The 460348-nt window shown below is 64.2% G+C and carries 406 protein-coding genes, 2 tRNA genes, 2 other RNA genes, 6 pseudogenes and 1 riboswitch (2 of these 417 cut by a window edge); of the genes and pseudogenes, 242 read left to right on the top strand and 174 right to left on the bottom strand.

From position 1 onward, the window contains the following. The 4 genes in view from QXZ85_RS05960 to QXZ85_RS05945 are tightly spaced (at most 32 nt apart) and all read left to right on the top strand, a layout consistent with a single transcriptional unit that may run on beyond the window. Positions 1-617: the 3' portion of an ABC transporter permease gene (locus QXZ85_RS05960; RefSeq protein ID WP_409997824.1), read on the top strand. The gene continues 277 nt to the left of window position 1, outside the view; 617 of the gene's 894 nt are visible here — the last part of the coding sequence; its start codon lies beyond the left edge, outside the window; its stop codon occupies positions 615-617. A 3-nt stretch (positions 618-620) separates the two neighbouring features. Beyond that, entirely contained in the window at positions 621-1622 is a 1002-nt protein-coding gene (locus tag QXZ85_RS05955) for an ABC transporter ATP-binding protein (protein WP_316173259.1), read from the top strand. Between the two features lie 2 nt (positions 1623-1624). After that, entirely contained in the window at positions 1625-2671 is a 1047-nt protein-coding gene (locus QXZ85_RS05950; protein WP_409997787.1) for an ABC transporter ATP-binding protein, read from the top strand. Positions 2672-2703: 32 nt separating this feature from the next. Then, positions 2704-4194 (top strand): ABC transporter substrate-binding protein, encoded by a 1491-nt coding sequence (locus QXZ85_RS05945; protein WP_316173261.1) that lies wholly within the window; start codon positions 2704-2706, stop codon positions 4192-4194. A gap of 75 nt (positions 4195-4269) precedes the next feature. Here the strand turns inward: QXZ85_RS05945 and QXZ85_RS05940 are convergent, their stop codons facing one another. Next, positions 4270-4464, bottom strand: coding sequence for a hypothetical protein (locus tag QXZ85_RS05940; protein ID WP_315701172.1), 195 nt, complete (start codon positions 4462-4464; stop codon positions 4270-4272). Between the two features lie 312 nt (positions 4465-4776). Between QXZ85_RS05940 and QXZ85_RS33725 the strand changes: the two genes are divergently transcribed. The 3 genes from QXZ85_RS33725 to QXZ85_RS05930 all read left to right on the top strand — a co-directional run bounded on the left by QXZ85_RS33725 (position 4777) and on the right by QXZ85_RS05930 (position 6043). Then, entirely contained in the window at positions 4777-5181 is a 405-nt protein-coding gene (locus tag QXZ85_RS33725; protein ID WP_410052539.1) for an FAD-binding protein, read from the top strand. Further along, positions 5105-5665 (top strand): FAD-dependent oxidoreductase, encoded by a 561-nt coding sequence (locus QXZ85_RS33720; protein ID WP_410052834.1) that lies wholly within the window; start codon positions 5105-5107, stop codon positions 5663-5665. Before QXZ85_RS33725 ends, QXZ85_RS33720 begins: the two co-directional genes overlap by 77 nt. Before the next feature lie 204 nt (positions 5666-5869). Beyond that, complete coding sequence (locus tag QXZ85_RS05930; RefSeq protein WP_315701171.1) at positions 5870-6043, top strand: hypothetical protein; 174 nt, start codon at positions 5870-5872, stop codon at positions 6041-6043. Between the two features lie 27 nt (positions 6044-6070). Here QXZ85_RS05930 and QXZ85_RS05925 read toward each other — a convergent pair whose 3' ends face one another. After that, complete coding sequence (locus tag QXZ85_RS05925) at positions 6071-6892, bottom strand: sugar phosphate isomerase/epimerase family protein (protein ID WP_315701170.1); 822 nt, start codon at positions 6890-6892, stop codon at positions 6071-6073. A 225-nt stretch (positions 6893-7117) separates the two neighbouring features. On the opposite strand from QXZ85_RS05925, the gene QXZ85_RS05920 reads away from it, so the two are divergent. Continuing rightward, a complete protein-coding gene (locus QXZ85_RS05920) occupies positions 7118-8218 on the top strand; it encodes a hypothetical protein (protein ID WP_315701169.1) in 1101 nt (366 codons plus the stop codon). Between the two features lie 144 nt (positions 8219-8362). Here QXZ85_RS05920 and QXZ85_RS05915 read toward each other — a convergent pair whose 3' ends face one another. Together QXZ85_RS05915 and QXZ85_RS05910 are read right to left on the bottom strand one after the other, a co-directional pair. Then, entirely contained in the window at positions 8363-8998 is a 636-nt protein-coding gene (locus tag QXZ85_RS05915) for a PQQ-binding-like beta-propeller repeat protein (RefSeq protein ID WP_315701168.1), read from the bottom strand. 32 nt (positions 8999-9030) lie between these two features. After that, on the bottom strand, positions 9031-10251 hold the full coding sequence (locus QXZ85_RS05910; RefSeq protein ID WP_315807006.1) for a helix-turn-helix domain-containing protein: 1221 nt from the start codon (positions 10249-10251) through the stop codon (positions 9031-9033). A gap of 84 nt (positions 10252-10335) precedes the next feature. Between QXZ85_RS05910 and QXZ85_RS05905 the strand changes: the two genes are divergently transcribed. The 5 genes from QXZ85_RS05905 (at position 10336) to QXZ85_RS05885 (ending at position 16959) form a co-directional block, all read left to right on the top strand. After that, a complete protein-coding gene (locus QXZ85_RS05905; RefSeq protein ID WP_315701166.1) occupies positions 10336-11100 on the top strand; it encodes a DUF899 domain-containing protein in 765 nt (254 codons plus the stop codon). Positions 11101-11161: 61 nt separating this feature from the next. Beyond that, complete coding sequence (locus QXZ85_RS05900) at positions 11162-11407, top strand: hypothetical protein (RefSeq protein ID WP_315701165.1); 246 nt, start codon at positions 11162-11164, stop codon at positions 11405-11407. Between the two features lie 250 nt (positions 11408-11657). Continuing rightward, on the top strand, positions 11658-12854 hold the full coding sequence (locus tag QXZ85_RS05895; RefSeq protein ID WP_316173263.1) for an efflux RND transporter periplasmic adaptor subunit: 1197 nt from the start codon (positions 11658-11660) through the stop codon (positions 12852-12854). A 25-nt stretch (positions 12855-12879) separates the two neighbouring features. Then, positions 12880-16035, top strand: coding sequence for a multidrug efflux RND transporter permease subunit (locus QXZ85_RS05890; protein WP_315767217.1), 3156 nt, complete (start codon positions 12880-12882; stop codon positions 16033-16035). Positions 16036-16137: 102 nt separating this feature from the next. Continuing rightward, positions 16138-16959, top strand: coding sequence for a lytic murein transglycosylase (locus tag QXZ85_RS05885; RefSeq protein WP_315767218.1), 822 nt, complete (start codon positions 16138-16140; stop codon positions 16957-16959). 316 nt (positions 16960-17275) lie between these two features. Here the strand turns inward: QXZ85_RS05885 and katG are convergent, their stop codons facing one another. Further along, the gene (gene katG, locus QXZ85_RS05880; RefSeq protein WP_315767219.1) at positions 17276-19456 is read right to left on the bottom strand and encodes a catalase/peroxidase HPI; all 2181 of its coding nucleotides are present in this window, start codon (positions 19454-19456) and stop codon (positions 17276-17278) included. A 259-nt stretch (positions 19457-19715) separates the two neighbouring features. After that, positions 19716-20612 (bottom strand): LysR family transcriptional regulator, encoded by an 897-nt coding sequence (locus QXZ85_RS05875; protein WP_315701160.1) that lies wholly within the window; start codon positions 20610-20612, stop codon positions 19716-19718. Positions 20613-20766: 154 nt separating this feature from the next. Between QXZ85_RS05875 and QXZ85_RS05870 the strand changes: the two genes are divergently transcribed. The 5 genes from QXZ85_RS05870 to QXZ85_RS05850 all read left to right on the top strand — a co-directional run bounded on the left by QXZ85_RS05870 (position 20767) and on the right by QXZ85_RS05850 (position 27199). Further along, a complete protein-coding gene (locus tag QXZ85_RS05870) occupies positions 20767-22140 on the top strand; it encodes an MFS transporter (protein WP_315742943.1) in 1374 nt (457 codons plus the stop codon). A 21-nt stretch (positions 22141-22161) separates the two neighbouring features. Beyond that, a complete protein-coding gene (locus QXZ85_RS05865; protein ID WP_315701158.1) occupies positions 22162-23847 on the top strand; it encodes an FAD-dependent oxidoreductase in 1686 nt (561 codons plus the stop codon). A 20-nt stretch (positions 23848-23867) separates the two neighbouring features. Further along, positions 23868-25601 carry a thiamine pyrophosphate-requiring protein gene (locus tag QXZ85_RS05860; RefSeq protein ID WP_315742941.1) on the top strand — a complete coding sequence of 578 codons (1734 nt, stop codon included), beginning with the start codon at positions 23868-23870 and terminating at the stop codon, positions 25599-25601. 423 nt (positions 25602-26024) lie between these two features. Further along, the gene (locus QXZ85_RS05855; protein WP_315701156.1) at positions 26025-26228 is read left to right on the top strand and encodes a hypothetical protein; all 204 of its coding nucleotides are present in this window, start codon (positions 26025-26027) and stop codon (positions 26226-26228) included. A 32-nt stretch (positions 26229-26260) separates the two neighbouring features. Beyond that, positions 26261-27199 carry a TauD/TfdA family dioxygenase gene (locus tag QXZ85_RS05850; protein WP_316173265.1) on the top strand — a complete coding sequence of 313 codons (939 nt, stop codon included), beginning with the start codon at positions 26261-26263 and terminating at the stop codon, positions 27197-27199. Positions 27200-27269: 70 nt separating this feature from the next. On the opposite strand, the gene QXZ85_RS05845 is transcribed toward QXZ85_RS05850, so the two are convergent. Next, positions 27270-27548 (bottom strand): hypothetical protein, encoded by a 279-nt coding sequence (locus QXZ85_RS05845; RefSeq protein WP_316173267.1) that lies wholly within the window; start codon positions 27546-27548, stop codon positions 27270-27272. A 374-nt stretch (positions 27549-27922) separates the two neighbouring features. On the opposite strand from QXZ85_RS05845, the gene QXZ85_RS05840 reads away from it, so the two are divergent. The 3 genes from QXZ85_RS05840 to QXZ85_RS05830 all read left to right on the top strand — a co-directional run bounded on the left by QXZ85_RS05840 (position 27923) and on the right by QXZ85_RS05830 (position 30791). Further along, complete coding sequence (locus tag QXZ85_RS05840; RefSeq protein WP_316173269.1) at positions 27923-28768, top strand: CmcJ/NvfI family oxidoreductase; 846 nt, start codon at positions 27923-27925, stop codon at positions 28766-28768. Positions 28769-29011: 243 nt separating this feature from the next. After that, the gene (locus QXZ85_RS05835) at positions 29012-30136 is read left to right on the top strand and encodes a methionine ABC transporter ATP-binding protein (RefSeq protein WP_315701152.1); all 1125 of its coding nucleotides are present in this window, start codon (positions 29012-29014) and stop codon (positions 30134-30136) included. After that, positions 30126-30791, top strand: coding sequence for a methionine ABC transporter permease (locus QXZ85_RS05830; RefSeq protein ID WP_316173271.1), 666 nt, complete (start codon positions 30126-30128; stop codon positions 30789-30791). The genes QXZ85_RS05835 and QXZ85_RS05830 overlap by 11 nt, the downstream gene beginning before the upstream one ends. Positions 30792-30942: 151 nt before the next feature. Here QXZ85_RS05830 and QXZ85_RS05825 read toward each other — a convergent pair whose 3' ends face one another. Next, positions 30943-31737: a GntR family transcriptional regulator gene (locus tag QXZ85_RS05825; RefSeq protein WP_410052833.1), complete on the bottom strand. Its 795-nt coding sequence runs from the start codon at positions 31735-31737 to the stop codon at positions 30943-30945. Positions 31738-31784: 47 nt separating this feature from the next. Between QXZ85_RS05825 and QXZ85_RS05820 the strand changes: the two genes are divergently transcribed. The 7 genes from QXZ85_RS05820 to QXZ85_RS05790 all read left to right on the top strand — a co-directional run bounded on the left by QXZ85_RS05820 (position 31785) and on the right by QXZ85_RS05790 (position 40258). Then, the gene (locus QXZ85_RS05820; protein WP_316173728.1) at positions 31785-33095 is read left to right on the top strand and encodes a M20 family metallopeptidase; all 1311 of its coding nucleotides are present in this window, start codon (positions 31785-31787) and stop codon (positions 33093-33095) included. 11 nt (positions 33096-33106) lie between these two features. Next, positions 33107-34657: an ABC transporter substrate-binding protein gene (locus QXZ85_RS05815; protein ID WP_315701149.1), complete on the top strand. Its 1551-nt coding sequence runs from the start codon at positions 33107-33109 to the stop codon at positions 34655-34657. Between the two features lie 14 nt (positions 34658-34671). Further along, the gene (locus tag QXZ85_RS05810; protein WP_315742931.1) at positions 34672-35619 is read left to right on the top strand and encodes an ABC transporter permease; all 948 of its coding nucleotides are present in this window, start codon (positions 34672-34674) and stop codon (positions 35617-35619) included. Further along, on the top strand, positions 35612-36442 hold the full coding sequence (locus QXZ85_RS05805; RefSeq protein ID WP_315763692.1) for an ABC transporter permease: 831 nt from the start codon (positions 35612-35614) through the stop codon (positions 36440-36442). The genes QXZ85_RS05810 and QXZ85_RS05805 overlap by 8 nt, the downstream gene beginning before the upstream one ends. After that, positions 36439-38019, top strand: a complete 1581-nt coding sequence (nikE, locus tag QXZ85_RS05800; protein WP_315742927.1) for an ABC transporter ATP-binding protein — start codon at positions 36439-36441, stop codon at positions 38017-38019. The genes QXZ85_RS05805 and nikE overlap by 4 nt, the downstream gene beginning before the upstream one ends. Before the next feature lie 19 nt (positions 38020-38038). After that, positions 38039-39253, top strand: coding sequence for a M20 family metallopeptidase (locus tag QXZ85_RS05795; protein WP_315763689.1), 1215 nt, complete (start codon positions 38039-38041; stop codon positions 39251-39253). Between the two features lie 87 nt (positions 39254-39340). Beyond that, the gene (locus QXZ85_RS05790) at positions 39341-40258 is read left to right on the top strand and encodes a hypothetical protein (protein ID WP_315701144.1); all 918 of its coding nucleotides are present in this window, start codon (positions 39341-39343) and stop codon (positions 40256-40258) included. A gap of 27 nt (positions 40259-40285) precedes the next feature. Here the strand turns inward: QXZ85_RS05790 and QXZ85_RS05785 are convergent, their stop codons facing one another. The 3 genes from QXZ85_RS05785 to QXZ85_RS33715 form a co-directional block, all read right to left on the bottom strand. Beyond that, positions 40286-42391, bottom strand: a complete 2106-nt coding sequence (locus QXZ85_RS05785; protein WP_316173730.1) for a cytochrome c3 family protein — start codon at positions 42389-42391, stop codon at positions 40286-40288. Positions 42392-42840: 449 nt separating this feature from the next. Beyond that, positions 42841-43086: a hypothetical protein gene (locus QXZ85_RS05780; RefSeq protein WP_315701143.1), complete on the bottom strand. Its 246-nt coding sequence runs from the start codon at positions 43084-43086 to the stop codon at positions 42841-42843. Positions 43087-43218: 132 nt separating this feature from the next. Beyond that, on the bottom strand, positions 43219-44010 hold the full coding sequence (locus QXZ85_RS33715) for a sulfatase-like hydrolase/transferase (protein WP_410051185.1): 792 nt from the start codon (positions 44008-44010) through the stop codon (positions 43219-43221). A 482-nt stretch (positions 44011-44492) separates the two neighbouring features. Here QXZ85_RS33715 and QXZ85_RS05770 point away from each other — a divergent pair, with 482 nt between their 5' ends. Together QXZ85_RS05770 and QXZ85_RS05765 are read left to right on the top strand one after the other, a co-directional pair. After that, positions 44493-44864, top strand: a complete 372-nt coding sequence (locus QXZ85_RS05770; protein ID WP_315701142.1) for a hypothetical protein — start codon at positions 44493-44495, stop codon at positions 44862-44864. A gap of 28 nt (positions 44865-44892) precedes the next feature. Then, entirely contained in the window at positions 44893-45252 is a 360-nt protein-coding gene (locus tag QXZ85_RS05765) for a hypothetical protein (RefSeq protein WP_315742924.1), read from the top strand. Between the two features lie 234 nt (positions 45253-45486). Here QXZ85_RS05765 and QXZ85_RS05760 read toward each other — a convergent pair whose 3' ends face one another. Further along, positions 45487-46344 carry an oxidoreductase gene (locus QXZ85_RS05760; protein WP_315742922.1) on the bottom strand — a complete coding sequence of 286 codons (858 nt, stop codon included), beginning with the start codon at positions 46342-46344 and terminating at the stop codon, positions 45487-45489. Positions 46345-46461: 117 nt separating this feature from the next. Here QXZ85_RS05760 and QXZ85_RS05755 point away from each other — a divergent pair, with 117 nt between their 5' ends. Further along, positions 46462-47013 carry a TetR/AcrR family transcriptional regulator gene (locus tag QXZ85_RS05755; RefSeq protein WP_315742920.1) on the top strand — a complete coding sequence of 184 codons (552 nt, stop codon included), beginning with the start codon at positions 46462-46464 and terminating at the stop codon, positions 47011-47013. A gap of 120 nt (positions 47014-47133) precedes the next feature. Here QXZ85_RS05755 and QXZ85_RS05750 read toward each other — a convergent pair. The 3 genes from QXZ85_RS05750 to QXZ85_RS05740 all read right to left on the bottom strand — a co-directional run bounded on the left by QXZ85_RS05750 (position 47134) and on the right by QXZ85_RS05740 (position 49632). Then, positions 47134-47209: transfer RNA gene (locus tag QXZ85_RS05750), tRNA-Ile, on the bottom strand. Between the two features lie 235 nt (positions 47210-47444). Continuing rightward, positions 47445-48632: an ABC transporter substrate-binding protein gene (locus QXZ85_RS05745; protein WP_315703087.1), complete on the bottom strand. Its 1188-nt coding sequence runs from the start codon at positions 48630-48632 to the stop codon at positions 47445-47447. A gap of 115 nt (positions 48633-48747) precedes the next feature. Further along, positions 48748-49632, bottom strand: coding sequence for a helix-turn-helix transcriptional regulator (locus tag QXZ85_RS05740; RefSeq protein WP_315701138.1), 885 nt, complete (start codon positions 49630-49632; stop codon positions 48748-48750). A gap of 86 nt (positions 49633-49718) precedes the next feature. Between QXZ85_RS05740 and QXZ85_RS05735 the strand changes: the two genes are divergently transcribed. From QXZ85_RS05735 to QXZ85_RS05725, 3 genes are read left to right on the top strand one after another with little or no spacing between them, the layout of a single operon-like run. Beyond that, a complete protein-coding gene (locus QXZ85_RS05735) occupies positions 49719-50411 on the top strand; it encodes an ABC transporter permease (RefSeq protein ID WP_315762889.1) in 693 nt (230 codons plus the stop codon). A gap of 2 nt (positions 50412-50413) precedes the next feature. Beyond that, on the top strand, positions 50414-51136 hold the full coding sequence (locus QXZ85_RS05730; protein WP_316173275.1) for an ABC transporter ATP-binding protein: 723 nt from the start codon (positions 50414-50416) through the stop codon (positions 51134-51136). Positions 51137-51179: 43 nt separating this feature from the next. Next, positions 51180-52004 (top strand): substrate-binding domain-containing protein, encoded by an 825-nt coding sequence (locus QXZ85_RS05725; protein ID WP_316173276.1) that lies wholly within the window; start codon positions 51180-51182, stop codon positions 52002-52004. 197 nt (positions 52005-52201) lie between these two features. On the opposite strand, the gene QXZ85_RS05720 is transcribed toward QXZ85_RS05725, so the two are convergent. The 3 genes from QXZ85_RS05720 to QXZ85_RS05710 are packed head-to-tail and all read right to left on the bottom strand — an operon-like array spanning position 52202 to position 54324. Beyond that, a complete protein-coding gene (locus QXZ85_RS05720; RefSeq protein ID WP_315767224.1) occupies positions 52202-52816 on the bottom strand; it encodes a cation transporter in 615 nt (204 codons plus the stop codon). Next, positions 52806-53441 carry a molybdenum cofactor guanylyltransferase MobA gene (gene mobA, locus QXZ85_RS05715; protein ID WP_315765618.1) on the bottom strand — a complete coding sequence of 212 codons (636 nt, stop codon included), beginning with the start codon at positions 53439-53441 and terminating at the stop codon, positions 52806-52808. The genes QXZ85_RS05720 and mobA overlap by 11 nt, the downstream gene beginning before the upstream one ends. Further along, positions 53434-54324 (bottom strand): formate dehydrogenase accessory sulfurtransferase FdhD, encoded by an 891-nt coding sequence (locus QXZ85_RS05710; protein WP_316173279.1) that lies wholly within the window; start codon positions 54322-54324, stop codon positions 53434-53436. The genes mobA and QXZ85_RS05710 overlap by 8 nt, the downstream gene beginning before the upstream one ends. 206 nt (positions 54325-54530) lie before the next feature. Here QXZ85_RS05710 and mobB point away from each other — a divergent pair, with 206 nt between their 5' ends. The 8 genes from mobB (at position 54531) to QXZ85_RS05670 (ending at position 64305) form a co-directional block, all read left to right on the top strand. Then, positions 54531-55052, top strand: a complete 522-nt coding sequence (gene mobB / locus QXZ85_RS05705) for a molybdopterin-guanine dinucleotide biosynthesis protein B (RefSeq protein ID WP_315701130.1) — start codon at positions 54531-54533, stop codon at positions 55050-55052. A gap of 14 nt (positions 55053-55066) precedes the next feature. Beyond that, on the top strand, positions 55067-56323 hold the full coding sequence (gene glp, locus QXZ85_RS05700; protein WP_315701129.1) for a gephyrin-like molybdotransferase Glp: 1257 nt from the start codon (positions 55067-55069) through the stop codon (positions 56321-56323). Between the two features lie 87 nt (positions 56324-56410). Continuing rightward, complete coding sequence (locus QXZ85_RS05695; protein WP_315701128.1) at positions 56411-56653, top strand: sulfurtransferase TusA family protein; 243 nt, start codon at positions 56411-56413, stop codon at positions 56651-56653. 625 nt (positions 56654-57278) lie between these two features. Next, a complete protein-coding gene (locus QXZ85_RS05690) occupies positions 57279-58934 on the top strand; it encodes an OFA family MFS transporter (RefSeq protein WP_315701127.1) in 1656 nt (551 codons plus the stop codon). 69 nt (positions 58935-59003) lie between these two features. Then, positions 59004-59300, top strand: coding sequence for a hypothetical protein (locus QXZ85_RS05685; protein ID WP_409977734.1), 297 nt, complete (start codon positions 59004-59006; stop codon positions 59298-59300). A 143-nt stretch (positions 59301-59443) separates the two neighbouring features. Beyond that, complete coding sequence (locus tag QXZ85_RS05680) at positions 59444-61147, top strand: NADH-ubiquinone oxidoreductase-F iron-sulfur binding region domain-containing protein (protein ID WP_315701125.1); 1704 nt, start codon at positions 59444-59446, stop codon at positions 61145-61147. Further along, entirely contained in the window at positions 61144-63912 is a 2769-nt protein-coding gene (fdhF, locus tag QXZ85_RS05675; RefSeq protein ID WP_315701124.1) for a formate dehydrogenase subunit alpha, read from the top strand. Before QXZ85_RS05680 ends, fdhF begins: the two co-directional genes overlap by 4 nt. A 138-nt stretch (positions 63913-64050) precedes the next feature. Then, positions 64051-64305, top strand: a complete 255-nt coding sequence (locus QXZ85_RS05670; RefSeq protein WP_315767226.1) for a hypothetical protein — start codon at positions 64051-64053, stop codon at positions 64303-64305. 45 nt (positions 64306-64350) lie between these two features. Here QXZ85_RS05670 and dapA read toward each other — a convergent pair whose 3' ends face one another. The 4 genes from dapA to QXZ85_RS05650 all read right to left on the bottom strand — a co-directional run bounded on the left by dapA (position 64351) and on the right by QXZ85_RS05650 (position 66406). After that, the gene (dapA, locus tag QXZ85_RS05665; protein WP_315701122.1) at positions 64351-65313 is read right to left on the bottom strand and encodes a 4-hydroxy-tetrahydrodipicolinate synthase; all 963 of its coding nucleotides are present in this window, start codon (positions 65311-65313) and stop codon (positions 64351-64353) included. Next, positions 65310-65585, bottom strand: coding sequence for a hypothetical protein (locus QXZ85_RS05660; protein ID WP_315701121.1), 276 nt, complete (start codon positions 65583-65585; stop codon positions 65310-65312). The genes dapA and QXZ85_RS05660 overlap by 4 nt, the downstream gene beginning before the upstream one ends. Before the next feature lie 138 nt (positions 65586-65723). After that, on the bottom strand, positions 65724-66008 hold the full coding sequence (locus QXZ85_RS05655) for a hypothetical protein (protein WP_315701120.1): 285 nt from the start codon (positions 66006-66008) through the stop codon (positions 65724-65726). A 17-nt stretch (positions 66009-66025) separates the two neighbouring features. Then, positions 66026-66406 (bottom strand): hypothetical protein, encoded by a 381-nt coding sequence (locus QXZ85_RS05650; RefSeq protein ID WP_315701119.1) that lies wholly within the window; start codon positions 66404-66406, stop codon positions 66026-66028. Between the two features lie 989 nt (positions 66407-67395). Here QXZ85_RS05650 and QXZ85_RS05645 point away from each other — a divergent pair. The 8 genes from QXZ85_RS05645 to QXZ85_RS05610 all read left to right on the top strand — a co-directional run bounded on the left by QXZ85_RS05645 (position 67396) and on the right by QXZ85_RS05610 (position 76066). After that, complete coding sequence (locus tag QXZ85_RS05645) at positions 67396-67518, top strand: hypothetical protein (protein WP_315701118.1); 123 nt, start codon at positions 67396-67398, stop codon at positions 67516-67518. Between the two features lie 12 nt (positions 67519-67530). Next, entirely contained in the window at positions 67531-67620 is a 90-nt protein-coding gene (locus QXZ85_RS05640; RefSeq protein ID WP_315701117.1) for a K(+)-transporting ATPase subunit F, read from the top strand. Between the two features lie 36 nt (positions 67621-67656). Next, positions 67657-69360 carry a potassium-transporting ATPase subunit KdpA gene (gene kdpA, locus QXZ85_RS05635; protein WP_315701116.1) on the top strand — a complete coding sequence of 568 codons (1704 nt, stop codon included), beginning with the start codon at positions 67657-67659 and terminating at the stop codon, positions 69358-69360. A 25-nt stretch (positions 69361-69385) separates the two neighbouring features. After that, positions 69386-71500: a potassium-transporting ATPase subunit KdpB gene (gene kdpB, locus QXZ85_RS05630; protein ID WP_315730070.1), complete on the top strand. Its 2115-nt coding sequence runs from the start codon at positions 69386-69388 to the stop codon at positions 71498-71500. A gap of 152 nt (positions 71501-71652) precedes the next feature. Next, on the top strand, positions 71653-72258 hold the full coding sequence (locus tag QXZ85_RS05625; RefSeq protein ID WP_315701113.1) for a K(+)-transporting ATPase subunit C: 606 nt from the start codon (positions 71653-71655) through the stop codon (positions 72256-72258). A 68-nt stretch (positions 72259-72326) separates the two neighbouring features. Further along, entirely contained in the window at positions 72327-75044 is a 2718-nt protein-coding gene (locus tag QXZ85_RS05620; RefSeq protein ID WP_316173283.1) for a sensor histidine kinase KdpD, read from the top strand. Further along, a complete protein-coding gene (locus tag QXZ85_RS05615) occupies positions 75041-75742 on the top strand; it encodes a response regulator transcription factor (protein WP_315701111.1) in 702 nt (233 codons plus the stop codon). The genes QXZ85_RS05620 and QXZ85_RS05615 overlap by 4 nt, the downstream gene beginning before the upstream one ends. 72 nt (positions 75743-75814) lie before the next feature. After that, entirely contained in the window at positions 75815-76066 is a 252-nt protein-coding gene (locus QXZ85_RS05610) for a DUF6496 domain-containing protein (protein ID WP_315701110.1), read from the top strand. A 127-nt stretch (positions 76067-76193) separates the two neighbouring features. Here QXZ85_RS05610 and QXZ85_RS05605 read toward each other — a convergent pair whose 3' ends face one another. After that, on the bottom strand, positions 76194-77075 hold the full coding sequence (locus tag QXZ85_RS05605; protein WP_315701109.1) for a Ku protein: 882 nt from the start codon (positions 77073-77075) through the stop codon (positions 76194-76196). 124 nt (positions 77076-77199) lie between these two features. Between QXZ85_RS05605 and ligD the strand changes: the two genes are divergently transcribed. After that, complete coding sequence (gene ligD, locus QXZ85_RS05600) at positions 77200-79863, top strand: DNA ligase D (RefSeq protein ID WP_316173284.1); 2664 nt, start codon at positions 77200-77202, stop codon at positions 79861-79863. 114 nt (positions 79864-79977) lie between these two features. On the opposite strand, the gene QXZ85_RS05595 is transcribed toward ligD, so the two are convergent. Further along, positions 79978-80142 carry a DUF3309 family protein gene (locus QXZ85_RS05595; protein ID WP_315701107.1) on the bottom strand — a complete coding sequence of 55 codons (165 nt, stop codon included), beginning with the start codon at positions 80140-80142 and terminating at the stop codon, positions 79978-79980. Positions 80143-80313: 171 nt separating this feature from the next. On the opposite strand from QXZ85_RS05595, the gene QXZ85_RS05590 reads away from it, so the two are divergent. Continuing rightward, entirely contained in the window at positions 80314-80625 is a 312-nt protein-coding gene (locus tag QXZ85_RS05590) for a polyhydroxyalkanoic acid system family protein (RefSeq protein ID WP_315701106.1), read from the top strand. On the opposite strand, the gene treY is transcribed toward QXZ85_RS05590, so the two are convergent. The 5 genes from treY to treS are packed head-to-tail and all read right to left on the bottom strand — an operon-like array spanning position 80622 to position 92720. After that, entirely contained in the window at positions 80622-83435 is a 2814-nt protein-coding gene (gene treY, locus QXZ85_RS05585; RefSeq protein WP_316173286.1) for a malto-oligosyltrehalose synthase, read from the bottom strand. The genes QXZ85_RS05590 and treY overlap by 4 nt on opposite strands. Position 83436: 1 nt before the next feature. Further along, positions 83437-85203, bottom strand: a complete 1767-nt coding sequence (treZ, locus tag QXZ85_RS05580; RefSeq protein ID WP_315701104.1) for a malto-oligosyltrehalose trehalohydrolase — start codon at positions 85201-85203, stop codon at positions 83437-83439. Further along, positions 85200-87275, bottom strand: a complete 2076-nt coding sequence (gene glgX, locus QXZ85_RS05575; RefSeq protein WP_315701103.1) for a glycogen debranching protein GlgX — start codon at positions 87273-87275, stop codon at positions 85200-85202. The genes treZ and glgX overlap by 4 nt, the downstream gene beginning before the upstream one ends. Positions 87276-87279: 4 nt before the next feature. Then, complete coding sequence (glgB, locus tag QXZ85_RS05570) at positions 87280-89424, bottom strand: 1,4-alpha-glucan branching protein GlgB (protein WP_315701102.1); 2145 nt, start codon at positions 89422-89424, stop codon at positions 87280-87282. Beyond that, complete coding sequence (gene treS / locus QXZ85_RS05565; protein ID WP_315701101.1) at positions 89421-92720, bottom strand: maltose alpha-D-glucosyltransferase; 3300 nt, start codon at positions 92718-92720, stop codon at positions 89421-89423. The genes glgB and treS overlap by 4 nt, the downstream gene beginning before the upstream one ends. A 349-nt stretch (positions 92721-93069) precedes the next feature. Between treS and malQ the strand changes: the two genes are divergently transcribed. Together malQ and QXZ85_RS05555 are read left to right on the top strand one after the other, a co-directional pair. Continuing rightward, positions 93070-95025, top strand: a complete 1956-nt coding sequence (malQ, locus tag QXZ85_RS05560) for a 4-alpha-glucanotransferase (protein WP_315767232.1) — start codon at positions 93070-93072, stop codon at positions 95023-95025. Positions 95026-95077: 52 nt separating this feature from the next. After that, positions 95078-96889 carry a glycoside hydrolase family 15 protein gene (locus tag QXZ85_RS05555; protein WP_315742898.1) on the top strand — a complete coding sequence of 604 codons (1812 nt, stop codon included), beginning with the start codon at positions 95078-95080 and terminating at the stop codon, positions 96887-96889. A gap of 26 nt (positions 96890-96915) precedes the next feature. Here the strand turns inward: QXZ85_RS05555 and QXZ85_RS05550 are convergent, their stop codons facing one another. From QXZ85_RS05550 to QXZ85_RS05525, 6 genes are all read right to left on the bottom strand, one after another. Continuing rightward, positions 96916-97728 (bottom strand): HAD family hydrolase, encoded by an 813-nt coding sequence (locus QXZ85_RS05550; RefSeq protein ID WP_315742897.1) that lies wholly within the window; start codon positions 97726-97728, stop codon positions 96916-96918. Further along, positions 97728-98279, bottom strand: a complete 552-nt coding sequence (locus tag QXZ85_RS05545; protein WP_315701097.1) for a gluconokinase — start codon at positions 98277-98279, stop codon at positions 97728-97730. Before QXZ85_RS05545 ends, QXZ85_RS05550 begins: the two co-directional genes overlap by 1 nt. Continuing rightward, entirely contained in the window at positions 98260-98937 is a 678-nt protein-coding gene (gene pgl / locus QXZ85_RS05540; protein WP_315701096.1) for a 6-phosphogluconolactonase, read from the bottom strand. The genes QXZ85_RS05545 and pgl overlap by 20 nt, the downstream gene beginning before the upstream one ends. 77 nt (positions 98938-99014) lie before the next feature. Further along, complete coding sequence (gene zwf / locus QXZ85_RS05535; protein ID WP_315701095.1) at positions 99015-100529, bottom strand: glucose-6-phosphate dehydrogenase; 1515 nt, start codon at positions 100527-100529, stop codon at positions 99015-99017. A 3-nt stretch (positions 100530-100532) separates the two neighbouring features. Further along, positions 100533-101561: a phosphogluconate dehydrogenase (NAD(+)-dependent, decarboxylating) gene (gene gnd, locus QXZ85_RS05530; RefSeq protein WP_315767233.1), complete on the bottom strand. Its 1029-nt coding sequence runs from the start codon at positions 101559-101561 to the stop codon at positions 100533-100535. Between the two features lie 17 nt (positions 101562-101578). Beyond that, the gene (locus QXZ85_RS05525; protein WP_315767234.1) at positions 101579-104425 is read right to left on the bottom strand and encodes a bifunctional transaldolase/phosoglucose isomerase; all 2847 of its coding nucleotides are present in this window, start codon (positions 104423-104425) and stop codon (positions 101579-101581) included. 559 nt (positions 104426-104984) lie between these two features. Between QXZ85_RS05525 and QXZ85_RS05520 the strand changes: the two genes are divergently transcribed. From QXZ85_RS05520 to QXZ85_RS05495, 6 genes are all read left to right on the top strand, one after another. Continuing rightward, on the top strand, positions 104985-105635 hold the full coding sequence (locus QXZ85_RS05520; RefSeq protein WP_315767235.1) for a hypothetical protein: 651 nt from the start codon (positions 104985-104987) through the stop codon (positions 105633-105635). Positions 105636-105796: 161 nt separating this feature from the next. Then, positions 105797-107740: a PrkA family serine protein kinase gene (locus QXZ85_RS05515; protein ID WP_315701091.1), complete on the top strand. Its 1944-nt coding sequence runs from the start codon at positions 105797-105799 to the stop codon at positions 107738-107740. Positions 107741-107764: 24 nt separating this feature from the next. After that, on the top strand, positions 107765-109039 hold the full coding sequence (locus tag QXZ85_RS05510; RefSeq protein WP_315701090.1) for a YeaH/YhbH family protein: 1275 nt from the start codon (positions 107765-107767) through the stop codon (positions 109037-109039). Then, on the top strand, positions 109036-110574 hold the full coding sequence (locus QXZ85_RS05505; RefSeq protein WP_315701089.1) for a SpoVR family protein: 1539 nt from the start codon (positions 109036-109038) through the stop codon (positions 110572-110574). The genes QXZ85_RS05510 and QXZ85_RS05505 overlap by 4 nt, the downstream gene beginning before the upstream one ends. A gap of 280 nt (positions 110575-110854) precedes the next feature. Next, entirely contained in the window at positions 110855-111991 is a 1137-nt protein-coding gene (locus tag QXZ85_RS05500; RefSeq protein WP_315701088.1) for a TMEM143 family protein, read from the top strand. A 244-nt stretch (positions 111992-112235) separates the two neighbouring features. Beyond that, entirely contained in the window at positions 112236-113561 is a 1326-nt protein-coding gene (locus QXZ85_RS05495) for a glycosyltransferase (RefSeq protein ID WP_315701087.1), read from the top strand. 17 nt (positions 113562-113578) lie between these two features. Here QXZ85_RS05495 and QXZ85_RS05490 read toward each other — a convergent pair whose 3' ends face one another. The 10 genes from QXZ85_RS05490 to pqqA all read right to left on the bottom strand — a co-directional run bounded on the left by QXZ85_RS05490 (position 113579) and on the right by pqqA (position 124029). Then, on the bottom strand, positions 113579-114634 hold the full coding sequence (locus tag QXZ85_RS05490; protein WP_315701086.1) for a 2-oxoacid:ferredoxin oxidoreductase subunit beta: 1056 nt from the start codon (positions 114632-114634) through the stop codon (positions 113579-113581). Between the two features lie 130 nt (positions 114635-114764). Beyond that, complete coding sequence (locus QXZ85_RS05485; RefSeq protein ID WP_315742890.1) at positions 114765-116615, bottom strand: 2-oxoacid:acceptor oxidoreductase subunit alpha; 1851 nt, start codon at positions 116613-116615, stop codon at positions 114765-114767. Continuing rightward, a complete protein-coding gene (locus QXZ85_RS05480) occupies positions 116585-118384 on the bottom strand; it encodes an FAD-dependent oxidoreductase (protein WP_315750970.1) in 1800 nt (599 codons plus the stop codon). The genes QXZ85_RS05485 and QXZ85_RS05480 overlap by 31 nt, the downstream gene beginning before the upstream one ends. 327 nt (positions 118385-118711) lie before the next feature. Next, positions 118712-119380 carry a DUF4286 family protein gene (locus QXZ85_RS05475; protein WP_315701083.1) on the bottom strand — a complete coding sequence of 223 codons (669 nt, stop codon included), beginning with the start codon at positions 119378-119380 and terminating at the stop codon, positions 118712-118714. Positions 119381-119532: 152 nt separating this feature from the next. Beyond that, on the bottom strand, positions 119533-120522 hold the full coding sequence (gene pip, locus QXZ85_RS05470; RefSeq protein WP_316173289.1) for a prolyl aminopeptidase: 990 nt from the start codon (positions 120520-120522) through the stop codon (positions 119533-119535). Then, entirely contained in the window at positions 120515-121726 is a 1212-nt protein-coding gene (pqqE, locus tag QXZ85_RS05465; RefSeq protein ID WP_315701081.1) for a pyrroloquinoline quinone biosynthesis protein PqqE, read from the bottom strand. Before pqqE ends, pip begins: the two co-directional genes overlap by 8 nt. After that, positions 121723-122034, bottom strand: coding sequence for a pyrroloquinoline quinone biosynthesis peptide chaperone PqqD (gene pqqD, locus QXZ85_RS05460; RefSeq protein WP_315701080.1), 312 nt, complete (start codon positions 122032-122034; stop codon positions 121723-121725). Before pqqD ends, pqqE begins: the two co-directional genes overlap by 4 nt. Before the next feature lie 6 nt (positions 122035-122040). Beyond that, entirely contained in the window at positions 122041-122796 is a 756-nt protein-coding gene (pqqC, locus tag QXZ85_RS05455; RefSeq protein WP_409997789.1) for a pyrroloquinoline-quinone synthase PqqC, read from the bottom strand. Between the two features lie 20 nt (positions 122797-122816). Further along, a complete protein-coding gene (pqqB, locus tag QXZ85_RS05450; RefSeq protein ID WP_315701078.1) occupies positions 122817-123746 on the bottom strand; it encodes a pyrroloquinoline quinone biosynthesis protein PqqB in 930 nt (309 codons plus the stop codon). A gap of 202 nt (positions 123747-123948) precedes the next feature. Next, positions 123949-124029 carry a pyrroloquinoline quinone precursor peptide PqqA gene (gene pqqA, locus QXZ85_RS05445; protein WP_012029362.1) on the bottom strand — a complete coding sequence of 27 codons (81 nt, stop codon included), beginning with the start codon at positions 124027-124029 and terminating at the stop codon, positions 123949-123951. Between the two features lie 302 nt (positions 124030-124331). Here pqqA and QXZ85_RS05440 point away from each other — a divergent pair, with 302 nt between their 5' ends. After that, entirely contained in the window at positions 124332-124589 is a 258-nt protein-coding gene (locus QXZ85_RS05440; protein WP_315701077.1) for a DUF6894 family protein, read from the top strand. A 27-nt stretch (positions 124590-124616) separates the two neighbouring features. Here QXZ85_RS05440 and QXZ85_RS05435 read toward each other — a convergent pair whose 3' ends face one another. Together QXZ85_RS05435 and QXZ85_RS05430 are read right to left on the bottom strand one after the other, a co-directional pair. Further along, positions 124617-125054, bottom strand: coding sequence for a group III truncated hemoglobin (locus QXZ85_RS05435; protein WP_315701076.1), 438 nt, complete (start codon positions 125052-125054; stop codon positions 124617-124619). An 86-nt stretch (positions 125055-125140) separates the two neighbouring features. After that, complete coding sequence (locus QXZ85_RS05430; RefSeq protein ID WP_316173291.1) at positions 125141-126247, bottom strand: lactonase family protein; 1107 nt, start codon at positions 126245-126247, stop codon at positions 125141-125143. A gap of 226 nt (positions 126248-126473) precedes the next feature. On the opposite strand from QXZ85_RS05430, the gene QXZ85_RS05425 reads away from it, so the two are divergent. The 3 genes from QXZ85_RS05425 to QXZ85_RS05415 are packed head-to-tail and all read left to right on the top strand — an operon-like array spanning position 126474 to position 128617. Next, positions 126474-127874 carry an amidase family protein gene (locus QXZ85_RS05425; RefSeq protein WP_315742886.1) on the top strand — a complete coding sequence of 467 codons (1401 nt, stop codon included), beginning with the start codon at positions 126474-126476 and terminating at the stop codon, positions 127872-127874. A 3-nt stretch (positions 127875-127877) separates the two neighbouring features. Further along, complete coding sequence (locus QXZ85_RS05420; RefSeq protein ID WP_315701073.1) at positions 127878-128354, top strand: glutathione peroxidase; 477 nt, start codon at positions 127878-127880, stop codon at positions 128352-128354. Next, complete coding sequence (locus QXZ85_RS05415) at positions 128351-128617, top strand: DUF3297 family protein (RefSeq protein ID WP_315701072.1); 267 nt, start codon at positions 128351-128353, stop codon at positions 128615-128617. The genes QXZ85_RS05420 and QXZ85_RS05415 overlap by 4 nt, the downstream gene beginning before the upstream one ends. Before the next feature lie 210 nt (positions 128618-128827). Here QXZ85_RS05415 and QXZ85_RS05410 read toward each other — a convergent pair whose 3' ends face one another. Continuing rightward, positions 128828-130174: a malonyl-CoA decarboxylase gene (locus QXZ85_RS05410; protein ID WP_315701071.1), complete on the bottom strand. Its 1347-nt coding sequence runs from the start codon at positions 130172-130174 to the stop codon at positions 128828-128830. Positions 130175-130258: 84 nt separating this feature from the next. Next, a complete protein-coding gene (locus tag QXZ85_RS05405; protein ID WP_315767240.1) occupies positions 130259-131059 on the bottom strand; it encodes a helix-turn-helix transcriptional regulator in 801 nt (266 codons plus the stop codon). A gap of 63 nt (positions 131060-131122) precedes the next feature. Between QXZ85_RS05405 and QXZ85_RS05400 the strand changes: the two genes are divergently transcribed. Next, on the top strand, positions 131123-132298 hold the full coding sequence (locus tag QXZ85_RS05400) for an MFS transporter (RefSeq protein WP_315767241.1): 1176 nt from the start codon (positions 131123-131125) through the stop codon (positions 132296-132298). Between the two features lie 35 nt (positions 132299-132333). Here QXZ85_RS05400 and QXZ85_RS05395 read toward each other — a convergent pair whose 3' ends face one another. Continuing rightward, positions 132334-135489 carry a multidrug efflux RND transporter permease subunit gene (locus QXZ85_RS05395; protein ID WP_315767242.1) on the bottom strand — a complete coding sequence of 1052 codons (3156 nt, stop codon included), beginning with the start codon at positions 135487-135489 and terminating at the stop codon, positions 132334-132336. Positions 135490-135497: 8 nt separating this feature from the next. Then, positions 135498-136622 (bottom strand): efflux RND transporter periplasmic adaptor subunit, encoded by a 1125-nt coding sequence (locus QXZ85_RS05390; RefSeq protein ID WP_315762839.1) that lies wholly within the window; start codon positions 136620-136622, stop codon positions 135498-135500. 1005 nt (positions 136623-137627) lie between these two features. Here QXZ85_RS05390 and QXZ85_RS05385 point away from each other — a divergent pair. Continuing rightward, on the top strand, positions 137628-138428 hold the full coding sequence (locus QXZ85_RS05385) for a transporter substrate-binding domain-containing protein (RefSeq protein ID WP_315701066.1): 801 nt from the start codon (positions 137628-137630) through the stop codon (positions 138426-138428). Here QXZ85_RS05385 and QXZ85_RS05380 read toward each other — a convergent pair whose 3' ends face one another. From QXZ85_RS05380 to QXZ85_RS05370, 3 genes and pseudogenes are all read right to left on the bottom strand, one after another. Next, entirely contained in the window at positions 138429-139220 is a 792-nt protein-coding gene (locus tag QXZ85_RS05380; protein ID WP_315701065.1) for a substrate-binding domain-containing protein, read from the bottom strand. It abuts the gene before it with no gap. A 181-nt stretch (positions 139221-139401) separates the two neighbouring features. Beyond that, positions 139402-140895: pseudogene (locus QXZ85_RS05375) on the bottom strand (flavin-containing monooxygenase). 186 nt (positions 140896-141081) lie between these two features. Continuing rightward, positions 141082-141531, bottom strand: a complete 450-nt coding sequence (locus QXZ85_RS05370) for a cupin domain-containing protein (RefSeq protein ID WP_315767245.1) — start codon at positions 141529-141531, stop codon at positions 141082-141084. 184 nt (positions 141532-141715) lie between these two features. Here QXZ85_RS05370 and QXZ85_RS05365 point away from each other — a divergent pair, with 184 nt between their 5' ends. Continuing rightward, a complete protein-coding gene (locus tag QXZ85_RS05365; protein ID WP_315767246.1) occupies positions 141716-142726 on the top strand; it encodes an AraC family transcriptional regulator in 1011 nt (336 codons plus the stop codon). On the opposite strand, the gene QXZ85_RS05360 is transcribed toward QXZ85_RS05365, so the two are convergent. Then, on the bottom strand, positions 142716-143936 hold the full coding sequence (locus QXZ85_RS05360; RefSeq protein WP_315762832.1) for a polyhydroxyalkanoate depolymerase: 1221 nt from the start codon (positions 143934-143936) through the stop codon (positions 142716-142718). The genes QXZ85_RS05365 and QXZ85_RS05360 overlap by 11 nt on opposite strands. A gap of 185 nt (positions 143937-144121) precedes the next feature. Here QXZ85_RS05360 and QXZ85_RS05355 point away from each other — a divergent pair, with 185 nt between their 5' ends. After that, entirely contained in the window at positions 144122-144775 is a 654-nt protein-coding gene (locus tag QXZ85_RS05355) for a glutathione S-transferase family protein (protein WP_315742877.1), read from the top strand. Between the two features lie 392 nt (positions 144776-145167). Then, entirely contained in the window at positions 145168-145644 is a 477-nt protein-coding gene (locus QXZ85_RS05350; protein WP_316173296.1) for an HXXEE domain-containing protein, read from the top strand. Between the two features lie 25 nt (positions 145645-145669). On the opposite strand, the gene QXZ85_RS05345 is transcribed toward QXZ85_RS05350, so the two are convergent. Continuing rightward, positions 145670-145948, bottom strand: coding sequence for a hypothetical protein (locus QXZ85_RS05345; protein ID WP_315701059.1), 279 nt, complete (start codon positions 145946-145948; stop codon positions 145670-145672). A 136-nt stretch (positions 145949-146084) separates the two neighbouring features. On the opposite strand from QXZ85_RS05345, the gene QXZ85_RS05340 reads away from it, so the two are divergent. The 4 genes from QXZ85_RS05340 (at position 146085) to QXZ85_RS05325 (ending at position 149974) form a co-directional block, all read left to right on the top strand. Further along, entirely contained in the window at positions 146085-146450 is a 366-nt protein-coding gene (locus QXZ85_RS05340) for a hypothetical protein (protein ID WP_316173732.1), read from the top strand. 184 nt (positions 146451-146634) lie between these two features. After that, positions 146635-147561, top strand: coding sequence for an SMP-30/gluconolactonase/LRE family protein (locus tag QXZ85_RS05335; RefSeq protein WP_315742876.1), 927 nt, complete (start codon positions 146635-146637; stop codon positions 147559-147561). 115 nt (positions 147562-147676) lie between these two features. Then, positions 147677-148270: a GNAT family protein gene (locus tag QXZ85_RS05330; protein ID WP_315701057.1), complete on the top strand. Its 594-nt coding sequence runs from the start codon at positions 147677-147679 to the stop codon at positions 148268-148270. A 69-nt stretch (positions 148271-148339) separates the two neighbouring features. After that, positions 148340-149974: a GMC family oxidoreductase gene (locus QXZ85_RS05325; RefSeq protein ID WP_315762828.1), complete on the top strand. Its 1635-nt coding sequence runs from the start codon at positions 148340-148342 to the stop codon at positions 149972-149974. A 25-nt stretch (positions 149975-149999) separates the two neighbouring features. Here QXZ85_RS05325 and QXZ85_RS05320 read toward each other — a convergent pair whose 3' ends face one another. Then, positions 150000-151682, bottom strand: a complete 1683-nt coding sequence (locus QXZ85_RS05320; RefSeq protein WP_315765646.1) for a PAS domain-containing methyl-accepting chemotaxis protein — start codon at positions 151680-151682, stop codon at positions 150000-150002. Positions 151683-151894: 212 nt separating this feature from the next. On the opposite strand from QXZ85_RS05320, the gene QXZ85_RS05315 reads away from it, so the two are divergent. The 8 genes from QXZ85_RS05315 to argC all read left to right on the top strand — a co-directional run bounded on the left by QXZ85_RS05315 (position 151895) and on the right by argC (position 162155). Beyond that, positions 151895-153100: a PAS domain S-box protein gene (locus tag QXZ85_RS05315; RefSeq protein WP_315701054.1), complete on the top strand. Its 1206-nt coding sequence runs from the start codon at positions 151895-151897 to the stop codon at positions 153098-153100. A 223-nt stretch (positions 153101-153323) separates the two neighbouring features. Beyond that, positions 153324-155450, top strand: coding sequence for a phosphocholine-specific phospholipase C (locus QXZ85_RS05310; protein ID WP_315765648.1), 2127 nt, complete (start codon positions 153324-153326; stop codon positions 155448-155450). 397 nt (positions 155451-155847) lie between these two features. Next, positions 155848-157080 carry a branched-chain amino acid ABC transporter substrate-binding protein gene (locus QXZ85_RS05305; protein ID WP_315701051.1) on the top strand — a complete coding sequence of 411 codons (1233 nt, stop codon included), beginning with the start codon at positions 155848-155850 and terminating at the stop codon, positions 157078-157080. Positions 157081-157216: 136 nt separating this feature from the next. Continuing rightward, a complete protein-coding gene (locus QXZ85_RS05300) occupies positions 157217-158164 on the top strand; it encodes a branched-chain amino acid ABC transporter permease (RefSeq protein ID WP_315701050.1) in 948 nt (315 codons plus the stop codon). Further along, positions 158161-159465: a branched-chain amino acid ABC transporter permease gene (locus tag QXZ85_RS05295; RefSeq protein WP_315701049.1), complete on the top strand. Its 1305-nt coding sequence runs from the start codon at positions 158161-158163 to the stop codon at positions 159463-159465. The genes QXZ85_RS05300 and QXZ85_RS05295 overlap by 4 nt, the downstream gene beginning before the upstream one ends. Continuing rightward, positions 159462-160211 carry an ABC transporter ATP-binding protein gene (locus QXZ85_RS05290; RefSeq protein WP_315701048.1) on the top strand — a complete coding sequence of 250 codons (750 nt, stop codon included), beginning with the start codon at positions 159462-159464 and terminating at the stop codon, positions 160209-160211. Before QXZ85_RS05295 ends, QXZ85_RS05290 begins: the two co-directional genes overlap by 4 nt. Next, complete coding sequence (locus tag QXZ85_RS05285; RefSeq protein WP_315730076.1) at positions 160211-160906, top strand: ABC transporter ATP-binding protein; 696 nt, start codon at positions 160211-160213, stop codon at positions 160904-160906. The genes QXZ85_RS05290 and QXZ85_RS05285 overlap by 1 nt, the downstream gene beginning before the upstream one ends. A 271-nt stretch (positions 160907-161177) precedes the next feature. Beyond that, a complete protein-coding gene (argC, locus tag QXZ85_RS05280) occupies positions 161178-162155 on the top strand; it encodes an N-acetyl-gamma-glutamyl-phosphate reductase (RefSeq protein ID WP_316173301.1) in 978 nt (325 codons plus the stop codon). Between the two features lie 165 nt (positions 162156-162320). Here argC and QXZ85_RS05275 read toward each other — a convergent pair whose 3' ends face one another. Together QXZ85_RS05275 and QXZ85_RS05270 are read right to left on the bottom strand one after the other, a co-directional pair. Beyond that, positions 162321-163826: an ATP-binding protein gene (locus tag QXZ85_RS05275; RefSeq protein ID WP_316165849.1), complete on the bottom strand. Its 1506-nt coding sequence runs from the start codon at positions 163824-163826 to the stop codon at positions 162321-162323. Between the two features lie 137 nt (positions 163827-163963). Further along, a pseudogene (locus tag QXZ85_RS05270) lies at positions 163964-165433 on the bottom strand (chloride channel protein); the annotation flags it as partial. A gap of 250 nt (positions 165434-165683) precedes the next feature. Here QXZ85_RS05270 and QXZ85_RS05265 point away from each other — a divergent pair. From QXZ85_RS05265 to QXZ85_RS05255, 3 genes and pseudogenes are all read left to right on the top strand, one after another. Then, positions 165684-165878, top strand: a pseudogene (locus QXZ85_RS05265) (ATP-dependent Clp protease adaptor ClpS); the annotation flags it as partial. Positions 165879-166196: 318 nt separating this feature from the next. Continuing rightward, positions 166197-167447, top strand: a complete 1251-nt coding sequence (locus QXZ85_RS05260) for an ATP-binding protein (RefSeq protein WP_316173734.1) — start codon at positions 166197-166199, stop codon at positions 167445-167447. A 12-nt stretch (positions 167448-167459) separates the two neighbouring features. Beyond that, positions 167460-168608 carry an AAA family ATPase gene (locus tag QXZ85_RS05255; protein ID WP_315701043.1) on the top strand — a complete coding sequence of 383 codons (1149 nt, stop codon included), beginning with the start codon at positions 167460-167462 and terminating at the stop codon, positions 168606-168608. Positions 168609-169366: 758 nt separating this feature from the next. Here the strand turns inward: QXZ85_RS05255 and QXZ85_RS05250 are convergent. Beyond that, positions 169367-169945, bottom strand: a complete 579-nt coding sequence (locus QXZ85_RS05250) for a TetR/AcrR family transcriptional regulator (RefSeq protein WP_316173736.1) — start codon at positions 169943-169945, stop codon at positions 169367-169369. A gap of 118 nt (positions 169946-170063) precedes the next feature. On the opposite strand from QXZ85_RS05250, the gene QXZ85_RS05245 reads away from it, so the two are divergent. Then, positions 170064-171293 (top strand): MFS transporter, encoded by a 1230-nt coding sequence (locus tag QXZ85_RS05245; protein ID WP_316173303.1) that lies wholly within the window; start codon positions 170064-170066, stop codon positions 171291-171293. A 242-nt stretch (positions 171294-171535) separates the two neighbouring features. On the opposite strand, the gene QXZ85_RS05240 is transcribed toward QXZ85_RS05245, so the two are convergent. Together QXZ85_RS05240 and QXZ85_RS05235 are read right to left on the bottom strand one after the other, a co-directional pair. After that, on the bottom strand, positions 171536-172378 hold the full coding sequence (locus QXZ85_RS05240; RefSeq protein WP_315701040.1) for a MoxR family ATPase: 843 nt from the start codon (positions 172376-172378) through the stop codon (positions 171536-171538). 97 nt (positions 172379-172475) lie between these two features. Beyond that, the gene (locus tag QXZ85_RS05235) at positions 172476-172721 is read right to left on the bottom strand and encodes a GlsB/YeaQ/YmgE family stress response membrane protein (protein ID WP_315701039.1); all 246 of its coding nucleotides are present in this window, start codon (positions 172719-172721) and stop codon (positions 172476-172478) included. Between the two features lie 117 nt (positions 172722-172838). Between QXZ85_RS05235 and QXZ85_RS05230 the strand changes: the two genes are divergently transcribed. The 3 genes from QXZ85_RS05230 to sseA all read left to right on the top strand — a co-directional run bounded on the left by QXZ85_RS05230 (position 172839) and on the right by sseA (position 175522). Further along, complete coding sequence (locus QXZ85_RS05230; RefSeq protein WP_316173738.1) at positions 172839-174014, top strand: VWA domain-containing protein; 1176 nt, start codon at positions 172839-172841, stop codon at positions 174012-174014. Positions 174015-174142: 128 nt separating this feature from the next. Next, entirely contained in the window at positions 174143-174556 is a 414-nt protein-coding gene (locus tag QXZ85_RS05225) for a rhodanese-like domain-containing protein (RefSeq protein ID WP_315762816.1), read from the top strand. Between the two features lie 108 nt (positions 174557-174664). Further along, positions 174665-175522: a 3-mercaptopyruvate sulfurtransferase gene (gene sseA / locus QXZ85_RS05220; RefSeq protein WP_315701037.1), complete on the top strand. Its 858-nt coding sequence runs from the start codon at positions 174665-174667 to the stop codon at positions 175520-175522. Between the two features lie 12 nt (positions 175523-175534). On the opposite strand, the gene QXZ85_RS05215 is transcribed toward sseA, so the two are convergent. Next, the gene (locus tag QXZ85_RS05215) at positions 175535-176719 is read right to left on the bottom strand and encodes a hypothetical protein (RefSeq protein WP_315742765.1); all 1185 of its coding nucleotides are present in this window, start codon (positions 176717-176719) and stop codon (positions 175535-175537) included. A gap of 228 nt (positions 176720-176947) precedes the next feature. Between QXZ85_RS05215 and QXZ85_RS05210 the strand changes: the two genes are divergently transcribed. Then, the gene (locus QXZ85_RS05210; protein ID WP_315742763.1) at positions 176948-178189 is read left to right on the top strand and encodes a L,D-transpeptidase; all 1242 of its coding nucleotides are present in this window, start codon (positions 176948-176950) and stop codon (positions 178187-178189) included. A 65-nt stretch (positions 178190-178254) separates the two neighbouring features. On the opposite strand, the gene QXZ85_RS05205 is transcribed toward QXZ85_RS05210, so the two are convergent. Together QXZ85_RS05205 and QXZ85_RS05200 are read right to left on the bottom strand one after the other, a co-directional pair. Continuing rightward, on the bottom strand, positions 178255-179217 hold the full coding sequence (locus QXZ85_RS05205) for a D-2-hydroxyacid dehydrogenase family protein (RefSeq protein WP_315701034.1): 963 nt from the start codon (positions 179215-179217) through the stop codon (positions 178255-178257). A 126-nt stretch (positions 179218-179343) separates the two neighbouring features. Then, positions 179344-179562 (bottom strand): hypothetical protein, encoded by a 219-nt coding sequence (locus QXZ85_RS05200; RefSeq protein ID WP_315701033.1) that lies wholly within the window; start codon positions 179560-179562, stop codon positions 179344-179346. Between the two features lie 288 nt (positions 179563-179850). Here QXZ85_RS05200 and ettA point away from each other — a divergent pair, with 288 nt between their 5' ends. Both ettA and QXZ85_RS05190 read left to right on the top strand, forming a co-directional pair. After that, complete coding sequence (gene ettA / locus QXZ85_RS05195; RefSeq protein ID WP_315701032.1) at positions 179851-181503, top strand: energy-dependent translational throttle protein EttA; 1653 nt, start codon at positions 179851-179853, stop codon at positions 181501-181503. Positions 181504-181511: 8 nt separating this feature from the next. After that, positions 181512-182738: a lytic murein transglycosylase gene (locus QXZ85_RS05190; protein ID WP_315743034.1), complete on the top strand. Its 1227-nt coding sequence runs from the start codon at positions 181512-181514 to the stop codon at positions 182736-182738. A 73-nt stretch (positions 182739-182811) separates the two neighbouring features. Here the strand turns inward: QXZ85_RS05190 and QXZ85_RS05185 are convergent, their stop codons facing one another. Together QXZ85_RS05185 and QXZ85_RS05180 are read right to left on the bottom strand one after the other, a co-directional pair. Then, positions 182812-183096 (bottom strand): hypothetical protein, encoded by a 285-nt coding sequence (locus tag QXZ85_RS05185; RefSeq protein WP_315701031.1) that lies wholly within the window; start codon positions 183094-183096, stop codon positions 182812-182814. A 219-nt stretch (positions 183097-183315) separates the two neighbouring features. Then, positions 183316-183642: a hypothetical protein gene (locus tag QXZ85_RS05180; protein ID WP_315701030.1), complete on the bottom strand. Its 327-nt coding sequence runs from the start codon at positions 183640-183642 to the stop codon at positions 183316-183318. 632 nt (positions 183643-184274) lie between these two features. On the opposite strand from QXZ85_RS05180, the gene QXZ85_RS05175 reads away from it, so the two are divergent. Continuing rightward, a complete protein-coding gene (locus tag QXZ85_RS05175) occupies positions 184275-184553 on the top strand; it encodes a bacterioferritin-associated ferredoxin (protein ID WP_315742759.1) in 279 nt (92 codons plus the stop codon). Between the two features lie 122 nt (positions 184554-184675). After that, positions 184676-185158, top strand: coding sequence for a bacterioferritin (bfr, locus tag QXZ85_RS05170; RefSeq protein ID WP_315767256.1), 483 nt, complete (start codon positions 184676-184678; stop codon positions 185156-185158). 153 nt (positions 185159-185311) lie between these two features. On the opposite strand, the gene QXZ85_RS05165 is transcribed toward bfr, so the two are convergent. The 3 genes from QXZ85_RS05165 to QXZ85_RS05155 all read right to left on the bottom strand — a co-directional run bounded on the left by QXZ85_RS05165 (position 185312) and on the right by QXZ85_RS05155 (position 187078). Beyond that, a complete protein-coding gene (locus tag QXZ85_RS05165) occupies positions 185312-185665 on the bottom strand; it encodes a hypothetical protein (protein WP_409977735.1) in 354 nt (117 codons plus the stop codon). A 20-nt stretch (positions 185666-185685) separates the two neighbouring features. After that, positions 185686-186747, bottom strand: coding sequence for an alpha/beta fold hydrolase (locus tag QXZ85_RS05160; RefSeq protein WP_315765672.1), 1062 nt, complete (start codon positions 186745-186747; stop codon positions 185686-185688). Positions 186748-186832: 85 nt separating this feature from the next. After that, positions 186833-187078: a DUF2188 domain-containing protein gene (locus tag QXZ85_RS05155; protein WP_315762808.1), complete on the bottom strand. Its 246-nt coding sequence runs from the start codon at positions 187076-187078 to the stop codon at positions 186833-186835. A 119-nt stretch (positions 187079-187197) separates the two neighbouring features. Between QXZ85_RS05155 and QXZ85_RS05150 the strand changes: the two genes are divergently transcribed. Continuing rightward, complete coding sequence (locus tag QXZ85_RS05150) at positions 187198-187470, top strand: DUF2277 domain-containing protein (RefSeq protein WP_315762806.1); 273 nt, start codon at positions 187198-187200, stop codon at positions 187468-187470. Between the two features lie 33 nt (positions 187471-187503). On the opposite strand, the gene QXZ85_RS05145 is transcribed toward QXZ85_RS05150, so the two are convergent. Together QXZ85_RS05145 and QXZ85_RS05140 are read right to left on the bottom strand one after the other, a co-directional pair. Further along, positions 187504-188028, bottom strand: a complete 525-nt coding sequence (locus tag QXZ85_RS05145) for a collagen-like protein (protein ID WP_315701025.1) — start codon at positions 188026-188028, stop codon at positions 187504-187506. Between the two features lie 125 nt (positions 188029-188153). Further along, on the bottom strand, positions 188154-188429 hold the full coding sequence (locus tag QXZ85_RS05140; protein WP_315701024.1) for a helix-turn-helix domain-containing protein: 276 nt from the start codon (positions 188427-188429) through the stop codon (positions 188154-188156). A 265-nt stretch (positions 188430-188694) separates the two neighbouring features. Here QXZ85_RS05140 and QXZ85_RS05135 point away from each other — a divergent pair, with 265 nt between their 5' ends. Together QXZ85_RS05135 and QXZ85_RS05130 are read left to right on the top strand one after the other, a co-directional pair. After that, entirely contained in the window at positions 188695-189180 is a 486-nt protein-coding gene (locus tag QXZ85_RS05135; RefSeq protein WP_315701023.1) for a J domain-containing protein, read from the top strand. 148 nt (positions 189181-189328) lie between these two features. Then, entirely contained in the window at positions 189329-189769 is a 441-nt protein-coding gene (locus QXZ85_RS05130; protein WP_315701022.1) for a hypothetical protein, read from the top strand. Positions 189770-190696: 927 nt separating this feature from the next. On the opposite strand, the gene QXZ85_RS05125 is transcribed toward QXZ85_RS05130, so the two are convergent. The 6 genes from QXZ85_RS05125 to QXZ85_RS05100 form a co-directional block, all read right to left on the bottom strand. Beyond that, positions 190697-191233 (bottom strand): mismatch-specific DNA-glycosylase, encoded by a 537-nt coding sequence (locus tag QXZ85_RS05125; protein ID WP_315742754.1) that lies wholly within the window; start codon positions 191231-191233, stop codon positions 190697-190699. Then, complete coding sequence (locus tag QXZ85_RS05120; protein ID WP_315701019.1) at positions 191230-191748, bottom strand: IS1096 element passenger TnpR family protein; 519 nt, start codon at positions 191746-191748, stop codon at positions 191230-191232. Before QXZ85_RS05120 ends, QXZ85_RS05125 begins: the two co-directional genes overlap by 4 nt. Before the next feature lie 203 nt (positions 191749-191951). Beyond that, on the bottom strand, positions 191952-192227 hold the full coding sequence (locus QXZ85_RS05115; RefSeq protein WP_315701018.1) for a hypothetical protein: 276 nt from the start codon (positions 192225-192227) through the stop codon (positions 191952-191954). 261 nt (positions 192228-192488) lie between these two features. Then, positions 192489-192788, bottom strand: a complete 300-nt coding sequence (locus tag QXZ85_RS05110) for a hypothetical protein (RefSeq protein ID WP_315701017.1) — start codon at positions 192786-192788, stop codon at positions 192489-192491. Between the two features lie 131 nt (positions 192789-192919). Further along, positions 192920-193144, bottom strand: coding sequence for a hypothetical protein (locus QXZ85_RS05105; protein ID WP_315742753.1), 225 nt, complete (start codon positions 193142-193144; stop codon positions 192920-192922). 138 nt (positions 193145-193282) lie between these two features. Further along, a complete protein-coding gene (locus tag QXZ85_RS05100) occupies positions 193283-193666 on the bottom strand; it encodes a RidA family protein (protein ID WP_315743032.1) in 384 nt (127 codons plus the stop codon). Positions 193667-193827: 161 nt separating this feature from the next. On the opposite strand from QXZ85_RS05100, the gene QXZ85_RS05095 reads away from it, so the two are divergent. After that, on the top strand, positions 193828-194628 hold the full coding sequence (locus QXZ85_RS05095; RefSeq protein WP_315742751.1) for a GNAT family N-acetyltransferase: 801 nt from the start codon (positions 193828-193830) through the stop codon (positions 194626-194628). Here the strand turns inward: QXZ85_RS05095 and QXZ85_RS05090 are convergent. From QXZ85_RS05090 to QXZ85_RS05060, 7 genes are all read right to left on the bottom strand, one after another. Beyond that, complete coding sequence (locus QXZ85_RS05090; protein ID WP_409977736.1) at positions 194615-194929, bottom strand: REP-associated tyrosine transposase; 315 nt, start codon at positions 194927-194929, stop codon at positions 194615-194617. The two genes, QXZ85_RS05095 and QXZ85_RS05090, sit on opposite strands and share 14 nt — an antisense overlap. A 263-nt stretch (positions 194930-195192) precedes the next feature. Beyond that, complete coding sequence (gene thiC / locus QXZ85_RS05085; protein ID WP_315742749.1) at positions 195193-197091, bottom strand: phosphomethylpyrimidine synthase ThiC; 1899 nt, start codon at positions 197089-197091, stop codon at positions 195193-195195. Between the two features lie 341 nt (positions 197092-197432). Continuing rightward, positions 197433-198041, bottom strand: a complete 609-nt coding sequence (locus tag QXZ85_RS05080) for a thiamine phosphate synthase (protein ID WP_315742747.1) — start codon at positions 198039-198041, stop codon at positions 197433-197435. After that, complete coding sequence (locus QXZ85_RS05075) at positions 198028-198810, bottom strand: thiazole synthase (protein WP_315742745.1); 783 nt, start codon at positions 198808-198810, stop codon at positions 198028-198030. The genes QXZ85_RS05080 and QXZ85_RS05075 overlap by 14 nt, the downstream gene beginning before the upstream one ends. A 328-nt stretch (positions 198811-199138) precedes the next feature. Next, positions 199139-199336, bottom strand: coding sequence for a sulfur carrier protein ThiS (gene thiS / locus QXZ85_RS05070; RefSeq protein WP_315701008.1), 198 nt, complete (start codon positions 199334-199336; stop codon positions 199139-199141). Further along, positions 199327-200343, bottom strand: a complete 1017-nt coding sequence (locus QXZ85_RS05065) for an FAD-dependent oxidoreductase (protein ID WP_315742744.1) — start codon at positions 200341-200343, stop codon at positions 199327-199329. The genes thiS and QXZ85_RS05065 overlap by 10 nt, the downstream gene beginning before the upstream one ends. Next, positions 200331-200442: riboswitch (TPP riboswitch) on the bottom strand. Its footprint overlaps the gene before it by 13 nt. Before the next feature lie 71 nt (positions 200443-200513). Further along, positions 200514-201446 carry a lytic transglycosylase domain-containing protein gene (locus QXZ85_RS05060; protein WP_315765698.1) on the bottom strand — a complete coding sequence of 311 codons (933 nt, stop codon included), beginning with the start codon at positions 201444-201446 and terminating at the stop codon, positions 200514-200516. A 643-nt stretch (positions 201447-202089) separates the two neighbouring features. Between QXZ85_RS05060 and QXZ85_RS05055 the strand changes: the two genes are divergently transcribed. Beyond that, a complete protein-coding gene (locus QXZ85_RS05055; RefSeq protein ID WP_315701005.1) occupies positions 202090-202338 on the top strand; it encodes a hypothetical protein in 249 nt (82 codons plus the stop codon). A gap of 157 nt (positions 202339-202495) precedes the next feature. Beyond that, complete coding sequence (locus tag QXZ85_RS05050) at positions 202496-203029, top strand: PRC-barrel domain-containing protein (protein ID WP_315765702.1); 534 nt, start codon at positions 202496-202498, stop codon at positions 203027-203029. Positions 203030-203094: 65 nt separating this feature from the next. Here the strand turns inward: QXZ85_RS05050 and QXZ85_RS05045 are convergent, their stop codons facing one another. Further along, the gene (locus QXZ85_RS05045; protein ID WP_316173308.1) at positions 203095-204423 is read right to left on the bottom strand and encodes an ATP-binding protein; all 1329 of its coding nucleotides are present in this window, start codon (positions 204421-204423) and stop codon (positions 203095-203097) included. Positions 204424-204466: 43 nt separating this feature from the next. Continuing rightward, positions 204467-205210 carry a response regulator gene (locus QXZ85_RS05040; RefSeq protein ID WP_315701002.1) on the bottom strand — a complete coding sequence of 248 codons (744 nt, stop codon included), beginning with the start codon at positions 205208-205210 and terminating at the stop codon, positions 204467-204469. Positions 205211-205494: 284 nt separating this feature from the next. Between QXZ85_RS05040 and QXZ85_RS05035 the strand changes: the two genes are divergently transcribed. Then, on the top strand, positions 205495-205896 hold the full coding sequence (locus QXZ85_RS05035) for a hypothetical protein (protein WP_315728499.1): 402 nt from the start codon (positions 205495-205497) through the stop codon (positions 205894-205896). Then, positions 205887-206105 carry a GNAT family N-acetyltransferase gene (locus QXZ85_RS05030; protein ID WP_315728535.1) on the top strand — a complete coding sequence of 73 codons (219 nt, stop codon included), beginning with the start codon at positions 205887-205889 and terminating at the stop codon, positions 206103-206105. Before QXZ85_RS05035 ends, QXZ85_RS05030 begins: the two co-directional genes overlap by 10 nt. A gap of 193 nt (positions 206106-206298) precedes the next feature. Here QXZ85_RS05030 and QXZ85_RS05025 read toward each other — a convergent pair whose 3' ends face one another. Beyond that, complete coding sequence (locus QXZ85_RS05025; RefSeq protein ID WP_315701000.1) at positions 206299-207516, bottom strand: ABC transporter substrate-binding protein; 1218 nt, start codon at positions 207514-207516, stop codon at positions 206299-206301. Positions 207517-208231: 715 nt separating this feature from the next. Here QXZ85_RS05025 and QXZ85_RS05020 point away from each other — a divergent pair. After that, entirely contained in the window at positions 208232-209728 is a 1497-nt protein-coding gene (locus QXZ85_RS05020) for a porin (protein WP_316173310.1), read from the top strand. A 177-nt stretch (positions 209729-209905) separates the two neighbouring features. On the opposite strand, the gene QXZ85_RS05015 is transcribed toward QXZ85_RS05020, so the two are convergent. Next, the gene (locus QXZ85_RS05015) at positions 209906-211540 is read right to left on the bottom strand and encodes a DUF4403 family protein (RefSeq protein ID WP_315728497.1); all 1635 of its coding nucleotides are present in this window, start codon (positions 211538-211540) and stop codon (positions 209906-209908) included. A gap of 617 nt (positions 211541-212157) precedes the next feature. Between QXZ85_RS05015 and QXZ85_RS05010 the strand changes: the two genes are divergently transcribed. The 3 genes from QXZ85_RS05010 (at position 212158) to QXZ85_RS05000 (ending at position 214733) form a co-directional block, all read left to right on the top strand. Continuing rightward, entirely contained in the window at positions 212158-213213 is a 1056-nt protein-coding gene (locus QXZ85_RS05010; protein WP_315700997.1) for a glycosyltransferase family 1 protein, read from the top strand. Positions 213214-213261: 48 nt separating this feature from the next. After that, entirely contained in the window at positions 213262-213951 is a 690-nt protein-coding gene (locus tag QXZ85_RS05005; protein ID WP_315700996.1) for a class I SAM-dependent methyltransferase, read from the top strand. 146 nt (positions 213952-214097) lie between these two features. After that, positions 214098-214733, top strand: a complete 636-nt coding sequence (locus QXZ85_RS05000) for a hypothetical protein (RefSeq protein ID WP_315700994.1) — start codon at positions 214098-214100, stop codon at positions 214731-214733. Positions 214734-215053: 320 nt separating this feature from the next. Here QXZ85_RS05000 and QXZ85_RS04995 read toward each other — a convergent pair whose 3' ends face one another. Further along, on the bottom strand, positions 215054-216718 hold the full coding sequence (locus QXZ85_RS04995) for an aminotransferase class III-fold pyridoxal phosphate-dependent enzyme (RefSeq protein WP_315700993.1): 1665 nt from the start codon (positions 216716-216718) through the stop codon (positions 215054-215056). A 35-nt stretch (positions 216719-216753) separates the two neighbouring features. On the opposite strand from QXZ85_RS04995, the gene asd reads away from it, so the two are divergent. From asd to QXZ85_RS04980, 3 genes and pseudogenes are all read left to right on the top strand, one after another. After that, the gene (gene asd, locus QXZ85_RS04990) at positions 216754-217620 is read left to right on the top strand and encodes an archaetidylserine decarboxylase (protein ID WP_315742736.1); all 867 of its coding nucleotides are present in this window, start codon (positions 216754-216756) and stop codon (positions 217618-217620) included. Between the two features lie 136 nt (positions 217621-217756). Beyond that, a complete protein-coding gene (locus QXZ85_RS04985) occupies positions 217757-218755 on the top strand; it encodes an NUDIX hydrolase (protein WP_315700991.1) in 999 nt (332 codons plus the stop codon). Between the two features lie 210 nt (positions 218756-218965). Beyond that, positions 218966-219483 (top strand): annotated as a pseudogene (locus QXZ85_RS04980) (molybdopterin cofactor-binding domain-containing protein); the annotation flags it as partial. 25 nt (positions 219484-219508) lie between these two features. Here QXZ85_RS04980 and QXZ85_RS04975 read toward each other — a convergent pair. Then, the gene (locus tag QXZ85_RS04975; RefSeq protein WP_409977796.1) at positions 219509-220918 is read right to left on the bottom strand and encodes a type II and III secretion system protein family protein; all 1410 of its coding nucleotides are present in this window, start codon (positions 220916-220918) and stop codon (positions 219509-219511) included. 449 nt (positions 220919-221367) lie between these two features. Here QXZ85_RS04975 and QXZ85_RS04970 point away from each other — a divergent pair, with 449 nt between their 5' ends. The 4 genes and pseudogenes from QXZ85_RS04970 (at position 221368) to QXZ85_RS04955 (ending at position 224329) form a co-directional block, all read left to right on the top strand. Beyond that, the gene (locus QXZ85_RS04970; protein ID WP_315767268.1) at positions 221368-222294 is read left to right on the top strand and encodes a DUF3313 domain-containing protein; all 927 of its coding nucleotides are present in this window, start codon (positions 221368-221370) and stop codon (positions 222292-222294) included. A 68-nt stretch (positions 222295-222362) separates the two neighbouring features. Beyond that, positions 222363-222923: a DMT family transporter gene (locus QXZ85_RS04965; RefSeq protein WP_315742733.1), complete on the top strand. Its 561-nt coding sequence runs from the start codon at positions 222363-222365 to the stop codon at positions 222921-222923. Continuing rightward, positions 222916-223200, top strand: a pseudogene (locus tag QXZ85_RS04960) (ester cyclase); the annotation flags it as partial. The gene QXZ85_RS04965 and the pseudogene QXZ85_RS04960, both read left to right, overlap by 8 nt. 208 nt (positions 223201-223408) lie before the next feature. Then, entirely contained in the window at positions 223409-224329 is a 921-nt protein-coding gene (locus tag QXZ85_RS04955) for a DUF3313 domain-containing protein (protein WP_315767269.1), read from the top strand. A 19-nt stretch (positions 224330-224348) separates the two neighbouring features. Here QXZ85_RS04955 and QXZ85_RS04950 read toward each other — a convergent pair whose 3' ends face one another. The 3 genes from QXZ85_RS04950 to QXZ85_RS04940 are packed head-to-tail and all read right to left on the bottom strand — an operon-like array spanning position 224349 to position 229139. Then, positions 224349-226331, bottom strand: a complete 1983-nt coding sequence (locus QXZ85_RS04950) for a MacB family efflux pump subunit (protein ID WP_315742730.1) — start codon at positions 226329-226331, stop codon at positions 224349-224351. Positions 226332-226333: 2 nt separating this feature from the next. Continuing rightward, a complete protein-coding gene (locus tag QXZ85_RS04945) occupies positions 226334-227647 on the bottom strand; it encodes an efflux RND transporter periplasmic adaptor subunit (RefSeq protein WP_315742728.1) in 1314 nt (437 codons plus the stop codon). A gap of 25 nt (positions 227648-227672) precedes the next feature. Then, positions 227673-229139: an efflux transporter outer membrane subunit gene (locus QXZ85_RS04940; protein WP_315700983.1), complete on the bottom strand. Its 1467-nt coding sequence runs from the start codon at positions 229137-229139 to the stop codon at positions 227673-227675. 230 nt (positions 229140-229369) lie between these two features. On the opposite strand from QXZ85_RS04940, the gene QXZ85_RS04935 reads away from it, so the two are divergent. Together QXZ85_RS04935 and QXZ85_RS04930 are read left to right on the top strand one after the other, a co-directional pair. Then, positions 229370-230146, top strand: a complete 777-nt coding sequence (locus QXZ85_RS04935) for a response regulator transcription factor (protein ID WP_315700982.1) — start codon at positions 229370-229372, stop codon at positions 230144-230146. Continuing rightward, entirely contained in the window at positions 230133-231515 is a 1383-nt protein-coding gene (locus QXZ85_RS04930; RefSeq protein ID WP_315767270.1) for an ATP-binding protein, read from the top strand. Before QXZ85_RS04935 ends, QXZ85_RS04930 begins: the two co-directional genes overlap by 14 nt. 51 nt (positions 231516-231566) lie before the next feature. On the opposite strand, the gene QXZ85_RS04925 is transcribed toward QXZ85_RS04930, so the two are convergent. After that, positions 231567-232898: a FecR domain-containing protein gene (locus QXZ85_RS04925; RefSeq protein WP_409998174.1), complete on the bottom strand. Its 1332-nt coding sequence runs from the start codon at positions 232896-232898 to the stop codon at positions 231567-231569. A gap of 121 nt (positions 232899-233019) precedes the next feature. Next, positions 233020-233757, bottom strand: coding sequence for a DUF2147 domain-containing protein (locus QXZ85_RS04920; RefSeq protein WP_315700980.1), 738 nt, complete (start codon positions 233755-233757; stop codon positions 233020-233022). A gap of 360 nt (positions 233758-234117) precedes the next feature. Between QXZ85_RS04920 and QXZ85_RS04915 the strand changes: the two genes are divergently transcribed. After that, complete coding sequence (locus QXZ85_RS04915) at positions 234118-235371, top strand: extensin family protein (RefSeq protein ID WP_315700979.1); 1254 nt, start codon at positions 234118-234120, stop codon at positions 235369-235371. Positions 235372-235571: 200 nt separating this feature from the next. Then, positions 235572-235814 (top strand): hypothetical protein, encoded by a 243-nt coding sequence (locus QXZ85_RS04910; protein WP_315700978.1) that lies wholly within the window; start codon positions 235572-235574, stop codon positions 235812-235814. Between the two features lie 24 nt (positions 235815-235838). Here QXZ85_RS04910 and QXZ85_RS04905 read toward each other — a convergent pair whose 3' ends face one another. Both QXZ85_RS04905 and QXZ85_RS04900 read right to left on the bottom strand, forming a co-directional pair. Next, positions 235839-236453, bottom strand: coding sequence for a class I SAM-dependent methyltransferase (locus tag QXZ85_RS04905; protein WP_315700977.1), 615 nt, complete (start codon positions 236451-236453; stop codon positions 235839-235841). 42 nt (positions 236454-236495) lie between these two features. Further along, on the bottom strand, positions 236496-238841 hold the full coding sequence (locus tag QXZ85_RS04900) for a TonB-dependent receptor (protein WP_315762769.1): 2346 nt from the start codon (positions 238839-238841) through the stop codon (positions 236496-236498). 201 nt (positions 238842-239042) lie between these two features. Between QXZ85_RS04900 and nikR the strand changes: the two genes are divergently transcribed. The 8 genes from nikR (at position 239043) to QXZ85_RS04860 (ending at position 248452) form a co-directional block, all read left to right on the top strand. Continuing rightward, positions 239043-239528, top strand: coding sequence for a nickel-responsive transcriptional regulator NikR (gene nikR, locus QXZ85_RS04895; RefSeq protein WP_315700975.1), 486 nt, complete (start codon positions 239043-239045; stop codon positions 239526-239528). Positions 239529-239908: 380 nt separating this feature from the next. Further along, the gene (locus QXZ85_RS04890) at positions 239909-240826 is read left to right on the top strand and encodes an HlyD family secretion protein (protein ID WP_315700974.1); all 918 of its coding nucleotides are present in this window, start codon (positions 239909-239911) and stop codon (positions 240824-240826) included. Then, positions 240823-243558, top strand: coding sequence for a ribosome-associated ATPase/putative transporter RbbA (gene rbbA, locus QXZ85_RS04885; RefSeq protein ID WP_315767271.1), 2736 nt, complete (start codon positions 240823-240825; stop codon positions 243556-243558). Before QXZ85_RS04890 ends, rbbA begins: the two co-directional genes overlap by 4 nt. Position 243559: 1 nt before the next feature. Further along, the gene (locus QXZ85_RS04880) at positions 243560-244744 is read left to right on the top strand and encodes an ABC transporter permease (protein WP_315700972.1); all 1185 of its coding nucleotides are present in this window, start codon (positions 243560-243562) and stop codon (positions 244742-244744) included. 62 nt (positions 244745-244806) lie between these two features. Continuing rightward, positions 244807-245619, top strand: coding sequence for a polyphosphate kinase 2 (ppk2, locus tag QXZ85_RS04875; RefSeq protein ID WP_315700971.1), 813 nt, complete (start codon positions 244807-244809; stop codon positions 245617-245619). A 391-nt stretch (positions 245620-246010) separates the two neighbouring features. Further along, complete coding sequence (locus QXZ85_RS04870) at positions 246011-246949, top strand: hypothetical protein (RefSeq protein WP_315767272.1); 939 nt, start codon at positions 246011-246013, stop codon at positions 246947-246949. A 63-nt stretch (positions 246950-247012) separates the two neighbouring features. After that, complete coding sequence (locus QXZ85_RS04865) at positions 247013-247594, top strand: bleomycin resistance protein (RefSeq protein ID WP_409977740.1); 582 nt, start codon at positions 247013-247015, stop codon at positions 247592-247594. A 180-nt stretch (positions 247595-247774) separates the two neighbouring features. Then, complete coding sequence (locus QXZ85_RS04860; RefSeq protein ID WP_315767273.1) at positions 247775-248452, top strand: HAD hydrolase-like protein; 678 nt, start codon at positions 247775-247777, stop codon at positions 248450-248452. Positions 248453-250196: 1744 nt separating this feature from the next. On the opposite strand, the gene QXZ85_RS04855 is transcribed toward QXZ85_RS04860, so the two are convergent. Next, on the bottom strand, positions 250197-250829 hold the full coding sequence (locus tag QXZ85_RS04855; RefSeq protein ID WP_315700968.1) for a TetR/AcrR family transcriptional regulator: 633 nt from the start codon (positions 250827-250829) through the stop codon (positions 250197-250199). Between the two features lie 186 nt (positions 250830-251015). Here QXZ85_RS04855 and QXZ85_RS04850 point away from each other — a divergent pair, with 186 nt between their 5' ends. The 3 genes from QXZ85_RS04850 to QXZ85_RS04840 all read left to right on the top strand — a co-directional run bounded on the left by QXZ85_RS04850 (position 251016) and on the right by QXZ85_RS04840 (position 256333). After that, positions 251016-252347: an HlyD family secretion protein gene (locus tag QXZ85_RS04850; protein ID WP_315700967.1), complete on the top strand. Its 1332-nt coding sequence runs from the start codon at positions 251016-251018 to the stop codon at positions 252345-252347. 265 nt (positions 252348-252612) lie between these two features. Then, positions 252613-254205, top strand: a complete 1593-nt coding sequence (locus QXZ85_RS04845) for a DHA2 family efflux MFS transporter permease subunit (RefSeq protein ID WP_315743787.1) — start codon at positions 252613-252615, stop codon at positions 254203-254205. A gap of 310 nt (positions 254206-254515) precedes the next feature. Next, positions 254516-256333 (top strand): ABC transporter ATP-binding protein, encoded by a 1818-nt coding sequence (locus QXZ85_RS04840; RefSeq protein ID WP_315767274.1) that lies wholly within the window; start codon positions 254516-254518, stop codon positions 256331-256333. Between the two features lie 70 nt (positions 256334-256403). Here the strand turns inward: QXZ85_RS04840 and rnpB are convergent. Continuing rightward, an RNA gene (rnpB, locus tag QXZ85_RS04835) (RNase P RNA component class A) lies at positions 256404-256838 on the bottom strand. Between the two features lie 137 nt (positions 256839-256975). Between rnpB and QXZ85_RS04830 the strand changes: the two genes are divergently transcribed. Together QXZ85_RS04830 and QXZ85_RS04825 are read left to right on the top strand one after the other, a co-directional pair. Continuing rightward, positions 256976-257326, top strand: coding sequence for a YciI family protein (locus tag QXZ85_RS04830; protein ID WP_315700964.1), 351 nt, complete (start codon positions 256976-256978; stop codon positions 257324-257326). A gap of 130 nt (positions 257327-257456) precedes the next feature. After that, positions 257457-258704, top strand: a complete 1248-nt coding sequence (locus QXZ85_RS04825; RefSeq protein WP_315767046.1) for an RNA polymerase sigma factor — start codon at positions 257457-257459, stop codon at positions 258702-258704. A 4-nt stretch (positions 258705-258708) separates the two neighbouring features. Here the strand turns inward: QXZ85_RS04825 and QXZ85_RS04820 are convergent, their stop codons facing one another. Next, positions 258709-259551, bottom strand: a complete 843-nt coding sequence (locus QXZ85_RS04820) for an N-acetylmuramoyl-L-alanine amidase (RefSeq protein WP_315700963.1) — start codon at positions 259549-259551, stop codon at positions 258709-258711. A 522-nt stretch (positions 259552-260073) separates the two neighbouring features. Here QXZ85_RS04820 and rsmH point away from each other — a divergent pair. The 7 genes from rsmH (at position 260074) to murD (ending at position 268859) form a co-directional block, all read left to right on the top strand. Next, positions 260074-261069 (top strand): 16S rRNA (cytosine(1402)-N(4))-methyltransferase RsmH, encoded by a 996-nt coding sequence (gene rsmH, locus QXZ85_RS04815; protein WP_316173314.1) that lies wholly within the window; start codon positions 260074-260076, stop codon positions 261067-261069. Positions 261070-261072: 3 nt separating this feature from the next. Next, positions 261073-261468: a hypothetical protein gene (locus tag QXZ85_RS04810; protein ID WP_315807097.1), complete on the top strand. Its 396-nt coding sequence runs from the start codon at positions 261073-261075 to the stop codon at positions 261466-261468. Then, a complete protein-coding gene (locus tag QXZ85_RS04805) occupies positions 261465-263240 on the top strand; it encodes a penicillin-binding protein 2 (RefSeq protein ID WP_315700960.1) in 1776 nt (591 codons plus the stop codon). The genes QXZ85_RS04810 and QXZ85_RS04805 overlap by 4 nt, the downstream gene beginning before the upstream one ends. A gap of 48 nt (positions 263241-263288) precedes the next feature. Beyond that, a complete protein-coding gene (locus QXZ85_RS04800; protein ID WP_316173743.1) occupies positions 263289-264767 on the top strand; it encodes a UDP-N-acetylmuramoyl-L-alanyl-D-glutamate--2,6-diaminopimelate ligase in 1479 nt (492 codons plus the stop codon). Further along, positions 264764-266143, top strand: a complete 1380-nt coding sequence (murF, locus tag QXZ85_RS04795) for a UDP-N-acetylmuramoyl-tripeptide--D-alanyl-D-alanine ligase (RefSeq protein WP_316173316.1) — start codon at positions 264764-264766, stop codon at positions 266141-266143. The genes QXZ85_RS04800 and murF overlap by 4 nt, the downstream gene beginning before the upstream one ends. Positions 266144-266350: 207 nt before the next feature. Beyond that, on the top strand, positions 266351-267457 hold the full coding sequence (gene mraY, locus QXZ85_RS04790) for a phospho-N-acetylmuramoyl-pentapeptide-transferase (RefSeq protein ID WP_315700958.1): 1107 nt from the start codon (positions 266351-266353) through the stop codon (positions 267455-267457). Between the two features lies 1 nt (position 267458). Next, the gene (gene murD, locus QXZ85_RS04785) at positions 267459-268859 is read left to right on the top strand and encodes a UDP-N-acetylmuramoyl-L-alanine--D-glutamate ligase (RefSeq protein WP_316173319.1); all 1401 of its coding nucleotides are present in this window, start codon (positions 267459-267461) and stop codon (positions 268857-268859) included. Between the two features lie 253 nt (positions 268860-269112). Here murD and QXZ85_RS04780 read toward each other — a convergent pair whose 3' ends face one another. The 4 genes from QXZ85_RS04780 to QXZ85_RS04765 form a co-directional block, all read right to left on the bottom strand. Next, positions 269113-269646 (bottom strand): DedA family protein, encoded by a 534-nt coding sequence (locus QXZ85_RS04780; RefSeq protein WP_315700956.1) that lies wholly within the window; start codon positions 269644-269646, stop codon positions 269113-269115. A 71-nt stretch (positions 269647-269717) separates the two neighbouring features. Next, complete coding sequence (locus QXZ85_RS04775) at positions 269718-270299, bottom strand: SAM-dependent methyltransferase (protein ID WP_315703078.1); 582 nt, start codon at positions 270297-270299, stop codon at positions 269718-269720. A 526-nt stretch (positions 270300-270825) separates the two neighbouring features. Beyond that, positions 270826-271854 carry a glycosyltransferase family 1 protein gene (locus QXZ85_RS04770; protein ID WP_315700955.1) on the bottom strand — a complete coding sequence of 343 codons (1029 nt, stop codon included), beginning with the start codon at positions 271852-271854 and terminating at the stop codon, positions 270826-270828. 85 nt (positions 271855-271939) lie between these two features. Beyond that, entirely contained in the window at positions 271940-272665 is a 726-nt protein-coding gene (locus QXZ85_RS04765; RefSeq protein WP_315700954.1) for a phosphatase PAP2 family protein, read from the bottom strand. Between the two features lie 257 nt (positions 272666-272922). Between QXZ85_RS04765 and QXZ85_RS04760 the strand changes: the two genes are divergently transcribed. The 13 genes from QXZ85_RS04760 to recN all read left to right on the top strand — a co-directional run bounded on the left by QXZ85_RS04760 (position 272923) and on the right by recN (position 290154). Continuing rightward, entirely contained in the window at positions 272923-273597 is a 675-nt protein-coding gene (locus tag QXZ85_RS04760; RefSeq protein WP_315700953.1) for a response regulator transcription factor, read from the top strand. Beyond that, positions 273594-274982 (top strand): HAMP domain-containing sensor histidine kinase, encoded by a 1389-nt coding sequence (locus QXZ85_RS04755; protein WP_316165783.1) that lies wholly within the window; start codon positions 273594-273596, stop codon positions 274980-274982. Before QXZ85_RS04760 ends, QXZ85_RS04755 begins: the two co-directional genes overlap by 4 nt. 108 nt (positions 274983-275090) lie before the next feature. Then, positions 275091-276242 carry a putative lipid II flippase FtsW gene (gene ftsW / locus QXZ85_RS04750; RefSeq protein WP_315700951.1) on the top strand — a complete coding sequence of 384 codons (1152 nt, stop codon included), beginning with the start codon at positions 275091-275093 and terminating at the stop codon, positions 276240-276242. Positions 276243-276347: 105 nt separating this feature from the next. After that, positions 276348-277451 carry an undecaprenyldiphospho-muramoylpentapeptide beta-N-acetylglucosaminyltransferase gene (gene murG, locus QXZ85_RS04745; protein WP_315703077.1) on the top strand — a complete coding sequence of 368 codons (1104 nt, stop codon included), beginning with the start codon at positions 276348-276350 and terminating at the stop codon, positions 277449-277451. Positions 277452-277610: 159 nt separating this feature from the next. Then, positions 277611-279014: a UDP-N-acetylmuramate--L-alanine ligase gene (gene murC / locus QXZ85_RS04740; protein ID WP_315700950.1), complete on the top strand. Its 1404-nt coding sequence runs from the start codon at positions 277611-277613 to the stop codon at positions 279012-279014. A gap of 209 nt (positions 279015-279223) precedes the next feature. Next, entirely contained in the window at positions 279224-280147 is a 924-nt protein-coding gene (gene murB, locus QXZ85_RS04735; RefSeq protein ID WP_316173321.1) for a UDP-N-acetylmuramate dehydrogenase, read from the top strand. Between the two features lie 67 nt (positions 280148-280214). Then, entirely contained in the window at positions 280215-281204 is a 990-nt protein-coding gene (locus QXZ85_RS04730; protein WP_315767275.1) for a D-alanine--D-alanine ligase, read from the top strand. 310 nt (positions 281205-281514) lie between these two features. Continuing rightward, a complete protein-coding gene (locus QXZ85_RS04725; protein ID WP_315700947.1) occupies positions 281515-282546 on the top strand; it encodes a cell division protein FtsQ/DivIB in 1032 nt (343 codons plus the stop codon). Then, positions 282543-283862: a cell division protein FtsA gene (ftsA, locus tag QXZ85_RS04720; RefSeq protein ID WP_315743773.1), complete on the top strand. Its 1320-nt coding sequence runs from the start codon at positions 282543-282545 to the stop codon at positions 283860-283862. The genes QXZ85_RS04725 and ftsA overlap by 4 nt, the downstream gene beginning before the upstream one ends. 87 nt (positions 283863-283949) lie before the next feature. Further along, positions 283950-285773, top strand: a complete 1824-nt coding sequence (ftsZ, locus tag QXZ85_RS04715) for a cell division protein FtsZ (protein ID WP_315700945.1) — start codon at positions 283950-283952, stop codon at positions 285771-285773. Positions 285774-286118: 345 nt separating this feature from the next. Next, positions 286119-287084, top strand: coding sequence for a UDP-3-O-acyl-N-acetylglucosamine deacetylase (gene lpxC, locus QXZ85_RS04710; protein ID WP_315767277.1), 966 nt, complete (start codon positions 286119-286121; stop codon positions 287082-287084). Between the two features lie 374 nt (positions 287085-287458). Then, the gene (locus tag QXZ85_RS04705; protein WP_315700943.1) at positions 287459-288343 is read left to right on the top strand and encodes an outer membrane protein assembly factor BamD; all 885 of its coding nucleotides are present in this window, start codon (positions 287459-287461) and stop codon (positions 288341-288343) included. Between the two features lie 140 nt (positions 288344-288483). After that, positions 288484-290154 (top strand): DNA repair protein RecN, encoded by a 1671-nt coding sequence (recN, locus tag QXZ85_RS04700; RefSeq protein WP_315700942.1) that lies wholly within the window; start codon positions 288484-288486, stop codon positions 290152-290154. Between the two features lie 117 nt (positions 290155-290271). Here the strand turns inward: recN and QXZ85_RS04695 are convergent, their stop codons facing one another. Further along, entirely contained in the window at positions 290272-290559 is a 288-nt protein-coding gene (locus tag QXZ85_RS04695; RefSeq protein ID WP_315762754.1) for a GIY-YIG nuclease family protein, read from the bottom strand. Between the two features lie 75 nt (positions 290560-290634). Between QXZ85_RS04695 and ligA the strand changes: the two genes are divergently transcribed. Then, positions 290635-292788, top strand: coding sequence for an NAD-dependent DNA ligase LigA (gene ligA, locus QXZ85_RS04690; RefSeq protein WP_315700940.1), 2154 nt, complete (start codon positions 290635-290637; stop codon positions 292786-292788). A gap of 195 nt (positions 292789-292983) precedes the next feature. Here ligA and QXZ85_RS04685 read toward each other — a convergent pair whose 3' ends face one another. The 3 genes from QXZ85_RS04685 to QXZ85_RS04675 form a co-directional block, all read right to left on the bottom strand. Continuing rightward, a complete protein-coding gene (locus tag QXZ85_RS04685; RefSeq protein WP_315700939.1) occupies positions 292984-294264 on the bottom strand; it encodes a multidrug effflux MFS transporter in 1281 nt (426 codons plus the stop codon). A 243-nt stretch (positions 294265-294507) separates the two neighbouring features. Continuing rightward, positions 294508-296331, bottom strand: a complete 1824-nt coding sequence (locus QXZ85_RS04680) for an aminopeptidase P family protein (protein WP_316173325.1) — start codon at positions 296329-296331, stop codon at positions 294508-294510. 432 nt (positions 296332-296763) lie between these two features. Beyond that, positions 296764-297678, bottom strand: a complete 915-nt coding sequence (locus tag QXZ85_RS04675; RefSeq protein ID WP_315700937.1) for a 50S ribosomal protein L11 methyltransferase — start codon at positions 297676-297678, stop codon at positions 296764-296766. Between the two features lie 308 nt (positions 297679-297986). Between QXZ85_RS04675 and QXZ85_RS04670 the strand changes: the two genes are divergently transcribed. Further along, positions 297987-298151: a Flp family type IVb pilin gene (locus QXZ85_RS04670; RefSeq protein WP_315700936.1), complete on the top strand. Its 165-nt coding sequence runs from the start codon at positions 297987-297989 to the stop codon at positions 298149-298151. A gap of 176 nt (positions 298152-298327) precedes the next feature. Here the strand turns inward: QXZ85_RS04670 and QXZ85_RS04665 are convergent, their stop codons facing one another. After that, positions 298328-299935, bottom strand: coding sequence for an NAD(P)/FAD-dependent oxidoreductase (locus QXZ85_RS04665; protein WP_315700935.1), 1608 nt, complete (start codon positions 299933-299935; stop codon positions 298328-298330). A gap of 213 nt (positions 299936-300148) precedes the next feature. Between QXZ85_RS04665 and QXZ85_RS04660 the strand changes: the two genes are divergently transcribed. Next, entirely contained in the window at positions 300149-302428 is a 2280-nt protein-coding gene (locus QXZ85_RS04660) for a fused MFS/spermidine synthase (protein WP_316173327.1), read from the top strand. A 123-nt stretch (positions 302429-302551) separates the two neighbouring features. On the opposite strand, the gene QXZ85_RS04655 is transcribed toward QXZ85_RS04660, so the two are convergent. After that, positions 302552-303331 (bottom strand): L,D-transpeptidase, encoded by a 780-nt coding sequence (locus tag QXZ85_RS04655; protein WP_315700933.1) that lies wholly within the window; start codon positions 303329-303331, stop codon positions 302552-302554. Between the two features lie 276 nt (positions 303332-303607). Here QXZ85_RS04655 and QXZ85_RS04650 point away from each other — a divergent pair, with 276 nt between their 5' ends. Then, on the top strand, positions 303608-303958 hold the full coding sequence (locus tag QXZ85_RS04650; RefSeq protein ID WP_315700932.1) for a hypothetical protein: 351 nt from the start codon (positions 303608-303610) through the stop codon (positions 303956-303958). A 17-nt stretch (positions 303959-303975) separates the two neighbouring features. On the opposite strand, the gene QXZ85_RS04645 is transcribed toward QXZ85_RS04650, so the two are convergent. Next, a complete protein-coding gene (locus QXZ85_RS04645) occupies positions 303976-304737 on the bottom strand; it encodes an ABC transporter permease (RefSeq protein ID WP_315700931.1) in 762 nt (253 codons plus the stop codon). Continuing rightward, a complete protein-coding gene (locus QXZ85_RS04640) occupies positions 304734-305654 on the bottom strand; it encodes an ABC transporter ATP-binding protein (RefSeq protein WP_315767281.1) in 921 nt (306 codons plus the stop codon). The genes QXZ85_RS04645 and QXZ85_RS04640 overlap by 4 nt, the downstream gene beginning before the upstream one ends. Positions 305655-305947: 293 nt before the next feature. Between QXZ85_RS04640 and QXZ85_RS04635 the strand changes: the two genes are divergently transcribed. Together QXZ85_RS04635 and QXZ85_RS04630 are read left to right on the top strand one after the other, a co-directional pair. Further along, positions 305948-306676, top strand: a complete 729-nt coding sequence (locus tag QXZ85_RS04635) for a hypothetical protein (protein ID WP_315700929.1) — start codon at positions 305948-305950, stop codon at positions 306674-306676. 126 nt (positions 306677-306802) lie between these two features. Next, positions 306803-307885 (top strand): LysM peptidoglycan-binding domain-containing protein, encoded by a 1083-nt coding sequence (locus QXZ85_RS04630; protein WP_316173329.1) that lies wholly within the window; start codon positions 306803-306805, stop codon positions 307883-307885. On the opposite strand, the gene QXZ85_RS04625 is transcribed toward QXZ85_RS04630, so the two are convergent. From QXZ85_RS04625 to QXZ85_RS04600, 6 genes are all read right to left on the bottom strand, one after another. Next, positions 307837-308460: an isoprenylcysteine carboxylmethyltransferase family protein gene (locus QXZ85_RS04625; RefSeq protein WP_315700927.1), complete on the bottom strand. Its 624-nt coding sequence runs from the start codon at positions 308458-308460 to the stop codon at positions 307837-307839. The genes QXZ85_RS04630 and QXZ85_RS04625 overlap by 49 nt on opposite strands. Positions 308461-308502: 42 nt before the next feature. Beyond that, the gene (locus tag QXZ85_RS04620) at positions 308503-309528 is read right to left on the bottom strand and encodes an NAD-dependent epimerase/dehydratase family protein (protein ID WP_315700926.1); all 1026 of its coding nucleotides are present in this window, start codon (positions 309526-309528) and stop codon (positions 308503-308505) included. After that, positions 309529-310080: a DUF962 domain-containing protein gene (locus QXZ85_RS04615; protein ID WP_315700925.1), complete on the bottom strand. Its 552-nt coding sequence runs from the start codon at positions 310078-310080 to the stop codon at positions 309529-309531. It abuts the gene before it with no gap. Between the two features lie 441 nt (positions 310081-310521). After that, entirely contained in the window at positions 310522-311229 is a 708-nt protein-coding gene (locus tag QXZ85_RS04610) for an OmpA family protein (protein WP_315762738.1), read from the bottom strand. After that, on the bottom strand, positions 311229-311642 hold the full coding sequence (locus tag QXZ85_RS04605) for a hypothetical protein (RefSeq protein WP_315700923.1): 414 nt from the start codon (positions 311640-311642) through the stop codon (positions 311229-311231). The genes QXZ85_RS04610 and QXZ85_RS04605 overlap by 1 nt, the downstream gene beginning before the upstream one ends. Before the next feature lie 94 nt (positions 311643-311736). Then, positions 311737-314343, bottom strand: a complete 2607-nt coding sequence (locus tag QXZ85_RS04600) for an ATP-dependent helicase (RefSeq protein WP_315762736.1) — start codon at positions 314341-314343, stop codon at positions 311737-311739. Positions 314344-314634: 291 nt separating this feature from the next. On the opposite strand from QXZ85_RS04600, the gene QXZ85_RS04595 reads away from it, so the two are divergent. Further along, the gene (locus tag QXZ85_RS04595; protein ID WP_315700921.1) at positions 314635-314808 is read left to right on the top strand and encodes a DUF1328 domain-containing protein; all 174 of its coding nucleotides are present in this window, start codon (positions 314635-314637) and stop codon (positions 314806-314808) included. Between the two features lie 125 nt (positions 314809-314933). Here the strand turns inward: QXZ85_RS04595 and QXZ85_RS04590 are convergent, their stop codons facing one another. The 4 genes from QXZ85_RS04590 to QXZ85_RS04575 all read right to left on the bottom strand — a co-directional run bounded on the left by QXZ85_RS04590 (position 314934) and on the right by QXZ85_RS04575 (position 318049). Further along, positions 314934-315575, bottom strand: coding sequence for a hypothetical protein (locus QXZ85_RS04590; protein ID WP_315700920.1), 642 nt, complete (start codon positions 315573-315575; stop codon positions 314934-314936). Further along, on the bottom strand, positions 315572-316423 hold the full coding sequence (locus tag QXZ85_RS04585) for an OmpA family protein (protein ID WP_315700919.1): 852 nt from the start codon (positions 316421-316423) through the stop codon (positions 315572-315574). Before QXZ85_RS04585 ends, QXZ85_RS04590 begins: the two co-directional genes overlap by 4 nt. Positions 316424-316425: 2 nt before the next feature. Then, entirely contained in the window at positions 316426-317187 is a 762-nt protein-coding gene (locus tag QXZ85_RS04580) for an MBL fold metallo-hydrolase (RefSeq protein ID WP_315700918.1), read from the bottom strand. A gap of 64 nt (positions 317188-317251) precedes the next feature. After that, positions 317252-318049: a roadblock/LC7 domain-containing protein gene (locus QXZ85_RS04575; RefSeq protein WP_315767284.1), complete on the bottom strand. Its 798-nt coding sequence runs from the start codon at positions 318047-318049 to the stop codon at positions 317252-317254. Between the two features lie 342 nt (positions 318050-318391). Here QXZ85_RS04575 and QXZ85_RS04570 point away from each other — a divergent pair, with 342 nt between their 5' ends. After that, positions 318392-319891, top strand: coding sequence for an amidase (locus tag QXZ85_RS04570; protein ID WP_315762734.1), 1500 nt, complete (start codon positions 318392-318394; stop codon positions 319889-319891). Positions 319892-319893: 2 nt separating this feature from the next. On the opposite strand, the gene QXZ85_RS04565 is transcribed toward QXZ85_RS04570, so the two are convergent. Further along, positions 319894-320403 carry a thioesterase family protein gene (locus QXZ85_RS04565; protein WP_315700915.1) on the bottom strand — a complete coding sequence of 170 codons (510 nt, stop codon included), beginning with the start codon at positions 320401-320403 and terminating at the stop codon, positions 319894-319896. 73 nt (positions 320404-320476) lie between these two features. Here QXZ85_RS04565 and QXZ85_RS04560 point away from each other — a divergent pair, with 73 nt between their 5' ends. Further along, positions 320477-321898 carry an FAD-binding oxidoreductase gene (locus tag QXZ85_RS04560; protein ID WP_315700914.1) on the top strand — a complete coding sequence of 474 codons (1422 nt, stop codon included), beginning with the start codon at positions 320477-320479 and terminating at the stop codon, positions 321896-321898. A 1-nt stretch (position 321899) separates the two neighbouring features. Here QXZ85_RS04560 and QXZ85_RS04555 read toward each other — a convergent pair whose 3' ends face one another. Together QXZ85_RS04555 and QXZ85_RS04550 are read right to left on the bottom strand one after the other, a co-directional pair. Further along, complete coding sequence (locus tag QXZ85_RS04555) at positions 321900-323591, bottom strand: SulP family inorganic anion transporter (protein ID WP_315743759.1); 1692 nt, start codon at positions 323589-323591, stop codon at positions 321900-321902. A gap of 40 nt (positions 323592-323631) precedes the next feature. Next, on the bottom strand, positions 323632-324549 hold the full coding sequence (locus tag QXZ85_RS04550) for a LysR family transcriptional regulator (protein ID WP_315743757.1): 918 nt from the start codon (positions 324547-324549) through the stop codon (positions 323632-323634). A 102-nt stretch (positions 324550-324651) separates the two neighbouring features. Here QXZ85_RS04550 and QXZ85_RS04545 point away from each other — a divergent pair, with 102 nt between their 5' ends. Both QXZ85_RS04545 and QXZ85_RS04540 read left to right on the top strand, forming a co-directional pair. Then, positions 324652-325086, top strand: a complete 435-nt coding sequence (locus tag QXZ85_RS04545) for a DoxX family protein (protein WP_315700911.1) — start codon at positions 324652-324654, stop codon at positions 325084-325086. Between the two features lie 37 nt (positions 325087-325123). Continuing rightward, complete coding sequence (locus tag QXZ85_RS04540) at positions 325124-325936, top strand: class III extradiol ring-cleavage dioxygenase (RefSeq protein WP_315700910.1); 813 nt, start codon at positions 325124-325126, stop codon at positions 325934-325936. 90 nt (positions 325937-326026) lie between these two features. Here the strand turns inward: QXZ85_RS04540 and QXZ85_RS04535 are convergent, their stop codons facing one another. Continuing rightward, a complete protein-coding gene (locus QXZ85_RS04535) occupies positions 326027-326521 on the bottom strand; it encodes a cytochrome family protein (protein ID WP_315700909.1) in 495 nt (164 codons plus the stop codon). Between the two features lie 107 nt (positions 326522-326628). Between QXZ85_RS04535 and QXZ85_RS04530 the strand changes: the two genes are divergently transcribed. The 12 genes from QXZ85_RS04530 (at position 326629) to QXZ85_RS04475 (ending at position 343358) form a co-directional block, all read left to right on the top strand. After that, positions 326629-327549 (top strand): LysR substrate-binding domain-containing protein, encoded by a 921-nt coding sequence (locus QXZ85_RS04530; RefSeq protein WP_315700908.1) that lies wholly within the window; start codon positions 326629-326631, stop codon positions 327547-327549. Between the two features lie 769 nt (positions 327550-328318). Further along, positions 328319-329620, top strand: a complete 1302-nt coding sequence (locus tag QXZ85_RS04525) for an MFS transporter (RefSeq protein WP_315700907.1) — start codon at positions 328319-328321, stop codon at positions 329618-329620. 87 nt (positions 329621-329707) lie between these two features. Continuing rightward, a complete protein-coding gene (locus QXZ85_RS04520; protein ID WP_315743755.1) occupies positions 329708-330955 on the top strand; it encodes a cytochrome P450 in 1248 nt (415 codons plus the stop codon). 172 nt (positions 330956-331127) lie between these two features. Further along, positions 331128-334874 carry an AsmA family protein gene (locus QXZ85_RS04515; protein WP_316173333.1) on the top strand — a complete coding sequence of 1249 codons (3747 nt, stop codon included), beginning with the start codon at positions 331128-331130 and terminating at the stop codon, positions 334872-334874. A 31-nt stretch (positions 334875-334905) separates the two neighbouring features. Beyond that, positions 334906-335844, top strand: coding sequence for a LysR family transcriptional regulator (locus QXZ85_RS04510; RefSeq protein ID WP_315700904.1), 939 nt, complete (start codon positions 334906-334908; stop codon positions 335842-335844). A gap of 122 nt (positions 335845-335966) precedes the next feature. After that, positions 335967-336848, top strand: coding sequence for a shikimate dehydrogenase (locus QXZ85_RS04505; protein ID WP_315743751.1), 882 nt, complete (start codon positions 335967-335969; stop codon positions 336846-336848). A gap of 72 nt (positions 336849-336920) precedes the next feature. Then, positions 336921-338060: an ABC transporter substrate-binding protein gene (locus QXZ85_RS04500; protein WP_316173335.1), complete on the top strand. Its 1140-nt coding sequence runs from the start codon at positions 336921-336923 to the stop codon at positions 338058-338060. A 70-nt stretch (positions 338061-338130) separates the two neighbouring features. Next, positions 338131-339006 (top strand): branched-chain amino acid ABC transporter permease, encoded by an 876-nt coding sequence (locus QXZ85_RS04495; protein WP_315700901.1) that lies wholly within the window; start codon positions 338131-338133, stop codon positions 339004-339006. Beyond that, on the top strand, positions 339003-340001 hold the full coding sequence (locus tag QXZ85_RS04490) for a branched-chain amino acid ABC transporter permease (protein WP_315700900.1): 999 nt from the start codon (positions 339003-339005) through the stop codon (positions 339999-340001). The genes QXZ85_RS04495 and QXZ85_RS04490 overlap by 4 nt, the downstream gene beginning before the upstream one ends. Continuing rightward, on the top strand, positions 339998-340741 hold the full coding sequence (locus QXZ85_RS04485) for an ABC transporter ATP-binding protein (RefSeq protein WP_315766621.1): 744 nt from the start codon (positions 339998-340000) through the stop codon (positions 340739-340741). The genes QXZ85_RS04490 and QXZ85_RS04485 overlap by 4 nt, the downstream gene beginning before the upstream one ends. Before the next feature lie 11 nt (positions 340742-340752). Beyond that, positions 340753-341490: an ABC transporter ATP-binding protein gene (locus tag QXZ85_RS04480; RefSeq protein ID WP_316173337.1), complete on the top strand. Its 738-nt coding sequence runs from the start codon at positions 340753-340755 to the stop codon at positions 341488-341490. Further along, positions 341487-343358, top strand: coding sequence for a bifunctional sugar phosphate isomerase/epimerase/4-hydroxyphenylpyruvate dioxygenase family protein (locus tag QXZ85_RS04475; protein ID WP_316173339.1), 1872 nt, complete (start codon positions 341487-341489; stop codon positions 343356-343358). Before QXZ85_RS04480 ends, QXZ85_RS04475 begins: the two co-directional genes overlap by 4 nt. Before the next feature lie 2 nt (positions 343359-343360). On the opposite strand, the gene QXZ85_RS04470 is transcribed toward QXZ85_RS04475, so the two are convergent. Beyond that, on the bottom strand, positions 343361-344284 hold the full coding sequence (locus QXZ85_RS04470; RefSeq protein ID WP_315767291.1) for a LysR family transcriptional regulator: 924 nt from the start codon (positions 344282-344284) through the stop codon (positions 343361-343363). Between the two features lie 91 nt (positions 344285-344375). Here QXZ85_RS04470 and QXZ85_RS04465 point away from each other — a divergent pair, with 91 nt between their 5' ends. After that, a complete protein-coding gene (locus tag QXZ85_RS04465; RefSeq protein WP_316173342.1) occupies positions 344376-345167 on the top strand; it encodes an NAD(P)H-dependent oxidoreductase in 792 nt (263 codons plus the stop codon). 20 nt (positions 345168-345187) lie between these two features. Here the strand turns inward: QXZ85_RS04465 and feoB are convergent, their stop codons facing one another. From feoB to ssrA, 7 genes are all read right to left on the bottom strand, one after another. Further along, entirely contained in the window at positions 345188-347059 is a 1872-nt protein-coding gene (gene feoB, locus QXZ85_RS04460) for a ferrous iron transport protein B (RefSeq protein ID WP_316173344.1), read from the bottom strand. Between the two features lie 18 nt (positions 347060-347077). Next, a complete protein-coding gene (locus tag QXZ85_RS04455) occupies positions 347078-347353 on the bottom strand; it encodes a ferrous iron transport protein A (protein WP_315700893.1) in 276 nt (91 codons plus the stop codon). 107 nt (positions 347354-347460) lie between these two features. Further along, a complete protein-coding gene (locus tag QXZ85_RS04450) occupies positions 347461-347748 on the bottom strand; it encodes a ribbon-helix-helix domain-containing protein (protein ID WP_315700892.1) in 288 nt (95 codons plus the stop codon). After that, positions 347748-347933 carry a DUF4169 family protein gene (locus tag QXZ85_RS04445; protein WP_316173745.1) on the bottom strand — a complete coding sequence of 62 codons (186 nt, stop codon included), beginning with the start codon at positions 347931-347933 and terminating at the stop codon, positions 347748-347750. Before QXZ85_RS04445 ends, QXZ85_RS04450 begins: the two co-directional genes overlap by 1 nt. Before the next feature lie 257 nt (positions 347934-348190). Further along, positions 348191-349615, bottom strand: coding sequence for a class II fumarate hydratase (gene fumC, locus QXZ85_RS04440; protein WP_315700890.1), 1425 nt, complete (start codon positions 349613-349615; stop codon positions 348191-348193). 101 nt (positions 349616-349716) lie between these two features. Continuing rightward, positions 349717-350232, bottom strand: a complete 516-nt coding sequence (locus QXZ85_RS04435; protein WP_315743738.1) for an SspB family protein — start codon at positions 350230-350232, stop codon at positions 349717-349719. 186 nt (positions 350233-350418) lie between these two features. Further along, positions 350419-350775, bottom strand: a transfer-messenger RNA (tmRNA) gene (gene ssrA / locus QXZ85_RS04430). Positions 350776-350870: 95 nt separating this feature from the next. On the opposite strand from ssrA, the gene QXZ85_RS04425 reads away from it, so the two are divergent. The 12 genes from QXZ85_RS04425 (at position 350871) to QXZ85_RS04370 (ending at position 361393) form a co-directional block, all read left to right on the top strand. Further along, entirely contained in the window at positions 350871-351467 is a 597-nt protein-coding gene (locus tag QXZ85_RS04425) for a chromate transporter (protein WP_315743736.1), read from the top strand. Further along, on the top strand, positions 351464-351997 hold the full coding sequence (locus QXZ85_RS04420) for a chromate transporter (protein WP_315700887.1): 534 nt from the start codon (positions 351464-351466) through the stop codon (positions 351995-351997). Before QXZ85_RS04425 ends, QXZ85_RS04420 begins: the two co-directional genes overlap by 4 nt. 99 nt (positions 351998-352096) lie before the next feature. After that, positions 352097-352876: a tripartite tricarboxylate transporter TctB family protein gene (locus QXZ85_RS04415; RefSeq protein ID WP_315700886.1), complete on the top strand. Its 780-nt coding sequence runs from the start codon at positions 352097-352099 to the stop codon at positions 352874-352876. An 8-nt stretch (positions 352877-352884) separates the two neighbouring features. Further along, a complete protein-coding gene (locus QXZ85_RS04410; protein ID WP_315700885.1) occupies positions 352885-354396 on the top strand; it encodes a tripartite tricarboxylate transporter permease in 1512 nt (503 codons plus the stop codon). 150 nt (positions 354397-354546) lie between these two features. Then, positions 354547-355341 (top strand): thymidylate synthase, encoded by a 795-nt coding sequence (locus tag QXZ85_RS04405; protein WP_315700884.1) that lies wholly within the window; start codon positions 354547-354549, stop codon positions 355339-355341. 4 nt (positions 355342-355345) lie between these two features. Then, positions 355346-355831 (top strand): GNAT family N-acetyltransferase, encoded by a 486-nt coding sequence (locus tag QXZ85_RS04400; RefSeq protein WP_315743730.1) that lies wholly within the window; start codon positions 355346-355348, stop codon positions 355829-355831. Next, positions 355828-356340 carry a dihydrofolate reductase gene (locus QXZ85_RS04395; protein WP_315700882.1) on the top strand — a complete coding sequence of 171 codons (513 nt, stop codon included), beginning with the start codon at positions 355828-355830 and terminating at the stop codon, positions 356338-356340. The genes QXZ85_RS04400 and QXZ85_RS04395 overlap by 4 nt, the downstream gene beginning before the upstream one ends. Positions 356341-356596: 256 nt before the next feature. Then, on the top strand, positions 356597-357751 hold the full coding sequence (gene hflK, locus QXZ85_RS04390; RefSeq protein WP_315700881.1) for an FtsH protease activity modulator HflK: 1155 nt from the start codon (positions 356597-356599) through the stop codon (positions 357749-357751). Beyond that, positions 357748-358674 (top strand): protease modulator HflC, encoded by a 927-nt coding sequence (hflC, locus tag QXZ85_RS04385; RefSeq protein WP_315700880.1) that lies wholly within the window; start codon positions 357748-357750, stop codon positions 358672-358674. The genes hflK and hflC overlap by 4 nt, the downstream gene beginning before the upstream one ends. A 122-nt stretch (positions 358675-358796) precedes the next feature. Then, entirely contained in the window at positions 358797-359003 is a 207-nt protein-coding gene (locus tag QXZ85_RS04380) for a DUF2065 domain-containing protein (RefSeq protein ID WP_315700879.1), read from the top strand. Between the two features lie 193 nt (positions 359004-359196). Then, complete coding sequence (locus QXZ85_RS04375; protein WP_315700878.1) at positions 359197-360693, top strand: Do family serine endopeptidase; 1497 nt, start codon at positions 359197-359199, stop codon at positions 360691-360693. Between the two features lie 490 nt (positions 360694-361183). Then, positions 361184-361393: a hypothetical protein gene (locus QXZ85_RS04370; protein WP_315743728.1), complete on the top strand. Its 210-nt coding sequence runs from the start codon at positions 361184-361186 to the stop codon at positions 361391-361393. Between the two features lie 139 nt (positions 361394-361532). Here the strand turns inward: QXZ85_RS04370 and arsH are convergent, their stop codons facing one another. The 4 genes from arsH to QXZ85_RS04350 all read right to left on the bottom strand — a co-directional run bounded on the left by arsH (position 361533) and on the right by QXZ85_RS04350 (position 364020). After that, entirely contained in the window at positions 361533-362246 is a 714-nt protein-coding gene (arsH, locus tag QXZ85_RS04365; RefSeq protein WP_409977616.1) for an arsenical resistance protein ArsH, read from the bottom strand. Positions 362247-362422: 176 nt separating this feature from the next. Beyond that, positions 362423-362659 carry a thioredoxin family protein gene (locus QXZ85_RS04360; RefSeq protein ID WP_315767298.1) on the bottom strand — a complete coding sequence of 79 codons (237 nt, stop codon included), beginning with the start codon at positions 362657-362659 and terminating at the stop codon, positions 362423-362425. A gap of 12 nt (positions 362660-362671) precedes the next feature. Next, positions 362672-363727 (bottom strand): permease, encoded by a 1056-nt coding sequence (locus QXZ85_RS04355; RefSeq protein WP_315743727.1) that lies wholly within the window; start codon positions 363725-363727, stop codon positions 362672-362674. After that, entirely contained in the window at positions 363724-364020 is a 297-nt protein-coding gene (locus QXZ85_RS04350; protein ID WP_315700875.1) for a metalloregulator ArsR/SmtB family transcription factor, read from the bottom strand. Before QXZ85_RS04350 ends, QXZ85_RS04355 begins: the two co-directional genes overlap by 4 nt. 107 nt (positions 364021-364127) lie before the next feature. Between QXZ85_RS04350 and QXZ85_RS04345 the strand changes: the two genes are divergently transcribed. Together QXZ85_RS04345 and fabF are read left to right on the top strand one after the other, a co-directional pair. Beyond that, positions 364128-364661 (top strand): helix-turn-helix domain-containing protein, encoded by a 534-nt coding sequence (locus QXZ85_RS04345; protein ID WP_316173347.1) that lies wholly within the window; start codon positions 364128-364130, stop codon positions 364659-364661. A 9-nt stretch (positions 364662-364670) separates the two neighbouring features. After that, the gene (fabF, locus tag QXZ85_RS04340) at positions 364671-365933 is read left to right on the top strand and encodes a beta-ketoacyl-ACP synthase II (RefSeq protein WP_315743723.1); all 1263 of its coding nucleotides are present in this window, start codon (positions 364671-364673) and stop codon (positions 365931-365933) included. Between the two features lie 89 nt (positions 365934-366022). Here fabF and QXZ85_RS04335 read toward each other — a convergent pair whose 3' ends face one another. The 3 genes from QXZ85_RS04335 to serB all read right to left on the bottom strand — a co-directional run bounded on the left by QXZ85_RS04335 (position 366023) and on the right by serB (position 367970). Next, positions 366023-366310, bottom strand: coding sequence for a hypothetical protein (locus QXZ85_RS04335; RefSeq protein ID WP_315700872.1), 288 nt, complete (start codon positions 366308-366310; stop codon positions 366023-366025). A 264-nt stretch (positions 366311-366574) separates the two neighbouring features. Next, positions 366575-367009 carry a GNAT family N-acetyltransferase gene (locus QXZ85_RS04330; RefSeq protein WP_315700871.1) on the bottom strand — a complete coding sequence of 145 codons (435 nt, stop codon included), beginning with the start codon at positions 367007-367009 and terminating at the stop codon, positions 366575-366577. Between the two features lie 70 nt (positions 367010-367079). After that, positions 367080-367970 carry a phosphoserine phosphatase SerB gene (gene serB, locus QXZ85_RS04325; RefSeq protein ID WP_315700870.1) on the bottom strand — a complete coding sequence of 297 codons (891 nt, stop codon included), beginning with the start codon at positions 367968-367970 and terminating at the stop codon, positions 367080-367082. Positions 367971-367986: 16 nt separating this feature from the next. Here serB and miaA point away from each other — a divergent pair, with 16 nt between their 5' ends. From miaA to QXZ85_RS04280, 9 genes are all read left to right on the top strand, one after another. Continuing rightward, positions 367987-368901 carry a tRNA (adenosine(37)-N6)-dimethylallyltransferase MiaA gene (gene miaA / locus QXZ85_RS04320; protein ID WP_315766623.1) on the top strand — a complete coding sequence of 305 codons (915 nt, stop codon included), beginning with the start codon at positions 367987-367989 and terminating at the stop codon, positions 368899-368901. Between the two features lie 42 nt (positions 368902-368943). Next, positions 368944-369201, top strand: coding sequence for a FitA-like ribbon-helix-helix domain-containing protein (locus tag QXZ85_RS04315; protein WP_315700868.1), 258 nt, complete (start codon positions 368944-368946; stop codon positions 369199-369201). Then, entirely contained in the window at positions 369198-369623 is a 426-nt protein-coding gene (locus QXZ85_RS04310; RefSeq protein WP_315700867.1) for a PIN domain-containing protein, read from the top strand. Before QXZ85_RS04315 ends, QXZ85_RS04310 begins: the two co-directional genes overlap by 4 nt. Before the next feature lie 496 nt (positions 369624-370119). Beyond that, the gene (locus tag QXZ85_RS04305; RefSeq protein ID WP_315700866.1) at positions 370120-371889 is read left to right on the top strand and encodes an acetolactate synthase 3 large subunit; all 1770 of its coding nucleotides are present in this window, start codon (positions 370120-370122) and stop codon (positions 371887-371889) included. Between the two features lie 151 nt (positions 371890-372040). Then, positions 372041-372583 (top strand): acetolactate synthase small subunit, encoded by a 543-nt coding sequence (gene ilvN / locus QXZ85_RS04300; RefSeq protein ID WP_315700865.1) that lies wholly within the window; start codon positions 372041-372043, stop codon positions 372581-372583. Positions 372584-372586: 3 nt separating this feature from the next. After that, on the top strand, positions 372587-373276 hold the full coding sequence (locus QXZ85_RS04295; protein WP_315700864.1) for a class I SAM-dependent methyltransferase: 690 nt from the start codon (positions 372587-372589) through the stop codon (positions 373274-373276). A 5-nt stretch (positions 373277-373281) separates the two neighbouring features. Further along, a complete protein-coding gene (locus tag QXZ85_RS04290) occupies positions 373282-373884 on the top strand; it encodes a LysE family translocator (protein WP_315700863.1) in 603 nt (200 codons plus the stop codon). A gap of 150 nt (positions 373885-374034) precedes the next feature. Further along, positions 374035-375054 (top strand): ketol-acid reductoisomerase, encoded by a 1020-nt coding sequence (ilvC, locus tag QXZ85_RS04285; RefSeq protein WP_315700862.1) that lies wholly within the window; start codon positions 374035-374037, stop codon positions 375052-375054. A 603-nt stretch (positions 375055-375657) separates the two neighbouring features. Further along, complete coding sequence (locus tag QXZ85_RS04280; protein ID WP_315700861.1) at positions 375658-375927, top strand: hypothetical protein; 270 nt, start codon at positions 375658-375660, stop codon at positions 375925-375927. 23 nt (positions 375928-375950) lie between these two features. On the opposite strand, the gene QXZ85_RS04275 is transcribed toward QXZ85_RS04280, so the two are convergent. The 7 genes from QXZ85_RS04275 to QXZ85_RS04245 form a co-directional block, all read right to left on the bottom strand. Beyond that, positions 375951-377219 (bottom strand): MFS transporter, encoded by a 1269-nt coding sequence (locus tag QXZ85_RS04275; protein WP_315700860.1) that lies wholly within the window; start codon positions 377217-377219, stop codon positions 375951-375953. Continuing rightward, positions 377216-377545 carry a hypothetical protein gene (locus QXZ85_RS04270; protein WP_315700859.1) on the bottom strand — a complete coding sequence of 110 codons (330 nt, stop codon included), beginning with the start codon at positions 377543-377545 and terminating at the stop codon, positions 377216-377218. The genes QXZ85_RS04275 and QXZ85_RS04270 overlap by 4 nt, the downstream gene beginning before the upstream one ends. A 1-nt stretch (position 377546) precedes the next feature. Next, entirely contained in the window at positions 377547-378110 is a 564-nt protein-coding gene (locus tag QXZ85_RS04265) for an isochorismatase family protein (RefSeq protein WP_316173747.1), read from the bottom strand. A gap of 44 nt (positions 378111-378154) precedes the next feature. Beyond that, positions 378155-378610, bottom strand: a complete 456-nt coding sequence (locus QXZ85_RS04260; RefSeq protein ID WP_315743716.1) for a MarR family winged helix-turn-helix transcriptional regulator — start codon at positions 378608-378610, stop codon at positions 378155-378157. 406 nt (positions 378611-379016) lie between these two features. Further along, complete coding sequence (locus QXZ85_RS04255; protein WP_316173349.1) at positions 379017-380252, bottom strand: ABC transporter substrate-binding protein; 1236 nt, start codon at positions 380250-380252, stop codon at positions 379017-379019. A gap of 68 nt (positions 380253-380320) precedes the next feature. Then, complete coding sequence (locus QXZ85_RS04250) at positions 380321-380857, bottom strand: MFS transporter (RefSeq protein ID WP_315700855.1); 537 nt, start codon at positions 380855-380857, stop codon at positions 380321-380323. A 31-nt stretch (positions 380858-380888) separates the two neighbouring features. Then, entirely contained in the window at positions 380889-381767 is an 879-nt protein-coding gene (locus QXZ85_RS04245) for an IclR family transcriptional regulator (protein ID WP_315700854.1), read from the bottom strand. Positions 381768-381914: 147 nt separating this feature from the next. On the opposite strand from QXZ85_RS04245, the gene QXZ85_RS04240 reads away from it, so the two are divergent. Next, positions 381915-382310 (top strand): rhodanese-like domain-containing protein, encoded by a 396-nt coding sequence (locus QXZ85_RS04240; protein ID WP_315700853.1) that lies wholly within the window; start codon positions 381915-381917, stop codon positions 382308-382310. Between the two features lie 17 nt (positions 382311-382327). On the opposite strand, the gene QXZ85_RS04235 is transcribed toward QXZ85_RS04240, so the two are convergent. Together QXZ85_RS04235 and QXZ85_RS04230 are read right to left on the bottom strand one after the other, a co-directional pair. Further along, positions 382328-382987 carry a response regulator transcription factor gene (locus QXZ85_RS04235; protein ID WP_315700852.1) on the bottom strand — a complete coding sequence of 220 codons (660 nt, stop codon included), beginning with the start codon at positions 382985-382987 and terminating at the stop codon, positions 382328-382330. Next, positions 382984-384399, bottom strand: coding sequence for a HAMP domain-containing sensor histidine kinase (locus QXZ85_RS04230; RefSeq protein WP_316173352.1), 1416 nt, complete (start codon positions 384397-384399; stop codon positions 382984-382986). The genes QXZ85_RS04235 and QXZ85_RS04230 overlap by 4 nt, the downstream gene beginning before the upstream one ends. Before the next feature lie 224 nt (positions 384400-384623). Here QXZ85_RS04230 and QXZ85_RS04225 point away from each other — a divergent pair, with 224 nt between their 5' ends. Then, the gene (locus QXZ85_RS04225; protein ID WP_316173354.1) at positions 384624-385571 is read left to right on the top strand and encodes a DUF2380 domain-containing protein; all 948 of its coding nucleotides are present in this window, start codon (positions 384624-384626) and stop codon (positions 385569-385571) included. A 23-nt stretch (positions 385572-385594) separates the two neighbouring features. Here the strand turns inward: QXZ85_RS04225 and QXZ85_RS04220 are convergent, their stop codons facing one another. Together QXZ85_RS04220 and QXZ85_RS04215 are read right to left on the bottom strand one after the other, a co-directional pair. Beyond that, positions 385595-387157 (bottom strand): ABC transporter permease/substrate-binding protein, encoded by a 1563-nt coding sequence (locus QXZ85_RS04220; RefSeq protein ID WP_315766629.1) that lies wholly within the window; start codon positions 387155-387157, stop codon positions 385595-385597. Further along, the gene (locus QXZ85_RS04215) at positions 387154-387948 is read right to left on the bottom strand and encodes an ATP-binding cassette domain-containing protein (protein WP_315703075.1); all 795 of its coding nucleotides are present in this window, start codon (positions 387946-387948) and stop codon (positions 387154-387156) included. The genes QXZ85_RS04220 and QXZ85_RS04215 overlap by 4 nt, the downstream gene beginning before the upstream one ends. Before the next feature lie 167 nt (positions 387949-388115). On the opposite strand from QXZ85_RS04215, the gene QXZ85_RS04210 reads away from it, so the two are divergent. The 5 genes from QXZ85_RS04210 to QXZ85_RS04190 all read left to right on the top strand — a co-directional run bounded on the left by QXZ85_RS04210 (position 388116) and on the right by QXZ85_RS04190 (position 392777). Beyond that, positions 388116-388928, top strand: coding sequence for an ABC transporter ATP-binding protein (locus QXZ85_RS04210; protein WP_315700848.1), 813 nt, complete (start codon positions 388116-388118; stop codon positions 388926-388928). 172 nt (positions 388929-389100) lie between these two features. After that, the gene (locus QXZ85_RS04205) at positions 389101-389886 is read left to right on the top strand and encodes an ABC transporter permease (RefSeq protein ID WP_315767307.1); all 786 of its coding nucleotides are present in this window, start codon (positions 389101-389103) and stop codon (positions 389884-389886) included. Positions 389887-390108: 222 nt separating this feature from the next. Next, the gene (locus QXZ85_RS04200; protein WP_315700846.1) at positions 390109-391137 is read left to right on the top strand and encodes an ABC transporter substrate-binding protein; all 1029 of its coding nucleotides are present in this window, start codon (positions 390109-390111) and stop codon (positions 391135-391137) included. A gap of 15 nt (positions 391138-391152) precedes the next feature. After that, entirely contained in the window at positions 391153-391869 is a 717-nt protein-coding gene (locus QXZ85_RS04195) for an NUDIX hydrolase (protein ID WP_315766630.1), read from the top strand. Further along, positions 391866-392777: a polyphosphate kinase 2 family protein gene (locus QXZ85_RS04190; RefSeq protein WP_315766631.1), complete on the top strand. Its 912-nt coding sequence runs from the start codon at positions 391866-391868 to the stop codon at positions 392775-392777. Before QXZ85_RS04195 ends, QXZ85_RS04190 begins: the two co-directional genes overlap by 4 nt. Positions 392778-392899: 122 nt before the next feature. On the opposite strand, the gene QXZ85_RS04185 is transcribed toward QXZ85_RS04190, so the two are convergent. Together QXZ85_RS04185 and QXZ85_RS04180 are read right to left on the bottom strand one after the other, a co-directional pair. After that, on the bottom strand, positions 392900-395662 hold the full coding sequence (locus QXZ85_RS04185; RefSeq protein WP_315766632.1) for an EAL domain-containing protein: 2763 nt from the start codon (positions 395660-395662) through the stop codon (positions 392900-392902). A gap of 38 nt (positions 395663-395700) precedes the next feature. Continuing rightward, complete coding sequence (locus QXZ85_RS04180; protein ID WP_316165717.1) at positions 395701-397035, bottom strand: FecR family protein; 1335 nt, start codon at positions 397033-397035, stop codon at positions 395701-395703. Between the two features lie 128 nt (positions 397036-397163). Here QXZ85_RS04180 and QXZ85_RS04175 point away from each other — a divergent pair, with 128 nt between their 5' ends. Beyond that, positions 397164-398966, top strand: coding sequence for a ShlB/FhaC/HecB family hemolysin secretion/activation protein (locus QXZ85_RS04175; RefSeq protein ID WP_410052428.1), 1803 nt, complete (start codon positions 397164-397166; stop codon positions 398964-398966). A gap of 7 nt (positions 398967-398973) precedes the next feature. On the opposite strand, the gene QXZ85_RS04170 is transcribed toward QXZ85_RS04175, so the two are convergent. Beyond that, positions 398974-400224, bottom strand: coding sequence for a multidrug effflux MFS transporter (locus QXZ85_RS04170; protein ID WP_315703074.1), 1251 nt, complete (start codon positions 400222-400224; stop codon positions 398974-398976). 210 nt (positions 400225-400434) lie between these two features. Here QXZ85_RS04170 and QXZ85_RS04165 point away from each other — a divergent pair, with 210 nt between their 5' ends. The 4 genes and pseudogenes from QXZ85_RS04165 to QXZ85_RS04150 all read left to right on the top strand — a co-directional run bounded on the left by QXZ85_RS04165 (position 400435) and on the right by QXZ85_RS04150 (position 405506). After that, positions 400435-400755 (top strand): YqfO family protein, encoded by a 321-nt coding sequence (locus QXZ85_RS04165; RefSeq protein WP_315762671.1) that lies wholly within the window; start codon positions 400435-400437, stop codon positions 400753-400755. 604 nt (positions 400756-401359) lie between these two features. After that, positions 401360-403348, top strand: coding sequence for a TonB-dependent siderophore receptor (locus tag QXZ85_RS04160; RefSeq protein ID WP_316173749.1), 1989 nt, complete (start codon positions 401360-401362; stop codon positions 403346-403348). Positions 403349-403365: 17 nt separating this feature from the next. Then, positions 403366-404490: pseudogene (locus QXZ85_RS04155) on the top strand (PepSY-associated TM helix domain-containing protein); the annotation flags it as partial. Between the two features lie 371 nt (positions 404491-404861). Then, positions 404862-405506, top strand: coding sequence for a CAP domain-containing protein (locus tag QXZ85_RS04150; RefSeq protein ID WP_410051352.1), 645 nt, complete (start codon positions 404862-404864; stop codon positions 405504-405506). A 45-nt stretch (positions 405507-405551) separates the two neighbouring features. On the opposite strand, the gene QXZ85_RS04145 is transcribed toward QXZ85_RS04150, so the two are convergent. The 5 genes from QXZ85_RS04145 to QXZ85_RS04125 all read right to left on the bottom strand — a co-directional run bounded on the left by QXZ85_RS04145 (position 405552) and on the right by QXZ85_RS04125 (position 409762). After that, on the bottom strand, positions 405552-405695 hold the full coding sequence (locus QXZ85_RS04145; RefSeq protein ID WP_409977614.1) for a hypothetical protein: 144 nt from the start codon (positions 405693-405695) through the stop codon (positions 405552-405554). Positions 405696-405792: 97 nt separating this feature from the next. Further along, positions 405793-406869, bottom strand: coding sequence for a HAMP domain-containing sensor histidine kinase (locus QXZ85_RS04140; protein ID WP_316173362.1), 1077 nt, complete (start codon positions 406867-406869; stop codon positions 405793-405795). Next, complete coding sequence (locus QXZ85_RS04135) at positions 406856-407548, bottom strand: response regulator transcription factor (RefSeq protein ID WP_315700837.1); 693 nt, start codon at positions 407546-407548, stop codon at positions 406856-406858. Before QXZ85_RS04135 ends, QXZ85_RS04140 begins: the two co-directional genes overlap by 14 nt. Before the next feature lie 114 nt (positions 407549-407662). Next, positions 407663-408136, bottom strand: a complete 474-nt coding sequence (locus QXZ85_RS04130) for a hypothetical protein (RefSeq protein WP_315700836.1) — start codon at positions 408134-408136, stop codon at positions 407663-407665. Positions 408137-408304: 168 nt separating this feature from the next. Next, positions 408305-409762: a hypothetical protein gene (locus tag QXZ85_RS04125; RefSeq protein ID WP_315700835.1), complete on the bottom strand. Its 1458-nt coding sequence runs from the start codon at positions 409760-409762 to the stop codon at positions 408305-408307. Between the two features lie 207 nt (positions 409763-409969). On the opposite strand from QXZ85_RS04125, the gene QXZ85_RS04120 reads away from it, so the two are divergent. The 7 genes from QXZ85_RS04120 (at position 409970) to QXZ85_RS04090 (ending at position 417318) form a co-directional block, all read left to right on the top strand. After that, entirely contained in the window at positions 409970-410170 is a 201-nt protein-coding gene (locus QXZ85_RS04120; RefSeq protein WP_315700834.1) for a DUF2905 domain-containing protein, read from the top strand. A 1230-nt stretch (positions 410171-411400) separates the two neighbouring features. Further along, positions 411401-412972 (top strand): 2-isopropylmalate synthase, encoded by a 1572-nt coding sequence (locus QXZ85_RS04115; protein ID WP_315700833.1) that lies wholly within the window; start codon positions 411401-411403, stop codon positions 412970-412972. Between the two features lie 393 nt (positions 412973-413365). Next, positions 413366-414328 (top strand): TRAP transporter substrate-binding protein, encoded by a 963-nt coding sequence (locus QXZ85_RS04110; protein ID WP_315703072.1) that lies wholly within the window; start codon positions 413366-413368, stop codon positions 414326-414328. Between the two features lie 92 nt (positions 414329-414420). Next, positions 414421-414993 carry a TRAP transporter small permease gene (locus QXZ85_RS04105; RefSeq protein WP_315762667.1) on the top strand — a complete coding sequence of 191 codons (573 nt, stop codon included), beginning with the start codon at positions 414421-414423 and terminating at the stop codon, positions 414991-414993. Continuing rightward, positions 414993-416276 carry a TRAP transporter large permease subunit gene (locus QXZ85_RS04100; protein WP_315700831.1) on the top strand — a complete coding sequence of 428 codons (1284 nt, stop codon included), beginning with the start codon at positions 414993-414995 and terminating at the stop codon, positions 416274-416276. The genes QXZ85_RS04105 and QXZ85_RS04100 overlap by 1 nt, the downstream gene beginning before the upstream one ends. 153 nt (positions 416277-416429) lie before the next feature. After that, the gene (locus QXZ85_RS04095) at positions 416430-417065 is read left to right on the top strand and encodes a Spy/CpxP family protein refolding chaperone (RefSeq protein WP_316173364.1); all 636 of its coding nucleotides are present in this window, start codon (positions 416430-416432) and stop codon (positions 417063-417065) included. Between the two features lie 177 nt (positions 417066-417242). After that, positions 417243-417318, top strand: a tRNA-Lys gene (locus tag QXZ85_RS04090). Positions 417319-417773: 455 nt separating this feature from the next. Here QXZ85_RS04090 and QXZ85_RS04085 read toward each other — a convergent pair. Then, positions 417774-418145, bottom strand: coding sequence for a c-type cytochrome (locus QXZ85_RS04085; RefSeq protein WP_315767316.1), 372 nt, complete (start codon positions 418143-418145; stop codon positions 417774-417776). Positions 418146-418332: 187 nt separating this feature from the next. On the opposite strand from QXZ85_RS04085, the gene QXZ85_RS04080 reads away from it, so the two are divergent. Together QXZ85_RS04080 and QXZ85_RS04075 are read left to right on the top strand one after the other, a co-directional pair. Next, positions 418333-419505 carry an FIST N-terminal domain-containing protein gene (locus QXZ85_RS04080; protein WP_315700828.1) on the top strand — a complete coding sequence of 391 codons (1173 nt, stop codon included), beginning with the start codon at positions 418333-418335 and terminating at the stop codon, positions 419503-419505. After that, positions 419502-420845: a hybrid sensor histidine kinase/response regulator gene (locus QXZ85_RS04075; RefSeq protein WP_315700827.1), complete on the top strand. Its 1344-nt coding sequence runs from the start codon at positions 419502-419504 to the stop codon at positions 420843-420845. The genes QXZ85_RS04080 and QXZ85_RS04075 overlap by 4 nt, the downstream gene beginning before the upstream one ends. Here the strand turns inward: QXZ85_RS04075 and QXZ85_RS04070 are convergent. The 4 genes from QXZ85_RS04070 to QXZ85_RS04055 all read right to left on the bottom strand — a co-directional run bounded on the left by QXZ85_RS04070 (position 420799) and on the right by QXZ85_RS04055 (position 425539). Next, a complete protein-coding gene (locus QXZ85_RS04070) occupies positions 420799-421548 on the bottom strand; it encodes a response regulator transcription factor (protein ID WP_315762661.1) in 750 nt (249 codons plus the stop codon). The two genes, QXZ85_RS04075 and QXZ85_RS04070, sit on opposite strands and share 47 nt — an antisense overlap. Positions 421549-421735: 187 nt before the next feature. Continuing rightward, positions 421736-422425, bottom strand: coding sequence for a response regulator transcription factor (locus QXZ85_RS04065; protein ID WP_315700825.1), 690 nt, complete (start codon positions 422423-422425; stop codon positions 421736-421738). A 57-nt stretch (positions 422426-422482) separates the two neighbouring features. Beyond that, the gene (locus QXZ85_RS04060) at positions 422483-423694 is read right to left on the bottom strand and encodes a c-type cytochrome (RefSeq protein WP_315767318.1); all 1212 of its coding nucleotides are present in this window, start codon (positions 423692-423694) and stop codon (positions 422483-422485) included. Positions 423695-423847: 153 nt separating this feature from the next. Further along, positions 423848-425539 (bottom strand): PQQ-dependent methanol/ethanol family dehydrogenase, encoded by a 1692-nt coding sequence (locus tag QXZ85_RS04055; protein ID WP_315762657.1) that lies wholly within the window; start codon positions 425537-425539, stop codon positions 423848-423850. A 1174-nt stretch (positions 425540-426713) separates the two neighbouring features. Here QXZ85_RS04055 and QXZ85_RS04050 point away from each other — a divergent pair. Beyond that, the gene (locus QXZ85_RS04050) at positions 426714-427304 is read left to right on the top strand and encodes an AraC family transcriptional regulator (protein WP_315700822.1); all 591 of its coding nucleotides are present in this window, start codon (positions 426714-426716) and stop codon (positions 427302-427304) included. 66 nt (positions 427305-427370) lie between these two features. Here QXZ85_RS04050 and nadC read toward each other — a convergent pair whose 3' ends face one another. The 5 genes from nadC to QXZ85_RS04025 all read right to left on the bottom strand — a co-directional run bounded on the left by nadC (position 427371) and on the right by QXZ85_RS04025 (position 432491). Next, positions 427371-428219: a carboxylating nicotinate-nucleotide diphosphorylase gene (gene nadC / locus QXZ85_RS04045; RefSeq protein ID WP_315700821.1), complete on the bottom strand. Its 849-nt coding sequence runs from the start codon at positions 428217-428219 to the stop codon at positions 427371-427373. Then, positions 428216-429757 carry an L-aspartate oxidase gene (locus QXZ85_RS04040; RefSeq protein ID WP_315700820.1) on the bottom strand — a complete coding sequence of 514 codons (1542 nt, stop codon included), beginning with the start codon at positions 429755-429757 and terminating at the stop codon, positions 428216-428218. Before QXZ85_RS04040 ends, nadC begins: the two co-directional genes overlap by 4 nt. Continuing rightward, entirely contained in the window at positions 429754-430740 is a 987-nt protein-coding gene (gene nadA / locus QXZ85_RS04035; protein ID WP_315728468.1) for a quinolinate synthase NadA, read from the bottom strand. Before nadA ends, QXZ85_RS04040 begins: the two co-directional genes overlap by 4 nt. Positions 430741-430794: 54 nt before the next feature. Further along, positions 430795-431745, bottom strand: a complete 951-nt coding sequence (locus QXZ85_RS04030; RefSeq protein ID WP_315728466.1) for an NrtR DNA-binding winged helix domain-containing protein — start codon at positions 431743-431745, stop codon at positions 430795-430797. 326 nt (positions 431746-432071) lie between these two features. Further along, positions 432072-432491, bottom strand: coding sequence for an NUDIX hydrolase (locus QXZ85_RS04025; RefSeq protein WP_315700817.1), 420 nt, complete (start codon positions 432489-432491; stop codon positions 432072-432074). Positions 432492-433004: 513 nt separating this feature from the next. Here QXZ85_RS04025 and QXZ85_RS04020 point away from each other — a divergent pair. Beyond that, a complete protein-coding gene (locus QXZ85_RS04020) occupies positions 433005-433283 on the top strand; it encodes a hypothetical protein (RefSeq protein ID WP_315700816.1) in 279 nt (92 codons plus the stop codon). Between the two features lie 557 nt (positions 433284-433840). On the opposite strand, the gene QXZ85_RS04015 is transcribed toward QXZ85_RS04020, so the two are convergent. Together QXZ85_RS04015 and QXZ85_RS04010 are read right to left on the bottom strand one after the other, a co-directional pair. Further along, entirely contained in the window at positions 433841-434395 is a 555-nt protein-coding gene (locus tag QXZ85_RS04015; protein ID WP_315728463.1) for a DUF4142 domain-containing protein, read from the bottom strand. Positions 434396-435243: 848 nt separating this feature from the next. Next, complete coding sequence (locus QXZ85_RS04010; protein WP_315700814.1) at positions 435244-435930, bottom strand: Crp/Fnr family transcriptional regulator; 687 nt, start codon at positions 435928-435930, stop codon at positions 435244-435246. Between the two features lie 272 nt (positions 435931-436202). On the opposite strand from QXZ85_RS04010, the gene QXZ85_RS04005 reads away from it, so the two are divergent. The 23 genes from QXZ85_RS04005 to QXZ85_RS03895 all read left to right on the top strand — a co-directional run bounded on the left by QXZ85_RS04005 (position 436203) and on the right by QXZ85_RS03895 (position 459929). Beyond that, positions 436203-436406, top strand: coding sequence for a hypothetical protein (locus tag QXZ85_RS04005; protein ID WP_315700813.1), 204 nt, complete (start codon positions 436203-436205; stop codon positions 436404-436406). A 453-nt stretch (positions 436407-436859) separates the two neighbouring features. Next, positions 436860-437894: a HoxN/HupN/NixA family nickel/cobalt transporter gene (locus QXZ85_RS04000; RefSeq protein ID WP_410052713.1), complete on the top strand. Its 1035-nt coding sequence runs from the start codon at positions 436860-436862 to the stop codon at positions 437892-437894. Positions 437895-438002: 108 nt separating this feature from the next. Next, positions 438003-440339, top strand: a complete 2337-nt coding sequence (locus QXZ85_RS03995; protein ID WP_316173371.1) for a DUF1565 domain-containing protein — start codon at positions 438003-438005, stop codon at positions 440337-440339. A 185-nt stretch (positions 440340-440524) separates the two neighbouring features. Continuing rightward, positions 440525-441538, top strand: coding sequence for a HupU protein (locus tag QXZ85_RS03990; RefSeq protein WP_315700810.1), 1014 nt, complete (start codon positions 440525-440527; stop codon positions 441536-441538). Beyond that, a complete protein-coding gene (locus tag QXZ85_RS03985; RefSeq protein WP_316173373.1) occupies positions 441535-442971 on the top strand; it encodes a nickel-dependent hydrogenase large subunit in 1437 nt (478 codons plus the stop codon). The genes QXZ85_RS03990 and QXZ85_RS03985 overlap by 4 nt, the downstream gene beginning before the upstream one ends. 245 nt (positions 442972-443216) lie before the next feature. Continuing rightward, a complete protein-coding gene (locus QXZ85_RS03980) occupies positions 443217-444320 on the top strand; it encodes a hydrogenase small subunit (protein ID WP_316173375.1) in 1104 nt (367 codons plus the stop codon). A 21-nt stretch (positions 444321-444341) separates the two neighbouring features. Then, a complete protein-coding gene (locus QXZ85_RS03975) occupies positions 444342-446132 on the top strand; it encodes a nickel-dependent hydrogenase large subunit (RefSeq protein ID WP_315744706.1) in 1791 nt (596 codons plus the stop codon). 15 nt (positions 446133-446147) lie between these two features. After that, entirely contained in the window at positions 446148-446891 is a 744-nt protein-coding gene (cybH, locus tag QXZ85_RS03970) for a Ni/Fe-hydrogenase, b-type cytochrome subunit (RefSeq protein ID WP_316173376.1), read from the top strand. A 10-nt stretch (positions 446892-446901) separates the two neighbouring features. Next, a complete protein-coding gene (locus tag QXZ85_RS03965; protein ID WP_315744709.1) occupies positions 446902-447483 on the top strand; it encodes a HyaD/HybD family hydrogenase maturation endopeptidase in 582 nt (193 codons plus the stop codon). Between the two features lie 26 nt (positions 447484-447509). Further along, the gene (locus QXZ85_RS03960) at positions 447510-447800 is read left to right on the top strand and encodes a HypC/HybG/HupF family hydrogenase formation chaperone (RefSeq protein WP_315700804.1); all 291 of its coding nucleotides are present in this window, start codon (positions 447510-447512) and stop codon (positions 447798-447800) included. 216 nt (positions 447801-448016) lie between these two features. Then, positions 448017-448478: a hydrogenase accessory protein gene (locus tag QXZ85_RS03955; RefSeq protein ID WP_315700803.1), complete on the top strand. Its 462-nt coding sequence runs from the start codon at positions 448017-448019 to the stop codon at positions 448476-448478. Beyond that, positions 448475-449338: a hydrogenase expression/formation protein gene (locus QXZ85_RS03950; protein ID WP_315700802.1), complete on the top strand. Its 864-nt coding sequence runs from the start codon at positions 448475-448477 to the stop codon at positions 449336-449338. The genes QXZ85_RS03955 and QXZ85_RS03950 overlap by 4 nt, the downstream gene beginning before the upstream one ends. Then, positions 449335-449544, top strand: a complete 210-nt coding sequence (locus QXZ85_RS03945; RefSeq protein WP_315700801.1) for a rubredoxin — start codon at positions 449335-449337, stop codon at positions 449542-449544. Before QXZ85_RS03950 ends, QXZ85_RS03945 begins: the two co-directional genes overlap by 4 nt. Next, the gene (gene hybE / locus QXZ85_RS03940; protein ID WP_315700800.1) at positions 449541-450059 is read left to right on the top strand and encodes a [NiFe]-hydrogenase assembly chaperone HybE; all 519 of its coding nucleotides are present in this window, start codon (positions 449541-449543) and stop codon (positions 450057-450059) included. The genes QXZ85_RS03945 and hybE overlap by 4 nt, the downstream gene beginning before the upstream one ends. A 131-nt stretch (positions 450060-450190) precedes the next feature. Next, positions 450191-451141 (top strand): hydrogenase assembly protein HupF, encoded by a 951-nt coding sequence (locus QXZ85_RS03935; RefSeq protein ID WP_315762637.1) that lies wholly within the window; start codon positions 450191-450193, stop codon positions 451139-451141. Then, positions 451134-451475, top strand: coding sequence for a hydrogenase maturation nickel metallochaperone HypA (gene hypA / locus QXZ85_RS03930; RefSeq protein WP_315700798.1), 342 nt, complete (start codon positions 451134-451136; stop codon positions 451473-451475). The genes QXZ85_RS03935 and hypA overlap by 8 nt, the downstream gene beginning before the upstream one ends. Beyond that, positions 451475-452461, top strand: a complete 987-nt coding sequence (gene hypB, locus QXZ85_RS03925) for a hydrogenase nickel incorporation protein HypB (RefSeq protein ID WP_315700797.1) — start codon at positions 451475-451477, stop codon at positions 452459-452461. The genes hypA and hypB overlap by 1 nt, the downstream gene beginning before the upstream one ends. A gap of 2 nt (positions 452462-452463) precedes the next feature. Continuing rightward, a complete protein-coding gene (hypF, locus tag QXZ85_RS03920) occupies positions 452464-454719 on the top strand; it encodes a carbamoyltransferase HypF (RefSeq protein WP_316173380.1) in 2256 nt (751 codons plus the stop codon). After that, positions 454719-454952 carry a HypC/HybG/HupF family hydrogenase formation chaperone gene (locus tag QXZ85_RS03915; RefSeq protein WP_315700795.1) on the top strand — a complete coding sequence of 78 codons (234 nt, stop codon included), beginning with the start codon at positions 454719-454721 and terminating at the stop codon, positions 454950-454952. The genes hypF and QXZ85_RS03915 overlap by 1 nt, the downstream gene beginning before the upstream one ends. Next, entirely contained in the window at positions 454949-456076 is a 1128-nt protein-coding gene (gene hypD / locus QXZ85_RS03910; protein WP_316173382.1) for a hydrogenase formation protein HypD, read from the top strand. The genes QXZ85_RS03915 and hypD overlap by 4 nt, the downstream gene beginning before the upstream one ends. Next, a complete protein-coding gene (gene hypE, locus QXZ85_RS03905) occupies positions 456073-457113 on the top strand; it encodes a hydrogenase expression/formation protein HypE (RefSeq protein WP_315744715.1) in 1041 nt (346 codons plus the stop codon). The genes hypD and hypE overlap by 4 nt, the downstream gene beginning before the upstream one ends. 19 nt (positions 457114-457132) lie before the next feature. Further along, entirely contained in the window at positions 457133-458587 is a 1455-nt protein-coding gene (locus tag QXZ85_RS03900) for a sigma-54 dependent transcriptional regulator (protein ID WP_315700792.1), read from the top strand. Then, positions 458562-459929 carry an ATP-binding protein gene (locus tag QXZ85_RS03895; RefSeq protein ID WP_315700791.1) on the top strand — a complete coding sequence of 456 codons (1368 nt, stop codon included), beginning with the start codon at positions 458562-458564 and terminating at the stop codon, positions 459927-459929. Before QXZ85_RS03900 ends, QXZ85_RS03895 begins: the two co-directional genes overlap by 26 nt. Positions 459930-459944: 15 nt before the next feature. Here QXZ85_RS03895 and QXZ85_RS03890 read toward each other — a convergent pair whose 3' ends face one another. Then, positions 459945-460348, bottom strand: partial view of an MFS transporter gene (locus QXZ85_RS03890; protein ID WP_315700790.1) — the 3' portion only. The gene runs 904 nt beyond the window's last position; the window shows 404 of its 1308 coding nt (coding positions 905-1308); its start codon lies beyond the right edge, outside the window; its stop codon occupies positions 459945-459947.

Genomic DNA, 460348 nt, shown 5'->3' with positions numbered 1-460348 from the left:
CGCGCGCGACCATCCTGGTCGGCATCATCGCCGTCGGCATCGGGCTCAGCTTCGGCGTCTGTCTCGGCTTGACGGCCGCGGCACAGAGGGGCTGGACCGACGAACTCGTCATGCGCCTCTCCGATTTCACCTTCGCCTTTCCCGCCGTGCTCTCGGCGATCATGCTGGCGGCGGTGGTCGGTCCCGGCATGGTGACGTCGATCATCGCGATCGGGATCTTCCAGATCCCGGTATTCGTCCGTGTCACCCGCGGGTCGGCCGGCGCAATCTGGGTGCGCGAATTCGTGCTCGCGGCCCGCACCTCCGGCAAGGGACGCTTTCGTATCACGATCGAGCACGTGCTGCCGAACATCATGTCGGTGTTGATCGTGCAGGCCACGATCCAGTTCGCGCTCGCCATCCTGGCGGAAGCCGCGCTGTCCTATCTCGGCCTCGGCACCCAGCCGCCGCAACCGTCCTGGGGCCGCATGCTCAACGACGCGCAGAGTCTGCTGTTCCAATCGCCGATGCTCGCGGTCTATCCCGGCATGGCGATCGCAGTCGCGGTGCTCGGTCTCAATCTGCTCGGCGACGGGCTGCGCGATCTGCTCGATCCCAGACTGGCGCGGGAGCGTTGAACCGTGAGCGCAGCAAGCAAGGCACCTCTGCTCGAGGTCGACAATCTCGGCATCAGGCTCAGCACCGCCCGCGGGCCGGCGCAGGCGGTACGCGAGGTCTCATTTGAATTGAAGCGCGGCGAGACTTTGGGACTGGTCGGCGAATCCGGGTCCGGTAAATCGATCACCGCGCTCGCGCTGATGGGCCTGTTGCCGGAGCGCGCTGTTGTCAGCGGCAGCCTTCGGCTCGAGGGCCGCGAGCTGCTCGGCTTGCCGGATCGCGATTACTGTGCGCTCCGCGGTAATCGCATCAGTATGATCTTCCAGGAGCCGATGACGGCGCTCAATCCGATGCACACGATCGGGCGCCAGGTGTTCGAGCCGCTGCGCAAGCACACCAGCTGTACCGCTGCGGAGGCGCGCGACCGTGCGATCGCACTGCTCGATCGCGTCGGCCTGCCCGATGCGGCCAAGCGCGTCGACGCCTATCCGCACCAGTTCTCCGGCGGCCAGCGCCAGCGCATCACCATCGCGATGGCGCTCGCCTGCGAACCGGATTTGCTGATCGCGGACGAGCCGACCACGGCCCTCGATGTCACGATCCAGCGCCAGATCCTCGATCTGATTGCGGGCCTCGTCGAGGAACGCGGCATGGCGCTGATCCTGATCAGCCACGATCTCGGCGTCATCGCCGAGAACGTCCGGCGCATGATGGTGATGTATGGCGGCACGGTGGTGGAGAGCGGAGCAACAGATGCGATCTTTACGCGCATGGCGCATCCTTATACGCAAGGGCTGTTTCGCGCGCGGCCTCGGCTTGGCGCCAGAAAGGGCGAGCGGCTGAGCACGATCCCCGGCACCGTGCCGGAGCTGGTCGACCTGCCGCCCGGCTGTCCGTTTGCGGATCGCTGCGCGCTCGCCGTCGATGCGTGTCGCGCGGCCTTGCCGCCGTCTGTCGATCTCGGCGCGGGTCACGGGGCGCGATGCATCAGGACCGATGCGGCGATGGCAGGAGCGGGGGCGTGAGCATCACGGAGCAGTCACCACCTTCCGAGCCGCCGCTGCTGGAGGTCAACGACCTTGGGCAACGCTACAAGCTGCCGCGCGAAAATCTGTTCCGCCCGCCGGGCCAGGTGAATGCGCTGAACGGGGTCTCGCTCAGCTTGAACGCCGGCAAGAGCCTGGGCATCGTCGGCGAATCCGGCTCCGGCAAGTCGACTTTCGCGCGGCTGGTGATGGCGCTGGAGCGGCCGTCATCGGGCTCGGTCCGGCTGCTGGGACGCGACCTCAACCGCCTTTCGGCCGAGGAATTGCGCCGGGCGCGGCGCGACGTCCAGATGGTATTTCAGGATCCGTACGGCTCGCTCGATCCGCGGCAGACGGTCTGGCGCATCGTCGCAGAACCGCTGAGCGCGCTTGGCCGGCTGGATCGTGCCGAGACGCGCGAGCGCGTGGCCGCCGTGCTGCGCGAGGTCGGCCTGCGCGAGCCCGACATGGACAAGTACCCGCATGAATTCTCCGGCGGGCAGCGGCAGCGCATCGCGATCGCGCGTGCATTGATCACCCGGCCGAAGCTGATCGTCGCCGACGAGCCGGTCAGCGCGCTCGACGTGTCCGTCCAGGCGCAGGTGCTGAACCTGATGCAGGACCTGCAGGAGCATTTCGGCTTGAGCTTCATCCTGATCAGCCACGATCTTGCAGTGGTCGACTATCTCTGTGATGAGGTCGCGGTGATGTATCTCGGGCAGATCGTCGAGCAGGGATGCCCTGAGGATCTGTTCGCGCGCGCCGCGCATCCCTACACGCGGGCGCTGCTGGATGCCGTGCCGCGCGCGCGGGCCGGAGCCATCAGACCGCGCCGCGAAGCGCCGGTCGTTGGATCGCAGGCGCTCGGCAGGGCCGGTTGTCCCTATGCCCCGCGCTGTGTGCTTGCGGACGGGCATTGCCGCGAACACGCGCCGACGCTGCGCGAAATCGGCGCTCGACATCTTGCGGCATGTCACAAAGCCGAGGCGGTGCTGGCGCAGCCGGCGCCGGTCGAGGCGGGCGAAGCCCTTGTCTCGCATCGGCATTGATGGGTAGTTTTGATCCTCTGGGGAGAGAACCGATGTTGAAGAAACTATCGACCGCCATCATCGCCGCCGCGTTGGCGGCTGCGTCGCTGCCCGCGTTGGCGCAAAGTAAGAAAGACAGTGTCATCATGGGCATGACGCTGGAGCCGACCGGGCTCGATCCGACCAGTGCGGCGGCCGCGGCGATCGCGGAAGTCACACTTTATAACATCTATGAGACGCTGACCAAGATCAGCGAGGACTCGTCGGTCTCGCCGCTGCTGGCCGAGAGCTGGAAGGCCTCGCCCGACCTGAAGAGCTATACGTTCAAGCTGCGCAAGGGCGTCAAATTCCAGAACGGCGAGCCGTTCGATTCCGCTGCGGTGAAGTTCTCCTTCGACCGCGCGGCAGCGCCTGCCAGCACCAACAAGGACAAGGCGCTGTTCCAGGGCTTTGAGTCCGTCACCGCAGCCGATGCGGACACCGTGGTGATCGCGCTGAAGAATGCCGAGCCGAATTTGCCGTTCCTGCTCGGGCAGGCGACGGCCGCGATCGTCGAGCCGAAGAGCGTCGCCACCGACGCGACGCAGCCGGTCGGTACGGGCCCTTACACGCTGGGCACCTGGGCCAAGGGCTCTTCAATCACCTTGAATAAATGGCCGGACTATCGCAATGCGCGCGCAATCAAGCTTTCCAAGGTGACAATCCGCTTCATCAGCGATCCCGCGGCGCAGGTCGCGAGCCTGCTGTCGGGCGATGTCGATGCGTTTCCGCGCGTGTCCGCGGGCCGCAGCCTGGCGCAGTTCAAGGCCGATCCGCGCTTCTCGGTGCTGATCGGTGGCTCCAAGGCGAAAACCATTGTCACCATCAACAACAAGAAGAAGCCGCTCGACGATGTCCGCGTCCGCCGCGCCATTCTTGCCGCGATCGATCGCAAGGCCATGATCGAGGGCGCCGCCGACGGTCTCGGGACGCCGATCGGCAGCTTCTACGTTCCGGGCTCACTGGGTTATGTCGACACCACCGGCATCAATCCCTACGATCCCGAGAAGGCCAAGAAGCTGCTGGCGGAGGCCGGCATCAAGACCCCGCTTGAGCTCAGCCTCAGGCTGCCGCCGCCGCCTTATGCGCGGCAAGGCGGCGAGGTGCTCGCAGCAGAACTCGCCAAGGTCGGCATCGTCGCCAAGATCGAGAACCTGGAATGGGCGGCTTGGCTGGCGCAGGTCTTCAACGGCCCGCACGATTTCGACCTTACCATCGTCTCCCATGTCGAGCCGTTCGATTTGGTGAAGTTCACCGAGAGCAACTACTATTTCGGCTATCACTCCGACGCTTTCGACAAGCTTTATCAGTCGATCGTCGCCACGGCCGACGAGGCCGAGCGCGCCACGCTGCTGGGCGATGCGCAGCGGATGCTGGCCACCGATGCCGCCGCTGGTTTCCTGTACCAGCCGCAATTCATCACGATCGCCAACAAGAAGCTGAAAGGCCTGTGGAAGGACGTTCCGCAGTTCGAGAACGATTTTTCCAGCTGGGCCTGGGAATAACGTTAGGAGGCGAGGGGCGGATGCGGCAGGAGTGCCCGCCGCGCCCGCCTCAGCTTCGAGACGAAGGGGCGGGGATCAGTGCGGCCACTCGATCGGCGTGAACCGCATCTGCCGCCGTCGCATCTCGGCCTGCAGTTCGGTCGCATATTGCTTGGCGCGCTCTCCGATCAAGCGGTAGGGCCCGCCGATCCGGCTATCAGCAGCGACCTGTTTGCGGACACTTTCGTAGTATGCCAACAAACTCTCGTCGGTCGAATTCACAAACCTCATCGACGCCCCTCATCACTTCACAACGTTCATAACATCACACGGACGCGCCCCCCGGGCAGCGTCATAAGTTAAAGTTCCCAACCCCGTAAAAAGTTCCGCACCGGGTGCGAGTTCCCTGTGGATTCCGCCCGTGAAGCGGTTCCGGTCCGAGTGGCAGCGGCTTCCGTCCGGTGCCGTGATCAACACGGCGGCAAGCTGCAAATTCCATTGTCGGCAAGAACTTTTCCCTCTCGAATCTCTTGGGTTTCAGAGACTTTACCGGGGGCGACGTCGAGCGCATCCGGCGTCCTGTGAACCCCATGCGAAGGTCATATGCATACTGAGGTGCTGATCATCGGCGGCGGGCCGGCCGGTCTGATGGCTGCGATCTATCTGGCGCGTTTCCGTCGCAACGTCGCGGTGGTCGACAGCGGTGCCTCGCGCGCCGCCCTGATTCCTCGCAGCCATAATCTGCCCGGATTTCCCGACGGCATTCCCGGGCCGCGAACTGCTCGCACGGATGGAACAGCAGGTGATCGGGCTCGGGGTTCCCATCATTCGCGGCTTCGTCAGTTCGCTGGAACGGCATGGCAGGCCATTGCTGGCCTCTTACGCGAGCGGCGTGATCGAGACGCAGCGGGTCGTCTTGGCGACGGGGATCATGGACAAGCAGACGCGGCTGGCGGAATGGGTGGACGCCGTCAGGCGCGGCGAGTTGCGCTATTGTTCGATTTGTGACGCGTTCGAGGAGATCGGGCGCGAGATCGCGGTGGTCGGGCCGTTCGGCCACGCGATCGGCAAGGCGTTGTTCATGCGGGTGTATAGCGCCGAAGTCATCCTGGTCCCCACCGACGACGTCCGCGACGAAGCCGGGGTCCAGCAGCTTGCCGATGCCGCTGTGCAGGTTGCCCCCTGCCTCGTTGCCCTCCAAAGAAAAGAGGGGGGGCATCGAGGCGGTGTTGGCCGACGGCACCCGCGAGCGTTTCGACATCGTCTATCCCGCGATGGGGCCGATGTCCGCTCCGAGCTCGCGGTTCAACTCGGGGTGAGCCATACGTCGGACGGGTTCCTGAAGGTTGACGATAAGCAACGCAGCAATGTCGATCACCTCTACGGCATCGGCGACGTCGTGACCGATCTGCACCAGATCTCGGTCGCCTTCGGGCATGCTGCGGTCGCCGCTTGTCACGCCCACCACTCGCTGCCGATGAGATATGCCTGAGAGCGGGCAGAGGAGCTCGAACGGATCGGCCTCGATCAAATCACGCGCGAGGGCAGCTTAGGTTAATGCCGCGGACAAGGACCGGCCACAGCATGGATGATGGACAGAAGATCGGCATGTTGGGTGGCGGCCACGAGCTGCCGTGAGGAAGCCGAATGCGATCCGTCGCGCCGCGATCTTTGGCTGCAGGCGGCGGAGCGATGGATGTCGCTGGCCGGCGAGACCGTCGTGGCTGCCATCAGCCTTGAAAGGACCGAGGGGGACATGATCGATACAGTCTCGGTGGTCCCAGCAAACAGCACTCTCCTGAGCGGCATGAGCTCCGACGGCCCGGTGCAATTGCACGCAAACGAAGGGCTGATCGTGGCCCGATGTTGAGCGGGGGAAGGGCGGCGACTTGCGGCCTTATTCGGCGAGGCCGAGTGCCGTCAGATGGGCCGCGCCCGCGCGCACATGGTCGTGGTTGCGAAGCTCGAGGATCAAGCGCGGGTTGGAGGTCAGCCGGCCAAGCGCTCGGAAAACCGCAGTCCAAGCGATATTGCCTTCACCCGGCGCCCAATGCCGGTCGGCATAGCCGTCGCTGTCGTGCAGATGCACATGGCTCAGCATGTCGGAGGCCGCCTCGACATAATAATCCACCGGCGGCGCCCCGGTGGAATGATGCGCGTAGTTGGCGTGACCGGTATCGAGCGAGACGCGCACCTTGGCGCTGCCGAGCGCTTTGGCCAGATTGACGCGGTCCCTCGGATCCTTGTCCTCGATGTTTTCAATCACGATCTCGCAGTTCGACTGCTCGGCGCGCGCGACGACGTCGGCGAGCGTGATGCGAACGCGCTCGGCGAGGTCCTGACGGCTCTCGGGCGTCATGTCGAAATTGTTGTGGTCCCAGGTCGTGAACGGCGAGTGGATCACCATCTGGGTCGCACCGAGGAATTCGGCGACTTCGAGCCCTTGCAGCAGGCGCTTGGTCACGGCGCGGCGGATCAGGGGATCGTGGCTGTCGATCTTGAAACCCCAGAACGGGCCATGGATGCCGCGCCGGCCGGTATGGCCATCGAGCATCCGTTTGATCTCGCTGGCGACGGCGCGCCAATCGCCATCGAGCACCTCGGCGCGGGAAAAATCCTGAATCTCGAGATCGCGTTGGCGCTCGAGCAGCCAGTCGCGGTGCGCCGGAATGGATTTGACGGAGAGCGCGGCGCCCAGCAATGGCAGCGGTGCGGACATGTCATTGATCCCTTGACGATCGTCTGAGCGAAGCGCGACCGCTAGCTCGGTTCGATGACGGTCTGGTGAAACGGATGGAGTGGATATCGGGGCGCTTCCTTGCCCGGGTCCGCGCGCATTTGCAACCGAATCGCTCGAGTAGTCAGATCGTCGGCCGCGCTACTTGACGTAGGCGTCAGTTTAGCAACAATGCGGTAATATCGTGTCGAAAAGGGGAGGGCAGCTGTGGGCGCTCGACTTGCGACGTTGCTGTTCGTGATGCTGGCCCTGGTGTATCCCGCCCATGCGCGAGGTCCTTACGGCTCGATTTCGACGGCAGGGTGGTCGGGCGGAGCCTACACCGACGACAAGACCGGTGAATTCACCAGCTGCATCGCGGGGGCGAGTTATGCGAGCGGCATCACCTTCAGCGTCGTGGTGTCGAAGACCTATGAATGGGCGCTTGCCTTCATCCATCCGAGCTGGACGCTTACGCCTGGTCAGAAATTCCCGATCGTGCTGAGCTTCGATGGTCGTAACAGCTTCAACGTCGCTGGCACCGTTCTGTCGACCAACATGGTCGCGGTGCCGATGCCGATCAATTCCGCGCTGGTTAAAAGTTTCCGCGCGGCACGAACCATGTCCGCTTTCGCGCAAGGCAATCTGTTTCAGTTCAGCCTCGACGGCACCGCGGTGTTGCTCCCCTCGCTCGTCAAATGCGCAAAGACGGTCAATGAAGGTGGGCTGGCTGCAGCGACCAACTTCACCGTGAACCTAGGGCAGGCGAATGCAGCGCCACGGCCGGCAGCGCCGCCGACCTCGGCATCGAGCCTGCAGCCGTCCCGACCGCAGGAGGGGTCGGCCGAGTTGCAGTTGGAGGCGATGCAGATCGCCTCCAACTTCATCCTCAAGGCCGCGCTGTCGCACCCTTCGATCCTGAGCCGCGGCGAGGCGCCGGTGTGGCTGACGTCGAGCGGCGTAGCCTGGAAGGCCGACAACGCGACCGGCTTCGTCCGGATCGTGCCGCCGGAGCGCAACGTCGACGGGCTTGAGGTCGCCGCTACGATCGTCGGTAATGACGCCAGGGACTGCAAAGGCAAGTTCATCTCGGCGCGCAACAGCGAGCTGGTCGACAGCCAGGTCGTGTTCCGTGGCATGTCCTCATGCGAGGACAGCGCGAAGTCCGATATCGCCGAATATTTCATCTTCCCGCGCAAGGCCGGCGGCTTCATCCTCTTCTCGGTCGTGACGCCGACCAAGGCGCTCGGCCAGCAGCCGCAAGGGGCGCAGCGCGAGGAGGCCAATGCCGGCTTCCGCAAGGCCGCGTATAGCTCGATCGGTCAGTGAGATTGCGGCGCTTGCCTCCGAACAGGAGACGGTTTGGTTTGCCGCACGCTCTGCCATTCGCGCAAACGTTTCCGAGACGGCAGGCACAGGCGAAATACCGAGTCTGTGCATGGCTAGCCGTTCAATGATCACGTCGCCGCGCGGCTACCGCCTTGGCCGCCGCACCGCGCGCACTTTGCCGCTGCTGCCGCCGCCGCAGTAGAACTGATCCTTTCCATCGGACTCCAGCCCGGAGACAGTGATGCCCTCCGGCATGTCGAGCTGATCGAGAACCTCGCCGCTCTGCGGGTCGATGCGGCGCAACGCGCCGGCTTCGTCTTCCCAGCTGCCGTGCCAGAGTTCGCCATCGACCCAGGTCACGCCGGTGACAAAGCGCGTGCAGGGGATGGTGCGCAAGATCTTGCCCGTGTCCGGATCGATCTGATGGATCTTGCGCTCGCGGTACACGCCGACCCAGAGTGTCCCCTCGGCCCAGGCCATGCCCGAATCGCCGCCGCCACCCGGTGCTGGGATCGTCGCCACGACCTCGCCGCTCGCGGGATCGATCTTCTGGATGCGGCTTTCGGCGATCTGAAACAGATGCCGGCCGTCGAACGCGGTCCCGGCATGCGCGGGCACGTCCAGCGAACGCTGCACCGAACCATCGGCCGGGTCGAATGCCTTCAATGCATCTCCTGCTGCGAACCAGACGTTCCGGCCATCATAGGTGACGCCGCCGACCCGTGCGGCCTCCCCAAACGGGCCGTATTCCCTGACGATCTCCGCCGCTCGTGGCTTCATCTGTCCGCTCCTGTGATCTCAATGCAAGGATGCTATTCCGCCGGCAGCGCGGCGGGGAGTAACAAGGTCGTCGCGAATCCCGGCAGCAGCGGGCTGGTCCAGCGCCGCGCCCGTCCGTGCCCGAAGGCCTGCACTTTGCCGGCGAGCAGCAGTTCGTCCAGCGCGCGCTGCACGGTGCGCTGGCTGGAGCCGAGCGCAAGCGCCAGGCCGGAGCTCGACCAGGCCTCGCCATCGGCGAGACAGGCCAGCACGGCCGCATGCTCGTCTTCGATCGGCTGCGTCAATACGACCACATCCTGCACACGGATCGGTAACAGCGCAAAGCCCACTTTGGTCGCTGCGACCTCGGCCAGAGGCTGCAAGGCCTGCCGCAGCCGTCCGATCTCGACACGCAGCCGCGCGCGATGCGACTCGTCTGCCTCCTTGCCGCGGAACGCCTGTGCAATCAGCGCGGCTCGCGGCGCGTCGTTGGGCCATGCCTCGGCCAGCGCCCGCGCGAGCGCGAACAGAACGGGCCGCCGTGCAAGACTAATAACAACACGGCCGTAACGCACGGCAAGCCGGCAGGCGTCGACGACGAGCGCATCGGAGCGAAGCAGGGCTTCGACTTCGGCCAGCTGCAAGAGCTGGTCCTCGCCGCGCGAGATCAATCGCGCCGCGGGCGCAGCCAAAGCATGTGAGGCCTGCTCGATCTCCGCGATCAGTTCATGGATGCTGGAGCGTCGTGCGGCATGGTCGGCGCGTTCAAGGGCGGCGCGCGCGGCCTTGGTCTGCAGCCGTCGCATCGCAAGTCCCGCCACGATCAACTCGTAGATCGCGCGCGAGGCCGGCGGCAATGGCGCCGGGTCAAGTTGGGCGAGGCGCTGCTCGGCCTCGTCGAGCTGGCCGATCAGAAGCAGGCGGCGGATTTCCAGGCTGCGCGCATGCGCGGCATTGAGCCGGTCGCCATGCTTGTCGAGCATCACCCGCGCGGCTTCCAGTGCCTTGGTCGGCCAGCGCAGATCGCGCGAGGCGAGCGCAATCTCGGCTTCGGCGACCACACAGCGCGCGCGCGCCACCGCTTCGCTGGGGCCGAACGCGCCGGCCGCGCGTCGCAGCAGCGCCTTCGCTCGCACGAAATCCCCGAGCCGCGCCATGGCGATGCCACGCAACGCCAGCGCCGGCGCATCCTCGCGCAGTGCCACCCGGTTCAGCGCCCCGAGCGCATCCCCCGAGGCCAGCGCCAGCGCCGCGGCCGTGATCAGCGAGTCCATGCAAATCCCGTCACACTTGTAACTCCCACCTGTGCCGGGGCCGATCCTAACGTAACTCGCGATCAACATTCAAAGGATCACGCCATGGCCACACACCTTACGGGAACACGCGAAGACTGGCTGGCAGCACGGCTCGAACTGCTGCAGGCCGAGAAGGAGCTGACAAGGCAGAGCGATGCGCTGGCGCGGCGGCGCCAGGCGCTGCCCTGGGTTCGGGTCGACAAGGATTACCATTTCGACACCGATGATGGCCCGGCCTCGCTGCCCGATCTGTTCCAGGGACGTTCGCAGCTCCTGGTCTATCACTTCATGTTCGGGCCGGATTTTGCGGCCGGCTGTCCATCCTGTTCGATGATCGCCGACGGCTTCAACGGCTTCGCAGTCCACCTCGCGCAGCACGACGTGATGTTGTGGGCGGTCTCGCGTGCACCACTCGCCAAGCTCAAGGCCTACAAGAAGCGGATGGGTTGGTCTTTCCCGTGGGCCTCCTCGGCGAGCAGCGATTTCAATTTCGACTTCAACGTCTCGACCACCGAGGAGCAGCAGCTCAAGGGCGGTACCGAGTACAATTACCAGCCGACTCCGGCCCGCACAGCAGCGGATGTGCCGCCGATGGTCGCGCGGGTGGCGTCCGCCTGCGGAACCGATGGCGCCACCTTCATGCGCGATCGCCCCGGCATGAGCGCGTTCGTTAGCGAAGACGGCGCGGTCTACCACACCTATTCGGCCTACGCGCGCGGTCTCGACGGACTATGGGGCAGCTATCAATGGCTCGATCGCGCGCCGAAGGGACGCAACGAGCAGGGCATGTGGTGGCGCCGCCGTGACGAATACGGCGTGCAATCGTAATACGGGCAGAGGCGGCAGATCGATGGAACAATCGTCAACTGCAACCAGAGCAAAGCCCGGCATGGCCGATTGGCTCAGCCTCGCCGCCGCGCCCACCTTCGCGATCATGGCGCTCGCGACCTGCGTGCCCGGCGCGAGCGCGCCGGACCCGATGTGCCTAGCGTCCCGAGAAGGAGCTATCATGAATCCGATGCTGCTGATGTACGTGCTGATGAGCGTCTTTCACTTGGCGCCGTGGTTCAGGCTTGCTGCTTGGTGGCGTACCGGCCGCCGCTCGATCGCGGCCGCAGCGCAGTATCTGCCATGAAGGGCCGCCGGCCGTGCCTTTCGATTTTGGATAGCGGGCCTGCGTCGCAACCTTCGACGCCTCAATCGGATATCTTCCGCCAGTGTTCATCGAGGACGACGAATTCAGCGGAGGTGCGGACCATGGAACCCGCCTTTGAGAGATGATGGGCGTCCTTCAACTTGGGCAGCGAATTAGATGCGGTCGATTTTGAAGGCCGATGACGTGATTGCGTGTTATGCTCCGCACGTCTCCCGGGGAATACGCGTCGATGTGCACCAGTCGCTTGTCGTCCGCCACGCCGCAGCGAACCGACAATTTCGTTGGTTTTAGGAGGACGCTCAACATCTTAACGCTCTGCCTCGCGGCCGCTTTCACCGGCTGTGGCGAGCAGCAGCCGCCGCCTCAGGCGGCCGCTGCTCCACCTGTCACCGTGGCTCAGCCGGTCAAGCGTACGGTCACCGACTGGGACGAGTTCACCGGCCGCTTCGAAGCGGTGGAAGAGGTGCAGGTGCGCGCCAGGGTCGGTGGCTATATCACCTCGGTCGAGTTCCAGGACGGCGCGATCGTCCATGCCGGCGATCTGCTCTATGTGATCGATGCACGGCCGTTCGAGGCGGTGGCCGAGCAGGCCGAGGGCCAACTCGCGGACGCCAAGGCCAAGACCGAGCTGGCGCGGCGCGAATTTGACCGCGCCGAGACGCTCAACAAGACCCAGGCGGTGTCCGATTCCGTGGTCGACCAGCGCCGTCAGGCGTTGCAATCGGCGCAGGCGGCGGAGACCCAGGTCGAGGGCGTGATGAAGGCAGCCAAGCTGAACGTCGAATTCACCCATGTGCTGGCGCCCATCACGGGCCGGGTCAGCCGGCATCTGGTCAGCGCCGGCAATCTCATCCAGGGTAGCGACACCGGCACCTCGACGCTGCTGACCTCGATCGTCACGCTCGATCCCATCTACATCTATTTCGACATGGACGAGGCGACCTATCAGAAGAACTCCAGGCTCTGGTTCGAGGGCAAGCGTCCGAGCTCACGCGACACGCCGAATCCGGTGCAGGTCACCTTGACGGGCGAGACCAAGCCCTCGCATGACGGTACGGTCAATTTCCTCGACAACCGGCTCGACGTCTCGACCGGCACGCTGCGCAGCCGCGCCGTGATCCAGAACAAGGATCTTTCGATCCTGCCCGGGCAGTTCGGCCGCGTCCGCCTGATCGGCTCCTTGCCTTATGAGGCGCTGTTGATTCCGGACACTGCTGTTGCCACCGACCAGTCGCGCAAGATCGTCTTTGTGGTCAAGGACGACGACACGGTCGAGGCGCGGCCAGTCACGCTCGGTCCGCTCGATGAGGGTCGACGCGTGATCCGCGAAGGCCTGAAGGCGGAGGATCGCGTCATCATCGACGGTATCCAGCGTGCGCGCGTGGGTGCCAAGGTGGCGCCACATCCGGCGTCGAGCGGGACCTGACGGCGACAATCAATAGGCGCAGATCATGAATCTCGGGCGGCTCTCCATCAACCAGCCCATCCTGGCGATGGTGCTGTCGATCGTGCTGCTGATCGTCGGCGCGATCGCCTATCCGACCTTGCCGGTCTCGGAATATCCGCAAGTGGTGCCGCCGACCGTCGTAGTCACCACGCAATATCCCGGCGCTTCCGCGCAGACCGTCTCCGACACGGTAGCCGCGCCGATCGAGCAGGAGATCAACGGCGTCGACGACATGTTGTATCTCTACAGCCAGGCGACCTCGAACGGCCAGTTGAACATCACCGTCACCTTCAAGCTCGGCACCGATCTCGACAAGGCCCAGGTGCTGGTGCAGAACCGCGTCGCCATCGCGCAGCCGCGGCTGCCGGAGGAGGTGCAGCGCAACGGCGTCGTCACGCGCAAGAACAGTCCCGACCTGATGATGGTCGTGTTCATGCTGTCGCCGGACGACACTTTCGACCAGACCTACATTTCGAACTACGCGCTGCTGCAGGTCCGCGACCAGTTGCTTCGGCTCGATGGCGTCGGCGACATCACGATCTTCGGGGCGCGGGACTATTCGATGCGGCTATGGCTCGATCCGGACAAGATTGCCAATCTCGGCATGACGGCTGGCGACGTGGTGGCGGCGGTCCGCGCCCAGAACCTGCAGATCACGGGTGGGCAGATCGCCTCGCCGCCGATCGCCGACCGAGCCTTTCAGCCCAACCTGACATTCACTGGCCGGCTGAAGGAGCCCCAGCAGTTCGAGGACATCGTCGTGAAGGCCGGCGCCGACGGCCGTACCGTGCGGCTGCGCGACGTGGCCAGGATCGAGCTCGGGGCGCTGGACTTCTCCACCAACGGCTTTCTGCTCAGGAAGTCCGCGGTGGCGCTTCTGGTGTTTCAGCGTCCGGGCTCGAATGCCCTCGCCACCGCCAAGCGGATCTCCGATACGATGGTGGGCTTGAAGGCCAATTTCCCCAGGGGCCTCGACTACAATATCGGCTATAATCCGACCGAGTTCATCGCCCAGTCCGTCAGCGAACTGGTGAAGACGATCTATGAGGCGATGGCGCTGGTCGTCATCGTGGTGCTGGTATTCCTGCAGGGCTGGCGGCCTGCGATCATTCCAATCGTCGCCATCCCGGTATCGCTGGTCGGCACTTTTGCGGTGATGGCGGCCCTCGGCTTCTCGATCAACAATCTCACTTTGTTTGGTCTGGTCCTCGCGGTCGGCATCGTCGTGGACGATGCGATCGTGGTGGTCGAAAATGTCGAACGCCATCTCGAGCATGGCCTGAGCAGGCGGGATGCGGCGCTCAAGACGATGGAGGAGGTCGGCGGCGCGCTGGTCTCGATCGCGCTGGTGCTCTGCGCCGTGTTCGTGCCGACCGCGTTCCTCGGCGGCATTTCGGGTCAGTTCTTCCAGCAATTCGCCGTCACCATCGCGGTCGCGACCGCGATCTCCTGCTTCTGCTCGCTGACGCTGTCGCCGGCGCTGGCGTCGCAGATCCTGCAGCCGCATGGCGAGCGACGCCCGCCGGCGCGCTGGAATCTGATCGCGGGGGGCTGGGACGCCTTTACCAGCCTGTTCAACCGGATCTTCGATCGTCTATCGCACGGCTATGCGCGCGTCGCGGGCTTTGTGATCCGGCATTCGGTCGTGATGCTGCTGGTCTATGCACTGCTGATCGGCAGCGCCGGATGGCTGCTTGCGACGACACCGCAAGGCTTCATCCCGGCGCAGGATCGCGGCTACGTCATCGTGTCCGTGCAATTGCCCGGCGCCGCCTCGCTGGCGCGTACCACCGAAATCGTGCGCAAGATTGAGAACATCGCGTTGGCCACGCCGGGCGTCGTGCGGGTTCCGGCGTTGGCGGGTCTGTCGGGGGCCACACGCACGCAGGCGAGCAATTCCGCTGCGCTGTTTCCCGTGTTCGACGAGCCCGAGGTCCGCGCCAAGAAGGGGCTGACCGCCAATGCGATCACGGCCGAGTTGCGCAAGCGCCTTGCGGGGATCGAGGGTGCGTTCATCATCGTGATTCCGCCGCCCGCCGTGCCGGGCATCGGCACCGGCGGCGGCTTCACGATGCGCATCCAGGACCGGCAGGGACGGGGCAGCGAGCTGCTCGCCGCCGCGACGGACGAGTTGGTGGGGGCGGCGCGCAAGGCGCCGGGATTGACCGCCGTGTTCTCGCCCTACAGCGCCAACACCCCGCAGGTGTTCGTCGATATCGATCGGGTCAAGGCCGAGAAGCTCGGCGTGCCGATCGCGAACATCACCGATACGATCGAGACCTATTTCGGCTCGACCTACGTCAACGACTTCAACCTGTTCGGCCGGACCTATCACGTCACGGCGCAAGCCGATTTGCCGTTCCGCAAGGAGACCGCTGATCTGGCGCGGCTGCGCACGCGCAATGCGGCGGGTGACATGGTCATGCTCGGCAGCGTGGTCGATTTCAAGGACGTCGCAGGGCCGGACCGCGTTGCGCGCTACAATCTCTATCCGTCGTCGGAGGTGCAGGGCGATACCTTGCCGGGCGTGAGTTCGGCGACCGCGATCGACATCATGAAGCGGCTGGCCGATGAGACGCTGCCGAGCGGCTTTGCCTATGAGTGGACGGACCTGTCCTTTCAGCAGGTGAACGGTGCCAGCGCCGGTCTTTATGTGTTCCCGATCTGCGTGCTGTTCGTCTATCTGGTGCTGGCGGCACAGTATGGCAGCTGGACCCTGCCGTTTGCCGTGATCCTGATCGTGCCGATGTGCCTGTTGGCCGCGACGATCGGCGTTCGCATCATGGGCCAGGATGTCAACATCCTGACCCAGATCGGATTCGTGGTGCTGGTCGGTCTGGCCGCCAAGAACGCGATCCTGATCGTCGAGTTCGCCCGCGACATCGAGAATGAGGGCCGAGAACGGCTCGATGCCGTGATCGAGGCTTGCCGGCTGCGACTGCGGCCGATTCTCATGACATCGTTCGCGTTCATCCTCGGCGTACTGCCATTGGTGATCTCGACCGGTTCCGGCTCGGAGATGCGCCAGGCCGTCGGCGTCGCCGTGTTCTTCGGCATGCTTGGCGTCACGCTGTTCGGCCTCATGTTCACGCCGATCTTCTACGTGGTCGTGCGCAATCTCGCCGAGGGACGAGGACGCAAGAAGCCGGCACTGGGATGAGATCAGCAGTTCCTGACCCTTGAGGGTAGGATCGCGCGCCATTGGATGCTATGAGCTTCCCTCCGCGGGACGACCGCAGATTCAGCCGAGGGAGTAGTCGGGATGACCAAGGGCGGAAACATGCTGAAGACGATAGGAGCAGCGCTGGCCCTGGTGATGCTGACAAGCGTCGGCGAGAAAGCCATTGCTGCGCAGTGCGGCAACGGGCCGGGCGGCTTCGAAGCCTGGAAGCAGCAGTTCAGTGAGGAGGCGCGCGCCAAGGGCGTCGGACAGACCGCCGTCGGCGCGCTGATGCAGACCAACTACGCCAGCGCCACCATTGCCGCCGATCGCGGCCAGCGCAGCTTCGGCCTCTCGCTCGATCAGTTCCTGGCCAAGCGCGGTGCGGCCGCTATCGTGGCGCGCGGCCGGTCCATGAAGCAGTCGCATGCGGCGCTGTTCGTCTCGATCGAGCAGCGCTATGGCGTGCCGCCCGGACCCTTGATCGCGATCTGGGGCATGGAGACCGGGTTCGGCAGCCAGCGCGGCAATCAGCACATGCTGTCGTCGATCGCGACGCTCGCCTATGACTGCCGTCGCTCGGAATTCTTCACCGACCAGCTCTATGCGGCGCTCAAGCTCATCGACCATGGTCAGCTGTCGCCGTCGCAGCGCGGGTCGATGCATGGCGAGGTCGGGCAGACCCAGTTCATGCCGAAGACCATCCTGAACTATGGCATCGGCAATCTCGACAATGCCGCCAACGCGCTGACCTCGACCGCGAACTTCCTGCACGCCAATGGCTGGCGGGCCGGCGCCGGCTATCAGCCGGGCGAACCGAATTTTGCGGCAATCGAAGCCTGGAACGCGGCGGGCGTCTACCAGAAAGCGATCGCGCTGATGGGCCGCCAGATCGACGGCGGCGGTTCCGCCGCGGCGCGGTGAAGGTTGGATGGGCGTTGTAGTAGGTCGCGCGGAGTACGAGATACAAAGTCGGGTGGGCAAAGGCGCAGAGCGCTGTGCCAGAAAGTGGACACGCGTCCACGTTCACCTGCCCGTCGGCCTTCGGCGGACAGGTCGATTTGCCTACCAGTGCTCGATAGTATCGTCATTGCGAGGCGCGAAGCGACGAGGCAATCCAGGCCTTCGTGGCTCTTGATTGCTTCGCTTCGCTCGCAATGACGACCGAGAAAAAGAGCGGCGCTTCGTTTCCGAAGCGCCGCTCTCGTTATTGCAGTCGATCAGCTTCTGATCGCAGGGCTCATGCCTGCAGCTCGAAGCGGTCGAGGTTCATCACCTTGGTCCAGGCCGCGACGAAGTCCTTCACGAACTTCTCTTTGACATCCGAGCTCGCATAGACCTCGGCGAGCGCACGCAGCTGCGAGTGCGAGCCGAAGATCAGGTCGGCACGAGTCGCGGTCCACTTGACCTCGCCGGTCTTGCGGTCACGGCCTTCGAAGGCATGCTCGCCCTTGTCCAGAGGCCGCCAGGCCGTGCCCATGTCGAGCAGGTTGACGAAGAAGTCGTTGGAGAGCGTCTCCGTCTGCTTGGTGAACACGCCGTGCTTGGAACCGTCGGCGTTGGTGCCGAGCACACGCATGCCGCCGACCAGGGCCGTCATCTCCGGCGCGGTCAGGGTCAGGAGCTGCGCCTTGTCGACCAGCAACTCCTCGCCTGACAGCCACTGCTTGCCGCTGAGATAGTTGCGGAAGCCGTCCGCCTTCGGCTCGAGCACCTCGAAGGACTCGACGTCGGTCTGCTCTTGCGAGGCATCGGCGCGACCGGGCGCAAACGGCACCTTGATCTCGACGCCTGCCTTTTTCGCCGCCGCTTCCACCGCAGCGTCGCCGCCGAGCACGATCAGGTCCGCGATCGAGACCTTCTTGCCGCCGGCTGCCGTTGCGTTGAAGTCCTTTTGGATGCCTTCGAGAGTCTGCAGCACCTTCGCGAGTTGGGCCGGCTGGTTGACCTCCCAGTCCTTCTGCGGAGCGAGGCGAACGCGCGCGCCATTGGCGCCGCCCCGCTTGTCGGAGCCGCGGAAGGTCGATGCCGACGCCCAGGCGGCCGAGACCAGTTGCGAAATCGAAAGCCCGGATGCGAGGATCTTGGCCTTGAGCGCCGCGACGTCGGTCTCGTCGATCAGCGGGTGATCGATCGGCGGCAGCGGGTCCTGCCAGACCAGGTTTTCCTTCGGCACCAGCGGGCCGAGGTAACGCGCCTTCGGGCCCATGTCGCGATGGGTCAGCTTGAACCAGGCGCGGGCGAAAGCGTCGGCGAACTGATCCGGATTCTCGTAGAAGCGACGCGAGATCTTCTCATAGGCCGGGTCGAACCGCAGCGCGAGGTCGGTGGTGAGCATCGACGGCGCGTGGCGCTTCGACGGATCGTGTGCGTCCGGCACCGAGTTGGCACCCGCGCCGTGCTTGGGCTTCCACTGGTGCGCGCCGGCCGGGCTCTTGGTCAGCTCCCATTCATAGCCGAACAGGTTCCAGAAGAAGTTGTTGCTCCATTTGGTGGGCGTAGAGGTCCAGATGACTTCAAGCCCTGACGTGATGGCGTCGCCGGCCTTGCCCGAACCATATTTGCTGGCCCAACCGAGACCCTGCTCGGCCATATCAGCACCTTCCGGCTCCGCACCGACCAACGAGGCATCGCCCGCGCCATGGGTCTTGCCGAAAGTGTGACCGCCCGCGATCAGCGCCACTGTCTCCTCGTCGTTCATCGCCATGCGGGCGAAGGTCTCGCGGATGTCGCGCGCCGCGGCCAGCGGATCGGGATTGCCGTTCGGTCCCTCCGGGTTGACGTAGATCAGGCCCATCTGCACGGCGCCGAGATTGCCGGCGAGTTCACGGTCGCCGCTATAGCGTTCGTCGGCGAGCCACTTGCCTTCCGGCCCCCAGAAGATGTCCTCATCTGGTTCCCAGGTATCCGGGCGACCACCGCCAAAGCCGAAGGTCTTGAAGCCCATCGACTCCAGCGCGACGTTGCCGGTGAGGATGAAGAGATCGGCCCACGAAATCTTCTGGCCGTATTTCTGCTTGATCGGCCAGAGCAGCCGGCGCGCCTTGTCGAGGTTGGCGTTGTCAGGCCAGCTGTTGAGGGGGGCAAAGCGCTGCTGCCCGCGGCCGCCACCGCCGCGGCCATCGCCGATCCGGTAGGTGCCGGCGCTGTGCCAGGCCATGCGGATGAACAGCGGTCCGTAGTGGCCGAAATCGGCCGGCCACCACTCCTGCGAATCCGTCATCAAAGCCTTCAGATCCTTGATCACGGCATCGAGGTCGAGGCTCTTGAACGCCTTGGCATAATCGAATGTCTCGCCCAGCGGGTTGGAGAGGCTCGAATGCTGGTGGAGCACCGACAGGTTCAGCTGGTTCGGCCACCACTCCTTGTTCGTGAATCCCTTCAAGCCGCCCGAAAACGGGCACTTGCTGACGTCGTCCATCGTTGCCTCCTGCCGTGCTGTGGATGGTTTCCCCTAGCTTGGGTCGCAACACTCTATGAAACGCCAACCATCAGGGGAAATCGATATTGATGATCAGAAGGGTAAGAAAATCTGATCATAATCGTGTGACGGTTCGTGCAGCTTCAGCGCGCGATTGTATCGCACCACAGCTTCACCGGAAAGGTTCTGGCGGACCTGCTGGGATGCTCGGTTGCCGCGCTGCGGGATGACCGATGCGAACAAACTCCCGCCTTGCCCGCTACTTGGCCGACATGACACGCTTGGCAATCGCCACGAAGCGTTCGGCGGCCGGCGACAGCCCGAAATCGGCGCGGCTCAATAGCGACACGTGCCGATGAATCGTCGGTTGAGACAATGGAATGGCTGCCAGGGTCGGAAATTGCGCCCTGGGCAGCATGTGCGCGGGCAGGATGCTGATGCCGGCACCTTCCGCGGTCAGCGCCAGCGCCGTCGTGATCAGCGACACTTCCAAAGCCGGTTTCAGCTCGCGTCCGGTTCGTGCCAGCGCCTCGTCGATCTGGCGGCGAATCCGGGTTCCGCGGCGCATCGTGATGAGGTCGGACTTGGCGATGTCGTCCCAGGTCAGCCGCCGGTGCTTCTCGAACCGGCCATCCTTGAGTCCGATCGCCGAGAGCGAGCTTTGCATCAGCGTCTCGATCCTCGCCTCCGATGTGCCATCGTTCTCGAAACTGCCGATGCCGAATTCGGCGCGTCCCGCCATCACGAATGCCAAGAGCTCGTCGGGCGCGACGTCGTGGAGGTCGATCCTCACGTCGGGATGACGGGATCGGTAGGTCGCGAGCACCCGGGGAAGCAGGGCGGAGGCCACGCCGGCCGAGACCGCGACCGCGACCCGGCCGGACTTGATCTCGGCAAGGTCGCGCATCCGCCGCGACAATCCCTGCGCGCCGGCGAGGATGCGTTCCGCGACCGGGATGGCCTCTCTGCAGGCGGCCGTCGGGTGCAATGCGCGCGTCGTCCGGTCGAACAATTTGAGCTGAAAATTCTCCTCGACTTGCCGGATCAGCAGGCTGATCGCCGATTGCGTCACGCGCAGTTCGGCCGCCGCCTTGGTGATGCTGCCGAGCCGATAGACGAGGACCAGTGCCTCGAGTTGCCGCAAGCTCGGACTCATAAGGTAACCTCATGAATTGATCAGAATTTTGTGGCTAATCGAAAGAGTCCAAACGTGCAACATATTTGCGACTCGATGTCATCGCCCCAGGGGTCATCGCCCAACGGCGCGCGCATCGGTCCAGAAACGACAAAAAACAAACGGGGAGGGAGATTTGGCGCAGGGGATCAATATCGGTCGCTATGTCGACGACCGTCCGCTTTCGGCATTCCAGGTCCGTGTCATCTGCTTGTGCGCGTTGGTGGTCGGGCTGGACGGCTTCGACGCCCAGGCGCTCGGCTTCGTCGCGCCGGCGCTCGGCAAGGACCTGCATCTGGCGCCCGGGGCCTTGGGGCCTGTGTTCGGTGCATCCCTGTTCGGTGTCATGGTCGGCTCGCTGCTGTTGGGCGCCTTGGCCGACTATTTCGGTCGCAAGTGGCTGGTCGTTGCCGGCGTCGTCGTCTTTGCGCTGGGGTCGCTGGCCACGAGCCAGGCCGGCAGCGTGTCCGATCTTGTGATCCTTCGATTTGTAACGGGCCTCGGTCTCGGCGGCGTCCTGCCCAACACCATCGCGCTGACCGGCGAATATGCACCGCAGCGCCGCCGGACCCTGCTGATCATGCTGATGTTCATGACGGTGTCGCTGGGGTCGGCGATTGGCGGATCGGTCGCGGCAAAGCTGATCACCGCCTACGGATGGCGGATCATCTTCGTGATCGGCGGTGTCCTTCCGCTCATTCTCTGTCCGGTCCTGATCGCATGGCTGCCGGAATCGTTGTCACTGCTCGCTCTCGACGGCAGAAAAAATGATCGGGTGCGCGCGCTGCTGATGCGCATCGATCCGTCGGCGAGCTTCCCCGCCGATGCGCGCTTCACGATCGTCGAGGAGAGCGGCAAGGGCTTTCTGCTGCCGCAGCTCTTCACCAAGCGTCGGCTCGTCCCGACGTTGCTGCTGTGGGTCATGTTCTTCATGAACATGCTCGACATCTACTTCCTTAACAGCTGGCTGCCGACCCTAGCGCATGGCGTGGGTCTTGACGTCCAGGCGGCGATCGCCGTCGGCGTGGCGTTCCAGCTCGGTGGAATGCTCGGCACGGTCGGGCTCGGGTTGCTGATCGAACGGCTCGGCTTCGACCGCGTCCTGTTCCTGACCTATATTGCCGGCTTTGTCTCGATCGTCACGATCGGCTTTGCCGGAGCCTCATTGCCGATCCTCGTGCCGGCGGTCTTCGTCGCCGGGGTTGCGGTGATCGGTGGCCAGATCGGTTGCAATGCCTATGCAGCACGCGTCTACCCGACCTACATCCGGGCCACTGGACTCGGCTGGGCGCTCGGCATCGGCCGCTTCGGCTCCATCCTCGGCGTCACCATCGGCGGACTGATGCTGGCCGCGCAATGGAGCATCCCATCGCTGTTCCAGGCGAGCGCCGTGCCGCAGCTCTGCTCGGCCCTGGTCATGGTTGGCCTCGCACTTCTTGGCATGCGCCGGGGGGCGACAGTTTCCGAAGAGACACAACGTGGTGCGCTTTCGGTGCCCGAGCGGGCCTGAGGGCAAGCGAGAGAAGATGACATGACGAAAATTCAAACCCAGGTTCTCATCGTCGGCGCCGGTCCGGTCGGATTGACCGCGGCGATGGACCTCGCTTCGCGCGGCATCGACGTCGTTGTGGCCGAGATTCGCCGTGCTGGGGAGCCGCCCAACGTGAAGTGCAATCACGTCTCTGCGCGCTCGATGGAAGTGTTCCGCCGGCTCGGCATCGTGCGTGAGGTGCGGGAAGGCGGACTGCCGGCCGATTTCCCCAACGACTGCGCCTATCGCACCGCCGTCGTCGGGCGTGAGCTCACGCGTATCCCGATTCCATGCCGCGCGGACCGCTACACGGCGAGCGGTGGGCCGGACACGGATTGGCCGACGCCCGAGCCGCCGCATCGCATCAACCAGATCTATCTCGAGCCGATCCTGTTCGCCTGTGCCGAGGCGAGACCTGGGATCAGGATCCTCAATCGTGTGCAGATCGAGCACTTCGACCAGGGCGCAGACGGCGTGGTCGCGCGGGCGCGCGATCTCGAGGCGAACCGGGACATCACCATCGCCGCCGACTATCTGATCGGCTGCGACGGCGGCCGCTCCACGGTGCGCAGGTTGATCGGATCGCGCCTCACGGGCACCGATGTCGTGCAGCGCGTGCAGTCCACCTATATCCACGCGCCGGCCCTGAAGGACCTGATCACCCAAAAGCCGGCCTGGATGACCATGTCGCTCAATCCGCGCCGCTGCGGCACCACCGTCTCGATCGACGGCCGCGACAACTGGCTGATCCACAACCACCTCGCGGCGGAAGAGCTCGAATTCGACAGCGTCGATCGCGATTGGGCGCTCCGCACCATCCTCGGCGTCGACGATCGTTTCCAGTACGAGATCATCAGCAAGGAGGATTGGATCGGCCGCCGCCTGGTGGCCGATCGTTTCCGCGAAGGTCGCGCCTTCATTTGCGGCGATGCCGCGCATCTGTGGATTCCCTATGCCGGCTACGGCATGAATGCCGGCATTGCCGATGCCGTTGATCTCTGCTGGATCCTCGCCGGCGTGCTGCAGGGATGGGCGAGCCCCGCGTTGCTCGATGCCTATGAGGCCGAGCGCCAGCCGATCACTGAGCAGGTATCGCATTTCGCGATGAACCACGCCCTTGCCGTGATGAGTCAGAGAAAGGCGGTCCCTGCCGAGGTCGAACTCGACGGTCCGGTCGGTGACGCCGTGCGCAGCAAGGTCGGTCAGGCTGCCTACGATCTCAACGTCCAGCAATATTGCTGCGCCGGCTTGAACTTCGGCTACTACTACGACCGCTCGCCGATCATTGCCTATGATGGTGAGACGCCGCCATCCTACAGCATGGGTTATTTCACGGCCTCGACCGTGCCCGGCGCCCGCGCGCCGCATGTCTGGTTGTCCAGCGGCCGCTCGCTGCTGGATGCGCTTGGCCCCGCCTATACGCTGGTCCGCTTCGATCGTGCGGTCGATGCGTCGCCGCTGGTGGGAGCGGCCGCCCGGTCGGGCGTTCCCCTGACGCTCCTCGATGTCGATCGCGCCGGTGCCGGCTTCGGCTTCCCCGAGAACCTGCTGATCGTCCGCCCGGATTCGCACATCGCCTGGCGCGGCCAGCTCGCACCCGGTGAGCCCGATCGGTTGTTCGAGCGGCTGCGCGGTCTTGCGGCTCAGTCCGGCGCGGCGCGCCGCGACGAAGCCGTCCTGGCCTAGTTCCGACCATCGCAGCCGCCATGGCAAGCTACAGCACTGCGCACTACTTCCTCGAAGCCCTGGTCGATCTTGGCGTCGATTACATCTTTGCCAATCTCGGTACCGACCATGTCTCGCTGATCGAGGAGATCGCGCGCTGGGACAGCGAAGGGCGCCGGCATCCCGAGGTCGTCCTGTGTCCGCACGAGGTGGTCGCAGTCCACATGGCGGCCGGCTATGCGATGGCAACCGGACGCGGTCAGGCCGTGTTCGTCCATGTCGATGCCGGTACGGCCAATGCATGCATGGCGATCCAGAACCTCTTTCGCTATCGGCTGCCGGTCATGCTGTTTGCGGGCCGCGCTCCGTTCACGCTGCATGGTGAGCTGGCGGGTTCGCGCGACACCTATGTTCATTTCATACAGGATAGTTTCGATCCGGCCAGCATCGTACGCCCCTATGTGAAATGGGAATACACGCTGCCGTCCGGCGTGGTGGTGAAGGAGGCGTTGGCGCGCGCTGCGGCCTTCATGCACAGCGATCCGCCGGGACCGGTCTACATGATGCTGCCGCGTGAGACGCTCGCTGAGACCTGGGACGAGCAGGCAATGCCCGCTTATCCGCCGGCGCGCTATGGTAGCGTGAAGTCGGGAGGCATCGAGCCGGCACGTGCAGAGGCGGTGGCGGATGCGCTGATGGCTGCGGACGATCCGATCGCGCTGACGGCTTACCTCGGTCGCAACGCCGAAGCGGTCGCGGTGTTCGAACGGCTGGCGCTCGTCTGTGGGATCCGGGTTGTCGAGTTCAATCCGGTGACGATGAACATCTGTCATGACTCGCCGTGCTTCGCCGGCTCCGATCCGGCTGCGCTCGTGACCAATGCCGACCTCGGCCTCCTCGTCGACACTGACGTGCCCTTCGTTCCGCAGGCGCTGAAAGCGGCGGAGGCACTGCGCTGGATCCAGATCGACATCGATCCGCTGAAGGCCGACATTCCGATGTGGGGATTTGCGACCGACCTGCGCATCCAGGGCGATTCGGCGGTGATCCTTCGGCAGGTGCTGGAGATCGTCCTGGCGCGGGCCGATGAATCCCACTGGACGAAAGTGCGAGACCGGGTCGCGAGTTGGCAGCCCGCGCGCGCGGCCGCGCAGGCGAGGCGGACATCCGCGGCAGCCCGCAAGGGCGAGCCGGGTGCGATCAATCCCGCCTTTCTCTTCGCGCGCCTTCAGGCGCTGTTGTCGGAGGACGACATCGTTCTCAATGAGGCGGTCCGTAATGCGCCGGTGCTTCAGCAGCAGCTGCGCCGAACCAAGCCGCTGACTTATGTCGGTCTTGCCGGTGGCGGCCTTGGCTTCAGCGGCGGCATGGCGCTCGGGCTCCGCCTGGCAAATCCTTCGCGGCGGGTGGTGCAGATCGTGGGCGACGGCGCCTTCCATTTCGCCGCGCCGGATTCCGTCTACGCCGTGTCTCAGCAATACCAGCTGCCGATCTTCACCATTGTCCTCGACAATGGTGGGTGGCAGGCCGTGAAGGCGTCGGTTCAGCGCGTCTATCCGGACGGAACCGCGCAGCGAACTGACTCATTCCTGTCAAGGCTTCGCACCGGGCGTGAGGGGGAGCAGCGGCGCTTCGCTGACGTCGCGCGCGCGTTTGGGGCTCATGGCGAGCGGGTCTCCGATCCGGACGAACTTGACGCGGCGATAGCTCGCTGCCTGGTCGCACTGGACGACGGCCGCGCCGCGGTCCTGCATGTCGATATCACCCCGCTCTGAAGCGGGGCGATCCATTTTACCGGTAAGGCGGAACTTGCTCCGCTCGACTGTTTGTCGACGACGGCTTGCTTTCCGCGAATGCTCGGCTGCGAATTAGTAGCATTCCGAGCTGTGAGGCGATGAACCATTTCGTTGTTTCGTAACTGCGCGTGGTGGCAAAAACCGCATGCGGCGCGTCGATCTTTGAACGGCCATTTCATTGACCGGCGTGTAGTTCGCGCCGATATTCAGCCTGCATCGCCGACCAGAGGTCATCGCATGACAGACAGCAGAACAGTGTATCGACATGCGCGCACGCGCAATGCCGGGCGCTGCTTCTCTGCGGCGACCGGTGCCTGTCGCTGATCAATACGATCAGCAAGCTCGATCCCAACACCACAGATCAGACAGGAGCGCCGTGCGGAAGCCGGCGAATGAGCCGCCATGTCCAGCGCCTACATCATCGAAGTCTACAATCGCACTGCCGGTATCGTCACACGGGACGAAGGTGGCTTCAGCTTCTTCTCCTCGGAACGCGCCTTCGACAGTCTCGAAGGCCGGCGCTTTCCCTCGGCACGCGATGCGGAAATCGCGGCCCGTGCATTGGCCAACTCCGGACGCGGACCCGCGCGCCGGCAACCGCTCTGAAATCCCTTCACTTCAACAAGGAACCAAAGGTCATGAGTTTTTACCGAGACTTCAACGACAAGCTGGCAATCGAGGCCTGGACGACAGCGCGGCGTGCACCTTACGAGACGATCCAGGTGCGGCAGCTCAGCCCGACGGTCGGCGCTGAGATCGGCGGTGTCGATCTCTCCAAGGACCTGTCCGACGCGCAATTTGCGGAGATTCGGCGGGCACTCGACGAAAACCTCGCGATCGTCTTCCGCGACCAGGAGATCTCCAAGGAAGACCATAAGCGGTTCGCGCGGCGCTTCGGCAAGGGACTGCATCGGCACGAACTCGCGGCCACGCGCTTCCGCCACGACGGCCCGTTCGATCCAGAATTCCTGTCCTGGAAGACCGACAGAAATTCGCGCTTTACCGCCGGCGACGGCTGGCATCCGGACGTGTCCTGCGATCCAAGCCCGATTGCGGTCTCGCTGCTCCGCGTGACCAGGACGCCGCCGCTCGGCGGCGACACGGCCTTTGCCAACATGTATCTCGCCTATGAATTCCTGTCGGATCCGATCAAGCAGTTGCTCGATGGCCTGACCGCGATCCACGACGGCTCGCTCGCCTGGACGGCGGGCTATGGCGCCAAGCCGGATCCCGGCAAGACCTATCCGCAATCCGAGCATCCGGTGGTGGTGACGCATCCGCGCACGGGGCGGAAATTCCTGTACGTCAACGCATCCTTCACGTCGCATATCGTGCAACTGACCCGCAAGGAAAGCGACGCGCTGTTGCAGTTCCTGTTCCGCCATGTTGAAGGCCAGCTAGCGCTGCAGGCCCGCGTGCACTGGCAACCGAATTCGTTGCTGGTCTGGGACAATTGGGCAAGCCAGCATCATGCAGTGTGGGACTATTACCCGGAGGAACGCTGGGGCGAACGCGTCTCGGTCGTCACCGGCGAGATACCTCAGGCGCGACTTGGACTCAGCGAGGCTGCGGAGTAGGCGGCGATTGAGAGGCGCGGAACCGGATCTGCGCCTCTCGATGCCGCTTGAATCGAGGCATGTCGATGCCTCAAGCCCCGATGATGCGGGCAACCAGGAGGCGTGGAGCCGTCTCCGCAAATTCGTCGGCCATGTCGTAATAGCTGGCAGCCTCCGCCATCGTTGCGGCACGGATCTGCAATTGGCCGCCCGCGCCTAGACGCTTCGCTCGGCAATAATCGTCCAACGCTTGCAGCAGCCGTTCCGAACGCGCGAGCCGGCGCGCTCCGTCGTGGTCCGCGGCCTCGAAGGCAAATGCCGGCCGTCCGGCGATGTCGAGCACGAAGACCTGTGTGCGATGTAGGCACATGCGACCGCGACGTGGAATGTCAAAGCCGCCACACTAGGGATGTTGCCGCGGGCGTCAATGAAATGATCGCAACGAACTGAGCGAGGCCGCGCAACGATTATGCTGTCGATGCCTCCAGGCGTGGAAGCGATCCGTTCGGCAATTTCGCCAGAGATCGAAGAGACGGAGCAAAGGTCCGGCGCATGATTGACGCACCGTGCGCGGCGTCGTCGTCGGAGCAGAACGACTCTGTGTGACAACAGGACCTTGGCGCAAGGATTTGCTCCGTCCACCGCATCCGAGAGCAAAGCCATTGCTATTTTGAACGTCCACTTGTCGCCGCGCGCTTTGCGGACCAACATTCATGCAAGTGCTTGAAAGTGACGGAGATGACCATGACCGTGCTGGAAAGAAGGATCGAATCGCTACCGTTCGTAACGGCTGAGCTGAACTACCTTGCGCCCGTCGCCGGCAAGCCGCGGACCTATGCCTTCGATCCGCCGCCGGGTGAACCGAAGTCGACGGCGCTGGCTGAGCCGCATCAGCTGCCCGTATTCGACGCGCGCTCGGTCGCGCAAGGCTTCTCGCTCGATCGCGAAGGATTTGCGCTTGTACGGCATCCGACGGTGGTGCGGGATTTCTACAACGACAAGGAGGTGCGCAGCGTCTATTATCCGGCGGCCGAGGCGTTCCTCCGCGCGACGCTACGGGCGGATCGCGTCGTCATCTTCGACCACACCGTGCGTAAGCGGGTTGAAGGCGCTCCGGACGTTCGCGATGGCGGGCCGCGTCAGCCGTCGACGCGGGTCCACGTCGACCAGACCGAACATTCCGGCGTCAATCGGGTCCGCGAGCATCTCGGTAACGAGGCGGAGGAACTGCTGAAGGGGCGGGTGCAGGTGATCAATCTGTGGCGTCCGATTCATGGGCCGCTGCGCGACATGCCGCTTGCGATGTGTGATGCGACTACGGTCGCGCCGGATGATCTCGTCGCTTCCGACCTGATCTATCCGAACCGGAATGGCGAGACCTACGCGGTCAAATACAACCCTGCGCATCGTTGGTTCTATTTCCCGGAGATGACCACGGACGAAGTGCTGCTGCTGAAGTGCTATGATTCGGCGACCGATGGCCGCACGCGGTTCGGTCCGCACACCGCCTTCGTCGATCCGGCCACGCCGGCCGATGCGGCGCCGCGCGAGAGCATCGAACTGCGAACCTTGGTCTTCCATCGGCAATAGTCGTTCGCATCGGAGGCGACTGGCAGGCGATTTTTCCTCCGATGGCGCTCTGCATTCGACTCGAAACCGCATCGGGCCGTGTGCGAGGAGAAAGAATTTTCTCTGCCGCGGCAGGGGCGAGGAAGCTTCGCCCACCGCGTAGCCAATATCTGAAATTGCCACCAGGACACGGCCGGGCCATGTTCGGCCCGTCTGGTTGCGCTGCAGCACATCGAACTGCGGCCTATCGAAAAGGGTCCTCCGATGAATGCCCATCCATCTCTGGCGGTCGCAGAGCCGATCCAGGCCTCCGAGCCGATCGTGCCTGCTATGGCCGTGGCAGAGCCGATGGTCCGGTTCGAGCGTCTGTCGAAAGCCTATCCTGCCTATCGCGATAAGCCGAGCGTCCAGGCTCTGCAGGACATCGATTTCGCCATTGCGCGCGGCTCGATCACGGGCGTGATCGGCCGCTCGGGTGCCGGCAAGTCGAGTCTGGTGCGGCTGATCAATGGCCTTGAGAAGCCGACTGCGGGTCGCGTGATCGTCGACGGTCGCGACATCTCATCCTTGAGTGGCAGGCCGCTGCGGCTTGCACAGCGCTCGATCGGCATGATCTTCCAGCACTTCAATCTGCTGTCGTCTCGCACCGCCGCCGACAACATCGCGCTGCCGCTCGAGATCGCCGGCTGGTCGAAGGCCGACATCAAGGCCAGGGTGGCGGAGCTTCTTCAACTGGTCGACATCGCCGACAAGCATGACCGCTATCCGTCGGAGCTGTCGGGGGGGCAGAAGCAACGTATCGGCATCGCTCGGGCGCTGGCAACGCGGCCCAACGTATTGCTGTCGGACGAGGCGACCTCGGCGCTGGATCCGCAGACGACCCGCGCGATCCTCGATTTGCTGGCCAACATCAACCGCGAACTCGGCGTCACGATCATCCTGATCACGCACGAGATGTCGGTGGTAAGGCAGCTCGCCAAGGAGGTCGTGGTGATCGACGGCGGCCGGATCGTCGAGCGTGGCCACGTCGCCGACATCTTCACGCATCCCAGACATCCGACCACGCAGACCTTCCTGTCCGAAGTGCTCGGCGATTCCGTGCCGGTGTCGCTGGCAAGCCGGCTCGAGCCGCAGCCCGTTCCGGCGGGCAAGGCCGTCATTCGCGTGCAGGTGCGCGGCAGCGACGCTGGCGACACGGTCGTGGCGCGGCTCGCGCGGGAGCTGTCGGTGGACATCGCGCTGCTGTCGGCACGCATCGATGAGATCGGCGGCCAGCATGTCGGCTCACTGATCCTCGGCGTCCCCGGCGGCGAGGCGGCGTCGCGGCGGGCGCTGTCCTATCTGGCTCAACACGATTTCGCAGCGGAGCGTCTCGGCTATGTCGCCTGAACTCATCAACCTGATCATCCAGGCGACCGGCGAGAGTCTGTTCATGGTCGCCACGGCCGCGCTGGTCGCAACCACGCTGGGGCTGTCGCTCGGCATCTTTCTCGCCACCAGCCGCAAGGGCGAGTTGTTTGCCGCTCCCTCGGCCAACGCGATCCTCGGCGTGATCGTCAATGCGGCGCGCTCGACGCCATTCATCATCCTGGTCGTCGCCATCATCCCGTTCACGAGGCTGATCGCCGGCACTTCGATCGGATCGGCGGCAGCGATCGTTCCATTGACGGTCGCGGCAACGCCCTTCATTGCGCGACTGGTGGAGGCTGCGATCCGCGAAGTGGACGGCGGCCTGATCGAGACCGCGTCGTCGTTCGGCGCGAGCCCCTTGCAGATCGTCTTCAAGGTGCTGATTCCCGAGGCGCTGCCCGGGCTCGTGATGGCGCTGACGCTCGCGGTGGTCAGCCTCTTGGGCTACTCCGCGATGGTCGGCGCGGTGGGCGGCGGCGGGCTGGGTGATCTCGGCATCCGCTACGGCTATCAGCGCTTCATGCCCGACATGATGCTGGCGGTGGTCGTGGTGCTGATCGCGCTGGTGCAGACGGTGCAGACGGTTGGCGACCATCTGGCGCGCCGCCTCAACCGCCGGCTGCGGCATCGCTGATCGCAGGAGGCAAAGGAGTTCGTCCTGAGCATGTCCAGGGACGTCATGCTCCGATGCCGAGATCGGGCGCCTGCTGCCGGGGCGAAGCCATTCCGGCAGTCTCAGCAGATCAAGGGGGCGAGCGGCGAGCCATGTGTCGCATCGAAAGAGGTCAGCGGATCTCGTTCGAATAATGATGGTGTGCGGTCGTCGCGCGATGCCGGCTGCGGATCGCCAATGCGCCGGTCTGGTCGTAGGCCTCCTCATCGATGACCAGCACGGCGCTCGGCGAGGTGAGATGGAGCAGGCGGCAGTCCTCCTCGGTGGCGAGTTCAGCGGTGACCTTCTCGCGCACGGCGGCGATGCGCATGCCGTAGGCTTCGAGCAGATGCCGATAGATCAAAGCGGGCACCTTGGCGGGCTCGTGCGGAAAGCCCGGAATGCGCTCGGCGACGAGCGAAATGCGCGAGTGCAGGATCGGTGCGCCCGTGACGCGACGGACCCGGTGCAGGCGTAGCAATGGCGCGCGTGCGGGCAGGGCGAACAGCGCGACCTCGGCGTCAGTGGCATCCTCAGTCGTGACCGACAGCACTTCGGCGTCGGACTGCAGCAGGCTGCCGTCCTCGCCCTGCAGGCGGAAATATTGGAAGAAGAAGCGCAAGCCGTGCCGTGACGCGCGCCCGGTGACCACCGTTCCTGTCTTGCGCCGGCGCATCAGCATGCCCCCGGATGTCAGGTCGGCCAGCGCGCGGCGGATGGTGCCGACGGCGACGCCATACTGCGCAGCGAGCGCGACCTCGCCGGGAAGCACGGTGCCCGGCGGCAGCTCGCCGATCAGGATCGCCTCGGCAATCTGCCGTTTGACGTGCTCGTAGAGCGGGACCGGCAGCCCTCTCGGACTGACCTCCGGCATCTCTGCCGCTTTGCTGACCACCGCCTGCCTCATTCCTGCAATTGACAATGCCATCGGCCGAACTCTATTTCTATATAGAATATAGTTTTGAGCGCATCCAGATGGTCTGTGCCGTAACATCCGATGGCCGAGCTTCGCCAACTCTGGCCGATGCTTTTGCCGTCATTGAAGAATCTGCTTCGGCGGCGGTCGATGATCTGGCCCGGATGGTCGCCGTCGATACGTCGTTTCCACCCGGCAGCGGCTATGACGCCTTTGCTGAGCTGATGCAGTCGCTGGTCGCGCCGCTCGGTCTGGATTGTGAGCGGGTGGTCGTGCCCGAGCAGCTCTGGCGCGCGCCGGGAGCGCCCGTGCATGGCACGCGAACCAATCTGATCGCGCGTCGCCGCTCCGGCAAACCGGTACTGGGGCTCTATTTCCATGTCGACACCGTGCCGGCCGCGCCGGGCTGGGGCAGCGACCCGTTTTGCCTGACCCGCGATGGCGATCGGCTGATCGGCCTTGGCGCAGCCGACATGAAAGGCACGATCGCGGCAGTGTTGTTGGCGTTGCGGGCGGCAGCCGCGACGAAGCTGCCGCTGGCCTACGATCCGATGCTGCTGTTGTGTACCGACGAGGAGGCCGGGCTTTATCCTGGGGTGCGCTATCTGGCCGAGCAGGGCCTGCTCGAAGGCCACATCCTCAATTTCAACGGCAGTGCCGCGCCGCGCATCTGGGCCGGCTGCTTTGGCCTGTTCACGCTTTTGGTACGCATTCACGGCAAGGCGGCGCATGCCGGCGAGCAGCGCAGCGATGGCGCCAATGCGATCGAGGCGGCGCTGCCGCTGCTCAATACGCTCAGCGCGCTGAAGCCGGCGATCGCGCGGCGTGTGTCGAGCCTGCCGCCGCCACCGCAGGCGAGCGGGCCGCTGACGGCGCAGCTCGATATTGTCGCGGCCCATGGCGGTCAGTGCGGCGGGCAGATTCCGTCGCTGTTCGAGATCCTGCTGTGCCGACGCTATGCGCCCGAGGAGGATTTCGTCGCCGCGCGTGCCGAGATCGAGACCGCGATCGCGCAGGCCACCGAAGGCCTCGACGTCGAAATTGTTCTGACCGGCCATCTGATGCCGACGTCCGATCCGACCGGGCCGCACTGGCCGCGCTGGCAGAGCGCGCTCTCGGCCGGCTTTGGCTATGCGGCAGAGGATTTCGCCACATGGGGCGCGTCGGGCTGCTCGGATTTCGGCTGGGTCCAGCGGACCGGCATGCAGGAGGTGCTGCTGACCGGTCTCGGCCGACCGACCAGCCGCATTCACGCGCCTGGGGAATCCACCACCGTGTCCGACATCGTGGCGCTGGCCAAATCGGTGCTGGCCTATCTCTGCGCTGAATTCCGTCCCGATCTTTCTCCCGAAGCCGTGAATCATCCTTGAGGACACGCAACATGCCGTCCCTGTCCCGTCGTCATTTTCTCGCAGGAACCGCGCTCACATTCGCCGCCTTGCCGCATGTCGCGGGCGCCGCCGAGGCGCCGGCGCGCGGCGGCGTCCTGCGCATCTCCGTCGATCAGGGCGTGGCCGTGATCCATCCGCTGCTGACGCGGGTGAATCCGGAATATCTCGTCACCGAGTTGCTGTACTCGAACCTCACCCGGCTGAAGCCCGACATGACGGTGGAGCCGGATCTTGCGTTGTCCTGGCACGCCGATGCCGGTCTGTTCGAATGGACCTTCAAACTGCGGCCCAACGTCACCTTCCACGACGGCACTGCGCTGACGGCCGACGATGTCGTCGCCACCTTCAAGGCGATTCTCGATCCCAAGACGGCCTCGCCGGGGCGCACCAATGTCGGCCCGATCAAGGAGATCGCAGCCCTCGATCCGCTCACGGTCAAGTTCACGCTTTCGAGCGCCTTTGCCGACCTGCCGGTTGCGCTCGCCTACACTAACGCGCGCATCGTGCCAGCGAAGGCCATCGCCGGCGACCTCGGCAGCCTTGCCACCAAGCCGAACGGCACCGGCCCGTTCAAGCTCGTCTCATACGAGCCAGACCGCAAGATCGTCGTCGAACGCAATGCCAGCTACTACGATCCCGCGCGGCCTTATCTCGACCGGGTCGAGATCCTGGTTTACCCGGATCGCACGGCGGAAGCATCGGCGCTGATCTCGGGCGACACCGATCTGATGCTGTCGACGACGCCCGGCGAATATGAGCGCCTTGCCAAAGCGGCGGGCGTCAAGGCGCTGCGCACGCCGTCCGGCCAGTTTCTCAACGTCAACATGGGCTGCGACCAGAAGCCGTTCAACGACGTCCGCGTACGCCAGGCGCTGGCGCTGACCGTCGATCGCGAGGCGATGGCGGGTTTCGTCGCAGGCGGCTACGGCACAGCGGGCAACGACACGCCGTTGAGCCCGGCCTATCGCTTCTACAAGGACATTCCGCTGAAGAAGCCGGACATCGCCAAGGCCAAGAAGCTTTTGGCCGACGCCGGCTATCCCGGTGGCCTCGACCTGACGCTGGTGGCCTCCGACAAACCGGAGACGCGAACGCAGCTCGGTGTCGCGATCCGCGAGATGGCCGCGCCTGCGGGATTCCGTATCAACGTCCAGACCATGCCGCATGCCACCTATCTCGACCAGGTCTGGAAGAAGGGCAACTTCTATGTCGGCTTCTACAACATGCAGCCGACGGCAGATGCGATCTTCAAGCTGCTCTACACCTCGGACGCGGCCTGGAACGAGACGCGCTGGAACAACCCCCGCTTCGACGAGGTCGTCAACGCGGCGCGCGCCGAAACCGCCGAAGCCAATCGCAGAGCGCTTTATGATCGGGCCCAGGCGATGATGAACGACGAGGTCCCGTCGGTGATCCCGGTGTTCTTCGACATCCTCGCAGCGCAGCGGTCCTATGTTTCCGGCTATGTGCTGCATCCGCGCGGCTCCGTGTTCCTGCTGGACAAGGTCTCGCTCGGGGCCGGTGCGCCGAAGCGCGCCTGACATCGGGACGTCCAATGTCGTTTGCCTGGCTGCTGCGGCGGCTGCTCCTGATGGCCTACACGGTCGTCATCGTCTGCGTGCTGGTGTTTGCCATCACCCAGGCGCTGCCGGCCGATGCGGCTCAGACCCTGCTCGGCGAGAACGCCTCACCGGAGGCTCTCGCCGCGGTTCGTGCCAGGCTCGGTCTCAATGACCCCGTCTGGCTGCAATTCGTTCATTGGGCGGCGCACGCTGCTCTGGGCGATTTCGGCGTCTCAATGCGCACCGGTTTGCCGGTCGCGCCGGAGATGCTGACCGCGCTGTTGCGCTCGCTGCTGCTTGCGCTCTGCGCGATCGTGGTCACCCTCGTTATTGCGGTGCCGCTCGGCATTTTCGCCGCTATCAGACAGGGCCGGCTGGCCGATACGATCACCAGCCTTGTTGCTTATGTCGGCGTCTCGCTGCCGGAGTTCGTCACGGCCACGATCCTCACGCTGGTGTTCACGGACAAGCTGCCCTGGCTGCCAGCCACCGGCTACGTGTCGCCGTTGGAGGACACGGCTGCGGCGATCGCTCATCTGGCGCTGCCCGTGCTCACCGTCTCGGTCATCCTGGTCGCTCACGTCATGCGGATGATGCGGTCCGAGACGCTCGACGTGCTGCAGTCCGACTACATCCGCGCCGCGCGGCTCAAGGGATTGCCGGAGCGGACCGTGCTGACGCGGCATGCGCTGCGCAACGCGCTGTTGCCGGTCATCACCATCATCGCGCTGGATGTCGGCTATCTCTTGGGCGGCATCATCGTCATCGAGGAAATCTTCGCCATGCCCGGCATCGGGCGCGCGCTGATGATCGCGATCACGACGCGCGACCTGCCGTCGATCCAGGCCGGCGCCATGATCATGGCCGTGACCTACGCGATCACCAACACGGCCGCCGACGTCGTCTATGCTCTGATCGACAGGCGCATCCGCTATGACTGAGTTGCTGCGCCGCCTGTTGCACAAGCCGCAAGGCGCGACCGGTGTCGCGCTGTTGGTGATGCTGACCTTGGCCTGCCTTTTCGGCCCGTGGATCGCGCCTTACGCGCCGGAGAAGATGGATTTCCTCGGCCGCTTCCGCGCGCCGGGCTGGCAGAACTGGCTCGGCGCCGACCAGTTCGGCCGCGACGTGCTGAGCCGCCTGCTGTTCGGCGCCCGCTCGACGCTTCCGATGGCGCTCGCGGCCACCCTGATCGGCAGTGCCGCCGGCGCGGTGATCGGCACGGCATCGGCCTATCTCGGCGGCAAGGCGGACGAGATCATCATGCGGACCAATGACGCGATCATGGCGATTCCCGGCCTTCTAATGGCGCTGCTGCTGGTCAGCACGCTCGGCAATGGTGCCGGCAACGCGGTGATCGCCATCGCGGCGGCGTTCGCGCCGGGCATGGCGCGGGTGACGCGCGCGGTCGCGCTGGCCGTGCGCAATCAGGACTATGTCAAGGCGGCCAGCGCCCGGGGCGAGGGCGCGAGCTGGATCGTCTTCCGCGAGATGCTGCCCAACGTCATGGCGCCGATCGTGATCGAGTCCACCATCCGGGTCTCGTTCGCCGTGATGCTGTTCGCGACCTTGAGCTTCCTCGGTCTCGGCGCCCAGCCGCCCGCTTCCGAATGGGGACTGATGGTGGCGGATGCGCGTCAATACATGCATCAGGCGCCCTGGGTGCTGATCGCGCCCTCGGCTGCGATCGCACTCGCGGCGATCGCCTTCAATCTGGTCGGCGACGGGCTGCGCGATGCGCTCAATCCGAGGGCCGAGCGATGACGGCACGCCCTGCACTTGCGGTCGCGAACTACGCGCTGGACTATATCACCGCCGCTGGCCCCGTGCAGGTGCTCAGCGATGTCTCGCTCGAGATCGCGCCGGGTGAAGTGCTCGGCCTTGTCGGCGAATCCGGCTCGGGCAAGAGTTCGCTCGCCTGGGCCTTGATGCGTCATCTGCCGGCCAACGCCCGTGAGGTGGCGGGCTCGCTGACGCTCGGTGACATCGATCTGCAGCGCTTGACGGCCAAGCAGTTGACGCATGTTCGCGGCCGCAGGCTCGGCATGGTGTTCCAGGATCCCTCCACCGCGCTGAACCCAACGTTGACGGTCGGGCGCCAGGTCACGGAAGCGCTGATCCGGCATCGCGGCTTGCGGGCGCGCGAGGCCGACGCGCTCGCCATTGAGCTGCTCGGCCATGTCGAACTGCGCAATCCCGCGGCGATCATGCAGCGCTACCCGCACGAGATCTCGGGTGGCGAGAAACAGCGCATCATCATCGCCACGGCTTTCGGCTGCAGGCCGGACGTCATCCTGTTCGACGAGCCGACCACTGCGCTCGACGTCATCACCGGCGCCCGCATCCTCGATCTGTTTGCGCGGCTGCGCGCCGAGACAAAAGTCGCCGCGCTCTATATCTCGCATGATCTCGCGATGATGACGCGCGTCGCCGACCGCGTCGCGGTGATCAAACACGGTCGCGTGGTCGAGCAGGGGCGAGCGTCCGAGATTTTCCGCTTCCCCCGGCAGGCCGATACGCGTGTCTTGGTCGCGGCGGTGCCGCGACCCGAACGCCGTCTGGTGCACGACAGTCCGGAGCGACAAGTTCTTCTCGCCGCAAACCGCATCGGCGTGCACTATGGCCGCGGTGGACTGTTTCGGGACGCGCCGCCGCCGGCGACGCATGCGGTCGACCTTTCGATCCGGGCTGGCGAAATCCTCGGCCTGGTCGGCGAGTCCGGTTCGGGCAAGTCGTCCATTGCGCGCGCTCTCACCGGCCTGGCGCGCTTTTCCGGTGAGATCGCATTCGCCAACCGCACGCTGCATGGCGGCCGCGACATGAACGCGGCGTATCGGCGTGACGTTCAGATCATATTCCAGCATCCGGATTCCTCGCTCAATCCGCGTCACCGGATCGGCGAGATCCTGTCGCGCCCGCTGAAGCTGCATGGCGGCGATGCGGCGGAGGTTCCCCGGCTGCTCGAGCAGGTCAAGCTGCCCCGGTCCTATGCCTCGCGCTGGCCGCATCAGCTCTCCGGCGGCGAGAAGCAGCGGGTGGCGATCGCGCGCGCCTTTGCAGCGCGTCCAAAGCTCGTGATCTGCGACGAGATCACCGCGCCCCTCGATGTTTCGGTGCAGGCCCAGATCATCGAGCTGCTGCTCACGCTACGCGCCGAGACCGGCGCGGCCTATCTCTTCATCACCCACGACCTCAACCTGATCAGGCAGATCGCGCACCGGATTGCCGTGATGCGGCACGGCCAGCTGGTCGATTGCCTGCCTGTCGAGGACTTCGATGCGGATCACGTGCATCCCTATACCCGCGAGCTGATGGCTGCCTCGCCGGCGCCGGTCGGCTGATTTGCAAGGATTTGACTTCATGGACCACAATACCCTTCTCGCTCGGATCGATGTCGCGGGATCCCTGGACCTGCTGTCGCGCATGGTCCAGCACAAGAGCTACTCCAAGACCGAAGGCGAGAAGCAGCTCGCGGCCTTCATGTCGGAGCGCATGTGCGAGATCGGTCTGGATTCCGAGCTCGCGCCGTTCGGCAACGAGGGCCGGGTCAACGCGGTCGGTCGCTGGAAGGGCACGGGTCGCGGCAAGAGCTTGCTGTTCAACGGCCATGTCGACACCAACCCGGTGACGGAAGGGTGGACCGTCGATCCGTGGGCGGGCAAGGTCGACGACAACTTCATCTACGGCATCGGCGTTTCCAACATGAAGGCTGGCGATGCCGCCTATTTCTGCGCGGTCAAGACGCTGATCGATGCCGGCGTGAAGCTGAAGGGAGACGTCATCCTCACCTATGTGGTCGGCGAGCTGCAGGGCGGCGTCGGGACCTATTCGCTGCTCGAGCAGGGGCTGCGCGCCGACTACTTCGTCAATTCCGAGCCGACCGACCTGAAGGCGATGACCATGCACGCGGCCGCGTTCATGTTCATCATCGAGCTCACGGGCAATACCCGCCATCTCTCCAAGCGCGAAGAGGCCGTCGATGCGATCGCGGCGGCTTGCGATCTCATTCCGCGTCTCAACGCGATGAAATTTTCCGGTGCGCGCTCGCCTGCGCACGAAGGGATCAATCGCGTTCATGTCGGTGTCGTCCACGGCGCCCTCGGCCGCGAGCTGCACGAATGGCGCACGCCGCAGGTCGCCGATTTTGTCCGCATCAAGGGCTCGGGACGCTATGCGCCGGGCCAGACCGAAGCCGGCGCCATCGCCGACATGCGCCGGGAACTCGATGCGCTGCAGGCGCGCTTTCCCGGCCTGAAGGCCGAGATCATGTCGGAGGACCGCGCCGGCGTACCGACCATGCCGCCTTTCGAGGTGGCTCCTGAAAGTCCGATCGTCCTCGCGATCAACCAGGCTTACCGCGCAGTGCGTGGCGAGCAGCAACCGACCGGACCGGTCGCACCGAGCTGCTTCTACGGGACGGATGCCGGCCATCTCTATACCTACGGCGGCATGGAGGGTATCGTGTGCGGACCGGGCGGCCGCTACAACACCATGCCGGACGAGCGGGTCGATATCGCAGATTTCCTGGATATGATCCGAATCTATATGCTGACGATCCTCGAAATCTGCAGCTGACGAAATTTGTCACCGGGACCGGGCGGACAAAGCGCGCGATTCGTGACAAGATGGCTTCATTGTTTCGAACCGAATTGCTGGAACGCCATGGTCGTGTTCAATTCGAGCCGCATATCGAATGGGGTTCGGGCCGCTATGATGGCGGCGCTCGGCCTCGTCCTGATCTGCCCGGCAGCGAACGCTTGGGCCGCGGATAACGACGACGGCAGCGATACAAAGCCAGCTGCGCCGACGATGTATCTGGACCTCAGGACCTATTATTCGCAGCTGCCTGCTGGGACTCTGGCGTTCGGCTTCGGTCATCCCTCCTTGTTCAGCGCAGTGCAGACGCTTGGCGGGCCCAACGGCGCGGCATTGTCGGCCGGATTGCCGGCGGCGAAGTCCCTGAACGTCGATGTTCCATTTACGGTCGACGTCACCGACCACATCTCGCTCTACGCCGGTGTGTCCGGCAGCTCCACGCAATTCGCGGGAAGCGGCTGGTCCTCATTTGACATCACGAGCTGGAATGTCGGGTTTCAGGCCGACGTCTACGAGCAGAATGGTGGGACGTTTCCGACCGTAACCCTGCAATCGACAATCACCCAATCGATACCGAACGGCCCCCTGGCCGCAACGTCCTTCAACAATATTGTCGAGTTCGACTATGCCCTGGACAAGGACGAGACACGCGGTCTGCTCGCAGGCGTCCAGTACACGCGCGTCGAAATGGCCACCGCAGCGGTAAGGATCAACCCAAATACGATCGGCTATGTCGGCGGCTATTATCAATGGCCCAACAACTGGAAGTTCACGGGCCGCGTGGGCGTGCAGTCGTTCGACGGCGCCCAGCTTCTGAGCCTCACGCCGGTCCGGCCATTCACGCAGCCCATCGTGCGGCTCGATCTGGACCGTATGGATGACAACGACAACCGGCTGTTTGGCGTGACCGCCGAGATCATGTGGGTACCGAAACCGGCATTCCAGCTCACGCTCAGAACGCCGCTCTACGCGGTGCGGAACTAGCTCGGTCGCAGCCTCTTTCGTCGCACGCTATCGCTTCAGCTGCTTGATCAGGGCTTCAAGTTCGCTGTTGCCGGGCATCAAACGCGAGAGCTGGGCTGCATAGTCCAGGGCAGATGCCGTATCGCCGCTTTCGCGGCTCAGTGCGAGCGCCGCAGCAAGGATGTCGCGATCATTGGGATGGCTTTGCAAGCCCTTCCTCAAGACGGCAAGAGCCTCGTCGCGGCGGCCGGAGGAATTTAGCCCCACGGCATAGACATAGGCGTAGCGTGCCTGGCCGGGGTCGAGCGAGGCTGCTTGACGCAGCTCGTCGAGCGCCGCCTCGTTGCGCTTCAGGCGGACGAGCGTCAAGCCGAGCGCGTGGTGAAGCGAGGCGTCTTGCGCCGATGTGGAGAGAGCCTCGCGCAGGACCCGCTCGCCGTCACCGTCACGTCCGAGCTGCCGATACAGGTCGGACAGATTGATGGCGGCGGCTGCAAACGAGGGATCGAGCTTCAGCGCAGCCTGGTACTCGGCTTCGGCGTCAGCGGCTCTCGCTTGGCGGACGAAGAAGTTGCCGAGTGCCGTTCGGGCGTCCGGACGGTCGGCGTTGAGATTCTGCGCCGCAACGAATTCGGCTGCGGCTTGTGCAAACTTGTCGCGCTCGGCGACAGGCTGACGTGCGGCGGGAACGGATGCGAGAAGCTCGGCGGCACGGATGCGCACGCCACGGATCGGGTCGGTCAATTGCGCGGAGGCGAGCGCCCAGAGCCGATCGGCCGGCACTCCTTCCAGCCCGTCGAGCGCCCCCAGCCTGACCAGTGGATCCGGGTCTGAGAGGCCGCGGCGGATCAGGTCGAGGTCCGGCGTGGGAAGCTCGGCCAGAGCGCTGGCGCGGACGATGCCAGGCAGTTCGCCTGCGCCAGCAACAGTCGCAAGCAGGGCTTGCGCATCAGCGGCTTCGGTCCAGGCGGCATGAAATGCCGATGCATAGCTCTGATAGCCGTGTCGCTCCGGCCCGAACCAGCTCTCGATCTGTTGTGCTGCCCAGGCCGCCGACTTGTCGCGGTGGCAGTCGTTGCAGGCATTGGGTGCGCCTGTCTGCATGGAGAGATCGGGGCGGGGAATCCGGAAGCCATGGTCATGGCGTCGGTCGACGACCATGTAGCGGCGTTCCGGCATGTGGCAGGAGGGGCAGCCCGGCGCCGGCGAGACATCGGCATGGTGCCGGTGCGCGGCCGTTTCATATGTCGCGGCAGCATGACACTGCGCACAGATGCCATCGCCGGGTGCCTTCAGGGCCGCACTGTGCGGGTCGTGGCAGTCGCTGCAGGTCACGCCCTTGGCGAACATCCTGCTCTGCTTGAACGGGGCGTAATTGTAGGTCTCCTCGTCGTCGCGCATCTGGCCGTCGGGATGGAAGCGCTGCTGATCGAGGAGCGAGACTCGATGGGTCTCCGAGAGTGGGCGTCCCGGAATCCAGTCTTCCGAAAGCTGGCCGCGGCGCGCGTGGCAGCGCCCGCAGGTTTCGACCTCCTTGCGCAAGGCCGGCGCCGGCGCGCTGCGGATCGGCCTCAACGTTCCGGCCTCGGTCGACCAGGTGATGCCCGTCCGTTCGTCGAATTTCACGAGCAAGCCGGGGTCGAAGCCGCGCGACGCCAGCTTCTGGTGAGCCCATTCGACGTGGCGTGACCCCGCGCCGTGACAGGCTTCGCAGCCTACACTGATCTCGGCGAAGGTCGTTGCGAACCGGCCCTTGGCCGCGTCATAGTTCTTGTGAACGTCGGTCGAGTGGCACTCGGCGCACATGAAGTTCCAGTTCTGGTTCAGTTTGGTCCAGTGCAGGGGATCTTTGTTGGTGACCGCTGCATCCGGATACAGGTGAAACCAGCGCTGTCCGCCTTGATCCTTCGGCCGTGTATCCCAAGCAATGGACAGGGCCTGAATACGGCCATCGGCGAATTCGATCAGGTATTGTTGCAATGGCTCCACGCCGAACGCGTATTTGATTTCGAACGTCCCGAGTTTGCCGTCCGGGCCGTCGGTCTCGACAATGAATTTTTCTCCCTCGCGGAAGAAGCGGGAGCGCGTGCCGGCATATTCGAACGTTGCGTCATTGAAATCGCCGCGCACCGACCGTCCGGTCGCGTGATCCATCGCGTGCCGGTGTTGCGAGGTCTGCCAGAGCTTCGTCTCGGCTTGATGGCACCCAGCGCAGGCCTGGCTGCCGACAAAGCTCGACTCCGCGGTTTGATGCGGCGCAGGCGGGAGGTCGGACTTCGTGAGCCAGTAGAGTGCGCCGCCTATGACCAGGGCGAGAATAAGCAGGCTCGGGCCAATCCCCAGCCAGAGAATGCGTTTGCTGGCGACCGCTTCGGGCTGTTGCGACGCGCCAGACAGCACCTGCGGTCGCGTATCGGCGTCGGTCCTTTTTCGTTTACGGTTCCTTCGAGAGCCCTTGGCCACGTCTCTTTACCGATCCGTGCGTCGTCTATCCGTTTGGATTACACGCCAAGATCGTCTGCGTGAAGCACGAGTCTCGCTTCCGTCGCGAAGGTTTTTCCGAGCAGAAGGGCTGGACCCGAGCCGGAACATCGGCAACGCACCTATTGAAGCTGCTGAACCTTCGCAGCCATGTCGGGGGCACGGCTCACCTGATAACTCGCATTGCTGCATTTGAGCACCCAAACCGCATGATCGGGTTTGGAGAGATTCGTATCTTGTGTGGCGCTCAGCGGCTTCTCGCAGACAAAGCCCTGCGCTCGGATTTGTGCGGCGAGCATGTTTTGCACGGTCTCGTCGGCGGTTTGCGCGGAAGCGCCGCCGGGAGCCAGCAGGTCGGCCAGCATCATGGTTGAGATGCACATTGCGTGACGACTTATCATGAAGCCCTCCAATTGCGGAATCGAGAGGATGTGTTGGTCCGATTCCGAAGTCGCGCCAGAGGGTGCCCTTCGTGGAAGGCACCCTCCATCCGTCGGGATCTATTTCGTCGGGGCTGCCGGATGGGACGGCGGCGACACGCCGGGAGCCGCCCGTTCCACATCGCGAGTCGAGATCGCCTTCATCCAGGCCGTCATCGACTCTTCCGACACTGGCCCCTCGCCGAGATCCACCGTGATCTTCTCAAGCTTGCCCGAGAAGACGAACGGGGTCTGATAGTCCTTGTCGTCGACGGCGGTGCCGGTATCCATTCCGACGTCGAAGGTCTCGTCCCAGGCGAAGGTGAAGGGCGTCGTGTGGGGAAGCGTGATGCGCGCGGCTTCCTGACCGTCCACGGACATCACGCCCGTGCCGCCATGTCCGAACGGGACTTCCCCCTTCTGCTCCAGTGCAAAGTCGAAAACGATCGTATGTCGGCCCGGCTTCAACGCCTCTCGTGCTTGCCACTTGGGCCGTTCGACGTTCAGGAGGTTCATGGTGAAGGTCGGCCTGCCGTCCTTCAGGTAGAATCCCCATCCGCCGAACCGGCCGCCCTGCAGGAGCGCCGAGCGGGTTGGCGAGCACAATGCGGTGGTGTGGAATCTGGTGTGGAAGCTGGTGTAACGCAGGCCGTCCGCTGCGCCCCGGTCAAGCGTCGGAGTTGGGATCACGCCGACAAACGTCGAAGGCGCTCCGAAGCCGACGTCGTCGGTCAGAATGAGGAGGACGTTCGGCGCATTGGCTGGAGGCATGATCTGCGGCGGCCAAGCGGGTGTACTATCAACCGCATTAGGCTGGATCGCTCCCGAAAACTGCGGCGTGGGTGCCGGCAATTGCAGGCCCGGCAATGTCATCACGGTGCTTGGCGCTCCCGGAGTGCCACGTATCTGCTGCGCCTCACTCGATGCGGACATCGATAGCGCGCCAACAAACAATGCGCATGCGGCAACTAAATGTCGACGACAATGCACTGCAATGCCTCCTCGAAAACGGCCAATCCTCACTTTGTTTCCGCTCTCTGAACTTGACGCAGATCAACCGATCTTAGGCGCGTCCTGCTGCCGGACCGGCCGCTTTAAGTCAGGATCACTGTGCCAGCGCCTATGCAGACGTCGAAATCTAATCAGGAGAAACGCGCGAGAGCCAGGTGCAAGGCATTGCCTTTCGGTCTCTCAATTCATTGAATCTACTATAGATTGTAAGATTGGGTCGACGTGTTGCCGTCATCGGCGGAGCTGATCAGCAAGATAGATCGCTCTAACAGTTTTGATCTGCATCAACGCTTGGCATCCGCTCGCGTGGCTCGTTTCGTACATTTTAGCGAACGGAGAGATGCATGAAGATTGTTCTGATTTCAGCTGCCATGCTTGCAGGCCAATCGTTGATAGCGGTGTCCGATCGCGTTCCCGAACTGAAAGTCGAAGCGCTTTGCCAGGCGACCTCCGACACGGACAAGGCGATGGGATTGGCGTTGGCGCAGAGTGTCTCCGATTGCATGCGCGATGAGACAGCGGCGCGGCAGCAGCTCGAGGTTGCATGGTCGGCGACCAAACCGGCCGTCCGCAATGAATGCGAAAGTGAGGCCATGTCGGACGGGACTCAAAGCTATGTCGATCTGCTCACCTGCATTCAGATGACGGACACGGCAAGCGCGATGACGTCGGCGGCGCCACTCAGGGGCGCCAGCAAGAATCGAAACAAGCGATAGTGAATCAAATTATCGATGGAGCAAATCTATGAGCATCAAGCGTTTCCCGCTCGTCGCCGGCATCATTGCCGCGACCGTGATTCCGGCTTCTGGCGTGTCGGCCCAGTCGATCAATCTCACCGGCATCTTCAGGTGCATTCAGATGTGCCGCGGCGGCTTGCCGGCCTACGTCACCCAGAATGGCCCCGAGCTCAACATTCTGACCGAGGCGGGGGTGCCTTCGCGCGCCTGGCCGGACTGGTATTCGCCGGCCAACCGGATCTGGATCGATGCCTTCAACGAGAGCGCGGTCTACTCGCCGGATGGCATGCTGATTCAGTTCGATAACGGGACCATCTGGCAACGGGAGCTTCCGCCGGTCGTGCCGCCCGTCCGTCGGCGACGGTAGGGCTGCACTCGTTGGAAAGACCTGCCGCGTAGCGCGGGGACGAAGATCGCGGGCCAGGCGGCGTTCGGCTAGTCGCGCGATCACCCGTGATTCAGTGGTGGGCCCGGCAGGACTCGAACCTGCAACCAGACCGTTATGAGCGGGAGGACAACGGTCGGCGTGGTTGAATTTGCTGAGCCTTCGATTGAGATCGACTGCGTTTGGGGGCGCGGCGCTTGGATCCGCCGCACGCAGTTAGAAAGCTCGGGCAGTGCGGGCCGGCTGCGCCGCCGGTAGCGCGTCAAGCCGCAGGTCCTTTCGAATCCCGGTGTCCACCAGGGCGGCGGGAGCAAATCGGTGGAGCAACCGCAGGCGGTTTGCGAGTTTGCCGGCCGCGTATCGGATTTTTGGGTGCGCCGCGCTGGCCGCCTTCAGGACGGTGTCGGCAACGACGCCGGGCTGTTCGGCGGTTGCCATCACCTCGTGCATTCTCTTGGTTACGCCCTCGCGTGCCTCGCGATACGCATCGAGCTTGGCATCCGGCTCCATGAAGTTCGCGTCAAACGGCGTCTTCGTGTACGCGGGTTCGATGACCGAGACCCGGATGCCTTTCGTGCGCAGCTCATGGTCGAGCGATTCCGAATAGCCTTCCACGGCGTGCTTGGTTGCGGCATAGAGCGCGCCATAAGGCATCGGCAGAAAGCCGAGCACGGAGCCGATATTGATGATGCGGCCCTTCCCCTGGCGTCGCATGTGAGGCACGACGGCGCGCGTCATCCGGACCAGTCCGAAAAAGTTCGTCTCGAAAATCGATCGGGCCTGACTGATCGAGCTCTCCTCCGCCCCAGCAGGGGCAACACCGAATCCGGCGTTGTTCACGAGCAGATCGATGCGGCCATCGCGCCGTATCACTTCGGCAACTGCGGCTTCGACGGACTCATCGCTGGTTACATCAAGCGACAGCATCTCGAACGATTGCTTGTTTGCCCGGGCTGCCCGTCTGCTCGTGCCGTAGACCTTGTAGCCGCCTTTCGCGAGCCGCTCCGCCGTGGCTTGGCCGATGCCTGACGAAGCGCCGGTAACGAGCGCTATCTTTGTTTGGGTGCTGTTCATAAGAGTCTCCTGACGGCAGGGGCCGATTCTGAACCGGTTTGATTGCGATCGTAATTATTGATATAGATGACGGTCGCCACTATATTTGTCAAGTCCCGAGACTGAGGACCAGCGAACATGCGCGTTTCAAAAGAACAGGCAGCCAAGAACCGCGAGCGCATTCTCAATGCCGCCTCCCGCCTCATGCGAGAGCGCGGCATCTCCGGCGTCGGTGTCGACGCGCTGGCGGAGGCGGCCGGGATGACCCATGGCAGCCTGTACAGTCAGTTCGGTTCCAAGGAACGGCTCGTCGAAGAAGCGGTGGCCCACGCAATCGCCACCAACGGGCAGGAAGTGCCCAAGGTCTTTGCGCTCGGCGACTACGTTTCAGAATATCTCTCGGCGGCGCATCGCGACGAGCCGGGAAGCGGCTGCCCATTAGCAGCGCTGTGTTGTGAAATGCCGCGTCAAAGTGGTGGCGTGAGAGAGCGCTTCACGGCCGGAGTGCGGGGCGTGGTCGCGCTCCTGAGCGGCCGAATGGAGTCCCAGCTGAAGCCACGGCAGCGCGAGGAAAAAGCGCTGGCGACTCTGGCCTCGCTGGTCGGAGCGCTCGTGCTCGCCCGGGCCGTGAACGATCCCAAGCTATCGGACGACATTCTTCGCGCAACCAGGAGCCGCTTGAGCGACTGACTGTCATCGTGGCGCGACAATTTGGTGGGCGTTGAAGTAGAGCAATGAACGACAAAACCAGGTGTTTCTGGTGCGGTATTCAACTGCGAGAAGACGAGACCCGATAAGCTCTTGGTTCATTGGTGGGCCCGGCAGGACTCGAACCTGCAACCAGACCGTTATGAGCGGCCGGCTCTAACCATTGAGCTACAGGCCCCGCGGCGCTGGCGCTACCCACAACGACATCTGTGGTATCGAACCGGCACGGCTGGTTCGACCAATGCCGGTGGGAGGCCGGGCGACGGTGCGGGCCCCGTTTACCGCGTGGCGTCCGATCCGGCAATGCCGCCTGCCGGATCTCTCGCCGAATCCTGATGATGCCGGCGAAGCTCGCGGAATGGCGGGTAGGGGGTAACGAACAGGAAAAATTCCCATTCGCTACTCGCCAATCGCTATTCGCGCCGCTTCACCAGCGGACAGGCCGGATCGGGCGGGCCGAAGGCGTCCTCGCCGGAAATCGTCGCCAGGATCTTGTAATAGTCCCACGGATATTTGCTTTCCTCCGGCGACTTGACCTGCGCCAGCACGAGATCGTGCACCATCAGATTGTCGGCGCGCAGCTTGCCGTGGCGGGCGAAGAAATCCTCCACAGGCGTCTCGCGCATCTTCGCCGCGACGACAAGCGGATCGTCGCTGCCTGCGGCCTTGATGGCGTTCAGGTAATGCGTCACGGCGGAATAGACGCCGGCCTGCCACATCGTCGGCATCCGGTTCATCTTGGCGAAATAGCGCTTCGACCATTCGCGGGTCTTGTCGTCCATGTCCCAGTAGAACGAGGTGGTCAGGAGCAGGCCCTGTGCCGCCTGCAGGCCGAGCGAGTGGATGTCGGTGATCAGCGCCAGCAAGGCCGCCATCTGCTGGCCGCCCTTGAGCACGCCGAATTCGGCCGCCGTCTTGATCTCGTTGATGTTGTTCGGCGGCCCGGCGGCGATGCCGATGATCTTCGCCTTGGAGGCCTGGGCCTGCAGGACGAAGGAGGAGAGATCAGGCGTCGCGAAGGGGGGGCGTACCGCGCCGACCACCTTGCCGCCATTGGCGGTCACGACGCTGGAGGCATCTCGCTCCAGCGAATGGCCGAAGGCATAATCGTCGGTGATGAAGAACCAGCTGTCGCCGCCGCGCTTCACCACCTCTTTCGCCGTCCCGGTCGCGAGCGCGCGGGTGTCGAACACCCATTGCATGGCGTAAGGCGAGCAGAACTTGCCATGGAAATCGGCCGCGCCGGTCGAATGCGTGATGAACAGCCGGTGCTTCTCGTTGGCGATGGTCTGCACCGCGAGGCCGACCGCCGAGACCGGCACGTCGACGATCAGGTCGACCTGTTCGGTGTCATACCAGCGCCGCGCGATCGCAGCGCCGATATCCGGCTTGTCCTGATGGTCGCCGACGATGACGCTGATCGGCTTGTCCAGCACTTTGCCGCCGAAATCGTCGACCGCCATCTGCGCGGCCGTCACCGAGCCCTGGCCGGTCGGCGTCGATGCCGGGCCGTTCATGTCCGAGAGCACGCCGATCTTGACGACGCCGTCTGAAATCTCGGCGCGGGCTGTGGGCGCAACGCAAAGCAGGGCCGCGCCCATGATCGCGGCCTTGGTCGCGCGTTTGGCGTCGATAAAAGGCAATCCGTCCTCCCCCGATATCTCCGGCTCTCTCGGCCGGTCGCCCTTTGTGCAATCAACCGGCGGTTCCAGTCAATCAGGCGGCAAAACGGATCTGCCCGGCGGGAGAGGTATCATAGCCGGTCAGTTCGGCGGCGCGCTGCTGCGTGCGCTTGTCGGCGAGGAAGCGGATCAGGGCCTGCATCGCGGGGCGGAAATAGCTGCGCTGCCGCGTCAGGAGGTCGAAATTTTCCCAGGTGAGCGGCACGAAATCGAGCCCGGCCGCCTTGGCCGCCGCGCGCGTGGCGATGCCGCAATCGGCACTGCCGTTGCGGATTGCGGCAGCCAGATCTGGTCCGGTCAAGCAGGCGGGCTCGCGGCGCTTCAAATCTCTCAATCTGGCGCCGGTGCGTGCGAGCAGGCTTTCCAGCAGAAGCTGCGCACCCGCGCCGGGCTGCCGCACGGCAACCAGCGCGCCAGAGGCCAGCACGTCGGCCAGGCTCAAGAGATGCCGCGGATTGCCGAGCGGCACCAACAGTCCCTGTTCCCGCCTGACAACCCCGACCAGCACGGCGTCGTAAAGGCCCGGCATCGCCTGCACCGCCGCGACGTTGGCGTCGCTCTGCTCAGGTCCGCTGCCGTGAAAGTGAAGCGCGGTGGCGATCACCTCGCCGCGCTGCAACCGCTCGACGCCGCGCAGCGTGCCTTCTGTCAGCGAGGCCAGAGCCGAGCCGGATTCGCGCAGGCACCATTCGAGCAGATCGTCCTGACTGCCGCCGACGATCGGCGGCGGGTCGGCTGCCGGCATGCCGGGCGGCCGTGCCATGCCTGCCAGCACCCACAGATCTAGCTCATGCCGCGGGAATAGCCACTTACCGGTGACCTTGCTGCAGGGAATCGCTCCCGAGGTCACGAGCTCATAGAGCTTGCGCTCGCCCAACCGAAGGTAGTCGGCCGCTTCGCTGGTAGTGAGGAATTCCATCCTGCATCTATATGCATATTTTGGGTCCTGCTCAATTGTTTGACAGCACCGGGAAATTATGCCGAACAGGGCAGGCGGAGCGGCAGATGGTAGATCACGGCAGCGCTTGGGAGTTGATCGCGAGCGGCGATGCGACCTTGTTCGCAATCGTCCGCTTGTCGCTGATCGTCAGCCTCGCCGCAGTTGCGCTCTCGACCCTGATCGGGTTGCCGCTCGGCGCCTGGCTGGCGCTGGCCCGTTTTCCGGGCCGCGAAGCGATCGTGGTCGGACTGAATGCGATGATGGGGCTGCCGCCGGTCGTGGTCGGGCTTGCGATCTATTTGTTGCTGTCGCGCTCGGGCCCGCTTGGCGAACTTGGCATCCTGTTTACGCCGAGCGCGATGGTGATTGCGCAGACCGTGCTGATCGTGCCGATCCTTGCGGCATTGACGCGTCAGACCATCGCCGATCTTTGGGTCGAATATCGTGATGAGCTCGCGGCGATGGCGGTCGGCCCGGTCGGGCGGCTGACGACCGTCTTATGGGATGCGCGCTTCAGTCTGCTCACGGCGCTGCTGGCGGGCTTCGGCCGCGCGGCGGCCGAGGTCGGCGCTGTGATGATCGTCGGCGGCAATATCGATGGCTTCACCCGCACCATGACGACGGCGGTGGCCTTGGAGACCTCCAAGGGCGATCTGCCGCTCGCGATGGGGCTCGGGCTCATTCTTCTCGCCATCGTGGTGGCGATCAACGCCGCTGCCTGGGCCATGCGCGCCTGGTCGGAACGGCAGGCAGGTTAGAGATGCGCGCGCCCCTTAGCGACCTGCCGCTGCTGCTTGAGGATGTCTCGCTGCGCGCCGGGCGCACGCCTCTCCTCGAGGGTGTGAGCCTCAGGATCACGCAAGGACCGCCGACCATGATCGTCGGCCCCAATGGCTCGGGCAAGACCAGCCTGTTGCGGCTGTGCATGGGCCTGGTGCGCGCGAGCGAAGGCCGTATGACCTGGGGCGGCCGGGAGGAGAGTGCGCCGGCGCGGCGCGCCTTCGTGTTCCAGCGTCCGGTGATGCTGCGGCGAAGTGCTGCGGCCAATGTGGATTACGCGCTGGCGCATGCGGGTGTGGCGCGTGCCGAGCGCCCCGCGCGCATTGCGGAACTGCTCGATCGCGTCGGCCTGTCCGAGCTTTCGGAGCGTCCGGCGCGAAGATTGTCCGGCGGTGAGCAGCAGCGCCTGGCGCTGGCGCGTGCGCTGGCGCGCGAGCCTGAGATCCTGTTCTTGGACGAGCCGACCGCGAGCCTCGACCCTGCCGCGACCCGCGCGGTGGAAGACATCGTACTGAGGGCGGCGCAATCGGGCATCAAGGTCGTGATGAGTACGCACGATCTCGGCCAGGTGCGCAGGCTTGCCGGCGACGTGATCTTCCTGGTGCGCGGCGCGCTGCGCGAACGCAGCCTCGTGATCGATTTCCTCGACAATCCGGCAACGCCGGACGCTGCGGCGTTCATCCGCGGCGATCTCGTGCTCTGAACGCTCACAACGACAAGCTCACAATAACAAGAAGGACATCGTGATGCGCGCTCGCTTCGCTTTTCTTCTCGTCATCAGCTTCGTCGCGGCTTGGGCTGCGTTTGCGCCCGCCCGTGCGGAGGACCACTCGATCGTAGTCGCCTCCACGACATCGACGCAGGATTCCGGCCTGTTCGGCTATCTGCTGCCGCTGTTCAAGGCCAAGACCGGCATCGACGTGAAGGTGGTCGCGCAAGGCACTGGCCAGGCACTGGACACCGCGCGGCGCGGCGATGCCGACGTCGTGTTCGTCCACGCCAAGGCGCAGGAGGAGAAATTCCTGGCCGAAGGCTACGGCGTGAAGCGTTATGACGTCATGTACAATGATTTCGTGCTGATCGGTCCGAGCAGCGACCCGGCGCATGTCAAGGGCAACGACATCCTCGCCGCGTTCAAGGCGATCGCCGCCAAGGCTGCGCCCTTCGTCTCGCGCGGCGACCGCTCCGGTACCCACCAGGCCGAGCTTGCGCTGTGGAAGGACGCCGGCATCGACATAACAGCGCAAAAAGGGCCGTGGTATCGCGAGATCGGGCAGGGCATGGGAGCGGCGCTGAACACCGCAAGTGCGATGAACGCCTATGTGCTCTCGGACCGCGGCACCTGGATCTCATTCAAGAACCGCGGCGATCTTGCCATCCTGGTCCAAGGCGACACGCACCTGTTCAACCAGTACGGCGTGATGCTGGTGAGCCCGGAGAAATTTCCCCATGTGAAGAAGGCGGACGGCCAGGCTTTCGTCGACTGGTTGATCTCCCCGGAAGGTCAGGCCGCGATCGCCAACTACAAGATCGACGGCCAGCAGCTGTTCTTCCCCAACACGAAATCCTGAACTTGTTGCTGTATGAGCTGTTGCCGCGCGCTCGTGACACCTCTCCCCGGTGGGGAGAGGTCGATCGCGAAGCGATCGGGTGAGGGGGCACAGCTCTATCGATAGACCGTAGCCCCTCACCCCAGCCCTCTCCCGAAGGGAGAGGGAGCAGACCGCCATTGCAATTGCCGCTTGAGGCTCTCTCCGTCGAGTTCTGGCTACGCCTTCGCCGCCTTGCGTTCGGCATGCGCGGCTTCCCACACCTCGTGCGCGGCGTCCGCATTGAGGCAGGCGATGCCGACGCCGACGATCAGGTCGGGCCAGATCGAGTGCCACAGAACGGCGCTGATCAGCCCTGCGGCGATGATCGCGAGGTTGGCAAACGCGTCGTTGCGCGCCGACAGGAACGCCGCTCTCGTCAGGCTGCCATGGTGATGCCGGACCCGCGCGAGCATGATCGCGCAGGAGAGATTCACGATGAGCGCACCTAAGCCGGTGATGGTCAGTGGCAGCGGCTCGGGGACGGCGGGCGTGAAGAACTTCTGGCCCGCGGTCCACAGCCCGGCGAGTGCCGGCACCAGCAGGACGACCGCGAGCACCATGCCGAGCCACGCGCGGGCCGGCGCGCTCCAGCGCAGCGCAAACAGGATGAGGAGATTGACCGAAGCATCTTCGAGGAAGTCGACGCTGTCGGCGAACAGCGACACCGATCCGATCGCGAGCGCCACCGCGAATTCGATGCCGAAATAGCCGAGATTGAGCAGCGCAACGGCGATCACCGCGCGCCGCACCGCGGTCGTTCGCGGATCGTCAGTGATGTCGTCAACCGCCACTGGATGCCGCCAGTCGCTCAGCTTCCGCCAGATCCTCGGCGGTGTTCGCATTGAAGAAGGGATCGAGCGGTGTCGTCGGCCAGGTCACGGTCGCGAGCCTATAGCGCGCGGTGAAGCGGTCGATCTTCCTGATGTCCTCGACCACCAGCGCGTGACGCAGCTGATCGCGCAAGGATACTTTCCACAGCCCGATCACCGGATGCGACTGGCCGTCCGATGCCGCCACGGCGAGCTCGGCGCCGTCGGCGCATACCGCGGCGTGCAGCCGCGTCACCAGATCCCGCGGCAGGAATGGGCAGTCGCCGGCTGCGCTCAGCATCCATGGTGCGGACGGCAGGTTGGCTGCGACCCAGTCCAGCCCGGCGAGGATTCCTGCCAACGGTCCGGGAAAGTCGGTGACGCTGTCCGCCACGACCGGCAGGCCGAACGCTGCAAAGCGGGCGGGATCGCCATTGGCATTGAGGATCAGGCGGCTGCATTGCGGCGCAAGCCGCGCGATCACGCGCTCCAGGATGGTGCGGCCGGCGATGACGCGCATCGGCTTGTCGCCGCCGCCCATCCGCCGCGCCAGCCCGCCGGCCAGCACCACGCCCGGAATGTCCATCGCGGTCATGGATTCAGTCATCGCCGCCTTCGCCCTTGCGCCGGTGTTTGGCCGATTCTTCTTCGACATAGGCCAGATCCTGGTCGTAGACGATCCGCTCCGCGCCCGAAAGCGCGATGAAGCGTTTGCCCCTGGTACGACCGACCAGGGTCAGCCCGACCTGGCGCGCGAGGTCGACGCCCCACGCCGTGAATCCGGAGCGCGACACCAGGATTGGAATGCCCATCCGCACCGTCTTGATCACCATCTCGGAGGTCAGCCGGCCCGTGGTGTAGAGGATCTTGTCGGCGGGATCGACGCCGTGGCGGAAGAGCCAGCCCGCGATCTTGTCCACGGCGTTGTGACGTCCGACATCCTCGGTGTAGCAGATCGGCGTGCCTTGCTCGCACAGCACGCAGCCATGGATCGCGCCGGCCTCGAGATAGAGCGAAGGCATCGTGTTGATGGTCTGCGTCATCTGATAGAGCCACGAGGTACGCAGCTCGGCCTTGGGCAGCACGATGCTCTCGATCGCCTCCATCAGGTCGCCGAAGGCGGTGCCTTGCGCGCAGCCGGACGTCTGCGTGCGCTTCTTCAGCTTCGCTTCGAAATTGGTGTGATGTTCGGTGCGCACGACCACGACCTGCAGATCGTCGTCATACTCGACCTCGGTGACGACGTCGTCGTATTTCAGCATGTTCTGATTGAGCAGATAGCCGAGCGCCAGATAGTCCGGATAATCGCCGATCGTCATCATCGTGACGATCTCCTGGGCGTTCAGGTACAGAGTCAGCGGCCGCTCCACCGGCACCTTGATCTCGACCTCAGCGCCGGTCTGGTCGATGCCGCTGACCCGCTCGGTCAGCCGCGGATCGCTTGGGTCAGGCAGGATGCGCGGGGCGGGGGATCTTTCGAGTTTCACCATGGTCTCAGCTTAGCATGACAAGGCGATCCCGCCGATATAATGATGGCTCCGGGCGCGCAAAGCAGCGCTTGCTCGTCATTGCGCGGAGCGCCAGCTCCGAAGCAATCCAGATCTTCTCCGCGGAACCATTCTGGATTGCTTCGGCCCTGATGCGCCTCGCAATGACGGGAAGCTTCGGAGCGAACCGGTTGCGGAGTAGACAAGACATGAACGTGATTGGCCTCGCCGGCTGGAGTGGTGCCGGCAAGACCACCCTGCTGACCCGCGCGATTCCGTATCTGAAAGCGCAAGGCCTGCGCGTATCCGTGATCAAGCATGCCCACCACAGATTCGATGTCGATGTGCCCGGCAAGGATTCCTGGCGGCATCGGGAGGCGGGGGCGGAGGAGGTCCTGGTGTCTTCAGCGGCGCGCTGGGCCTTGATGCATGAGTTGCGCGGTGACGCGGAGCCCGCGCTCGCCGACCTGCTGGCCAAATTGTCTCCGGTCGATCTCGTGGTGGTCGAGGGCTACAAGGCCGATCCGCATCGCAAGATCGAGGTGCATCGCGCAGCCAACGACAAACCGCTGCTGTTCCCGAACGACCCCGCCATCATCGGGATCGCCAGCGATGCCGCGATCAAAACGTCGCTGCCGACCGTCCATCTCGACGACATCCCGGCGATTGCAGCATTGATGTTGCAGGCGGCAATGCCGGTCGCCGACATCATTGCGATGGCCCGACATTAAGAGGCAGAGACATCATGGCGCAGCTCTCCGACGATTGTTTTGCCTTCGGCGGCCCCTTGATGTCGATCGACGATGCCGTCGGCATCATCACAGCGAGAGTGAGCGCGGTCTCGGAAACCGAGACTGTGCCGCTGATCGCGGCCGATGGGCGCATCCTTGCCGGCGATGTGGCGGCGCCATTGCCGCTGCCGCCATTCACGAATTCGGCCGTTGACGGTTACGCGGTGCGCGCGGCCGATCTGCCGGTCGGACGTGAGGCGACATTCGCAGTCGCGGGGCGCGTCGCCGCCGGCAGCGCGGCAGCAGCTCCTATTGTGGGCGCGCACGCCGTGCGCATTTTCACCGGTGCGCCCATGCCTGACGGCGCGGACACCGTGTTCATGCAGGAGGATGTGGGCCTCGCCGACGACGGCCGCGTCAGGCTGCCTGCCGGGTTGAAGCCGGGCGCCAATGTGCGTCCCGCAGGCGAGGACATCGCGGCCGGCGCCGTCGCACTCAAAGCAGGCCTGCGCCTGAACCCGCAACATCTGGCGGTGGCCGCCGCCTTTGGCCTGCCGGCGCTGACCGTGCGGCGCCGCATCCGGGTGGCGGTGTTTTCCACCGGCGATGAACTGGCCTCACCCGGCGCTTCGCGCGGGCCGGCGCAGCTCTACGATTCCAACCGCTTCATGCTGATGGCGATGTTGAAACGCCTCGGCTGCGAGGTGTCCGACCTCGGCATCTTCAGCGATGAGCGGGCGCCGCTCGCAACGTCCCTGCGCGACGTCGCTGCCCGGCACGATCTGCTTCTGACCACCGGCGGCGTCTCGACCGGCGAGGAGGATCACGTCAAAGCTGCGGTCGAGAGTGTCGGCTCGCTGGTGCTGTGGCGGATGGCGATCAAGCCGGGACGTCCGGTCGCGATGGGCATCATCTCGGGTACCCCGTTCATCGGCCTGCCCGGCAATCCGGTGGCGAGTTTTGTCACCTTCGTCCACGTGGTCCGGCCGACCGTGCTGGCCCTTGCCGGCGGCCTGCCGGAGGTGCTCATGCCGATGCCGGTGCGCGCCGCCTTCAGCTACAAGAAGAAGGCCGGCCGCCGCGAATATGTTCGCGTGACCTTGCGCAAGGCGGCGGATGGCTCGTTCGAGGCGACCAAGTTCCCACGCGAGGGCGCTGGCCTCCTCTCGTCCCTGATCGAGACTGACGGGCTGGCAGAACTCGGCGAGGAGATCATCAAGGTCGAGCCCGGCCAGAGCGTCGGCTTCCTCTCTTATGCCGAACTGATTTGAAGGCGCGTGCTCAGCCATGCGCAATTTGGGCCACGGCCTTTTCGGCCGTCGGTTGACGCTGCGGTCTTGCTTCGCCATGGTCCGCCGATGACAACGACGATGCTCGATCTCAAGGGCTTGAAGTGCCCGCTGCCGGCGCTGAAGACCCGCAAGGCGCTGAAGCCCCTCAAGCCTGGTGACCGCCTCGAAGTGCATTGCACCGATCCCTTGTCGGTGATCGATATCCCGAATCTGATTCGTGAGACCGGCGACAAGGTCGAAATCGCCGAGCGCAGCGAGCGGCAGATCGTGTTCCTGATCGAGAAATGCGATCGTGCGCAGGTTGGCTGATCGCATCTTTGTTACCCGGGCGGGCTGGGTTTCGCCCTGCTCCTGACATCCTGGCGGCGTCAAACTCGCACTGTGCCAGCGTGGTAGAGCCGCTCGAGATTGGGATAGCGCGACACGTAGAATCAAACTACCAACGTCTGGCCCGCGGTTCCATTTGAGATTCGGATGATTTGATCGAGAACTCGAATGACTCGCGTCATTCGGTCGCACCTTTGCCTGCAGCTGTTAGTGGCGAACTAATGATTTGCACGCGCTGCAACGTAACAATGAGCAATGTTTGTTGCTGCGCCGCGACGAATCTACGTTGTTTGTTTCGATATCAGCTTTTGCGACTCGACATCTTCCGCGGCTTCTGCACCAATCACGGTTTCTCCGCAGAGGTTGCGGAGGATCAGTCATGCCCGTTGTGAATCGAGGCGGAAGCAAACCCCGACACAATGATGGCAGGCGGCATAAGAGGTCGGCAGGGGTGTTATGCGTGTCGAAGCCGACCTTGGGGCCTTGTGCATCGCGACATGTCGTGGTGCATCCATTACGGACGGCCGCGACTGACCGCGTTGATTCAAATCAAGGGGACTGAAGATGGGACTTAGCCTTGGGACGGGCGCAAGTAGGGGAGGTTTGAATGGCTAGCGTTGAGAGTGCTGGAACCATGGTCGAGGAAAGCCCGGGAATTTTTGACCGCGAGCATACCGTCGCCAAGGCCGGCTTTAATCGGTGGCTGGTGCCGCCTGCGGCGCTATGCATCCATTTGTGCATAGGCATGGCCTACGGTTTTTCCGTGTTCTGGCTACCGCTGTCGCGGTCGATCGGCATCACCCAGACCAAAGCCTGCCCGGACATGTCGCTGGTCGAGGAGCTGTTCACCACGACCTGCGACTGGAAGGTCGCGAGCCTGGGGTGGATGTTCACGCTGTTCTTCGTGCTGCTCGGCGTCTCCGCTGCGATCTGGGGCGGCTGGCTCGAGCGCGCGGGTCCGCGAAAAGCGGGTGCGGTTGCAGCATGCTGCTGGGGTGGTGGCCTGCTGATCGCTGCGTTCGGGATCTATATTCACCAGCTCTGGATCATGTGGCTCGGCGCCGGCGTGATCGGCGGCGTCGGGCTTGGCCTCGGCTACATCTCGCCGGTTTCGACGCTGGTGAAGTGGTTCCCGGACCGGCGCGGCATGGCGACCGGCATGGCCATCATGGGTTTCGGCGGTGGCGCCATGATCGGTGCGCCGTTGGCGAACCTGCTGATGAACTACTTCAAGACTCCGACCTCGGTCGGCGTCTGGGAGACCTTCGTCGCGATGGGCGTGATCTACTTCATCTTCATGATGATCGGCGCCTTCGCCTATCGCGTGGCTCCGGCCGGTTGGCAGCCTGATGGCTGGACACCGCCGACGACCAAGAAGGCGATGATCTCCGAGCACCATGTCCATCTGCGGGATGCTCACAAGACGCCGCAGTTCTGGCTGGTCTGGTGGGTGCTGTGTCTCAACGTGTCCGCCGGCATCGGCGTGATCGGCATGGCCTCGCCGATGCTGCAGGAGATCTTCGCCGGCAAGCTGATCGGCCTGCCCGACGTCAGCTTCAACCAGCTCGACGCTGCGCAGAAGGCAACGATCGCGGGGATCGCGGCCGGCTTTGCCGGTCTGCTGTCACTGTTCAACATCGGCGGCCGTTTCTTCTGGGCGTCGCTGTCCGATCACATCGGCCGCAAGAACACCTACTATTGCTTCTTCCTGATCGGCATCGTGCTCTACGCGCTGGCGCCGACCTTTGCGGCAATGGGCTCTAAACTGCTGTTCGTGGGAGCGTTCGCCGTCATCCTGTCGATGTATGGCGGTGGTTTCTCGACGGTGCCGGCCTATCTCGCCGACCTGTTCGGAACCCAATTCGTGGGTGCCATTCACGGCCGGCTGCTGACGGCGTGGGCGACGGCCGGCATCATCGGCCCTGTCGTGGTGAACTACATCCGCGAGTTCCAGCTGGCTGCCGGCGTGCCGCGCGACCAGCTCTATAACTCGACGATGTACATTCTCTGCGCCATGCTGCTCGCCGGCCTGATCTGCAATTTCCTGATCAAGCCGGTCGATCACAAGTGGAACATGAGCCCGGAGGAAGTCGCCCGGTATCAGGCCGAGACCGCCAAGACCGAAGCTGGAATCCAGCACGGCTCGTTCGGCATCGGCAAGGGCGGCCTCGACGCCAAGGCCGGCCTGTTCTGGCTCTTCGTCGGTATCCCGTTGTTGTGGGGTGTCTGGAAGACCTTGGAAAGCGCGGTCAAGATTTTCTGATCGCCTTGCGTTATTGATTGCGGGACGCGCCAGCCCGGCGCGTCCCGCATTTTTTTTGCGCCATTGTTGATGAATGATTTTAGGGGATCGAAATGTCTCGGCTTTGGATTTGTTGTCTTGCCAGCGGTGCTGGTCGCCAATCCGCTTTCGACCGGCTTTGCCCAGACGGCGCCGGCTGCTGCGGCCGCCTCCGATGGCGCGAAGCCGTCGCGCGTGAAGCTGTCGATGCAGAGGCTGAAGGAGATGAAGGCCAAGTGGAGCGCGAACAGGCCGAAGCTGAAGGCCTGCCGGAAGCAGGTCAAGGCAAAGGGTCTCCTGGGCGACGAACGCTGGTTCTATATCGAGGATTGCACGAGCAAGGGCTGAGGCTCGGCCCGCATCAGCCGCGGGCGGAAATGGGTTCCCTCGTTTCCGCTCATGGAGCGATGACCTCGTAAATTGCGAGTTGCACTTGCCTCTGGCATGCCAGGGATTAGAGTGGCCTAAAGATTTCAGGGAATGAAGCGCTAATGGCTCACGATGTGCATCAAGTTCGTGCCTTCGACCATCCAGGAGAGGGCCGCCGGCGAGCCAAGGCCACGCCGAAAGGCCGGCAGGTCGATCCCACCGCCGCGCATGAGATCGTGGAGTTGCTCTGCGAACGCCCGCGCCGGCGCGATCTTCTGATCGAGCACCTGCACCTGATCCAGGACACGTATCGTCAGATTTCGGCGGCGCATCTGGCCGCCCTCGCCGACGAGATGAAGCTGTCCTTTGCCGAAGTGTTCGAGACCGCGACCTTCTATGCGCATTTCGACGTGGTGAAGGAAGGCGAGCCGAACCTGCCGCCGCTCACGGTCCGAGTTTGCGATTCCTTGAGCTGCGCCATGATGGGCGGCGAGCAGCTGCTGGCCGATCTCCAGGCCCAGGCCGGTCCCGGTATCCGCGTCGTGCGCGCACCCTGCGTTGGCCTGTGCGACTGCGCGCCGGTGGCCGAGGTCGGGCATCATTTCGTGCACCAGGCCACGCCGGCCGAGGTGCTGGCGACCGCCGCCCGCGACGATAGTCACCCGCATATCCCCGACTATATCGACTACGGAGCCTATGTCGCTGGCGGCGGCTACAAGTTGCTGAACGACCTGCGCGCCGGCCGCGTCAGCCGCGATGACATCCTGAAGGTGCTGGATGATGCCAGCCTGCGTGGGCTCGGCGGTGCTGGCTTCCCGACGGGGCGCAAATGGCGCGCGGTGCTCGGCGAGCCTGGACCGCGGCTGATGGCGGTCAATGGCGACGAGGGCGAGCCGGGCACCTTCAAGGACCGGCACTATCTCAACAGCGATCCGCACCGCTTCCTCGAAGGCACCCTGATCGGCGCCCATATCGTCGAGGCGGGCGAGGTCTACATCTACATCCGCGACGAGTATCCGGCGGCACGCGAGATCCTCGCGCGGGAGATTGCCAAGCTGCCGCCGGGCGGCCCGGTGCTGCATCTGCGCCGCGGCGCCGGCGCCTATATCTGCGGCGAGGAATCCTCGCTGCTGGAGAGCATCGAGGGCAAGCGCGGCCTGCCGCGGCACAAGCCGCCTTACCCGTTCCAGGTCGGCCTGTTCGGCCTGCCGACCCTGATCAACAATATCGAGACCTTGTGGTGGGTGCGCGACCTCGTCGAGAAGGGCGCGGGCTGGTGGACCAGCCATGGCCGCAACGGCCGCAAGGGACTGCGCAGCTATTCGGTCTCGGGGCGCGTCAAGAATCCCGGCGTCAAGCTGGCGCCGGCCGGCATCACCGTGCGCGAGCTGATCGATGAGTTCTGCGGCGGCATGGCCGACGGCCACAGCTTCTACGCCTATCTGCCGGGCGGCGCCTCCGGCGGCATCCTCCCCGCATCGATGGACGACATCCCGCTCGATTTCGGCACGCTGGAGAAATATGGCTGCTTCATCGGTTCGGCCGCGGTGATCATCCTGTCGCAGCACGACAGCGTGCGGGCAGCCGCGCTGAACCTGATGAAGTTCTTCGAGGATGAGAGCTGCGGCCAGTGCACGCCGTGCCGGGTCGGCACCCAGAAGGCGGCGCTATTGATGCAACAGCCGGTCTGGAACCGGGCTCTGCTCGACGAATTGAGCCAGGCGATGCGCGATGCTTCGATTTGCGGGCTCGGCCAGGCCGCCTCGAACCCGCTGACCTCGGTGATCAAATACTTCCCCGACGAATTCAAGGACGCAGCCGAATGACCGCGATTCTGTTCGAGCTCGATGGCGTCAACGTCGAAGCCAAACCTGGCGAGACGATCTGGCAGGTCGCGCAGCGTCAGGGCAAGGAGATCCCGCATCTCTGCTACTCGCCGGCGCCGGATTATCGCCCGGACGGCAATTGCCGCGCCTGCATGGTGGAGATCGAAGGCGAGCGCGTGCTCGCCGCCTCCTGCAAGCGCACGCCGACCGTCGGCATGAAGGTGAAGACGGCAAGCAGCCGTGCCGTTGCCGCGCAGAAGATGGTGATGGAGCTCTTGGTCGCCGACCAGCCGGCGCGCGAGACCTCGCACGATCCGGATTCCAAGTTCTGGCATTGGGCGGAAAAGACCGGCGTCACCGAGAGCCGCTTCCCCTCCGTGGAGCGGTGGCAGGCCGACCCGAGCCATCCGGCGATGCGCGTCAATCTCGATGCCTGCATCCAGTGCGGCTTGTGCGTGCGCGCCTGCCGCGAAGTGCAGGTCAACGACGTCATCGGCATGGCCTATCGCAATGCCGACGCCAAGATCGTGTTCGATTTCGACGATCCGATGGGCGAATCCACCTGCGTCGCCTGCGGCGAATGCGTGCAGGCCTGCCCGACCGGCGCGCTGATGCCGGCCGTGATGCTGGACGACAAGCAGACCCGCGTCACCTATGCCGATCGCAAGGTCGATTCGCTGTGCCCGTTCTGCGGTGTCGGCTGCCAGGTCACCTATCAGGTCAAGGACGAGAAGGTGATCTATGCGGAAGGGCGCGACGGTCCGGCCAATCACAACCGGCTCTGCGTCAAGGGCCGCTTCGGTTTCGACTACATCCACCATCCGCACCGGCTGACCAAGCCCTTGGTGCGGCTGCCGAACGCCAAGAAGGACGCCAACGACCAGGTCGATCCGGCCAATCCGTTCACGCATTTCCGCGAGGCGAGCTGGGACGAAGCGCTCGATATCGCCGCCAAGGGTCTCGTCAAGATCCGCGACGAGAGGGGAGCAAAGGCGCTGGCCGGCTTCGGCTCGGCCAAGGGCTCCAATGAGGAAGCCTATCTGTTCCAGAAGCTCGTGCGCACGGGTTTCGGCTCCAACAATGTCGACCACTGCACGCGGCTCTGCCATGCCTCCTCGGTCGCCGCGCTGTTCGAAGGTCTGAGCTCCGGCGCAGTGTCGGCGCCGTTTGCGGCCGCCGCCGATGCCGAGGTGATCTGGGTGATCGGCGCGAACCCGACCGTGAACCATCCGGTCGCCGCGACCTATATCAAGAACGCGGCCAAGCGCGGCGCCAAGCTCTACGTCATGGATCCGCGGCGGCAGGTGCTGTCGCGCCATGCCACCAAGCATCTCGCCTTCAAGCCGGGCAGCGACGTCGCGATGCTGAACGCGATGATCAACACCATCATCACGGAGGGCCTGACCGACGAGCAGTACATCGCGGGCTACACCGAAGGCTATGACGAGCTGAAGGCGAAAATCCAGGAGTTCACCCCCGAGCGCATGGCTCCGGTCTGCGGCATTCCCGCGGAAACGCTGCGCGAGGTCGCACGGGCCTACGCCACTGCCAAATCCTCGATCATCTTCTGGGGCATGGGCATCAGCCAGCATGTCCACGGCACCGACAATGCGCGCTGCTTGATCGCGCTGGCGCTGATCACCGGCCAGGTCGGCCGTCCCGGTACCGGTCTGCATCCGCTGCGCGGGCAGAACAACGTGCAGGGCGCATCGGACGCTGGCCTGATCCCGATGTTCTTTCCGGACTATCAGCCAGTCGGCCGCGCCGACCTGCGCGGCGCCTTCGAAAAGCTATGGGGACAGGAGCTCGACCCCGTGCGCGGGCTCACCGTGGTCGAGATCATGAACGCGATCCACGCCGGCGAAATCCATGGCATGTATATCGAGGGCGAAAATCCGGCGATGTCGGATCCCGACCTGCAGCACGCCCGCGAGGCGCTGGCGAAGCTCGACCATCTCGTGGTGCAGGACCTGTTCGTCACTGAGACTGCTTTCCATGCCGATGTGATCCTGCCGGCATCTGCCTTCGCGGAGAAATCCGGCTCCTTCACCAACACTGATCGCCGCGTGCAGCTGGCGCGCGAGGTGATCAAGCCGCCGGGTGATGCCCGTCAGGATCTCTGGATCATCCAGGAGATCGGCAAGCGGATGGGTCTGCCGTGGAACTATTCCGGACCCGGTGAGGTGTTCGCCGAGATGGCCGAGCTGATGCCGTCGTTGAAGAACATCACCTGGGAGCGGCTGGTGCGCGAGGGCGCGGTGACCTATCCGGCCGACGATCCGAACAAGCCCGGCAACGAGATCATCTTCACCACCGGCTTCCCGACCGAAAGCGGCCGCGGCAAGATCGTGCCGGCGCACATCATCCCGCCGGACGAGGTGCCCGACGACGAGTACCCGATGGTGCTGTCGACCGGGCGCGTGCTCGAGCATTGGCACACCGGATCGATGACGCGCCGCTCCAACGTGCTCGACCAGATCGAGCCGGAGGCGGTCGCCTTCATGTCGCCGAAGGACATGCGGCGCCTGCAGGTGGTGCCGGGCGATTTCATCCGGCTGGAGACCCGCCGCGGCGCGGTCGAGGTCAAGGTGCGCTCCGACCGCGACGTGCCCGAGAACATGGTGTTCATGCCGTTCTGCTATGCGGAAGCCGCCGCCAATCTCCTCACCAATCCCGCGCTCGATCCGTTCGGCAAGATCCCGGAGTTCAAGTTCTGCGCGGTCCGCGTCGCGCGCGCCGAGCTGCGCAACGCGGCCGCGGAGTAGCCCGCCGGGCGCGCGCAGGCAGCGCTTATGAGTTTCCTATGAGGGACGGCCGGACGCCGTCTCGCATTCCTACGCCGATCATGTCCATCGTTCCTCTCTGCTGGCACGTCGTTATGCGCCGGCGTCAGGAGACTGGCCATGACTTCGATCGATCTGCACGTCGGTACCGCGCGCGGCTTCGGCAAGGGCAGTGCGGCGCCGCTCGCTCGTACCATCAGCCGGATTCGCGCCGCCTTCAGAACGATCCATGCGGCGATTGCCGCGGCGAAGATCCGGCGGCTGCGCAACGAGCTGATGTTGCGCGGCAGCCCTGCCGGCGCGCCCTCGATTGTCCCTGATCCGATCCGGCAGCCTCAGGTGCCGCTGATCCTCTCTGACAAATGGGATTTCTGAAGTGATCGATGCGCCCGGGATATCCGGGCGCATCGCAATTCTGGTTTAAGCCTGCGCGCGGATATTGCAGGCAGGCGCGTCGGCGATCTCCTGAGAGAGAAGCAAGGCGTTCGCCTTGGCCACGGTGGTCTTGGCCTCCTCATCCAACGCGACCAGCGGCAGCCGCACATCCGGGCGCATCAGGTCTTGCAGGCTCAAAGCATATTTGAGCGCCGCGGGCGTATCGCTTGCAAGAGCTTCGACCATCGGCAGCATCTGCCGATACAGCCGTCGTGCCGCGCGCCAGCGCGCCCGCTGACCATACGCAAGCATCGCGGCGCATTGATGTGGCGCAATGTTCATGACCTGGGAGATGCAGCCGTCGCCGCCTGCGGCGATGAACGGCAGGGCCGTTGCATCATCGCCGGATAGGAGCCGGAAGCCGGCCGGGAGCAGCGAACGCAGCCGCGCCGTACGCATGATATCCCCGGTGCCGTCTCGCAGGCCGACGAACTGGCTGGACTGCGCGAGCCGGGCCAGCGTGTCGTCGGACAGCCCGCGCGCGGTTCGCGCGGGACAGTCGTGCAGGATGATCGGCAGTGCTGTGGCTGCGGCCACGGCGCGGAAATGCGCGTCAAGTCCTTCCTGCATGGGCCTGTTGTAGTAAGGCACCACCGAGAGGATTGCGTCCGCGCCTGCGGCGGCGGCCTGCTTTGTGTTTTCCACCGCAAGGCCGGTGGAGTTCGAGCCGGCGCCGGCGATGACATGGACGCGCTTGCGCGAGGCCTCGACGGCCGTGCGGATGATCGCGTCGCGTTCGGCGGGAGTGAGTGTCGCGGCTTCGCCGACGATATCGCACACCACGATCGCGAGGGCGCCGGCCTCGATCTGCCGCTCGCAAAGCCTGCCGAGAGCCGCGAGGTCGACCGTACCCTCGGCATCGAACGGCGTCGGGATGTCTGGAATATAGCCTGCCAGCCATCTGGCCGGATGGCCGCCCCAACGATAGCTGGTGACTTGCGACGTCATGCGACGGGCCGTTTGCCGGCGCCGAACAGCATTCCGATCGGCGCGAGCCGGCCTTGCGTGTCGAGTTCGATCGTGCGGTGCAATTCGACGATGGTCTCGGGATGATGGCCGTTCTCGAACAGCGCATATTTCATGGCCTCGGCGCGGCTGACGAACAGGCCGCCATAGAGGCCGTTCTGCTCCTGGGCGACCCATTGGCCGCTCCTGTTCCTGCCAATGAAGACGAGGGCGGCAGCGGATTGATTGTGCGAGGGAGGTTCGACGAATTTCACGGAAATGGTCCTTTCAGCTGCGGCGCGCGAATCCCTTGCGAGATCCGTGGCTGTGGTCGTTCAAATATCGAAGGGGGTGGATAGGAATTCGAGACGGCGCGACGGTCGACGTCATAAGCGTCGCGTATAGGGCGCGCCTCAGGAGGCCGTCAGCTGGTTCAATTCCATGACGCCGCAATAGAGTGCGGTATAGGCAACCATCTCATCCCAATGGTTCAGCCCGGCGGTGAAGACGCGCTCGCGCCGCATCGTGCCAAGCACGGCGCAGAGGATGATCGTCATCCACAGCAGCGCAGCGAGGCTGCGGCCGAAGCTGATCGTGCCGAACGCGGCGAAGACCAGCAGGATGGAGGTTCGTACGACGAAGCGAAGCACGACCCGTAGCGGCGAAAGCTCGGTCGATGTGTCTGCAGTTGGCACCACTGCTTTCCCCGGGGTCGCTAAGCGAAGTTGTCACAGCAGAAGGGCATCGTCGCAGCGCCTGCGTCGGCAGGTGGCACATGCGGGGCGCTCCTCGGCTCGCTGGATCCGCGGGCCTCCAAACAGGCCTCGAGAACCGCCAGCGCGAGGTCGGCATGCCGGCCCTCGACCGAACGGTCGAGCCAGTCGGGCAGCTCGCGCATGCGCGACAATGCGCAATGCCACTCGCCGGCGTCGTAGGCGATCCGGCGCAGCTGCCATTGCGGCAATTCCAGCGCGATCAGCTCGAGGGCGGCGTCGATCCGGGCGCCCGACCTCATCAGGTCTTCGATCCGCGCTCTGCGATGGTCACGCTCCAGGGCAGGCGACTCGCGCCTCGAGCTGCCGAGGATGTCGTCCATCAGGGCCGATGTCGTCGCGGCGACATCATGTCCGGCAAGTTCCTGATATCTGCTCGCAAGCGACATGACGTCGTCCCGAAGGTCATATTGCTGCAGCCCGCTTCGGACTGCGCCCGGCAGCATGGCAAGATCGCCGTAGGAAAACGAGATGATCGCCGGGCGCCGGATATAAATGCCGCATAGGCAGAGGAGGGCAGAGGTGATCCGTTCCCACGCGTTGTTCGCAGCGAAGGCGAGAGGTCTGCGGCGGTCGGCCCTTATGGTTTCGTGTGACTTGCAGCGCTTGTGCTTTAGGTCCCACACGCGCCAAAAAGCCGGTTTCTGCGGTGTTTCCAAGCCGATCTTCCGGTTCAGCTCTCCCAGTATAAATCTTGTTTCGTTTTTTCGGAAATGTGCTATGCTTGTTTCGTCCTGTTTCGTCGGAGGGGCGTACGCGTCGTCACGAACGTGAGGCGGGATGCGGTGGACGTGGTTGCTTGCGATGAGACGAGCGCAAGGATCGCGGACGTGAAGTCGTGTCGTCCTGGCGCCCCGGTGCTGGCGCCAAGTTGGCGGCGATGCTCAGTGCATCGTGCCGATGACGGGGGCAAGAAAGCCGGTCCCCGGGGAGAACTCGTATAAGCGTTAAAACCATCGCGCAGGGAATGCCGGTTGATCGGCGGAACCTGTGGTGACTGCCGCCTGCTATTTTCTTTGCAGGCGGGCCATGGGTGAGGCCTTCACCCGGCATTCCCTGCTCCCTCTGAATCAAGGGGGGATCATCTCAAAACCTCGGACGCCTGGCGCCGCGAGAAGGTGAGCGTGTGGCTGCACGCGGTACCGAGGTCAGCCAAGCGCCGACCGTCTTTATGAGATTCCTATAAGTTTGCCGCGGGCACCGTCTCGAAAACCTATGTCTCCAATGGCACTTCCGGGCGACGGATCCGGGCGTAGCAGAAGCGACCTGCGATTGATCCATCGCAACGCTGCTCGTCCGGATCAGGGCAGCTTTGTGCGCTGCCTATTCCGCGCACGACCTGGAGCAAACCATGCTTGACATTCTGATGCTGGCGCTTGCCGCCGGCCTGTTCGCACTGGCGATCGGCTACACCTACGCCTGCGAGCGGCTTTAGAGGAGGCGAGCCATGATGTTCGACTATTCGCTTGCGGCCGCCGTCTCGCTCGGCCTTCTCGTTTACCTCACTTACGCGCTGCTGCGGCCCGAGCGGTTCTGACCGCCCGCCACCCGCGTAATCTCAAGGGCACCTCCCATGACCGCTATCGGCTGGATTCAGATCCTCCTTTACTGCGCGATCGTCATCGCGCTCACAAAACCGCTCGGCTGGTACATGACCCGCGTGTTCTCGGGCGAGCGCACCTTTCTCTCGCCGGTGCTGCGCCCGGTGGAGTCCGCGATCTACTGGATCAGCGGCGTCGATGAGCGGCGCGAGCAGCACTGGCTGACCTACACAGTCGCAATGCTGCTGTTCCACGTCGGCGGCTTCCTGATCATCTACGGCGTGATGCGGCTGCAGGCCGTCCTGCCGTTCAATCCCGCGGGGCAGTCGGCGGTCGCCGAGGATCTGTCGTTCAACACCGCAATCAGCTTCCTCACCAACACCAACTGGCAGAACTACGGCGGCGAGAGCACGGTTTCCTATCTCGTGCAGATGCTGGGCCTGACCCATCAGAACTTTTTGTCGGCGGCGACGGGTATCGTCTTGGCGATTGCGCTGATCCGCGGCTTTTCGCGGGCCTCCGCCCGCACGGTCGGCAATTTCTGGGTCGACGTGACGCGCTGCACTCTCTACGTGCTGCTGCCGATCTGTGTCGTCTACACACTGTTCCTGGTCTGGCAGGGCATGCCGCAGACACTCGGCGACTATGTCGAGGCGACCACCCTCGAGGGCACCAAGCAGACCATCGCGGTCGGCCCGGTCGCCTCCCAGGTCGCGATCAAGATGCTCGGCACCAATGGCGGCGGTTTCTTCAATGCCAATGCGGCGCATCCGTTCGAAAACCCGACTGCACTATCGAACTTCGTGCAGATGATCTCGATCTTCGTGCTCGGTGCGGCGCTGACCAACGTGTTCGGCCGCATGGTCGGCAACCAGCGCCAGGGCTGGGCCATCCTCGCCGTCATGGGCGTGCTGTTCGTCGCCGGCGTGTTCGTGACCTATTGGGCCGAGGCCAACGGCACCACCACGCTCGATGCGCTGGGACTGACCGGCGGCAACATGGAAGGCAAGGAAGTCCGCTTCGGCATCGTTGCGTCCTCGCTGTTCGCCGTCATCACCACGGCGGCATCCTGCGGTGCAGTCAATGCGATGCATGACAGCTTCACCGCGCTCGGCGGCATGATCCCGCTGATCAACATGCAGCTCGGCGAGATCATCGTCGGCGGCGTCGGCGCTGGGCTCTACGGCATGCTGCTGTTCGTGGTGCTCGCGATCTTCGTGGCGGGCCTGATGGTCGGTCGCACGCCGGAATATGTCGGCAAGAAGATCGAGGCGCGCGAAGTGAAGATGGCGATGCTGGCGATCCTGGTTCTGCCCTTGATGTATCTCGGCTGGTCCGCGGTCGCCGTGGTGCTGCCGTCAGCCGTCGCATCGATGGCCAATGCCGGCCCGCACGGCTTTACTGAAGTGCTCTATGCCTACACGTCGGCGACCGCCAACAACGGTTCCGCTTTCGCCGGTCTGACAGGCAACACCTTCTTCTACAACCTGACGCTTGCCAGTGCGATGTTCGTCGGCCGCTTCTTCATGATCATCCCGGCAATGGCGATTGCCGGCTCGCTGGCGGGCAAGAAGTCGATCCCGCCCTCGGCAGGGACGTTCCCGACCACCGGCGGCCTGTTCGTCGGCCTCGTCGTCGGCGTCATTCTGATCATCGGCGGCCTGACCTTCTTCCCGGCGCTGGCGCTCGGGCCGATCGTCGAGCATCTCGCGATGAACGCCGGCACCTTATTCTGATCGGGCTCTTTTCGGAGTGACTTCCATGGAAGCTGTTCACAAGACCAACAAGCGGATGCCGGTCGCCACGATGCTGGATCCGAAAATCGTGACGCCGGCGTTCGCTGCAGCGTTCGCCAAGCTCGATCCCCGGCTCATGATCAAGAACCCCGTGATGTTCGTGGTCGAGGTCGTGGCTGCGCTGACCACCGTGATCTTCCTGCGCGATCTCGTCACCGGAGGAGCCAATCTCGGCTTCACCTTCCAGATCATCCTCTGGCTCTGGTTCACGGTGCTGTTCGCCAATTTTGCGGAAGCCGTGGCCGAGGGCCGCGGCAAGGCGCAGGCGGACTCGCTGCGCAAGACGCGCTCCGAGAGCCAGGCCAAGCTCTTGACCGGCATCGACCGTACCTATCGGCTGGTACCGGGCACCAGCCTCAAGGTCGGCGACATCGTGCTGGTCGAAGCCGGCGATACCATTCCGTCGGACGGCGAGGTGATCGAAGGCGTTGCCTCCGTGAACGAGGCCGCCATCACCGGCGAGTCGGCTCCCGTGATCCGCGAATCCGGCGGCGATCGCTCGGCCGTGACCGGCGGCACGCAGGTGCTGTCCGACTGGATCCGGGTCAAGATCACGGCGGCGCAAGGTTCGACCTTCATCGACCGCATGATCCGGCTGGTCGAGGGCGCAGAGCGGCAGAAGACGCCGAACGAGATCGCGCTGAACATCCTGCTGGCAGGGCTGACCATCATCTTCGTGTTCGCCACCGTGACGATCCCGAGCTACGCCGCCTATGCGGGCGGCTCGATCTCGGTGGTGGTGCTGGTCGCGTTGTTCGTCACCCTGATCCCCACCACCATCGGTGCGCTGTTGTCGGCGATCGGCATCGCCGGCATGGATCGCCTGGTCCGCTTCAACGTGCTGGCCATGTCGGGCCGCGCGGTGGAAGCCGCCGGTGACGTCGATACGCTCCTGCTTGACAAGACCGGAACGATCACGCTCGGCAACCGCCAGGCGACCGCCTTCCGTCCGGTGCGCGGGGTCGGCGAGCAGGAACTGGCGGACGCCGCTCAGCTCGCCTCGCTGGCCGATGAGACGCCGGAGGGCCGCTCCATCGTGGTATTGGCCAAGGAGAAATATGGCTTCCGTGGCCGCGACATGGCCGAGCTCGGCGCCACCTTCGTGCCGTTCACGGCGCAGACCCGCATGAGCGGCGTCGATGCCGGCGGCTCCTCGGTCCGCAAGGGCGCGGTCGATGCGATCCTGAACTATATCGGCGGCGGAGCGACCCAGCTCGCCTCCGGCAATACGGTCCGGGCGATTCAGCCGACGCCCAATTCGGACGTGGCGCGCGAGGTGCAGGCGATCGCCGACGAGATCGCCAAGACCGGCGGTACGCCGCTGGCGGTCGCCAGGGATGGCCGGCTGCTCGGGGTCGTGCAGCTCAAGGACATCGTCAAGGGCGGCATCCGCGAGCGTTTCGCCGAACTGCGCCGGATGGGCATCCGCACAATCATGATCACCGGCGATAACCCGATGACCGCAGCGGCCATCGCGGCCGAAGCCGGAGTGGACGACTTCCTGGCGCAGGCAACGCCTGAAGACAAGCTGAGGCTGATCCGTGACGAGCAGGCCAAGGGCAAGCTGGTGGCGATGTGCGGCGACGGCACCAACGACGCACCCGCACTGGCGCAGGCCGATGTCGGCGTTGCCATGAACACCGGCACGCAGGCCGCGCGCGAGGCCGGCAACATGGTCGACCTCGATTCCAATCCGACCAAGCTGATCGAGGTGGTCGAGATCGGCAAGCAGCTTCTGATGACGCGCGGCGCACTGACGACGTTTTCGATCGCCAACGACGTCGCCAAGTATTTCGCGATCATCCCGGCGATGTTCCTGGCGTTCTACCCGCAGCTCGACGTGCTCAATGTCATGCATCTGGCGAGCCCGCAGAGTGCGATCCTGTCAGCGATCATCTTCAACGCGCTGATCATCATCGCGCTGATCCCGCTGGCCCTGAAGGGCGTCGCCTACCGCGCCATCGGCGCCGGCGCGCTGCTCGGCCGCAACCTGATGATCTACGGGTTAGGCGGCATCATCATTCCCTTCATCGGCATCAAGGCGATCGACCTGATCGTGACCGCCTTGCACTTAGCCTAAGCGACAACCGTCATGGCGAGCGAAGCTATCAATACGTCCACCGTCATTCCGGGTTCGATGCTGCGCATCGCCCCGGAATGACGAAGCAGGTGGTCTGGATTGCTTCGTCGCTTCGCGCCTCGCAATGACGGAAACAAATAGGAGACACGACAATGCTCAGAGAAATCCGTCCCGCCATTTTCGTTCTGCTGGCGCTGACCTTGATCACCGGGCTGATCTATCCGCTCGCCATGACCGGCATCGCCGGCGCGGTCTTCCCGGCCCAGGCGGGCGGCAGCCTGATGATGCGCAACGGTCAGGTGGTCGGCTCAGCCCTGATCGGGCAGGAGTTCAAGGACGACAAATATTTCCACGGCCGTCCGTCGGCGACGACGGCGCCCGACCCGAACGACTCGACCAAGACAGTGCCGGCGCCCTACAACGCGGCCAATTCGGGCGGCTCCAATCTCGGGCCGACCAGCAAGGCGCTGGCCGATCGCATCAAGGACGATGTCGAGAAGCTGAAGGCGGAGAACCCGTCGCAAGCCGTGCCCGTCGATCTCGTCACGACCTCGGCGAGCGGGTTGGACCCGGACGTCTCGCCGGGCGCCGCGCTCTTCCAGGTGCCGCGGGTGGCGAAGGCGCGCAACCTGCCCGAGGACAAGGTCCGCGCATTGGTTGTCCTGAACACGCAGGGCCGCTTCCTCGGCCTGCTCGGCGAGCCCCGTGTCAACGTGCTGGCGCTCAACCTGGCTCTCGATACCGCAGCGGCCAAATGACTGGGCTGAACCGTAGGAGCCGCAAGGCGTCGGGCTTGGCGTGACGGGGCGCTCATCTATAATGCGTCATGGCCAGTCAACGCCGCGATCCTGATCAACGTCCCTCGCCGGACGCGCTGCTTGAAGCCGCCCGGCGGGAGGACAGTCCTGCCGGGCGCCTCAAGATTTTTGTCGGCGCGGCGCCCGGCGTCGGCAAGACCTACGAGATGCTCTCCAGCGCGCAGGCCAAGCTGAGGGCCGGCGTCGATGTGGTCATCGGTTTCGTCGAGACTCACGGCCGCGCCGAGACCGAGGCCCTGGTCCAAGGGCTGGAGGTGATCCCGCGTAAGCGTATCGCCTACAAGGATCAGGTCCTGGAGGAGATGGACCTCGATGCGGTGATCGCACGGCGCCCGCAGCTCGCGCTGGTCGACGAACTCGCCCACACCAACGTGCCCGGCAGCCGGCATCCCAAGCGCTACCTCGATGTCGAGGAGCTGCTGTCGCATGGCATCGACGTCTATACCGCGGTCAATATCCAGCATATCGAAAGCCTCAACGACGTCGTCGCACAAATCACGCATGTGCGGGTACGAGAGACCGTTCCTGATTCCGTCTTGGACCGCGCCGATGCGATCGAGCTGATCGATCTCACGCCCGATGACCTGATCCAGCGGCTGAAGGAGGGTAAGGTTTATGTCCCCAGGCAGGCCGAGCGCGCGCTGGAGCATTATTTCTCGCCGGGTAATCTCACGGCGCTGCGCGAACTCGCGCTGCGCCGGACCGCCGAGCGGGTCGACGAGCAGCTGCTCACCCATATGCAGGCAAACGCGATCGCCGGCCCGTGGGCCGCTGGCGAGCGCATTCTGGTCTGCGTCAGCGAGGATCCCCGTGCGGCCGGGCTGGTCCGCTATACCAAGCGTCTCGCCGACCGCGTGCATGCGCCGTGGACCGCGATCACGATCGAAACCCGGCGCAGCCTGCAGCTCTCCGATGCAGAGCGCGACCGGCTGGCCGATACGCTCCGCCTTGCTGAATCGCTCGGAGCGGAGGCGCTGGCCATTCCTGCCGGCGGGCGCCATATCGCTGACGATCTCGTCAGCTTCGCCCAAGCCAACAATGTCACCCAGATCGTCATCGGCAAGTCCAGTCGCTCGCGCCTGTTCGAGATCATAAGAGGCTCGGTGGTGCACGATCTGGTTCGGCAGGCTGGCAACATCAGCGTTCATGTGATCGCGGGCGACGCGCTGCCGAGCAATGCGAGCACATCGGTGCAGACGCGCGCTCGCAGCGAGCCGTTTCAGCCGCGGCCCTATCTGATGGCGGCGCTGATCACGGCGATCGGTCTTGGCGTCGCGGAGCTGATCCAGCCCGGCTTCGGCGTCGAGAATGTCGATCTGGTGTTCCTGACCGCGGTGGTCGGCGTCGCGGCGCGCTACGGCCGATGGCCGTCGCTGCTGGCGAGCGTGCTCGCCTCGCTCTGCTACAATTTCTTCTTCCTGCCGCCGATCTACACCTTCACGATCACCGACCCGACCAATATCGCGGCGTTCTTCTTCTTCATGCTGATCGCCATCCTGGTGTCCAATCTGGCCTCGCGGGTGCGCGTGCAGGCGGATTCCGCGATCGGCCGCATCCGCACCACCGAGCAGCTCTATGCCTTCAGCCGCAAGCTCGCGGGCACCGCGACGCTCGACGACGTGCTGTGGGCGACCGCCTACCAGGCAGCGCTGATGTTGAAGGTGCGCGTGGTGCTGCTGTTGCCGCAGGACGGCAAGCTGACGGTGATGGCGGGCTACCCGCCGGAGGACCAGCTCGACGACGCCGACCTTGCGGCGGCGAGCTGGGCCTGGAGCAACGATCGCGCGGCAGGCCGTGGCTCGGACACGTTGCCCGGCGCCAAGCGGTTGTTTCTGCCGATGCGCACCGGCCGCGGATCGATCGGTGTCATCGGTATCGATGACGACCGGACCGGGCCATTGTTGACGCCGGATCAGCGGCGCCTGCTCAATGCGCTGGTGGACCAGGGGGCGCTCGCGATCGAGCGGGTGCTCCTGGTCGAGGACATGGACAAGGTCAAGCGCACGATGGAACAGGACCGGCTGCGCTCGGCGCTGCTGACCTCGATCTCGCACGATCTGAAGACGCCGCTGGCCTCGGTGCTCGGCGCCGCCTCGACCATGCGCGACCTTGCGGCGCGGTTGACCGACAAGGAGAAACTGGACCTGCTCGCGACTGTGATCGATGAGTCCGAGCGTCTCAACCGCTTCATCGCCAATCTGCTCGACATGACCAAGCTGGAATCCGGCGCGATCATACCCAATACCGCGCCGCATGATCTCGGCGAGATCGTCGGCAGCGCGCTCCGCCGCGCCAGCAAGATCCTGGCCCACCACAAGGTCTCGTTGGAGCTTGCCGCCGATCTGCCGATGCTCGAGCTGGATGCCGTGCTGTTCGAACAGGTCTTGTTCAATCTGTTGGATAACGCCGCCAAATATTCCCCGTCGGACACGCTGATTGCCATTCGCTCGCGCCGGGACGAGCAATGGGTGGTGCTCGACATCTGCGACGAAGGCGAGGGGATTCCGCCGGGCGAGGTCGAGCATGTCTTCGACAAATTCTATCGTGTGCAGAAGGGCGATCAGGTCCGCCCAGGCACGGGGCTCGGGCTCGCCATTTCGCGGGGGTTCATCGAGGCCATGCATGGCCGGATCTCGGCCGGCAATCGCCCAGATCGCAGCGGCGCGATGCTGACGATCCGATTACCCATCCCGGCGCTGCTCAAATCGTTGGATACCGCGGCATGACGGGTGCGCCGACCAAAGTCCTCGTGATCGACGACGAGCCGCCGATCCGCAAGCTGCTCCGGATGGGGCTGAGCACCCAGGGGTATGAGATCCTGGAGGCGCCGAACGGCAGAAGCGCATTGGAGCTGCTCGCGCAGCATCCCGCGCTGATCATCCTCGATCTCGGCCTGCCCGATATCGACGGCCACGAGCTGCTGCGAACGATCCGGAGCCGCAACGACAGCGTGCCGATCGTGGTGCTGTCGAGCCGCGGCGACGAGGCGGGCAAGGTGCAGGCGCTCGACCTCGGCGCTGATGATTATGTGACAAAGCCGTTCGGCATGGATGAGCTGCTCGCCCGTCTGCGCGCCGCGCTGAGGCATCAGCTGCAGGTCAAGGGCGAGCGTCCGGTGTTTCGCACCGGCGATCTCTCGGTCGACCTGGTGCGCCGCATCGTCAAGGTCGGTGAGCGCGAGATCAAACTGTCGCCAAAGGAGTACGACCTGCTGCGTGTTCTGGTCCAGCACGCCGGCAAGGTGCTCACCCATCGTTTCCTCTTGAAGGAGCTGTGGGACGAGCTGACCGATGCGCAATACTTGCGCGTCTATGTGCGGCAGCTGCGGCAGAAGATCGAGGCCGACCCGGAGCGCCCTCATTATGTGCTCACCGAAACCGGAATCGGCTATCGGCTGCGCGCGCCGGATCAGGACCACGTATGACAGCTCGACAGAGCTTATCGGGAACCTTCTGCAGGCATCGTGATTGCTTTGGTGCCACAGGAGATTATTTTCATGGCACGCACAGCACGAAAATATTCCAAGGGAGCATCCGCCAAAGTCGGGCGCGCGATGAAGAAGCGCAAGGCCGGCACGTTGAGAAGCGGCCGTTCGGGACGCAAGGTGAAGAGCCGCAAGCAGGCGATCGCCATCGGTTTGTCCGAAGCGCGGCGCGAAGGCAAGAAGGTACCGAAGAAGAAGACCGCCAGAGCGTCATCAAAGAAGTCCAGCAAGAAGACTACCAAGAAGCGAGGCTCGAAGCGCTGAGAGCGAAATCCTCTCGGCCGTCATTGGGCGGACCGATAGCTGCGAAGCAATCCAGTTGCTATCGCGACCCAACTGGATTGCTTCGCTTCGGGGAATAGCGACTTCGGGAGAGCGATCCACAGGCGTCTTACCCCGCCCGCCGCTGCCGCGCGGTCGAACGATGCGATTTCTTCGCGGAGCGACGCTGCGTGCGCGGTCGTCGGGCCGGCGCGCGCGAAGGCTTGGCTGCGTGCTTGCCTTTCAGGCTTCGTTTCAACGCATCCATCAGGTTGATCACGTTGCTCGGCCGCTCCTCGGGCGCGGGCAGCTTGATCGGCTTGCCGGCGGCCTTGCGCTTCACCAGGGCCTTCAGCGCGGTCTCGTAGTCGTCCTTGAATGTCGACGGATCGAAATGCGCGGCCTTGGTCTGGAGGATATGGCCGGCGAGCTCGACCATATCCTTGCTGATCCTCGGGCTTTTGATGTCATCGAAAAACTCACCCTCGTCGCGCAGCTCGTAAGGAAAGCGCAAAGTGGTACCGAGCATGCCTTTGCCGAGCGGCTCGATCGCGATGACGTGCTCGCGGTTGGTCAGGACGATCCGCGCCAGCGCCACGCGATCCTGGTCCTTCATGGCGTCGCGGATTACCGCGAAGGCGTCGAGCGCGGCCTTGCCGTCGGGTGCGATATAATAGGGGTGGTTGAGGTACCGCTGGTCGATCTCGCGCCTGGGCACGAAGCTGTCGATGTCGATGGTGTGGTTGCTCTCGATCTGGACGGCCTCGAGCTCCTCCGGCTCGACCTCGACATACCGTCCTTTCGAGAGCTCATATCCGCGGCCCTTCTGCTCACCCTCGACGATGTCGCCGGTCTCGGCATCGATCATCTGCTGCTTGAGGCGGTTGCCAGTCTCGCGGTTGATCAGGTGAAAGCGGGTCTTCTCGGTCGATGTCGCGGCGGGATAGAGGACAATCGGGCAGCTCACCAGCGACAGCTTGAGTGTCCCTTTCCAATAGGCGCGAGGGGCCATGATGTCTCTCCCGGGAAGGCTCGGCGCGGATCGGGAACCCCAACTGATCTCAGGGGTTTTGGTTCCGGGCGGCGGCCGCGACGTGTTAGGCTCGCGCGCCTCTCGTCGAGTAGGATCAAAAGCCGTGGCGCTGAGAAAGCTATCTGCCTATCGTAAGAAGCGGGATTTCGACAAGACCGCCGAGCCTTCGGGCGACGTCAAAGTCACGCCTGCCGGACGGTTGCGCTTCGTGATCCAGAAGCACGATGCGACGCGCCTGCATTACGATCTGCGTCTGGAATATGGTGGCGTGTTCAAATCCTGGGCGGTCACCAAGGGTCCGTCGCTCGACCCGCACGACAAGCGGCTGGCGGTGGAGGTCGAGGATCATCCGCTCGATTACGGCGACTTCGAAGGCATGATTCCGGAAGGTGAATATGGCGGTGGCACCGTGATGTTATGGGATCGTGGCTATTGGGAAAGCGACGATCCCGAGCGTGGCTTCAAGAACGGCGATTTGAAGTTCACGTTGAGCGGCAAGAAGCTGCACGGCAGCTGGGTGCTGGTGCGCATGCGCCACGATCGTACCGGTAGCAAGCGGACCAATTGGCTTCTGATCAAGCATCGCGACGAATTCGCGCGCGAAGGCGAGGCCAACGACATCCTGGCACAGGACAGATCGGTCGCCTCGGGTCGCACGATGGCGCAGATTGCGGCCGGCAAGGGCAGGGCGCCGAAGCCGTTCATGCTGGCGAAGGCGAAGTCGGCGAGCGCAGACGCGGTCTGGCACTCCAATTACGAGGAGATGCAGGAGCGCCCGCGGAAGGCGACTGCGAACAAGCCTGCCGCGAAGAGCGTCGAGCCTAAGAAGGTCGCGGTGATGCCGGACTTCGTTGCGCCGGAGCTTTGCACCTCGGTGGAGCAGCCGCCGGCAGGAGCGGATTGGGGGCATGAAATCAAGTTTGACGGCTATCGGGTCCAGATCAGGGTTGAAAGCGGCGAGGTGACGCTGAAGACTCGCAAGGGCTTGGACTGGACCCCGAAGTTCGGTGCGATTGCGGATCAGGCAACGAAACTTCCGGACGTGCTCATCGATGGCGAGGTCGTGGCCCTGGATGCGGAAGGGAATCCGAATTTCTCTGCCTTGCAGGCCGCCCTCTCGGAAGGGAGGACCGACCAGCTGATCTATTTTGCGTTCGACCTGCTATTTGCTGAGGGGCTGGATCTCCGCCGACTGCCGCTGCGCGAACGTAAGGCGCGTCTGCAGAAGCTGCTGAAGGCAAATATCAAGGGCAAGAACCCGCCCATCCGTTATGTCGAGCATTTCGAGAGCGACGGTGAGACGGTGCTGGAGTCCGCGCGCAAGCTGAAGCTGGAGGGTATCGTTTCGAAGCGGCTTGATGCGCCCTATCATTCCGGTCGCAGCGAGAGCTGGACCAAGGCGAAGACGCGGCCGGGCCATGAGGTCGTGATCGGCGGTTGGAAGACGACGAACGGCAAATTCCGCTCGCTGATGGTCGGCGTCAACAAGGATGATCATCTCGCTTACGTCGGCGTCGTGGGGACCGGCTTCGGCCAGGACAAGGTCAAGCAGATCATGCCGGCGTTGAAAGCGGCGGCGTCCGACAAGAACCCGTTCAGCGGCGAGAATGCCCCGCGCAAGTCGCGCGATATGCATTGGCTGAAGCCGGAGCTGGTCGCTGAGATCGAGTTCGCCGGATGGACCGATGGTGGCAACGTGCGGCAGGCGTCGTTCAAAGGGCTGCGTCAGGACAAGCCCGCGAAGGAGGTCGTAGCCGAAGAGCCGGTCATGACAAAGGTCTGGAAGCCGGTCGCGCGCGCGGCGGCGACCGTCGCCAGCGCCGGCAGCGCCGTGTTCGAGACGCCATCTCGGTCGAAGCGCGGCGCCGAAGTGATGGGCGTGGTGATTTCGAACCCCGACAAGGCGCTGTGGCCGGACGACGGCGATGGCGAGCCGGTCAGCAAGCTCGACCTCGCGCGCTATTTCGAGAGCGTCGGCGAGTGGATGATTGGCCACCTCAAAGGCCGGCCATGCTCCATCGTGCGTGCTCCCGACGGCATCCACGGCGAGATATTCTTCCAGCGTCATGGCATGCAGGGCACATCGGAGCTGCTTGAGCTTGCGAAGGTCTCTGGTGACCGCAAGCCGTACCTCGAGATCGATCGCATCGAGGGATTGGCTGCGGTGGCGCAGGTTGCCGCGGTCGAACTGCATCCCTGGAATTGCGCGCCTTACGCCTATGACGTACCAGGTCGGCTCGTATTCGATCTCGATCCCGCGCCGAATGTCCCGTTCGATGAAGTGATCGCGGCGGCAAAGGAGATGCGGCAGCGGCTCAAGAGCTTGGGGCTTGAAAGCTTCTGCAAGACGACCGGCGGCAAGGGCCTGCACGTGGTGACGCCCTTGCAATACGGCGCGCGTGACAAGGTGACGTGGCCGGAAGCGAAGAAGTTCGCACAAGGCGTTTGCCAGTGGATGGCGAATGACAACCCGGAGCAGTTTCTGCTCAACATGTCCAAGCGTCTACGCAAGGGTAAGATCTTCCTTGACTACCTGCGCAATGACCGGATGTCGACGGCGGTAGCCGTCCTGTCGCCGCGCGCGCGTGAGGGCGCCACTGTCTCGATGCCGCTGACCTGGACTCAGGTGAAGGACGGGCTTGATCCCAAGCGTTACACCATCCGCACGGTGCCAGCGCTGCTTGCCAAGACGACGGCCTGGGCGGGCTATGACGAGGCTGCAGGCGCCATCAAGGCGGCAATCAAGCAGCTCGCGAAGAAGCTATGAGTTGGCGAAGGCACTGCCTCGAATACGGCTCTTGCTATCATTGAGGGGGGCTGAAAGGAGGGGGGCATGGTGTCACCACGCCCGCCTCGCTCGATCATCGAAAATGCTGTCGGCTCAGATGCGTCCGAGCAGGACCAGGATCAGCACGATGATGACGATCAGGCCCAAGCCGCCGCCGCCATAATAGCCGGTGCCATAGAACGGTCCGCCGCCAATGCCCGAGAAGCCGCCGAGCAACGCAATCACGAGAATGATCAGGATGATGGTTCCGATTGTCATGACGTATCCCTCCTCCGCCCGGCAGCGGGGCGGCCATTTGCTCTGCCTTCGCCGAGGAAACTGGTCGGAACTTCGAAAGTTCCGGAACCGGAGCCAGGAAAATCACTCTGTGTCTTTGCGGTCGCGCCCGGCGTAACTACATCTGATCGATTGGGCAGGAAGGAGATTTCGATGTCAGCGCCGCTTGTCATCTCAATTCCGCACCGTCTCGGCAAAGATGAGGCAGTACGTCGCCTGCAGAATGGACTGACGCGCGCTGCGGCAAGTGTGCCTGTCCTGAAGGTCGATGAGGAACGCTGGGAGGGCGACCAGATGTTCTTTCGTGTCCGTGCGCTTGGGCAGGCTGCGTCAGGCCGCATCGACGTGGCGGACGAATACGTCCGTGTGGAGCTCGTCCTACCCTGGCTATTGCAGCGCTTTGCTGAAGCGGCGCAAGCCGCCATTCGCAACCGCGGGCAGTTGCTCCTCTCGAAGAAGAGCTAGCCAGATGAGGCGTCGGCTCGCGCGGGCATTTGTTTCTGCGCTGGGTGCGCTGCACCCTCGACGCGCGCGTTCACGACGGCGATCGGCAAATGGTTGAACAGCGATGAGACCGGAAGCTCGCTCGTACGCTCTCGGCCTGCAATCCTATAGCCCTCGATGCGCACCGTCGCATCGAATGCCTCCGCACGGGGCCAGACGCGGCCGCCGTCGGTCAGCGGTGCAAAGGTACGGGGAACGACCGTGATGGCGGCATCGCGGCCGCGGCGACGTGCGAATGCGATGATGTGGTCGCGATGCGGCCCGCTGACCGCAAGCGGTTCGTAGTTGCCCTCCGTGAACACGGCTGCAAATTCAGTTCGCAGCTTGAGCAACTGTCTTGTCCAGGCCAATTTGATCCGGCCATCCGGCCAGTTTTGCACCAAGTCCACCCAATCCGGGTTCTCGACGTCGCGCAATGCGGCCGCGCGCGCCGCAAAATCGACCGGCCGCCGGTTGTCGGGGTCGACCATCGACAGATCCCAGAACTCGGTGCCTTGGTAGAAGTCGGGGACGCCCGGCATGGTCACCTTCAGCGTAACCTGGCTCAACGAGTTGAGCGCCCCCAGCAGCGCAAGACGTTTGGCCAGAGTATGCAGCGATTGCAGGAATTCCGGCGATCGCCCGCGGTCTAGCATGCGTTCGATGAAGAGGTGCAAGCCCTTCTCGTAAGCCTCGTTGGGATTGAGCCAGGACGTCTCCTGCTTACCCTCGCGCGCAGCCTTCAGTGCATAGGCCTGGAGCCGCTCCGGCAATGCATCGTCATGCCCGTGGGCAGGCCATATGGCGACCAAGGTCTGGTACAGCATATATTCGAAGGTGGCCGAGGGCGCGCGGATATCGCCTTCCGTCACGACATTCGGCGCATTCAATAGCTTCCAGCGCGCAACCGCGGAGGTCCACTCGTTGGGAAGTTCGGTCAGCGCCATCAGCCGCGCGCGGGCGTCTTCGCCGCGCTTGGTATCGTGCGTTGCCGTTGCTGTCATGCCATGCGGCCAACCGTTAGCGCGCTGGCGCATGAGCTCGTGAAAATCCGCAATCGACAGACCTGTCGCCGCCGCATCGCCGCCGACTTCATTCAATGCCAGGAGACGATGGAAGCGGTAGAAGCTGGTGTCTTCCAGCGACTTCGCCATCATCGGACCCGTGAACTGCTGCACCTTCAGGGCAAAGCGCCGCACGCGTGGAACGCTATGTGAGGTGCGACGGTCGCGCTTGATGAGGTCCATGGTGAGCGCGTCACGCAGGAAGTCGAAGATGGAGCCATCTGATGCAAACCACTCGGCCCGCGCGCGCTCGATCGTGCGATCGATCATGGCCCGATCGGCCGCCGTCGGGCTCGCGGCGGTCAAATAAGTGCGGTAGACGGGAAAGTGCAGTACATAGAGCTCGAGCGCCTGACGCAGACTGTCTTCCGAATAGTCCCGGGTCGAGTAGTGACCGTTGGCGATGCGCGCGAGCAGCCGTGTCAGCACGATGAACTCGCTCGTCAGCAGCGTTTCGAGCACGCGCCGCTTGGCTTCCTTCAACACCGGCTCGAGCCGAGGCGAAGTGCTGCTGATCTGGCGCCAGATCTCGTCGAGCGGCTCCAGGCCCTTGCGATCGATCAGCACCTGGGTGATCACATTCATCCACTCGTAGCCGGTAGTGCCGTGCACGCCGACGAAGCGCGGCAGCTTCTCTTGCTCGCAGACGATCTTCTCGACGACGATGTAGAGTGGCTGCACGGCCGGGCTGCGCGCGTCGCGGATGAGCCGGCGCAGGCGCTGAAAATATTGTGCGGGGTCGCACAGGCCGTCGATATGATCGAGACGAAGGCCATGCAACTGACCTTCGGCCATCAGCTTCTTCACCAGACGGTGGATCGCTTCGAAAGTGCGGGCGTCCTCCACCCGCAGGCCGGCCAACGTGTTGACGTCGAAGAAGCGCCGATAATTGATGTCGCTGGATGCGAGCCGCCAATGGCCGAGCTTGTAATGCTGCCGCTCCAGGAGGTGGTGCAGAGCGAGCGTCTGCGCCGGACGATCGGGGCCGGCGCGATAGGCCTCAAGCCCTTTCACGATGATCTCGGCCCCGCCGGATATATCCTTCAGGGCCGCCTTGAAGGTCGGTGCTTCCTTTCGGTTCGGATGGCGGAGGCCGTGATAGCGCGAGGCGAGCTCCAGGATTCGCTGGCCGGCGTCGCTCTGTTCGGCACCAGCCTCCTTGACGATCACCCGCAGGATCTCGGCGTAGCGCTCCGGTGCGATCGGCAGGCGATGCTCGAAATACCAGCAGGAGAAGCTGCCTTCCTCGGGATCGTAGTGCAGCTCGATCTCGCCACGTTCGAGCGCCTCGCCGTAGAACGAGCCGATGATCGGCAGCAGCACGCCGCCGCGGGCACGATAAGGCAACTGATCCCAATCGATATCGAAAGAGACGGCATGCGGCGATGCCTGGCCCCATTCGAGCACGTCGAGCCACCAGGGATTGTCGTCATAATGCACGCCGACATGGTTCGGCACGAAGTCGAGGATGAGCCCGAGATCGTTCTGCTTCAGCGCGGCGCCCAGCCGCGCAAAGCCTTCTTCGCCACCCAGCTCCGGATTGAGTTTGGTGTGATCGGTGATGTCGTAGCCATGCGTCGAGCCTTTGCGCGCCTTCATGAAGGGCGAGGCATAGAGATGGCTGATGCCAAGCGCCTTCAGATAGGGGACGACGCGCGCAGCCGCATCGAAGTTGAAATCCGCGGTGAGCTGCAGGCGATAGGTGGCAAGGGGAATGGCCGGAGGCATGCTATCCTCCGATGCTCCAGTACACCGACCAGGGTGGCAGGCGATCCGCGGGTGGTCCGCCCCAGATCAGCGTGCCCGGTAAAGGCGATGAAGGGCCAGCGATCTCCTTGTCTGAAACATTGGCGAGCAGGCGCAATTTGGTACCGTCGCCCATGACCCAGTAAGCAGTCAGGAGTCCTTCGTCGCTGACATGGGCCTCGCCGAAATGCGCGCCGGGAAGCCTTGGCGCGATCTCCTTGTGGCGCAGCGTCAGCAGCCCGCGGACCAGCGCCAGGCGTTCCTTGCCCGGGCTTGCATTGCAGGCGTCCCAATCGATGACGGCTGATTTGAACGTTTCGATATCGAGCGGGTCCGGCACCTCGTCGCCATATTTGGCGTAGGCCCACTCGTACTCGGTGCGGCGTCCCTTGCGCACGGCGTGCGCGAGGTCGCCCTTGAAGTCGCAGAAGAACGGGAAGGTTCGCGTCGACCCCCATTCCTCGCCCATGAACAGCATCGGCACTGTCGGCGCCAGCAGCGTCACTGCGAGCGCGGCGGCAATGCCCTCCGGCTTTGCCAAGGCTTCGAGCCGGTCGCCGAATACGCGGTTGCCGATTTGGTCGTGGTTTTGCAGAAAGTTGACGAAGGCGCCGGGTGCGAGGTGACCGCTCGGCTCGCCGCGGGGCTCACCACCCCAGAACGCGGCGCGCTCGCCCTGGTAGACGAAGCCGGAGCCGAGGGCGCGCGCGAGACCGTCGCGCGGAGAGTCCTGATAGTCGCCATAATAGCCGGCGCTTTCGCCGGTCAGCATCACATGCCAGACGTGGTGATAGTCGTCGTTCCATTGCGCCCGAAACTTGCCGCGCGGCGGCTCCTCGTTCGAATCCAGCATGCTGGCGCGATTGTCGCCATTTTCCAGCACCAAATGGATGTGCCGTCCGCTCTGCTCGGCGAATTCGCCGACCGCCGCGCTGAGTTCGTGCAGCATCGGCACCTCGCCTGGCGGCGTCAGGATATGGTTGATGGCATCGAACCTGAGCCCATCGAAGCGGTAGTCGGACAGCCAGTGCAGCGCGTTCTCGATCGCATAGGCGCGCACCTCGGGCCGGCCATAATCGATCGCCGCACCCCAGGGGGTATGCGCATCGGTGAAGAAGGTCGGCGCGTAGCGGCCGAGATAATTCCCTTCCGGGCCGAAATGGTTGTAGACGACGTCCACGAACACCATCAGCCCGCGCAGATGCGCTTCGTCAATCAGGGTGCGCAGATCGTCGGGACGGCCATAGCTGCTGTCGGGCGCATAAAGCAGCACGCCGTCATAGCCCCAGTTGCGGCAGCCTGCGAAGTCCGCCAGCGGCATCAGCTCGAGCGCCGTGATGCCGGTCTCGACCAGGTGGTCGAGCTTGTCGATCATGGCGCGGTAGGTGCCGTCAGGTGTGAAAGCGCCGACATGGCTTTCCAGAAACACCGCGTCCTGCCACGGGCGGCCGCGCCAGTCCTTGGCGCGCCAAGGAAAGCTGGCGTGATCGATCACCTCGCTCGGGCCGGAAACGTCCTCTGGCTGGAAGTCCGAGCCGGGGTCCGGCACATCGAGATCGTCATCGATCCGGAACTTGTAGCGCGCGCCGGCGCCGAGGCCCGTCACGTGGAGGACATACCACCCGTCTTCAGTGCGCTGCATCGGCCGCAGCGTGTCGAGCACAAGATCCACGCGCTTGGCGCCAGGAGCCCAGAGGCGGAATGAGACGCCGTCCTTGGTCAGGTGAGGACCAAACTGACGGGGCCTCATGACAGGCCCGCAAAAGCCAGAACCGAGCGGGGTGGTGCCTCGAGCTCGGTGCCGGAAGCGAAGTCAACCGGCATCTGCTTGACTTCCGCGGTATTGAGCACCTGTTGCCACGTCTTGTATTCGGCGAGCTTAGGCAATTTGAATCCGATCTGTTCGGGGGCAGCGTTCAGAACGATAAAGATCGGAGCTTGCTCCGGTTCCACCGGACCGAGCACATAGGCGAGAAATCGACCGTCAGGAAATGTCCAGTCCGCCTGCGTCATTTCCTCCGCGGAGGGAGTGAGCCACAGCACGCCGAAGCTGTCATCCGGGCGCCGGCCATCGAGCCATCGGCGTGCGCGGATCTGGCCGAATCGACGCCGCAGCTCGGTCAGATGGCCGATGAAGTCGATGAGATCGTCGCCCTCGCCGCCCATCCCGCTCCAATCGACCCAGCCGACCTCGTTGTCCTGACAGTAGGCGTTGTTATTGCCATTCTGCGAATTGCCGACCTCATCGCCTGCGAGCAGAAGCGGCAGGCCTTGCGCGAGGAACAGACAGGCGAGCTGGTTCTTGCGCAACTGCCGGCGCAATGCGTTGATCGCGGGATCGTCAGTCGGGCCCTCGACACCGCAATTGTTGCTATGGTTGTCGTTGGAGCCGTCGCGATTGTCTTCGCCGTTGGCTTCGTTGTGTTTGGAATTGTAGCTGAAGAGGTCGGCCAGGGTGAAGCCGTCATGGACGGTGACGTGATTGACGCTGGCGCGCTGGGTGCGACCGTCGTGATTGAAGAGGTCGGAGGAGCCGGTCATCCGGCTCGACACCTCTCCGATCAGGCTGCCTTGGCCGCTCCAGTAGCGGCGCATCGCGCTACGATAACGATCGTTCCATTCCGACCATTGCGAGGGAAACGCGCCGACCTGATAGCCGCCGAGACCGACGTCCCAGGGTTCGGCGACGAGCTTCACGCCGGACAGGACGGGGTCCTGACGGACCGCAGTGAGGAAGCCGCTGGAGCGGTCGTAGCCGCGTGACCCGCGTGCCAGCGTGGTTGCAAGATCGAAGCGGAAACCGTCGACGTGGCAGACTTCGACCCAATAGCGCAGCGAGTCCATCACCATCTGCAGTACGCGCGGATGGGTCAGGTTGACCGATGAGCCGCAGCCGGTGAAGTCGTCATAGTAGCGCGGATTGTCCGGCTTCAGCCAATAATAGGAGGCGTTGTCGATCCCGCGATAGCAAAGTGTCGGGCCGAGGTGATTGCCCTCGGCCGTATGATTGTAGACGACGTCCAGCATCACTTCGATGCCGGCATCGTGGAGCCTCGCCACCATCGTTCTGAACGAATCGAGCGGATTGTCCTGCGCATAGCGCGGCTCAGGGGCGAAATAGGAGATCGTGTTGTAGCCCCAATAGTTCACGAGCTTCTTCTCGACCAGCATGCGGTCGTCGATGAAGGCGTGAGCCGGCAACAGCTCGATGGTCGTGACGCCGAGCCGTTTGAGGTGTTTGACCATGGCCGGCGACGACAACCCGCCATAGGTGCCGCGCAGGTTCGGCGGCACATCCTCGCGCTTGATGGTCAGCCCTTTGACATGGGCCTCGTAGATGATCGTGTCTTCCCATGGAATCGAGGGGCGCATCTCGCGCCGCCCCCAATTGAAGGTCTCGTCGACGACGACGGCCTTCGGCATGCCGCGTGCATTGTCGCGCCGGTCGAAGGAGAGATCCTCCCGCGGGCTGCCGGCGCGATAGGCGAAATGGGCATCGCTCCAGACCAGGCGGCCGGCGAGCCGCTTGGCATAGGGATCGAGCAGCAGCTTGTGCGGATTGAACCGGTGGCCGCGCTCGGGCTCATAAGGGCCATAGACCCGATAGCCGTAGAGCTGTCCCGGCGACACGTCGTTGAGATAGCCGTGCCAGACATCCTCGGTCCGTTCCGGCAGCTCGATGCGCTCGATTTCGCGCCGGCCCTGGCTGTCGAACAGGCAGAGTTCGACCTTTTCTGCGTTGGCTGAAAACAATGCAAAATTGGTCCCTCGCCCGTCCCAGCTTGCACCGAGACGGGTGGGAGTTCCGGCCAACAGCCGCATCGAGTCAGCCTTCCGGGACGAGAAATACCGCTGCCAGGGGAGGGAGGATGAGGTTGAGCTCGTTTTGACCTTCAGAGGCATGGACCTCGCCGACATTCCCGACATTGCTGCCGCCGTAATGAACGGAATCCGAATTGAAAACTTCCCGCCATATGCCACCGAAGGGCACGCGGACTTTGTAGTTATAATACACGTTCGGCGAGAAATTCACGACGACGACGCAGCGCGCGCGCGGGTCGCGCCCCTTGCGCAGCCAGGCGAACACGTTGCGGTCGGCATCGTCGGTGATGAGCCATTCGAAACCGTCCGGCTCGCAATCGCGCTCGTACAGCGCAGGCTGATTGCGGTAGAGCCGGTTGAGGTCTCGGATCAGCGCTTGGATGCCGGCATATTTCGGTTGGCTGAGGAGATGCCAGTCGAGCGACTGATCGTGGTTCCATTCGCGCTCCTGGGCGAGCTCGCATCCCATGAACAGGAGCTTTTTGCCGGGATGGCCGAACATGAAGCTGTAATAGGTGCGCAGGTTGGCAAAGCGCTGCCAGTCGTCGCCCGGCATCCGGCCCAGGATCGAGCGCTTGCCGTGCACGACCTCGTCGTGCGAGAGCGGCAGGATGAAATTCTCGGAAAATGCGTAATGCAGGCCGAACAGGATTTCGCCGTGGTGATATTTGCGGTGGATCGGATCCTTGCTGATGTAGCGCAAGGTGTCGTGCATCCAGCCCATGTTCCACTTGTAGCCGAAGCCGAGGCCGCCGAGCTCGACCGGGCGTGACACTTGCGGCCAGGCCGTGGATTCCTCCGCCGCGGTGGTGGCTTGGGGGAAATGATGAAACACTTCGGTGTTCACGCGACGAAGAAACTCGATGGCCTCGAGATTTTCCCGTCCGCCATATTTGTTCGGGATCCAGCCGCCCGAGGGACGGCTATAGTCGAGATAGAGCATCGATGCGACGGCATCGACGCGCAGCCCGTCGATCGCATAGCGCTCAAGCCAGAACAGCGCGTTCGAGCGCAGGAAGTTCGCAACTTCGGTGCGGCCATAATTGTAGATCAGGGTGCCCCAATCGAGATGGCGGCCCTGCATCGGGTTGGCGTGCTCATAAAGCGCGGTGCCGTCGAAATGGCCGAGCCCATGTGGATCGTCGGGGAAATGGCCGGGGACCCAGTCGAGCCAGACGCCGAGCCCCTCACGATGACAGGCATCGACGAGAGCGCAGAAGTCCTCCGGGCTGCCGAACCGGCTGGTCGGCGCGAACAGGCCTGTCGGCTGGTAGCCCCAGGAGCCGTCGAACGGGTGCTCGCTGACTGGCAAGAACTCGATATGGGTGAAGCCCATGTCGCGGGCATAGCTCGGCAATTGCTCGGCGAGCTCGCGATAGCTCAGCCACTGATCCCCCGCCTTGCGTCGCCAGGAGCCGAGATGCACTTCGTAGATCGAGATCGGCCTGTCCAGCGCGTTGATGCCGGATGGCGCCGGTTGCGGGTGCGGCAGCCTGGTCTCGTCGATCACGATCGAAGCCGTCTTCGGGCGCAGTTCGGCCGCGAAAGCCATCGGGTCCGACTTGAGCGGCAGGTGCTCGCCATGCGGGCCGATGATGTCGAATTTGTATTTGTCGCCGGTCTTGGCGTGCGGAATAAACAGCTCCCAGTAGCCATTGCCCCGCACCCGCATCGGATGCCGCCGCGCATTCCAGAAGTTGAAATCTCCGACCACGCTGACCCGCCGTGCGTTCGGCGCGAGCACGACGAAACCGACGCCGTCGACGCCCTCCAGCACCATCGGATGTGCGCCGAGCTTGTCGTAGAACCGCTGGTGCGTGCCCTCGCCGAGCAGATGCAGGTCGAAATCGCTCAAGATCGGCGGGAAGCGATAGGGATCATCGAGGTCGACCACGTGCTCGCCGAAATGCGCCCGCAGGCGGTAGCGTTGCGGGCCGCCTGCGATCGCCCCGGCGAACAGGCCGGATTCGTGGATACGCGCCAGCGGCGCGACCTCACCGTGTTCGCCGACCACGTCAACGCGCGACGCTTCGGGCAGCAGCGCGCGGACGACCGTCTTATCCTCAACCAGGTGTTGGCCGAGATAGCGAAACGGGTCGGCATGCCGACCCTCAATGATCGCAAACGCCTCGGGGGAAAGATGGGTCATGAGGACTCGCTGGCTGACAGAGACATAACGCGAAGCAGGTTACTGAAAGCAATACGCAGCCGATCTGGCCGGTGAGCCAGATCATAATCGAGTTCTGCGACAGCCCTTTCCAGCATGAAAAAGCGCAACATTGCCTCGGCCGCGTGTGGATCGGCCGGCCAGAGGCGTTGATTCGCCTTGATCTCGCGGTATCCGGCCAGAAAGGCGGCGACAGCGTGATCACGCCAAGCCATCAGCGCTGTACCGAGCCGGCCATGATCGTCGGAAGCGGTGGCCAGGGCGCGCTCGAGCGCTGCCCGCGCCGAGCAATCGATCGACCGGACGAAGCCGGCAACGTCGCGCGCCGGCGGCGTCTTGCGACGGCGCTCGGCGAGCGGCAGCTCTTCGTCGCCGTCGAAGTCGACAATGAAGATGTCGTCCTTCACGATCAGGACCTGTCTCAGATCGAAGTCGCCATGACCGCGAATCTTGAGACCATCAATGTCCTGGGGCCGCAGCGCACCGAGCTGCTCGGAGAGATCCGACTGTCTTGCGAGCACCTGATCGACCAGGGCGCGGTCGGCGTCCTTGAAGCGGTCACGGCGCTCACTCAAGGTCGCGAACACCCGGTCGGCTTGGGCGCGGATGCCGTCGACCCAATGCTCGATATCATCGGGGCGGATCGATTCGGGCGCGAAATCAGGGAGGTCTGCGCGCGATGCGAGCACGGCGTGCAGTTCGCCGACGCGACGGCCGGCCTGCATCATATAGCGCAGGTAAGGCGGCTGTTCCTGGCTCGAGCGCGGGTCGTCGTTCGTCGCCCGGATGCGCTGTTCGTCGATGAAACGATCGAGGTAAGCCGCGCTCACGGTCCAGCCGTCGCCCTGATTCTCGATAAAGCCGTGTACGATCCCGACCGCCTGATGTTCGTCCTCGTGGATCAGCTCGACGCTGCCGAGCAGCGGCGGGACATTGGGGAAGGGGGCGATCTCGGTGAGGAAGCGGCCGATCTCGATCTCGGGATGTGGGCCGGCCTCGAGCTGGCGGTAGATCTTGATGAAGAACGCGCTGTCGACCACGGCCTTGCTGCTGCAGCGATCGGTCTCGATGACTTTGATCTGGTCCGTTTCGCGGATCGGCTTGTGGGGAAATCTGCTGGTCGGGCGGAATTCCAGCCGCAGACCGTTCTCTTCCACCGTCAGCGACTGCCGCAGATTGCGCAGCAGCAGCGCCAGGAAGATTGGGCTGGTCGGGACATCAAGCAAGGTGCCTTCGCGCGCGCCCTGGCGGACGGCGGCAAAGGCTTGCGGATTGTAACGCTCCCGGTCGAAGCGCACCCATTCGATCTGCATCGGCAGCAGATAGCGAAGCGACTGCGGCCGTTCCGCGGCTTTGAAAAAGATCAGCCAGGGCCGATTGTCGCCGATATCGCAGAATGGAATCGCGGCGGTGAGCGTCGGATGAATCTCCTCTGCCTGGTGGACGGGGTACCAGCGGGTCCGTGCCAGGAAGCCCGGTAGAACGTCGCGCTCGAAGACGCTGCGGGTGCGCGCGAGCGACACCCAGGTGGAGCCGAGCGGCACCACCAGCGTTTCGAATTCCGGCACCACGCGCTGGACGACCGGCTCGGACTTGTCGCGCTCCTTCAGTTGGAACCAGTAGAAGCCGTAAGGCCCCAGCGTGATCATATAGGGCAGCTCGCCGATCGCGGGAAAGCGCGAGCGGCCCAGCATCTCGATCGGGATGCGGTCCTTGAATGCGGAGAGATCGAGCTCGGTCGCCTGCGCCGAGCGTGAGAGGTTGGCGACGCAAAGGATCACCTCATCCTTATATTGCCGGACATAGGCGAGCACCGCCCGGTTGGCCGGCCGGATGAAGCTCATGGCGCCGCGGCCAAAGGCGAGCGTGCTCTTGCGCACCGAGATCAGCTTCTTGGTGGCATTCAACAGCGAGGACAGGCTACGCGACTGCGCCTCGACATTGACCGCCTCATAGCCATAGACCGGGTCCATGATCATCGGCGCGTAGAGCCGGGCAGGGTCGGCGCGCGAGAAGCCACCATTGCGGTCCGGCGTCCACTGCATCGGCGTGCGTACACCGTTGCGGTCGCCGAGATAGATGTTGTCGCCCATGCCGATCTCGTCGCCGTAATAGATGATCGGCGTGCCCGGGAACGACAGCAGGAGCGAGTTCATCAGCTCGATCTTGCGCCGATCATTATCCATCAAGGGGGCGAGCCGGCGGCGGATGCCGACATTGATCCGCGCCCGCGGATCGTTGGCATAGGTCGACCACAGATAGTCGCGCTCGACATCGGTGACCATCTCCAGCGTCAGCTCGTCATGGTTGCGCAGGAACAGCGCCCATTGGCAGTTCGTTGGAATGTCGGGGGTCTGGCGCAGGATGTCGGTGATCGGAAAACGGTCTTCCTGGGCGATCGCCATATAGATGCGCGGCATAAGCGGGAAATGATAGGCCATGTGGCATTCGTCGCCCTGGCCGAAATATTCCTGCACATCCTCCGGCCACTGATTGGCTTCGGCGAGCAAGAGCTTGCCTTGCGCGTAATTGTCGAGCTCGGTCCGGAGCCGCTTGATGACGGCATGCGTCTCGGGAAGGTTCTCGTTGTTGGTGCCATCACGCTCGCAGAGATAGGGAATGGCGTCCAGCCGGAAGCCGTCGACGCCGGCGTCCAGCCATCGCTTCATCACCTGGATGATGGCGTTGACCACGCGCGGATTGTCGAAATTGAGATCCGGCTGGTGCGAGAAGAAACGATGCCAGTAGAACTGGCCGGCTTCATGGTCCCAGGTCCAGTTCGACTTCTCGGTGTCCGTAAAAATAATCCGCGTGCCCAGATATTTCTGGTCGGTATCGCTCCAGACATACCAGTTGCGGGCACTCGAGCCCGGCGCGCTTCGGCGGGCGCGCTTGAACCAGTGGTGCTGGTCCGAGGTGTGGTTGACGACGAGCTCGGTGATCACCCGCAAGCCCCGGCGCTTCGCCTCCTGGATGAAGCGCTTGAAATCCTTCATCGTCCCGAAATCGGGATTGACGCTGCCGTAATCGGAGATGTCGTAGCCGTCATCGCGGCCGGGGGAGGGATAGAACGGCAGCAGCCAGAGTGCCGTCACGCCGAGGTCCTGCAGATAATCGAGCTTCTCGGTCAGCCCGACGAAGTCGCCGATGCCGTCATTGTTGCTGTCGGCGAAGGCCTTCACGTGCAGTTGGTAGATGATGGCATCCTTGTACCAGAGGCCGTCGCCTTCCAGGTCGGGGGCGAGATCGGTCGCATCCAGGGACGACAAAAGGTTCATGAGACCCTCACGCTTCTCAGCTGCGGACGAAGTGGCGGACAGAGAGAAAGGTGGGTTCGATCCGCCGGATGCGGCTCTCCCGACAAGAGGGCAAAATAGGGGAAAATCGGTCGGGAATGGAGCCGCTCCCGACGGTTTGAGAGAATTTGTTCACGGTGATGCCATTGACAAGAAACTGACGTCCCGTTTCGTTGCCGAAACGAGACGCCGACCCTATACAAAGCCGCTCGTCCGGCCTTGGTTCCCTGCGGAACCCAAGGCCGGGCGGTGCGTTAGGCGAGACTATCCTCTTGTGGTCCCACAACAATTCCGTGACGTCTGACCCCGTTGCGGGGAAACTGCGTGCCGAATGGATCTCTTCAGCCAAGCCCAAAGCCTCGGAATCCTGACCGAATTTTTCGATGGTCAGGGGCGCCGCCATGTCACCGATGAAGCAGCGCTGAAGATCATCATCGAAGCCTTTCCCCAACCGACGCCGCGCCGGCTGCTCGACGGCACCGTGGTGATTCGTACCGGTCAGCCGGCGCGCAGTCGGCTCGGCGAGGCCGCCAAGCTGCCGGTCAGCTGGACCATCAGAAGCGGAGACGAGCCGATTGCGGTCGGCAAGGCCGACGAGCCGATGATCGAGTGGCCGGACGATCTTCCTGTCGGCTCCTATCGGCTGCAACTCATCGATGCGTCATTGTGCCGTGAGGAGCTACCGCTGATCGTGGCACCGCAGAAGGCATTCGGTGGCGACTTCGACCGCGGCTGGCTGCTTGCCGTGCAGCTTTACAGCATTCGCTCCGGCCGCAATTGGGGCATGGGCGATTTCACCGATCTTGCCGGCCTGGTCGAGCTTGGCGCGCAGCTCGGGGCCGATGGGGTCGGGCTCAATCCGCTGCATGCGCTGTTCGACGACCGGCCCGGGGACTTCAGTCCTTATGCGCCGAACAGTCGGCTGTTTCTCAATGCACTTTACATCGATGTCGAGAAGGCGCCGGGTTTCCAGGGCGGGATCGATCGTGCCGGGCTGAAGGCCGTCAGGCAGACCGAGCATGTGGATTATAAGAACGTTGCGGCCTTGAAGTGGCCGGCCTTGCGCGCAGCTTTCGCCGCCTTTCGTCGTGGCGGTGCGGCCGCGGATGCGGCTGAGTTCGCAGCCTATCGCGCTGAACGCGGCGAGCTCCTCGAACGGTTCTGCTGCTTCGAGGTGCTGCGTCACCGGTTCAATCAGCCCTGGTGGGAGTGGCCGCAGGAATGGCGGCAGCCAGATGCGGCCCGATGCCGTAAGCTGCTGCAAGGCTCTGAGCGCGACGAAGCCGACTTCGTGGCCTATGTGCAATGGCTTGCTGAGCGCCAATTGCGCGCCTGTAAGGAGCTCGCCGGCCGGCTCGGCATGAAGGTCGGGCTCTATCTCGACGTGGCCGTGGGCGTGCAGGCCGACGGTTTCGATGCCTGGAACGAGCAGGAGGCGATCTCGCGAACCTTATCGGTCGGCGCGCCGCCCGACCCGTTGAACACGCTCGGACAGAACTGGGGCCTTGCCGGTTTCAATGCGCCGGGTCTCGAGCTCAGGTCGTTCGAGCCGTTCAGGGAGATGATCCGCGCCTCGATGCGCCACGCCGGCGCGATCCGGCTCGATCACGTCCTCGGATTGAAGCGGCTCTATCTCGTGCCGCATGGCTTTCCGGCGCGGCAAGGCGCCTATGTGCAGATGCCGTTCGATGCGCTGCTTGCGGCCACTGCACTGGAAAGCGACGCCAACGCATGCGTGGTCATCGGGGAAGACCTCGGCACGGTGCCGCAAGGTTTTCGCGAGCAGATGGTCGACTGGGGCGTTTGGTCCTATAAGGTCCTGATCTTCGAGCGCGAAGACAACGGCCATTTCCGTGACGTCGATTATTACCCGCCGAATGCACTGGTGACGCTGAACACACACGATCTCTCGACCTACGCCGGCTGGCGCTCGTTCGGCGACCTCAAGACCAAGCGGTCGCTGGGAATCGATCCCGGCGAGACCGACGAGCAACGCTGGCGTGCGCTCGGCATGCTGGACGAGGTGCTGGGGCACAACGCGATCCACAAGAACGATGTCTATTCGGCCATCGGCTTCCTGTCCCGTACGCGCTCCCGCCTGCTGGCCATCTCGCTGGAGGATCTGCTCGGCGTGGTCGATCAGCCCAATATTCCCGGCACCATCGATGAGCATCCGAACTGGCGCCAGAAAATTCCAGTTGCATTGGAAGACATCACCAACGCTGTGGACTGCACCGCGTTGACGACGGCAACCGCCGAGCGGATCAGTGCGGCGGCGATGAAGTAACCGAACAGAGCGGGGCACTCTGACATGGTGGGCGTTTGCATCAGAGGGTGGAATGTCCTGCAGAATCGAAGACTATGCCCTGATTGGCGATTGTGAGACCGCTGCCCTCGTCAGCCGCAATGGATCGATCGACTGGCTGTGCTGGCCCGCTTTCGATTCGGATGCCTGCTTCGCGGCCCTGCTGGGCGATCACAATAACGGTCGCTGGCTGATCGCGCCCAAGGGTGAGGTCAAGAGCTGCTCCCGGCGCTATCGCGGCGATACCCTCATTCTGGAAACGCGCTTCGAGACCGATGAAGGCGTGGTCGAACTGATCGACTTCATGCCTCCGCGCGGCCACGCCTCGGACATCGTCCGGATGGTTCGCGGCGTCAGCGGCACCGTGACGATGCGAATGGACATGATCATCCGCTTCGGCTTCGGCGTGGATATTCCCTGGGTCAGGCGCTCGGAGGACCGTACCGCGCTGCTCGCGATCTGCGGGCAGGACATGGCGGTGTTGCGCACCCCGGTCGAAACCCGCGGTGAAAACATGACAACGGTCGCCGACTTCACGGTCAAGACGGGCGAGACCGTGCCCTTCGTGCTGACCTATACGCCATCGCACCTGCCGCCGGCGCGCCCGATCGATCCTGATTGCGCCCTCGCCGACACCGAAAAGTTCTGGCACAGCTGGTCCAGCCACTGCAGCTATCGGGGCCACTGCCGCGAGCTCGTGCTGCGCTCGCTCATCACGCTCAAGGCGCTGACCTATGCGCCGACCGGCGGCATCGTGGCGGCGCCGACCACGTCGCTGCCGGAGAAGCTCGGCGGCAAGAGGAACTGGGACTACCGGTTCTGCTGGCTGCGCGATGCGACTTTCACCCTGCTGGCGCTGATGAACTCCGGCTATACCGAAGAGGCGGTGGCGTGGCACAATTGGCTGTTGCGCGCCGCAGCCGGAGCTCCGGCTCATATGCAGATCATGTACGGCATCATGGGACAACGGCGGCTGACCGAATGGATTGCGGAGTGGCTCTCGGGCTATGAAGGGTCGCAGCCGGTGCGGATCGGCAATGCCGCGCATGCGCAGCTGCAGATCGATGTCTTCGGAGAACTGATCGACGCCTTCCATCAGGCGCGCATGGCCAAGCTCAAGCTCTATGATGGCACCTGGGCGCTGGAATGCGCCGTGCTGGATCATCTCACGGATGTGTGGGACGAGCCCGATCACGGCATCTGGGAAATCCGCGGGGATGGCCGCCACTACGTTTTCTCCAAGGTGATGGCCTGGGTGGCGTTCGATCGCGCGATCAAGAGCGCGGAGAAGTTCGATCTCGACGCGCCGCTCGATCGCTGGTGCCGCCTGCGCGAGACGATCCACGAGGATGTGTGCGCGAAAGGCTTCGATTCCGCGCTGAACACCTTTGTCGAGTCCTACGGTTCGAAACTGCTCGACGCGAGCCTGTTGTTGCTGCCGGCGGTTGGCTTCCTGCCGTGTTCGGACGCGCGCATTCGCGGCACCGTCGAAGCGGTCGAGCGTCATCTGATGCGAGACGGTTTCGTGCTGCGCCACGACCCCCGCGAGCTGCGGGCCGATGAGCAGGAGCCGATCGAAGGCGCGTTTCTGGCCTGCACGCTGTGGCTCGCCGACGCACATGTTCTTGCGGGCAACGCCGCGAAGGCCGAAGCCCTGTTCACGCGTGTGGTCGAGATCGCCAACGATGTCGGGCTGCTCGCCGAGGAGTACGACACCCGCGCGCGGCGTCAGACCGGGAACTTCCCGCAGGCCTTGACGCACATCGCGCTTATCAATACTGCGCACAATCTGAGCGCTGCGAAAGCCATGAGCAAGAAGCCGGCCATACAGCGGTCGGAGTCCTGATAGTTAAAACACAGCGGCCCCGCGTCTTAACGCTTGGCGTTCTCGCCCAAGATCATCTCGATCGCGTTGGCAAAGCCCTCATCCTCGTTCGAGGTGGTGATACGGCTGGCATAGCCCTTCACGTCGTCGCTGGCATTGCCCATCGCAATCGATAACCCGCTCACCTTGAACATCGCGACGTCGTTGTGCATGTCGCCGATGGTCGCGACGGATTCCAGCGGAATCCCGAGCCGCTCGGCGGTCGCGGTGACGAAGGTGCCTTTGTCGCGGCCGGGCGGGGTGATGTCGAGATAATAGCTTTGCGAGCGCACGGCGAGCGCCTCGGCGCCGAGGGCCTCGCGCATCGCCCCCTCGCAGCGGACCAGGAGTTCGAAATCTCGGCTCGAGCCCACGATCTTGCAGGCGTCGGAGATGTAAGGCGAGAAGTCGTCGATGACGGTCGGATCGGCCCGGATCGCGCGCTTCTCGTTCGGCACGTAGTCGCCATCCGGCTTGCGCGTCAGCCAGGCATCGTTGGTGAACAGCCAGGTATCGACGCCGAACTGATGGAACAGATCGAGACTGCGCTCCGCGGCCGATCGCGGGATCAGGCTCTGCTCGATCGGATCCATGTTGGGGCTGACGATCGAACTGCCGTTGAAAGGACCGACCGGAAGGCTGATCTGCAGCGGCTCGACCAGGAAGCGCATGCCGATCGCGGGCCGGCTTGAGGTGATGGTGAAGGCGACGCCTGCCTCGTGCAGGCGCTGCGCAGCCCGGCGCGCGCGATCGGTCAGGACCTTGTCTTTGGTCAGCAGGGTGCCGTCGACGTCCGAGACGACGAGCGCAATACGGGACATCAGGAACTCCTGTTTGGCTGATAGCCTGGATCGATGTCGAGCTGCTGCAAGATGCGATCCACGATCACCTCGACCGGTGCGTCGACGGAGACCGTGACGGGATGCTCTTGATCGGCAGGTGGTTCCAAGGTCGCGAATTGGCTGGCAAGCAGACCAGGTGGCATGAAATGCCCCTTGCGATGACCGATCCGGTCCGCGATGAGCGCCTCGCTGCCCTTGAGGTAGACCATGCGGATGTCGTCGCGGCCATGCACGAGGATGTCGCGATAGGCCTTCTTGAGCGCCGAGCAGGCAATGATGACGTGCTCGCCGGCGGCGCGGCAGCGCTCGATTTCGGCCGCGATCGCCTGCAGCCAAGGCCACCGATCCGCGTCGGTCAGGGGATGGCCAGCGCTCATCTTGGCGACGTTGGCGGCGGGGTGAAAACGATCGCCGTCTTCGTAGCGCCAGCCGAGCCGGGCACTCAGTGCTTCGCCGATCGTGCTTTTTCCTGAGCCCGACACGCCCATGATCACCAGTGCGGAAGGCAGGTCAGACGTCAGGTTGTTCACTCAAGTTCTCCGGCCAGGCCGCCGCATCGATCAGGAAGATGGTCTCCTGATCCGAACGGGCGTGATTGGCCGGCAGATTCTCGCCCGAAAGCACGCGCGTCAAGATCGAACGCTTGTCCGCGCCCGCCACCTCGAACAGCATTTTGCGGCAGGCGTTCAGGGCGGGGAAGGTCAGGGTCACCCGAGGTACCAACGGTGCGACGTTGGCCTTTCCGACGCCAACGACCCAGCGATCGCGCACCTCGGTGGCCGGAAAGCCGGGGAAGAGTGAGGCGACATGCCCATCCGGCCCGATGCCGAGCAGCACCAGGTCGAACAGTGGTCGCGCCGGATCGAGGGCATCTGCACCGTAAAATTCCTGCAGCGTGCGCTGATAGGCGCGGGCGCTCTCATGCACATCCCCTGCTCCCGTCGGAATAGGGTGGATATTCGCAGCCGGTGCGCAGGCGTCCAGGAACGCCTGCCGCGCCATTGTCATGTTGTGGAGTGCATCGCCGGGCGCGACGAAGCGCTCGTCCCCTATGAACCAGTGGACGCGATCCCATGGCAGGCGGCGACGGAAGGGCTCGGCCCCCAGCAACTGATACAACTGTTTCGGGCTGGAGCCGCCGGTGAGGCAGATTGCGACACGGCCTGGATTGGCATCGATCTGCGCCAACAAGTGCTCGGCGGCCGCCCTCGCCATCGCTTCCTTGTCGGCGAGACGAACCAGCTGGCGTCCTGAACCCGACATCGTCAATCGAGCTTTCGCCAGCTGCGGCCGTCGCGCGTCAGCAGCTCGGCGGCGGTGGCCGGGCCGTCGCTGCCGGCTGCATAGGTCTGCAGGCCGTGATGGCCGGCCTTCTTCCACGCCTCGATGAATGGCTGCACAGCCCTCCAGCCAGCTTCCACACTGTCGGCGCGCTGGAACAGGATATTGTCACCAATCATGCAGTCATAGATCAGCGTTTCGTAACCGGTTGCGGGCTCGGCCTGGAAATAGTCCTTGTAGTTGAACTTCATCTGCACGCCGTCGGTGCGGACCGACGGCCCCGGCACTTTGGTGTTGAACTGCAGGGTGATACCCTGGGCAGGCTCGATGCCGATGACGAGATAGTTCTCGGCAAGCGTCTCGACCGGCGTGCAGCTGAACATCGCGAACGGCGCCTGGCGGAACTTGATCGCAACTTCCGTGCGCTTCAGGCCGAGCGCTTTGCCCGTCCGCAAGTAGAACGGCACGCCGGCCCAGCGCCAATTGTCGATCGTGAGCTTCAGCGCGGCATAGGTCTCGGTCGTGCTTTCCGGATCGACCTCCCGGGTGCTGCGATAGTCGGGAAGCCTGGTGTCGCCGATGTGACCGCTGGTATATTGGCCTCGGACCGAGTTTTGCAGCGCCTCGGCTTCGGTCTGGATCTGGATCGCGGACAGCACCTCCGCCTTCTCCGAGCGCACGGTATGCGCATCGAACCGCGCCGGAGGCTCCATGGCGACCAGCGACAACAGTTGGAAAAGATGGTTCGGGACCATGTCGCGCAGCGCGCCGGTCGCATCATAGAAGCTGCCGCGGGTGCCGACGCCAAGCTTCTCTTCGACCGTGATCTGGATGTGGTCGATGTGGTGGCGGTTCCAGATCGGCTCGAACATGCCATTGGCAAAGCGCAGCACCAGGATGTTCTGCACCGTCTCCTTGCCGAGGTAGTGATCGATCCGGTAGATCTGGTGCTCGGTCACGAGCTTCAGGAGCTCGTCGTTGAGTGCTTTGGCGGAGGCGAGATCGGTGCCGAAAGGTTTCTCCACCACGAGCCGCCGCCACGCGCCGCCTTCCTCGCGCAGCAGGCCGACGCGGCCGAGCTGGCGGGCAATCGGCGCAAACGCGCTCGGTGGTGTCGCCAGATAAAACAGACGGTTGCCGCCGGTCTCGCGATTGGCTTCCAGCTTCTCCAGCCGTGACTTCAACGCATCGAAACTGTCGGGCTCCGATGGATCGGCCTCGATCGCGGTGACGCATTGGAGCAGCCGCTTCGCGATCTCGTCCTCGATCGGCCGGGTCGCGAATTTGCGCAAACCCTCCATCAGGTCGTCGCGCAGCTTCTCGCTCGGCATACCTTTGCGGGTGATGCCGACGATGCAGAAGCGATCCGGCAGCAGATTGGCGGCGGCGAGATTATAGAGCGAAGGGATCACGAGGCGATGGGTGAGATCCCCGGTCACGCCGAAGATCACGAAGGCGCAGGAGTCCGGCTTCTGATACTCATATGATCCGTTCGCCATCGCTCATGCCTTTGGCTTGACCATCTCGGGGGCCGCTTGGCGCGCCGGATCAGCATGCTGCTCGGGCTCCTTGTGGCCACCGAACCCTTCCCGCATTGCGGATAGAATTTTTTCTGCGAATGTGTGTTCCTGTCGGGAGCGGAAGCGGGCGAACAGCGCTGCGGTCAACACTTCGGCCGGCACGGCCTCGTCGATCGCGGCGTTCACTGTCCAGCGGCCTTCGCCGGAATCTTCCACAAAGCCCGAATATGTCTCGAGGCTGGGCTGCCTTGCGAGCGCGATCGCGGTGAGATCGAGCAGCCAGGATGGGATGACGCTGCCCCTGCGCCAGACCTCCGCGATATCGGCAAGATCGAAATCGAAGCGGTGATCGGCCGGCAGCACCTCGCTGCTGGCATTCTTGAGGATGTCGAACCCCTCGGCATAGGCCTGCATCAGGCCATATTCGATGCCGTTATGGATCATCTTGACGAAGTGGCCAGCACCGATCGGACCGGCATGGAGATATCCCTGCTCGACGCGTCGGTCACGCTTGTCACGGCCGGGCGTACGCGAGATCTCGCCGACGCCCGGAGCAAGCGCGGCGAAAATCGGATCGAGCCGGTCCACCACGGCCTTCTCGCCGCCGATCATCATGCAATAACCGCGCTCCAGGCCCCAGACGCCGCCGGACGTGCCGACGTCGACATAATGCAGGCCGCGCTCCTTCAGAGCCTTGCCGCGGCGAACGTCATCCTGCCAGAAGCTGTTGCCGCCGTCGATGATGACGTCGTCGGGCTCCATCAGCTTGGTGAGTTGCTCGATGGTCGCCTCAGTGATCTTGCCCGCCGGCAGCATGACCCAAACGGTACGAGGCTTGTCGAGCTTGGCAACGAACTCGTCCAAACCACCAGTACCGATCGATCCGTCCGCGGCGAGCGCCGCGACCGCTTTCGGGTCGCGGTCATAAACGACGGTAGAGTGTCCTGCGCGCATCAGGCGGCGGACGATGTTGCCGCCCATCCGCCCAAGGCCAATCATGCCGAGCTGCATCACTTGCTTCCTTGTACTTAACTCAGCGCGTCCGTGATCGCGGCATCCAGCATCTTCAGGCCGGACTTCAAATCGCCTTTCAGATGTACGCGGAGCGCACGGCGGCCGCGCTCGGTCAGCACGTCGAAATCGCCACGCGCCTGCGCCGCCTTGACCACGCCGAAGCTCGCCTTCCAGCCGGGGATCGGCAAGTCCTTGGCGTCGTCAGCGGTGATCTGCAGGAACACACCGCTGTCGGGGCCGCCCTTGTAGGCTTGGCCGGTCGAATGCAGGAAGCGCGGGCCGAACTCGGCGCAGGTGGCGACATGTTTGGCATCGCGCAACTTGAGTCGCATGGCCTGCAGCGCGTCGATGTTGCCTTCGTTGCGCTGGATATAACCGAGCAGGGCGACATAGTCCCGTTCGCCGGCGCGCGCGAGATGTGCCTTGAGCCAGGAGGCCAGGCTGCCGTCGGCGCCATGCCCGCGCAGCGCCTCCGCATTGTGCGCGTCGGTGTAGAGCTCGCAGCCCTTGGCCGACATCACAGGCTCTTCCTCCGGCAGCGCACCGGTCTTCTCGAACGCGGCAGTGAGCTCCCGCGTCTTGATCTTTGCGGATTCGACGTCCGGCTGATCGAACGGGTTGATCCCCAGCACGGCGCCGGTGACCGCGGTCGCCATCTCGAAGCGGAAGAACTCCTGGCCGATGTGGTCGATCGATTTCACCACGATCCGCGCCAGCGGATGGCCGGCTTGTTCCAGCGCGGCCAACTTCTCCTCATGGGCGGCGTCCTGTTCGCCCTCGGTGCGGATGTCGATGAAGAAGCGGTCGTCGCCGTAAAGCGCGGGCTCCCCGGGCGGCTCCCCGTCGATCGGAATCAGGCCCTTGCCCTCCTTGCCCGTCGATTCCGCAATCAGCTGCTCCGCCCAGGCGCCGAAATCGGCAAGCTTCGGCGATGCGAAGATCGTCACCTTGTCGCGGCCCTCGAGACCCGCGAGGCCCATGGCGAGCCCAAGCTGCACGCCCGGATTCTCGTGCGGTGGCACATCGGCCCCGCAGGAGCGCACCATCGACAGCGCGTGCGTGATCAGCTTCTTGACGTCGATTCCGGCTGTCGCCGCCGGCACCAGACCGAAGGGGGAAAGCACGGAGTAGCGGCCCCCGATGCTCGGTTCGCCATAGAAGATGCGCGCGAAGCCTTGGTGCTTGGCCGCCTTTTCCAACGACGAGCCGGGGTCGGTGACCGCGATGAAGCGGTGGCCGGCCTTGGCCGCGCCGATCGCCTCGGACACCCGCGCAAAGAAGTAATCCTTCATTGCATTCGGCTCGGTGGTGCCGCCCGATTTCGAGGAGACGATGAACAGGGTTTTCGAAATATCGATCGCCTTCTCCATCGCGCGTACCTGCGCCGGATCGGTCGAATCGAGCACATGCAGCTTGGGGAAGCCGGCCTTGCGCGGGAAAGTCTCGGCGAACACCTCGGGCCCCAGGCTCGAGCCGCCCATGCCGAGCACCACGGCGTCGGAGAATTTCTGTCCTTTCACGCGCCGCGAATAATCCTCGTAATCGGCGAGATCGGCTTTTGCCGGGCTGGTCAGCCAGCCCAGCCATTTATGCTCGTCGTGGCCGGTCCAGATCGCGGAGTCCCTCGACCAGAGGCGGCGGATCTTGGCGTCCGCCCGCCACTCCTCGGTGGTTTTCTCGATCTTCTTGCCGAGGTCGGCCGCCGTTGCGACCGTCTGTTCGCCAAGCTCAACGCCGAGGACTTTGGCCCGCTTGTGCGCGACCGCGCCATAGAGCTTGTCGGCGGCATCGGCGAACTGCTTGACCCCATCGATGACCAGATCGGCCGTGATCTGGTCGAGCGAGATACCGGACCGCTCCAGCTCCTCGAGCGCGGCCTGCGCGTCTTCGACATTCTCCTCGAGGCTGTCGCGTACTTTGCCGTGATCACGGAAGGCGTCGAGGGTCGCCGGCGGGACCGTGTTCACGGTGTTCGGCCCGATCAGCTCCTCGACGTAAAGGACGTCGCTGTAATCCTTGTTCTTGGTGCCGGTGGAGGCCCAGAGCAACCGCTGCGGTTTGGCGCCCTTGGCGGCAAGTCGCTCCCAGCGCTCCCCGGCAAATAGCTGCTTGTAGTCCTGATAGGCCATCTTGGCGTTGGCGATGGCGATACGCCCCTTCAGGTCGGCCAGCCGCTCTTTCTCGGTCGGATCGTTGGCCTGAGCGATCTTCTGGTCCAGCTGCTTGTCAACCATGGTGTCGATGCGGCTGACGAAGAACGACGCCACGCTGGCGACGTGGGACGGATCGCCGCCGTCGGCAACGTAGGCCTCGAGGCCCGCCAGATAGGCTTCGGCGACCTGGCGATACACCGCCTGCGAGAACAGGAGCGTGATGTTGACGCTGATGCCCTTCGAGATCAGGTGCTGGATCGCCGGCAGGCCGGCATCGGTGGCCGGCACCTTGATCATCAGATTCCTGCGATCGACCGCTTTCCAGAGGTGTTTCGCCTCGGCGATCGTGCCCTTCGTGTCCATCGCCAGATAGGGCGAGACCTCGAGACTGACGAAGCCGTCGTTGCCGTCGAAGCGATCGTAGACCGGGTCCAGCACGTCGGCGGCATGCCGGATATCTTCGATGGCCAGCGCCTCGAACAGGTCTGCGACCGAGCGGTCGCCGCTCTTCAGCGCCTTGCCGATCGGCGCGTCATATTCGTCCGAGCTGCCGATCGCTTTTTCGAAGATCGACGGGTTGGACGTCACCCCTTTGACGCCGTCCTGGTCGATCAGCCGCTTCAGGTCGCCTTTCGCAATGAAGCCGCGGGCGAGGAAATCGAGCCAGACTGCCTGGCCGTGCTGTTCGAGTGTTTTGACGGGATTCATGGTGCCTATCTATGTGCGCTGGCTTGCTTTTTTGGGTTCCGGGGCGGGCAGGATACCGGCCCGGGCGGGCCCCTGACGACTATGCGCTACCACCCCGGATAACGCCATTCATATCGGATTGATCCCTGTGAAAACCCGGCGGATGCGAGCCGCCCGCCCCCGCGGCTCGGCGCGTCGGGGCCTGCAGATAGCCTTTCGCCGCAGTTCGGCGATTCGGAGCTCGCTGCCTTTCTCCGCTTTCCATGAATCCGGATCGCGGATCTGCCAAGGTGATGTTCTGCGCTTTCATCGTATTGCCACATGCCGCGCGTTCGAGGCCGCCGCTTGAGATCTGGCCAATGCGGCGGTTGACGTTGTGGCCCCCCGTCGGATGCGGCGATGGCGAGCAACGCAGAGCCGTGCACCACCAGTACAATGGTCGGTCGCTGCTGGCGTCCGAGGCCACGAAAATGCCGCCAATGGCGGACAGCACGCTGAGCAAAACAACAAATTAAATTGCTTCGAAGCATTCTTGCTCTCCTTGCAAAGCCAACAACATCATCACATGTTTTGATTCGAGATGGTGTTGTTTGTGTCTGAGAGTCGCAAGCTCCTTACGACCAGTGAGGACGTCTGTGCGATCACTGATATCGGTGCTGACGAGAGGAAGGATCTTGTCGTCGTTGCCGCAGCCATCCCTACCGACGGGATGGGCGTAGCTGATTGCGCCCTGCGCATCTTCGGCCAACATGTGATCGCACGAGCGGCTCGAACTAAACTCGGCGGGATAGCCGCAGCAACGCCACGAACATTCACGACGGCGCCGGCTCTCGGCTTGCTGATCATCGTGTTCGCGCGAACGCAGCCTGGAGAGCAGATCCGGCTCCCGGCCACGAGCTTGGTGCAGGCAAGCGCGATCTCCAGCTTCGATCTGATCTTCCTCAATACGACTCCTCGATGTCTCGGCATCATGGGCTGCAGGGACCGCGCGAGATTCGTTCCAAATATTCGTCGCTTCAGGGAAGATCTGCGTTCAGCCGCGGTTCACGTGCGACGGGAGACTGATGCCGTCGCGCAAGGGCGGCGAGGTTTGCCCGGCTTCACAATGTCTTGTGCGGCGCAAGGCGACGAGCGTGCCGGGGTTTTGCGGATGTTGCGAAGCAGAGACAATGGGTTACAAATGACCGCTACGGCTCGATTTTGCCGAACTATTGAGCGAACTGCTTGTTGATAGGGCAGTTGCTGCTTGCGCTTTGCGTTGCGGAAGAGGGTCAAGAGGGTGCCCAATAGGGGCTGGCGCGCTTCACTCTGAGTCGGTGTCGAGATCAGGAGGAACGTAGTCTGATCTCGCCTCGTTGCAGCAGTGCAGCGGAACCTACGTGGAGAGGGATCATGTACAACGATTCGTTGTTCAACGCGTTCGCGAGGTCGTTCGAGGCGAGAAGCCAGACCGACATGTCGATGGCGGAATATCTTGAATCGTGTCGAACCGACCCGATGCGATATGCGAATGCCGCTGAACGACTACTAGCTGCGATCGGTGAGCCTCAGATGATCGACACGGCCAAGGACCCACGCCTTGGCCGTATCTTTTTGAACCGGACTATACGGATGTATCCGGCGTTTTCCGGCTTCTACGGGATGGAAGATACGATCGAGCGTATCGTTGGATTCTTCCGCCACGCCGCGCAGGGCTTGGAAGAGCGCAAGCAGATCCTCTATCTGCTCGGACCGGTCGGCGGCGGCAAATCGTCGCTCGCCGAGCGCCTGAAGCAGTTGATGGAGGTGCATCCGATCTACGTGCTCAAGGCCGGCGATGAGTTGAGTCCGGTGTTCGAGTCGCCGCTCGGGCTGTTCGACCCCGATGCCCTCGGGCCGATGCTGGAAGAGAAGTACGGCATTCCGCGCCGCCGGCTCACCGGCTTGATGAGCCCGTGGTGCTACAAGCGGCTCGAAGCGTTCGGCGGCGACATCTCGCAATTCCGCGTGGCCAAGTTGCAGCCGTCGCGGTTGCGCCAGATTGGCATTGCCAAGACCGAGCCGGGCGACGAGAACAACCAGGACATCTCCTCGCTGGTCGGCAAGGTCGATATCCGCAAGCTCGAGACTTACGCGCAGAACGATCCCGACGCCTACAGCTATTCCGGCGGGCTTAACCGCGCCAACCAGGGCGTGCTTGAATTCGTCGAGATGTTCAAGGCGCCGATCAAGATGTTGCATCCGCTGCTGACCGCGACGCAGGAAGGCAATTACATCGGGACCGAGAATATCGGTGCGATCCCGTTCAACGGCATCATTCTCGCCCATTCCAATGAGGCGGAGTGGCAGAGCTTCAAGACCAACAAGAACAACGAAGCCTTCATCGACCGCATCTGCGTGATCAAGGTGCCGTACTGCCTGCGTGTCACCGAGGAGCGCAAGATCTACGAAAAGCTGATCCAGAGCTCCGAACTCGCCACCGCGCCTTGCGCGCCGGCGACGCTGGATACGCTGGCCCGCTTCTCGGTGATGTCACGCCTGCGCAAGCACGAGAACTCGACGCTCTACGCCAAGATGCGGGTCTATGACGGCGAAAGCCTGAAGGAGTCGGATCCCAAGGCGCGCAGCGTCCAGGAATATCGCGATGCCGCCGGCGTCGACGAGGGCATGGACGGCGTCTCCACCCGCTTTGCCTTCAAGGTTCTGGCTGCGACCTACAATCACGACACCGCGGAAATCTCGGCGGATGCCGTGCACCTGATGTATGTGCTGGAGCAGTCGATCCGCCGCGAGCAACTGCCGGAAGAAGTCGAGAAGCGCTACCTCGAATTCATCAAGGCCGACCTCGTCCCGCGTTACGCCGAGTTCATCGGTCACGAGATCCAGAAGGCCTATCTGGAATCCTACTCCGATTACGGCCAGAACCTGTTCGACCGCTATGTCGATTACGCGGACGCGTGGATCGAGGATCAGGATTTCAAGGATCCCGATACGGGCCAGCTGCTCAATCGCGAGCTGTTGAACCAGGAGCTGACCAAGATCGAGAAGCCGGCTGGGATTGCGAATCCGAAAGACTTCCGCAACGAGGTTGTCAAGTTCTCTTTGCGCTCGCGGGCCCAGAACGGCGGCAAAAATCCCGGCTGGACCTCCTACGAAAAGATCCGCGAAGTCATCGAAAAGCGGATATTCTCGCAAGTCGAGGATCTTCTCCCGGTCATCTCGTTCGGGACCAAGAAGGACGGCGAGACCGAGAAGAAGCACGCCGACTTCGTCGCGCGCATGGTCGAGCGCGGCTACACCGAGCGGCAGGTGCGCCGCCTGGTCGAGTGGTACATGCGCGTGAAGCAGGCCGGCTGAGACGGAGGCGTATGAAACGTGGTCATGCACATCATTGATCGGCGCCTGAATCCCGGCGGCAAGAGTCTGGAGAACCGTCAGCGATTTTTGCGCAGGGCCAAGGCGCTGGTCCAGGGCGCGGTCAAGAAGACGTCGCAGGACCGCGACATCAAAGACGTGTTGGAGGGCGGGGAGGTGAGCATCCCGCTCGACGGCATGGACGAGCCGCGCTTTCGCCGCGAAGGCGGCACCCGTGACATGGTGCTGCCGGGCAACAAGAAGTTCGTCGAAGGCGACATCCTGCCGCGGTCCGGCGAGGGCAGCGGTCGGAAATCGGCGCCGGGACAGGGCGACAGCGAGGACGCGTTCCGCTTCGTGCTCACCAAGGAAGAGTTCGTCAATCTCTTCCTCGACGATCTCGAACTTCCCGATCTCGCCAAGCGCAAATTCGCCGAGGCCGAGAGCGAGGGCCTGCAGCGCGCCGGCTATGCGACCTCCGGCTCGCCCGCCAACATCTCGATCAGCCGTACCGTCACCCGCGCGCTCGCGCGCCGCGTCGCGCTCAGGCGGCCGCGGCCGGAGGAGATTGCAGAGCTGGAGGCCGAACTGGCGGAGGAGACGGATGAAGAGCGCCGCGTAGCGCTGGCGGCCAAGATCGAGGCCTTGAAGGCCAAGGCCAAGCGCATCCCATTCATCGATCCGATCGATATCCGCTACCGCAGATTCGAGACGGTGCCGAAGCCGATTGCGCAGGCCGTCATGTTCTGTCTGATGGACGTCTCGGGCTCGATGTCCGAGCACATGAAGGACCTCGCCAAGCGGTTCTACATGCTGCTCTACGTGTTTCTGACGCGGCGCTATCGCCACGTCGAGATCGTCTTCATCCGCCACACCGATCGTGCCGAGGAGGTTGACGAGCAGACCTTTTTCTATGGTCCGGCCTCGGGCGGCACGCTGGTGTCGAGCGCGCTGCAATGTATGCACGAGATCGTCCGGTCGCGCTTCAGCCCGTCAGACTGGAACATCTACGCGGCGCAGGCCTCCGACGGCGACAATGCGACCTCGGATTCCGAGAACGTCGCGCGCATCCTGACCAGCAACATCCTGCCGGTGTCGCAATTCTTTGCCTATCTGGAGGTCGGCGAGTCCGGCACCTATTCGTTCGAAATGCCGGACTCGGCATTGTGGTCGCTCTATGAGCGGCTGCGCGCGGGGGGCGAGCCGCTGTCGATGCGCAAGGTGCGCGACCGCAGCGAGATCTTTCCGGTCTTCCACGACCTGTTTCAGCGCCGCAAGACCCAGGAAAGGGCCGCCTCATGAGCGAGCTTCTGTTCGAAGGCGCGGACTGGAATTTTGCGACCTTGCAGCGCATCCACGATGTCTGCGAGGGCATCGCACGTGGCGAGCTCGGGCTGGACACCTATCCCAACCAGATCGAGGTGATCACCGCCGAGCAGATGCTCGACGCCTATTCCTCGGTCGGCATGCCGCTGTTCTACAAGCACTGGTCGTTCGGCAAGCACTTCGCGTTCCACGAAGCCTCTTACCGCAAGGGGCTGATGGGGCTCGCTTATGAGATCGTGATCAACTCCTCGCCCTGTATCTCCTACCTGATGGAGGAGAACACGGCGACGATGCAGACGCTGGTCATCGCGCATGCGGCCTTCGGTCACAACCACTTCTTCAAGAACAATTATCTGTTCAAGCAGTGGACCGACGCCGACGGCATCCTCGACTATCTCGAATTCGCCCGCGGCTATGTCGCGCAATGCGAGGAGCGGCATGGCCGGCTCGCGGTGGAACACACGCTGGATGCCGCGCATGCGCTGATGTCGCATGGCGTCGATCGCTATCCCGGCAAGAAGAAGCTCGATCTGCGGGACGAGGAGAAGCGGGCCGGCAAGCGCAGGCTTTATGAAGAGGCTGCCTTCAACGATCTGTGGCGCACCGTGCCGAGCGGACCGGCCAAGACCAAGGCCGTCCTCAATGTCGAGCGACGCCGCGCGCTGCTCGGCTTGCCGCAGGAGAACCTGCTCTACTTCCTGGAAAAGACCGCGCCGCGCCTCGCCCCGTGGCAGCGTGAGCTCCTGCGGATCGTGCGCCATATCGCGCAGTACTTCTATCCGCAGGGCCAGACCAAGGTCATGAACGAGGGTACAGCGACCTACGTGCATTATCGGATCATGAGCCGGCTGCACCAGGACGGGCGCCTGACCGACGGCAACTTCCTGGAGTTCCTGCAGTCGCACACCAATGTGGTGTTTCAGCCGGAGTTTGACGATCCGCGCTTCTCCGGCTTCAATCCTTACGCGCTCGGCTTTGCGATGATGCAGGATATCGCGCGCATCGTGACCCAGCCGACCGACGAGGATCGCGAATGGTTCCCGGAGATCGCCGGCACTGGGGACGCGATGGCCGTGCTGCGCGATGTCTGGGCCAACTATCGCGACGAGAGCTTCGTCAGCCAGTTCATGAGCCCGCATCTGATGCGGCAGTTGCGCCTCTTCCACCTGCACGACGATCCGGCCGAGCGCGCCGGCATCCGGGTCGATGCCATTCACGACGAGCGCGGCTATCGCCGCATCCGCCGCGAATTATCCAAGCAGTATGACGTCGGATATATCGATCCCAATATCGAGGTGATCGATGTCGACCTCGCCGGCGACCGCCGGCTGATGCTGCGTCACACCGTCGTCAAGGGCGCGCAGCTTAACGAGACGGATACCAAGCGCGTCCTGCAGCATCTCGCCGACCTCTGGACTTACGACGTCTCGCTCACGGAAGTCGATGCAGCGACCGACAAGGTGCTGAAGGAGTATGTGCTCAATCCGCGGATACAACCGGCGGCCGCCTGACGCGGCCGCCGCTCCGTGATGCCTGCTAGATTCTCTCGTCGCAACCTCGCTATTTTTCGGGTTATGATGCGACGAGAAGGGCCGGGAAGCTTCTCGCCGGCCTCGGGGCCATATCCGAACCTTTGGCAGGGACTGTGTGAGTGAGCCGGATGATGGTGCGGCCTTGTCTGGGCCGCGGGATCGTTTCATTCCCTTGCGGAAGTCGGACATTCTGGACGGGGTCATCGCCCATTTTGGCTTGAATGACGATCGGGCGAGGCAGCTCCGGCAGTTCGCTCAGATGCTCGGTGCCATCCTCCACCACCAATATTTCACCGAGCTCGACCGGCTGCGACAGACCTATTTCTATTTCGATCCGGAGTTGAGGCCACCCGGGCATCTCTCTGCCGAGTCGCTCGAATCCGCCTATCGCGATCTGCGCGAGGAATTTGTCCGCGTTCTCACCGAGGCCAACTTCGTCGAGATCGGTCACGAGGAGATCCTGCGCGCGTTCGCCGAGCACGCGCTGGTGCGGGTCAAGGTCAAGGTGCCGCTCGGGGATTATCGGGATGTCCGAATGTTCCGCCGCGGGTACCACCGGGAAACGGTATCCATCCCGTCCCTGTTCGGCTTGCGCCGCCGCTCGGTCGAGGTCGAAGTCTATGACGACGTGGTGCTGATGGTCGCGACCAGGCCGGACATCGCAGGCGCGGAGCCGCGTCTATCGCTGCTGAGCGCCCGCCGTAGCACGACGAAGGCTCGCGGTGGCGCCGTGCTGTTCAAATATTTCCGCCACATCCCGCGCTGGGACCTGGAGGCGCTGTTTCCGAACGTGCGCGTCGTGATGGGGATCCGCGACCAGCTGACCCTCGGCGTGCCGGCGCTGGTCGGCGGCGTGCCGATCCTGCTCAAGCTCGCCTCGACCCTGACCGTTTTATTCGTTGTCGCCGGCTTCTATCTCGGCCTCAGCGGCAAGCTGCACGACAATGACGCCGAGCAGGCGCTGGCCGCGATCAGTGGTCTGTTCGCGCTGGGCGCATTCGTTCTGCGGCAATGGAGCAATTTCCATCGCCAGTCGCTGATCCATCAGAAGCAGCTTACCGACAACATCTATTACCGCAACGTCAACAACAATTCCGGGATTTTCAACTATCTGATCGGCGAGGCTGAGGAGCAGGACTGGAAAGAAGCACTGCTCGCTTATTGCAGCTTGCTCGCGCCGCCCGCATCGCTGAGCCGCGACGAAGTGAAGTTGCGCGCCGAGGATTTTGTGATGCAGCGGTTCGGCCTGCAGATCACATTTGGTGTTGACGACGCGTTGGCTCGGCTAACGAGCCTTGGCCTGCTCCGCAAGGACGGCAACCATCTCGCCGTGCTGCCGCTGGCGGATGCGCTCACAGGGCTCGAGCGCAACTGGGTCGCCCTTCTACGCACCTGATCCCAACTCCGGTTGGGGACGGATTTGATTGTCCTCTGGCCGCATGGACCTGCCGACCGACGAGGCGGGTGCGGGCCGGGCGATTGTGTCCGCTGGTCGCAATTGGATTTCGTGCGTAACCGTTTTCCTGGCGTCGGCAGCTCAATTGTAGCGCTGCGGCGACAATGTCCTTCACCGGATCGACACGGGAAAATGGGCGCGAGCCGCTCTTCCGTGCCGATATTCACGGCAGGAGGAGACCCCCATGAAAGTTCTGATCGCTTCGACGCCCGCGACCGGTCATCTCAATCCTTTGCTTTCGATCACCCACGACCTCCTCGAGGACGGGCATGAGGTGACGATTCTGACAGGAAGCAGGCTGCGTCAGCGGGTCGAGGCGAGTGGAGCGAGGTTCAGGGCGCTTCCGGACGGTGCCGATATCGATCCGAGCGATGTTCATGCGATTGCGCCCGAGCTGAAGACCATGGAGCCTGGTCCGGAATGGCTGCGGCTGTGTCTACAACGGGTCTTCGTGGAAACTATTCCGGCGCAATACGAGGGCTTGCAGCAGGCGTTGCGCGACGGCCAACCCGACGTCATCGTCGGTGACGACATGGTCTTCGGCGTGCTGCCGATGCTGCTCGGCCCGCGTGCGAACCGGCCTCCTGTCGTGCTCTGTGGAACGTCGATCCTGCATTCGACGCGAGATGACGGCGCGCCGCATTTTCTCGGGCTGCCACATGCCACCACGCAGGCCGAGCGCAAACGCTATGCTGAGATCGCCAGGGATTACGATCGTGCCGTCAACGAGCCAGTCGGCCGTCGGTTGAACGAGATTCTGGCGGAGCTCGGCGGCCGTCCGCTGGACATGGTGATGTTCGATTCCGTTTCCGTACTTGCCGATGCCTATCTCCAGCTGACGGTACCGGGCTTCGAATTCCCCCGCAAACTGCCTCCGACGGTCCATTTCGTGGGCCGGCCGCCGATCGTCCCAAATCAGGCGCCGCTGCCGCCGTGGGCGGATGATCTCGGCGGTTCGCGCAAGGTCGTCCTGGTCACGCAGGGAACAGTCGCCAATCACGATTTCGGGCTTCTGGTAGCACCGACGCTCGCGGCGCTTGCCGACGAAAAGGATCTGCTGGTCATGGTGACCACCGGCGGCCGTCCGACGGACACCATTCCAGGAGCGATTCCCGCCAACGCTCGCGTATCCCGCTTTCTGCCGTTCGAATGGGCGCTGGCGAAGGCGGACGTGTTCGTCACCAACGGCGGCTATGGCAGCGTCAACCAGGCTTTGAGCTACGGGCTGCCGATCGTCAGCGCGGGTCTGACCGAAGACAAGGCGGACGTGAACATGCGTGTCGCCTGGTCCGGCGTCGGCATCGATCTCGCCACCAATCAGCCCACCCCGCAAGCGGTACGCGAGGCGGTCAGGGCGGTGCTCGATCGGCCGAACTATCGCGCCCGGGCCAGGAGGATGGCGCGTGAATTCGCCAAGCTCGACACGCGCTCAGAGGTGCTTCGTATCATCAATCAGGTCGTCAATGCGCAGAGGACGCCCGATGTCGGGGCAAGGCTGTCGGCCGGATAGCCGGCAGCTACGGTCGATCAGCGCAGGCTGGCGTTGATCTTGTCCAGGACCGCCGAGCCCGGACAGAGATCCGCAGCTTCCATCCGGTTCAGCGGCCGCTCAACCGTATTGAGATGGCTGTGCAGATCCTCTGCGTCCGGATCGACATAGAGCAGGCCGGTAACGATCTGGCCTTGGGCGGCGTGCTTCTGCAGGAAAGTCATGGCCCCAAGCCGGTCATGCGGATCGTAGTCCGCGTCGATCTTGCGTAGCGCCAGCCTGCTGCCGTCATGCTGCTCGACGATCTGCACCGTGCCGGGCGCGTAGTCGACCGTGATCGGATCTCGCCCGGTGAACACGTCGAGCCGGTTTACGGCGTCGTTGTGCTCGCGCACGTAGTCGTAGCTCTTGGTCGAGCCCGCGTGATTGTTGAAGGCGATACAGGGGCTGACGACGTCGATGAAGGCCGCGCCTTTGTGCTGGATCGCGCCGGCAATGATCGGCACCAGCTGCTTCTTGTCGCCGGAGAAGGAACGGGCGACATAGGTCGCGCCCAGCTGCAGCGCGATCCCGACCAGGTCGATGGCATTGTCGGTGTTGGTCACGCCCTTCTTCGATTTCGAACCGCGGTCAGCGGTTGCCGAGAACTGGCCCTTGGTGAGGCCGTAGACGCCGTTGTTCTCGACGATATAGGTCATGTTGACGCCACGCCGGATCGCGTGCGCGAACTGGCCGAAGCCGATCGAGGCGGAATCGCCGTCGCCGGAGACGCCAAGATAGATCAGCTCGCGATTGGCGAGATTGGCGCCGGTCAGCACCGACGGCATGCGGCCATGGACCGAATTGAATCCGTGCGAATTGCCGAGGAAATAGTCCGGCGTTTTCGACGAACAGCCGATGCCGGAGATCTTCGCGACCCGGTGCGGTTCGATCGACAGCTCGAAACAGGCTTCGATGATCGAGGCAGTGATCGAATCATGACCGCAGCCGGCGCACAGCGTCGAGATCTTGCCCTCGTAGTCGCGGTGGGTGAAGCCGAGCGCGTTGGTCTTGATGCCGGGATGATGGAATTTCGGCTTGGCAATGTAGGTCATGAGAGCACCTCGCATCCCAGGCTCGTCATGGCCGGGCTTGTCCCGGCCATCCGTGTCTGGGCCAGGAAAAAGAAAGACGTGGATGCCCGGCACAAGGCCGGGCATGACGGCGGAGAGCTCTTGGCCAAAGTCATGACACGGCCTTGCGCAGCGGTGTGACTTTGAGGTGATCCTGGTGATCGCCGATGCTATCTGCAATGAAGCGCGCCGTGATCGGGGTGCCATCATAGTGCAGGATCGGGATCAGCCGGACCGGATCGATGCCGTTCTCGTTGACGATCAACTGGCGTAGTTGGGCGTCACGGTTCTGCTCGACCACATAGACGAAGTCGTGTTCGGCGAGGAAGCTCGCTACGCTCGAATGGAACGGGAAGGCGCGGATGCGCAGGCGATCAAGCAGATGGCCGCGCGCTTCCAGGATCTCGATCGCCTCGTCCATCGCCGGCGCCGTCGAGCCGAAATAGATGACGCCGTATTTGGTGGGCTTCGCCGCATTGGCCTGCAGCGGCCGCGGCACGAGGTCCCGCGCGGTCTCGAACTTGCGCAGCAGCCGCTGCACATTGTCGGCGTAGACGGCGCCTTCCTCCGAATAGCGTGCGTAAGGATCGCGCGAGGTGCCGCGGGTGAAGTAGGAGCCCTTGGTCGGGTGGGTGCCGGGATAGGTGCGATAAGGGATGCCGTCGCCGTCGACATCGAGATAGCGGCCGAAGTCGCGGCCTTCCTCGAGCATCTCCGCGGTCATGATCTTGCCGCGGTCATACTGCCGCGCATCGTCCCATTTCAGCGGCCGGCACAGCCGCTGATTCATGCCGATGTCGAGGTCGAGCATCAGGAAGATCACGGTCTGCATCCGCTCGGCGAGATCGAAGGCTGTCGCCGCGAATTCGAACGCTTCGGCGGGATCCTCGGGGAAGAGCAGCACATGCTTGGTGTCGCCATGCGACGCATAGGCGCAGGCGATGATGTCGCATTGCTGGGTGCGGGTCGGCATCCCCGTTGATGGCCCGGCGCGCTGCACGTTCATGATGACGGCTGGAATCTCGGCGAAGTAGGACAGGCCGATGAATTCCGTCATCAGCGAGATGCCGGGACCGGAGGTCGTGGTGAAGGCTCGCGCGCCGTTCCAGGACGCGCCGATCACCATGCCGATCGAAGCCAGCTCGTCCTCTGCTTGCACGATCGCATATTTGGCCTGTCCGGTCTCCGGATCGTGCCGCAGCTTCTTGCAATGGTTGGTGAAGGCTTCCGCCAGCGACGAGGACGGCGTGATCGGATACCAGGCGCAGACGGTGGCGCCGCCATAGACCGCGCCGAGCGCAGCGGCATTGTTGCCCTCGATGAAGATGCGGTCGCCGACCTTGTCGGCCTTCCTGATCTTCAGTCCGATCGGACATTTCAGGTTCTGCAGCGCCCAGTCGCGCCCGAGATGCAGCGCATGCACGTTCGAGGAGAGCAGCTTCTCCTTGCCCTTGTATTGCTCGCCGATCAGCTGCTCGACGAGCTTCGGGTCCATGTCGAGCAGCGCGCAGAGCGCGCCGAGATAGATGATGTTCTTGAACAGCTGGCGTTGTCGCGGGTCGCTATAGGTCGAATTGGTGATTGCCGTCAGCGGCACGCCGATCACCGTAATGTCGTCGCGGAATTTGCTCGACGGCATCGGCTTGGTCGAGTCGTAGAACAGATAGCCGCCGGGCACGATGCCGGCGACATCCTTGTCCCAGGTCTGCGGGTTCATCGCGACCATCAGGTCGGTGCCGCCCCCGCGGGCGCCGAGATGGCCGGCCTCCGTGACGCGCACCTCGTACCAGGTCGGCAGGCCCTGGATGTTGGAGGGGAAGATGTTGCGCGGGCTGACCGGCACGCCATGGCGCAGCACGGCACGCGCGAACAGCTCGTTGGCGCTCGCCGAGCCCGAGCCGTTGATGTTGGCGAAGCGGACGACGAAGTCGTTTACGCGGCTGAGCGGCGCTTGCTGGGGCATGCGTGACCTGCGTGAGTCATCTCGAGGAAATATTTCTGCATGTCCCACGCACCGGTGGGGCAGCGCTCGGCGCACAGGCCGCAATGGAGGCAGACGTCCTCGTCCTTCACCATCACGCGGCCGGTCTTCAGATCATCCGACACATAGAGGCTCTGGTCCGGATGCAGCGACGGTGCCTTCAGCCGCTGCCGCAGATCGGCCTCGTCGCCATTCTGGGTGAAGGTGATGCAATCCATCGGACAGATGTCGACGCAGGCGTCGCATTCGATGCAGAGCGTGTTCGAGAACACCGTCTGCACGTCGCAATTCAGGCAACGGTGCGCCTCGCCGAGCGCCAGCTTGACGTCATAGCCGAGTTCGACCTCGGCGCGGATGTCCTTCAGCGCCACCACTTTGTCGCGATGCGGCACCTGGTAGCGCTTCTCGGGCGAGACGTCGTTGTCGTAGCTCCAATCGTGAATGCCCATCTTCTGCGAGGTGACGTGCACCTCGGGCAGCGGCCGCTCGCTGATATCCTCGCCGGACAGCAGGCGATGGATCGACAGCGCCGCCTCATGGCCGTGCGCCACCGCCCAGATGATGTTCTTCGGACCGAATGCGGCGTCGCCGCCGAAGAACACTTTCGGATTGGTCGAGACGAACGTATTGGGATCGACCACCGGCATGTGCCATTTGTCGAAGGCGACGCCGCAGTCCGGCTCGATCCAGGGGAACGCATTCTCCTGACCGACCGCGACCAGCACGTCGTCGCATTCGAAGGTCTGGTCCGGCTCGCCTGACGGCACCAGGTTGCGGCGGCCCTTGGCATCATATTCGGCGCGGACCTTCTGGAAGGTCACCCCGGTGAGCCTGCCGTTGTCGTGGTTGAACGCGACCGGCACCAGATAGTTGAGGATCGGGATGTCCTCGTGCATCGCGTCTTCCTTCTCCCAGGGAGACGCCTTCATCTCCTCGAAGGCGGAGCGCACGATCACCTTGACGTCTTCGCCGCCGAGCCGACGCGCGGTGCGGCAGCAATCCATCGCGGTGTTGCCGCCGCCGAGCACGATCACCCGGCGGCCGATCTTGTCGGTGTGGCCGAATGAGACGTTGGCGAGCCACTCGATACCGATGTGGATATTGGCCGCAGCTTCCTTCCGGCCAGGAATGTTGAGCTCGCGACCGCGCGGCGCGCCGGAGCCGATGAAAACAGCGTCATATTTGTCCGCGAGCAGCTGCTTCAGGCTGTCGATGCGGTGGCCGCCCTTGAACTCGACGCCGAGGTTCAGGACGTAGTCCGTCTCTTCGTCGACCACGCTGTCGGGCAGACGGAACTTCGGAATCTGGGAGCGCATCATGCCGCCGGGCTTCGGGTCGGCATCGAATACGGTGCAGTGATAGCCGAGCGGGGCGAGATCGCGCGCCACGGTGAGTGAGGCCGGGCCGCCGCCGACCAGCGCGATCCGCTTGCCGTTCTTTGCGACCGGCCGCGGCATCCGCTGCGTCACATCGTCTTTGAAGTCGGCCGCGACGCGTTTCAAGCGGCAGATCGCCACCGGGCTCTCTTCGACGCGGCCGCGCCGACAGGCCGGCTCGCACGGACGATCGCAGGTGCGGCCGAGAATGCCCGGGAACACGTTCGATTTCCAGTTGATCATGTAGGCGTCGCTATAGCGACCCTCGGCGATCAGGCGGATATATTCCGGGACGGGAGTATGAGCGGGGCAAGCCCATTGGCAGTCGACTACTTTATGAAAGTAGTCGGGAGCCGAAATATCAGTCGGTTTCATTCCCACCTCGCCCGCGCGCATAAACGGACGCGCGGCCTTCCTGACGTGAGGATGACTAGCCATTCGGCATCATCGGATCGGAGGCGGTTACCTGCTCTTCCGGATCACACCCTGGCTGCCGTCCTTCTGTTTTTGAAATGGTTCAATATCGTTGTCCTATTAGACTAGAGCCATTCCAAGGCGGGCACAAAGGCAAATTTGTGTAACCGATGCGCTGCAGCGCGCGTGCTGCACTGCGGCGTATCTATGCTGTTGAATGCCATCACCCCGCCGAAGCCAAGCATGCGCCGCGGCGAGGGGACGTCATTGATCCATCACAAGGCGCCATCAGCTCTGCGTGATGTCGGTCCGGCTTAGATCCCACATCAGACGGTAGATGCCGACCGACATCTGGGTTGCCAGTGGTCCGTCGATCGCAGCAAAGCGCGTCGTCATCAGCGTGGCGATGGCGTGGCTTTCGGTGCCGTCGATCAGGACAAACCAATCCGCGCCGCGATCGGTTGCGGGCAGCTCGGCGCTCGGTCCGGACAGGGCTGCGTCGCCTTCGAGCAGATGCATCGAGATGATGCTGTCGAGATCGTCAGGATCGAGCTCGACCTGCAACGCAGCACGCAGTGCCGCGTCTTGTCCCGGTTTCGGACGCAGGCGGATGATGCCGAGGATGGCGCCGCGGCCGGTGCCCTTCGAGATCGTGATGCGGGCGACTGACCGGATCATGTTCTTGAACCGCGCCATCGTCGTCTTCGACCAGTCGGTCGGTGCATTGAGCCGAGCGCGATAGGCTTCGCTGCTCAGCACGTCGATGGTTTCGGTGGAGTAGAGGCAGAGATATTTCGGGCTCGCCTGCTCGGCGACATAGCGCCTGGCCTCGATGAAGCCCGGGATCGCCACGCGCTCCTCCAGATGCTCGCGGTCGTACCAGCGGTTGAAATCGGCTTCGTCAGCCGCATCGATGTTCATCGATGTCAGCAGCATGCCTTTTCCGGCGATGGGCATTGGGAGGTGTCCTTACTGCAGTTCGTTCCTCGTCGTGAGGAGCGCCTTCGCAGACGCGTCTCAACCATCGGGGCCGGATGCATTTGGAGGGCCTCATCCTGCGAGACGCCATGCTCCGCATCGCTCCTCAGGACGAGGTGATGGCGACGTGTTTAAGGCGCAGCCGTGCGAGACGCCATATCGGCGATCGATTTCATGACCGCATCGCGGATGCCGGGATCATAAAGATTGTGACCTGCGGCTTCGATGACACGGATTTCGGCCTCATGCCACAGGTCGGCGAGCGCCGCGGAGGTCGCGGGCGGGCAGAGCAGGTCGTAGCGGCCCTGCACGACGATGCCGGGGATGCCGGTGAGCCTGCCGGCTTCGCGCAGCAATTGGTCCGGCGCCATGAAACAGTCGTTCTGGAAGTAATGCGCCTCCATGAAGGCTGTCGCCGGCAGCGGACCGGTCGCGCGCAGCGTCGCTTGATCGAGCCTGAAGCGGGCGGGTCTCACTTCCGAAAGCGCACGCTCGGTGTCATGCCAGGCGCGTGCTGCGGGCGCATGGACGGCCGGATCTGGATCAAGGATACGCCGCCAATAGGCCGCGCAGGGCTCACCGCGTTCGGCTTCGGGAAGCACTTCGAGGAAGTCGCGATGCAGCGCCGGGTAGAACCGGGCCAGTGTCTCGCCGAACGCGGTTTCCACCTCGGCCCTTGTGCCCAGAAACGTCGCCCGCAGCACCAGTCCCGCGACGCGGCTCGGATGCGCCTGCGCGTAGGCCAGCGCCAAGGTTGCGCCCCAGGACCCGCCGGCCACGATCCACCGCGAGAAACCGAACTTCTCGCGGATCAACTCCGTGTCTGCGATCAGATCGGGCAGGGTGTTGTTGTCGCGGCTGCGGGCCGGCCGGCTGCGCCCGGCGCCGCGCTGATCGAACAGCACGGCATGGAAACGCTCGGGATCGAACAGGCGGCGGTGATCGGGCTGGCAGCCGGAACCGGGGCCGCCATGCAGATACACCGCCGGAATGCCGCCGACGCGGCCGACGCTTTCGACATAGATCTCGTGGCCGCCGGAGACCTGCAGCCATTCCGAAGTCAGCGGTGCGAAGGGATCAGCGCGGCGCGCCGAAGCTTTGCCGGCCTCGGCGTCAGGCATTGTCGTTGTGCTCGGCCGGATCGCCTTCCCAGCTGCCGCCGGCAAAATTGCGGTAGAGGAAGCGGTCCTGGCCGGAAGCCGCGTCGCGCTCGGCCTGCTTGAAAATGCTCTCGTGCAGCGGCGACAAGGTGCAGGCCGGGTCGGTGTTGCCGGCGTCCCCGGTGAGCGCAAAGGCCTGGCAGCGGCAGCCCCCGAAATCGATCTCGCGGAATTCGCAACTCTTGCACGGCTCCTTCATCCAGCCGGTGCCGCGATAGCGATTGAAGGCCTCCGAATTCTGCCAGATCCAGGCGATCGAATGGTTCGAGCGCACGGATTCGAACTCGAGTCCGGTAATGCTCTCGGCGGCGTGGCAGGGCAGGATCTTGCCGGAAGGCGAGATGTTGAAGAACTGGCGGCCCCACCCGCCCATGCATTTCTTCGGCCGCAGCGCGTAGTAGTCCGGCACCACGTAGTCGATCGTGAGGACGCCCTTCAGCCGTTCGCGCGCTTCGGCAACCAGGCGATCGGTTTCTTCGAGCTGCGCGTAGGTCGGCATCAGGCTGGCGCGGTTCTTCAAGGCCCAGCCGTAATACTGCACATTGGCGACTTCCAGCCGGTCGGCATCGAGATTGATCGCCATCTGGATCATGTCGGGCAGCTGGTGCAGGTTCTGCCGGTGCATCACCGCGTTGACGGTGAGCGGGAGGTCGAGCTCGCGCGTCCAGCGCGCGACTTCGAGCTTCTTGGCGTGGCCGCCCTTGTAGCCACCAACGCGATCGGCAAGAGGAGCCTCCGAGGCCTGGAAGCTGATCTGAACGTGGCAGAGCCCGGCGTCGGCCAGCGCCTGCAGCCGCTCGCGCGTCAGCAGCACCGCAGAGGTGATCAGATTGGTGTAGAGCCCGACATCGTTGGCATGCTGCACCAGTTCGACCAGGTCCTTGCGCGCGGTCGGCTCGCCGCCGGAGAAATGTATCTGCAGCACGCCGATCTCGGCGAGCTCGGACAGCACCTTCTTCCATTCAGCCGTGGTGAGCTCGCTTGCGCCGCGGTCGAGCTCCAGCGGGTTGGAGCAATAGGGGCATTGCAGCGGGCAACGGTGAGTCAGTTCGGCCAGCACCGCAAGCGGAATGCCATAGGTCTCCGCGACCGAGCGGCGCTGTTCCAGCACGGTCAACCCGTCATTGCTGTCGGTCCGCGGATGCACGTCTGTCAGTTCGGTCATAGCGTCTTCTCCCGAACCTCGGTCAAAAATCCCTTGTCAGCCAAATCCTGCAGCATGGCGACCACATCGGTGGCGATCATGTCGCGCGGTGCGGCGTATTTTTCCGCAAGCTCGTTCACGATCGCTGCGACGTCGCGTGCGCCGTCGCAGAGCTTGAGCACCTCGACCGCGATCTCGTCCGGCGCCAGCACCCGTTCCGGCGCCAGGATCACCCACACCTGCCGCGTCTCGTCGTATCTCAGCTTGGTGTGACGCGGCAGCACCACGCGGCTTACTTCGGTGACTTGGATGTTGCGTGGTGCTGCCATGGCGTCTCAGCCCTCTTTCGGCACGAAGGCGCCGGGCGGAATATGGCCGTCGACATAGGCGTGATAGAGCGCGTCGAGCTGCACCCAGAGCACGTTGGTCTTGAAGATCAGCGCGTTGCAGACGGCGGCGCGCTGCTCGGGCGTGGTCGCGTGCTCCTTCACGTAATGCAGCGCAAAGTTGGCGTCGCGTGGCGCCTGCGTCAGCCGGCGCTTGAAGTAGCTCATGGTGTCGTGGTTGACGAAATTGTAGTGCTCGAGCATGCCGGCGATGCGCTCCTCGTGGATGCTGGGCGCGAACAGTTCGGTGAGCGAGGAGGCGATCGCTTCGAGCGGCGACCGGTCGCGACAGAAATGTACATAGGCCTCGACCGCAAAACGCGTCGCGGGCAGGATGCCTTCGGTCGACTCGACGTAAGCGGTGTCGAGCCCGAGGCCTTCCGTCAGCTTGATCCAGCGTTCGATCCCGCCCTCGCTGCCGACGTCGCCGTCATGATCCTCGATCCGGTGCCGCCATTCCAGCCGGGTAGCGCGATCGCGGAAGCGCGAGATCACCACTGCATCCTTGATCGGGATCGTGCTCTGATAGTAGTAGCGGTTCAGCGCCCAGGCCTGCACCTGGCCCTTGTTGAGCTTGCCGCCATGCAAGAGCTTATGGAACGGATGCAGGTTGTGATAGCGGGTCGCGCCGATATGGCGGAGCGCGGCCTCCAATTCGCCGGCGCTGTTCAGCCTCACATTGTTGCCGATCGACAGCGCGGTCATTTCACTCAAATTCACATCACTCACAGCAAGATCTCCATCCCTTGAGCGGGGATTTCCCATCCCTCGCGTTCCAATGTCTGCCGCTCGAGTGAGGCGTGGAGCCACGCCGGATTTGAGTTGTTGATGTGCAGGAAAAGCTTCCTGCCGATCCCGATGTCCGCCAGCGACTTGATTGCGCCGCTTTCTCCGGACATCGCGATATGCCCCATGCTCTGCCCGGTCTTGTTGCCAAGACCGGCTTGGATCATTTCGTCGTCCCGCCATACCGTGCCGTCGAAGAACACCAGCGGCGCGCCCTTCAGCCGCTGCCTCAGGGCATCGTCCACGTCGGCGCAGGCGGCGATGACATAGAAATATTGGCCGCTGGCCTTGTCCGCAATCTTCAGGCCCAGCGTGTCGCCGGTCGATGCGCTGCCCCCCGGATGCTCCTTCCCGCGCAGATACCAGGCGCTGGTACCCGATACCGCAAAGGGCAGGATTTCGAGCCCGGATGGGGTGCCGTCCGGCAATTGCGGGGCGAAGGCGGCATCAACCTCGATCGGTACCCGCCGGACGTTCTCTTCCTTCAACACATCGAAGATGCTGTTCGATTTCAGGATCGCAAGCACCTTGGGATGCCCATAGATCGTGAAGGGCGAACTCTCGCGCATCGACAGCAGGCCGGTGACCGCATCGATCTCGCCATTGGTCAGGATCACGCCCGCGATCGGGCTGTGGCGGAGCGCGCCCGGCTTGGGATGAAGCTGCGGTGTATCGGTAACCTGTTGGCGCAGGTCTGGTGACGCATTGACCAGGAACCAATGCTCGCCGTCGGCGCTCACCGCGATCGAGGCCTGGCTATTCCGGATCTCAGGATGATCAGTCCTGGCGGCCTGGCATACCGCACAGCCGCAATTCCATTGCGGCACTCCGCCGCCGGCAGCGGCGCCCAGGACGACGACGCGCAGCATAATCCGTCTCCTGGAAGTCAAACGAGGGACTTCAATGCGGGGCTTCGGATAATGGCTTCAGGCGCATCCGCAAGCCGTAACCGGCGGGACGGGGCGAAGCGGCGAAGAAGCCGAGGGTGAACGCCCGATCCCGTGCCTTGGGTTTCGCCAATGCGCTGACCTTCGGCGTCCACCCTCACGGTGTTGACGTCACACTCGCAAATTATTTGCGAGCGGCGCAGGCATACATGTTGATTTCCATGCCGACCGGCACTTCAACGATCTTGGGGGCTTTCCAGGCCATTGTCCTCTCCTTTTCGATCGGGACGATTTTCGTCCTCAACGATAAACTACCGCGCCATGAAAAGTTCGCCAGTGGAATCTTTTTCGTTTGAACCGGTCGGCCTATTTATTGCAGTGCGACGTCGCAGAGGAGAACGAGTGGCAATGTCGGGAAAGCAGGGCTGTCAATACAACGAATTCGTGATCGATCGCTTCGCAACCGCGTCCGGTTCTCCTCCTAGGCTGCGGGGAACCGCCCGGATAAGGCAGTTGTGAGTTCTTGGAGCTTTCTATCTCAACGCGCGACCCGATTGGAATCTGTCCATGCCCCGATATTTCTTCAACACCCGGATTGGTGACGAGCTGGTCTCCGATACCGATGGTGAGCTGCTGCGCAATCCCGACCGCGCCTGGGAAGTCGCGCGCGACATGATCCGGGAGCTGCTGCGCACGGAAGGCGCCAACGCGGCGCTCCTCTCGGCCGTCATCGAGGTGACGGACGAGGAAGGCGACATCGTCCTGGAATTTCCGTTCTCGGAGGCGATCTTCGACGTGCCCGCCCGATCGATGACGCGGCACTGAGGCTGTGGCCCCTTGCCGACCCGTCGCTCAGACCGAATGCCGCGGCTGGATGATCTCTCCGCGCGTGGTTGCGATCCCCATCTCGAAGCTGTCGGCGATGCGTCGGGCGCGCAGAATGAAGATCTCGGCGATCTCGGGCGAGAACAGCTCGCGCGCCGTGGCTTCGAACAGTTTGAGCCAGCGGTCGAAATGCGCGCCCTGCAGGGACAGCAGCAGGTGCGGACGCATGGGGGCGCCGCTGTAGCGGCCGGTCTTCAAGAGCATCGATGACCAGAAATCGGCGATCTTGCCGATATGCTCGTCCCAGTCCTGTACCGTCGTATTGAAGATCGGGCCGATCAGTTCATCCTGGCGGGCGCGACCATAGAAGGTCTCGACCAGGAGCCGGATGGATCCCTCATCAAGTTCCGGATGTTGAACGGCGAGCGGGTGGCGGGAGGGGGTGGTCGTGGGCTTGGCGGTCATGGCGCTGTATATAAGCAGCCACAACGTGCATTGAAATGGCCAATCGGTGCCTCAGTCGGCCGTTGGTTCCCTGATTCCGCCGCCGTTTACGGCAGGCTGACGAACTCCACCCAGTTCGGCTTCTTGCCTACGGAATAGGACTTCAACCTGCGCAAGGCTCCGCTGGTCTGATCGATACCGTAGACAGTCATGCCGTTGGAGACCTCGCCGACGGCTGCAAGATAACGGCCGCTCGGATCGATGTTGAAGCCACGCGGCTGGGTCTCGGTCGGAACGCTGCCGATCGTGGTGAGATGGCCGGTCGAGGCGTCGATCTTGAAGGCCGCCAACGTGTTCGAGGTCCGCTCCGAGGCATAGAGAAAGCGGCCGTCCGCGGTCACATGCAGATCCGCCGCCCAAGGTTTTCCTGAGAAACCCGGCGACAGCACGGAGGGGCGCTGCTCCTCGCGCCAGGTGCCTTTGTCGGCATCGTAGGCATAGACCGCGAGATCGGCGTTCAGCTCGTGCAAGAGATAGATGAACTTGCCGTTCGGGTGAAAGATGAAGTGGCGTGGCCCTGATTTTTCCGGTGTTTTGATCGTCCCCGCCGCGTTGGGCGTCAGCGCCCCGGAGCTCGCGTCGAAGGTGAAGCTGAGCACCTGGTCGGAGCCGAGATTGGTCACGAACACGAAGCGGTTGTCGGGCGCAGGCAGGAATGCGTGCGCGTTCAGCCCGGTCGGAATCACCTGTGCAGGCGCGGCAACGACGCTGTTCGCCTGCACCGGGTTGACCGCGACTTTGTTGCCGCCATAAGAGGCGCTGAACAGGAACCTGCCGGACCGGTCGAAGGCGATATTGGCCATGCTGTCGGCCAGCGGGCCGTTACCCAGATGGCTCAGGTGCCCGCTTATGGGATCGATCGCGAAGCTCACGGCCAGGAAGGGCTTGGAGCGGATGCCTGCGATCAGCGTGCGACGATCGGGGCTGATCGCCAGCGGCGTCGATGAGCCGGGCGTTTCGATAGCAGGGAAGGCCGCGGTTTGGACCGGCGTCATCTCTCCCGTACCGGAATCGAGCCGGAATACGCTGATATCGTTGCTGTCGGCATTGCCGATATAGGCGAATGTTTCGGCGCTGGACATACGCGGCGCCAGTGCGGTCGCGAGCGCGGCGATCATCAACGTCGTTGCTACGACGGTGCCCGATCCGAGCATGTTGTTCCCCCCCGTAATTTAGTTGCGGATTCTTAGTCTCGATTGTCGGTGCTGGCCAAGATCGATGTCGTATGAATCAATTCAGAATTAGCATTGGTCGGGAGGGAGGCCGGACGGGCGGGCGCCCATCTCTTCCACGCATGGCCGTGTGCCGGGACGGGCAGGGCACGGCGCTGGTTCCTCCGCCGCTCCGGCGCTAAAAGCGGACCACATCACGGAGTTGCCCATGACCGACCTCTGGCGCCTTTCGGCCGCTGACCTCGCCGCCCTCATCAAGTCCAAGCAGGTTTCCGCCAAGGAAGCGGCCACGTCGGCGCTGGCGCGTCTCGGCGCGGTCAATCCGAAGATCAACGCGGTGATCGACCATCGTCCCGAGCAGGTGCTGCGACAGGCCGAGAGCATCGACGCGGCGCTTTCGCGCGGCGAAGATCCGGGCCCCTTGGCCGGCGTGCCGGTCACGATCAAGGTCAATGTCGATCAGGCCGGCTTCGCCACCACCAATGGGTTGAAGCTGCAGAAGGACGCGATCGCCAAGAGCAACAATCCGGTGGTGGAGAACCTGGTCAAGGCGGGGGTCGTGCTGCTCGGCCGGACCAATACGCCGGCGGTGTCCTACCGCTGGTTCACAAGCAACCTCGTCCACGGCGACACCAAGAATCCGCGTGATCCGGCGATCACGCCGGGCGGCTCCTCGGGCGGTGCGGGATCGGCGACAGCCGCGGGCATCGGCCATATCGGCCACGGCACCGACATTGCCGGCTCCGTCCGTTACCCGGCCTATGCCTGCGGCATTCATGGCCTGCGTCCGACCGTCGGGCGCATTCCCGCGTTCAACGCCTCCCTTCCGGAACGCCCGATCGGACCGCAGATCAGTGCCGTCTCCGGCCCCCTGGCGCGTACCATCAAGGACGTCCGGCTTGCCTTGGCAGCCATGTCCGCGCGCGATGTGCGCGATCCCTGGTGGATGCCGGTGCCGCTGGAAGGTCCGCCGATGCCGAAGCGCGTGGCGCTCTGCGTCAATCCGGATGGGCTCAATCCGGTGCCGGAGGTGCAGGCCGCGGTGCGCGATGCGGGCCAGCGGCTGGAGCGGGCGGGTTGGACGGTGGAGGAGATCAAGGACACCCCGCCGATGCAGGAGGCCGCGATTCTGCAGACAAAGCTCTGGCTCGGTGACGGCTATGAGGCGCAACTCGCTCTCGCCGAGAAGGAAGGCGATCCCGGCGCGCTGGCCTGCCTGCGCGGCAACCGTGCAAAGGTGTTTCCGTTCGACTCCACCGAGCTTTCCAGGGCGCTGACCCGCCGGGCGACGCTGACCCGCGAGTGGCTGCTGTTCCTCGAACAACATCCGGTGCTGTTGATGCCGGTCTCGGGTGAACTGCCGTTCGCAGATCAGCTCGATCGCAAGGACGAAGAATCGTTCCAGCGAGTCTGGCACGCACAGCTGACCCAGATCGCGATCCCGTTTTTCGGCGTTCCGGCCCTGACGGTCTCGACCGGCCTGGTCGGGCGCCTCCCGGTCGGCGTGCAGCTCGTGTCGCAGCGCTTCCGGGAGGATTTGTGCCTTGCCGCCGGCGAGGCGATCGAGGCTGGCGGAACCCCACCCATGCCGATCGATCCCGTGGGCTAGCTGATGCCGAGCATCTACGATTTCACCGCGGCGTCGCTCAGTGGTGAAGAGGTGCCGCTGAAGCGCTTCGAGGGGCAGGTGTTGCTGGTCGTGAACACCGCGAGCGCCTGCGGCTTCACGCCGCAATATCGCGGCCTCGAAGCACTTTACCGGGAGTATGCGAGCCGGGGCTTTGCCGTGCTGGGATTTCCCTGTAACCAGTTCGGCGCCCAGGAGCCGGGCACCGCAGAGGAGATTGGCGCGTTTTGCGCGGGCAAGTACGACGTGACGTTTCCGCTGTTTGCGAAGGTCGCCGTCAACGGCGCGGCCGCGCATCCGCTGTTCAAGTTCCTGAAACGTGAGAAGAGCGGGCTATTGGGTTCGGCGATCAAATGGAATTTCACCAAATTCCTGGTCGACCGGTCGGGGCAGGTGGTGGGTCGCTATGCGCCGACCACCAAGCCTGAGGCATTGAAGAAAGAGATCGAGGCGCTGTTGTGAGCGAAACGAAGACCACTGCGAACGAACTGCCGGACCGTTTGTCGGTCGATCCGAAGAGCCCGTACTACAATGCGGAGGTTCTGGCCCGCGACGTCGGCATCCGCTTCAAGGGCGTCGAGAAGACCAATGTCGAGGAATATTGCGTGAGCGAGGGCTGGGTCCGCGTGACCGCGGGCAATGCCAAGGATCGTCACGGCAATCCGCTCACCATCAAGGTCCACGGGCCGGTCGAGCCGTATTTCAGGGATCTGAGCTCGTCCTGACGCGCTCAGGCGGCATTGCGAGCGACGCGGTCCGCGCAGCGCGGCCCGATGACAAGCTCGGCGGCGCAATCCAGGAACCACACGAGACATCTGGATTGCTTCGTCGCCGACGCTCCCTGCAACGGCGTCATCGCATGGAGCCCTTCGGAAGACCTGCCTCTTCCCGTCCATCGGCTAGGCGGGCCACTGCCGCGCCGATGCTGCGACCGCTTACGACAGCCGCATGTCCAGAAGCCTGCGACCTTCCGTCTTGATCAGCTTCTTCACCGCGCTGGAGGCGACCACCTCGCCCTCATTGGCGTAGGCCTCGTGGTTCTTCTCGATATCGTCGAGGCGGTAGAGATAGTTGACCATGATGCCGGCGGATTCGCGCAACCCCTTGGCCGAGAGATCGCCGAGCCAGTTGATGCGCTCCAACCGCGCGCCGTTGCCGAGATGGAAGCGCGCGACGGAGTCGATCAGCTTGCCCTTGGGCGTGCGCGCCTTCAGGAAATAATAGGCGGCAATCGGCTCCAGCACCGTGCGCAATTGCGCAGCGATCTCGGGATCCTCGAACCATTTGGGCTCGTCCAGCAGCTTGAGCACCGCACGGTCTTCATCGCTGACCTCGGTGGTCTGCTTCAGCCAGCCCATGAAGCCCGGCACCGGCGACAGCGTCACGAACGTGTCGAGCTTCGGCAGCTCGCGCCGGAGCTCTTCGACCACCTGCTTGATCAGGAAGTTGCCGAAGGAAATGCCGCCGAGCCCGCGCTGGGTATTGGAAATCGAGTAGAACACTGCGGTGCGCGCGCGATCGATCGGGACCGGCTGACGATCGACCGCGAGCAGCGGCGAGATTGCGCCGGGTATCGTTTCGGTCAGCGCCACCTCGACGAAAATCAAGGGCGCATCCGGCAGTGCCGGATGGAAAAAGGCGTAGCAACGGCGATCGGCCGGGTCGATGCGGCGGCGCAGATCGTCCCAGTCATGAATTTCGTGCACGGCCTCGTAGCGGATGATCTGTTCCAGGATGTTGGCAGGTGTCGACCAATCGATCCGGCGTAACACGAGAAACCCCCTGTTAAACCAAGAGCTCAAGAGATGGACGATATCCCGATCGAGCGCCACGAGCTCGGGGGTGGCCTTCGTCAAGCCGAGCAGATCGGTCCGCATCGCGACCAGTTCGCCGGTCCCGCCCGGCGCACGGTTGAGCCGGCGGATCAATTCCTGCCGCCGCGGCTCGGAGGCGAAATGCAACTCGCTGGCGTCCTCGTCGGTCGGATGCGCGCGCCAGTTCTCGATGGCCTTGGTGAGCTTGGCCTTGTCAGGTCCGAATTCATGCACCAGCGCCGTGAAGAACGCCTTGCGTCCATCGGCATCGAGATCATGGTAGCCGTCGAGCACGTCGCGGGCCATCGCGGTGCCGGATGCTTCGCCGGCCCCCGATAGCAGGGCCTGGCAGAGCTCGGCCAGGCTCTCTGCATCGTGTTTTTCGGCTGGCGATCCGCCGCGGCGAAGAAACGTGCGGCCACGCTCGGAGATTGTGGTGAGCAGGTCGGTGAAAAAAGCGTTGGCCATCTGATCTCGTCGAATCCCCCACGGAGAAGGTCGATCTTACATGGATTTATGGCAAAGCTTGTCACAATCAAGTATAAGAATTGGTCAAAGTCGTCGGACGAAATCTGTCGGCGACTTGCCGGTCACTTGCCGGAAGGCGTGTGAAAAGGCCGGCATGCTGGCATAGCCGAGATCGGACGCCAGCGCCTTGACCGAGAGATGACGCTCGGTCGACAGCCGTTCGATGGCGGTGGCGATCCGCGCCCGTCGGCACCAGGCTTTGAAGCTCAGCTTGGTCTCTGCGGCAAACAGCCGCGACAGCGTGCGTGCGGATGTGCCGACCTTGCGTGCAAGCGTCTCGATTTCATGCGTCATCGCCGGCGTGGCCAGCACGATGTCGGCGGCGCGCCGGCTGCGCGGCTCCTGCGGAAGCGGAATGAAGGTCGCGGAATCCTCGGTGCGGCGCAATTCCAGCATCGCCAGCCGGACCAGCAGGTCGGCGCGTTCGCGGTCTTTCCGGTCTTCGAACAGCGCCAGGATCGCATGATGCAACAGCGGCGACACCAGCACCACGAATTCCTTGCTGAGCCGCGGCTTGCGCATATGGCCCTGCAGCAAATCGCCGTCGAAGAAGATCGTCCGCATTTCGCTATCGGACAACATGTCGATCGCATGTGCGTGGTGCGCGGGCACCCAGACCGCGCGGTCGGGGGGCACCAGCCAGCGGCCTTTCGGTGTCGTGACCTGCATCGTGCCGCTCGCGGCATAGACCAGCTGTGCCTCGCGGTGCATATGCGGCGCGAGCCGCATGCCTTTCTTGTAGCTGCGGGCGACCAGGTGAACCCCGGCCTGCACGGCGCGGCGGTCGGCGACAAGAGGGCGGATTGGCGTTTCGACGATGGTCATTGGCGGCATCCCGTCAGGGCAAGCGACTATAATCGATTTCAAGACAACATGAGCGCCAGCCCCATGAACCATCCGAGCCGGGTGATCGGCTTTGTCAATGCCGGTCACTTCATCGATCACTATGCGATGCTGATTTTTGCCGCCGCGGTCGTCATCATGGGCCCGGCCCTCGACATGAGCTATGCGGAACTGTTGCCTTACGCCACGCCTGGCTTCATCGCCTTCGGCGCCGGATCGCTGCTGACGGGCTGGCTCGGCGACCGCTGGAGCCGCCGTCATATGATGCTCATCTTCTATCTCGGCATCGGCGCGTCCATGGTCGCGGTCGGGCTGGTCCGGACGCCGGTGCAGCTCGGCACAGCCTTGTTCGCCATCGGCCTGTTCGCCTCGATCTACCATCCGGTCGGCACCGCGATGATCGTCTCCTATGCGGAGAGACTGGGGCGCGAGATGGGGATCAACGGCGTGTGGGGCAATCTCGGCGTGGCCTCGTCGGCGCTGGTGACGGGCGTGATCGGCGAATATCTCGGCTGGCGCTTTGCGTTCATCGTTCCGGGCGTTCTCACGATGCTGATCGGCGTCGCCTTCGCATGCACCGTGACGCATGAGGACCGTCGCGGCGCGCGGCAGGCGGAGGCGCAGGCGCGGGTCGCGCGCGAGCACATGTGGCGGGTCGTCGTCGCGCTGCTGATGGTCGTCATCGCGATCTCGACCACCTTCAATGCGGTCACGGTGGCGCTGCCGAAGCTGTTCGCCGAGCGGCTCGCCGGCCTGACGCAGAGCCCGGCGCTGCTGGGCCTGATCGCGGCCGGGGTCTATGTGTGCGGCGCGATGACCCAATACACGATCGGGCGGCTGCTGGACCGGCATGCGCTGAAGGCGGTGGCGCTGCCGCTGTCGGTCGTGCTGGCGCCGCTGCTTTATCTCGCCGCCGATTTCACCGATCTGGCCTTGATCCTGGTCTCGGTCGGCATCGTGATGGGCGCGTTCGGCCAGGTTACGGTCAATGACGCCATGGTCGGCAAGTACACATCGGAAGAATGGCGCTCGCGCGCTTATGCGGTGCGCTATTTCGTCGGCTTCACCGCCGCGGGCGCCTCGGTCGGTCTGGTCGCCTGGCTCCATGAGCATGGCGGCTTTTCGACCATGCTGCACGCCTTCGCCGGCCTCTGCCTGTTCGCGGTCGCAGCGGCGCTGATCCTGCCGCCTGAGATCAGGGTGCCCGCGCCCACGAATTGAGAACGTCGCCTTCGGCTCCTCGCAATGACGGAGAATTACGGCAGTGTCTGCGCGCTTGCGACATCCACCGGCGCCTTGCGCTCTGCCAGCCAGTTCTCGAACCGTTGCACCACGACGAAGAACGCCGGCACGAACAGCACGGCGAGGCAGGTCGAGGCCAGCATGCCGGAGAACACAGTGATGCCGATCGACTTGCGGGCGCTCGCGCCGGCGCCGGTTGCGAACACCAGCGGCGCCACGCCGAGGATGAATGCGAACGACGTCATCAGGATCGGGCGGAAACGGGCGCGGGCCGCCTCGATCGCCGATTCCAGCAGCGGCTTGCCGTCGCGGCCATGTAGTTCGAGGCCGACCTCGACGATCAGGATCGCGTTCTTGGCCGACAGCGCGATGAGCAGGATCAGCCCGATCTGGACATAGAGATTGTTGTCGATCTTGAGCGCCGAGAGCACCGCCATCGGGCCGAGCAGCGACAGCGGTACGGCCAATATCACCGAGATCGGCGCGTACCAGCTTTCATATTGGCCGGCGAGCACGAGATAGACGAGCAGCAGCGCAAGACCGAAGGTCAGGTAGATCTGGTTCGAGACCGCCTTCTCCTGATAGGACATCGCGGTCCACTCGTAACCGGCGCCCGGCGGCAAGGTCCGGTCCGCGACCTGCTCCATCAGTGTCAGCGATTGTCCGGAGCTGTAGCCCTGCGCCGGCAGGCCGACGATGGTGGCGGAGGGATAGAGATTGTACAGGCTGATCAGCGAGGGGCCGACGCTCGGACGGATCGTGGCAACGGTGCCGAGCGGGATCATGTCGCCGGCCTGGTTGCGCACCATCAGGTTCTCGATCTCGCGCGTGGTCAGCCGGGCGCTGGCGTCGGCCTGCACATAGACCTGGAACACGCGGCCGAATTTGTTGAACTGATTGACGAAAGAGGAGCCGAGATAGGACGAGAGCGCCGAGAACACGGCATCGGTGGTGACGTGCAAGGTCTGCGTCTTGATGCGGTCGATCTCGATATCGAATTGCGGCACCATGGCGCGGAACGGCGATTGCACGTGCTGCAGCGCGCTTTGGCTCTCGGCGTTGGTGACCATGGCGGAGGTCAAGGCTTGCAGCTTGGCATAATCGTTGTTGCCGTCGCGCAGCTCGACCTGCATGGAAAAGCCCGCGGCATTGCCGATGCCTTGAATCGGTGGCGGCGGCAGCACCGAGACTTGCGCCTCCATCACCGCCGCCATCTTGTCGTTCAGCCCATAGACCAGTGAACGCAGGTCTTCGCCCTTGCCGCGGGCGTCCCAATCCTTCAAGACGATATAGGCGACGCCGGCATTGGCCAGGCTTGCGCTATTGTCCAACGCGGATATGCCGGCGATGGTGGTGACCTGGGCGACGCCGGGCGTCTGGCCCGCGATCTCGCTCACCTTCTCCAGCGCCTTCTGTGTCCGGTCCAGCGCGGCGCCGTCGGGCAATTGGACGGCGGCGATCAGGTAGCCCTGGTCCTCGATCGGGAGAAAGCCGGTCGGGACGCGCGACAGGCCATAACCGCCGATCGCGATCAGGAGCAGCGCTGCGATCACCGACATGTTGCTGTGTGCGACCAGCCAGCCGATCAGCGATTCATAGCGCCGCTCCAGCCGCGCGTAGACGTTGTTGAAGGCGCGGTAGAAGACATTGCGCTGCTCCGGCGGCACCGGCGGGCGCAGCCAAAGCGCGCATTGCGTCGGCTTCAAGGTCGCAGCATTGATGGCGGAGAGCAGCGCGGTCGCGGCGATCACCAGGGCAAACTGCGCGTAGATCCGTCCCGTCAGTCCCGGCAGGAATGCGGCCGGCAGGAACACCGAGATCAGCACCAGGGTGATGCCGACGATCGGGGCGAACAGCTGGTCCATGGCGCGGATCGCCGCGTCATGGCCGTTCATGCCGCGCTCGATGTTGTGGGCGGCGCCTTCGACCACCACGATGGCGTCGTCGACCACGATGCCGATCGCGAGCACGATCGCAAACAGGGTCGACATGTTGATGGTGAAGCCGAGCGCCGCCATCGCGGCGAACGCGCCGATGATGGTGACCGGAACCGTCGTGGTCGGCACCAGCATCGCGCGCCAGTCCTGCAGGAACACCAGGATGACGATCAGCACCAGCACGCCGGCCTCGATCAAGGTCTTGTAGACCTCGTGGACGGAGGCGCTGACGAATTTCGTCGTGTCGAACGGCGTCTCGTATTTGACCCCCGGCGGGAAGGCTCTTGCGAGTTCCGCCATCTTCTTCTCGACGATCTGCTCGACCTCGAGCGCATTGGCCCCGGGAGATTGGAAGATGCCGATGCCGGCGGCCGGTTGCCGGTTGAGCGAAAAGATCTGGCTGTAAGTCTGTGCGCCGAGCTCGACCGAGCCGACGTCGCGCACGCGCGTCACGTCGCCATTGTCGCCGGTCTTGACGATGATGTCTTCGAATTGCCTGACATCGTCGAGTCGGCCGGCGACGTTGAGGGTGTACTGAAAGGCCTGGCCCGGCGGAGTCGGCGGTGCGCCGATCTGGCCGGCCGCGACCTGCTGGCTTTGCTGCTGAATGGCCTGGATCACGTCCTGCGGCACCAGCCCGCGCACCTGCAGTTTGCTCGGATCGAGCCAGATGCGCATCGAATACTGGCCGGACCCGAACACCGTGACGTTGCCGACGCCGGGCAGCCGCGCCAGTTCGTCCTTCAGATTGATGGCGGCATAGTTGCTCAGGTACAGGCTGTCATATTTGGCGTCCGGCGAAGTCAAGGTGACGAACAACAGAATCGAGGTCGACCGCTTCTGCACGGTGACGCCCTGGTTCTGCACCGCCGGCGGCAATTGCGACAGCGCGCTGGAGACGCGGTTCTGCACCAGCACTTGCGCGAAGTTGAGATCGGTGCCGATCTTGAAGGTCACTGTCAGCGTGTAGGTGCCGTCGGCGGCGCTGTAGGACTGCATATAGAGCATGTCCTCGACGCCGTTGACCTGCTGCTCGATCGGCAACGCGACCGTGTCGATCACGGTCTTGGCGCTGGCGCCGGGATAGCGCGTTGTGACCTGCACGGTCGGCGGCACCACATCGGGGTATTGCGCGACCGCGAGGTTGAACAGCGCGACCGCGCCGATCAGCATCATCAGGATCGCGATGACGTTGGAGAGGACCGGGCGTTCGATGAAGAATTTGGAGATCATCGCCGCTCCTATTTGCCGGCGGAGGCCTGCTGTTCGATCGTTTTGACTTGTGGGTCGACTTTCTGGCCCGGGATTGCCCGCAGCAGCCCGGCGATGACCACGCGATCGTCGGGCTTCAGTCCGCTTTCGATCACGCGCAACTCCCCTTCGCGCGCTCCGACCGTCACAGTGCGCTGCTCGACCGTATTGTCGCCGTTGATGATGAGAACATAGCGGCCGCTTTGGTCGCTGCCGAGCGCGGTGTCCGGAACGAGAAGCGCATTCGGCACGCGCTCCAGCGGAACGCGGATGCGGACGAAATAGCCGGGCAGCAGCACGCGGTTCGGGTTCGGGACGATGCCGCGGACGGCGAGCGTACCGGTGGCCTGATTGATCGTCGGCGCAGCGTAGTCGAGCTTGCCTTGATGCGGATAGCCGTCTTCCGTCTGCAGCCCGATCTCGATCGGAATTTGTTTGAAGTCGGACTCCGTCAACCCGCGCTGCCGCGCGTCAGCCCGGATCCGCAACACGTCCTGCTCGTTGACATTGAAGTTCACGTAAATCGGGTCGAGCGCGACGATGGTCGCAAGCTGTGTCGGCGAGGCAACGCCGACAAGTTCGCCCACCGAGACCAGATGCGCGCTGACCACGCCGTCGAACGGCGCGGTCACCTTGGTATAGTCGTAGTTGACTTGGGCGATTCGTGTGTTGGCCTGGGCTTGTGCCAGATTGGCCTTGGCGTTGTCGCGCGCCGCGGTGGAGCTATCGAGCGTCGCCTGTGACACGGCCTGCCGGGCGACGAGCTCGGACTGGCGTCTGTAGTCCGCTTCGGCCTGCTTCAGCGAGGCCTGCGCGCCGGCCTCGGCGGCTTGGGCCTGGTCGAGCTTGAACTTGTAGGTCTCGGGCTCGATGGTGAACAGCGTCGTGCCTTCCTTCACCGCGTCGCCGTCCTTGTAGTCGATCGACTGCAGGAAGCCTTGGACCCGCGCCACCAGATCGACGCTCTTCACGGGCGCGGTATTGCCGGTCGCGTCGAGGTAGCGCGTGACCGCGCGTTGCACCGGCTGTGCGACGTCCACCTTGGGCGGAGGCGGTGGCTGGAACGAATTCTGTTCGCACCCGGCCAGCAGCGTTGCTGTGAGCGCAATCGACATGATGCTCGGCAGATGTTGCCGAGCAGACCTTGGCTGGGAATGCGATGACAAGTGCGTCGACATCATCTCCGGAAAACCATTTGAACAGGCTTTGAGACCACGCGCACCAAAAAAAGGCATCGGATAGAGTCTATCCGTTGTGTTTCCTACCAACAATCCACCTGGAGCGAAACACGAAAGCCGATATGTCACCGGAAAGTTGCATGACCGCGCGGATATGTCGCCGGATCGTCAACTGATTGGGAGGCCGGCCGATGGTCGATCCAGCGCTTGAACGCTGCCCGCCGCTCTCGACCGTCGTCGTGATTGCGCTCGCCGCACCGGTCCTTTTCCGCATAGGCGCGCACGCGATGTCGTGTCGCGCCACCGGCCGAGCCGGAGGCGAAGCCGGTGCCTGGCTCGGTCGCTGAAAGCAAGCCAGCCGCGGGCAGGGGGCGGGCGGTGCTGCGGCACCTGCATCTCCATCTGCAGCCCATCGGCGGTACCAGTTGTTCCTGCCGCGGGGGCATCGGACCGGTGGCTATTCCGGCAACGCCGAGGTTCCTGCTGCGGCTGGGTCCGCTCGATGAGCGAGTGATTATCAATGCTGCATGTGCCGGCCGAAGCTCTCTCTCGGCCGTCCTTCCCGACGTTCGCCTCCGGCGAGTGCCTCGGGACGAGGGCTTGCTTTGCGGCAAAAGGACAGACCCTCATGGTGAGGGGCGCCGCCTGCGGCGCGCCGCGAACCATGAGGCCGGTCCGGTTTGGGCCATATGCGATAGCCCTGCCTCGGGCGGCGGCACCGTCGCAGCACCTACAAAACGGCGAAATCTGCCTCGCGTGTCGCAGTCGTCTGCGTCGCCGCATTTGATCAAAATTCTGCATCGATTGATTTGATTTCGCGATGACAACGATGCAGATTTTACGCGTTGCCTTTGCCTTTACGTTGCCGAAGTAATTTGTATTTAACGAGCCCCTCGCCATGGTGGACGCTGTTTCCACCCGTGCAAATTGATGGGAGAGGCCATGTTGTTGAAGTGGCGCGGCCTATGCGCTGCAGTTTTTGCGTTTACCGCCGCGGCGGCGGTAACGAACAGCGCACATGCTGCGAACTTGAAGGACGAGATCGCCCCGGGCGGCAAGCTGCGCGTCGCGATCGCGATCAGTCCGGCCGGAGGCGCCTTCTGGTGCACGAAGGCGGAGAATGGTTACGCGGGCGTTCCGGTCGATCTCGGCAAGGCCATGGCTGCACAGCTTGGCGTGCCGGTCGAATATGTCGAATACCACAATTCCGGCGAGATCGCCGATGCGGCCTCCAAGGGCGGCTGGAGTGTCGCCTTCCTGCCCAAGGATCCGGAGCGCGAGGGCAAGTTGTCGTTTGGCCCGATCTATGAGGTCGGCGATGCGACCTACATCGTCCGGGCGGGCTCGACTGCGACGAATTTTGCAACGCTCGACCAGGGCGGCACCGAGGTTGCGGCGATCGAGGACACGACCACGCTGCGCGGCGCGAAGGCGCATCTGAAGAAGGCGACGGTAACGCCCTTCAAGACCTATGACGAGGTCTACAGCCTGCTCGCCGCCGGCGAGATCGACGCCTTCGCATTGTCGCGCGATCAGCTCAACGAAATGGCGAAGAAGCTGCCGGGCACGAAAGTGCTCGATGAGACCTTCAAGAAGACGTTCACCGCGGTCGCGGTGCCGCCCAGCCATCCGCAGGCGCTTGCCTTCGTCACCAAGTTCATGACCGACGCCAAGTCGAACGGCGTGCTGCGCAAGGCCTATGATGACAACGGCCTCAAGGACACGCCGCTACGCACGCAGTGATCAGTTCGCGGCGGGCGCGATGGGATCGAGCCCGCTGTCGACGATCGTCGTGCGGGCGGCCGGGGAGGCCAGAAACCTGATCAGCGCCTTTCCGGCCTCGGGCTCCTTCGACGATGTGGCGATGCCGGCCGAGAAGATCGTGATCTTCTGCAACTCGTCCGGCAACGGTCCGACGATATCGATGCCGGCGACCGGCTTCAATTCGCTGATCTGCTGAAAGCCGAGTTCGGCCTCGCCATGGGCGACGATCTCGCCGACCGGGGTCGCCGGGATCATTCGCGCTTTGTCTTTCATCTGGTCCTTGATGCCGAGCTTGTCGAACATCTCGGTCGAGACGTAAACGCCGCTGGCGCTGTCGGAGTAGGCGACCGATTTCGTCGCCAGCAAGGCGCGCTTCACCGCGTCAGCGGTTGAAATGTCAGGGTGCGGCGTACCGGATTTCACCGCGATGCCGATCGGAGATTTCACTAGATCGACGCGGCTGTCGGCCGCGACCTTGCCCTTTGTGATGAGGTCGCCCAGCGCATAGCCGACCATGATGAGGACGTCGGCCGGCTCGCCGCGCTCGAGTCGCATCGGGATCGCATTCACGGTCGTGCCCATCGAGGGCCCGTAGGCGACCACGACCTTGTTGCCGGTGGTCCGCTCGAACTCCGGCGCCAGCTTCTTGAACGCCGCGGTCAGCCCGCCGGAGATCATCACGTGAACATCGGCGGCGCTCGCGCCGGTGCTGACCGCAAGGGCGGTGGCGACACCGAGCGCAAGAATGCGGACGCGTGCGGAAATTGTCATATGGAATCCTCCCCAGACGAGCGTTGCGCGCAGTTCGTTGGCTGCGCCGCGCAGCTTGCTTATCCCGCTTCTCAGACGAGGACCAGAGGGGGAGTTGAACGACAGATTTTGCGGTGCGTCCCAGGGGCGCGCGCCGTTGGGTGGCATCCACCGCTGTCGGATCGCGGCACGCAGGCTGGCGTCAGGTGCCGACCTGGTAGTCAGGGGCGGAGGCCAGGAAGCCGGCATAGGCGGCGGCATCCGGCGGGGCGAACTTCTCGGCCAGCGGATTGCGGCGTCGTTTCGCGGCACCGATGTCGGCCAGCAGCTCGTCGAAATGTTTGAAGTGATAGGGGGCAACGCAGAGCCCGCCATAGACGCCCGCCGCCGGCCGCTCGACCCGCTTAAAGTGCAGCATCATCTCGATGTTGTCGCGCATCTGCCGGTCGGTGGGCTGGTGCGCGAGCTGTCCGTCGGCGTAACGCACCAGCCAGTTGGCCGCCATGTCGGCACATAGCACGGTGCAGAAGCTCGAGTTGAAGCCGACGAAGCCGAGCTCGGGCAGGTCCGGATTGGCGATCAACCGATACAGCCGATATTGCCCGTCCGCGTCGACCAGCCTGGCGCGATCGGCCTCGGAGAGGAACGGTACGCCCAGTCTGTAGCCGATCGCGAGCACGGCAATGTCAGCCTTGACCCGCTCGCCGCCGCTGGTCACGATCGTGTTCGGCTCGTAGTGATCGAAGGTGCCGCGGATGGCCTTGATCCGGCCGTCGGCCACCATCGGGAAGAAGTCCGGAGTTGCGATCGGGACTGAGCAGTTGACCCCGACCTCGATCGGCTCTTTGGGGACCATCTTGCATTTCTCAAGCTGTAGCTGCGCCTTGAGCAGCGCCTCCAAGCCGCGCCAATTGGCCCAGACGAAAGGCTTGGCGATGGCGTGGGCGAGGCGGGCGAGCGGACCGATGTTCCAACTCGCGAACATCTGCTCCTGCGCGCGAATGTAGAGGATCCGCTTGAAGTTGATCAGGCCGCCGATGAAATACGGAATGCGCCAGACCGGCTCACGATAGACCAGCGTCACCTCGCGCGCGCCGGACTTCACGGCGTTCACCGCGATGTCGGTTGCCGACTTGGAGCCGCCGAGCACCACGACGCTTCTGCCCTTGGCCAGGGCTGCATCGTTTTATTTCGACGAGTGGATGATCTCGCCGCCGGCCGCCGTGAAGCTGTCCTCGCCCGGCAGGTTCAAGCTTTGCGGCTCGTTGAACTGGCCGATGCAGATCGCGACGAAGTCGAAATCTTCGCGGCTGGTCCCGCCATCCTTTGCTGCGAGATCGAGCGTCCAGCCCGGCTTGCCGTCGGCGCGGCGGTTCATCGCCACCACCGCCGTGTTCAGGCGCAGCATGCGGTCGAGGCCGTGGTCTCGCGCATAGCCGGTGAGGTAGGCGTGGACCTGCGGACCCTTTGGCCATTCCGGGTACGACTCCGGCATCGGCTTGTCGGTGTAGCGATAGAGCTCTTTCGGGCTCTGGGTCTGAACGTCGGGATAGGATCGGGCCGGCTCCCAGACGCCGCCGAGATCGCCGCTCTTCTCGATGATCGTGACCTTGTGACCTCGTTTCGAAAACGCCTTCGCAGCCGCGAGGCCCGAGACGCCGGCACCGATTACGCACACGTTCTTCCGAATGATCATGGCAGGTTACCTCATCGAATGATTGGCGGGGCGTGCGGGCGAGCCGCATCGAATGCAGGTGGCACGAAGCTCGCCGCTTGCCTCCTCCGCGTCGAGAGCAGTTTGGTTACGCCTGCAATCGGCCGCATGCGCGATCGACGCGCCGCGTCATAGGCCAGACGCCAAGATCGCAGCGCGTCGTTAGACCTAATCGTTGGCCTCGGGCGGCAGGAAGTCGACCTCATGCTCGGCCGAGATCCTGACGACCTCGGCCGGATCGGTGAGGTCATGCAGTTTATTGAACAGCGCTTCGAGCTTCTGCATCGGCGACACCCAGAACAGCGCCCGCGCCGGCTTGTCGGACTTGTTGAAATAGCCGTGTGGAATGCCGCGCGGCATCCGGACCAGATCGCCGGCGTGAGCCTTGACCCAGACACCGTCGAGCTTGAGGTCGAGGACGCCTTCCTGAACCAGGATGAACTCGTCCTGAGTGGGGTGGATGTGGACGGGTACGAACTGGCCGGGCTCGCTGTTGGTCTCGAACGCAAAGGTGGAGTCGGTGATGGCCTTCGGAAAATAGAGCTGGCCGAGGATGTTCCAACTCTTGCCGCCATAGCCGGTGCCGGCCGCGGTGATGCCTTTCTCGAGTGGTGTCATGGCTCGTCTCCCTCATGGACCTTGCGAAAGGATCGGGCGGCCGGCACGCACTGTCTATCCGGAAAACGAATCCCTCGACCGGATCAGCTAATTATTATAGGCTTAAAATGATCTCGTGATGGCGATGACGGCAATGTTGTCTGTAGCAGCGGGCATTGATTGCACTCCTGGTGGCTCCGCAACGATGCGGCTTGCCGAGTTTCGCCGCGTTGCAACAACCTCTGTCGACGAGGCGGCCGAACAAATAGGTCGCATCTTCTGTCCACATCGGCTGCAACCGGCCGTCCGGACCGCCCAGCATTTCTGCGCTGTGCACAATTGCGCGCCATTTGACGGCTTCTCGATCAACTACGTGGCCTATGGCAGCGTGGTGACCATCGATCCCGGCTACCTCGAGCGCTTCTTCCTGATCCAGCTTCCCCTGTCCGGAACGGCGCGCATCCACGCAGGGTCGCGCGAGGTGGCGAGCTGTCCCGGTCTTGCCGCCTCGCTGCTGTCGCCGACGGTGCCGACGCGGATGCTCTGGGAGGATTGCGAGCAATTGATCCTGCTCGTGGATCGTCGCGTTCTCGAGCAGCGTGCCGCAGCGTTGTCTGGCAGGGCGGTGCAGCCGGTCGTGTTCGACCCGTCTATCGATGTGTCGAAGGGCGCCGGATCGATGCTGGCGGCGCGGATGCATGAGCTCGCCGGGCTGGCCGAGCGGATCGGCCCCGATCGCGAGCTGTCCGCCGTGGCGGCCGCGGATCGGCGGGAGGCGCTGCTCGAACTCCTGCTCATTCACCGCAGTCACGATCTGTCGGATGCCATCCGCAGGTTTTCCGGCCGATCGGAGGCGCTGCCCCGCGGCTTGCAAAGGGCGCGGGACTTTCTGCACGCGCATGCCGCGGAACCGTTGGATCTTGTGCGACTGGCGGAGATAGCTGGTATCGGCATCCGCGCGCTGCAATGCGGCTTCCGCCGCCATTTCGGCAGTTCGATCTCGGAGATGCTGCAGGATCTCAGGCTGGCGCAGCTGAATGCGCGATTGATGAATGCGCCCCCGGAGGCACATATCATCGATATCGCCTTCGATCTCGGCTTCAGCCATCTCGGGCGGATGGCCGGTGCTTACAAGGCGAAGTTCGGCGAGACGCCATCGGCGACGCGGCGGCGTGCCTGTGGTCCTGCGATGCCGAGCCGCGCCTTCACGAATTGACGTGAACGAAATCGCGCAGCAGCGGATAGATCTCGTTGTTCCACTTCCTGCCGCTGAAGACGCCGTAATGGCCGACGCCGGCCTGCATGTGATGCACGCGGCGATAGTTGCGCACGTCGGTGCAGAGCTCCTGCGCGGCCAGGGTCTGACCGATCGAGCAGATGTCGTCGCGCTCGCCTTCCACCGTCATCAGGCCCATCCGGCGCACGGCGGCCGGATTCACCGGGCGGCCGCGATAGGTCAGCTTGCCCTGCGGCAACAGATGCTCCTGGAAGACGTCGCGCACGGTCTCGATGTAGAACTCCGCGGGCAGGTCCATCACGGCGAAATATTCGTCATAGAAAGTCTTGATCACCTCCGCCTTCTCGATCTCGCCTTTGGCAAGATGGTTGGCGAGATCGATGTGCTGCTTGAGGTGCCGCTCGAGGTTCATCGACACGAAGGCGGTGAGCTGCACGAAGCCGGGATAGACCTTGCGGAAGGCGCCCTTGCACTGCAGCGGCACGTAATGGATCAGATTGTCCTCGAACCATTTGATCGGCTTGCTCTTGGCGAACTCGTTGACCTTGGTCGGCTGGATGCGGGTGTCGATCGGGCCGGCCATCAAAGTGAGCGTTGCCGGGCGCGAGGGATGGTCGTCCTCGCACATGATCGCGGTGGCGGCGAGCGCGGGCACTGAGGGCTGACAGATCGCGACCATATGCGGCCGCGGCCCGAGCTGGCCCAGGAAGGTGATCAGGTGCTCGGTGTAGTCGTCCAGGCCGAAGCGGCCATGCGCCTGCGGAATGTTCCGTGGATTGTGCCAGTCGGTGATGTAGACGTCGTGGTCCTGCAGCAGCGTCTTGACCGTGCCGCGGAGCAGCGTGGCGAAATGGCCGGACATCGGCGCCACCAGCAAGATGCGGGGCTGTTCAGGCGCGCCCTCCTTCTTGAAACGCAGCAGCGAGCCGAACGGCGTCCTGAACGTCACCTCTTCACTGACCGGCCATTCGCGGTTGCCCACCATGACACTGTCGATCCCGTAGGCCGGCCGCGAATAGGTCAGGGCGGAGCGCGAAATCAGCTCCAGCGCCGCAGCAAGGCGCCGCCAGGCGCGATGCGAAAGCCCGGGTGGGATCAGGTTGAGCGCGCGCAGCGCCGCCGTCGCTCCCTGGCGCCAGGGCTCGGTCAGGTCCATGTGGTTCTGAAAAGCTTGGTACAGCAGCGCCATGCTCGGGTCCGTCACTCCAATTGCTCGCATGCAATATCGGAGCCAAGGCTGACGCGTGCCGCCTCGAGAACTGGCATGTCGCTTGCTGCGTGAACGTCGGCGCATCAGGCCATGTCCGGCGCTCATCGCCGCCCCGTCGCGATGGGCGATCGGCCTGAGCCGGAGACGAGAGGGAGGTAAACGGCATGGCCAAGGCGACGTTGACGATCAGCAGCAAGAATTATTCGTCGTGGTCGCTGCGCGGCTGGCTGCTTGCCAGGTTTGCGGGGCTGGAGTTCGAGGAAATCATCGTGGCACCCGACGACCCGGCGGCGCGCGCGGAGATCCTGCTGCTCTCGTCCTCGATCCTGGTGCCGTGCCTGCGCCACGAGGGCGCGACCGTCTGGGATACGCTGGCGATTGCCGAATACCTCAACGAGACTTTCCCGCAGGCCGGCCTGCTGCCGGCGGATCGCATCCAGCGCGCGCATTGCCGCTCGATATCGGGCGAGATCCATTCCGGCTTCACCACCTTGCGCGCCTCGCTCCCGGTCAATCTGAAAGCGCATCTCCCGGGCTTCAAGATCTGGAGCCGGGCCCAGGCCGATATCGACCGCGTCTGCACGATCTGGCGTGAATGCCTGGAGGCTTCGGGCGGGCCGTTCCTGTTCGGCGAGCGCTGCATGGCGGACGCGATGTACGCCCCGGTCGTGACCCGCTTCATGACCTACGATGTCAAGCTGGAGCCGCGGCTTCGGGCCTATGCCGACGTCGTCATGGCAATGCCGGAGATGCGGGAATGGGTCGAGGCGGCCAAGGCCGAGCCCGCAGAGATAGAGGAGCTCGAGGTGGAATACTGACGCGACCTGCGCTCATCTTGCTGCCGGCACGGTCGCTTCGAAATATTCCCTGACACGAAATCCTGTCGCGATGCCGCGCCCTCAGTCGAGCGCAGGAATTAACGACTGCGGGCCGCCGCAAGCCATTCCCGGAACTGTCATGCGCTGCATGTTGTAAGTCTTTCCAGGCTCAGCACCAGAGCTGGCCGTGAACAGATCTTGTACCGTGCCTCGCGGCTGATTCGGGCGCGATTCGTTCCAGTCGCGTTCCGGAGGTTAACAGCCCGCATCCGAGCGTTACGTTTCGAGACAGGCTGCGCATTCTAATCTGTCGCTTTTGCTGCGATCGGCAGGCTTGGCTCTTTGCGGATCGATTGCGTGCCGCTACACCGGCGGCCGGGGGAGGAGCCATCATGGATCTGACGACATGGGCCTGGCTCGCGCTGGCCGCCTACGGCATGCACATTCTCGAAGAATACACCTTCGATTGGCGCAATTGGGCGCGCGCCGTCATGAAGCTTCCGGTGGAGTGGAGCGATTTCTACGTCACCAATGCGCTGGTGATCGTGCTCGGCGCGGTGCAGGCCATCGTGGCCCACGCGATGCCGCTGGCGCCGCTCGCTTATGCCGCGCTGATGATCATCAACGCCATCTTCTTTCATATTCTGCCGTTCGTGCGGAGCGGCGGGCGCTTCTCGCCGGGACTTGCGACGGCTGTCGTGCTGTTCCTGCCCACGGCTCTTGCGGTCTGGCGTCGGGCGGCGATCGACGGAGTGCTTGACGGCGGGACGGCCGTGTCAGCAATTGCGATTGGCGCGCTGCTGATGGCCTATCCCGTCGTGATGCTCAATTTGCGTTCAAAACCATATTTCCGGCAAGACCATTCCTAAGCAGCGCTCAGGTGGCGCGGTACGATCAATAGGATGTTGCGCGAGCTGCCGCGAAAGCAGCGCCGCCGCGCTCGGAGCGCCCGTTGCGCGATTGAAAGCCCACGCGCGGAAAGCGCCAGGCGACGACGGTCGCTTCCAGCATGCCGCCGGATTCCTGATTGTGCCACTTGCCATCGACATAGAGACATGGAAACGGCAGTTGGTAGGTGCCGCTGTGATCTTCGCAGAGCACCTCGACCGCTTGTCCCGGCGGCGGTTCGCCGCTGCCATCGAACTGCGCCAGCCGTTTTTCGCGCGTAGCCATTCTGTGCATCTCCCTCGAAACGGGTCCCAGCGCTTGCAACCTCAATGCGGGATTGAGGTCGCAGTATGGTATCATCAGGACAAGCGGTCTGTTCCATGCAAATTCATGTGTTTGGCGACGTGATGAGGAAATTGTGATGTGGTTGATTCGCGGCTTGTCTCCGCTTTGTTTCTGCGTTGCTCTTGCTGGTCAGACGGCACATGCGCAGGACGTTCCGGGAATCGAGATCTGCACGGTCGAGAAGACGATGGAACGTCGCACCTCGTGCCTGCAGAGCAATGTGGATTTCCTGCAGAAGACGATCACCAAGCTCTCACTCGACCATCAGCAGAAGATCGATGCCGCAAGCCGTCAGATCCAGGCGCTGAAGGCTGCGTTGATCAGCCAGCAAGGGACGATCGACGAGCTCAAATCGGCGCAGGCAAAGCTGCTCGATGAGCTGAAGAAAAAAGCAGATGCTCCGGTTGCGAAGGATGCCGCGCCGGCAGCAGCCGGTAAGTAGCTATAGAACCCGGCGCAGAAGGCCGCGGCGTAGCTTGCAACGCAGCCTTGCAACTCAGCCCTGCAGCGCATGGCAAGCCGGCTTGCTTGGCAAGCTCGTGCGCCTTTGCCATAAGAGCCCGCATAAGAACGTGCGGCGGGCGATCGAACATCCGCTTGCAGTCATAGAAGCGGGAGGTTGTCCGATGTCCAATCTGCGGGTGCTTGCTACCGATCTGGAATTTCCGGAAGGTCCGGTCGCGATGCCGGACGGCTCGGTCGTGCTGGTGGAGATCCGCGGCCGGCGCCTGACCCGCGTTTGGCCCGACGGCCGCAAGGAGGTGGTGGCGCAGATTCCCGGCGGTCCGAACGGCGCTGCGCTCGGTCCCGATGGCAAGATCTACATCTGCAACAATGGCGGCTTCTCCTGGATTCCGACGCGCAATACCGTCATGCCCGGGCCACAGCCGGAGGATTATCTCGGCGGCTCGATCCAGCGCGTCGACCTGCAGAGCGGCACGATCGAGACCGTCGTCACCAGATGCGGCGAGCATGCGTTGCGCGGGCCGAACGACCTGGTGTTCGACCGGCATGGCGGCTTGTGGTTCTCCGATCTCGGCAAGCGTCGCGCGCGCGACATGGATCTCGGCGCCGTCTACTATCTCAAGCCGGGGATGACCGAGATCGTCGAGGTGGTGCACGGCATGCTGCCGGCCAACGGCATCGGCCTGTCCCCGGACGAAAACACGGTCTATGTCGCGGAGACGCCGACCGCGCGGCTCTGGGCGTATGAGCTCTCCGAGCCGGGCACGCTGAAGCCGCGCGACGTGATCTACCGCGGCGAACGCGGCAAGCCGATCGCGGGACTGGGCGGCTATCAGATGTTCGATTCGCTCGCGGTGGAGGCGTGCGGCAATGTCTGCGTCGCGACTCTGGTGAGCGGCTGCATCAGCGTGATCGCGCCGGATGGCGCCATCGTCGAGCAGGTGCCGACCGGCGATCGCGTCACGACCAACATCGCCTTTGGCGGGCCGGAACTGAAGACGGCCTATATCACGCTGTCCGGCAAGGGCGAGCTCGTCGCCATGGATTGGCCGCGGTCCGGATTGCCGCTGAATTTTTTGAACAAGTGACGAGGGCGTGGTAGTCCCGCCGTCATTGCGAGCGAAGCGAAGCAATCCAGCGCCCGAGCAGGATGGCACTGGATTGCTTCGTCGCTTGCGCTCCTCGCAATGACGGAAGTCAGCAATGCCGTTCCTCAATCCCATCACCCTCCGCGGCCAACACGCCAGCCTCCAACCGCTCTCGCCCGCGCATCACGACGCGCTCGTCGAGGCGGTGAAGGACGGCGAGCTGTGGAAGCTTTGGTACACGTCGGTGCCATCGCCCGAGACCATGGCCAAGGAGATCGAGCGCCGGCTGGGCCTGCAGGCGGCAGGCACCATGCTGCCCTTCACCGTATTCGACGCCGAGGGCCGCATCTCGGGTATGACCACCTACATGAATGTCGATGCGACCAATCGCCGGGTCGAGATCGGCTCGACCTGGTATGCGAAGCGTGTGCAGCGCAGCGCGCTGAATACGCAATGCAAACGCCTGCTTCTCGCACATGCATTCGAGGCGCTCGATTGCATCGCGGTGGAGTTCCGCACCCATTTCTTCAACCACCAGAGCCGGCGCGCGATCGAGCGGCTCGGCGCCAAGCAGGACGGCGTCCTGCGCAGCCATCAGGTTGCGCCGAACGGCACGTTGCGCGATACCGTGGTCTTCAGCATCATCGCCTCCGAATGGCCGACCGTGAAAGCCCATCTCGACCATCAGCTGCATGACAAGCTGCGCTGATCGCGCTAAGGCGCGAGGTGCGCGCATGATGTGTTCGTGCGGCAGATGATGAGTGAACAGAAGATCAAGATGGATACATTCGACTATGTGATCGTGGGCGCCGGATCGGCCGGCTGCGTGCTCGCCAATCGTCTGAGCGAGGATCCGTCGGTAACGGTGTGTGTGCTGGAGGCGGGGCCACGCGACTGGCACCCTTACATTCATGTGCCGGCCGGCTTCATCAAGACCTTCTACATGAAGAGCATCAATTGGGGCTATCAGCAGGAGCCCGGGCCCTATACCGCCGGTCGCAGCATCTACGCTCCGCGCGGCAAGACGCTGGGCGGCTCCTCCTCGATCAACGGCCATATCTATAATCGCGGCCAGCACCAGGACTTCGACACCTGGGCGCAGATGGGCAATCGCGGCTGGAGCTATGCCGACGTGCTGCCTTACTTCAAACGCATGGAGCGGCGGATCGGGGTCGGCGAAGCCGAATATCGCGGCCGTGACGGCAACCTGACGGTCACCACCATGGAGTGGAAAGACCGATTGTGCGAGGCCTTCATGGATGGCGCGGTCTCGCTCGGCATTCCGCGCAACCCCGATTACAACGGCGCCATCCAGGAGGGCGTCTCCTACGTCCAGCGCACGATCCAGAACGGCCGCCGCGTGTCGTCGGCGACCGCGTTCCTGCGTCCGGCCAGCCGCCGGCCGAATGTCGAGATCCGCACGCATGCGCATGCGACCGGCGTCATCCTCGAAGGTAAGCGCGCCGCCGGCGTGCGTTACAGTCGCGGTGGTCGCGGCGGCGTGCCGATGGAGGTGCGCGCGCGCAAGGAGGTGATCCTCTCCGGCGGCGCCTACAACTCGCCGCAACTGCTGCAGCTGTCCGGCATCGGCGCACCGGATTTGTTGCGTGAGCGCGGCATCGAAGTCCGCCACGCGCTTTCAAGCGTCGGCGAAGGCCTGCAGGACCATTACGCGCCGCGCACGGTGGCGCGGGTCAAGAACATCAAGACCATCAACGAACTGGCGCGCGGTCTCAACCTCTGGGGCGAGGCGCTGAAATGGGCGGTGACACGGCGCGGCATCCTGTCGCTGTCTCCGACCATGGTCTACTGCTTCTGGCACTCAGGCGAGACCGCCGAGAGCTCCGACCTGCAACTGACCTTCACGCCCGCAAGCTACAAGGAGGGCGTGCAGGGTCAGCTGGAGGACGAGCCGGGCATGACGGTTGCCTCCTGGCAGCAGCGCCCCGAGAGCCGGGGCTATGTGCGGTTGCGCTCGGCCGATCCGTTCGATCCGCCGGTCATTCAGACCAATTATCTCGCGGCCGAGCTCGATCGCCGCGTCGTCGTCGCGGGCATGAAGCTCGCGCGACGGCTGCTGGCGTCGGCGCCGCTTGCGCCGTATTTTGCTTATGAGGATTTCCCCGGCCCCAAGGTGCAGAGCGACGACGAGTTTCTCGCCGCCGCCACGCAGCGCGCCACCACGACGTTCCATCCTGGCTGCAGCTGCCGGATGGGACCGGCCGACTCGACCTGGGCCGTGGTCGACGATCGCCTGCGCGTGCACGGGCTCGATGGTCTGCGCGTGGTCGATGCCTCGGTGATGCCGCGCATGATCTCGGCCAACCTCAATGCCTCGACCATGATGATCGCCGACAAAGCCGGCGATCTGATCCTGGGCAAGGGCGCTGTCGCCGCGGAGCTTGGCGCTTAACGACGCCGGCAGGCAGGCTTGGTCCTTACGCGTTGGCGCGTGCGGCGATTGCCTGGGCTTCCGCAGCGGCTCTTTGCATGCTGGACGACATCTCGCCGGTGACGGTGCTCTGCTCTTCGATCGCGGCCGCCGTCGAGGTGACGTATTCGCTGACGTTCTGGATTTCCGTCTTGATCGCGTTCAAGGCGCTCACGACCTCGCTCGAGATCCCGGTCAGGCCGCCGATCTCCGCACCGATCTTGTCGGTGGCCGCCTTGGCCTGATTGGCCAGGTTCTTGACCTCCGAGGCCACCACGGCAAAGCCGCGTCCGGCATCGCCGGCGCGCGCCGATTCGATCGTGGCGTTGAGCGCCAGCAGGTTGATCTGCCCGGTGATGTCGCTGATGATCTCGACGATCCCGCTCATCGCCTGTGCAGCGTCGCTCAGGCGCTTGGCCTGCGAGTCGGCCGATGCAACGCGCTCCACCGCACCCATCGCGGTCTCGCGAGACTTCGTCATGGCTTCGGAGATCTCGCGGACGGAGGCGTTCAGCTCCTCGGCGCCTGCTGCGACCGATTCCATCATGCCGCGGACGCGCTCGTTGCCCATCCGCACCAGCACTTGCTTGGTGACGTCGCTCGCGTATTTCACCACCTTGAACGGCTTGCCGTTGAGATCGAGGATCGGGTTGTAGGACGCCTGAATCCAGACCTCGCGCCCGCCCTTGCCGATGCGCTTGTACTCGTTGGCCTGATATTCGCCGCGGTTCAGCGAGGCCCAGAACTCGCGATAGGCGGCGCTGTCGCGCTCGTCCGGATCGACGAACATCGAGTGGTGGCGGCCCTTGATCTCCCCGAGTGTGTAGCCGAGTGCGTGAAGGAAATTGTCATTCGCCGTGATGATGGTGCCGTCGAGATCGAACTCGATCACCGCCTGCGACTTGCTGATCGCCGCGATCTGACCGGCGAGATCGGCATTGCGGAGCTTCTGCTCGGTCACTTCGGTCGCGAACTTGACTACCTTGAAGGGCTGGTTCTGCTCGTTGAAGATCGGATTGTAGGAGGCCTGGATCCATACTTCTTTACCGCCTTTGCCGATGCGCTTGTATTCGGCCGCCTGGTATTCGCCGCGGTTCAGCGCCGCCCAGAACTCGCGATAGGCGGCGCTGTCGCGCTCGCGCGGATCGACGAACATGCTGTGATGCTTGCCCTGGATCTCGGGCAGGGTGTAGCCGAGCGCTTTCAGGAAGTTGTCGTTGGCGGTCACGACGGTGCCGTCGAGATTGAACTCGATCACGGCCTGCGACCGGCCGATCGCCGCCACCTGCGCCGCATAATCGAGGTTCTGCAGGCGAACGCTGGCATCGGACCACTCGACCACCGTCCCGGCGCGGGTTCCGTCCGGATGCTTCAGCGGCGTCGCGACGAGGTCGAAGATCCGGTTGCCGATCTTGATCGTTGCGCGGTGCTCGGAATTGAGTGCCTGGAGCATGCGCCTTTGGCGCGCCGGCTCCTTGTGGAAACCGTCGATGTTGGTTCCGATCAGTCTGTCGACGCTGAAATTTGGCAACTGCTTCTGCAGATCAGCTTCGGCTTCGCGCAACAGCGTCTTCACCGCCTCGTTCATGTAGACGATGTTGAGCTTGTCGTCTGCGACCATGACCTTGGCGCTGATCGCGCTCGCGGCCAGGGAGGCCAGCACCTCGCTTTGGTTCTTGCGGCCAAACATGAATATCTCCAATCGACCGAGTTCGAAAATACCGGCGGTCTGAGTCGTCCACATCTCCGCGAGATCGCATTGCTGGCGGTCCGGAGATGCAGGGAACGCTTCGTCGCGCGCGTTCGAACTTTCAAAATATCCGGGAAATTCCGGGGTTATCTCAATCTATCAGCTCGGCAGTAAGATTTGGTTAGGCAGTTTTCTGCAGCTCGGTTGGAATTGTGCACGGATGCCCGGCGTCGGAGATCCGACAATCACTCGGAATCGTACTAGCTTGTGTTGAATCAAATTTTCAGCGATTGCGCGCGTTAAATTGCGCGGCCAATCCAGGAGCGCCTCCGTCTCACTCCATGCCAGAGAAAGATCTTGCCGAAATCATCCAGATGCCGAGGGTGTTTCTCGACAGCCTAGGCATCGGCATTTCCGTGACGGATGTCGAGGAAGGCCGTATTCGCTTCGCCAACGCGGAGTATTGTCGCATCGTCGGCTATACGTTCGATCAGTTGAGGACGGACCGGATCTGCTTTCTCGAACTGACCCATCCCGATGATCGGGAGCGGAACCGCCTCCAGCATGCCCGCCTTCTCGCCGGCGAGATCGATCTGTACCAGATCGACGAGCGCTACCTTCGCAAGGATGGAAGCCTGGTATGGGCCCGCGTGACCGCCAGTCCGATACGCGACGTCGACGGCAGCATCCGATGGTATTGCGCTGTCGTCGAAGACATCACGGAAAAGAAGATCCTGGAAGGCCAGCTTGCGGCGGCCGAAAAACTGGCCGGCCTCGAGACGTTCAACCTCGTCGTCGAGGCCGAAGGGCGATCGCCCGGGGCTTCGATGTCGTCGTCTCCAAGTCTGGCGGATATGATGCGACACGTTCACCCGGACGACAGGGACGCGCTGGAGAAGGTGCTTCGCCGGGCGATCGTGAAGCGGACCGGCTACACGCAGGAATACCGGATTGTCGCCGATAGCGGTGCCATCCGCTGGGTTCGCGCCATCGGGACGTGCGTCTACAGCCCGTCGGAAGCATGCACGCACCTCGTCGGCTCGACGATCGACATCACCGAAACCAGGGCAGGCGGCGAAGCGAACACGCCGGAGCCGATCCGCAAGATCCTGGATCACATCGAGAAGCACTGGAACCAGAAGATTTCGATCGAGCAGCTCGCAGCTCAGTACGGGATCAGCCCGCGCGCGGTTTATCAATATTTTTCCGCGCACGGCGCCTCCCTGGGAGAGAAGATCAAGCAGAACCGGATGCAGCATGCGCGCCGCATGCTCTGCAATCCCGATCCGGGCGAAACGGTGACATCGATCGCGCTGAAGTGCGGGTTCAACAATCCCGGTCATTTCGCCAAGGAGTACCGGAAGATGTTTGGCGAGACACCGTCGGAAACGCTGCGACCATTGCCGCCGCTCCAATAGCGACCGCGAACATCATCCCAGGGCGGCCTCTCGTGACGCAAGCGGCCAATTGTCCGCAGCCTCGTTCAGGGCGCGGGGCTCACGTGCTGTTGCGCGTGCGGTCAATCGACGCGCCTCTGCTCGACCAGTTCGCGCTCCCGCCACACATCTTTAATCGTTCGGTCACGCAGCTGTTACCGGGCGCCCCTAATCGACCCGACGCATCACTTTGGGGAGTGAATAGATGTCGAATGACAAGCGTCATGATCGTCGTGAATTCTTGCGCCTGCTGGGCGCGTCGGCCGCTACGGCCGCGCTGACTCAGAGCATCGAGCGGGCGCATGCGATTCCGGCCTTCAACCGTCAAGGCACCATCGAGGACGTCAAGCACATCGTGGTTCTCATGCAGGAGAACCGGGCGTTCGATCATTATTTCGGCAGCATGCGCGGCGTCCGCGGCTTCAACGATCCGCGTGCGGTGAAGCTGCCGAACGGCAATCCGGTCTGGCAGCAGCCGAACGGCAACACCAGCGTGATGCCGTTCCGCGTCGACAATGCGGCCAACACTTACGTCGAAGACGTGGCCCACGGCTGGAACGACGGCCAGAGGGCCTGGAATCACGGCAACTATGACCAGTGGCTCCCGAACAAGGGGACCACGACCATGACCTATATGAACCGTCAGGATCTGCCCTGGCACTACGCGCTGGCTGATGCCTTCACCGTCTGCGATTCGTATTTCTGCTCGGTGATGGGGCCGACCGATCCGAACCGCTATTACATGTGGACCGGCTGGGACGGCAATGACGGCAAGAACGGCGGCCCGGTCATCACCAACGCGGAAGCCGGCTACGATTGGTCGACCTTCCCTGAACTGTTGGAAAAGGCTGGGATCTCCTGGAAGATCTATCAGGATATCGGCGTCGGCCTGACCGCTTCCGGCTATTGGGGCTGGACCGAAAATCCCTGGATCGGCAATTACGGCGACAACTCGCTGCTCTATTTCCACCAGTACCAGAACTCGCAGCCCGGCAGCCCGCTCTATGAGAAGGCGCTGCGCGGCACCAACATCGCCAATGGCGGCAACTTCGAGAACCTGTTCGACATTCTGCGCAACGATGTCAGGAACGGCACGCTGCCGCAGGTGTCGTGGATCGCGGCGCCGGAAGCCTTCAGCGAGCACCCGAACTGGCTGCCCGGCCCCGGAGCCTGGTACGTGTCGAAGGTGCTGGACATCCTGACCTCCAATCCGGAGCTCTGGAGCAAGACCGTTCTGCTGATCAATTATGACGAGGGCGGCGGCTTCTTCGACCACGTGGTCGGGCCTTATCCGGCGCCGTCCAAGGCGTATGGCCAGTCGACGGTGGACACCAGCACCGATCTGTTCGCCGGCGACGGCAGTCATGTCCCGGGTCCGTACGGGCTTGGCGTCCGCGTGCCGATGCTGGCCGTCTCGCCTTGGTCGCGCGGCGGCTTCGTCTGCTCGCAAGTGTTCGACCACACTTCGGTGATCCAGTTCATCGAGAAACGCTTCCATCGCACGGCGCCCGGCCTGTTCGAGAAGAACGTCCCGGCATGGCGTCGCGCGGTCTGCGGCGACCTCACCTCGGCCTTCAACTTCCGTTCGCCGAACGAAGGTTTGCCGCCGCTGCCGCCGACGGTTGCGCCGCCCGCCAGCGACGTCACCACCGGCACCCGCTATGATAACTATCATCCGGTCCCGCCGGCCAAGCAGGTGATGCCGGTGCAGGAGCAGGGCGTCCGTCCCGCCCGGCCGCTGCCCTATAATCTTCAGGTCGACGGCTCTGCCAATCTCGCGCAGAAGAGGTTCGCGATCCGCTTCGCCAATCCGGGCGATGCCGGCGTCTGCTTCCACGTGCGTTCGGGTAACAGCAATCTGGGTCCGTGGAGCTACACGGTCGAGCAGGACAAGTCGCTGAACGATGTCTGGGATCTTGCCGGCACTGCCGGTCAGTATGATCTCTCGGTCTATGGGCCGAACGGCTTCTTCCGCAGCTTCAAGGGCGGCGGCTTGGGGGCCAATGTCGCCAACGTCGACATCGATTCGTTGGATTTCTCCAATGAGGACGCCGACAATGACGTGTACGGTCTCGGCCTGATCCTGACCAACAAGGGCGCGATCTGCACCGTGACGCTCGTCGACAACTACACCGGCAGGAGCCGGACGCGCCGGCTCCGCCATGGCGAGAAGTTCGAGACCATGGTCCATGTGCACAACAACAACGGCTGGTACGACCTGACGGTGACAACCGATACCGATGCCGGCTTCAGGTGGCAGCTCGCCGGTCACGTCGAGAACGGCCGGAGCACGACCAGCGATCCCGCGATGGGCAAGATCGCGGCGACCTGACATTTGGTTCGGCAGCCATCGAGGAACGCCCGGGCGGAAGTCCGGGCGTTCCGCTTTTTGAAACTGACGCTGCCGATCCTACCCGGCAATCGTCCGCGTCCAGCATGCGGACGCGTTCGGTTGGCGCGGCAGGTGCCGGATCGCAGTTGCCTGTCGTGTGCGGCTCACGGAATTTCCAGCACGCGAGATAACGGCGCCATCGGCCGAGGCGACAGTGGCCGAGAGGCAGCGGCTCTTGCGCTTCGCCGTTAAATATCGCGAGACATTCTGAAGCAGGCGCACAGCTTGCGTCGCAGCAGGACTTGTCAACGCGGTTTCGTTCCCGCAGTATGACCGCAATTGTGCCGTGCGAGAGGCACCAATGCCAAGCGATCATGTCAGTGAGGAAACGAAGAAGATGCTGAAGATGACGAGGGTCATCGCCTTGACCCTGCCGATGCTGTGTGGAACCGCCTACGCGGAGGATACGGTCAAGATCGGCTATATCGATCCGCTCTCCGGTGGCGGTGCCAGCGTTGGCGAAGGCGGACTGAAGACGTTCCAGTTTCTCGCCGACGAGATCAACGCCAAGGGCGGCATCCTCGGCCGCAAGGTCGAGATCCTGCCGCTCGACAACAAGACCAACCCACAGGAAAGCCTGGTCCAGGCGCAGAAGGCGATCGACGCCGGTGCCCACTACATCACCCAGGGCAACGGCTCCTCGGTCGGCGCGGCGCTGGAGGATTTCGTCGCCAAGAACAACACGCGAAATCCCGGCAAGGAAGTGCTCTACTTCAACTATGCCGCGGTCGATCCGAGCATGACCAACGAGAAGTGCAGCTTCTGGCATTTCCGTTGGGATGCGAACTCCGACATCAAGATGGAAGCGCTCACCAACTACATGAAGGGCATTCCGTCCATCAAGAAGGTCTATTTGATCAACCAGGACTATTCGTTCGGTCAGTCGGTCCGCACCGAGGCGCGCAAGATGTTGGCCGCCAAGCGCCCCGACGTCCAGATCGTCGGCGACGAGCTGCATCCGCTGCTCAAGATCACCGACTTTTCGCCCTACATCGCCAAGATCAAGGCGTCCGGCGCCGACAGCGTCGTGTCCGGCAATTGGGGCCAGGACATCGCGCTGCTGCTCAAGGCCGCGGCCGATGCGGGCCTCAAGGTCAACTGGTACACCTACTATGCCGGCGGCGCCGGCGGCCCGACCGCGATCAAGCAGACGGGGCTCGACCATCAGGTGTTCCAAATCACCGAAGGCTTTGCGAACTCGGGCGATCAGGCCGCGATGGATTTCGAAAAGGCATTCCGCGCCAAGACCGGCCTGTCGCTGTGGTATCCGCGCGCAGTCAACGAGATGCGCATGTTCAAGGCTGCGGCCGAAAAGGCCAATTCGCTCGACCCGGTGAAGGTCGCGGCCGCGCTCGAGGACATGAAGTTCGACGTTCTCGATGGCGGCAGCGGCGTGATGCGCAAGGACGACCATCAGTTCTTCCAGCCGATCTACATCTCCTCCTTCGGCAGCCGCAGCGAGAAGGAGCCGTTCGACGAGGAGAATACCGGCTGGGGCTGGCGCCTAGTGGCGAAGGTCGACACGCCGCAGACGATGTTGCCCACCACCTGCAAGATGGCGCGGCCCTGATGCGTGCCCGGCGCCTGTTCCGGATGGCCGGAGCAGGCGCCGAGATTTGCGCCGCCGTCCTGCCCGCGGGGCCGGGCGGGGCCGCTTTCAATTCTGCTGCTCCGCGCTTAGCGGAGCGAATGCTTATGGATGAATCGTGCTCGAGCTGATCGTGATTTCGACGCTCAACGGCGTCCTGTTTGGGATGCTGTTGTTCCTGTTGTCCAGCGGGCTGACTGTGATCTTCAGCATGATGGGCGTCTTGAACTTCGCCCATGCCAGCTTCTACATGCTGGGCGCATTCTTCGGTTATCAGCTCACGGTCTGGATCGGCTTCTGGCCGGCCCTGGTGCTCGCGCCTTTGCTGGTGGGCGCGGTCGGCATGGCGGTCGAGCGCTACGGCCTGCGCAACGCCCATAAGCATGGCCACGTCGCGGAATTGCTGCTGACCTTCGGTCTTGCCTTCGCCATCGAGGAAATCGTCTCGATGATCTGGGGCAAGAGTCCGGTGGATTATCGCGTGCCGGCGGCACTAGATTTCCCGGCGTTTACGATCTTCTCCACCAACTATCCCGCCTACAAGCTCTTCATGCTCGCGGTCTCGATCGCGATCTTCGTCGCACTCCTGGTCGTGCTCAAGCGCACCCGGGTCGGGCTGATCGTGCAGGCGGCGTTGACGCATCCCCACATGGTCGGGCATCTCGGCCACAATGTCGGGCGTGTCTTCATGCTGGTGTTCGGGGTCGGCAGCGCATTGGCCGGGCTGGCCGGCGTCATTGCCGGGCCGGCGCTGGTGACGCAATCGGACATGGCGGCCTTGCTGGGGCCGATCCTGTTCGTCGTCATCGTGTTCGGCGGCCTCGGCTCGCTGCCCGGCGCCTTCATCGCCTCGCTCTTCATCGGGCTGGTGCAGACCTTTGCGGTCGCGCTCAACGGCTCGCTCTCGAGCGCGTTCGGGCCGCTCGATCCGGGCGTCGGCCCCTCGGTCCTCACCGACATCTGGAATGTCACGATCGCTCAGATCGCCCCGGTCCTGCCCTATGTGCTGTTGGTGGTGATCCTGATCGTGCGTCCCATGGGCCTGCTCGGAACCCGCGAAACATGACCTCGACCGTGACCTCAGCTCCGCCCATCGCCGCAACCCCATCCACCCAGAGCCTGCGCTTCTATGGCATCTGGGTGATCGGCGGCCTCGCGCTCGTCGTGCTGCCGCTGATCTTCTCCTCGGGCGGCTCGCTCACCTCCTTCAGCCTGATCGGCATCGCGATCATCTTCGCGCTGTCCTACAACATCCTGCTCGGCGAGACCGGGCTGTTGTCGTTCGGCCATGCCGTGCATTACGGGCTCGGCGCCTTCGCTGCCGTCCACGTCATGAATGCGGTCACCAGCTATGGCTGGCCGATCCCGCTGCCGCTGATTCCGCTGGCCGGCGGGCTTGGCGGGCTCTGCTTTGCGCTTCTGATCGGCTGGGTGATGACGCGGCGCGCCGGCACCGTGTTTGCGATGATCTCGCTCGGCATCGGCGAATTGGTCGCATCGTCCTCGCTGATTCTGCGCAGCGTGTTCGGGGGCGAATCCGGCATCACCACCGATCGCACGGCGCTGCCGCATGTGTTCGGCTGGAGTTTCGGGCCGCAGATCCAGGTCTACTATCTCATCGCCGCCTGGCTGTTGATCTCGGCGATCGCGATGTATGCGCTGACGCGCACGCCGCTCGGCCGCATCTGCAATGCGGTGCGCGACAATCCCGGCCGCGTCGAGTTCATCGGCTACGATCCGCACGTCGTGCGCTATCTCGCCTTCGGCTTTGCCGGGTTCTTCGCCGGCATTGCCGGTAGCCTTGCCGCCATCAATTTCGAGATCGCGAACTCCGCCTATCTCGGCGCGGTGCAGTCGGGCCTGGTGCTGTTTGCGACCTTCATCGGCGGCACCTCCTATTTCTTCGGTCCGATCGTCGGCGCCATTCTCGTGACCTACCTGCAGCTTGGGCTGACCAACCTCACCAGCGTGTGGCAGCTCTATTTCGGCATCATCTTCATCGGCATCGTGATGTTCGCGCCGAACGGCATCGCCGGCCTCCTGATGATGCACCGGCCGCTGATCCGGGCGCGGTCGCTTGGGCTGGTGATCCCGTCCTACCTGGTCGCGGCGCTGCCGACCCTGGCGCTCGCCTGCGGCGTCATCCTCTCGATCGAGACGGTGGCCCGCTATAGTGCGACCGCAAGCGAGGGCAGCATCATCAACCTGTTCGGCATCGCTTTCGATGCGACCAAGCCCGCGACCTGGGCGGTGGCTGCCGTCCTGGTCGTCGGCGGCGGCATTGCGGCGCGCATCACCTGGCGGCGGATTGCGGAAGCCTGGGACCGTGCCACCACTGTTGCCCGTGACCGGGGGGTTCTCGCGTGACCGCAGCCATCGAAGTCCGTGCCGTCGAAAAGCGCTTCGGCAATGTCAGCATCATCCACGACCTCAATCTGAGCGTCGCGCAAGGCGAGCGGCACGCCATCATCGGCCCCAACGGCGCCGGCAAGTCCACGACGTTCAACCTGATCAGCGGCTACATCAAGCCGACCTCGGGCGAGATCCGGCTGAACGGCGACCTCATCTCCGGCCTGCGGCCGTTCGAGATCAACCGGCGCGGCCTGTCGCGTTCGTTCCAGGTCACCAACGTCTTCGCGCGCATGACCGTGTGGGAGAACGTCCGCTGCGCCGTGCTGTGGGCCACCGGCCATCGCTACGCGTTCTGGAAGAATGTCGACGATCTGCCGGAGGTGCGCCAGCGAACCGCCGAGATCCTGGAGGACATTCATCTGAGCCATCGCCGCGACGTGCCGGCGGGCCTTTTGACCTATGCCGAGCAGCGCGAACTGGAGATCGGCATCACCATCGCCGGCGGCGCCAATGTCATCATCCTGGACGAGCCGACCGCGGGCATGAGCCATGCCGAGACCGAGCGCGCGGTGGCGCTGATCCGCCGGCTCACGGAAGGGCGCACGCTCGTCATCGTCGAGCACGACATGAGCGTGGTGTTCGGCCTGGCCGACCGCATCTCGGTCCTGGTCTATGGCCGCATCATCGCCTCCGGCACGCCGGAGGAGATCCGCGGCAATCCCAAGGTCAAGGAAGCCTATCTCGGGCAGGAGGCGAACTGATGCTCGAGGTCAGGGACCTGCACGCCTATTACGGCAAGAGCCACATCCTGCAGGGCGTCGACATGTCGATTGCGGCCGGCGAGGTCGTGAGCCTGCTCGGCCGCAACGGCGTCGGCCGCTCCACCACGGTGAAGGCGATCATGGGCGAGGTGCCGCCGCAGGGCACCATCCGCTTCAAGGGCAAGGATATCGCGGGCCTGCCGAGCTACAAGATCGCGCGGCTCGGGCTCGGCTACGTGCCGGAGCATCGCGACATCTTCCCCGGGCTCACGGTGCGGCAGAATCTCCTGCTCGGCATCAAGGACACCCGCCGTCCCGGCAAGTGGCGGTTGGAGCAGATGCTGGAGATGTTTCCCAATCTCGCGGCGCGCGCCGACACCGCGGCCGGCGTGTTGTCCGGCGGCGAAAAGCAGATGCTGACGACCTGCCGGACGCTGATGGGCGACCCCGACCTGATCATGATCGACGAGCCGACCGAAGGCTTGGCGCCGCTGATCGTGCAGCAGGTCGGCGATCTGATCGCGCATATCGCCAAGGCGGGCGTGGCGATCCTCCTGGTCGAGCAGAAGCTGTCGATCGCGCTGCGGATCTCGCACCGGGTCTACATCATGGGCCACGGCCGCATCGTGTTCGAAGGCACGCCCGAGGCGCTCCGCGCCAACGATGCCGTCCGCAAGGAGTGGCTGGAGGTCTAGCAGGCTGCTGAGAAACTCTCGCTGCTGCGCGGGCTGCCGCTGCAATCACCTCCACCCGATCCGCTCGGACCGGCAACCGATGGAGCAATCCGCTGGTTTGTCGGCCTGGCGATGGAAGTGCCGGTCAGCAAGAATCGCGACCGGTTCGCTTGACATGCCCGGCGACCCGCGCAACTGGCTGGTGTTCGTGGAACGCCAGCCTGGCCTGAGCCACCCTGCCGGCTGCGCGAGTTCGCTAAACTTGTCGCTCACTCAGCAGTAGGACACCACCATGAGCATTCGCGTCGGCATTGTCGGGATCAGCGGTTTTGGCGGCGGCGAGGCGATGCGCTTGGTCGCGAGCCATCCGTCTTTCGAGCTAGTCTACGCCGCGGGCGAGGGCAGCGCCGGCAGCCGGTTGGTGGACCGCTTCCCCGGTGTGCCGGCCAAGCTGGCCGAGCTGGTGATCGAGAAGTGGGACCCTGCGAGCCTGCCGAAGCTCGACGTGCTGTTCGCGTCGCTGCCCACGGGCGCCTCGGCCGAGGCGCTGGCGCGCGTCCCCAAGGACGTGAAGATCGTCGACATTGGCGGCGACCACCGCTACGTCGAGGGTTGGGCGTATGGCCTGGCCGACGTCTGGCCAGCCCAGATCGAGGGCCAGATCCGCGTTGCCAACCCCGGCTGCTTCCCCGCGGCGACGCTGAACGCGCTGGCGCCGCTGCTGGTCAACAAGTTGATCGAGCCTGGCAACATCGTGATCGACGTCAAGACCGGCATCTCCGGTGCCGGCCGGGGCGGCGGCGACAGCAGGTTCGGCTACGCCGAGAGCAACGAGAACTTGCAGCCCTACGGTTTGCTCAAGCACGTCCACATGCCCGAGATCGCCAAGACGATCGAGCGGCTGAGCGGCGGCAGCGCGGCCGGGCTGGTGTTCACGCCACATTTGGTGCCGATGACCCGCGGCGTCCTCGCCACCATTTACTGCCGCGGCAGCGCCACCACGGGCCAGTGCCTGGACGCGGCCCGGCGCTTCTACGCCGGGCGGGCGTTCGTCCGCGTGACCGACAAGCCGCCGCAGACCAAATGGGCCACCGGCTCGAACCTCGCCTTCGTCAGCTATGCGGCGGATCCAGAGCGCAACTTGGTGATCGCGATGGGCGTGGTCGACAATCTCGGCAAGGGAGCGGCCGGTCAGGCGGTGCAGAATGCGAACCTGATCTGCGGCCTGCCAGAAACCGCGGGACTGGACGGTGCCCCTGTCTGGCCATGAAATTTTGCGGTCATGAAGCGCCTCGCTTCACCCACGCCTGTAGCGCCTGGCGGCGCATGTGAAAGCATGGTCCGCCGCAAATTTGCGGCGGCTGTCTTGTGGCCGCTTATTGCGCCTCTGAAAGAGATGAGATCATGATGCGATTTCTTGTCCTCGCATCATGATCTAAGAGCCGCAGCCTTGTTCGGCCGGCATCTCCTCGGCGTTGGGATCGGCCGGCGCGGTGGCCCAGGCGAGCTCGACCAGCGTCACGGTGCGCCGTCCGGCGCCGTCGAGCTGGCAGACGATGAGGCCCTGGTCCTCCATGTAGGTCAGCAGGCGCTGGGCGCGGCGCAGCGAATGCGAGCCATAGGCCCGTGCGATCGCGGCATCGCTCGGGCACGGCCGGCCTTCTTTCGCCGCACGCGCGATCATCATGAACACGCCCTGCATGTCCTCCGGCAGCAGCGAGGCGCGCAGCGAGACGTCCTGCCAGGCCTCGTCCTCCGCCACGTCGGCGCCGAGGCCGGCGCGGGCGCGCGCCAGCATGCGGCGGAAGTCGCTCAAGTCGGGCACGTCGGTGCCGAGACCCTCGATGCGGCAGCGGACCACGAACTCCTGATACAGCACGCCGACGGCGCGAAAGCCCGCCTCGGGCTCCGCGAGCAGCGCGACCAGGACGCGGTCGACGCGCGCGCGCCGCTCGGCGATCTCCTCGGCGCTGAGCGGCTGAATGGCCGGCTCAGGCGCCGCCTCCAGCGCGGCTGATTTCGCCGCCATCAGCTGCTCCAGCAGGTCGGGCGCCGGCGTGCGGCGCTGCGGCCGGGTGGTGTCCGGCGGCGGCGCGGCCAGGATGATGGCGCGTGCGTCTTCGAGGCTCGCTTCCGGCAGCGGCAACAGCCGCGGCGTCGCATTGCGCGGCTTGGTCTCGGTCGCACCGATGCGCAGGGCCAGCGGCCGGCGCGAGAGGGCAGGGCCGAGCGCCATGAAGTGCCCGCGCTCGAGGTCGCGAAAGGCCTCCGCCTGCCGCCGCTCCATGCCGAGCAGATCGGCCGCGCGCGCCATGTCGATGTCGAGGAAGGTGCGCCCCATCAGGAAGTTCGAGGCTTCCGCAGCGACGTTCTTGGCGAGCTTCGCCAGCCGCTGCGTGGCGATCACGCCGGCGAGCCCGCGCTTGCGGCCGCGGCACATCAGGTTGGTCATCGCCGACAGCGACTGTTTGCGCGCTTCGTCCGAGACTTCGCCGGCCACCGCCGGGGCGAACAGCTGCGCCTCGTCCACCACCACCAGCATCGGATACCAATGGTCGCGCCCGACATCGAACAGCCCGTTCAGGAACGCAGCCGCGCGCCGCATCTGGTTCTCGGCGTCCAGCCCTTCGAGATTGAGCACGGTGGAGACGCGATGGATGCGCGCGCGTTCGCCCGCGACTTCCAGGCCGCGCTCGGTCTGCTCCTCGCCATCGATGACGAGATGGCCGAACCGTTCCGCCAGCGTGACGAAATCGCCCTCGGGATCGATGATCGTCTGCTGCACCCAGGGTGCGCTCTGCTCCAACAGGCGCCGCAGCAGATGCGACTTGCCGGAGCCCGAATTGCCTTGCACCAGCAGGCGCGTCGCCAGCAGTTCCTCGAGGTCGACAGACGCAGGGCCCCCTGCCATCGTCTGCCCCATCTCGATCGCTACCGTCATGTGCCCCGACTCAAGACCAGCCTCGAAGAGAGAGGCGGTTAGCAAGCCGCAGCCGCCGCGTCGAGCGGCGAGGGCGGGTTGTCCCGCGTTCCACATGCGGGTGTGGATTCTTTGATCGATCGGGACGGCGCGCCCGATCACTCCACCGCGGCCGGGCGGGCGAACGAGGTGAAATAGGCCACCCTTGTCTCCTCCGCGGCCCGCCAGATGCGGCGGATGTGCAGCAGGTCCTTGCGCGCAACCAGCCCGACGAGCTGCATCGTGGCGGGATCGACGATCGGCACCCGGCCGACGCCCTCGGCCGCCATGCGATCGGCGAGCTGGGACACGGTCTCGTCTGCATATCCCAAGATCATGGCATCGCCCGACAAGCGATCGGCGAGGGTGACCTCGCCGGCGGGCGCTTCCGTGCGCCAGCGCAGGATGTCGGCCCGGCTCACCATGCCGACGATGCGGCCGTCCTCGGTCCGGATCGGATAGGATTTGTGGCGCGGCTCCTCGGTCGAGAAGAAATCGATCGCCTCTTCCAGGCGCATCTCGGCCGGAAGCGTGTCGACATCGCGCACCATGACGTCGCCGGCGCGCAGCAGCTCGAACGGATCGATGGCGTATTCACGCACGATGTGCTGGCCGCGCCGCGCGATCTTCTCGGTCAGGATCGATCGCTTGAGCATCAGGACGGTGATGGCGTAGCTCGTGCCGGTCGCGATCAGCAACGGCATGAGCAAAGAGAGATTGCCGGTCAGCTCGACCGCGAACAGCACGCCGGTCAAGGGCGAGCGCATGGTGCCGCCCATCATGGCGGCCATGCCGACCAGCGCCCAGGCGCTGGCATCGCCGGGCAGGTATTGCCCTTCGAGCCAGCCCAGGCATCCGCCGAAGATGAGCAGGGGCGCCAATACGCCACCGGAGGTGCCGGAGGCCAGCGCGACGATCCAGATCGTCGATTTGACGATGAGGATGAGCGCGACCTCCTTGGCCGTCACATGGTTTGCGAGCAGGTCGCCGATCACGTCATAGCCGACCGCCAGCGCCCTCGGCTCGATCAGACCGCCGAGCCCGACGGCAAGCCCGCCGAGCGCCGGCCACCACATCCAGTGGATCGGCAGCGCGCCGAACAGATCCTCGGCCTTGTAGAGCAGCCCGGTCAGCAGGCCCGATTGCAGGCCGGCGACGAGACCCACGCCGACGCAGATCAGCGGGACCCAGCCTGAGAGGTTCAGACTCCCGGAAAATGCGAACAACGGCCCGGAGCCGAGCACGTAAGGACGCAACACGGCCGAGAGTGCGCATGCCGTGAGCACCGGAATCAGGCTGCGCGGCTTCCATTCGAACAGCAGCAGCTCGACCGCCAGCAGCACGGCGGCGATGGGCGTGCCGAAAATCGCGGTCATGCCGGCGGTCGCGCCGGCCACCAGCAAGGTCTTGCGTTCGTTGGCGCTGAGGCTGAAGCACTGTGCAAACAGCGAGCCGATGGCGCCGCCCGTCATGATGATCGGCCCCTCGGCGCCGAACGGCCCGCCCGAGCCGATCGAGATGGCGGAGGAGAGCGGCTTCAGGACGGCCACCTTCGGCGACATGCGGCTCTCGCCGATCAGGATCGCTTCGCCCCGTCATGGTGCTGTGAGTTCGCGAACGGGTGTGTCTGCTGTTCGGAGCATCGTTCACGGCTAGCCGAAGTAACGCCGATGCAGGTGCGACAAAGCAACGCAAGCTGCAGTGTGACGCGGAGGGGACTAACCCGCGCGTTGATCGCTGCAATCCCTGAGCTCCCTGCGCGGGCTCTCTTGCAGTCGTGCGCGAGGGCGCGTAATCAGAACATTTGAGGTTGCAATTTCAATCACGGATTTTTTTTTGATGCGTGATAGTCCGGTCGGGATCAGCGATCTGCAGATCATTTTCCACGATGACGACGAGACTCCGTTCGAGTTCGTCGTCGATCTCCTTCGTTCCGTCTTTGGGCGCTCGGAGATCGAGGCTGCTGCTTTTGCAGCGAGCGTCGGTCAGTTCGGCAGAGCGGTGTGCGGCACCTATCCCGCGGCTGTCGCCGAAGCGATGCTGCAGGCGGCCCGGCAGCGAATTGAGGCGGCACGCCATCCGTTGCTGGTGACCACGATGGCTTTCGGCGCAACGGCTGAAGATGACGAGCCTCGCTGCGCGCTGTGTGGCGGCAGCGGTGAGGCGCAGCAGGATTCCTTCAAGGGAGAGCGTGGTTTCATTTGTGCGCCGTGCGCTCTGGCTGCCAGCACGCATCTGTCCCATGCCTTGCCAAGCGGGAAGTTCAAATATGCTCACGAAGCGATCGCCTGGCATTTTGCCGGACGGCAGCAGGATGAGATCGTCACGACATCGCGACAGTTTCCAGGGCATATGCGCGCCGACGTCCAGATCGCGTTCGACAAACTGTTTTCGGCGTCGCGGCTGCGCTTCTTCGGGCTCTATGACCAGTATCGCTATGAGACGCTCGGCTACGCGACCTTGATGAAGGAGAACCAGTATCCGGTCGCGATCGCGGCGGCGCAATTTCAGGAGGTCGATGTCGGCGAGGATGCGCCGATCAGGTGCCTCAACAATGGCTTGTGGTTGGGCCGCGAGGACGATTGCCCCTACGCGGTCGTGCTGTCGTTCCACCGCGAATACAGCCGGGAGCTCGGCATCTGCGTCGAAATCGCCGTTCCGGTCGGAGAGGACGGCCTCGATCTGGTGCAACGTTGTTTCGCAGAGCTGGAGGCGGCGATTGCGGCGGCGCGATCGTATCGCGGCAAGGTGCTGTCGCTCGAAGGCGAGACCAATTACCGCGGCCGTGCCAAGGGCATCCTGGTTCACCGGCTGCCGCAGGTCCGGCGCGAAGAGGTGGTTCTGCCCACGCAGACATTAAATCTGCTCGATCGCAACGTAATCAGCTTCGTCGAGAGCCGGGACGCATTGCGAAAGCTCGGGCAGTCGACGCGCAAGGGCATTCTGCTGTATGGACCGCCGGGCACCGGCAAGACGCATACGATCCGCTACCTTGCGGCTAACCTTCCCGGTCACACGACGCTGATCATCACGGCCGATCAGATGGGGCTTCTGTCGCATTACATGGCGCTGGCGCGTCTGTTGCAGCCGGCCATGGTGGTGATCGAGGACGTGGATCTGATTGCCCGGAATCGCGAGTCCATGAACGGCGGATGCGAGGAAACCTTGCTCAATGCACTGCTCAACGAAATGGATGGGCTCAAGGACAACGCCGATATCCTGTTCGTGCTGACGACCAATCGGCCGGAGCAACTCGAGGCCGCGCTTGCCGGACGACCCGGTCGGATCGACCAGGCCATAGAAGTGCCGCTACCTGACGAGATCGGTCGCGAGAGGCTGGTGCGCCTCTATGGCGGTGGACTGACGCTGGCGAATGCCGTTGTGGCGGAGGCCGTCGTCCGCACGGCGGGCACCAGCGCCGCCTTCATCAAGGAGCTGATGCGGAGGACCGCGCAATCGAACATCATGCGCGGCGACGGCGGACTCGTAACCTCGGAGGACCTTTCGGAGGCACTGGACGATATGCTGTTCATGGGTGGCCGGCTGAATGCGACGCTGCTCGGGGGAGCGGACGGCAGGCCGCGAGCCTCGCGCGAGGCTTAGGACGAACCCGTCATGCCGCTCTCAGCCGTCCATATCGAGAACTACCGCTCGGTGCGTCATCTCTGGCTGCCCGTCGAGCAGCTGACCATCTTCGTCGGCGCCAACGGCGTCGGTAAGACCAACCTGTACAAAGCGCTGGCGCTGCTGCGCGCCGCCGCCGAGGGCAACATCACGCGTGCCATTGCAGAGGAGGGGGGCCTCGAATCCGTGCTCTGGGCCGGCCGGCGCAGGCATGGCAAGCCGATGCGGCTGGTGCTCAAGGCGCAGTTCGACGAACTCGAATATGGCCTCGAGATCGGGCTGCCGCATTCCTATGAGATCGAACTCGGCCTGTCGCAGCCCACCGAGGCAGCGTTCGGGCTGGAGCCACTGGTCAAGACCGAGCGCGTCGTCGTTCGCCATGGCCGCCGCGACGCCGTGATGATGGAGCGCAAGGGGCCGATGGTCATGCTGCGCAACGACAACGGCGAACGGGAAACTCACAAATCCGCGGTGCTGGCGTCGGAAACCGCGCTCGCCTCCTTCCGCGACGCGGCCCGCTATCCGGAACTCGAAGCGATCAGGCGCGAGATGCTGGAATGGCGACTCTATCACGATTTCCGCACCGACGCCGCCTCGCTGATCCGCCAGCCGTGCCATGCCATCACCACGCCGACGCTTTCAGCCGATGGACGTGATCTCGCGGCGGTGCTGGCGACCTTGTCGGTCATTCGCCAGGACACGACCGACCTCGATGCCGCGATCGATGATGCCTTCCCTAGGGCGAGGCTTCGTGCATGGGCCAAAGGCAGCTGGTGCCGGTTCAGCCTGACCTTCCCGGACATGCCGCGGCCGTTCCAGGCTCATGAATTGTCGGACGGGACACTCAAATATCTCTGCCTGCTCGGTGCGCTGATGGGTTATCGGCTGCCGCCGCTGATCGCGCTGAACGAGCCGGAGGCGAGCCTGCACCCCTCGCTGCTCGCGCCGCTCGCCCGCCTGATCGCGCGCGCTGCAGGCCGCGCACGCATCTGGATCGTCACGCATTCCGAAGATCTCGCGCGTCATCTGCAGGAGGAGACCGGCAAGCAGGCTCGCCGCGTCATCAAGTCCACGGGCGCTACGGGGATCGAGGGGCTGAAGCTCTCGGGCGAATATACCGAAGAGGAAGAGGAGGAATGATTGCCGGCTTCAGCTCGGTTGCTGCCGCCAGCCCATTCGCGACGGCTGACGAAATGCACTATTCGCATAACAGGGCTGGTATATGCGAACGCAATGTCAGGACATCGAAGCTGCGCAAGCCGTGCGCCAAAACGCGAAGTTCGCCAGCGATTTCAACCTGACTCGGCCTGTCCAGTCCTTCTGCGAAAAATTTTTCTGTTTCGTTTTTTCAGAAATTGTGGTTCTCTATGTGCATCCCGCCTCGAGCAAGGGGCGCTTCGCGATCGTCACGAACGTTGGGTGCGGGATGCGGTGGGCGTGTCGGGCTGCAGCGTGTTCATTCACGCCGACGAACAGCGCGACGCGCACGGTCAAGCCGCGTGGTCCTGGCGCCCCGGTGCTGGCGCTAAGTTCGCGATGATGCGTTTGGCGCGTCACGGACGACAGGGGCAAGAAAGCCGGTCCCTGGGGAGAGCGCGGAGTAAGCCGTAAAGCCATCGCGCAGGGAAGGCCGGGATGTTTCGGCCAAACCTGTGGTGACTGCCGCCTGCTTTTCTTTCTGCAGGCGGGCCATGGGGGCGGCGAGCTCCCGGCCTTCCCTGCTCCCTCTCGATTTCGAGAGGAGGCAAACCGGCAGCATCACTCGGGCACACCGTGCCGCGAGAATGAAATGGCATGTTTGGAACGGTCGTCCAACAAGCTCACCGTCATTCGGGGGACGCGTTCGGTGCGACGCGATGACAACGGAGAGAGCCTCTCGACGTCGGCGCAGGCCCAGGTCAGTCAGCGGGCTTGGCTGCCGCGGGCAGCGACCGCAGCCGCGCCAGCAGTTGACGGCAATAGGCCGGCGTCAGCGCGCAGTCGTCAAACAGGATGTGATAGACGATCGGGGCCACCACGTGGTCGATCACCTCTTCGATGTCGAACGGCGGTTCGCCGCGCGCCTTCGCCCGTGCCACGATGGTTGCGAGATGCGCGCGCGTGAAGCTGCAGCATTGCGCGGGGAAGCTTTCGCCCGAGGCCGACAGCACGTCGCGCAACAGGGATTGTCCGACCGGCGAGGACATTTCCTCCGCATATTGCTCGATGAAGGCGCGCAGGTCGGTCGCGACCGCGCCGGTGTCCTCGGGATCGCAGGCCGGACGCAGCCGTTCGACCGCGACGTCCGCCAGCAAGGCGGGCAGGTCGCCCCAGCGCCGGTAGATGGTCGATGGGGTCACGCCGGCCTCGGTGGCGATCTGCGGCACCGTCAGCGCCTCGCGGTCGGTCGTCGCGCTCAGGCGCTTCACCGCCTCGTGCACGGCCGCTTGGATGCGCGCGCTGCGGCCGCCAACCCGGACACGTTCTTTGACCGCCACCATCCTGCTCCGTGCAGCCTTGCCATGCGAAAAGCGAAGCCGATCTTAAAGCAAATAATTTGCGTTAGCGTACGGGTTCACCTATCCTTAAAGCAATATATTGGCTTTAGGAGGTCCCATGCAAGGTGGTCCGGCCCCAGCGGTGACTCCAGCAGTGGAGGTATCCGCGACGCTCAAACCCGCGGCCCGGCTGTTTTCGCTGGCCGCGATGACCCCATACAGCTTTGCCGGCGCGATGCTGATCGGGGCCTGCAGCAGCGCGGTGACGCCGCTGTACCGGCTCTATCAGCAATCGATGCAGCTGACGCCGTTCTGGATCACGGTCGTCTTCGCAAGCTATGTCGTGAGTCTGCTCGCCGCGCTGCTGACCGTCGGCGGGCTGTCCGACTATGTCGGGCGACGGCCGGTCATTTTCGTGGCGCTGCTCCTGAACGCCGCGGCGATGCTGATCTTCGCCGAGGCCGGCGGTCTGTGGCAGCTTATTGCGGCGCGCATGGTCCAGGGGCTGTCGGTCGGCATCGGCACCACGGCGTTTGGCGCGGCCATCCTCGATACCAGCCGGATGCGCGGTCCGTTGCTGAACAGCGTCACCGCCTTTCTGGGTCTGACGGCCGGAGCACTCGGGACGGTGGCACTGATGATGTTCGTTCCCGATCCGCTGCATGCCGTCTATTACGTGCTGCTGGGCCTTACGCTGCTCCTGCTCCTGCTGCTCCGGTTCATGCCGGAGAGTTGCTCGCCCAAGGACGGCGCGCTGGCCTCGCTGCGTCCGCATGTGGCCGTCCCCCCGCAGTCGAAGCCGGTTCTTGCGCGGTTGACGCCGGCCAATGTGGCGGCTTGGTCGCTCGGCGGGTTCTATCTGTCGCTGATGCCGACCGTGGTCGCGACGGCGATGCACGTCAACGCGCCCTGGGTCGGCGGCCTCGTGGTCTCAGCATTGATGCTGACGGCAGCCGTTGCGGTCGCGGCGTTCCGGAACTGGCCGGCGCGCCGGCTGATCCTGAGCGGCACCAGCATGGTCCCCGTCGGAGTCGCGGTCTCGATGCTTGGGATTGGGCAGCAGCAGGTGGCGGCGCTGTTCGCCGGCACCATGATCGCGGGTGTAGGCTTCGGTGCGACGTTCTCTGGGACGCTCCGCACATTGCTGCCGACGGCTCACGCCCACGAGCGCGCCGGGCTGCTCTCGGCGTTCTACCTGCAGTCCTATCTGGCGTTTGCCATCCCCGCTGTTGCCGCCGGGCTCGCGGTGCCGTGGATCGGGCTGTCGATGGTGGCCTATGTCTATGGTGCCGTCATCATCGTGCTGACGGTGATCTCGTGGGTAGCGTCACTGCTTGTGGAGCGCTGAAGATTGGCGATGGTGGTGTAGGATGGGTTGAGCGAAGCGATACCCACCTCCATCGTGCAGATCTATCGGTGGGTTTCGCTACGCTCAACCCACCCTGCGGACCTACGATCTACGGACCTGCGATCCCTGCGTTCGTTATTGCGAGCAAAGCGAAGCAATCCAGAGTCGCAAGGAAAGTCTGGATTGCTTCGTCGCCTTCGGCGACTCGCGATGACGGCCGTAGTTGTCGCCCCGTCGAGGTCTCACACTTCTCGCCGGCTGAGGAACGCCAGCCGCTCGAACAGATGCACGTCCTGCTCGTTCTTGAGCAGTGCACCGTGCAGTGGCGGGATCAGCTTGCGTGGGTCGCGCTCGCGCAGCTGCTCCGGGCCGATGTCCTCGTTGAGAAGCAGCTTCAACCAGTCCAGCAGCTCGGAGGTCGAAGGCTTCTTCTTCAGGCCGGGAACGTCACGCACCTCGAAGAAGATGCGCAGGGCTTCCTCGACCAGGCGCTTCTTGATGTTGGGGAAGTGCACGTCGACGATGCGCTCCATCGTGGGCGCATCGGGGAACTTGATGTAGTGGAAGAAGCAGCGGCGCAGGAAGGCGTCGGGCAGCTCCTTCTCGTTGTTCGAGGTGATGATGACGATCGGGCGCAGCTTCGCCTTGATCGTCTCGCCGGTCTCGTAGACGAAGAACTCCATCCGGTCGAGCTCGAGCAGCAGGTCGTTGGGGAATTCGATGTCGGCCTTGTCGACCTCGTCGATCAGGAGGACAGGGCGTTTCTCCGCGGTGAAGGCTTCCCACAGCTTGCCGCGCTTGATGTAGTTCTTGATGTCGGAGACGCGGCTGTCGCCGAGCTGGCTGTCGCGCAGCCGCGACACCGCGTCATATTCGTAAAGGCCCTGCTGCGCCTTGGTGGTCGACTTGATATGCCAGGTGAGCAGCGGCGCACCGATCGCTTTCGCCACTTCCTCGGCCAGCACGGTCTTTCCGGTGCCCGGCTCGCCCTTCACCAGCAGCGGCCGTTCAAGCACGATCGCCGCGTTGACGGCCACTTTCAGGTCATCGGTGGCGACGTAATCCTGGGTACCGGTAAATTTCATCGAGCGTTGCCTGTCTTGTTACTTGCGTTGAGTGGCTACGCGACCGTTCCGCCGCGCGCTGTGCTGGCGGTATCGCTGCCATTGCTGACCGATTTAATCAAGCGCGCCGGATCAGCGAGAGGATCACGAGCACGATCACGGCGCCGATCGTGGCGTCGAGGATGGCCCCGAGCGTGCCGCTGGCGAGCGCAATATGCAGCGCCGGCAGCAGGTAGCTTGCGACCAGGGCGCCGATGATGCCGATCACGATATTGCCGATCAGCCCGAAGCCGGCGCCGCGCACGATCAGGCCGGCCAGCCAGCCGGCGATGGCGCCGATGATGATTGCCGCGATAAGACTCATAGGAAGCCCCCATTCAGAACTCTGTTCCGGCGATTGTAGAGCAAAAAGGCGACCGGTCCAGTGCTGCAGGTTTCCGCAGCCCTTGACGTGTCAGCGGAGGCGGGCAATCTAAGAGCCATGTTCCTGCAATTCTTCACAGCACTGCGCGAGGCGCAGGTCCCGGTCTCCTTGCGTGAATATCTCACGCTGATGGAGGCGATCGACGCCGATCTGGCCGAGCAGTCGGTCGAGAATTTTTATTACTTGTCGCGCGCCGCGCTGGTGAAGGACGAGCGCAATCTCGACAAGTTCGACCGCGTGTTCGGCACCGTGTTCAAAGGTTTGGAGAGCCTTCTGGATGCGATGGAGAAGGCCGAAATCCCCGAGGAATGGCTGAAGAAGCTCGCCGAGAAATACCTCACCGAAGAGGAGAAACAGCAGATCGAGGCCATGGGCTGGGACAAGCTCATGGAAACCTTGCGCAAGCGTCTCGATGAGCAGAAGGAGCGGCATCAGGGCGGCAGCAAGTGGATCGGCACCGCCGGGACCTCGCCGTTCGGTGCGTATGGCTATAACCCCGAAGGGGTCCGGATCGGCCAGGAGAAGAACCGCAACAATCGCGCCGTGAAGGTGTGGGATCGCCGCGAGTTCAAGGATCTCGACGGCAATGTCGAGCTCGGCATCCGCAACATCAAGGTGGCGCTGCGCCGCTTGCGCAAATTCGCCCGCACCGGTGCGCCGGACGAGCTCGATCTCGACACCACCATTCGCGAGACCGCGAACCACGGCTATCTCGACGTGCACATGCGGCCCGAGCGGCGCAACGCCGTGAAGGTCCTGGTGTTCTTCGATATCGGCGGTTCGATGGATTCTCATGTCGAGCAGGTCGAGGAGCTGTTCTCCGCGGCGAAGAGCGAATTCAAGCACATGGAATATTTCTACTTCCACAACTGCCTTTACGAGGGCGTGTGGAAGCAGAACAAGCGGCGCTTCACCGACCGCACGCCGACCTGGGACGTGCTGCACAAATATCCGCACGACTACAAGGTCGTGTTCGTCGGCGACGCCTCGATGTCGCCATATGAGATCATGGTGCCCGGCGGCTCGGTCGAGCATGTCAACGAGGAGCCGGGCTCGGTGTGGCTCGATCGCATCGTCCGCACCTATCCGCATGCGGTCTGGCTCAATCCGGTGGCGCAGAAGCATTGGGACTATTCGGAATCCACCACGCTCATCCGCCGCATCTTCTCCGACCGGATGTATCCGATCACGATCGAGGGACTGGAGAGCGCGATGAGGGAATTGGTGCGCTAATTCAATCCGGTCATTCCGGGGCGCGGCGAAGCCGCGAACCCGGAATCTCGAGATTGTTTCATTAGCTCCAGATTCCGGGTTCGGTCCTGGCGGACCGCCCCGGAACGACGGAGCAGGGAGGTCCAAGAATGCCCCAGAGCATCACCCGCGGCATCAAGGCGCTACTCGATGAGGCCAATGCCGAGATCAAGACGCTGTCGGCTGCGGAGGCGATCGAGGCCGCCACGCGCGACGACGTCGTGATCGTCGACATCAGGGATCCGCGCGAGATCGAGCGCGAGGGGCGCATCCCCGGCGCCTTCTCCTGCACGCGCGGCATGCTGGAATTCTGGATCGATCCGCAGAGCCCTTACGCCAAGCCGATCTTTCAGCAGGACAAGACCTTCATCTTCCACTGCGCCGGTGGCTTACGTTCCGCGCTGGCGGCCAAGACCGCGCAGGATATGGGGCTGAAGCCGGTCGCCCATATCGGCGGCGGCTTCGCCGCATGGCGCGAGGCGGGCGGGCCGGTGGAGAGATGGGAGCCGAAGAAGAAGGATTGATGACATCTGTCACACGCGGGCTTGACCCGCGTGTCCATCATTTTCACAGGATGGACGGCCGGATCGGATCCGGTCATGACGATCGAAAGCGATGCTGGAGTCTCGCAAATGACCACCCCCGATCATCCTCTCGTCTCAACGGAATGGCTTGCCGCGCATCTCGGCGATCCCAAGGTGAAAGTCCTCGACGCCACCTTCAAGATGCCGGGCGTGCTGCCGCTGCCGAAGGACGATTACCTGAAGGCGCATATCCCAGGCGCGGTGTTCTTCGATGTCGACGAGGTCGCCGATCATTCGAGCTCGCTGCCGCATATGTTTCCGAGTGCCGAGCAGTTCGGCCGCGACGTCGGTCGTCTTGGAATCAGCAATGACGACACGGTCGTGATCTATGATGCCGGTGGTTGGGTTGCGGGCCCGCGCGCCTGGTGGATGTTCCTGTCGTTCGGCCACCGCGATGTGCGCGTGCTCGACGGCGGCCTGAAGAAGTGGCTGGCGGAGGGCCGTCCGGTCGAGAGCGGTGCGGTCACGCCGAAGCCTGAGAGCTTCACCGCGACGTTCGATCAGGCTCGCGTGCGCAAGATCGAGCAGATGGTGGCAAACCTCGCAAGCCAGGCCGAGCAAGTGATCGACGCCCGGCAGGCGCCGCGTTTTGCAGGAGCAGTGCCTGAGCCGCGGCCGGGCCTGCGTTCGGGTCACATCCCCGGCAGCCGCAATCTGCCCTATGCCGAATTGTTCGATGCCGCGACCGGCATGATGAAGCCGCTCGATCAGCTGCGCCAGGCATTCGCCACGGCCGGTGTCGATCTGGCGAAGCCGATCGTCACCTCCTGCGGCTCGGGCGTGTCGGCGGCGGTGCTGACGCTCGCGCTGTACCGGCTCGGTCTCCGCGACACCGCGCTCTATGACGGCTCATGGTCGGAATGGGGGCTCGACGCCGGCCCGCCGGTCGCGACCGGACCGGCCTGATGCAAGCGCCTGCTATCGCCTTCGTGGCATGGCGGGCTGTTGCCCAAACCCAGGCTGTTGCCCAAAGGCGGCTTGCTGACCAAAGGCGGCTTGTTGACCAAAGGTCGCCTGCGGGCCGAACGGATTGGCAGCTTGCTGCTGCTGGGCAATCGCGGCCTCCTGCGCCGCGCGCGCCCGCTGCGCGAGGCGGCGCTGCTGTTGGACGCGCCGTGCCGCCAGCCGCTCCCGTTCCTTGGCGATCCGTCTCTTCGCGACGCTGCGGCGCAACTGCACGCTCGCGACCTTCACCGATGCCTTCTTCTCGCTATCCGCCGCGTGCCTGTCGCTGGGTGTGGACTGCTCCGCGAGTGCCGCGAGCTTCAGTGCGATCGGATCCGACGTCTTCCTCTCGGGCTCTGCCGCGGCAGATACAGGTGATGTCGCCGTCGCGCTGCTTGCCGGCTCGGCGCTCGCAGCCGGTTGGGCGGCGGGTGACGTTGCGTCGGGCTGAGAGCGGACGGCCTCGGTTACGATTGGTGTTGCGTCGGCGCTCTGCGCGGCCGGTACAACGGCGGATTTGGCAGTTTCCGGCGGGGCCGGATCGGGAACCGTCGGGACGCTGCGGGTGGCCTCGGAAGCACTGGTTTCGACGCTCGCGATGTCGGCCCGAGCCTCAGCTGGCGGAGATGCCGGCTGGTCGGCGGTCGCCGCTACCGTCTCCGGAGGTGTTGTGACCGGAGCGGCGTCGGTGGCCTGCTTGGGCGAGTTGCTGGGATCGGCAGCAGCGGGGCGGTTGGCGGGTGCCACAACGCCGACGGTATCTTCTGCCGACTTGGGTGCCAGTTCGGTCACCGTCGTCGGGGTAGCCATCGGATCGGCCGGTTTCGGCTCGACCTGCAACATGGCCAGAACCGGCGGATCTGGCTGCGGCAGCAAGGTGCCGAAGCCTGTCGCAGGTGCCGCCCGCCATGTCGCATTGCTGGCGAATTGCTCGTGGGCCGCCCGCAGCAGCGCGGCGGCGCCGAGGCCGAAGACGAGAAGCGACAGCGAGCAGATGATCGCGGCGAGCAGAAAACGAAAGCCGGGAAGCATGGATGACGAACTCTCGCCTCGGCAATCGGGCCGATGCCATCGAGTCAGCGGGAACGCGGTGATCACAGGGATGGCCGCGTTCGCGATCGGGCAGCCATTGCTGCCGGGTCGCGAATCAGGCTGCAATCAGATTACCGCAGGCGACTTGTTTGGCTTGTTAATTCGAAGGCCCAGAATGCCATCGTAGGCGCTGGAAGCGATTTTTTGGCGGCGTGAGACTTCCGTGCAACGACGGAAACCGATCACAAATTGCCGAAATGGGGCGGGGTTGGTCGAAATTGTCTTGAATGCGCCGCTATCTTCGGCCATTTGGCGGATAACAATCCCGGTCGGCTTGGGGATTTTGCAAGGGCAATGATGATCAGACAGATCCTGACGATTTGCGCTGTCGCGGCGGCGGGCGCGACGGCGGTTTCGCATGCCGAGGCACAGCAGGTCTATCAGACTGCACCTGGCGCCTACTCTCCGGCCCCAACTCCCTATCCGGTGGACGCCCGCGGCGCGGGGCCTGATTTCGATGCGACCGACGACGAAGCCAATGCGAACGGAGCTGCATTGCCGCCGCCTGGACCGGTGCTGTCGCCGGACGATCCGCGATATGGCCGACCGGCGAATGCGCCCGCCTATAGCAACGTCCCGACCGGACCGATTCTTTCCCCCGATGATCCGCGCTACGGCCGCCCTGCCAACGCGCCGGTCTATGGCGCTGCGCCCACCGGCCCGGTGATGTCGCCTGACGATCCGCGCTATGGCCGGCCGGCCGGACCTCCGCCCGTGATCTATGCCGACCGTCCGGCGTCTCCGCAGCCCTATGGTGGCGTGTATGGCAACAGTGCGCCCAATGGCGACGGCTCTGCACCGCGGCCGCCCGAGGGTGTCGGTGCCGCCGTCACTGGTGCTACGCAGCCGCCCGCCGGCGCAACGCCAGACAATCGCCCGATGACTGTCGCGGCCCTGCCGCCTGAGGAGCAGCCGGACGCGGCTCCCGCCGAGCTGCCGCCGAACCTGCGTCGGCAGGAGGTCGATTTCGTCACCAAGGAGCCGCCGGGCACCATCGTCGTCGATACGCCGCACACTTACCTCTACCTGGTCCTCGGCAATGGGCGGGCGATGCGCTACGGCGTCCGCGTCGGTCGTGACGGTTTCACCTGGACCGGCGTGCAAAAGATCTCGCGCAAGAAGGAATGGCCGGATTGGTATCCGCCGAGCGAGATGATCGAACGCCAGCCTTATCTTCCGCGCTTCATGGCTGGCGGTCCGGGTAATCCGCTTGGCGCACGTGCGATGTATCTCGGCTCGACCGTTTATCGCATCCACGGCACCAACCAGCCGTCGACCATCGGTAAGTTCGTTTCCTCCGGCTGCATCGGCATGCTGAACGACGACGTTTCCGACCTGTTCGACCGCGTCAAGGTCGGCACCCGCGTGGTCGTGCTGCCGGGCGGTCCGCCGCCGGGCGGAGCCAACACGGCGACCGCCTCGGCCGCGCCGGTGCCGGGCTCTACGGCCGCCACTCCTGTGCAGGCCCAGGCGGCTGTTCCCGGCACGCAGCCAGCCACGATGCAGCCGCTGCCCCCGGCAGTGACGATTCGCTGAGCCAAACTCTCCTGAAATAAAAACAGCCTCCCGGTCGGGAGGCTGTTTTTATTTGCGGGAGCGGTTCACGCCAGCCGGCGCGGCGGCTCGCCGCCCTTGAGCCAGGTATCGATGCAGTCGACCATCTGGCCATAATGAGCCCGGAAGCTTTCCTCGGTCACGTAGCCGAGATGCGGTGTCAGCACCACGTTGTCGAGCTTGCGGAGCGGGTGCTCGACCGGCAGCGGCTCGACAGAGAAGGTGTCGAGCGCGGCTCCCGCGATCCTCTTTTGCTGCAAGGCCTGGAGCAACGCGGTTTCATCCACGATCGGCCCGCGCGCACTGTTGACGAGATAGGCGGTCGGTTTCATCCGCGCGATATCGGCAGCGCTCAACAGCCCGCGCGAGCGCTCGCTCAGGACCACATGGATGGTAATGATGTCGGCCGTGGCAAAGAGCTCGTCCTTGCTCGCGTAGCCGACCCCGGCTTCGGCGCAGCGCTCGGGCGTCAGGTTCGGACTCCAGGCGATCACCTTCATCCCGAATGCCTTGGCGAGGCTTGCCACCTTGGTGCCGAGCTTGCCGAGCCCGATCACGCCCAGCGTCTTACCTTCGATCTCGGTGCCGCCGAGCTTCTGCCAGGGCTCCCCGGCATGCATGCGCGCATTCTCCTGCCCGATCTTGCGCGTCAGCTCCAGGATCAGACCCATGGTCAATGGCGCGGTCGGATCGCGGCCATATTGGGTACCGCAGACGATCACGCCGCGCGCTTTCGCGGCGTCCATGTTGATGGCTGCATTGCGCATCCCTGAGGTAATCAGGAGTTTCAGTTTCGGCAGAGCCTCGATCAGCGGACGGGGAAAGGGCGTCCGCTCCCGCATCGCGCAGACGACGTCGACGTCCGCGAGCGCACTGGCCGCCGCCTGTTCGGAGGCGAAAGGATGTACGAAAGTGGTTACGTCGAGGCGGTCGCCGAGTTTTGGCCAGTCAGCCAGGGACAGGGCTGTATCGTAATAGTCATCAAGGATCGCACAGCGCAGCCGCGTCATCGGCAAAGGTCCATTCATGGCGTGGAACAGCGACAGGAAACGTCGCGGGATGGACGCGATGGTCGCGCGCGGAGGAACGCTGCGCAAGGACCCCAGCTTCAAAAGCCGGTGCGGGACGACGGGAAATCAGTCCAGATCGGCCTTCAGGCGGAAGGCTGCGGTGTTGCCGTATTTCGCGTGCCACGCTGGCCCCGGCCCGCGCATATAGTGCAGTTCCGGCCGATAGGGGCTGAAAGCCTGGGCGAAAAAGGCGCGCCAGAAGCTCTTGATCTCGGCGACTATGCCGGATGGTTCAACGGGTTTGACCCGCCCAGAGGGCAGGGAGGTTGACGTAAGGGTCGCCATGACGGGCTCTCGCTGTTGTCACTCTCGGCTTTTCGCCGTTGGACGCGCATTAGCGCGCCGGAAGCGAGTTTCCCGCCCAGTTGATTAAAAGATGGTTTCAATTGTCGTGATCGACCGCACACATGGTTATGATCCCGTAGTCATCCGTGGTGCGCGGAGGCTTGGCGCTGGCATTCTCCGATCTTTGCCCGGTCCGAACACCGGCTCGCCGGGTTGCCCTTTGGGTGCGGCGCAGTTACATCAGCGGCAACAATTTTCCGTAAATCCGGTGGTTTCCAAGGACACGCGATGGCGCGCCAATTCGTCTATTTCATGCAGGGTCTGTCCAAGACCTATCCGGGCAACCGCAAGGTGCTCGATAACATCCACCTGTCATTCTACCCGGATGCCAAGATTGGCGTGCTCGGCGTCAACGGCGCCGGCAAGTCGACCCTGCTGCGGATCATGGCCGGCATCGACAAGGATTATACGGGTGAAGCCTGGGTCGCCGAAGGTGCGCGCGTCGGCTATCTCGAGCAGGAGCCGCAGCTCGATCCGAAGTTGAGCGTCCGCGAGAATGTGATGCGGGGCGTCGCCAAGCAGAAAGCGATCCTCGACCGTTACAACGAACTCGCGGTCAATTATTCGGACGAGACCGCCGACGAGATGACCAAGCTTCAGGACGAGATCGAGGCCCATGGCCTGTGGGATCTCGACAGCAAGGTCGACCAGGCCATGGACGCGTTGCGTTGTCCGCCGGACGATGCCGACGTCACAAAGCTCTCCGGCGGCGAGCGCCGTCGCGTCGCGCTCTGCCGACTGCTGCTCGATCAGCCTGAACTGCTGCTGCTGGACGAGCCGACCAACCATCTCGATGCGGAGTCCGTGTCCTGGCTCGAAGGGCATCTGCGCAACTACCCGGGTGCGATCCTGATCGTCACCCACGATCGCTACTTCCTCGACAACGTCACCAGCTGGATCCTGGAGCTCGACCGCGGCAAGGGCATCCCCTACGAGGGAAATTATTCGTCCTGGCTGGTGCAGAAGCAGAAGCGGCTGGAGCAGGAGGGCCGCGAGGAAGCGGCGCATCAGCGCACGCTGGCGCGCGAGCAGGAGTGGATCGCGGCTTCGCCGAAGGCTCGTCAGGCCAAATCCAAGGCCCGCTATCAGCGCTACGAGGACCTGCTGAAGAAGGCGAGCGAGAAACAAAGCCAGACTGCGCAGATCATCATTCCCGTCGCGGAGCGACTGGGCAACAACGTCATCGATTTTGAAGGCTTGACCAAGAGTTTCGGCGATCGGCTCCTGATCGACAATCTCACCTTCAAGCTGCCGCCCGGCGGTATCGTTGGTGTGATCGGCCCTAACGGTGCCGGCAAGACCACGCTGTTCCGGATGATTACCGGACAGGAGAAGCCCGATGCGGGCACGATCACGATCGGCGAATCCGTGCATCTCGGCTATGTCGACCAGTCGCGCGATGCGCTCGACGGCAGCAAGACCGTCTGGGAAGAGATCTCCGGCGGCAATGAGCTGATCCTGCTCGGCAAGCGCGAAGTCAATTCGCGCGGCTATTGTTCGGCGTTCAACTTCAAAGGGGCGGACCAGCAGAAGAAGGTCGGCTCGCTATCGGGAGGTGAGCGCAACCGCGTGCACCTCGCCAAGATGCTGAAGTCAGGCGCCAATGTGCTGCTGCTCGACGAGCCCACGAACGATCTCGATGTCGACACGCTGCGAGCGCTCGAAGAAGCGCTGGAGGATTTTGCCGGCTGCGCCGTGATCATCAGCCACGATCGCTGGTTCCTCGACCGTATCGCCACGCACATGCTGGCGTTCGAAGGCGACAGTCACGTCGAATGGTTCGAAGGCAACTTCCAGGACTATGAGAAGGACAAGATGCGCCGGCTGGGCCAGGACAGCGTCATCCCGCATCGGCTGAAGTACAAGAAGCTGACGCGGTGACGGTTCTCATGAGGGGCGTGGCGCTCGTTGCGATAGCCATCGCCGCCTTATGTTGTGCGCCACCATCACGCGCCGCCGATGCGGCCTTCACACAATTCGTTGCCTTGCTGTGGCCGGAAGCCAAAGAGCAGGGCGTCTCCCGCGCGACCTTCGAGGCCGAGACGCGCGGGCTTGAGCCCGACTACAAGCTGCCGGATCTGCTGCTGCCTGGTCGTCCGGCGACGGGCGCTCCAGCCCAGGCCGAGTTCGTGCAGGTCCCGGCCGACTATATCAAGGAAGCTGCGATCGCACGGCTTGCGGCGTATGGCCAAAAGCTGATGCAACAATATCGTCCGGCGCTGTCCGAAATCGAACGGCGCTTCGGCGTGCCGGCGCCGTTCGTTCTGGCGATCTGGGGCCGGGAGACCGATTTCGGCCGGTACAAGTTGCCCTATGACGCGCTGCGCGTGCTGGCGACGCAGGCCTATGTCGGTCGCCGCAAGGACCAGTATCGCACCGAATTCATCCTGGCGCTGAAGATGCTCAGCGATCATGTCGTGACGCGCCAGGATTTGCGGGCATCCTGGGGCGGTGCCGTCGGCCTCACGCAGTTCCTGCCATCGGAATATTTCAAGCATGGCGTCGATCTCGACGGTGACGGCAAGGTCGATCTCTGGCACTCGGTACCCGACGCGCTTGCGTCGGCAGCGCAGCAGCTTGTCAATAAGGGCTGGCAGAGCGGGGTGCGCTGGGCCTATGAGGTGAAAGCGCCGGCCAATGTCGACTGTACGATGGGCGTGCCTGAGGTGAAGAAGCCAATCGGCGAGTGGCTGCGCGCCGGCTTCGTCCCCGTGCGCGGGCAGAGGCTCAGCACGGCTGAGAAGGCGCAGCCAGCCTCATTGTTGCAGCCTGAAGGCATCTATGGCCCGGCCTTCCTGACCACGGCGAACTACTTCGTGACCAAGGAGTATAACTTCTCCGATCTGTACGTGCTGTTCGTCGGCCATCTCGCCGACCGCATGACGAGCCCGCTGCCATTTGCGACGCCTTGGGCGGCCTCCGAACAATTGCGCACGAAGGATGTCGAGGCCATGCAGAAGGGCCTGACTCGGGTGGGTCTCTACAAAGACAAGCTCGACGGTAAGGCGGGCATGCAGACCCGCGCCGCGCTCGGCGCGTTTCAGAAATCTGCAGGTCTGAAAGTGGACTGCTGGCCGAGTGAAGCAGTGCTGCAGGCGATCGATGCGGCTCGCTGAGCGCAGATAGCAGCAGATAGCAAAAGCCCGGCCGTCGAGGCCGGGCTTTGCGTGTTATCGAACAGAATAGCGATCAGTAGCAGACGCGAACCGGGCGGACCACCCAGCCGTAACCGTCCCAATAGCGCTCACGGCGCCAATAGCACGGCGGGGGAGCCGGGGGCGGGGCTTCTTCGACGTAGACCGGGCCGCCATAGGCCGGGCGGCTTGAGGCGATCGCACCGCCGAGCAGCGCACCGCCGATCAGGCCGGCCGCAACGCCCGCACCGACGTCGCCAGCCTTGGCGGCGGGTGCAGACACGGCCATCGAGCCTGCGATTGTGGCAACCGCCACCAGGGCGGTCAGGATCTTCTTCATCTTCCGCGATCTCCTCGAGGAGGCGCCCGATCCGGACGCCGGGTTAGGGTGACAGACACACGATCAGGGGCGGCAGCTCGCAAGGAAACACGCGAATCTGTCAACCCTCCGTAAACTTTGTCCGTTCAGGTGCGCTGGAAAAGCGGTTTTTTCTGGTCATCCCGCGCGCCGAAGGCCGAAGTTCCAGTGGACCTTCAGCGATTTAATGAAGGTGAACCGCTATTCGCACACCCTGACGCGACGGACCCGCCAGCCATAGCCGTCCCAGAACCGCTGCCGCTGCCAGTAGCAGGCATAGCCGGGATCCGCGACATAGGCCGGGCCGCCGTAATAATAGGGGCCTGGCGCGTAATAATAGCCGGGGCCGTAGCCGTACCCATAGTAGGGACCGCCGCCAGCAATGGCGCCGCCGATCAGGGCACCACCAATAAGGCCGGCGGCGACGCCTGCAGCAACCCGACCGCCCCCCGCTTCGGCTGGGGCAGGTGCCATGGCCGATGCGGCCAGCGCGGCGGTGGCGACGAGGGCCGTGAGTGTCTTCTTCATGACCGTACCTTTCTCACAGGGTCTTCGCGGCGAAAAGACCTTTCGGCGCGAAAAATTTCACACTCCGCTTGAATATTCAATGAACGGGCAGCCTCCATAGGACGACTCGACAGGAGAAATGGTTCGATTTTCGTATCGCAAATGACCCGGAATGAAGCATGACCAGCGCCATAGGCCTGATTGTCGCAGTCGGAATGACCTCGGTGTTCTTCTACCTGCTCCTGACGACCCCGGCGGATCGGCAAGGATTCCGAGGACGATCGAGAGGCGATACTTCCGGCCCAGACGGAGGCAGTTCCTCCGATCATCACGACAGCTTCAACTCGGCAGGTTGGTCGGGTCATTCCGCGACCGACAGCATGGGTAATCCGCTCGATAGCGGGGGCTCGGATGGCGGTAGCGATGGCGGCGGGGGAGATGGCGGCGGTGGCGGTGATTGAAGGCCTGCCCTTCCGAGGGCTACCGGGCCATGTCTTCACTGACCGGGTTTGATCTGCAGCAACAGGCCTCACTTGGATTCGTTCTAGGTTGAACAGGAAGTTTGGAATCGCTTCAAAAGACCTGTTTTGCCTTTGCGCCGCCCGGCGCGGATCACTATCGATGATGGAGCATCTCGGAAGGCTAGACGGTTCATGATTGTCTGCTCCTGCAACGTCCTCAGCGACCACGACATCCGCCAGGCGGTGGAAACGGCGGAGGAACTGCCACGCAACCCCAAGCAGCTCTACGGCTGTCTCGGGTGCAGCGCGGAGTGCGGCCGGTGTGCCCGTACGATCAAGACCATCATCGACGACGCGTTGGGCCCCTGCGCACGTGCCTGCCAGGCAGGCTGCCAGCACCGCCAGGATCATGCCCACGCCGAGACTCCCGCCGAAGACGTCCAGAGCCGGTTTGCGTTGGCTGCCTGCTAACCCCCCTCGATTCACCCAAGCATCCGTCGTGGTTGTCCCTGGCGGAGGCATGATCGGAGTCGTCTCGGCTCGGCGAACCTGTTATTGACCGAGCCGCGGTGTCTAACTTTCGGAGCACATCAATGCAGGGCGACCCCAAGGTCATCGAATATCTCAACAAGGGACTGCGGAGCGAGCTGACGGCCATCAATCAATATTGGCTGCATTACCGTTTGTTGCAGAACTGGGGTCTGCTCGAGATGGCCAAGGTGTGGCGCAAGGAATCGATCGAGGAGATGAACCACGCGGACCGCTTCACCGACCGCATCATCTTTCTGGATGGCTTTCCGAACATGCAGGTGCTGGACCCGTTGCGGATCGGCCAGAACGTCAAAGAGATCATCGAGTGCGATCTCGCTGCCGAAGTTTCGGCGCGCTTGCTTTATCAGGAAGCCGCAACGTATTGCCACGGCGTCAAGGACTACGTCACGCGCGACCTGTTCGAAGACCTGATGAAGGACGAAGAACACCACATCGACTTCCTCGAGACGCAGCTCGACCTGATCAATCGGATCGGCCTCGATCTTTACACGCAGAAACACGTCGGCGGTCTCGAATCTTCGTAGTCCTGCTCGTGCTCCGCGTCCGAAGTTCGCATTTAAGTCGAGGCACTCTCGCTGGCGAGCTTCGGATCGTGGAGCACCAGCAAGTGATTGAAAGCCGGCTCCGGACAGATCGCCGTGCCGGCTCGTTACGTGATGGTGCTGCGCTCGGCCCTCTTACACGGCGTCGGCCGGAACGAAGCAGCTGATGACGATGCTGCCGCGGTGGTGGACGTACCACACCACGGCCTCACCGACGGGATTGCCGCGGTCGCGGATGACGGCATGCGCGGGAACCTGCATCCATTGCCCCTCGATCGGAACCCAATAGCTGCCGTCGCGCACTTGGTAGTCCGTCCGATGGCCATCGGAGATGTCGCAGCAGGGGACACCATTCGGCGCGATCACGCTCTTGAACCATGCGCGGATATCCGGCGGCACGTTCTCGAACTGGCCGTTGTCAAAAGCGAAGGCTGCCGTTGCGAAGGCCGCCAGACATGTCAGCATCGCGACCTGCGGGAGTCTTGGCATGGCAGCCTCCGTGGAACACGTCACTCCGCCCGCCGCGGCGCCGTCGCGAGCAGCTCGCGCAGCGGCTCGAGATAGAATTTCGCCGAGCCCGTCGTCAGATGGCCTCGCGTCTCCGTGGAAGCCGGGATCAGGTAGACCCTGCCGTTCTTGACCCGCTTCATGGCCTCAGCGGTGACGCCGGTCTCCGGCGGATTGCGCTCGTCATCGGCTGAGTTGATCAGGAGCACGCGTGCCTCGATCTTCTCGATGTCCGCCGACGGATTGTAGTCGTGCGAGGACTCCCACTGGTAGATGAAGTCGTTGGCATCGGCCGGCATCGGCGCGGCAAGGCGCTCATCGACCATCTTGTCGGCCTTGGCGGCGGTCGGAGCCTGCGCCTGATAGGCCAGCGTGCCGCCGGCCGACGCGATGCCGTAGGCCACGACGGCGTATTTCATCATGCGCGGCTGGCTCGTGTAGTTGCCGCCATTGTAGTCCGGATCGTTACGGATCGTGTCCAGCATGATCCGGCGCAGCATCCAGTTGCGCGCCGCCATCTCGGTCGGCTGTGAAGCCATCGGCGCCAGCGCATCCATGAAATCAGGGTAGCGCGTGCCCCAGATCCAGCTGTGCATGCCGCCCATCGAATTGCCGATGACCAACCTGAGATGCTTGATGCCAAGTCCTTCGGTGAGCAGCCGATATTGCGCGTCGACCATGTCGTTATAGTCGTAAGCCGGGAATTTCGCTTTCAAGCCGTCGGATGGCTTGGACGATTTGCCGTGGCCGATGCTGTCGGGAAGAATGATGTAGTATTTTGTGGCGTCGAGCGGCTGGTCCTTGCCGAACAGCTCGCCGGCAAAGGCAGGTGACAGCATGCTTGCCGCCGAGCCGCCGGTGCCATGCAACACCAGCACCGGCTGGCCGCTGGGCTCGCCGACGGTCACATAATGCAGCCGCAGCTCCGGCAGGCGCTCGCCGGTGTGGAACTTGAAATCCTTGACGACGAAGTCGCCTTGCTTGGGTGCCGGATAGTCGCTCGCCAGTGCCGCTATCGAACTCAGCAGCAGCGCCGCAATAGCGGCGATGACTGATCGTGTCATGTTCGTCTCCCCCGGATGGGCGCGCTCTGATGGCGGGCCTTGGTCGCAGATTAGCACGGAACCATCCGGCAGCCGAAAGGGCGATTCACGGCTTGTCCTCGATCTCGGTCTCGGGGCGATCGCCGCCGAAGGCCGTCTCGGTGTGCCATTTTCCATCGGCCGTCTCGTATTCGATCGCCTCGGTGCGGCCCGGCGTGCGCTGTTCCTCGGCCGCGCGCTTGGCGGCGGCGAGCGCTTCGGCATGGGACGGAAAACTCTCCGAAAAAGCGCCGTCCACCGTGTAGGCCCAACCGCCATCATGCTGAACGATCCGATAGGTCACGTGTGTCATTCATGCCTCGCTTTGTCGACGTCGATTGCCGCAGGTGAAACGGCCGTCATTCTAGGCCAAGATAAGCGCGAGGCGATGTCTTTCGAGACCGGGAACCCCTATCCGAGCGGAGAAACGGGATGTGCCGCAACATCAAGACGCTGTTCAATTTCGAGCCGCCGGCGACGGAGGATGAGATCCACGCCTCCGCGCTGCAATTCGTGCGTAAGCTGTCCGGCTTCAACAAGCCGTCGCAGGCCAACGAAGCGGCGTTCGAACGGGCGGTGCAGGAGGTCTCCGAGGCGGCGCGGCGGCTGCTTACCTCGCTGCACACCCAGGCGCCGACGCGCGATCGCACGATCGAAGCGGCCAAGGCCAAGGAGCGCTCGCGGGCGAGATTTGCCGGCCGCTGAAACAGCACGATCGGCGCGCGGCGTGCGACAGCGTCAGAACGCCTCGTCGGGCTTATGCTTCTTGTGCTTCTTCTTTTTCTTGTCTTTTTTCTTCTTGTGATGGTGCGCGTCGTCGAGATGCGGATCGTCGTCCTCGAAGGCGTCGTCCAGCGCATCGTCGTGTTCGACGGCGGCAAAGATGTCGCGCACCGCAAGCTGGGTGGCGTCGCGCTCATGCGCCTCGCGCTCGCGCGTCCGCTTGTACTCTTCATACGCCTCGAAGAGCTGATGCAGCCAGGGCATGATCTGATCGATCGTCGGCAGGGTGCCGGGCGGACCCTGCTCGCCGCGGGGCCCTTGCGGACCCGGGGCGCCGGCCGGACCCTGCGGACCGATCGGGCCCGGTTTGCCGGCTTCTCCCCGCGGTCCTTGCGGCCCCGGCTTGCCCTGTGGACCGGGCTTGCCGTCCGGCCCCGGCTTGCCGCGCTGGCCGTCCGCTCCGCGTCGTCCCGGCTGCCCCTGTGGTCCTCGCGGACCCGCAGGTCCCTGATGCCCTCGACTCGCCGGATTTCGCGCCACGCGTACAACTCCTGATTCGCACGCGAATCTAGCAGACGCGCGACGAGACCAGCAATTATACGCGCCGGCCTTGCCCGATCGATCAACATCAAACGGTGGCCGGCGCCGCGCTGCAAGGCCTGTGCTTACGTCCCATAGGCCGGCACGTCGACGCCATCAGCCGCATAGATCCTGATCTTGTTGCGCAAGGTGCGGACCGGCATCCCGAGCAGCCTGGCAGCATGGGTCCGGTTGCCGTGGCAGCGCGCGAGCGTCTGCACGATCAGTTCGCGCTCGACCTCCGAGAGCGGCATTCCGATCAGGAGCGGAACGACCTCGTTGGCGGGGCGCGCCGCCGCCGCGATCGAGCCAGGCTCGATGATGAATGGGCTTGCGGCATAGGGTGTGAACTCGCGTGACATGTAAACCTCCGGATTGAAGTCCCGCCTAAGTTGTATATGGAGTCGAGACTCAACTAGCACCTGCCCGTAAACAAACTGGTCCGACAAAGTTAACGAGACCTTAACGAGGACTACCATTGCGGGTATTGGCGTGGGAAATCGCCAAAATGCCATTCTTTCGCGAGATCTCCGACCCATTTCGGCGCGGAATGTGGCGAAATGCAAAATTAACGGCCGCGCCAGCCGATGCTTGGCAGCCCGGCAACCGCGCGCCAGTGTGGCCGCCATGGCCGCGACCACCACGATATCCGCCGCATCGCTCAGAGCCGGGCTCGAACGGCTGCTGCAGGCGCCCGAGATCGATTGGCAAGAGGCGGCCGAGCTCGTCTCCGAGATTGCCCGGGACAGCTCCGAGCTGGCCTTGCGCCAGGCGGCAAGCCAGGCGCTGTCGATCGTGCGCGCGGCGGCGATGTCCCTCGCTGACCATGCCACGCACGAGGCGGCGCGCCGGCGCCTGCTCGTCGTGCTCGACGTGCTGGTCGAATTGACCACGCCGCGGTTCGGCCGGCGCGGCACCCAGCCGAAGCCGCTCAGCCCCGACCAGCGCGCCCGCAAGCTGTTGGGCCTGCCGATCGACGGCCCGCTGTCCAGCGCCGAGATCCGCGGCGCCTTTCGCCGTGCCGCCAAGCTGATGCATCCGGATACAGGCGGCAGCGCGGAGGCGTTTCGCGAGCTCGCGGCCGCGCAGGATGCGCTGATGAAAGCTCGCTGAGGTTGTATTTTGCCTCGCGGTCTCCGTCATGGGCGTCTACGCCAGGCGCCACATGTACTTCGCCGTGCCAGGAGCTAAATTCGGCCCTACCGATTCGATTGGTCTCACCGCGGCATCTCCCGTTCGACACCCACTGGAGCGTTTTTCAATGACCATTGCGTCCTTCCTTCGCACTGCGCTGGTGGCACTCACGACTGCCGCCGCCGCCGTGCTGCCCACCACGGCGCATGCGGATGGCGGCTTCATCACGCTGACCATCTACAAGGCCGGATGGATCATCGGCGGCTCCGGCGGCAGCGGCGTTCTGAACTTCCACGGCCGCGCCTATCCGCTTTCGACCGGCGGCCTCGACTACGGCCTGGTGTTCGGCGGCTCGCGCACCGTGCTGCGTGGTCGCGTCAGCAACATCTACCGTCCGTCGGACGTCGAGGGTGTCTATGGCGCGGCCGGCGCCGGCCTTGCGGTCGGCCGCGGCGTGCGCGGCATCGTGCTCACCAACCAGAAGGGCGCGGTGCTGGAGCTCTCCGGCGAGCAGGTCGGCCTGCTGGCCAATGTCGATCTGTCGGGGCTTGCGATTACACTGCGGTAGACGGCGGGTCTTTCGACCGAACAAGCTGTCGTCACCCGCGAAAGCGGGTGATCCAGCATTCCAGAGACGCTTGTCGTCATCCAAGTCGTCTCGGCGTACGGGATCGGCGGGCAAGGTGGGCGCTGACAGCTGAGGGGCCGGCTTGCGGCCTGCCACGTGCTCCGTCGTGTCGAGCGAAGCGACATCGCTCACGCCGGTACATGACAGGTCTGGCGACATCCCGAACTCCCCCTCCAAACAGCCTGGCGCGGCTTCGCACTCTCGCGGCGCATGACGCCCGAGTGATGCGGCAGTCAGTCCCTCCTGAAAATCGAGAGGGCGCAGGGAAGGCCGGATGCTTGGCCAGCACCCATGGCCCGCCTGCGAAAAAAATGCAGGCGGCAGGTACCACAGGTACGGCCGAACAACCGGCCTTCCCTGCGCGAAGGCTTTACGGCTTATACGTGATCTCCTCGGGGACCGGCTTTCTTGCCCCCGTTGCGACAATGCGCGGAGCGCATCGCGTGCGACAACGCTGACGCGTTGCGCAGGCATCAGCACCGGGATGCCAGGACCACACGACTTCACCGTCCGCGAAACGCCGGCGTTCGTCCAACGCGGCGCTCACGGCCATCGCAGCCCGCCTCCGCGTATCGTGACGACGCGTACGCCCTCTGCATGGAGGCGGGTCGGGCGTAGGAAAGCACAATTTCTGAAAAACGGAAGTGGAATATTTTTTGCCCGGCGGCTTTACATCGCGCGACGCGTTGAAGGTGCGGATGAAATTCGTCTGTCGGCGCGAGGATTTTCGGTGCGATTTTCCGGCTTTTCGCGAGGCCGTCGTGAGGCCATCGCGCATCGATTTGCCCGGCGGGCACAGAACCTGCCCAATCCATCGCCGTCATTGCGCGCGCGCTCGCTGTGCGTCCCGGAACGAGAGGAGAGCAGCTAAGCGCTCGCCACATGCGCCGCCAGTTCCAGCCACGGCTGAAGTGTCCAGGCGCCCGACGCGGCGCCGGAGGGGGAAGCAAGCACGAAGATGTCGGGGAAGTCAGCCGCCGGCGGCTGCCGGCCGAGTGCGATCCGGGTCGTCGGCCGGCCATAGAACAGGCTTGCGGCCTTCTTGCTGGTGAAAGCGACCGTGCGCGGCCGATGGCGCCGCATCTTCTCGACCAAGCCGGCGACATCGACGCCGGCCTGCAGCGCGACATGGTCCATGCCGGCGCCGTGCTTGCAGAGATCGGTGAAGCCGATGCCGAGCTTCAGCAGCTCGGGAAACTCACGCGGCTGATACAGCCGCGGCGTCAGCCCTGTCGCGTGCAGGGTGCGCCAAAAGCGGTTGCCGGGATGCGCGTAATAATGGCCAGTCGCGGCCGACCGCTCGCTCGCCGCCGTGCCGACGAAGACGAGGCGCAGGTTCGGTGCGAGCTGGTCGGGCAGGCGGTGCCGCCTGTCCGCGCCGGCATGCCCAGGCGCTTCTTTCAAGATTTTCCGATCTTGATGATTTCGCCGGTGCGCGGATTGATCGCACGGGGCGGCCCATCCTCGTCGTCATCATCCTCGTCCGGCCCGGGATATTGCTCGGGCGCCTTGCCCTTGGCCGCAACCACGCGCGGATAGCGCAGCTTCGGCTGCTTCGTCCCGGTGGCCTTCAGCGTGATCCGGAACAGCCAGTCGTCGCCATAATCGAACAGGAACAGCAGCGTATGGCCGACCTCCGGGAAAGCCTGCGCAATCCGCGTCTTCTCGACGCCGAGCACTCCGGCGGCGGCCTCGCCGATATCGGCAAACAGCTCATATTGCGGATGGACGACCTTGATCTTCGACAGCGTCAATCCGGTGTAGAATCCGAAGGCGTGGTCGAAGTCGAAACCGAACGCCTGCACGATCGCTTCGGCCAGCCTGTACAGCGACTTGGTCGGATCGATTTCGATGTCCCGATAGACCGAGCGCCCGCCGTCGAGCGCGGCGCGGAGGATGAACGTCTCGGTCTGAGCCATGCCGGTCTCCCCGGGCGAGCGGCAGCAGCACGCCCGCGACCAGCATATACGGCCGCGACCGTCCAAGCGAGGCCGGGAGCCGGCGTCGAACGCGATTGTCCCCCGTCACATGGCCCGCGGCAGAACTGTCAGCGCTCCGCCCATGGATCGGCGACCGCCATGTGGCGGCCGCCGTGGCACGGAGGCATACGCCGGGCCGGACCTTACAGGGTGCAGCGGCGCTCGTCGCGCAGCTTGAGCTGGATGGCGTTGGCTTCGCCGAAGGTCGCAACCGGCTGGCTCACGACCTTGTAGGTCGACGGCCATTCGACCGGCTTGGACTGCAAGTTGGTATTCCAGATCTGGCAGATGCCGGTGTTATCCCAGCGGATCACGTAATAGCCGGCCACGGGCGCAGCATGCCGAGGCGCGGCGAGTGCGGGCACGACGGAAGCGGCAGCAATACCGGTGGCGGCAACGAGAGCGGTCAAGCGACGCATCGGAAATCTCCCCTAACGAACAGAACCCCAGCCGCCACGGCCGACAACGCGCGCGACGACGCCGATCCGCGCCTGCGGATGGGCGATGGACTCCTGCGACAAAAGCGCGCTGCTGGCAAGGTGGCAGCGTGACCGCTCACAGCGATGTCAGGGGAGGGGCAGTGCGGCGACGCCGCAATGTGGGGCAAGATCAGAGGCGCGCTTCTCGGCCGTGCCAAATGCGCGTGATCAGGATGTCCTGCATTGAACCGATCCTTAGGCTCACTCGGGGTCGTCGTAGCAGATGTCGTGGGTCGTGATCCACTGCGTGCAGTTGCCGTTCGCGTCCCAGCCAATGCATTCCTTTCGGAAGTTGCACGGATGGATGTTGAAGCCCTGGCCGAACTGGCCCTTCTCCAGCACGGCAACTGGATCGATCTCGACCCCTCCGCCGATCGTCGCGGTCATCGGGCCGAAGGATCGGACCCGTTCAACGAATTGTCGCACGGGTTTGCCGGTGGCATCGAGCAGGAACCGTCCGTCGGGTGAGATGGTCAGGGTTTCGCGCTTTTGATTCGACATCCGTTAGTCTCCGGCTGGGAGGAACTGTCTGGCACCAGGACTGTCGTGCGTCGGGCCTATGGAGTGCTGACTGGTCCGGTTCGCAGGCGGGCCATACGAGCACGTCTCGTGACGTTCAGACGATGAAGGCCTCAACACGTTATCGACGGCGAAGACCCCGTGCAGTCGCAGGTCGGTGACGGCGGCTCGCCGTCGGGGTATGTGCAGGTCTTGCTGACGCAGCCCATGCCCTCACAGCAGCAGGTGACCGTGTAGCTGCCCTTGCCGCGCAAGCGGTGGATCAGCATGTAGCCGTGAGATGTCGGGCGGACGTCGATCTCGACTTCGATCCCCTGGCCCAGCGAGCGAACCTCCATCCCATCCTCCCACGGTTTGTCAGATTGGGAAAAAGGCTACTACAACCTGTGGATGTCGTTGCGTTGACATGTATCAAATCTAAGGGAGTGTCGGCGCCCTCAGCCGCTGCCGGGTCGTTCGCCGTGACACCGGAGCTATCATTTCCGAAGCGCGGCGATGCCCTCGATCTCGATCAGCATCTTCGGATCGGGCAGCGCGGCGACGACGCAGGTGGTGCGTGCCGGATAGGGCGCCGGGCCGAACGCCTCGGCATAGAGCCTGTTCATGGTCGCGACGTCGGCGGCGCGGGTCAGCAGCACGTTGACCTTGACCAGATCGCGCATCGTGGCGCCGCCTTCAGTGAGCACGCGGGTGAAGTTGGTCACGACATTGGCGAACTGCACCTCGAAGCCGTCGGGCAGCGCGCTATCAGCGTCGAAGCCGGGAATGCCGGAGATGAAGAGGAGATCGCCGACGCGGGTGCCGAACGACAGCGGCGGCGCCTTGACGTTCGATGGAGCGGGGATGTGGTGGATGTGCATGCGCAAGCTAGAGTGTGTACTCATAATTGCGACCATGTCCGCTTCGCTCCGATAGTGACCATCGATGTGCAGCCATAGCAACTGACGCGATGCGCCAATTGCTGACTTTCGAGGCCGAATGCCTTAGACAGAGCATTCATCTGATCTTAGGACCACAAATTATGACCGCTGATCTGGCTCAGGAGATCGCCGAAGCTTACCGGTGGCAGCGCCGGCTCGGTAACACGAAGATCATGGGACCGGGTTGCCAGCTCGTGGTCGATCCGGCACACCCGGATGTGTGGGACTCTAATCATGCCGACGAGGTCACTGCTCGGACCGACGCCGAGATTGACGCCGTTTTTGCAGCTATGGATCGACATCTCGATCACACGCCCTGGCGCGTGATCCATACCGATTGCTTCACACCAGATCCGTTTCTCGCCCGCCTCGCCTTCGATGATTTCGAAGAACGTCCCGTCACCATCCAGATGGCCTTACAAGGCGACCTCGCCAATCAGGCTACAGAAGTCGAGCTGCGCCCCGTTATTAGCGATGCTGATTGGCAGATATTGCTACAACTCGTTCTCGCCGATCATGCCGAGGGCCGGCGCACTAGCAACACTCACGTGCCGCCGGACGTTAGTGCTGGCATGGTGGCCGGCTATCGCGCCAAGAGCAGCACGTATCATTTTCATCTTGGGGCACACAACGGTGTTCCGGTCGCGTACGGTGCCTACGCTGCTGCGCCCAATGGCGTAGGCATGATTGAGGATCTGTTCACACTACAATCTGTCCGGCGTCGTGGCATCGCGAGCGCCATTATAGCCGCATTCACCGAGCGCCTGCGCGCCGCTGGCTGCCACACCATTTTTCTTGGAGCGCTCGCCACCGAACAACCCAAGCGCCTTTACGCTCGTTTGGGCTTCAAGCCAGTGATGCTTGCCCGCACCTGGGTTCGGAGATTGTCTAAGACCGGTTGAGCAAGCGTAGGGTGGGCAAAGGCGCGTTTGCGCCGGGAACACCGCGGGAAAATCCGGATTTGATCAGCATCCATCGTGTTGAGAAGTCATGATCATTTTCCGGCAAAGACCATATTGCGTGCAGATGGTCCGGCAGAATGCAGATCGCGAGGGTCTCGAACGGATAGCGGGTCTTGATGGTGCGGTAGATCGAGCGGAAGCGATCGATTTCGCGCGCCAACAGGTCGCTGGGGCGGTCGGCCAGCGTCACGGTGAAGAAGAACATTCCGCCGTCGATTTCGGCTCGGCGATATCGTGACATGATCTCGAAATCCCCCGCAGATCGGGCGAGGTGGGCACGGCACGTCCGCGCGAAGCGCGAACGCGCCTTTGCCCACCCTACGAACGACGCTTTGCCGACCCTGCGGCGCCTAGATGTCGTCCCGGCGAACGCCGGGACCCATACGCCGCGGTGGCAGTTATTCGAGGACTATTCGTTGTCTTTCCTTGCTTGCCAACGAGAGCGGTGGCTATGGGTCCCGGCGTTCGCCGGGACGACAGCGGTTAATGACGCGACAGCAGGGCTCACAACGCCTTGTTGCTCTCCTTCACCTTGTCCGCATCGAGATAGACGCTCGAGCCCATCTCCTTGAACTTGGCGCTCATCTGCGCCATGCCGTCCTCGATCGTGCCGGAGATGCTCAGCCCCACGCTCGCCGGATCGTTCAAGGTCGCCGCGTAGTCGCGCACGTCCTGGGTGATCTTCATCGAGCAGAATTTCGGTCCGCACATCGAGCAGAAATGCGCGACCTTGTGCGCTTCCTTCGGAAGCGTCTCGTCGTGGAAGCTCTTGGCGGTGTCCGGGTCGAGGCCGAGGTTGAACTGGTCGGTCCAGCGGAATTCGAACCGCGCGCGGGACAGCGCGTCGTCGCGGAGCTGCGCTGCCGGATGGCCCTTGGCGAGATCGGCGGCGTGCGCGGCGATCTTGTAGGTGATGACACCGGTCTTGACGTCGTTGCGATCCGGCAGGCCGAGATGCTCCTTCGGCGTCACGTAGCAGAGCATGGCGCAGCCGAACCAGCCGATCATGGCGGCGCCGATGCCGGAGGTGATGTGGTCGTAGCCCGGCGCGATGTCGGTGGTCAGCGGCCCGAGCGTGTAGAACGGCGCCTCGCCGCATTCCTTGAGCTGCTTGTCCATGTTGATCTTGATCTTGTGCATCGGCACGTGGCCGGGGCCCTCGATCATGACCTGGCAGCCCTTGTCCCAGGCGATCTTGGTGAGCTCGCCCAGCGTCTCCAGCTCCGCGAACTGCGCGCGGTCGTTGGCGTCCGCGATCGAGCCCGGACGCAGGCCGTCGCCGAGCGAGAACGACACGTCATACTTGCGCATGAGGTCGCAGATCTCGTCGAAATGGGTGTAGAGGAAGCTCTCCTTGTGATGCGCCAGGCACCACTTCGCCATGATCGAGCCGCCGCGGCTGACGATGCCGGTGACGCGGCTGGCGGTGAGGTGGATGTATTGCAGGCGCACGCCGGCATGGATGGTGAAGTAGTCCACGCCCTGCTCGCACTGCTCGATCAGGGTGTCCTTGTAGAGCTCCCAGGTCAGCTTCACCGGATCGCCTTCGCACTTCTCCAGCGCCTGGTAGATCGGCACGGTGCCGATCGGCACCGGCGCGTTGCGCAGGATCCATTCGCGGGTGGTGTGGATGTTGCGGCCCGTGGAGAGGTCCATCACAGTGTCGGCGCCCCAACGGATCGCCCACACCATCTTGTCGACTTCCTCTTCCACCGATGAGGTCACCGCCGAGTTGCCGATATTGGCGTTGATCTTGGTGAGGAAGTTGCGGCCGATGATCATCGGCTCCAGTTCGGCGTGGTTGATGTTGCTGGGGATGATGGCGCGGCCGCGCGCGATCTCGTCGCGGACGAATTCCGGGGTGACGAAGGCGGGCACGGAGGCGCCGAAGCTCTCGCCGTCGGCGAACGCGGCTTGCGCGCGCGCGAGCTGCTGCTTGCGGCCGAGATTCTCGCGCTCGGCGACGTAGATCATCTCCTTGGTGATGATGCCGGCGCGGGCGAATTCGAGCTGCGTCACCTTGTGGCCGGGAAGGCCACGCAGCGGCTTGTGATAGGCGGAGAAGGCTTTCGCTGCATGCGTGGCGCCGACATTGCCGTTGTCCTCCGGCTTGATGACGCGGCCCTCATATTCCTCGACGCCGCCGCGCTCGAGCACCCAGGCCTGGCGGTTGCGCGGCAGGCCGGCGTTGACGTCGATGGTGACGTTGGGATCGGTGTAGGGACCGGAGGTGTCGTAGACCGGCAGGTTCGGCTCGGCGGCGGCATCGGAGAGGATGATCTCGCGCAGCGGCACCCGCAGATCGGGCGCCGTATCAGGCGTCGCATAGATCTTGCGCGAGGAGGGCAGGGGACCGGTGGTGACGGCGGGCACGGTGGTATCGGGGTTGGAGCGGACGTTCATGGAGTCCTCCTTCTCTCAATTGTTGTTGTTCCGGGGCGCGAAGACGCGAGTCCGGAATCCAGAGGTGTTGATGGATTGAAGCGAGATGTCAGCGCGAAATGCGGTGCGCCCCCCTCCCCCTTGCGGGGAGGGGTTGGGGGTGGGGGTATCAGGAAGGCGGTGCCTACGATTGAGCGCTCTTCTGGAATGCAAAGTGCCGAGGGGTTTGGTCGCAACACCGACAGTTTTTGCGTGGACCCCCACCCCCGCCCCCTCCCCGCAAGGGGGAGGGGAGGACACCGTGTTCGCGGCTGGCTGCCGCCAGCACTCACTCTCAGACGCATTCGCAATATCAGCGCGCATCATGCCAGCTCCGCGGTGGCTTCGAGCCAGGCGCGCACGCGCGCATCTGGATCGGCGTTCTGCGTGACGTCACTGACGACGGCGATGGAATCGGCACCGGCGGCGAAGATATCTGCGGCCTGCTCCAGCTTGATGCCGCCGATCGCGACCAGCGGAATGCTGCCGGCGCGCTGTTTCCATTCGGTGATCTTCGGGATGCCCTGCGGCGCGAAGCGCATCGCCTTCAAGGTGGTCGGGAAGATCGGGCCGAGCGCGATGTAGTCCGGCTTGGCGGCGAGCGCGGTCGCAAGCTCCGCATCGTCATGGGTGGAGAGGCCGAGCGTCAGCCCGGCCTCCTTGATCGCCGCGACATCGGCATCGACCAGATCCTCCTGGCCGAGATGGACATGCGCAGCGCCGGCGACGATCGCGGCGCGCCAGTAGTCGTTAACCACGAGCTTGGTGTTGCTGCCCTTGGTGATGGCGAGCGCGTCGGTGACGATCTGCAGCGCCTCGCCGTCGTTGAGGTCCTTGGCGCGCAGCTGCACCGTGCCGACGCCCAATTGGGTCAGGCGCTCGACCCAGGCGAGCGAGTCGACGACCGGATAGAATTTATCAGGATACGGCATGCCAGAACGGGGTCCCAACGACAGGGGTGGAGGGCGAGGCGAAATCGCGGGCGTCCATCAGCCCGGCCTCGTAGGCGGTGCGGCCGGCCTCGCAGCCGAGCCTGAAGGCGCGCGCCATCGCGATCGGATCGGCGGCCTTGGCGACCGCGGTGTTGAGCAGCACGGCGTCATAGCCGAGCTCGAGCGCGTGCGCCGCGTGGCTCGGTGCGCCCAGCCCGGCATCGACCACCAGCGTGATGTCGGGCAGGCGGTCGCGCATGAGTTTCAGGGCGTCGCGGTTGATGATGCCTTTCGCGCTGCCGATCGGCGCCGCCCACGGCATCACCACCTTGCAGCCGGCATCGACCAGCCGCATCGCGACGGAGAGGTCCTCGGTGCAATAGGGGAAGACCTCGAAGCCCTCCTTGACCAGGATGTTCGCCGCTTCGACCAGGCCGACCACGTCGGGCTGCAAGGTGTCGTTATCGGCGATCACCTCGAGCTTGATCCAGGAGGTGCCGAACAATTCGCGCGCCAGCTTGGCCGTGGTCACCGCCTCGCGCACGCTGCGGCAGCCGGCGGTGTTCGGCAGCACCGTCACATTCAACTCGCGGATCAGCTTCCAGAACGCATCGCCCGACTTGCCGCCGGCGGATTCACGCCGCAGCGACACCGTGACGATCTCGGCGCCGGAGGCGCGGATCGCCTCCTGCATGATCGCCGGCGAGGGATACAGCGCGGTGCCGATCAGGAGGCGCGAGGCGAAGGTCTTGTCGTAGAAACTGGGCATCAGCGGTCTCTGTCATTCCAGACTGTGTTCGCAACGGAAGCCGTCATCCCTGCGAAGGCGGGGATCCAGTATTCCAGAGACGGTTCGGTCAAATCGATCGGCCGCGGCGTACTGGATCGCCTGGTCAAGCCGAGCGACGACGATAGAGCGGGTGGCGCGTTCTTTCTCTCCATGTCGTCCCGGCGCAGGCCGGGACCCATACCGCGTGATTTCGCGATCGGGCAGAGTGGCAGATATCGAGCGCTCCTACGACGGCCGGTGGCTATGGGTCCCCGCTTTCGCGGGGACGACAGTGAAGTATGTGGCGTGAGCGAGCGACACATGATGATCACCCTCCCTGCCGCGGCGTGATGATCTCGATCTCGTCGCCGGCCTTCACAGGCGTCTCCGCCCAGCGGCTCTTCGGCACGACGTCGTAGTTCAGCGCGATCGCGAAATGCGTGCCTTCGTAGTCGAGCTCGGAGAGCAGCGCGGCGACCGAGGTCGAGGAGATGTCGCGCGCCTCGCCGTTGACGGTCACGCGCATCGCATCACCTCATTGTCGATCTGGCCGCGCGCGACATAATTGAGCGTGAGTTCGGCCAGCGCCGGCGCGATCAGGAAGCCGTGGCGATAGAGCCCGTTGACGCGGATCTCGTGCTCGCCCTTCACCGTGATGCGCGGCAGATTGTCCGGATAGGCGGGACGCAGGCCCGAGCCGAATTCCAGGATGCGCGCTTCGCCGAAAGCGGGGTGCACCGAATAGGCCGCGCCGAGCAGCTCCAGCGCCGAGCGTAAGCTGACGCCGGTGTCCTCGGCTTCCAGCGAGGTCGCGCCCAGCATGAACAGATTGTCGGCGCGCGGGATCAGGTACAGCGGCCAGCGCGGATGCATCAGCCTGATCGGGCGGGCGAGTTGCACCTCCGAGGTCTCGATCAGGATCATCTCGCCCTTGACGCCGCGCAGCTCCGGCTCGGTGTCGCGGGCTTCGAGGCCGCGGCAGTCGATCACCAAGCCATCGAGGTCGTCGGCGGTGACGTCGCTGTTGAACAGAATCGTGCCGCCGGCCGCGATGATGCGCTCGTGCAGCTTCGGCAATACGCGGCGCGGCTCGACATGGCCTTCGGTGGGATAGAACAGGCCCTCGCGGAAGCGGCCTTCCAGCGACGGTTCGAGTTCGGCGAGCTGCGCGGCATCGAGCCGCCGATAGCCGGAAGTGCGGCGGGCGAAGCGCTCATAGTCGGAGCGGTCGCGCGGATGGGCGATCACCAGCGAGCCGTTGAACGGGGTATCCGGCAGTTCGCGCCGCCACAGCTCCAGCGAGGCGAGCCCGAGCCGGCTGATCACCGGCTCTGAAATCTCGCTCTCGCAATAGGGCGCCAGCATGCCGCCGGCCCAATGGCTGGTGGAGAGCATCAGATCGGCGTCGCTGCGCTCATGCAGGGTGACGGCATGGCCGGCCTTGGCAAAGAGCAAAGCCTGCCAGGCACCGGCAATGCCCGCGCCGATGATGGATACGGGGGACTCCCCGCGTGGAGATTTGGTCTGCTGCATCCCTGTCCCTTCGCCGGCATGACCCGGATCAGGTTCAAAGGGTCACCGCATCTCGCTGCGGTATCTCAGCTCCCCCTCGGAGCTCCCCTCGGAACGGCGCTAATGTAGACCGATCGCCGCGTCTGTCAACGGACTGTCATGCTCGCGGGAACCGGCTATGCCCGGCGAGGCTATCTCGCCGCGGTCCCGGCGTGCTTGGCCAGTTTGGCCGGCATGGCCTGGGCGACATGCTTCAGGCCCGCGAGCTTCGGGGTGATATCGAGCGGCGCGTGGACGCGCTCGGGCCTGCCGATGGCGGACGCCTCGGCGAAGCGTTGGCGCTTGGCCACCTCGTAGTAGCCCTTGGCGAAATAATGCACGGCGCGGTCGTGATCGCCATTGGCGGCGCGATAGGCGCCGGCCAGGTATTTCACGCCATAGGTCAGGTTGGTGTTGGGATCGTGCAGGCCCTGCGCATCGCCGGCGTAGCCGAGCCCGCGCGCGGTGCCGAGCTTGATCTGCATCAGCCCGATGCAGCCGCAGCTGCCAACCAGATCCTTCCGGTATTTGCTCTCGCGCACGATCACCCGATGCACCAGCGCCTCCGGCACGTTGTTGGCCTTGGCGTGGATGGCGACCAGCGCGTCGATCTGCGGATGGCCGGTGTTCATGTGCTTCGGCTCTGCCTCGGCCGCCTTCTTGTCGGCATCCGGGCTCGCGGTGGCATCGTCAGGTCGTTCGGTGGCGCTGGCGTCCGCCGTTTGCGGCTGGCTGCTCGCCTCGGAGGCTGGCGCCTCGGCCGTCTCGGTTGCGCTTGCCAGCGGCACGGATGAAGGGTCGGTGGTGCTGACGGCCTCGATGGCTTCCGCCTCCCGCGCCGTCTTCGTCACCGCGGTCGGCATCTTGCGCAGCGCGGCGACGGACGTCTTGCTCTGAGCCTTGCCGGTCTTGGTCTGGGTTTTGGCACCGGCCAGCTTCGCCGCGGCCGAGCTGCCGGTCTTTCCCGCGTCACTGTTGCCCGGCTTGGCGGCGGCTTCGGTGGAGGCATCTTCAGCCGCGGTGACCGGCGCAGCGCCCGCGAGCACAAGGCCTGCGAGCCAGGCCGACAGCACGAGACGTTTCATCGTTTCAGGATCCCCCGGGAACCAGGCGCGCGAAGCAACCCCCGCCCGCGCGCATACATGATTTACGCACCGTAAATGGCGCGTTCGCCGGGCAAGAATATGGCGAAAATCGGACTTACATTGCCGTGGCAGGCATGCATGGGTGGCCATTTACCCGAATTCTCGCCGGCGATGGGTTGGTGGACGCCGTCCAGGGACCTGCACGCGATGACGCCGTTCGTCGCCTACGCTGAGACTGCCGCTCACCCCGCACGCGGCCTATTGCCGCTCTGGGTCGGGGCGGGGCCTCTACGCGCTGCTCCGGTCTTGCCGCATCTGCTCGCGCAGCCACCTGTGTTGGGCCGTTCCCGCTGCTGGTGGCGCTGTGGGCCGATCTGCACGGCGGCTTCGTCTTCGGCCTGCTCGTCGCCGATTTCGGCGCGAAACCATTCCAAACTGTTAGTTGAGGAAATTAGTTCCGCTACAGATCAGTTCCATCAAATAAAGTCGATCAGGCGAGGCGAGGTGTCGCACGCGTGCCGAAACGTCGTGAAAAAGCCGCGGTCCGGCCGTATGCTTCATGACAAGCAGATGAGTTGGACAGCCAAGCTTACTCACTCGAGCTTACTCATCAAAAAATCTTGAAACCGAGAGGGAGCGCGCCATGGCCCGCATGTCATCCGCCGATCTGTCGAATGGCTTTCTCCGCTCAACTCTTGCCGCGTTTGTCGCGGAGCTGCCGCATAACAACCCCTGCGCCCAATGTGGCAAGCCGATCGCTCTGCCCGAATGGGTGGAGAGCAGGGAGAACGGTACGGCCTATCTTTGGTACTGCAGCGCATGTGATTACCACTTCGAGGCGTTCGCATTTTCTCCCGATGCTGATTACGGCCACGGCGCGCTTGCGGCCTGATACGACCGGCGTGCGGTGCTCATTTCCGATTGCGGCGTTCGCGCCATATCGCGGCGCACGATGGACGGCGCCGCCAATTGCGAAATCGTGGTTCCCGCGGAACGCTGACAGGCTCTTGCAGTTCTCTCGTCACCATTCACCGAGAGGGAGACATCCGATGGTGACGAAGACTGTTTTGGCCGGCCTTGCCGGCTCACTGCTGCTTGCAAGCGCAGCATTCGCTGCAGAGACCTCAACCACCAGCACGACAACGACGGTTCGCGGCGATACCACCGCAGCGTCCTACAAGGGCGACTGGCGCGCCTCGAAGCTTTCTGGCGTCAAGGTCTACAACAACAACAACGAGAATATCGGTTCGATCGATGATCTGCTGACCGACAAGAACGGGCAGATCAAGGCGGTCGTCATCGGCGTCGGCGGCTTCCTCGGCATGGGCGAGCACCTCGTTGCGATCCCGTTCGACCAGGTGAAGTTCTCCGAGCAGCCGGTCGCCGCGAATACGGCCTCCAATGCACCGGCTTCGGGCTCCAACTCGGCAGCCCCGCCGGCTTCGACCACCACGACGGGCGCCGCCACGGGCTCTTCGTCTTCGAGCACCTCGCGCGCGAGCCGCTGGTATCCGGACCACGCGATGGTCAACGCGACCAAGGATCAGCTCAAGCAGATGCCCCAGTTCAAGTACTCGGAGTAAGCGGGTCCGGGTGATCTCGGCTGTGTCATGACAAGAGCGCGCTCGGCCTGTCCGGGCGCGCTTTACTATGCCGCGGGACGCAGCCGCGGCGCCTGGCGGAGGGGGAGGCGAATGCGGGCGATCAGCCCGTGCGGCTCGCGATCGTGCAATGATAGGTCCCCGCCATGCGCCGCAACGATCGATTTTGCGATCGACAGCCCCAATCCGAAGCCGGTGGCCTCATCCATGTTGCGGGCCTGGTCGCCGCGCACGAACGGCTCCAGCATCTGCGGCTTATGCGCATCCGAAATGCCGGGGCCGTCGTCCTCGACATCGATGGTCAAGACATCCGGCGCGACCGTGAGGCGGATGACGGTCTCGGTTCCGAACTTGACCGCATTGTCGACCAGGTTGGTGACGGTGCGCAGCAAATCGTCGGGCCGTACGGTTGCCATCGCATGCGCGGGACCGACATAGCAGACCTTGTGTCCCATGTCGGTGAATTGATCGGCCACGAGCTGCAGGATGCTGGCGACCTCGACCAGGGTCATCGGTTCGAGCTTGCGGCCGTGACGCAGGAACGACAGCACCGAACCGAGCATCGCATGCATCTGGTTGAGATCGGCGAGCATGCGGCCGCGCTGGATCTCGTCCTCGACGAATTCGCAGCGCAGCCGCATGCGCGTCAGCGGCGTGCGCAGATCGTGACTGATGGCGGCCAGCATCTTGGTGCGATCGTCGATCAGGGTGGTGATGCGCTCGCGCATGCGATTGAGGGCGCGCGCCAGGGAGCGGATCTCCTCCGGCCCGCGCTCGGGCAACAGCGGCGCGTCGCCGTCGAGGCTGAAGCTTTCGGCCGCCCTCGCAAACGAGGTCAGAGGGGCGGTCAACGCACGCGCCGCCCACAGGCCGAGCATGGTGATGCTGATCAGCGCGAACATCACCGTGGTGAACCACGGACCGCCCCAGAACGGTGGGCGGTGCGAACGGTTGCCGAATCTTGCGGAGATCATGCTGCCGTCGGGAAAGACGACGATCTCGCCCGGCCTCTCGCCCTCTGGCGGCAATGGGAAAAACTGGTAGCTCGGCCCGAGCGCCCGAAACCCGTGGTACACTGGCCGCGGCGCTTCGCCGCTCGGCAGCGGCCCTGAATAGCTCTTGATGTCGAAGTCCGGAAAGGCCCGGGTGATGTCGGCCATGACCCTCGGCCGGTCGGATGCGGGCGCGTGAGCGAGAATCCGAACCACGGTGGTGAGCTGCGACGGTCCGAATTCGCTGTCCGGCTCACGCTGCTCCGCGCGGTGGAACACGAAGACGGCGGTGATGATGACGTGCAGCGCGATGATCGAGGCCGCCACCAGTGCCGTGATTTGGCTGCGGATTCCTACGAGCCTGAGAGAGCGAAACAACCTCATCGCGCGCGTTTGCCGGTTGCCGTCATCCGCACTCCTGCGAAGGTCAGTGGCTCTGTGTGGTCGTTGTCAGCACCTCGACCACGGGAGTGAACATGTAGCCGCCGGAGCGCACGGTCTTGATCATGGTCGCTTCCTGCGGGTCCGGCTCGATCTTGCGGCGGATGCGGCTGACCAGCACGTCGATCGACCGCTCGAACGAACCTGCGCTGCGGCCTTGCGTCAGGTCGAGGAGGCTGTCGCGCGACAGCACCCGGCCGGGCCGCTCGCAGAAGGTGCGCAACAGGTCGAACTCGGCGCTGGTCATCGCGACGCGGGCGCCCTCCGGGTTGCGCAATTCGCGCAGGCGGAAGTCGATCTTCCAGCCGAGGAAGGTCAGCGCGCTTGCGCCTTCGGTCGTGCTCGCGGTCATGGCCGCGGCCTGACGGCGCAGCACCGCATTGATGCGGGCGAGCAGTTCGCGCGGATTGAAGGGTTTCGGCAGGTAGTCGTCGGCGCCCATCTCGAGCCCGAGAATGCGGTCGACGTCCTCGCCGCGCGCGGTCAGCATGATGATCGGCACCTGCGATTCCGCACGCAGCTTGCGGCACAGCGTCAAACCGTCTTCGCCCGGCAGCATCACGTCGAGGATCAGCAGATCGACGCGGTGGTCGCCCATGATCTTCGTCATCTCGCGGCCGTCGGTCGCGGTGGTCACGTTGCAGGAATTGTTGCGCAGATATTTCGCGATCAGCGTCCGCGTCTCGCGGTCGTCCTCGACGACGAGGATATGGGGTGGTGTCTGGGCCATGAGCTCAGCATTGACCTAAGATTGGGACGGTTTGCGAAGAATTTTGTTTCGGAATATTTCCATCCAGTGCACTGAAACAGCAGGACAATCCCTGCACATCAGCTGGCAGATGAGGCGGCGCGCGTCAATCCGACCGTGGTGGAGATCCGGAAAGCACGTTCACACTCAGACATGATGGTTAGCGGCCATCCTGGGCGAGCGCAGCCCCTCCACCTGCATGATGCTACCGACGGCACGTCGAAACGCCGATTATAGAGGCTCGCTGCAGGCAATCGGACCTCGTCATGCCGACAATCCGGCCGCTTCACGCCGATGATCTCGATGCGCTGTACCGCATCTCGCTTGCGACCGGCTTGGCAGGCCAGGATGCCTCGCAGCTCTATGCCGATCCGAGGCTGATGGGTCACATCTATTCCGCTCCCTATGCGGTGCTTGAGCCGCGGCTTGCCCTGGTCGTTGAAGATCCGGACGGCGTCGCCGGTTTCGCAGTCGGCACGGCCGATACGATCGAGTGGGAAGACAGGCTCGAAACGCTCTGGTGGCCCGCGCTCCGCAAGCAATACGCATTCCCCGTTAAAGAGGATCCGGCGCGCTGGAGCCATGATCAGCAACGGATCGTCATGATTCACCACCTACACCTGCGCTCGCCTCGGTCGCCGCCAATTTCCCCGCGCATCTGCATCTGAACCTGCTGCCGCGGCTGCGGGGACGCGGTCTCGGCAAGAAGCTCTTTGATCAATGGCTGACTACCCTCGATGGCCAGCGAGCGGCGGCAACGCATGTCGCGGTGAATGGCGCCAACTCCGGCGCACTGCGCTTCTGGGAGAAAATGGGTTTTCGCGGCCTACCACTCGGCGAGCCGGCGGGGCGCACCATCTGGATGGGGCGGTCGTAGTTCGGAGGGAGTCCGCCGATGCGCTGGTCCCGCTCATCGAACAGTTCTGCTGTTCGCTGAGCGGCATGACGCGGGACGATTGAAGCCGGATCGCCGGCCGCCCGCCGGAGGCGGGCGTCCAAAGCTCACCGAGACGAGGCTGCCAGATGTTGGGATCTGGCAGCTCAAGGTTAGGCTGGCGGAGCCGACCCCGTCAGTTCGTCTTCACCAGCGGACAGCCGCCCTTGTCGAGCGGGCGGAAGGCCTCGTCGCCGGGCACGGTCGCGATCAGCTTGTAGAGATCCCACTCGCTCTTGGACTCCGAGGGCTTCTTGACCTCGAACAGATACATGTCGTGCACCATGCGGCCGTCGATGCGGATCTTGCCGTTCTTGGCGAAGAAGTCGTTGACCGGGGTCGCCCGCATCTGCGCCATCACCTTGGGCGCCTCGTCGGTGCCGATCGCCTCGATCGCCTTGAGATAATGCATCGTCGCCGAATACAGCCCGGCCTGGATCATGGTCGGCATATGCCCGACGCGTTCGTTGAAGCGCTTGGAGAAGGCTCGGGTCTCGTCGTTCATGTCCCAATAGAAGCCGTCGGTGACGATGAGCCCCTGGGTGGCATTGATGCCGAGCGAATGGGTGTCGGTGATCTCCTGCAGCAGCGCGATCATCTTCTGGCCGCCTTGCGTGAGCCCGAACTCGGAAGCCTGTTTCAGCGCATTGGTGGTATCGCCGCCGGCATTGGCGAGCGCGACCACCTTGGCTTTCGACGCTTGCGCCTGCAGCAGGAAGGAGGAGAAATCGGAATTGTTGAGGGGATGGCGGACATCGCCGAGCACCGTGCCGCCGTTCTCCTTGACGACGTTGGCCGCGTCCCGCTGCAGCGCCTGGCCGAAGGCGTAGTCCGCGGTGATGAAGAACCAGGTGTCCTCGCCACGCTTGACCATCGCCTTGCCGGCGACGTTCGAGAGCGCATAAGTGTCGTAGGTCCAATGCACCGTGTTGGGCGAGCACTGCTTGCCGGTGATGTCGGAGGAGCCGCCGCCGGAATTGATGTTGATCTTGTTCTTCTCACGCGTGAGCGCGGAGATCGGCAGCGCGACCGAGGAGGTCGGCACATCGAAGATGGCGTCCACTTTTTCGTTGTCATACCAGTTGCGGGCGATGTTGACGCCGACGTCCGGCTTGTTCTGGTGGTCGGCGGCGACCACGACGATCGGCTTGCCTCTGACCTTGGCGCCGTAATCCTCCACCGCCATCTGCACCGCCGCGAGCGAGCCCTTGCCGGTGGCATCGGCATAAAGGCTCGACATGTCCGTGAGCACGCCGATCTTGACGACATCGTCGGAAATGGTCTGCGCCGTGGCAGGCGCGCACAAGGCTGCAAGCGCAAGAATAGCGATGACGGCTTGGGCCGCGGATTTCATGCTTCTCTCCCTGATGTGCTCTTCTTGAACGTTTTGGCGAGCGCATGGAGTTTTACCCGGCCTTCAGGCTCTGTGCAAAGCCAAATGGCCCGCGACACGCTGGCTATCCGCCTGAAAACGGCGATGGCATTGGCCGGACTACCCTGTCCTTCCCGCCAGAGGAGAGCAGCCGAGAGTCCCGCCGCGTACGGGGGGGCGTTCGCGATGCGTACACGCCCGAGCGCTTCTCGGGGGCGTGCGCCGGCTGAGCGTTCGTTGTGTGACGGCGTGTTCGCGAATGCCTCGGGTGCCCCGATCGCACGCACTCGTCCGCGAATCGGACACGGTCCGGTTGCGGACGATATCGTTTGTCTACAAATGAATTGTCATCTTTTTTAGTTCTGTGATTTTATAAGTGTTATTAGTTGACGAATTGCTCGCGTGATTTGCGAGTTCATGTGCCGACCTTCCATCAGCGGTAGTGAAGCATGCGCGTTCGCATGTCCTTCTTGCGTGGAGTGCGTGCATGTTTCCGTTTTCGCGATTTGTTGATCGCCATATTTCAGACGTAACCGGTTCGTCATTTTATATGATGACCGTCATCAGATATTACGGCGACATTTCGCGCGGGTGTCATCCGAAACCAAACGGAGGGCAGGCGCGAAAATTTCGCTGAGCAAGAGGCGGCCGCGCGGGGGTTCGCGCGCGCCGCCGGTCAAGTTGGAGATTTTCTCAAATGAAAACGATTCGGGGCCTGCTTCTCGGTTCGGGAGCAGTGATGATGGCGTCCGTGGGGGCTCATGCCGCCGATCTTCCGTTGAAGGCCAAGGCGGTCGAATATGTGAAGGTTTGTTCGCTTTACGGTGCCGGCTTCTATTACATTCCCGGCACCGACACCTGCATCAAGCTGGGCGGTTACCTGCGCGCCGAAACCGCGCTTTGGACCAACAGCAATTATGGCGGCGCCTATAATGGCGTGGCCGGCGCCGACAACCGTCTGAGCAATCGTTACCAGGCTCGTTCGCGTGAAGACTTCAACATCGACACCCGGACCGCGACGGAATACGGCGTCGTTCGGACGTATTTCGATGCCGTGCTCACCTGGACTTCAGGCACCACCGGCGGTGCGGGCGGCGGTGCGACCTCCTACAGCGGCGACGGCATCTCCGGCGGCACGCTCGGCGTCTACTACGCCTTCATCCAGTTCGCGGGATTCACGATGGGTAAGGCGGTGTCGCAGTTCGACGCGCCCTGGACCAACTATCCCGGCAACAATTTCGACGGGCTCGTCGGCGGCGGCGGCACCGTCAACGGCGTCAACCAGTTCACCTATACGGCCGATTTCGGCCAGGGCATCACGGCTGCGATCTCGCTGGAGGACCAGGCTCAGTTCTTCACCAGCAACCTCTGGAACACTGCCGGCATCACTGCCGCCGGCGTCCTGAGCGGAACGTACGGGACGAGCAGCTTCGGCGGCAATGTGGCGCCGGACATCATCGGCATGGTGCGGGTCGACCAGGCCTGGGGCCTGTTCCAGGCCTCGTTCGCGGCGCATGACAACCACGCCGCTTACAATGGTGCGACCGAGGTCACGGGGCACCCCGAGGACAAATGGGGGTGGGCCGCACAGCTGGCGCTGTCGATCAAGAACATCCCGACCGGTCCTGGCGACACTGTGAACATCCAGGGCGTCTATACCGATGGCGCAAGCCGTTACAACTTCCAGAGCCTCGCCGCGACCTCCTATGCGATGTATGGCGGCACCGGCATGGCCAATGCCTATCAGAGCATCGGCTTCGCCGGCGTTGCGGATGCGGTGTTCGCGCCTGGACGCGGTCTCTCCACGGTGCAGACCTGGGGCATGCGCGGCGCCTATAGCCACAATTGGGATCCGCACTGGAATACGGCGCTTTACGGCGCTTATGCCCAGGTGCGTTATGGCAGCACCGGCTCTGCTCTGATCTGCGCCGGCATTGCCGCGAGCGGCGTGTTGTCCGCCGGTTCGACCTGCAATCCGGACTTCAACCTGGGTCAGATCGGCCTGATCACGCGCTGGACTCCGGTCAGGAACCTGACCTTCTCGGCGGACGTGACCTACAGCCATCTGGACCAGAAGTTCTCCGGCACGGCGATCGCACCGACATTGGCGAGCGTTGCCAAGCCGGCCGCCGTTTATGAGCTCAAGGACCAGAACACCGTGAGCTTGCTGCTCCGCGCTCAGCGGAATTGGTGAAGTTGATCTGTTAAACCTCCAACAGCACCACGGACCTCCGGCGATGCCCCGCCGGAGGTTTGTGGTTTTGGCGCCTTTGCGTTGCGCGCCGATCGCCACTTTTCGCTGCTGATCGAATTCCCGCATGATCCAACGCGGTCGCGGCTCGCGCGTGATGAGAGGCGATGCTCGCGGGGCCTATAGGGCCGGCAGCGCGTTGACGCGAACGGTCATCGTACCCTCCGCCGAGGCGATGACGCGAAGCACGGTCGCGTCGAAGGCAATGTCGGTCAAAGCAAGATTGTTGATGTCGGTATCGATCCGGATACCGTTATCGTTCTTCTGGAACTCGGCGATCGATGCGCCGATCCGCTCGCGCAGATTGTCCGCGAAGGGCTTCAAGTCGATCACGGATTTCTGCAGCAGCGCGTCCTGGAGATATGGCACCGCGGCGCGGGCGGCCGCGCCCAGCAGCCCGAATGCGGCATCCGATTCGACGGCGAGCTGCAGGTCGGCCAACTGCAAGGTCTGCCGCGCCTGGTTGACGAGCGGGCGGCCCCAGATATGCAGGGTGGCGTCGGCACCGAGGCCGAAGAAGCTCGTCTTCTCCTTGGCCCGGACCTGCAGCGAGATCAGCAGCCGATTGCCGGACGGGATCACGCTCGCATGCTTGACCGTGACGGCGACCTGACCCGAGCCGTCCTCGGGAAAGGTGCGGCCCGACAGCTGGCTGTCGACCAGCTTGGTCAGTTCGGTGAAGGGTACGTCGATCGGCACCGCGACGTTGACGCCGCCCGATGTCGGCGGGATCACGCTGAGCTTGTCCGGGAAGGGGCAGTCGGGCCTGGTCTCGGTCGGCGTCACGCGCGTTTCAGCCTCGATGCCGATCACGGTGGTCACCGTATTGGCGTCGATCGCAGGCTGCGCCGCCAGCGCCCGCGTCGGCTTGATCTCCAGCCAGACCGTGGGGAGCCCGACGGCAGAGCCCTGCAGCGGCACCGAGCGGCAGGCCCTGGTCCATTGCGCCTGTGCGCTGCGCATCAGGGTCTGATCCTTGCGGATGCGCTCGCCGAGCTGGTTGAGCTGCTCACCAACGGTCTTGTCGATCACCGGCTTGACCTGGGCCGGAACGTTGACGCGGGCGCCGGCGACCGACAGCGTGGTGTCGCCGAGGTTGACCTGGGCGCCGAAATTCGGCTCCAGGAACCACGCCGCCGCGAGCCGCGGCCGCATCGTGATGATGACATTGCCCTTGATCTCGGCCGTCGCGTTGAGATTCTTGATGTTGATGGCGCCGACCTTGCTGGCGGCGTCGGCGCCGAGCAGGCTGCCGATGGCGTCGGTGACCGCGCCGGTCGCTTTCCCCGACAGCGTTCCCGTCACATTGAGTTTGCCGGTCAAAGGCGTCGCCAGCGACAGCGTGTCCTGCGCGCCGGCTACGGCGATCGCCCCGCGTGATGCGGTCCAACCGATGTCGGCATTCTGCAGCAGTTGAGACGCCGGATTGTCGGCTTTGCCGGCGAAGCTGCGCGGGGTGGCCTTTTCCGCGACGTCGCGGATCGCGCTCAAGGAGATCGACACCGGCGCCATGATGATCGAACTCTTCGTCATCGGCGGCAGCGGCGGCAGCGCGACGATCGGTGGCGTCGGCGTCGTGCCGCCCCCCGAAATCAGCTCGATGGCGATGACGCCGAGCAGAACCAGCGCAGTGGCCGCCGCCGTGCCGATCAGGATGAGGTTCAGCCGGCCTGGGCCGCGCGGCGGCCGCGGCGATTTCGGCGCGAGCGGATGCGGCTTGGCCTGCCAATCGGGGCGCGACGTCGGAAGCTTCATGTCGGTCTCAACACTTAACGAGAAATCATGATCGGCCCCGATCGGGCTGCCGGCGCCGCATCGTGCGGAACCGGCGGCGAGGTCATCGGCCGAACCAGCAAGTCTATAGGGGAGGGGACCGCGGCGCCAGATCGGCCAAAAATGCCGTGGGGCGGTCGGCCATGAAGGGCAGGCCTTCCGAACATGTCGACACATATGGCAACAGATGACGAGAGCGCCGGATCGAGGCGTGCGTTACGACCGCCATTGCGCTGGTATCACTCTTCGGGTCGGCGGGGGGCTACGCGGGGATCGCTCGAGCTAACAACTAACAGGAAGATACGAGCATCGGGGCCATGAATGAATTGGTCATAGGAGGCCGTCGAAGTTCATCGCCCACGCGTCGTGCGGATTGCCGGGACTCTGGCCATTTTAGCGCGGCAGAGAGGATTGGAGCGGGATCGTCGCCGGTCGCGCGCTCCAGTCCAGCCATTTGGTCTTTATGACGGTTTCGCGACGCGTCGCGTCGCGTTGGACCGCAAAAAGAATCTTCAACAGTTCGATGACGTCACACGTTTGAAATATCAATGTCGGATTTTGCAGCCGTTAAGAATCGATGCAGCTTATTCGGATCGCTCATGCGGATTTTAATCGCGACCGATGCCTGGCACCCGCAGGTGAACGGTGTCGTACGGACCTTGACGTCGCTGGCCCGCGCGGCAAGCGGGCTTGGTGCCGAGATCACGTTCCTGACACCGGAGGGGTTCCCGTCGTTCCAGGTGCCGACCTATCCGGGCTTGCGGCTCGCCATCACCAACCGCCGCGAGATCGCCAGGCGGATCGAACAGGCCGCGCCCGAGGCGATCCACATCGCCACCGAAGGCACGATCGGCTGGGCCGTGCGCAGCTACTGCCTGCGCAACAAGCTCGCCTTCACCACCTCCTACACGACGCGCTTTCCCGAATATGTCTCGGTGCGCACCGGCATTCCCGATGCAGTCGGCTATTGGGTGATGCGCCGCTTCCACGATGCGGCGGCGATGACCATGGTCGCGACTAACTCGCTGAAGCAGGATCTGGCCGCGCGCGGCTTCAAGCGGCTCGGCTTCTGGACCCGCGGCGTCGACACCAACCTGTTCAATCCGGATGAGCCGGCCAAGCTCGATCTGCCGCGCCCGGTGTTCATGACCGTCGGACGCGTCGCGGTCGAAAAGAACCTCGAGGCGTTCCTGTCGCTCGATCTGCCGGGCTCGAAGGTCGTGATCGGCAACGGCCCGCAGAAGGACGAGCTGGCACGCCGTTTCCCGGCGGCACATTTCCTCGGCGAGAAGAGCGGCAAGGATCTCACCTCGCATATGGCGGCCGCCGACGTCTTCGTGTTCCCGAGCCTCACCGATACCTTCGGCGTGGTGCAATTGGAGTCGCTCGCCTGCGGCACGCCGGTGGCGGCCTTTCCGGTGACCGGTCCGCTGGACGTGATCGCGGACAACCCGATCGGCGCCATCGACAACGATCTGCACGCCGCGTGCATGCGTGCGCTGACCATGTCGCGGCAGACCTGCCGGGCGTTCGCGCTCGAACGCTCCTGGGAAAACAGCGCGCGCCAATTCATCGGCAATCTGGCCGTGCTGCAGCCGAACCGGGCGCCGCGGCCGGCGCCCGTCGTCGCGGCACAGAGCGCGGTGCGCGGCTGACAGAACTTCGCGTCCACAAACCACGTCTAAAGTAAGCGAGATCTAACGATGGCAGAAACCATGAAGCTTGACGGTGCACGGGAGCTGGACTTCGACCGCCAGTCGGTCGAACAGGCCTATGACCGCTGGGCTCCGATCTACGACCTCGTGTTCGGGGGGGTGTTCGAGAAGGGCCGCAAAGCCGCGATATCAGCCACCAACAAGATGGGCGGCCGCGTGCTGGAAGTCGGTGTCGGCACCGGCATCTCGCTGCCGCTCTACGCGCCCAATGTCCGCGTCTTCGGTACCGATATCTCGGAAGCCATGCTGGCCAAGGCCAAGCGCCGCGTCGCCGAGCAGCGGCTGAAGACCGTCGAGGGGCTGGCGGTGATGGATGCCGAGCATCTCGAATTCCCCGACAACTCCTTCGACGTTGTGATGGCGCAATATGTCGTCACCGCCGTGCCGAACCCGGAAGCCGCACTGGACGAGTTCGCCCGCGTGCTCCGCCCCGGCGGCGAGCTGGTCATCCTGACCCGCGTCAGCGCCGACGACGGCCTGCGCCGCGTCATCGAGCAGGCGCTGCAGCCGGTGGTGCGCCGGCTCGGCTTCCGCACCGCCGAGTTCGCCTGGTCGCGCTATACCAAGTGGCTGTCGGGCGCGAAGGACATGGAGCTCGTCGAGCGTCGCCTGATCCCGCCGCTCGGGCACTTCTCGCTGGTGCGCTTCCGCAAGGTCGAGCTCGCTGCCGCCGCGTAACCGCGCGGCAGCTCCCCCCTCAGGGCGCTTTTGCCTCCCTTTTCCCTCGCGTGTTGTTGCGTCTGGCTATGTGACATTATGATGATGTCACATGATTTACACCGAATCTCTGTATTGGACGTGCAACTCACTCTTAGGAGCCACCGATGATCAAGAATTTCCTGGAGCAGCTGCGGATCCAGCGCTGGGATGACCACCGCTACTATCATCACAGCCGCATCAACCAGAGTCTGCACTTCGTCAGCGCCATCAGCTTCATGGTTGCTTACGTCATGATGTGGTTCGATCCGCTGGTGTCGGCCCTGATCGGCTGGCTCGTCTCCATGACCTCGCGCCAGGCCGGGCATTTCTTCTTCGAGCCGAAGGGCTATGACCACGTCAACCAGGCGACCCACGAGCACAAGGAAGAGATCAAGGTCGGCTACAACCTGCAGCGCAAGGTGGTGCTGATGTCGATCTGGGCCGCGGCGCCGGTCGTGCTCTACCTGCAGCCGAGCTTTTTCGGCCTGCTCTCGCCCTGGACCTCGGCGATCGACTTCGCCCGCGAGACCGGCAAGCTGTGGCTTGTGATCGGCATCGGCGGCCTGCTGTTCCGCACCGTGCATCTGTTCTTCATCCGCGATGTCGAGACCGGCCTCGTCTGGATGACCAAGATCATCACCGATCCCTTCAACGACTTCATGCTCTATCACAAGGCGCCGCTGGCGCTGCTCCGCGGCGAGCTGATCGATCCCGGCGTGCACCTGATGGAAGAGCATGGCCTCGAGGAACAGCACGCCTGAGCGGCTTCCGGTTCTGGATTAAGATGATGCCCGGGCTGGTCCCGGGCATTGTCGCTTTTGGTACTCGCCTTGATCCGGTGTCGTTGCCCCAGCGCAAGTGCGCTCCCTCCTCCCTTGCGGGGAGGGTTGGGGTGGGTGTCCTCAACGGCAGTCCTTGGGGGCTCCTCCCACCCCGAGCCCTCAGAGCGAGCTTCGCTCGTCTCGACCCCGCAAAGGGGGAGGGGAGCAGAGCGCAGGGCGCCGAAGCGACGAACTTCTTAAACGCAGACGGCCGGGACGAGACCCGGCCGCAAGACGACGATGACGTGAGAGGAGCGCCCTTACCGCCCGAAGGCGTGGCCGAGCATCTCTCTCAGGATCTTGCGCTTGATCGCTTTGTTGGTCAGCGAGCCGTCGTTCCACCACCATTGGTCCTGCTTCATCTTCTCCGCCGCGGCGACGAAACGTTTGGAAACTTCGGCAAAGTCGGCGTCGGTGTAGTTGAGGCTGAAGATGAAGCGGCCGGTGCCGACCCAGCTCAGGGCCAGGCCCTCGGCGCGGAGGTAATATTGCAGCATCCAGTTGTAACGCGAGGGGGTCGTGTACTCCACCATCCAGATCGACTGCAAATTGGAGACGTGGACCGGCAGGTCGCGCGCCTTCAGCATGTCGTTGAGCTGTTTGGCGCGACCGTTCCAGGTCTCGTCGAGGCCGTTGTAGATCGCCGAGAAGTTCGGGCTTTTCAGCCGGCTCAGGAACTCGTCCATCGCCGTCATGACGTAAGGATGCGAGTTGAAGGTGCCGCGGGCAAAGCAGATGTCGGCCGGTGCGTCGTCGCGGAAGCGCCGCATGAACCTGGACTTGCCGCAGACGACACCGATCGGCAGGCCGCCGCCGAGGCTCTTGCCGTAGGTGACCATGTCGGCGGGGACGCCGAAATATTCCTGGCAGCCGCCCGGCGCGAGCCGGAAGCCCAGAAACACCTCGTCGAAGATCAAGATGATACCGCGCTCGGTGCAGACCTCGCGCAGCTTCTTCAGCCATTCGGTGTAGGCCTCGCGGTCGAAGCCGCCCTTGCGCGAGGAATCGACCAGCGCGGAATCGCCGGGCGCGTTGCCGTTCGGATGCAGCCCCTGCAGCGGATTGACCAGCACGCAGGCGATGTCGCGCCGCGTCCGCAGCACATGCAGCGTCCGCTCCGACATCTCCGCCAGCGTATAGGTCTCATGCGGCGCGATCGGATTGCCGACGCCGGGCTGCACATCGCCCCACCAGCCGTGATAGGCACCGGCGAAGCGCACCAGATGCGTCCGGCCGGTGTGATAGCGGGCGAGCCGCACCGCCTGCATCACGGCTTCGGTCCCGGACATGTGGAACGAGACCTCGTCCATGCCGGACAGTTCGAGCAGCCGCTTCACATTCTCGGCCACGACCGGGTGATAGAAGCCGAGCACCGGACCCAAGGTCTGCGCGCGCTTGTCGGCGTTGGCGATGCATTCCTTGTAGAAATCATAGCCGAAGATGTTGACGCCGTAGGACCCGGCCAGATCGTAGAAGACATTGCCATCGAGGTCGGTCAAAGTGACGCCCGACGAAGCCTGCATGAAGGAGCCGGCGCCGAGATGTTCCTTGACCAGCCGGCTGTATTGGAACGGCACCCGGTAGACTTGCGTGAACTGCAGGTCGGAGATGCCGGCGGCCGCCTCGGACGTCAGGGCCCGGCTCTTGGCGAATTTTTCCTGGAACTGGGCGCCGAGCCGGAAGAATCCGTCCTGCCGCCTGGTCGCGACATCGCCCGGCGCGCCGTCCGAACGGAAGAAATCGTCGATCTCGAATTCGTAGCGCGGGATCAGTTTCGAGATCCGGCGCGACATCTTGGAATGCCCGGCGAGCGAGCGGTGCTTGGCCCGTGATAATTCGATGCGGGCCTTGACCTTCGGGGCGACAGCGGCTGTGACAGCAACCGCGCCGGCCGCGAGCGACAACAGAGGAATCGAGTTTTCCATGTCCACAAGCGCTACCCAGTCCTGCTGACAGATTCATGACAGTCAAGAGCCTGATCTCCACCTTCACCCAGCAGGAAGACCTCAACTTCCTGCTGACCAATCGCGTCCCGCGGGCGGCGCTGACCCGCTTCATGGGCTGGTTCAGCAAGATCGAGAACCCGCTGGTTGCGGATGCCTCGATCGCCCTGTGGAAGCTGTTCTCCGATCTCGACCTCTCGGAGGCCAGGCAGACGCAGTTCAAGAGCCTGCACGACTGTTTCACCCGGGAGTTGAAGCCTGGTCTGCGGCCGTTCGATCCGGATCCCGCCATCGTGACGAGCCCTTCCGACGGCATCATCGGCGCCCATGGCACGATCGAGGACGGGCAACTGTATCAGATCAAGGGCGCGCCGTATTCGCTGGCCGAGCTTGTCGCCGATCCCGCGGTGGTTGAAACCCACCGCAACGGCCGCTTCGTGACCCTGCGGCTGACCTCGAGCATGTATCACCGCTTTCATGCGCCCTACGACATGACGCTCGAGCACGTCAGCCTGATCCACGGCGACACCTGGAATGTCAATCCGATCGCCTTGAAGCGGGTCGAGCGGCTGTTCTGCAAGAACGAGCGCGCCGTCATCCGCACCCATCTCGCCACCGGCGAGCCGTTCACCATCGTGCCCGTCGCGGCGATCCTGGTCGCGAGCATCCGCCTGCATGCGCTGGGACGCGTCCTGAATGCGCAGACCGAACGTCCGCTGACATATTCCTGCGCCACGTCCGTGCGTAAAGGCGACGAACTCGGCTGGTTCGAGCACGGCTCGACCATCATCCTGCTCGCGCCGCAGGATTTCGAATTCTGCGGCGAGGTGCAGGAAGGGGCGCGGATCAAGGCCGGCGAGAAGCTGTGGCGCCGGCGCGCCTGAGAGCGGCGAATGCAAACGGTGCGGCGGCAAAACCTCGATTTCGCCGTTCACCGTCGCTATATCGTTTGCCTTAATCGACGAATCGCAGCGGGCGTTCCAAACCTGCGGATGCGAAACTGAAGATCTGGGAGACGCGATGGCGAGAGCGCCGGTCATGGCGGCGGGCGGCATTGTGCTGCGGCGGGAGCAACCGCCGCGGATCGCGGTCGTACGCCTGCGCAAGCGCGACGAATGGGTTTTGCCGAAGGGCAAGCTCGATGAGGGCGAGACTCCGCGCGAGGCTGCCAAGCGCGAGGTGCTGGAAGAAACCGGCCACAATGTCACGGTGCACGAGTTCCTCGGCACCTTGGTTTACGACACCGGCGCGCGCGCCAAGATCGTGCATTACTGGCGCATGGAAGCGAGCGGCGCACCGGCCCGCGCGTTGATGGACGATGTCCGCGCGGTCGATTGGCTGCCGCTCGACGCCGCGGTGGAGCGGCTGTCGCGTGACCATGAGAAGACGTTTCTGGAGAATGTCGGTCCGTATGCGCTGGCAGGGCTGATCCGCAAGACCAAGGACAAGGTCGCCGCCACGAGCAAGCCTGCGGCGGCCGTGGCCAAGCCGGCCGCGAAGGCTGCGCCGGCGAGCAAGCCCGTTGCAACACGCAAGCGCCGCGGCCGGGTCGCTGAGGAGCCGGCACAGCCGCTGCCGGAAGTTGCGGCTGCCCCTGCGGAGCCACCGAGTTTGCTGGCCGCTGATGCGGCCTTCGCGCAGATCGCCGCTGACATCATCGAAGCCGGGCGCTCGGCGGTCGCGGAGGAGGCTCCGATGGCGAGCGCCGAAGCAACACCGGCTGCGACGGCAGATGCAGGAGCCGAGCCGCCAGAAACCGCGACGTCCATGCTGGACGATGTCGATCGGGTCGAGGCCGTGGCTGCCGAGATCAAGTCGATGATCCCCGACGTAAGGCCGTCATCAAGGCCGTCGAACGATGCCATCGATCCAGGATTCCCGGAGCAGGATAGGGGGTCTGCCGGCGGCCAATCCGATGATGGTGCGGGTGATGACTCCGACGATCCGCGCGATCCCGACGATCCGCCACGCCCGACCTTGGCGCAGAAGATGCGTGCCTGGCTCGGACGCGCGGCCTGAGACGAGGCCGCTCGTTTTTTCCAAAGTGCGCTGCATTCTTCCAAATGGCACGCCTGCGCCAGGCTGTTGCCAGTTGGCGAAGAACTTCCTCTCTCTCATCCCGGGTTAAGGTGAGCTGTTTTGCGGCGGTCGAGACATGCCCGGAGAGGCACCGGTCTGCCGCCGCCACTCCGGAGAGATGTGGATGAGCTCGCCTCCGCCGCCCCATGCGGCGCCATCGTTGCGATCGCGGATCGCAACCGCAGCTTGGCCATGGCGGACGTGATGCGGCACGGCGGGCTGGAGCGCATCGAGAAGGAGCGCGGCTCGGATTTCGAACGGGTCCATAAGCACGCCCACAACGCCCACTCGGCGGTATTCGCGGAAGTGAAGGTCGCCGAGGAGCTCGGCGTCATCAGGGTGACGCGGGTGGTGAGCGCGGTCGCGGCCGGATGCATCATCAACACCAAGAGCGCGGCGAGCCAGATCAGGGGCGGCGTAGTTTGGGGCATCGGCATGGCCCTGCACGAAGAGGCGTCGATCGACCACCGCTTCGGCCGCGTCATGAATGCCACATCAAGGTGATCTTCGTCGACGAGCCCGATAGCGCCATCAACCGGATGGGCATCAAGGGCGTCGGCGAGATCGGCATCGTCGGCGTGGCAGCGGCGATCGCGAACGCGGTCTACCACGCGACGGGAAAGCGCGTGCGCGACCTGCCGATCACGCTGGATAAGCTCGCGGGCTGATCGTGCGCGGATTCCGGCACGCGGATCAGTCGATGATGAAACCGATGGCGCTGCCGCGGGATTCGCTTGGAGGCGGGCTGCCCTTGGTGCCGTAAATGCGGTTAATGGCGCCAATGAGATTGGCGTTTGAATCGCGTTCCGTAACGAAGCCGTCGTCGGGCCGCGAGAGGTCTCGCGGGGCCACCGCGCGGACGATATAGGGGGTCACAAGAACCATCAGCTCGGTTTCGTTGTTGACGAAGTCTTGGCTTCGAAACAGCGCGCCGAGAACTGGCACCTGCGCCAGTCCAGGCAGGCCGTTGACGGCTCGCTTGGTCTGATTTTGTATCAGTCCGGCGATGGCCATCGCGCCGCCGGAAGGAATCTCGAGTGTGCTTTCGGCCCGGCGCGTCTTGATGGACGGGACAGTCAGCGAGTTGGTCGTCGTCGAGCTTACCGCTTGGGAGAGCGTTATCGCGTTGTCATTCGAGGTCTCTGAGACCTCGGTCATGAGATGCATGCTGATGCGTCCTCCTGACAGGACCACCGGCGTGAAATTCAGCGAGATCCCAAACTTCTTGTAGCTGATCTGGGTCGTGCAGACATGCGTGGTCGGGTCGCATGAATAGCCGGCCGGAACCGGGAACTCGCCGCCGGAAGTGAAGGTCGCCGACTCTCCCGATATCGCCGTGAGCGTCGGCTCTGCCAGGGTGCGCACGACTCCGGTGCTTTCCATCGCCCTCAAGGTCGCGGTCGTTCCTCCCGCGGAAAGCGTCACGTTGTTGCCCGACACCAGGTTTTGTCCGTATGCGGTGAACGGATTCGAGTTGGTGAGGCTCACGGCGGTCGTGCCTGAACTCAGGCTCGAGCTGAGATCGATTCCAAGCTGTTTGACGATCGACCGCGAGACCTCCGCGACCGTGACCTTCAAGGTGACCTGGTCACGGCCTTGGACGGCGATGGAATTCATGACTTTGTCCGACGAGCCCACCAGGCGAGCGGCAATGTCGTTTGCTTGTTGCGCTTCGATCGGGCTCGCAACCACGCCGGTCAGGACGACGCCGTCGCCGAGACCGTCGATTTGGATATTGGAATGGGGCAAGAGCTGTCTCAGGGCCGCACGAGCACCGTTCAGGTCACGCTTCACGGCGATGTCGTAGGCGACCATCTGGTCGCCGCTCGCGTCGAAAAACACCACGCTGGTTTGGCCGATCGTCGCGCCGATGATGTAGGCGCGCCTTGCCGAGCGCACCACCGCATTCGCGATCTTGGGATCGGCGACCAGGACATCCTTGGCGTCGCGCGGCAGATCCACCACGATCGATTGACCGACGCCGAGTGATAGGAAACGCGGGTTGGATTGATGCGCCGCCGGCCCAGCCTGCGCGGGGGGCGAATGATCGGCTCCTGCCATGGCCTCTCCAAGGCGCGAGAGGACGACCGAGACAAGGAGGATTGAGAGCCATCGACGCAATGGTCGTGGCGAGAACCGTCCGACGCTGTTCACCGGGTATCCTTTCGACGCCATTCCGAAAACTCAACGGATCAACGCAGGCATTGCGCGACGCGTGCTTGAACGGGAGAGCGCATCGGGTCTGGCGCGGGAAAAAGGAAACGAAACAAATCTGGCACTCACGGGAGGGTCCGGAAACGGAAATCCGCCTCCCGTTACTTGCCGATGCTCCAACGAACTAAGTGAAAAGAATGGGAATAATAGGCGCCTGTCGTTATGGCTGCGCCTGCAAGCTGCGATGGCGCCGCATCGGTGGCGGCGAGCTGGCTGCAATAATTCATTACGCTTCGTAATATTTCTTAATCTCGTCGCTCCCATGTATTCACTATTGCTCACATAGATGTCGTGCGTCCGCGTGTCACGCGCGCAACGATGAGAGTGGGGGTAGCCGGATGCGTGGGGAAGACGTCGTGTCGCAGCCGGCGGCCGCGGTCGGCATTTGCGTGGCTGCCCGTCTGGCGCGCATTGCGACGCATGGCGCGGGCTTCATCGGTCTCGGCCTTGCGATCATGTTGTGCGGCTGCGCAACAGCGCCGATCACCCAGAGCGGCGCGCTTGCCTCCTATCAGGATCTCGCGCCGTCAAACGGCGTGCTGGCGAAGTCGTTGCTCCGCATTGACAAGGACGCCGTGCTGGCCGCGAAGACGGTCCGCATCTCGCCTGCCGCATTCTCGCCGACCGCCGCACCTGCGTTGTCGGACGAGCAGCGCAAGCTGGTCGCCAACGCGGTGAACCGGGCGCTTTGCATGGACTTGAGCGAACGTTTCAAGATCGTGGGGCCGGGTGAGCCGGCCGATCTGACGACGCGTGCCGTTGTCACGCAGGCATCGCCGACCGACAAGGTGGCTGCCGGCGCCTCGAAGGTGGTTTCGGTGGTCCCGAGTGTGCTCGGTGTGCCGGCGCCGGTGCCGAGGCTGCCGATCGGGCTCGGCAGCCTCACGATCGAGGCCGAGGCGCTGGACCAGACCGGCCGGCAGCAGGCTGCGATGGTCTGGGCGCGCGGCGCCGATTCCTTCACCAACTCGCCGACCGTATCGAGTGCCGGCGACGCTTACGAGCTCGCGGTCGCGTTCGGCGGCGACTTCGGTCAGCTGCTGGTGACGGGCGAGACGCCGTTCGGCAAGCCGCCGAAATTGCCGTCATTCGATAAGATGGGCTCCTCGCTCGGCGGCAAGCCGAAATATGCCGCCTGCGAGATGTTCGGTCGTGATCCCGGCCTCGTCGGCCTGGTGGCCAACCGGCTTGGCGCGCCGCCGGAATGGTCCGACAAGGGCGCGCCTCCCGAGCAGCAAGCAACCGAGACCGCATCACGACAATAAAGCAGTTTAATCGTAAGCTCGGCTCATTGGACGCGTAACATCGTCCGGTCGGGAATGGGCTTTCATTCGTGCTGTACGATCTGGCGGCGTTCGCCGCTGCGTTCAGTATTGCGCTGAGCAATTTGATTGCTCCCAGCGCCGTACGTCATCTCGGTCCCGTCGTCTTCAACGGCTGTCGGCTTGCGGCGGCGTTGGCCGTCGTACTTGGCCTCGTTGCGATCCGTGGCCGCTGGGTCTGGCCGCCGGCGGACCAGATCGTGCTGCTCGCTGCCTCCGGCACGCTCGGCATCGTGATCGCGGATTCCTGCTTTTATGCCGCGCTGGCGCGGCTGGGCCCGCGGCGGAGCGCGGTGGTCTACACCAGCTGGGCGGCCTTCGCGACGATTCTGGGTTACCTCGTGCTCGGCGAGAGAGTGTCGCTCATCAAGGCTGGCGGCATGGGCCTTGTCGTGGGCGGGATCGTGCTGGCCGTCATGTATCGACAGTCTGCCGCAGCGGATGCGGCTGACGGCAGCAAGGGAATCTCAATCTCAGGCGTGTTGTTCGGGCTGGCCGCAGCGCTGTGCGCGGCCGGCGCCGTCCTGATCGCGCGACCGGTCATGGCCGCCAGCGTCGATCCGCCACAATGACCGGCTGATCGGGCTGTCAGGCTATCGCGAAATGCTGGAGCAGGATTTTCGCGAGATACCCGACCTTCATTTCAATATCGATCTGTTGATCTCGGATCGGCCTCATATCGCGAGCCGGCTGCGGTTCGAATGCGCGCCGAAAGGAGAATTCTTAGGCCTTCCGGTCGACGGAAAGAAAGTCTCGTTCGCCGAAAATGTATTCTATCTGTTTCGTGAGGCCAGGATCTGGCGGGTCTGGTCGGTCGTCGACAAAGCAGCAATCGAGGCTCAGTTGTAGCAAAAGCGTGTTCAAAGCGGAAAAAGCGCGCAACGCGCCGGCAGAGTGACGGCGACGGCGCGGCAGGAGGAGAAGCGAACTAAGCGCCTCAACACTTCGTTACGCCGCGCAATATTCTTAATCACGCCGCTCCCATGTACTCACTATTTTTCACACAGAGATCGCGCGCTTGCGTGTAAGACGCGCAATGTGATGTTGGGGCAGCCGGATGCGTGATGAAGACGTCGAGCGGCAGTCTGCCACCGCAGTCGGTATTGGCAAGGCCTCCGCTTCGGTACGCAACAGGGCGTGTCTCGTCAGTTTCGCTCTCGCCCTCATATTATGCGGCTGCGCAACTGCTCCGATGACGCAGAGCGGCACGCTCGCCTCCTATCAGGAGCTGGCGCCGTCGAACGGCGTGCTCGCGAAGTCGCTGCTCCATGTCAACAAGGATAGCGTGCTCGCCGCGAAAACCATCCGCGTGTCGCGGGCGATCTTTCCGCAAAACGCAGCGCCCGCATTGTCGGACGAGCAGCGCAGGCTCGTTGCCAATGCCGTCGACCGCGCGCTGTGCGTTGATTTGAGCGAACGTTTCGTCGTGGTGGCGCACGGCGAGCCGGCCGATCTGACCACCCACGCCGTGATCACGCAGGCGACCCCGACGGACAGGATAGCGGCGGGAGCATCGAAAGTGGTTTCGGTGGTGCCCGCGGCGCTCGGTGTCGCGGCGCCCGTCCCGGTGCCGCGGTTGCCGATCGGACTCGGTAGCCTGACCATCGAGGCCGAAGCGCTCGATCACGCCGGCAAGCAGCAGGCCGCGATGGTCTGGGCGCGCGGCGCCAACTCCTTCACCAACTCCCCGACGCTGTCGACCGCCGGCGATGCCTACGAACTCGCCGTCGCCTTTGGCGACGATTTCGGCCAGATGCTGGTCACGGGCACGACGCCGTTCGGCAAGCTGCCGCAGCTGCCGTCGCTGGACAAGATCGGATCGTCGCTCGGCGGCAAGCCGAAATACGCAGCCTGCGACGCATTCGGTCGCGATCCCGGCGTCATCGGACTGGTGGCCAACCGGCTGGGCGCACCGCCGGAATGGGCCGACAAGGGCGCGCCGGCTGACCAACAGGTGACCGAGACGGCGTCGCGATAATAGTGCCGCCAGCCAGCATCTACTCTCTTGCCAATGCGGTCGCCGGATCGAGCTGCGAGGCGCTGCGGGCCGGCATGTAGCCGAAGCCGATCCCGATCGCCATCGAGCTCGCGGCTGCGCCGACCATGGCGAGTGGCGAATAGATCAGGCGGAAGCCGACATCGAAGGCGTTGAAGACCGTGCCGAAGAGCAGCGCGGCGGCGATGCCGAGCGAGCCGCCGAGCAGGCAGATCAACACCGCCTCGATCAGGAACTGCATCAGGATGTCGCTGCGGCGGGCGCCGACCGCCATGCGCACGCCGATCTCGCCGACGCGCTCGGAGACCGAAACCAGCATGATGTTCATCACGCCGATGCCGCCGACCAGAAGCGAGATCACGGCGATGGCGGCGACCAGGAGCGTCAGCACCTGCGCGGTGCTCTGAATGGTCTGGCGGATGTCGTCGGTGTTGAGGATGAAGAAGTCCTTGGTGTTGTGGCGCGCCGTCAGCAGCGAGGTGACGGCGCGCTCGGCAGCGTCCATCGGCGTGGTTTCGGCGACGCGAATGCTGATCGAGCGCAAGATCTGATTGCCGAGGAAGCGCGCCTCCACCGTGGTATAGGGCAGGTAGACGGTCGGGTTGGCGCTGGAGCCGAAGCCACCCTGCTGCTGCTTGGTGACGCCGACCACCCGGCAGGGCACCTTGCCGATCAGGATCACGCTGCCGAGCGGACTGACGTCGGGATCAGGAAACAGCGCCTTGCGTGCATTGTCGTCGATGACGGCATCCTGGGCGTAGGAGCGCACGGTATCATGATCGAAGAAGCTGCCGTCAGCGAGCTTGGTGCCCTTGACTTGAAAATAATCTTCGCTGACGCCGCTGACCTGCGCGCTGACCTCAATCGCGCCGAAGCGCAGCGTGCTGGTGGTCGAGACCGTCGGCGAGATCGCGTCGACATAGGTCTCTTGCGCGAGCACACGCGCATCCGCCAGCACCAAGGTCCTGATCTTGCCGGAGCGGGTGTCGCCGAAATCCTTGCCCGGAAACACCTCGAGCGTGTTGGTGCCGAGGCTGTTGATGTTTTCCAGCACGCGTTCCTGCGAGCCGAGCCCGAGCGCCAGCACGCAGACCACCGAGGCGACACCGATGATGATGCCGAGCATGGTCAGGAAGGCGCGCAGCCGGTGCGCGTTCATCGCCAGCAGCGCCATTCGCGCGGCTTCGCGGAAGCGGTCGAGCCGGGCGTGCCAGGAACCTGACGTCGCATCGCCTGATGCGGCGGTCTCCTGCGCGGCTATGTCGGACGCGCGCGAGACAGCCATCCCTGTGCGTTCCGTATTGGCGCGATCGGACAGGATGCGGCCGTCCTGAAGCTCGATGATGCGGCGGGCGCGACGGGCGACGCCCGGATCATGCGTCACGATGATCACGGTGCGGCCGGTGGCGCTGATCTCGTCGAGGATCCGCAGGACCTCCTCGCCGCTGCTGCTGTCGAGCGCGCCGGTCGGCTCATCCGCCAGGATGACGTCGGGGTCGTTGACCAGCGCGCGCGCGATCGAGACGCGCTGCTGCTGGCCGCCGGAGAGCTGGCCCGGCCGGTGTTCGACCCGGCCGCCCATGCCGAGCCGCTCGAGCAGCCCCACCGCCTTGCGGCGACGGGCGCTCGGCGACAGTCCGGCATAGACCGCAGGCACCTCGGCGTTGTCGGCGGCCGTGAGCTCGCCGAGCAGATGGTAGCGCTGGAAAATGAAGCCGAAATGCTCGCGGCGCAGCTCCGCCAGTTCGTCCGGATCGAGCGAGTTCATCTCGCGTCCTGCGATCCGGTAGCTGCCCGTGCTCGGCCGGTCGAGACAGCCGAGGATGTTCATCAAGGTCGATTTGCCGGAGCCGGAAGCGCCGATGATCGCCACCATCTCGCCGCGCGAGATGGTGATGTCGAGCTCGCGCAGGGCATAGACCATGTTCTCGCCGGAGGCATAGACACGGCTGACCTTCTCGATCGCGATGAGAGGCTCGGCCATGCCTATGGCCCTCCCGGCGGGGGCATGGTCGTCTTCTTCGGCGTCGTGTCCTCGACCGCGCCGGTCACGACGCGCTCGCCCTCACGCAGGCCCGACTGCACCTCGGCCGTGATCTTGTTGTTGAGGCCGATTCTGACCGCGCGCTTCTCGACATTGCCGTTGTTGCCGACGACGCGGACGGAATAGCTGCCGTCCGGACCGGCACGGCCGAGCGCGGATGCGGGCATAGTCAGTACGCGATGCGCTTCGCCGAGCAGGATGTGCACCTCGGCCGTCATGTAGGTCATCAGCTTGCCGTCGGTATTTCCGATGTCGAAGACGCCGATGTAGTAGATCGCCGACGAGCTGGTTGACGATGAGGAGGAGGACGAGGAGCTGCTGCTCGAGGATGTCGTGGTGCTCGACGACGAGAAGCTCGAGTCGCTCTTGATCGATTCCGGGGCCGGCTCGATATGGTGGAGTGTTGCCTCGAAGCGGTGATCGGGATCGCCGAGGATGGTGAAGTAGACCTTCTGTCCCGGCTTCACCTTGACGACGTCGGCTTCGGAAATCTCGGTCCGTACGGTCATGGTGTCGACCTGGCCGAGGACCACGATGGTCGGCGCCGACTGCACCGCGTTGACGGTCTGTCCCTCCTGGGTCACGATCGCCAGCACGGTGCCGTCGATCGGCGCGGTGATGCGGGTGTAGCCGAGATTGACCTTCGCCGTCTCGATCGCGACCTCGGCCTCGACGATCTGCGCATCGAGCTGCGCGATCTGGGCTTCGGTCTGCTTCTTGGTCGCCTCGGCGGAATCATAATCGGCGCGGGACGAAGCCTTCTGCGCCAGCGTGGTCTGCTGTCGCACCAGGTTGGCTTCGGCGAGCGCCAATGTCGCCACCTTCTCATCGCGCTGGGCGCGGACGTTGCGCAGGGCGGCCTCATTGGTGCGCAGCGTATATTGCTGGGTCAGCGAGTCGATTTCGCCGATCAGGTCGCCGGCCCTGACGCTCTGGCCGAGCTGGACGTTCAGTTTCACCAGCCGTCCCGAGGCCTGGGCGCCGACGGCGACCAGCTTCACCGGCTTCAACGTGCCGGTCGCAAGCACCGTCTGCTCGACATTCCCGATCGTGACCGACGCGGTGGTAAGCTTGGAGGCGGTGTTGTCCGGCCATCTGGCGCGGGCAAACAGGCCGGCAGAGGCGACCGCGCCGGCAACGAGGACCCATAACAGCCAGCGGCGCGGCTGACGCGGCTTTGGCTGCGACGGCTTGCCGGGATCTTGCGGCTGCGCCGCCTCGATCGGACGCGGCGGATTGGCAAAGGGAGCGTTCATGCGGTCAGCCTCTCACAGCGGCTCATCAGCGGCTCTGACTCAGATGCGGGCCGGTGCCGACATCGACGACCTCCGGCTTGCGGACGTCGATCTCACCGTCCCAGCCGCCGCCAAGCGCCTTGGCGAGCGCGACATAATACTTCGCGACGTTGGCGCGGCTGGCGAGCAGGCTGTCTTCGGCGGAGAATTGCGAGCGCTCGGCATCGAGCACGTCGAGAAAGGTGTTCGATCCGGTCTCGTAGAGCGCGCGGGACAATCGCGCCGCCTCGCCATAGCGCTTGGCCGAATCGGCGAGGCTTACAATGCGCCGCCGTTCCTGGCTCAGATTCACGATCGCGTTCTCGACGTCTTCGAGGGCGCTCAACACCGCGCTGCGCCAGGCGACGTGATACTCATCGCGCTGGGCTTGCGCGATCTCGACCGCGGCCTGCAGCTTGCCGCCGTTGAAAATAGGAACGCTCACGCTCGGCCCGATCGACCAGCCGATGGTCGACGTCTTGCCGAGGTCGCCGAGCTTCAGCGCCGTGGTGGAGACCGAGCCGCTCAGGCTGACATCGGGATAGAGCGCGGCCTCGGCCTGGCCGATCTTGGCGGTGTATTGCGCGAGCTGGCGCTCGGCCTTGCGCACGTCGGGGCGCAGCGTCAGCACGTCGGCGGGGATGCCCTTCGGCAGCGGCAGGGTTGGCGCGGGGATCGGCGCGGTTTTGGCGAGCGACGCCGCGAGCGCGGTCGGGTCGCGCCCGAGCAGTACGCCGAGCCGATGCACCTGCTGCTGATAGGAGGCCTCATAGGTCGGGATCGTAGCTTCGGTGCTGGCGGCGAGCGCGTTGGCCTTCTCGCTGTCGACCGCGGAGGCCGAGCCGGCGGCGAGCTTGCGCTCGGTCAGCGCCGCGGTTTGCCGCTGCGAGGCGGCGGTCCGGCGCGCAAGCGCCGCGCGGGCCTGATAGCCGCGCGCGTCGATGTAATAGGACGCGACGTCGCCGACCAAGGTGAGCAGCGTCGCGCGCAGATCGTCGTCGGCGGCATCGACGCCGTACGTTGCCGCTTCGACGGCGCGACGGTTGGCGCCGAACAGATCGAGCTCCCAGCTCGCATCGAAGCCGGCCTGGTATTGGCCATAAGTCGCCGGACTGACGTCGAAGCCGCCGGTCGAACTCGCTGCCGTGCGGTTCTCGGTCGCAGAGCCGGAGCCCGTGATGGTCGGAAACAGCGCGCCCACGGCTTGCTGCCGCGTCGCGCGCGCCTCGCGGATGCGGGCCTTCGCCGCAGCGACATCGAGATTGCCGTTGACGGCTTCCGCGATCAGGTCGTCCAGCAACGGGTCCTTCAGATTGCGCCACCAACGCGCCAGCGCCGCCGGTTTCGGCCGCGTGTGGCGATCGCCGCTCCAGGCGGTCGGCAGCGTGAGCGCAGGCGTTACATAATCGGGACCAACGGCGCAGCCGGCGAGCGGCAGGGTGGCGAAACACAACAGGAGGAGAGGAGCCTTCACGTTCGACAATTTTGCTGCGCTTTTCGAAGATGGCCGCGCCGGCCAATCAGCCTTGCTGCGAAGACATCCCTGTGATCGGTTCGATGAGGCCGCACGATAGGCGCAGTGCCGATTGCGCTGGATTAAGAGGTGTCAAGAAATGTTTCCGCGTTAACAATTCAACTTGTTTTCGCCATGTTTGGCTGGGCTTCGCACTATTCTTTGCGACGGAAATCGACCATGTTACGCCCATGATGTCGTCACATAACGCGACCGCGGCTGCTGCGGATGTGGCCCTGCCGGGCAGTGCGCGCATCCTCTGCGTGGAGGACGATCGGGAGATCGCCAGCCTTCTGACCGAGGTGCTGCAGGATCACGGTTTCTCGCCACGCTTCGTCACTTCCGCCGCTGCGATGAGCGACGTCCTGCAGCGGGAGCCGGTCGATCTCATCATGCTCGACCTGATGCTGCCCGACGAGGACGGCATGAGCATTTGTCGGCGATTGCGCCAGACCTCGCGCGTTCCGATCATCATGGTCACCGCCAAGGGCGAGGACATCGACCGCATCCTCGGGCTCGAGCTCGGTGCCGACGACTATGTCGTCAAGCCATTCAATCCGCGTGAGCTGGTGGCGCGCATTCGCGCGCTGCTGCGCCGCGCCCAGGGCTATCCCGGCGCGGCAGGCGCACGCCGCTTGCCGCCGATGTCGTTCGACGGCTGGCGCATCGAGCCGGTGGCGCGCTCGCTGGTGGACCCCGACGGCGTCAAGATCACGCTGACCAGCGCGGAGTTCGACATCCTGCTCGCGTTTTGTCGCAATGCCGGGCGGGTGATGTCGCGCGAGCAGCTGATCGAGCTGGCGCATGGCGGCCAGGCCGGGCCGGTCGAGCGCAGCATCGACGTGCATATCAGCCGCATCCGGCAGAAGATGGAGCCGGGCGCGAAGAGCTGGACCATGATCAAGACCGTCCGACTGGGCGGTTATGTCTTCACGCCACGAGTCGAGACGATCGATGATGGAATTTAAACGGTTGCGATTGCCGTTCGGCATCACCACCCAGATCGTCGCGCTCGCCTCGCTGTCGGTGCTGCTCGGCGTGGCGCTGGTGATCGCGGCGGTGATGCTGATCTTCGATCCGCCGGACGAGCAGGAATCGCCGGCCTATGGCATCGTCCGCGTCGCCGACATTACCCATTTCATTCGGGCGGCGAAGGATGCGGGTGCCGTCGAGAGCGTGCTCTCGGGGGCGCGCGCCTCCGGGATCAACGTCTCGCTCGCGCCGTTGGCCGCGCTCACGCCGGTCGGGCGCGGCGATAAGCAAGGACCCTGGACCTCGCAGCTGGCGCGGCGCCAGCTTGCCGCGCAGCGTGACATCGGCGTCCTCAGCGGCGTGCGCTATGCCGACGGACCGCCGACGCAGGTCGTCGTCCAGGTCGACGCGGAGCGGGCGCTGGTGTTCGAGGACATTCCCCGCCCGCGCATCTGGCCGCTGCTCCTGAAGCCCACGGTGGGGGCTCTGATCATCACCGTGTTGATGGCGCTGTTGCTCTCGATCTATGTGGCGCGGGCGATCATCCAGCCGTTGTCGGCGGTGGCCGGCGCGGCCGCAGCCTTCGGCCGTTCGCCGGATGCGCATGTGCGCCTCACCGACCGCGGGCCGCGCGAAATCGTGCAGGTCAGCGAGGCGCTGAACGAGATGCGGGCGCGCATCCGTACGCTGCTCGACGATCGGACGCGGATGCTGGCTGCGATCAGCCACGACCTGCGCACGCCGCTGACCCGGCTCCGATTGCGCTCCGAACGCATCGCCCAGCTCGAGCTGCGCAACGCGATGTTGCGCGACATCGATCAGGTCAGCCGCATGCTGGACGAGACGCTCGATTACCTGCGCGACGATTCCAAGGCCGAGCAGCTCTCGCGCATCGAACTGTCGAGCCTGCTCGAGACCATCTGCTGCGACTTCTCCGACGTCGGTCATGCCGTATCCTATGCAGGACCCGAACGGCTCGTCTGCGAATGCCGGCCGCGGGCGCTGGCGCGCGCAGTGACTAATGTGGTCGAGAACGCCGTGAAGCACGGGACGGATGTCGTCGTCAGTCTTGCGCTGTCCGCCGATGGCGCGATTGCGATCGAGGTCGCCGACGACGGCCCGGGCATTCCGTCGGCGTTGCAGGCGCGGGCGCTGGAGCCGTTCGTCAAGCTCGATCAGGCGCGCTCCGCCACCGGTTCCGGCTTCGGCCTGGGGCTCTCGATCGCGCACGAGATCCTGAAGAAGCACGACGGCAGCATCGCACTGATGCCGAACGAGCCGAGGGGATTGCGGGTGCGATTGTCCTTGCCGCTGCGCGCGGCTGCACCCGTTGCGGCAGCCGACCGACCGGCAAAGGTCGCTTGATCCGAACTTCGAGCCGGCGCGTCCGAGACGGGATGCTCCGGCTCTGCGATCTCATCGCGGCTCCAGCTGACGGCCGTCCTTCGGCGCCGGACGCCGGCGCTGTTGTGCCGGCCGCGGTGGCAAAGCCGGCCGCTGCAGCCGCGGTGCGAGCCGTTGCGCGGCCCCGGGCCGCACTTGCGCAGGAGGCGGAGGCAAGGTGGTCGCGGCCGGGCGTGCCACATCATTTGGATTTGGCTGCTGCGGCTGACGCTGGCCCTGCCGGCCCGGCAGCGCCGGCGGTTGCGGTTGAGCCGGCTGCTGATGCTGCCCGCCTTGTGGATGATCCAGCCGGCCGCCGCGGCGATCGGGCGAGCGGCCCGGCTGCGGCAGCTGCTTCTGCTGCGGCTGGCCCTGTCGGCTGTTCGGCGCGACGGGCGGCTGTCCACCCGGACGGTTGTTGTTCTGGCCGGGCGTTGGAGTCTGCCGCTGCGGTGCTTGCGGTGCTTGCGGCGCGTTGCGGTTCGGCGCGATGCCTGGATTGGCTCTGCGGAAGGCGCGCTGTTCGGTCACGATCTGGCGGCCGACGCTTTGCGTCGTATGCACCTGCCGTACGATGCCTTGGTCGCGCTGGATCTCGCGCGCGGCGATCACCATCGGCACAGCGGCAAAGCGCGCGCCGGCCGCGCCAGGCCGGATCGAGAAGCCGCTCGCCGCCGTCGTCAGCGCGCCCAGCCGTGCGCCGTTACGGTCGTTCACCTCGATGTGCCCGACGCGTCCATCCGCGTCCGGATAGAGCTTGATCGCGACGTTGTTAGCGGCCCCGCTTGCGGCCGAGATGGTTTTGGGCACGTCGACCACGCCGGTGGTGCCGCGAATGCCGAGCGTTGCGGTCGGTGTGTCGATCTTCATGTCGCCGGTCCTCGCCACCGCGGCGGCGACGAAGGCGACCGTGCCGCGGCCGATATTGAATACGGCGCTATTCTGCTTGCCGCCGTCCTTATAGACGTAGTTGTCGATCGCGATCTTGGCATTGGCCGACAGGTGAAACGTGGTGCCATCGTCGAAGGTGATGCCGAGCGAGGAGGAGGCCGAGGTCTGCACGACGTCGTTGAGGAAGATGTCGTCGCGCAGCTTGAGTGGCCGCGAATCCTTGTTGCGGATCACCGTGACGGTGCCGGTGAGCGCGGCGACATTGCCGATCGGCTCGGAGATGGCGGGCGCTGCCGCGCTATCAGCGGATGGCGGCGTCACCGGCTGTTGTGCCGGCTGCGCCTGTGCGATCTGCGTGCTGCCCGGTGCTGTCGCGCTTGCCGCCGGTGGCAGCGACGGGGCCGCACCAGCGGGGGCGCCGATCAGCACGGCGGCGACCAGCCAGGTTGCGAAGGCAAGCCGAAAAACGATCACGATCAAGTCCGCGGGAGGAGGTGAAGGGAGACTCGCGCGGATTTCAGCGGCACATGGCTGAATGCGTGATGAATGCGAAAGGCCCGGCAGTCCGGCGCCTTCTCCTAATGGCGAAGATCGCTTAGCTGATGCGCTTCCAGGTCTGGCCGCCGCAGAACAGGCCGCCGAACGCGCAGCCCTGGACCCTCAGCGTATTCGGCCCCTTCAGCGCGATGGTCGAGTCGTAATTGCCGCCGCCGTCGGGATCATGGATGCGGCCGACCCATTTGTTCTCCTTTGGCTTCATGTTGATGAGAACCTTCTCGCCGCTCTTCTCGGCGAAGCCGCAGAGATTGGCGCCGCAGGGCTCGATCCGCACATTGCCTTTGTTGTCCTCGGTCGCCCATAGGCCGGTCGGAGAGTTCTGCCCAGGCGAAAGCGCGGCGGCTGAAGCAGCCGGCGCGGTGACAGCGGGCGCGACAGGTGCCGCGGTGCTGGTTGCGACCGGGGCCGATGTCGAGGCGGCCGTCGCGGGCGTAACGGCCGGAGGGACCGCAGTCGCTGCGACCGGCGCGGGCGTCGCCGGAGCAGGGGCGGTGGCCGGTGGATTCATCGGAGCGGCCGGAGCGGTAAGCGTGGCCGCTGCGCTCGGTGCAGAGGCAGGAGTCGTGCGCGGCGCATCGTCGTCATCGGCGCTCCTGCCGCCGGATGTCAGGCCCTGCAGATCGATTCCGGAAATCTGCAGGCAGGACAGTGACTGACAGTTGCGCGGCGCGGTGACGCGGATCGTGTGGCCGTCAACATCGAAGGCGATCGAACTGCCGGCATGAGCGGCCTGGCTGGCCAGCACGAGCACAGCGGCAATACAGACGGATTTCATGGAGGGCTCCTCGGCGGCATCGACAAGCCGACCCTAGGCGCCCGCAGGAGCATGCTCTGTGACGGGCGTCACAGCAGCTCTGCGAAGCTGAAACAGATCAAGTTTTCTTGTTCAGAGCAGGCCGAGCACGATGGCGGCGACGAATGCAAACGCGAGATAGGCGGCGACCATGCTCAGCCGACCGGCTACGGTCATCGGAATGGCTCCGTTTTCGCGATCAACTCTGCGAGCACCGGATCATAGCGGATCAGAGGCGGCAAAAAGGACAGCCGCATTGCCACTTCCGTCGCTGTGCGGGGCACGCGGTATCAATGCACGGCATTGACAAGTCCTTAAGCAAATTGCCGCAAATCTCTGCGTATGACGCGCGGAGTTCGTTTGTATCTCGTCGGCTCCATCGTCCTTGTCACGCTTGCGGGTTGCGGCCGTGGATTTTTCCAGGAGCGCGAACCGTGGCGTGCCGAGGCCGAGATCGCCTGCCTGAAATCCGGTGCGGTGAAGGAAAGCGCCGAGATCGTGCGCATCGAGCCGATCTCCGGGCCCGGGATTTGTGGCGCGGACTATCCGCTGAAGGTGGCCGCGCTCGGCGACAGCGCGAGCTCATACGGCTTTGCCGACGAGGATTTGCGTCCGCCGGCTCCGATCGGCAACCAGCCGCGCTGGCCGATCAATCAGCAACAGAGCTCGCCGCCGCCGACCTATTCGCCGTCGTCCTATCCGGCGCCGCAGCCCTATCCCGCGCGGCCGCCTTATCCGCAGCAGTCGTCATATCCGCAGTCGTCCTATCAACCGCCGGCCGCCTATCCAGCCGACACAGTGCGGCAACCCTCTTACGCGGCGCCGAGCGGCCCGCTGTCGCTCAACCCGCCCGGCACGGCGCCCGGTGAGGACGACATCAATTTGCCGCCGGAAGGCACGCCGGGCGGATCCTATCCGCCGTCTGCGGCCGCGCCGCTGCGGCCCTATGGCCAGCAGTCCGATGCGCCGCCCCGGCTCGGGCCATCGCGCGGCGATCCTGTCGCGGCGGTCGGACCCGTCGCGGTGAAGCCGACCGCGACCTTGGCGTGCCCGATCGTCTCGGTGCTCGACCGCTGGATTGCCGAGACGGTGCAGCCGGCGGCGATGCGCTGGTTCGGCAATCGCGTCGTCGAGATCAAGCAGATCTCTGCCTATTCCTGCCGTGGCATGAACGGCAATTCGCACGCCCATATCTCCGAGCATGCCTTCGGCAATGCGCTCGACATCGCCGCGTTCACGCTCGCCGACGGCCGGCGGATCACGGTGAAGGACGGCTGGCATGGCTTGCCGGAGGAGCAGGGCTTTCTGCGCGATGTGCAGGGCGGCGCCTGCCGGGAATTCACCACCGTGCTCGCGCCGGGATCGAACGTCTATCATTACGATCACATCCATGTCGATCTGATGCGCCGTGCCAGCCGCCGTCTGATCTGCGAGCCTGCAGCGATCTCGGGCGAAGTGGTCGCCGCGCGCGCCCAGCAGCGCCGCTTTGGCTATGGGGTGCGCGATCCCGATCTCACGAGCTCCATCTCGAGCCGCAAGGAGGCGCGCTCGAAGCGGGAGAGGATCAACGAGGAAGACGAATTCCGGGACGAATGAGCCGCGAGGATTGAGCCGCTGTCGCACAGGCGCGATCCCACCCGCACGACGTCCTGGTTTGAGGCAGAGCGCTGCGGTTCGGCGAGCCTGCTAACCACTCGTTTACCAGATCAGAGGTCCGCCTTTGGCCGACACTAGACCTGCCACAGTCGCCAGGAACAAGGCGCGCGGGATCGTGTTGCCGGGGGTTGGAGGCGCATATGGCAGTGTATCGCATCGAGGCGCTGGGCTCGGGCTTCGCGGTCGGCAGCGAGGAGGGCGCCGTCTTGCTGTGCAGGACCATGAGGGCCGCGCGTCGGATCGTGGCCGACGCCGTGCGCCTGGAGCGAACACCGCGGCGTCCGATTCCTTCGCGCGCATCGCCCGCCTGCGACGAGGCTGGCGCCGAATTCGTCGACGTTGCCGAGCTGGATGATGCGGACCTGATGTGGCGTACCGCGTGAGGAACGGCGTCTTTTGCTGCGAGCTTACTTCAGCCGAAAGCGGCTGAACTGGAACTGCTGGACCGCGCCCCATGGCGTGTGATGTGCCTCGCTGCAGCTGTCGAGCAGCTCGAAAGCCGGCCCGAGCGTGCCGGCGAGACTGGCAGCGTCATAGCGCTGCACCGGAAGCCCGCTGCATTTCTCCGGACCATCAAGTGCAAAGGTGCCGATGACGATCTGTCCGCCAGGCATCACCGCTCGGCGCAGGTTCTCGATATAGGCGCGGCGATCGCGCTCCTCGGTGAGAAAATGAAACGCCGCGCGGTCGTGCCAGATGTCGTACTGCCGCTGCGGCGTCCATGTGGTGACGTCGGCCGCGATCCAGTCCACCTCCGCGGCGCGCTCGCCGATCCGCGCCCGCGCCACCTCGAGCGCCGCGGCGGAAATGTCGAGCACTGTCACTGCGCGGAACCCGGCGGCGAGCAGCGCGTCGACCAGCCGCGAAGCGCCACCCCCGATATCGATGATACGCGAAGCCGGCGTCGCGTTCGCATCGTGGATCAGGCGCAGCGATGTCGCAGGGTCATCCTGATACCAGCTGACGTCGGTCTCGGCCTTTGTGGTGTAGACGTTCTGCCAATGTGATGTGCGGTCGGACATGGGCTGCGTCAGGTTGAGGGGCGAGGTGCAGAGTAGCACGCTTCAAAACGTCCCCGCCACGGTCACCCGAAACGCCAGCGGCTCGACCGGATGCAGCACCCGGTCCATGACCCCGTTCTGGCACACCGCTGTGGGCACAGTGCTCGTCGGCGCCCCGTAGCAGGCCTTGTAGAGCTGGTCGGTCGGGAGCAGCGAGCCGTAACCGTAGGAGATCTGGTTGGCCTTGCTGTTCAACAGATTCAGCACGTCGAGCTGGATGCGCCAGCCATTGGCGTCGCGAAAGCCGATGCGGCCGTTGAAGATGCTGGTCGCGGTCGAGCGGAAGTAATTGTCCTCGGTCAGCGGCGTGGAGCCGAGATAGCGCCAGCGCAAGGTGCCGAACCAGCCGGTCTTCTCGCCGAGCGTGATGCCGGCGGAAGCCACCATCGCCGGCGCGTTCGGGATGTAGTTGCCGGGCGCGTTGCCGAGCTGGGCTTCCGGGTAACCGGCGAGCGAAGCATAGGTCGCAGCCTGCGCGCTGTCATAACCGACGAACCGGGCATGGGTCATGGCGAGATCGGCGTCGACATCGATCCAGGAGGCCGGGCGGTAATGGTTGGTGAGCTCGAAGCCATAGCGCCGGCTCGGCCGGCTGGCCTCGGTATCTCCGGCATCGCCCGAGAACAGGATCTCGGAATCCTGGTCGAGCATGAACAGGCTCAGCGACGAATCGAGCCCCGGGATGACCCGTGTGCGGACGCCGACCTCCGCGCCCTTGGTGCGGACCAGCAGCGGCGAGGAGGCGAGCTTGTTGGTCGGATCGGCCGGATCCTCGGTCGTGGTGGCGCCGCGCGCGTCGTTGCTATGCATGCCATAGCCTGCACCGACGAAGAACTCGGTCTTGTTGAAGGGTCCGATGGTCATGCGGAATTTCGGGCTGCCGATCCCGGCGCCGGCATTCCCGGTGTTGTTGCCGTTGAACAGCGAATAGACGTGTGCCTGGTAGGCGTCGCCGCGATAACCGACAGTGGTGCGCAGCCAATCGGTCCATTTGACCGTGTTCTCGACATAGATCCCGATCGAGCCTTCGCCGACCTTGTCGCTGCGGACGTTCGAGAGGAACGCGCGCTGGGCCGTGTAGCTGAGGGCGAGCGCGATATCGTCGTAACGCGTCTGTACGCCGAATGTGGTCTGCATCGGCAATCCATTGAGGCTGCCGTCGAGCGTGCGCGAGGCGTTGGCGCCGAGCATGAGCCGGTCGTCGTGCTGGTGGAACTGGTCGCCGGCCTGCTGATCGCGAAGATAGTAGGTGAAGTTGTTGTAGAGATCGAGCTGGCTCTTCACGGCGTAGGCGTTCGCCTTCCACGAGCCAGCATCGTCGGTCCCTGCCATGCGGGTCGACAGCGCGAAGCGGTTGGTCTTGCCGCCGTCGGTCGGGTCTCCCGAATCGTAGCGGCCGAGCAGGCCAGAGGTGATCGCACGTTCCGGCACCTGGTCGGTCGAGGTCCAGCGGTTGGCATAGGCCATGCCGGTGATCGAGAGGCCATCGGTCGCCGTGCCCTGGGTGTAGCGCACCAGGCTGTTGAGCTTCTGCATGTCGTCGGGCGTCGTCCACGGCCCGTCGTAATGCGCCGCTTCGCCCGCGATCAGAAGATTGCCGTTGCCGACCTTGGTCGAATCCATGCCGAAGAAGCGGCGATAGTCGAAGCTGCCGGCCGTGACCTGCGCGATCGCCTTCGGCACGCTGTCGATCAGGCCGATATGCACGCTGCCGGCGGACGCGAAATCGCCCTCGTCGGCGTAATAGGGGCCCTTGCGCACGTCGATCCGGCCGATCGTCTCCGGCATCAGCCAATTGAGGTCGGCATAGCCCTGGCCGTGCGCGTGGGTGCGCATGTTGACCGGCACGTCGTCGACATAGAGGGCGAGGTCGGTGCCATGGTCCAGATTATAGCCGCGCAAAAAATACTGATTGGCTTTGCCTTCGCCGGAATGCTGGGTCACGATCAGTCCGGGCACGGCTTCCAGCACTTCGCCCGGCCGCGACACAGGGCGCGCATTGATCTCCTCGCCTGAGATCACCACCTCGCTCGCCATGCTCTGCACAGGGGTAGGGCCTGAAGCGACGTTGGGCGCACCGGAGGGACCGCCGGCCGTCGGCTGCGGCGTGGGTGCCGTCGCCGCGGTGCTGCGGGTGCCGCTGGATTGCAGTCGCCGCGCCTCGCGCTTGATCTGGGGTTTCGGCCTGGCACTGTGCGCAGGCGCCTCGACATTCACCGCCGGCAGCGTGGCTGCAGCGGCTGACGGCTTGTCGGCCGTTGGCTCCGTCGCCGTTTGTGCACATGCCACTCCGACCTGCTGGGCGATTGACAATGCCAGCAGACCGGCCCCCATCCCACGCAAACGCATTCCGTAACCGGGCCCCACCGTCCGATGCGGGCATGCATCGTCATTCGCCGCAGACGTTTGACTGGCCTGCGGCGAGGTCGCTTGGATCGCCCGCTTGTCGAATGTTAAACAACGCTAAGGTGACGCTGGTATGATGTCAACGTGGAAAGATCATACTCAGGCGGGTGGAAAACGCGCTTCAGTGCGCCCGGGAGACGATGCATGCAACGCCTGACGATCACGATCGACCACGACCTCTTGGCCGAAGTCGACGACTTCATGGCGCAGCGTGGCTATGCCAACCGGTCGGAAGCGTTCCGCGACCTGTTGCGCGGTGGGCTGGAGCGCGCCAACACCGAGAGCAGCGACAGCCGCAACTGCATCGCCACCTTGAGCTATGTCTATGATCACGCGGCGCGCGAACTGCCGAAGCGGCTGACGCAGGAGGCGCACGATCACTCCGGCCTCGCCCAGGCGACCTTGCACGTGCATATCGATCACGAGAGCTGCCTCGAAGTGACGGTGCTGAAAGGCAAGAGCACCGAAGTGAAGGCCTTCGCCGATCACGTCATCGCCGAGCGCGGCGTGCGCCACGGCCATGTCGCGATGATGCCGATCGAGGCTTCGCATTCTCATCCTCACGGGCACGGCCACGCGCATGAGCATGGCCACAGCCACGCCCATGGCGGGAAGGGCGGCAGGAAGTAGCACGCCTCAGCTCAGTCTCTATCGCAATGAGGAACTTGGACGCCGGCTGATCCGGCGCCAACATCTGCGCGTGCGTCGGCCGGAGCGACTGCCAAACCGGTCCGGTTTTGATCCAGCGCAACAACGCCGGGATCAATAGCTTCCATAGTTTCAACAATTGGATTTTCGGCCGGATCGTATCGGCCAGCGATATTCGACCTCGTTTCGTGAGAAGGTTTTCGCATTCGGAGAAGAGGCTCATAATGCGTTCTCGTCTATGCGGCACGCTGTTGGCGGCTTTCGTGAGCGCCGCGGTCCTATCGCTTGCACCATCTACGACCTGCTGTTCGGGAGTTGACTGGTTCGCCTCTGCCGCAGCGCGCCCCCAGCCGGTACGCAACATGATCGCACGGCTCCGCGGCAAGAAGATGCCGGCCGGCATCGTGCAGACCAACGGACGCATCGAGGCGACCCAGGTCGATGTCTCTGCCAAATACGCGGGGCGGCTGGCCGATGTCACCGTCGAGGAAGGCTCCAGCGTCAAGGCGGGGCAGGTCGTCGGGCGTGTTTCGTCTCCGGAAGTCGAGGCCCAGCTGAAGGCGGCGCTATCCGACGTTGACCGGGCCAAGCAGACCTTGACCCAGGCCGAGGCGGAGATCGCTTCGCGCCAGAGTTCGCTGGACTATGCCAAGACCGAGTTCGACCGCGGCGGCGAATTGATCAAGACCGGCGCCATCACCCAGAAGGACCTGGATCAGCGCCGTCGCAACTATGAATCGGCGGACGCATCGCTCAAGGCGATGCTCGCGCAACGGGACCAGGCGCTGTCTGCCATCCGCAAGGCGCAAGCCGAGGTCGAACGTATCCAGTCGATACTGCAGGACCTTGTGCTCGTCTCTCCGCGGATCGGACGGGTGCAGTATCTGCTCTTGCGCAGCGGTGAAATGGTCGCCGCCGGCGCCCCGGTCCTCACCGTCCTCGATTTGACCGACGTCTATATGACGATCTTCCTGCCGGCCGACGCGGCCGCCAAACTCGAGCTGGGAGGCGAAGCCCGCATCATCCTGGACGCCGCTCCACAGTTCGTGATTCCCGCGACGGTGAGCTTCGTTGCCGCCGACGCGCAGTTCACGCCGAAAACCGTCGAGACCAAGGACGAGCGCGAAAAGCTGATGTTCCGCGTCAAGCTGAAGATCGATCCGAAGATGCTGCTGGAGCATATCAGCAAGGTGAAGACCGGTGTGCGCGGCATGGGCATCGTGCGCACGGATAGCGAGACGCCCTGGCCGGCAGATCTTCAGGTCTCGCGGCCCAAATGACCGAGGCCGTCGCCAGACTCGTGAACGTATCGCACCGATACGGCGCCACGATCGCGGTGAACGACATCACCGTCGCGATCCCCCAGCGCGCGATGGTCGGACTCATCGGCCCTGACGGCGTCGGCAAATCGACCCTGCTGGCCCTCATTTCCGGCGTGCGCAGGATCCAGTCCGGCGCAGTCTCGGTGTTCGGCGGCGACATGGCCGACCAGCGGCATCTCACCAGCATACGGCAACGCATCGCCTATATGCCGCAGGGGCTCGGTCGCAATCTCTACCCCACCCTCAGCGTCTTCGAGAACATCGATTTCTTCGGACGCCTGTTCGGACAAAGCGAGCCTGAGCGGCGGGCGCGCATCACCGAACTGCTCGGCGCCACGGGCATGAGCCCCTTCGAGGCGCGTCCTGCCGGCAAGCTGTCAGGGGGCATGAAGCAGAAGCTCAGCCTCTGCTGCGCGCTGGTCAACGATCCCGATCTGCTCATTCTCGATGAGCCGACCACCGGCGTCGATCCGCTGTCCCGCGGCCAGTTCTGGGATCTCATCAACACCATCCGCGGCCGGCGACCGCAGATGAGCGTCGTCGTGGCGACCGCGTATATGGACGAGGCGCAGGGCTTCGATTGGCTGGTGGCGATGGACGACGGCAGGATCATCGCCGAAGACACTCCGCAGCAGCTGCTCGCCAGGGCCGGCGAGAGCAGCCTCGACGACGCCTTCATCCGCCTGCTGCCGGAAGCCAAGCGCGTCGGATACGAGAAGGTCGTGGTGCGTCCGCGCGTCGCGCCGCTGGACGAGACCCCGGCGATCGAGGCCGAAGGACTGACGCGGCGGTTCGGCGACTTCGTCGCGGTCGATCATGTCGACTTCCGCATCGGCCGCGGCGAGATCTTCGGCTTCCTCGGCTCGAACGGGTGCGGCAAGTCGACGACGATGAAGATGCTGACCGGCCTGTTGCCGGCATCGGAAGGCCGCGCGACGCTGTTCGGCAGCCCGATGGGCGCCAACGACATGGAGATGCGGCGTAATGTCGGCTACATGTCGCAGGCGTTCTCGCTCTACGGTGAGCTCACCGTCCGGCAGAATCTCGAACTGCACGCGCAACTCTACCGTCTGCCGGCTGACAAGGCCGCGGCTCGGATCGCGCTGCTGCTGGAGCGCTATGATCTTCGCGGCGTCGCCGACAGCAGGCCCGAGAGCCTGCCGCTCGGCCTGAAGCAGCGGTTGCAGCTCGCCGTCGCCGTGCTGCACGAGCCGCCGCTGCTCATTCTGGACGAGCCGACCTCGGGCGTCGATCCGATCGCGCGCGACGCCTTCTGGCGGACGCTGATCGATCTCTCGCGCGATGACGGCGTGACGATCTTCCTGTCGACGCATTTCTCGAACGAGGCCGAGCGCTGCGACCGCATCTCGCTGATGCATGCAGGCAAGGTGTTGGCGGTCGGCACACCGAAGGAACTGGTTGCCGCGCGCGGCAGCAGCTCGATCGAGGACGCCTTCATCGGCTACCTCGCCGATGCCGCTGGTATCGACCGTTCCAAGAAGGTCGAGCCTCCGCAGCAGAGCGCGACGGCGGCTGCGGCCGGCCCGCCGACGCCGATGCACGCCTTCAATCCCGGCCGGCTCTGGGCCTATGCGCGGCGTGAGACGCTGGAATTGCTCCGCGATCCGATCCGCCTTGCGTTCGCGGTGCTGGGTCCGGTCCTGCTCATGCTGGCGTTCGGCTACGGCATTTCCTTCGACATCGAAAACCTGCAGATGGCGGCGTTCGACCAGGACGACACGCCGCAGAGCCGGCAGTTGCTCGACGGCTTCAACGGCTCTCGCTATTTCTCGGTTCAGCCGCCGATCCGATCTGCCGAGGAGGCCGACCAGCGCCTGCGCAGCGGCAACACGCAAATCGTGGTCGAAGTGCCCGCGGGGTTCGGGCGCGACCTCTTGAACAAGCGGCAACCCGAAGTCGACGCCCGCATCGACGGCGCCATGACGTTCCGCGGCCAGACCGCGGTGAACTACGTCAACGGCGTCATCCGCAAGGAAGGGGATGAGCTGACCTCCAGACGCGCGGCCAAGACCACGGCCTGGAGCGATGACAACATCGAATTGCGCTTCCGCTACAATCAGGCGTTCCTCAGCGTCAACGCCATGGTGCCGGGCGTCCTGATGCTGCTGCTGTGCCTGATCCCGGCGATCATGTCGGCGATCGCCGTGGTGCGCGAGAAGGAGACCGGTTCGATCGCCAATTTCCGCTCGACGCCCATCACGCGGCTCGAATTCCTGCTCGGCAAGCAGCTTCCCTACGTGGCGATCTCGCTCGTGAGCTTCGTCGCGCTGATGTTGCTGGCGGTGTTCGTCTTCGACGTGCCGCCGAAGGGGCCGCTCCTCGTCCTGCTGCTCAGCACGGTCATCTATGTGATCGCGACCACCGGATTTGGGCAGCTGGTGTCGTCATTCACGCAGACGCAGGTCGCGGCGGTGTTCGCCACCGCGATCCTGTCGATGGTGCCGGCCGTCAACCTGTCCGGCCTGCTCGCCCCGGTGTCGTCGTTGTCGGGAACGGCCAAGCTGATGGGCCTTACCTTTCCTTCCGCATGGTACCAGCCGATCGCGGTCGGCGTGTTCGCGAAAGATCTCGGCATGGCGGATCTGTGGCCCGATATCGTCGCCATCACCGTCATCGCGGTCGCGTTCCTGCTGCTGTCGCTGCTGTTCCTTCGCAAGCAGGAGGCGTGATATGGCCGCATCCTCCGACACGCCAGCCTCGCCCCTCGTCAAAGCCAAGCCGCTAACGCTCGTCGATCATGTCGTCAACACCCTCAGGCTGGTGGTGAAGGAGCTTCGCAGCATCCGCGCCGACCCGACTATGCTGGTGCTCGTGGTCTACGCCTTCAGCATCTCGGTGAACACGGTCGCGACCGGTGCCGTGACCGATGCCACTCACATGTCGGTCGGCATCGTCGACGAGGACGGCTCCTCGCTTTCGCGCCAGATCGCCGAGGCGTTGCTGCCGCCGACCTTCCAGCCCGCGGTCCAGATCCGCGCCACCGAGATCGACGCCAAGATGAATCATGGTGACCTCCTCTTCGTGGTCGAGATCCCCCCGAACTTCGAGGCGGATCTTCGGGCGCAGCACAAGACGTCGCTGCAGATCAACATCGACGCCACGGTGGTGGCGCAGGCCGGCAACGGCGCCAACTACCTCAAGACCGCGATCAGCAACGAGATCCGGAGCTTTCTCTCAGGGCGTCCGGGCGCGAAGTCGGCGCCGATCAATCTCGTCGTACGGACCGATTTCAACCCCAATCTCATCACCTCGTGGTTCTCGGCCATGACCCAGGTGATCAATCAGATCACGCTGCTTACGGTCATTCTCACCGGCGCCGCACTCATTCGCGAACGCGAGCAGGGCACGGTGGAGCATCTTCTCGTGATGCCGGTGGTGCCGGCCGAGATCATGCTCGCCAAGATGCTCGCCAACGGTCTCGTCATCCTGGTCGCCGCGATGCTGTCGCTGCAGTTCGTGGTCCATTGGTGGATCGGCTCGCCGATCGCGGGGTCGCGGCTGCTGTTTCTGCTCGGCGCGGCGGAATACGCGCTGGTGGTTGCGGCGCTGGGCATCCTGCTCGGCACGCTCGCGACCACGATGGGACAGTTCGGTCTGCTCGCGATGCCGGTCCTGATGGTCACGCAGCTGTTGTCCGGCAGCAGCACGCCCATGGAGAGCATGCCGGTCTGGCTGCAATACCTGGTGCAGACGGTCAGCCCGACGCCTCATTTCGTCGCTTTCGGGCAGGCGGTTCTGTTTCGGGGCGCCGATCTTTCCCTGGTGTGGCAGCCGCTGGTGGCGATGCTCCTGATCGGCAGCGTCTATTTCGTATTCGCTCTCAGTCGTTTCCGCCGCGTCATTTTCGGAAGCTGAAAGGCCCGACGCGTCGCGACGAAAGGAAGACAGGTCCGGCGACAATTTTCGGAGAGATGGCGATGGCAAGACGGCAGACGGACATCCAGGCGCCGACGAAGATGAAGCGGAAGGCCTATGAAACGGCGCTGCGCAAGCTTCAGATCGAGCTGTGCTATCTGCAGGATTGGATCAAGCTCAAGGGGCTGCGCGTCATCATCGTGTTCGAGGGCCGCGACGCCGCCGGCAAGGGCGGTGCCATCAAGGCGATCACGGAGCGTGTCAGTCCGCGGGTGTTTCGGGTCGTCGCGCTTCCGGCCCCATCGGACCGGGAGAAGACGCAGCTGTTCATGCAACGTTACATCGAGCACTTTCCCGCCGCCGGCGAGATCGTGATCTTCGACCGCAGCTGGTATAACCGCGCCGGCGTGGAGTACGTCATGGGCTTCTGCACGTCCACGGAGCACGACCGGTTTCTCGCGCTCTGCCCCGCAGTGGAGAAGTACATCACCGACGGCGGCATCATTCTCATCAAGCTGTGGCTCGAGGTTGGCATGAGGGAGCAGGAGCGCCGCTTCATGGCCCGGATCGACGATCCGTTGCGGCAGTGGAAGCTGAGCCCGATGGACCTCGAATCGTACCGGCGATGGTATGACTATTCGCGGGCGCGCGACCAGATGCTCAAGGCCACGCATTCGATGCATGCGCCGTGGCACGTCGTCCACTCCGACGACAAGAAGAGCGCACGCCTCAATTGCATTTCACATATCCTGAATTCGATTCCGTTCAGTCGCGTGAAGCACGACAAGGTCAAGCTGCCGAAGCGCACGACCAAGGGCCGGTACGACGATCAGGCGTCCCTGCGCGATCTGGGGTTCGGTGCCGAGCCCGGCTGAAAGCCGGACACCGTCACGCGCAGAGACGCCAACGTTGTGCGCATCATGATGCGGATGAGCGCGCCGATTCCAGGGCATCGACCTTTCATCCGGCGCAGGATGAGAGCCCAACCGGAGCCCGAGCCGTCACGAGCCAGATCGCTGCATTCGGCTTCACTCCATCAGCTCTCCATCGTACGCCACCCAGACGCGTGATTTGCATATCTCACGATGGAAGGATCTATTAACTACGTCTTGCGGTATCATGATAGAACACACGTAAAGATTGCTTTTCTCCTCCATTTTTGAGTATCACCGTACCGGTTAGAAAGAGCGAGATTGCGCGCGCTCTCCGGAGCGTGATTGCGCAGAATATCAATTTTAACGTGTTTAGTTAAATAGAAGCAACCAGATGAATGTGCCTGCCCTCGTGATTGCAGCAGGCGTCGGCGCAGCGTTCTTCGCTGCGGGCTGCAGGTGGTACTACCAGCCCGACGTGATCAACCCGGCTGTTCTGAAGAGCACCTTCTCGACAGAACACATGAGAGCTCGCGCGGCGGTTCGACGGGTGCTGATCGATCCGGATTCTGCGCAATTCAACGGATTGCGTTCGGTCGAGGCGGATGCTGCGAAATACGTTTGTGGTGCGGTCAAAGCACGCGACAAAGACGGAAGCTTCGCCGATGTCGCCTTTGCCTATGCCGTGTCGCTCGACTTTGCCTACATCGACGATGACGGACGGCTGACGCACCAGCGCTCTTCGTTCAGACCCTGCCCGGCGACCGCGGAGGAAAAGGCAGGCAAGCCGGATGTGGCGATATCACCCGGAGCGATGTCGATGGTGAAGGCCGTCCAGAAGATCACTCCTCCCAAGGCTGATCCTTCGACGCTATCGACCCTGGCAACGCTGGCCCCCTCAGCCGGCGGCACGTCGAGTGGCGATACCATGGAGCAGCAGATCGGCCAGCTGGCTGGACGGACGGCAATGGCCGCGGACCAGGTGACTGGGCAGCAGCCGCATTCGACCGAGCAGGCCGGCGGCGGCAACGCCGTTGACTGGCGAGTCGATCAGCCTCCGCTCGCTTGGCCCACTTTCCCGTCGGCCCATCCTTTGGCCAAGCCGACCCGGAAGCGGACCACGTCCGAGGCACTGGCTTTGGCGGAAGATGTCGAGGATCGCTGGCACCGATCGGAGGCCGCCAGAGATACGACGAAGCGGCCTTCAGCGGAAGAAATCCATGAAGCCTGCAGAGCCTTGCTTACGATCGATACCTTGGACACGGAATATCGAAAGGCATGGGCGTCCTTTGTGCGACTCCAAGGAATGCATCGACAAATGGCCGCGAATTGAATGAGCACTCCCGATAGCCAGTAGCTCGCATGAGCGCAGCGACATGCGGGCGCAGAGCCCCGGATGTCGCTTCGCTCATCCGGGCTGCGCGACTTCGCTACACTATCGCGGCGAGCTCTCATCGCGCGTATCATCCAAAGCTCCACCGGAGCGATGCAGAAGATGTCCCAACCGTCACTTTCAGACCCTGCCTCTCGCGCGACTGCCGACAGCACAGGGAGCGCGCCGCACGGCGGCTGGGCCGATCTCGTCCCCGAACTCAGTGTCTCGAATATTCAAGACGCCTTATCGTTCTGGCGGGATCTGCTTGGTTTCGAAGTCGCCTATGATCGCCCGGATGCTCGATTTGCCTATCTCGCGAGGGGACGTCTGCAAGTCATGCTCTGCGAACTGAACGGGCGTTGGGAGACGGCGGAGATGGCGCGCCCGTTCGGACGAGGCATCAATTTTCAGGTGCTCGTCGATAGCATCGCGCCGATCCTGAAAGCTCTGGACGGTGCTCAATGGGCACTCTACGAGCAACCGAGCGAAACTTGGTATCGGGTCGGAGACGAGGAATACGGCCAGCGCGAGTTTCTCGTTCAAGACCCGGACGGTTACCTGATCCGCTTCGCCGAACGCCTGGGGATACGTGCACCTTCGTGAAGCGCGTAGCTTGCATGAGCGCAGCGATATGCGGGGTCAGAGCCCCCGGATGTCGCTTCGCTCATCCACACTCTACCGTTACGCCGCTCGAAGGTCCTGCTCCGGAATGGGCGGTTTGCCCCGAAGCCGGTCCGACCAAATAGCCATTTACCGGCCTTTGGCCGATCGCTATCCTCGATTATGTCCGCGACCCACGCCGTTCTTCTAGACCTCGACGGTACTCTGATCGATTCGCAGCCCGGCATTGTCGCAAGCTGCCTGGCTGCGCTGCGCGCGCTCGGCCACGAGCCGGACGAAGCGCTCGATGTGAAGCGCTTCATTGGACCGCCGCTTCAGGACGTCATGCAGGTCTTGCTGCAGTCCTATGGAGATGATCGGGTTGACGAGGCGGTGCTCGCCTTTCGTCAGCACTACGGCGAAAGCGGTCTGCTCGGCAGCGAGTCGTATCCGGGAATTGGCCGGGCCCTTCAGCAACTGCGAGAAGCCGGATTGCGTCTCCTTCTGGCGACGTCAAAGCGCGAAGCGTTCGCGTGTCGCATCCTGCAGCACCTGGAATTGGCTGCATGCTTCGACGGCATCTACGGCTCGGTGCCGAGCGGAGAGCTGGATCATAAGCCGGAGCTGCTCACGCACATCCTATCCGAACAGAGGATTCCGGCCTCGCGCTGCCTGATGATCGGAGACCGCCGCTACGACATCGCCGGCGCTCATGCAGTCGGGATGCGCAGCCTCGGTGTGCTTTGGGGGTATGGCAGCCGCGACGAGCTTGAAACCGCCGGAGCGGACCGGCTGGTGGAGCAGACTTCTGATCTCCCTTCCGCGGTCCTGTCAATGCTGACTAAGCATAGCTCTGGCTAAGGCCGGTGCTGACCTGCTGAATGACGACGAGCATCGATGCTCAGCGGCGTGACTATGGAATTTGGCGGCTGGCTTCCACGTCTCCCCCTGGAAAGCCGAAGGTGTTTGACGAGGTCTCACTGTTCACAGGCCGCCCTGATCGACGTGAACAGCGAGTAGCCCGCATGAGCGCAGCGACATGCGAGGTCAAAGTCCCGGATATCGCTTCGCTCATCCAGGCTACACGGCTGAGCAAGCCTCATGACCGATAGCCGGGGCATGTCGAAGCGGTTTTGCTGCGCGAGGTGCTTGGCGCCTAACCTAAGCTGATACGATTTTTGAGGTCCGGCTTCCGGACGAGAAGGGGTATCAGCCACGATACACATCGCTGCGCGGCGTCTAGTGCGTCAATTGATGAAGCGTAGGTCGCATCGGAATAGAACTGAACGGGCGTCCATCGGCCGCCATCTTCAACGTCCCGTCTGAATTCCTCAAATCCGTAGCTGCGGTCTGCCCTGCAGAAGAAATCCACGCACCTGTCGTGCTCCGAATTCTCGACGCTGACGAAGACCGTCCACGAGCTATCGATACGTCTCGACATCGGCTTCTCTCGTCTTTTTCCAAACCCGCCGCTGCGCGCCTCATAGGCCGCCCAACAGGTGAGATCAACCGCCGCCTTTGCGGTCTTTCATCTGTAGACGGACGAGAACCATGTGAAGTGACCGCAAATGTCTCCCTGCCGAAGACGCCCGCGACGTGAGAGCGATAGGTCCGCAATCACCGATGGTGGGTCGGATGGCCCTCGACAGCGGATAGCCCCGCGGCCCCCGGTGCGCACCTTCGAGGAGATGGCGGTCGAGCAGAGCGTCGATCCCGCGAGCCGAAATCGCGCGAAGGCCGCAGAGTCGCGTCCCAAAACGCGTGCGCCGAAACGCGAAGTTCGCCAGCAGTTTCAACGCGACTCCGCCTGTCCAGTCCTTCCGCTAAAAATATTCATATTTCTCTTTTTCAGAAATTGTGCTTGTCTATGGCCATCCCGCCTCATGCAAGGGGCGTACGCGCGGTCGTCACGATACGTGGAGTGCGGGAATGCGGTGGATGTCTCGAGCTGCAGCGTGATCTTTCACGCCGACGAACGGCCCGATGCGTACGGTCAAGTCGTGTGGTCCTGGCATCCCGGTGCTGATGCCTGCGCAATGCGCTTCGCGCATTGTCGCGACGCGATGATGCTTCGCATCACGCGGACAGGGGCAAGAAAGCCGGTCCCTGAGGAGAGCACGAAGCAGCCGTTAAGACCATCGCGCGGGGAAGGCCGGGATGTCTCGGCCGATCCTGTGGTGACTGCCGCCTGCTTTTCTTTCTGCAGGCGGGCCATGGGGGCGGCGAGCTCCCGGCCTTCCCTGCACCCTCTGCCTTTTCGAGGGTGATCGATCTGCAAGGCTCGGGCGCATGAGCGTCGCGAGAAGGAGAGCGCGTGTCTGTTGACGTCCACGATGCCCGTGGCGCAATCCCCGGCGTCATTGTCCGCCGCAGGGTCTCGCCTTCGGCTTACCCGAGGGCAGGCTCCAGCGGACGGTCTCGTACTCCGCGCTCCGCCGGCTCAATCACTGCGGTCCCTAGAGTACGTCGTCGTCCGGTCACGTCTTCGCCAAGGCCTCGACGAGGCTACAGGTTCATGGCACGCCGAAGCGTCAGCGAAGGCGGCAAGCCGAACGACGACAGCGAGGTAACCGAGCGGCAGCGCCCACGCCGCTCTGTCCGGCCGCTACCCTTTCACTCCATACGCCGCCAGGAACATCCTGACGGCGCTGGCGACCACTTCGCGGATGCGTTCGGAGGAGGGCGCCGGCGCGGCCTGGAAGATGAAGGGCAGGAACAGGGTGGCCTGGCACATCAGCTGGAATTGCGAGGCGGCAAGCTGGCAGTCGTCAATGGCGAGCTCGCCGGCTTTCACACGGCCGTCGAGATAGGCGGCGAGGCGGTTGATGGTGCCCTCCAGCACGCGGTCGTAATAGCGCCGGCCGACATCCGGCATCCGCTCGGCGATCGCCATCACCGTGCGGATGGCCGAGCCGCCGCCGGGGCGGCAGATCAGCGCGAGGTACGCCTCGCCGAAGCCGGCGAGATTGGCGGAAACGTCGCGCGAAAGGTCGAACCTGAACAAAAGAGAGGTGCGCGTCTCCTCCTCGACGATGGCCTGGAACAGCGCGTATTTGTCGGTGAAATAGACATAGAGCGTGCCCTTGGACACGCCGGCGGAACGCGCGATCTCCCCCATGCTGGCGCCGTCGAACCCGAGATCCATGAACACCTTGCGGGCGCCTTCGAGGATCTGGCGCCGCTTCGAGGTCTCTTCCTCGCCATGGGCCTGGACGGTGTCTGGGTGGGCTTCAATCATTGGTTCAGCGTCTTGGCAAAGATTCTGTCGGACGAAAAGGTCAGGGAAGGATGTGACCGCCTAGTTTGCACTGCGAATGGATATATTGACCGAACCGTTCGGTCAATGCTATTGATTGGCAACGGGCCGGATGCCGGCCCAGGTGATGGTTTCGTGATCGCTCATGCGATCGTTCAGGGGTGTCTTATGGCCGTAGCGAGAGATCAGGCCGCACGAGTGCGCCGTCCGGAGCCGGAGGAGGCGACGGGCTCGGCCGCGCGCGAGAGCGCCGGGCTGGGTGAACAGCTGCGCGGCCATGTCGGTGACGAGGCCAAGCGCCGCGGACTGGAGACCTCGAACGAGGCGCCCGCCGGCACGCCGCCGGCAGCCACTCCGCCCGCCGACGAGCCGCCCGCAGCCACGGAAGCCGCCGCATCGGCGCCGCCGAAATCCGGCAAGCGCAAGCGGGTGATGATGGGCGTCGGCCTTCTGCTCGCGCTCGCAGCCGCAGGCTACGGCGTGCATTATTATCTGGTCGGCCGCTTCTTTGTTTCGACCGACGACGCCTATGTCCGCGCCAACAACACCATGCTGGGAGCGCGCGTGTCCGGCCACATCGTCGAGATCCTGCCGCGCGACAACGCGGTGGTGAGGAAGGGCGACGTGATCTTCCGGATCGATGACGGCGATTACCGGATTGCCGTCGATGCCGCCCGTACCAAGATCGGAACGCAGGAGGCGACGATCGCCCGCATCGGCCGCCAGGTCGCGGCCCAGCAGAGCGCGGTCGAGCAGGCGCAGGCCAATCTTGCCTCGGCGGAAGCCGGGCAGAAGCGGGCCGATCTCGACTATGATCGCCAGCAGGCGCTGAGCACCAAGGGTTTCGCCTCGCACGCGGTCTTCGAACAGTCCGAGGCCGCCCGCGCCCAGGGTGTGGCGGCAGTGAAGGCGGCAGTGGCCGCCTACGATGCCGCGCGCGACAATGTCGAGGTGACCAAGGCACAGCAGGTCGAGGCGCAGGCGCAGCTTGCGGAATTGAAGACGTCGCTGGCGAAAGCCGAGCGCGATCTGGATTTCGCGACCGTGCGCGCGCCGGTCGACGGCACCTTCTCCAACCGTCTGGTCAACACCGGCGATTTCGTCGCGGTCGGCCAGCGGCTCGGCAATGTCGTGCCGCTCGAGGACGTCTATATCGACGCCAATTTCAAGGAGACGCAGCTGAGGCGCATCCGTCCCGGCCAGCCGGTGACGATCAAGGTCGATGCCTACGGCTCGCGCAAGTTCAAGGGCACGGTCGACAGCATCTCGCCGGCCGCCGGCTCGGTGTTCACGCTGCTGCCGCCGGACAATGCGACCGGCAATTTCACCAAGATCGTGCAGCGGCTGCCGGTGCGCATCCGCGTGCCGAAGGCGGTGGCGCGGCAGAATCTCCTGCGCGCGGGCATGTCTGTCTACGTCACCGTCGACAGCACGGATGGAGCCAAGGATGCCGACAGCGAGGAGGACCTGGACTCGCCGATGATGATCCATCCGCAGTGACGCGGCCGCTTTCGACTCATGGTCACGACGCGTTCGAACGCGCATGACTGATTTCTTGTGAGATGCTGCAGCATCGGAAGTGAGCTCCCTCCCCCCTTTGCGGGGGAGGGTTGGGAAGGGGGGTACTCCAAGCGAGACTGCAGTTGTGGACCCCCACCCCCGACCCCTCAGAGCGAGCTTTGCTCGTCTTGGCCTCGCAAGGGGGAGGGGAGCAGAGCGGAAGATGCGGCGGCGTTGAGGTTCCTCTCGACAACCGAACACACCCATGGCCAACGCGACGACAGCCAACCCAACCATGATCGAAGCGCCGGGCGCCGCGTCCGACTACGTGGCGCCGCGACGGTTGTTCGCGTTCCTGATCATGGTGTTCGGGATGTTCATGTCGATCCTGGACATCCAGATCGTCTCGGCTTCGCTGACGGAGATCCAGGCCGGGCTGTCTGCGAGCTCGAGCGAAGTCTCCTGGGTGCAGACCGCCTATCTGATCGCGGAAGTGATCGCGATTCCGCTGTCCGGCTTCTTGTCGCGCGCATTGGGCACGCGGCTGTTGTTTGCGATTTCGGCGGCCGGCTTCACACTGTCGAGCTTTTTGTGCGGTTTCGCCTCGAGCATCGAGGAGATGATCCTGTGGCGCGCGCTGCAGGGCTTCCTCGGCGCCGGCATGATCCCGACCGTGTTCGCCTCGGCCTACACGGTGTTTCCGCGTTCGAAATTCTACATCGTCGGTCCCATCATCGGCCTGGTCGCGACCTTGGCGCCGACCATAGGTCCAACCATCGGCGGTTACATCACCGATGCGATGTCCTGGCATTGGCTGTTCTTCATCAACATCCCGCCGGGCATCCTCATCACAATCGGCGTCCTGGCGCTGGTCGATTTCGACGAGCCGCATTTCGAGTTGCTCGACCATTTCGACTGGTGGGGCCTCTTGTTCATGGGCGGCTTCCTCGGCTCGCTCGAATATGTGCTGGAGGAGGGGCCGCAATATGAATGGATCCAGGACACCAGTGTCGCCGTCTGCGCCGCGATCTGTATCGTCTCGGCAGTGGCGTTTTTCTGGCGCGTGCTGACGGCGCGGGTGCCGATCGTCGACCTCTACGCGTTCGGCAATCGCAATTTCGCGGTCGGCTGCCTGCTGCAGTTCTGCATCGGCATCGGGCTCTATGGGCTCACCTACATCTATCCGCGCTATCTCGCGGAAGTGCGCGGCTACAGCGCGATGATGATCGGCGAGACGATGTTCGTCTCCGGCGTCACCATGTTCCTGATGGCGCCGATCGTGGGGCGGCTGATGCAGCGCTTCGACATGCGCTACATCATCGCCTTCGGCCTCGTCGTGTTCGCGATGGGCTCCTATCAGATGACCGGCATCACCCGCGACTACGATTTCTGGGAGCTGTTCCTGCCGCAGGTCTTGCGCGGCATCGGCATGATGTGCGCGATGGTGCCGACCAACAATATTGCGCTCGGCACGCTGCCGCCGGAGCGCGTCAAGAACGCCTCCGGCCTGTTCAACCTGATGCGCAATCTCGGCGGCGCGGTCGGGCTCGCCGTCATCAACGAGGTGCTGAACGACCGCACCGACCTGCACATCAGCCGGCTGCATGACCGCGTCACCTGGGGCAATGCCGCCGCGGTCGAGACCTTGAACATGCTGCAGCAGCGGCTGCAGGGCATGGGCGATTCCACCGTGATGGCGATGAAGCAGCTGTCGCAGATCGTGCATCGCCAGGCCGTGGTGATGGGCTATGGCGATGCGTTTTTCATGCTGACCCTGTTCTATATCGGCCTCAGCCTGACCGTGATGCTGTTGAACAAGCCGAGCTCGCCGATGGCCGCTGTGGGCGGGGATCACTGACTGCGCACGCGCATGTGATGCATGCGTGTTGCCAAATCATACCGCCGCGTATATAGAACGATCATTGTCGCTCGAACCGGGGAGATTTGCATGGATATGTCGCATCTGCAGATCACATGCCCGCGTCCGAAGCTTGCGCCGGGGTCCCGCTCTTTTCGTTGAGCGCTGCCGACACCCGCTACGACTGCTAGCGCGGTCGCCGCACTTCCCACTAAGTCACTGATATTACGCCTGACGCTTGCGCGGCCTGCCGCGCGCGCTGGCATTGAACTGGAGCCGATCCGCGCGACACGCGTGGCCGGATGATGCCATGACCATTGAAGTCACTAAGTCGAAAGCCAAGGAGCGACCCGCCGCCATCCGCGTCGTGATGCCGTTCGTATTCCGGCACTGGCTGAAGCAGCCAGGCATGACGCTCGGCATCGGCGCGGCTTTGCTCGCCGCCACCGTCGCCGACCTGTTCATGCCGGTGTTCTCCGGCAAGCTGGTCGACGCACTGACGCTCGGCCCGGCCGATGCGGCCGCGCGCGATGCCGCGCTGACGGCGTTCGGCGCGATCGTCGCACTCGGCTTCGTGTCGATCGTGCTGCGGCTTGCCGGGCTGCAGCTGATCGTGCCCTTCACCTTGCGCCTCATGTCGGATGTGGCGCGCGACGCCTTCGTGCGCGTGCAGCGCTTCTCGACCGATTGGCACGCCAACAGCTTCGCCGGCTCGACCGTGCGCAAGATCACCCGCGGCATGTGGGCGCTCGATCTCTACAACGACACCATCCTGCTGGCGCTGTTGCCGTCGCTCGCGGTGCTGCTGGGTTCGATGGTGCTGCTCGGCCTGCATTGGACGTCGCTGGGGGCGGTGATCGCGCTTGGCGCCGTGCTGTATGTCACGATGACGGTCGTGTTCTCGACCCGCTACATCGCGCCGGCTGCGCGCGTCTCCAACGCCTGGGACACCAAGGTCGGGGGGACGCTGGCCGATGCGGTCAGCTGCAATGCCGTGGTGAAGTCGTTCGGCGCCGAGGCGCGCGAGGACATGCGACTGGCCCGTGTGATCAGCCGCTGGCGTAAGCGCGTCAATCGCACCTGGCTGCGCTACAACACCACGGCTGCCGTGCAGCTGTTCGTGCTGCTGTGCTTGCGCGCCTCGGTGATCGGCGGCTCGGTGCTGTTGTGGATCGCGGGCCGCGCCTCGCCGGGCGACGTCACCTACGTGCTCACCAGCTACTACGTCATCCATGCTTACTTGCGCGATGTCGGGATGCATATCAACAACCTGCAGCGCGCGGTCAACGACATGGATGAGCTGGTGGCGATTCATGACGAGCCGATCGGCATCGTCGATGCCGCGGCTGCCAGGCCGATCCGGGTCACGGGCGGGCATATCGTGTTCGACGAGGTCACGTTCCACTATGGCGGCCATCGTGCGCCGCTGTATGAGCGGCTGTCGGTCGACATTCGTCCCGGCGAGCGTGTCGGGCTGGTCGGCCGGTCTGGCTCCGGCAAGACCACTTTCGTCAAGCTGCTGCAGCGACTGTACGACGTCAGCGGCGGGCGGATCCTGATCGATGGTCAGGATATCGCACTCGCGACGCAGGAGTCGCTGCGCAGCCAGATCGCGATCGTGCAGCAGGAGCCGATCCTGTTTCACCGCTCGCTGGCGGAGAACATCGCCTATGCCCGTCCCGGGGCGAGCCAAGCGGCGATCGAGCAGGCGGCGAAGCTCGCCAACGCGCATGACTTTATCATGCGGCTGCCCAAGGATTACGGCACCCTGGTCGGCGAGCGCGGCGTGAAACTGTCCGGCGGCGAGCGGCAGCGCGTGGCGCTGGCGCGCGCCTTCCTGGCGGACGCGCCGGTCTTGATCCTGGACGAGGCGACCTCGAGCCTGGATTCGGAATCGGAGGCGCTGATCCAGGAAGCGATGGAACGGCTGATGAAGGGACGAACCGCGATCGTGATCGCGCACCGGCTTGCCACCGTGCGCAGCCTTGATCGGATCCTGGTGTTCGACCGCGGCAGGATCGTCGAGCAGGGCAATCATGCTGCGCTGGTCGGACGGCCGGACGGGCTCTATCGCGGACTGTTCGAGCGGCAGGCCATCGAGATCGGCAAGCTCGAAGCGGCTGTATGAGAGGCGGCTATATGAACAGATTGGAAATGGCGAGGGGTCCGGCGCTTATCGCGCCGAACCCCTCATTGAACATATCAGCCGGCCTGTAAGCCGGGTTTTGTAGGGCACCGTCGCATTTGCATGCGGCGATACGTGACGGCCATTCCTCTGGGATCGCGCTTGCGCGCGACCTCGGGCAACCTACCCGGACGGCGAGCCTGACATCGCTCCCACGGGCGTTATCGCTTGCGCGAAGGGCCCGCGTTGCCGTCCCTATTCGGTCTTGCTCCCGGTGGGGTTTACCATGCCGGTTCCGTTACCGGACCCGCGGTGCGCTCTTACCGCACCTTTTCACCCTTACCGCGCCGAAGCCCGGATGGGCGAAGGCGAGGCGGTTCGTTCTCTGTGGCACTGTCCCTGGGGTCGCCCCCGCCGGACGTTATCCGGCACCGCATGTCGATGGAGCCCGGACTTTCCTCCCCGGCGGCCTTTCGGCACCTGCCGGAGCGGCCGTCCGGCCGACTGACCCGCTCTGCATGGGGGTTTGCGCGCCGCCCGTCAAGTCGCCAGCTTTCGTCCAGAATATTTTATCCTGCGTTGTCGTTTCCAGCGTTGGCCGTTCGACAGGATGTCGGCAATCCAGCCGATCACAAGGAGCAAGCCATGCAGTATCTGCTGATGATCTATCAGAACGAGGTCGAATATGCGAAGCGGGACCCGGCCGAAGCCGAGAAGACGCTCGCCGAATATCAGGCCTTCACCCAGTCCATCATCCAGAACGGCAACTTCAAGGCCGGTGACCGGCTGCGGCCGACGACGACCGCGACCACCGTGCGCGTTCGCGATGGCAAGATCCTGACCACCGACGGTCCGTTTGCCGAGACCCGCGAGCAACTCGGCGGCTACTACCTGATCGAGGCCAAGGATCTCGATGAGGCGATCGGCATCGCCGCACGGATCCCCAGTGCGCGCTTCGGTTCGATCGAGGTGCGGCCGATCTGGGTGTATAATTAGCCAGCTCTCTCCGTCGTCATTCCGGCTGCGCCGTTAGCTGCAGACCCGGAATCCATGCTCCCGATCGTGGTTATGGGTTCCAGGCTCGTCCTTTGGACGCCGGAATGACGAATGCTGAAGGCGTACGCGTATGACTCCAGCAGCTTTTGAAAAGATATTCCGCGACGAGTCCGGCCGTGCGCTCGCGACGCTGATCCGGCTGGTCGGCGATTTCGATCTCGCCGAGGACGCCTTGCAGGATGCATTCGCCGCGGCGATCGAGAATTGGCGCGGCGGCGAACTGCCAGCCAATCCGCGGGCATGGCTGGTCAATGTCGGCCGCAACAAGGCGATCGATCGCATCCGTCGCAGAAACGTCTTCCGCGACAAGCAGCAGCAATTGGTGCTCGCGATTGAGCTCGATGCGGCAGCAGTCGAGGAGCTGGCCGATCCGCAGCAGATCGACGACGACATGCTGCGACTGATCTTCACCTGCTGCCACCCGTCTTTCGCGCCCGAAGTCCAGATCGCGCTCACCCTACGCACGGTCTGTGGGCTGACGACCGGCGAGGTCGCGCGGGCGTTCCTGGTCGGCGAGGAGGCGATGGCGCAGCGGCTGGTCCGTGCCAAGCAGAAGATCCGGCTGGCCGGCATTCCCTATGAGGTGCCTGGGCGCGAGGCGCTGGAGGAGCGCCTCAACGGCGTGCTCGCCGTCATCTATCTCGTGTTCACCGAAGGATATGTTGCGACCTCGGGTGACGATTTGATGCGGCCCAGTCTCGCGCGCGAGGCGATCCGGCTCGCAGGTCTGCTCGATTGTCTGTTGCCGGCGAGGGGCGAGATCAAGGGGCTGTTGGCCTTGATGCTGTTGCATGATGCGCGCCGGGCGGGGCGTGCGACCTCGTCGGGCGATATCGTGTTGCTGGAGGAACAAGATCGGAGCCTTTGGGATCGCGGGCAGATCGAGGAGGGCTTGCAGTTGGTCGATGAGGCTCTCAATATCAAGGGCCGGCCACATGCCTATCTCGTACAGGCTGCGATTGCCGCTCTTCACGCCCGCGCGCCCAGTTACGACGCGACGGATTGGCCGCAGATCGCAGGCCTCTACGAGGTGTTGCTGCGCATCGCGCCGTCGCCGGTCGTCGAGCTCAACCATGCGGCGGCGGTTTCGATGGTCGACGGACCGGCGCGAGCGCTGGCGCTGGTCGACGCTCTCGCCGCGCGCGGTGGATTGAAGGATTACGACCTTGTGCCCGCCGTTCGCGCCGACTTGTTGCGTCGCCTGAACCGGCGGGACGAGGCGCGCGGCGCTTATCTCGCCGCGTCCGCCGCCACGCAACTTGCGCCGCTCAAGCGGCTTTATGCGCGCCGGCTCGCCGAGCTGAGTGCAGAGGATTGATTCGTCACCGCGCCACGACCTCGGTCGGCAGGCTCGTCAGCAGGGCGCCCAGGGTCAGCAATGTCGAATGGTCGGCGATGCCATCGACACGTTCGGGACGGAAATGGCGTTGGAACGCCGTCACCACTTCCAGGGTCGGGCCGTCGAACTTGCCGCTGATCGGCACGCCGTAGCCATATTTGGCGAGGGCCTTCTGCAGGTCGCGCACGTCGTCGCCGATGCTCCCGAGCTTGAGCGATGCGCCGCGCGTGATCGGTGCCGGCTGCACCCAGTGCCCGACGCCGGAATTGGCCAGCGAATGCCATGGGAATTTCTCGCCGGGGTCCTTCTTCCGCGCAGGCGCGACGTCGGAATGGCCAAGCACGCGATGCGGCGGAATGTTCCGGCGCAGCATGATGCCGCGGCAAAGCGCGATCACGGCCGCGATCTGCCGTGACGGAAAATCCGGGTAGCCCCATTCATGGCCGCGGTTGGCGATCTCGATGCCGATCGAGCAGGAATTGATATCCTCCTCGCCGGCCCAGGACGCGACGCCAGCGTGCCAGGCACGCTTGGCTTCCGGCACGGACTGGATGATCCGGCCGTCTTCCAGCACGATGTAATGTGCGGAAACGTCGGTGCCGGCCGTGCACAGTTTGGTGATCGCAGCCTCCACATCGGGCATCCCGGTGTAGTGCAACAGGATCATATCGGGTTGGCGGATGTCGTTGCGCTCGCCAAAATTAGGCGAGGGGACGACATCGGAGGCAATCGACGAATCCGGCGTGAACGGTTCCACACCTTCGCTGCCCTTTGGAATCGGCAGTGCCGGCTTTGAATCGGACTTGTCGGGTGGGGCAGGCGGCATGGAGCGACTCAAAGCAAGATTTCGGCGGACGGCCATAGCTCAAATCCGATGGAGCCTGCCACTATTCCTTTGCATGCACCACTCGCGATCGAACTTGCATGCATGGCCTGCGCCAAGCCGGCAATGCCGTCCGCGCATTGACAATCGGCATTGACAATCCCGTGGCTCGATGCAGTCCGCCTCAAATCCGCCCGAGATCGTCAACGGTTTCTTAACGCTAACGGTCGTTACTCAGGGGTGATGGGCCGATCAGGTCGAAAGGTCGGCAAGTGGCAATGATTGACGTTCCTGCACGCGAAGGAAGGATAGTTCGAGGTGTGGGGAACACCGGATTCCGGGCGATTGGACCTCATTCGCGCGTGCGTGGCCTTTCGAAGGTCGCAGGCGTGGCGGGGATGCCGCTCGGTGCACGGCGCTGCCTGGCAGCTTGACGCGTGGACTTGGCGCGAGGATCGAGGGCGCGATGAACTCGCTGCCGACCAATGGCTGTATGTCTCGCCGCTTCCTGACCGGAGCCGGCCGATGAGCGCGGCTGGCCAGCGCCATATCTCCGTGCTCGGGCCCGAGGCGGTCGAGATGCTGTCGCCGCGCGAGGGGGGCATTTATGTCGACGCCACCTTCGGGGCCGGCGGCTACAGCCGGCTGCTTTTGTCGGTGGCGGGAACCGAAGTGATCGGCATCGATCGCGACCGTACCGCGATTGCCGGTGGTGCTGCGCTGGTCGGAGAAGCCGCGGGGCGGCTGACGCTGGTCGAAGGCCGCTTTTCGCAGCTCGCCGAGATCTGTGCGGCGCAAGGGCGCGATGCCGTTGACGGCATCGTCATGGATGTCGGCGTCTCCTCGATGCAGCTCGATGAGGCGGGGCGCGGCTTCTCGTTCCGGTCCGATGGCCCACTCGACATGCGCATGGGCAGTGACGGGCCGACTGCGGCGGATGTCGTCGCGCGCGGCTCGGAGCGCGACCTCGCAGACGTCATCTACATCTTCGGCGAGGAGCGGCATTCGCGCGCCGTGGCCCGTGCCATCGTGGCCGCGCGCAAGGACCAGCCGATCACGACGACCCGGCAGCTCGCCGACATTGTCGCGCGCGTGGTGCGCAGCAAGCCCGGCGAGATTCATCCGGCGACGCGAACCTTTCAGGCGCTTCGTATCTTGGTCAATGAGGAGCTCGACGAACTGCAGCTCGCGCTGTCGGCTGCCGAGCGCGTGCTGAAGCCTGGCGGCCGGCTTGCCGTGGTCTCGTTCCATTCGCTGGAAGACCGGATCGTCAAGACTTTCCTGGCCGAGCGCAGCAAGACCGGCGGCGGCTCGCGGCATCTGCCGGAAGTCGCGCAGATCGCGCCGAGCTTTCACCTGCTCACGCGCCGCCCCATGACGCCGGGGGACGCCGAGATCTCCGCCAATCCGCGGGCGCGCTCGGCGAAGCTGCGCGCCGCCGAGCGCACCGCTGCGCCCGCCCATCGCGCGGCGGATCTGCCGTCTTGGCCGCGGCTCGCCGACGTGATGAGGGGAGGCTGAGCCATGCGTCTCATCCACCTGCTCGTGATCGGCGCGCTGATCTTCGCTGCGGCCTATGTCTACCGGATCAAGATGGATTCGACGGCGCGGGTCGAACGCGTGCTGCAGCTGCGCGCCGAGATCCGCGAGCAGCGCGAGGCCATCGCGGTGCTGCGTGCCGAATGGGCCAAGCTCGATGCGCCGCTTCGGCTGCAAGGGCTGGTCGAGCGGCATCTGCCGCTCAAGCCGCTCAACGCGAACCAATATGATAACCTGAAAAACCTTCCCGAGCGGCCGCCGAGGTTCGCCCGGCCGGACAATCCGGACCCGATCGGCTCCATGATCGATGCGATCGACTCCGCCAATCAGGACGACCCCGCCGTGACGAGTTCGGTGCCTCATCCGGAGGACCAGCAATGACCAATCCAGCAAACCGTGCTCTGGTGCCGCAGGGGCGGGTCAACAAGGAGCGGACGAAGGAGCCCTGGCATCAGCGGCTGGTGCGCACGCTGCTTTACGGACGCAATGTCGATCGCGCGGCGAAGGCCCGCGCACGCGTTGGTCTTGCCATGATCGCCTTCGCCGCGGTCTATGCCATCATCGGCGGACGACTCGTGATGTTTGCGCTCGGTGCCGATGGTCCGAATTCGCGCCGCGCCGCGCAGCAGGACGCAGTCGCCACCGCGAGGCCCGACATTGTCGACCGCAACGGCGAGGTGCTGGCGACCGACGTCAAGACGCCGAGCCTGTTCGGCGAGCCGCGTCGGCTGATCGACAAGGACGAGGCGATCGAGCTTCTGACCGCGACCTTGCCCGATCTCGACACCGCCGAGGTGCGCGACCGGCTGTCGTCCAAGAAGGGGTTTGTCTGGCTCAAGCGCGAGATCACGCCCCAGCAGCAATTCGAGATTCACAAGCTGGGCATTCCCGGCATCGGCTTCCTGCGCGAGAACAAGCGCGTCTATCCGACCGGCAACGAGGTCGCCCATGTGATCGGCCTCGTCAACATCGACAATCAGGGCATCGCCGGAATGGAGAAATGGCTGGACAATCAGGGCCTGGCCGACCTTCATCGCGCGGGCTTCGCGACCGACCGGCTGCAGCGTCCGATCGAATTGTCCGTCGATCTGCGCGTCGAGCACGCGTTGCGCGATGAGTTGCTCAAGGCGAAGGACAAGTTCCATGCCAAGGCAGCCTCCGGCATTGTCGCCAACGTGAACACCGGCGAGATCGTCGCGATGGTGTCGCTGCCGGATTTCGATCCGAATAGTCCGAAGGAGGCGCACGACCCAGACCGCATCAACCGCCTGACCACCGGCGTCTATGAAATGGGCTCGACTTTCAAGGCCTTTACGCTGGCGATGGCGCTCGATACCGGAAAATACGGCCTGGATTCGATGTGGGATGCGCGCGGGCCGCTGCATTACGGCAAGTTCACGATCCATGACGACGAGCCGAAGGGTCGCTTCCTCAGCATGAAGGAGGTGTTCTATTTCTCCTCCAACGTCGGTGCGGCGCGCATCGCGCTGTCGCAAGGCGTGGACGCGCATAAGGCGTTCCTGCGCAAGATGGGACAGCTCGACCGCCTGCGCACCGAGCTGCCCGAGAGCGCGTCGCCGCTCGTTCCAAAGCGCTGGGGCGACTTGAACACGATCACAATCGCCTTCGGTCACGGTATGGCGGTGGCGCCGTTGCAGGCCGTGATGGGCGTGAGTGCGCTCGCCAATGGCGGGCTGCTGATTCCGCCGACCTTCCTGAAGCGCAGCGAGGAAGAGGCGCGCGCGATCGCCAAGCGCGTGATCAAGCCGGAGACCTCGGAGAAGATGCGCTACCTGATGCGCCTGAACGCCGAGGTGGGCACCGCGCGCAAGGCCGACGTCAAGGGCTATTATATCGGCGGCAAGACCGGCACCGCGGAGAAGGTCATCAACGGCCGCTATGCCAAGAAAAAGGTGCTGACCGCCTTCACCGCCATCATCCCGGCCGACAAGCCGCGCTATCAGCTTTTGATCATGCTCGACGAGCCGCAGCCGCTGAAGGAGACTTACGGCTTCATCACCTCCGGCTGGAACGCGGTGCCGACGGCCGGCAACGTGATTTCCCGGATCGGGCCGCTGCTCGGCATCGAGCCGCGGTTCGATCTGCCGCCGTCCGACCGTCAAATTCTTGCGGCATCGCGGCTGACGCAGTAAGCCTGACTTGAAGGCGCCGCAGGTTCCGCGGCGCTGCATGGGATGACGATGAAACTTGGCGACCTCCTGGGTGACGAGACGCGGCTCGATCCGCGCGTCGCTGCGACCGATGTCACCGGGCTTGCCGTCGACAGCCGCGTGGTCAAGCCGGGAAATCTGTTTTTCGCGCTGGCCGGCGCCAAGACGGATGGTGCGCGCTTCGTCGACGCGGCCGTCGCTGCCGGCGCCGTCGCTGTCGCGGGCGAGCATGCGCCCTCCGGCGAGCTTGCCGTTCCGTTTGTCGTGCTGCCGAATGCGCGGCGTGCGCTGGCGCTGGCCGCCGCGCGCTTCTTTCCCGCGCAACCGTCCACGATCGCAGCTGTCACCGGCACCAGCGGCAAGACCTCGGTTGCCGCCTTCACGCGGCAGATCTGGCAGCGGCTCGGCCATTCCTCAGCGAGTATCGGCACCATCGGCCTCGTCTCGGACAAACGTACGGTCTATGGCTCGTTGACGACGCCCGATCCGATCGCACTGCATCGTCAGCTCGATGAGATCGCGCACGGTGGTGTCACCCATCTCGCTTTCGAGGCGTCGTCGCACGGGCTCGATCAATATCGGCTCGACGGCGTGCGCATCGCGGCCGGCGGCTTCACCAACCTGTCCCGCGATCATATGGACTACCATCCTGACGTCGCGCATTACCTCAATGCCAAGCTCCGCCTGTTCCGGGATCTGATTCCGACCGGCGGCGCCGCGGTGATCTCGGCCGACCACGACTGCTCGCAACAGGTGATCGACGCGGCGAAAGCCCGTGGTCTGCGCGTGATGACGGTGGGCGCCAAGGGCGACGGGGCGGGCGAGGGCATCCGGCTGGTGAGTGCTGCGATCGAAGGTTTCGCGCAAGCACTTGCGATCGAGCATCGCGGCCGCATTCATAACATCCGCCTTCCGCTGGTCGGCGCTTTCCAGATCGAGAATGCGCTGGTTGCCGCCGGGCTTGCGATCGGCACTGGCAGTGATGCTGATGCCGTGTTCGACGCGCTCACCACTCTTGAAGGCGCCAAAGGCCGGCTCGAACTGGTCGGCGAACGTAACGGCGCGCCGATTTTCATCGACTATGCGCACAAGCCCGACGCGCTGGCGAAGGCGCTGCAGGCGCTGCGGCCCTACGCGAAGCGCAGGCTGGTCGTCGTATTCGGCGCCGGCGGCGACCGCGATACTGGCAAGCGGCCATTGATGGGCGTGATCGCGACCGAGAATGCTGACAGCATCATCGTCACCGACGACAATCCGCGCAGCGAAGATCCCGCGGCAATCCGCGCGGCGATCCTGGCGAAAGCTACGGAAGCGCGCGAGATCGGCGATCGTGCCGAGGCAATCCGCGTGGCGGTCGACGGACTTGAACAGGGTGATGCGCTCGTCGTCGCCGGCAAGGGCCACGAGACCGGCCAGATCATCGGCGACAAGGTTCTGCACTTCAGCGATCACGAAGCGGTCGCCGAAGCGTTGGCAAGCCTCGGAACCCAAGCATCGAGGACGATATGACGAAGGCGCCGTTGTGGACCGTGGCCGAAGTGGCGCGCGCGCTGAATCTGGCCGGCGATTTCCCGGATACGCCGATCGATTTCGTCACCCAGGACAGCCGCGCCGTGAAGCCCGGCAGCCTGTTCGTGGCCTTGAGCGGCACGCCGAGCGGCGGCTTCATCTCGAGCTTTGCCTCGAGCCGCGACGGCTGGGAGTTTGCGGCGAATGCGCAACAGGCCGGTGCCGTCGCGATGATCGTGCCGCACGCCATCGACGGCATCAGCGTGCCGCAGCTGATCGTATCAGACACATTGATCGATGGATTGTGGCGGCTCGCACGCGCTGCGCGTGCCCGCTTTTCTGGACCGGTGATCGGGCTGACCGGCAGCGCCGGCAAGACCTCGACCAAGGAATTCATCGCCGCCTATCCGAACGCGTCCGCAAGTCCGTCCAGCTTCAATAATTTCTGGGGCGTGCCGCTGACGCTTTGCAACGCCGATCCGAGTGCGTCGGTGTGGGTGGTCGAGATGGGCATGAACCAGCGGGACGAGATCGCGCGGCTGACCGAGCTGACCCGGCCGACCGTCGCGCTCGTCGTCAATGTCCAGCCGGTGCATCTGGAGAAACTCGGCAGCCTGGAGGCGATCCGCAAGGAGAAGGTCTCGATCGCGCGCGGCCTTTCTGACGACGGGATTTTGGTGCTGCCCGCGCAGCTGTCCGCGCCGGAATGGAGCGGCAAGATGGTCCGCTTCGGCAAGGGCGGCGAGGTGCGTGAACTCTCGCATGCCCCGCGGGGTGACAGTTGGGACGTCAGCGCAGAGGTGTGCGGCCGCAATGTTCAATTCACGCTCACCCCAGGTGCGCCGCATCGGGTGCAGAATGCGCTGGCCGCGCTTGCGTCAGTTGCGGCCGCCGGCCTCGACCCGGCGCGGCTTGCCGAAGAGCTCGGTGATGTCGGCATCATGACCGGGCGCGGCGTCGAGCAGACTGCCGGCGGCGTGGTGCTGATCGACGACAGTTTCAACGGCAATCCGGCGAGCATGGCCGCGGCATTGGACAGCCTGCAGGCGCGTCCCGTCGGTGGACGGCGGATCGCGGTCATCGGCGACATGCTGGAACTTGGCGCGGAAGCCCGGGCCTATCACGAAGGGCTGCTCCGCCATCTCACCGGCATCGACGGAGTCTACTGTGTGGGCCCTCTCATGCGCCACCTGTTCGAGATCCTGCCGGAGGGCAAGCGGTTCGGCTGCCATGATGACCCGGTGACGCTCGATCCTGCGTCGGTTGCGGCGCTTCTGAAGCGCGGCGACGTCGTTGTCATCAAGGGCAGCAAGAAGATATTCTGGGTGAACAAGTTCGTCCCACGGCTTGCCGCGGCATTGCAAGCATCAGTCTGAGATCGGGAGCTCGAAATAGGGCGAGATCGCGGCGCGTGTGCGTTGCTCTTCCCTTGCGTGAGCGGGGCAGGTATGCCCGCACAGGCACGAGCTGATTGCGACGATTCGCACGGAGGCCTCGTTCGTGGTTAAAGATTCCCCCAAACGTGGATTCGCGATAAGCGCCGCGGACCGGGCGGCCTCGGCGGGACGGCACAGGCGGACTGTATGTTTTACTGGTTGATCGACCTCACCAACACTTTCCCGAGCCTCGGGATGTTCCGCACCGCCCTGAACGTCTTCCGGTACATCACTTTCCGGACCGGCGGCGCGGTTGTGACCGGTGCACTGTTCGTGTTCCTGTTCGGCCCCTGGATCATCGACCATCTCAGGCTGCGACAGGGCAAGGGCCAGCCGATCCGCACCGACGGTCCGCAGTCGCACATCATTTCCAAGAAGGGCACGCCCACCATGGGCGGGCTGATGATCCTGTCGGGCCTCGTGGTCTCGACGGTATTATGGGCCAACCCGCTCAACCCCTATGTCTGGATCGTGCTGGCGGTCACGCTCGGTTTCGGCTTCGTCGGTTTCTATGACGATTATCTGAAGGTGACCAAGCAGTCGCATTCGGGCTTCGCCGGCCGTTTCCGATTGTTGATCGAGGGGGCGATCGCGCTGGTGGCCTGCTATGCGCTGGTCCGGCTCGGTCGCGATCCGTCCTCGACCGGGCTCGCCATTCCCTTCTTCAAGGATCTAGTCATCAAGTTCGGCTGGTTCTACGTGCTCTTCGGCGCCTTCGTCATCGTGGGCGCAGGCAACTCGGTGAATCTCACCGACGGGCTCGATGGTCTTGCCATCGTGCCGGTGATGATCGCATCCGCCAGCTTCGGCCTGATCGCCTATCTCGCCGGCAATGCCGTGTTTTCCGAATATCTGCAGATCCATTATGTCGCCGGCACCGGCGAGCTCGCGGTGCTCTGCGGTGCGGTGCTCGGCGCGGGCCTGGGATTTCTCTGGTTCAACGCGCCGCCGGCCTCGATCTTCATGGGCGATACCGGCTCGCTTGCGCTGGGCGGGATGCTCGGGGCGGTCGCGGTCGCGGTGAAGCACGAGATCGTGCTGGCGGTGATCGGTGGGCTTTTCGTCCTGGAGGCGGTGTCGGTGATCGTGCAGGTGGTCTCGTTCAAGCTGACCGGCAAGCGCGTGTTCAAGATGGCGCCCATCCATCATCATTTCGAGCAGCTTGGCTGGACCGAGCCGCAGGTCGTGATCCGCTTCTGGATCATCTCGGTAATGCTGGCGCTCGTCGGCCTGTCCACGCTGAAGCTGCGCTAACATGATCCCCGTCACTTCCTTCGCCGGAAAAACGGTCGCCGTGTTCGGTCTCGGCGGCTCCGGGCTTGCGTCCTGTCACGCGCTGCGCGCCGGCGGCGCCGAAGTGATCGCTGGCGATGACGGCGCGGACCGGCTCGCAGAGGCCGCCAAAGCGGGCTTCGCCACCGCCGATTTGCGCAGCGTCTCCTGGGCGAATTTCGCCGCGCTGGTGCTCGCACCCGGTATCCCGCTCACCCATCCGGCGCCGCATTGGAGCGTGCTGAAAGCGCGTGAAGCCGGCATCGAGGTGATCGGCGATATCGAGCTGTTCTGCCGCGAGCGCAAGCGCCATGCGCCGGATGCGCCGTTCGTCGCCATCACCGGTACCAACGGCAAATCGACCACGACGGCGCTGATCGCGCATCTGATGCGGGTTGCCGGCTACGACACGCAGATGGGCGGCAATATCGGCACTGCCATCCTGTCGCTGGAGCCGCCCCGGATGGGCCGCGTGCATGTCATCGAGATGTCGTCCTATCAGATCGACCTGACGCCCTCGCTAGACCCGACCGTCGGTATTCTCATCAATGTCAGTGAGGATCACATCGACCGTCACGGCACGATCGAGAACTACGCCGCGGTGAAGGAGCGCCTGGTTGCGGGAGTGACATCGCAGGGCACAGCGATCGTCGGCGTGGATGACGGTTTCTCGCGCGCTGTCGCGGACCGGCTCGATCAGGCCGGCAAGCGCGTCGTGCGTGTCTCCGTGAAGAACCCGCTGCCTGACGGCATCTATGTCGAACGCGAGACGATCCTGCGCGCCGCGGGCGGTGCCCGCAACGAGGTCGCGCGGATCGGCGGCATCGGCTCGCTGCGGGGCCTGCACAACGCGCAGAATGCCGCTTGCGCAGCGGCCTGCGCGCTCGCGCTCGGCGTGCGCGAGGATGTGTTGCAACAGGGGCTGCGCAGCTTCCCGGGCCTTGCGCATCGCATGGAGCAGGTCGGGCGTCGCGGTAACGTGCTGTTCGTCAACGACTCCAAGGGCACCAATGCCGATGCGGCCGCGCATGCGCTGTCGTCCTTCGCCGACATCTTCTGGATCGCCGGCGGCAAGCCCAAGGCTGGCGGCATCACCAGCCTCACCGGTTTGTTCCCGCGCATCCGAAAAGCCTATCTGATCGGGGAGGCCGCCGAGGAGTTCGCGAAGACACTTGGCCACCAGGTGCCGCATGCGATGTCCGGCACACTCGATGTTGCGGTGGCGCAGGCCGCCGCCGATGCCGAAGCCTCCGGGCTCAGGGATGCCGTGGTATTGCTGTCGCCGGCCTGCGCCTCGTTCGATCAGTTCCGCAATTTCGAGATCCGCGGGGCCAAGTTCCGCGAGCTGGTCCAGGCGCTGCCGGGCGTCACACCGGTGGTGTGAGGCCGCGGATACACTTTTCCACTGCATTTGCCCGTAACGACGGTCCATTGAGCAATTGGACTGCGATTCGACGGGGGCGCTCTTCGGTCTATGGGAGGCCAGCCGACTTCGGTGGCGGACCAGCCTTTGCGAGGAGCCGTGAATGACTGAACAGGGATCGTTGCTTGCGTATGCCCCTGAATCTCAGGGGGCAGGCCGGTCCTGCCACACTGCTCATGACGAATAGAGGTCAATGTCGTTGAGGCACTGCATTTCACTTGGTCATACTTCTGTGGAGCCGCAATCCCAAGAGGATCGTCATCTCAAGTCCGATGAGGGCGATCGAAGCCCAAAAGCCGACATTGACCGGATCATGATTGCTGCCGCGCAGGGCGTATCCGAGCGTCAGGAATGGCGTATTCCACAACAGGATGCCGAGGGCGGTCGCTGCGGTGAAGGAAGCAGGCCGGAGCTTCAGCACGCCGGCCGGCAACGCGAGATAGACACGTGCCACGGGTACGGTCTGCCCCATCAGAGTGACCCAGAACCGGTTTCGGCGATAAGCGCAGGCGAGGCGTCCATAGGCGCGCGAGCTGAGAAAGGCATACTTTCCAAATCGCGCGACAGCCGCCTCGACGCGTTCCTCTCCCAGGACGCGGCCAATCCCGTACCAGCCGATGGAGCTGACAAGAGAGCCGGTCGCCGTGGCCAGGATTGTCATGACGAGGCAGGCTCCGTCGGACGCCGTCATGCCAAGCAGCATTAGCGTGACATAGGATGGGATCATCGGCGCGAATTTTTCTGCCATGGCGATGCAGAACGCCCCCAGGAGCCCGGAGTTTAGGAAGAGCGCGACGGCGTATGAGTCTTGCATCCATATCAACCCGTCGTGACCTGGCGACGCACGATCCGATAAACGGATGCCGGAGGAAAGTTTCGGAATGTCGTGCCGATACAGGTCGCATGAAGGCCCAGCTCGTCGAGGGTAGCGTCTGATACCGAGCAGCGCGGACCGTAAGTGAAGAGAAAGAACGCTCCCTCCGGCCGTAGATAGCCGAACGCTCCCTTGAGGATTGCCGCGATCTTTTGCTGCGGCATGTTCAGGAATCCCAGTCCGCTCACGATCGCGCCGACTGGCGCCCCCTCATATAGCGGCTGCTTGTCCAGCCATGCGGCATCCATCCACAGGACACGTGCGTGGGGAAACCGCATCTGGAGCATACGTGCGAAATCAGAGCCGTATTCGACCAGCGTCAGGTCCCCTTGCCGGACGCCGCGCTCCAGCAGCACATAAGTGAAGGCCCCGGTTCCTGGACCAAGCTCGAGAACGGGACCGGTCTTTGCCGAGATTTCCCTTGTGATCAGCAATGCGAGGGCGCGACCTGAGGGAGCGACGGCCGCGACGCTCCGCGGATTGCGAAGCCACTCTCGAAAGAACGGAAACACGTCAGCGATCGACATGCGCAATCCCCATGGCCATGACGTGTGATACGGCGTGAGTGCCGCACATTATTTTTGAGAGCATTGCGAAAACCCGAGTTGTGGTGAAAATCAAAGTACGGCGCCCGGTCCATGCTTGTGGGGGTGCCGTTTGAGCAATGTCTCATGCGTGCATGTCGGCGGTCTGTCGTGCGCCGATCTTCAAGCGTTTTTTCCCATTCGTAGAATTCTCTGCATGGCTGTTGCCGTGAAGAAATCTTCGTAGGGATTCCCGGATGCCGCGCGAAGTCCGGTGGAGCACGAAGTTCGCCGATGCATATGACGGATAGGAAGACATGGCCGAGACGGTGCCGCACGAACGCACACGTCCTGATAAGGCCGCGCAACAGGCCGCGGTCCTGGCTCGTCGGATTTAAGAGCGGTAATTGAATCGCGGGTTTGTTGGTACTCGTAGGTTTCCTTAGCTTGTGAAAGCTGCTTGCTGAGATGGTGCTCGGACTTCGGATTGCCGGGACTATCGGCGCTATACAGTTCGCGACAGCGGCAGTTAGTCTGTGATGCTACGGAATTCTTCTTTCTGCGATGCGGCCAGGTTGTCGAGGAACTGGCGGGCGCTCTCGCGCCAACTGAAAGTTTCTGCATGCGCCCGCGCTTTCCATCGGGGAATCTCCAAGGCCGATAGACAAGCGCGCCTGAGATCCTGATCGAGCACGCCGGCGCCGGATGTGCCGACGACATCGTGCGGGCCGGCCACCGGAAAGGCCGCCACTGGGAGTCCGCTGGACATTGCTTCGAGCAGCACGAGGCCGAAGGTGTCGGTGAGGCTCGGGAAAACGAAGACGTCGGCGCCTGCATAGACACGTGCCAGGTCGTTGCCGGACCGGCGACCTAGGAAGATCGCGTGGGGATAGGCGACCTCGAGCGCGCGCCGGGCCGGCCCGTCGCCGACCACCACTTTCGTTCCCGGAAGGTCGAGGCCCAGGAAGGCGGGCAGGTTCTTTTCGATCGCGAGCCGGCCTACGTAAAGGAAAACGGGGCCAGGCAACCCGAGACACGCACCCGGTCGTTGACGAAACTGATCGTGGTCGACCCCGCGCGACCATAGCATTAGCCGTTCAAATCCGCGGCACCTCAGATCGTTTTCGATGGATCTCGTTGCCACGAACGTGGCGGCGCCCGCATTGTGAAAGCGCCGTAGCAGAGCGTACGTCCAGCGGGGTGGGATGCGAGTCCGTTTGGCCACGTAGGCCGGGAAGTTGGTATGATAGCTTGTCGTGAAGGGGATGCCCCCCCGAAGACAATGAAGACGCACCGCGAGGCCAAGGGGGCCTTCGGTCGCCAGATGTACAAAGTCGAATGGCTCTGCCTCGACCAGCCGACCTGCCGTCGAGGCTCCGACCAGGGAAAGTCGGATCTCGGGATAAATAGGAAGGCCGATTGTTCTGAAGTTCTGCGGCGTCAAGAAGCGGAACGATGCACCGAACGCTGACGCCGCCGATGCCAGATTTTCCAACGTGCGGACTACGCCGTTGATTTGCGGGTGCCAAGCATCCGTCGCCACCACGACCTTGGTCATGACGCTCTCCGCTCCGCCCCTGCTGTCACATCCGGAGAATCTCGGCCGGTTGGACGATGTCCGAAGCATCGGTCAACGCGAGTCATCATTGCCCGAACCAAATGACGGTCAGCGGATAGCCGGTTACAAAAGCAAAGAACGCGCCGGCAATGACGTCGGTTGGATAGTGGTGGCCCGAGGCGACCCGAGCCCAGGCCATGGCCACCAGCACTCCCGCGCCATAGGCGGCCGAGCCTGGATCGACGTAGAAGGTCGGTACGAGAGTCGCCGTAAGTGTCATGATGTGGCCACTCGGGAAGGAGTGCTCGTCGAGCACGTCCAGTAGAGACGGCACATTGCGGTCGATCTTATAGGGGCGCTGACGGCCGACCCGTCGCTTGAAAGACGGATAGAACGCATGCAGCGTGGCAACGGTGCAGATCGCGATGGCGATAACGTGGAGCGCGCCTTTCCCGAGCCGCGCGAAGACAAAGATCAGAACGATGACATAGATACCGCCGTTCCCCAAGCGACTGAAAGTGATCGCTGAGAATCGAATCGGGCTCGGTCGGGCGCAGATGGAGACCAGCCGAACGAGCGCGAGGTCGATCTGAGCCAATCGGGCAAGGCCCGCCTCGGCGATGTGATGGACGGTCTCATTAGGTCTGGATGTCCATCTTTTTGGGCTCGTTGCTGTCGTTGTCAGGACGGCTTGGCCCCGCGGTTGCGGCTCGTCGACCGGCAGATCAAGGCCGCCAACCGCCCCCGTCTGCCGAATATCCACGGTTGTCGTGTGCTCGACGTTGGGACTGCACGTTTCTTTGGAGAACATTGTGAAAGCCCAATTCTCGGAAAACCCACTACTCGGGAAAGACCCATCGCGCGCGGCGCCTGATTGATTGGCTGTTTGCAACCGCTGTATTGAGCCGTGTATCGTGCGTGCATGTCGGCAGTCTGTCGTGTGTCCATCCACCGGGTATTTCTGGAGAAATCGCGTTTGCGGAGGTTCTTGCAAGGTTGACGCCATGAAGGTGCTCTAGAAAGGCTCCGCGTGAGGCGACCGGGCTTTGAGGTTTAGGAAATTCCCTGATGCGGGTGCTGTTGGTCGAGGATGAGCCCGAGATGGTGTCGGCGCTACGCGCCGCTCTCATGCGCCATGACATGATCGTGGATCACGCCCCCAGCCTCTTTGAGGCCGAGGAGATCGCCGCAGCGTGCAGTTATGACGTCTTGGTTCTGGACCGTCAGTTGCCGGATGGAGATGGCCTGACGTTGATCCCGAAGTTGCGCGCCCAGGGTAACGTTGTGCCAGTGCTTGTCCTCACGGTTCGAGGTGATCTTGCTGACCGTGTCGCAGGGCTCGACCGGGGGGCGGACGATTATCTGGCCAAGCCGTTCGCCTTCGAGGAGTTCCTGGCCCGACTTCGTGCGCTCCTGCGTCGGCCTGCGAACGTGCAATCCGATGTCTTTCGGGTCGGACGCCTGTCGTTTGATTTCATGAACCGTGAGGCCAGCATCGAGGGCCGCGTCATCGACCTGACGCGGCGCGAAATCCTGGTTCTGGAAGCGCTGCTCCGCCGCATGGGACGCATGGTGCCGCGATCATCGTTGATGGACGCTGTGTTCGCGCTGGACGACGAGGTTCAACCCAATGCGCTCGATACCCAGGTGTCGCGACTACGCCGCAAGCTTGCGGATGCTGACAGTGGCGTGATCATCAACGGAGTGCGCGGCGTCGGCTATCTCTTGCGGGAGATGTCATGAACTGGTGGCATCCCCGTTCGCTGAAATGGCAGCTTGTCGTGCGCCTTGCCGTGATGCAGGCGGCGATGCTGGGACTACTTGGCGTGCTCGTTCTCGTCGTCCTCGGCGCGATGTGGCGAAGCGGGGTCCTGGGGGACGACTATGAAGGTACCGCGATCGACGTCCTCACCGAGGCCGTGGGACGCAACGCCGATGGTGAATTGGTCCTGCGCCCGACGTCCGATCTCGCCCGTCTACGGTCGGAGAATGCCGATCTCTGGTTTATCGTGCGCGACGGTCAGGGGCATCGGCTGTCGGAAGGAATCGTGCCGGCAGACTTGGCCCAGATCGCCAATGCACTCGATCAGATCGGTGAAGCTCGCCTGGGGCAGGGGCGCGGAGAGGCCGTTCCGCCGGCGGCTATCGTGAGATGGGTTGATACGGCCGCAGGCAAGGTCCAGATGCTGACGGCGGCGAAGGGCCGCGTTTCGGTGCGCAAGGTCATCGCCACCGCGCAGCCCTTGTTTCTCAACGTCGTCTTGCCGATCATCGGGCTTATGACGCTTGCGACTCTCCTCGTAACCCCGTTCGTGGTCCGACGCGCCATGGCTGGATTGGGGCGAGCGGCCGACGAGGCGAAACGAATCGATATCGATCGCAGCGGCGTGCGATTAACCATGGATGACGTCCCGATCGAGGTCGTCTCCCTCGTGAGAGCTGTCAATGATGCCCTCGGTCGTCTCGACAAGGGATATGAGGGGCATAAGCGCTTCCTTGCTGACGCTGCCCATGAGCTTCGAACCCCGATTGCGATCCTGACGGCGCGCGTATCCTCGCTTCCGCCCGGCCCCGAGAAGATACGACTGCTTGAAGACACTACCCGGCTCACCGTCTTGACCGGGCAACTCCTCGACCTTCAGCGCCTCGATCAACAAGGCCTGCAGTCTGCCCCGGTGGATCTCGTCGGTGTCGCTGAGCGTGTCGTCCTCGACTTGGCGCCGCTCGCCTTCGCGGCCGGCTATGAGATGACCTTTGAAGCGGAGATCGAGCATGTCATGGTCGAGGGAGACCAGACCGCGCTGGACCGGGCCCTGACCAACCTCGTGCAGAACGCCATCGACCACGGGGGCCGGGGTGGCACGATCACGGTCCGTGTGGCTCGTGCTGGATGGATCGAGGTTTGCGACGAAGGAAATGGCATTCCTTCTACCGATCACCATCAGGTCTTCGAGCCGTTTTACCGCCTCAGACAAGGTGGCCGCGGTGCAGGCCTCGGTCTCGATCTCGTCCAAAAGATCATGCGCCTCCATGGCGGTCATGCCGAAATTGTCGTCGGGCCGTCCAAGGGTGCTTGTCTGAGAATGGTGTTTCCGTGGGCCGATGCCGCACTCAACGCTGGGACATAGAGGGAGGGCGACGCGCCTGCTTGCCACCCGACGTAAGGAATTTCCTTAACCTTTCGGAAACCATCATGGGCGACCAATGAGGGCCGCCTTTGGCCGAAGGGACCACCCATGCTCTCCCGTGAAGAACGCAATCCGCTGTCGGACTGGTGGTGGACGGTGGATCGACCGCTGCTCGGTGCGATCATCGGGCTGATGCTGTGCGGGGTCATCCTGTCGCTGGCCGCAAGTCCTCCGGTCGCGACCCGCATCGGGCTCGATCCGTTCCATTTCTTCAATCGGCACGTGCTGTTCCTGCTGCCGTCCTTCGTCGTGCTGATCGGCGTCTCCTTCCTGTCGCCGCGGCAGATCCGGCGCAGCGCGCTGGTCATCCTGCTGATCAGCCTTGCGCTGATCGTGGTGACGCTGGCGATCGGACCCGAAGTGAAGGGATCGCGCCGATGGATCACGCTGCTCGGCGTCAACATCCAGGCCTCCGAAGCGGCCAAGCCGGCCTTCGTCGTGGTCGCGGCCTGGCTGTTCTCGGAATCGGCGCGGCGGCCGGATATGCCGGCCACCTCGATCGCGCTGGTGCTGCTGCTGACGCTGGTTTCACTTTTGGTCATGGAGCCGGACTTCGGCCAGACCATGCTGGTCCTGATGGTGTGGGGCGCACTGTTCTTCATCGCGGGCATGCGGATGATCTGGGTCGCCGGCCTTGCCGGCGCCGCCGCCGCCGGGCTGTTCGGCGCTTATCTGTTCGTCCCGCATGTCGCCGGCCGCATCAAGCGCTTCATGAACCCGGCTTCCGGCGACACCTTCCAGGTCGACACCGCAATGGAAGCATTTTCGAACGGCGGCTGGTTCGGGCTTGGGCCGGGTGAAGGCATAGCCAAGCGCAGCCTGCCCGACAGTCATACCGACTTCGTGTTCGCGGTGGCGGCCGAGGAGTTCGGCATCGTGCTGTGCCTCGCCCTGGTCGCATTGTTCGCATTCATTGTCATTCGCACGCTGTCGCGCGCCTATGCGACCGAGGATGGCTTTGCGCGCTTTGGCGCCTCGGGGCTTGCGATCCTGATGGGCGTGCAGGCGGCGATCAACATCTCGGTCAATCTGCAACTGATTCCGGCCAAGGGCATGACCCTGCCGTTCATTTCTTATGGCGGCTCGTCGATGGTCTCGCTGGCCTATGGGGTCGGCATGATGCTGGCGCTGACGCGACAGCGGCCGCGCATGGAGATCGAGGCCACCGACGCCGCCGGGGCTGCGCGCAGCTACGCCTAGCCGGCGCCCTGCGAGCGAAGCCATGCAGTGCAAGCCCTGAGCTCCCGGATTTGCTTCGTCGCTCCGCGCCTCGCAATGGCGACTCTTTGTGTGTAAAGAGGGGCCATCATGACCACTGCGCCTCTCATCCTGCTGGCCGCCGGCGGCACCGGCGGCCATCTGTTTCCCGCCGAAGCGCTCGGCGTCGAATTGATCAAGCGCGGCCTTCGCGTCCGCCTCGTCACCGACATGCGCGCGCAGCGCTATAGCGGCCTGTTCACCAAGGACATGATCGACGTGGTGCCGAGCGAGACGGTGCGCGGCCGCTCGCCGCTGGCGTTGGCGCGCACCGCGTTGATGCTGGGGACCGGAACGCTCGCGGCGTTCAGGCTGATGCGCCGCCTGAAGCCAGTGGCCGTGGTGGGCTTCGGCGGTTATCCGACGGTGCCGCCGCTCGTCGCGGCACGGCTCGCCGGGGTGCCCGGCATCATCCACGACGCCAATGCGGTGCTCGGCCGCGCCAACCGCCTGCTGTCCTCTTACGTCAAAGCGATCGCAACCTCGCTGCCCGGCGTGCTCGATCGCGATCCGGCACTTGCGCCCAAGACCACCACCGTCGGCACGCCGATGCGGCCGGCGATCCTGGAAGCGGCGGCAGTCGGCTACACCGCGCCGGCGGCATCCGGACCGTTTCGGCTGCTCGTCGTCGGCGGCAGCCAGGGCGCGCGGGTGATGAGCGACATCGTCCCCGGCGCGATCGAGCGGCTGGAGCCGGCGCTCTGGGGACGGCTGGTGCTGACCCAGCAGGTCCGGCCGGAGGACATGGCGCGGGTGCGGGCGGTCTATGACAGGCTCAAGATCCAAGCCGAACTCGCGCCGTTCTTCACCGATCTGCCGGCGCGGCTCGCTGCCAATCACCTGGTGATCTCGCGCTCGGGCGCCGGCACCGTGGCCGAGCTCGCCGCCATCGGCCGGCCTGCGATCCTGGTGCCGTTGCCCGGCGCGATCGATCAGGACCAGTTCGCCAATGCCGGGGTGTTGTCGCAGGCGGGGGGCGCGATGCGTATCGTGCAGACCGAGTTCACGCCGGACCGCCTGGCCTCGGAAATCTCGGCGCTCGCAGCCGAGCCGGCGCGCTTGGCTGCCATGGCGCAGGCGGCGCGCGGGGCCGGACGGCTCGATGCGGCGGAACGGCTGGCCGATCTGGTGGTCAAAATCGCCGGAATTTAGGCCCGCGGCACTGAAATATTCCCTTGTCACGCCCCGCGAAGGCGGGGCATCCAGTGTTTCGACGTGGCTGATTTGGTCTGCTTGGCAGACCGCCGCCCGGACATTCGATCGTCCGCCGGTGCGGCGATGACGCAAGGACGATGACGCAAGGACTTGGCCATGAGACTGCCGCGCGAGATCGGACCCATTCACTTCGTCGGGATCGGCGGCATCGGCATGAGCGGCATCGCCGAGGTGCTCTGCAATCTCGGCTATACGGTGCAGGGCTCGGATGCGGCCGACAACGCCAATGTCGCGCGGCTGCGGGAGAAGGGCATCACCGTCAACGTCGGCCACAAGGCGGAGAACATCGCCGGCGCTGACGTGGTCGTGGTTTCGACCGCGATCAAGCGCGACAATCCGGAATTGATGGCGGCGCGCGCACAGCGCATCCCGGTGGTACGGCGCGCGGAAATGCTGGCGGAACTGATGCGGCTGAAGAGCTGCGTCGCGATCGCCGGCACCCACGGCAAGACCACAACCACCTCGATGGTCGCGGCGCTGCTCGATGCCGGCGGCCTCGATCCGACCGTGATCAATGGCGGCATCATCAACGCCTACGGCACCAATGCGCGACTTGGCGCGGGCGACTGGATGGTGGTCGAGGCCGACGAAAGCGACGGCACCTTCCTGAAGCTGCCCGCCGATGTCGCGATCGTCACCAATGTCGATCCTGAGCATCTCGATCACTTCAAGACCTTCGACGCGGTGCAGGACGCGTTCCGCGCCTTCGTCGAGAACGTGCCGTTCTATGGCTTTGCGGTGATGTGCATCGATCATCCGGTGGTGCAGGCTCTCGTCGGCAAGATCGAGGACCGCCGCATCATCACCTACGGCCAGAACCCGCAGGCCGATGCGCGGCTGGTCGATCTGACGCCGGCAAGCGGCGGCTCGCGATTCACGGTCGTCTTCCGCGATCGCAAGACCGGGGCGACCCACGAAATCTCCGACATCGAGCTGCCGATGCCGGGCCGTCACAACGCCTCGAACGCGACCGCCGCGATCGCAGTCGCCCATCAGCTCGGCATCTCCGATGAAGCCATCCGCAAGGCGATCGCCGGCTTCGGCGGCGTCAAGCGCCGTTTTACCCGGACCGGCGAGTGGAACGGTGTCACCGTCATTGACGATTACGGCCATCATCCGGTGGAGATCGCCGCGGTACTCAAGGCGGCGCGCGAATCCACCAGCGGCCGGATCATCGCGGTGGTGCAGCCGCACCGCTACACCCGCCTGCAATCGCTGTTCGAGGAGTTCTGCACCTGCTTCAACGACGCCGATGCCGTCGTGGTCGCCGAGGTCTATCCGGCCGGCGAGGCGCCGATCGAGGGCATCGACCGCGATCACTTCGTGCTCGGCCTGCGCGCACATGGCCATCGCGATGTGGTGCCGCTGCCGAAGCCCGCCGATCTCGCCGGCATCGTCAAGAGCTTGGCGAAGACAGGCGATCTCGTCGTCTGCTTGGGAGCCGGCAACATCACGCAGTGGGCCTACGCGCTGCCCGGCGAATTGAAGGCTCTGGGGTAAATAAATATGAGCGTGGTGAGCTCCGAACTCACGGCAAGGCAAACTACTCTGTTCTCTCCCTCCTTGTGGGGGAGAGCTAGAGAGGGGGGTGTCACAAACGCAGGTGCTTGTGGCTTACCCCCCTCCCTGACCCTCCCCCACAAGGGGGGAGGGAACGGAGAGAGCGTGCCGGGCCTGACCCGATCGGGTTGCGTACTAAGAGGCGGGCATTGACCCTTCCCGACATCACGCCCGAGCTGAAAGCCGCCATGCCGCAGCTCCGCGGCCGGCTGCTCGCCAACGAGCCGCTGGCGCCGCTCACCTGGTTTCGTGTCGGCGGACCGGCGCAGGTGCTGTTCACGCCGGCCGACGCCGGCGACCTCGCCTACTTTCTGAAACACCTGCCGGCCGAGCTGCCTGTCTATGTGATCGGCGTCGGCTCCAACCTGATCGTACGCGACGGCGGCGTCCCCGGGGTGGTGATCCGGCTCGCAGCCCGCGCGTTCGGAGATGTCAAAACCGAGGGCGACATCGTCACCGCGGGCACGGCAGCGCTGGACAAGCGTGTTGCCGAGGCGGCGGCCGCCGCCAATCTGTCCGGGCTCGAGTTCCTGTTCGGCATTCCCGGCACGATCGGCGGCGCGCTACGCATGAATGCCGGCGCCAATGGCGGCGAGACCAAGGACGTTTTGGTCGAGGCGACGGCGCTGGACCGCCAGGGCAACACCCATCGCTTCAGCAATGCCGACATGAAGTTCAGCTATCGGTCGAGCGGCACGGATCCGGCGCTGATCTTCACGTCGGCGCGCTTCCGCGGCATGCCTGCCGCGCCCGAGGCGATCCGCGCCCGGATGGCGGAGGTGCAGGCCCATCGCGAGACCGCGCAGCCGATCCGCGAGAAGACCGGCGGCTCGACCTTCAAGAATCCACCCGGCCACAGCGCCTGGAAGCTGATCGATGCGGCCGGCTGCCGAGGCCTCAAGGTCGGCGGCGCGCAGGTCTCCGAAATGCACTGCAACTTCCTGATCAATACCGGCACCGCAACCGGCCACGATATCGAGGCGCTCGGCGAGACCGTGCGTGAGCGGGTGAAGGCGAGTTCGGGAATTGAATTGCAGTGGGAGATCAAGCGCATTGGAATCAACGCGAGCTAATTCGCCTGCTTGAAGAATTGTCATGGCGTCTGAGAGCCCAGCCTGAGATCAACCCGGGAACGTATTGATGCGCATCACGATTCTGTTCGGCGGCTCCAACAAGGAGCGGCTCGTCTCGGTGGCGAGCGCGCAGGCGCTGCACGTAGCGCTCCCCGAGGCTGATCTCTGGTTCTGGGACGCCGACGATACGGTGCATGAGGCCAGTAGCAAGGCGCTGACCTTCCACACCAAGCCGTTCGAAGAGCCGTTCAAGGCCGATGGCGGGAAACTCGGCGGCCTCGCCGAGGCGCTCGACCGCGCCAAGGCCGAAGATCGCGTGCTGGTGCTCGGTCTACATGGCGGTCGCGCCGAGAACGGCGAGCTTCAAGTCATGTGCGAGATGCGGGGTATCCCGTTTACGGGCTCGGGCTCGGCGTCATCGCATCTCGCCTTCGACAAGATCGCGGCCAAACGCTTCGCCGTGCTCGGCGGCGTCCGCGCCGCGGAAGGCGTGGTGCTCGACGATGCGGAAGCTGCGCTGGCGAGGTATGGCAGGCTGATCGCCAAACCGGTGAAGGACGGCTCGAGCTATGGGTTGATCTTCGTCAACGCGAAGCAGGATCTCGTCGCGGTCCGCACCGCGGCCGAAGCCGAGGATTATCTGATCGAGCCATTCGTCTCCGGTGCCGAATCAACCTGCGCCGTGCTCGAGCAGCTCGACGGCTCGCTGATCGCGCTGCCGCCGATCGAGATCGTGCCGGCGGAAGGTGCCTTCAATTATTTTGCGAAATACCTCGCCAAGACCACGCAGGAGATCTGTCCAGGCCGTTTCAGTCCCGATGTCACGGCGGCGATCCAGGCCGAGGCGATCAAGGCGCACCGCGCATTGTCCTGCGGGGGATATTCGCGGACCGACTTCATCGTCTCGGCCGATGGCCCGGTCTATCTCGAGACCAATACCTTGCCGGGGCTCACCGCCGCCTCGCTCTATCCGAAAGCGCTGAACGCGCAGGGGATTGCCTTCGTGGAATTCCTGCATCAGCAGATTGCGCTCGCCGAGCGTCGCGTCCGCAAGTAGCGGCGGTCGTTTGACCGGGGGAACCCGCCCGGGTTCCGGCCCGCGAGTTCCAACGGTCCGTAAAATACTTAAGAATCCGGCTCAAGGTGCTCATAAATCGGAGAAAAAATACGTCTCCCCGGATCGGCTTTACCTTTTGTTTACCAGGACGTCCGAAGGTTAACGCTGGCGATCCAGCGGTGCTCGGCCGCCGGTCCGCGCTGTCGTGACGATCTGCATGGCGATCGAGATCAGCGCTCCGGCCGGTTCGAGCCGCGAGGGTCGGGGCCCGCAACGTATCTGTGGGCATAACAGTTGATGAGCTCGTGCAATGGATGGTGCAGGACGCCTCGCTCGATCGCAGAGGCCTCAAGCTGACCTGAAGGCCGCTGCCCTTGGCGCGGCGATCTTGCTGCGCGAGTATCTGTCCGCCCAGTTCATCCGCCTCAAATCTGCGCGCCGGTCCGCGCACATTGCTGCCAACTCAGCGAGGCCCGTTCCGCTCGCGCCGCTGGTCGAGCGCGAGGCGCCGCCGCGCATCGTGGAGCTGGTCGAACGCTATCTGCCCCGCCGTGTCGGTTCCACCATGACGGTGGCGTTGCTGTTCGGCAGCGTCTGGCTCGGCATCGTCAAGGGCGGACACGCCGAGGAGTTCAGCACCGCCTTCAGCGATGCGCGCAACGCGCTCGCCAATTCGGTCGGCTTCCGCATCACCGCGGTCGCGATCAACGGCCGCAAGCAATTGACCCAGGACGAGGTGCTCGCGGTGGGCGGCGTGACCGGCCGTTCCTCGCTGTTGTTCCTGGATGCCGCCGCCGTGCGTGACCGGCTCAAGTCCAATCCCTGGATCGCCGATGCGACCGTGCAGAAATTCTTTCCGAACCAGCTGCGGATCGACATCGTCGAGCGCAAGGCGTTCGCCTTGTGGCAGGAGAACGGGCGGCTGTCCGTCATCGCCGATGACGGCGCCGTGCTCGAACCCTATGTGTCGCGCCCGTTCCTGACCCTGCCGCTCGTGGTCGGCAAGGGCGCCGAGAGTCATGCCCGCGATTTCCTGGCGCTGCTTGCGCGCTACCCGCAGGTGCGCGCGGTGACCAAGGCGGCCGTCTTCGTCGGCGAGCGCCGCTGGAACCTGCGCACCAAGGACGGGCTCGACATCCGCCTGCCGGAGTACGACGTCGGCAATGCGCTGGCCGCGCTCTCCCAGCTGGATCAGGAGGATCATCTGTTCTCGCGCGATATCGTCGCGATCGACATGCGCCTGCCGGACCGGCTCATGGTGCAATTGTCCGATGATGCGGCGAAGGCGCGCGAAGAGCTGTTCAAGGACAAGAAGTCCAAGAAGAAAGCCGGTGACGCATGACCGGCTTCGATCGCCAGACCCCGAAGACCCGTCCGATGTCGCAGAAGCGGACTGCGCTGGTGGCCTCGCTCGACGTCGGCACCAGCAAGATCGCCTGCATGATCGCACGGCTCAGGCCGGCGCCGCCGAGCGACGCGCTGCGGGGCCGCAGTCATGCGGTGGAACTGATCGGCTACAGCCAGATCCAGTCCCGCGGCGTCAAGGCGGGCGCCGTCGTCGATCCGGTCGCGTGCGAGCAGGCGGTGCGTCAGGCGGTGGCGCTTGCCGAACGCATGGCGAAGGTGAGAGTCGAATCCGTGTTGTTGCCGGTGGCGGGTGGCCGGCTCATGGGGCACCTGATCGAAGCGACGTCCGACATTCGCGGCGGCGCCGTGACCCAGGCCGATGTCAGCCGGGTGACCTCGACCGGCATGCATCATGCGACGGGCGAGGGCCGTGCAGTGCTGCACGCGCTGCCCGTCGGCTACACGCTGGATGGCGTGAAGGGCATCCGTGATCCCAGGGGCATGCTGGCGCGCCAGTTCGGCGTCGACATGAATGTCGTGACCAGCGATGCCACGGTCGCCAAGAACCTGATGCTGGTTGTCGAGCGCTGCCATCTCAATGTCGAGGCCATGGCTGCGAGCCCGTATGTTGCCGGATTGTCGGTCTTGACCGATGACGAGGCCGATCTCGGCGCGGCCGTGGTCGAAATGGGCGCGGGCACCACGACGATCGCGATCTTTTCCGGCGGTCGATTCATCCACGCCTCCGGATTTGCGCTCGGCGGGTACCACGTGACCATGGATCTTGCGCGCGGACTATCAGCGTGCATTGCGGATGCCGAGCGAATCAAGACGTTATATGGCACGGTGCTGACCGGCGGGTCTGACGCGCGTGAGTTGATGTCTGTTCCGACGGCCGGGGACAATGAGCGGGATCTCCCGCAGATCGTGTCCCGCGCCACCATCGCGAATATTGTCAGGCACCGCGCCGAGGAGATTTTTGAAATGGTCCGGGACCGGCTGAAGGATTCTCCCTTTGCGGCAGAGCCCAAGGCCCGTGTCGTTCTGAGCGGCGGGGCTTCGCAACTGACCGGCCTTGTCGAACTCGGCAGTCGGATTCTCGGCCGCCCCGTGCGGGTCGGCCGTCCGCTCGGCTTTGGCCGCCTGCCGAACGAAGCCAAGAACGCCGCCTTTGCTGTGCCCAGCGGGCTCCTGGTCTATCCGCAATACGCGCACCTCGAACATGTCGAACCGCGGCATACGCGGCAGCTTGGAACAGGGACCGACGGCTATTTCGGAAAGGTCGGACGATGGCTACGCGAGGGCTTCTGATGAATTTTTTCCGCCCCATGCGATTTTCACCAACACCCGCGGCCGGCGGCCGTGGCGAACCCACGCGCGCGTGATCGAGAGGCAACCATGGCACTCACTATTACACCTCCTGATATCCATGAGCTGAAGCCGCGGATTACTGTGTTCGGCGTCGGTGGCGCGGGCGGCAACGCCGTCAACAACATGATCACCGCAGGCCTGCAGGGTGTCGACTTCGTCGTCGCCAACACCGATGCCCAGGCACTGACGATGTCGAAGGCGCAGCGCATCATCCAGATGGGCACGCAGGTGACGCAAGGGTTGGGCGCCGGTTCGCAGCCCGATGTCGGCGCGGCTGCCGCACAAGAGGTGATCGACGAGATCCGCGACCACCTTTCTGGCGCCAACATGGTGTTCGTCACCGCCGGCATGGGGGGCGGAACGGGCACTGGCGCAGCACCGGTGATCGCCAAGACCGCGCGCGAAATGGGCATCCTCACCGTGGGCGTCGTCACCAAGCCGTTCCACTTCGAAGGCCAGCGCCGCATGCGCACGGCGGAATCGGGCATCGGGGAACTGCACAAGGTCGTCGATACGCTGCTGATCATCCCGAACCAGAACCTGTTCCGGGTGGCCAACGAGAAGACCACCTTCGCCGACGCCTTCGCGATGGCCGACCAGGTGCTCTATTCGGGCGTGGCCTGCATCACCGACCTGATGGTCAAGGAAGGCCTGATCAACCTCGACTTCGCCGACGTCAGAGCGGTGATGAGGGAAATGGGCAAGGCGATGATGGGCACCGGCGAAGCCTCCGGCGAGAAGCGCGCGCTGACCGCCGCCGAAGCTGCGATCGCCAACCCATTGATCGACGATTCCTCGATGAAGGGCGCCAGGGGCCTCTTGATCTCGATCACCGGCGGCAAGGACCTCACCTTGTTCGAGGTGGACGAGGCTGCGACCCGCATCCGCGAGGAGGTCGACCAGGACGCCAACATCATCGTCGGCGCCACCTTCGACGAATCGCTCGACGGGCTGATCCGGGTCTCCGTGGTCGCGACCGGCATCGAGCAGGCGCAGTTCAACCGCGGCGTGGCGCCGCCTTCTGCGCCGGTGCAGCCAGCCGTCGCGCCGGCTCCGTCGGTTGCGATGGGCGCCCCGGAGAGCCGGCTCGCCGATCTCACGGCGCGGCTGCGCGCCGACAATCAGCGCCTCGCCGATCGCGCGGCCAAGCTCGAAGCCCAGGCGGCGCAGATGGCGCCCGCAGCCCCGGCACCGGTCGCGCCAGCGCCTCGCCCGGCACCGAATCTCGAACGCGATACGCTGGCGGCCGTTGCCGCGGCGATGGCGAGCGAGCCCGCCGCCGCGGCTCCCGTACACCCGGCGTCCTACGGTGACGTGACCGTGCGTCCGATCGCTCAGAAGCCGTCGCTATTCCCGGAGCCCGAGACCATGCGCGCCGCACCGGTGGAGCCGGCGGCGCCTCCGGAGACCTTCATCCCGCAGGCCGCCGAACGGTTGCCGGTCCGGGCCCCGCGGATGCCGAAATTCGAGGACCTGCCGATGCCGGCCCAGGCCGAGATTCGCCAGGCGCGGGGTGACGAAGCCGACGAGCATCCGCAGAAGTCCCGGATGTCGCTGTTGCAGCGGCTGGCCAATGTCGGTCTCGGCCGTCGCGATGAGGAGAGCGAGGCTCCGGTCGCTGGCCGTGGGGCAGGACCGGCCATGCCGGTGATGCCGCCGCTGCCCGAGCGCAAGCCGCAGCAGCGCACGGTGGCCCAGCAGGTCGCGGCCCACGAGCCGGTCTCGGAATATGCCCGTCGTCCGGCGCCGCAAGGTCTGGACATCCACGGCCGGCCCGCACCTGTGTCGCCGGCGCCACAGGGCGACGATCATTTGGATATCCCGGCCTTCCTGCGTCGGCAGGCAACCTGAGAATTGTTACAGCCCTGGCTGTGGAAAAGAGGCCCGGCTCGCAAGAGCCGGGCCTCTTCGCTTGGAGGGACCGAACACTCGGTGTCGTTCAAATGACTGATTTTAAATGATTAATTATTCTTTCGGTGCTGTGATAGGGGCCGTGGAGGGTAAAGGGCGCGTTCCAATTTGGTTAAGCCTTGGCGCGAATACGGCGGAGATAGGGTAACAATCCGTAAAGAAGCGTGAGTTGGCGCTCTTCGGAGCCCGTGATTAAGGTTTGACGTGACTTGGGGATACCTAACATTGAGTCGGCGCGAAGTAGCCGCCAGCCCGGTGTTCAGGTGGGGTCTTGGGCGATAGTCGATGAAATTCAGCCGGCAAACCACGCTTCGTTCGCAGGCCACCGTAACCGGTGTTGGTGTTCATTCCGGGACGCCCGTGAGCTTGACCGTTGGGCCTGCGCCGATCGATGCAGGCCTCGTTTTTGTCCGCACCGGCCTCGAGGGCGCCGATCGCGAGGTGAGGGCGACCGCCGGCTCCGTGATCGCCACCGAATTTGCAACAGTGCTCGGCGACAGCGAAGGTCCGCTGGTTTCCACCGCCGAACATGTGCTGGCCGCGCTGCGCGGTATGGGCGTCGACAACGCCACCATCGAGATCGACGGCCCCGAAGTTCCGATCATGGACGGCTCGGCAGCGCCCTTCGTTGCGGCGATCGAGCAGGCGGGCATCGTCTCGCAATCGGCGGCCCGCCGCTTCATCCAGGTCCTCAAGCCGGTGCAGGTCGCGATCGGCGCTTGTTCCGGCGAGCTCCGTCCGAATGCGACCGGGTTCCGGATCGAGGTTGAGATCGACTTCACCAATCCGGTGATCGGCCGTCAGTCCTACCATTTCGATCTCAATCCGGAGCGTTTCCGCCGCGAGATCGCCCGCGCCCGCACTTTCGGCTGCATGAGCGACGTGGCGAAGCTCTGGAGCGCCGGTTTCGCGCTGGGATCGTCCTTCGAGAACACCGTCGTGTTCGATGAGGAGCGGCTCCTGAACCCGGAAGGGCTGCGCTACGCCGATGAATGCGCCCGTCACAAGGTGCTGGATGCCCTCGGCGACCTCGCACTCGCTGGCCTGCCGCTGCTTGGCACTTACCGTTCGGTGCGCGGGGGCCATAAGCTCAATCACGCGGTGCTGACCGCGCTGCTTGCCGACCGCACGGCCTGGCGGGTGGTCGAAGGCGAGCCGGCGGTGCGGCGTCCGCGCGTTGCGACCGAGGTCGCGGTGGGTGGAATGGTCGGCGGCATGATCGCTCCGGCTTACGGCCCGGACGTGTCCTGACGGGACGCCTCGATTCGCGGCTTGGCAGAGCCGGCTCACCCGAGTGAGTCTCTGATGGCTGCTCGTTTCGCCCGGCGAGTCCTCCACGGGATTTTCGTTGCCGATGATTGCCGGGCGCGAGCGGGCTGCCGGGAGCGCTAAACTTCATAGGCTTTCCAGGGCTTTGCCAGGTAACCATGTGGACGGGTGCGTCCCGATGCCGCCTTAATCCGGGCGAAATGCCTGCCTATGCGGTTGGTTAACAAGGGCGTTTCGGCTAAAGAGGCGATGGCTGCACGGCAGGCGCCTGGACAAGCCCTGACCGGCGTTCATGATCGTAAAGTTCATGACGCGCGGCACACACCGGATCACAGGCGTCAGGTTCTGAGAAGCTCATGTCGACACAGCGTCTTCCGCACGAACTCTGCACCCCATTAGCCGGCCGCATCAGGCTGGCTGCATCGCTGATTGTGCTCGCACTGCCCTTGAGCGGATGCGGCACCGGCGGACTGTGGGACAAGTTCCTGGCCAAGGACGACACCTTCGTCGATGAGCCGGCGGACAAGCTCTATAATCAGGGCTTGTACATGATGAACGAGAAGAAGGATCCCAAGGGCGCGGTCAAGAAGTTCGAGGAAGTCGACCGTGAGCATCCTTATTCCGACTGGGCCCGCAAATCGCTTTTGATGTCCGCCTATGCCTCGTATCAGGCCGGCGATTATGATGGCTGCATCGGTTCGGCGACGCGCTACGTAACGCTGCATCCGGGCAGCCCGGACGCGGCCTATGCGCAATATCTGATCGCGGCCTCGCATTACGACCAGATCCCGGACATCAGCCGAGATCAGGGGCGCACCGAAAAGGCGATCGCAGCGCTCGACGAGGTGGTTCGCAAATATCCGACCTCCGAATATGCCGTCAGCGCCAAGGCCAAGCTGGAGGGCGCGCGTGACCAGCTCGCCGGCAAGGAAATGGATATCGGCCGCTACTATATGCAGAAGCGCGACTACACGGCGGCCATCAACCGGTTCAAGACCGTGGTCACGCAATATCAGACCACCCGCCACGTCGAGGAAGCGCTGTTTCGGCTGACCGAGGCCTACATGGCGATCGGCATCGTCGGCGAGGCGCAGACCGCGGCTGCCGTGCTCGGGCACAATTTTCCGGACAGCAAATGGTACAAAGACGCCTATGATCTCGTGAAGAACGGCGGTGTGGAGCCGGAAGAGAACAAAGGCTCCTACATCTCCAAGGCCTTCAAGAAGCTGGGCCTCGGCTGAACCCCGGCGCGTCTCTCAGGAGGCTGAGCGGGGGATCACCGTACGCTCGAAAATTCGTGTTCTTGTTATGTTCTCAAAATCCTGCTAGCATTTGAGTCGATCGCTTCAGGGCTCTCGCCCTCAACGAGGACTCAACTGCCATGCTGGCGCGTTTGTCGATCCGTGACATTGTTCTGATCGAGCGGCTTGATATCGAGTTTTCGCAAGGGCTTGCGGTGCTGACCGGAGAGACCGGCGCCGGCAAGTCGATCCTGCTCGACGCCTTTGCGCTGGCGCTGGGTGGTCGAGGCGATGCGAGCCTCGTCCGCCAGGGCGCCGAACAGGGCCAGGTGACGGCCGTGTTCGAGGTGGCCAAGAACCATCCTGCAGCGAAGATATTGGCGGATAACGGCCTTGAGGACGACGGCGAGATGATCCTGCGCCGCGTCCAGTTCGGTGACGGCCGGACCCGGGCCTTCATCAACGACCAGTCCGTCAGCGTGCAGACCCTGAAGGCGGTCGGCGCGGCGCTGGTCGAGATCCATGGCCAGCACGACGAGCGGGCGCTGGTCGATGCCGCCACCCACCGCCGCCTGCTCGACGCCTTTGCAGGGCTGGAGAAAGACGTCGCGGCGGTCGAACTGCTTTGGGCGGCCCGACGCAGCGCGGGCGCGGCGCTGGAGGCACATCGCGCCGGCATGGAGCGTGCCGCCCGCGAGGCCGATTATCTGCGCCATGCCTCGGACGAACTGAGGGCGTTGGCGCCAAAAGACGGCGAGGAGACCCAGCTTGCCGCGCGCCGCACCGCGATGATGCAGGGCGAGAAGATCGCTTCCGATCTGCGCGACGCCCAGGAAGCTGTCGGTGGCAACCAGTCGCCGATCGCCAGTCTTTCGGCTGCCGTGCGGCGCTTGGAGCGGCGGGCCGGCAGCTCGCCGGCCCTGATCGAGCCGGCCGTGAAGGCCATCGATGCCGCAATCAACGCGCTGGAGGAGGCTGACCAGCATCTGACGGCTGCGCTTGCCGCGACGGACTTCGATCCGCTGGAGCTGGAGCGCATCGAAGAGCGGCTGTTCGCGCTGCGTGCGGCTTCGCGCAAATACTCCACGCCGGTCGATGGTCTTGCGGCGCTCGCGGCGAAATATGCCGCCGACGTCGTGCTGATCGATGCCGGCGCCGAGCAGCTGAAGAAGCTGGAAGCCGCAGCCGCCGATGCCGGTTCGCGCTACGCCGCAGCGGCTGCAAAACTCTCGGCGGCGCGCAGCAAGGTTGCCGAGAAGCTCAATAGGGCCGTCAACGCCGAGCTCGCGCCGCTCAAGCTCGAACGCGCCAAGTTCATGACCCAGGTCGAGGCCGATGCCGAGATGCCGGGACCGCAGGGGATCGATCGCGTCGAGTTCTGGGTGCAAACCAATCCGGGCACCAGGCCAGGGCCGATGATGAAAGTGGCATCGGGCGGCGAGCTGTCGCGGTTCCTGCTGGCGTTGAAGGTGGTGCTGTCCGATCGCGGCTCGGCGCCGACCCTGGTGTTCGACGAGATCGATACCGGAGTGGGCGGCGCGGTGGCCGATGCGATCGGCGCCCGCCTGGCGCGGCTGGCCGGCCAAGTCCAGGTGATGGCGGTGACCCACGCGCCGCAGGTCGCAGCCCGTGCCGACCAGCATCTGTTGATCTCCAAAGCTGCGCTCGACAAGGGCAAGCGCGTTGCCACGCGCGTCAATGCCCTGCCGGCCGAGCACCGCCGCGAGGAGATCGCGCGCATGCTCGCCGGCGCCGAGATTACCGCCGAGGCCCGCGCCGCGGCGGCACGGTTGCTCGAGATGGCGGCTTAATTGCTGCTCAGTCGATGGTGCGACTTGCTACGTCATTCCGGGGCGATGCGAAGCATCGAACCCGGAATCTCGAGATTCCGGATTCGGTCCTGCGAACCGCTCCGGAATGACGGTTCTTTAACGGCAGATCGTCTCGTATAGGTCTTTCCACTCCGGATTGCCGGCCTCGATCAACTTCACCTTCCAGTCCCGCTTCCACTTCTTCAGCTCTTTCTCCCTGGCAATCGCGGAGATCGGATCCTCGTAGATCTCGAACCAAACGAGCCGTGTGATATTGTACCTAGACGTAAATCCCGGTACGGCCTTCTGCTGGTGTTCATAAACTCTGCGCACAAGGTCGTTGGTGACGCCGACATAGATTGCCCCATCCTTTCGGCTCGCGAGAATGTACACAGAGTAGGCCATAGGATCATGCCCATCATCTCTAGATTCCGGGTTCGATGCTTCGCATCGCCCCGGAATGACGGACTGTAGTAAGCAATGGCCAGAGCAGCAAAAGCAAGGAAGCCCGTCGACGTCGCCGATCTCACCAAGGCGCAGGCCAAGGTGGAATGGAAGCGGCTCGCGCTGGAGCTCGCGACCCACGACCGGCTCTACTATCAGGAAGACGCGCCGAAGATCTCGGATGCCGAGTATGACGCGCTGCGTCAGCGCTTCAACGCCATCGAAAAGCGTTTCCCGGAATTCGTTACGCCCGAATCGCCGTCGCAGAAGGTTGGCGCCGCGCCGTCCGGCCGCTTCAAGAAGGTGCGTCATGCGGTGCCGATGCTGTCGCTCGACAACGCCTTTGCCGAGGAGGACGTGCGCGACTTCGTCGGCCGCATCGTTCGCTTTCTGAAGCTCGCGGACGACAAGATCGACTTCTCCGCCGAGCCGAAGATCGATGGCCTCTCGATGTCCCTGCGCTATGAGGGCGGCGAACTCGTCACTGCGGCGACACGCGGCGACGGTGCGGAAGGCGAGGATGTCACCGCCAACATCCGCACACTCAAGGATGTGCCGCACAAGCTGCATGGCCGAAAGATCCCCGAGATCTGCGAGGTGCGCGGCGAGGTCTACATGACCAAGCAGGCGTTCCTGGCGCTGAACGAGCGGCAGAAGGCGGCAGGCGACACGGTGTTCGCCAATCCGCGCAATTCGGCCGCTGGGTCATTGCGGCAGAAAGACCCTGCCATCACGGCGTCGCGCCCCTTGGGGTTCTTCGCCTATGCCTGGGGCGAGATGAGCGCGGGCGCAATGCCTGCGGACACGCAGAGCGGCATGATCAAATGGTTCGAGCATTGCGGCTTTACGACCAATCCGCTGACACGGCTGTGTCATTCGGTCGAGGAACTGCTCGCGTTCCATCGTTCGATCGAGGAGCAGCGCGCTGAGCTCGACTACGACATCGACGGCGTGGTCTACAAGGTTGACCGCATCGATTGGCAGGAGCGGCTCGGCTTCGTGTCGCGCACGCCGCGCTGGGGCATCGCGCACAAGTTTCCGGCCGAACGCGCCATGACGGTGCTGAAGGACATCGAGATCCAGGTCGGCCGCACCGGCTCGTTCACGCCGGTCGGCAAGCTGGAGCCGGTCGGGGTCGGTGGCGTCATCGTGCAGAACGTCACCCTGCACAATGAGGACTACATCAAGGGCATCGGCAACAAGGGCGAGGTGTTGCGCGAGGGGCGCGATATCAGGATCGGCGACACGGTCGTGATCCAGCGCGCCGGCGACGTCATCCCGCAGGTGGTGGACGTCATCATCGACAAACGCCCGAAGGACGCCAAGGAATTCCATTTCCCGAAGAAGTGCCCGTGTCCCTTGCATACCGATGTGGTGCGCGAGGAGACTGCGACTGGTGAAGAAGGTTCGCGCGCGCGCTGCACCGGCGAGTTCGCCTGTCCGTTCCAGAAGATCCAGCATCTGCTGCTGTTCGTCTCGCGGCGCGCCTTCGACATCGACGGCCTCGGCGAGAAGCAGATCGAGTATTTCTTCGCGCAAGGCTGGGTGAAGGAGCCGGCCGAGATTTTCACCCTTGCCGCCCGCAACGCGAAACTGAAGCTGGAAGAGATCGAGGGGTACGGCGAGACCTCGGTGCGCAATCTGTTCAACGCGATCGAGGCGCGCCGCAACATCCCGCTCGAGCGCTTCATCTACGCGCTCGGCATGCGCCATGTCGGCGAGACCACGGCTTTGGCGCTGGCCCGCGGCTATGGCTCGTGGGAGGCCTTCCACGAAGCCTGCCTGAAGGTCGCTCACGGCGACGAGGAGGCGATCGCCGAGATGGATGCGCTGGACCAGATCGGCGATACCGTGATCAAGAGCATCGCCGCCTATTTCGGCGAGAGTCACAACCGCGGCATCGTCGAGCGCCTGACCGGGCAGGTCACGATCCAGGATGCGGAGAAGCCGAAGCGCAATTCGGCGATCGCCGGCAAGACCGTGGTGTTCACCGGCTCGCTGGAGAAGATGACGCGCGACGAGGCCAAAGCCACAGCCGAGCGACTTGGTGCGAAGGCGGCAAGCTCGGTGTCGAAGAAGACCGACTATGTGGTGGCGGGGCCCGGCGCCGGCTCGAAGCTCGCGGAAGCCGAGAAGCACGGCGTGCGGGTCTTGACCGAGGACGAGTGGCTGAAGCTGATCGGGGAGTAGCGTTTGTTGCTTTCGCCATCGTGGCCGACCCACGTTCCACGCTCCGCTGTCGTTACCCGCGAAGGCGGGTGACCCAGTATCCCAGAGCCAGTGATTGTTCAACTGATAGACCGCGGCGTACTGGATGCCCCGCCTGCGCGGGGCATGACGACCTTGTGCTCGGGCGTGCAGCTTCGCTCGGATGACGAAGCGCCCTCACATCACGCCGGCCTCATCCTCTTCTGCTTCCTTGATCATCTCCTCGCTCACGGTCGCGTTGCCGCGCGGCACCAGGAAGATCATGCTGCCGGCGCAGGCGAACGACATCGCAAGGATGGCGGATGTCAGCGGTCGGGTCGTGGTGAAATGTCCGCCGAGATAGGCGCCAAACTGCGACACCAAGGCGCCGATTCCCATCTGCAGAAACCCCATGGCGCCCGATGCGGTGCCGGCCGCGCTCGGGCGCACGCTGATCGCGCCCGCCGCCGAGTTGGCCATGACCATCGCATTCGCAAACATCACCAGCATCTGGGTGCCGAACAGCATGACGGGGACCTGATTGAGGCCGAGCAGGCTCCAGCACACATTCAAGGAGCTGCCCGCAAGCTGTAGCGCTAGTCCGAACCAGATCAGCCTGTCGAGCGAATGTCGCGGCGAGAAGCGGACGCAGAACAGGTTGCCGACGAAATACGCAAAGCCGGTGGTCGCAAACCAGGCGCCATATTCGGCGCTCGAGCGTCCCATCTGGATCTCGACGATGTAGGGGCCGCCGCCGGCGAAGGTGAAGATGATCTGCGATGCCAGCACTTGGCACAGCATATAGCCGACGAAAGCGCGGCTCTTGAGCAGCACGACAACGTCGCCGCGGAAGCTGGCTCCTTCGGTGCGGGTCCGCCGGGTTTCCGGCAGCGCCAGCGTCACCGCGACCGCGATCGCGACCGACAGCGCCGCCACGACGTAGAAGATGGCGTGCCAGCCTAGCGCCGTCTCGATCAGGCCGCCGGTCAGCGGCGAGAGCATCTGCGCGATCATCATGACCGCGACGACCAGGCTGATCATGGCGCCGATGCGCTCGCGCGGATAGAGGTCGCGGATGATGGCGCGGCTGATCACCATGCCGCTCGCTCCGCCCAGGGCCTGCAGGAAGCGGGCGACGATCAGTTGCGGCAGGGTTTGCGCGAGGATGCAGCCGAGGCTTGCGACGATCGACAGCGCAAGGCCGGCCAACATCACCGGGCGGCGGCCGTAGCGGTCCGACAGCGGTCCTAACAGCAGCTGTGATAGCGCGATACCGACCATGTAGCAGGATACGGTCATCTGCACCACGGAGGCGTCGCGGCCGAAGGTGGTGGCCAGCATTGGCAGCGCCGGAACCAGCAGATAAAGCGAGATCGGCGCGAGCCCGGTCATCACGACCAACAGGACCAGCAGCAGGCGCGAATTCGCCACGCCGGCTTGCGCCGCAGCCTCGGCCGGCTTGCTGATCATTCCGTGCATTGCGGTGGCGCTCAGGTCGTTGCGAACGCGGCCGACTGTAGCGAGCTGCCACTTCGCCGAAATGGCTGTTTCGGCATACGCCTATGCCGCCAGCGGGACTGTTATCATCGCACGCGCAAGGATGTTGCAGGCGGTGATGCAAAACACGGCAGCTACAACCTCATCATTCCGGGTTCGAGACCTTTGGCCTCGTCCCGGAATGAGGGCGTGCTGATGCGCGTCCCGAAAGGACATCCCTTGCGGCTACAGCGCCGCGGTGACCGCATCGATCCAGCGCTGATCGGCCTCGTCCAACGCGTCGCGGACGGCGTTTCTGACCCGCGCATGATACGCATCGAGCCAGGCGCGCTCGTCCTCGCTCAACATCGCGGTGTCGATCAGGCGCCGATCGATCGGCGCGAGCGTCAGCGCCTCGAAGCCGTTCATCGGCTTCTCGGCTCCGGCAATGTCCTTTGCGACGACCAGCTCCAGATTCTCGATCCGGATGCCGAAGCCGTCGGTCTTGTAGTATCCGGGCTCGTTGGAGAGGATCATGCTGCGCTTCAGCGCGGTCGTGCCGAGCTTGGAGATCCGCGCCGGCCCCTCATGCACCGAGAGATAGCTGCCGACCCCATGGCCGGTGCCGTGCTCGAAATCGAGCCCGGCCTGCCAGAGGAACTGCCGCGCCAGACTGTCGAGCTGCGCGCCGGTGGCGCCATCGGGAAAGATCGCGCGGGCGATCGCGAGATGCCCGCGCAGCACGCGGGTGAAGCGGTCGCGCATTTCGTCGGTCGGGATGCCGATCGCGATGGTGCGGGTGACGTCGGTGGTGCCGTCCTGATATTGCGCGCCGGAATCGATCAGCAGCAGATCGCCGGGCATGATGCGCCGGTTGGTCTTGCGGGTGACGCGGTAATGCACGATCGCGCCGTTCGGACCGGTGCCGGCGATGGTCGGAAACGAGACGTCCTTGAGCGCACCGGTGTCGCGGCGAAACGTCTCCAGCGCTTCCACTGCGTCGATCTCGGTCAGGCTGCCCTTGGGGGCCTCGCGGTCGATCCAGGCCAGGAAGCGGGCCAGCGCGATCGCATCGCGACGGTGAGCGCGCCTTGTTCCCTCGATCTCGGTCGCGTTCTTGGCGGCCTTGAGCAGGCTGACGGGATCGGGACCTCGCACCGGCTTGCCGCCGGCGGTCTGGATCAGCCGGGTGAGCGCGTCGGCCGCGGTCGCGCTGTCCAGCGCAATCGTGGCACCGGATTGGGCGAGCTTGGTCAGGCTCGGCCCCAGGGCATCGGGCTCGACGACATCGGCGGACTGTTCGAGATGGTCGCGGGTGAGGTTGGAGAGTTTGCGGTGGTCGATGAAGATCGTCGGCCGGCCGGTCTTCGGCACCAGCGCATAGGACAACGGCAGCGGCGTATGCGCTACGTCGGCGCCACGGATGTTGAGGGCCCAGGCGACGTTGTGCGCGTCCGAGAGCACCAGCGCCTCGACGCCGAGCTTGTCGATCTCCTGGCGGATCCGCGCGAGCTTGCCGGCCTCGCTCTCGCCGGAAAATTCCGCTGCATGGATCGCGACCGGCGCCAACGGCGGCTGCGGCCGCTCGGTCCAGATCGTATCGACCGGATTGCTGTCGACCGCGACCAGTTCGGCTCCGGCCTTGGCGCAGGCCGCCGCCAGCCGTTCTGCCGCAGCGCTTGTGTGCAGCCAGGGGTCGAAGCCGAACCGGTCGCCCGGCTGCAAATGGGCGGAAAGCCAGGTCTCCAGCGGTGGCTCGATCAGCGGTTCGACGGTCCACGCCTTGCCGTCGACCTGCTTGGCGGCCTGCAAGGTGTAGCGGCCGTCGACGAAAACCGCCGCCTTATGTGGCAGCACGACTGCCGCACCTGCCGATCCGGTGAAGCCGGTTAGCCAAGCCAGCCGCTCCTCGGAGCCCGGAACATATTCGTTCTGCTGCTGGTCGGCGCGCGGAACGATGAAGCCCGTCAGCTTGCGCTTGGCGAGTTCCTCGCGCAGCGCGGACAGGCGTGCGGTGAGAGCGACCCCGGCTTCGGGGTCCTCGAATGTCTGGAAGTGAGCTTCGAACATCGTCCGTCAGTCTACGGTCGCGCACGCGCATCCGCAATCAACCTTCCCCACCCGTCGTGTGCAGCGCATGAAGAATCTCCTTGCATTCGCCTGTGCAAAACGATTTGCTGTCTTACGCTAGTCATCCGAAAGAGATGCTGCGGGGAAACATAAAGACGTTGCGACGAAGGTCGAATGACCACGCTGTAGCGCCTTCAAGGAGTGCCTCAACTCAGCGGCGAGGGGACGCACGATGCCTGCCTTTACCTTCGAGAAGTTATCGACTCCCGCACCGGGAGGACCGGTAGAAGCGCCCGCCGAGAAGCAACGCAGCACGCTGGTTCAGCTGGTCAATCGTTTGGTGGCGCCACGCGTCAGACGCGATCAGCCAGCAAGAGATGAATCTTCCACTCGTCCGATCTCGAAGTAGTCGCCGCGCCGGCCGGCTCCGGCTCATCCCCGATCAGGCGTTTCCCCGACATATCGCAGCAGCAAGCTGCTCCAGCCTTCGATACGCCATTCGCGCACCGGCACCAGTCCGCGTGCGCGATAGGCTGCGACCACCCCGCGCGCCTGCGGGGTCAACAGGCCGGATAGGATGACGTGGGCGGAGGGCGCCAGGTGGCGCCGCATCGGACCTGCCAGCTGCCGCAGCGGGTTGGCGAGGATGTTCGCCATCACCAGGTCGAAAGGGCCCCGGCGGCCGAAGTCGGGTGCGGAGAAGCCCGTGGCGCCGATGACCTGCACCAGCGGTGCCACACCGTTGATCCGGGCATTGTCACGGGCGACCGCAACCGAGGCCGGGTCGATATCGCTGGCCAGGATGGCTTGGCGGCGCGCCTTGGCCGCGGCGATCGCGAGCACGCCAGTCCCGGTGCCAAGGTCGAGCACACGGCGGGGCTGATACGACTTCAACAGATGATCGAGCAGCAGCAGGCAACCGCGGGTCGTGCCGTGATGGCCGGTACCGAAGGCGAGCGCCGCCTCGATCTCGATCCCGAGCTTGTTCGGCGGTACCCGGGCGCGGTCATGGCTGCCATGGACGATGAAGCGGCCAGCAGGCACCGGCACCAGATCGTCGAGGCTGGCCTTGACCCAATCCTTGGCCTCCACCACGTCGAAAGCGACGGTTTGGGCAATGTGCTGGCCAGCCGCTGCCGCGATGAGCTCGCGAACCAGCTCGCGATCCGGCTCTTCGGCGAAATGCACCGCGACATCCCAGTGTCCGTCCGGCCGCTCGAAAGAGGCCACGGCGGCATCGCTTTCGAAGAATATCTCGGTCAGGACGTCGACGGCACGACGGCCCGCACTCTCGTCGGGCAAGGTGAAGCTGGCGCGATAAGTGGCTGGGGTGGGAGATAGGGGCATCACGGGATCCGCAGGCAATTGGCCGCCGTGGTGAAGCGTTTTGGGCACCAAAGCAAGCGGGATCGGAAGCCGCATACGGAGTGGCTTCGGTTGCGAACTTCGGAATCCTGGAGCACCCGCCAATTTCCCGCACGGCTCACGACGGCGGAGCGCGGGCCGCTCGGCATGGTCGGAAATCACCGGGAAATTGCGTGGAATGTTCGGGAAAGTTGGATGATCCCCGTTTAAGCGATTTTAGCTTCCTGCGGGTATTGTTCCATCACGATCCCGACCAGCTCTGATCCAACGACAGGGGGAGTAAGGTGAGCATGAAATCAATGATTTTTAAGTTTTTGCGCAACGAATCCGGTGCCACTGCTATCGAATATGGCCTGATCGCGGCTGGCATCTCGCTCGCGATCATCGCGGCCGTCAATGGGCTCGGCACGTCGCTGGGCAGCAAGTTCGACTCGATCAACACGTCGCTGAAATAATCTTTTCGGCGCGGAATGCTTGGGCCGGGCGCTTGCGCTCGGCCTTTTTGTTTGTCACCGCGCGCAAGCGGGATCGCGGGGCGAACCTGTCCACCGCAGAAGCAGGCCTTTTCCACGACCTATCCCCAGACTTGTCCAACGCTCATCCACAGCCTCGTTCACGAGCTATTAGCCACTTACCCCCAGGCGAACAGCGCCCGATGGTCGGCCAGGATGGCCTGCGCGGCGTTGTGGCCGGGCGCACCGGTTACGCCGCCGCCAGGGTGGCTGCCGGAGCCGCAGTGATAGAGCCCCTTGAGCGGAGAGCGGTAATCGGCATGGCCAAGCATGGGCCGGGCCGAGAACAGCTGGTTGAGGCTGAGCGCGCCGTGGAAGATGTCGCCGCCGAGCAGCCCGAACTGCCGTTCCAGATCGAGCGGCGAGAGAATCTGGCGCCCGAGCACGGTCGAGGCGAAGCCGGGCGCGTAGCGGTCGACGGTCGCGATCATGAGATCGGCAACCTCGTCGCGATGATCATCCCAGGAACGGCCCTCCGGCAGCTCCGGGGCGACATGCTGGCAGAACAGGCTCGCCACGTGCTGGCCGGTCGGCGCCAGGCTGTCGTCGAGCGTGGAGGGGATCAGCATCTCGACCACCGGCTCGCGGCTCCAGCCATGCTCGCGCGCATCGCGATAGGCCCGGTCCATATAGGCGAGGCTCGGAGCGAGGATGATGCCGGCCGAAAGGTGGTCGCCATCGCCGGGGAGCACTGTGAAAGAGGGCAGGCGGCTCAGCGCCAGATTCATGCGGAAGGTGCCGGATCCGTTGCGCCAGTGCTTGATGCGCGCAAGGAAGTCGTCGGGCAGCGCATCGGCGGGGACCAGCTGCGTGTAGAGCAGCTTGGGGTTCACATTCGCGACGACATATTTGGCGCGGATGGTCCTGCCATCCTCCAGCACCACGCCCACGGCACGGTCGCGCTCGACGATGACTTCGCGCACGCCGGTATCGAGTTCGATCAGCGCGCCAAGGTCGCGCAACGCACGCGCCATGGCTTGCGTGATCGCGCCCATGCCGCCGATCGCGTGGCCCCATGCGCCCTTCTTGCCGTTCACTTCGCCAAAGGCATGATGCAGCATGACATAGGCCGAGCCTGCCGCGTACGGGCTTGCGTAATTGCCGACGATGGCGTCGAAGCCGAACAGCGCCTTTACCAGGTCATTCTCGAAGACCTCGTCGAGCATCTCGCCCGCCGAGCGGGTGAAGAGATCGAGCAGGTCGCGCTGCTGCTCCAGCGTCAGCGCGCGCAGCGCGTTGGCCGTAGTCAGCGCATTGACGGTCTCGCGCATGGCGGCGAGGCCAAGGCCTTCCACCAGGTTCGGCGGAGCGCGCAGCACGAAGGCGCGCAGGACGTCCGCGATCGCCTCGAGCCTGTACGAAAACGAGCCGATCGCCTCAGCATCATGCGCGCTCAACTTGGCAACCGAGGCGAGCGTGCGGCCCTCTCCCGTCAACAGATAGCGGCCATCGGGGGCGGGGAGGAAATTCTGCGCCCGCCGCTCGACGATCTTGAGCCCCCGCTCGTGCAGCTTGAGATCGGCGATGACGCGCGGATTGAGCAGGCTTACCGTGTAGGCGGCGACCGAATTGCGAAAGCCCGGGTGAAATTCCTCGGTCACGGCGGCCCCGCCGACAACCTTGCGCCGCTCCACGACATGCACCCGCAAGCCCGCCATCGCGAGATAGGCGGCGCAGGTCAGGCCGTTATGGCCGGCCCCGATGACGACGACGTCGGTTTCGTTCATGTCCGCTTCAAAAAGCCCTGATTAAAGAAGCACGGTTACGGCGACCGGAACCGGTTGTCCGGGACCGTGCTCTCGCGCCGCTGCGGCATGCCGTCAAGCGAAAGTGTGCTGCCGGCGCTGTCGCCTTACTGGCCTTCCATCCGCTATGTGTTGCCGGGACGTTGCGGACGGGCCATCCGCACCGACCTTGGCCGGATCACCGCCGGAGTTTCCATGACCTCAGTCGCGTCGTCCGTCGCCCATCAGCCCTCTGCCGCGCGGAATAGCCTGATCCTGGTGGTCTATACCGCCGCGATCTTCGTCAGCGCGCTGCTGTTATTCTCGGTGCAGCCGCTGTTCACCAAGATGGTGTTGCCGCGGCTCGGCGGCTCGCCTGCGGTGTGGTCGGTCGCCCTGGTGTTCTTCCAGGCGCTGCTGCTCGCCGGCTATGCCTATGCGCATTTCCTGATGCAGCTTCGCAGCCGGGTGGTGCCGGTGGTCGTGCATCTCGTGCTGCTCATGGTGGCGATCCTGACCCTGCCGCTGTCGATCGCAAGCAGCTGGGGCGATCCGCCGACCTCGGGCTACGCGCTGTGGCTGCTCGGGCTGTTCGTGGTCTCGATCGGATTGCCGTTCTTCGCGCTGGCGGCCAACAACCCGCTGTTGCAAGCCTGGTTCGTGCGAACAGGCCATCCGGCCGCGCCCGACCCCTATTTTCTCTACGCGTCGTCTAACATCGGCAGCTTCCTGGCGCTGTTGTCCTATCCGTTCGTGATCGAGCCGATCTTCACCTTGCGCACGCAGAACCTGATCTGGACGGCCGGCTATGGCGTGCTGATCGTGCTGATTGCCGCGTGCGGGGCCTTGCTGTTGCGCGCGCCGGTGCAGACCGCCGTCCAGCTGGAGGCGGAGGGGAGCGATCTGCCGCCGCCGAGCTGGCTGTTGCGCGGGCGCTGGATCTTCCTGGCCGCGGTACCCTCAGGCCTTCTGATTGCGGTCACCGCGCATATCTCGACCGACGTCGCGGCGGCGCCGCTGCTCTGGGTGCTGCCGCTGTCGCTCTATCTGCTGACCTGGGTGCTGGTGTTCCAGTCGCGCCCGCTGCTGCCGCACAAATGGATGCTGGCGCTGCAGCCGCTGGCGATCGCCGGCGTCGTCGTGCTGCTGGCGGTCGGCGGCGAGCAGAACCTGTTGCTGACGCTCGGCGGTCATCAGCTCTGCTTCTTCCTGATCGCGATGGCCTGTCATGGCGAGCTGGCACGCACGCGCCCCGCGGCGAAATATCTGACCGGCTTCTATGTGGCGCTGTCGTTCGGCGGCATGGTCGGCGGTCTGTTCGCCGGGCTCATCGCGCCGTTCACATTCTCCTGGGTCGCCGAATACCCGATCCTGCTCGCGCTCGCGGCGCTATGCCGGCCGGCGGAGAAGGGCGAGCGACTCCCGCTCGTGACCCGCTGGTACTGGCTGGTGTTGGCGGTGCTTGCACTGGCGCTGATGGTGCCGGCGGAGATGACGAGCAAGGTCACGGGCTATCTGGAGGAGCATCGCGTTTGGGTGGTGGGATCGGTCGGGGTGCTGGCGGCGCTGCTCGCGATTTTGCTCAATGCCGACCGCTGGAAGATCTTTGCGACCGTGGTCGCTGCGCTGGTGCTGATCCGGCTTTATCCGGCGGATGACGGGCGGATCGAGACTGTCCGCAGCTTCTTCGGTGTGCACAAGATCGTGGTCACGGCGAACGGCCAATATCACGTGCTGATGCACGGCACGACCATTCACGGCGCGCAGAAATATCAGAACGACGACGGCTCGCCGGTCGCCGGACGCCCCGAGCCGATCACCTACTATCACAAGGACGGTGGCATCGGCCGCGCCATCACCGCCATTCGTGAACGCAAGGGTGCGCCGCTCAGGGTTGCCGTCATTGGGGTTGGCGCCGGCACGCTGACTTGCGCGGCCGAGCCCGGCGAGAGCTGGAAATTCTTCGAGATCGACCAGACCATGGTGGATACGGCGAGCGACCCGAAATATTTCAGCTATGTCAGGAATTGCGCGCCCGACTTCAAGCCGGTGATCGGCGATGCCAGGCTGACCTTCGCCAAGGAACCGGACGGCATCTATGACCTCATCATCGTGGACGCCTATTCATCGGATGCGATCCCGATTCACCTTGCGACCGAAGAGGCAATGGCGATCTACAAGGCGAAGCTCGCGCCGCAGGGCGCTGTCGTCATGCACGTGTCGAACCGCCACCTCGAACTCGAAAGCGTCGTCGTCGGCATTGCCGATGCCAACGATCTGAAGAGCTGGGTCTATGACGAGGATTCCGGCCGCGACGACGAATACATCTTCCCCACCGATGTCGTGGTGTCGGCGCGGGAGGAGGCCGATGTGGGCAAGCTCGCCTCGTCGGACAAGTGGACCGAGACCGAGCCGACCGAGGGCGAGCGGGTGTGGACTGACGACTATTCGAACATTCTCGGCGCGGTCTACCGCCGGCTCAGGGATGGCGACTAGCCGCGGAGCGTCGGCGTCGTCGCGTTTCCGCTCCTTCGCCGATCGAACCTTCTTTTTAGTGGGCTAAAAAACATGAACGGCGGGCTCTAGGGCCGCCTTTCATGTGTCGATGTCAGGACCAGCTCAGTCCCGATATGTGCCGCCGTAGTAGTAGTCCCGCGGCTGATAATAACGCTGGGGCTGCTGATAAGCCGGAGCGTTGTTGCCGTAATACTGGGGCTGCGGCTGCGGATAAGCCTGCGCATCGTAGACCCGACGGGTTACCCCACGCGGCGCGGGATAGCGCGCACCGTGGTCGCTGCCGTCGGCCGGGTAGATGTAGCCGTCGTCGGGCCGCTGCTGCGGCACGATCTGGCGACCTGGAAGCAATTGCGGCTGCGGCGTCAGCACCACCGGCTGGCCGGCGTCCTCATATTGTTGCGTGTCGCGGCGCGCCAGCGCAGTGCCTCGGTGCGGATTGCGCGCCAGCGCCACCGCAGCGGAGCCGGTCAAGGTCACGGTGGTGTTGAGGACGCCGTCCCTTTGGACGAGATCGTAGAGCGTGGTGGCATTGGCCTTCGACAGTCGCACGCAGCCATGCGAAGCAGGCGTGCCGAGGCGGCCTTCCGAATCCGTGCCATGGATCGCGTGCCCGATCTTGGTGAAGAAGATCGAGTGCGGCATCGGCGCGTCGTCGAATTCCTTGGAGTAGTGGTCCTCTTCCATGCGGAAGGCGCGGAAGGTGCCGCTCGGCGTTTCGCGCGAGGGAATGCCGGTCGAGACCGGCCAGTGATAGCGCTCCACGCCGTCGACCGCGACCGTCATCATCTGGTTGTTCTTATCGACGGTGATGTCGACCTTTGCCAACGCAGGCGTGCCGGTCAGCAGAATCAATCCGGCAAGCGCAAAAAGGGTGGTACGCATGTGACCTCTGGCCTCCGGGCCTTTGCAGTTCTAGTCCCCACCGAGCTCGTGTCCCTCGGCCTGCAATATGTCGGAAATTGCATATTTGTTCCAGCCTGAGGACCCTCTCATCCTTAATGGCCCGCCCGGCGCAAGCAAGTCGTGGGCGCGGCGGCGCGAGTGACATTTTCGCGAGTCGGCGTTCAGCAGCACTGCGGCCGTCATATGCCTGCAACCATTTGGCCGGATCTGCGTTATATTGATCCTTCCCCGTCCACCTTCCGAAGCAGGATGACAATGCAAAAAGACAGAGCCAGGACGGCGACGGTCCGCGACCGCTCGCCGCAACGTCTGACGGGTGCCCTCGCGGCGCTCGCTCTTGCCGCCCTTGCAGCTGCGTGGCTGTCGTTGCCACCCCTCGCCCATGCCCAGGGCATCGTGGGCGGTGCGCGGGAGGGCTCCTATGAAGGCAATCGGATCGGCGGCCCGGTGGGCGGCGTCGTCGGCGGCGCGGTCGGCGCCGGTGTAGGCGGGGCGGTTGGTGCGGTCGAGGGCGTGTTCGGCGTCCCACACCGCTCCTATTACCACCGGCACTACCGCTGCCGCGGTTATCGCGACCGTTATGGCCGCTTCCACTGCTATCGCTGAGATCGGGCTGTCGCGGCTCAGCGCTTGAGCCGGTAACCGGTCTTGAAGATCCACCACACCAGCGCCATGCAGATGGCGAGGAAGGTCAGCGTCATGACGATGCTGACGACGACGTTGACGTCGGCGATCTCGTAGAAGCTCCAGCGGAAGCCGGAGATCAGATAGACCACCGGATTGAGCAGGGCGATCGAGCGCCAGGTCGGCGGCAGCATGTTGACGGAGTAGAAGCTGCCGCCGAGGAAGGTCAGCGGCGTCACCACCAGCATCGGGATCATCTGCAGCTTCTCGAAGCCATCCGCCCAGATGCCGATAATGAAGCCGAACAGGCTGAAGGTGACGGCGGTCAGCACCAGGAAGATCAGCATCCACACCGGATGATGAATCTGCAGCGGTACGAACAGGGCGGCGGTCGCCAGGATGATCAGGCCGAGAATGATCGATTTGGTGGCGGCCGCGCCGACATAGCCGAGCACGATCTCGAAATGGGAGATCGGCGCGGAGAGGATCTCATAGATCGTGCCGATGAATTTCGGGAAGTAGATCCCGAACGAGGCATTGGCGATGCTCTGCGTCAGCACCGACAGCATCACCAGCCCTGGCACGATGAAGGTGCCATAGCTCACGCCTTCGACATGGCTGATGCGCGAGCCGATCGCAGCCCCGAACACCACGAAATAGAGCGAGGTGGATACCACCGGCGAGACGATGCTCTGCAGGAGCGTGCGCCAGGTGCGCGCCATCTCGAACTTGTAGATCGCGCCGATTGCCCGGAAATTCATTGCCGCACCAAACTGACGAAAATGTCCTCGAGCGACGATTGCTCGGTCTCGAGATCGACGAAACGGATGCCGGCGGTCCTGAGATCGCCGAGCAGGCTGGTGATGCCGGTGCGCTCGCCCTTGGCATCGTAGTCATAGCTCAGGCGCCAGCCGTCGTCGGACAGCGCGAGCTGGTAGGCGGTCAAAGCGTCCGGCACGGCATCGATCTTGTGCTGCAGATACAGCGTCAGGCGCTTCTGGCCGAGCTTCTGCATCAGATCGGCCTTGTCCTCGACCAAGATGATCTCGCCTTTGTTGATGACGCCGACGCGGTCCGCCATCTCCTCGGCTTCCTCGATGTAATGCGTGGTCAGGATGATGGTGACGCCGTTGGCGCGGAGTTCGCGCACCACGTCCCACATGCCCTTGCGCAGCTCGACGTCGACGCCTGCGGTCGGTTCGTCCAGGAACAGCACCTGCGGCTCGTGCGCGAGCGCCTTGGCGATCATCACGCGCCGCTTCATCCCGCCCGACAGCGTGATGATCTTGGAGTCCTTCTTGTCCCACAGCGAGAGGTCCTTCAGGATCTTCTCGATCAGTGCCGGATCCTTTGGCTTGCCGAACAGGCCGCGGCTGAAGCTGACGGTTCCCCACACGCTCTCGAACGAATCGGTGTGCAACTCCTGCGGCACCAGCCCGATCTGCGAACGGGCGGCCCGATAATCGCTGATGATATCGTGGCCGCCGACCGTGACCTTGCCGGCGCTCGGATTGGCGATGCCGCAGATGATGCTGATCAGCGTGGTCTTGCCCGCCCCGTTGGGGCCGAGCAGCGCAAAGATTTCGCCGCGCTGGATCTCGAGATCGATCTTCTTCAGCGCGGTGAAGCCGGATGCGTAGGTCTTCGTCAGACCTGAAACGGAAATGACAGGGGCCATAAGATGGGGCTGGATTGGGAGGGACGGCAGGCAAACGGGCGGCGGTCGGGCAACTGCCGAAGGGCAGGCGACAGATAGGAAGGCAGCGGGTCGCACGCAATCGCGAGCCGCCGCGCAATTCGGTCGCTTTCGGGGTTTTTTAAAGGCTGAAAGCGATGATGTGTTGCAAGTGCGACACGATTCGGCGGTAACATGGCTTGGCAGGTTCGTCCGTGTTGCGTCTGCGAGCGTTGCGGGACTACGGTCGCGCCGTCGCGACATTTTATTCGCCTTATTCGCCGCGGAGGCCATCGATGACGCTACGAAGCCGCACCATGGGAACGGGTGCTGGGATTGTTCCGGTTGTCCGCTGGTTGAGCGCGGGTGCGCTTGCGTTGCTGTTGCTGCTGCCGCTCGGCGGCGTCTCGGCGCGGGCTGCGCCGACGGCGCCCGTGAATCCGGCCAGCACGACCCACGTCTATCTGCTGCGCGGCGTGCTCAACATCTTTTCGCTCGGGCTCGACGACATCGCCGCCAAGCTGGAATCCCAGGGCATCCCCGTGACCGTCGCCAATTTCGTGTCCTGGTCCTCGCTGGCCGACGAGGCGGCGGCGGGTTACCGTTCCGGCCGGATCAAGACGGTCATCCTGGTCGGGCACTCCTCAGGTGCCACGGCGCTGCCGGACATGATCGCCAAGCTTGGCCAGCTCGGCGTGCCGGTGAAGCTGGCGATCGGGCTAGATTCGGTATTCAAGACCAAGCTGGCCGCGGGCAATGCCGAGCGGTACATCAACTTCTACATCGCCAATGGTGCCGGCGAGCCGGTCCGCCGTGACGATGGTTTCCGTGGCAAGCTGGAAAATGTCGACGTCGAAGCGGTGCCTGGCGTCGGCCACATCACGATCGATAAGAATCTGATCATGCAGCAGAAGGTGATCGGGGCGATCGATTCGGTGGTGTTCAGCGGCAAGGGTGGGCGGCCCCAGCCCACGACCGTCGGTCGTCCGCAGCGCGCGGCGAGCGCGGTCGGCGCCCGCAACTGAGGTATTGGGCTGTTCCGTTCGGGCCTGGGGCCCGGGCGCGCCTCAAATTGTGCTGATTCCAGGGCGACAAGCGGCGGCGCAAGGCGATACCATTCGCCCTGCGTTTAATGTTGCAGGACGGCGCCCATGATCGGTCTGGGACGACCAACTTCCAAGAATTCCGTGAAGCTTCGCGCCTGCAAGGCGGCCATTTGGCTGGTCGGGGCATTGCTGCTCGCCGATGTCGCAGCGCTCACGCCGACGGCATGCCTCGCCGGTCCGGCCTCTCCCGTGGCGACCGGCGGCAAGCCGGCCGCACGCGCGGCCGTTGCGGCGGCACCTGCGGCCGTCGTCCCCGCCGACACCGCGCCGGCGGCCCCGCAATTCCCGCCGAAGGTCTATCTGTTTCGCGGCGCCCTGGGGCCGATCTTCTCCACCGGCATGGATCGTCTGGCCGAAAAGATCGAAAAGGCCGGCTTCTGGGCCAGCGTCTACGAATTCACGCTGTGCGATTTCATCGCTCTTCAGGTCGCCAAGAGCTACCGTGCCGAGCCCGCCCCGATCGTCCTGATCGGCCACTCGATGGGCGGCCTGTGCAGCGTGCGGATCGCGATCGCACTGCAGGAGGAGCATATTCCGGTCAGCCTGGTGGTGACGATCGATCCCGCGCATGCGACCAAGGACGTGCCGCCCAACGTGGAGCGCTTCTTCAACATTTTCCTGTCGGACAATGTGCTGGGTGGCGGCGATGTGAAGCGGCAGTCGGGCTATCACGGCCATTATGCGAGCTACGACATGAAGGATCATGACGAGGTCACGCATATCAACATCGACAAGATGAATGATGTCCACGCGCAGCTGGTCAACATGATCAGCCAGCTCAATCAGATCTCGGCGACGGCGGACCCCGATCCCGTGCCGCTGCGCTACCTGGTGCCACCCAGCGTGTCGGTGGAGCTATGGGATAGCGGCACTCCGCTGACGGTACGGCCGGGCGACACGTTGGAGCAGATTGCGACGAATTATGGTCTGCCGCTGTGGGCAGTGCAGCAGGCCAATCCCGGAGCGGGCGGCACGCCGCTGGTTCCGGGCGAGCGCATCGTGATCCCGCGGCATCTTTTGCCGACCCCAATCAGTGCGCTGCAGGGCCAGCAGGGCGCCGACGCGGCGCCCGCTCCGGCTCAGCCGGCCGGCAAGAATGGGATGATCATCGGCACCCGGCGGCGATAGGCCGTGTAATCCGGGCCGAGCTCGGCGGAGAGGAAGACCTCTTCCATCTTGGCCTTCAGGCTCATGCCGAGCGAGATCAGGATCGCCCCCAGGATCGCGGAGATCGTGCCGACCGCGATACCCGTCGCCAGCATGCCGAGGATGAGCCCGGTATAGATCGGGTGGCGCACCATGCCGTAAGGCCCGGTATCGATGACCTTATGGCCTTCCTTGTGGGTGATCGCGTTCGACCAGAAGCGGCCGAGATGGATCCGCGCCCACCAGGTGAAGGCGATCCCTGCCAAGGTGACGATTGTCAGCAGGTAGACGCCCGTCGTGCCGGGGTTCCAGATCGGCTTCTCGCCGAGCACGCGCGACGTCCACGGCGTGAACAGGATGCCGCCGGCCACGATCAGGATGTGGTAGCGGCTCGCATGCAGCGTGGCGACATGCTTACGGGTCTGGCCCGACCAGAACGAGGCACCGACCCAGCTCGCCAGCCAGATCAGCCAGATGGTGGCAAGCAGGGAGGTCGGCCAAGTGGTGGTCCACCCGCTGAACGCGAACGTAATGACGTGGCTGAACTCGCCGGACATGTCCTGAAACCGTTATTTCGATTTAGATGCGGCCGCTCTTACCTATTCGGCCGCCGTACGAAAAGGGTGTTGTTTGACCTCGAGTCCGCTGCCTTGTTCGGCGGCGAGCAGGAAGGCGATGGTCTCCCGCAAGGTTGGTTCGATCGGGCGGGGCGTATAGCCGAGTTCCCGCCGGGCGCGGTCGATCGACAGGTCCGAGGCATAAAGCGCGATCCGTACGCCTTCGGCGGTGCCGGAGGGGGCGCGCCGCGTCACCTGATCGGAGATGAATTCCAGCAGCCATGCGGAGACTTCGGCGAGCTTGCCCGGCACCGGGATCGCCAGATGCTTGCGACCGCTGATCGCCGCGACCAGGTCGAGAATCCGGCTGAGCCGCAGGCTTTCGCCGCCGAACACGTAGCGGCCGCCGATCCTGCCGCGTTCCATCGCCAGGATCAGGCCTGCGGCGACGTCGCGGACATCGACCAGATTGACGATGAAGTCGAGATAGAGCTGGACCCGGCTGTCGAGGAAATGGCGCAGCATCTGCGAGGGCGGGGTCAGGTTGCTGTCATGCGGTCCGATCGGCATGGTCGGCGTGCCGATCACGACCGGGAATCCCTCGGCTGCGGCCTGCATCGCGCGCTGTTCGGCGAGCGCCTTGGAGCGCGTATAGGCGCCCGGCATGGCCGCGGCGGGCGGCGCGGTCAGGGCGGTCGCGGCGCCCTGCGTGCCCGGATAGTCGAACAGGATCGATTCGGTCGAGCAGTGCAGGAACCGCCGCACATTGGCATTGCGCGCGGCCGCCAGCACGGTTTCCGTGCCGATACAGTTGACGCGGTGGAAATCCTCGCGATCGGGCATCCACATCCCGGGCAGGCCGGCGAGGTGGTAAACCTGATCGACGCCGTTGACGGCCTCGCGCACGGCGGCCGCATCGAGCACCGAGCCCTCGAGATACTGGACTTCGGCGGTCATATGCGTGGGGCAACGGATATCGAGCACGCGCACGTCCACGTTCCGCGCGACGAGGGCGGAGACGAGGTGGTGTCCGATGAAGCCGCTACCGCCGGTGACGAGGACTTTCATTTAGGAATGTGAGTGCTGATCGCCTTGAAGCCGGTCCGATGCGCTCTGATCCGCTGACCAGGTGGGCGCGATGAGGTCTGCCACGGAAGGTCGGAAACCAAACGCCATGTACAATTTCGCCATCACAAACATCGGTCCGAGAAACAGATGGGCCGGGTGGTCCAGCAGCGAAGGATTGTTCCGCTCGAAGACCTTGTGACCGACCGTCTGGGACACGAAACCAAGGATCACAAGTCCGGCAAACAGGATCCATAGGGCCGTTCCGTGGACGTGATCCGCAATCATCATGGCCACAGCAAGGAGCAGGACCGCGAAGGCGAGAATGCCGGCGCCGAGCGCAGCATCGAGCAGGAGCCAGTAGGCGAAAACCGGCAGCGCCAGCACGGCGCCGAGGCTGATTCTCAAGCCCAACACATCGAAATGCCACAGGCTGAGTGGCAGGACGGCACCCGTGAACAGGAGAAGGATGCCGCAGACATGCATCAGGGCGTTGCGGGGATCTCGGTGGTACTCGACGTAATCGATCATCTGGCGTCGGAACAAGGCGTTCATGTCGGACTCGCTCGTCAATGATGACATCGATGCCGCGCAATCGACGGCCGCAAAGATGGGCCTATACCATCAAGAGGCAACATCGACAAACCGCGAATCGCCGCTCCTCAACCGGCTATTTTGTCGCGCTGGCCTCTGGTGCAGACCGGCGAATGCGGGTTCCAGGTCCGGTGCGGCATGTCTGAGGCTGAAGGACATGCCGAGTCCCGGCTCCAGTGCATGCTCCGGCCAACGCAGAGGTGGTAGCAAATCCCTGATTTCAGTACGATTTTGAAGCTGCGGATTCGGGAGTCGGACTCCTGCTGCGGGCGGGAAACCCGGGTCCACCGCGACATGAACACGGCATTTTACCGATGGTCTTGTTTCAACTGCGTTTCAATTCTCGCATCGCACAGAAATCGTCGCGCAGTCCGTGTGCCAGCTTCAAGAGCGCGTCGCGAATTATCTGCGATGGCTTCGCAGCCCGTCAGTCTTGGCGCTCTTTCCAGCCTTGGTGCCGCCCTTCGCATCATTCTTGGGCTCGGCAGGGACCGCCGGCGCTGTGTTTTCTTCAGCCTTGGCGATCGTGATGATCTGGATCTGCTGGTTGACCGGCGCGGTCGGACGCGTCGGATCGAGCAACTGCTCCTCGCCGAGCCCGATCGATTGCAGTCGCTTGGCGGAAATCTTGAAGGTGTTGACGAGGATGTCGCGAATGGCGTCTGCCCGGCGCTGGCTCAAGATCACGTTGGCCTCGCGCTTGCCGTTCGCCTCGACGTGGCCGACGATCAGGAAGTTGTAGGGCAGCAGCGAGGAATGCACCATCGCGTCCGCAATGCGCCCCACGGTCTGGTAGGATTCCGGCTTCACGATCGGCGTGTCGACGTCGAAGGCGATATCCACATTGAACGTCGGCAGGTTCATCAATTCAGGCGCGATCGGCGGCCGCTTTTGTGGCGGCGGCTCGTTGCGGCCGCGCGATTTCGAGCGGTCCTGGGTCTGCTGCTTGAGGGCGGGCAGGTCCAGTGTCGGGGCCGCGTCCAGATGATCGAGCTGGCCGATGATGGCGTCGCGCGTCGTCTCCTGCGCACGTGCAGGCAGGCTCCACGCCGCGCAGATCAGCAGCAGGATCACGACCGCGCCGAACGCAGCTTTCGCGGTCTGACGCATCAGCGATACCCCGCGTCCCCGATGGCCTGCTGACAGCGGGCGTTGACGCCGTTGCTGGTCACCAGACAGGGAACAGACTTGCTGGTTTCCTTGGTCGAGCCCCCGCACAGCTTGACGATTTCGCGTTGGCAGGCATTGGCGACGGCCACCCGTGCGCCGATCCGCTTTTGAATGGCGTCGAAGGCGCTCGGATAGGTCGCGCTGCATTGGGCAGAGAGGACGTCGCGGTTGCGCGACAGGCACTCCTTCAGACGCGAGGCATCGAGGTTGACGCCTCGGCAATTGGTGGTGATGTCGGCCGCGCAGTTCGCCGCGATCATTGCGGCTGCATCGCCAAAGCTCATCGTCTCGGCCGCCGCAAGCGACGGCACGACGAGTGCTGCGATGAGTGGAATGATGCCTCCCCGGACCATGGCCGCATCTCATACGATGGCGGCCGCCACGGTCAAGGCCCAACAAGGGCGAAGTTGTGCGTCCATGCGGCAGGACGCAGCACAATGTGCCTCGTCACGCCCGCTGCACGAAACTGTCGACGACCTTCTTCTCGCCAGCCTTGTCGAAGGCGATGGTCAGCTTGTTGCCGTCGATCTTCACCACATGGCCATAGCCGAATTTCTGGTGGAAGACGCGGTCGTCGAGGGCAAATTCCGAGGTCGTGCCGGTGGATTTCGCCACCAGTTCGCCCTCAATCGTCAGCGGACCGCGCCGGTTGCGGGAGAAGCCGCTGCCGAACGGATCGTGGCCGCCGAAGGGGGACTGGCTTTCCTCGAAGCCGCCGCGCTCCTGACTTTGCGCCTGACCCGGGCCGCGTCCGCTTGGGCCGCGATTGCGGGCCTGGGCGCGCTGCCAGCCCGGCGTCGCATAGGTCGAGCCGAACGCCTCGACATTGTCGAAGCGCGACGGCCCGTAGCCGCCGGCGCCGCCCCAGCCTGAGCCGCCCTTCGATTCGGTGATCTCGACGCTCGCCGCCGGCAGTTCGTCGAGGAAGCGCGAGGGGATGGTCGTGGTCCAGGTGCCGTGGATGCGGCGGTTGGTGGCGAAATAGATCTTGGCGCGGCGGCGGGCGCGCGTCAGTCCGACATGGGCGAGGCGGCGCTCCTCTTCCAGGCCGGCGCGGCCCTGTTCGTCGAGCGTGCGCTGGCTCGGAAACAGCCCTTCCTCCCAGCCCGGCAGGAAGACGTTCTCGAATTCCAGCCCCTTGGCCGAATGCAGCGTCATCAGCGACACTGCTTCTTCGTCGGCAGCTCCCTCGCGGTCCATCACCAGCGAGATGTGCTCGAGGAAGCCGTGCAGGTTCTCGAACTCCTCCATCGAGCGGACGAGTTCTTTCAAGTTGTCGAGCCGCCCTGCGGCATCGGCCGAACGGTCCTTCTGCCACATCTCGGTATAGCCGCTCTCGTCGAGCACGATCTCGGCGAGCTGGGTGTGCGGCGTGACCTCGCTCTGCTTGCGCCAGCGGTCGAACTGCAGGAGGAGCCCACGTAAGCTTCCGCGCGCTTTCGGCTTCAGCTCGTCGGTCTCGACCACGGCGCGCGCTGCCTCGAACAGCGGGATGCGGCGCTTGCGCGCATGGTCGTGCAGCATCTGCACGGTGGCATCGCCGAGCCCGCGCTTCGGCACGTTGACGATGCGTTCGAAGGCGAGGTCGTCGGCGGGCGAATTGATCACGCGCAGGTAAGCCAACGCGTCGCGGATTTCGGCACGTTCGTAGAAGCGCGGGCCGCCGATCACCCGATAGGGCAGGCCGAGGGTGACGAAGCGGTCTTCGAACTCGCGCATTTGATAGGAGGCGCGGACCAGGATGGCGATCTCGTTGAGATGCTCGCCCTTGCGCTGCAGATCCTCGATCTCCTCGCCGATCGCGCGGGCCTCCTCTTCGGAGTCCCAGGCGCCGGTGACCGTCACCTTCTCGCCCTCGGCATCTTCGGTGCGCAGGGTCTTGCCGAGCCGGCCTTCATTATGGGTGATCAGATGCGAAGCGGCGGCGAGGATATGGCCGGTCGAGCGATAGTTGCGCTCCAGCCGAATGACCTTCGCACCGGGGAAATCGTGATCGAAGCGCAGGATGTTGTCGACCTCGGCGCCACGCCAGCCATAGATCGACTGATCGTCGTCGCCGACGCAGCAGATGTTCTTGGGGGGCGTGGGAGACTGCGCGGCATCGTCATTCCGGGGCGCGCCGCCAGGTGCGAACCCGGAATCTCGAGATGAGTCCCCATCAGTTCGAGATTCCGGGCTCGGCTCTTCGAGCCGCCCCGGAATGACGGAGGATGGGGTGACTGCGCGTGACTGACTCGGCGCCTGCGCCAGCAGCCGCAGCCAGAGATATTGCGCGACGTTGGTGTCCTGATATTCGTCGACCAGGATGAACTTGAAGCGGGTCTGATACTGCCGCAGCACGTCCGGGTTCTCGCGAAACAGCCGGATGTTCTCGAGCAGCAGATCGCCGAAATCGGCGGCGTTGAGGATCTTCAGCCGCTCCTGATAGCTCGCATACAGCTTGCCGCCCTTGCCGTTGCCGAACACGGCGGCCTCGCCGGAGGGCACCTGCGACGGCATCAGGCCGCGGTTCTTCCAGCCGTCGATCAGGCCGGCCAGCATGCGCGCGGGCCAGCGCTTGTCGTCGATGTTCTCGGCCTGCAACAGCTGCTTCAACAGCCGGATCTGGTCATCGACATCGAGCACGGTGAAATTGGATTTCAGCTGCACCAGTTCCGCATGGCTGCGCAGGATGCGGCCGGCGATCGAGTGGAAGGTGCCGAGCCAGGGCATGCCTTCGACCGCCTGGCCGAGCATGTCAGCAAGGCGCGCCTTCATCTCGCGCGCCGCCTTGTTGGTGAAGGTCACGGAGAGGATTTCGCTCGGACGCGCCCGGCCCTGACTCAGGATATGCGCGATGCGCGTGGTGAGGACGCGCGTCTTTCCGGTGCCCGCTCCGGCGAGCACCAGCACCGGCCCGTCCAGCGTCTCCACCGCCTCGCGCTGCTCCGGATTGAGCCCTGCGAGATAGCGCGGGCCGCCGGTTGCAGCCGCACGGGCGCGCGCCGCGATGCCGCCGGCGAGCGGCTGGTGGTCGGGCGCGGGAAAATGGCTCAGCTTATTCGGCTCGGTCATCAGCGAATCAATCTCATCTCCACGATGGCACCGCGGAGCGTCAAAGGGGAGCCTCATAGCAGGGATTGATGGCCATATGGGGCCGCCTGTCCCCGTTTTACAGACCTAAATGCGCCCGCCGATGCGGGGATTGCGCCTGCTACCGCCGATTCGTTCCAGTGACCGGCGAATTTTTAGCCGTTTCCGGGCCCGGAACCATTGTTCCAGGGGCGGATTGTCCTGGCAACGCCACAGCGTCGGAGCGCTCCGGCCACAATTGGAAAGACAGCTTCGAGAGACAGAGGTCGCGTCATGTTAGGCTGGGTTGTCACCTTCCTGGTTATCGCATTGATCGCTGGCATTCTCGGCTTTGGCGGCGTCGCCGGAGCGTCGATCGAGATCGCCAAGATCATCTTCTTCATCGCCGTCGTGCTGTTCCTGGTGTCCGCCGTGGTCGGCGTGGCCCGCGGACGCAGCCGCGTGTAGTCCGGCCTCATCCCTGACAGTGAGGTCGCGTCAAGGGCGCAGTGCCTCGGCGGAGGTGCTGCGCTCTTTGAGTTGATGACGTGGTCCCGTTCGCTCGCGCTGCGCGCAAGCGCTCCTGCCGAACTTCAGGCGGGCATGAGTGCCAGCTCGATCTTCGTCACCGCCGGATCGAGCGCCACCGAGGCGAGCCGCGAATCGTTTGACAGGGCGGTCAGCGTCAGCTTCTGGTCCTGCACGCGGAAAATCCGGCACAGCGTCGTGGCATCGGAGGAATCGCGCAGCATGACCGAGAGCGGCGCGGCGCCATGCGCCTCTGCGATCTTCTCCGCCACCAGCGCCATCCGTGTCGCCGCGGCCGCGAGCCGCTCCTGGTGACGTGCGGCGGAATTGGCCGCGAGCGGCAATCCCTCCTCATTGGTCAGCAGGACCGTCTCGAAACGTCCGACCTCGGCGATCTTGTCGAGCAGCGGCACCAGCTCGCGACGCTCGCCGGCTTCGCTCGCAAGCTGCGCCAAGTCTAGCGAGATGCGCTCACGTTCGACCAGCGGGGCCAGCACGTCCTGGATCGTATTTCGCAGATTTGCATCCTGCTCCGTCACCTTCTGCCGGCTCTGCTCGCGCAGCTGGTCGAGGCTGGCGGCCTGAAGCTGCACCTGCCGGCGCAGAAGGTCGCGCGCCGTTGCACCCTTGCGGGCGCCGAACAGATAGCCCGCGCTCAGTAATAGAATGGCGGCGCCGAGGCCGCTCGCGATGGCAAAGATCGTCATGGTTTTTTCGCTGCCGCCTCAGGTCGGCCGCACTCCTCAACCCCGGCCATGCGCAGGATGGCGCTGCGCTCGCTTGCAGAGCCCGTGCCGCGGCCGCTCGGGGCTTCGCCCGCTCCGGCGGCACGAACCGCGATCTGTTTGGCCGGAACTCCGACGCGCTTGAGCTCGCCCGCGATCGCCTTGGCACGGGCATAGCTGAGCAGCAGATTGTAGTCCTCGGTGCCGGTCGTGTCGGAATGGCCTTCGATCAGCACCGTCGCCTCACCATGCCGCGGCAGCCAGCGGTGCAGCACCTCCAGCGATCGCCGCATGTCGCTCGGGTCCGGCCGGCTACTGTTGCGATCGAAGGCGATCGTCAGCGGCTGGAAACATTCCGTCGGCGTCGGCTTCGGGGCAGGCGGCTCGGTCACACTGAGCGTCGTCTTTGCCTCCGGCACGACAACCGGCGCTGGAGGCGTTTCTGGCGCAACCTGAGCGGCCACCGTCGCAGGTGCGGGACGCGCTTCCGCCGGTTGCGGCGGCCGAGGCGGCTCCGGAGGTCGAATGTCCTGCTGCGCGACCGGCTGGCGTTCAGCCGGCGGATTGACCCGCGGCCGCGGCGGCTCGGCCGGCACTGTTGCCACGGTGGCTGTGCGGAGCTGCGCGCTGAAGCTCTGCAGCGAGAGCTCTGCCGACGCCATCGCGATCATCGTGCCGGCGATCGCAAAGGCGATTGCGAGCCAGGCGGGGGCGTCCTCGCCGGCGACCGCACACGGATCGATGCCGCCGGCGTCGTGCCGGGGAAACGGCACGCGCTGGGTCAGCCTTTCAGGTGGTGGCGGGCCGGCAATGGAAGGCGGAGCCAGCATCTTCAGCCAACAGGAATCTTGAATTTCGGCGTGATCAGGTCGATGCCGCATTCGAGCTGCGCACACCAGTCGATGAACTGCCGGCTCATCGCTGCGGTGGGGAACAGCGCGCCGTGCTGCGGGGCGATGATCTCGATATCGAGCGGCCGGACCATGTCTGCCCAGGCCTTCATCACCTTGTTGGACGCGATGAAGCGCCGATGGAATCCTTCCATGTACTGCACATGCGCCTGGAAATCGCGGACCACCCTGTAGTCCGTTCCCAAGGAGGCGCCGAGGTCGCCGGAGTAGAGGATCTTCGAGATCGGATCGTAGAGCTGGAAGTTGCCTTCGCTGTGCAGGAAATGCGCGGGCAGCGCATACAGCTTGCTGCCGGCGAGATCGAACACCATGCCCTCGTCCGGGATCGGCTTCATCCGGTCGAGGACCATGTGGTCGAAGCAGAAATGCGAAACGAACCGGGTCCAGATCGAGGAGATATAGGCGTCGGCATCGGTGGTCATCAGCCAGCCGTTGATCGCCGCGACGATGTCCGGGTCCTGGTGCGACAGGAACAGATATTTCAACTTGCCGCCGGAAAGCTGGCTGAAAGTCTCCGACAACACCTTGGCGTAGACCTTGTGGCCGCCGGGATCGAGAATCATGCCGACCCCGTCGTGAATGATCAGATGCTGGTTGGTCTGCACCGCGAGATCGCCCGCGGCGAAGTCTTCCAGCAGGATGTTCTTGTGAACGCCGTCGTCGTACAGGACGGTATTGGGCATGAACGCGTACTCCGCGCCGGTGCCGCCATGTGAAGCACGCGCCGGCCTGACTGATGTGACCGGCTTAGAGCACCTTCTGCAGCGAGCGGACTGCCTCGCGCATGTCGAAGAAGGTGAGCCCCAGTTTGCTGTTCTCGTTGGTCAATGCCAGCAGCAGCGCGCCGCGGCCGGCACTGACGAGAACGGCATAGCCGGACTCGCCGCGGATGATCACCTCCTGCAGATGGCTGCGGCCGAGCTCCATCGAAGCGCGTCCGCCAAGGCTGAGAAGCGTCGCGGTCATGCCGGCGACGCGGCTCTCTTCCATGTCGGCAGCCAGCACGCTGGCGATCATCAATCCATCTTCCGAGATCAGCGCGCATGCCTCGACCCCGAAGGAGTCGCTTTGCAGCTTGCGCAGAACGCGGTTGATTTCATCGAGCCGTGACATCGGCTTCTCCTCGACAATACGGGGGGAAAACATGGATTGAAATTGACTCTTGGCCATATCGTCGTGCTCGATTGTTGGCGTGGAATTGTCCGGAGCTGTGGCTGCCGGCAGCGGCGCTGCTGTGTCGTCGGCGTTCGGTCGGGGGCCGTCGCTTGCGGCGGCGCGCGCCTCGATGGTCTCGACCGCGTCATCGAGGGCGCGCTGTTCGGCCTTGATCCGGGCCTTCGAGACCGGAGGCGTCATTGAATTGAGCTGGGAGATCAACGCGGCCCGCGCCGATTGATAGAACTCGGCCCGGCGCGCGGGATTGGCGTCCGGCAAGCTGTCCATCGCGCGCGACAATAGGATGAAGTAGTCGGCCGTCGTCACGCGATTGACGAACGGTTCCTCTTCCGAGCCTTGCGACCTCCGTAAGAGGTTTGCGATGCCCACAGCTACTCTCATCCTACTCAACGCAACACAACTGATCGGCAGCGTAACTTGTGTCTCACCTCGGCCCGAATGATCTGAATCAAATCACAATAAGATCACAATCTTCCCGGGATACCCTCCGTGGTAAGAGTTCACCGATTTGCGGGAGGAATCGTCGCAGGTGATTTGCAGGTGCGACTCAAACCGGTCCGGTGATACGACGGACTGCAGGCAATCTTCGCAAAGTACGCATCGCATCGCCGCGTCTGTGCCGCTGCCGCGGCTGCCCCATGGGCAGCGGCCGCAATGTTAGCCGACGCTGGCGGGGACGACGAACCAAGACGATGATGAGGGGGAGGCCACGTGAAGTTCACGGAATATGTGCAGCGCGATGCCGTCGCGCTCGCCGAATGCATCGCCCGCGGCGAAACCTCGCCGGCAGAACTTCTGCAGATCGCCTTGGCGCAGAGCGAGCGGGCGCAGCCGCGAACGAACGCGATTTGCCTGATGATGGCGGGCCAGGCGCGAGCCCAGTTCGCAAATCCGTCCAAGGGACCGTTTACGGGCGTTCCCTTTCTGATCAAGGATGCCGCGCAGGATTATGCGGGCCTGCCGACCAGCTATGGCAGCAAGGCGCTGTCGGGCCTTGTCGCCGCCGAGCATGCCCATGTGGTCCGGCGCTATCTCGAAGCGGGCTTCGTGATCTTCGGCAAGACCAACCTGCCGGAGCTGGCGCTGAAGGGCGTATCGGATAGCCGCCTGTTCGGGCGGACCTGCAATCCCTGGAATGGCGATCACACGCCGGGCGGCTCCAGCGGTGGCGCCGCGGCGGCGGTCGCCTCCGGCGTGGTGCCGATGGCGGCCGGCAGCGATGGCGGCGGCTCGATCCGCATTCCCGCCGCCTGCTGCGGCCTGTTCGGCCTGAAGCCGTCGCGCGGCTTGGTCTCGGCCGGGCCGGCGTTCGGCGAATATTGGTATGGTGCGGCAAGCGAAGGCGTGATCTCGCGCAGCGTGCGCGACACCGCGGCGGCGCTCGACGTCATCGCCGGAGCCGAGCCCGGCGATCCGTTTCTCGTCGCAGAGCCCGGCGTCGTCTTCGCACAGGCGATGAGCCGCGAGCCCGGCCGCCTGCGCATCGGCTTCACGGCGGCCTCGCCGATCGGCACCGCGGTTCACGCGGAGGCGAAGGCGGCGGTCGAGAATGCAGCGAAGCTCCTGAGCAATCTCGGCCACGAGGTCGAAGAAGCCTCGCCCGATATCGATGGCGCAGCGCTCGCGAAATCCTTCCTGCACATCTACTTCGGCCAGGTCGCAGCCCTCGTGGCCGATGCGCGCGCCAAAGGCGCAAAGCGTCAGGATTTCGAGCTGCTGACGCGGGTGCTGGCCACGCTCGGCGGCGCGATTTCCGCCGGCGCGCTGACCACGCAGCTGTTGAAGTGGAACGAGTTCGCGCGGGCGCTGGCGCGCTTCCATCAGCGTTACGACCTGTTGTTGACGCCGACGCTCGCGCATCCGCCGGTCCGGCACGGCCAGGGCGATCCGAGCGCGGCGGAGCAGACGCTGCTCGATTGGCTCGATCGCATCGGGCTGCTTGGATTGCTCGGCCGCGCCGGTCTGCTCGACGGCACCATCGACAAGATCGCCCGCGACAGCCTGCAATATGTGCCGTTCACGCAGCTCGCCAATCTCACCGGCACGCCGGCGATGAGCGTGCCCCTGCACTGGACGGCCGATGGCCTGCCGCTCGGCGTGCAGTTCGTCGGCCGGCTCGGCGACGAGACACGGCTGCTGCAGCTCGCGCATCAGCTCGAACAGGCGCAGCCCTGGTTCGACAAGCTGCCGGCCTGGGTCACGCAGGCATAGCGCTATGTCTTGACCGGCATGCCGATGGCGCGGCCGAGCCCGTCAGGGCGCGGCAGCGCCGCGTGCTGGCGTGCCACCTCCTGGATGCGCGCCTGGATGTCGTCGGGAAACGGCGCGACCTTGCGCTTGCTCATGTCGATATGGACGGACATGTTCTCCGAGGTGGCTGAGAGCCAGCCTTCGCCGGCGTGGCGCAGCTCTTCGAAGGTGTGCAGGCGCTTTTCGTCGGCGGCGATCAGCCACACCGCGATCTGCACGGGATCGCCCAGGTGGATCTCGCGCAAATAGCGCACGTGGCATTCCGCGGTGAAGGTCGAGCCCTGCCGGTCGTTCATATAGGCCGGGCCGATGCCGAGCGCAGCCCAGAGTTGATCGATGGCGCGGTCGAACATCACGTTGTAATAGGCCATGTTGAGATGGCCGTTGTAGTCGATCCATTGCGGCTCGATCTGCATCACCGAGGACAGGAACGGCCCGGTCCCTCGCGTGGTGGGCACTGCATTATCGCTCATCGGCTCTTCCGTTTGCTCCCTTGACCCCTGTGTCGTCCTTTGTCACGGTCCGCCGCAAATCGCGGAGGAAACAGTGGCGACGACGATCCCCCATCACGACCTGAAACGGCCCGAGCCGCAAGCGCTGAAGAACGCGCTGGACGCTCTTGCCGCGCGCTTCGGCAACCGCCTCATCACCTCGCAGGCCGTGCGCGAGCAGCATGGCCATACCACGACCTGGCTGCCGACGCAGCCGCCGGACGGCGTGGTGCTGGCGCAGGAGACCGCCGACATCCAGGACGTGGTGCGGATTTGCGCAAGCCATGGCGTGCCGATCATCCCGTTCGGCACCGGCACCTCGCTCGAGGGCCAGGTCAATGCACCTGCGGGGGGCATCTGCATCGATCTGCGCGACATGAACAAGGTGCTGGAGGTCCATGCCGAGGATCTCGACTGCGTGATCCAACCCGGCGTCACCCGCAAGGCGCTGAACGAATATTTGCGCGACCAGGGCCTGTTCTTTCCGATCGATCCCGGCGCCGATGCCTCGCTCGGCGGCATGGCCTCCACGCGCGCGTCGGGCACCAATGCGGTGCGCTACGGCACCATCCGCGAGAACGTGCTGGCGCTGAAAGTGGTGCGCGGCGACGGCGAGATCATCAAGACCGGCACGCGCGCCAAGAAATCCGCCGCCGGCTACGATCTGACTCACCTCTTCATCGGCGCCGAAGGCACCCTCGGCATCATCGCCGAGCTGACCATTCGCCTGCGCGGAATTCCGGAGACGATCGCGGCCGCGGCTTGCTCCTTCGAGACCGTGCGCGGCGCCTGCCAGGCCACGATCCTGGCGATCCAGACCGGCATTCCGGTGGCACGCATCGAACTTCTGAACGCCGCGCAGGTGAAGGCCTGCAACGCCTATTCGAAGCTGAGCCTGCCGGAAACGCCGCTCTTGCTGCTCGAATTCCACGGCAGCGAGGCCGAGGTGGCGGAGCAGTCGCGGAATTTCGGCGAGATCGCGCGCGAATGCGGTGGCGGCGAGTTCACCTGGACCACCAGGCCGGAGGATCGCACCAGGCTGTGGCAGGCGCGGCACGACGCCTATTGGTCGGTGAAGGCGATCCGGCCCGGCGCCGGCGTGGTGGCGACCGACGTCTGCGTGCCGATCTCGCGGCTGGCCGACTGCGTCACCGAGACCGAAGAGGATCTCAAGCGCCTCAATTTGACCTCGCCGATCGTCGGCCATGTCGGCGACGGCAATTTCCACTGCTCCTTGATGTGCGATGTCGACGACGCCGAGGAGATGGCGCGCGGCGAAGAGTTCATGCATCGCTTGGTGGAGCGCGCGCAAGGCATGGGCGGCACCTGCACAGGCGAGCACGGCATCGGCCAGGGCAAGCAGAAATATCTGGAGGCTGAGCTCGGGCCCGAGGCGCTGGACACGATGCGCGCGCTGAAGCAGGCGCTCGATCCGCAGAACATCTTCAACCCCGGCAAGATCATGCCGGCGGCGTAGATCAGCCGCCCGGCGGTGCGAGCGCGCGCACGGCTTCATCGACGCTGTGGAACATGTGATCGCGCGGCAGCACGTCGTACAGGCCGAAGCGTTCGAACGCGTCCTGGGCGCGCAACGATTCCAGCCGCGCCACCGCGAAGCTGACGCCCTGTTGGTTGCACAGCTTGATCAGCTCCAGCAGCGCCTGTGCCGCCGTGAAGTCGATCTCGGGAATGCTGCTCGCTTCCAGCACCAGCAGCCGCGGCTGTTGGTTCTGCAGCAGATGCTGAACACCGGCGCGGAACGTCGTCGCATTCAGGAAGCTGAGCGGCGCCTGGAAGCCAACCACCGCTACGTCGGCCGACCTTTCGCCCTTGATGCTCGGATGCGCCGGCCACCAGATCGTCGTGCCCGGGACGCGTTCGAACCGGACGAGGTGCGCGCGCGTCGTGCTCCAGATGCCGTGCAACAGCGACAAGCCGATGCCGAGCGCCACGCCCTGTTCGATCGGCAGCACGACGATGGCAGCCGCGGTCGCGAGGATCAGCAGGAACTCGCCTTTCGACTGCCGGTAGATGCGCAGGATCTGCGACAGGCGGATGATGCGCAGCGCGATGAACAGGAGCACGCCGCCGAGCGCAGCCTCGGGCACATGGGCGAGCAGCCGCGCACCGAAGCCGATCAGCGCGAGCACGAGCGCGGCTGCGACTAGGCCGGACAATTGCGAGCGGCCGCCGGTTTCGGCGACGATGCCGGTGCGCGGTGGGCTTGCATTGACCGGAAAGGCGCCGATCAGGCCGGCCAGCAGGCTGCCCGCGGCGGCGCCGATGAAATCGCGATCGATGTCGGCCGGCTGGTCTGAGTCGGACGGAAACGCGCGCGAGGTCGCCGCGGACTGCACCATCACGACAATGGTGATCAGAAAGCTGAGCGGCACCAGCTTCGCCCATTGCTCGGGAGCGATCTCCGGAATTTTCGGCGTTGGCAGATTGCCGGACAGCGCGCCGACCACGTGCACGCCCTTGTCCTCCAGATGCGCCACGATCACCAGCAGGGTGGCGGCCATCAGCGCGATCAGCGCGCCGGGAATCCGCACGCTGATCATCTCCGATGTCGTGACGATGGCGACCACCCCGAAGCCGATCGTCATCGTGAACGGGTTGGCGTCCGTGACGTGCCGGGCCAGCACGGCGATGTGTTCGAGCGTCGGCCCGGCGGGCGAGGGGACGCCGAGCACCCCGGGCAGCTGCGAGACGATGATGTGGATCGCGATGCCCGCGAGAAAGCCGACGGTGACCGGCACGGAGAGCAGATCGGCGATGCCGCCGAGCTTGAACGCGCCGGCGCAGGCCAGCATCAGCCCGACCAGCAGCGCGAGCGCAGCCGCCAGCGCGAAATAATCCGGCGTGCCGCTCGTTGCGAGCAGCGCAAGGCCGCCGGCGAAGATCGGCGTGATGGTGGAATCCGCGCCGCACGACAGATAGCGGTTGGCGCCGAACACTGCGAAGCCGAGCGATCCCGCGATGAAGGCGAAGAAGCCGATCTCGGGCGCGAAGCCGCCGAGCCGGCTGGTCGCCATCTGCTCGGGGATCGCGATCGCCGCCAGGGTGAGCCCGGCGACGAGGTCGGCGGGCAGGGCGCTCAAGCTCCAGCCCCGCAGCGAGCGCAGCAGCGGCCAGCGTTTGTTGCCTGCGTTCGATGTTTGTCGGATCACGGTCACCTCCTGTCGTGCCACACAAGAGCGATTCATCGGGTCAGGCAAGCCCGTGATCCCATGGCGGCTCCGGCGCGAAGGCGGCGGCGATGAAGTCGATAAAGGCGCGGACCTTGGCCGAGGGCGAGCGATCCGGCAGGTACACGGCATAGACCGCAAGCAGATCGGAGGCCGGCAGCTCCAGCGTGATCGGCACCAGCCGTCCCTCACGGAGCGCGTCGGCGACGATGAAGGTCGGCTGATAGATGATGCCCTGGCCGGCGAGCGCGGCCGCCAGCAGCGCATCGCCATTGTTGGCGCGCAGATTGCCGCTGACGGAGATGTCGACGCTCTTGCGCGCCCCCATGCGCCAGCGTCCTGCGCCTGCCTGCGCCAGGGTGTAGCCGAGGCAGTTGTGACCTGCGAGCTCCGCGGTCGTGCGCGGGGTCCCATGGGCTGCGAGATAGGATGGCGCGGCGCAGACCTCCATGCGGCAGGGCGCCAGCCGCCGCGCGACCAGGCTGGAATCGCGCAAGGTCCCGATGCGGATCGCCAGATCCCAGCCCTCCTCGGTGAGGTCGACCAGGCGGTCGTTGAGACCGAGTTCGACCGTGACGCCGGGATAGTGCCGGGCGAATTCGGCGAGCCGCGGCGCGATCTGACGGATACCGAAGGCGAGCGGCACGTTGAGGCGGAGCAGCCCGCGCGGCTCGATCCGATCGGCCGAGACCGCCGCCTCGGCCGCCTCGAAATCGCCGAGCACGCGTTCGGCGAGCTCCAGATAGCGCCGGCCATCATCGGTGATGGCGAGCCGGCGCGTGGTGCGATGAAACAGCTTGGTGCCGAGCCGGCTTTCCAGCGCCGCCAGATGCTTGGTCACCATGGTCTGCGACATCCCGAGCGCCCGGGCGGCGGCCGAGAGGCTGCCGCTCCCGGCGATCTTGGACATCACTTCGAGCCCGGTCAGGCGGTCGAGCATTCACTTCACTCTATTGGTGTGAACTATCTTTCCCGGATACCAGATTATCGCCCCTCGGGAAATGATCCATATCTTTGCGAGCGATTCCTACTGGAGGCTGAGATGATCGATTCCCGCACCGCACCCTATGCCGCGCTTCTGCTTCGCCTGACCCTGGGCGGACTGTTCCTGGCCCACGCCAGCCTGAAACTGTTCGTGTTCACCCCGGCCGGGACGGCCAAATTCTTCGGCAGCATCGGCCTGCCGGCGGAGCTCGCTTACCTCGTCATCGCCGCCGAGATCCTGGCCGGCATCGCGCTCATTCTCGGTCTCTACACCCGCTGGGCGGCGCTCGCCGCGGTGCCGATCCTGCTTGGCGCCATCTTCACCGTGCATGGCGCGGCCGGTTTCTTCTTCAACAATCCGAGGGGCGGCTGGGAATATCCGGCGTTCTGGGCCGTGGCGCTGATCGTGCAGGCGCTGCTCGGTGATGGTGCCTTCGCGTTGCGTGCGCCGCGCGCGAACCTTGCCAGCGGCGCGCTGCGCAGCGCACATTGACGGCTTGCGAGCCCGCTCCATTAGCCGAGGGTTGAACATGACACTGCCGAGCCTGTTCGTGTCGCACGGGTCGCCGATGCTGCCGCTGACAGACGCGCCAGCGCGGCAGTTTCTGATCGATCTGGGCCGCAGCCTGCCGCGGCCCAAGGCCATCCTGGTGATCTCGGCACATTGGGAGACGGCCGAGCCCGAGGTGAACGCGGTCGCCGTGAACGACACCATCTACGACTTCTACGGCTTCCCGCGTGCGCTCTATGAGCTGCGCTATCCCGCGCCCGGCGCGCCGGAGCTCGCACAAGACATCGCGGCACGGCTCAAGAGCGCCGGCTTCGCGGCATCGATCGACCGCAGCCGCGGCCTCGATCACGGCGCCTGGGTGCCGCTGCTTCTGATGTATCCGGAGGCCGATATTCCGGTGCTGCAGCTCTCGATCCAGACCGAGCGCGGGCCGCAGCACCATCTCGCGCTCGGCCGGGCGCTGGCGCCGCTCAGTGAGCAGGGCGTACTGATCATCGGCAGCGGCAGCTTCACCCACAATCTCGCCGAGTTCCGGATACGGCGGCCCGAGCTGAACGCTCCGGCGCTGCCCTGGGTCGATGCCTTCGCCGATTGGGTGCATGAGGCGGCGATCGCCGGTCGCATCGCGGATCTGCTCGACTATCGCCAGCTCGCGCCATATGCCCGCAACAACCATCCGACCGAGGAGCACTTCCTGCCGCTGTTTGCCGCGCTCGGGGCGGCCGGCGAGGGGGCGCGCGTCGAGCGGCTGCACAACAGTGCCAATTACGGCGTGCTGCGCATGGACGTGTACGCGTTCCATGCGGCGAATGAGACTGCCGCGGCCGCGTGATCGGGCCTGCAGGGGGCACGCTCCGCTCTGCCCAACCCTGCGCGTCTTGTACGAAAGCTCGCAGGTCAGGCGGTCACGATTCCGATCGAGTCACTGTGACCTCGGACCGAAATCCTGGTCGTCCAGAGCCGCATCCTGCGGGACCTTGATTGCGACGACGCCACGATTGAGGGCCTGGTGGCAGGAGTTGCAGCCAGAGGTCAGGTCGGCATAGGCCTTGTCGAATGCGGCCATGTCTTTCGCCTTCACCGCCGCTGCAAGTTCGGCGAACGGCTGCTGCGTGACAGCACTGACCATGTCGGGAAGCGAATTGTTCTCGACGGTCGGATGGGCGCGCCCCAGGCGATTGAAGGCGCCCCTGAGGTTGCCGAGCTCATAGGCGCCGAACTCCCAATTTCCCTCGTGAGCCGCGATCCATAGCCTGATGTGACGCGGCTGGATGGTCGCGATCATGAGATCGCTGACGCTCGGAACGTACGATACCGGCTCGTCCGCCGCGCCGGCCCGCAAGTCCAGCGCCGTTCCGAGATACACGAGCGTAGCGACGCTTGCCGCACCGGCGGAGGCAAGGACGCGAAAAACCATCGACCGTCTGCGCATGAGTGATGTCTCCAGATCTGACCGGAACCTACAGACGATTGATGATCAGCTCCAATCGTAGTATTTTTTGGACATAATAAGGAATTCTGATCATGAATATCTCCCTCAAGCAGCTGCGTTATTTCGATGCGGTCGCGCGTTTGTCGCATTTCGGCAGGGCTGCCGAACGGTGCGCGGTGACACAGCCGGCGCTCTCGATGCAGATCCAGGAGCTGGAGCAGACGCTCGGCGTGCAGCTTCTGGAGCGCAGCCGGAAGGGCGTGATCCTGACCGAGGCGGGCCGCGAGATCGCCGCGCGCGCCGAACGCGTGCTCGCCAGTGTGCGCGACATCATCGACACCGCGCACTGTCACCGCGGCGTGCTCGCCGGCACGCTGCATCTCGGTGTCATCCCGACGCTCGCGCCTTACGTGCTGCCGGTCGCACTGCCCTTGATCCGCAGAAGCTTTCCCGATCTGGACCTGCATTTGCGCGAGACCCAGACACAAACCCTGATCGCGCAGTTGCTCGACGGCGGGCTCGATCTGTTGCTGCTGGCGCTGCCGGTCGATCACCCCGATATCGAAACCATTCGCCTGTTTACCGATCGCTTCCTGCTGGCGCTGCCGAAATCGCGGGAGATTTCGACCAATCGCGTGCGCGCGACGCCCGAGCTGTTGCAGCAGGACCGGCTGCTGCTGTTGGAGGAGGGGCACTGTCTGCGCGACCAGGCGCTGTCGTTCTGCAACCTGCGCCGCGTCGACAACATCGACACCTTCGGCGCCTCGAATCTCTCGACCATCGTGCAGATGGTCTCGAACGGGCTCGGCATGACCTTGCTGCCCGAGCTCTCGGTCGACGTCGAATGCCGCCGCGGCGACATCAAGCTGATGCGCTTCTCCGATCCGGAGCCGAAGCGCGTGGTCGGACTCGCCTTCCGCAAGACCTCACCGCGCAAGGAGGACTTTGCCGCGCTCGGCAAGCTGATCGCGCAGGCCGCCACACGTCAGATCCGCGAGATGGCGGCGGTGTGAGTGATGTGTGACTGCCCGTCGTGCCAACGTGTCGCGGCCAATTTCGCTTGCGGCGTCGGGCAAATCACAACGATGATCCGTGCGTCCTGCACTCGATAAGAGGGCGTTTCGCGATCGTCACGAACGTTGAGCGCGGGATGCGGTGGACGTGATGTCATTGCAGCGCATCTCATGCGCGGACGAACGATGTCATCACGTACGGTCAAGTCGCGCGGTCCTGATACCCCGACGCTGGTATCCCGCGCAACGCGCGAAAGCGCGTTGTCGCGGTCGCGACGAGGCTTCGCCTCGCGCGGTTACGGTGGCCAAAAAGCCCGGTGCACCGAGGAGAACGCGAAGCAGCCGTTAAAGCCATCGCGCAGGGAAGGCCGGATCATCCGGCTGAGCCTGTGGTTCCTGCCCCGTGCATTTTTATCGCACGGGGGCCGCGGGTATCAGTCGATGCCCGGCCTTCCCTGCACCCTCTTTCTTGAAGAGGGTCACCGAATGAGCAAAGCTCGGACGCAAATCGCGCCGCGGGACTATGAACGCATGCCGCTTCCGTCATTGCGAGCGAAGCGAAGCAATCCAGAACCCAGTGAAGATTTTGGCGACGATTCTGGATTCCTTCGGAGCTCACGCTCATCGCAATGACGCCGCGAGCGCGTTGCAAACAAACATGGCCGTCTTGACCTCCGACGTAAGTGACATCAGCCGCTCCAACCCACAAAGTCCTTGACCCGTTCGCGCACAAATGATGCGAAGAGTGACCAGGGAGAGAAACGACACAATGCGACTGCCCTTCTTCTATGGCTGGGTCGTCGTCGCCGTGACCTTCGTCACGATGGCGATCGGCGTCAATGCACGAACCGCCTTCTCGCTGTTCTTCCCGCCGATCCTGTCCGAATTCGGCTGGGAGCGCGGTATCACCGCCGGCGCGTTCTCCTTCGGTTTCGTGATATCGGGAATCGTCAGTCCCTTGATCGGCCGGCTGATGGACCGCACCGGCCCGCGCGCGGTGATGGAGCTGGGCGTGGCGCTGATGGCCGGCGGGCTGTTGCTGGCCCCACTGACGTCGCAGCCCTGGCATCTCTACGTCACCATAGGCGTCATGGTCGGCGCCGGCAGCGTCTGCCTCGGTTATTCCGGGCAATCGCTGTTCCTGCCGAACTGGTTCATCCGCCGGCGCGGCCTTGCGATCGGCGTTGCCTTTGCAGGCGTCGGCATCGGCTCGGTCACGCTGCTCCCCTGGGTGCAGCATATGATTGCCGAAACCGGCTGGCGCACCGCCTGCACCGCCATGGGCCTCCTCGTGCTGATCGTGCTCGCGCCGATCAATCTGCTCCTGCGCAAAAAGCCGGACGAGCTCGGCCTGCGGCCCGATGGCGATGCCGTCCCATTGGCTTCGGCGGCGAAGCCGGTCTCCAACATCGTCGATCCTGCCTGGGCCGCCGTCGATTGGACCTTGCCGCGCGCGCTGCGCACGATGAGGTTCTGGTGGCTTGCGATCGGCTATTTCTTTGGCCTGTACATCTGGTACGCGGTCCAGGTCCACCAGACCAAATATCTGCTCGAGATCGGCTTCAGCCCGAACGTCGCGGTGTGGGCGCTCGGTGCGGTCAGCCTGCTCGGCATTCCCGGCCAGATCGCACTCGGTCATGTGTCGGATCGGATCGGACGCGAGGCCGTCTGGGTCTTGAGCTGTGTCGGCTTTGCCATCTGCTTCGCCGCCCTGATCGCGCTCAAGGCTTCGCCGACCCTGCTGCTGGTCTATGTCATGGTGGCGAGCCAGGGCGTGCTCGGCTACGGCATCACCTCGGTGATGGGCGCCGTGGTCCTGGAGATCTTTCAAGGACCGCATTTCGGGGCGATCTTCGGCACGATCATGCTGATCGGCCTGTGCGGCGGCGCGGCAGGCCCCTGGGTCACCGGCGTGCTCTACGATCTCACGGCGAGCTACACGGCCGGTTTTGCGATCGCGATCGCTGCGTGTCTCGTCTCGGCGGTCGCAGTGTGGTGTGCCGCGCCGCGGAAAGTCCGCGCGGTCGCCGGCCAATTGCACCGGCTGAAGCCGGCCACCGAGGTCCCATGATGGATTTAGGTGATCAGGATTTCGCTTGCCATGCCCCTCTCCAGATGAGCTAATCGGCCAAAACGAAAAATCAGGAGAGGAACGACCATGAACGAGCATGTCCAGGCCGAGACTGTCCAGGCGAAGCCGGCCGCGCCGCTGTTCAATCCGTTGTCGCCGCAGTTCATCCGCGATCCCTATCCTTTCTATCAGCAGCTGCGCGAAACTGACCCGATGCATGTGACGCCGTTCGGCGCCTTCCTCGCGAGCCGCCATGCGGAATCGAGCCTCGTCCTGCGCGACAAGCGTTTCGGCAAGGACTTCGTCCCCCGCAGCATCCGCCGCTACGGCCCGAAGATCATGGACGAGCCGATTTTCCGCAGTATGAGCCTGTGGATGCTGCAGCAGGATCCGCCCGATCACACGCGCCTGCGCAACCTCGTCGTGAAAGCGTTCACGGCGCGGCGGGTGGAGGACATGCGCCCGCGGATCCAGCAGATCGTCGACCAGACGCTCGACGAGGTGATCCCGCGCGGGAACATGGACCTGATCGAGGATTTCGCGTTCCGCCTTCCGGTGACCGTGATCTGCGAGATGCTCGGAATTCCGGAGGAGCACCGCGAAGCTTTCTATAAGAGTTCGCGCGAAGGCGGACGCCTGCTCGATCCGGTGCCGCTCTCGCCGGCCGAGATCGCGGAGGGCAATGCCGGCAACGCGGTCTCGAAGGCCTATTTCCAGCAGCTGTTCGAGTTGCGGCGACGCCAGCCCGGCGACGATCTGACAACGCAGCTGCTGCAGGCCGAGGAAGACGGCGCCAAGCTCAGCCATGAGGAACTGACCGCGAATATCATCCTGTTGTTCGGCGCCGGACATGAGACCACCGTCAACCTGATCGGCAATGGCCTGCTCGCGCTCTATCGCAATCCGGATCAGCTGGCGCTGTTGAAGGCGCGCCCGGAGCTGATCACCAATGCGATCGAGGAGTTCCTGCGCTACGACTCCTCGGTGCAACTGACCGGCCGCGTCGCGCTGGAGGATATCGAGGATCTCGGCGGCAAGCGCATCCCCAAGGGCGAGACCGTGCTGTGCCTGCTCGGCTCAGCCAATCGCGACCCGGCCGTCTATCCCGACCGCCCGGAACAACTCGATATCGCCCGGCCCAATGTGAAACCCTTGTCGTTCGGCGGCGGCATCCATCATTGCCTCGGCGCGCAGCTCGCCCGCATCGAAGCGGAGGTGGCGATCGGAACGCTGCTGCGCCGGCTGCCGGAGCTGAAGCTGGACGATCCGGACAATCCGGATTGGCGGCCGACCTTCGTGCTGCGGGGCCTGAAACGGCTGCCGGCCCATTGGTAACCATTTTGCTAACGGCGGTTGTGCGGCGCGGGCCATTTATCGCATGATGCTGTGACTTCGCCGCACTTCGTCCTATATGATGTGGCGCTCCGGCATCGATATCTGGTGGGGCGGCGCCGCACCGCGGGTTTGAGGGTTAGGCGCCGGAGCGTTGTCCTTTGAGGGAGACCCCGTGCAGACGACCCTGCTCGGATTGGCGATTGCCTTCATCCTTGCGCTCCTGGCTGCGCTGATTGGGCCTTATTTCGTCGATTGGAACCAGTTCCGGCCGCAGTTCGAGGCCGAAGCCAGTCAGGTGATCGGGGTGCCTGTGCGGGTCGCGGGCGCGCTCGATGCGCGCCTGTTGCCGACGCCGACCTTGCGGCTGCGCCAGGTCACGTTCGGCGGAGCGAATGATCTCGGCAAGCTGCGCGCCGACAAGCTCGATGTCGAGTTCAGCCTCGGCGACCTGATGCGGGGAGAATGGCGCGCCAATGAGCTCACGGTCAGCGGCATGGCCGCCGATCTCGGGCTCGATCCGAAGGGCCGCGTCGATCTGGCGGGCGGAGGCGGCCGGTTCAATCTGGCTGCGCTGTCGATCGATCGTCTGAATCTGACCGGCCGCGTCGCGCTGCATGACGCCGTCAGCCACTCGACGCTCGAGCTCACCGACATCGTGTTTTCCGGCGATGTCCGCTCGCTTGCCGGCTCGCTGCGCGGCGACGGCGCGGTTTCGGTTCTCGGCGTGCGCTATCCGTTCCGCGTGTCCTCTAGCCAGGACAAGGATTCCAGCGGCCTGCGCGTGCATCTCAACATCGATCCGGGCGAGCGTCCGGTGGCCGCCGATGTCGAGGGCCTGATCAGCTTTGCCAACCGCTCGCCGCGCTTTGCCGGTGCGCTGACCTTGTCCTCGCCGCCGCCCAAAGGACAGTCCAAGGAACAAGGCAAGGCCAAGCCGGTCGATGCCAAGGACCAAGCCATCGGCGATGCGCCCTGGCGGATGACGGCCAAGGTGGCAGCCGATTCTTCGGTCGCCAAACTGGACCAGATCGAGTTCAGCTTCGGCCGGGAGGAGCGGGCGCTGAAATTTGCCGGCAACGGCGATGTGCGCTTTGGCGCGGCACCGCTGCTGCGCGCCGCATTATCGGCGCGCCGGCTCGATGCCGACCGGTTGCTTGGCATCGACGGCAATACGGATCGCAAGGCGACCGTTCCGGCACAGGCGCTGCCGGAGTTGCGCAACTGGCTGGCGCGGCTGCCGACCTTGCCGCTGCCTGCGGACATCCAGATTTCGACCGAACAGATCACACTCGCCGGACGTCCGGTGCAGGATTTTTCAGCGAGGCTGCACAACGAGCCTGCGTCATGGAGCCTGGAACAGGTCGATCTCAAGGCGCCCGGCGCAACCCATCTGACGTTCAGGACAGCGGGGGCGTCGGCCGCTTCGACGTCGAGTGTTTCTGGCGCACTCGATCTCGATTCGGCTGATCCCGACGCGCTGGTCGCCTGGCTGCAGGGCCGCACCGAGACCAGCTATCGCAGCCAACGGCCGCTACGCTTGCGTGGCAATGTCAATATCGGGTCCGACCGTGTCGCTATCGAAAGTCTGAAGGCCGAGATGGACAGCGGGGCGGTCGAGGGCCGGATGGCACTGATCACCCCGTCCAGCGGCGCAGGATCGCGCTTCGAGGCGGCGTTGAAGGGCGAGCGGCTCGACGTCGATGCCGCCACGGCGCTGGCCCGCTCGCTCGCCGGATCATCGGGGCAGTGGCCTGACGAAGCGAGCATCGCGATCGACGTTGGACGCGCGACATGGAGCGGCCAGGACTTTCGTCCGTTCACAGCCAAAGCGTCGTACGGGCCGAAGAGCATCACGGTCGATCAGGTCAAGTTCAGCCAGGGAGGGGTGACCAGCGAGGGATCGGGCCGGTTCGACCGCACGGACGCAACCGGACGGCTCAGCCTGACCACGAACGCGGCGTCGCTCCACGACATCACGGCTCTGCTGCAGCCATTTGCGCCGAACCTGGCTGCGCAACTCGAGAAGGCCGCGGTTCAACCTGGGCCGGCGCGGCTCAAGCTCGCGCTTGATCTTGCCAAGGATCCGGCGAGCGCCGATCGTGCCCAGGCCAAAGCCGTGCTCGACATTGAAGCTCCGCAAATCAAAGGGACGACGACGCTGACCGCAAAGCCGGCGGCCTCGGCGCTGCGCAATTTCGATCTAGATGCGATCAGCCGCACCGATGTCGGGTTGGATGCGAAGATCTCGGCGGAGCAGGGCAATTTGTTGCTCGCTTTGCTTGGCGTGAATCGCATCGCCGCGGCGGGCAGCGGCCCGGCCGTGCTCGATGCCGACATCAAGGGCAATTGGCGCGCGCCCTTGCGCGTCACCGCGAAGATCGCAGGCGTGGGTCTCGACGGGGATGTGCAGGGCACGCTCGAGACCACGTCCGGGTCCTGGTCCTTGCCCGCGGCCGATTTGCTCAAGGCTAATCTGAACCTGCGGGTCCGTAATGCGAACCTGGCGCCGCTCGCCGGATTCGGCGCGCAGGCTGCGGCGGCGCAGAACGCGCGGCTGTTCGCTCGCGTCGGTTTGGTCGCTGGCCGGCTCAGCCTGGACGACATCGATGGCCTCATCGGCGGAGCACGGCTGCGCGGGCGCCTCGCGCTCACGCTCGACGACGACAGGCAGATCGACGGCGAGCTTGGGCTGGACGCGCTGAACCTGCCGCAGATGTTCGCGCTTGTGGTCGGTGCGACCGGCCATGATGCCGCCGAGCCGCTCGGTCCGGGGTTCTTGAAGGGGTGGAGAGGTCGGGTGTCATTCCAGGCGCTCAGCGCTGCGCTGCCGGGCGGTGGCGAATTGCGCCCGATTGGCGGCACGATCAAGAGCGATGGGCAGAGCCTGACGGTCGAGAATTTGAAGGGGCGGCTTGGCGGCGGCGACGTCGCGGCGACGCTCGATGCACGGCCGAATGCCAATGGATTGGCGCTGAGCGGCCGCCTGGAGCTGTCGAACGTGGATGGCAACGCGTTGCACTACCGCAGCTTGGCGATGCCCGCCGGCCGCATCTCCGCGCAGATGGCGCTTGCGAGCGAGGGGCGCAGCGTGCAGGCGCTGACCAGCGCCTTTGCCGGCAACGGCACCGTCACGCTGGATGGTGTTTCGATTCCGGGTCTCGATCCACGCGCCTTCGATGTGGCGCTGCGTGCCTTCGACGCCGGCCAGATCACCGACGATGTGAAGCTTCGGCAGATCGTGGAGCCGGTGCTGACCACGGGATCGCTGGCGGTGGCGTCCGCGCAGATTCCGTTCGTCATCCGCGATGGGCGGCTGCGCGTCAGTGCGACGACTTTGGACGCCAAGGACGCGCGCGCGATCGTCTCCGGCGGTTATGATATCCCGGCCGATCAGGCGGATATTCGCGCCAGCCTGATCACGACGACGATCGGCAACGAGAGCAGCCGCCCGGAAATCCAGCTGTTCGTGGTCGGGACGCCCGACGGGCTGCAGCGCAGTGTCGATGTCACCTCGCTGTCGTCCTGGCTTGCGGTGCGCGCCATCGATCGCGAGACGCGGCGGTTGGATGCGATCGCGCGGGGCGAGCCGCCGCCGTCCTATCCCTCGTCCACCGCCTCCCTGCCGTCGCCCTCGGGGGCCGGGAGCGCACCGCCAAGCCTGACCGATGTGCCGGTGCCTGGACGCGATCCGCGCCGCACAAGGCCGGGCGGGCCCCGCCAGCAACCACCGCCGCAGCCGCCGCTGTCTGGTCCTCCGCCCGGATCGCCGCCGCTTCCGGTGCCGCCGGTGGCAGCGAACCAGCAGGTCGCCCCCTTGCCGCCGCCGGTTGAGGTTAAGCCCCCGCCGGGAGCCCTGCCGCCTAGGCCCAAGCCGATGCTGCGCCCGCCGCTGGTGCTGACGCCGCCTGGCAGTCCTTGATCTCGGTGCATCTCGGGGAGCATCCGCGCCGATGATGACGTTGCGTCAAGTGGAGGTCATTCGAGCCGTGATGGTGACCGGCACCATCAACGGCGCGGCGAAGCTGTTGAAGGTGTCGGCGCCGGGCGTCAGCCGGCTCGTGAAATACACCGAACGCTCGCTCGGCATTCGTTTCTTTCAACGCCAGAACGGCCGGTACTTTCCGACCCCCGAGGCGCAGAACATCTTCGAGCAGATCAACAGCGTCTACGAGAAGGTCGATGATCTCAGCTACATCATCTCTAACATTGGCCGCGGCGCGCTCTCGGAATTGCGTGTCGGCTCGGTGCCAAGCATCGCGCAGGTGATGGTGCCGCGCGCCATCGAGCGCGTGCGCCGGCGCTATCCCGATCTCGGCATCGACATCAATATCCTCAAGATCGAGGAAGCGATCGATTATCTGATGCTCGGCAAGGGCGAATGCGTAGCGATGAGCTACCGGCTCGACCACTCCGGGCTTGATTTCCTGCCGCTCGCCTCCGGCGAATTGTTCTGCATCGTGCCGCCGGGGCACGAACTCGCCGGCCGCAAGCAGGTCTCCGCCGCCGAGATGACGCGCTATCCGCTGATCGGCATCGATCCCAACGATCCTTACGGCCGGATCATGGCCGAGATCTTCGAGCGCAACAAACTCGACTACAACATCTCGATCAAGGCTCGCTTCGGCACCACCGTGTGCGCGCTGGTAAAGGCAGGGCTCGGCATCGCCATCATAGACCAGTTCACGGTGGCCCACGGCGGCTATCCCGGCATCGAGCTTCTGAAGATCGCCGAGCCGACCCGGTTCGACACCTATGTCGCGGTCAAGCGCGGCGCCCCGCTATCGCTCTATGCGGAATACTTCATCGATGGCCTGCGCGCGGAGATGCGCGCGCTGGAGCCGGGACGACGTCAGGTGGCAAGGGCCAGCGCGGCCGGCCGCAAAAGATAACATCATGTTAGGTTCGGCGGATATTTGGGTAATTGTGTTAGCTGGCGAAAACATTATCGTCCGCATCTGATTTCACCGTCCTTACGGAGCCGCGACAGCTCCAACCGGAGACGACGACCATCGTGCCAGATATTTCCGCATCCGGAGGCCGCAAATTCCTGACCGGGTTGCTCGGTGCCCCGATCGCGCACTCGGCTTCACCCGCGATGCACGAGACGGCTGCCGCGGCGCTCGGGGTCCGCTGTCACTACCAGCTCATCGAGGTCGCCGGCGCCGACCGTGCCGAGCTTGCGATCCTGCTCGAAGGTGTCAGGCGGCTTGGCTTTGCCGGTGTCAACGTCACCTATCCCTACAAGGAGGCGGTCGTCGACCTGCTCGACGAGCTCGCGCCCAAGGCAGCCGCGATGCGCGCCGTCAATACCGTCGTGGTGCGTGATGGGCGGCTGGTCGGCCATAATACCGACACGACGGGCTTTGCGCGTGCAGTGGCGCCCCTTGTTGCGGGGTCGGGCAACGGCGTCGTGGCATTGATCGGCGCCGGCGGTGTTGGCAAGGCGATCGCGTTTGCACTTGCGAACGTTGATGTCGCGGGCTTGCGCATCTTCGATACCGAGCGGGCGCGAGCAGAGAGGCTCGCCAGCGTGCTGCCTTCCGGGAAAGGCATCGTGGTAGCCGACAGCATCGAGCAGGCGGTGCAGGGCGCTGTGGGGATCGTGAATGGAACTCCGATCGGGATGCTGCCGAACCGCGGCACGCCGATACCCGACGCGCTGCTGCATGACGGTTTATGGGTGGCGGACGCAGTGTACTCGCCGCTCTGGACGCCTCTCTTGAAGGCGGCCAAAGCCAAGGGCGCGCGGGTCCTGCTTGGACGCGAGCTTGCGATCTATCAGGCGGCCGACGCGTTCGAGCTGTTCACTGGGCTTACGCCTTCGACCGACGTCATGGGGCGAGCTTTCGACGACCACATGGCGGAGAGATATCCGGCGGTTGACGCCGCCTGAGCAAACCGGCCAATACGAGCCGGAACATCGAATTCAAGAAACGCAAGAAGAGTAGAAACGAGGAGGAGACGCGTGCGATCGTTCATTTTGGCGAGCTTTTGCTCGGCTGTATTGCTGTCCGGCTCTGCGTGCGCACAGTCCGGGGCACCCATCAAGATTGCTGATGTTGCCGAGCTGTCGGGCGGTGGCGCCACCGTCGGTAACAATTGGAAGAATGGCATCGATCTGGCCGTCGAGGAGATCAATGCCAAGGGCGGTATTCTCGGGCGCAAGATCGAGGTCAGCCACGCCGATTCCCAGTCCAACCCGGGCGTGGCGCGCGCGCAGGTACAGAAGGCGCTCGACGCCGAGCCTTACGTCCTGCTCGGGCCGGGCTATTCCGGCTCCGTCAAGGTCACCGCCCCGCTCGCTGCCGAAGCGGGCATCACTCAGATCATGGGCGGCGAGGCGGCCGAACTGACGCAGGCCGGCAATAAGTTTCTGTTTCGCACATCCTTCGGTCAGCAGTCGTCGATGCCGAAGGTGGCCAAGTACATCAATGATGAGTTGAAGGCGAAGTCGGTGGCGGTCGTCTGGGTGAACAACGATTTTGGCCGCGGCGGACGCGACGTCATCACCAAGGAGTTCAATCGCCTCGGCATCAAGGTCGTCGCGGATCTGTCGACCGAGGCAGGCCAGGCGGACTTCGCAGCCGATGTCAGCAAGATCAAGGCCGCAGCCCCGGACGCCGTCTTCATCTATGTCAACGAAGAGGAAAGCGCGCGCATCCTCAAGGAGATCAAGCGCCAGGGCGTGACGGCGCCGCTGATCGGCGAGACCACGCTGGTTGGGCAGAAGGTCATCGAGCTCGCCGGCGATGCCGCCAATGGCGCCCGCGGCCATGTCGGCCTGACCACCGACGCGCCGGTCGAGGCCATCAAGGCGTTCCGGGACCGCTTCGTGAAGAAGTACAACTACGTGCCCGATCACAACGGCCTCAAGGGCTATCTCGCGGTCTACATGATCAAGGCGACCACCGAGAAGATGGGCAAGGTCGATTCCAAGGCGTTCGCGGATACCCTGCACGGATTGACCATCCAGACGTCTGACGAGCCGAACATCCTGATGGATGTGACCTTCGATCAGAACGGCGATATCGACCGGCAGGGCTTTCTGGTCGAAGTGGTCGACGGCAAGCAAGTCGTGGAGCAGGTGTTGCCAAAGCTCAACTGAGGCGAACGGGCGGCCGGTGGCGCCGGTCGGGATGTCGGGCGCCGCCTCACCCAAGGCTCACGGGGAAACCATGTCCAATCTGCTCGATCTGATCGTGGCGGGTCTCGCCACCGGCGCAATCTACGCGCTGATCGCGGTCGGCTTCACGCTGCTGTGGCAGACTTCACAGACCATCAACTTCGCCCAGGGCGAGTTCGTGATGCTGCCGGCGTTCCTGATGCTCGCGGTCATGCATCTCGGTGCGCCGTTCTGGCTCGCGGTCCTCGTCGGCATTCTGCTGTCTGCGCTGCTGCTCGGGCTCGCCTTCAAGATGCTCCTGGTCGATCCGATGCTGCGGCATGGCGTGCTGCCGCTGGCGATCGCGACGATGGCCTTGGCGATCGGGATCAAGGAAGCGGTGAAGCAGTTCTTCAGCGCTGAGGCGTCCCCGTTCCCGTCGATCGTGCCGGTGGATGATATTGTCCTGCTCGGCCGATCGGTCTCGCTGCAAAGCCTCGGCGTGCTCGCGGTCGCGGTTCTCGCCGTGTTCGGCTTGACGATGCTGTTGAACCGTACCTCGCTCGGCCACCAGATGCAGGCCGCCGCGCAGAATCCGACGGTGGCACGTATCATCGGCGTGCCGGTGGAGCGCATGATCCTGTTGACGTTTCTGATCAATGCGGTGCTGGTGGCACTCGCATCGCTGCTGATCACGCCGATCTACCTCGCGAAGTTCTCGAGCGGCGAGGTGCTGGGGCAGGCGGCGTTCGTCGCAGCCATCGTCGGTGGCTTCAACCAGGTGCGCGGCGCGATCGCGGGCGGCCTGTTGATCGGTGTGGTCGACAATCTCGCCGCGGCCTATGTGTCGACGCAATACCGCGCCGCGGTCCCGATGGTGCTGTTGATCCTGGTGATCCTGTTCCGACCGCAGGGGCTGCTCGGACGCGCAGAGGAGCGCACCGTATGAGCACGAACGGTAAAGTGCTTCGCATCGCCATCGGCCTCGCCGTGATCGCGGGCCTGATCATCGTCCCGATGAACTTCAACCGCTATGGACTGTTCATCCTGAGCCAATGGGCCGTCATGACCGTCGCGGCCATGGGGCTCAACCTCACGCTGGGGTATGCCGGACAGGTGTCTTTGGCGCAGGGCGCCTTCGTCGGCATCGGCGCCTATGGTGCCGCGATCCTGACTACGCATGGCTGGCCGCTGGCTGCTGCGCTGGGCGTGGTTGTCCTGCTGTGCTTCGCCGTTGGCTGGCTGCTCGGCTATCCCGCATTGCGCGTCCAGCATCATTATCTGGCCTTTGTCACGCTCGCCTTCTCGACGCTGATGTTCCTGGTGTTCCGCAATGAGAGCTGGCTGACGAACGGCATCTACGGCATCAGCAACATTCCACGGCCGGAGATCTTCGGCTTTGCGACCCGCAAGCCTTTGCCGTTCTACTATCTCTGTCTCGGCTCGCTAGGTCTCGTCACGCTTGCAATGTGGTGGCTGATCCGCTCCCCCTGGGGGCGAGCCTTCATGGCCTTGCGCGAGAACCCGATCCGTGCGCAATCGCTTGGCGTCGATACCCGGCGCTACACCTTGATGGCTTTCGCGATCGGCTCGGTGCTCGGCGGCGTTGCCGGCGTGCTCTATGCGCCGCTGACACAGTACATCGATCCGGTGCCGTTCAACCTGCAGCTCTCGCTCGATCTCCTCATGATGGTGATCGTGGGCGGCTCCGGCTTCCTGTTCGGTCCGTTCCTGGGGGCCATGATCGCGGTGCTGCTGCCGGAATGGCTGCGCGTGGTTGAAGGTTATTATTTGATGCTCTATGCGGCAGCGGTGATCCTGCTGCTGATCTACTCGCCCACCGGTATCCTCGGCATCCTCGATCGCTATCTCAGCGCACGCCGTACCCAGGCGGCATCGACGCTGCGTGCCGCTGCGCAGTCCAAGCTGGAGGCGGTGCGATGACCGCGGTTCTGGACGTTCGCGAGGTGAAGAAGAGCTTTGGCGGTATCACAGCGGTGAACGGCGTCAGCTTCGACGTGCAGGAAGGGGAGATTCTCGGCTTGATCGGTCCCAACGGCTGCGGCAAGTCGACCCTGTTTAACTGCATCCTCGGTCAGCTCGTGCCGAGTTCGGGCGAGGTCCGCGTCGACGGCAAGGTCGTCACCGGGCAGCGGCCGTCCGAGCTGAACCGTCTCGGTGTCAGCCGGACCTTCCAGTTGCTGCAGGTGTTCCCGAAACTCTCGGTGCGGGACAATCTCATCCTCGCCGGCCAGGAGCATCGCGGCAGCATGCTGTCCCGCCTGTTCGGCCCGTCGGACGCCGGACTCACCGCAACTGCCGAGCAGATGATCGGCTTTTTCAAGCTCGAGCATCTCGCCAATGAGCCGGCCGGCGGCCTGTCCTATGGACAGCAGAAGCTGCTGGATGCGGCGATGGCCTTCATGGGCGGCCCTCGGCTGGTGTTACTCGATGAACCCGCCGGTGGCGTCAACCCGACAATGCTCGGCGATCTGAAGGAACGGCTGATCGCGATCAATCGCGAGCGGCGCGCGACCTTCGTGGTGATCGAGCACAACATGGAATTCGTGATGTCGCTGTGCTCGCGCGTCATTGTGATGGCGGAAGGCAGGGTGCTTGCGATCGGCAAACCCGACGAGATTCGTGCGAACCCTGCCGTGATCGAAGCCTATCTCGGACACTGATGGAGGCGGTCGTGAGCGACACCATCCTCGACGTTCAGAACCTTGTCGGCGGCTACGGCAAGATGACGATCCTGAACGGCACCAGCTTCTCGGTGCCGGCGGGCTCGATTACCACGGTCATCGGTCCCAACGGCGCCGGCAAGTCGACCGTATTCAAGGCGATCTTCGGCTTGCTCAAGCTGCGCGAGGGCAAGGTGATCTTCAAGGGGCGCGATGTCACCGGGCAGAGCCAGCGCGCGCTGCTCGCTGCCGGCATCTGCTACATCCCGCAGGGACGCAACATCTTCGGCGAACTGTCGGTCCGCCACAATATCGAGCTTGGCGGCGTGGCCGCTCCGCGCGATATCGACATCGCCGCCCGGGTCGAGACCGCGCTCGATATCTTTCCGGTGTTGCGGAAGAAGGCGGAGCGGCAAGCCTCGACCCTGTCCGGCGGAGAACAGAAACAGCTCGAGATCGTGCGCGGCCTCTTGCTCGAGCCGCAGCTCGTGCTGATCGACGAGCCGTCGATCGGACTGTCGCCTCTGATGGTGCAGCAGACCTTCGATATCCTCAAGCAGCTGCGCGATCGCGGCGTCTCCGTGCTCCTGATCGAGCAGAATGCGCGCTCCGCGCTGGAGATCTCCGACTACGGCATTGTACTGGAGCTTGGTCGTACCCGGCTCATCGACAAGGCAGACCGCGTGCTGTCCGATCCGCGGATCGGACAGCTGTTCCTGGGCGGCGCCATGGAGGAGACCGCAGCATGAGCAAGCGTTCGATCGCGACCGTCTCGCTGAGTGGTGCCCTGGACGAGAAGTTGCGGGCCACCGCAGCGGCGGGCTTCGAAGCGGTCGAGATTTTCGAAAGCGACCTCGTGTCGTTCGGCGCCACTCCGCGCGACATCGGCCAGATGTGCCGTGACCTCGGTCTGGCGATCTGCGCTTATCAGCCATTTCGCGATTTCGAAGGCATGCCCGAGCCGCAGCGTGCGCGCAACTTCGTTCGCGCCGAGCGCAAGTTCGACTTGATGCAGGAGCTGGGTACGGATCTGCTCCTGATCTGCAGCAATGTGTCTCCGGCTTCGCTTGGCGGCATCGATCGCGCCGCAGAGGACCTGCGTGAGCTCGGCGAGCGGGCGGCGCGCCGCAATCTGCGGGTCGGTTACGAGGCGCTGGCCTGGGGCCGGCATGTCAGCGATTATCGCGATGCATGGGAGATCGTGCGCCGTGCCGACCACAAGGCGATCGGCGTCATTCTCGACAGTTTCCATGCCCTGGCGCCGGCACTGCCGATCAACGCGATCCGCGCGATTCCCGCCGACAAGATCTTTCTGGTGCAGCTCGCCGATGCGCCGCGGCTCGAACTCGACGTCTTGTCCTGGAGCCGGCACTTCCGCAGCTTTCCGGGGCAGGGTGATCTGCCGGTGCTGGACTTCATGGAAGCGGTGGCTGCAACCGGCTATGCCGGACCTCTGTCGCTCGAGATATTCAACGACCAGTTCCGCGCCGGGTCGGCCGCGCGCACTGCCATAGATGGCATGCGCTCGCTCTTGCTGCTGGACGATGCGCTCGCTGCGCGAACGCCAGCGGCATCTTATGAGCGGCTCGCTCCCAGAGTGACGGCCAGGGGCATCGGCTTCATCGAGTTTGCGGTCAGTCCGGATAACGCGGGCGGGCTCGCCGAGCTGTTCGCCCAGCTCGGCTTCCGGAAGACCGGCCGTCATCGCAGCAAGGCGGTGGAACGGTGGTCGCAGGGCAGCGTCGATCTCGTCATCAATTGCGAGCCGGCGAGCTTTGCCCATTCGCATTATGTAACGCATGGTCCCGGCGTCTGCGCCATCGCGCTCGATGTCGACAGTGCCGAGCGGGCCATGGTGCGGGCGCAAGCGTTGAAGACGCGCACCTTCTCCCAGCCGGTCGGGCCGGGCGAGCTGGAAATTCCGGCCATCCACGGCGTGGGAGGCAGCCTCTTGTATTTCCTCGACACTCACGGAAAGCATTGGGACGTGGATTTCGAGGCCGTGGCCAACGACGACAGCGCGGCGCGCCTCCAGGCGGTCGATCACATCGCCCAATCGATGGCTTATGACGAGATGCTGTCATGGCTGCTGTTCTATGCCGGAATCATCGACCTCAAACGCTTGCCACAGATGGAAATCGCCGACCCAAGAGGTCTCGTGCAAAGCCAGGCCATCGTCAATGACGACCGCAGCCTGCGCTTCATCCTCAACGGTTCGGCAGCGAGGCGCACGCTGCCGTCGCGCTTCATCTCGGAGTTCTTCGGCTCCGGCGTCCAGCACATCGCATTTTCCACGGAGGACATCTTTGCCGCGGTTGCGGAGATGCGGGCCCGCGGTGCCGGCTTTCTCGACATTCCCGACAACTATTATGATGATCTCGAAGCCAGATATGATTTCGACGCCGGCACCTTGGCGGCCCTGCGCGCCAATAAGATCCTCTACGATCGCGAGGGCGACGGCGAATTCTTCCAGGTCTATACCCACATCTTCCAGGAGCGCTTCTTCTTTGAAATCGTGCAGCGGCGAAACTATCAAGGGTTCGGCGCGCCGAATGCTTCGATCCGGCTCGCCGCGCAGGCGCGCGAGGTCCGGCCGGAATCGATGCCGCGCATGTAGGGTCAGCGTTCTCTGCGGATACCCGGCAGGCGGCCGATCTCGTCAGCGAGATAGTCGATTGCCAGTCTGACGCGCGCGATGCCGGCGCGCTCCGGCACGATCAGCATGTTGAGCGGCACTGAAGACAGCCGGTAGTCGGGCAGGATCGCGGTCAGGCGCCCGGCCGCGAGGAGGTCGTGGACCAGCCAGTGGTGTGCGGCCGCGATGCCGCGTCCGGCCAGCAACGCTTCGCGCACGGCAAGGCCGTGATTGGCACGGAAGCGTCCCATGAACGGCACGTCATGATGCCGGCCATCGGCCGTCTGGAGCGTCAGAAGGTCGCTGCCCGCGACGTTCGTCATGCGGATGCCTTCATGGCCGATCAGGTCCTGGGGCACCCGCGGCGTGCCGTGCCTGTCCAGATAGTCGGGGGAGGCGACCATCAGGCGGTGCGAGTGACCGAGCCCGCGCAGCTTCATCGCGCTATCGGCGAGTGGGGCGAGGCGCAGCGCGATGTCGACGCCCTCGCGCACCAGGTCGATCCGCTCATCCGTCAGGCTGAGATCGATCGCGATCTCCGGATAGCGATCCTGGAAGGCAAAGACGAGCCGGGTGATGTGCAGGATGCCGAAGGCTGCCGTGCAGGAGATCCGGATCATGCCTGCAGCGGCGCCGCGTCTCCCGCGCGCTTCGTCGCCGGCCTCCTCAATCAGCCGCAGGATCTGGATGCAGTTCGCGTAATAGCGGCTGCCCTCGTCGGTCAGCATTACCCGGCGCGTGGTGCGGCTGAGCAGCGGCACGCCAATGGCGTCTTCCAACTCGTGCAGGTGGCGCGTGATCGTGGACTGCCCGACGCCGAACTCGCGGGCCACAGCCGACAGGCTGCCGCGTTCGGCCACCCGCACGAAGCTGCGCATATGCGCAAAGCTGACGTTCGATTTATCCATTTTACGGCATTATATTATCGATATGCGCCATATAGTGGATAAATGCGTGCGGGTCTATGTCACGGCTCGGTTCCACCGAAGGATCGATGCCATGAATGTCTTGCTCGTTTTCGCCCACCCAGAACCCCGCTCGCTGAACGGCGCCTTGCGCGACGCCGCCGTAGCTGAACTCCAGGCCCAGGGCCACGAAGTCAGGATCTCGGATCTCTATGCCATGGGTTGGAAAGGCGCCGCCGATCGCGCCGATTTTCCGCAACTCGCGCCGGACGCCAGGCTGAAAGTCGCCGCTGCGTCTGGCGAGGCGTTCGCGGCACATAGGTTGACGGACGACGTCAGGGCGGAACAGGAGAAGCTGCTGTGGGCCGATGCCGTGATCCTGCAGTTTCCGCTGTGGTGGTTTACGATGCCCGCGATCTTGAAAGGCTGGGTCGATCGCGTCTATTCCTACGGCTTCACCTACGGTGTTGGCGAGCATAGCGATAAGCGGTGGGGCAACCGCTACGGCGAGGGTGTGTTCGCCGGCAAGCGCGCGATGCTCATTGTGACCACCGGCGGATGGGAGGAGCACTATTCAGCGCGCGGCATCAACGGTCCGATCGAGGATCTGCTGTTCCCGATCAACCACGGCATCCTGTTCTATCCCGGATTCGACGTGCTGCCGGCCTTCGTGGCGCATCGGGTCAATCGGCTCGATGAGGCGGGCTTCGCCGCGATCGCGGAGCGGCTTCGTGAGCGGATGCGTACGCTGTTCACCGCGACGCCAATTCCGTACCGGCGGCAGAACCACGGCGACTACCTGATCCCCACCATGCAGCTGCGCTCCGAACTCGGCGATCGAGCTGCGCACGGCTTCGCGCTGCACGTGGACGATGCCGCGGAGTGACGGCTGTCATGGGCGCGGGACTAACCCGCGCCCATCGCGACGGCGATGTGGTAGGTGGCAAAGCTCGCGGCATAGGCGAGTGCCAGCATGTAGCCGAAGGTGATGGCCATCCAGCGCCAGCTGCCGGTCTCGCGGCGGATGACTGCCAGCGTTGAGGCGCATTGCGGCGCGAAGATGTACCAAGCGAGCAGCGACAAAGCGGTGGCGAGGCTCCATTTGGCCGCCAGCACCTGACCGATCTGTTCGGCGGCCTCTTTGCCACCTTCGATGGCATAGACGGTGCCGAGCGCTGCGACCGCGACCTCGCGGGCTGCCATGCCCGGGACCAGGGCGACGGCGATTTGCCAGTTGAAGCCGATCGGCGACAGCAACGGCGCGATGGCCTGCCCGATCATGGCGGCAAGGCTGTAATTGATCGCGGGTTCGGTCGCGCCCCCCGGCGGCTGCGGGAAGGATGCCAGAAACCAGATCAGCACCATCATCGCGAAGATCGTGGTGCCGGCGCGCTGCAAGAACATCTTGGCGCGGGTGTAGACGCCGATCGCAATGCTGCGCAGCCGCGGCATCTTGTAATCGGGCAGTTCCAGCATGAACGGCGCAGGCTGGTAGTCGCGCATCATGAAGAACTTGATCAGGAAGGACATCAAAAGCGCGCTGACGATGCCGGCGGCGTAGAGGCCGAACATCACGAGGCCCTGCAGATTGGCGAAGCCCCAGACCTGCGTTGGCGGGATGAAGGCCGAGATGATCAGCGTATAGACCGGGATCCGCGCCGAGCAGGTCATCAACGGCGCGATCAGGATCGTGGTCAGCCGGTCGCGGCGGTTGTCGATCACGCGCGTCGCCATGATGCCGGGAATGGCGCAGGCGAAGCTCGATAGCAGTGGAATGAAGGCGCGGCCGTGCAAGCCGGCGCCGCCCATGATGCGGTCCATCAGGAAGGCGGCGCGCGCCATGTAGCCGAAATCTTCCAATAGCAGGATGAACAGGAAGATGATGACGATCTGCGGCAGGAAGACAATGACGCTGCCGACACCGGAGATCACGCCGTTCTGCAGAAAGCTTTGCAGAAGTCCTTCGGGCAGTTGATCATGGACGAGCTGGCCTGCCGCATCGAAGGCCGCGGATAACAGCTGCATCAAGGGCTGCGCCCAGGCGAAGACTGCCTGAAACATGACGAAGAGGATCAGCAGCAGGATGAAGAGGCCGCCGACCGGGTGCAGGACGACCGCGTCGATCCGCCCCGTCCAGGTGTCCGGCCGCTCCGGCAGGGTCACGGCGGAGGCGATGATGCGATCGGCTTCGCGCTGCGTGGCGCGGAGTTCCGACACGGTCAGCGGACGCCAGGTATTCTGACGGTCGGGGGAGGGGCTTTGCGCCAGCAGTTCATCCGTCAGCTGGAGCAGATCGGCAGTGCCGCCCTTGCGCACGGCAATCGAGGTGACGACAGGCACGCCGAGCGCCTCGGAGAGCTTGGGCACGTCGACGGTGACGCCGCGGCGCTTGGCGATGTCGAACATGTTGAGCACCAGCGCCAGCGGCCGGCCGGTGCTCTTCAGCTCGAGCAGAAGCCGGATCGTCAACCGTAGATTGGTGGAGTCGGCAACGCACAACACCAGGTCGGGCAATATCTCGCCCGTGGCGCGTCCAAGCACGAAATCGCGGGTGATTTCCTCGTCCGGGCTACGCCCGCGCAGCGAATAGGTGCCCGGGAGGTCGACCACGGAGACTTGGCGCCCTTGCGGGGTCACGAAGGCGCCTTCCTTCCGCTCGACCGTGACGCCGGGATAGTTGGCGACCTTCTGGCGGCTTCCGGTCAGAGCGTTGAACAGCGAGGTCTTGCCGCTGTTGGGGGTGCCCACCAGGGCGACATGCATCAACGCACTTTCCATCGACCGGCGCCCCTGGCGCTATGCCACGATAATGGCCATCGCCTCGCGTCGGCGGACAGCAACGGTGATGTTGTCGACCCGAACTGCGATCGGATCACGTCCGACGATGCCTTCGTGCAGGATTTCCACCCGAGCGCCCTCGACGAAGCCGAGCTCGATCAGGCGGCTTTCGAGTTCAACTTCGGGTAGGGACGAGCTGGTCCCGCTCGCCGCCAGGTGTTGGATCGTTCCGGTATAGCCGCGCCGCGCCAAGCCAAGTGGCAGGTGCTGCCGATCATCGCAGATTTCGCTCATAACCTGTATTTTCAATCGCAACGCACAAGGTCAAGCGCCGCGTGCACGACGCCACTGCACCTTAGAGCGATTTTAAACAGGACCGAGCGAGCGGCTTCTGATCTGGCTCAAGCAGCCGGGGCGGAGGCCGGATGCCGGCTCTCGGCCGACGGCTTCGGCTCGGCCGCAGATGAAGCGGCTGCGCGGTTCTTGAAGTGATCGAGCACGAACAGCCGGATGGCCGACGACAGGTTGCCCTGCTGACGGTTGCTGTCGATCTCTCCCACCAGTTCGGAGAGCGTCATGTTACGCAATCCGGATATCTCCTTCATGCCGTTCCAGAACGCCTCCTCGAGGCTGACGCTGGTCTTGTGACCCGCGACGACAATTGAACGTTTTACGACCGGCGACTTCATCACGCGTCCTCGCCATTGATGCGATGTTGATCCAATAATTCGCTCGCACGCTTTTCGCGTTGCGCGTCGGCTGTGCGCTCGGCCTTCGTTCTGCCGAAGCTTGCGCGATTGGCGTCGGCCACCTTGCCGGCCTGATCGCGTGCCATGCGCTTCTTGAAACGCTTCAAATTGATCACCTCTCCCATGCTCGCTCCATCATTACAGAGATCGCAGAGCGCGACAGTCATAACGAAAGGCATGACCTGCCGCGCATCGCGCAGTCGGCTCAACCGTCAGGTAGACCATCATGCCATCGCCCTCATACTGCCAGACTTCCGATCCCGCTTTGCGAAAGATGAACATAGTTGTGTCCGCGCACGCAGCAGAACTAGCTAGTTGACACTATCCTTTACGAGTTAACGGCAACAAATGCATTAGCCCCCGTAGTACTACGGAACTACCTTTATGATCGTCCAGGCCTGGTCATCTTTTCGGGCTGGACGAGCCGATCGAATTCCTCGTCTGACACGAAGCCCAGCCGTGTTGCCTCCTCCTTCAAGGTTGTTCCGTGCTGATGCGCCGCCTTGGCCACCTTTGCGGCGTTGTCGTAGCCGATCTTTGGCGCGAGGGCGGTGACCAGCATCAGCGATCGCTCCATCAGTTCAAAGATCCGCTTCTCGTCGGCGCGAATGCCTGTCACGCAATGTTCGGTAAACGAACGGGCGGCATCACCCAGCAGTTGAATGGAGCTGATCATGCAATGCGCCATGAGCGGCTTGTAGACGTTTAATTCGAAGTGCCCCTGGCTGCCGGCGACCGTGATCGCGGTGTGGTTGCCGAACACCTGACAGCACACCATGGTCATCGCTTCGCATTGTGTAGGGTTGACCTTGCCCGGCATGATTGAGGAGCCCGGTTCGTTTTCCGGCAGGATTAGTTCACCCAGACCTGAGCGCGGTCCGGATCCTAACAAGCGAATGTCGTTTGCGATCTTAAAGAGACCAGTTGCTGCGGAATTGAGTGCGCCATGCACGAATACGTAGGCGTCGTTCGATGCCAGCGCCTCGAATTTGTTTACAGCACTGACAAAGGCGAGTCCGGTAATCCCAGCAACATGCCTAGCAAATAGTTCTGCAAATCGCGGATCTGCATTGAGGCCGGTGCCGACGGCGGTGCCGCCCTGGGCGAGCGGGAAAAGGTCGCTTGCAGCCGTTCGAATCCGAGCGATGCCGCTTTCGACCTGCGCAGCGTAGCCGGAAAACTCTTGGCCGAGCGTCAAAGGCGTGGCGTCCTGGGTGTGAGTACGTCCGATCTTGACGATGTCGGCGAAGGCTTCTTGCTTGGCACGCAACGCAGCAAGGAGTTCGGTCAGGGCCGGGATCAGGTGGCCGAAGATCGCGCGAGCCGCAGCGATGTGCATCGCCGTCGGGAACGAGTCGTTCGATGACTGGCTCATATTGACGTGGTCGTTCGGGTGAACCGGCGCCTTGGCGCCGCGTTCGCCGCCAAGCAGCTCGTTGGCGCGGTTGGCGATGACCTCATTCAGGTTCATGTTGGTCTGGGTGCCGGAGCCGGTCTGCCAAACGACCAGCGGAAAGTGGTCGTCGAGCTTGCCCTCGGTGACCTCTTCGGCGGCCCGTGCGATCGCCTCGGCGAGCTTCCGATCGAGAAGGCCAAGCTCGAGGTTGGTCCGGGCAGCGGCCAATTTGACGACGGCCAGCGCACGGACGATCTGCATCGGCATCCGGTCCTGGCCAATGCGGAAATTCTGCCGCGAGCGTTCGGTCTGTGCGCCCCAATAGCGGTCTGCCGGCACCTCGATCGGGCCGAAACTGTCCGTCTCTGTGCGAGTGGACGGGGGATGGGGGGATTCAGCTGATGGCGCCATGAAACATGCCCTTGGTCGCGAACCGGCGCCGGCCGGTTCAAGCATGCTTCAATTAACTGAAATCGTGGCCGTTCCGCGGGACCTATTTTTGCGGATACGGCCTATTTCTTGCGGAAACGATCCAGCCGCACGACCTCCGCACCCTCGCTCGGCGGCTCGGGCTTCTCCGGCTCGGACGCCGCTGCCGGAGCAGGGGCGACAGTCGCGGAGGCGGCAGGGGATGCCGGCAATGTCGTGCCGGACGTCGTCTCGGCTCCCGCTTCGGACGGCTCGAATTGCAGGCCGAACTGCACCGAAGGGTCGAAGAAGCTCTTGATGGCGTGGAAGGGGACGACCAGCCGTTCCGGAACGCCGCCGAACGACAGGCCAACCTCGAAGCGGTCCTCGCTGACTTCCAGATCCCAGAACTGGTGCTGCAGGATGATCGTCATCTCGTCCGGATACTGGGCGAGCAGCCGTGGCGACAGCTTCACCCCTTCGGCCTTCGAGAGGAAAGTAATGAAGAAATGGTGCTCGCCGGGAAGGCCATGCGCGGCAGCATCGCTCAACACCCGGCGCAGCACGCCGCGTAGGGCGTCGCGTGCCAACACGTCGTAACGAATATGATCCGTCGCCATGATCGGTCCTGTATTCTGATGGTGCCGAGAGCCGGCCTGCGCCTAAGGGGACCGACTCGGGATTTTTGCCATCGTAACCCGGCAGGCAGCGGAGGTCAGCATCCATCCCATGCCCGCGGTCACATCATCAGGTGAGAAATGAGAGCGGAAATCCCAACAGAAAAGGCCGGATCGCCGCAAGGAAGAAGTGGAGGCTTCTGTTGCCAGGTGCCTCCGAACCCCGCCTAGCGGAGCTTAACCCGCTAGGACTTTAAAGTGGTCTTTCAAACTGCGTTACGCAGCCTGAGCAACCGGAGCAAAGTTGTCGTTGGCAACTATTGCAGTAGCCCGATAACGGCGGAACAATACCGGGAAAAAGCTCGCCCTTTACGCCCTCGTCGATCCTATTTCGCCCCCGCCGAAACCCGCCGGAAACGGCGGGCTTGGGTGGAGGCGCCGGGTACCGCCCCCGGGTCCGAATGGTTTATTTCGACGGCGATTTATTTCCATAGCCGGCAAGCCGGCACCCCCAATATAGGGGGAGGGCGGTGAGAATGACAGTGCCCTCGGGGCCGCATTGGCGGACAAAAATGTGGGCGATCATGGGAACACACCGATTTGGATTGGTCCAGCCGACGAAGCGGCCCTAGATTGGCCGCATGTCGTCCCAAGCCGCGCCGGCGGCTCCTGCCGCACCGGATATCCACAACTCTCCGCCCAGTCTGGCTGTGCTCTTTATCGCATTTGCGAAGATGTCCCTGTCAGGCTTCGGCGGCGTCCTCGTGTTCGCCCGCCGCGCCATCGTCGAGGAACATCGCTGGATGACTGCGGAGGAGTTCAACGAGACTTTTGCACTGTGCCATTTCCTGCCCGGGCCGAACATCGTCAATCTTTCCCTGGTGTTCGGCTCGAGGTTTCGGGGCATAGCCGGCGGAGTGGCCGCCTTTGCCGGGTTAGTCGGTCCGCCGATGCTGCTGGTCACGGCTTTGGCGGCCATCTACAGCCATTTCGGTCAGGTCGACGGCCTCAGGCGCGTGCTCGGCGGGGTCTCCTGCGCGGCGGTGGGCCTGCTCGTTTCCGCCGTGTTCCGGATGATGTTGCCGCTCTTGAAAAAACGTGACGTGCTGGGTCTGCTCGTGATGGGGGCGGTGTTCGCCGCGATCGGGCTGTCGCGGCTACCGCTGCCGGCCGTGCTGCTGGTCGCCATCCCGGTCAGCCTTGCGGTCACCTATGCCAAGATCCGGTGGGCCAGATGAGTGATGACGGCAATCCGCTGTTCCAGCTGTTCTGGACCTTTGCCCTGATCTCCCTGTTCGCGGTCGGTGGTGCCAACGCGGCAATTCCGGAGATGCACCGCATCGCCGTCGATGTCCGGCATTGGATGACCGACAAACAATTCGCCGATGCATTTGCGATCTCGCAGATGTCGCCTGGCCCTAACGTCCTTATTGTCACCTTGATCGGCTATGTGGTCGCTGGTGTCACTGGCGCCGTAGTCGCCACGGTCGCAATGTGCGGGCCGACTGCCGCGCTCGCCTATGTCGTCAGCCGATGGCTCTCCCATTCGCGCAATGCGCGCTGGCCTGCGATCCTGCAGGCGGCCCTGGTGCCGCTCTCGATCGGACTGATGGCCGCAAGCGCATTGGTTCTGGCGCAGACCTCCGACCGGACCTGGACAGCCGTCTCGATCACGATCGCCGCGGCGCTCGTTGCCTCCCTGACACGTCTCAATCCGGTGTGGCTGCTTGTCGCCGGCGGTTGCCTGGGTTTCGCTGGCCTTCTCTAGGGAAAGCGATTACGCAGTACGAAGTGGCTCCTCGCCGAGCCCAACCGACGAACAAGAAGATTTTCGGCCACAAAGGCCGACCGGGGAGGAACATCGGACATGGCCGAAACAACGGGCCATCTGCCGGGTGGAGCAACTGCGGCATCGTCCGCGCGCAACCTGACGGGCGCCCTGGTCATTCTGCTGCTCGCCTTCGCGCCGCAGCTTGTCGAATTGCTGATCGCGCTGGCTGGATTGATCGTGCCTCTGTCCGGGCGCGGCCCGTTGCAGGTCCTCTCCGCCCATTCGGGCGCGCTCACGCAAGCAATTCCGACATTGGTGCAGCAAGCGGCCGGAGGGAGCAGGATTGCGCTGTCGTCCGATATGCTGCTGGCGGTGATCTACACCACTCCGCTGCTCGCCCTCGCGCTGTTCACGCGGCTCGCCCGGATTCGCGCGCCGCAGGACTATTATGGCGGCGTGGCGCTGATGGCCCTCGCCTTGTTTGCGTTGTGGGCCTCGAGCGACCTGCAGGGCATGCGCGGCTTTTCATTTGGCCCGGGGACCGCGCCGCGCATGCTGGGCGTGCTGCTGTTGGGGCTGGGCGCCGTGGTCGCTACCATCGGTGTGATCGCCGACGGCCCGGATATCATGCCGTATCACTGGCGCGGCCCTCTGTTCGTGTTCTTGGCCATTCTGACCTTTGCTGTCGCTATTCGTCCTTTGGGACTGGTGATCGCCGGGCTCGCCAGCTTTCTGATCTCCGCACTCGGCAGTTCGGAGACACGCTGGGGTGAGACGCTGGTCGTGGGCATCGCGCTCACCATCGGCTGTGCGCTGCTGTTCCCCTATGTGCTGGGGCTGCCGATGCCGCTGGTTCCGCGTTTCCTGGTGCCGTGAGGGCTTGAATGCTGGAGCTGTTCACGAACCTCGGGCACGGTTTCGCAGTCGCCGTCAGCCCGCTCAATCTGCTGCTCTGCCTGATCGGCGCGCTGGTCGGCACTTTGGTCGGCGTGCTGCCCGGCATCGGCACCATCGCCACGGTGGCGATGCTGCTGCCGATCACCTTCGGGCTGCCGCCGGTCGGCGCGCTGATCATGCTCGCCGGCATCTATTACGGGGCGCAATATGGCGGCTCGACGACCTCGATCCTGGTGAACATCCCGGGTGAGGCGACCTCCGTCGTCACCACGCTCGACGGGTTCCAGATGGCCAAGCAGGGGCGCGCGGGACCTGCGCTGTCGATTGCCGCGATCGGCTCGTTCATTGCCGGCTGTGCCGCGACCGTGCTGATCGCCGTACTCGGCGCCCCGCTGACGTCGATCGCGCTGGCTTTCGGCCCGGCCGAATATTTTTCGCTGATGGTGCTCGGCCTGATCTTCGCCGTGGTGCTCGCCAAGGGCAGCGTTCTCAAGGCGGTCGCGATGATCGCGCTCGGACTGCTGCTCTCGATGGTCGGCTCCGACATCGAGACCGGGGCCTCGCGCATGGCCTTCAACATTCCGGAGCTCGCCGACGGGCTCGGCTTCGCCACCGTCGCGATGGGCGTATTCGGCTTTGCCGAGATCATTCGCAACCTCGATGCTGGTGCGGAGGGGGATCGCGAACTGGTGCAGCAGAAGATCACCGGCCTGATGCCGACGCGGAAGGACTTGATCGAATCCGCGCCGGCGATCTTTCGCGGCACCGTGCTGGGCTCGATTCTCGGCATCCTGCCCGGCGGAGGCGCGGTGATCGCGTCCTTTGCCGCCTACACTTTCGAGAAGAAGATTGCGCGCGATCCGTCGCGCTTCGGCCGCGGCGCCATCGCAGGCGTTGCGGCGCCGGAGAGCGCCAACAATGCGGCAGCGCAGACCTCCTTCATTCCGCTGCTCACGCTCGGCATTCCCCCGAATGCGGTGATGGCTCTGATGGTCGGTGCGATGACCATCCATGGCATCGTGCCGGGACCGCAGGTGATGCAGAAGCAGCCGGACCTGGTCTGGGGCATGATCGCCTCGATGTGGATCGGCAATCTGATGCTGATCATCATCAACCTGCCGCTGGTCGGGATCTGGGTGCGGCTGTTGCGGGTGCCCTACCGGCTGATGTTTCCCTCCATCGTGGTGTTCTGCGTGATCGGCATCTACTCGATCAACAATGCGCCGGTGGATGTCATCCTGGCCGGCGCCTTCGGTTTGTTCGGCTACTGGCTGATCAAGCATGATTTCGAGCCGGCGCCGCTGCTGCTCGGCATGGTGCTCGGGCCGTTGATGGAGGAGAACCTGCGCCGGGCGCTCTTGATCTCGCGCGGCGACTGGTCGGTGTTTCTCACCCGCCCGCTCTCGGCCTCGCTTCTGGTGGTAGCCGCCGTGCTCCTGGTGCTGGCGGTGTTGCCGATCCTGCGCCGCAAGCGCGACGAGGTGTTCGTGGAATCCTGACGAAAGCTGGCGGTTGTGGGTTCCGTCGCCGGACTTGCGGGCTGCTGCCGATGCTTTCCGGTGTATATTTGCTGGGGAGAGCGGCGAGTCGCGGCTGTCGGTCCGGCACCGGCTCCGCTACACCTGCGCCTTTGAAAGCGGCATCCGGCCATGCACCAATATCACGACCTGCTTGAACGCATCCTCGCCGATGGCGCGGAGAAGCATGACCGCACCGGCACCGGCACGCTGTCGGTGTTCGGCCACCAGATGCGCTTCAATCTTGCGGCCGGCTTTCCGCTGCTGACCACCAAGCGCCTGCCGCTGAAGGCGATCGTGCACGAGCTCCTGTGGTTCCTCAAGGGCGACACCAACATCAAATATCTGCACGATCACGGCGTCACCATCTGGGACGAGTGGGCCGATGCCAATGGCGATCTCGGCCCGGTCTATGGCTATCAGTGGCGGTCATGGCCGACCCCTGACGGCGGTCATATCGATCAGATCACCGATGTGATCGACATGATCAAGCGCAACCCGGATTCGCGGCGCCTGATCGTCACCGCCTGGAATCCGGCCGATGTCGGCAAGATGGCGTTGCCGCCGTGCCATTGCCTGTTCCAGTTCTACGTGGTGAACGGGAAGCTGTCGTGCCAGCTCTATCAGCGCTCGGCCGACGTCTTCCTCGGTGTGCCGTTCAACATCGCCTCCTATGCGCTGTTGACGCTGATGGTGGCGCAGGTCACGGGCTTGAAGCCGGGCGAGTTCGTGCACTCCTTCGGCGACGTGCACCTCTATTCCAATCACATCGAGCAGGCCCGTCTGCAGCTCACCCGCGCGCCGCGTCCGCTTCCGGTGATCAAGCTCAATCCGGACGTGAACGACCTCTTCGCCTTCACTTACGAGGACTTCACGCTGGAAGGCTACGATCCGCATCCGCACATCAAGGCCGAAGTGGCGGTGTGAGGGCATGACGCTTCTGATCCGCCGCGCCACGCCGGCTGACATCGGAGACGTGTTCTCCCTGATCAAGGAACTCGCGGAGTACGAGAAACTCAGCCATGAGGTCGAGGCGACAGAGGCCGACATCGCCGAGGCGCTGTTTGGCGAGAGCCCGCGTCTGTTCTGCGAGATCGCCGAATGGAACGGCGAGGTCGCGGGCTTTGCGGTCTGGTTCATGAATTTCTCCACCTTCGCAGGCCGCCACGGCATCTATCTCGAGGACCTCTATGTGCGGCCGGCATTCCGCCGCAACCGCATCGGCCAGGCGCTGCTCGGCTATCTCGCGCTGGAATGCGTCGCGCGCGGCTGGGCGCGGCTGCAATGGTCGGTGCTCGATTGGAACGCGCCGTCGATCACGTTCTACAAATCGCTCGGGGCCGAGCTGATGGACGACTGGACGCTCTGCAAGGTGACGGGACCCGCACTAAGCAAGCTCGCCGAGCGCGCGCCATGATCGAGATCGTGCTCATCGTCGCCATGGCCGACAACGGTGTCATCGGCGCGGCCGGCGCGATCCCGTGGCGGCAGAAGAGCGACATGCTCCGCTTCAAGGGGATGACGATGGGGCGGCCGATCGTGATGGGCCGCAAGACGTTTACCTCGTTTCCGCGCCGGCCGCTGCCGGGGCGGACCAACATCGTCGTCACCCGTGATCCAGATTTTCGCGCTCCGGGCGCCGTCGTCACCCATTCGGTCGCGGAGGCGCTGAGCATCGCCCGCGGCGATGCGCTGCGGCGTTCAGCCGCGGAGATCGCGGTCATTGGGGGCGCCGAGATCTATGTGCAAACGATGCCGCACGCAGACCGGCTTGAGATCACCGAAGTGCATATGAGCCCGACCGGCGACACTGTTTTTCCCTCGATCGAGCGTTCGCAATGGAAGGAAGTCGCGCGCGAAACCCACCCCTCGGGCCCGGACGATCAAGCCGCATTTTCCTATGTGACTTACCGCCGCAAGCGGTAAGCTGATTGCGCGCGCGCCGCATCGCGAGTGGCTGTCAAGATAATCCGTTAAGGATGAACTTGCGCCGCTTGAGGGCGCGCGACCGACCGTCAGGCCGCGGCAAAGCAACGCTGTGCCTCTGTTTACATTGACAAAAGCCGGTTCGGGCTTAGCTGGAGCGCTACATTGTAAGGGGCTTGGCCGTCCCTTATAAAGCCCGCCGACGTTGCGAGGCTGGCTGCCTCAGGCGCCATCCGCCTCTCGAAGGAGATCATCGATGCCGTGGAAGAATCAGGGCGGAGGCCCTTGGGGTCAGGGTCCGAAGGGGCCCTGGGGCTCCGGACCGCAACCGGGCGGTCCAAGGCCCCCCGACCTGGAGGATCTCCTGCGGCGTGGCCAGGACCGCCTGCAGCAGATGCTGCCGGGCGGACAGTTCGGCAGCGTCGGCGTCGCGCTGATCGTGTTCGGCGCGATCGCGATCTGGCTGTTGTCGGGCTTCTATCGCGTGCAGTCGGAGGAGCTCGGCGTCGTGCTGCGCTTCGGCAAATATGTCCGCGATGAGCAGCCCGGGCTCCGTTATCACCTGCCGTACCCGATCGAAACCGTCTATCTGCCGAAGGCGCTGCGCGTGAACACGATCGCGATCGGGGTGACCCTTGGCGACGATGCGGGACGACGCAATCGCGGCGGTCGCGACGTGCCGGAAGAAAGCCTGATGCTGACCGGCGACGAGAACATCGTCGACGTCGATTTCACCGTGCTGTGGCGCATCAAGCCGAAGGGCGCGGCGGATTTCCTGTTCAACATCCAGAACCCCGAAGGCACCGTGAAGGCGGTGGCCGAAAGCGCGATGCGCGAGGTGGTCGGTCGCTCCAACATCCAGCCGATCCTGACCGGTGCCCGCACCCAGATCGAGCAGAACGTGCAGGAACTGATGCAGAAGACGCTCGACAATTACGGCTCGGGCATCCAGGTGACGCAGGTGCAGATGCAGAAGGTCGATCCGCCGGCGCAGGTGATCGCGGCGTTCCGCGACGTACAGGCGGCGCGCGCCGATCTCGAAAAGGCGCAGAACGAGGCCCAGACCTACGCCAACAAGGTCGTCCCCGACGCTCGTGGTCGCGGCGCGCAGATCGTGCAGAACGCCGAGGGCTACCAGCAGCAGGCGATTGCCGAAGCCAAGGGCCAGAGCGCGCGTTTTCTCAAGGTCTATGAGGAATACAAGAAGGCGCCCGACGTGACCCGCGAACGCATCTATCTCGAAACCATGGAGCGCGTGCTCGGCGGGGCCGACAAGCTCGTGCTCGACAGCGGCCAGGGCCCCGTGCCGCTGCTGCCGCTCGGCGATCTTGCGCCGCGTCGGCAAGGCGTAACCGGCGCGCTCGGCGCGACCACCGGATCGAGCACGTCGCAGAGCGGAGGCGTCCGATGAGGTCTCCCGTTGCAGGAATCGTCACGCTGGTGGCGGTGCTCGTGCTTGCGATCATCGGCTACAGCTCGGTCTTCACCGTGCAACAGACCGAGCAGGCGCTGGTGGTGCGGTTCGGCAAGCCGGTCGACGTCGCGACCGAGCCCGGCCTGCACTTCAAGGCGCCGTTCGTTGACACGGTCATCTCGATCGACAAGCGTATCCTCGACCTGGAGAACCCTTCTCAGGAGGTGATCGCTTCGGATCAGAAGCGGCTTGTGGTCGACGCCTTCGCGCGCTACCGGATCAAGAACCCGCTGCAGTTCTACCAGACCGTCGGCTCGATCCAGACCGGCAATCTGCAGCTCGGAACGCTGCTCAACGCGGCCCTGCGCCGCGTGCTCGGCGAAGTGACCTTCATCCAGGTCGTACGCGACGAGCGCGAAGCGCTGATGCGCAAGATTCGCGACCAGCTCGACCACGAGGCCGACGCCTACGGCATCGAAGTGGTCGACGTCCGTATCCGCCGTGCCGACCTGCCCGACGCCAACAGCCAGGCGGTCTATGACCGCATGAACAGCGAGCGTCAACGTGAAGCGGCCGAGTTCCGCGCGCTCGGCGGCCAGAAGGCGCAGGAGATCAGGTCGAAGGCCGACCGTGAGGCGACCGTGATCGTGGCGGAGGCCAATTCCCAGGCCGAGCAGATTCGCGGCACCGGCGATGCCGAGCGCAACCGGCTGTTCGCCGAAGCCTACGGCAACGACCCGGATTTCTTCGCCTTCTATCGCTCGATGACGGCCTATGAGAACGGGCTCAAGCCGGGCGAGACCCGCTTCCTGCTGCGGCCGGATTCGGACTTCTTCCGCTACTTCGCCAACCCCGCCGGCAAGCCGGCTACCGGGACTGCTGCGCCGGCAAACACGGCCACACAACCCGGCAAGCCGTGATCGCGGGGCGGGTCCATCAGAGTTGACGGGGGCGAGGCGTCGTTGCTTCGCCCCCAAAGCTCACGGAAAGCCCAGAGAAGACCGACACGGGGCTAACAAGGTTAAAGGGAGGTTCCAATCCGATGAGGTCCTTTGCGTTTTCCGATTTCCTCATCGGATTGGGAATCCTGTTCGTGCTCGAAGGCCTGATGTTCGCAGCCAGCCCGGAGTGGATGCGCAAGGCCATGAAGAGCGCGATGACCACGCCGGACAATATCCTGCGTATGGTCGGAATCGGCTCAGCGCTGGCCGGCCTGATCCTGATCTGGGTGGTCCGGCGGCCGATCTGATCGGCATCTGAAGCGCTCCCGGATTAGGAACGTTGGCGCATCCACGCCATTGTGACGCGCGACAGGCCCCGTTTTGCCGTATTAGGTTGTCTTCAATGAGGAATCCGCCGCGCTCGCCCGCGGCGCTTGCGCCGTCGCCCGCTTCGGGCGCACTGTAGTCTTTCGTATTTCGCCCTTTTGGAGATCCGCCCCTATGATACCCACCCTTGCTTTCAGCCAGCGCCTGCGCCCGATCCTGACCGCCGCCTGTGTTGCGGTGGCCGGCGCGCTGGTGTCGGCACCGGCGCAGGCGCGGGGGCCCGAGGGCATCGCCGATGTCGCCGAAAAGGTGATCGACGCCGTCGTCAACATCTCGACCTCGCAGACCGTCGAGGTCAAGGGTGGGAGCGAGGGCAAGGGCGCGGTTCCGCAACTGCCGCCCGGCTCGCCTTTCGAGGAGTTCTTCGATGACTTCTTCAAGAACCGGCGCGGTCCCGGCGGCAAGGGCGGCGGTGACCTGACGCCGCGGCGGACCAATTCGCTCGGCTCCGGCTTCATCATCGACGAGTCCGGTATCGTGGTGACCAACAATCACGTCATCGCCGACGCCGACGAGATCAACGTCATCATGAACGACGGCACCAAGATCAAGGCCGATATCGTCGGCATCGACAAGAAGACCGACCTCGCGGTGCTGAAGTTCAAGCCGCCGCGGCCGCTGACCGTGGTCAAGTTCGGCGATTCCGACAAGCTCAGGCTCGGCGACTGGGTGGTCGCGATCGGCAACCCCTTCAGCCTCGGTGGCACGGTGACGGCGGGCATCGTCTCGGCCAAGAACCGCGACATCTCCTCCGGTCCCTATGACAGCTACATCCAGACCGACGCGGCCATCAACCGCGGCAATTCCGGCGGTCCGCTGTTCAACCTCGATGGCGAGGTGATCGGCGTCAACACCTTGATCATCTCGCCGTCCGGCGGCTCGATCGGCATCGGCTTCGCCGTGCCGTCGAAGACGGTGGCGGGCGTGGTCGATCAGCTTCGCCAGTTCGGCGAGCTGCGCCGTGGCTGGCTCGGCGTGCGCATCCAGGGCGTCACGGACGAGATCGCCGAGAGCCTCAACATCAAGCCCGCACGCGGCGCGCTCGTCGCTGGCGTCGACGACAAGGGCCCGGCCAAGCCGGCCGGCATCGAGCCCGGCGACGTCGTCGTCAAGTTCGACGGTCACGACATCAAGGAGCCGAAGGACTTGTCGCGCATCGTCGCCGACACCGCGGTCGGCAAGGAGGTCGACGTCGTCATCATCCGCAAGGGCCAGGAGGAGACCCGCAAGGTCACGCTGGGCCGACTCGAGGATCCCGACAAGGCGCAGCCGGCCGCGATCAAGAAGGATGAGCCGGTCGATAAGCCGGTGACGCAAAAGGCGCTCGGCCTCGATCTCGCCGCGCTCTCGAAGGACCTGCGCACGCGCTACAAGATCAAGGACAGCGTCAAGGGCGTCGTCATCACCGGCGTCGACGCCAGCTCGGACGCCGCCGACAAGCGGCTCTCCGCCGGTGACGTCATCGTCGAGGTGGCGCAGGAGGCGGTGACATCCGGCGCCGACATCAAGAAGCGTGTCGATCAGCTGAAGAAGGACGGCAAGAAATCGGTGCTGCTGCTCGTCGCCAACGCCGACGGCGAGCTCCGCTTCGTCGCGGTGAGTTTGCAGTAGCAACGCCTCGTCGCGCTGCGCGGCCAGCTTCCATGGAAAGCCGCGAGCTCTCCATGGGGGGCCGCCAGCATTCCTATAGAAGACGGTGTCGTCCCCGCGAACGCGGGGACCCATACGCCGTGACCGACGAAATTGGCAGGCTGGCTGCCATCTCGCGAACATCGAAATCCTGTGGTTATGGGTCCCCGCGTTCGCGGGGACGACCAGCGTATTTCAGGTGAGCACCGCACCCACCATCTCTGACCAGATTCACATCTCAAACAGCGTCGGACACGACATCGCATTCCCGCGGCGGATCACGCCCGAGTTCTGCGAACGACATGCCCTTTCGAAAATCGAGAGGGCGCGGGGAATGCCGGGTGAAGGCCTCACCCATGGCCCGCCTGCAGAAAAAAAGCAGGCGGCAGTCACCACAGGTGCAGCCGATCAACCGGCATTCCCCGCGCGGCGGTTTTAACGCATATATCGCGATCTCCTCGGTGTGCCGGGCTTGTTAGCCACCGTCGTCAGCAGGATCATCACCTGCGAACTTAGCGCCAGCGTCGGGGCGCCGGGACCACGCGACTTCACGTCCGCATCCGCCTCGTTCGTCCGCGTGAAGATCACGCGCCAAGGCGGTCACGTCCACCGCATCCCCGCCTCACGTGTCGTGACGATCGCGCGCAACGTCCCTCTGCTCGAGGCGGGATGGATGGAGTAGAGCTCAATTTCTGGAAAAGCGAAAGAAATTTATTTTGTCGCCGCCGGACTGGACAGGGCAAATCAGATTGAAATCCCTGCTGAAATTGGCTTTTAGGCGCGACCCGTTTTCGGCCGCGCGACTCAAATCGCCACGCGGATCAAATGGAGGTTTGATTGACCCGCCTTGACAGTTCTTCCGCACTTTCCTTGCGCTCGGAATAGCGATCGACCAGATAGTCGGCCCGGTCGCGTGTCAGAAGCGTGAACTTGGTCAGCTCTTCCATCACGTCGACGAGGCGGTCGTAATAGGCCGACGGCTTCATGCGATCGGCACCGTCGAATTCCATGAAGGCTTTGGGGACCGACGACTGGTTCGGGATGGTGATCAGGCGCATCCAGCGACCGAGCACGCGCAGCTGATTGACCGCGTTGAACGACTGCGAACCGCCGCTGACCTGCATGACGGCGAGTGTCTTCCCTTGCGTCGGTCGCACGGCTCCGAGCGACAGAGGGATCCAGTCGATCTGGGTTTTCATCACGCCAGTCATTGCGCCGTGCCGCTCGGGCGAGCACCAGACCATGCCTTCGCACCAGGTCACGAGATCCAGCAACTCCCGAACCTTCGGATGATCGGGCTCGGCGTCATCCACCAATGGCAGTCCGCGTGGGTTGAAGGTCCGTGTCGCCGCGCCGTAGCGAGCCAGGATCCGCGCGGCTTCTTCGGTCAGGAGCCGACTGAACGAGCGCTGCCGAAGCGATCCATACAGCAACAGGATACGCGGAGGATGCGAGGATCGCTGGGGCTCCAGGAGCTTCGCCTGATCGATCGGTCGGAAAGAGGCTTCGTCCAACTGTGGCGTCGTGTCAGGCAACCCGGCTTCCTCCGGTATCGGTCAGCGATAGGCCATACTCTTTCGAACGATCCCCGGCGGCGTGGTCGAGGAGGTCCATGTCCCATTTGGACGTTCGGATCACCGGCGGGCCTATTTGCGAACGTTAGAACAGGAACAACTAATCGAAGCAAGGTTGCATGAAGAACGCGCTGCCATTACGCCCCCAGCCATTTCGCCATGTCTTGGGGCTTCGGCAGGCCGCCGGCATGAACAACCTTGCCGTCGATCACGACACCCGGGGTTGAGGCGATCCCGAACTTCGCAATCTCGGCGAAGTCCGTCACCTTTTCGAGCTCGATGTCGATGCCGAGCCTCTTTGCTTCGGCCGAAGCCATTTCGGCGGTCTGGACGCAGCGCTTGCAACCGGAGCCCAGAATTTTCACGTTCTTCATGGGTTTGTCCTTTCAGGAGAACAGGGCGTTGAAGAGATAGCCGACGGCGACGATGCCGGTGGCGACGACGCCGACAAAGACGGCGATCAGCCGCAGCTTCAGCACTTTGCGCAGGATGAGCATTTCGGGGAACGAAAGCGCGATCACGCTCATCATGAACGCGAGCACGGTCCCGAGCGCCGCGCCCTTTCCAAGCAGCGCTTCCACCACCGGAATGATCCCCGCGGCATTCGAGTACATGGGCACGCCGATCAGCACGACTGCCGGCACGGACCACCACCGCCCCTTGCCCATGATCGAGGCGAGCAGATCGTTCGGGACATAGCCGTGAATGAACGCGCCGGCGGCGATGCCGACAACGATCCAGAGCCAGACACGTCCGACGATGTCGCGCACCGCCTCGAGGCCGGCCTGAATTCGGTCGACGACCGTTTGAGCATCCGGCGGCAGATCCGTTTCGCCGGCACGCACGTTGCGGACCCAATCCTCGAGCCAGCCTTCGAGGTGGAGGTGTCCGATGATCCATCCTGCAACGATCGCGACGGCCAGACCAAAACCAAGATAGATCGCGGCCACCTTCCAGCCGACGAGCGCGAACAACAGGCCGAGCGCGACCTCATTCACCATGGGTGCGGAAATCAGGAACGAGAAGGTGACGCCGAGCGGCACGCCAGCCGACACGAAGCCGACGAACAGCGGGACGGCCGAGCAGGAGCAGAACGGGGTGAAAACGCCGAGGATTGCGGCAGCAACATTGCCGAGGCCCTGGCGCTCGCCGGCAAGCAGCGCGCGCGTGCGCTCCGGTGAAAAGAAGCTGCGCACGACACCCATGCCGAAAACGACCAGCGTCAGCAGCATCAGGACTTTTGGCGCGTCGAACACGAAGAAGCGCGCCGCTTCGTCCAGATGACTGCCGGGCGTGATCGGCAGCGACGAAACGACCCGCGCCGAGAAGTCTTCCAATTGCCAGTAGATCGCGAACCAGAGGCCGATCGCCGCCACCGTCCCCGCGGCCCACATCAGCGATGAAGCCGTGCGCGCCGGCTCAGTCGAAAGCTCAATCCTCATGCTGCCCTCCTTGCCGGCTCCGGGACGGTCGCCATGACCGCGGCGAGGATCGCGCGCTCGTCCGGCGTCAATTCGGGGCTGAGGTGGTATCGAACCCACTGTGCGTCGCGCCGATCGATCACGAGACCGACGGCTTTCAGGGCGGACATATGCCGGCTCATGCGCGACTGACTCGCGCCGAGCCTGGTCATGAGCTCGCAGACACAGTGCTCGCCGCCATCCCACAGGATGCGCAGCGCGGCGAGGCGGGTCGGTTCGGCAAGGGCAGCCAGAATTGAAACGGTGTTCAACATCCATCCATAATATGCGCTAATGCGCATTTGCGCAATAGCGCATATTAGGTGCTGTCCGTTCTCGTAACTAACTTGCAAAATGAAAGTTACTCGGCTAAGCTTCGCGCATGCAGTCGAAGGAGTTCACACTTGCGGAATGTCCGGCCGCACGCGCAGTCGAGTGCGTCGGCGAGTGGTGGAGCATTCTGATTTTGCGCGATGCCTTCCAGGGATTCACGCGCTTCGACGAGTTTCAGAACAGCCTGGGCATCGCCTCCAACATCCTGTCACGGCGCCTTGCGCATCTGACCGAGGCCGGCTTGTTCGAGCGACGGCTCTATAATGAACGTCCGCCCCGGTACGAGTACATCCTCACCGCCAAGGGCCGAGACTTCTTCCCGGTCGTGGTGGCGATGTTCGCGTGGGGAAACAAGCACCTGGCCCCCGAAGGCAAATCGGTCGTGCTGGCCGATCGCAAAACCGGACGCACGCTCGATCCGATCGTGGCGGACGCCCACAGCAAGACGCCGATCACGCCGGCGAATGCCGTGCTGCTCCCCGGTCCACGCGCAAGCACAGGCATGCGCAGTCGTCTTGCCTCGATCAGGGCGCTGCGCGCGGACGCGTCGTCTTCGCCAACGTCGTCTTCGCCAACATCGTAGGGAAACAGCATGCGTCGGATCGTCGTCACCGGCTTGGGTGTGGTGTCCCCTTTGGGATGCGGTGTCGAACTCGCGTGGTCGCGCCTCCTCGCCGGCCGATCAGGGCTTCGCTCGTTGCCGGCCTGGGCCGCGGCGCTGCCGGCTAAGGTCGCCGGGATCGTACCCAGCAAGGTTGAGGATGCCGAAGGCGGCTTCGACGCCGACCGTGCGATCCCGCCCAAGGACCAGCGCAGGATGGATCGGTTCATACTTTTCGCGTTGGCCGCTGCCGCCGAGGCGATCGCACAGGCCGGGTGGGCTCCCGCTGACGCGCACGCGGCCGAGCGAACGGCGACGATCATCGCTTCGGGCATCGGTGGATTTCCGGCTATCGCCGAGGCAGTCAGGACGACCGAGCAGCGGGGCGTACACAGGTTATCGCCGTTCACCGTACCGTCGTTCCTGCCCAATCTCGCCTCTGGTCATGTCAGCATTCGGCATGGATTCAAGGGGCCCATCGGAACGCCGGTGACGGCGTGCGCGGCGGGCGTGCAGGCGATTGGAGACGCCGCACGCCTGATCCGATCAGGCGAAGCCGACATCGCGGTGTGCGGTGGCGCAGAAGCATGCATCCACCCGGTCAGCCTGGGAGGCTTCGCCGCCGCTCGTGCACTATCGACCCACTTCAACGACGCACCAGAGCGCGCGTCGCGGCCGTTCGACAAGGATCGGGATGGCTTCGTCATGGGGGAAGGCGCGGGCATCCTGGTGATCGAGGATTTGGCGAGCGCTCAGGCGCGCGGAGCCGAGCCGATCGCCGAGATCGTTGGCTACGGCACGACGGCTGACGCTTTTCACATCACGTCCGGGCCCGAGGATGGCGAAGGCGCGCGTCGGGCGATGGAGTTCGCACTGCGGCAAGCTGGGCTCGCGCCGGCGGATGTCCAGCATCTCAATGCCCATTCGACCTCGACGCCGTCCGGCGATAGCAGCGAACTTGAAGCGATCAAGTCGGTGTTCGGACGTGACGGGCGCATTGCCGTGAGCGCCACCAAATCGGCGACCGGCCATCTGCTTGGGGCTGCCGGCGGAGTGGAATCGATCTACACCGTTCTGGCGCTGCGCGATCAGGTCGCGCCTCCGACCCGTAATCTTGATACGCCCGACGCGGCGGCCGAAGGCGTGGATATCGTCGGCGGCGAAGCTCGGCCCATGAGAATGGACCATGCGATCTCGAATGGGTTCGGCTTTGGTGGGGTCAACGCCAGCATCGTGTTCCGGCGCTGGTCGTGACCATTTCACTCCTTACCGCCGATCTGAAGTCCATGATTCGCGTGTGGCGAAATCGATACACGGACTTCAGATCGAGAAGCAGGTGTTGATTAGTTGCGTGCGGCGCCGACCGTGGTGACGGTTGCAGCCGCGGCGCTGCGGTGATGCGGCGTGAGCACCGAAAGCTGGACAGGGGTGGCCGGCATGTTGGCGCGGGTCAGCGTCGCAACGGGGGCCTGCTCGTCGGCGGCAGAGGCACCGACTACGGTGAGCTGGAGCGGCGTGGCCGGAAACGACGAGACGTCGTAGGTGGGGAGTTCGGCTGCAACTGCGGCAGCGCCGTGCAGGACAGCGAAAGCAACGAGTGCGCCGGGGAGGAGATGTTTGGCGAAGGTCATGGAAGCTGGTCCTATGGTTGGCGATTGGTCGATCGCGTGATCCGCAATCGCATTCCGCCTTCCTTGGCCGCTCCCTAAACGTGCATCCCTTCTAACTCATAAGAGCTCTTTTGACAACGATTTTTTTTGCAGTGCAGCAAAAGGCAGTTTGGTACCTGTTCAATTCGATCGGCCAATGACGCGATTGCAAGCCGTGATCATTGTCGCTCGATTCACTCCATTAACCACGCGGGATCCGCGCGTGCGATCCGGTTACGGTGGAGCTCAAGGCCGAAGCCTCTTGCGCATCATCACGTGGGAGATGCCTGCTTCGTCGAAGACCGCTCCTTCTTCGATGTATCCAAGCTGCTTATAAAACTCACGTGCCGTGAATTGCGCGGCTAGGATGATTTCCTGGGCGCCGTCGCGGGAAGCCGCGGCCGCGGCGAACTCCATCAACTCTCGTCCAATCCCTTTTTTCCGTGAATGTGCCGATACCGCCATCCTGCCGATCTGCGCCGTGCGTTCATGGCGCACAATGCGCAGCGTTCCAATGACGTGGCCGTCAGAAAGTGCCGCAAGATGAGTGGCGGCCTTGTCGTTCTCATCGACTTCAAGGTCTTCGGGGACACCTTGTTCAATGACGAACACTTGCCGTCGCAAGGCATATACCGCGGACATGAGCTGATCAGTGGCCCGAATCTTGACTATCGTGGTCAATGCCAGCTCCTGTGACTTGGGAGCACGCTCCGTCTTGGCGAGCGGCCAGTTCACATCCCACGTCGGCTGATCAATCCACGAATTCGTCGCGCTTGTAGCCTTGCGCGTAGAGCAGCGCGGTGAGGTCGCCATGGTCGATGCGCGCGCTCGCCGCCGCCGAGACTGCGGGCTTGGCGTGATAGGCAACGCCGAGGCCGGCCGCCTCGATCATGCCGAGATCGTTGGCGCCGTCGCCCACCGCCAGCGTGTCGATCTCGTCGAGATCGAACGACTCGCGCAGTTCGAGCAGGGTGGCGAGCTTGGCGGCGCGGCCAATGATGGGCTCGCGCACTTCGCCAGCGAACTTGCCGCCGTCGATCACCAGCTCATTGGCGCGGTTCTCCTGGAAGCCGAGCTTGGCTGCGATCGCGTTGGTGAACAAGGTGAAGCCGCCCGAGATCAGGCAGGTATAGGCACCGTGCGCGCGCATCGTCATCACGAGCTCGCGGCCGCCCGGCGTCGCCACGATCCGTTTCTTCAGCACCTCGTCGACCACGCTGACCGGCAAGTCTTTCAGCAGTGCGACGCGTTCGCGCAGCGCCGGCTCGAAGGCGATCTCGCCGCGCATCGCGCGTTCGGTGATGGCGGCGACGCGTGGCTTCAGCCCGGCGAAATCGGCGAGCTCGTCGATGCATTCCTGGCCGATCATGGTGGAATCCATGTCGGCGAGAAAAAGCTTCTTGCGCCGGAACGCGGCAGGCTGCACGACGATGTCGATCGGCATGTCGCCGCGCAGGTCGCGCAGGCGAGCCTCGATCGCGTGAACCTCGCCCTCACCGCCGAACGGGATATCGATGGCGACCTCGTCGAACAGCCATTGCGGGGTGCCAGGCGAGGGCAGGACGGCGAGGAAGGCCTCGACAATCGTGGTATCGAGTGCCGGATCGGCCGGATTGCAGATGAAGGTGGCGACGAGAGACATCTAGGGTTTTCTTGAGGTGACTTCGGAGACTGACAACAAAGCCGTGCTTATCGCAGGCCCGACCGCCAGCGGCAAGTCGGCGCTCGCGCTCGAGCTTGCGGAAAAAAACGGCGGCGTCGTCATCAACACCGATTCGATGCAGGTCTATCGCGACCTCCGCGTCTTGACGGCGAGGCCGACGCGCGAGGAAGAAGCGCGCGTGCCGCATCGGCTGTATGGCCATGTCGATGCCAGCGTGAACTATTCGGCCGGACTTTATGTCGCGGATGCCGCAAAGGTGCTGGACGAGGCGCGCGGCGCGGGGCGGCGGCCGATCTTCGTCGGCGGCACCGGCCTCTATTTCAAGGCATTGACGCGCGGTTTGTCGCAGGTGCCGCCGGTGCCCGAGCAGATCCGTGACGCCGTGCGCGCGCGGCTCGATCGCGATGGCGTCGAGGCGCTGCACGCGGAACTGGCGCGGCGCGATCCCGAAGCGGCCGAACGGCTGAAACCGCGCGATCGCACCCGCATTGCCCGGGCGCTCGAAGTGATCGAGGCCACCGGCCGGCCGCTGGCCGACTGGCATGATCAGGCCCAGCCGCCGCTCTTGCGGGAAGGTGAGTATCAGGCGTTGTTCCTGGCGCCCGAGCGCGACGCGCTCTATGCGCGGATCGATGCACGGTTCGACATCATGCTGAAGGCGGGCGCGATCGCGGAGGTCGAGGCTTTGGCTGCGCGTGGCCTCGATCCGCTGTTGCCGGCGATGAAGGCGCATGGCGTACCGGCGCTGATCCGTTACCTGAAGGGTGAGCTGACGCTGGAGGAGGCCGCGGCGATCGGCAAGGCCGACACCCGTCATTATGCCAAGCGCCAATTCACCTGGTTTCGGCACCAGCTGCCGGAGTTCCAGTGGATGACGCCGGAAGAGGCGAGGGTCTCTTCTCGGCATTGATGATGAGATGATATCGTGATATCATCTATGTCTGAGGTTCGAATGGCCGATATCCTGATCCGCAAAGTGGACGAGGCGACGAAGGAGCTGCTGCGGCTTCGCGCCGAACGGCGCGGCAAGAGCCTGGAAGCTGACCTGCGCGAGACGCTCGAAAAGCTGGCCCGCGAGGAAGCGGAATCCCCTGATGACGCAGAGCCGTTTGGCAAGTGGCTCTTTGCGATTTCGAGACCAGGTGTCGACCTTGACGAGGCGCTTGAGCTGATTCGGTCAGCGCCTGTTCGGCCAGTTTCGTTCGAATGATCCTCCTGGACACCAACGTCATCTCGGAGGTGCTGAAACTGGCGCCGGCACCACAAGTCATCGGCTGGCTCGACGCAAATTTTTCGAACACTGCTATTTCAAGCATTACGATCTTCGAGCTTGGCGCCGGGCTGGCGTGGCTGAGTGACGGACGGCGAAAAGACAAGCTTCAGAACGCTATCGGCAGGGCGATCCGCCGCTTCGGAACGCGCGTATACGCGTTCGACGCTGCTGCCGCCCAATCGGCCGCACTGCTGTTGGCGCAGGCGCGTGCGCAAGGACATGCACTGCACCAAGTTCCAAAGAAGCTCGCGGACCTTCAGATCGCCGGCATCGCATCGGCCTATGGACTTCAGCTTGCTACACGTAACGTCGGCGACTTCGACGGATTGGGACTGGGGTTGATCAATCCTTGGGAGTGATCGGCGATCGGTGCTGCCCGATGGTGGCGCGATCCCTTGTCCTTCCGGGAGCGCGGAACGCCAACCCGAGACCTAGACGTCTGAGCAGGCTGTCGGTTCGGCCAACCACCGGGAGCAGCAATCTCAAGAGTCGGGTTCGACGGTGGCGCGTCGCCCTGGGGTGACAGCTGACTAAATTCCCTCTCGCCGAACCGCTCAAACCGCGTTAACCTGACAAAATCGCGCGGGTAGCCCTGCTTCGCCTTGACATTGAGGCATCTCGGGCTATGTTCGCGCAACCTTTGGGAAGTCCGCTCGGCATCATGCGCAACTTTATTGCCATTCTCCTTATCGCCGTCGTACCCAGGCGCACCGCCGGGGATGGCTAGCGGCCATCTGAAATCCGAGCGGTGCGCAGGGCCTCCAGGGGCCCTTTTTTATTGCCCGAACGACCACGAAGCCGACCGACCACCAGGATACCTCGAAAGCCGTACAAGACAGCGATCCGGAGCCAGCCATGACCGACAAGAGCCACGATCCGAACCAGATGACCGGCGCCGCCATGATCGTGCGCGCGCTCATCGATCACGGCGTGCAGCACATCTTCGGCTACCCCGGCGGCGCGGTGCTTCCGATCTATGACGAGATCTTCCAGCAGAGCGAGGTCCAGCACATCCTGGTCCGCCACGAGCAGGGCGCCGGCCACGCGGCCGAAGGCTATGCGCGCTCGACCGGCAAGCCCGGCGTGGTGCTGGTGACCTCCGGCCCCGGCGCCACCAACATGGTGACGCCGCTCGCGGATGCGTTGATGGATTCGATTCCGTTGGTCTGCATCACCGGGCAGGTGCCCACGCATCTGATCGGCAACGACGCGTTCCAGGAATGCGACACGGTCGGCATCACGAGGCCCTGCACCAAGCACAATTGGCTGGTCCGCAACGTCAACGATCTCGCCAAGGTCCTGCACGAGGCGTTCTATGTCGCGACCTCAGGCCGGCCGGGGCCGGTCGTCGTCGACGTGCCGAAGGACGTGCAGTTCGCCACCGGCACCTATCATCCGCCGCGCAAGTCCGACGTTCACGTCTCCTACGCACCGCGCCTCAAGGGCGATGCGATGCAGATCAGGAAGGCGGTGGCGCTGCTCGCCTCGGCCAAGCGCCCGATCATCTATTCCGGCGGCGGCGTCATCAATTCGGGGCCGGAAGCCTCGAAGCTGTTGCGCGAGCTGGTCGAAGTCACCGGCGTTCCGATCACCTCGACGCTGATGGGACTCGGCGCTTATCCCGCGTCGGGCAAGAACTGGCTCGGCATGCTCGGCATGCATGGCACCTACGAGGCCAACATGGCGATGCATGATTGCGACGTCATGCTGTGCGTCGGTGCGCGCTTCGACGACCGCATCACCGGCCGCACCGACGCGTTCTCGCCGGGCTCGAAGAAGATCCACATCGACATCGATCCGTCCTCGATCAACAAGAACATCCGCGTCGACGTCCCGATCATCGGCGATTGCGGCGACGTGCTCGGCGACATCCTGCAGGTGTTCAAGGCGGAAGCGAAGAAGCCCGATATCAAGGAGTGGTGGGGCGAGATCGCTGCCTGGCGCGCGCGCAACTCGCTGGCCTACAGGGCCAACCGCGAGGTCATCATGCCGCAATATGCGATCCAGCGGCTGTTCGAGCTGACGCGCGGGCGCGACACCTACATCACCACCGAGGTCGGACAGCACCAGATGTGGGCGGCGCAGTTCTACGGCTTCGAGGAGCCGCACCGCTGGATGACGTCGGGCGGTCTCGGGACCATGGGCTACGGCCTGCCGGCCGCGATCGGCGTGCAGGTCGCCCATCCCGACAGCCTCGTCATCGACATCGGAGGCGACGCCTCGGTGCAGATGACGATGCAGGAGATGTCGACCGCCGTGCAGTTCGATCTGCCGGTCAAGATCTTCATCCTCAACAACAGCTACATGGGCATGGTGCGGCAGTGGCAGCAGCTGCTGCACGGCAACCGGCTGTCGCATTCCTACTCCGAGGCGCTGCCGGATTTCGTCAAGCTCGCGGAAGCCTATGGCGGCGTCGGGCTGCAGGTCTCTAAGCCTGCCGATCTCGACGGTGCCATCAAGGAGATGATCTCGGTCAAGAAGCCGGTGCTGTTCGACTGCCGCGTCGCCGCGCTGGAAAACTGCTTCCCGATGATCCCCTCCGGCAAGGCGCATAACGAGATGATCCTGCCCACGGAAGCCTCTGATCCGGCCGCCTTTTTCGCCAGCGGCAAGGCGCTGGTGTGAGGGGCACATTCATGAGGGCATTCGGCCTGCCACAAATACTGTCGTCATGCCCGGGCTTGACTCGGGCATCCAGGAAAGCGCGCCTTCTCTATTAAGACGTGGATGGCCGGGACAAGCCCGGCCATGACGGACGCGAGACACGGGGACAATCATGACACAGCCCGCATCGGCCTATTTCATCGAAGACCGTCAGGATCCGAACGAGACGCACACGCTTGCGATCCTGGTGCAGAACGAGCCCGGCGTGCTGGCGCGCGTCATCGGCCTGTTCTCGGGGCGCGGCTACAACATCGAGAGCCTCACGGTCTCGGAGACCGAGAGCCAGAAGCATCTCTCGCGCATCACTATCGTCACCACCGGAACGCCGATGGTGATCGAGCAGATCAAGCACCAGCTCGATCGCATGATCCCGGTCTACCGCGTCGTCGACATGACGCTGTCGGGCCGCGCCATCGAGCGCGAGCTTGCGATGGTCAAGGTGCACGGCACGGGCGATGCCCGCGTCGAGGCGCTGCGGCTCGCGGATGCGTTCCGGGCCCGGGTGATCGACGCCACCACCGAAAGCTTCGTGTTCGAGATCACCGGCAACACCGGCAAGATCAATCAGTTCATCGACCTGATGCGCCCGCTCGGGCTGGTCGAGGTGTCGCGGACGGGTGTGGCTGCGATCGGGCGGGGACCTGAGGGGATGTGAACCATGCTGGCGCGCGACTGGTACTATAACGAGGGAAGCCGGATCGGTCTGGACCATGCCGTCGCCTCGATCTACGGATCGGCCGACGATGCCGACCTGCGCGCCCGCGCGGCGCTGACGATGCTCGGGGTCAAGCCCGGCTGGCGCGTGGCCGATATCGGGTGCGGCAACGGCGTGCTCGCCTGCGAGGCTGCGCTGATGGGGGCCGAGGTCGACGCCATCGATATTTCGCCTGCGATGCTGGCGCTGGCCAAGCTCTACGCCCGCGACCGGCGTGCAACTGTGCGGCCGCAATCCGCGGGTTTGCTCTCGTTCGCTTATGCGCCGGAAAGCTACGATCTGATCGTCAGCGAGTTCACGCTGCATCACCTGCCCGATTTCTGGAAGGCGGTGGCGCTGTCGCGGATCTTCGCCGCGCTGAAGCCCGGGGCCCATTTCTACCTGCGCGACATCGTCTATGTCAGCGCGCCCGATGGCGCCGAGCGCTCGGTCGAGCAATGGGCCGATTTCAACATCAAGAACCATGATTTCTCGCGCGACAGCGTCATCGCGCATATGCGCGACGAGAACTCGACCTTCGCCTGGGTGATGGAGCGGCTGCTGATAGAAGCCGGCTTCAGGCTCGTGTCTGCCGACTATCACGCGCCGCTGCACGGGACCTATCTCTTGCAGAAGCCAGTGGGGCAGGGCTGAGCGCCATGTCGCAACAATTGCTGTTTGCCTTCGTGATCTTCGCGCTGGTGATGTTCTTCACGCCGGGGCCGAACAACGTCATGCTGTTGTCCTCCGGGGTCACGTTCGGCTTTCGCCGCACGGTGCCGCACATGGCGGGCATCACTTTCGGCTTCGCCTTTATGGTTGCCGCGGTCGGCTTCGGGCTCGGCACCGTGTTCATCGCCTATCCCGTGCTGCAGACCATCCTGAAATATCTTGGCGCCGCCTATCTGATCTACCTCGCCATCGCGATCGCGCTGTCAGGGCGGGTCGAGGCGGGCGCGAGCAGTTCGCGCGGTCCCATGACATTCTGGGGCGCGGCGATCTTCCAATGGGTCAATGCCAAGGGCTGGGTGATGGTGATCGGCACCATCACGGCCTACGCCGCGATCGCGCGCTTTCCGTTCAACATCCTGATCCAGACCGCGATCAGCCTCGCCATGGGCATCGGCTCGACCATCACCTGGACCCTGTTCGGGACTGCGCTGCGGCCGCTCTTGAGCTCCGAACGTGCCGTGCGGGCCTTCAACATCGTCATGGCCGTGCTGCTGCTTGCCTCGCTCTACCCCGTGTTCATGGACGCATGAGGGGCGCCTCCACCATGCGAGATCGGGGTTTCCAAGCCGGCCCAAAATGCTCTAGACACGGGCCGGATTTCGTCCGGGCGCAGCCGCCCGTGCCTCACCCAAGCGTCTGACTTTCCAGCCAATTCCGGCCATCTCAAAGAGGAAACGACAATGCGTGTTTACTACGATCGCGACGCCGATCTGAACCTGATCAAGGGCAAGAAGGTCGTCATCGTCGGCTATGGCAGCCAGGGCCACGCCCATGCGCTGAACCTGAAGGATTCCGGCGTCAAGGAGGTCGCGATCGCGCTGCGCAAGGGCTCCGCATCGGCCAAGAAGGCGGAAGCCGCCGGCTTCAAGGTGATGGAAGTCGCCGAGGCCGCCAAATGGGCCGACCTCGTCATGATGCTGACCCCGGACGAGCTGCAAGGCGACATCTATCGCGAGCACCTGCACGACAACATGAAGAAGGGCGCCGCGCTCGTCTTCGCCCACGGCCTCAACGTGCACTTCAATCTTCTTGATCCACGGGCGGATCTCGACGTGCTGATGATCGCGCCGAAGGGCCCCGGCCACACCGTGCGTTCGGAATATCAGCGCGGCGGCGGCGTGCCCTGCCTGATCGCGATCGCCAAGGATTCCTCCGGCAACGCGCATGATCTCGGCCTGTCCTATGCGTCGGCGATCGGCGGCGGCCGCGCCGGCATCATCGAGACCACGTTCAAGGAGGAATGCGAGACCGACCTGTTCGGCGAGCAGGCCGTGCTCTGCGGCGGCCTGGTCGAGCTGATCAAGGCCGGCTACGAGACGCTGACCGAGGCCGGCTACGCGCCGGAGATGGCGTATTTCGAGTGCCTGCACGAGGTGAAGCTGATCGTCGACCTGATCTATGAAGGTGGCATCGCCAACATGAACTACTCGATCTCCAACACCGCCGAATACGGCGAATATGTCACGGGACCGCGCATCGTCACGGCCGAGACCAAGAAGGAGATGAAGAAGGTGCTCGACGACATCCAGTCCGGCCGCTTCGCGCGCGACTGGATGCTGGAGAACAAGGTCAACCAGACCTCGTTCAAGGCGACCCGCGCCAAGCTCGCTCAGCACCCGATCGAGGAAGTCGGCGCTCGCCTCCGCGACATGATGCCCTGGATCAAGAAGGGCGCGCTGGTCGACAAGAGCAAGAACTAAGCTCGCGGGCGCCAGATCGCCTGGACGCGCTTTCAGGCGGGCGATGCTGACCTCGATGGCCGGGCAGAGTGCGTTGTCGCTCTTGCCCGGCCATCTGCGTTTTGCGGACCGAACTAACCGTCGCCGGATCGAAGCTCCGTAGAAACCCGGGCTAATGGAGACGGAAAATTAAGCCGGGCGGGCTAGCTTTGTTTTCGATGTCGGATGCAGTGCTTCACGTGATGTGTCAGCCGCCGATGATACGGGCTGTGAGGCGTTCCGAAAGCTGAGGCGGCCAAGGATTGGGAGCTGATCCGCAATCTTCGCAAGGCTTGCTCGATGGCGCGCTCTGTCGGCAAACCGCCTGCAGGAACAAGCAGCAAGCCCGGCTTCTTCATCTTCTTCCTTGATCGGAATATCGCCCGCTCCAGATCGGAGCTTGATAGAATTGTGCTTTAATGCACATTCTTGTGTCGGTCGGGTGCGCCCGAGACGCGGGCGTGTTTGTTTTGTATCGGGCGCCGGGCGGAAGGTGTTTCGGGACGTCGACCATCATCACGCCGGCTTCAGATGGCCAGCTGCTTGCGGTCTCGGCGTGCGTCTGATTCCGGGAGGCCAATCCTGATGGCGACGATCGGCAAGACGCCGGCGGAGTTGACCCGGCTGGTCGAGGACGCGATCCGCAGCGAGCCGGGATGCGAGACCGCGCAGGTTCGTGCGGTGACGCTGCTGCCGCATGTCCGCGAGGGGCGCAATTGGCAGATTCCGCAGGTCGTGCTCGGGGACAGCCTGATCAGCGATGTCGATCGCGCCGTGCTGAGCGTGCAGCGCCGGCTGGGGCGCGAGTTTCATCTGATCGCGGACGAGTCCGATCGTGAGGAAGCCCAACGCTGAGATTGCTGGAGCGACGCAGGCGGTCAGCGTCGCACGTGGCCGCCGCTCAACATGTCCTCGTGCGGCAGATGATCGCGTCGCATCATGGTGGTGACGGCGACGATCGCGGCGGCGAAGCCGGATGCCGCGCCGACGCCGAGCGCCCAGCGTGGCCCGAACTGGTCCGCGATCCAGCCGACGATCGGCGCCCCGATCGGGGTGCCGCCGAGGGCGACACCGACGCGGAGCGCCATCACCCGCCCGCGCATCGCGGGTGCGGTCGAAAGTTGCATCAGGCTGTTGGTGGTGTTGGTGAAGGTCAGCGCGGCCAGGCCGATCAGCACCAGGGCGGCTGCGAACATCCAGTAGGTCGGCGCGAGCGCGGCGAAGCTGCAGCCCAGCCCGAACAGCAGGGCGCCGACGAGCAGCGCGGCGAAGTTCGGCCGCGCCCGCGCAGCGCCTAGCAGAGCTCCCGCGACGGTGCCGACCGCCATCACCGATGACAGCAAACCATAGCCGCGGGCATCGGCATGGAAAACCCGGGTCGCCATGGTCGCGATGAAGATCTGGAAGTTCAGGCCGAAGGTGCCGATCAGGAACAGCATGATCAGGACCGCCTTGAGGTCGGCGCGCGACCACACATAGCGCAGGCCGCCGGTCAGCCTGCTCCCGAGGCTGCCCTGGTCGCGAGGGGCGCGGGCATGGCTGCGCAGTTCGGAACTGCGCAGCAGAGACAGCGAAGCCAGCACGGCGGCGAAGGAGGCGCCGTTGATCAGGAAGGCCCAGCCGGTGCCGGCGGCTGCAATGACGATGCCTGCGATCGCCGGTCCGATCATGCGGGCGGCGTTGAACGAGGTCGAATTGAGCGCCACCGCGTTGGGCAGGTCGGCATCGCCGACCAGTTCGCCGACGAAGGTCTGGCGCACTGGCGCATCGAAGGCGGCCGCGCAGCCGAACAGGAAGGCGAAGCCGTAGACATGCCACAGCTGGACCACGCCGCCGACGGTGAGCAGGCCGAGCGCGAGCGCCAATGCGCCCATCGTCGCTTGCGTCGCCATCAGGAGCTTGCGCTGGTTGAAGTGATCGGCTGCGTAGCCGGTCCAGGGCAATAGCAGAAGCTGCGGTCCGAACTGCAGCGCCATCACGATGCCGACCGCCGAAGCGTTGCGGTCGGTGAGCTGGACCAGCACCAGCCAGCTTTGCGCGGTCCGCTGCATCCAGGTGCCGACATTGGAGATGAAGGCGCCGGCGGTCCAGACGCGATAGTTGCGGCTGCGCAGCGAACGGAACATGTCCGCCGCAGCGCGCCTCATGGGCGCTCCCGCAGATCGCCGCCGTGGAGGGAGCCGAAGTGCCGCGCCGCATAGAGAGCCATCACCAGCATGCCGAAGCCCAGCGCAAGCGCGTCAGCCGTATGCCGCAGTCCGAAATCGCCGACCCGGCAGACCAGCAGATAGAAGACGACAAGGTTGAGAAAGCCCCAGAGCACGTTCAGCGTCGAGGTGGAGAGGCCGCGCCCCGGCGGCGATGCGAACGGCGTCTGGAATGGCATGCCCGTCACGCCGCTGACGAAGTGCGGCACGGCATTGCTGAGGAAGGCGCCGCCGAAGAAATAGGAAACCAGATGCAGCAAGGTCATGTCAGGCCGTCCTCGTGTTCAGGAGTCCAATGATCTCTCGGGTCGTTCCGGTCTCGCCCAGTCGCGGAAAGACCCGCGTCGTGCTGTACTCATGCGCTTCGGCGCGCGTGTCGGTCATGGCATCGAGGGCGAGCGTGACGTTAAAGCCCTGCTCATAGGCCTGCCGCGCGGTCGACTCCACGCCGGTGCCGGTGGCGACGCCGGCCACCACGACCTGCGTGACATTGCGTGCCTTCAGCTGCCGTTCGAGATCGGTGCTCGCGAAGGCGCCCCATGTGCGCTTGGTCACCACGATATCGTTCGGTTGCCGGTTCAGCTCGGGGAGGAGTTCGGTCCATCCTTCCGGGAGTGCATCGATACGGCGCGGCTGCTCGGTGCGGCCTGGTGCACTTCCGGCGACGTTGATGAGCACGACCGGGAGGGCACGTGCGCGGAACGCATCGGCCAGCACACGGGCGTGCTCCACGATCTCATTGATTGGATGAACGCAGGGAAGTCCGACGAGGCCCTTCTGCAGATCGACGACGATGAGAGCGGTGTCCAGATCGAGCGTCGTGAGTGCCATGGTGTGTCCTTCAATTGCCGCGCCTCGATTGCGCGCAAGCGCCATCAGTCGTCGATCAGCCGCTTGAGTAGCGCGATGGCTGCGCGCAGCTGCTCCTGTTCCTCAGCGGAGAGGCGCTGGTCGATCGTGCGTGACAGCCAGTCCTGCCGCGCCGCGCGTCCCTCTCTGATCCTGTCCAGGCACTGGTCCGTCAGTGCGATGATGGTCTGCCGTCCGTCACTTGGGTCCGGCGCGCCCTTCACCAGACCCGCTGCCTCGAGCGCAGCGACGATCGGACCCATCGACTGGGCGCGCATGCCCTCGGCGCGCGCGAGTTGCGACGCCGTCGCCGGGCCGTCCTTTTCGAGCCGCAGCAGCACGGCGATCTGCGAGACCGTCAGGTCGCCGACATTGGCCTGCTCACGCAGCCTGCGTTTCAATTTGCCGATCAGCCCGCGCAGCTCGGCTGCAAGCGCCGAGGCGCGCGGGGCGGGGACGGCATCCCCTGGGGCGCGGTTCATGGGGGGCAGCAAATAGGCTACCGGAGTCAAATTGTACAGTTAGACTTATAAGTTTAGCTTAACAAATACGTGAACGTTACCGCAGCGCGGCGGCAAGAACTTCCAGGCTTAGGAATGTCGCGGGGCAGAACGCCCGCTGAGCGCGAGGCGAGGGAATGCGGAAGGGGACGACCTCTCGACCGTCCCTTCCGCAGCAAGGCTATCGCATATGGGACGAACTCGACCGACGATCTCTTCTGCGGCCGTCCTTCGAGACGCTCGCCTGCGGCGAGGTCCTCAGGACGAGGGCCCATTTTGCGGCCGATAGACCCTCATGGTGAGGGCGCGGCGAAACCGCGCGTCTCGAACCATGAGGCCTGAACCACCACGGCCATATGCCATGGCCCTGCTTCCGCAGCGGCTCGCTCTACTCAGCCGCTTCGTCGGTGATGATGTCGCCGATGTTCTGCCAGTGCGCTCCGTCGAACTGGATCATCTGCAGCTGCTTGTTAACCCGATAGTCGGTCGGTGAGGTCGAGATGGTGATGCCCGGCAGCAGCAGGTCGAGCTGGACGTGGTCGAGATGCGTGGCCTGCTTCAACACGTTCTCGCGGGTGAGATCGTCACCGCACTGCTTCAGCACCTGAACCAGAAGCTCGGCGGTGATGTAGCCGTAGACGTTGAAGTTCGAGCCCTTGTCGCCGTCGGGATAATACTTCGCCATGAAGTCGAGATAGCGCTGCACGCCGGGATCGTTCTTGAACGTCTGCTCGAGCGGGTCCTTGACGTAGTTGACGCTGATCAGACCCTTGGCGTTCTCCGGCCCCGCCGGCTTCAGCGTGGCGGTCAAGGAGTTGGCATTGATGTCGACGATGTGCACCGGATGCCAGCCGAGCTCGGCGACCTTCTTGATGGCTTGGGCCGCCTGCTTCGGGGTCGAGGCGCTGAACAACAGGTCCGCGCCGGCATCCTTCAGCTTGAGGATCTGCGAGTCGATGGTGGGCTCGGTGATCTCATAGGAGGTCTCGGCGACGATCATCTTGGCGGCCTTGTCGCCGAGCCCCGCCTTCAGTCCCGCGAGATAGTCCTTGCCGAGATCGTCGTTCTGATAGAGCACGCCGATCTTGGCGTTGGGATAGGTCTTCAGAATGTACTGGCCGTAGATGCGGCCTTCGACCAGGTAGGAGGGATTGAAGCCCATCGTCCAGGGAAAGTGCTTGGGATCAGTGAAGCGCGCGGCACCGGTGGCCGCAAACAGCTGCGGCACCTTCTTGCCGTTCAGATATTTCTGCACCGCGACATTCGGCGCGGTGCCGATGATCTGGAACGTCAGCAGCACCTCGTCGCCTTCGACCAGCCGGCGCACCTGCTCGACCGTCTTCGGCGGCGAATAGGCATCGTCGTACTGGATCAGGTTGATCTTGCGGCCGTTCACGCCACCCTGGTCGTTGATCATCTTGATATAGGCGGCTTGCGCCTTGGCGATCGTCGCATAGGCCGACGCAGGGCCGCTCGCCGGGATGGTCTGGCCGACCTTGATCTCGGTGTCGCTGGCGCCGGTGTCGTATGTCTTCTCCGCGGCCGCAGACGAACAGAACGTGGCCCAGACAAGTGCGCTGGCCGTGATCAGGTTTGCAAGGCTGATCCTAAGGCTGATCCTCATGAGGTGTCTCCCTTCTTCTTGTATTTGTTTCGGCCTTGATGCCGGCTTCGCCAACGTGCAGCCCAGCGCTACGACTGAAGTGCCGGCACGCCGCTGCCGACAGCTGCGCGCTCGCGCCGCGCAAAGCGCCTGAGGTCGTCCTTCGGATTGATGATGACCATCGCCAGCGCGCCGCCGGCGACGATCAGCAGGCCCGCAAACATGAAGCCGTCGCGAAAGCCCTGGGCCGGATTGGCGCCGATATCGACGATATGGCCCATCAGCCAGGGCGCGATCAGGCCGGCCAGCGTGAAGGTGCCGTTGCAGATGCCGAGCATGGCGCCGCGCTGGTGCACAGGGCTGATCTCGCCGATCAATGGCGGTCCGAGCGCATAGGTGACACTGCCGACGGCGAAAGCGACCATCACCAGCGGAATCTGCACGAGCTCGCCGGTCGATTTCGACAGCAGCATCATCGCCACGCCCGCCAGCATCACGCAGCAGCAGGTGAGCACGCCGCGCGAGATGCGGCTGGAGACGCCGCGGGCGAGCAGCCGTTGCGACAAGGGCGCGGCGACGATGGTCGCGATGTCGAGAACCTTCAATCCTTCAAGCGGCCCGCTCACCTCGGCCTCCTGGTCCGGCGTGTCCTGCCGCTCATTTCCTGAGTTTTGCGTCCTGCGCGGCGAGCGTCGGCTCCCGCTCGTTCATCTGGGCGCGGATGCTGGCGGCGAGTGCCCGGATGCGCGGGCCGATTTCGGCCTCGAGCTGCCCGGGCTGCAGGCGGAAGGCGGGAATGCCGCAATTGATCGAGTAGCATCGCGTCGTGTTGGCGGCCTGAAACAGCGGCACCGCCACGGCGTGGATCGCGGCCATGTATTCGCCGAAGCAGGTGCAGAAGCCGCGCTCGGCGCATTGCGCGATGCCGGCGCGATAGGCGTCACGGTAGGCCGACCATTGCTCCGCGTCGGACGCATCGAGCTGCTGTTCGAGCCGTGCGGCATCGCGCGCCGGCAGCAGGGATGCGGCGGCGCGGCCCATCGCGGTGCCGACGACCGGGATCGGCATGCCGATATCGGGCACATGCGGCCCGACATCGCCCGAGCGGGCCGTCTCGACATAGATCATGGAGGTGCCGTCGAGCAGCCCGATCGACACGGTGCCGCGCACGCTCTGCGCCACCTCCTGCATCAGGGGCCGCGCGCTCTGGCGGAAAGGCATGTCGGCGAGCAACGGGTGGGCGATCCGCAGCGCGCGGATGCCGACGCGATACCGGGCGCGGTCGGCGTCGTAGTCGAGATAGCCGAGCTCGGCCAGCGTGTGCGTCAGCCGCGCCACCGTGGGGCGCGGGATGCCGGTGCGTGCGGCGATCTCCATGTTGCCGAGCACGGGTGACCCCGCCTTGAACGCCTCCAGCACCATCAGCCCTTTGGCGAGCGTGGTGGCAAAGGCGGCGTCGCCGGCGCTGTCGGCGAGCATGGCATCGACGGGGAGGGGGCGAACGGCACTCGGCCGGGGATCGGTGAGGGTAGACATGTCCATATGAATGGGACATTTCACATCATCTGTCTACATAGCTGATAAGAATTATCGTATATGTCCATTATATGGACATAAGCTAGTTTTGACGACCGACGCCGCAGATCGCGGGCATAATCTCCGCTCATCGCTGGAGGTCCCGAAATGTCAACGACGGTCAAGCAGATGCTGGAGGCGGCTAATGCCGCAGTCCCCAAGATCACACCTGGCGAAGCGCAGGCGATGATCGCCAAGGGCAACACGCTCGTGGTCGATGTGCGCGATGCGCCGGAGGTCGAGAAGAGCGGCAAGGTTGCCGGCGCGGTGCACGTGTCGCGCGGCATGCTGGAATTCCGCGCCGATCCCGACTCGCCCTATCACGACAAGAACTTTGCCAAGGACAAGACCGTGATTCTGTATTGCGCCTCGGGCGGCCGTTCGGCGCTATCGGGCAAGACGCTGAAGGATCTCGGCTACGACAAGGTCTACAACGTCGGCGCGTTCAAGGACTGGGCCGAGAGCGGCGGTGCGATCGAGAAGCCGATCGAGCCCGGCATGTAGTTCGGTGCAGCTCGAGGTCAGGCCGGCGGCAGGGGCTGCGAGAGCAGGCCTTGCCGGAGCGCCAGCCTGACGAGCTCGATATCCGATCCGACGCCGAGCTTGTCCTTGATGATCGAATGCAGATTGGCGACCGTCTTCGGACTGAGATGGAGCGCGTCTGCGATCTCGTCCGTGGTCCGTTCCGCCAGCAGCATCTGCAGCACCTCGAATTCGCGCGCCGTCAACACGTCGGCGGCCGAAGTCTCGCCCGCGAGCCTGCCGAGCGCGAGCTCATGAGAGATGTCCGGGCTGACGGCCACGCGTCCGGCGAGCACGTCGCGCGCCGCCTGCACCAGCACTTCCGGCGGGCTGCTCTTGGTCACATAGCCCTTGGCGCCGGCACGAATGGCCTGCACGGCGAAGCCGGCATTCTCATGCATGGTGAACACCAGGATCCTGGCATTGCGGTCCCATTGCCGGATGCGGCGGATCGCTTCGATGCCGCCGACCTCCCGCATGCTGAGATCCATGATGACGAGATCCGGCTTCGCTTCCTTGAACAGCCGGTAGGCTTCCGCGCCGTCGGAGGCTTCGGCGACCACCCGCAAGCCCGGCTGTTTCTGCAGCACCGACCGGTAGCCTTCGCGCACGACCGCATGATCGTCGACCAGCAGGATGGTCGCCTCGGAGATGCTCACGCGGCGCACTCCGCGGCCGCGCGCTCGTCGCGCAAAGGCTCGCTGCGCGCGGCGAAGGGGATGGCGACAAGCAGGCGCGTGCCGCCGGTTGCCCTCGCCTCGAAATTCAATTGCCCGCCCAGCGCCGCCACGCGTTCGCGCATGCCGAGCAGCCCCATTCCCGGCTTGCCGGGCGGATCGGCAGAACGGCCGTCATCCTCGACCGTGAGCTCGATCGTTGCGGCCGCGTCGTCTGGCTCCTGCAATATCAGCTGCAGCAGCACCCACTTGGCGTCGGCGTGCCTTGCCGCATTGGTCAGCGCCTCCTGCGCGATGCGATAGAGGTTCAGGCCGATCGTGCTGGGCAAGCTGTCGACAGCCCCCGAAAGGCTGATCTCGAAGCGCGTCCGCCCACACTGGCGTTTGCTCCAACCCGCGACCAGGCCTTCGAGGCTTGCGGCCAGTCCAAGTTCATCGATATCGGGCGGCCGCAGCCGAAACAGCGCGCCGCGCAGCGCGGTCATCATGCCGGTCGCCGTTCGCGCGATGCTGTCGCATTCGGACGACAGTTCGGGACAGGTCTGGGCGGCGCTCTGGCCGGCAGCGGAGGCCAGCGCGCGGATGGCGGCGAGAGACTGGCCGAACTCGTCGTGGAGCTCGCGGGCAAGATGGCGGCGCTCGTCGTCCTGCAATGCGATCAGCCGCCGCGTCAGCGCGTTGCGCTCTGCGATGGCCGCCGTGAGGTTTTCGGCAAGCTGGTTGAAGGCGTCGCGGATCGCCGACAGCTCGGCAAGATCGAACGGCGGCAGCCGCGCCGTCAGGTCGCCCGCGGCGATCCGCTCGATCCCTGCATGGATCAGCCGCGTCGGCCGTAGCGCCCGCGCCAGCGCCGCATAGGTCAGCAGGCAGAGCAGCACGAGCGCACCCGCGAGCACGGGCAGCAGCCGACTGAGGTCGCGCCATGCCTCCGCGGTCACGATGGAGGGATCGATCCAGGCTACGGCCTCGCCGACCCGCCGGTCGCGCGATAGCACAGGTCTTGCGGTCTCCTGTCCCGGATCGAAGATCGTGCGATGCAAGACGGCAAAGGCGCGCGGCGGATCGGCCGCGGTTTGCGCTCCGCCGCAGAACTGCTGAACCATCTGGCCGTTGCCTGCGCGGTAGGCGATGCACAGGCCCGGCCTCATCACCGGGGCGGCGATGCTGTCGAGGTCGGGAAAGGTCGACGGCGGATTGTTGACCCAATGCGTCTTGCTGAGCTGCAATTGCAGCGTCCTGGCCGTGATGTCGGCAATGTCGCCGAGCTCAGTGCGAACGGAGCGGTCGATGTCATACAGGACGACTGCGGAGATCGCTGCAAAGCACAGCGCCGAGACGGCCGATATCCGCAAGGTCAGGCGGTATTTCAGATCGCTGTTGGCGAAGGTCCACATCGTCGAGGCCTCGCGCGTGGGGCTTGGTTCACGGCATGCGCCGCCGTGGCATTTAACGGCAGAAACGATGCGGCGAAAAGGACGGCCGGGCGCCGCGACCTGACGTCGTGAAATTTTCCCGCTCCCGACCGGGATGCGCGCCGTTTCGGGCCGCGGACCGCGCCCCTAGCTTGCCGATGCTTCTCGCCTCTGCCCGGCGGACCAGCAATTCGGAAGGAGCTCTCATGATCAGCCATTCACGCCTGCTGCGCCATCTCGCTATTGCGAGCCTGATATTTGCACCGGGCTTCCGCCCGGCCGGGGCGGAGCCGCAGTCCGCTCCTGTTCCGGCCGTCGTGGTGGGAGATTTCAGCTATCTCGATACATCCGGCGAGCCGACCGATCAGAGCGCCGTCCATCAGCGGCGGCTGCAGGCCTTCATCGCCGCACTCCACCGCGACGTTGCCGCCGACCAGCGCCTCCATTTGCGCGATCCGTCCTGTGCACCGTCCTGTCTTTCCGCCGACACCTCGCCGGACCAGCTTTGTCGCATCGCCCGCGAGGCCGGAGCCCAGGTCGTCGTCATCGGCAGTATTCAGAAGATGAGCACGCTGGTGCAGTGGGCCCGCGCCGCCGCGATCGATGTCGCATCCAACCGCGTGATCTTCGAGAAGCTGTTCACGTTCCGCGGCGACAACGACGAGGCGTGGGAGCGGGCCGAGACCTTCGTCTCCCGTGAGATCCGCGATGCGGTTGCCACTGCGCCAGCACCGCTCCGGCTTGCGCTGCTGCCGTTCACGCTGGAGGACACCAGCGCTGCGGCCGGGGCAGTCGCCGAGACGGAGTCCGATCTCAAGGGCCTGACTGACGCGACCGAAGCCGTTCGCCAGCTCCTCGATCGATCCGGCCGCTATCGGCTCGTCGAGGTGAATGCTGCGGCAAAGCCGCAGAACGGCTGCGCTGACTGCGAACTGCGGCTCGCCCAGGAGCTGGGTGCGGACCAGTCACTGATCGGCGTGGTCGGGCGGATCAGCCGCACCGAATACACGATCCGCTTCCAGCTCCGCGATGCCAAGACCGGAGCCGTCATCGCCGCGGGCGACAGCGGGCTTCGCATGGGCGCCAACTATTCCTGGGGGCGCGGCGCGGTGCGTCTGGTGCAGGAGCGCTTGCTTGGCGATGAGACAAGATGACCGCGCCTGCCGCAGCCATCGCGCTATTTCGTCCGCGCCACTTTGTCCCACAGCCAGCGCGCTACGGCCTCGGGCGAGGAGTTCGCGTCGCTGCCGGAGGCGCGCAGGTTGGCCTCGCGCATCGTGGCGATGTCGATCCTGCCGAGCAGAGGCAGCAGCGCCTTCTGCAGGGCCTGATCGGAAGCGCGCTTCGGCGATAGCAGCATGATCGCGTCGTAGGGCGGAATGGCGTGCCTGACGTCATCGAGCACGACGAGGTCGTATTTCTTGATCAGCCCGTCGCTGGTGTAGCCCGCGATCACGTCGACGTCGCCGGAAGCTGCCGCCGCATACATGAAGTCCGGCTGCATCTGGCGCTGGGCGCGAAATGCAAGGCCGTAGGCCTTTTGCAGCCCGGCCCATTCCGGCCGCGAGAAGAACTCGTAGTCCCCCGCAATGGTCATGGTGCCGGCATGGCTTGCGAGATCTGCGATCGTATGAATATGAAGCGCCTCCGCACGCGCCCTCGGCATCACCAGCGCATAGGCGTTCTCGAAACCGAGCTCGCCGAGCAGGGTCACGCGCTCGCGCGCAAGCTCGTTCTTCAGGGCCTCGAGCAAGGCTTCGCGCGACAGCTGCTCGCTGTGGTGGAACTGATTGGCCCACAGCGTGCCGGAATAGTCGACGTAGACGTCGATGTCGCCGCTCCGGAGCGCCTCGTAGATCACGCTGGAGCCGAGCCCGGCGCGCGTCGTCGCCGGCAGTCGAGCTGCCTGCAGCCGCTCGCTGATCAGGGCTGCCAGCACATATTGTTCGGTAAAGGTCTTCGCGCCGACGACATAGCGCGCGCCCGATCCGGCCAGCGCCGGCACAAGGCTGGCTGCGACCAGCGCCGCGATGCCGGCACTGCCCAGGCTCGCGCGGATGCGGCTGCCATTGCGCAGGCCGGTCTCGATCAGCGCCAGCAACTGATCGACCGCGAGCGCCAGCGCCGCGGCCGCGACGCAGCCGAACACGACCAGCACCCAGTTCTGCGTCTGCAGCCCGGCGAAGATGTAGTTGCCGAGGCTGGTCTGTCCGATCGGCGTCGACAGCGTTGCGGTCCCGATCACCCACACGGCCGATGTCCGGATGCCGGCCATGATGACGGGCAGCGCGAGCGGCAGCTCCACCATGACGAGCGATTGCCGCGCGGTCATGCCGACGCCCTTCGCTGCTTCGAGAAGGGCCGGCTCGATGCCGTTGAGGCCGGTGATGGTGTTGCGCAGCACCGGCAGCATCGAATACAGCGCAAGCGCTAGTACCGCGGGTAGAAAGCCGAAGGCGGAGAAGCCGACGCCAAGCCACCGCATCGCGAGCGCGCCGAGCGCAAGCAGCAGCGGATAGAACAGCGCGAGCAGCGCCAGTCCCGGCACGGTCTGTACCACGCTGGCGGCGCCGAGCAGGGTGCCGCGCGCGACCGGCCGGTTGCGCGCGATCAAGGCCAGCGGGAAGCTGACCGCAAGCCCGAGTGCCAGTGCCGCGAGGCTGACCCGCAGGTGACTGCCGAGATAGTCCGCAAGATGCGACGACGCCTCAGCGATGCGGGGATCGGACAGCAAGCTCATGCGGTGCCGCGCTCCGCGAGCTGCCTTTGCAGCCGCTCGGCCTGTCGGCGCGGCGTCTGCAGCAGCTCCGTCACGTAGGGCTCAGGGTTGGCGGCCAACTCGGCCGGCGTGCCGGTTGCGACCAGTCGACCGGCGTGCATCACGGCGATGCGGTCGGCCAAAAGAATTGCTTCCGTCATGTCATGGGTGATCATGACCGTGGTGAGCTCGAGCCGATCGTGCAGAGCGCGATAGTCGTCGCCAAGCGCGTCGCGCGTCAACGGATCGAGCGCGCCGAACGGCTCGTCCATCAGCACGATGCGAGGGCGCGCGGCGAGCGCGCGCGCCACGCCGACACGCTGGCGCTGGCCGCCGGAGAGCTCATGCGGGAAGCGGTCGCGATAGGCGGCGCGATCGAGCCTCACCAGGTCGAGCAATTCGTCGACACGCGCCGAGATGTCCGGGGGCGAGGTGCCGAGCAATCGCGGCGTGATGCCGATATTGGCGGCGACGCTCATATGCGGAAACAGTCCGCCGCTCTGAAACACGATGCCGATGCGCCGCCGCAAGGTGACCGGATCGAGGCGGCTGATATCCTCGCCTGCGATTCGGATCTCGCCGGAATCCGCCTCGATCAGCCGGTTGGTCAGCCGGAGCAGCGTGGTCTTGCCGGAGCCTGAGGTGCCGACGATGGCGAGGAATTCGCCGTCCGCGATGCCAAGCGAGACGTCCTTGACCGCATGCACGCGCTCACCGTTGCCGGCAAAACTTTTGGAGACATGGCTGTAGGTGATCAGCGGCGTCTGCTGCATCGGCCGTTCGAGCTCAGGTTGGAGCAGCAACTCACGTCTTCACTCTCTCGTTGACGGCTGGGCACGATCTTGCGGCGCACCCCGCCCTGCCTAGCACGTCCTGCGGCCGCGTTGAACTTCGCCGCTCAAGACGCTAAGCCATCATCCGCAATTGGGAGGACGATAAGGTGACGCAGGCAAGGACCGCGGCCGTCGCGCTGGCGGAGACGACGGTGGCGTTCCGTCTCGCCGGCGGACGGGTCTATACCGCGGTGGACAAGGCGGATCTGAACGTCGGCGACGGCGAGTTCGTGGCCATCGTCGGGCCGACCGGCTGTGGCAAGTCCACGCTGCTCAACGTCGCCGCGGGGCTGCTGAAGCCCGCGGGCGGCGCGGTACGGATCTTCGACCGGCCGCTCGCCGGACTCAACCGCGACGCGGGTTATCTGTTTCAGGCCGATGCGCTGTTTCCCTGGAAAACCGCGCTGGAGAATGTGGCGATCGGCCTGGAAACAGCGGGCACGCCGCGCGCCGAGGCGCACGAGCGGGCACAGGCCTGGCTGGCGTCGGTCGGTCTTGCAAGCTTCGGCAATCGCTATCCGCACATACTTTCCGGTGGCCAGCGCAAGCGCGTCGGCCTCGCCCAGGTCCTGATCCGCGATCCCAAGATCATCCTGATGGACGAGCCGTTCGGTCCGCTGGATGCGCAGACCCGGCAGATCATGGGCAATCTCCTGCTCGAGCTCTGGAGCGCCGACCGCAAGGCGGTGCTGTTCGTCACTCATGATCTCGAAGAGGCGATCGCGCTGGCCGACCGCGTCGTCATCATGTCGGCAGGACCGGCATCGCGGATCATCGGCGACTGGCGGGTCGAGCTGCCGCGCCCGCGCGACATTTTCGAGGTGCGGCTCCGCCACGAGTTCCATGAGCTGCATCGCGAGATCTGGCACATGCTGAAGGCGGAGGTCGAGAAGACTTACAAGCAGGCAGAGGCGGTGTGATGGTGTCCTCGTCGATCTCGACTGTCCGCCAAGCGCTGGGGCCGAACTCCCCTCCCCGTTGCGGGGAGGGGGTAGGGGGGACCTCACGCACAGCTGTCCTCGTGGACCCCCCACCCCAACCCTCCCCCGCAAGCGGGGAGGGAGCGCACCGAGCAAGTGGTGGAGTCCTTTGATGTCGCGTCTCGGTCTGCTCGCGCTGCAACTGCTCGTCGCCGTCGTGATCATCGCGCTGTGGCAGCTGTTCTCCACCGTGCCGGTGTTCGGCCGCATCCTGCTGCCGCCGTTCTTCTTCTCCAATCCGCTCGACGTCTTCGCGCAGGTGATCGATTGGTTCGCGACCGGCGCGATCTGGAAGCATCTTGCGATCACGCTGTGGGAATCGATCCTGGCCTTCGTGATCGGCTCGCTCGGTGGCGTGCTGGTCGGTTTCTGGTTCGCGCGCAAGCCGCTGGTCGCGGCCGTGTTCGATCCTTACGTGAAGATGGCCAATGCGCTGCCGCGCGTGGTGCTGGCACCGATCTTCACGCTGTGGCTCGGCCTCGGCATCTGGTCCAAGGTCGCGCTCGGCGTCACGTTGGTGTTCTTCATCGTCTTCTTCAACGTCTACCAGGGCGTCAAGGAAGTCTCGACCGTGGTGCGCGACAACGCCCGCATGCTCGGCATGAACGAGCGGCAATTGATGCGCCACGTCTATTGGCCCTCGGCGCTGTCGTGGATGTTCTCCTCGCTGCACACTTCGGTCGGCTTTGCCGTGGTCGGCGCGGTGGTCGGCGAATATCTCGGCTCCGCAGCCGGGCTCGGTTATCTGATCCAGCAGGCCGAGGGCGTGTTCGACGTGGCCGGCGTGTTCGCCGGCATGTTCGTGCTGTCGGCGTTCGTGATCCTGATCGACATCGGCGTCACGCTGGTCGAGCGCCGGCTCCTGGTGTGGCGGCCGGAGCGGGTGGAGGAACGGTGATGCGCGAAGCTAAGGACGACACATTCGGCGTCGTCCCGGCGCAAGCCGGGACCCATACCGCGGAATTCATCGCGGGACGATGCTGGCCGACGACCATGCGACCCACGCCAGCCGGTGGTTATGGATCCCCGCGTTCGCGGGGATGACGTTATGTTTGATGCGGTGGTCTTGTCGATCCAGGCCCGCCGCTTTGGACTCAAGACGATCTGAACGGAGGAAACAATGAAAACCATCATCGGCCGACTCGCGGGCTCGCTGCTCGCCTTGACCCTGACCACCGGCCTCGCGAGCGCCGCGAGCAAGGTGACGATCGCCGTCGGCGGCGGTGCCTGCTTGTGCTATCTGCCGACCGTGCTGGCCAAGCAGCTTGGCGAATATGACAAAGCGGGGCTTGCGGTCGAACTGGTCGATCTCAAGGGCGGCTCGGATGCGCTGAAAGCCGTGCTCGGCGGCAGCGCCGACGTCGTGTCCGGCTATTTCGATCATTGCGTGAACCTCGCTGCCAAGAAGCAGGAGCTGCAATCCTTCGTGGTCTATGACCGCTATCCCGGCCTGGTGCTGGTGGTGGCTCCCGGCCATAGCAAGGAGATCAATTCGATCAAGGATCTCGCCGGCAAGAAGGTCGGCGTCAGCGCGCCGGGCTCCTCGACCGACTTCTTCCTGAAATATCTGTTGAAGAAGAACGGGGTCGATCCCACCGCGACGGCCGTGATCGGCGTCGGTCTCGGCGCCACTGCGGTCGCCGCGATGGAGCAGGGGCAGATCGATGCCGCCGTGATGCTCGATCCCTCGGTGACCGTGCTGCAGGGCAGCCATCCGGACCTGAAGATCCTGAGCGACACCCGCACCCAGCATGATACGCTCGACGTGTTCGGCGGCGAATATCCGGGCGGCGCGCTGTATTCGACGGCGACCTGGGTGGCCGCACATCCGACCGAAACGCAGGCGCTGACCAACGCCATGTTGGCGACGCTCGCCTGGATCCATTCGCATACGCCGGAAGAGATCATGGCGAAGATGCCTGCCGAGATCGTCGGCAAGGACAAGGCGCTTTATCTGGCCGCGCTGAAGAACACGATTCCAATGTATTCGGAGACCGGCAAGATGGACCCGAAGGGCGCGGACGCCGTGCTCGCCGTGTTCAGCGTCGGCTCGCCTGAGGTTGCCAAGGCCAATGTCGACGTCAGCAAGACCTTCACCAATGCGTTCGTCGAGAAGGCGAAGGGCGCCACGGCTGCGAGCCCCAAATAGAAAGCAGGGCTGTGCATGAGCGATGTCGTCATCCATCGCGTGACCGCGCTCGACTTGAAGGTCGAGCCGTGGGACTGGCCGTTCGCACGCGAGCGGCGCGCCGACATCGACGCTCATTTTGAGCAGCGGCAGCGCGCGATACCCGCGCTATTCAACGGCCGCGTGCTGCTCGGGCGCGACCCCGTTTTCGCGGATGGGCGGCTATCGGCGAGCTATTTCGAGACCGACTTCGCCAACCTGCTCGCCTGGCGCGATTGGGGCTTTCCGGATCGCTCCGTGTTCAACGGGTTTGGCATGGGCGCGCTGCGCGCGGCCGACGGCGCCTTCGTGCTCGGCGTGATGGGCGGGCAAACCGCCAATGCCGGCCGCATCTATTTTCCGGCCGGCACGCCCGATCCCGAGGACGTCAGCGACGGCAGCCTCGATCTCGCGGCCAATGTGGCGCGCGAGGTCGAGGAGGAAACGGGGCTGCTGCCGTCGGATTATCGGGGCAGCGCCCATTGGGATTGCGTCGTCACCGGCGCAACCATTGCGATGATGCGTATCCTCGACGTCGAAAGCCCGGGCGGTCAACTGCAAAGCCGCATCGAGGCCAATCTCGCCGGGCAGGCCGAGCCGGAACTCTCCGCGATCGTGTTGGTTCGATCGAGGGACGATCTGACGGCGACGATGCCGCGCTTCGTCACCGCCTTTCTCGAAGCGCAATTTCACCACGGCGAAACCATCTCATGAGCAAGACAACGACGCCCTCGCTCGACCGGTTCATCTCGCCGTTCCGTGTCGATGGGGCCGAGCGATTTCACCTGAAGTCGCACAAGACCAGTGCCAAGGGCGGCCTCGACAAGGAGGAAGGCGAGGCGATCATCGAGCAGAACCGCAAGCGGCTGTCCGATTTTCAGGACAAGCTCTACGCCCAGGACCGCTGGTCACTGCTCTTGATCTTTCAGGGCATGGACGCCTCCGGCAAGGACAGCGCGATCAAGAGCATCTTCGAGGGCGTCAATCCGCAGGGCTGCGAGGTGACATCGTTCAAGCAGCCGACCTCGAAGGAGCTGGATCACGATTTCATGTGGCGCAGCTTTCTTGCGCTGCCCGAGCGCGGCCGCATCGGCATCTTCAATCGCTCCTATTACGAGGAGTGCCTGGTGACGCGGGTGCATCCCGAATTGCTGAAGGCGGAGAAGCTGCCGCCCAGGCTCGTCACCAAGAACATCTGGCGCGAGCGCTTCGAGGATATTTCCGCGTTCGAGCGGTACCTCACCCGCAACGGCACCGTGGTGCTGAAGTTCTTCCTCAACGTCTCCAAGGAGGAGCAGCGCCAGCGTTTCCTCGACCGGCTGGATCAGCCGGCGAAGAACTGGAAGTTCTCGATGAACGATATCAGCGAGCGGACGCGCTGGCAGCGCTACCAGGCCGTCTATCAGGAGATCGTGCGCCACACATCGACGTCCTTTGCGCCCTGGTATGTGGTCCCGGCGGATCATAAATGGTTCGCGCGGGTGGTGATCGGCTCGGCGATCGTGGCGGCGCTCGAGAGTCTCGATCTGCGCTATCCGCGCGCCGATCCCGCTTCGCTCAAGGAGTTCAAGGCGGTCCGTAAGGCGTTGGAAGCGGAAGCGAAGGGGCGGAAGAAGGCGTAACGACGATTAGCGAGACGTTAAGGTGGGCAAAGGCGCGTCAGCGACGTGCCCACCATGATCTCTGGTTTCTATCTCGGTGGGCACGCTGCGCTTTGCCCACCCTACAAATCGCCGGCAAGACCTCACGCCGCGCCGCGCTGGTCCTCTGTGGGGCTCTCGCCGACATGCTTCGCCAGGAATTGACGTTCGAAATCGGCGGCCGGCATCGGTTTGCCGAAGAAATAGCCCTGTCCGTGTTCGCAGCCGAGCCGCAACAACAGGTCGGCGGTGGCCTGGTTCTCGATGCCTTCAGCGATCACCGCGAGCCCCAATTGACGGCTGAGGCTGACGGTCGAGCCGACGATCGTCGCATCGTCGCTGTCGGTCAGGATATCGAGCACGAAGGAACGATCGATCTTGAGGCCGTCGAGACGGAATTTCTTCAGGTAGCTCAGGCTGGCGTAGCCGGTGCCGAAATCGTCGAACACGATGCTGATGCCGAGGGCCTTGAGGCGCTTGAAAATGTCGAGCGCGCGCGGCTCGTCATGCAGCAGGATGTCCTCGGTCACCTCGAGTTCGAGCAGCGCCGGCGAGAGGCCGATTTCGTGCAGGAGCTTGCCGACGGTGGCGGCAAGATCGCCAGCGTGCAGCTGCGAGGGCGAGAGGTTGATGCCGACACGGACGGGGGTGCCGGCGAGCTCCCATTGCCGCGCCTGCCGGCATGCCGTCACCAGCACCCAGCCCGCGACCGCCTCGGACAGCGCCGATGTGTTGACCACGGGAATGAAGACGCCGGGCGGCACGAGGCCACGGGTCGGATGGCGCCAGCGGATCAGCGCTTCCGCCCCGATCGGGCGTCCGTCGAGCAGGTTCACCTGCGGCTGGTAGAACAGTTCGAACTCGTTGCGTTCGACCGCGAGCGCAAGCTCGGCCTCCAAGGTGAGGCGCGTCTCGAGTTCGCTGCGGATCGTCTCCTCGAAGATCACATGACTGCCGCGCCGCACGGACTTGGCGCGGCAGAACGCGAGGTGGCTGTTGCCCAAGAGCTCGTCCGCGGTGCGTCCGCCTTCGGGATGGACTGCGACGCCGATGCTCACCTTGACGTGGTGCTGGCGCGGCCCGGCCTGCAGCGGCAGGTCGAATACACGGGCAACATGTTCGGCAAGCTCCGCGACCGTGCCGCCGACCGCCGCGCAGGGAACCGCAATGGCGAACTCATCGCCGCTCAAGCGAGCGACAATGCCGGTGTCGCCGATCTCGGCCGTCAGCCGCTCGGCTACGCCCTTCAGCACGAGGTCGCCATAGGCGTGACCGAGCGTGTCGTTGATCTGATGGAAGCCGTCGAGCCCGATCACGAGCAGCGCGATATCGCGGTCGCGGGCGTCCGCGGCGCTGAGCATGGCGTTGATCCTGGCCTGCAGCGTGATGCGGTTGAACAGCCCGGTGAGCGCGTCGTGCTCGGCGAGATAGCGGATGCGCTCGGCCTCGCGCTTGCGGACGGAGATGTCGCGCAGGATCGTGCCATATTGCAGCCCGTCCGGCCCGTGCCAGGCGGAGACGCTGGCCTCGGCGGGAAACGATTCGCCGTCCTTGCGGCGCGCCTCGAATTCCACCACCGATCCGCTTGCCGCAGGTGTCTGGGCTTGCGCGGCATCTCGCGTGGTGAACAGCTCAATGCCCACGGCCGGATCGGCGCAAAGCGTCCGCAACGGCTGGCCGACCATCTCCGCCGGCTGATAACCGAAGATCGCCGTGGCGCCCGGATTCCACAGCGTGATTAGTCCATCCCGATCGGTGCAGACGAGTCCGTCGCCAAGCGACATCGCGATCCGCTGGAAACGGTTCTCGGCGACCCGGCGGAGCAGGCCGCGGAAGTCGATCTCATCGAGCGCGATCGTCGCGAGGTAGACGACGACGGCGATCTGCAGCAGCGAGCTGTCGACGATGAGGGCGTACCGCACATGCAGCCACAGCGCGACGGCTTCGATCGAGATCGCTGTCCCAACCAGGAACAAGGCGCGCCATCCGGCGGCGAGCCGGCGCCAGGTCAGCATCATGAGCGTAAGGATGACGGCAAGACCCGCGAGCGTGACGGCAGACGAAGTTGCCCGCAGGGTCCGCCCCTGCAGTATCGACTCCGCCGCGAGCGCCTGCAACAGCGGGCCGGACACGATCTTTCCGTTGGGCACGCTGAAGCGATCGCCAAGCTCGAGCGCGGTGCCGCCGATGATCACCTTCTTGCCTCTGAGCTGCGCCAGCGTTGCCGGGTCGCCATCGATCACGTCGGCATAGGACACCCTCAGCACCGAGGCGGGAGCGATGCCGAAATCGATCAAAAATGAGCTGTCGCTGGCGAAACTCTGTCCGGTCAAGGCTGCGGCCATCGAGGGCACGAAGTTGCCGTCGAGCTTTTCGCCAAACCTGTACCGCCGGACGCGGCCGTCGGGCGATACCGTGACGTTGACCAAGACCGGCCAGGCATTGGCCTCGAATTGCGGCAAGGGGCGATTGATATGAAGGGCCGTCGGGTCATTCGCCGCCGGCTGTTTGAAGGTCGGCAGGAGCACCGACCCATCCGCCTCCCGCAACGCTTCACTGAAAGCCAGATCGGAGAGAGGATTCGACGGCGCACTGAAGTCGACATCGAAGGCGATGTCCTGGGCGCCGGCGCGGACGAGCTGATGCAACAGTTCGGCGTGCAATGTGCGAGGCCAAGGCCAGGCGCCGATGCGTGTGATCGAGCGCGCGTCGATCGCGACGATGGCAATCTCTCCGCTCGCCTGGCGTTGGTCCCATGCGAGCCGGAGGTCGTCCAGGCCGTTGCGCAGCACCTCGTGCCAGCCGGACAGGCCGACCGTCACGAGTGCGATCAGCACCAGAATATGCGGCCGCAAATGCTTCAGCATCCTCCCCTGGTCCCCATTCGCGCGCGTCGCGCCTTCAGTTAGCTCTTGTTGTGCCCGGAAGCGTGACCGTTGCCGTTGCCCTGCGCACCGCTGTTTCCGTGGCCGGAATTGTTGCCGCTATTTCCATTGGCGTTCGCGTTGTCGTTGGCATTGCCGCCGGCGTTGTTGCTGGCATTGCCGCTGCCGCCGGCATTGCCGCCGCCATTGTTCGCAGCGGCGTTGCCGTTTCCATTGCCGCCGTTTCCATTGCCGCCATTGCCATTGCCGCCATTGCCATTGCCGCCATTGCCATTGCCGCCATTGCCGTTGCCGGCATTGCCGTTGCCGACGCCGATCAGTCCGCTGGACGAGCCGACCGCGGTCGTCACGGCCGTCGCGATCGAAGCGTCTCCGGTTGCGCTGGTGCTGGCGTTGCTGGCGCTGGTGCTGCTGCTGTTGCCGGGGGTGCTCACTCTCGTTTTGGCGTCGCTCCAGACCGTATCGTTTCGCGATGCGCTACGAACCCCGGGTTTGGTCTCGCCGTGGGCGAGCCCATGCGTGGCCTGGTGCACATTCAACTTCACCTCGCCGATGGTGGTCGAAATCCGCACCACGTTCGGCTTCGCGAGGCCCGCGGCCTTGCCGGCTTGCGACGCCAGCGGCGCGGCGGCAGAGTTGATCACGGAACCGCCGGTCGCGTTGAGCGCGTGGATGATTTGCCCCTTGGCCGTGTCACGTGGTGCCTGCAGGCCGCCTTTCGGGACCGGGACGCGCTCGATGCTCGAGGCGCGCGGGCGACCCTGCTCGATCGGGCTGAAAGCGCCGGAGCCGCTCAGGCTCAATCCGGTCTTGCCATTGGCGAACGCAGTCGCGGTCTGACCGGGCAGCACCTGCGCGATCTGGCCGGACTTGAAATCCGCGACCTCGACCTGGCCGCGGCTGACTTCGACGCGTGTGCTGTTGGCACTGATGGTGACGCTGAAATGCGTGCCCTTCACCACGGCAGCCAGATAGGGCGTCTCGACCTCGAAATGTTTGACGTTGCGCTTCTCGACGTCGAGCAGGATGGAGCCGGCGCGCTGCAGAATGGTGGTCGCCATGCCGTCCTTGGCTTCGGTCGGCAGGCCAATGACCGAGTTCGGCGCGATCAGAATGGTCTCCGCGCCGCGTGTCAGCAGTACGCGGCCATTGCGGCCGGTGCGGATCGTATCGCCGGGATTGAGCACGTCGTCACGGCCGAGCGAAACCTGTGCTGCGCCTTGCGTGCTGACCCATACGTCACCGGAGGATTTGCTCACCGACCAGACCTCGCCATCGGCCGCCCAGGCGGCTCCAGTCGAGCCGGCGATGAGCGCGGCCGTCACGATCCGTTTCAGGCTGCGGATTCCCAGCATGGTGGCCTCTCGCGTTGGTTGCCGAGGCCGCAAACTAACGGAAATGTTTCAAGAGACCCTTGAGCGATGCTTCGGTCTTTCAGCGCCGCCTTAACCGTTCGTTGACCATAAGAAATTAAGAAAAAATTATGCGGTCTTCGGGCGTTCCGGTACTCACGATATCTATTCCCTTTATCGATGCTGGCGCTCCACCGCCGATTGCCCTCAGCCGGAGACGAACTCGCACACTGATTGTGGCGGTTGTTCTTGCTGCCGCAGGTAGCGCGACGGCGCAAGCGGACCCTGCCAGCGCCCCTGCGTTCGATCCGCGGCAGACCGAGAAGTTCTTCGAGGACCTGCAGTCGCGACCGGCACCGGCACCGCCGGCAAGGCCACGCCTTACGACTGCGCCGCAGCCGGAGGTGCAGGGCAAGGGACGACCGCTGTTCGTGCTGCGCGGCGTCGTGCTCCACGGTGCAGCAACTCTCGGTCGCGATCAGCTGGCCGCCGCCTACCAGCCTTATCTCGGCAAGCCGGTATCGCAGGATGATCTGGCCGCGATCGCGGCTGCCATCACCGGGCAATATCGCGCGGCCGGATTTCATCTCAGCCGCGCCATCGTGCCGCCGCAGGACATCACGGGCGGCCGGGTCCGCGTCGAGGTGATCGAGGGCAGCATCACCGAGGTGAGCCTGAAAGGCGCCGGCGCCGAGGAGTTCGGCGTGCGGCCGCTGCTCGATCCCGTGCTGGCCGAGCAGCCGTCGCGCCTTTCGACACTGGAACGCCAGTTGCTGCTGATCAACAGCCGCGGCGGCGTGCGCATTGCGGATTCCGCTCTGGAGGAGATCGGCGGCACGACCGGACGCTTCCGTCTGGTGCTCGAACTGAAGACCTGGCACGTCTATGGCTTCGTCGGCCTCGATAATCTCGGCTCATCCACGGTCGGCCCGTGGCAGAGCTACGCCACCGCCGCCTTCAACTCCTATCTGCTGCCGGGCGATACGCTCGCAGTGAACCTGTCGACCACGCCGGGCGATCCGCGCCAGCTCAGCTTCGGACGGCTGTCCTATGACGCTCCCGTCGGCACTGACGGCGCCCGTGTCGGCGCCTCCGCGCTCTATAGCGAGGTGCGGCCTGGCGACATTCGCCGGCTCACCAACGACGACACCACGACCGAGACATTCGAGGTGCATGGCAGCATCGCGCCGATCCAGTCGCAGCAGTCCTCGTTGATCCTCACCGCAGCCGTGGCGTTCAGCAACGTATCTGAGCGGGACGTGTTCGGGACGATCTACCAGGATCGTATCCGCTTCCTCACGCTGACCTCGGACTATCGCTGGGGTGATCGGTTCGGCGGCGACAGCTACCTGACCGTGAGCTATCGCCAAGGCCTCGATATTCTCGGCGCGACACCGTCCGGCGATCCGATGGCCTCGCGCGACGGTGCCTCGCCCAGCTTCTCCGTGCTCAATGCGTGGTTCACGCGCTACCAGACCCTGTCCGACGCTTGGTCGATCAAGATCGCCGGCGCCGGCCAGCTGGCCTCGGGGCCGCTCTATAACTCGCAGCAATTCTATCTCGGCGGTTTCGCCTTCGGACGCGGCTATGGCAGCGCCGAGATCAGCGGCGACAATGCGCTCGCCGGAACGTTCGAGCTGCGCTTCGACCAGAAGCTGAACTGGGCCTATCTGTCCGGCTATCAGCTCTACAGCTTCGCCGACGCCGGTCTCGTCTGGAACGACGGCTACCGGCCCTCGGACGGCGCCGCGTTGACCTCGGTGGGCGCCGGCGTGCGCTTCACCTTTCCGAACGAATGGCGCGCCGATCTGGGCGTCGCGTTCCCGCTCTCCTATCGCGCCCCCTCCAACGAGACACGCAGCGCGCGCTTCCTGCTGACGCTGTCGAGCGCGCTGAAGCTCTGTCCGCAGCGCGGCCAGGGGCCGTGCCTCTAGCTTGTGGCTAAACTGCGCCTGGCTGGTGCGAATGGAACAGCCGGCCCTTCTCCGTGATCAGCACGATCACAAGCGCGGTCGCGCTGCAGGCCAGGAAGCCGGTCGCGAACGGGAGCGGCGTGCCGTCGAACGCCTGGCCGACGATGGCGCCGGCTCCCATGCCGAGCAGTGTCGTGATCGAGCCATAGAGCGAGGAGGCGGTGCCGGCATTGGCACGCTGCGGCTCCATCGCCAGCGCCGTGAAGTTCGCGAATATCAAACCCGAAGCGAACATCATGCCGGCCGACACGGCCATGAATAGCGGTAGGGACAGCATGTTCAGACACGCCGCGGCGAACGTCACGATCGCCGTAGCGAAGCTGCCGAGCAGTGCGCAATGCGAAATCATCCGCATGCCGAGCCGGCCGACCAGCCGCGCATTGAGAAAGCCCGCGATTGCGATCGACGCCGCGATGGCAGCAAAAGCGAGCGGGAAATAACGGCCGAGATGATAGATCCCGGTGAACAGCTGCTGCGAGGAGAAGACGTAGCCGAGCAGCGCACCGAAGACGCCGCTGGCAGCGAGCGCATAGCCGAGCGTCTGGCGATTGGTCAGGGTCTTGCGGAACGCGTCGAGAATTTCGCCGGCCGAGAACGGCTTGCGCTCGGAGGGCGGCAGCGTTTCGGGCAGCCGCGCCATGGTCCAGACCAGCGCCACCAGCCCGTACACCGTCAGCACGATGAAGATGCCGCGCCATTGCGTGAGCAGCATCACCGCCTGGCCGAACGACGGCGCCACCACGGGCACCGCGATGAACACCATCATCGCGAGCGAGACGACGCTCGCCATGCGCCGCCCGGCATAGCAGTCGCGCACGATCGACGTCGCGATCACCCGCGTTGCAGCGGTGCCGAGACCTTCCAGCACGCGCGCCAGCAGCAGCATCTCGAAGGAGTGTGCGGTGATCGCGAGCACGCTGGCGCAGGAATACAGCACCATGCCGCCGAGCAGCACAGGACGGCGGCCGAAACTGTCCGACAATGGGCCGATGGCGAATTGCCCGGCGCCGAAGCCGACCATGAATGCCGAGAGCACCAGCTGCAGCCGGTTGGCCATATCGATATCGAATGCCGCGCCGATATTCGGCAGCGCCGGCAGCATCATGTCCATGGCCAGCGGGTTCAGCGACATGATGGTCGCGATCACGATGACGAATTCGGCGAACCCCATCGGCCGGTGTCGGACGACGACGAGGGTGTCGGCATTGGTGTCGGCCAAGTCGAGAGCCTTCCAGGTGTGCATGCTTGGGATGCAAGCGATTTTGATTGGCTTTGCTGCGTCGCACAACCCACGTTTCGGAATGGCAGGTCAACGAGCTCAGCCCCAGATCGACTGGCATGATCGTGAGCGCGGCAGCATTTGGCGCAAATCGCGTCGTTTCGATTACCATGATAACGGGCGCGTGATCGCGGCTTAGAGGGCCTGGAGATGAAGAGCTACAAGATCGTCGTTTACGTGCCTGAGGCGCAGGGGGACGCTCTCCGGGCCGCGATGGGTGAGGCCGGCGCCGGGCGCATCGGCAATTATGATTACTGCTCCTTTACTGTGAAGGGCACCGGCCGGTTCCGGCCGCTTGCCGGAGCCAACCCGACGATCGGCGCGCTCGGACGGCTGGAGACGGTGGAGGAAGAGCGCATCGAGACCGTCTGCGCCGAGGATCGGCTGCGCGGTGTGTTGAGAGCGATCCGGGCCGCGCATCCTTATGAGGAGCCCGCGATCGACGTCTACCCGATCGAAGTGATCGATTAGTTGATCATCCTCCAAGCACCATCTGTTCAGGCGCTTCGCCGATCGCTTGCGCCGCTGCCGCTTTCGATACCGGCTGGACTGAGCGATCGCGTTTTTGCTCTAGTTTGTAAGTTGTCGACGAACGGCGGTCGCAATTAGCCCGCGATCTTTAGCCGTTCTAATCTGGATGGATTCCAGCGGGCAGGTTCCGAAAATCCGTTGATGCGCTGTGAGCGCAGCGGCAACGTACTACCGAGAAATTTCGGGGGACGTCATGTCAGGCGTTGGGTTCAACGCGCCCGCGTATAGCGGCGCGCGAGCGTATTGTTGTTGTTTGCTGACGAGTGTCTGTTTGCTTCCGTTCATCATGCAAACCTCGGCTGCCGCTCCGGCGCAGACGGCGGCCGATGCGCACACGTTGCCGCCTGTCACCGTCGATTCGCCCGCGCTGCGCGTCCGCCAGGCGCGCCGTCCAAAGCGCGGGGCCGGTGCTGCGGCCAACACCGCACGTCAGCGCGCGGCCGGGGCGATGCACGTCCCGGCGCAGGCCGCTCGGTCGTCGTCTGCATTCGAGCGCGGTACCGATCCGGTCCGCGGCTTCGCGCCCACCGTGAGCTCAGCCGCGATGAAATCCGATACGCCGATCCTGGAAACGCCGCAGTCGGTCTCCGTCGTCAGCCGCGATCAGCTCGATGCGCGCGGGGTCACGACCCTGGTGGAAGGTCTGCAATATGTCGCAGGCCTTGCCGTGCAGACCGGCGGCACCGATCCTCGCTTCGAGAACGTCCAGATCCGCGGCTTCGACATCAACGGCTACGGCAATTATCGCGACGGCCTGCGTGAGGTCGGCGATCCCAACTACTTCTCGCTCTTTCGCACCGAGCCCTATGGGCTGGAGCGCATCGACGTGATCAAGGGACCGAGCTCGGTCATGTACGGGCAGGGCGCGCCGGGCGGTCTCGTCGACAGCATCAGCAAACGTCCGCCGGACAAGGCCTTCGGTGAGGTCGTCGGCCTGTTCGGCAATTACGATCGCTACCAGGGCGCGTTCGATGTCGGTGGTCCCGTCACCAAGGACGGCTCGCTGCTCTATCGCGTCACCGGGGTGTTCCGCGATGCGGATGCCCCGATTGCGCATTTCTCCAACGATGTGAAGGACAATCGGACGTATATCGCGCCGGCGGTGACCTGGAAGCCGACCAGCGACACCACGCTGACGATACTCGCCGACTACACCAAGGATCTCACAGGCAGTGCGTTTCCGTTGTCGGTGTTTCATGTCACCTCGGCCGGGATCACCGGCGTGAAGGCGCTGCCGGTCTTTCTCGGCGATCCCAGCTACAATGGATTCGCGCAGGAACAGGAGCGGGTCGGCTATCAGTTCGAGCACCGCTTCAGCAACAACCTGGTTTTCGAGTCGAAATCCCGCTATGGGCACTCCGATCTCGACTATCGCTATCTGACCTTTCTGGCCAATCCGCTCGATACGCTGACCTCCTTCTCGCGGCGCGCCAATCGCATCGATGTGACCAGCGATTCTTTTTCGACCGACAATCACCTCGTCGCCAAGCTCGGCACCGGACCGTTCCAGCATACGCTGGTGTCCGGCCTCGATTACCAGATGCTGAGCCTGACGGACCGGACCTACACGGCGACGGCCGGCGTGCCGGCGCTCAACAGCCTCAATCCGGTCTACGGTCAGGCAATTCCTTTTCCGACGACACTTTACTCGGGATCGGCGGACCAGAAGATCGACCAGGTCGGGGTCTATCTGCAGGATCAGATCAGGATCCGGAACTGGATCCTGACGCTCGGTGGCCGGTTCGATGTGGCGGAACAGGACACGCTCAGCCTCGTGACCAACGGCGTGGCGACAAGCACGCGTACGAAGACGCAGGACACTGCTTTCACCAAGCGCGGCGCCATCGCCTATGAGTTCGATGGCGGGCTGGTTCCTTACTACAGCTATTCGGAATCCTTCCTGCCGACGCCCGGCACCGACTTCAATGGCTCGCCGTTCAAGCCCACGACCGCGCAGCAGCATGAGGTCGGCGTCAAGTTTCAGCCGTCGCGCAGGCTGTTGGTCACGGCAGCGGCCTATGACCTGACCCGGCAGAACTCATTGACGACGGACCCCAGCCATATCGGGTTCTCCGTGCAACTTGGCGAGGTGAATTCTCGCGGTTTCGAATTCGAGGCGGTGGCTGAGCTCATTCCGGGTCTCAACGCTATCGCGACCTTCACCAGCCAGGATGTCAAGGTGACCCAGAGCTCCACCGCGGCCGAGATCGGCAAGGTGCCGACCTTGGTGCCGGCCAACATGGCCTCCGCTTATCTGGACTACACGTTCCAGAGCGGCGTCCTCGCCAATTGGGGATTGGGCGGGGGCTTCCGTTACAACGGCGAGACCTTCGCCAACACCACGAACACGATCGTCAACGAGGGCTACGTCGTGTTCGACGCAGGCCTCCATTATCGTCAGCCGAAAGGCATCAATCTGGCTCTGAACGTGAAGAATATCGCCGACCGCGTGACGACCGCCTGCACGACGTCCGGCGGCTGCCAATACACCAGCCCGCGCACCATCACCGGCACCATCAGCTATCGCTGGTAATCGAAGGGCGAGCAGGCATGGCACGCGCGCGCACCATCCGCATATGGTCGTTCGTCCACACCTGGACGTCGCTCGTCAGCATGCTGTTCCTGCTGATGCTGTGCATCACCGGACTGCCGCTGATCTTTCATGACGAGATCGACGACCTGCTCGAACGGGAGATTGCGGCGCCGGAAATGCCGGCGACCACGCCACGCGCCTCGCTGGACCAGGTGATCGCAGTGGCGCAGGCACGCTTTCCCGGACAATACGTGCTGTTTGCGAACCTGAAGCAGAGCGAACCGCTGGTGACCGTCGCGCTGTCGCCGACCCCGGTCCCTGCGCCGGGCGCGTTTCATCGCATCACCGTCGATGCCCGCTCCGCGGCGGTGCTAGGCGAGGAGGCGCCGCATCTGGACCTGATGGACATCGTGCTGAGCGTCCACCGGGACATGTTCACCGGGCTGCCCGGCGAACTGTTCCTGGGGGCTATGGGACTTCTCTTCATGCTGTCGCTGATCTCCGGCCTCGTGCTCTATGGGCCGTTCATGCGGAAGCTGGATTTCGGCACCATTCGCAGCCGGGCCTCGCCGCGGCTGACGTGGCTCGACGGCCACAATCTGCTCGGCATCCTCGCCGTGAGCTGGATGCTTGCGGTCGGATTGACCGGCATCGTCAACACGCTGGCGACGCCGCTGTTCGACCTCTGGCGGGCGCAGCTGCTTCCGAGCCTGCTCTCCCCCTATCAGGGCAGGCCGGTCGCGAAGACCGCATCGGTCGAAGCGGCCGTGGCCAAGGTGAGAACGCTGTTTCCGGACCGGTCGATCACCTCCGTGACCTTGCCGACTGCAGCCCGCTTTGGCAGCCCGCAGCATCTGATCGTCTGGACCAAGGGCAGCACGCCATTGTCGGCGCGGATGTTGCGGCCGGTGCTGGTCGAGGCGGAGAACGCGGAGCGTATCGTCGCGCCGGCGATGCCGTGGTATCTGCAGGCGCTTCAGCTGTCGCGTCCTTTGCATTTCGGCGACTATGGCGGCTTGCCGCTGAAGATCGTCTGGGCGCTGCTCGACCTGATCGCCATCGTCGTGCTTGGCAGCGGACTTTATCTTTGGGCGGCGCGGACGCGCATCGTGCAGGGTCGACGGGCGCCGCCGGTTACGGCCCGCGGCCGCGAGGGGCGCCTTGCCGTGAAGCAGGATGCGGGCCGCACAGCGGCGCTGCGGCACCTCGGACATCGGCGTCCCCAGCAGGTGTTTCGTGCGCCGCTGATGGTTGCCCTGGCCGCCACGCTTGGCTTGGTGTCGGCACTGTTCGGCGATGGCCTCTGGGACGGCCTGTCGTGGCTGGCGCTGTCCGTTCCCGTGATCCTGGGTTTGGTCTACGGCCTCCGGGCGGCAGCGGGACGCTGAGACGGCGCACGTGGGCCGGACTTTGCGATCAGCGAAAAGGTCTGTATAGCCGCTCCTCGAGAGGGGGACGTGCCGTTGTCGGGCCGGGCCTGCCTTGTTGTCCAAGTGGGGGCATTCAATCGATGATGTTCCGTGCATGGAACGCGGCCGTGACCGCGCTGATTCTCGCCGTGTCGATCCATACGGCCATCGCGGCCGATAGCTCGCCGGCCGAGCAGATCTCCGAGTTCCGCCTGAAGCATGGCGAGGTTCGCGTGGCGCGGGATGCCACGCTCGACCGCATCGCCGCCGAGCAGGCGCGGGCGATGGCCGAGAAGGACGATCTGAGCCACGAGGTGCTCGGCCCGTTCACGCGCCGTGTCGCCCCGTCGAAGGCCGGCCGCGCGGCGGAGAACATCGCCTATGGTTATGAGACCTTCGACAAGACGCTCGGGCAGTGGATCAATTCGCCGCCGCATCGCAAGAATCTGCTTCTGCACAACGCGACCAAGGTCGGCATCGCCAGCGCCAGGAATGCCAGCGGCAAGCGCACCTATTGGGCGATGGTCATCGCCGGCGATTACGAGACCAAGCCGCCGGCCAGGAAGAACGATAAGGGCAAGCCCGACAAGAACAAGAACGACAAGGGCAAGCCGGCCGTCGTCGCGCAGGCGAAGTCGACCGGCAAATCCGAGACCAAGACTGAAGCCAAGTCCGAAGCGGCCCACAAATGGGGCGCCTCGCCGAAAGAGTGCCATCTCAATATCAAGCTGCTGGGCCTGTGCATCTGACGCCTGACGTCCCGTGAGTTGGCGGCGTGGTAGGCTGGGATCGCATCACAGCGGCGGCTTGTTCAGGTGCAGGTAGCTCGGTTCGAATTCGCCGAGCCCGGCGAGCTTCGGCCAGTTGTGAATCGTCAGCGTGCCGGCGCGGAAATCGACGGTCCGGCTCGCGCGCAGCTCGGCCAGCGTCCGGTTCACGGTGGCGATCGCGTTTTCTGCACGATGCTGCCGAGACTAACACGGATCGTATTTGTCTCAATCACGCGCGGATATCAAATCTCGTCTGATCCCTGGGCTAGAGCGCGGATGGCGGCGGAAATCTGAGCTCGACGATCAGCCCGGGAGCATTGTCGTGCAGCGCGATGCCGGCACCATGCAGCTGCGCGACCGCCGCCGCGAGGCTCAAGCCCAGTCCATTTCCCGTCGTGTAGCGGCTGCGCTCCAGCCGGTAGAAGCGCTTGAACACCTGGTCGTACTGGTCTGCGGGGATGCCGGGGCCATTGTCGGCGATGGCGATCGCCGCGCCGCCATTCTTCGTCGCGCAGGTTACGGTCACCTGGCCGTGCGCGTGGCCGTGCTTGATGGCGTTGTCGACGAGATTGGCGATGGCATCGAACAGCAGGTCGCGGTCGCCGGTGACCTTCACCTCGCGCTCGCCCGCAAGGCTGAGACGGGTCGCAACCTGCTCGGCCGCGGCATCGTAGAGCTCGACGACTTCGCCCGCGATGTCGACCAGGTTCAGCTCGCGGAATGCGCCCTTGCGCGCTCTGCTCTCGATCTCGGAGATCCGGGTGATGGAGGCGAACATGCCGAGCACGGCATCGAGGTCGGCGATAGTGTCGCCGATCAGCGCCGCGTCGGCTTCGCTATTGCGCGGGGCATGATAGGCTTTCTCGAGCCGTCCGCGCATGCGCGTGAGCGGTGTGCGCAGGTCGTGCGCGACGTTGTCACCGACCTGCTTGACCTCGCTCATCAATGTCTCGATACGGTCGAGCATCTGATTGAGGTTCTCCGCGACACGGTCCCATTCGTCATAGCTGCCGCGGAGGGGGATACGCTGGTCGAGGCCGGAGAGCATGATGGCGCGGCTGGTGGCATTGATCTGCTCGATTCGTCCGACCGTCCGCCGCGTTACCAGCACGGCGGCGACGATAGCCAGCACGAGGACCAGCACCGCGACCGCGATCAGGGCCAGCGCAATCGTCTCCGTGAAGCCGTCATGATCGCCGAGGTCGCCGACCCGGCCGCGCACATAGGCCAGGGTTCCGAAATAGACATAGGCGATCATCGCGCCGACGATCAGGCCGAAGATCCCGATCGCGATCAGCGCCAGGCGAAACGTCGATGAGCGGAGTGTCTTAGCCAGGAGCACGGAGGCGATACCCGATGCCGCGGATGGTGTGGATCAGCGGATAGGCTTGGGCATCGTCGACCTTGCGTCTGATCCGACCGACATAGACGTCGATGATGTTGGTGGACGGATCGAAATGCAGGTCCCAGACATGCCGCAGCAGCATCGCGCGGGAAACGACGCGGCCCTCGTTGCGGACGAGGTATTCAAGCAACTGGAATTCGCGCGGCAACAGCGGGATCTTCTTGCCGCCCCGGCTGGCGCTGCGCGAGATCAGGTCGATGGCGAGATCGCCGACGCGCAGGATCGTCTCCTTGGCGATCGTTTCGCTGCGGCGTCCGAGCGCCTCCAGGCGCGCCAGCAGCTCGACGAACGAGAACGGCTTCACCAGATAGTCGTCGCCGCCGGCGCGCAGACCGCGGACGCGCTCGTCGACCTCACCGAGCGCGGAGATGATCAGGAAGGGCGCGGCGATGCCATCCTCGCGCAGCTGCCGCATCACCGTGATGCCGTCGGTATCGGGCAGCATGCGGTCGATGGTGATGACGGCATAGTCGCGTTCGCTGCCGCACCTGAGCGCCTCGAGGCCGGTCCCGGCAAGATCGACCTCGTAGCCGGATTTCGTGAGCTCGTCAGCAAGCTGCCCGGAGGTCTCCGAATCGTCCTCGACGACGAGAATGCGGCGGTGACCTCCCGTCATGGCTCAACTCCGCGGTGGCGGCGGAACGCGAGTGCTCCGATTGGCGAAGTTCGCATCATATCGCGGCGAATTCGTGCGAGCGTCGCAAATTGAGAGCACTAGCAATCATTTGATCTAGTACCAATATTCGCCGCACGCATTGAACCACTGCCAGCCCCAGGGTGTCCACCTGCGGTGCCAGCAGCCGTCGTAATAGCCATAGCCGGCATAGATGAACGGCCCGCCGAAGAAGGCGAAGCGGCGATGATGGTGGAAGAAGAAGGCGTGGCGGCCGCCGAAGTGCCCGCCGTGCCAGCCGGCGCCGGCGAAGCGCGGTCCGAACGCCGCATGCGCGCCGATGGGTCCACCGGCGAAGCCCGCGCCGCCGAAGCGAGCGCCACCGAAAGACCCTCCAAAATGAGGCCCGCCCATGCCGCCCATGCCGCCCATGTGCATACCGCCGCCACCGAAATGTCCGCCACCGCCGCCAAAGCCGCCATGTCCGCCACCGCCAAAGCCACCGCCGCCGCGCGCGAGCACGGGTGAAGCAACTGTCAGCGAAGCGGCGAGCGCCGCCGTGACGAGGCCGGTGAGAAGCCTGTTGGTCATCGGAAGATCCTCCATGCCATTGCGCGAGCGTCTCGCTGCGGGATGAGGACCAGATGAAGCGACGGCAGCCTCTCCTTCAACTTACAAATGCGCCAGTTTCTGACGCCGAAGTCAGAATGCGCCACTCTCGACTCCGTCTCGCCGTCTTTGCGGCAGGTCCATGGCCGGTCACGATCTCGAACGTAGCAGCACGGCGCTGGCGGGCGGCATGTGGATCAGCGTCGTCTGCGCGGTGATGGGCACCATCGTCTGATTGTGTGGCGACCAGCTGCCGTCGGCAGACACGATGGCGTTGTTGAGCGTCTGCCCGCTGGTCGCGGCGAGGGCCGCGCCGGTCAGCCAGAACGACTCCAGCGTCGAGGCGCTCTGACCGAGCGTCAGCTGCGCATCGACCGCAGTCTCGGCTTCCTTGTTGATCATCACCACGTTGACGCCGCCATCCTCGCGCAGCGTGCCGTAGGCATTGACGCGAAGATGCGGAGAGCCTTCGATAACGCCGCGAACGCTGGTGCCTTGCGCGCCCAGAGCGAACAGCAGCAGGCCATCATAGACAGGCCTCACCTCGACGACCCCGCCATTGTCGTCGGCGATCGGCGTATAGCCAGGGCCGTGGCCTCCGCCGTGCAGGTTGACGCCGTTGCAGCCGTTCAGCGCACACTGGAACATGAAATCGATGACCCAGAGCGCGGTGCCATACGCGTTGGAGATGTGGGGCGCGCCGCCGTTGAAGAAGGAATTGCACTCCGCCATGCGCCAGCCCAGCGGCAGGTTGTTGTCGCGGACCGCCTGGCTGATGTGTCGGAGTTCGCCGGCCAGAGCAGGGTCGTCCCGCAGCAGCAGGTCGAGCGTGGAGCCTGGGTCGCGGCCATCGGCACGGTAATAGTGCTGGGTCACCAGGCTGATCTGCGCGGCGGCGTCACGCGCGAAGGGCAGGGCGAATTCGGTCGCGAAGGAGGCGGCTGCAGGGCCCGCAAGGCGGGCCGACGGAGCAGCAGCTGTGATCGCCTCGGCCATCGCGCGCCACTCGGACAGGAAATCATCATAGCGCCAGCTCATGGGACGATAGCCGTTGTGCGCATAGAGGTCCGGCTCGTTGCCGATCTCGAAGGCGAGCAACTGATCCCCGAGAATCCGGGCGGCATAGGCGGCTTCGGCCGCGCCGAGCGCGGTGGTGTTATTGGCGAGGTTGATGCCATAGATCACGTGCCAGCCGGTTTGTTTGGCAAAAGCGGCGAGCGCGTCGACCATCGCCGGCTGAATCGGCATCAGCCCTGGGATCGCGCCGAGCCAGACGCAGCGATCCACCGCATTGGCCCCGATGCGCAAGACGCCCGGACCGAGCAGCCGGCAAAGTCTGAGCTGGGCGCCATTATCCGCCGTGAACATCGGTTGCCCGAGCTTGTCCTTCTCGTAGCTCAGGCCGACGAAACGGCTGGTCAGCGTTACGCCGGGCGTATCGCGGTCGAGCCGGACGGTGACATTTGCACGGACGGTGCTACCGAGGGATGTGGACGCGGCCGGAGAGGCGGCATTGCCGCGGCTGGGAGTGTAGCCGAGCCAACCGCCGATGCCGATCGTCGAAAGGAGTGCGACGACCTTGCGGCGCGGTATGGTGCGATCGGACATAGAGTTCTCCTTGATCGCGTGTGCGCGCCGCCGCGGCGCGGCTCGCTCGCTGCTGGCGCCCATTCTTTAACGTCCGAAGACGGCAATGGCCGGCCCATGCAGGTGGAAAGATCGGCCGGGATTCATAGATGACACGTGTTGGTCCGAGATGGTCTCGGTTCGCCCGAAGCAGGATCCGGCATCTCGCGGGCGACATGGAGAACACCGATGTCTCGTGCGCTCATCCTCTTCGGCCTTGTCTTGGTCGTGGTCGGCTTGCTGTGGCCCTACATCGGCAAGCTCGGCCTCGGCCGACTTCCCGGCGACATCGTCGTCGAGCGGCCGGGCTTCTCGTTCTATTTTCCCCTGATGACGTCGTTGCTCCTCAGCGTCGTCGTGAGCCTCGTGCTCTGGCTGGTCAACCGATAGGAGAGGGGCCTGCCTGGCGGGCAAATCACCGTGAGGTTTCGCCGCGCCGGCCTGGCGCTGCGGGACGAGAGGCGGCTGAAAGGCGTTGCGCCAAACGGGAGATTTCGTGAACGCAATCAAGGCCGACTCGGCTGTCCAGACGACTCGTGAAAAATATTCAGCTTTCGTTTTTCAGAAATTCTGCTTTCCTGAAGCCATCCCGCCTCATGGAAGGGGCGTACGCGTCGTCACGATACGTGGAAGCGGGCTGCGATGGACGTGAAGGCTGCGCCGGACGAGCGCAGGCCGGCACGGACGGCGAAGTCGTGCGGTCCTGATACCCCGACGCTGGTATCACGCGCTGATGCGCAAGCATCATGCGCAATGGTGGCCAACAAGCCCGGCGCACCAGGGAGACCACGTATAAGCCGTAAAGCCATTCGCGCGGGGAAGGCCGGGATGTCTTGGCCGAACCTGTGGTTCCTGCCCCGTGCATTCTTCACTGCACGGGGGCCATGGGGGCGGCAAGCTCCCGGCCTTCCCTGCGCCCTCCGTTTTCGAGGGAGCGTTGCCGAGCATGACCCGGGCACGCCGTGCCGCGGGACGGTGAAGATGTGTTTGATTGGACGTAGGAGGAGTGCGATGCCGAAGCCACAACGCTCGGTGTCATCGTCCGCGAAAGCGGATGATCCAGTATCCCAGAGGCTTCGTTCTAGGATGCAGTTGGTGCCCTACAATCAGCCGGCCTCCTGCTCGCAAATGGCTCGGGCTCGGGGCGCTATCCCGGCTCACTTTACCGTCTCTGGGATACTGGGTCACCCGCCTTCGCGGGTAACGACGGGGAGCGGGGCTCCCAATACGTCACCCATTCTGACCCTTATTCGGCGTTGCGGTGGTCGGGTTTTCTCGGCTAAAAAGACGCCAGAGGACGCGTCGGCAACCAAGCATCAATGGTTTTGCCGCACGCTGTTGGCGTTCTCGAAGGGTCTGGCAATGCTGATTCGCGGCGCAAGGATTGGAGCATGCGACGGAGCGGTTTCCGCACCGACGATTGCTGCCGCGCCGCTGCTGCCCACCCGTGGCGCCCATGGCCCCGTTGGCCCGACCCTTTCGCTTGGGCTCCTGCTTCTTAGCCGCCCCTGAGGGCCGGCTGGGCGCGATGCGCCTGGGCACTCAGGGGTTCGCGCGAGATCACGAAAACCCTCCAGCGCCGTCAAGATAAGCGCACCAGCGAACAAGGAACTTAAATCCATGTCCACCGCACCGAAGTCCGACAAGGACCGCGTCATCATTTTCGATACCACCCTGCGCGACGGCGAGCAGTGCCCCGGCGCCACCATGACCTTCGAGGAGAAGCTCAACATCGCAGCGCTCCTGGACGGCATGGGCGTCGACGTGATCGAGGCCGGTTTCCCGATCGCCTCCGACGGCGACTTCGAGGCGGTCAACGAGATCGCCAAACGCACCCAGAACGCGGTGGTCTGCGGCCTGTCGCGGGCCGGCGCCAAGGACATCGACCGCTGCGCGGAGGCGATCCGCCCCGCCAGGCGCGGCCGCATCCACACCTTCCTGTCCACCTCGCCGGTGCACATGAAGTACAAGCTGCAGATGGACGCGCAGCAGGTCTATGAGCTGGTGATCTCCTCGGTGACGCGCGCGCGCAACCACACCGATGACGTCGAGTGGTCGTCGGAGGACGGCACCCGCACCGAGTTCGACTTCCTGTGCCGCTGCGTCGAGGCCGCGATCAAGGCCGGCGCCACTACGATCAATATCCCGGATACGGTCGGCTATGCCGTGCCGGAGGAATATTACGACCTGTTCAAGCGCGTGCGCGAGACCGTGCCGAACTCCGATAAGGCGGTGTTCTCGGTACACTGTCACAACGATCTCGGCATGGCGGTGGCGAACTCGATGGCCGGCGTGCGCGCCGGTGCGCGGCAGATCGAATGCACCATCAACGGCATCGGCGAGCGCGCCGGCAATGCGGCGCTGGAAGAAGTCGTGATGGCGATGCGGGTGCGCAACGACAAGCTGCCGTTCTGGAACAACATCGACACCACCCAGCTGACCCATGCCTCGAAGGTGGTGTCGGCGGCGACATCGTTCCCGGTGCAGTACAACAAGGCGATCGTCGGCCGGAACGCGTTCGCGCATGAGAGCGGCATCCATCAGGACGGCATGCTGAAGAACGCGCAGACCTACGAGATCATGCTGCCGGAGACGGTCGGCGTGAAGCAGACCTCGCTGGTGATGGGCAAGCACTCCGGCCGCCACGCCTTCATCCACAAGCTGGAGGAGATGGGCCACAAGCTGTCCGGCAACCAGCTGGAGGACGCCTTCGTCCGCTTCAAGGCGCTGGCCGATCGCAAGAAGCAGATCTACGACGAGGATCTGGACGCGCTGATCGACGAAGGCATGGTGCATGCCCATGACCGCATCAAGCTGGTGTCCTTGAGCGTGATCGCCGGCACCCGCGGGCCGCAACGCGCCACCATGAAGCTCGATGTCGACGGCGAGACCCGCATCGAGGAGACCGAGGGCAACGGCCCCGTGGATGCGGTGTTCAACTGCATCAAGGCGCTGGTGCCGCATGAAGCCAAGCTGGAGCTCTATCAGGTGCATGCGGTGACCGAGGGCACCGATGCGCAGGCCGAGGTGTCGGTGCGGCTGTCGCAGGACGGCCGCTCGATGACGGCGCGCGCCGCCGATCCCGATACGCTGGTCGCGTCTGCCAAGGCCTATCTCGGTGCGCTCAACAAGCTGGTGATGAAGCGCCAGCGCGATGTGACGCAGGCCAACGCGGCGGCTGCGGCGAGCTGATAGAGGGGCGGTCGGCCCACGATGCCGGACCGCCTCACATTCCGTCATTCCGGGGCGAGGCCGTCAGGCCTCGAACCCGGAATCTCGAGATTGTCTTGCGAGGGCGCCCGCCACGTCGAGATTCCGGGTTCAGCCGCTGGCGCTGCTGCCCCGGAATGGCGGAAGGACAAGGACGACAACGGCGGTGCGCAATTTTGCGCTGCAGCGACAGATTCCCGGTAGCTCCTCCTAACGGGCAATGGCTTTCCGTCGGCCTTATGGCTATTGATGCCTTGGCATACAAGCGGGAGCTGCGTTGCACGGCTCCCCGGAAAATTCGGGAGGCATGCTTTGCGTGATCTGACACGTCGTCACTTGCTCGTCTCCGCCGCGTCGCTCGCGGCGGCCGCCAAGATCGGCCCGGCTGCGGCCGCAGATGAGCCCATCGTCATCAAGTTCAGCCACGTCGTGGCGTCCGACACGCCGAAGGGCAAGGCCGCCGACAAGTTCAAGGAGCTGGCCGAGAAATACACCAACGGCCGGGTCAAGGTCGAAGTCTATCCGAATTCGACGCTCTACAAGGACAAGGAAGAGCTGGAGGCGCTGCAACTCGGCGCCGTGCAGATGCTGGCGCCGTCGAACTCCAAGTTCGGCCCGATCGGGATCAAGCAGTTCGAGGTGTTCGATCTGCCCTATATCCTTCCCGACCTGAAGAGCCTGCGCAAGGTGACCGACGGCCCGCTCGGCGGCAGGCTGCTCAAGCTGCTGGATTCCAAGGGCATGAGCGGCCTTGCCTATTGGGACAACGGCTTCAAGCAGATGACCGCGAACAAGAAGCTGATCACGCCCGCCGACTACAAAGGCCTGAAATTCCGCATCCAGTCGTCGAAGGTACTGGAGGCGCAGTTCCGGGCGCTCGGCGCAATCCCGCAGGTGATGGCGTTCTCGGACGTGTACCAGGCGCTGCAGACCGGCGTGGTCGACGGCCAGGAGAACACCTGGTCCAACATCTACACCCAGAAAATGCACGAGGTGCAGAAATACGCCACCGTCACCAATCACGGCTACATCGGCTACGTCGTGGTCGTGAACAAGAAGTTCTGGGATGGCATGCCGCCGGATGTTCGCGCCGCCTGCGAGAAGGCGATGAAGGAGGCGACCGACTTCGGCAACAGCCAGTCGGCCAAGGAGAACGACGAGGCGCTGGAGGAGATCAAGAAGGCCGGCAAGACCGAGATCGTGACGCTGACGCCCGAGCAGGACGAGGCGATGCGCAAGGCGATGATGCCGGTCTACAAGGAGGTCGCCTCGCGGGTCAGCCAGTCGCTGATCGACGAATTCTTCAAGGAGACCGGCCGCAGCCCGATGAACGGCTGAATGGGAATAGCCGAGACTTTCCGCGGCGGCGCGCCGCGGAAAACGTCTGATCGGGCGCTGATGGGCGCCGTCCGGTCGCTTGGGGACCTCTGATGTTGCTACGTATTCTCGACCGGCTCGAGGAGATCATCATCGCCAGCCTGATGGGCGCCGCGACCCTGATCACCTTCGTTACGGTTGCGCATCGCTTCCTGGTCGATGTGCCGTTTCTCTACCCTTACCTGTTCCAGATCGATCTCTCCTGGTCGCAGGAACTCTGCATCTACATGTTCATCTGGATGGCCAAGTTCGGCGCCGCCTACGGCGTGCGCACCGGCATCCATGTCGGCGTCGACGTCTTGATCAACCGCCTCAACGACCGCTGGCGCAAATGGGTGATCCTGTTCGGCCTGCTCGGTGGCGCGGTGTTTACCGCCGTCGTCGGCACCATGGGCGCGAAGTTCGTCATCGAGCTGATGCACACCGACCAGACTTCACCCGATCTCGAGATCCCAAGCTGGATCGTCTATGCCTGCATCCCGCTCGGCTCCTACCTGATGTGTTTCCGCTTCATGCAGGTGATGTGGACGTACTTCTGGACCGACGACCTGCCGCATCACGACGCGTCCCATGTCGACGACATCGAGGTCAGTCCCAAGGCGCCGATCGCGCTCGGAGAGGCCTGATGAGTGCGGCGCTGATCTTCGGACTGCTGTTTGCCCTGATGCTGACGGGCATGCCGATCTCGATCTCGCTCGGCCTCACCGTGCTCACCTTCCTGTTCACGATGACGGAAGTGCCGATCGAGAGCGTCGGTCTGAAATTGTTCTCCGGCCTCGACAATTTCGGGATCATGGCGATCCCGTTCTTCATCCTGGCCGGCACGTTCCTGACCCGCGGCGGCGTCGCGCGGCGGATGATCGCGTTCACGACCTCGCTGGTCGGGCATCTGCCGGGCGGTCTTGGCCTTGCGGGTGTCGCTGCCTGCGCGATGTTCGCGGCGATCTCCGGCTCGAGCGTGGCGACCGTGGTCGCGATCGGCTCGATCATGATGCCGGCAATGGTCGATTACGGCTATCCTCGCCGCTTCGGCGTCGGCGTGATCTCGACCTCCGGTGCGCTCGGCATCCTGGTGCCGCCCTCGATCATCCTGGTGCTCTACGGCGTCTCCACCAACACCTCGATCGGCGCGCTGTTCATGGCGGGCATCGTGCCCGGCGTCATTCTCGCCTTGATGTTAGCCGCGGTCACCTGGTTCGTCGCCTATCGCAACGGCTATCCGCGGATGAAGCGGGCGACGCTGAGCCAGCAGTTTACGGCCTTCCGCGAGAGCCTGTGGGGGCTGCTGCTGATCGCCATCGTGCTCGGCGGCATCTATGGCGGCGTCTTCACGCCCACCGAGGCGGCCGCGGTCGCCGCGGTCTACGCCTTCTTCATCACCGTCTTCGTCTACAAGGAGCTGAAGCTCACCGAGGTTCCGAAGGTGTTGCTGCAGGCCGCCAGCATGAGCTCCATGCTGCTCTACATCATCACCAACGCGGTGCTGTTCTCGTTCCTGATGACGCATGAGCAGATTCCGCAGGCGATGGCGGCGTGGATCGTCGACAAGCACTTCTCGATCTGGATGTTCTTGCTCGTGGTCAACGTCATCCTGTTGCTTGCCGGCAATGTGATGGACCCGTCATCGATCCTCTTGATCATGGCGCCGATCCTGTTTCCGCTGGCGACCAAGCTCGGCGTGCATCCCGTGCATCTCGGCGTGCTGATGATCGTCAATACCGAGGTCGGCCTCTGTCACCCTCCGGTCGGGCTCAATCTCTACATCGCCTCCAGCATCGCCAAGATGGGCATCAGCGAGATCACCATCGCGGTGCTGCCTTGGCTGCTGGCGATGCTGGCCTTCCTCGGACTGATTACTTACGTGCCGGAAATCTCGCTGTGGTTGCCGAAAGCGCTCGGTATGATCTGAACGGTATCGCAATGATCTGAAACAAATGGCCAAAATTTCGCTTTGCTGACAGGTGGTTACATCGGCGTAATACGGACGACTCTATCCAAACTGTAAGTTGATCGCGCCCGGACAGGCGCTCATGCTGCGGCAGCCTTTCCAACGGAGGTTCGCATGAAAAGGTTCACTCTTGCCGCAGTCGCCGTGCTCGCCATCGCGGGCTCCACGGCTGTTTACGCTCAGCGCTCGTGGTTTGCCGATCACATGCACCACATGCGAATGAGTCCTGAAGACCGTGCCGCGTTCCTGGACGCGCGGATCGCTGCCGTCCATGCCGGGCTGAAGCTGACGCCCGACCAGGAGAAATTGTGGCCGCCGGTCGAGAGCGCCGTGCGCGACTTGGTCAAGCTGCGCTTCGATCGTGCCAATGCCCGCATGAAGGCGGCCGACGACAATCAGGATGGGCAGAAGGCGGACGATCCGGTGGCCCGCCTGCGCGAGCGCGCCGACACGATGGCCGCGACCGCCGAGGCCATGAAGAAGATCGCCGATGCGGCCGACCCGCTCTACAAGACCCTGGACGATGGCCAGAAGCGCCGGCTGTCGATACTCACCCATCATGCCGACCGGTTCGGTCCGGAGGGGTGGCGCCATCATTGGCGGGAGCGAGGCGAGGGGGACGGTCCGGGCTTTGGCGAGCGCCGCTTCGGCATGGGGCCGATGCGGCACATGGGAGCGATGGACCACATGGGTCCTCCCATGGAGCATATGGGACGCCTGGATGAAGAGGGCGACTCCGGACGGCTCTGAACGGGGGGCGCCGATGGGCCGTTCGCCCTCAGCGAGCCGGGCTATATTGGGAAAACCGCCGGTAGCGGCCGGTTTTCCTGGTGTGGAAAGGCAAAAAATCGCCTTCTCTTGCTGGACATCCGGGAATCGCTTTGCTAAACGACCGGCTCTTGCGAAGGCCTTCCGGACGCAAGCTCCGGGCGCATAGCTCAGTTGGTAGAGCAGCTGACTCTTAATCAGCGGGTCCTAGGTTCGAGCCCTAGTGCGCCCACCAAGGTTTTCAATAGCTTAGGTGTCTCTCGCCGTCGCCATCCGTGAAGAACGGATAAGTGAGCGATCGGGAGTCGGTTTTCGGACATTGGTGAATTTGGGATTGCAGGCTCTGTAGGGCCTCCTCGGAAGCCTGCATTTGCAGCTTGAGATTCCCCTTCACCGGCGAGATGTTTTTCCAGCACGCATTTCCGCACAAACGCTCGGACCTGAGGGCGACGCGGTCAACTCGTCCTCACTACCGTCGGTCACAATCCGCCGCGTCCTCGCATGGCCGAGGACTTGGCTGGCCGCAATTCCGGTCGCTCTTTGGCACGCAGGCGTAGGCCGTCCTGCGGTCAAGCCGGCTTCTTAACGGACGACTTTCGTATTTCGGCTTTGGTCAGTTCGCAGAAGCGTGGGCACTCGGCGAAGGACCTCGATGCGATCGGCGATGAGAATGCGACGCCGCAAGCCCCGCTATCTCAACATCGACAGATAGGCGACGATGTCGGCCCGCTCCTTCCCGTCCGCCAGCCCCTTGAAGTACATCTTGACGCCGTGGACGTCCCCGCGCGGATCGGCGATGTAGGCATCCAACGCCGCGGCGGTCCAAGGTGTCTTGTTGTTCTTCATGCCTTCGGAATAGGCATAGTCCGGTACGGCCGCCGGCTGGCGTCCGACGATATTCCAGAGGCTCGGACCGACCTTGTTGATCCCGATCTCGGAGGAGTGGCAGTTCTGGCAGATGCGCTGAAAGATGCTCTTTCCTGCGACAGGGTCGCCATCCAGCGCCCCGGCGCTGGACGCAAGACTTGCGAAAACAACGATAAGAACGATGCGGCGGAGCATGCGAATCTCTTCCTCTCGACCCGGAGCGAGCGGACAAGCCTCACGGCTACGCCGCTCAGTAGATCGGCGCAGATGATCGGACAAAAGCCAGGCTCAAGTCCTTGTTCTGGATCAAGCCGCGTAGTTGCCGTTGCTGCTCAATTGCCCTAATCTTAAAAAAAACAACGAATACTATGGGAGGTGCCTGGTGGGAGATGCCGATCCTCGGCCTGCACGCCCGTCTGGTGTGATCGCTGCAAAGTCGAAGGCTGCAACGGAGAAAGCTGCGGCGGCTGACATCTGCGACCAATTAGCGGCCGACGGCTTGGCCATGGTGCTGGTCTTCCTGTCGCCCCACTATGATCCGAACGAATTCATCGCGGAGGTGACGACGCGTCTTACAGGCATCCCGGTGTATGGCTGTACGACAGCGGGAGAGCTCTCGCCGGATGGCTGGGAAGACAACAGCGTCGTTGCTCTCGCCTTTGCCGCAGACGATTTCACCGTGTTCGCGCAGCCCATCTTCGGGTTATCGGGCTTTCGCGTCGATGAAGGGCGTCGCCTCGGCAACCAGTTGAGGCAGGAATTGTTTCGGCATGGTGGTCGTGACGACGAAGGCGTGTTCGGACTAGTTTTGATCGACGGCATGTGCCAGCGGGAAGAGGCGATCATGTCGGCGATTTATGCGTCGCTTGACAATATTCCTCTGGTTGGCGGGTCGGCTGGCGATGGCCTGCGCTTTGAGCGCACCTGGGTTTTCCACGATGGCAAAGCTCATACCGACATGGCGGTGTTGATCTTGATCAGGACGTCTTTGCCGTTCCGGTTGTTCAAGTGCGACAATTTCGAGCCGACCTCGGTCAAGATGGTGGTGACGGAAGCCGATCTCGAACAGCGTATCGTCAAGCAGCTTAACGCCGAGCCGGCGGCGGAGGAATATTGCCGCGCGGTCGGTATCGCGGATTCCGAGCTAGACCCGTTTCTGTTTGCAGCCCATCCGGTCCTGGTGCGTGTCGGCGGCTCTTATTTCGCGCGCTCGATTCAGCGCGTGAGCCCTGACGGCTCGCTCCGATTCTTTTGCGCGATCGACGAAGGAATGGTGCTGACGGCCGCGAGGTCGCGCAACTCGGTGGCCGCCGCACGCGAGATGCTGGCTGAGGTCCGCGACGAGATTGGCGAAGTCTCGATCTTCATCGGCTTCGAGTGCATTCTCAGGCGTCTCGACGCGGAGCAGCATCAGTTCGCCCGGGAAATGTCCGAACTCTATCGCGACAACCGGATCGTCGGATTCCATACCTATGGCGAGCAGTACGGTTCCATGCACGTCAATCAGACGCTGACGGGTGTCGCGATCGGCATACGGGCAGGGGCGGAGCGATGACGGCGTCCGGCTCGCTGGAACACCTGCAGCGCGAAGCGGCCAAGCTAAGGAAGATCAACGCTGCGCTGATGTCCCGGGTCGAACGCTCGATGGACCAGCAGTTCAACGCGTTCTCGCTATTCGAAACGGCGATCGCGCTCGATCAGCAGGTCCGCGAACGGACGCGGCAGTTGCGGGATGCGCTGCATTCGATCGAAACGGCCAACAAGGACCTCTACCGGGCCAAGCAGCAGGCCGAAGCGGCCAGCTCGCTGAAATCATCGGTTCTCATCTCGGTGACACATGACCTGCTCCAGCCGCTGAATGCCGCGCGCCTGACGCTGTCGGCCCTGGCGGACGAGGTCCAGTCCGAGCGCGGAACGACCATGGTCGGGCAGATCGACCACTCGCTAGCCATGCTCGAGGATCTGCTGCGATCTCTGCTCGAAATTGCCAAGCTGGATGCCGGCGCCTTGCGCCCGGATCTCCGGCCCGTTCTGCTCACCACCTTGTTCGAGCCGCTCGAACGCGAATTCGCTCCGATCGCTGCGAAACGCGGACTGACGTTGCGCATCTGTCCGTCCTCGGTTGCCGTCGTCTCAGACGCCATGATGTTGCGGCGTATTTTGCAGAACCTGCTGGCCAATGCCCTGCGCTACACTAGGCGCGGTGGCGTGGTCATGGGCTGTCGGCCGGGGGCCAGCCGTGTTCGTATCGAGGTCCACGATACCGGCCCGGGCATTCCCAAACCGCAGCAGGAGGCGATCTTCCTCGAATTCCAGCGCGGTCGGCCGAGCGCCGAGGATCAGGCCGGCTTTGGACTCGGCCTCTCCATTGTCCGGCGGTTCGCCAAAGCATTGAATCACGAGGTCCGGTTGGCCTCACGGGGCGGCTACGGATCCACTTTCACGCTCGAACTCGACCGGGCAGACCCAGCAGCGGTCCTGCCGGACTCGCATCCGTCGAATGACGTCGACCATGAATATGGCGGGCTCGAAGGTGCCAAGATCCTGCTGATCGAAAACGACCTGGCGAGCGCCGAGGCCATGGTCAGTCTGCTGGAGAAATGGGGCTGCGACGTCGTGGCCACCGTGTCGTTGAAGGACGCATTGCAGCGCTTGAGCGCGCTCGGCGCGGTCCCTGAGACAATCATTGCCGATCTCCATCTGGACGGCAACGAGAGCGGACTTGCCGCGGTGTGGAGCATCCGGCAACTCATCGGCGACGTTCCGGCCATGATCGTGACCGCAGATTATTCGGAAGCTGCGGCCCAAGAAGCCAGCCTTTACGGGCTTGAGGTTCTGACCAAGCCGGTCAGGCCGGCGGAGCTTCGCGCTCTGTTGTCGTTTCTGCTGTCATGAGCGTCTCGGTGTCTTCTCCGCGGGCGTGGATCGGCGCGCGGCTAGGCGTCTCGCCGATCAGATTCACGAAATCGATCCTCTCCATCTCGATGATCGCCTTGGTCCGGCTCATGACTTGGAGCTTTCGCAGGATCTCCGACACGTGGCCCTTCACCGTGGTCTCGCAAATCCCCAGTTCGTAGGCGATCTGCTTGTTCTGCAGTCCGCAGCGGATCATGTCGAGCACCCGTAGCTGCTGCGGCGTCAACTCGTGAAGACGTTTCAGCAGATCTCGAGCAGGAAGCTTGACCCGCCGCGCACTCGCAAGACCGACTGCGCCGGCCTGAACGTGAGCCTCGCCGCGAAGGACGCTCCGGATCGCATCAGCCAGTTGTTCCTTCGATGTCGATTTCGAGATGTAGCCGGCAACTCCCAGAGAGAGGACATGGGCGACAAGCCGCGGGTCCTGATGCGCTGAAACCACGAGGACCGGAGTCCGCGGCGCGGTCTTGCGGATGCGAAGGAGGCCGGACAGTCCGCTCGTGCCGGGAATCGAGAGGTCGAGCAGGATCAGGTCAAATCCCGGCGCGGATGACAGAAGATCGGTGGCGATGTCGATGGACGTCGCCTCGGACAGTTCGGCATCCGGCAGGGTGATACGTATTGCGTTCTCCAACGCCTCGCGAAAGAGTGGATGATCCTCGACCATCAGCAATCGAGCCACTGCCTGTCACTCCCCGTCCTGATCGAAGATCCAGTCTGTCTGGTGTGGCGGATCCAATATTTGCAAATGAGCTTGTGGCAAACGGATACGATTGTCAAAGCCGGGACACCCGCGGTTCTGTTTTGTCCAGATCGATCATCGCGCTCCATCGACATCGCGACGTCCGTGGTCTGTTTCCGCGGCGTGACTACTGCTGCTTTCCGCGGACAGCGGTCCTCGATCCCGGGCGGCCTGTCTGAAGGCGCAGTTCGATCTTGCCGATTTCGATCACGGCCTTGTTGCGGCTGAATAGCCGGAGTTTTCTCAGTATTTCGGTAATGTGCGCCTTGATGGTCGATTCCGAAAGCCGCAATTCGGTGGCGATTTCGCGATTCTGGAAGCCCCGCCTGATCAAGTCCAGAACACGGAGCTGCTGTGGTGTCAGCTGTTCAAGGCGGGCCTGCAACGCGCGCGCGGAGCGATCGCCGTCGCGTTCGGCCGTGGGCAAGAAGTCTTTTGGAACGGAGATCGAACCGCTGAGCACGCGTTCAATCGAGGACGTCAGTTCGCGCTTCGAGGTTGACTTCGGCAGATAGCCGGCAGCGCCAAGCGATAGCGCCTCCCGCACGATATTCTGATCCTCGTCACTCGACACGATCGCGACCGGAAGCCGCGGATGGCTTGCGCGCAGCCGCAGGAAGCCCGCGAAGCCAACCGCGTCAGGCAGCGTCAGGTCGAGCAGCGCCAGATCAATTCCGGGGTCGGAGGCGAGGACGTGAAGTGCATCGGCAATCGAGACAGCCTCGAAGATCTCCGCCTCCGGATGCGCAAGGCGCACGGCGTTGCCGAGAGCCTCGCGAAACAGTGGATGATCGTCGATGATCAGAAAGCGCGTCATTCCCGACCTCGCTCGTATCGTCGGCAGACTTCGGGCGACCGGCGGCGCCCGCCTGCTTCAATTCGTCGTTTCCGGCGACTGCACAGTCAGCAGGAACGTATAGATGCTCTCGAACTGGTCGTCGGTAAAGACCTCCTTCCATGCCGGCATGCCTTTGGAAGGGCGGCCTTCATGCACGGTGGTCCAGAACTTATCGCGCATGTCCTCGCCGTAGCGAATGCGCAGCCGTCGCAAGTCGATCCGGCGCTCCGCCTGCACGGCATCAGGGCCATGACAATGTGCACAGGTCCCGTTGAAGATCTCTTTGCCTAGCGTCATCGTCTCGGCCCTGGGATCGGTCGCATTGGATTCCGAAACCCTGATCACCGAGGCCTCCGCGGCAGGCTCCTGGAGGAGCTGAGCAGGACCCGTAAGCGTGGCCAGCTTGATCGGGCTCGGCACAGCGCCGAGTCTGATCGGCGGATCGCCCGGCAGCCCGTATTTGATAGCCAATTCGGCAATTCGTGGTCCGAGCTGCGCCAAGGCAGCGTCAATCTGATCGCGCAATTGCGTGGAGGTTCTGGCGAACCCGATCGCAACATCCCAGGACAGGCCGGCGCCTTCGACCGGCTGGATCCGGAAGCGACTTTCGTAGGCCGTCTTGTTCAGCCAGCCTGCAATCGGCGCCCAGATGAAAGCGACGTCGGCATTGCCCTGGGCGAGAGCTGTCATGCCCTCGTCCGGCGTCAGCACGGTGATCTTCTTGATGTCGTCGCGCTCGGCCAGCAGATTTTGCGGTGTGGTCTGGTATTGCACCGCGATGCGCTTGCCTCGGAGGTCGTCGATGCTGCTGACCACAAATGTTCCTCGGCTGACGAGCGCATAGGTCTCGGTCGTAATCTTCTGCGAGAAGATCACCGTTGGTCCCATGAAATCCGACGACAGCGGTAGGCCTATCATGGCGTCGCACTGTTTGCCCAGCAGCGTCACGCGTACAGTTCGCTTGCCGAAATAGGATTTGTACCAGTCGTAAGTGACGGGGCGGCCGAGCTGCTGCGACAGGGCCTGGCCGACCTCGAGATAAAATCCCGGCTGCGATGGATTGTCGCTCGAGAACGGGAGATTGGTCGGATCCGCGCATAGCCGCAGCGGGGCCGCCTGGTTTGCCAATCCGGCGACCGACGATGCCAGCAGGGTGGAGACCGTCAATACGGCGAGAGACGTCGCACGTGCTGACAATTCGGCGGCGGCCTGCCAATTCGAGCCGGTTTGACGACGATTCAGGCGCATCCTCGATCCCTCGATCTTGTCATCTTGTTTGTTGTTTATCCGGGCCGGCTCGGTCCTCGCGGCCGCGCCATGCTCTTTCGCTTCGTGCGGATTGACTGGGCGGTGCGCGTGTCCCGGTTCCAGGGACACGCGCTTCTGTCGTGGCCGCCGCGGTTATTGGACCGCGAAGACGAACAACGCGCCGCCCTCGGGAGCCGCGTTCGTTATCTTTTTGCCGATCTCGCCCAGGAACGCCGGGATCGACGCGGTGCGTCCGACAACGACGGCGACGTACTGCTTGCCGTCGACCGAGTAGGTCACCGGACCGGCGCCAATGCCGGAGCCGAGATTGCGCTTCCACAGGATCTTTCCGGATTTGGCATCGATGGCGCGGAAATCACCGTGCAGATTGCCGGAGAAGACCAAGCCGCCTGCGGTGCTGAGTGTGCCTCCGTTGAAGGGAAGGTCTTCCTGGATGGACCAGACCTTTTTGTTGTTCACGGGATCCCAGGCGATGAGCTGACCGAGGAAGCCGCCCGGACCTTCCTTGGTAGGGAATTCAGCACCGAGATAGAACACGCCGCGCTTGTACGAGACGTCGCTGACCGCCCAGTCCATGCAGACATTGTTGGCCGGGATATAGACCAGGCCGGTCTGCGGATTGTACGACATCGGCTGCCAGTTCTTGCCGCCGATCAGGTTCGGACAAACGTCCTTGACGGGATGTCCTGGGCCCGGCCGCTTGTCCGGGTCCTCGACCGCGCGCAAGGTCGAAATGTCCCATTTCTGCGCCCAGTTGGCGAAGACGTATTTCTCGGCCGAGATCACCTTGCCGGTTTCGCGGTTTGCCACGAAGAAGAAGCCGTTGCGGTCGGCCTTCATCAGGGTCGGAACCGACGCGCCGCCGATCTTCAGGTCGGCAAGGATGGCCTCGTTGACGCCGTCATAATCCCAGGCGTCGGCAGGGGTGGTCTGGATGTGCCACTTGATCTTGCCGGTGTTCGGATCGAGCGCCAGCGTGGACGCGGTATACAGATTGGTCAGCTTGCCGAAATCACCATTGCCGGTCGAGCGCACGGCGGTGTTCCAGGGACCGGGATTGCTGGTGCCCCAATAGACCGTGTCGCTCTTCGGATCATAGGAGCCGACCAGCCACGCCGCCCCGCCGCCGTGCAGGCTGGTGTCGCCTTTCCAGGTCTCGCTGCCGGGCTCGCCGGGAGCAGGGACGGTGTAGGTCTGCCACAGCGCCTTGCCGGAGTTGATGTCGAAGGCCTGCAGCGACCCGCGCACGCCATACTCGCCGCCGCCGAAGCCGGTGATGACCTTGTCGCGCACGACCAGCGGCGGTGATGTGATGACCGAACCCTGCTTGTAGTCGACCACCTTCGACGTCCAGAGTTCCTTGCCGGTTGCGGCATCGAGCGCGGTCAGCTTGCCGTCGAGCCGTCCGACGAACAGCTTGCCGTCGGCGTAGGAGATGCCGCGGTTGTTGACGTCGCAGCAGGCGTATTGCAGCACGTCATCCGGAATGTCCGGCTCATAGGTCCATTTGCGCGCGCCGGTGGCGGCGTCGAGCGCATAGACGTATTTCGGGCCCCAGGAGGTTGATACATAGAGCGTGTTGCCGATCACGATCGGCGAGGCTTCGTTCGAGCGCAGCGAGGCGAGCGAAAACGAATAGACCAGTGACAGCTTGCTTGCGTTCCCGGTGTTGATCTCCTTGAGCGGGCTGAACCGGGTGTTGCTGTAATCATGACCCGCCATTGCCCAGGCCCCGGGCTCGCTGGCGGCCTTCAGCGCCGAATCATTGGCGCGGACACCTGCGGTGCCGGTCACAAGCAGGCCGACGACCAAGATGCCAGCCAAGAATCTCCTGTTCGTGAAATTCATCAGTTCCCTCCGCGTTTGTCTTTGTTGTGGTCGCGTAGCGCGCGCCGCGCCGAGCCCCGATGTGCAGTCGTGCTGCAAACATCGGGGTGAATTACACCACCACCTCTTCCGGGCTCTCATAGGCGGAAGGTAGTAGGCCGACGCGCGGGCGTTGAACGCCGATTCACGCGCTGTTTCCGGGGCTTGCCGGGATTTTTGATGTCCAGAGCTGCGCGCCGAGGCTCATCCGATCCGTCGGCAGACCTCGATTGTAGGCTCCGGCCGGTTGGAGTTGGAGCTCAGCCCTTCCCCTTGGAAGCGCTTAAGATCGCAGAGTTCGAGCCGGGCATGCACGAGATCGCGCGCGCATTTGTTGCTGCCGGCAGCCCCCTGCTGGCGATTCGCAGGCGCTTCGAGAGTCTCGTCGCGGCATTTGGTCTGGAGGCCTGTCGAGGGGGTGTCGCGCGGCGGAAGATCCCGCGTCCGCCGCTCTCGCCTGGTGCTTGATGCCCGCCATATCGACCGGGGCCGGAGTATGCCCGCACGCGTGATGAGCCGAAGCTTGGCTTCGCTGGCTTGTCTCGATTCTGCTGTGCGATCACTTTCGACCCTTGCCGCCGCATGGCGAGCTATTGCTGTTAACGCAAGCCGGGGCAACTCGCAGCAATGCGGCCAAAGTCCCCGCGACAGGATTGCGTACTTACCGAGTGCGACGGGAGAACCGATCGTGATCGCTTGTCCTTCTCTGCAATTCGGCGTGCGGCCAGTGCCGACCGATGACGCGCAGCTCGTATCTCATTATTCCGGAGGAACTGATGCCAATTCGACTTGCACCCAAACTTCTGGCCGAGTTCGTCGGCACCTTCGCATTCGTGTTTATCGGCGCCGGTACCGCCGCGGTGGTCGGTGACGCTCGTCGGAGACGGTCCAGCGAGAATTCGGAAGTTGGCCTGGCGTGAGAGTCGAGACTGTTCAAGCGCTGAAGCTATCGCCGTTTGAGTATCGGTTTCGGGCGCCTTGCCATCTCCTGATCGCGGCAGAGCTTGCGGAGCGAGATGGCGGAGAGACTTTCGTCGAAGGTCTGCCTCGCTCGACCCAACGCATTTTCACTCGAAAATTGACCTTTGTTCCTGCCGGACACGACTTCCGGGGCTCGCAGCAGCCGCGTGCATTGACCCGTATCGCGTGCTTCTACATCGATCCGGACGGATCTCTTGCCGATCCTGCGCTACGCTTCAGCGAGATCGAGTTCAGACCCCGTTTGTTCTTCCATGATCGGGACCTCTGGGAGACTGCTATCAAATTCAAGTTTCAGATCGAAAGACCCGGCCTGATGCACCGACAATATGGCGAGGCGCTTTCGATCCTGCTCGCGCACGAACTCGTTCGCTTCAACGGCAATGCCCGCCGGGGCGGAGGACCTTTCGACAGAGGCGGGTTGGCGGGATGGCAGCAGCGGCGCGTGACCGAGTACATCGAGGAGCATCTGGCTGAGGACATCGGGCTCGCAACCTTGGCTGAGCTGGCGCAGCTAAGTCCGTATCATTTCTGTCGCTCGTTCAAGAGGTCATTCGGCATTCCGCCACATCGATATCACGCGGTTCGCCGCATCGAACGGGCGAAACTGCTGTTGGCGAACCGCGACATGTCGATCACCGCGATTGCGATGGCGCTCGGTTTCAGCGAAACCAGCACCTTCACGACAGCCTTTCACCGGCTTGCTGGGCAGAGGCCGAGCAGTTACCGTCATCAACTCAATTAGAACAAAACAGAATCTTCCACCGGTCGCTTGGTGATCATCTCGACGCGCGGAATAGCCGCTCCCGTCTCAAAGGTGGTCCAGCCCGATATCCAGCGCGGCGGCGGAATGCGTGATCCAGCCGGCCGAGATCAGGTCGACGCCGGTTGCGGCGATCGCGGGCGCCGTGGCCGCAGTGATACGCCCTGAGGCTTCGGTGATCACCGTGCCGTGCGCCATGGCAACCGCGTGCTTGAGATCCTCGACCGTCATGTTGTCGAGCAGCACCGCATCGATGCCGAGTGCCAGCGCCTCCTCGAGTTGTGCCAGATTGTCGACCTCGACCTCGATCTTGACGAGATGGCCGACATGGGCCTTTGCGCGCGCGATGGCGGCGCGGATGCCACCGGCAAGCGCGATGTGATTGTCCTTGATCAGGACGGCATCGTCGAGCCCAAAGCGATGATTGCTGCCGCCACCGGCGCGCACCGCGTATTTTTCCAGGGCGCGTAAGCCTGGCGTGGTCTTGCGGGTGCAGACGATCTGCGCTCGCGTATCCTTCACGGCCGCCACAAGGGAGGCGGTCGCAGTCGCGACCCCGCTCAAACGGCAGAGGAAGTTGAGCGCGGTGCGCTCGCCGGTCAGGAGCGCACGCGCTGGACCATCGATGGTCGCGATCGTCTCGCCGGGCGCAACTGCGCTTCCGTCGGGGCGCTCCACCTCCATCCGGACGGCCGGTGAGATCATTTGAAACGCGCAGCGCGCCACCTCGAGGCCGGCAATGACCCCGTTCTGACGCGCCCTGAGTGCGAGCGAACCGCGCTGCTCGACAGGGACGATCGCGTCCGTGGTGATGTCGCCGGCGCGCCCGAGATCCTCCAGCAGAGCTGTGCGCACCAGCGGTTCGTAAAGCAAGGGTGAGAGCGGGGCGAGAGTCATGGCAGGACGCTCCTGAGCGGGCGCTCGGCCTCGGCGATGTCGCGTGCAGCGCCGAGCGCTTGTGAAAGCGTGAGGGGGGACGATTCCGCAGCTGGCAGCGGCTCGGGAAAATCGTTGCGAAAATGTGCGCCGCGACTCTCTTGGCGATTGTAGGCCGCGACCGCGATCATCAGCCCGACCAGGGCGGGATCGGCCGCGGCGCTGGAGCCTTTCGCCGTCGGGAGGAGATTACGAAGCGCGTCTGCCATTGATTGGCGATCACGCAGGACGCCGAGCGCTTTTGACAGCAGCGGCCGAACCGCGGACGGGTCCGATGTGGGCGGAAGCGCGACCGCTCCACTCGACTTGCCAGTGCGGCCGGGCGCTCCGGCGACGCTCTCGGCAACCCATTGCGCGCAGACGATCGCTTCCATCAGCGAGTTGCTCGCGAGCCGGTTGGCGCCGTGCAGCCCGGTGCGGCTCGCTTCGCCGCAAGCCCAAAGGCCCTCGACCGAGCTGCGGCCCACATGGTCAACGGCGATGCCGCCCATGTGGTAGTGCACAGCGGGCCGCACCGGGATCGGATCGGCGGCCGGGTCGATGCCCGCCATTCGGCAGAAGCTGCTGATTACAGGGTAGCGTGCAGCAAAATCCTTGCCTGGCTTCATGCGCGTATCGAGGAACACGCGATGTCCTTGCGCGCGATGGCGCCAGACTGCTCGCGCCACGACGTCGCGTGGCGCAAGCTCGTCCTCCATGAAGCGCGATCCCGTTTCGTCGATCAGGATCGCGCCATCGCCGCGGATCGCTTCGGTCAAAAGCGGCATCGGCCGCGATGGCCCGTCAAAAGCGGTGGGGTGAAACTGTACGAATTCGAGGTCGGACAGTGCAGCGCCGGCACGGGCAGCAAGCGCGAGACCCTGGCCGAAGCAGCCGGCTGGATTGGTGCTGTCGAGGAACAGGCCACCGATGCCGCCTGTCGCGATGACCACGCGCGCGGTGGCGAGGATCACCGGGCCGTCAGGACCAGCGGCGATTACGCCCCGGATCGCGTTGTCCTCGACGATCAGCCTGCGCGCCTCGAATCTCTCCAGCAGCGTGATCGACGGGCAGCGGCGCGCGGTGGCGATCAGCGCGCGCATGATTTCGCGGCCGGTACCGTCGCCGGTCGCGTGCACGATCCGCTTACGGCTGTGCGCGGCTTCAAGGCCCAATCGCCAGCTACCCTCGTCAGCCCCACGATCGAACGCGACTCCGAGCTGCGCCAGGCGATCGGCCGCGGCCGGCGCCTCCCTCACGATGCGGGCCGCGGCCGCCTCGTCGCACAGCCCAGCACCCGCGGCGATCGTGTCCTGCAGATGCAGGGCAGGGGAATCGTCCTTACCCACCGCTGCGGCGAGACCGCCTTGCGCCCACATGCTCGAGGCCTCGGCCCCGAGCGGCGACTTCGAGAGGAGCACGACGGGCTCGGGGGCGAGCTGCAACGCGGTCATCAGGCCGGCGGCACCTCCGCCGATGATCACGGGCTGCCCGGTCAGTCCTGAAATGTCGATGCTCATATCGCCAGCATCCTTTCCACCGAACGCCGGGCGCGATCGGCCATTCCCGGATCGATGGTGACCTCATGCGCATTGGCTTCGAGCGCGTGGCGGATGTTCTTCAGCGTGATCCGCTTCATGTGCGGGCATAGATTGCACGGCCGGATGAATTCGATGTCGGGATGCAGCACGGCGACATTGTCGCTCATCGAGCATTCAGTCAGCAGCACCACGCGCGAAGGCCGCTCTCTGCCGACGAAGTTCGACATCGCGGCCGTTGAACCCGAGAAGTCAGCCACATCCACCACCTCCGGTGGACACTCCGGATGCGCCAGGACCGTGATGCCGGGATGGCTCTCGCGAAGCGCACGGACGTCGTCGGCGCTGAACCGCTCATGAACCTCGCAGTGACCCTTCCACGCCGTGATCTTCACCTTGGTCTGCGTGGCGACGTTGCGAGCGAGATATTCGTCCGGCAGCATGATGACGTGCTCGGTGCCGAGCGACTCGACGACGGCGAGCGCATTGCCGGATGTGCAGCAGATATCGGATTCCGCCTTCACCGCGGTCGAGGTGTTGACGTAGGCGACGACGGGCGCATCCGGATAGTGCTCGCGCATCAGCCGCACGTCCTGCGCGGTGATGGAATCCGCCAGCGAACAGCCGGCTTCGAGGTCGGGGATCAGCACCGTCTTCTCGGGATTGAGCAGCTTGGCTGTCTCGGCCATGAAGTGCACGCCCGCGAGCACGATGATGTCGGCGTCGACCTTGGTCGCCTCACGCGCGAGCAACAGGCTGTCGCCGACGATATCGGCCACGCCGTGGAAAATCTCCGGCGTCTGGTAATTGTGCGCGAGCACCACCGCGTTGCGCTTGCGCTTCAGTTCGAGGATGGCCTCGACATCCTCGGCGAAGGTCGCCCATTCGGGCGGCGGGATCACGCGTTTGACACGGTCATAAAGCGGCGCAGTGCGCGCAAGCGCATCCGATCGAAGTGAGGCCATTTATACTCTCCATGAGCATAACATAGCTTATACTTATCCTGAGCATAACCGAAGTCAAGAGCGGGACAGCGGGAGCTTGGTTCCGATCACGGCCCGTTCGGCGAGCACACCCTGGCGGAAGCGAAACAGCTTGGCCGGACGGCCGATCGTGTCCGCGGCAATTGCGCCAGTCTCTTCAACGAGTTCCTGCTGCTCGATGAGGCGGCGGAAATTCTGCTTGTGAACCAGCCGCCCTGCGAGCGCCTCAACGCTGCGTTGCAGCTGCAGCAGGGTGAACTCCGCCGGCATCAGCTCGAACACCACGGGGCGATATTTGATCTTGGCGCGGAGACGGGCGATGCCGGTGGCGAGGATGCGGCGGTGGTCGGCGGTCATGGCGCGGCCGGGCACCGCCGGCTCGCCGTGCCCCTTGTCGCGCACGGCCTCGGCGATCAGCGAAGTTTCGTAGAGCAACTCATAACGCTGCAGCGCCAGCTCTTCATTCCAGTCGCGGCCGTCAAGGCCGAAGGTGATGGCAGCGCGGCGCCATCGCTCCTTCTGAAGCCCCGGATTGGCCTCGGCTTTGGCCCAGCCACGCAGCTTCGGCGCGATGGTCTTTGCGATCAGCGCGGGCGGTCCGGCGCGATGGTCCTCCCAAGGGAAATAGTCGTACCAGGACGACCATCGCGCCTCGGACCCCTCGCGGATCAGTTCCTCGCGGGTGAGACCGAGATAGCTGATCGAAATGCGATGCGGCGCTTCGGGGTCTCCGGAGCGGCCGCGATCGGCGAAAGTATAGAGTTGCTCGACGTAGCCGAGCGGATGGCCGGTCTGGGCTTCGACCCAGGCGCGCAGGCCCATCTGCAGCGAGCGATGCGCGAACTGAAACGGACCGCTCGGCAACGCGCCGGCGTTCGCGATCGTCATGATCTTGGGATTTCCCTCGGTCACCGCGACCAGCACGGCCACCAGGTCCGCGGTGATCGCATCCAAAGCCGTGACGGTCTTCTGCGGCCCCTTACCCACCTTCTGTCCGATCCGTTGACGCGTGCTCCGATTCCGAAGTCGTACCGTCGAAGTAGCAGGAGCCACATGTCTCGCCAAGCGGTCTGGCAAGCTGCGGCCGCCGGGCCGGAGCCCGCGCGATCCGTTCTCGAAATTGCCAAAGCGTCAACCGAGGTCGAATCCGCCGAAGGCATCGAGCGGGCCGCCGTTGCGGTCGAGAGCGAGATGCGCAAGCGACTCCGCGCGTCTTTGTGCTCTTCGTCACACCGCCGACCTGCGCAGGTTGCCGGGCGGCTCGCGACCGGTGCTTCCAGGAGGCGCGGGTGAGGGCTTTACTCAGCAGCGAATCAGTGCCGCTTCGTCTGCTTGCGCGCGAAGCTCTCGATCAGCTCCCGCAGCTTTGCTTGGCGGATACGGCGCGCGGCCTTGGCTGCCGGAAGCCAGATCACCTTGCGTTGCCCGCGCTCGGGCCAGCGCGTGTGCTGCTTCCTCACCTCGAGCGGAAACAGTTGGACCTCGCAGGTGATCTTTCGCTTGCCCTTGCGCTTGCGATGCTTGAACTGCCCGACCGCCCTGCGGCTGATCTTGCCGCGCAGGCCGGCCTCCTCATAGGCTTCGACCGCAGCGGTCCGGTGCGGACGCTTGCGCGCGATGGGCCAGCCTTTTGGCACGGACCAGCGCCGTTTCCCGCGAGTCGTGATCAGGAGGATGCTGAGCTCCATGTCCTCGATCCGGAACGGCAAGGCGGCCACTTGCTTGTTCTTCATCAAGACCCCCGTTTTGAGCTGAACCAGCGCGCGATCCCTTGGTTTCCTGGTCCAGGCCTTCCGGACCTCATACGCAATAACACTCGGAAAAGGCAACCCGGTCCAAGTCCGGGGGGCAAATTCAAAAGTCCAAGTACGGAAATCCGATTCCGACAGTCTTCAAGTCCGACCGTGAGCATCCGGAAGGTCAGGCGCAAGGCCGGGCGTTTCAGCCGCGAGGCCGCCGCAGCGTCGAGCTGAACAGAGGTTGCTCTGATTCGTGCCGGACAAGCAAACGGTGCCCGATGGTGTCGGTACTCCCTTGCGACGCAGCCCGCGATGTGCGACGAGCAGGCGCTCAAACACCCGCATGCTGCGCGAACCTGCGGCGGCCGGTCGCATCCTTCACACGTGTCGCCTGTCATGAGGGGGCCACAAAATCATGGCATCAGGCCGCGCATCGGCCGCTGCGTCACGCCATCTTTCCCGCGAGCGTGACAGCAGCCGAGAGCTTAACATATTTGATATTGCGGCTTGCCGATCCGGATTAACTTGCGAAGCCTGGGTACGGAGCTGATGATGCACGACCCGTACGAAAATCCCGGCACACACGAGAGCGACAAGCGCTCGGATCAACATGCTGCGGCCAGCGGTTTCCAAACCGCGCGGCGGCTCGAAGCCTCGCCCGCGCTGCAGCCGAATCGTGAGCCATCCGATTCATCTGGCCCAGGCGCGAATCATGACGTTCCGGTTGCCGCCGATCACGCTGGCGCGGAGAAGGTGCAACTCGTGGTGCCGACGATGTGGCGCTGAACGGCGCCAGTTCGTTCTCTTGCGGCCATTTGAAGTTTCAATCAGCCAGTCCGCTCTGACCGCCCACATGGCAGACTAGCCGAGCGCGAACAGCGCCTGGCCAAATGCAAGAGCGCGAGCTTCGTTCTCTGTAGGCGTTGTCATCCAGCGCCGCGCGCGCTGCAAGGCCACTCGCAATCTTCATTCGCACGGCCTCTCCCATTTCCTCCCCACCGTCGAAAGGTCAGGAGCAACCCGCGCCGTACGAAGCGATCGCTGCAGCGGGTTTGCCTGGATGCGGCAGGGATCGCTGCCGGAGATAAACGATAGGGGCAGCCGAGTAGCCGCGGCCAAGGTGTTGAACTCTTCCGATCAACTCACGCTCCAAATGCGAATGCCGGTCCGCTGCAGTGGAGATGGCGCAAATCTGGTGCGAGTGCGAATACAGTGGCGGTGGCGGGGCGCCGCTGCCACAGCGCGGAATCGCGGCCCGGGGTCCACCGCAGCGCGGTTCGCTCACACGAAGAAAAACGCCGGCGGAATGCGCCGGCATTTTTCTTCGATCACGTTGAGGCCGTCTATTTTCTGGACTGGCCTACGCTCGGCGCCTTGTTCAGCTCCTGCGCCATGTCCAGGTGCTGGCGCAGCGTCGGCAGGGTCTTGCCGGCCCAATCCTTCAGTTCGGCGTTGTCGCCGCCCTTGGCATAGCGCTCGAACAGCGAGACCGCATCCTTATGGGCACTGACCTGGTCCGAGGCGAAATCCGAGCTGAAGTCCTTGCCGCTTTCGCCCTTGAGCTTGTCGAGCTTGCTCTGATGGGAGTTGTCGAGCGCGGTCGGCAGCTCCGCCTTGACCTTGCCGGAGGTGACCATGCTCTTGAGCCCGCTGCTGGTCTTGGTGTGATCGGTCACCATCTGGCGAGCGAAGGTTTTCTCCTGCGCGGTGCCCTTCTCCTCCCCAAGCTTGCTCGATTCGATCTCGAACATGTCGCTGATCGCGACTTCCTTGACGAAGTCGGCGGTGGCTGGCGCAACGCCAAGTGCGGAGTTGACGCCGGTCTTTTCACCGACCGATTGAGCAAGCGCCGGGCCTGCGAGCAGCATGCAGCCCGCAACAATCATCAAGCGTTTCATGATGTCGTTCCTCTGGGTTTCACCGCGGGTCCACTGAAGTTTCACTGGCCGCGACCTGCACAACCAAACCGGGGCCCGGAACGTTTGTTCCCAATTCGGAGAGCCTGCCGCTTGTCACCTGTTTCGGCCGCTTGGCCGATCGTCACCGCACGTCGGCCGCCGCGGCGCCACCCTGCCGCCGAACCTGTCGCTTACGCGGCGGCGCCGTGCACGGCTTGGGATCTTGCGTCGCTAGCGACAGGGTGAAATAGGCAATCGTGGCCTCGATACCCTTTTCGATCGGGATCGTCGGTTGCCAGCCCAATACATGCTTCGCCGCGTCGATCGTGGGTTTGCGGCGTTAGGGGTCGTCCACGGTCAGGGCCTTCGTCCTGCCAAAGCACGGCCAGCTTGCCGTCGGGGTGGTTTGGGAAGGCGGAGCCTGGGACGCCAGGCGCGCATTGCCACCGTCGTTGGTCAGCGGACTTCGGATACCTGGCGCCCAACTCTACTCGCTTCAGCGGGGGAGGGCCGCGGCGGCCGCACCGCAGATCGAGGCGATCGACATCAGTACCCCAGATCTGAACGAACTTGGTTGCCGGATGCGACAGCTCGACCTTGTCATTTCGGTCGATACCATGGTGGCCGCATCTGGCGGGGGCACTTGGCATCGACACTTGGATCCTGCTTCATTCGGATTGCGATTGGCGCTGGCCGACGACGGGCGAGCACACTTATTGGTATCCGAGCGCGCGTCTGTTTCATCAGGACGCCACCGGCGACTGGAAGGGCGTTTTCGGACGAGTGCGCGCCGCGACGCAAGAACGCTCGACGCGGTGATCGCCGCGATCAGGACCTTGACGGCGCAGTCAGGCGCGCAGTTCGGTGATGGCCGGAAGGAAGTCCTTTGTTGTCGGCAGTGGCGGCTTGCGCAAGCCGAGATAGTCCGGCTGGAATCCGGCCAAGCGGGCAAGGCCGCCCCAATCCGTGATCTCGATGGTTCGGGACGTCCATTGCAGCAGGCGGCGCCGCCGCAATTCCTGAATGGTCCTGTTGGCATGGACTGCAGAGATGGCGCAGGCGGCCGCAAGATCGGTCTGGGTGAAGGGAGACAGGAAGCGAAAGTCCCGAGCCTGGCCGACGGCTTGCAGTCGCACCGTCAACTCGCAGAGCAGATGGGCGACGCGCGCCAATGCATCCCGCGTTGCGAGGTTGCAGATCCAGTTCCGCAAGCACCAGACATCTGTCAGCATCAGCAATGACAGCGCACGCGCCAGCCGCGCCGACGACTCGTTCACCTCGCGAAAAAAGCGGTGGGGGACAAAGGCGACCACCACCGGTCCGAATGCGGTCAGATCGAATTGAAGCTGAGGAGCGGAGATGGATTGAAGGTCCGGGACATCGCCTGGGACGTGGAGCGAAGTGATCTGCTGCTGACTCTCCCCGTCGGCGGTCCAGCAGAGATAGCCCTGCAGCAAAAGAGAGCAGGTCGACGGCAGGTCGCCCTTGCGCGCGACGATGTCGCGCGATCCGAAATGGCCGATCGTGGCGGGCATCTTGGCAAGGAGATCGAGGTCATCTGGAGAGAGTTCTACGAGGCTTGCGAGTCGGTCGGCGAATTTTGTGAATGGAAACCCACTTTGCATACTCTGACCTGTTCGTATGATTTCCTGCCTGGCAAATGCTACAGGGTAAGTCGGTTTCGTCTTTAACCTTTGTTAGAAGCGGTCAGCTGCCACAGCGGAACTCCGCAACGTCGCCGGCGCGAACGTAGCTGGAACATCGCGCTACTGCATGCGTTGCATCGCCATCGCGGGAGGAGAGGAACATGGCTGTCGCTGAATACGCGATCGTATCGGTTCGGGATCAATGGGGCGTGCTGCACGACGGCGAGATCAAAGGGGAATATGCCACCAAGGAAGCTGCGTTCGAAACTGCCGCCGCAGCCGCCTCGCTTGCGATACGCCAGGGCCATGCGGTCCGTCTGAGCGTGCCGGGTCGGGAAGCGGGTGAATCCGCACTCGGGCGTTAGCCCGAACTATCGGCTGCACCTCGCGCAGGGTTTCCATGAATGAGCCGTCGCGTCGAGGACGGGGCTACGAGCGTTCGCTGCAGGGACCTTCAATCCACCGCACGATCGTTGCACGTCTCCAAGCTGTCTTTCCGTGACTGCCGGCTCTAGCGCCTCCGATTCGCTGCATCGTTCGAGCGAGCCGTCTCGACACACGCGAGCAGAACCACCCCCGCGGCTTCTCCAACAGCTTTCCACTCCGGCGGACAGCAGCTTACCAGCCCGGACGGCCATCATTCGGGCGGCCGGCATTGAATCATCACGATATTTTGCCGCACGCGCACAGTTGCGGATTGGCGCGAGCTTTGCTTTAGCGACAGTATGACGATTTCTCCAAAACATCATTCGCAGTCCCGTCGATGGCTCCTCCGCTTGGGGCTCCCCCGTTTCTGGCTCCGTAGCGGCGCGGCTTCGCTGCTGGTGGCCGGACTCGCGGTTGCGAACGGGCTGGCTTGGATTTGGGCTTTTCTGCTCTACGGGGACAATCCCGCGATCGTCGGGCCGGCCCTGCTGGCCTGGCTGTTGGGCTTCCGCCATGCGGTCGATGCGGACCACATTGCCGCGATCGACAACGTGGTCAGGAAGCTGATGCATGACGGCCAGGCACCCCGTGCCGCGGGCCTGTATTTTGCGCTCGGCCATTCCACCGTCGTGGTTGCGGCCACGGTGGCGTTGGCGAGCGCCGTGGCGATCGGCCTCGCAGACAGCGAGAGTCTGCTCCGATCGTTCGGCAGCGTGGTCGGCACCTCGGTATCGGCGGCATTTCTGCTGCTGATCGCCGTCGCCAATCTCGTCGTGCTGTTCGGCCTTTGGCGGAAGTTGCGGGCACGCGGCCGCTCCGAGCCGAGCGCGCAGGATGTTAGCCCCGCGATCCCGGCCAACGGATTTCTGGTTCGCTTGCTGGGTCCCGTGTTGCGGATGGTGAGCCGCAGTTGGCATATGTACCCGCTCGGTTTCGTCTTCGGTCTCGGCTTCGACACCGCAACCGAGATCGGCCTGTTGAGTATGTCGGCGACCGAGGCCGCGCGCGGGGCGCCGTTGGTGCATGTCCTCGTCTTCCCGGCGCTGTTCGCCGCAGCGATGGCAACGGTCGACACGGCCGACAGCATGGTGATGACCGAGGCCTACCGCTGGGCGCAGACCGATCCCGATCGCAGGCTGCGCTACAACCTGCTGATCACCGGAGCTTCGGTCGTGATCGCGTTGCTGATCGGCAGCGTCGAGGTGTTCAGCCTGCTCGCGCCGCGGCTGGGCCTTGTCGGCGGGACATGGGAGGCAATCGCGGTTCTGAATACGTATCTGGCCAATCTCGGTATCGTCGCGATCGGCCTCTTTGCCATGGCTTGGATCGGAGCGGTTGTGATCTCCCGACGCGCGAGCGCTGTAGCGGCTTGCCGCATCGACGACAAGCCGGGCGCCGGCGACTGTCTCACGGCAGAGCCAGTGTAAGCCCAGGGCCTTCGGCAAGCCCAGGGCATTGTTCGCCTGCACATCGCGTCACGAGCCATTCGAATCGGGTCCCAGAGGAGGCCCGCGAATCCATATTGACGAGGATCAATGATCGTTTCGAGCTCGCCCCGAGTATTGATAAGGCGATCCGAATCGGTTCTTTCGAGGCCACGACATGAGAAGCCGTGGCCGCTATGGATTCATGAAATGAGAAGAACGGTACAGAATTTTCACGCACTTTTAGTGGCGGCATTTGCGGCAGTTTTCGCGCTCGTCGGGACAGCCTGGGCCGCGCCTCAGTCGGACAAGGTCTGGTATGTCAATCAGAACAGTGCGGCGCCGGGTGATGGGCGGAGCTGGAAGGCGGCATTCGCATCTTTGCAGGATGCCTTATCCGCAGCCGCGACGGGTGATGAGATCTGGGTGGCGGCCGGCACTTACTATCCGGATGTCAGCGACGTATCGAAGTCCTTTGTGCTGAAGCAAGGCGTCGCTCTGTACGGCGGCTTCGCCGGCAAGGAGACGTCGCAGGGCGAGCGAGATTTTCGAAAGAACCTGACAACACTCAGCGGCAACATCGGCAAAGGCGACAAGACCAAGAACAGCAGAACCGTCGTGGTGGGCGCCGATGGAGCGACCCTCGACGGCTTCACGGTCTCGGATGCCTACGCAACGGATACCGCCCGCATGCACCTCGTGCCCGACGACATTCTCAAGGGCAACATGGTCGCCGGCGGCGGCATGCGCAACTTCATGACGAGTCCGATCGTTCGAAACGCCGTCTTCAAGAACAATTATTCTCCGAAGGGCGGCGGCGTCTACAACGTCCACAAACCCGGCGCGGACCAAGCGACATTCATCAATGTCGATTTCATCGATAATGTCGCCGAGCTTCGTGGCGGCGGCGTGAGCAACGATCTCGGCGCCATGCCGCACTTCGTCAACTGCCGGTTCATCGGCAATAAGAGCATGGACAAGGGCGGCGGTCTCTATAACGATTTTGCCGCCTCGCCGCTGCTGTTCAACGTTCTCTTCAAGGACAACTCCGCGATCACCGCCGGAGCGATCGGCAACGACGGCGGATCGGCGCCATTGCTCGTCAACGTGACCATTGCCGGGAACAAAGCGAGCAGCGAGTTGGGGCCGGACCTTTATCAGGGGACGGGTAGGAACAGCAATCCCATCCTCGTCAACAGCATGGTCGACAACATCTATAACTGGCACGAGGATGTGGTCGCGGAAATCGGCTCAGTCGCACCGCGCGGCAAGACCATCGCGCTTCGCGCGTTCTTGGCCATCAGCAACTTGAAAGGGGAGTTGCAGCCGAACGATCTGCAGTCCGCCCCGCGATCTGGGCGCGGCTATCGCGCAGGCTGGGACGGCTCCATCCTGCTCAAAAACGGCCTGATCGAAAAACTGGTCGCGCTTTATGAAAAGAACAATGGCGCGGTCGAATATCGCGACGAATATACGCGGCCGAGCATCAGCCGCGAGGCGGTTTCGGGGGCGGCCATTTATGTGGTCCCGCGATCTTCGGCGAAGACGAAGGATGGACGTTCCTGGGCGACTGCGTTGACCGATCTTCAGGCGGCAGTCGAGCTGGCGTCGGTCTCGAAACTTCCGGTCTGGATCAAGGCAGGCACATACCGTCCGACCAAGCGGGATGGCCGGATCGCGGCCTTCATCCTGTATGACGGCGTGAAGCTCTATGGCGGCTTTGCAGGCTCTGAAACGACCTTGGAGCAACGTTCCACGTCTGGGCGGCAGACGGTGCTGACTGCGAAGGCTGCGGGGGGAGGCTATCGCTATCCGCATGTGCTCTACGGTGCCGACGACGTCGTGCTGGATCGGCTGACGGTGCGCGATGGCAATGCGACCGGTTTCACCTACAACGGCAAGGGTGGAGGCCTGCTCGCCTACCACGCTGGAAAGACCTTCCGGCCTCACGACAATCCGATCGGCTTCACGATGACGATCCAGAACTGCCGGTTTGAGGACAACGTGGCCTTGGAGGGCGGTGCGATCTATACTTTCGGCAAGGCCACCTTGTCGATCTCCGACACGACCTTCCAGCGCAATCGTGCAAGCTATGGCGGCGCCGTCGTCGATCGCGAAGGCTCGAAGGCCGCGCACCGGAAGTCATTGTTCTTGGACAACCGGGCCGCGCAAGACGGCGGAGCGACCTATGAGGACTATGGTTCGCACGTTGCGTTCGATCAGTCCGAGTTCAAGGCAAATCGGGCGCGGCACGACGGCGGCGCAATCTACCTGCTCAGCCGCGCCTCGCAATTGGAGGCAACGGTTGTCTCCATCAAACAGAGCCGGTTCGTCGGAAACAGAGCGGCGCAAGGAGCAAGCATCTACAACCTTGACGACAGTACCTTAACCATTGATCAATCCGAATATTCGGCCGGATCAATTCATAATCCGTCTTCGGCGAAGTAATCGGCCACCGCGGGGCCTGTCGGATCACTTCCTGCAGTTGCGGGGAGTGGCCCGCCCTGGCATTGACGCGGGCAGGGACCGGTCCGGAGGTCCCCCTCAGTGTTTCGCCAGCGGCGCTGGCGTTCGCGCGAGAGCCGCGTTAAACGTGGGCGGCGCTCCATTGGTGGAGCCGAAGGACGCTCGATATGGTCGCGAAGCGGACTGCCAGGATGCTCTGGCTGCAGGGAGCGAGCTGCGGCGGATGCACCATGTCGATCCTGGAGAGCGGCGCCTCTGGCTGGTTCGACGAACTCCGGCAGTCCGGTCTCGAATTGTTGTGGCATCCTTCGGTCAGCGAGCAGACCGGCGAGGAAGTGCTGGACCTCTTGGAAGCCGTGCGCGACGGACGTGAACGGCTCGATCTGCTGGTGCTCGAAGGTTCGGTGGCGCGCGGGCCCAACCTGACCGGCCGCTTCAACATGCTCGCCGGGACCAACCGCTCGATCTTTCACTGGATCTCGGAGCTCGCACCGCTGGCCGATTATGTGGTCGCGGTCGGTAGCTGCGCCGCCTATGGCGGGATTCCGGCCGCCGGCTCCAATCCGACCGACGCGGTCGGGCTGCAGTTCGAGGGCACGGACAGCGGCGGCGCGCTCGGCGCTGGATTCAAGTCGAGGCGAGGGTTGCCGGTCATCAATATCGCGGGATGCGCGCCGCATCCGGGCTGGATCATGGAAACCCTGTTGGCACTCAGTACGGGTGATCTCGCAGGTTCCGATCTCGACGGATATGGCCGGCCGAAATTCATCGCCAACCATCTGGCGCATCATGGCTGCTCCCGCAACGAATTCTATGAGTTCAAGGCGAGCGCCGAGGCGATGTCGGAGCGCGGCTGCCTGATGGAGCATCTCGGCTGCCGCGCAACGCAGGCGGTCGGCGACTGCAATCAGCGCTCTTGGAACGGCGGTGGCTCCTGCACCAAGGGCGGCTATGCCTGTATCGCCTGCACCTCACCGGGTTTCGAGACGGCGCAGAATTATCTGGAGACGGCAAAGCTCGCCGGCATACCTGTGGGGCTGCCGACCGACATGCCGAAGGCGTGGTTCGTGGCGCTGGCGGCGCTGTCGAAATCCGCAACTCCGCGGCGGGTGCGGGTGAACGCGACGTCGGACCACGTCGTGGTGCCGCCGAGCCGGACCAGCGGCAAACGCGCGCCATGACCCGGATCACGGTCGGTCCGTTCAATCGCGTCGAGGGTGACCTCGAGGTTCGGCTCGACATCGCGGACGGGCGCGTGGCGCGGGCCGAGGTGACGGCCCCGCTCTATCGCGGTTTCGAACAGATCCTGGAGGGACGTCCGCCGCTCGACGCGCTGGTGATTGCGCCGCGCATCTGCGGCATCTGCTCGGTCTCGCAGTCGATTGCCGCAGCAAGCGCTTTGCGGGCTGCAATGGCGCTCGAGGCGGCGCCCAACGGCCTGCTCGCGACCAATATTGCGCATGCAGCCGAGAATGCGGCCGATCATCTGACGCATTTCTATGTGTTCTTCATGCCGGACTTTGCGCGTGAAGCCTATGCCGCGCAAGCGTGGCACGCTGCGGCAGTAGAGCGCTTCAAGGCGACGCACGGCAGCGCGGCGCGCGAGGCGCTGCCCGCCCGCGCGCGGCTGTTGGAGATCATGGGCGTGATCGCCGGCAAATGGCCGCACAGCCTGGCCTTCCAGCCGGGCGGCACGACACGCGCGATCGAGCTTGGCGAGCGCATCCGGCTGACCGCGATCGCCGCGGCGTTTCGCGGCTTTCTCGAGCGCGTGGTGTTCGCCGACACGCTGGAGAATGTGCTGGCCATCTCCAGCCCCAGCGAACTCGATCGCTGGCGCGCAGGCCGTAGCGGCGATTTCGCGCATTTCCTGCGGATTGCCGACGCGCTTGCGCTCGCCGATCTCGGCAAGGGCATCGGGCGTCTGATGAGCTTCGGTGCCTATCATCATGAGGGCACATATTTCAGCGCGGGCGTCCTCAGTTCGTCTGCGCTGGTTGGAGCGCTGCCGCTCGATCAGATCACCGAAGATGTCTCGCACGCTTGGATGCGCGACACATCGCCAGATCCGGCGGAGAGCTCGAGCGTGCCTGATGCCGACAGGCCGGACGCCTATAGCTGGTGCAAGGCGCCGCGGCTTGCCGGCCAGCCAGTCGAGGTCGGTGCGCTGGCGCGACAGGCCGTCGATGGTCAAACGCTGATCGCAGCGCTGGTCGCCGAGAGCGGCAGCAATGTCCGCAACCGTGTCGTTGCACGCCTGATTGAGACGGCGCGTCTGGCGATCGCGATCGAGACTTGGATCAAGGCGCTGCGCCTCAACGAGCCATTCTGCGTCAGCGCCCGCGAGATCCCGGATGGTTGCTGTACCGGTCTGGTCGAAGCGGCGCGTGGCAGTCTTGGCCACTGGCTTGCGGTCCGCGACGGTCAGATCGCGCGCTATCAGATCATCGCGCCGACTAGCTGGAACTTCTCGCCGCGCGATGCGGATGGTGTGGCCGGACCGCTCGAGCAGGCGCTGGTCGGGACGGAAGTCGGCGCGGCCGGTGCGCGCGCCGTGACGATTCAGCACGTGGTGCGCTCGTTCGATCCCTGCATGGTGTGCACCGCGCATTGACGTTGCTGCATCGCGAGGCGTCGATCAGGGCGCCGGAAACTTCGTTATCGACTGTAAAGTCCGTTGTTTCCGCTTTCTCTTGATCTCGCGCCCATACGCTCACGCCCGAAACTGCAGCACGTTTTCAACTGCTTGGAATCATTCTGATTTTAAATAGCAGCCAATCCTGGCCTGCTTCTTGCTGTCCGCCTTCGAACGATCGCGACCAGTTTCGGTCGCCAACGCGATTATTCCAGGGAGGGCTCATGGGCGCGGCAATGGAAACCTTTTACAGCGTGATCAGGCGTCAGGGCATTACGCGACGCAGCTTTCATAAGTTCTGCAGTCTGACGGCAACGAGCCTTGGACTCGGCCCGCTCGCGGCAAGCCGCATTGCGAACGCGCTGGAAACCAAGCCGCGCATCCCCGTGATCTGGATGCATGGGCTCGAATGCACCTGCTGCTCGGAGAGCTTCATCCGTTCCGCGCATCCGCTGGTGAAGGATGCCGTGCTGTCGATGATCTCGCTCGACTATGACGACACGATCATGGCGGCCGCCGGCCATCAGGCCGAAGAGATTCTCGAAGAGACTCGCGCCAAGTACAAAGGTCAATATGTGCTCGCGGTCGAAGGCAACCCGCCGCTCAACGAAGGTGGCATGTTCTGCATCGACGGCGGCAAGCCGTTCGTCGAGAAGCTGAAGATGATGGCGGAAGATGCCATGGCCATCATCGCCTGGGGCGCCTGCGCCTCGTGGGGCTGCGTGCAGGCCGCAAAACCCAATCCCACCCAAGCCACCCCGATCGATAAGGTCATCACCAACAAGCCGATCATCAAGGTGCCGGGCTGTCCGCCGATTGCGGAAGTGATGACCGGCGTCATCACGTTCATCACGACCTTCGGCAAGCTGCCCGAGCTCGACCGCCAAGGGCGGCCGAAGATGTTCTATTCGCAGCGCATCCACGACAAGTGCTACCGCCGACCGCATTTCGATGCCGGCCAGTTCGTTGAGGAATGGGACGACGAGAACGCTCGCAAGGGCTTCTGTCTCTACAAGATGGGCTGCAAGGGCCCGACCACCTACAACGCCTGTTCGACGGTACGCTGGAACGGCGGCGTTTCGTTCCCGATCCAATCCGGCCATGGCTGCATCGGCTGCTCGGAGGACGGTTTCTGGGACAAGGGCTCGTTCTACGATCGCCTGACCACGATCAATCAGTTCGGCATCGAGCACAATGCGGACCAGGTCGGCATGGTTGCGGCCGGCGCGGTTGGCGTTGCGGTTGCCGCGCATGCGGCGGCCACAGCGGTGAAGCGGCTCGCGGGCAAGCGCGAGGACACCAAAGAAAACGCCGGCCAGGACAACTAATTCTCTTCAGGGTAGGTAACGATGGGCATTCAGACACCCAATGGGTTCAATCTCGACAATTCCGGCAAGCGGATCGTTGTCGATCCCTTGACCCGGATCGAGGGACATCTCCGCGTCGAGGTCAACGTCGACTCCGACAACGTGATCCGCAACGCGGTTTCGACCGGCACGATGTGGCGCGGCATCGAGACCATCCTGCGCAACCGCGATCCGCGCGACGCCTGGGCCTTCACCGAGCGGATCTGCGGCGTCTGCACCGGAACCCATGCGCTGACTTCGGTGCGCGCGGTCGAGAACGCGCTCGGCATCTCGATCCCCGAGAACGCCAACTCGATCCGCAACATCATGCAGCTCTGCCTGCAGGTGCATGACCACCTCGTGCATTTCTATCATCTGCATGCGCTCGACTGGGTCGACGTGGTCTCCGCGCTGAAGGCGGACCCGAAGGCGACCTCGGCGCTGGCGCAGTCGATTTCCGATTGGCCGCTGTCTTCGCCCGGCTATTTCAAGGACCTGCAGATCCGCCTGACCAAGTTCGTCGAGTCCGGTCAGCTGGGTCCGTTCAAGAATGCCTATTGGGGCCATGCGGCCTACAAGCTGCCGCCCGAAGCCAACCTGATGGCGGTGGCGCATTATCTGGAAGCGCTCGACTTCCAGAAGGAGATCGTCAAGGTCCACACCGTCTATGGCGGCAAGAATCCGCATCCGAACTGGCTGGTCGGCGGCGTGCCCTGCGCGATCAATGTCGACGGCACCGGCGCGGTCGGCGCCATCAACATGGAGCGGCTGAACCTCGTCTCCTCCATCATCGACCGCTGCATCGAGTTCACCGAGCAGGTCTATCTGCCGGATGTCGCCGCGATCGGCTCGTTCTACAAGGACTGGCTCTATGGCGGCGGGCTCTCGGGCAAGAGCGTGATGGCCTATGGCGACATCCCGGAAAACGCCAACGACTATTCGGCCAAGAACCTCAAGCTGCCGCGTGGCGTCATTCTCAATGGCAATCTCAACGAGGTGCTGCCGATCGACCACGCCGATCCCGAGCAGATCCAGGAGTTCGTGACTCACTCGTGGTACAAATACCCTGACGAGACCAAAGGCCTGCATCCCTGGGACGGCGTCACCGAGCCCAACTACCAGCTCGGGCCGAACGCCAAGGGCACCAAGACCGACATCAAGGAGCTCGACGAAGGCGGCAAATATTCCTGGATCAAGGCGCCGCGTTGGCGCGGCAATGCGGTCGAGGTCGGGCCGCTCGCGCGCTACATCGTCGGCTATGCCCAAGGCAAGCCGGAGTTTAAGGAGCCGACCGAGAAGTTCTTGAAGGATCTGAACCTGCCGGTCACGGCGCTGTTCTCGACGCTCGGCCGCACAGCGGCGCGCGCGCTGGAGTGCCAATGGGCGGCGCGGCAGATGCGCTATTTCCAGGACAAGCTGGTGGGTCGCATCAAGGCCGGCGATTCCTCGACCGCCAATGTCGACAAGTGGAAGCCGGAGAGCTGGCCGAAGGAAGCCAAGGGCTTCGGCTTCACCGAGGCGCCGCGCGGCGCGCTCGCGCACTGGATCAAGATCAAGGATACCAAGATCGACAACTACCAGTGCGTGGTGCCGACCACCTGGAACGGCTCGCCGCGCGATCCCAAGGGCAATATCGGCGCCTTCGAAGCATCGCTGATGGATACGCCGATGGCGGATCCCGAGAAGCCGTTGGAGATTCTCCGCACGATCCATTCCTTCGATCCGTGCCTGGCATGCTCGACCCATGTGATGAGTCCGGACGGCCAGGAGCTGGCCACCGTCAAGGTGCGATAACGTGGGAGCGGTGCCATGATGGATGCAGTTGCACGTCCGGCGGAGTCCGAACAGAACCTTGCCGCGATCGCGGCCGACGCTGCCGGTGAGCATGCGATCGGCCGCCCCACTGTCTATGTCTATGAAGCGCCGGTGCGCATCTGCCATTGGGTGAACGCTCTCGCGATCGTCGTGCTGATGGTCACCGGCTATTTGATCGGAACGCCGTTGCCCTCGGTCGGCGGCGAGGCTTCGGCTCATTTCGTGATGGGCTATATCCGCTTCACGCATTTCGCGGCGGGGCAGGTGCTGGCGGTGTTCTTCCTCGCCCGCATCCTGTGGGCCTTCGTCGGCAATCATCACTCCCGGCAGATCTTCTACGTGCCGGTGCATCGTCTGCAGTTCTGGAAGGAAGTGCTGCACGAGATCCGCTGGTATGCGTTCCTGGAGCGCGAGCCGAAAATGTATGTCGGCCACAATCCGCTGGCGCAGACCGCGATGTTCACGGGCTTCACGCTGTTCGTAGCCTTCATGATCATCACCGGCTTTGCGCTCTATTCGGAAGGCGCGGGCATCGACAGCTGGCAGCACAAGCTGTTCGGCTGGGTATTTGTGATCTGGCCGAACAGCCAGGATGTCCACACTTGGCACCATCTCGGCATGTGGGCGCTCGTCATGTTCGTGACGGTGCATATCTACGCCGCGATCCGCGAAGACATCATGTCGCGCCAGAGCATCATCTCGTCGATGATCTCCGGCGAGCGGCAATTCCGCAAATAAGGGCTTCGATATGAGTGAGGCCAGGCAGGAGCGGATCCTGGTGCTGGGGATCGGCAATATCCTCTGGGCGGATGAAGGCTTCGGCGTGCGGGTGGTGGAGGAATTCCACCGCCGCTACGCCGTTCCCGACAACGTCACCATCCTCGATGGCGGCACCCAGGGTCTCTATCTCGTGAACTATGTCGAGGAGGCCGATAGTCTCATCGTGTTCGATGCGATCGATTACGGTCTTGCGCCGGGTGAACTGAAGCTGGTCCGCGACGACGAGGTGCCGCGCTTCACCGGTGCCAAGAAGATGAGCTTGCATCAGACCGGATTTCAGGAGGTCCTGAGCGCGGCCGACCTGCTCGGCCGCTATCCGAAGCGTCTGGCCTTGATCGGCTGCCAGCCGCTCGACCTGGAAGATTGGGGCGGGCCGCTGACGGAGCCGGTGCGGGCGCAGATCGAGCCGGCGATCCGGCTCGCCTGCGAGTTGCTGGCGCAGTGGGGCGCGCCGGCGGTCGCGCGCACTGAGCCGCTTGCGGCGGCCGAGCGGCTGCTCGCGAACGATATCGACCATCAGAATTACGAGATGCGGGCGCGCTCGGCTTGAGCCGCTCGCCGTTGGAGAACATGGCGATGTGCCTGGGCCTGCCGATGACCATTGTCGAGACTGACGGCACGTCGGCGCTCTGCCGCTACGCCGATGAGCTGCGGCGGGTCTCGGTGCTGCTGCTGTCCGATCCGCCGGTCGGCGCGAAGGTGCTGGTCTATCTGGACAATGCCGTCCGCCTGCTCGGCGACGAAGAGGCCCGCTTGATCGGCGACGCCATCGAGGGGCTGCAGGCGGCGCTCAATGGCGAGGATTGCGACCGCTTCTTCGCCGATCTGGTCGATCGCGAGCCGGAATTGCCCGAGCATCTGCGATAGCTGGCCGTCAGCCGGTAACTTAGTGTCCGATATGGAAATTATCTTTCCAGTCCGATACGGAAATCTGCTTTCCGGCTGGCAAGGTTTGAGACAGATCAATAGAAATTATTCTCATTTTCAATAGGTTAGAGCGTCCGTCGCGATCGGGCCGCTCTGGCACATCGATTGCTAACCCGCTGGGGAGGCAACGAGAAACTGGACAGGAAGGAGCGCCGAATGGAGTTTCAGGAGCGCGGTCGCGCGCATGGGCGGAGTGGGCTCGGGCGAGGCGGGCTGCCCGAAGTCGATGGCGCGAATATTGATGAATTTCTTGCCGCAACCGATCGGGCTGGGAGCGTCGCGGTCCTGTTGTCCGCGGGCGATCCGGCGCGCTTCCCCGAAGCGCTCGACGTTGCCATCGTGCTCCCCGAACTGATCACGGCGTTTCAGGGCCGGCTGCAAGGAGCCGTCATCGCGCGCGACGCGGAGGCTGCGCTGGGCGAGCGCTTCGGCGTGCGGGTGCAACCGAGCCTGATCTTCTGCCGCGGCGGCGCGACGCTCGGTCTGATCGCCAAGATTCAGGACTGGTCCGTTTATGTCGAGCGCATCTCGCGGTTGATCGACCGGCCGACATCCGGCGTGGCGACCGTCGTCGCCAGCATCATTCCCACCCACAGCGCGCAAGGTGCCGAGCGATGAAAGCAGGTTTCTGGATTGCCCCGGAAGGGGCCGAGCAGCCGGTCAACATCTTTCCGATCGGGGAAGAGAGCCTGGATGCGACGCATAAGGGCCTGACCGCAGCGGGGGCGCTCGCGAAGCTTGCGACCTTGGATAGCGCCGAGCTTGCACGCAGCTGCCCGAACGCGATCACGCTGCTGTCGCAGGTCGCCGAAAGCCTTGCGCGCCAGACCAGCGATGCACCGACCCAGTTGTTCCGGCTCGCAGGCCTCAACGATCTGGAACGGCAGCTGATCGACGACGTGCTGGGCGAGGGCGAGGTGGCCGGTCTGGTCGCTTTGCCCGACGGATCGCTGGCGCAGATCCAGGAATCGGTGCTGGCCGGAGTCTGGCGCGTGCGCTTTGAGGCGGATGGCCAGCTCGACTACATCGAGATCGGCCCGGTGCCGGAAATCGTGACCCGCGCGGCGGCCGATCTGACCGCGCCGGATTTTCAGATCGGGACGCCGCCCGAGGGCATCATGAATGCGCTGCCGGTGCTTGCCGAAATCCATGAGCGTGCGCTCGCCTGGAAGCCCGGCATGCGCACGCAGACCATCAATTTTACGCTGCTGCCGATGAGCCCGGCCGACATGGGTTTTCTGCAGGACACGTTGAAGAACGGGCCGATCCAGCTGGTGTCGCGCGGTTACGGGACCTGCCGCGTGCTGGCGACCGGGGTGCGCAATGTGTGGTCCGTGCAATTCTTCAACGCGATGGACACGATCATCCTCGACACGCTGGAGGTTGGCGGCGTGCCGGTGGTGGCGCTTGCGGCTGACGAGGATTTCGAGGATTCGGCCGAGCGGCTGAAGGAGATCATCGAGGCCTATTTCACATGAGCGGCTTCGAGAATTTCGGCATTCCCAGCGGCCTCGCCGACGACGTCAGCATGGAATGCGGCATCTGCTGGACCCACTATGATCCGGCGCAGGGCGATGCGGTGGCGCAGATTCCCGCCGGCACGCCATTCTCAGCCTTGCCGGAGGACTGGCGCTGTCCGACCTGCGACGCGCCGAAATCGAAATTCATGGCGGTCGAGTCATGAGCGCGGTCGCGGTACAGCCAGGGTGGGCTCCCCTTGACGATCCGGTCGCATGGGGCGAACGCCTTGCTGCAGCCTATCGCGACATCGGCGCGCGCAGCATGCGCGAGCTGCCGATCTATCACGATGCGCTCGATGTGGAGGCGATCGGATTCCAGCGGATACAAGACAACATTGTCGGCATCATCGTCACGCCCTGGTTCTTGAATGTGGTCACGCCTGCTGACGGGCTCGCCGTGGATCCTCCCGGCACAGTCCTGCAGATAAGCTTTCCCGCAGGCACGATCCCGTTCACGGTCAGTGAAATCCCGCCGCTGGGGCTCATCGCGAGCTGTTCGCTGTTCTCGCCGATGTTCGAGTTCGCCGATATGGACGCGGCACGTGCCGCGGCGCATGCGGCGCTGGTCGAATTGATGATGAGCAGTGACGAGCGGTCGCCGGCCGCCGTCGAGCCGAAAGCGAGCGCGATCGACCGCCGCGCCTTTCTCCGTGGCACGTTGACGGAGCGGCGTCCGTGAGCCTGGGTGTCCGCGATCAGATCGATCTGACGCTGTCGATCGCCGACGGCCGGATCGCCGCGGTCGACATCGGGCCGAGAAGGCGCCCGCCTTTGGGCCGGCTTTTCGCAGCCAAGCCCGCGGAAATCGCCTTGGCGGCGTTGCCGCGTTTGTTTTCATTGTGTGCTGCCGCGCATCAGGTGGCATTTCTCTCCGCGCTGGACGCAGCACAAGGACACGATCTCGCCCCGCCGGCGCGCCAACGCCGCCTCAACGCCGTCCTCGCCGAGCGGCTTGCCGAACTGCTGCGCGGTTTGCTGATGGAATGTCTCGCGCAGGACCGGCGTATGGCCGCGGCGGTCCGTACGCTGCTGCAGGCAGCGTCGTCTCTCGTCGTGGAAACGGCAGATGGCGCTCGCGTCGAAACCTTGTCACAGATCAAGAGCGGGCTGGCGGCGCTCGGCTTATGCTTTGAGCCGGAGGGGATCGTTCCGGGACGTCCGCTGGCATCGATCATGACGGCCGCCCATAGCCGGGAATGGAACCAGGACATGCCCGCGGATCGAGGCTACTTGTCGGCGGACAACGATCTCGGCGTCGTGACGCGTCTGCTGGACGAAGGCGCTTCGTTCGCCGAGCATCCCGATCTTGAGGGAAGCGTGCCCGAAACCGGGGTCTGGGCCCGCTACGCTCGGAGTGCCTGTGTTGCTTCGCACGGGACGCTGGTGGAACGGCTGCAGGCCAAGGTCTCCGAAATCGTCCTACTCCTGCGTTGGCTGGAGGACGGGCAGGGCGATGATGAGACATTCGAGCGCGGTAGCATCGAGAACTATGCGCTCGGCGTCGGGCGTGGCGCCGCGGCGGTCGAATGCGCCCGAGGCCGACTCTATCACGCCGTCGAACTCGACGATGCCGGCCGGCTTGTTCACTGCGAATTCCTGGCGCCGACCGAATGGAATTTCCATCCGCGCGGGCCAGTGGTGAGGCGTTTGACCGGTGCCATGATCTCCACCTGCGGCCGCAACACCGTCGAAGCGCTGGTCAGCGCCTTCGACGCGTGCGTCGGCGTTCGCCTCGACATCAGGGAGCTGGCCGATGCATGAGATGGCCCTGTGCCAAGGCATCGTTGAGATCGTCGAGCAGGAGGCGCGCAAAGGCGCGTTCTCGAAGGTCAAGACGGTGTGGCTCGAAATCGGGGCGCTCAGTCATGTCGCGCCGGAGGCATTGCGTTTCTGCTTCGAAGCGGTCACTGCGCGGACGGTGGCGCAAGGTGCCGCGCTCGAGATCATCGCGCAGCCTGGAACTGCTTGGTGTCTCAACTGCTCGCAAAGCGTCGAGATCGCCCAGCGCTATGAACCGTGCCCGTCCTGCGGCAGCTATCAGCTGCAGGTCACTGGCGGCGAAGACATGCGGGTCAGGGAATTGGAGGTCGAGTGATGTGCACGGTTTGCGGCTGCAGTGAGGGCAAGGCTTCCATCGAGGCCGGAGATGACCGGCACCATCATCACGGCGATCATGATCATTCCCATGGCCACCATCACCATGGTGATCATGTACATGATCACGACCACGACCATGGTGATCACGGCCACCATCACCACCACGGGCACGGCCATCATCACCATGATCACGCTCACGATGACCATCATCATCATGACCACAGCGATGCCGACCGTATCGACTGCGCCGCCAATCCGGCCGGTCAGGAGATCGCGGGTCTCTCCTCATCGCGCATCATTCAGATCGAGCGCGACATTCTCGGCAAGAACAACGGCATCGCTTCCGATAATCGCGCCCGCTTTGCCGCCGACGAGGTACTCGCCTTCAATTTCGTTTCCAGCCCGGGGGCGGGCAAGACCACGCTGCTGGTCCGCGCGGTCTCCGAGCTGAAGCAGAGCCGGCCCGTTGCCGTCATCGAAGGCGATCAGCAGACCTCCAACGATGCCGAGCGCATCCGTGCGACCGGCGTGCCGGCAGTCCAGGTCAATACCGGCAAGGGCTGTCATCTCGATGCGGCAATGGTGGATGAGGCCTATCGCAAGCTGCCGTCTTTGCGCGGCGGCATCCTGTTCATCGAGAATGTGGGCAATCTGGTGTGCCCGGCGGCCTTCGACCTCGGGGAGGCCTGCAAGGTCGTGGTGTTCTCGACGACCGAGGGCGAGGACAAGCCGCTGAAGTACCCCGATATGTTCGCGGCCTCCGCGCTGATGCTGATCAACAAGATCGATCTCGCGCCGGCGGTCGATTTCGATCTGGCGCAGACGATCGAATATGCCCGCCGCGTCAATCCGAAGATCGAGGTGTTGACGATCTCGGCGCGCACCGGCGAAGGCTTTGCCACCTTCTACGCCTGGATCAGGAAGCAGTCGGAAAAGGCCAGGGCAAACATCGAGGCACGCGCCCTGAGCGCAGTTACGGGCTGATCATGAACGGCGGCGCCCAGGCACAGCATGGCACCAGGCTGCGGCTGCGCGTTCGCGGCGCCGTGCAGGGCGTCGGCTTTCGTCCCTATGTCTATGGATTGGCGAAGCACTACCGGCTCGGCGGCTTCGTCGCCAATGATCCGCAGGGAGTCCTGATCGAGGTCGAGGGCGACAACGCTGCCGATTTCGTCGAAGCCTTGCCGCGCCAGACGCCGCCTTTGGCGCGCATCGACGACATCTCGGTGGAGCGCGTCGCGCCTGCCGCAAGCGATGCCTTCCAAATTCGCGAGAGCGGACGCGGACAGATCGCGACACGGATCGCGCCGGACGCCGCGACTTGTCCGCAATGCTTGGCCGAACTGTTCGACCCCAAGAGCCGCTTCCACCTCTATCCGTTCGTGACCTGCACCGACTGCGGTCCGCGCTTCACCATTGCCGAACGGCTGCCCTACGACCGCGCCACCACGGCGATGAAGCGGTTTCCGTTGTGCGAGGCCTGCGCTGCCGAATACGAGAATCCAGCCGGCCGGCGCTTTCACGCCGAGGCGATCTCATGCCCGTGCTGCGGGCCGCAACTCAGCCACGGCCTCGACGAGATTGCCGCAGCGCTTGAGGAGGGCCGCATCGTCGCGATTAAGGGGCTCGGCGGGTATCAGCTGCTCTGCGATGCGCGCAACGAAGCGACGGTGGGGCAACTGAGATCACGCAAGCAGCGCGACCAGAAGCCATTCGCCGTGATGGTGGCAGTAGCGGATACGGCGGTCGCGTTCGCCGAGGTCGATGCAACCGAGCGGGCTTTGCTTCAATCCGTCGCACGACCGATCGTGCTGCTGAAGTCGCGTCACGCTGTGGCGCCATCGATCGCGCCGGGGCTCGATAGAATTGGAGTGATGCTGCCGGTGGCGCCGCTGCATCATCTGATCTTCCATGCGCTCGCCCTGCGCGACGCGCCGGGTGAAGTGGCGCATTGGGCGCTCGTCTGCACCAGCGCCAACCTCAGCGGCGATCCGCTCCTGATCGACAACATGGAGGCTGAACAGCGGCTTGCCGGCATCGCCGATCTGGTCGTGACCCATGACCGCGCCGTCGTGACCCGCGCCGACGATTCCGTGCTGTCGGTGGTGGCGGGGCGGCCGCAATTCATCCGCCGCGCGCGTGGCTATGTGCCCGAGCCGATCCGGCTTGCGCGCAAGGTGCCGCCGATCCTGGCGGTGGGCGGGCATTTCAAAACGACCGTGACCTTGACGCGTGGCGACGAGGCCTTCGTCTCCCAGCACATCGGCGACCTCGATACTGCAGCGGCTATCCGCTTTTTCGAAGAGACGATCGATCATCAGACCCGCGTTCTCGACGTCGAGCCGGTGGCGATCGCGCATGATCTGCATCCCGACATGGCTTCGACGCGCTTTGCCGAGGCCAGCGGGCGGCCGACAATGGCTGTACAGCATCACCACGCCCATGCCGCGTCCGTGCTGGCCGAACATGGTCACGTTGGGCCTGCGCTTGCACTGGTGCTGGACGGCTACGGCTATGGTTCGGACGGCGGCAATTGGGGCGGCGAGCTGCTGCTCTGTGACGGCGCAGGCTTTCGCCGCATCGGCCATCTGGCCCCGCTGAAAATGCCGGGCGGCGATCGCGCAGCACGGGAGCCCTGGCGGATGGCGGCGGCGCTGTTGCATGGACTCGGACGGGGCAACGAGATCCCGCGCCGGTTTTCCGCTCACCTGCAGGCGAAATATCTGCTGCCATTGCTCGAACGGGCCGATGTGCCGGTGACGACCAGCGCCGGACGGCTCTTCGATGCGGCGGCCGGGCTGCTCGGTGTTTGTGCCGTGCAGAGCTACGAGGGCGAAGCGGCGATGAAGCTCGAAGCGCTGGTACGCAAAGCCTCGGTGCTCGATGGCGGCTGGGAGATTCGCAACCGTGTGCTGTCGCTGAGGCCCTTGTTTGAACGCCTGCTCGCTGACGGCGATGCGGTCGAAGCCGCCGGCCTCTTCCACGGCACCTTCGCTGCCGCTTGCGTTGATTGGGTTGTTGGCGCTGCGCGTTGGCTGAACGTCTCCGACATCGTGTTGAGCGGCGGCTGTTTCCTGAATGCTCACCTGGTGGAGCAGATCGAGCATGGCTGCCGCGCCGCCAGATTGAATCCGCTGCGGCCACGCCAGCTGCCGCCCAATGACGGTGGTTTAAGTCTGGGGCAGGCCTGGGTCGCCGCGCTCACGCTTGCCCCGCAATCGCATCTTGGAGGATCGACCTGATGTGCCTTGCCATTCCCGCTGAGGTGATCAAGCTCTTGCCCGACGACATGGCGATCGTCTCGATCGACGGCGTCAGCAAAGAGGTCTCGGTCGCGCTGGTCGAGGACCTCGCGGTCGGCGACTACGTCATCCTCCATGTCGGCTATGCGCTGGCCAAGATCGATCCGGCGGAAGCTCAAGAGACGCTCAATCTGCTCCGGCAGTTCGGCGAACAGGCGGAGGCGCAGCCATGAAATATGCCGACGAGTTTCGCGACAAGGAGATTGCAACAGGACTGGCGCGCGCGATCCGTGCCAAGGCGGACCCGCAGAGGTCTTACCGCTTCATGGAGTTCTGCGGCGGCCACACCCATGCGATCGCGCGCTACGGTCTCGAGGACATGCTGCCCGCCAATGTCCGCATGATCCATGGCCCCGGCTGCCCGGTTTGCGTGCTGCCGGCGGGACGTATCGACATGGCGATCCAGCTTGCCGAGCGGCCCGAGGTCATTCTTTGCGTCTACGGCGATCTGATGCGGGTGCCCGGCTCGCGCGGCACCTCGCTGCTACGGGCGAAAGCGCGTGGCGCCGACATCCGCATGGTCTATTCGACCCTCGATGCGATCAGGATCGCAGAAGACAATCCGGCCCGCGAAATCGTGTTCTTCGCCATCGGCTTCGAGACTACGACGCCGCCGACCGCAGTCATGCTCAAGCTCGCTGCGAAGAAGGATCTGCCGAACTTCAGCGTGTTCTGCAATCACGTGCTGACCCCGCCGGCGATGCGCGCGATCCTGGATAGCGAGAATCCGGTCGAGATCGACGGCTTCGTTGGCCCGGCGCATGTGTCGACCGTGATCGGCACCGCGCCTTATGCGCCATTCGCCGAGGAGGATGGCAAGCCGGTGGTGATCGCGGGTTTCGAGCCGCTTGACATGATGCAGGCGATCCTGATGCTGGTCGAGCAGGTCAATGACGGCCGCCACGAGGTGGAGAACCAATATCGCCGCGCCGTGGCTCGCGACGGCAATCCGCGGGCCAAGGCCGATGTGGCTGAGATCTTCGCGCTGCGTGGTTCGTTCGAATGGCGGGGCTTGGGATCGATCCCGCATAGCGGACTCAAGTTGAGCCCGGCCTTCGCGCGCTTCGACGCCGAGCTGCGCTTTGCGATGGGCGAGAAGATCGTCGCCGACAATTCCGCCTGCGAGTGCCCGGCGATTCTGCGCGGGCTGAAGAAGCCGGTCGACTGCAAGCTGTTCGGCTCCGCCTGCACGCCGGAAACCCCGATCGGTTCCTGCATGGTGTCGTCGGAGGGCGCGTGTGCTGCGCATTGGACTTATGGCCGCTTCCGGGACCACCAGCGGAGGCTCGCATCATGAGCGCCCCGCAGCGCCGACTCGATCTCAGGAACGGCTGTGTCGACCTGTCGCATGGCGCCGGTGGACGGGCGATGGGACAGCTCATCTCCGGCATCTTTCATGAGGCATTCGGCAATGAATGGCTGGCGCGGGGCAACGATCAGTCGGCCTTCGACGTGCGGCCCGGGCGCATGGTGATGACCACTGACGGCTACGTGGTGTCGCCCTTGTTCTTTCCCGGCGGCAATATCGGCTCGCTCGCGGTGCATGGTACGGTCAACGACATCGCGATGGCGGGTGCGAAGCCGCTTTATCTCTCGGCGAGCTTCATCATCGAGGAAGGCTTCGGCCTTTCCGATCTGAAGCGAATTGCCGATGCGATGGGCGAGGCGGCGCGGTCCGCCGGCATTGCCATCATCACCGGCGATACCAAGGTGGTCGAGCGCGGCAAGGCCGACGGTCTCTTCATCTCCACTGCGGGCGTCGGCGTGCTGCCCGATGGTCTCGATCTGTCCGCGGACAAGGCGCGCCCGGGCGATCGCGTGCTGCTGTCGGGCAGCCTCGGCGATCACGGCGTCGCCATCATGTCGAAACGCCAGAACCTCGCTTTCGAAACCGAGATCGTGTCCGATTCTGCGGCACTGCACGACCTCGTCGATGTCATGGTCGCGGCGGGAGGGCAGGGCATCCGGTTGATGCGCGATCCCACTCGTGGTGGGCTTGCGGCGACTATGAACGAGATTGCCCAGCAATCGCGGCTTGGCTTCCGCTTGCAGGAGGAAGCTATCCCGGTGAAGCCGGCCGTGGCCGCCGCCTGCGAACTGCTCGGGCTTGATCCGTTGCATGTCGCCAACGAAGGTAAGCTGGTCGCGGTGGTCGCGCCGGAAGTGGCGGCGTCCGTCCTGGCTGCCATGAGAGCGCATCCGCTCGGTCGCGATGCTGCCGATGTCGGTGAGGCGGTGGCTGACGACCACCGCTTCGTCCAGATGGCGACGAGCTTTGGCGGCGGGCGGATTGTCGACTGGCTGTCTGGCGAGCAGTTGCCAAGGATTTGTTGAGCAGGGATCTGTTGAGGCGATGAGCGTGCAGGGGACGATACTGATCGTCGACGACGAGGTTCGCTCGCAGGAGGCGCTGCGACGGGTCCTCAATCAGGATTTCGAGGTGCTCTGCGCCGGCAGCACGGCAGATGCCGAGAAGCTGCTCGAAGGCGAGATCGTGCACGCCGTGATCTGCGACCAGCGCATGCCGCAGGAATCCGGCGTCAGCTTCCTCAAGCGTGTTCGCGAGTTGTGGCCCGATCCGGTCCGGATGATCATCTCCGGCTATTCGGATTCGGAAGACATCATTGCCGGCCTGAACGAGGCCGGCATCTATCAATACATCACCAAGCCCTGGCAGCCGGAGCGACTGATCGAGATCGTCCGCGAGGCCGTCCAGCTCTATCGGCTGCAGAAGGAGACCGAGACCGCCGGCGTCGACGTCAAGGCGCGGCCTGCGCATGTCAAGAAGGTGGTCTCGGTCAAGCGCGGCGCCGCCAAGCAGCTCTATGATTTCGAGCGCATCCTGCACGCGCCTGACAGTCCCATGCGCGGCGTGATCGAGCTCGGCCGGCGCGCGGCGGATTACGACATCTCGGTGCTGATCACCGGCGAGTCCGGAACCGGCAAGGAGCTCCTGGCGCGCGCCATCCACTATGGCTCCGCGCGCGCAACCAAGGCCTTTGTGATCCAGAATTGCGGTGCTCTGCCGGACGAACTGCTGGAGAGCGAATTGTTCGGCTGCAAGAAGGGTGCGTTCACCGGCGCTTATCAGGATCGTATCGGCTTGTTCGAGGTCGCCGATGGCGGCACCATCTTCCTCGATGAGATCGGGGAGACCTCGCCCGCCTTTCAGGTGAAGCTGCTGCGCGTGCTGCAGGAGAGCGAGATCAGGCCATTAGGCGCGCAGCGGGTGCGCAAGGTCGATGTCCGCGTCGTCGCCGCCACCAATCGCGATCTGGAAGCCGAGGTCGAGGCTGGCCGCTTCCGTCGTGATCTTTACTACCGGCTTGCGGCGTTTCCCGTGCATATGCCGGCGCTGCGCGACCGCCCCATGGACATTCCGTTGATTGCCGAAGGGGTCTTGTCGGCAGTCAAGACCTCGTTCAACCGGCCGCATCTGCGCTTCGTGTCATCGGTGCTGGAGGAGTTCTCCAGATATCACTGGCCCGGCAATGTGCGCGAGCTGCAGAATGAGATCCAGCGCATGGCCGTGTTGGCCGATGCCGACGAGCTGCGCTGTCCGCCCTTCGCCGGACGCCGCAGCGCGCGCCGTGTAGCTTCGGCGGCCAATGGCAAGCTCAACGGCTCAGCGACCCTCAAGGACAAGGTGGAAGATCTCGAAAAGACGGTCATCGTCAGCTATCTTGAGAAATACGAGGGGAATATCAGCCGGGTCGCGAACGAGCTCGGCCTGTCGCGCGTGGGCTTACGCAATAAATTGTCCCGATATGATTTGAGAAAAAATGGCAAAGGCCACGTCCTCTCCTGAGATGCCGGGGTCAGAAACCCTGTTGAAGCTGATCGCCGGCCGTGGCTCGCTTGAGTTCGACAGCGAGCGCGAAGGGGTGTGGATCGAAGTGATCCGCAAGATGGACGAGGTCTATTCCGATCTCCTCCGCTACGAGGTCGATCTCGAGCACAAGAACGCCGAGCTCGAAGAGGCGCAGGCCTTCGTCACCAATGTGATCGAATCGGTGTCCGACATCCTGGTGGTCTGCGATGCCGGCGGCACGGTGCAGCAGGCAAATTCAGCGTTTCAGCAGACCACTGGCCGCGCCATGCAGGAGATCGTCGGCGGCAACGTCGCCGATGTGATCGATGCCGGCGACAGGACCAAGCTGCCGCCGCTGCTGAAGCCGCGCGGTGCGGCGGAGGTGGTCGACAGCGAGCTGCGCTTCCTCAACGAGCAGGGCAGTTCCGATCTGTTCGCCATCAACAGCTCGCCCCGGCATGATCATCGCGGCCGCTTTATCGGCGTCGTGCTGACCGGTCGCCCGATCGGCGAGCTCCGCCGCGCTTATGAGGCGCTCCACAAGGCGCATCGGGAACTCCAGCGGGCGCAGCGCCAGCTGGTCGAGCAGGAGAAGATGGCGAGCCTCGGCCGGCTCGTCGCCGGCGTCGCGCATGAGCTGAACAATCCGATCAGCTTCGTCTACGGCAACATCCATACCTTGATGCGCTATCGGACGGCGCTCGTCACCTATCTCGATGCGATTCACGAGCAGCCGATCGCTCCCGAGGTTGCCCAGCTGAAGAGCGAGCTTCGCATCGATGCCATCCTGGAGGATTTCGGCTCGCTGATTGAGGGCACCCTGGAGGGCGCAGTCCGCATCAGCGAAATCGTCAAGAACCTGCGCCGGCTGTCATTTTCCAAGATCGGCGAGGTCGAGCGGGTCAACATCGAGCGGCTTATCAATACCGCAGTGCTGTGGGCGGTTCGGACCAAGCAGCGGCATCTGGATGTTCAGATCGAAGTCGGGCCGGATCTCTGGATCTCGGGCAATGAAGGCCAGTTGCATCAGGTGATCGTCAACCTGGTCGAGAACGCGATCCATGCGATGCGTACGACGGAGGTGCCGCGGCTCATAGTATCGGCCCAGCGCGAGGGCAATGAGATCCTGTTCAGGGTCTCCGACAACGGCCCCGGCATCGACCAGGATCACTTGAGCCACGTCTTCGAGCCGTTCTTCACCACCAAGCGGGTCGGCGAGGGAACGGGCCTCGGGCTCTGGATCAGCTATGGCATCGTGCGCGAGCACGGCGGCGAACTCATTGCCGGCAACGCGCCCGAGGGCGGCGCAACGTTTTCCTTCGCACTGCCCGCGGCCTGATGACCGATCGCCGCTCTAGCGCTGGATCTGCTGCGGCCCGCTGAGCCACAGCGCCAGCACGGTCCAGATCGCGCCGGACAGCAGATAGGCGCCGGCCGACATCAGCCCGAAATTGGCGGCCAGCAGCAGCGCCGCGAGCGGGGCAAATCCCGCGCCGAACAGCCAGGCAAGATCGGAAGTCAGCGCCGAGGCGGTGTAGCGATAGGCGCGGGCGAAGTTGGAGGCGATCGCGCCTGAGGATTGCCCGAACGACAGCCCGAGCAGGACGAAGCCGAGCACCATGTAGGTCGTCTCGCCGATTGCGCCGGCGTCGAGCAGTTGTGGGGCAAAGCCGGAGAACACGGCGATTGCAATCGCCGAGCCCATCAGCAGCGGCTTGCGTCCGATCCGGTCGGCCAAGAGGCCGGAGGCCACGATCG

Origin of the sequence: Bradyrhizobium sp. SZCCHNGR1005 (assembly GCF_032489995.1) — a bacterium.
Lineage (GTDB): Bacteria > Pseudomonadota > Alphaproteobacteria > Rhizobiales > Xanthobacteraceae > Bradyrhizobium.
This window is presented reverse-complemented; position numbering and strand designations above follow the sequence as displayed.

Coding starts and splice junctions, on each gene's coding strand:
- QXZ85_RS05945 (WP_316173261.1), top strand. CDS start 2,704: ATGTTGAAGAAACTATCGACCGCCATCATCGCCGCCGCGTTGGCGGCT.
- QXZ85_RS05940 (WP_315701172.1), bottom strand. CDS start 4,464: ATGAGGTTTGTGAATTCGACCGACGAGAGTTTGTTGGCATACTACGAA.
- QXZ85_RS33725 (WP_410052539.1), top strand. CDS start 4,777: ATGCATACTGAGGTGCTGATCATCGGCGGCGGGCCGGCCGGTCTGATG.
- QXZ85_RS33720 (WP_410052834.1), top strand. CDS start 5,105: ATGGACAAGCAGACGCGGCTGGCGGAATGGGTGGACGCCGTCAGGCGC.
- QXZ85_RS05930 (WP_315701171.1), top strand. CDS start 5,870: ATGTCGCTGGCCGGCGAGACCGTCGTGGCTGCCATCAGCCTTGAAAGG.
- QXZ85_RS05925 (WP_315701170.1), bottom strand. CDS start 6,892: ATGTCCGCACCGCTGCCATTGCTGGGCGCCGCGCTCTCCGTCAAATCC.
- QXZ85_RS05915 (WP_315701168.1), bottom strand. CDS start 8,998: ATGAAGCCACGAGCGGCGGAGATCGTCAGGGAATACGGCCCGTTTGGG.
- QXZ85_RS05910 (WP_315807006.1), bottom strand. CDS start 10,251: ATGGACTCGCTGATCACGGCCGCGGCGCTGGCGCTGGCCTCGGGGGAT.
- QXZ85_RS05905 (WP_315701166.1), top strand. CDS start 10,336: ATGGCCACACACCTTACGGGAACACGCGAAGACTGGCTGGCAGCACGG.
- QXZ85_RS05900 (WP_315701165.1), top strand. CDS start 11,162: ATGGCCGATTGGCTCAGCCTCGCCGCCGCGCCCACCTTCGCGATCATG.
- QXZ85_RS05895 (WP_316173263.1), top strand. CDS start 11,658: ATGTGCACCAGTCGCTTGTCGTCCGCCACGCCGCAGCGAACCGACAAT.
- QXZ85_RS05890 (WP_315767217.1), top strand. CDS start 12,880: ATGAATCTCGGGCGGCTCTCCATCAACCAGCCCATCCTGGCGATGGTG.
- QXZ85_RS05885 (WP_315767218.1), top strand. CDS start 16,138: ATGACCAAGGGCGGAAACATGCTGAAGACGATAGGAGCAGCGCTGGCC.
- katG (WP_315767219.1), bottom strand. CDS start 19,456: ATGGACGACGTCAGCAAGTGCCCGTTTTCGGGCGGCTTGAAGGGATTC.
- QXZ85_RS05875 (WP_315701160.1), bottom strand. CDS start 20,612: ATGAGTCCGAGCTTGCGGCAACTCGAGGCACTGGTCCTCGTCTATCGG.
- QXZ85_RS05865 (WP_315701158.1), top strand. CDS start 22,162: ATGACGAAAATTCAAACCCAGGTTCTCATCGTCGGCGCCGGTCCGGTC.
- QXZ85_RS05860 (WP_315742941.1), top strand. CDS start 23,868: ATGGCAAGCTACAGCACTGCGCACTACTTCCTCGAAGCCCTGGTCGAT.
- QXZ85_RS05855 (WP_315701156.1), top strand. CDS start 26,025: ATGTCCAGCGCCTACATCATCGAAGTCTACAATCGCACTGCCGGTATC.
- QXZ85_RS05850 (WP_316173265.1), top strand. CDS start 26,261: ATGAGTTTTTACCGAGACTTCAACGACAAGCTGGCAATCGAGGCCTGG.
- QXZ85_RS05845 (WP_316173267.1), bottom strand. CDS start 27,548: ATGTGCCTACATCGCACACAGGTCTTCGTGCTCGACATCGCCGGACGG.
- QXZ85_RS05840 (WP_316173269.1), top strand. CDS start 27,923: ATGACCGTGCTGGAAAGAAGGATCGAATCGCTACCGTTCGTAACGGCT.
- QXZ85_RS05835 (WP_315701152.1), top strand. CDS start 29,012: ATGAATGCCCATCCATCTCTGGCGGTCGCAGAGCCGATCCAGGCCTCC.
- QXZ85_RS05830 (WP_316173271.1), top strand. CDS start 30,126: ATGTCGCCTGAACTCATCAACCTGATCATCCAGGCGACCGGCGAGAGT.
- QXZ85_RS05825 (WP_410052833.1), bottom strand. CDS start 31,737: ATGGCATTGTCAATTGCAGGAATGAGGCAGGCGGTGGTCAGCAAAGCG.
- QXZ85_RS05820 (WP_316173728.1), top strand. CDS start 31,785: ATGGTCTGTGCCGTAACATCCGATGGCCGAGCTTCGCCAACTCTGGCC.
- QXZ85_RS05815 (WP_315701149.1), top strand. CDS start 33,107: ATGCCGTCCCTGTCCCGTCGTCATTTTCTCGCAGGAACCGCGCTCACA.
- QXZ85_RS05810 (WP_315742931.1), top strand. CDS start 34,672: ATGTCGTTTGCCTGGCTGCTGCGGCGGCTGCTCCTGATGGCCTACACG.
- QXZ85_RS05805 (WP_315763692.1), top strand. CDS start 35,612: ATGACTGAGTTGCTGCGCCGCCTGTTGCACAAGCCGCAAGGCGCGACC.
- nikE (WP_315742927.1), top strand. CDS start 36,439: ATGACGGCACGCCCTGCACTTGCGGTCGCGAACTACGCGCTGGACTAT.
- QXZ85_RS05795 (WP_315763689.1), top strand. CDS start 38,039: ATGGACCACAATACCCTTCTCGCTCGGATCGATGTCGCGGGATCCCTG.
- QXZ85_RS05790 (WP_315701144.1), top strand. CDS start 39,341: ATGGTCGTGTTCAATTCGAGCCGCATATCGAATGGGGTTCGGGCCGCT.
- QXZ85_RS05785 (WP_316173730.1), bottom strand. CDS start 42,391: ATGGATCACGCGACCGGACGGTCGGTGCGCGGCGATTTCAATGACGCA.
- QXZ85_RS05780 (WP_315701143.1), bottom strand. CDS start 43,086: ATGATGCTGGCCGACCTGCTGGCTCCCGGCGGCGCTTCCGCGCAAACC.
- QXZ85_RS33715 (WP_410051185.1), bottom strand. CDS start 44,010: ATGACATTGCCGGGCCTGCAATTGCCGGCACCCACGCCGCAGTTTTCG.
- QXZ85_RS05770 (WP_315701142.1), top strand. CDS start 44,493: ATGAAGATTGTTCTGATTTCAGCTGCCATGCTTGCAGGCCAATCGTTG.
- QXZ85_RS05765 (WP_315742924.1), top strand. CDS start 44,893: ATGAGCATCAAGCGTTTCCCGCTCGTCGCCGGCATCATTGCCGCGACC.
- QXZ85_RS05760 (WP_315742922.1), bottom strand. CDS start 46,344: ATGAACAGCACCCAAACAAAGATAGCGCTCGTTACCGGCGCTTCGTCA.
- QXZ85_RS05755 (WP_315742920.1), top strand. CDS start 46,462: ATGCGCGTTTCAAAAGAACAGGCAGCCAAGAACCGCGAGCGCATTCTC.
- QXZ85_RS05745 (WP_315703087.1), bottom strand. CDS start 48,632: ATGGGCGCGGCCCTGCTTTGCGTTGCGCCCACAGCCCGCGCCGAGATT.
- QXZ85_RS05740 (WP_315701138.1), bottom strand. CDS start 49,632: ATGGAATTCCTCACTACCAGCGAAGCGGCCGACTACCTTCGGTTGGGC.
- QXZ85_RS05735 (WP_315762889.1), top strand. CDS start 49,719: ATGGTAGATCACGGCAGCGCTTGGGAGTTGATCGCGAGCGGCGATGCG.
- QXZ85_RS05730 (WP_316173275.1), top strand. CDS start 50,414: ATGCGCGCGCCCCTTAGCGACCTGCCGCTGCTGCTTGAGGATGTCTCG.
- QXZ85_RS05725 (WP_316173276.1), top strand. CDS start 51,180: ATGCGCGCTCGCTTCGCTTTTCTTCTCGTCATCAGCTTCGTCGCGGCT.
- mobA (WP_315765618.1), bottom strand. CDS start 53,441: ATGACTGAATCCATGACCGCGATGGACATTCCGGGCGTGGTGCTGGCC.
- QXZ85_RS05710 (WP_316173279.1), bottom strand. CDS start 54,324: ATGGTGAAACTCGAAAGATCCCCCGCCCCGCGCATCCTGCCTGACCCA.
- mobB (WP_315701130.1), top strand. CDS start 54,531: ATGAACGTGATTGGCCTCGCCGGCTGGAGTGGTGCCGGCAAGACCACC.
- glp (WP_315701129.1), top strand. CDS start 55,067: ATGGCGCAGCTCTCCGACGATTGTTTTGCCTTCGGCGGCCCCTTGATG.
- QXZ85_RS05695 (WP_315701128.1), top strand. CDS start 56,411: ATGACAACGACGATGCTCGATCTCAAGGGCTTGAAGTGCCCGCTGCCG.
- QXZ85_RS05690 (WP_315701127.1), top strand. CDS start 57,279: ATGGCTAGCGTTGAGAGTGCTGGAACCATGGTCGAGGAAAGCCCGGGA.
- QXZ85_RS05685 (WP_409977734.1), top strand. CDS start 59,004: ATGAATGATTTTAGGGGATCGAAATGTCTCGGCTTTGGATTTGTTGTC.
- QXZ85_RS05680 (WP_315701125.1), top strand. CDS start 59,444: ATGGCTCACGATGTGCATCAAGTTCGTGCCTTCGACCATCCAGGAGAG.
- fdhF (WP_315701124.1), top strand. CDS start 61,144: ATGACCGCGATTCTGTTCGAGCTCGATGGCGTCAACGTCGAAGCCAAA.
- QXZ85_RS05670 (WP_315767226.1), top strand. CDS start 64,051: ATGACTTCGATCGATCTGCACGTCGGTACCGCGCGCGGCTTCGGCAAG.
- dapA (WP_315701122.1), bottom strand. CDS start 65,313: ATGACGTCGCAAGTCACCAGCTATCGTTGGGGCGGCCATCCGGCCAGA.
- QXZ85_RS05650 (WP_315701119.1), bottom strand. CDS start 66,406: ATGGACGACATCCTCGGCAGCTCGAGGCGCGAGTCGCCTGCCCTGGAG.
- QXZ85_RS05640 (WP_315701117.1), top strand. CDS start 67,531: ATGATGTTCGACTATTCGCTTGCGGCCGCCGTCTCGCTCGGCCTTCTC.
- kdpA (WP_315701116.1), top strand. CDS start 67,657: ATGACCGCTATCGGCTGGATTCAGATCCTCCTTTACTGCGCGATCGTC.
- kdpB (WP_315730070.1), top strand. CDS start 69,386: ATGGAAGCTGTTCACAAGACCAACAAGCGGATGCCGGTCGCCACGATG.
- QXZ85_RS05625 (WP_315701113.1), top strand. CDS start 71,653: ATGCTCAGAGAAATCCGTCCCGCCATTTTCGTTCTGCTGGCGCTGACC.
- QXZ85_RS05620 (WP_316173283.1), top strand. CDS start 72,327: ATGGCCAGTCAACGCCGCGATCCTGATCAACGTCCCTCGCCGGACGCG.
- QXZ85_RS05615 (WP_315701111.1), top strand. CDS start 75,041: ATGACGGGTGCGCCGACCAAAGTCCTCGTGATCGACGACGAGCCGCCG.
- QXZ85_RS05610 (WP_315701110.1), top strand. CDS start 75,815: ATGGCACGCACAGCACGAAAATATTCCAAGGGAGCATCCGCCAAAGTC.
- QXZ85_RS05605 (WP_315701109.1), bottom strand. CDS start 77,075: ATGGCCCCTCGCGCCTATTGGAAAGGGACACTCAAGCTGTCGCTGGTG.
- QXZ85_RS05595 (WP_315701107.1), bottom strand. CDS start 80,142: ATGACAATCGGAACCATCATCCTGATCATTCTCGTGATTGCGTTGCTC.
- QXZ85_RS05590 (WP_315701106.1), top strand. CDS start 80,314: ATGTCAGCGCCGCTTGTCATCTCAATTCCGCACCGTCTCGGCAAAGAT.
- treY (WP_316173286.1), bottom strand. CDS start 83,435: ATGCCTCCGGCCATTCCCCTTGCCACCTATCGCCTGCAGCTCACCGCG.
- treZ (WP_315701104.1), bottom strand. CDS start 85,203: ATGAGGCCCCGTCAGTTTGGTCCTCACCTGACCAAGGACGGCGTCTCA.
- glgX (WP_315701103.1), bottom strand. CDS start 87,275: ATGCGGCTGTTGGCCGGAACTCCCACCCGTCTCGGTGCAAGCTGGGAC.
- glgB (WP_315701102.1), bottom strand. CDS start 89,424: ATGACCCATCTTTCCCCCGAGGCGTTTGCGATCATTGAGGGTCGGCAT.
- treS (WP_315701101.1), bottom strand. CDS start 92,720: ATGAACCTTTTGTCGTCCCTGGATGCGACCGATCTCGCCCCCGACCTG.
- malQ (WP_315767232.1), top strand. CDS start 93,070: ATGGATCTCTTCAGCCAAGCCCAAAGCCTCGGAATCCTGACCGAATTT.
- QXZ85_RS05555 (WP_315742898.1), top strand. CDS start 95,078: ATGTCCTGCAGAATCGAAGACTATGCCCTGATTGGCGATTGTGAGACC.
- QXZ85_RS05550 (WP_315742897.1), bottom strand. CDS start 97,728: ATGTCCCGTATTGCGCTCGTCGTCTCGGACGTCGACGGCACCCTGCTG.
- zwf (WP_315701095.1), bottom strand. CDS start 100,529: ATGGCGAACGGATCATATGAGTATCAGAAGCCGGACTCCTGCGCCTTC.
- gnd (WP_315767233.1), bottom strand. CDS start 101,561: ATGCAGCTCGGCATGATTGGCCTTGGGCGGATGGGCGGCAACATCGTC.
- QXZ85_RS05525 (WP_315767234.1), bottom strand. CDS start 104,425: ATGAATCCCGTCAAAACACTCGAACAGCACGGCCAGGCAGTCTGGCTC.
- QXZ85_RS05520 (WP_315767235.1), top strand. CDS start 104,985: ATGGTGTTGTTTGTGTCTGAGAGTCGCAAGCTCCTTACGACCAGTGAG.
- QXZ85_RS05515 (WP_315701091.1), top strand. CDS start 105,797: ATGTACAACGATTCGTTGTTCAACGCGTTCGCGAGGTCGTTCGAGGCG.
- QXZ85_RS05510 (WP_315701090.1), top strand. CDS start 107,765: ATGCACATCATTGATCGGCGCCTGAATCCCGGCGGCAAGAGTCTGGAG.
- QXZ85_RS05505 (WP_315701089.1), top strand. CDS start 109,036: ATGAGCGAGCTTCTGTTCGAAGGCGCGGACTGGAATTTTGCGACCTTG.
- QXZ85_RS05500 (WP_315701088.1), top strand. CDS start 110,855: ATGCTCGGTGCCATCCTCCACCACCAATATTTCACCGAGCTCGACCGG.
- QXZ85_RS05495 (WP_315701087.1), top strand. CDS start 112,236: ATGAAAGTTCTGATCGCTTCGACGCCCGCGACCGGTCATCTCAATCCT.
- QXZ85_RS05490 (WP_315701086.1), bottom strand. CDS start 114,634: ATGACCTACATTGCCAAGCCGAAATTCCATCATCCCGGCATCAAGACC.
- QXZ85_RS05485 (WP_315742890.1), bottom strand. CDS start 116,615: ATGCCCCAGCAAGCGCCGCTCAGCCGCGTAAACGACTTCGTCGTCCGC.
- QXZ85_RS05480 (WP_315750970.1), bottom strand. CDS start 118,384: ATGAAACCGACTGATATTTCGGCTCCCGACTACTTTCATAAAGTAGTC.
- QXZ85_RS05475 (WP_315701083.1), bottom strand. CDS start 119,380: ATGCCCATCGCCGGAAAAGGCATGCTGCTGACATCGATGAACATCGAT.
- pip (WP_316173289.1), bottom strand. CDS start 120,522: ATGCCTGACGCCGAGGCCGGCAAAGCTTCGGCGCGCCGCGCTGATCCC.
- pqqE (WP_315701081.1), bottom strand. CDS start 121,726: ATGACCGAACTGACAGACGTGCATCCGCGGACCGACAGCAATGACGGG.
- pqqD (WP_315701080.1), bottom strand. CDS start 122,034: ATGGCAGCACCACGCAACATCCAAGTCACCGAAGTAAGCCGCGTGGTG.
- pqqC (WP_409997789.1), bottom strand. CDS start 122,796: ATGACCGCGCTGTCGATCGGCAACAATGTGAGGCTGAACAGCGCCGGC.
- pqqB (WP_315701078.1), bottom strand. CDS start 123,746: ATGCTGCGCGTCGTCGTCCTGGGCGCCGCTGCCGGCGGCGGAGTGCCG.
- pqqA (WP_012029362.1), bottom strand. CDS start 124,029: ATGGCCTGGAAAGCCCCCAAGATCGTTGAAGTGCCGGTCGGCATGGAA.
- QXZ85_RS05440 (WP_315701077.1), top strand. CDS start 124,332: ATGCCCCGATATTTCTTCAACACCCGGATTGGTGACGAGCTGGTCTCC.
- QXZ85_RS05435 (WP_315701076.1), bottom strand. CDS start 125,054: ATGACCGCCAAGCCCACGACCACCCCCTCCCGCCACCCGCTCGCCGTT.
- QXZ85_RS05430 (WP_316173291.1), bottom strand. CDS start 126,247: ATGCTCGGATCGGGCACCGTCGTAGCAACGACGTTGATGATCGCCGCG.
- QXZ85_RS05425 (WP_315742886.1), top strand. CDS start 126,474: ATGACCGACCTCTGGCGCCTTTCGGCCGCTGACCTCGCCGCCCTCATC.
- QXZ85_RS05420 (WP_315701073.1), top strand. CDS start 127,878: ATGCCGAGCATCTACGATTTCACCGCGGCGTCGCTCAGTGGTGAAGAG.
- QXZ85_RS05410 (WP_315701071.1), bottom strand. CDS start 130,174: ATGGCCAACGCTTTTTTCACCGACCTGCTCACCACAATCTCCGAGCGT.
- QXZ85_RS05405 (WP_315767240.1), bottom strand. CDS start 131,059: ATGACCATCGTCGAAACGCCAATCCGCCCTCTTGTCGCCGACCGCCGC.
- QXZ85_RS05400 (WP_315767241.1), top strand. CDS start 131,123: ATGAACCATCCGAGCCGGGTGATCGGCTTTGTCAATGCCGGTCACTTC.
- QXZ85_RS05395 (WP_315767242.1), bottom strand. CDS start 135,489: ATGATCTCCAAATTCTTCATCGAACGCCCGGTCCTCTCCAACGTCATC.
- QXZ85_RS05390 (WP_315762839.1), bottom strand. CDS start 136,622: ATGTCGATTGCGCTCACAGCAACGCTGCTGGCCGGGTGCGAACAGAAT.
- QXZ85_RS05385 (WP_315701066.1), top strand. CDS start 137,628: ATGTTGTTGAAGTGGCGCGGCCTATGCGCTGCAGTTTTTGCGTTTACC.
- QXZ85_RS05380 (WP_315701065.1), bottom strand. CDS start 139,220: ATGACAATTTCCGCACGCGTCCGCATTCTTGCGCTCGGTGTCGCCACC.
- QXZ85_RS05370 (WP_315767245.1), bottom strand. CDS start 141,531: ATGACACCACTCGAGAAAGGCATCACCGCGGCCGGCACCGGCTATGGC.
- QXZ85_RS05365 (WP_315767246.1), top strand. CDS start 141,716: ATGCGGCTTGCCGAGTTTCGCCGCGTTGCAACAACCTCTGTCGACGAG.
- QXZ85_RS05360 (WP_315762832.1), bottom strand. CDS start 143,936: ATGGCGCTGCTGTACCAAGCTTTTCAGAACCACATGGACCTGACCGAG.
- QXZ85_RS05355 (WP_315742877.1), top strand. CDS start 144,122: ATGGCCAAGGCGACGTTGACGATCAGCAGCAAGAATTATTCGTCGTGG.
- QXZ85_RS05350 (WP_316173296.1), top strand. CDS start 145,168: ATGGATCTGACGACATGGGCCTGGCTCGCGCTGGCCGCCTACGGCATG.
- QXZ85_RS05345 (WP_315701059.1), bottom strand. CDS start 145,948: ATGGCTACGCGCGAAAAACGGCTGGCGCAGTTCGATGGCAGCGGCGAA.
- QXZ85_RS05340 (WP_316173732.1), top strand. CDS start 146,085: ATGTGGTTGATTCGCGGCTTGTCTCCGCTTTGTTTCTGCGTTGCTCTT.
- QXZ85_RS05335 (WP_315742876.1), top strand. CDS start 146,635: ATGTCCAATCTGCGGGTGCTTGCTACCGATCTGGAATTTCCGGAAGGT.
- QXZ85_RS05330 (WP_315701057.1), top strand. CDS start 147,677: ATGCCGTTCCTCAATCCCATCACCCTCCGCGGCCAACACGCCAGCCTC.
- QXZ85_RS05325 (WP_315762828.1), top strand. CDS start 148,340: ATGGATACATTCGACTATGTGATCGTGGGCGCCGGATCGGCCGGCTGC.
- QXZ85_RS05320 (WP_315765646.1), bottom strand. CDS start 151,682: ATGTTTGGCCGCAAGAACCAAAGCGAGGTGCTGGCCTCCCTGGCCGCG.
- QXZ85_RS05310 (WP_315765648.1), top strand. CDS start 153,324: ATGTCGAATGACAAGCGTCATGATCGTCGTGAATTCTTGCGCCTGCTG.
- QXZ85_RS05305 (WP_315701051.1), top strand. CDS start 155,848: ATGCTGAAGATGACGAGGGTCATCGCCTTGACCCTGCCGATGCTGTGT.
- QXZ85_RS05295 (WP_315701049.1), top strand. CDS start 158,161: ATGACCTCGACCGTGACCTCAGCTCCGCCCATCGCCGCAACCCCATCC.
- QXZ85_RS05285 (WP_315730076.1), top strand. CDS start 160,211: ATGCTCGAGGTCAGGGACCTGCACGCCTATTACGGCAAGAGCCACATC.
- argC (WP_316173301.1), top strand. CDS start 161,178: ATGAGCATTCGCGTCGGCATTGTCGGGATCAGCGGTTTTGGCGGCGGC.
- QXZ85_RS05275 (WP_316165849.1), bottom strand. CDS start 163,826: ATGACGGTAGCGATCGAGATGGGGCAGACGATGGCAGGGGGCCCTGCG.
- QXZ85_RS05260 (WP_316173734.1), top strand. CDS start 166,197: ATGCGCGCCGACGTCCAGATCGCGTTCGACAAACTGTTTTCGGCGTCG.
- QXZ85_RS05255 (WP_315701043.1), top strand. CDS start 167,460: ATGCCGCTCTCAGCCGTCCATATCGAGAACTACCGCTCGGTGCGTCAT.
- QXZ85_RS05245 (WP_316173303.1), top strand. CDS start 170,064: ATGCAAGGTGGTCCGGCCCCAGCGGTGACTCCAGCAGTGGAGGTATCC.
- QXZ85_RS05240 (WP_315701040.1), bottom strand. CDS start 172,378: ATGAAATTTACCGGTACCCAGGATTACGTCGCCACCGATGACCTGAAA.
- QXZ85_RS05235 (WP_315701039.1), bottom strand. CDS start 172,721: ATGAGTCTTATCGCGGCAATCATCATCGGCGCCATCGCCGGCTGGCTG.
- QXZ85_RS05230 (WP_316173738.1), top strand. CDS start 172,839: ATGTTCCTGCAATTCTTCACAGCACTGCGCGAGGCGCAGGTCCCGGTC.
- QXZ85_RS05225 (WP_315762816.1), top strand. CDS start 174,143: ATGCCCCAGAGCATCACCCGCGGCATCAAGGCGCTACTCGATGAGGCC.
- sseA (WP_315701037.1), top strand. CDS start 174,665: ATGACCACCCCCGATCATCCTCTCGTCTCAACGGAATGGCTTGCCGCG.
- QXZ85_RS05210 (WP_315742763.1), top strand. CDS start 176,948: ATGATGATCAGACAGATCCTGACGATTTGCGCTGTCGCGGCGGCGGGC.
- QXZ85_RS05205 (WP_315701034.1), bottom strand. CDS start 179,217: ATGACGCGGCTGCGCTGTGCGATCCTTGATGACTATTACGATACAGCC.
- QXZ85_RS05200 (WP_315701033.1), bottom strand. CDS start 179,562: ATGGCGACCCTTACGTCAACCTCCCTGCCCTCTGGGCGGGTCAAACCC.
- ettA (WP_315701032.1), top strand. CDS start 179,851: ATGGCGCGCCAATTCGTCTATTTCATGCAGGGTCTGTCCAAGACCTAT.
- QXZ85_RS05190 (WP_315743034.1), top strand. CDS start 181,512: ATGAGGGGCGTGGCGCTCGTTGCGATAGCCATCGCCGCCTTATGTTGT.
- QXZ85_RS05185 (WP_315701031.1), bottom strand. CDS start 183,096: ATGAAGAAGATCCTGACCGCCCTGGTGGCGGTTGCCACAATCGCAGGC.
- QXZ85_RS05180 (WP_315701030.1), bottom strand. CDS start 183,642: ATGAAGAAGACACTCACGGCCCTCGTCGCCACCGCCGCGCTGGCCGCA.
- QXZ85_RS05175 (WP_315742759.1), top strand. CDS start 184,275: ATGATTGTCTGCTCCTGCAACGTCCTCAGCGACCACGACATCCGCCAG.
- bfr (WP_315767256.1), top strand. CDS start 184,676: ATGCAGGGCGACCCCAAGGTCATCGAATATCTCAACAAGGGACTGCGG.
- QXZ85_RS05165 (WP_409977735.1), bottom strand. CDS start 185,665: ATGCCAAGACTCCCGCAGGTCGCGATGCTGACATGTCTGGCGGCCTTC.
- QXZ85_RS05160 (WP_315765672.1), bottom strand. CDS start 186,747: ATGACACGATCAGTCATCGCCGCTATTGCGGCGCTGCTGCTGAGTTCG.
- QXZ85_RS05155 (WP_315762808.1), bottom strand. CDS start 187,078: ATGACACACGTGACCTATCGGATCGTTCAGCATGATGGCGGTTGGGCC.
- QXZ85_RS05150 (WP_315762806.1), top strand. CDS start 187,198: ATGTGCCGCAACATCAAGACGCTGTTCAATTTCGAGCCGCCGGCGACG.
- QXZ85_RS05140 (WP_315701024.1), bottom strand. CDS start 188,429: ATGTCACGCGAGTTCACACCCTATGCCGCAAGCCCATTCATCATCGAG.
- QXZ85_RS05135 (WP_315701023.1), top strand. CDS start 188,695: ATGGCCGCGACCACCACGATATCCGCCGCATCGCTCAGAGCCGGGCTC.
- QXZ85_RS05130 (WP_315701022.1), top strand. CDS start 189,329: ATGACCATTGCGTCCTTCCTTCGCACTGCGCTGGTGGCACTCACGACT.
- QXZ85_RS05120 (WP_315701019.1), bottom strand. CDS start 191,748: ATGGCTCAGACCGAGACGTTCATCCTCCGCGCCGCGCTCGACGGCGGG.
- QXZ85_RS05115 (WP_315701018.1), bottom strand. CDS start 192,227: ATGCGTCGCTTGACCGCTCTCGTTGCCGCCACCGGTATTGCTGCCGCT.
- QXZ85_RS05110 (WP_315701017.1), bottom strand. CDS start 192,788: ATGTCGAATCAAAAGCGCGAAACCCTGACCATCTCACCCGACGGACGG.
- QXZ85_RS05105 (WP_315742753.1), bottom strand. CDS start 193,144: ATGGAGGTTCGCTCGCTGGGCCAGGGGATCGAAGTCGAGATCGACGTC.
- QXZ85_RS05100 (WP_315743032.1), bottom strand. CDS start 193,666: ATGCACATCCACCACATCCCCGCTCCATCGAACGTCAAGGCGCCGCCG.
- QXZ85_RS05095 (WP_315742751.1), top strand. CDS start 193,828: ATGACCGCTGATCTGGCTCAGGAGATCGCCGAAGCTTACCGGTGGCAG.
- QXZ85_RS05090 (WP_409977736.1), bottom strand. CDS start 194,929: ATGTCACGATATCGCCGAGCCGAAATCGACGGCGGAATGTTCTTCTTC.
- thiC (WP_315742749.1), bottom strand. CDS start 197,091: ATGAACGTCCGCTCCAACCCCGATACCACCGTGCCCGCCGTCACCACC.
- QXZ85_RS05080 (WP_315742747.1), bottom strand. CDS start 198,041: ATGCCGTATCCTGATAAATTCTATCCGGTCGTCGACTCGCTCGCCTGG.
- QXZ85_RS05075 (WP_315742745.1), bottom strand. CDS start 198,810: ATGCCCAGTTTCTACGACAAGACCTTCGCCTCGCGCCTCCTGATCGGC.
- thiS (WP_315701008.1), bottom strand. CDS start 199,336: ATGCGCGTGACCGTCAACGGCGAGGCGCGCGACATCTCCTCGACCTCG.
- QXZ85_RS05065 (WP_315742744.1), bottom strand. CDS start 200,343: ATGCAGCAGACCAAATCTCCACGCGGGGAGTCCCCCGTATCCATCATC.
- QXZ85_RS05060 (WP_315765698.1), bottom strand. CDS start 201,446: ATGAAACGTCTCGTGCTGTCGGCCTGGCTCGCAGGCCTTGTGCTCGCG.
- QXZ85_RS05055 (WP_315701005.1), top strand. CDS start 202,090: ATGGCCCGCATGTCATCCGCCGATCTGTCGAATGGCTTTCTCCGCTCA.
- QXZ85_RS05050 (WP_315765702.1), top strand. CDS start 202,496: ATGGTGACGAAGACTGTTTTGGCCGGCCTTGCCGGCTCACTGCTGCTT.
- QXZ85_RS05045 (WP_316173308.1), bottom strand. CDS start 204,423: ATGAGGTTGTTTCGCTCTCTCAGGCTCGTAGGAATCCGCAGCCAAATC.
- QXZ85_RS05040 (WP_315701002.1), bottom strand. CDS start 205,210: ATGGCCCAGACACCACCCCATATCCTCGTCGTCGAGGACGACCGCGAG.
- QXZ85_RS05035 (WP_315728499.1), top strand. CDS start 205,495: ATGCCGACAATCCGGCCGCTTCACGCCGATGATCTCGATGCGCTGTAC.
- QXZ85_RS05025 (WP_315701000.1), bottom strand. CDS start 207,516: ATGAAATCCGCGGCCCAAGCCGTCATCGCTATTCTTGCGCTTGCAGCC.
- QXZ85_RS05020 (WP_316173310.1), top strand. CDS start 208,232: ATGAAAACGATTCGGGGCCTGCTTCTCGGTTCGGGAGCAGTGATGATG.
- QXZ85_RS05015 (WP_315728497.1), bottom strand. CDS start 211,540: ATGAAGCTTCCGACGTCGCGCCCCGATTGGCAGGCCAAGCCGCATCCG.
- QXZ85_RS05010 (WP_315700997.1), top strand. CDS start 212,158: ATGCGGATTTTAATCGCGACCGATGCCTGGCACCCGCAGGTGAACGGT.
- QXZ85_RS05005 (WP_315700996.1), top strand. CDS start 213,262: ATGGCAGAAACCATGAAGCTTGACGGTGCACGGGAGCTGGACTTCGAC.
- QXZ85_RS05000 (WP_315700994.1), top strand. CDS start 214,098: ATGATCAAGAATTTCCTGGAGCAGCTGCGGATCCAGCGCTGGGATGAC.
- QXZ85_RS04995 (WP_315700993.1), bottom strand. CDS start 216,718: ATGGAAAACTCGATTCCTCTGTTGTCGCTCGCGGCCGGCGCGGTTGCT.
- asd (WP_315742736.1), top strand. CDS start 216,754: ATGACAGTCAAGAGCCTGATCTCCACCTTCACCCAGCAGGAAGACCTC.
- QXZ85_RS04985 (WP_315700991.1), top strand. CDS start 217,757: ATGGCGAGAGCGCCGGTCATGGCGGCGGGCGGCATTGTGCTGCGGCGG.
- QXZ85_RS04970 (WP_315767268.1), top strand. CDS start 221,368: ATGCGTGGGGAAGACGTCGTGTCGCAGCCGGCGGCCGCGGTCGGCATT.
- QXZ85_RS04955 (WP_315767269.1), top strand. CDS start 223,409: ATGCGTGATGAAGACGTCGAGCGGCAGTCTGCCACCGCAGTCGGTATT.
- QXZ85_RS04950 (WP_315742730.1), bottom strand. CDS start 226,331: ATGGCCGAGCCTCTCATCGCGATCGAGAAGGTCAGCCGTGTCTATGCC.
- QXZ85_RS04945 (WP_315742728.1), bottom strand. CDS start 227,647: ATGAACGCTCCCTTTGCCAATCCGCCGCGTCCGATCGAGGCGGCGCAG.
- QXZ85_RS04935 (WP_315700982.1), top strand. CDS start 229,370: ATGATGTCGTCACATAACGCGACCGCGGCTGCTGCGGATGTGGCCCTG.
- QXZ85_RS04930 (WP_315767270.1), top strand. CDS start 230,133: ATGATGGAATTTAAACGGTTGCGATTGCCGTTCGGCATCACCACCCAG.
- QXZ85_RS04920 (WP_315700980.1), bottom strand. CDS start 233,757: ATGAAATCCGTCTGTATTGCCGCTGTGCTCGTGCTGGCCAGCCAGGCC.
- QXZ85_RS04915 (WP_315700979.1), top strand. CDS start 234,118: ATGACGCGCGGAGTTCGTTTGTATCTCGTCGGCTCCATCGTCCTTGTC.
- QXZ85_RS04910 (WP_315700978.1), top strand. CDS start 235,572: ATGGCAGTGTATCGCATCGAGGCGCTGGGCTCGGGCTTCGCGGTCGGC.
- QXZ85_RS04905 (WP_315700977.1), bottom strand. CDS start 236,453: ATGTCCGACCGCACATCACATTGGCAGAACGTCTACACCACAAAGGCC.
- QXZ85_RS04900 (WP_315762769.1), bottom strand. CDS start 238,841: ATGCGTTTGCGTGGGATGGGGGCCGGTCTGCTGGCATTGTCAATCGCC.
- nikR (WP_315700975.1), top strand. CDS start 239,043: ATGCAACGCCTGACGATCACGATCGACCACGACCTCTTGGCCGAAGTC.
- QXZ85_RS04890 (WP_315700974.1), top strand. CDS start 239,909: ATGATCGCACGGCTCCGCGGCAAGAAGATGCCGGCCGGCATCGTGCAG.
- rbbA (WP_315767271.1), top strand. CDS start 240,823: ATGACCGAGGCCGTCGCCAGACTCGTGAACGTATCGCACCGATACGGC.
- QXZ85_RS04880 (WP_315700972.1), top strand. CDS start 243,560: ATGGCCGCATCCTCCGACACGCCAGCCTCGCCCCTCGTCAAAGCCAAG.
- ppk2 (WP_315700971.1), top strand. CDS start 244,807: ATGGCAAGACGGCAGACGGACATCCAGGCGCCGACGAAGATGAAGCGG.
- QXZ85_RS04870 (WP_315767272.1), top strand. CDS start 246,011: ATGAATGTGCCTGCCCTCGTGATTGCAGCAGGCGTCGGCGCAGCGTTC.
- QXZ85_RS04865 (WP_409977740.1), top strand. CDS start 247,013: ATGTCGCTTCGCTCATCCGGGCTGCGCGACTTCGCTACACTATCGCGG.
- QXZ85_RS04860 (WP_315767273.1), top strand. CDS start 247,775: ATGTCCGCGACCCACGCCGTTCTTCTAGACCTCGACGGTACTCTGATC.
- QXZ85_RS04855 (WP_315700968.1), bottom strand. CDS start 250,829: ATGATTGAAGCCCACCCAGACACCGTCCAGGCCCATGGCGAGGAAGAG.
- QXZ85_RS04850 (WP_315700967.1), top strand. CDS start 251,016: ATGGCCGTAGCGAGAGATCAGGCCGCACGAGTGCGCCGTCCGGAGCCG.
- QXZ85_RS04845 (WP_315743787.1), top strand. CDS start 252,613: ATGGCCAACGCGACGACAGCCAACCCAACCATGATCGAAGCGCCGGGC.
- QXZ85_RS04840 (WP_315767274.1), top strand. CDS start 254,516: ATGACCATTGAAGTCACTAAGTCGAAAGCCAAGGAGCGACCCGCCGCC.
- QXZ85_RS04830 (WP_315700964.1), top strand. CDS start 256,976: ATGCAGTATCTGCTGATGATCTATCAGAACGAGGTCGAATATGCGAAG.
- QXZ85_RS04825 (WP_315767046.1), top strand. CDS start 257,457: ATGACTCCAGCAGCTTTTGAAAAGATATTCCGCGACGAGTCCGGCCGT.
- QXZ85_RS04820 (WP_315700963.1), bottom strand. CDS start 259,551: ATGCCGCCTGCCCCACCCGACAAGTCCGATTCAAAGCCGGCACTGCCG.
- rsmH (WP_316173314.1), top strand. CDS start 260,074: ATGAGCGCGGCTGGCCAGCGCCATATCTCCGTGCTCGGGCCCGAGGCG.
- QXZ85_RS04810 (WP_315807097.1), top strand. CDS start 261,073: ATGCGTCTCATCCACCTGCTCGTGATCGGCGCGCTGATCTTCGCTGCG.
- QXZ85_RS04805 (WP_315700960.1), top strand. CDS start 261,465: ATGACCAATCCAGCAAACCGTGCTCTGGTGCCGCAGGGGCGGGTCAAC.
- QXZ85_RS04800 (WP_316173743.1), top strand. CDS start 263,289: ATGAAACTTGGCGACCTCCTGGGTGACGAGACGCGGCTCGATCCGCGC.
- murF (WP_316173316.1), top strand. CDS start 264,764: ATGACGAAGGCGCCGTTGTGGACCGTGGCCGAAGTGGCGCGCGCGCTG.
- mraY (WP_315700958.1), top strand. CDS start 266,351: ATGTTTTACTGGTTGATCGACCTCACCAACACTTTCCCGAGCCTCGGG.
- murD (WP_316173319.1), top strand. CDS start 267,459: ATGATCCCCGTCACTTCCTTCGCCGGAAAAACGGTCGCCGTGTTCGGT.
- QXZ85_RS04780 (WP_315700956.1), bottom strand. CDS start 269,646: ATGGCAGAAAAATTCGCGCCGATGATCCCATCCTATGTCACGCTAATG.
- QXZ85_RS04775 (WP_315703078.1), bottom strand. CDS start 270,299: ATGTCGATCGCTGACGTGTTTCCGTTCTTTCGAGAGTGGCTTCGCAAT.
- QXZ85_RS04770 (WP_315700955.1), bottom strand. CDS start 271,854: ATGACCAAGGTCGTGGTGGCGACGGATGCTTGGCACCCGCAAATCAAC.
- QXZ85_RS04765 (WP_315700954.1), bottom strand. CDS start 272,665: ATGTTCTCCAAAGAAACGTGCAGTCCCAACGTCGAGCACACGACAACC.
- QXZ85_RS04760 (WP_315700953.1), top strand. CDS start 272,923: ATGCGGGTGCTGTTGGTCGAGGATGAGCCCGAGATGGTGTCGGCGCTA.
- QXZ85_RS04755 (WP_316165783.1), top strand. CDS start 273,594: ATGAACTGGTGGCATCCCCGTTCGCTGAAATGGCAGCTTGTCGTGCGC.
- ftsW (WP_315700951.1), top strand. CDS start 275,091: ATGCTCTCCCGTGAAGAACGCAATCCGCTGTCGGACTGGTGGTGGACG.
- murC (WP_315700950.1), top strand. CDS start 277,611: ATGAGACTGCCGCGCGAGATCGGACCCATTCACTTCGTCGGGATCGGC.
- QXZ85_RS04730 (WP_315767275.1), top strand. CDS start 280,215: ATGCGCATCACGATTCTGTTCGGCGGCTCCAACAAGGAGCGGCTCGTC.
- QXZ85_RS04725 (WP_315700947.1), top strand. CDS start 281,515: ATGGATGGTGCAGGACGCCTCGCTCGATCGCAGAGGCCTCAAGCTGAC.
- ftsA (WP_315743773.1), top strand. CDS start 282,543: ATGACCGGCTTCGATCGCCAGACCCCGAAGACCCGTCCGATGTCGCAG.
- ftsZ (WP_315700945.1), top strand. CDS start 283,950: ATGGCACTCACTATTACACCTCCTGATATCCATGAGCTGAAGCCGCGG.
- lpxC (WP_315767277.1), top strand. CDS start 286,119: ATGAAATTCAGCCGGCAAACCACGCTTCGTTCGCAGGCCACCGTAACC.
- QXZ85_RS04705 (WP_315700943.1), top strand. CDS start 287,459: ATGTCGACACAGCGTCTTCCGCACGAACTCTGCACCCCATTAGCCGGC.
- recN (WP_315700942.1), top strand. CDS start 288,484: ATGCTGGCGCGTTTGTCGATCCGTGACATTGTTCTGATCGAGCGGCTT.
- QXZ85_RS04695 (WP_315762754.1), bottom strand. CDS start 290,559: ATGGCCTACTCTGTGTACATTCTCGCGAGCCGAAAGGATGGGGCAATC.
- ligA (WP_315700940.1), top strand. CDS start 290,635: ATGGCCAGAGCAGCAAAAGCAAGGAAGCCCGTCGACGTCGCCGATCTC.
- QXZ85_RS04685 (WP_315700939.1), bottom strand. CDS start 294,264: ATGCACGGAATGATCAGCAAGCCGGCCGAGGCTGCGGCGCAAGCCGGC.
- QXZ85_RS04680 (WP_316173325.1), bottom strand. CDS start 296,331: ATGTTCGAAGCTCACTTCCAGACATTCGAGGACCCCGAAGCCGGGGTC.
- QXZ85_RS04675 (WP_315700937.1), bottom strand. CDS start 297,678: ATGCCCCTATCTCCCACCCCAGCCACTTATCGCGCCAGCTTCACCTTG.
- QXZ85_RS04670 (WP_315700936.1), top strand. CDS start 297,987: ATGAAATCAATGATTTTTAAGTTTTTGCGCAACGAATCCGGTGCCACT.
- QXZ85_RS04665 (WP_315700935.1), bottom strand. CDS start 299,935: ATGAACGAAACCGACGTCGTCGTCATCGGGGCCGGCCATAACGGCCTG.
- QXZ85_RS04660 (WP_316173327.1), top strand. CDS start 300,149: ATGACCTCAGTCGCGTCGTCCGTCGCCCATCAGCCCTCTGCCGCGCGG.
- QXZ85_RS04655 (WP_315700933.1), bottom strand. CDS start 303,331: ATGCGTACCACCCTTTTTGCGCTTGCCGGATTGATTCTGCTGACCGGC.
- QXZ85_RS04650 (WP_315700932.1), top strand. CDS start 303,608: ATGCAAAAAGACAGAGCCAGGACGGCGACGGTCCGCGACCGCTCGCCG.
- QXZ85_RS04645 (WP_315700931.1), bottom strand. CDS start 304,737: ATGAATTTCCGGGCAATCGGCGCGATCTACAAGTTCGAGATGGCGCGC.
- QXZ85_RS04640 (WP_315767281.1), bottom strand. CDS start 305,654: ATGGCCCCTGTCATTTCCGTTTCAGGTCTGACGAAGACCTACGCATCC.
- QXZ85_RS04635 (WP_315700929.1), top strand. CDS start 305,948: ATGACGCTACGAAGCCGCACCATGGGAACGGGTGCTGGGATTGTTCCG.
- QXZ85_RS04630 (WP_316173329.1), top strand. CDS start 306,803: ATGATCGGTCTGGGACGACCAACTTCCAAGAATTCCGTGAAGCTTCGC.
- QXZ85_RS04625 (WP_315700927.1), bottom strand. CDS start 308,460: ATGTCCGGCGAGTTCAGCCACGTCATTACGTTCGCGTTCAGCGGGTGG.
- QXZ85_RS04620 (WP_315700926.1), bottom strand. CDS start 309,528: ATGAAAGTCCTCGTCACCGGCGGTAGCGGCTTCATCGGACACCACCTC.
- QXZ85_RS04615 (WP_315700925.1), bottom strand. CDS start 310,080: ATGAACGCCTTGTTCCGACGCCAGATGATCGATTACGTCGAGTACCAC.
- QXZ85_RS04610 (WP_315762738.1), bottom strand. CDS start 311,229: ATGCGTCAGACCGCGAAAGCTGCGTTCGGCGCGGTCGTGATCCTGCTG.
- QXZ85_RS04605 (WP_315700923.1), bottom strand. CDS start 311,642: ATGGTCCGGGGAGGCATCATTCCACTCATCGCAGCACTCGTCGTGCCG.
- QXZ85_RS04600 (WP_315762736.1), bottom strand. CDS start 314,343: ATGACCGAGCCGAATAAGCTGAGCCATTTTCCCGCGCCCGACCACCAG.
- QXZ85_RS04595 (WP_315700921.1), top strand. CDS start 314,635: ATGTTAGGCTGGGTTGTCACCTTCCTGGTTATCGCATTGATCGCTGGC.
- QXZ85_RS04590 (WP_315700920.1), bottom strand. CDS start 315,575: ATGACGATCTTTGCCATCGCGAGCGGCCTCGGCGCCGCCATTCTATTA.
- QXZ85_RS04585 (WP_315700919.1), bottom strand. CDS start 316,423: ATGCTGGCTCCGCCTTCCATTGCCGGCCCGCCACCACCTGAAAGGCTG.
- QXZ85_RS04580 (WP_315700918.1), bottom strand. CDS start 317,187: ATGCCCAATACCGTCCTGTACGACGACGGCGTTCACAAGAACATCCTG.
- QXZ85_RS04565 (WP_315700915.1), bottom strand. CDS start 320,403: ATGAGCGATAATGCAGTGCCCACCACGCGAGGGACCGGGCCGTTCCTG.
- QXZ85_RS04550 (WP_315743757.1), bottom strand. CDS start 324,549: ATGCTCGACCGCCTGACCGGGCTCGAAGTGATGTCCAAGATCGCCGGG.
- QXZ85_RS04545 (WP_315700911.1), top strand. CDS start 324,652: ATGATCGATTCCCGCACCGCACCCTATGCCGCGCTTCTGCTTCGCCTG.
- QXZ85_RS04540 (WP_315700910.1), top strand. CDS start 325,124: ATGACACTGCCGAGCCTGTTCGTGTCGCACGGGTCGCCGATGCTGCCG.
- QXZ85_RS04535 (WP_315700909.1), bottom strand. CDS start 326,521: ATGGTTTTTCGCGTCCTTGCCTCCGCCGGTGCGGCAAGCGTCGCTACG.
- QXZ85_RS04530 (WP_315700908.1), top strand. CDS start 326,629: ATGAATATCTCCCTCAAGCAGCTGCGTTATTTCGATGCGGTCGCGCGT.
- QXZ85_RS04525 (WP_315700907.1), top strand. CDS start 328,319: ATGCGACTGCCCTTCTTCTATGGCTGGGTCGTCGTCGCCGTGACCTTC.
- QXZ85_RS04520 (WP_315743755.1), top strand. CDS start 329,708: ATGAACGAGCATGTCCAGGCCGAGACTGTCCAGGCGAAGCCGGCCGCG.
- QXZ85_RS04510 (WP_315700904.1), top strand. CDS start 334,906: ATGATGACGTTGCGTCAAGTGGAGGTCATTCGAGCCGTGATGGTGACC.
- QXZ85_RS04495 (WP_315700901.1), top strand. CDS start 338,131: ATGTCCAATCTGCTCGATCTGATCGTGGCGGGTCTCGCCACCGGCGCA.
- QXZ85_RS04490 (WP_315700900.1), top strand. CDS start 339,003: ATGAGCACGAACGGTAAAGTGCTTCGCATCGCCATCGGCCTCGCCGTG.
- QXZ85_RS04485 (WP_315766621.1), top strand. CDS start 339,998: ATGACCGCGGTTCTGGACGTTCGCGAGGTGAAGAAGAGCTTTGGCGGT.
- QXZ85_RS04475 (WP_316173339.1), top strand. CDS start 341,487: ATGAGCAAGCGTTCGATCGCGACCGTCTCGCTGAGTGGTGCCCTGGAC.
- QXZ85_RS04470 (WP_315767291.1), bottom strand. CDS start 344,284: ATGGATAAATCGAACGTCAGCTTTGCGCATATGCGCAGCTTCGTGCGG.
- QXZ85_RS04465 (WP_316173342.1), top strand. CDS start 344,376: ATGAATGTCTTGCTCGTTTTCGCCCACCCAGAACCCCGCTCGCTGAAC.
- feoB (WP_316173344.1), bottom strand. CDS start 347,059: ATGGAAAGTGCGTTGATGCATGTCGCCCTGGTGGGCACCCCCAACAGC.
- QXZ85_RS04455 (WP_315700893.1), bottom strand. CDS start 347,353: ATGAGCGAAATCTGCGATGATCGGCAGCACCTGCCACTTGGCTTGGCG.
- QXZ85_RS04450 (WP_315700892.1), bottom strand. CDS start 347,748: ATGAAGTCGCCGGTCGTAAAACGTTCAATTGTCGTCGCGGGTCACAAG.
- QXZ85_RS04445 (WP_316173745.1), bottom strand. CDS start 347,933: ATGGGAGAGGTGATCAATTTGAAGCGTTTCAAGAAGCGCATGGCACGC.
- fumC (WP_315700890.1), bottom strand. CDS start 349,615: ATGGCGCCATCAGCTGAATCCCCCCATCCCCCGTCCACTCGCACAGAG.
- QXZ85_RS04435 (WP_315743738.1), bottom strand. CDS start 350,232: ATGGCGACGGATCATATTCGTTACGACGTGTTGGCACGCGACGCCCTA.
- QXZ85_RS04425 (WP_315743736.1), top strand. CDS start 350,871: ATGTCGTCCCAAGCCGCGCCGGCGGCTCCTGCCGCACCGGATATCCAC.
- QXZ85_RS04420 (WP_315700887.1), top strand. CDS start 351,464: ATGAGTGATGACGGCAATCCGCTGTTCCAGCTGTTCTGGACCTTTGCC.
- QXZ85_RS04415 (WP_315700886.1), top strand. CDS start 352,097: ATGGCCGAAACAACGGGCCATCTGCCGGGTGGAGCAACTGCGGCATCG.
- QXZ85_RS04410 (WP_315700885.1), top strand. CDS start 352,885: ATGCTGGAGCTGTTCACGAACCTCGGGCACGGTTTCGCAGTCGCCGTC.
- QXZ85_RS04405 (WP_315700884.1), top strand. CDS start 354,547: ATGCACCAATATCACGACCTGCTTGAACGCATCCTCGCCGATGGCGCG.
- QXZ85_RS04400 (WP_315743730.1), top strand. CDS start 355,346: ATGACGCTTCTGATCCGCCGCGCCACGCCGGCTGACATCGGAGACGTG.
- QXZ85_RS04395 (WP_315700882.1), top strand. CDS start 355,828: ATGATCGAGATCGTGCTCATCGTCGCCATGGCCGACAACGGTGTCATC.
- hflK (WP_315700881.1), top strand. CDS start 356,597: ATGCCGTGGAAGAATCAGGGCGGAGGCCCTTGGGGTCAGGGTCCGAAG.
- hflC (WP_315700880.1), top strand. CDS start 357,748: ATGAGGTCTCCCGTTGCAGGAATCGTCACGCTGGTGGCGGTGCTCGTG.
- QXZ85_RS04380 (WP_315700879.1), top strand. CDS start 358,797: ATGAGGTCCTTTGCGTTTTCCGATTTCCTCATCGGATTGGGAATCCTG.
- QXZ85_RS04375 (WP_315700878.1), top strand. CDS start 359,197: ATGATACCCACCCTTGCTTTCAGCCAGCGCCTGCGCCCGATCCTGACC.
- QXZ85_RS04360 (WP_315767298.1), bottom strand. CDS start 362,659: ATGAAGAACGTGAAAATTCTGGGCTCCGGTTGCAAGCGCTGCGTCCAG.
- QXZ85_RS04355 (WP_315743727.1), bottom strand. CDS start 363,727: ATGAGGATTGAGCTTTCGACTGAGCCGGCGCGCACGGCTTCATCGCTG.
- QXZ85_RS04350 (WP_315700875.1), bottom strand. CDS start 364,020: ATGTTGAACACCGTTTCAATTCTGGCTGCCCTTGCCGAACCGACCCGC.
- QXZ85_RS04345 (WP_316173347.1), top strand. CDS start 364,128: ATGCAGTCGAAGGAGTTCACACTTGCGGAATGTCCGGCCGCACGCGCA.
- fabF (WP_315743723.1), top strand. CDS start 364,671: ATGCGTCGGATCGTCGTCACCGGCTTGGGTGTGGTGTCCCCTTTGGGA.
- QXZ85_RS04335 (WP_315700872.1), bottom strand. CDS start 366,310: ATGACCTTCGCCAAACATCTCCTCCCCGGCGCACTCGTTGCTTTCGCT.
- serB (WP_315700870.1), bottom strand. CDS start 367,970: ATGTCTCTCGTCGCCACCTTCATCTGCAATCCGGCCGATCCGGCACTC.
- QXZ85_RS04315 (WP_315700868.1), top strand. CDS start 368,944: ATGGCCGATATCCTGATCCGCAAAGTGGACGAGGCGACGAAGGAGCTG.
- QXZ85_RS04310 (WP_315700867.1), top strand. CDS start 369,198: ATGATCCTCCTGGACACCAACGTCATCTCGGAGGTGCTGAAACTGGCG.
- QXZ85_RS04305 (WP_315700866.1), top strand. CDS start 370,120: ATGACCGACAAGAGCCACGATCCGAACCAGATGACCGGCGCCGCCATG.
- ilvN (WP_315700865.1), top strand. CDS start 372,041: ATGACACAGCCCGCATCGGCCTATTTCATCGAAGACCGTCAGGATCCG.
- QXZ85_RS04295 (WP_315700864.1), top strand. CDS start 372,587: ATGCTGGCGCGCGACTGGTACTATAACGAGGGAAGCCGGATCGGTCTG.
- QXZ85_RS04290 (WP_315700863.1), top strand. CDS start 373,282: ATGTCGCAACAATTGCTGTTTGCCTTCGTGATCTTCGCGCTGGTGATG.
- ilvC (WP_315700862.1), top strand. CDS start 374,035: ATGCGTGTTTACTACGATCGCGACGCCGATCTGAACCTGATCAAGGGC.
- QXZ85_RS04280 (WP_315700861.1), top strand. CDS start 375,658: ATGGCGACGATCGGCAAGACGCCGGCGGAGTTGACCCGGCTGGTCGAG.
- QXZ85_RS04275 (WP_315700860.1), bottom strand. CDS start 377,219: ATGAGGCGCGCTGCGGCGGACATGTTCCGTTCGCTGCGCAGCCGCAAC.
- QXZ85_RS04270 (WP_315700859.1), bottom strand. CDS start 377,545: ATGACCTTGCTGCATCTGGTTTCCTATTTCTTCGGCGGCGCCTTCCTC.
- QXZ85_RS04265 (WP_316173747.1), bottom strand. CDS start 378,110: ATGGCACTCACGACGCTCGATCTGGACACCGCTCTCATCGTCGTCGAT.
- QXZ85_RS04260 (WP_315743716.1), bottom strand. CDS start 378,610: ATGAACCGCGCCCCAGGGGATGCCGTCCCCGCCCCGCGCGCCTCGGCG.
- QXZ85_RS04255 (WP_316173349.1), bottom strand. CDS start 380,252: ATGAGGATCAGCCTTAGGATCAGCCTTGCAAACCTGATCACGGCCAGC.
- QXZ85_RS04245 (WP_315700854.1), bottom strand. CDS start 381,767: ATGTCTACCCTCACCGATCCCCGGCCGAGTGCCGTTCGCCCCCTCCCC.
- QXZ85_RS04240 (WP_315700853.1), top strand. CDS start 381,915: ATGTCAACGACGGTCAAGCAGATGCTGGAGGCGGCTAATGCCGCAGTC.
- QXZ85_RS04230 (WP_316173352.1), bottom strand. CDS start 384,399: ATGTGGACCTTCGCCAACAGCGATCTGAAATACCGCCTGACCTTGCGG.
- QXZ85_RS04225 (WP_316173354.1), top strand. CDS start 384,624: ATGATCAGCCATTCACGCCTGCTGCGCCATCTCGCTATTGCGAGCCTG.
- QXZ85_RS04220 (WP_315766629.1), bottom strand. CDS start 387,157: ATGAGCTTGCTGTCCGATCCCCGCATCGCTGAGGCGTCGTCGCATCTT.
- QXZ85_RS04215 (WP_315703075.1), bottom strand. CDS start 387,948: ATGCAGCAGACGCCGCTGATCACCTACAGCCATGTCTCCAAAAGTTTT.
- QXZ85_RS04205 (WP_315767307.1), top strand. CDS start 389,101: ATGTCGCGTCTCGGTCTGCTCGCGCTGCAACTGCTCGTCGCCGTCGTG.
- QXZ85_RS04200 (WP_315700846.1), top strand. CDS start 390,109: ATGAAAACCATCATCGGCCGACTCGCGGGCTCGCTGCTCGCCTTGACC.
- QXZ85_RS04195 (WP_315766630.1), top strand. CDS start 391,153: ATGAGCGATGTCGTCATCCATCGCGTGACCGCGCTCGACTTGAAGGTC.
- QXZ85_RS04190 (WP_315766631.1), top strand. CDS start 391,866: ATGAGCAAGACAACGACGCCCTCGCTCGACCGGTTCATCTCGCCGTTC.
- QXZ85_RS04185 (WP_315766632.1), bottom strand. CDS start 395,662: ATGCTGAAGCATTTGCGGCCGCATATTCTGGTGCTGATCGCACTCGTG.
- QXZ85_RS04180 (WP_316165717.1), bottom strand. CDS start 397,035: ATGCTGGGAATCCGCAGCCTGAAACGGATCGTGACGGCCGCGCTCATC.
- QXZ85_RS04175 (WP_410052428.1), top strand. CDS start 397,164: ATGCGGTCTTCGGGCGTTCCGGTACTCACGATATCTATTCCCTTTATC.
- QXZ85_RS04165 (WP_315762671.1), top strand. CDS start 400,435: ATGAAGAGCTACAAGATCGTCGTTTACGTGCCTGAGGCGCAGGGGGAC.
- QXZ85_RS04160 (WP_316173749.1), top strand. CDS start 401,360: ATGAAATCCGATACGCCGATCCTGGAAACGCCGCAGTCGGTCTCCGTC.
- QXZ85_RS04150 (WP_410051352.1), top strand. CDS start 404,862: ATGTTCCGTGCATGGAACGCGGCCGTGACCGCGCTGATTCTCGCCGTG.
- QXZ85_RS04135 (WP_315700837.1), bottom strand. CDS start 407,548: ATGACGGGAGGTCACCGCCGCATTCTCGTCGTCGAGGACGATTCGGAG.
- QXZ85_RS04130 (WP_315700836.1), bottom strand. CDS start 408,136: ATGACCAACAGGCTTCTCACCGGCCTCGTCACGGCGGCGCTCGCCGCT.
- QXZ85_RS04125 (WP_315700835.1), bottom strand. CDS start 409,762: ATGTCCGATCGCACCATACCGCGCCGCAAGGTCGTCGCACTCCTTTCG.
- QXZ85_RS04120 (WP_315700834.1), top strand. CDS start 409,970: ATGTCTCGTGCGCTCATCCTCTTCGGCCTTGTCTTGGTCGTGGTCGGC.
- QXZ85_RS04115 (WP_315700833.1), top strand. CDS start 411,401: ATGTCCACCGCACCGAAGTCCGACAAGGACCGCGTCATCATTTTCGAT.
- QXZ85_RS04105 (WP_315762667.1), top strand. CDS start 414,421: ATGTTGCTACGTATTCTCGACCGGCTCGAGGAGATCATCATCGCCAGC.
- QXZ85_RS04100 (WP_315700831.1), top strand. CDS start 414,993: ATGAGTGCGGCGCTGATCTTCGGACTGCTGTTTGCCCTGATGCTGACG.
- QXZ85_RS04095 (WP_316173364.1), top strand. CDS start 416,430: ATGAAAAGGTTCACTCTTGCCGCAGTCGCCGTGCTCGCCATCGCGGGC.
- QXZ85_RS04085 (WP_315767316.1), bottom strand. CDS start 418,145: ATGCTCCGCCGCATCGTTCTTATCGTTGTTTTCGCAAGTCTTGCGTCC.
- QXZ85_RS04075 (WP_315700827.1), top strand. CDS start 419,502: ATGACGGCGTCCGGCTCGCTGGAACACCTGCAGCGCGAAGCGGCCAAG.
- QXZ85_RS04065 (WP_315700825.1), bottom strand. CDS start 422,425: ATGACGCGCTTTCTGATCATCGACGATCATCCACTGTTTCGCGAGGCT.
- QXZ85_RS04060 (WP_315767318.1), bottom strand. CDS start 423,694: ATGCGCCTGAATCGTCGTCAAACCGGCTCGAATTGGCAGGCCGCCGCC.
- nadC (WP_315700821.1), bottom strand. CDS start 428,219: ATGACTCTCGCCCCGCTCTCACCCTTGCTTTACGAACCGCTGGTGCGC.
- QXZ85_RS04040 (WP_315700820.1), bottom strand. CDS start 429,757: ATGAGCATCGACATTTCAGGACTGACCGGGCAGCCCGTGATCATCGGC.
- nadA (WP_315728468.1), bottom strand. CDS start 430,740: ATGGCCTCACTTCGATCGGATGCGCTTGCGCGCACTGCGCCGCTTTAT.
- QXZ85_RS04025 (WP_315700817.1), bottom strand. CDS start 432,491: ATGAAGAACAAGCAAGTGGCCGCCTTGCCGTTCCGGATCGAGGACATG.
- QXZ85_RS04015 (WP_315728463.1), bottom strand. CDS start 434,395: ATGAAACGCTTGATGATTGTTGCGGGCTGCATGCTGCTCGCAGGCCCG.
- QXZ85_RS04010 (WP_315700814.1), bottom strand. CDS start 435,930: ATGCCCGCCACGATCGGCCATTTCGGATCGCGCGACATCGTCGCGCGC.
- QXZ85_RS04005 (WP_315700813.1), top strand. CDS start 436,203: ATGGCTGTCGCTGAATACGCGATCGTATCGGTTCGGGATCAATGGGGC.
- QXZ85_RS03995 (WP_316173371.1), top strand. CDS start 438,003: ATGATCGTTTCGAGCTCGCCCCGAGTATTGATAAGGCGATCCGAATCG.
- QXZ85_RS03990 (WP_315700810.1), top strand. CDS start 440,525: ATGGTCGCGAAGCGGACTGCCAGGATGCTCTGGCTGCAGGGAGCGAGC.
- QXZ85_RS03985 (WP_316173373.1), top strand. CDS start 441,535: ATGACCCGGATCACGGTCGGTCCGTTCAATCGCGTCGAGGGTGACCTC.
- QXZ85_RS03980 (WP_316173375.1), top strand. CDS start 443,217: ATGGGCGCGGCAATGGAAACCTTTTACAGCGTGATCAGGCGTCAGGGC.
- QXZ85_RS03975 (WP_315744706.1), top strand. CDS start 444,342: ATGGGCATTCAGACACCCAATGGGTTCAATCTCGACAATTCCGGCAAG.
- cybH (WP_316173376.1), top strand. CDS start 446,148: ATGATGGATGCAGTTGCACGTCCGGCGGAGTCCGAACAGAACCTTGCC.
- QXZ85_RS03965 (WP_315744709.1), top strand. CDS start 446,902: ATGAGTGAGGCCAGGCAGGAGCGGATCCTGGTGCTGGGGATCGGCAAT.
- QXZ85_RS03960 (WP_315700804.1), top strand. CDS start 447,510: ATGTGCCTGGGCCTGCCGATGACCATTGTCGAGACTGACGGCACGTCG.
- QXZ85_RS03955 (WP_315700803.1), top strand. CDS start 448,017: ATGGAGTTTCAGGAGCGCGGTCGCGCGCATGGGCGGAGTGGGCTCGGG.
- QXZ85_RS03950 (WP_315700802.1), top strand. CDS start 448,475: ATGAAAGCAGGTTTCTGGATTGCCCCGGAAGGGGCCGAGCAGCCGGTC.
- QXZ85_RS03945 (WP_315700801.1), top strand. CDS start 449,335: ATGAGCGGCTTCGAGAATTTCGGCATTCCCAGCGGCCTCGCCGACGAC.
- hybE (WP_315700800.1), top strand. CDS start 449,541: ATGAGCGCGGTCGCGGTACAGCCAGGGTGGGCTCCCCTTGACGATCCG.
- hypA (WP_315700798.1), top strand. CDS start 451,134: ATGCATGAGATGGCCCTGTGCCAAGGCATCGTTGAGATCGTCGAGCAG.
- hypB (WP_315700797.1), top strand. CDS start 451,475: ATGTGCACGGTTTGCGGCTGCAGTGAGGGCAAGGCTTCCATCGAGGCC.
- hypF (WP_316173380.1), top strand. CDS start 452,464: ATGAACGGCGGCGCCCAGGCACAGCATGGCACCAGGCTGCGGCTGCGC.
- QXZ85_RS03915 (WP_315700795.1), top strand. CDS start 454,719: ATGTGCCTTGCCATTCCCGCTGAGGTGATCAAGCTCTTGCCCGACGAC.
- hypD (WP_316173382.1), top strand. CDS start 454,949: ATGAAATATGCCGACGAGTTTCGCGACAAGGAGATTGCAACAGGACTG.
- hypE (WP_315744715.1), top strand. CDS start 456,073: ATGAGCGCCCCGCAGCGCCGACTCGATCTCAGGAACGGCTGTGTCGAC.
- QXZ85_RS03900 (WP_315700792.1), top strand. CDS start 457,133: ATGAGCGTGCAGGGGACGATACTGATCGTCGACGACGAGGTTCGCTCG.
- QXZ85_RS03895 (WP_315700791.1), top strand. CDS start 458,562: ATGGCAAAGGCCACGTCCTCTCCTGAGATGCCGGGGTCAGAAACCCTG.